The sequence below is a fragment of the Pseudomonas hefeiensis genome, from assembly GCF_030687835.1.
GTDB classification, from domain to species: Bacteria; Pseudomonadota; Gammaproteobacteria; order Pseudomonadales; family Pseudomonadaceae; genus Aquipseudomonas; species Aquipseudomonas hefeiensis.
Map to the genome: position 1 here is coordinate 1,951,908 of NZ_CP117449.1, position 461,373 is coordinate 2,413,280.

Below are 461,373 nucleotides of genomic sequence, written 5' to 3' on the forward strand. Positions count from 1 at the left end.
GGCAGACCCAAGGGCGCGGGCAATAGTCACGCGGCACTGGTCAACCGTTTGTGCTGGATGCAGCAGGCTTACGGCCTGGACGACAGCGATGCGGTGTTGCAAAAAACCCCGTTCAGCTTCGACGTGTCGGTGTGGGAATTCTTCTGGCCGCTGATGGCTGGTGCGTGTCTGGTGGTGGCCGCCCCGGGCGCGCACCGCGACCCGTTGCAACTGATCGATATCATCAACCATTACGGCATCAGCACGCTGCACTTCGTACCGTCGATGCTGCAGGCGTTTATCCATGAACCGGGCGTGGAAACCTGTGAAGGGCTAAGGCGCATCGTTTGCAGCGGCGAAGCCTTGCCGCTGGACGCGCAGAAACAGGTCTTTGCCAAACTGCCGAACGCCAGCCTCTACAACCTGTATGGGCCGACCGAAGCGGCCATCGACGTGACCCACTGGACATGCGTCGACGAAGGTGCCGATTGCGTGCCGATCGGTCGGCCGATCGCCAACCTGCGCACCCACGTGCTCGACGCCCAATTGGCGCCGGTGCCGTACGGCGTGCCTGGGGAGTTGTACCTGGGCGGGGCGGGGCTGGCGCGCAGTTATCACCAGCGCCCGGCGCTGACCGCCGAGCGTTTTGTGCCATGCCCCTTCCATGACGGCGCGCGTCTGTACCGCACCGGCGACCGGGTGCGCCAGCGTGCCGACGGGGTGATCGAATACCTTGGCCGCCTCGACCATCAGGTCAAGCTGCGCGGCCTGCGCATCGAGCTGGGCGAAATCGAAAGCCGCCTGATGCAGCACCCGCTGGTGCGCGAGGCGGTGGTGCTGGTGCAGGACGGCAAGCATCTGGTGGGTTATCTGGTACTGGAAAACACCCACCCGAACGAACAGTGGCAGCAGGACCTCAAAGCCTGGCTGCTGGGCAGTCTGCCGGAATACATGGTGCCGACCTACCTGATGCCATTGGCCAGATTACCGGTCACCGCCAACGGCAAACTGGACCGCAAGGCCCTGCCACAACCGGATGCCGCGCCGCAGCAAGCATTCGTCGCGCCGCAGGATGCGCTGCAGATCGCGCTGGCTGAAATCTGGCAGGACGTACTTGGGCTGGAGCGGGTCGGCCTCGAAGACAATTTCTTCGAGCTGGGCGGTGATTCGATCATCTCCATTCAAGTGGTGAGCCGTGCGCGACAGGTCGGTATCGGCATCAATCCGCGTGATCTGTTCCAGTACCAGACCGTGCGCAGCCTGGCCCTGGTCGCCAGCCTCGACCAGCACAGTGCGGTGGATCAGGGACCCATCACCGGCGATGCCTTCCTTGGACCGATCCAGCAGCAGTTTTTCTCGCGACCGATGAACGCCCGTGAGCACTGGAACCAGTCGCTGTTGCTGACCGCTCGCGAGCCCTTGAATGGGCAATGGCTCGACGCGGCGCTGACCTGCGTGATCAATCATCACGATGCCTTGCGCCTGCGCTTTGTGCCAGGCGCGGACGGCTGGCAGCAGAGCCACGGACCGTTGCAGCAAAGCGCTGATCTGTGGCTACGCGCTGCCCAATCCGCCGAGCAATTGAATGCGCTGTGCGACGAGGCGCAGCGCAGCCTCTCCCTGCAAGAGGGGCCGCTGTTGCGCGCCATGCTGGTGAATCTGGCCGACGGCAGTCAGCGCCTGGCGCTGGTCATCCATCACCTGGTGGTAGACGGTGTGTCGTGGCGGGTGTTGCTGGAAGATTTGCAGCAGGCTTACGAACAACTGGCGGCGGGTGGTGGCGTGACCTTGCCGGCCAAGACCAGTGCGTTCCAGAGCTGGACCGCGCGTCTGCACGCCGAAGCGTCGCGCTTTGACGATCAGTTGGCCTACTGGAAAGCCCAGCACCAGGGCGCGCTGGACCTGCCGTGCGAGCGTCCCCAGGGCAGCCTGGAAAATGCCCACGGCGCGAAGATCGAATGGCGTCTGGATGCCGACCTGACCCGACAATTGCTGCAACGGGCGCCTGCGGCGTATCGCACCCAGGTCAACGATCTGCTGCTGACCGCGCTGGCCCGCACCCTCAGTCGCTGGAGCGAGCAGCCAGGCACGCTGATCGAACTGGAAGGTCATGGCCGTGAAGCGCTGTTCGATGACATCGACCTGACCCGGACGATGGGGTGGTTCACCAGCCTGTTCGCGGTGAAGCTGACGGCCACCGACGATCTCGACGGTTCGATCAAGGCAATCAAGGAACAACTGCGCGGTGTCCCGGACAAAGGTTTGGGTTATGACGTGCTGCGTCATTTGGCGGCACCTTCGGTGCGCACCGAGCTGGCGGATCTGGCGCCACCGCGCATCACGTTCAACTATCTCGGCCAGTTCGACCGGCAGTTCGATGAGTCGGCGTTGTTCGTGCCGTCCCGCGAAGGCAGCGGCGTCGCCCAGGATCCGACGGCACCACTGGCCAACTGGCTGACCGTGGAAGGTCAGGTCTATGGCGGCGAACTGGCGATGAGCTGGGGGTTCAGCCGTGAGATGTTCGACAGCGCGACCGTGCAGCAACTGGTCGATCGATACGCCATTGAGCTCAAGGCGCTGATCGAGCATTGCGCCAACCAGGTCACGCCGCAAGCCACGCCGTCGGACTTCCCGATGGCGCCTGTCACTCAGGCGCAACTTGACGGGCTGCCGGTGCCGGCCGGCCAGCTCGACGACCTCTACCCGCTGTCGCCGATGCAGCAGGGGCTGTTGTTCCACACCCTCTACGAGCAGGCCGCCGGTGAGTACGTCAACCAGTTGCGGGTGGACGTGCAAGGCCTGGACATTGAGCGTTTCCGCGCGGCTTGGCAGGCCACCGTCGATGCGCAGGACATCTTGCGCAGCGGCTTCGTCTGGCAGGGGCAATTGCAGCAGCCGCTGCAGATCGTCCACAAGAAGGTGCAATTGCCGTTCACGGTGCTGGACTGGCGCGAGCGTAGCGACCCGTCGCAGGCCCTTGCCGCGCTGGCCGACACCGAGCGCGCACAAGGTTTCGATCTGAGCCAGGCGCCGCTGTTGCGCCTGGTGCTGGTGCAGACCGGCGCCGGGCAATGGCATTTGATTTACACCTATCACCACATCTTGATGGACGGCTGGAGCAATTCGCAGCTGCTCGGTGAGGTGATGCAACGCTACAGCGGCCGCACGTCGGCCAGCGCCGTCGGGCGTTATCGCGATTACATCGCCTGGCTGCAACGTCAGGACGGGCAATTGAGCGAGGCGTTCTGGAGCGCTCAACTGGCGACTTTGCAGGAGCCGACCCGCTTGGCGCGCGTGATCTCCGCCAGCGAAATCCACAGCGGTCATGGCGATCACTTCCAGACCCTGGACGTCCCGCGCACCCAGGCCCTGGAACAGTTTGCCCGCCAGCAGAAAGTCACCCTCAACACCCTGGTGCAAGCGGCGTGGCTGTTGTTGCTGCAACGCTATACCGGTCACGACTGCGTCGCCTTTGGCGCCACCGTGGCCGGGCGTCCGGCGGACTTGCCGGGCATCGAGCAACAGGTCGGCCTGTTCATCAACACCTTGCCGGTAATCGCCGCGCCGCGCCCGGATCAATCGGTCGGTGCCTGGCTGCAAGCGGTGCAGGCGCAGAACCTGAGCCTGCGCGATTTCGAGCACACGCCGCTGGCCGACATCCAGCGCTGGGCCGGGCAGGGCGGCGAAGCGCTGTTCGACAACATCCTGGTGTTTGAAAACTACCCCATCGCCCAGGCCCTGCAAGAAGGCGCCGGGCAGGGCGTGGTGTTCGGTGAGGTCACTCACCAGGAGCAAACCCATTACCCGTTGAGCGTTGCGGTGACCATTGGCCAGAGCCTGGCGCTGCACTACAGCTTTGACCGGGCGCATTTCAGCCCGGCGACCATCGCCGGCATCAGCGAGCATCTGTTGCAACTGCTGGAACGCTTCGCCGAATCGGCGGTGCGCAACCTGGGGGAAATCGCCTTGGCCGGCGCCGAGGAGCAGGCCCGGCAACAGGCTGCCAACCACCCGCAGCCGTACCCGACCGACATTGCCGTACACCAGCGCATCGCCCATCTGGCGGCGCTAAACCCGCACAGCACGGCGGTGATCTTTGACGGTCAGCGTTTCAGTTATGGCGACATCGAGCAGCGGGCGAACCAATTGGCCCACGCACTGATGGCCCATGGTGTGGGCCCGGAAACCCGGGTCGGCGTGGCTTTGCCGCGCAGCGAAGGGGTGATTGTCGCGCTGCTGGCGGTGCTCAAGGCTGGCGGTGCTTATGTGCCGCTGGACACCGGCTACCCCCGTGAGCGCCTGGCGTACCTGATCGAGGATTCAGGGCTGGCATTGTTGCTCACCGACTCCAGGGTGTCAGCGCAGTTGCCGTTGGAAGGCGCCGCCCAGGTGCTGGAACTTGACCGCCTGGATCTGAGCTCGCAACCGCTGAGCGCACCGTCCGTCCAGATCGACCCGCAGAACCTCGCCTACGTGATCTACACCTCCGGTTCCACCGGTCATCCCAAGGGTGTGAGTGTGGCCCATGGTCCGCTGGCGATGCACTGCCAGGCCATCGGCGAACGCTATGAAATGCACAGCAGCGATTGCGAATTCCATTTCATGTCCTTCGCCTTCGACGGCGCCCATGAACGCTGGCTCACCAGCCTGACCCACGGTGCCTCCTTGCTGATTCGCGATGACAGCCTGTGGACCCCGGAACAAACCTACAACGCCATGCGCGAGCACGCTGTGACGGTGGTGGCGTTCCCGCCGGTTTACCTGCAACAACTGGCCGAACACGCCGAGCGCGAAGGCAACCCGCCGAAGGTGCGGATCTATTGCTTTGGCGGCGATGCGGTGGCCAACGCCAGTTTCGAACGGGTCAAGCGCGCCCTGAATCCAGATTTCATCATCAACGGCTACGGCCCGACCGAAACCGTGGTCACGCCGCTGATCTGGAAAGCGGGTCGTGACGTGGTGTGCGGGGCAGCGTATGCGCCCATCGGCAGCCGCATCGGCGACCGTAGCGCCTACGTGCTGGACGCCGACCTGAACCTGCTGCCTCAAGGCATGGCCGGTGAGCTGTACCTGGGCGGCAGCGGTCTGGCCCGGGGTTACCTCAACCGTCCAGGTTTGACGGCCGAGCGGTTTATCGCCGACCCGTTCAGTGCTGACGGTGGCTTGCTGTACCGCACCGGCGACCTGGTGCGCCAGCGCGCCGACGGCACCTTCGATTACCTGGACCGCATCGACAACCAAGTGAAGATTCGTGGTTTCCGCATCGAACTGGGAGAAGTCGAAGCCAGCCTGCAAGCCCTCGATGGCGTGCGTGAAGCGGTGGTGGTCGCCCAGCAAGGCAGTGCCGGCAGCGGCAAACGTTTGGTGGCCTATGTGGTGGCCGATGAGTCAACGGCCCCGCGTGCCGATTTCACCGAGCACCTGCGCGACCAGCTCAAGGCCACCCTGCCGGCGCACATGGTCCCGGCCTATCTGCTGCTGCTCGAACGCCTGCCGCTGACCCCCAACGGCAAGCTCGACCGCAAGAACCTGCCCAAGCCTGACGTCAGTCAATTGCAGCAAAGTTACGTGGCACCGCGCAGTACCCTGGAGCAGCAACTGGTGTCCATCTGGCAGGACGTGCTCAAGCTCGGGCAAGTCGGCTTGCGGGATAACTTCTTCGAACTGGGGGGCGATTCCATCGTCTCGATCCAGGTGGTCAGCCGTGCCCGTCAGGCCGGTATTCATTTCACCCCCAAAGACTTGTTCCAGCACCAGACCATCGAAGCGTTGGCGGCGGTGGCGCGTCTGGGTGAAACCACGCACGTCATCGATCAAGGTCCGGTGAGCGGTGAGCTGACCCTGTTGCCGGTGCAACGGCTGTTCTTCGAGCAGGCAATCCCTGAGCGTCAGCACTGGAACCAGGCGGTGATGCTCAAGCCCATGCACGCTCTGGATGCCCGTGTGCTGGCGCAAGCCTTGAGCGCGCTGGTGGTGCATCACGATGGCTTGCGCTTGAGCTTCAGCGAACGCAGCGAGGGCTGGCAGGCTACTTACCGGTCTCCGGCCAGCCACTGCGCGGACCTGCTCTGGGCCGTGGACGCGCCTGACGCTCAGGCGCTGGAAAACATTGCCAATCGCGCGCAACGCAGCCTGGACCTGCAAGACGGGCCACTGCTGCGGGCGGTGCTGGCGACGTTGGCCGATGGCAGCCAGCGGCTGTTGCTGGTAATCCATCACCTGGTGGTGGACGGCGTGTCGTGGCGGATTCTGTTCGATGATCTGCAAAGCGCCTACCGGCAACTGGCCGACGGCGGGATGCTGCAGTTGCCAGCGAAAACCACCTCGGCACAGGAGTGGGCCGAACGTTTGCAAAGTTATGCCCGCAGCGCGCCGCTGCAGGAAGAACTGGCTTACTGGCAGACCCAGTTGGAGGGCGTCGATGGGCGGTTGCCGCTGGATAATCCCCAAGGCGGCCAGCAGAACCACCTCGCGCTGACGGTACGCACCCGGCTCGATGCTTCATTGACCCGCCAACTGCTGCAAGACGCGCCCAAGGCCTATCGCACCCAGGTCAATGATCTGCTGCTCACCGCGTTGGCCCGGGTCATGGTGCGCTGGACCGGCAGCGACAGCGCATTGATTCAGCTCGAAGGCCATGGCCGCGAAGCGTTGTTCGATGACGTGGACCTGACCCGCACCGTCGGCTGGTTCACCAGCCTGTACCCGGCCAGACTGACTCCGTCGACGGACCTGGGGAGTTCCCTGAAGCAGATCAAGGAGCAGTTGCGCTCGATCCCCAACAAAGGCCTGGGTTTTGGTGCCTTGGCCCATCTGGCGGATAACCCGACGCAGGCGATCCTTGCCCGGCTGCCAGTACCGCAGCTGACCTTCAATTACCTCGGGCAGTTCGATGCCAGCTTCAGCGAAACGCAAGGTGCCTTGTTCGTGCCAGCCAGCGAAGGCGCCGGCGATGAATTGAACGCCCAGGCACCGCTGTCCAACGTCCTGGCGCTTAACGGCCAAGTGTTTGGCGGCGAACTGAACCTGGGCTGGACCTTCAGCCGCGAGCAGTTCAACGAAGCCACGGTCCAGGCCCTGGCCGACGATTACGCCCGCGAGCTGCAAGGCTTGATCGAACATTGCTGCCATGGCGAGCATGGCGGCGTGACGCCGTCGGACTTCCCCCTGGCCCACCTGAACCAGCAGCAACTCGATGGATTACCGGTGGCGACGGCGCAGATCGCCGACCTCTATCCGTTGTCGCCGATGCAACAAGGGATGCTGTTCCATAGCGTCTACGGCGACGCCACGGGCGACTACATCAACCAATTGCGCCTGGACGTTGAAGGCCTGGAGCCGCAACGTTTCCGTCACGCCTGGCAGGCGGCGGTGGAGGCCCATGACATCCTGCGCACGCGGTTCGTCTGGCAGGGTGACCTGCCTGATCCGGTGCAGATCGTCAGCAAGCAGTTGGACTTGCCTTACCGCTTGCATGATTTGCGGGGCGATGCGCAGCGCGATGAAACCTTGCAGGCCCTGGCCGAAGCCGAACGCCGGCAGCTGGACCTGAGCGCGCCGGCCCTGTTGCGACTGCTGATCGTGCGGCTCGATGAGCAGCGCTATCAGTTGATTTACACCCACCATCACATCCTGATGGACGGCTGGAGTAACTCGCAACTGCTCGGCGAAGTGCTGCAGCGCTACAGCGGCCAACCCGTCGTCGCCTCTGGCAGCCGCTTCCGGGACTACATCGCCTGGCTGCAATGCCAGGATGCGGCGGCCAGCGAAGCGTTCTGGAAGCCCGTGCTGCAACGCCTGGAGGCCCCGACGCGGCTGGCCGATGCCGTTGCATCACCGACCCAGACCGGCGCCGGTTATGGCGATCACGTGCAAGTACTGGACGAGGCGTTGACCCGACGTCTGGAAGCCTTCGCCCGCGCCTCGAAAGTCACCGTCAACACGCTGGTACAGGCCGCGTGGCTGCTGCTGTTGCAGCGCTACACCGGCAAAGACACCGTGGCCTTTGGCGCGACGGTGGCCGGTCGTCCGGCGGACTTGCCCGGTATCGAGCAGCAGATCGGCCTGTTCATCAACACCCTGCCGGTGATCGCCAGCCCTCGGGCCGAGCAGTCCCTGGACAGTTGGCTGCAAGCGGTACAAGCACAGAACCTGGCGCTGCGCGAGTTCGAGCACACCGCGTTGCTGGACATCCAGCGCTGGGCCGGGCAGGGCGGTGAAGCGCTGTTCGACAGTTTGCTGGTGTTCGAGAACTACCCGATTTCCCAGGCGCTGGAACAGGGCGCACCGGACGGTTTGCGCTTTGGTCCGCCGCTCACCCAGGAACAAACCAGTTACCCATTGACGCTGTTGGTGGGATTGGATCGGCAACTGTCGGTGCACATGAGCTACCAGCAGGCGAGTTTCTCGGCGGCCGCGGTGGAACGGCTGGCGGCCCATCTGGCTCAGTTGCTGGGCCAGATGACTGCTCATGGAGAACGCTGCCTGGGTGAGTTGTCGATGCTGGAGTTTGATGAGCATCAGCGCCTGACCCATGACTGGAATCCGCTGGACGCGCCGTTCGAACAGAATCTGTGCATCCACCAAATGATTGACCGTCAGGCTCAAGCCACGCCGGATGCCCTGGCGGTGACCTTCGCCAACACTCGCCTGAGCTACAGCGAACTCGATGGCCGCGCCAATCGCCTGGCCCACCAGCTCATCGAGATGGGCGTTGGCCCGGAAGTACGGGTGGGCGTGGCGATGCCGCGCTCCGAGCAGTTGTTGATTGCCTTGCTGGCGGTGCTCAAGGCCGGCGGCGCCTACGTGCCGCTGGACCCGGATTACCCGGCCGAGCGTGTGGCCTACATGCTCGACGACAGCCGCGCGCGGGTGCTGCTGACCGAGCAAGCGGTGGCGGCGACGCTGACCGTGCCGACCGAAACCGCTGTGCTGATGCTGGATCAGCTCGACCTGGCGCACTATCCATTGAGCGCGCCGCCCACAGCCGTGACGCCCGACAACCTCGCCTACGTGATCTACACCTCCGGCTCCACCGGCCAACCCAAGGGCGTGGCGATTGCCCATCGCAACGTGCTGGCGCTGATCGACTGGTCCAGATCGGTCTACAGCCGCGACGACATCCAGGGCGTGCTCGCTTCGACTTCGGTGTGTTTCGACTTGTCGGTGTGGGAGCTGTTCGTGACCCTGGCCAACGGCGGTTCGCTGATCATCGCCCGCAATGCGTTGGAGTTGCCGCAACTGCCGGCCCGCGACCAAGTGCGCCTGATCAACAGCGTGCCCTCGGCCATCGCCGCGTTGCAGCGCAACGGCGAAATCCCGCCCAGCGTGCGCATCATCAACCTGGCCGGGGAACCGCTGAAGCAAAGCCTGGTGGATGCGCTGTATCAACAGCCCACCGGTGAGAGCGAGCCTGTGCAAGCCAAGCCTCTAGAATCAGAGTCTGCAAGAGCAGAACCTGTGGGAGCAAAACCAGTAGAAGCAGATGCAGTAGAAGCAGAGCCAGTAGAAGCAGGTGCAGTAGGAGCAGAGCCTGTGGGAGCAAAGCTTGCTCGCGATAGCATTCTATCGGCTGGCCCATGTGTAGCTGACCCACTGCCATCGCGAGCAAGCTTTGCTCCCACAGATTTGGCTCCCACAGAATTAGCACTCACAGGCTGTGCTTCCTCAGACTGTGCTTCCACAGGCGTACTCCCTCACGGGATCGAGCACGTCTACGACCTTTACGGCCCTTCGGAAGACACCACCTATTCCACCTGGACCCGCCGCACTGCCGGCGGCACGGCGAACATCGGCCGGCCGCTCAAGCACACCGCCAGCTACCTGCTGGACGCCGACCTGCACGCGGTGCCCCAGGGCGTTTCGGCCGAGCTGTACCTGAGCGGCGCGGGCATCACCCGTGGCTACCTCGGCCGCGCCGCGATGACGGCCGAGAAGTACGTACCCAATCCGTTTTCCACAACCGGCGAACGTCTGTACCGCACGGGTGACTTGAGCCGTTATCGCGCCGATGGCGTGCTCGAATATCAGGGCCGCATCGACCATCAGGTGAAGATCCGCGGCTTCCGCATCGAGCTGGGAGAAATCGAAGCACGGCTGCTGCAACAGCCCCAGGTGCGTGAAGTGGCGGTGCTGGCCCAAGACGCCCCGGGCGGCCAGCAACTGGTGGCCTACGTGGTCGCTCCGTCCCTGAACCTGGAGGTCACCGAGGAGCAACGCGCACTGCGCGATGAACTCAAGGCCAGGCTCAAGGAACACCTGCCCGATTACATGATTCCGGCCCACCTGCTGTTCCTCGATCAATTGCCGCTGACCCCCAACGGCAAGCTCGACCGCAAGGCCCTGCCGGCTGTGGACGCTGGTGGGTTGCAGGCCGGTTATGTCGCTCCGGTCAGTGAGCTTGAGCAACAGGTCGCGGCGATCTGGGCACAGGTGCTCACGGTGCAGCGCGTGGGCCTGAACGATCACTTTTTCGAGCTGGGCGGCCATTCGCTGCTGGCGGTCAATGCCGTCTCGCGCATGGCACTCGAACTGGGGTTGACCCTGACCCCACAGCTGATTTTCCAGCACCCCGTCCTCAGGGATTTTGTCGCGCAACTGGACGCCGGGGACGCGCCAATCAATGAACAGAAACTCAGCAAGCTGCAAGCCCTGCTTGATGAAATGGAGGAGGTTTGATGGACAAGAGTGTTGCTTTGACGATTGCCAAGCGCTTTATCACTCTGCCGCTGGACAAACGTAAGCTGTACCTGGAGAAGATGCTCGAAGAGGGCGTCTCGCCGGCCAATCTGCCGATTCCCCAGGTACGTCTCGGGTTCGACCACATCCCGCTTTCCTACGCCCAGGAACGTCAATGGTTCCTCTGGCAAATGGATCCCCACAGCTCGGCTTACCACATCCCCAGTGCCCTGCGCCTCAAAGGGCACCTGGACGTGCCGGCCCTGGAGCGCAGTTTCAACGCACTGCTCGAGCGCCACGAAAGCTTGCGCACCACCTTCAGCGAGAACGGCGAGCAAACCGTGCAGGTCATCCACCGGCACATGCCCCTGGGCATCGCCGTGCAGGCCTTGACCTCCGCTCCGTCGGCCAGCCAGGACGACGCCATCAAGGCGTTCGTCGAGGCTGAAACCGCACGCCCGTTCGATTTGCGCCAGGGGCCGTTGCTGCGGGTTTCGCTGTTGAAAATCGCCGAGGACGACCACGTGCTGGCGCTGATCCAGCACCACATCATTGCCGATGGCTGGTCGATGCAGGTGCTGGTGGATGAACTGGTGCGTCACTACGCGGCCGACACCGCCGGCCAGCCGTTGGCGTTGCCAGTGCTGAGCGTGCAATACGCCGACTATGCGATCTGGCAGCGTCACTGGCTCGAGGCCGGTGAGCGTGAGCGGCAGTTGGCCTATTGGGTGCAGACCCTGGGCGACGAACAACCGGTATTGGAGTTGCCCCTCGATCATCCGCGCCCGCCCGTGCAGAGTTTTCGCGGTGCGCGCCTGGACCTGAACCTGCCGCCGGAACTGGGCGCGGCGCTCAAGCAGTTGGCCCAGCGCGAAGGCGCCAGTCTGTTCATGGTCTTGCTGGCCTCGTTCCAGGCCTTGCTGCATCGCTACAGCGGCCAGCCGCAGATTCGCGTCGGCGTGCCGGTGGCTAACCGCAATCGGGTCGAGACCGAGGGCCTGATCGGCTTTTTCGTCAACACTCAGGTGCTCAACGCTCACGTGGATGGACAACTGCCGTTCGACCGTTTGCTCGCGCAGGTCAAGCAGTCGGCCATGGCCGCCCAGGCTCATCAGGACTTGCCGTTCGAGCAGTTGATCGAGGCCCTGCAACCTGAACGCAGCCTCAGCCACAGTCCGATCTTCCAGGTCATGTTCAACCACCAGACCGCCAGCGACACCCAGGAGCGGCAACTGCAGCTGCCACACTTGAGCGTCGAAGACCTGGTGTGGGAAGGGCGCACCGCCCAGTTCGATCTGACCCTGGGCACTTATGAAACCGGGCAGGGTGTGGCGGCGGAGCTGACTTACGCCACCGATCTGTTCGAACCCCACACCATCGAACGCCTGGCCCGCCACTGGCAGAACCTGTTGCAAGGCATCGTCGACGCGCCCCAGCAGCGCATCGGTGAGTTGCCGCTGCTTGACACCGTCCAACAGCGCCGCACGCAGCAAGACTGGCACCGCGTGGTCGACCATGGCAGCGACGGCCTGTGCGTGCACCAGCGCATCGCCGAACAGGCGCGCAAAACGCCTGATGCACTGGCGTTGACCATTGATGGACAGGCCTTGAGCTACGGGCAACTGGAGGCGCGCGCCAACCAGCTCGCCCATCACTTGATTGGCCTGGGCGTGACGCCGGACCAGCCGGTGGGCATCGCGGTGCAGCGCAGCGCCGAGATGATTGTCGGCCTGCTGGCGATCCTCAAGGCCGGCGGCGCTTATGTGCCGCTGGACCCGGCGTACCCCGAGGATCGCCTGGCCTACATGATCCAGGACAGCGGCATCGAGTTGCTGCTGACCCAGGCCCGCTTGCAGGCCCAACTGCCGATCCCGGCGAGCCTGCGCACCCTGTTGCTGGACCAGCCGGACGCCGCTTGGCAGGCCGCACCGGCCACGTGCCCGATGGTGCCATTGACCGCCGAGCACCTGGCCTACGTCATCTACACCTCCGGCTCCACCGGTAAACCCAAGGGCGTCATGGTCCGTCATGGCGCGCTGAGCAACTTCGTCATCAGCATGATCGCCCGGCCAGGCATCACGGCCAGCGATCGCATGCTGTCGCTGACGACGTTTTCCTTCGACATTTTTGGCCTGGAAATCTACGGGCCGCTGTCGGCCGGCGCCAGCGTTGTACTGACCGGCCAGAACGTGCACCAGGATCCGCAAGCGGTGCTGGCGCTGATCGAACAACACGATGTGACGGTGTTGCAAGCCACGCCTTCGAGCTGGCGTATGTTGCTGGATCATGAGCACTCGGCGTTGCTGGCCGGTCGCACGTTCCTCTGCGGCGGCGAGGCGTTGCCCCTGGAGTTGGCGCAACGACTGTTGGCGCTTTCGCCGAAGGTCTGGAATCTCTATGGCCCGACCGAAACCACGATCTGGTCGGCGGTGCATCCGCTGAGTCTGGAAAACAGCCGTCCGTTCCTGGGCAAGCCGCTGGACAACACTGCCCTGTATATCGTGGGCAGTGACCTGACGCTCAACCCTCCGGGCGCGCCGGGTGAGTTGCTGATCGGCGGCGACGGGCTGGCCCGCGGCTACTTTCAACGTCCGGCGTTGACCGCCGAACGGTTTGTGCCGGACCCGTTCTCCACTAGCGGTGAGCGGCTGTATCGCACCGGCGACCTGACCCGCTATCGGGCCGAAGGCGTGGTCGAGTACATCGGACGCATCGACCATCAGGTCAAGATTCGCGGCTTGCGCATCGAGCTGGGTGAAATCGAAGCCGCGCTGCTGGCCCAGGACAGTGTGCGGGAAACCGTGGTGGTGGCCCATGAAGCCCCGACCGGTGCGCAACTGGTGGGTTATGTGGTGCCCGCGACCGCTGAAGTAGCGGACGAGTCTTCGTTACGCGCTTCGCTCAAGTCCGCACTCAAGGCGCAATTGCCCGAGTACATGGTTCCGGCGCACCTGGTGTTGCTGGCGCAACTGCCGCTGACGCCCAATGGCAAGGTCGATCGCAAGGGGTTGCCGGCGCCTGATGTTGGCGATGTGGAACGGGTTTACGTGGCACCCCGCAGTCAGCGTGAGCAACAGGTGGCGGCGATCTGGCAGGAGGTGCTCAAGCTTGAGCGAGTAGGGCTGGAGGACAACTTCTTCGAATTGGGCGGGCACTCGCTGCTGGTCACCCAAGTGGTGTCTCGGGTCCGTCGGGCGTTGGCTATCGAAGTGCCGCTGCGCAGCCTGTTCGAACACAGCACGTTGCAGGACTTTGTCAATGCTCTCGACGTCGGCCAAGGCGAACAGGCGCCTGCGATGGTGCCGGTGTCGCGTGACGCACCGCTGCCGCTGTCGTTCGCCCAGGAACGGCAGTGGTTCCTGTGGAAAATGGACCCCGACAGTGCCGCCTACAATATTCCGACCGCGCTGCGGATGCGCGGTGTGCTGGACAAAATCGCCCTACGCCACAGTTTTGATGCGCTGCTGGAACGTCACGAAAGCCTGCGCACTGAGTTCGTGGAGGACGATGGCCGCACCTGCCAGGTGATTCGCCCGCAGGGGCAGGTCCACTTCGTCGAGCAATGCCTGGCAGTGGCTAACGAGGCCAGTATTCAGGCGTTCCTCGAGCAGCAGACGCAACGCCCGTTCGATCTGCTGAGCGAGGCGCTGTTGCGCGTGGCGCTGCTGGAGTTGGGCGAGCAGGAGCACATTCTGGTCCTGACTGTGCATCACATCGTTGCCGACGCCTGGTCGTTGCAGGTGATGGTCGATGACCTGATGAGCCTGTATTCGGCGTTCATTCAGGACCAGCCCGCGCAGTTACCGCCTCTGGCGGTGCAATACGCCGACTATGCCGTCTGGCAGCGGCAATGGATGGCCGCCGGCGAACGGGAGCGACAACTGGCGTACTGGACCGGGCAACTGGGGAGCGAGCAACCGCTGTTGGAGCTGCCCACGGACCATCCGCGCCCGGCGCAGCAAAGCCTGCGCGGCGCGCGTTTGCCGATTGTGCTGGATCCCTCGCTGAGCGACGCCCTCAAGGCCCTGGCCCGACGGGAAAACGTCACGCTGTTCGTGCTGTTGCTCGGTTCTTTCCAGGCGTTGCTACATCGCTACAGCGGTCAGGCCGACATCCGCGTCGGGGTGCCGATTGCCAACCGTCATCGCCTGGAAACCGAGCGGTTGATCGGTTTTTTCGTCAATACCCAGGTGCTGCGGGCCGAATTCCACCGTGATCTGACCGGCGCGGATTTGCTGCAACAGCTCAAACAGACAGCCATGGCGGCTCAGATGCATCAGGACCTGCCGTTCGAGCAATTGGTCGATGCCTTGCAACCGCAGCGCAACCTGAGCCACAGCCCGTTGTTTCAGGCCATGTTCAACCACCGCAACGAAACCGGCGCGGCACTGGCCAATGCCTTGCCGGGCCTGGCGGTCGAACCGCTTGGCTGGGAACAGCGCACCGCACAATTCGACCTGAGCCTGGATACCAGCGATAGCCCGCAAGGCCTGCACGCCGCCCTGACCTACGCCACGGATCTGTTCGAACCGGCCACCATCGAGCGCATGGGCCGGCATTGGCTCAACCTGTTGAAAGGCCTGGTGCAGGACCTGCATCGGCCCGTTGCGCAGTGGGCGCTACTGGACGCTGACGAACGGCGGCGGATGCTGCTCGACTGGAACGCGACGACGGCCCAATACCCCCTTGATCGCAGTGTGCACGGGTTGATCGAAGAACAGGTGTGGCGAACCCCGGACGTCCCGGCGCTGGTTTTCGGCGAGCAACGCCTGACGTATGCCCAGCTCAACGCTCGGGCTAATCGCTTGGCTCACCGGCTGATCGAGCAGGGTGTCGGTCCGGATGTGCTGGTGGGCATTGCCGTGGAACGTTCCGTGGAAATGGTCCTGGGGCTGTTGGCGATTCTCAAGGCCGGCGGCGCCTACGTGCCGCTGGACCCGGAATATCCACGGGAGCGCCTGGCCTACATGTTCGAAGACAGCGGCATCGATTTGCTGCTGACCCAGCGCCACTTGCTGGAGCAATTGCCGATCCCGCAGGGGCTGCGCAGCCTGGTGCTGGATCTGCCCGATGACGGGCTGCAAGCAGGCCGCGACACCAATCCGCACGTCGAGCTCGACGGTGAGAACCTGGCGTATGTGATCTACACCTCGGGGTCCACCGGCAAGCCCAAGGGCGCGAGTAATCGTCATTCGGCGTTGGTCAACCGACTGTGCTGGATGCAGCAGGCCTATGGGCTCGATGCCGCCGACAGCGTGCTGCAAAAAACCCCTTTCAGTTTCGACGTATCGGTGTGGGAGTTCTTCTGGCCGTTGCTGACCGGCTCGACGCTGGTGGTGGCCGCGCCGGGCGCTCATCGCGACCCGACGCAACTGATCGAACTGATCACCGCGCACGGCATCACTACGCTGCACTTTGTGCCGTCGATGTTGCAGGCTTTTCTGCAAGACCCACATGTGGCCGAATGCACCAGCCTGAAACGGATCGTGTGCAGCGGTGAAGCCTTGCCGGTGGATGCACAGCAGCAGGTGTTCGCCAAATTGCCGAACGCCGGCCTGTACAACCTCTACGGTCCGACCGAGGCGGCCATCGACGTCACCCATTGGACCTGTGTCGAGGAGGGGCGCGACAGCGTGCCGATCGGTCAGCCGATTGCCAATCTGGGCACCTACATCCTGGACGCTGAATTGTCGCCCGTGCCGGTCGGTGTGACGGGCGAGCTGTACCTGGCGGGCGAGGGCCTGGCCCGTGGTTACCATCGACGCGCGGCGCTGACGGCCGAGCGGTTCGTGACCGGCCCCTTCGGCAATGGTCAGCGGCTGTATCGTACCGGTGACCTGGCGCGCTACCGCGCCGATGGCGTGATCGAATACGCCGGGCGCATGGATCATCAGGTGAAAATCCGTGGCCTGCGCATCGAGTTGGGTGAAATCGAAGCGCGCCTGGCCGAGCACGCCGAGGTGCGCGAAACCGTCGTCATCGCCCAGGACGGCACCTTGCTGGTGGCCTACCTGGTGCCAGCCCGCGCTGAACTGCTGAGCGCCGAAGACGCGGTCCGCCAGGTGCTGCAAGGTCGCCTCAAGGAGCATTTGAGCCAGTCCTTGCCCGACTACATGGTGCCGCAGCACTGGGTGTGGCTGGAAAAAATGCCCGTCAGTCCCAACGGCAAACTGGAGCGCAAGGCGCTGCCCAAAGCCGATATCAGCGCCAGCCCCAAGGCTTACATCGCACCGGTCACCGCCCTCGAACAGACCCTGGCCGCGATCTGGCAAAGCGTGCTCGGGCGCGAGCAAGTGGGGGTGGGTGACAACTTCTTCGAGCTGGGGGGCGATTCGATCATCTCCATCCAGATGGTCAGCCGGGCCCGGCAGGCAGGCATCCATTTCAGTCCCAAGGATCTGTTCATACATCAGACCATCCAGGGCTTGGCCAGCGTGGCGACCCTGGGTGACAGCGGGCTGGCTATCGATCAGGGGCCGGTGACGGGAGAGACGCTGCTGCTGCCGTTCCAGCAATGGTTTTTCGACCAGCCCATGGCCGAGCCTCATCACTGGAACCAGTCGGTGTTGCTCAAAGGGGTGCGGCCGGTACACACCGGGCATCTGGAGCAGGCGTTGCAGGCATTGGTTGCCCATCACGATGCCTTGCGCCTGGCCTTCAAGCGTGAGGACGACGCCTGGACCGCCCGTCATCAAACACTCGCCGAACAGCAGGCGGTTTGGCACCGCTCACCGCTGTTGTGGACCGCTGAGGTGGCCGATGCCCCGGCGCTGGAACGCTTGGCCGAACAAGCTCAGCGCAGCCTGGACCTGGAAAGCGGCGCGTTGTTGCGCGGCGTCCTGGCGACCCTGGTCGATGGCAGCCAACGGCTGTTGCTGGTGATCCATCACCTGGTGGTGGACGGGGTGTCCTGGCGCATTCTGCTGGAAGACCTGCAACAGGCTTATGACCAATTGCAGGCTGGCCAGGCGCCGAAACTGCCGGCCAAGACCACGGCCACCCAGGCCTGGGCACAACGCTTGAAAACCCATGCGGGCAGTGCAGCGTTGCAAACCCAGATGGCGTACTGGCAAGGGCAACTTGAGGGCGCTCGCGACGATTTGCCCTGTGACCGGCCGCAGGGCGAACTGCGCAGGTGCCATGGCGCGCAGGTCCAGACGCGTCTGGATAAAAACCAGACCCGCCAACTCTTGCAGCAAGCGCCAGCGGCCTATCGCACCCAGGTCAACGATCTGCTGTTGACGGCCCTGGCCCGGGTGATCGCTCGGTGGACCGGGGAGGCCTCGACCTTGATTCAGCTGGAAGGCCATGGCCGCGAGGCTCTGTTCGATGACCTCGATTTGAGCCGCAGCGTCGGCTGGTTCACCAGTCTGTTTCCGGTCCGGTTGACACCGGCCGCGACCACCGAGGATTCGATCAAGGCCATCAAGGAGCAATTGCGCGCGATACCCGACAAGGGCCTCGGATTCGCCGTGCTGCGCTACCTGGGTGATGAGCCGACGCGGCGTGCCCTGCAGGCGTTGCCGGTGCCACGCATCACCTTCAACTATCTGGGCCAGTTCGACAGCGGATTTGCTGATGACGCCGCTGGGCTGTTTATTCCTGCCAGCGAATCGGCGGGCGCGCCACAGAGCCCGCTGGCGCCGCTGGACAACTGGCTGACGCTCAATGGCAGTGTCTACGCGGGTGAGTTGAGCATCGACTGGACATTCAGCACGCAAATGTTCGATGAGTCGACGATCCAGGCGCTGGCCCTGGATTACGCTCAGCAGTTGCAGGCGTTGATCGAGCACTGCTGCCAGACCCGGCATCAGGGCTTCACACCGTCGGACTTCCCGCTGGCCGGGTTGAGCCAGCCCCAACTGGACGCGTTGCCGCTGGCTGCGCGGCAGATCGAAGACATCTATCCGTTGTCGCCCATGCAGCAAGGCATGTTGTTCCATACGCTGTATGAGCAACAGGCCGGCAATTACATCAATCAACTGCGTGTTGATGTTGCAGGCTTGGACGTCGAGCGCTTCCGCCAGGCCTGGCAGGCGGCCATGGACGCCCATGAAGTGCTGCGCAGCAGTTTCGTCTGGGACGGTGATTTCAAGCGGGCGCTGCAGGTGGTGCATAAACAGTTGGAGGTTGCGTTTGTGCTCCATGACTGGCGCGCCCGTCCGGACCTGTCCCAAGACCTTGAAACTCTTGCCTTGGCGCAGCGCCAGCAGGGTTTCGAGCTGGATGCGGCGCCGCTGTTGCGCTTGCTGGTGGTGCGCGTGGCAGAGGAGCGCTATCACCTGATCTACACCAGCCACCACATCCTGATGGACGGCTGGAGTAACTCGCAACTGCTCGGCGAAGTGCTGCAACGCTACAGCGGCCAACCCGTCGTCGCCTCTGGCAGCCGCTACCGGGACTACATCGCCTGGCTGCAACGCCAGGATGGCGCCGCCAGCGAAGCGTTCTGGAAGCCGGTGCTGCAACGCCTGGAGGCCCCGACGCGGCTGGCCGATGCCGTTGCATCACCGACCCAGACCGGCGCCGGTTATGGCGATCATGTACAGGTTCTGGACGAGACGCTGACCCGACGTCTGGAAGCCTTCGCCCGCGCCTCCAAAGTCACCGTCAACACGCTGGTGCAGGCCGCGTGGCTGCTGCTGTTGCAGCGTTACACCGGCAAACACACCGTGGCCTTTGGCGCGACGGTGGCCGGTCGTCCGGCGGACTTGCCGGGTATCGAGCAGCAGATCGGCCTGTTCATCAACACCCTGCCGGTGATCGCCAGCCCTCGGGCCGAGCAGTCCCTGGACAGTTGGCTGCAAGCGGTACAAGCACAGAACCTGGCGCTGCGCGAGTTCGAGCACACCGCGTTGCTGGACATCCAGCGCTGGGCCGGGCAGGGCGGTGAAGCGCTGTTCGACAGTTTGCTGGTATTCGAGAACTACCCGATTTCCCAGGCCCTGGAGCAAGGCGCACCGGACGGTTTGCGCTTTGGTCCGCCGCTCACCCAGGAACAAACCAGTTACTCATTGACGCTGTTGGTGGGATTGGATCGGCAACTGTCGGTGCACATGAGCTACCAGCAGACGAGTTTCTCGGCGGTCACGGTGGAGCGGCTGGCGGCCCATCTGGCTCAGTTGCTGGGCCAGATGACTGCTCATGGAGAACGCTGCCTGGGTGAGTTGTCGATGCTGGAGTTTGATGAGCATCAGCGCCTGACCCACGACTGGAACCCGGTTGATGCACCGTTCGAGCAAACGCTGTGCATTCACCAGATGATTACCCGCCAGGCCGAGGCCGCGCCGGACGCCCTGGCGGTGACCTTCGGCAATACTCGACTGAGTTACAGCGAACTCGATGGCCGCGCCAATCGCCTGGCCCACCAGCTCATCGAAATGGGCGTCGGCCCGGAAGTACGGGTGGGCGTGGCGATGCCGCGCTCCGAGCAGTTGTTGATTGCCTTGCTGGCGGTGCTCAAGGCCGGCGGCGCTTACGTGCCGCTGGACCCGGATTACCCGGCCGAGCGTGTGGCCTACATGCTCGACGACAGCCGCGCCCGGGTGCTGCTGACCGAGCAAGCGGTGGCGGCAACGCTGAGCGTGCTGACCGAAACCGCTGTGCTGATGCTGGATCAGCTCGATCTGGCGCACTACCCGTTGAGCGCACCGCGCACAACCGTGACGCCCGACAACCTCGCCTACGTGATCTACACCTCCGGCTCCACCGGCCAACCCAAGGGCGTGGCGATTGCCCATCGCAACGTGCTGGCGCTGATCGACTGGTCCAGATCGGTTTACAGCCGCGACGACATCCAGGGCGTGCTGGCCTCGACGTCGGTGTGCTTCGACTTGTCGGTGTGGGAGCTGTTCGTGACCCTGGCCAACGGCGGTTCGCTGATCATCGCCCGCAACGCGTTGGAGTTGCCGCAACTGCCGGCCCGCGATCAGGTGCGGCTGATCAACAGCGTGCCGTCGGCCATTGCGGCGTTGCAACGCAGCGGTGAGATTCCGCCCAGCGTGCGCATCATCAACCTGGCCGGGGAACCGCTGAAGCAAAGCCTGGTGGATGCGCTGTATCTACAACCCCTCACCTGTGGGAGCGGGCTTGCTCGCGAAAGCGATGGGGCAGACAACCAGATGCCAACTGACAGGACGCCTTCGCGAGCAAGCCCGCTCCCACAAGTTGGCGGGATTGAGCACGTCTACGACCTTTACGGCCCTTCGGAAGACACCACCTATTCCACCTGGACCCGCCGCACTGCTGGCGGCACGGCGAACATTGGCCGGCCGCTCAAGCACACCGCCAGTTACCTGCTCGACGCCGACCTGCAAGCGGTGCCCCAGGGTGTGTCGGCCGAACTGTACCTGAGCGGCGCGGGCATCACCCGTGGCTACCTCGGGCGGGCGGCGATGACGGCCGAGAAGTACGTACCCAATCCGTTTTCCACAACCGGCGAGCGCTTGTATCGCACGGGTGACTTGAGCCGTTATCGCACCGATGGCGTACTCGAATATCAGGGCCGCATCGACCATCAGGTGAAGATCCGCGGCTTCCGCATCGAGTTGGGAGAAATCGAAGCACGGCTGCTGCAACAGCCCCAGGTGCGTGAAGTGGCGGTGCTGGCCCAAGACGCTCCGGGCGGTCAGCAACTGGTGGCCTACGTGGTTGCTGCGGCGTTGCAAGCGGACGAAAGCAGTACGCGCGCCCAGCTCAAGGCAGGCCTCAAGGAGCATCTGCCCGACTACATGATCCCGGCGCACCTGTTGTTCCTCGAACACCTGCCCCTGACGCCCAACGGCAAACTCGACCGCAAGGCCCTGCCAACCGTGGATACCGGGTTATCGCAAAGTGGTTACGAGGCACCCGAGGGTGAGCTGGAGCAACAGATTGCCGGTGTCTGGCAAGAGGTGCTGGAGCTGGAACAGGTCGGTCGCAACGACCACTTCTTCGAGCGCGGTGGTCACTCATTGCTGGCGACCCAGGCCGTTTCACGCTTGCGCAAGCTGACCGGCTATCCGCTGAGCCTGCGTGACCTGTTCGATCATCCGCAGCTCAAGGCGCTGGCGGCGCTGATGGCCGGCACCGTCGATGGGCCGGTCCGGGCGGGTGATTCCCGTGAGGTGCGGCTCCAGGCCCATGGGCCACGACGTTCGGCGCCGCTGTCGTTGGTGCAGCGACGTTTGTGGGTCGCCGAACAATTGTCCGGCAGCACTTCGGCGTATGGCATGCCCATGGCGCTGCGCCTGTGCGGCGAGTTGTCGGTGGAGCGTCTGATGAGCAGCTTTGCCGACGTGGTACGCCGCCATGACGTATTGCGCACTGCGTACCGCCAAAACCAAGAAGGGGATCCGGTGGCGCTGATTGCCGATGAGGTCCGACTGGACTTTCCGGTGATCGACCTGTCTGGCCTGTCACCCAGTGCCCGGCAGGAACAGGTGGCCCAGGCGACCCTGGAAAATGCCCGCACCCCGATCGATCTGGAGCAGGCACCGCTGTTGCGCGGACGGATCCTGCACCTGGGGCCGACCGAACATGTGTTGCTGTACGCCATGCATCACATCATCTCCGATGGCTGGTCGATGGGGCTGTTGATCAACGAACTGGTGCAGGTTTACGAGGCCTCCCTCAAGGGTGAAGCGATGCCGCTAGCGCCCCTGGAGATTCAGTACCATGACTTCGCCTTGTGGCAGCAGGCGCTGGAAGAACAGGGCGTACTGGCGCGTCAGGCCGACTACTGGAAACACCGGCTCAGTGGCTACGAGGGGCGCCTGAACCTGCCGCTGGCACGTCCTCGGGGCCAGACCGCTTCCTACGACGGTGATGCGCTGCAGTTCCAGCTGCCCACCGCGCTGACCGGGGCTTTGCGCCGGCTGTCCAGCGAAGCCGGGGTCACGCTGTACAGCACGCTGCTGGCGTCCTTCCAGGTGTTGCTGCATCGGCTCTGCGCTGCGCAAGATCTGGTGGTAGGGGCCGACGTGGCCGGTCGTGAGCAACCGGAGCTGGAGCGGCTGATCGGCTTCTTCGTCAACGTATTGCCCCTGCGTTCGCGCTTGGACGCCGATGCCACGTTCGCAAGCTTCCTGGCGCAAACCCAGGACAACCTGCTCAGCGCCCTGGAGCATCAGGACTTGCCGTTCGACCAGATTGTCGAAGCCTCGGGCGTGCCGCGACACAAGGGCATGAATCCCTTGCTGCAGGTGTTGTTCGTGATGAACAACGTGCCGGTGCGCACCCGCGCCATGAAGGGGGTGAGCGTGGAGTTACTGCCGGCGCTGGAGACCCATTCTAAATTCGACATGGCGTTGTTCGTTGACGAAGAAGAAGGGCAATTGCGCGGCACTTGGCAATTCGCCACAACCTTGTTCGGACATGAGCGTATTCAGCACCTGATTCAGGCCTGGACCGCCCTGTTGGAACAGATCGTCGCTGATCAGGACATTCAATTGGGAGCTATCAGCATGCCAGTCGACAACTTGGCGGCCGCCGCCAAGCCTGCCACCGTCCCGGGGCCCAAGGCCGATAAGCTGGGCAAGTTTCTCAAACGCTCCGTGACACCGCTCGCCAAGCCTCGCCCGGCGCGGGTGCGTGAATCACTGGTGGCTGCACCGCAACGATTCCCGTTGATGCTGGAGCCGGGTGAACCCCAGCTGGATGTCATCGAGTGGATTCATCAGAACCGGCCGCTGATCGAGCAAAAGCTGGCCGAACACGCGGGCATTCTGTTCCGCGGTTTTGAACTGGACGGCATCCAGGGCTTTGAAGCGTTCGCCGAAGCGATCCAGCCCGGCCTTTATGGTCAGTACGGCGATTTGCCGAAGAAGGAAGGGGGCAAGAACACCTACCGTTCCACGCCGTACCCGGAGCGCAAGATGATTCTGTTCCACAACGAAAGCTCCCATCAGGACCGCTGGCCGCGCAAGCAGATGTTCTATTGCGAGCAAGCCGCGCCTGTGGGCGGTGCGACCCCGGTGGTGGATTGCCGGTTGATGTACGAAAAGCTGCCGTCGGACCTTCGCGAGAAGTTCGAAGACAAAGGGCTGCTGTATGTGCGCACCTTCACCGACAAACTCGACGTGTCGTGGCAGCACTTTTTCAAGACCGAGGACCGCCGCGAAGTTGAGGCCCGGTGTCGGGCGGGCGGTATCCAGTGGCGCTGGCTCGACAACGACGAGTTGCAGACCCGCACACCGGGGCCGGCGATCATCACGCACCCGATCACCGGGGAGAAGTCGTTCTTCAATCAGGTGCAATTGCATCACATCTATTGGCTGGAGCCGGATGTGCGGGAGGACCTGCTGTCGATGTTCGGTCTGGAGCGCATGCCTCGGCATGTGTATTACGGCGATGGCACACCGATCGAAGACGAGGTGATGGCGCGGATCGGTGAGTTGTATGAAGCCTGCGCGGTGCGTTTCGATTGGCAGAAAGGCGATGTGATCCTGCTGGACAACATGCTGGTGGCTCATGCCCGCGATCCGTTCGAGGGCCCCCGCAAGATCGTGGTTGCCATGGGCGATATGTATGACCGCAGCGCGCTGGAGGGGCAGGCCGATGCCGGGCTCGCCATCCAGGGCATCCGCAACCTGGAGGAAACCGGAGCATGAACGAGGTATTGATGGACCAGCAAGACCCCGGCTTTGCCTTGACCCCCGAGCAACAAGCGCTGCTCGAGCAACTGTCGAGCACGGCGACCTGTGGCGAAGCATTGCGTTGGCTGAGCGTGGTCATCGACGGCGATCTCGATCCGCAGCGATTGCAGGTCGCGTTCGATGCGGTCCTGGCGCTGCAGCCAATGCTGCTGGCGCGGCTGGACAAAGTGGCCGGTTTCCACGGTTTGCGTCAGGCCGCCAGCGGCGCCGCTCGTTTCCCGCTGACGATACAGGCAGGCGAGCAACGGACCGAGGATGTCCAGGCACAGATCAAGGATTCGCTGGGCCGTGCTTTTGTGGTGGGTGAATCGCCAAACGTCCAGGCGGTACTTTATCGTCTGGCGCCGCTGCAATGGCAACTGGTACTGGGCATCGCCCGCTACAGTGCCGATGCGCAATCACTGAATCTGCTGCTTGAGCAAATCCAGCAAGCGTACGCCGCAGTTCAACCGCCGGAAGACGAAGCGCCGGGCGAGTTTGCGCAGTACCTGGAATGGCGCAGTGAGGTGGTGCTTGATGAAGATGCCGCCGCCGGACGAACCTACTGGCAGCGATACCTGCACGGCGCGCAGACGGACATCGCCACGCCGTGGTTGGCCGCGCGCAGCGCCGGCAGTGAGAGGGGGGCCGCCGATACCTGTGTGTCGCTGACACTGGAACCGGCCCAGCGCGACGCGTTGCAACGGTTGGCCGAGCAGCTCGGTCAGCCGCTTTCCACGGTGTTGCAAGGCGCGTGGTGGGTGTTGCTGGGACGTTTGAGCGGCCTTGAGCAGGCGCTGGTGGGCGTGCGTCATGACAGCCGTGGCGACTATGAATACTTCGCCAATGCTGTGGGGGTGTTCGAGAAAACCCTGCCGCTTAGCGTTTCGTTGCCTGACACGATGTCGTTCAGCGAGTGGCTGGACGAGCTGGCGGCGCGCCTGGAAGCCCATCGCACCTGGCAGGAATACTGGGCGCCGGAACTGTCGCCTGAGGCGGCGCGGCCGGCCTACGGCTTTACGCTGGGGCAGGCGAACCGGGCCGGCAACAGTGGCGGCGTTAACTGGGCTGCAGCAGAGTCCGTGCGGGTGCCGGCAGATCCATTCGAGTTGCTGTTGCAGGTCCAATTAAACGCTGCCCAGCAGCTTGCCGCGGTCAATCTGTACTACGCCAGCTCGCGCTACTCGCCGGCCTCGGCCAGCGCCGTGCTGGAACAGTACGGCGTGCTGTTGGCGTCGATCCTTGCCGCTCCACACACCGCATTGGCGCGGCTCGACCTGTTGAGTCGCACTGCAGAGCAGCGCTTGCTGGCAATCAACCCAGCGATGCAGGCATTGGCTGATCGCCGTTATCTGCCGCAGCGCATCGCCGATCTGGCGCTGCATACACCGAACGCCATCGCCCTGACCGACGCCCGTCAGCAATTGAGCTATGGCCAGTTGCAAGCCCGGGTCGACAGCATGGCGCAGGGCCTCAAGCAGCAAGGCGTGGGCGCCGGTTCGATTGTCGCGCTGGCGTTGCCGCGCTCGGTGGAACTGGTGATTGCAATGTTGGCGAGCTGGCGCATGGGGGCGGCGTATCTGCCCCTTGATGTGCAGTGGCCCCAGGCGCGTCAGGCGTTGATGCTGGAACAGGCCGGCGCGGCGTTGTTGTTGACCGATGCGGCGCATCTGCCGGCCTGGCAGGATCAGCCGTATAAGGCGCTGACGGTGGCTGAGCTGAGCCATCCGGCTACGCCACTGCCCGCGCTCGCCACTCAGGGTAACGATATCGCCTATGTGTTGTTTACCTCCGGTTCTACCGGTATGCCCAAAGGCGTGGTGATCGAGCATCGGCAACTGCTCAACTACACCGCCCAGGCCAGTCAGGCGCTGGGGCTTGCCCAGTGCAAAAACGTCGGTTTCAGTTCCAGCGTGGCGGCGGACCTGGGCAATACGGCGTTGTTTGGCGCGTTGTTCAACGGTGCGACCCTGCATGTGGCCAGCGATGAGCAGATGCAGGACGGCGCGTTGTTTGCCCAGTACTTGCAACAGCAACAGATCGACTGCCTGAAAATCGTGCCCTCGCACCTCGCGGCGCTGCTCGACAGTGACCGGGCGAGGCTGCCGGGTACCCTGGTGCTTGGCGGTGAGCCGATTGCGTCGACGTTGGTCGAGCGCATCGCCCGGTTGCGCAGCGATTGCCGGGTGTTCAACCACTACGGGCCGACCGAAGCCACGGTGGGGGTAATGATTCATCCGCTCTCACTGAACGGCGCGGCCGGCGACTGTACGGCGCTGACCCAGGTGCTGGGCAACAACCAGGTTTACGTGCTGGACGCCGATCTGCGTTTGGCGCCGGTGGGCGTGCTGGGTGAGGTGTATCTGGGCGGAGCGCAGTTGTGCCGGGGCTATCTGAATGCCGAGGCCGATGCGCAGGCGTTCATCCAGAGTCCCTTTGATCCGGCGCAGCGTTTATATCGTACCGGTGACCTGGCGCGTTATCGGCCGGACGGGGCGATCCAGCTATATGGACGGCGCGATCAGCAGGTCAAGGTGCGTGGGTTCCGTATTGAACTGGCGGAGATCGAGGCCGTGCTTGTGCGTATGCCACAGGTGGCCGAAGCATTGGTGTTGCCGGCAGCGTCGGTCGAGCAGGGGCTGTTGGCCTTTGTCGTGGCGCAGCAGGGACTGTCGACGGGCTTGCTCGACGCCGCGCGCGCTGAGCTCAGCGCCTGCTTGCCCAGCGTGATGGTGCCGCAGCACATGCAATTGATCGAACATTTTCCGCGACTGGCTAACGGCAAGATTGATCGCAAAGCACTGCAGCAGCTGGCGGGGAGGGGAGCGGATGACGCAGACGCCGCGCCACGCGATGCGCTGGAGCAATTGCTCGCCGCGCGCATGGCGCAGTTGCTTGGGCTGGAGCGACTGGGCATCGATCGCGATTTCTTCGCCGCCGGAGGTCATTCGTTGCTGGTGATCAAACTGGTGGCCGGTATTCGCAAATTGTTGCAGTGCGAAATTCATCCAGGGCTGGTCTTCGATCATCCGACCGTGGCGTCGTTGGCCCTGGCCTTGCGGACGGTAGAGAGCAGTCCGGGGCAGCTGGAAAAAATGGCCCAGCTGCGCCTGCGCATGGAGGCGATGAGTCCGGAGGAAAAGGCACTGCTGACCGAACAGGCTCGGCAACTGCAAGCCGCCAAGGCTGGCCAAGGCAGTTGACATCGCATGAAACAAAAGGCCGGCGCTCATCTGCGCCGGCTTTTTTTTTAACTTTCTACGCGAATGATAAATAAACTCATTCCGGTTTTTGGCAGGTGCTGCGTCTTACTAAGGTATGTGGGCAAATCGGGTCGGGCAGGATGCTCAGGCACCGGGTTTGTTCAGCAAAGATTTCGCCGTCGTCCAGCCGGATGACCGTGCCCGGGGAGGGGCCGGTCGGCCACGCACTGACACATTGCCCTGGGGCAATCGATCGTGCGGGTTCTCTCGTGCTGGCGAGCGGCGGGCCCTTCGGCCCCATGGACTTTTACTTCTACCAATAATAGAGAGCACGATGTCATCCATTCATGAGTTGAAACCTCTGTTCAAGGCACTCGTCATGTCCCGCGGCCTGCGTTCGCGTCGGGTGTTGACCGGTCTGGGGCTGGTCTGCCTGCTGCCACTCAGCGCTCAGGTGATGGCTGAAGACGTTAGCGTCGACATCCCTGCGCAATCGCTGCCCCAGGCACTGCAAGCGTTCGGTCAGCAGACCAACCAGCAAGTGATCTACAACGCCGGCGATATGGCCGGGCTGAAAAGCAACCGCGTCAGTGGCAAGATGAGCCCGCAGGCGGCCCTCGCCGAATTGCTCAAGGGCACGGGGGTGCGGTACAGCGTTGAGGGCAATACCCTGATGCTGCTGCGCGGTTCTGCCACTGGGTCCCTTGAACTGGGCGCGACCACCGTCAAAGCACAGGAGCTGGCGGCGACGACCGAAGGCAGCAAGTCATACACCAGTAACGCCGTGACCATCGGCAAGGGCACCCATACCCTCAAGGAAATTCCTCAGTCGGTCACCGTAATGACACGCAAGCAGATGGATGACCAGAACCTGGTCAACCTCAAGGACGCCGTCAACCAGACTACCGGCATCGTCGGCCTGCAGGGCGTTGGCCAAGGCATGATCCTGTCGTCGCGCGGTTTCCAGATCGACGACTGGCAGTACGACGGCGTGCCGATCCCGCGCAATACCTATTCGCTGGGCAACTGGGCGACCCAGGACCTGATCTTTTTCGACCGCCTGGAAATCATGCGCGGCGCCTCCGGCCTGCTGCAAGGCACGGGCAGCCCCGGTGGTGCCGTCAACCTGGTGCGCAAGCGTGGCCAGAACGCACCGACCGTGACCCTGACCGGCAAGGCCGGCTCCTGGGATCACTACGGTCTGCAACTGGACGCCGGCGGCCCGCTGAACCAGGCCGGCAACATCCGCGGTCGCATCGTCGTCGACGAAGACCAGAGCAATTCTTTCGTCGACCATGCGTGGAGCAAGACTCACTCGCTGTACGGCGCGCTGGACGTCGACCTGAGCGAAGACACCACCCTGGGTTTCGCGGTCAGTCAATCCAACGGCGAATCGCGGGGCAACATCCGCGGCCTGCCACGCTACGCCGATGGCAGGATGCCGGACGTGTCGCGCTCGACCTACACGGGGGCGCGCTGGAACCGCTCCGAAATCGACGTCACCACCCTCTACGCCGATCTGGAGCACCGCTTCAATGAGGACTGGGCGTTCAAGGTCGGCGCGGTGCACATGAGCGAAGACAACCAGGCGAAAAACCAGCGCGTCCAAAGGGGGGGTGGTCTCCTGCCTGATGGTAGCGGCGTGCAATATGCCGACTTCCTGACCGATTTCCAGTCCACGAAGGTCGGTCTCGACATGAACCTGACCGGCAAGTTCGAAGCCTTGTCGATGGCGCAGGAAGTCATGCTGGGCGGCAACTACTCCCAGCTGGAAACCGATGACCGCTACGCCCGTACATTCAACAACACCAGCGACTCCATCTTCGACATCGACAATGACCGTCCGGACATCAGCTACGACAGTTTGATCGCCGCGGGCGGCCTGGGCGTCCTCAGCAAATACGATATCCGCCAGAAGGGTGTGTACGGTACCTGGCGCGTCAAGCCAGTCGATGATCTGACACTGGTGCTGGGCTCTCGCGTCAGTTGGTATGACTACAGCTACAAGGCGAAAAACGAAACCTCAGCCGGTATTACCCCCTACTCGGGAACCACCGGAACTGAAACCGGCGTGGTCACGCCCTACGCCGGTATCATCTATGACCTGAGCCGCGAATGGGCTGTGTATGCCAGTTATACCGACGTGTTCCAGCCGCAGACCAATCGTGATGCCAACGGTTCGGTGCTCAAGCCGATAGTCGGCACCAACTACGAAGTCGGCCTCAAGGGCGAGTTGATGGATGGTCGGGTCAATACCTCCCTGGCAATCTTCCGCTACGACCATGAGAACCGTGCCATCAACGACGGTGGTTCGGGGTGTGGTGGCTCGGGTTGCTCGGTAGCCTCGGGCAAAGTGCGCAGCCAGGGTATCGATGCCGAAATCAGTGGTGAAGTGATAGACAACCTGCAGCTGTTCGCGGGTTACACCTACAACACCACCAAGTACCTGGAGGACCCGGACAATGAAGGGAGTATTTTCAGCACCTGGACGCCGAAACACATGCTGCGTGTGTGGGGCAACTACCAGTTCACCGGCGACTGGAGCCGTGTCAGCACCGGCTTGGGCTTCACCACCCAGAGCCATACGATGGTTTACGACTACGATCGTGAAATCCCGGGTTACACCGTATGGAACGCCCGTGTCGGCTACCAGTTGACGCCGGAAATCGCTTTGGCGGTGAACGCCAATAACCTGTTCGACAAGACGTACATTACGTCCGCCTACAATCAGATCAATGGCAACAACAACTTTGGTGATCCGCGTAATCTGATGTTCAGCGTGACGTACAAACCGCAGTTCTGATCCTCGCGAGAGTGAAATAGACCTGCCTTTTGCGTGATGTTGTTCGCTTAAGGAAACGGCGCTTTTTTCGGATGGGGAAAGCGCCGTTTTCTTTTGGGCTGGGTTGGGTTGGGTTGGGGGGCATATCCGTTGCTGCGGTAACGGCTGCTTAGGGTTCCGCCCTTACGGCGGGTCACTTTTGGCAAACGCCCCAAAAGTAACCAAAAGGTCTTGCCCCACCACTCGGCACCTCGCCTAGGCTCGGTGTGCCCGAACGCAGGCATTGCTCCGTGTGCCCGCCGCGAAGGGCCATCCATGGCCCAGCGCGGCTATCCCGGCATCCATGCCGGGATGCCCACTGCGCAACACCTGCGTTCGGCCAGCGTGGTTAACGGGGCCCCCAGATCAAAATCAAAAGCGAGGCGGCCTGACAGCCGGCCTGTTTCTTGCGGGTGTCCGCCCATCCGACCTGTTTGAGCAGGACCTGTGGGAGCAAAGCTTGCTCGCGAGGCGGCCTGACAGCCGGCCTGTCTCTTGCGGGTGTACCCCCATCAGATCTGTTTGAGCAGGACCTGTGGGAGCAAAGCTTGCTCGCGAGGCGGCCTGACAGCCGGCCTGTCTCTTGCGGGTGTACCCCCATCAGATCTGTTTGAGCAGGAGCTGTGGGAGCAAAGCTTGCTCGCGAGGCGGCCTGACAGCCGGCCTGTCTCTTTCGGGTGTACACCCATCCGACCTGTTTGAGCAGGACCTGTGGGAGCAAAGCTTGCTCGCGAGGCGGCCTGATAGCCGGCCTGTCTCTTGCGGGTGTACCCCCATCAGATCTGTTTGAGCAGGACCTGTGGGAGCAAAGCTTGCTCGCGAGGCGGCCTGACAGCCGGCCTGTCTCTTGCGGGTGTACCCCCATCAGATCTGTTTGAGCAGGACCTGTGGGAGCAAAGCTTGCTCGCGAGGCGGCCTGACAGCCGGCCTGTCTCTTGCGGGTGTACCCCCATCAGACCTGTTTGAGCAGGGCCTGTGGGAGCAAAGCTTGCTCGCGAGGCGGCCTGACAGCCGGCCTGTCTCTTTCGGGTGTACACCCATCCGACCTGTTTGAGCAGGACCTGTGGGAGCAAAGCTTGCTCGCGAGGCGGCCTTATAGCCGACCTGCTCTTGCGGGGGGACTCAATCCAATTGTGGGAGCGGGCTTGCTCGCGAAAGCGGCGGGTCAGTTTGCGAGGATGTTGGATGTGCCTGCGTCATCGCGAGCAGGCTCGCTCCCACAGTTTTTGTGTCGTTTGCAGATGCTGTGAATATTCGCAACCCCATGTGGGAGCGAGCCTGCTCGCGATAGCGGTGGTTCAGGCACACCGGGCCTAAGCGAGGTGCCGAGTGGTGGGGCAGAAGCGCTTTGGCTACTTTCGCCTGGGCCGGCTTGCGGATTTTCGAAAGTGACCCGCCGTAACGGCGGAACCCTAAGTGGCCGTTACCGCAGCAACGGATATACACACCTACCCCAAGCGCTATTCCCCTTCTATCGTACTGGCCCAAAAAACCTCGACCAACGAATCAAGCAACCCGTCATCAAAAATCATACTGCGGTGAGGCAACGGCGAATGCAGCGAGCATTGCAGCTCCCCGGTCAGGCTGTAGCCCTTGATCAAGGCTTCGCAGAATGCCAGTTCTTCCGGGGTTTTTTCCGCTTGTGTCCACCAGCAACTGGGGCGTACCCGTACCGGTTTGAAGGTGAACCCGTCGAAGGCTTCCAGCAAACGATCATGCACGGAAAACGCCTGGGCGTTCATGACTTCATCCTTGACGCTCTGCACGATCGCCAGCAAGTCGCCTCTCTGCGGCTCGATCTGGCTGGCGGCCCAGTCATGGAATGCCTTGACCGTGCTCTCGGGTTGCTCACGCCGATAAATCGCCGTGCGTTCCGTAAGGGTCGGAAACAGCAGGTCGAAGTATTCGATGGCTTCAATCAGGTCCTGGGAGGCCGGATCGGCTTTTTCCAGGTCTGGCAGATGCCGATGACGCGGCAACGCTGCCGGATACAAATGCTCGGGAACCGTGCTGTCCACCAGGCCGAGAAAACTCACGGTGTGGCCCTGGCTTTCCAGCAGGGCCGCGATGTCCAGTGCTATGGCGCCGCCCAATGACCAGCCCATCAAGGCATAAGGGCCTTGCGGCTGGGTCTTGACGATTTCCTGGCTGTAATCGGCGATCATCTCGCGCCAGGCTTCAGGCCCGGCATGCGGTTCACTGAAGCCGCGGTGCATGACGCCAAAGGTGCGTGCCCGATGTTGGAGTTTGCGCGCCAGCGGCTGGTAACAGAACACGATGCCGCCGCTGGGGTGCAGGCAAAATAACTGCGGTGCGCTGGCCGGTGCGTTGTTCAGTTCGACCAGGCATTGGGTCTGTTCCCGATGTTTTTGCGAAATGAACAGGGCCAGCTCGGCGACGCTCGGGTTGGCCAGCAACTCTTGCAGCCGCACGCTGATATTCAGGCGTGCCTTAAAGCTGGCAATCAGTTCGATCGCCAGGATCGAATGCCCGCCCAGTTCAAAGAAGCTGTCGTTGACACCCACGCGCGCAACCTTGAGGGACTGTTGCCAGAGCTGTGCCAGGGCTTCTTCCAGCTGAGTGCGAGGCGCCAGGTAATGGGAATGCCAAAGACCGGCGTCGGGTTCCGGCAAGGCCTTGCGGTCGAGCTTGCCATTGGCATTGAGGGGGAAATGATCGATGAACAGCAGGTGGCTGGGCACCATGTAGTCCGGCAACTGCGCTTTGAGTGCGCTCAACAAGCCTTCTCGTAACTCGGCCGTGGCCGGTTGCGCGGCAATCACGTAGGCGACCAGCTGCAGGCCGCCCGGGCCTTCATGGGTCAACACAATACCGTCTTGCACCGCCGGCAGCATTTGCAGGCGCGCCTGGATTTCCCCCAGCTCGATGCGGAACCCGCGAATCTTGACCTGATGATCCAGGCGTCCGATGTATTCGATGCTGCCGTCGGTGCGGTAGCGGGCCAGATCCCCGGTGCGATAGAGGCGGCCACCCGGCAGCGGGTCGAACGGGTCGGGGATGAAGCGGGTGGCGGTCAGGTCGGCGCGTCGGTGATAGCCGCGGGCCAGGCCGGCCCGGCCAACGTATAGCTCACCGATGCAACCCTTGGGCACCGGGTTCAGATGAGCGTCGAGCAGATACCAGGACAGGTCGACTATGGGTTCGCCGATGGGGCTTGCGGCCTCGCTGTGCAAGTCACTCATCGACAACGGCCGCCAGGTGACATGCACAGTCGTTTCCGTGATGCCATACATATTGATCAGTTGCGGCGTCTGGTCGCCGAAGCGTTCGAACCAGGGGCGAAGACTCTGTACATCGATCGCTTCGCCGCCGAAAATTACCTGTCGTAACCGGTGGACAAGAGGTTGCCCAGGCTCGCAGGCGACCTGTAACAGCGACTTGAACGCCGAAGGTGTCTGGTTGAGCACCGTGACGTTTTCCTGGCAAAGCAGGGCATGGAAATCCTCCGGCGAACGGCTCACGGCGTGGGGCACGATGACCAATCGGCCGCCGTGCAGCAGGGCGCCGAAGATCTCCCACACGGAAAAGTCGAAGGCATAGGAATGGAACAGGCACCAGACATCCTGATGATCGAAGCTGAACCAGTGGTCCGTGGCTTGGAACAATCGGCTGACGTTGTGGTGCGCCAGCAGTGCGCCTTTGGGTTGGCCGGTCGAGCCTGAGGTGTAAATCACGTAGGCCAGGTTATCCGGGTCCATCGGCACATTCGGATTGTGCTCGGGATAGGGGCTATTGGTCTCGACCGAATCCAGCAACAGACAGTTGATGTCAGCGGGCAGCGCCAGCGATTCCCGCAGATGAGCCTGGGTCAGGATCTGCGTGACGCCGCTGTCCGCGATCATGTAAGCCAGGCGGTCGGCCGGGTAGGCGGGGTCCAGCGGCACGTAGGCGCCACCGGCCTTGAGGATCGCCAGCAGGCCGATGATCATCTGTGGCGTACGCTCGCCGGCGATGCCGACCAGCACGTCGGGCCCGACGCCTTGCTCGATCAGCCGATGGGCCAGTTGGTTGGCCTTTCGGTTGAGTTCGGCATAGCTCATGTGCTGCCCTTCAAAGGTCAGGGCGATGGCGTCGCCTGTGCTGGCGGCGTGGGTTTCGATCAACCGGTGCAGACACTGTTCGCTGCGCAGTTGGGTCGGCTGACGGTTCCAGTCGCCCAGGCTTTTTCGGTGTTCATCGGCGCTCAACAATTGCAGTTCGCCGAGCGCGCATCCAGGCGTCTCGACCAGGCCCCGCAGCAGGTTCTGCCAGTGGCCGGCCATGCGCTCGATGGTCTCTGCGCGGTACAGATCACGGCTGTATTCGAACGTTGCCAGCACCTGTTGCTGGGAATAATCGACATCCAGCGACAGGTCGAACTTGGCCTGGTTGTCACCGGTACTGAGAAACTCCAGCGTCAGTTGACCCAGGCTTGGCGCCGACGGTGAGGACGAGCCGGTGCGCCAGTTGAACAAGACCTGGAACAGCGGGTTAGAGTCCTGCACGCCGGGGCGTTGCAGTTGATCAAGGATCAGTTCCAGCGGGTAGTCGGCATGTTCCAGCGCGGCGAGCGACTGCGCGCGCAGGTCCCGGAGGAAATCCAGCGCGCTGCGGGTCGAGTCGATCCGCGCCCGATACACCTGGCTGCTGACGAAAAATCCCACCAGATCCTGGCTCTCGTGGCTGTTGCGGTTGGCGTTCGGGACGCCGACGGTGAAGTCGTTTTGGTTGCTGTACCGAGCCAATAACAATTGCCAGGCCGCCAGCGCCACGACAAAAGGCGTAAGTCCCTCCCGCTGACAGAACGTATCCAAGGTCTGGACCATTTCCGGGTCAAGTGACACCTGCACGCGTCCGGCCATGTGGTGCTGATTGGCGGTGCGTGCAAACTCCTGAGGCAGTTCCAACGCCGGCAGCTCATGGCCCAGGTAGTCGCTCCAATAGGCGCCACTGCGGTGGCAGGCCGGGCTCTGCACATAGTCGCCACGTTGCCAGCTCGCGTAGTCGGCGTATTGCAGCGGCAACGACGGCAGCGTTGACGGATCGCCCAGCAAGGCCTGGGCATAGGCCATGGTCATGTCCTGCATGAGGATCGTGTTGGACCAGGCATCGGAAACGATGTGATGCATGTTGAGCAACAACACATGCTCGTCACTGCCCAGCCTGAGCAACATTGCCCGCATCAGCGGCGCCTGGGTCAGTTCGAACGGTTGTCGGGCGTGCTGTTCGATGCGCTGTGAAAGCGCCAACTCCCGTGTCGGCTGATCGAGCGTGGCGAGGTTCTCCCGGTGCACGATCAGGCTGGCGTTACGCTCGATCACCTGGGTGGCGGCGCCGTCGATTTCAGTGAACGCGGTGCGCAGGATGTCGTGTCGGTCGATGACGCGATTGAGTGCCTGCTCCAGAGCGTCGGCATCAAGGTCGCCCGTCAGGCGCAGGGCGCGCGGCAGGTTGTAGGCCGAACGGCTCGGGTCGCGCTGTTGCTCCAGCCACAAGCGCTGCTGGGCGAAGGACAAGGGCGCGCGGTCCGGCCTGCTGCGGCTGGAGCGGGCTTGCATGGCGTCAGCGTCCTCCTCCAGCAGCAGGGTCAGCAGGTCATCATCTAGCAATGGGTTCATGGTGTTCTCGCGGTTCAGGCAAAGGCTGCGGGGGCTTTTTCACTGATGACCTGACCGGCCTGCATCCGGACCAGTTGATCGGCGATGTCGAAATAGCGGTCGTCGTGGGAAATGACGATGATGGTTTTGCCCAGCGCCTTCAGCTCCGGCAGCAGTTCGGTATAGAAAACGCGGCGGAACACCGGATCCTGGTCGGCGGCCCATTCATCGAACACCAGCACTGGGCGCTCCTCAAGCCAGGCGTTGAGCAACGCCAGGCGTTTGCGCTGGCCGGTGGAAAGATCGGTGGTGCTGAAGGCGCCGTCCTGAATGCGAACCTTATGAGCGATTTCCAGGCGCTCCAGGTAGCGGTTGGCGTCGTCAGGCACCTGCTGGTCACCCTGAACCAGGTCATCGAACAGGTAATAGTCAGCAAAAATCGTGGTGAACAACTGGCGATAATCGTCCCGCTGCGTGGCCCCTACCGGCGCGCCGTCCAGGAGGATTTCGCCGCCCTGGGGGAAATAGAGGCCCAGCAGCAGTTTGATCAGCGTGGTCTTGCCGCCACCGTTTTCACCGACGATGAACACAATGTCGCCCTGGGCGATGGACAGGTTGACCGGTCCCAGGGCGAAGGGTTGGCTGCCTTCGACCGCCGGGAAGGCGTAGTGCACATCACGCAGTTCAAGCTGCTGGAGCGTTGGCCTGGAAAGGCTCTTGTCGTCCAGCAGCAGGTGCGGCTCCGGTGAGGAAAACTGCTCGTCCAGCTCGGCGATGCGCTTGAAGGCAATGTTTGCCCGGCTGATGACCGGCAAGGTCATCACCAGGTATTCCAGCGGGCCCTTCATGTACAGCAGCACCAGCACGAAACCGCTAAGCACGGCCTTGTCGGTGCCCAGCCACAGCGATTGCAGGGCCAGCACCAGGCCGATGACCACAAAAAACAGCATCGAGCCGAAGGTCTTGGCCATCACGAAGGTGTTGACCGCGCGAATATTGGTGTCGCAGATATTGTCGGCGGTGGCTTCGATGCGCTGGCTGAACATGCGCTGGCGGCGTGGGCGATGAATGCGCAGTTCCTTGGCGCCGGCGGCGATTGCACTGTAGTGTTTTTGCAGCGCGTCTTCGGCCTCGCGGGCGGCTTCGAACCCCCTGATTCCACGAGCCCGGGCCAGGTATTGCACGACCGTGCCGATCACCAGCGCCACCAGCAGCAGCAAGAACATCGGCAGTGACAGGTAGGCCAGATAAACCAGGCAACCGAGGGTCACGGTGAAGGCGATGGCCAGCGGTGCGAACGAAAACGCGAAATTGCTGACGGTGTTGACGTCGTGGGTCAGTACCGGGATGAGCCGGTGGCTGCGATAACGTTCGATCTGTTCGATGGGCGCCAGCAGCACCTTCTTGCCCAGGGATTTACGCAACCCGGCGATGATGTTCTGACCGACGTGGTTGCTACCGATGTCCGATAGAATCGAGGTCAGCAGCGCCACCGCGCAGAGCACCACGAACGTTACCAGCGTCTGGGCTGTGGGTTTGGCCGCGGCGTTCAGGGCGTCGTTGATGGTCGCCAGCAGGGCGGTGATGCTCAGGCCGCCAAGCATGCCCAAGAGGATGGAGCCTACGACAATCAGCCGGAAGGGTTTGAGCAGGGTGAACAGTTCGTTGATCACCCCGCGTGTTGGTTGGCTCATGGAGGTTTCCCTGCTTGTTGAAAAGGGCGAAGGCCATCACGGGTGGTCGCCGGGAGGGCTTTAGGGCGCAGGCGCGCTGGGTTGGGTTGTGCCCATCTTTAGAACGATTGGAGGGCAGAGGAATTTATCCTGTGGGAGCAAGGCTTGCCCGCGATGCAGACACCTCGATTTCACAGAAAACCGCGTTGCCTTCATCGCGAGCAAGCTTTGCTCCCACAGGGGGCGCCTACATATCCCGCGCCACCCGAAAGCCGATCCAGTCACCCCGATTGCCCGGCACCAGCGCGTTACGGTTGCCGGAGCGGGAGAACACCGGTGCCTCGCCCCAGTCGTTGCCGCGGATGCGCTTGAACTCGCATTTGCCAGTCAGCCAGGCGCTGCCGTCGCTTGGGGCACCGACGTAGTTTTCGTTGTAGCAATCGGCCGTCCATTCATAGATGTTGCCGTGCATGTCGTACACGCCGAAGGCGTTGGGCGCGAAGCTGCCGGCCGGGGCGGTGAAGTTGTAGCCGTCGGCCGCGCCGTAGGTGTTGGCGTGCTGGGCGATGCTGTATTCCTTGCCCTCGTCGAACGGGAAGGGGAACGGGCCGGTGCTGCCGCCGCGTGCGGCGTATTCGCGCAGGGACTCGCTGACCAAGCGGTATGGCTTGCCGGTTTTTTTCGACAACCAGGCCACGTAAGCGTTGGCCTCTTCGAAGTTCATGCACACCGCCGGGTGCCGATCGGTGTATTGCTTGCGTGGGTCGCTGCCCTGGTAGTCCGGGATGCCAGCCTTGCACGCGCGGCCGGGACGTTTATCCCCGTCGGGCATCGAGTAGCCGGTGTCGCGCAGGTAGGCGAACCATTCGCCTTTCAATACCTGGAAGCGGCTGATGGCCAAAGGCTTGTCGAAGGTCACTGGGTGAATCGGGCCTTCATCGGGTTCGCGACCCACCTCGTCTTCCGCGGTGCCCATCTGAAAGGTGCCGGTGGGCAGCACGACCATCTCAGGGCAGTCCTTGCAGTCGCGAAAGACCTGGCCCGGTTGCGACGCCTGGGCGCCTGACGGCAGCAGGGCGGCGAGGGCCAGTGCCGGGAATAGCGTCAACGAAAAACTGTTCATCCATCTCTCTCGATAAAGTCAGATTCAGAGTGTCTTGCCCAGCAAGCCCATGAAGCGATCGATCTCGGCTTCGGTGTTGAGCAGGCCCGGCGCGGTTCGAATGACCGGCCCGGCGTCGCGATGCACGGCGTCGGCGATCACCCGGTTTTGCATCAGGTAGGCGGCGATCTCATCGCTCTTGCGACCCTTGACCCGGAAGAAGGTGAAACCGGCCGACAAGTCCGGGCTCATGGGCGTGACCAGCTCGATTTGCGGCAGTGCCAGCAGCTGTTTTTTCAAATAGGTATTGAGCGCGTGAATGCGCGCCTGCACCTCGGCTTTGCCCAGTTGCAGGTGCAGCTTGAACGCTTCGTCCGCCGCCCAGCGATGCTCGAAGGCGTGGTAGCCGCCGGGCGTCAGGGTGGTGGAAAACGCCGTGGCTTCGGAGAAGGTCGGGATGATCGGCGTGACGTACTTGAGCTCTTCGCTACGGCTGCACACCAGGCCGGTGCCCCGGGGGCCGAACATCCATTTGTGGGTGCCGGCGATGAAGAAGTCGCAATTCATCGCTGGGAAGCTCAGGTCTTCAACACCGAAGCCGTGCACGCCGTCCACCACGTAGACGATGCGCTGCTCATCGTTGCGGCCCTGGTTGTGCTTGTCCACCAGCGCGCCGATCTTGTCGATTGGCAGCTTCACGCCGCTGCCCGAATGCACCCAAGTCATGCCGAGTACGCGGGTTTGCGGACGGATGTTGCGGTCGATGGCGCTCAGGATTTCCTCGTGGCTGGCGTTGTGGGCGTTCTCGAACAGTTTGATCTTGCGCACCCGGGTGCCGTCCCGTTGGCTGCGCAAATCCAGGATGGTATGGGTGGCGTAATGTTCGTGGGCGGTGCTGAGGATCTCCTGGTCGGCTGCCACATGGACGCCGCCGTAGATCATCGCCAGGCCCTCGGTGGTGCTGCCGGTGAGAGCGATCTGCGCAGGGTTCGCTTGCAAGTAGCGGCCGGCCCAGGCCCGCACATTTTCCTCGCGCTCCTCGGTGACGCCCAGGTCCCAGTCCATCAGCAGCCCCGGGTTTTTATCCAGGGCCGCGCGATGCCTGTCGATGGCCTCACGTACCGGGCGCGGGTGGGTGGTGACCAGGAAATTGGAGAAGTGCAGGTAGTCCGGGTCCTGGTTGAACAGCGAGCGCAACTGCGCCCATTTATCCCGGGGCAATGGCGGCAGCGGATCGGCAATGGCCGGGGCGGGAAGACTGGCGGTCAGCGGCAGGCCGGCGGCCAGGATCCCGGCCTGCTTGAGGAAGGTCCGGCGCTCATTCATGGCTGGGCGGCCCCCCGGGTCGAGGCCACGGCAGGCCGGGCGGCTTGCTGGACCTGATCCCAGACCCGCAGAAAGTTGCCGCCCCACAGTTTGGCGATGTCCGCTTCGGAGTAGCCGCGGGTCAGCAGTTCGGCGGTGACGTTGCGGATCTCACCCACGTCTTCCCAGCCCTTGACGCCGCCGCCTTCGTTGAAGTCCGAACTGATGCCGACATGGTCGATGCCGATCTTGCGCACGGTGTAATCGATGGCGTCGCCCAGGTCCTTGAGGCTGGCCTTGGGTTCCTCCTCCAGAATGCCGTAGAGCTGGCCGGCGTATTCACCGAATTTCTGTTCCGGCCACGCGGCGATGATCGGATCGCCCGGCATCAGCGCCATGGCCAGGTTGGGCAGCGGTGGCAGGTCGAAACGTTGGCGCAGGTCGTTGAGTCTGTCCTGGGTCTTTTGCGTCAGCGGGCGCAGGTATTGGGAGAAACCGACGATCTGCACCACGCCACCGCTGGCCTTGATCAGCTGCATTTCCTTGTCGCTGAGGTTGCGCGGGATATCCACCATCGCCCGAGGCGCGGAATGGGAGGCCACCAAGGGCGTGCGGCTCAGGTGCGCAACTTGCTCGAGGGCCTGGGTCGACATCTGCGAGACGTCGATGATCACGCCCAGGTCGTTCAGGCGCGCCACCGCTTGCTTGCCAAGATCCGACAGGCCGCCGAGGGCATCGGGTGAGTCGTTGAAGAACGGCAGTGGACGCGAGGAGTCGGCCCAGTCGTTGTTGCCGATGTAACTGAAGCCGAACATGCGCATGCCGCGCGCCGTCCACAGGTCCAGCAGGCTCAGGTCATGGCCCAGCGGATAGGCGTTGAGCATGCTGATGAAAATCGCGAACTTGCCTTCGCCATGCAGGCGCCGGAAATCATCCGGGGTGTAGGCGATGGCGACCTGGTTGGGAAAGTCGCGGACCATGCCGGTGATGATCTTGAAGCGCACTTCCTGCTGATTGCGCGCTTCCTCGACGAAGCCGGCGGTGGGTTTGTGCGGCGCGTTGGGGCCGTTCCACAGCTCCGGCCAGCCGAAGATCGTCAGGGCCGCGCCGGACAGGTGTCCGCGGTTGGCTTTGACCAGGTCGAACTGGCCGCTGCCATCCTTGTCTGCTTCGTTGCCGGCGGTGCCGAAATCCAGCGGTACGGAGATGTGGCTGTCGAAGGACAGCAGGCGCTCGTGCAGTTCCCTGGCCTCTTTCATCACTTTGACCGGATAGCCGGGGTTGTCTCGCCACCAGTGGTCCCAGGCCGCGAGGCCGCCACCGACCACCAGTGCAAGGGCCAGGGGCACGCCGATGAAGAGAGCTTTTTTCGAACGTGGTGTTGTCATTGCCGATCTCAGTCAGGTTCGCTGCGGGGGGCTTTGCTATCTGGGGAGAACGAGTGATCGGCGGGGAAATTTAGCTGAGCCTGATGGCCCCATCGCGAGCAAGCTTTGCTCCCACAGGTGACTGTGCTGAATTCCGGTGACTGTGTTGAATTGCACTGTGGGAGCAAAGCTTGCTCGCGAGGCGACCTTAGAGCCCACCAGCCTCTAACGAATGTACCCAGTTCCAATGTGGGAGCGGGCTTGCTCGCGAGGCGACCTTGCAGCCGACCAGTCTCTGCCGAATGTACCCGGAACCATTGTGGGAGCGAGCCTGCTCGCGATGAGGCCCTCGAGGCCGCCACAATGTTCCCTTTAAATTTGTCCCTCCACCCATCGTTCTAGCTTGGATACCGCCCGCCCCAGGGCCGAACACAGGTAAGGCAATGACGATTTCTCGACGATGGTTCTTGGCGGGCCTGGCGCTGACCGGTGCCGCCGTGCCTGCGGTGTATTACGGACATCGCGAACTGACCCGGCCGGACCCCACCGTCACCCCCGGCGAGGCCTCGTTCGATGTGGCGGACGTGGCGGGGCAGCGCCGGGCCGATACGTTGCGGGGTATCTGGACGATCCGTTTCTCAGGCAGCGACGCGGGCCTGGACGGTTTGCCCCAGGACGGTCTGCAAGTGTTCCTCGACATTGCCCACAAGGGCCGTGGCCTGGTGGGCTGCCTCGACACCGCTGAGCGGTTGCGCGCCGGTGATGAGCCGCGCTATCGAGTGTTGGGCGACTTGGCGGGGGATGACAAGAAACAATTGAGCTGGCGCCTGATCGGGACCCGGCAGGATGCGCCGGACTACGAATTCATCATGACCCTGGACGAAGTCTGGGCCGGCTTCGGCAATGCCGGCACCGCGACCCTCAGCGGTCGCGTGTTGCGCCTGGATCGCCCGCTGGCGTTGCCGGAACTCGACCATCAGTTCATCGCCCGCAAGCTGCCGTTCCCCGAAGCCCGCGAGCGCACGCCGCTGAGCCCGCCGTTGCTGGCCTGGCTGGTGTCGCCGGAGCATCGGCTGTTCCATCAGCTCTGGCACGCCTCGCGGGACAAATGGCACAGCCTGGACGAAGACAAGCGCAACGCCCTGCGCGGCATTGGCTGGCAGCCCGGCCCACGGGACCATGAACGTGACGCTCGCGGCAAGCGCAAGGATCGTAACGGTTCGGGCGTGGATTTCTTTTTCATGCACCGGCACATGCTCGGCACGGCCCGTTCGTTCCAGCCGCTGCCTTCGTGGCCGCGCTTCCCGTTGCCGCAGCCGGAGCTGGAGCGTGATCGCCTGGGCTTTGCCCGGTATTTCGATAACCACGATGGCACGGCCTTGCCGCCCACCTGGCTGGCCAGCGGCGACGAGCAGTACGCCCAATGGGTGAGTGACATCAAGACTGCCGAGACCTATCACAGCAACTTCCAGGTCTGGGAATCGCGCTACCGCGACCCGCGCTACCTGTCGAAACTGACCCTTGGCCAGTTTGGCTCGGAAGTGGAACTGGGCCTGCATGACTGGCTGCACATGCGCTGGGCTTCGGTGCCTCGCGATCCTTCCAACGGCCACCCGGTGCCCTTCGCCCGCGACCCGGCCGACTTTGCCCAGCGCTGGTACGAACCGGAAAACGACTTTCTCGGCGACCCGTTTTCCTCCCATGTGAACCCGGTGTTCTGGGCCTTCCACGGCTGGATCGACGACCGCCTCGAAGACTGGTTCCGCGCTCACGAACGTTTCCATCCGGGGGAGGTGAGCCGGCTGGAAGTCAACGGCGTGCCCTGGTTCGCCCCCGGCCGCTGGGTAGAAATCGCCGACCCCTGGCTGGGCCCGGTCACCCACGGCTGCAGCACCACACCGGGGCTACAGGTCGGGCGTTCGGTGGAGATGGACCCGGAAACCATGAAACTGGCCCTGCGCATTACTTTCGGCAGCGACGATAAAAAACTCTCCGAACTGTTTCGCCGCGTGCCGCAACGGCCGTGGTATGCGCGTAATCTCAAGAGTAAGCCGGTGTAAAGCTTCGCTTCCCAAAGAAAACCAAAGCGAACGCTGTTGTGGCGAGGGGATTTATCCCCGCTGGGCTGCGCAGCAGCCCCATTAGCCGGCACCTCGGTGAATCAGTTGTTTTGAGTGCGCTGGTTTGGGGCTGCTTCGCAGCCCAGCGGGGATAAATCCCCTCGCCACAAATATCACTTGGCTTTAGCGGGCATGCGCCTTTAACGCGGCACAGCGATGTCCAGCGCACGGTTCGCCAGCAGCTCACTCAGCTCGACCATCTGCTGGATTCCCAGGGCAAAACTCCGCCGCGCGCCTTCCAGATCAAAGGCCAGTTCGTTGGCCATGACATTCACCGAGGCGAGGGTTTCGCTGAGGTTGGCCAGCAGGCATTCCAGGTTTGCGCCTTCAGCGACGGTGAACAACTGGCCCGGTGGCGGATTGGGTTTTTCAGGTTTGGGATCGAGGTAAAAGGCGAGGGCGCGGTCGGCGGCTTCGTTGAGTTTTTTGGCATCGTCTTCGGGGGGATTGGGGGTGATCTTGAACATGGTGTAACTCCTAGTATTCATTTTCAGGAGCCGACACCATCGCTACCAAACGATGGGGTGGCGGCCGTACGCGGGTTGGTAGACCGGAGCACTAGGAACCCGGCGCGCCCGAAGACGCCCTGCGCACGGCCACCATGAAACAGACGCCGAGACAGCATCTGTAGGAGGTGGCGCTTGCGCCTAGTTAACTCGCGGGCTACCAAACCCGATCGCTGAAATCAGCGACCCGGAAACAGTAAAAGCCACGAGCCAAGCGCACAAGCCGGCGGATTCTGGCGCAGTTGTAGGCAACGGCGCAAGGCAGCGTAGCCTCGCTCGGGAGTCCTACATGGCCGGATAAACAGAACCCAAGCCGAACAGACTATGTGTGGCTAGAAGATTGATCTGTGGGAGCAAGGCTTGCCCGCGATGCAGGCACCTCGGTCCTCCTGAAACCGTGTCGCCTGTATCGCGGGCAAGCCTTGCTCCCACAGGGGATAAGTTTCCCTCCCCTTCATTTGTCACTTGGCTTGAAGGGAGGGGAACACCTAGCGCGGCGCGGCGATGTCCAGCGCACGGTTCGCCAGCAGCTCACTCAGCTCGACCATCTGCTGGATTCCCAGGACAAAACTCCGCCGCGCGCCTTCCAGATCAAAGGCCAGTTCGTTGGCCATGACATTCACCGAGGCGCGGGTTTCGCTGAGGTTGGCCAGCAGGCATTCCAGGTCTGCGCCTTCCGCGACGGTGAACAACTGGTCCGGTGGTGGATTGGGTTTTTCAGGTTTGGGATCGAGGTAAAAGGCGAGGGCGCGGTCGGCGGCTTCGTCGAGTTTTTTGGCATCGTCTTCGGGGGGATTGGGGGTGATCTTGAACATGGTGCAGCTCCTGATTATTCAAAGGGCGCTGCCAGACATCACTTGCAGATGATGGGGTGGCAGCTATGCGCGGGTCTGCAAGACCGGGAAACCAGGAACCCGGCAGACCCGAAGGTCTCCCGCACACAGCCGCCATTGAGCGACACGGATGTGTCGATTGGCTTGTGGCTATGCGCCTGGTATTTCGTCGGGCTTGCAGACCCGATCACTGATGGGCAGTGACGGGAAACAAGTTATCGACAGGGGTTAGGCGCACAAGCCGGCGGATTCTGGCGCAGTTGTAGGCAACGGCGCAAGGCAGCGTAGCCTCGCTCGGGAGTCCTACATGGCCCGATAAACAGAACCAAAGCCGGACATCATTTATGAAGATGGAATGATCTGTGGCGAGGGGATTTATCCCCGCTGGGCTGCGCAGCAGCCCCAAAAACCAGCGCACTCAAAACAACTGACACACCGAGTCGTTGGTTATGGGGCTGCTGCGCAGCCCAGCGGGGATAAATCCCCTCGCCACATCATGTCACTAGGCTTGAGGGTGGGTTCCAGGCCTACATCACCCGCCAACCCCCACCCAACGCCTTGTACAACGCCACGCTCGCCTGCACCCGCGCCAATCGCAATTGCACGTTCATGTCCTGGGCGGCGTACAGCGTGCGCTGGGTTTCCAGCACGGTGAGCAGGTCTTCGGCGCCGGCCTGGTAACGGCTCTGGGCGATGTCGAAGGCGCTCTGGGCCTGGTGCAGTTCTTCGCTTTGCCATTGCCGCTGCCGGTCGAGCCCATGGATGCCGTTCAGGGCTTTTTCGACGTCGGCGAAGCCGTTGATGATGGCGGCGCGGTAGAGCTCCAGCAGTTCTTCCTGGCGGGCGGTGGCTCGGTCGCGTTCGGCCTTGAGGCGTCCGTTGTTGAAGATCGGCGCGGCCAAACCTGCGGTGAGGTTGTAGACGTTGTTGCGCAGCAACTGCTCGGCAATGTCGGCGCCGGTCGCCACGCTCAGGCCCAGGGTCACGGAGGGCAGCATGGCCGCGCGGGCCACGCTGATGTCGGCCTGGGCGGCGGCGAGGCGGGCTTCGGCGGCGGCGATGTCGGGACGGCGACTGAGCAGGTCGCTGGGCACCCCGGCGTCGATGGCGGGCCAGTGCAAACGGTCGAAATTCTCATCGTCGAGTGTGACCGACTGCACCGGTTGCCCCAGCAGCGCCGCCAGGGTGATCAAGGCTTCCCGGGCCTGCTGCTGCACTTGAGGCAACCTGCGCTGTTGCGCCGCCACCAGGCTTTTTTGCTGGGACAGCTCCAGGGCCGTGGCACTGCCTGCGTCGTAGCGGGTTTGTACCAGGTCGAGCACGCTCTGGGCGTTGGCCAGGTTCAGCTCGGCGATGCGTTGCTGTTCGCGCAGGGACAGCGCCTGGGTGTAGCTGTTGGCGACAGCGCTGAGCAAGGTCAGCTCCACGGTCGCCCGGTCGAACTCGCTGGCCGACAGACTGCTCAGTGCGCTGTCCCGGGCCGCCCGTTTGCCGCCCCAGAAATCCAGCTCATAGCTGGCGCTGAGGTGGGCGTCGTAGTAGTCGATGGTGCGATTGTCCCGATTGACGTCCAGTTGGCTGTAACCCTTGCCCCGCAACAATTCCTGGCGAGTGCCGTTGAGCCCGGCCGTGATCTGTGGCAGCAGCGGAGCGCCGGCGATTACCGCGCCGGCCCGGGCCTGGCGTACCCGGGCGATGGCAGCGGCCAGGTCGTGGCTGTCCAGGCGGGCTTGTTCGATCAAGCGGTTCAATTGCGCACTGCCGAATTGCGTCCACCATTGCTGGTTGTCGGTGCGAGCAGTGGCGGTGTCGAAACTCTGCCAGGCCGGTGGCGGCTGGATGCCGCTGTCCGGCGCCGGCGCGGGGGTGCCGCAGGCGGCCAGCAACAGGCCGGCGGCCAGGAGGGTCAGGTGCGCTTTCATAGATTGACGTTCATTCACTGGTGAGGGCCGCGACCGGGTCGAGGCGAGCCGCCTTGCGGGCCGGCATGAAACCGAAGACAACGCCGGTGACCAGGGCGCAGCCGAAGGCGCCGAACACCGCCAGCCATTCAAAGGCCACTGCGATCTTGCCCAGCAGCAACGCGCCGCCCACCAGCAGGGCCAGGCCGATGCCGGCCAGCCCGCCGACCACCGAGAGCATCACCGCTTCGGTGAGGAACTGGCGCAGGATGTCCCGCTGGCGAGCGCCGGTGGCCATGCGAATGCCGATCTCGCGGGTTCGCTCGCGCACGGTCATGAGCATGATGTTCATCACGCCGATGCCGCCCACCAGCAGCGAAATCGCGGCAATGGCACCGAGCATCAGCGACAGTGTGCCCTGGGTGCGTGCCTCGGCCTGGATCATTGCGGCGTTGTTGGTCAGTTCGAAATCCTGCTTGCCGTCGTGCAGGCGCAACAGGGTGCGTGAGATGGCCTGTTCGGCCTCCTTGACCTTACCCGCGTCCCGGGCGGCGATCACCACATACTCGGGATGACGGCTGCCGAACAAGCGCACGCTGGCGGCAGAGTAGGGCACGGCGATGCGGTTGTCGGCGTCCGAATCCCCGGAGCTGGCACCTTTTTCCGCCAGCACACCGACCACCTGAAAGGGCACGTTCTCAATCAGGATGTAGCGGCCGATGGGATCGTCGACCTCCTTGAGCAGCTTGTGCCGGACCTTGTGACCGATCACCGCCACCGCCGCAGCGCTGCGCTCATCGGCCTCGGTGAAGTAGCTGCCCTGGGCCACCGGCCAATTGAAGATGGTCGGGAAGTTCGTGTCGTTGCCGCCCACGTAGCTGGTGTGGTCGAGGTTGCCGAAGCGCACGCTGGCGTCGGCGCCGTTGACCGGCATGATGCGCTGCACCTGGGGCAGGGCGGCGAGGGCCGCGAGGTCGTGTTCGCTGATAATGCCCTTGGCGGCGCGCGGGGTGGGCGCGGTACCGTTGAGGTAGATGATGTTGGAGCCGAAGGCGCCCATCTGGGCCATGACCTGGCGCTTGCTGCCTTCGCCCACCGCCAGCATCACCACCACCGAGGCCACGCCGATGACAATGCCCAGCAGCGTCAGAGCGGTGCGAAAGCGGTTGATCCACATCACCCGCCACGCCGCTTGCACGGCGTCGAGCAGTTCGCCTTTCCAGGCGCCGTTGTGTTCGCTGCCGGCGCTCAGACGCTGGCGCAGGTCCACCGCTTGCAGTGCCTTCGGATTGGCTTGCACGTCGTGCGGCAAAGCGCCGGCGCTGTCGCTGATGATCAGCCCGTCGCGAATCTCAATGATGCGTTTGGCCCGCGCCGCCACCTCGCGGTCGTGGGTGATCAGGATCACCACATGACCCTGGCTCGCCAGTTCGTCGAGCAGCGCCATGACCTCGATGCCGCTCTGGCTGTCGAGGGCACCGGTGGGTTCGTCGGCGAGGATGATGTGGCCGCCGTTCATCAAGGCCCGGGCAATCGACACCCGTTGCTGCTGGCCGCCGGAGAGTTGATGAGGGCGGTTGCCGGTGCGGCTGGCCAGACCCAGGCGTTCGAGCAGGGCGCTGGCCCGGGCGTGGCGCTCGGCGGCGGAGGTGCCGGCATAGATGGCCGGCATCTCGACGTTCTCCTGGGCGGTGCCGGAAGGAATCAGGTGATAGCCCTGGAACACGAAGCCGAAGGCTTCGCGCCGCAGCCAGGCCAGTTCATCGCTGCCCAGGCGAGCGACGTCTTCGCCGGCAAACCGGTATTCGCCGCTGGAGGGGCGGTCGAGGCAGCCGAGGATGTTCATCAGCGTCGATTTTCCGGAGCCGGACGCCCCGACAATCGCCAGGAATTCCCCGGCGTGAATGGACAAGTCGATGCCGCGCAGCACCTCCACCCGCGGGCTGTCGCCACCGCCGTAGGCCTTGCGAATGTCCCGCAGTTCGATCAGGGGCGTGTTCATTCAGCCTCCGCTGCCGGTAGCCGGACCGATCAGCACGCGGTCGCCTTCGCGCAGGCCGTCGATCACTTGGGTGCGCAAGCGATCACTGACGCCGGTACGCACGGTGCGCCGCTGGATCTCGCCATTGTCGGCCACCACCTGCACTTGCCCGGCGTTGGCCTGCAACGCGGCGGTGGGCACGGTCAGCACATCGCGTGCCTGGGCGGCCACAAAAAACACCTGGGCGGTCATTTCCGTCATCAGGGCGCGGTCGGCATTGTCCACATCCAGCAACACGGTGTAGAGCACCACCCGTTCGCTGCCGCTGCGCCCGCCGGTGAGGCTGCCGCCCTGGCTCGCTTCCAGTGGGCGCGGCGGCACCGGCAGCACCTGGCGTACGGTGCTGCTCCAGCGACGGCTGCCGCCGGCCAGGGTGGTGAAATAGGCGTTCATGCCTGCTTTGACGTGACCGATGTCCGCTTCCGAGACTTCGGCCCAGACCGTCATCGGTGACAGGCGGGCGATGCGCAGGATCAACGGAGTCTGCTGCTGGGCGTTGAGGGTCTGGCCTTCCCGGGCGCCAACGGCGACCACGGTGCCGCTCATGGGCGCAAAAATGCGCGTGTAACCCAACTCGGCCTCGTCACTGCGCAGGTTGGCCTGGGCCTGGCGGATCTGGGCCTGGAACATGTCGATGCGCGCCTGGGTCGCTCGCACCTCGGCCCGGGCGGTTTGTACGTCTTCCTCGCGGGTCGCGCCGCCGGTCTTGAGTTGCTGCTGGCGGCGGAACTTTTGCTGGGCCAGATCGTGCTGGGCTCGTTGTTCCTGGAGCTGGGCCTTGAGGTTTTCAATGGAGAAGCGTCCGGCGTCCAGCTTGGCCTTCTGCGTGGAAGGATCGATCTCAACCAGCAATTGGCCTTCGCGAACTTCGTCGCCGGCTTCTACATGAATCTTGCGGATCTGCCCGGACGCCTGGGCGCCGACGTCCACGTAACGCCGCGGTTGCAGGGTGCCCAGGGCGGTGACGCTGTTTTCGATATCGCCACGGGTGACGGGTGCGGTAATAAGCGATTCACGGCTCGGTGCCACCGCTTGCCAGGCGGCGAAGGCCACGGCTGGAAGCAGGGCGAAGGTTAAAAAGCCAGGCGCGTCGGGTAGGGCGGGGACGTTTCATGCAGGGTTCCGGCCGGTGGTGTCGGGCCCGTTCCATGAGGGGCAGGGACGGGAGGCTGTCTTGGTAAACGAGCGCTTCGGACGGGAATTTACTGTGTGAAACACTTGGTAGCAGGATGGCGGATGGGCAACGCAACAACCAAGACAGGTGATGTTGTGGCAAGGGGATTTATCTGTGGCGAGGGGATTTATCCCCGCTGGGCTGCGCAGCAGCCCCAAAACCTGCTACTCAAAACATCTGGCACACCGAGTTGTTGGCTATGAGGGGCTGCTGCGCAGCCCGGCGGGGATAAATCCCCTCGCCACAAAAGCAGTGTCTGGCGCCTACTTATCTGAACGAATCAGCCTTAATACAAACCAAAGCTTTAAATCTATATGAGAATTACTATAAATTACGCGATTGAATCTGCCACTATCGTGCCATTGCCGATTTCAGGCGGGCCGAATTGGCCCAGGGATAGCTGTCGCAGGCATTGCGCAGGGGAGTCATGTTGGAAAACTACTATCGCGAACTGGTGTGTTTCCTGAACGCCAGGCTTGGCAACCGCCAGGCGGCCGAGGATGTGGTGCATGACGCCTATGTGCGGGTGCTTGAGCGCGCCAGTGACACACCCATCGAGCAGCCCCGGGCGTTCCTGTACCGCACCGCGCTGAACCTGGTGATCGACGGGCATCGGCGCAATACCCTGCGCCAGGTCGAATCCCTGGAGGTGCTGGACAGCGAAGAGCGCTTCTTCACCCCATCGCCCCATACCAGCCTTGACCATGGTCAGCGCCTGGACATGCTCCAGCGCGCCCTGGCCGAGTTGCCGCCGCTGTGCCGCGAGAGTTTCCTGCTGCGCAAGCTTGAAGGCCTGTCCCACCCGCAAATCGCCGAACGCCTGGGCATTTCCCGGTCGCTGGTGGAAAAGCACATCGTCAACGCCATGAAGCATTGCCGCATTCGCGTGCGGCAGTGGGACGCGCATTAATTCGCCCACGCCGGTCGCATCACGGTAAATTTTTTTTCACTGTCCTCGTTCCTCTCAACAGACGACTTGCCGGCTTGCCAAAGATCGGTCGGGTCACCCAGGCTTTTCGCGCCCTGTTGAGGGCCTCTCCAGAGGACACTGGACATGACACAGGCAATTGCTTCGCCCAACGTTCACGACTTGATCGGTATCGGCTTCGGCCCCTCGAACCTGGCGTTGGCCATCGCGCTGCAGGAACGGGGCCCGGTTCAGGGCGAACTGGATGTGTTGTTCCTCGACAAGCAGGCCGACTACCGCTGGCATGGCAATACCCTGGTGACCCAGAGCGAGTTGCAGATTTCCTTCCTCAAGGACCTGGTGACCCTGCGCAATCCCACCAGCCCTTATTCGTTCGTCAACTACCTCAAGCATCACGGCCGCCTGGTGGACTTCATCAACCTCGGCACGTTCTACCCGTGCCGCATGGAGTACAACGACTACCTGCGCTGGGTGGCCGGGCAGTTCGCCGAGCAGAGCCGCTATGGCGAAGAAGTGCTGCGCATCGAGCCGGTAGTGCATAACCAGCAGGTCGAAGCCCTGCGGGTGATTTCCCGTGACAACCAGGGCGAAGAGTTCGTGCGCACCACCCGTTCGGTGGTGGTCAGTGCTGGCGGTACGCCGCGCATCCCCGAAGCGTTCACCGCCTTCAAGGATGACGCGCGGGTGTTCCACCATTCCCGGTACCTGGAGCGCATGGCGACCCAGCCGTGCGTGAGCGGCCAGCCAATGAACATCGCCATCATCGGCGGCGGGCAGAGCGCCGCGGAAGCTTTCATCGACCTCAACGACAGCTTCCCTTCGGTGCAGGTCGACATGATCCTGCGCGGCTCGGCCCTCAAACCAGCCGACGACAGTCCGTTCGTCAACGAGGTGTTTTCGCCGGAGTTCACCGACCTGGTGTTCCAGCAACCCCACAGCGAGCGCGAGCGCTTGGTGAACGAATACCACAACACCAACTATTCGGTGGTGGACATCGACCTGATCGAACGCATCTACGGGATTTTCTATCGTCAGAAAGTCTCGGGCGTGGCCCGCCATGCCTTCCGTACCCTCACCACGGTGGAGAAAACCACGGCCACCGATGCCGGCGTGGAGCTGGCGGTGCGCAACAACGCCACCGGTGAGCTGACCGTACGCCGTTATGACGCGGTGGTACTGGCCACCGGTTACGAACGGCAGATGCACCGCACATTGCTGGCGCCACTCGAGCAATACCTGGGGAATTTCGAGGTAGACCGCAACTACAAGTTGATCACCGACGAGCGCTGCAAAGCCGCAATTTACATGCAGGGCTTCTGCCAGGCCAGTCATGGCCTGAGCGATACCTTGCTGTCGATCCTGCCGGTGCGCGCCGATGAGATCGCCGGCTCGCTGTATGAGCACGGGAAAAATCTCGGGCAGGCTCGTCCGGTGCGAGATTTGCTGTTGGCGGCTGTATAGGCGAGAGCCGCGCTGCAAAAAACAGTGTGGGAGCGGGCTCCTGAACTGGCCGGCATCAGGTAACTCACAGGAAATTCTTCAGAAACTTCCTACACTCACCTCACGCGTCCTGTCTTTCAGGCAGGCGCGTTGACGGTTCGCTGTTCCCTCGCTTTGGCAGTCTGAACCCATCAACCGGTCCTCCCTGACTTGACGTGAAGTCGGTGGTGTTCCGGGCCGACTACGCCAAACGAAACAACCTGATCCAAATGACGCTGTTTTTACGCACAGGCCTGGTGGCGCTGTTGCTGGGCTTATCAAGTGTGGCGCCACCGGTTGGCGCGGCCCCCGAGTCGCTGCAGATACTCGGGCGTTCCAGTGTGAACGACTATTCGGTATCCCTGGGGGAGGCCGACTGGAACTGGCTACGTCGCAAGGGAACGTTGCTGTTGGGCGCCTCGGCGCCGGATTACGCGCCTTTCGGTATCACCGGCAATGGCAGCGACTATGAAGGCCTCACCGCCGACTATGCCCAGTTACTGGGGCAGTTGTTGCACGTCGAGGTGCAGGTGCAGCGATACGCGTCACGGGAGGCATCGCTCCAGGCGCTGCGCAGCGGTGAGATCGATATGCTCGGCACGGCCAACGGCTTCGAAGCCAGCGACCCGCAGTTGGCGATGTCCCAGGCCTATGCCGATGACCTGCCCACCCTGGTGGCCCGCGTCGCCGATAGCCAAGACTTGCCCACCGACCTGGCGGGCATGCGCGTGGCGATGCTGTATCACTATTTGCCCACCGAGACGGTCAAGGCGTTTTATCCGGATGCGGCTTTGCAGCTGTATCCCTCGACCTTGAGTGCTATCGGCGCTGTGGCGTTTGGGCAGGCCGACGTTTACCTGGGGGATTCGATCAGCTCCAATTACCTGATCAGCAAGAACTACCTGAACAACGTCCAACTGGCTGATTTCTCCCGCCTGGAAGTGCAGCCGTTCGCCTTTGCGGTCAGCCGTGGGAATTCGCGCCTGTTGCGCATTATCAACGCCGCGCTGCAAGCCATTCCTGCCAGTGAACGCATGAGTATCCTGCGGCGCTGGAGCGCGGGCGGCGCAAGCATGCCCGGTCAGCAGCCCCTGCATTTCAGCGTCAAGGAACAGCGTTGGCTGGATGCACATCCGCGGATCACGGTGGTCGTCAACCAGAACTTCCCGCCACTCACCTTTATCGATGAACAAGGGCATTTGCGCGGTATCAGTGCTGATGTGCTGGCCAGGATCAGCCTGCGCACCGGCCTGAAGTTCGATATCCAGCGGGGTCACTCGCTTCATGATGTGATCGAGCGTGTCACGACCGGTCGGGCCGACGTCCTGGCCGCCGCGCCACCCAGCCCCGAGCTTGAGGGGGTGTTGCGCTTTACCCGGCCGTACCTGAGCAATCCGTTCGTGCTGGTGGCGCCCTCCAGGGGCAAGGTGCCGTTGACGTTGGACCAGATGGAGGGCAAACGCTTGGCGCTGATCCGGGGCAACGTGCTGCGTGAGTACCTGCTGGAACAGTTTCCCCGGGTACACCTGGTGCCGGCTGAAAACGCCGCGGGCGCGATGTCCATGGTCGCCGCCGGTACGGTGGACGGCGCGATCAATTCGCTGATCAGCGCCCGCTATATGATTTCCCGCCAGTACCGCGGCAAACTGCAAATCACCAGTACCGTGGGGACTTTGCCGGCGCGCGTGGCCCTGGCGACTCACCGTGATGCGCCGGAGCTGCATTCGATCCTGGACAAGGCGCTGCTGAGCATTTCTCCCGAAGAAATGGACGAGTTGACCAATCGTTGGCGCAGTGAAGTGGTGATCGACGACAGTTACTGGCTGCGCAACCGCACCACCATCGTCCAGGGTTTCTCCATCGCCGCGCTGCTGTTGCTGCTGGCATTGGGGTGGGTCGTGTACCTGCGGCGTCTGCTGGAACAACTGCGCGTGGCCAAGCAAAGCGCCGATGATGCCAATCGGGCCAAGACCACTTTTTTGGCAACCATGAGCCATGAAATCCGGACACCCATGAACGCGGTGATCGGCATGTTGGAACTGGCCCTGAAGAAAGCCGACCAGGGTGTCATGGACCGGGTCGCCATCGAAGTCGCGTCGGGCGCCGCTCGCGGCATGCTCGACTTGATCGGTGACATCCTCGACATCGCCCGCATCGAGTCAGGCAGGCTGTCGCTGGCGCCGGAACGGGCCAACCTGCGGGAGCTGATCGAATCGGTGGCGCGGATCTTTGAAGGCCTTGCCTGGCAGAAACACTTGCACTTGCAGTTGGCACTCGACACCGCGATCAACCACGACGTCTTGATCGATCCGTTGCGTTTCAAGCAGATCGTATCGAACCTGCTGAGCAATGCCATCAAGTTCACCGACCAGGGGCTGGTGCGCTTGAGTGTGCGAGCCGAACCGGGTGGCGACGCGCAGTACCTGCCAATCCGCCTGCGCGTCGAAGACACCGGCTGTGGTATTTCGGCCGAGGATCAGCGCCGCTTGTTCAGCCCTTTTACCCAGGCCAGCAACAACACCCAGTCGGCCCGCAGCGGCTCCGGGTTGGGGCTGGTGATCAGCCGCACGCTCTGCGAAATGATGGGGGGCACCCTGACGTTGAGCAGTGTGCCGGGGGAGGGCACGCAGATTGAAATCCTGCTGAGCCTGCCGAAGCTCGATGCCTTGGCTCAAGCCCCGTCGGCTGAGAGCGAGGCGTGGGTACCCGTGCGTGCGCTGAACATTCTGGTGGTGGACGACTATCCGGCCAACCGCCTGTTGCTGGCCCAGCAATTGAGCTATCTGGGACATCGCGTCCGGGACGCCGAGGATGGTGTCCAAGGGTTGCGCGCCTGGCGTGCTGAACGATTCGATGTGGTCATCACCGACTGCAACATGCCGTTGATGAGCGGCTACGAACTGGCCCGGGCCATTCGCGATTCAGAGCGGGCCGAGGGCTTGTCGCCGGGGGTGATTCTGGGCTTCACGGCCAATGCCCAGCCCGAGGAAAAGGTCCGCTGTATCGAGGCTGGAATGGACGATTGCCTGTTCAAACCCATCAGTCTCAAGGAGCTGAACACATGCCTGGCTTCGGTCTCGCAGGATTGCGCCCCGGTGGCCGATGAAGCGGCGCCTTCCTCGGCCACCGATGACATCGACTTGAGCAGCCTTGAACAATTGAGCGCAGGTGACACTGGCTCAATCAAAAAACTGCTAAAGGAATTGGTCAACAGCAATGCCGAAGACTTGGCTCAGTTGATGCGTCTGCTCGCTCGACAAGACCTGCCCGGGTTGGCGGACCTGGCGCACCGGGTCAAAGGCGGCGCACTGATGATCAGGGCCCAGGGCCTGATTGCCGCCTGCGAAGCCCTGGAAAGTGCCTGCCGTGGGGGCGACCGGCCGTTACTCGCCGCCGCCGTGGATGAGGTACGCCAAGCCATGGACCAGCTGACGGAACGGCTGGAGGCCTATGTGGCAGGGGAGCCTGCTCCCGCTGAGCCGCGAAGGGGGCCACTCGGGCCTTCTCATGGATAAGCGAACCGCGTAGTCATCCCGAAGCCACATGCGAAGTACCTTTTTCCTCCCTTTTTTGGGATTCGTCCTACAGCGCCTCTCAAAAGCTTCCTCTAGCCTGACGGCCCTTAACGATTGGGATGCCTGTCATGCCGAACAAAGCATTACGTATCATGATTGCCGACACGCAACATTTTCATCGAGTGAGGCTTGAATACCTTTTCAATCAACAGGGTTATTTTCGGATTGCCCCCGTGAGTGGCCTGCAGGAACTGCTGACGCTGGTGGAGTACGGCAGCGAGCCGTTCGACCTGGTCGTGGTCAATGCCGGGCTGGCGAATGGAGCCCTGGACCTGCACGATTTCATCCTCGACAACCCGCAGCTTCGTCACGCGATGATTTACAACACGTCACAGATCGGCCTGTCCTCGACGGCTGTCGCGCGTCGGCCTGGTATGCACCTGAGCCCGGCCCAATTGCCTGACCTTGCGTCATTGGCGAGTCTGATGCAACGGATTGATCCCCAAGCCTGCGAGTTGACGCGACCCTGGCTTCGCCCCCTCAGGCAAGGCCACGCAGGGTGATGCTGTACCGTTGGTCGGCACTGTCAGACCTGACAGGTGGCCGGGTCTGTCGTTTGTGCAACAGTCCCGAGCAGTCATGGCATCGGCACCGTTTGCATTTACGTGGGGAGTTGCCTTGAAAGACGTATTGATCGTGGATGATCACCCTGTCATACGAGGGGCATTGCGGCTCATTTGCCAGAACGAGGGGTTTTCCCGAATCAGGGACGCGAGCGGTGCAGCCGACGCCAGGGCGTTGATCAAGGAAGGGGCGCCAGACCTGGTGATTCTGGACCTGGTGATGAACGGATTCGATGGCATGGACCTGTTGGTCTGGATCATGGCCCAGTTCCCTGGGTGCGGTGTGCTGGTGTTCACTTCCCAGGATGCGCAGCACTTCTGCAACCGCTGCATCTCGGCCGGAGCCAGGGGCTTTGTGACCAAAAAAAGCGACCTGAAAGAACTGATCAAGGCCATTCATGCCTTAAAGTCCGGTTACTCCTATTTCCCGCAAATGCCGGTCAGGCTGGATTTTCACCAACGCACGGAACAGCAGTCCCTGGAAAGTCTCTCGACTCGCGAGCTATCCATTCTGCGAATGCTGGCCATGGGGATGCGCGGCAAGGACATCGCCGAGGCCTTGTTCCTGAGTCCGAAAACCGTCAGCACCTACAAGACCCGTCTGCTGGAAAAACTCGGACTCAAGACGCTGGTGGGTTTGTCGGATTTCGCCAAGCGCAATCACCTTTGAATAACACCAGAACCTGTGGGGGACTGTGGTGACTTGCAGTTTTCCCAGGTCCTTCATTGTTCTCCAAATAGAACGCTAAGGCCGGTTTTTGCTGTCTAGTGCTTCAAGTGGGTCGGTTTTAAGCTATGTCCATCAAATCGCAGTACCTGATTTTGGAGACACAGCATGAAAAACATCATCGGCGTCTACACCAGCCCACGACCCCATTGGGTCGGTGACGGCTTCCCGGTTCGCACGCTGTTTTCCTACGACAATCTGGGCAAGCACATCAGCCCGTTCCTGCTGCTTGACCATGCGGCACCCACGGAGTTTTCACCCACCACCGAGCGTCGCGGTGTCGGCCAGCACCCTCATCGTGGTTTCGAAACCGTGACCATCGTCTACCAGGGTGAACTGGAACACCGGGATTCCACCGGCAGCGGCGGCAAGATCGGTCCTGGCGACGTGCAATGGATGACCGCCGCTTCGGGGATCATTCACGAAGAGTTCCACTCCGAAGCCTTCGCCCGGCAAGGCGGGTTCATGGAAATGGTCCAGCTGTGGGTCAACCTGCCCGCCAAGGACAAAATGGCCCCGGCCGGCTACCAGACGATCCTCAAGGGCGACATTCCGAACATCGAGCTGAAGGACAACGCCGGCAGCCTGCGCCTGATTGCCGGCCGCTTCGAGGGGCATCAAGGCCCGGCGAAAACCTTTACCCCCATCGATGTCTGGGACCTGCGCTTGAATGCCGGAAAAAACCTGACCCTTGACGTACACGATGGCCACAACACCGCACTGGTGGTGCTGCGCGGCACGGTCCAGGTCAACGGTCGCGAGCGGGTCGAGGCCGGGCAACTGGCCCTGCTTGACCGGGCCGGCGACCAACTGAGCCTGCAAGCCAATCAGGACGCGGTGGTGTTGCTGCTCAGCGGTGAGCCCATCGACGAACCCATCGTTGGCCATGGCCCGTTCGTGATGAACAGCGAGCAGGAGATTCACCAGGCCTTCAACGATTTCCACTCCGGTCGTTTTGGCGCGATGGACGACTGAGGCGAAACCACAGCCACCCCAAAGCAAATGTGGGAGCGGGCTTGCTCGCGAACGCGGTGTATCAGGCGCATAGACGTTGACTGACACGCTGCATTCGCGAGCAAGCCCGCTCCCACACTGGTTTGGGGTGATCTCTACAGCGTGTTCAATCTGTGCCAATCTTCGCCCCATGACCTTCCTGGAGCTGTCCCGATGCTGCCTCTGATCTCCGATCACCCACTGCTGAGTGCTTTGGTGTTGCTGGTGCTCGACATTCTGCTGTGGCGGCTGGTCAGTGCTGATCGGACCTATTGGAAGATCGGCGGGCGGCTGCTGATTTTTTCGTTGTTCAGCGCGCTGCTGTTCAACGAAGGCCTCAACCCCATGCAACCGGCCCAGTGGGTTGACGACGTACCACGCCACTTGGCGGCCACCGGTTTACAGATTGCCTGGTGGCTGTTCGCGGCGCGAACCCTGACGGTGATGATCGGCGCGGTGATGATGCAACGGGTGGGTCATACCGGGCGGCTCTTGCAGGATTTGATCGGCGCGGTGATCTTCCTGATCGCCGTCATCGCGGCCTTGGCGTATGTGCTGGATCTACCGGTCAAGGGTGTGCTGGCAACGTCCGGGGCGATGGCTATTATCGTCGGCCTGGCCTTGCAGAGTACCCTCAGTGACGTGTTCTCCGGGATCGTGCTCAACACCACCAAGCCTTATCAAGTCGATGACTGGATTTCCATCGACGGCACCGAAGGCCGGGTCACCGACATCGACTGGCGCGCCACGCGGTTGCAGACTGCCCAGGGCAGCATGGCGGTGATTCCCAACTCCTTGGCGGCCAAGGCCAAGATCATCAACTTCAGCCGGCCCAGCGACGTCCACGGGTTATCCATCAGTATCCCGGTCAGCCCGCATGCGCGGCCACAAACCGTGATCGATGCGCTGGAGCGGGCGATGATCGGCTGTCGTTCGCTGCTTGCCAGCCCGGCACCCTGCGTGACACTCAAGAGCACCGGCAGTACCGGGGCGGAATATGAAATCAGCGGGTTCGTCGCCTCCATGGGCCAGAAGCGCGAAGTGCGCAACCAACTGTTCGACCTGGCGTTCCGGCATTTGCAGGCCTCGGGCGTGAGCCTGTTGTCCACCAGCGAAAGCGCGTCCGCCAATGGCGTGTCGCGGCCCCGTGCGTTGCTGGAAAGCTCGAGTATTTTCTCCACCTTGCGCCAGGATGAGAAAGACACCTTCAGTCAGAACATGACCCTGCAGACCTTCCGCGCTGGCGACATGATCTTGCCGGCCGGGGAGGTCAGTGATCATTTGTTCATCATCGAATCCGGGGTGGTCAGCGTGACCCTGTTTCGTAACGGCCAGCCGTTCGAGGCCGGACGCATGGGCCCGGGGGAAGTGATCGGCGAAGCCGGGATCGTTTCCGATCAGCCCGCGTTGGCGAGCTTTTCCGCCAAGACTTTCTGCACCCTTTATCGCATTGAGAAGAGCTACCTCAAACCCTGCCTCGAGACTCGCCGCGACATCAACGACGCGATGAAAAACCTGCTGGACGTGCGCACGCACCTGGCCCAGAACCTGACTCGCGACGTTCCCAAACCGGTCGCCAAGAAGCGCTTCCTGCAATGGTTGCGCAGTCGGGCCTGAAGCCTATCTTGAAGTTCCCCAGTCCTCCTGTGGCGAGGGGATTTATCCCCGCTGGGCTGCGCAGCAGCCCTAAAATCACCCAGTCGGTGTGTCAGGTAGATTGAGTCTGCTGCTTTGGGGCTGCTGCGCAGCCCAGCGGGGATAAATCCCCTCGCCACAATAAGTCTGTGTTAATTGCCAAATGGTCGCATCGCTTCCCATTGGCCCCCCGAACTTCCCAACAATTGGCTATTTGTACCGCGCCACCGCGAGGCTAACGTAACGCCACACCCAATTGTGCTGGAGTTCATCATGCAACCGCGTATCGATTTCTATACCGCCTCCCCTGAAGCTTACAAAGCCATGCTGGCGTTCGAAACCGCTGCTTCGAAACTGGGCCTGGAAAAATCCCTGCTGGAACTGGTCAAGCTACGCTCCTCGCAAATCAACGGTTGCGCCTACTGCATCGACATGCACACCGCCGATGCCCGCAAGGACGGCGAGACGGAGCGTCGCCTGTATGCCGTGACCGCCTGGCGCGAAGCCCCGTTTTTCACCCCTCGCGAGCGCGCCGCGCTGGCCTGGACCGAAGCGCTGACACGCTTGAGCGACACCCATGCGCCAGACACCGACTACGAATTGCTGAACCAGCATTTCACGCCCAGGGAAATGGTCGACCTGACCGTGGCAATCAACGCCATCAATGGCTGGAACCGCTTGGCGGTGGGCTTTCGCAAGATGCCTGAGGCGTAATCAGCAGAAAAATACCTGTGGGAGCCTGTGGAGCCTGTGGGAGCCTGTGGGAGCAAAGCTTGCTCGCGATAGCGGTCCAACAGTCCATGCAGCATTGACTGACACACCGGCTCCCACCTAGATTTAATGCTCAGCTGTGAAGCTTCGGACGACAGGCTCCGTAATAGGTTTGCTTCGGCTTAATAGGAAGCATTACTATTCACGCCCCGTCCCCACAGCCCAGTGCAATGACCCCCAAGCCGCCCCGCAGACCTGGCTTTTTCGAGCATTACGAAGAGTTGATCGGCACCTGGACCCCGTCGCCTGAATCGCCAGCAGGCCGAGGACCTGGCCCACGATACTTTCGTGCGGGTGCTCGAGTCCGATTCGGCCGATGTCCAGCAACCGCGGGCCTATTTGCACCAGACGGCGCGCAACATTGCGGTGGATGGCTATCGGCGCGAAGATCGACGGGGCGCCATGGAGGAGGTGGCGCTGGACCATAGCCAGTCGCTTTCGGGCGACCCGGAGCACTTCATGCACGCGATCCAGCTGGCAGACTCCATCGAAAGGGCGCTTGCCGAGCTGCCGGCCAATTGCCGTACGGTGTTTGTCTGGCAGAAGATCGAAGGCTTGACCCAGGCGGAAATCGCCGCGCGCCTGGGCCTGTCAAAAAACATGGTGGAAAAGTATATGATCCGCACCCTGCGGCATCTGCGCGATCGTCTGGACGGGGCTGGCCAATGATCCGTCGTTATCTTCCACCTGAGCCACAGGACCTTCCATGATGGATAACCGTGAATGCCCGTGCGGGCAGAACCGGGTTCGCGACGAGGCGGCGCAGTGGTTCGTGCGTTTGCAAGCCCCCGCCATGAGTGTCGATGAGCGCCAGCGTTACGAGGCCTGGCTGGACGAACATCCTAATCACCGCGACGAAATTCTGCTTCTACAGGGGATCTGGAGCGCCACGGACCTGCTGCCCAAGGAGCGGTTGCAAGCGCTGTGTGAGCGCCCCGCCGAACGTCCCAAACGCCGGTCGCTGCTGCGCTTCGCCGTGGCCGCCGGGCTGCTGGCGATGGCGGTCGGGCTGGGGTTGTTCAGCGGCTTGGGTGCTTCCAGCGATTACAACGCTGAATTTGCCACGACCCTGGGCGAGCGCCGGCATATTGCGCTGCCGGACGGTTCGGTGATCGATCTCAACAGCCGCAGCCGCGTGCGTATTCAGTTCGCCCACCATCAACGGCGCGTGGAGCTGGCCGAAGGCGAGGCGTTGTTTCGCGTCGAGCATGACGCCGGCCGCCCGTTTACGGTGGAGGCGGGCAACGGCCGGGTGACGGTGACCGGAACACGCTTCGATGTGCGCCGCGATGCCGACTCAACTCGGGTGGCGGTGGAGCAGGGCAGTGTCAAGGTCCAGGGGCGCGACGCGTCACAGACCGAGTTCGTCAACCTCTCGGCCGGCCTTGGCACTCGTATCGACGCCCAGGGCAAGGTCGCCGCACCTTATGGCATCAACGCCGATGAACTCACCGCCTGGCGCCACGGCAAACTGGTGTTCAACAACGCTCCCTTGAGCGAAGTCGCCCAGGAGGTTTCCCGTTATCGTGCTAAACCGCTGCGCATCGGCAGCGCGGCGGTGGGCAACCTGCGCCTGACCAGTGTGTTTCGCGCCGATAACCCCGAGGCGCTGCTCAAGGCTTTGCCGAACATCCTGCCGGTGGCCGTGCGCACCCTGGATGACGGCAGCCAGGAAATAATTGCCCGGTAAATTCAGGTTTTTTTCGAGTTCTTCGTCTTCTTGTCCAACTGCAACTGGTTTGCATTAACAGACGCGTATTCTTGCGATTCAACAGGACAAGGTTCGACGTGAAAACCTCCTTCAAAAACAACAACCGCGCCCCCTCCCGCTGGCTGCCGCTGGCCCTGACCCTGGCCGTCAGCGCCGCACCGCCCCAGGCCTTCGCCGATCAGGCGGCCACGTCTATTCACATCCAGGCGCAGCCGCTGGGCCAGGCCTTGAGCCAGCTCGGCCAGCAGACCTCTTTGCAGATGTTCTTCAGCCCGGAGTTGGTGGCCGGCAAGCAAGCCCCGGCGGTGGACGGCAACCTGTCCCCGGAAGCGGCCCTGGGCCAATTGCTGCAAGGCAGCGGCTTGCAATATCAGATCGATGAAGGTTCGGTGACCGTGCTGCCGGCATCCTCGGCGTCCACCGGCGGCCCGCTGGAACTGGGGACCACCGACATCCAGGTGGTCGGTGACTGGCTCGGCGATGCCAATGCCGAAGTGGTGCAGAACCATGCGGGCGCGCGCACGGTAATCCGCCGCGAAGCGATGGTGGAGCAGGGTGCGATGAACGTCGGTGATGTGCTGCGGCGGATGCCAGGGGTGCAAGTGCAGGATGCCAATGGCACCGGCGGCAGCGACATCTCCCTGAACGTCGGTGTGCGCGGTCTCACTTCGCGCCTGTCGCCACGTTCCACGGTGCTGATTGACGGCGTGCCGGCGGCGTTCGCGCCTTACGGTCAGCCGCAACTGTCCATGGCGCCGATTTCTGCGGGCAACCTGGACAGCATCGACGTGGTGCGCGGCGCCGGGTCCGTGCGTTACGGGCCGCAGAACGTCGGCGGCGTGATCAACTTCGTGACCCGCGCCATCCCGGAAAAAGCCACCGGTGAAATCGGCACCACCCTGGAAACCTCCCAGCGCGGCGGCTGGAAGCACATCGACAGCGCTTTTCTCGGCGGCACGGCCGATAACGGCATGGGCGTTGCGCTCCTGTATTCGGGGGTCAACGGCAATGGCTATCGCCGCAGCAACAACGACAATGACATCGACGATGTCATCTTCAAGACCCATTGGGCGCCCACCGAGGTGGACGACTTCTCGCTGAACTTCCATTACTACGACGCCAAGGCTGACATGCCCGGCGGCCTGACCCAGGCGCAATACGACGCGGACCCGTATCAGTCCGACCGTGACTGGGACAACTTCGCCGGCCGGCGCAAGGACGTGTCGTTCAAGTGGATCCGCGAGATCAGCGAACGCACCCAGGCCGAAGTGCTGACCTATTATTCCGACAGCTACCGTGGCAGCACCATCGCCTCCCGGGACCAGCGCAACCTGGCGTCCTACCCGCGCACTTACTACACCTTCGGCATCGAACCGCGCGTGTCCCATGTGTTTGACCTGGGCTCGACCACCCAGGAAGCCAGCGTCGGTTATCGCTACCTCAAGGAAGGCATGCACGAAGAGGCCAGCCGCCTGGCGCTGCGCGATAACCAGCCGGTGGTGCGGCCGGGGTCCGATGGTCACGTCTATCAGGACCGCACTGGCGGCACCGAAGCCCATGCGGTCTATATCGATGACAAGATTGATGTCGGCCAGTGGACCATCACCCCGGGCATTCGCTTCGAACGCATCAGCACTCAATGGCACGACCGCCCGGTGCTCGACACCGCTGGCCGTCCGGTGCAGGAAAAACGCCGCAGCATCGACAGCAACGAACCACTGCCGGCCCTGAGCGTGATGTATCACCTGTCCGATGCCTGGAAGCTGTTCGCCAACTACGAAACGTCGTTCGGCAGCCTGCAATATTTCCAGCTCGGCCAGGGCGGCGACGGCAACAACACCGCCAACGGCCTGAGCCCGGAAAAAGCCAAGACCTACGAGATCGGTACGCGCTACAACGATGACGTGTGGGGCGGGGAAGTGACGCTGTTCTACATCGACTTCGACGACGAGTTGCAGTACATCAGCAACGATGTGGGCTGGACCAACATGGGCGCCACCCAGCATCAGGGCCTGGAAGCTTCGGTGCATTACGACATGGCCGCGCTGGACCCGCGCCTGGAAGGCCTGAGCGCCAATGCCGGTTTCACCTACACCCGTGCCACTTATGAAGGCGATATTCCGAGCTTCAAGGGCCGTGACCTGCCCTTCTACTCGCGTCAGGTGGCGAACCTGGGGTTGCGTTATGCGATCAATCGCTGGACTTACAACCTCGATGCCTTTGCCCAGTCCAAGCAACGTTCACCCGGTAACAGCGTGAACCCCGACGGCAGCTTCAGCGACGACTACATCACCGACGGCAGCGCCGATGGACGCTACGGTGACATGCCGGGTTACGTGCTCTGGAATGTGCGCGCTGGCTACGACTTCGGTTCGCAGCTATCGAACCTGAAGGTCGGCGCCGGGGTGAAGAACCTGTTCGACCATCAGTACTACACCCGCTCCAGCGACAACAACTCGGGCATCTACGTCGGCGCACCGCGCACGTTCTTCGTGCAGGCGAGTGTAGGGTTCTGATGAACAACCAGGGTTGAAGCGTACTCCTGTGGCGAGGGGATTTATCCCCGCTGGGCTGCGCAGCAGCCCTAAAATCACCAACTCGGTGTGTCAGGCAGATTGAGTCGCCGCTTTGGGTCTGCTGCGCAGCCCAGCGGGGATAAATCCCCTCGCCACAGATAAATCTCCTTTCCATAGAGAGAGTGGTGTAAGGACTCAAACCTTCAACACTTTCCCACTGACCGCCACCGCCACCAACGACAGCGCAATCAAGCCAAACGCAAAGCTCAGACTGCTGCCATGGGCGACGAATCCGATCAGCGCCGGGCCTGCGAGGATGCCGGCGTAGCCGATGGTGGTGATGGCCGGTACGGCGATCGCTTCAGGCATCAGCGTCTGCTTGCCCACCGCGGTGTACAACACCGGCACGATGTTCGAACACCCGGCCCCGACCAACGCATACCCCAACAGCGCCGCCTGCCACATTGGCGCCAGCGTTGCCAGCAGGAACCCGGCAGCGGCGGTCGCGCCGCCATAGATAATCACGCGTTTGGCGCCCAGGCGATGCACCACCGAATCCCCCGTCAACCGGCCGACGGTCATGGTCAGCGCGAACGCGGCATAACCGAGCCCGGCATAGGCGGTTTCCACGCCGCGCTCGGCGGTCAGGAATACCGCGCTCCAGTCCAGCACCGCGCCTTCGGCCAGGAACACGATGAAACACAGGATGCCGATAAACAGCACCACGCCGTGGGGAATGGCAAACGCCGGTCCCGAACTATCACTGCCATAGGGCAGCAGGTGCGGTGCCGCTTTGAACAGTGCCACCAGCAGCAATGCGTTAACCACCAGCGTCGCGCCCAGCGGCGAAAGGCCCAGGCCAAGCAGCGCGCTTACGCCGGCCGCGCCAATGATCCCGCCGAGGCTGAACATGCCGTGAAAGCCCGACATCATGGTCTTGCCACTGGCCCGCTCGACGATCACCGCTTGCAGGTTGACGGTCGAGTCCACGGTGCCGAGGCCGGCGCCAAACAAAAACAAAGCCGCCACGAGCCAGGGCAGGGACGTCATCGTCGCCAGCAGCGGCAACGCCAGGCAGATCAGAATCGTCCCGCCACTGAGCACCCGACGGCAGCCAAACCGCGCCGCCAGTGCGCCGGAAATCGGCATCGCCAGAATCGACCCGACCCCAAGGCATAACAACAGCAACCCGAGAGTGCCTTCGTCCAGGTTCGCCCGCACCTTGGCGTAGGGCACCAGCGGCGCCCAGGCCGCGATCCCGACACCGGCGATGAGATAGGCGATGCGTGTGGACATCTGTTCCAGGCGTCCGGGAATGAAAGTTGGCGGTGGCGTAATGGCAGTCATGAAACGTCCTTGGTCTTGCGATGCGATGGTGCGAGCGGGCCTATGCTTGCACATCCACTGACCGCACCGCGACCTCAAGGTGCCGACCGATGCGCACGCGTCGCGAGTACGTTTTGATGCCATAGCCTTGGCCGGCATAAAGTACGGTTCTTGCTGGCTGATTCCGGGTTTGATCCATGACGCAGTTTTATGATGCACGGGGCAATATTTATGGCGTGGTCTCACCGCAGCAGATTCGTGCCCGAGGCATTGACCTGCCGCCGTCAGCCGCCCAGGCTGCCCAGGCCCGCCAAACCTGGAGCCGCGCCGCGGTGCAGGCCTTCTGTAGCTGGGCACCTGGCCAGGCGCCGCCGGATGCCAAGGCTCATTGCAGCGATGGTCTGTTGATCGGCCCGTTCCAGAGTGAGCCACCTTTTGATCTGTTGATCGTCAACACCGACGGCACCCTGGCCGAGCGCAGTGGCAATGGCTTGACGATTTTCTCCCAGGCGCTCAAAGAGCAAGGCTTGATGCCGAGCGACGGTGAGTGTGTTCTGCAGGTTCATCACGACAAGCGTGAAGGCGTGTCACCGCTGCAAACGACGGTTCGCGTGGCTGAGTTAGAAGGTCTCGCGGGCTTCTGGCTGGACCTGGGGAAACCACGTTTCGGGCCCAGCGCTGTAGCTGCTCGAGATGTGCAAAGCGTGATCGTCAACCAGCGCGAAGTCAGCCGCGTAGCGGCGCTTCATGCTTTGAATCCGGCCTGGGGCAACAGTCAGTTCGTGAACATTGGCAACCCGCACTGCGTGACTTTGGTGGACAGCGCCGAGACGTTGCCAAGCAATCCACAGATGCGTGCCCCGGCATTGGCGCACAGCCTGACTCGTATTGCCTATGCACCGCCCTGTGGGTCGGGGGTTCCCTGTCCGGTGGGGGTGAATCTGCAATGGGCCTGGTTCGAGGCCGAAGGGCGAATCGTTGCCCGGGTGTTTGAGCGCGGCGAAGGTCCCACCGCTTCTTCGGGTACCAGTGCCAGTGCGGTGGCGTGCGCTGCGTGGCGGGTGGGTTGGCTGAAGGCGGGGGCGGTGAGTGTGGTGATGCCGGGTGGCACTGCGCCGATTTTGCTGGAAGAACAGGCGGGTGAGCTGGTGAGGGTCAGGTTATTTGGTATCGCGCGGCTTGTGCCGTAGAGTTTCTGGACGTTCTGTGGCGCGGCCAATGACGTCTTCGCGAGCAAGCCCGCTCCCACAGTGGATCTGTGTCGTACGCAGCGTTTGTGTCCACCGCAGATCCACTGTGGGAGCGGGCTTGCTCGCGAAGGCGGCAGCACATCCAACCTTGATGCAACTGACCCACCGCTATCGTCAGCAAGCTCGCTCCGAAATTCAGTCTAACTGCTGCGCAAACTCCACCACCGGCATCTGCCGCTTCATCAGCACTTCGCCATGGCGAATGGAGTAAAGCGGCAGGCCCTGGCTGCGGATCACCTCGTAGTCACTGTCGGCCGAGAGGATCAGCAGGTTCGCCGGGCGCCCGGTTTCCAGGCCGTAGCGCTCGCCCAGGGCCATGGCCCTGGCGCTGTTGTCGGTGACCAGGTCCAGGGCGCTTTGCAGGTTGCGATAACCCAGCATGTGGCAGATGTGCAGGCCGGCTTCCAGTACCCGCAGGATATTGCCGTTGCCCAGGGGGTACCATGGGTCGACGATGGAGTCCTGACCGAAGCACACGTTCATCCCCGCTTCGAGCAGTTCATTGACCCGGGTGACGCCGCGGCGTTTAGGGAAGTTATCGAAACGGCCCTGCAGGTGGATGCTTTCGGTGGGGCAGGAAACAAAGCTGATGCCCGAGTGCCCGAGCAGGCGAAACAGCTTGGCGCAGTAGGCGTTGTCGTAGGAACCCATGGCGGTGGTGTGGCTGGCGGTGACGCGCGCGCCCATGTCGCGGCTGCGGGCTTCTTCGGCCAGCACTTCGAGAAAACGCGAGTGCGGGTCGTCGGTCTCGTCGCAATGCACGTCTACCAGGCAACCGGTGCGCTCGGCCAGGTCCATCAGGAATTTCACCGAGCTTACGCCTTGATCACGGGTGTACTCGAAATGCGGAATGCCGCCCACCACGTCGGCGCCCATGCGGATCGCTTCTTCCATCAGCTCGCGGCCGTTGCGGTAGGACTCGATGCCTTCCTGGGGAAACGCAACGATCTGCAGGTCGATCAGGTGACGACTTTCCTCGCGCACTTCAAGCATCGCTTTGAGGGCCGTGAGATCAGGGTCGGTGACGTCGACATGGGTGCGCACATGCTGGATGCCGTGGGCGGCCAATGCCTGGATGGTTTTTTTTGCGCGGGCCTTGGTGTCTTCCTGGGTGATGGTGGCCTTGCGTTCGCCCCAGCACTCGATGCCCTCGAACAGCGTCCCGCTCATGTTCCAGCGTGGTTCGCCGGCGGTGAGGGTCGCATCCAGATGAATGTGCGGTTCGACGAAGGGCGGCACTACCAGATTACCGCCGGCGTCGAGGTCTTGCGCACCGAGGCTCGGGGCTTCGGTCTGGCGAGCAATGCTGGCGATCAGGCCGTTTTCCAGGTGCAGTTCATGCAAGCCTTCGCGGTTGCGCAGGCGGGCGTTGATGATGTGCATCAAGCGAGTCCTTCTCAAAGATCCTGTAGGGGGGTATCGGCGGCGCGAGTTCCCAATAGGCCGATCAATATCACATACGTTAGCGCGCCGTTGGCGATTCCTACCAGTGGCGCAACCCAAGGCGAATTGAACGCAGCGAGGGTGCCTGCGCCGTACGCAAACAGCCCTGGCCAGTTGAAGGCCGGTAGCTGGGCCTGGGCCAGACGCGGATAGCGGCCGCGCCAGCGGAAGAAGAAATCGGCCATGATCACCCCGCCAATGGGTGGGATCACCGTGCCCAGCAAAATCAGGTAAGGCACCAGCAGATCGTACATGCCCAGCAGGGCCAGTAGCGTGCCGATCGCCGCACCGCCCAGGGTCACGGTTTTGCGCCGACGGGTGCGCAGCAGGTTGCAGCCGGCCACGGCGAAGTTGTAGATGGTGTTGTCCTGGGTGCTCCAGATGTTGAGCAGCAGCATCGCCATCGCCGCCATGGCGAAGCCTTGCAACAGCAGCACTTCCACCACGTCTGGCTGCTGATAGACGATGGCTCCGTAGGCGCCGATCAATACCATCAGGCCGTTGCCGATGAAAAAGCCGATCAGGCTTGCCAGCACCGCGATCTTCGCCGAGCGGGAAAACCGCGTCCAGTTGGTCGCCTGGGTGGCGCCGCTGACGAACGTGCCGAACACCAGCGTGATGGCGGTAGACCAATCGAGACTGCCCGTTGGCACTATCGCCAGCAAGCCATCGAGGCCGCCGACCTTCACTGTCGCGACCCACATCGACAATATCAGCAGCAACATCATGGCCGGCACGGCGATGTACGACAGGATTTCCAGCCCGCGATAACCAATGTAGGCGGTGACGCAGAATCCCAGGCCGAACAGCACCATCAGCCCCAGCACGGTGCCTTCGTTCAAATCAAAATACTTGCCCAGTACCACTGCCGCCGTCGCCGTGCCCCAGGCGTACCAGCCGATCTGGGTGAAGCCCAGGATCAAGTCGCTGAGCTTGCTGCCCACCTCACCGAAACAGAAGCGACCCATCAGCACCGAATTGAGCCCGCTCTTGAAAGCGATATAACCCAGGCCGGCGGCGTACAGGCCCAGTAGCAGATTGCCAATCACGATGACCGTGAGCACTTCGGCAAAACCGAACGCCACCCCCAGCTTGCCCCCGGCAAACATCGTCGCGGTGAAAAAGGTGAAGCCCAGCAGCACCATGGCCGTGGAGGCCAGGCCCTTGCGGGCGTGCATCGGGACTTCGCTCAAGGGATAGCCGTTGCCCGGATCGTTTTGAGTCATGTGGAGGTCCTTGCGCAGGAGGGAGATGTCGCAAGCGTGCAGCGCCCGTGCCAAGCGAGTGATCGCGAGGTTATTTATAGCCAATGCGTGGGACTGGGTGAGTGAAAAGAACGAAAGCGGTGCGGTGGTGGTTCAAGTTGGAACACAGGTTCCACGGCCTATGCGGTTTCCTTGTGGGAGCGGGCTTGCTCGCGAAGGCGGTGTGTCAGCGATGGATATATTGGCTGGCGCACCGCTATCGCGAGCAGGCTCGCTCCCACAGGGTAATGCAGCGTTCTTCAGCTCGGGGAATGCAACGCTGGAAACCGCAACACTGCCGCGACGATGGCCTCCGGCGCGTCTTCCTGGACTAAATGCCCGGCATTGGGAACGGGATGAAACTGTGCGCCCGGTATCATCCGTTGCAACGCACGACCGCGTTCGATGGGGATCCACTGATCGTTTTCTCCCCAAAGGATCTGCGTCGGGCAGCGCACGGTTGAATACAGCGGCTCGACCTCGTGGGTATAGCGTTCGTCCATCTGCGCGATCTGCCGATAGAGCGCGGCCTGGCCGGTCTCGCCCAGCCAGGGCTGCACGTACGGCGCCAGTTCTTCATCCGGGATCTGCCTGTTGATCGCACCCCGGATATAGGTCGGCACGATGGCCCGCTGAATGTAATCGGGCAGGCCGCTGAACGCCGCTTCATACTGGCGCACATGCTGGACAAAGGGTGAACCCCAGGGCGACAGCGCCACCGGATCGATCAGGGTCAGGCTGCGGTAGTGCTTGCCGTTGAGCAGGTGCGCGCGCAAGGCGGTTGCGCCGCCAAAATCGTGGGCCACCACGTCCGGGCAATCCAGGTTCCAGTGCTCCAGTAACTGTGCGAGCAACTGGTTTTGCACGCCAAGGGAAACATCTGCGTCCGGTTGGGCGGATTGGCCGTAACCCAGCAGGTCAAAGTAATGCACTTTGTGATTGGCGAAGAACAGCGGGGCGATTCGGTGCCACACGTAGGAAGAGAAGGGCGTGCCGTGGACAAACACCAGCGGCGGGCCGTCGCCGTGGACGGCGTAGCGGATGCGGTGTCCGTTGAAGTCGTAAACCTGATCCAGCGGCCAGTGGGTCATGATCGAGCCTCTGTCTGAAAGGGGTCAGGAGATCATAGGCCAATGCAGGCGGGTCGCTAGTGGCCTGTGTGACTAGGTTCTGTGGGAGCAAGCTTTCCTCCCACAGATTTTATTCGCCGCGGTAGATGCAACCGCTGGTGCAGGTTTCATGGATGCGGATGGCACTGAGTTCCGGCAACAATGGCTTCAACTGATTCCAGATCCACTGGGCCAGGACTTCGCTGGTGGGGTTTTCCAGGCCGGGGATGTCGTTGAGGTAGTTGTGGTCCAGGCGCTCGTAGAGCGGCTTGAAGATCGCCTTGATCTCCGAGAAGTCCCGAATCCAGCCGGTGTGCGGGTCGATATCACCGCTCAGGTGAATCGCCACTTTGAACGAGTGGCCATGCAGGCGGCCGCACTTGTGACCGTCCGGCACGTGGGGCAGGCGGTGGGCGGATTCGAAGGTGAATTCTTTGAAAATTTCCACAGGTTCAGGCTCTTTAAGGTAGCGGTCGCGAGGCAGGCGGCGGAGTTTATCAGTTTGGTTCCGGCGTTGCGCGACCGTGCTGACTAAAGGGTCAGCAAACGCTCGCCCAGCCCACCGTTGGCCGCCAGTTCAAGGAACTCGTCACCGAGCCGGCGGCTTTCGTCCATCGCTGTGCGCCAGTATTTGCGGCGGCTCGTGTCATCGCCCATGAAACGCTTGAAGTCGTTACGGTCCGGCAGTTTGCCGAAGGGCAGGCGCGCCAGGTATTCACGGGACGGCGCCAGTAACAGCACGTCCTGCAGACGCTCGGTATTTCCCCGGCGCCATGGCAGGCCCTTGTCGAACCAGCCGGGAATGACCCGGTCGGTGAAGTGCGGGTACAGCACGATGTCTTCGCCGCTGTAGGGCAGGTCCAGGTGGTAATCCAGCAGGCCGCCGTCGCGGTAGGTGCCAACACCGGCGCCGGGCAGGTCGCGCACGCCCTCCATCACCATCGGGATCGAGCCGGATGCCAGCAGCGCCTGGCGCAGATTGCCGGCCGCCAGCGGGACGAAGCGTGACGGAAAGTCGTTCAACGGGTGCAACGGCGGCGCCCGGCGTGGGTCGTGGACGATCAGCCGTTCGAAATGCCGCGACAGGCGCGCTCGGCCTCGCAGGTTGTCGGCGATCACCGACGACAATCCCAGGCCGAGCCGCCCGCGATGATCCTGGGCCAGCAAACCGTGACTTTTGACCACCATGATGTTGAGCCGGTAATGCAGGTTGTCGAGGATCGACGTGTCGCGGCCCTGGAGCAGATCATCGAGCATGCGCTGCGAACTCTGGCTGACCCCGGCCATGGTCACGCCTTTGGCAAAGCTTTGCTCGTTGTACAGGGTGCCCAGGCGCCGGATCCCCTCGGCGGCATCTGGCAGGCAGGCGCTGGCGAAGCGCCAGGAGCCTACCGAAGCACCGATCAGCGAGCGCTCCCGCGGCGCGGCGGGCAGCCACTCGCCGAACAGCGCCAGGTCCAGCCCCTGAATGCCCAAGGCCTTGGGGCCACCGGCGGCGCCCGGCAGAATGCCGACATCGGCAGCGTTCAGGCCAGCCTGGCGAATGCGCGCCAGAGCACGAGGGCCGGCCTTGAGGGTCAGGGCGGGGAACTTGATGTGGATGGCGGTCATACCGGTCTCGAATGGTGCAACGGATAATTTAACGGCATCAGCCCTGTCGCAGCGAGTCTGCTCGCGATAGGGGTACGTCAGTCCCATCAATGTTAACTGACAGACCGCTATCGCGAGCGGGCTCGCCCCCACATTGATCTGTGTTCAATGATGGCAATTCAGTTTCAGTTAAGTTCGCCCCGATACAGTTCCCCGGTAAAGATTACAAAAAAAGGAGACAATCCATGAACCGCCTGACTGCCTTTTTCATCGCGACCCTGATGGCCATCAGTGGCTTGGCCAGCGCACGAGACCTCACGGCCGACGAAGCCAAAAAACTGCAGGACGCTGGTACCATTCTGTCCATTGAAAAACTCAACGCCACTGCCTTATCCAAACACCCTGGGGCCACCTTGACCGATACCGAGCTGGAACAAGAGTACGGCAAGTACATCTATCAGGTGGACCTGCGCGATGCCCAGGGCGTTGACTGGGAACTTGAATTGGACGCGGTCGACGGCACGGTGCTCAAGAATCATCAGGATCTGTAATGAAGCTTAATTTACGCCCCCGCAGTCGTTGGGCGCTGGCGCTGCTGGTGTTCTGTTCGCTGGCCGTTGCCCGCGACCTGGACCAGGATGAGGCCCTGCAATTGCGGCAGCAGGGCGTGATCTTGCCTCTGGAACACTTGCTGCAACAGGCACTGGATCGCCACCCCGGCGCCAAATTGCTGGAGGCCGAGCTGGAAGAAAAACACGGCGTCTATATTTATGAAGTCGAGTTGCTGGCGACCGACGGCGTCGTGCGCGAACTGGACCTGGAGGCCGCGACCGGCCGTTTACTCAAAGATGAGGAAGACTGATGCGCCTGCTTCTGGTGGAAGATCATGTTCCTCTGGCCGACGAAGTGATGGCCGGGCTGACGCGGCAGGGCTATGCCGTCGATTGGCTCGCCGATGGTCGCGACGCGGTTTATCAGGGCAGCAGCGAGCCTTATGACCTGATCATCCTCGATCTCGGTTTGCCGGGTGTGCCGGGGCTGGAAGTGTTGGCCCAATGGCGCGCGGGCGGCCTGAGCACGCCTGTGCTGATCCTGACCGCCCGTGGTTCCTGGGCCGAACGCATCGAAGGCCTCAAGGCTGGGGCCGACGATTACCTGACCAAACCCTTTCATCCCGAAGAACTGCACTTGCGGATCCAGGCGCTGCTGCGCCGCTCCCATGGCCAGGCCAACCAGCCGACGCTCCAGGCGGCCGGGCTGCATCTGGATGAAGGTCGCCAGTGTGTGAGCCGCGACGGCACTGAAATCCAACTGACCGCGGCCGAGTTTCGCCTGCTGCGCTACTTCATGCTCCATCCCGAGCAGATCCTTTCCAAGAGTCATCTCGCCGAACACCTGTATGACGGTGAAACCGAGCGCGATTCCAATGTGCTGGAAGTCCATGTCAACCACCTGCGGCGCAAGCTGGGCCGCAGTGTGATCGAAACCCGTCGCGGCCAGGGTTACCTGTTCGGCGGGCAGGCGCTGTGAGATCCATCCAGCGGCGCCTGAGCCTTGGCCTGATCGGTGTGATGGTGGTGGTCGGCCTGGTCCTGGCGCAGACCAGCCTGTGGCTGTTCGAGCTGGGTTTGCAGCGGTATCTGGAGGCGGGGCTGCGCAACGACAGCGAGAACCTGCTGGTCGCCCTGGTGCGTGGCCCGCAAGGTTTGCAACTGGATGAGCGACGCTTGTCGCCGGCCTATCTGCGACCGTTTTCCGGGCATTATTTCCGCATTGATTTTGCCGATACGCATTGGCGCTCTCGCTCCCTGTGGGACCAGGAGTTGCCCCGTCTCGACCATCCGGGGCTGCACAGCAACCTGCAACTGGGGCCTGACGGTCAAAAACTGCTGGTACTGCGCACCGACTATCGGCGTCTGGGCCAGGCGATTTCCATCAGCGTGGCCCAAGACTACACGCCTGTGCGGGACAGCTTCCTGCGCATGCAGCAGATCGGTCTCGGCCTTGGGTTGGCGGGGCTACTGCTGATTCTGTTGTTGCAACGCATCACGGTGCACCGCGCCTTGCGCCCGCTGGACAAAGCCCGGGAGCAGATCGCCCAGTTGCAGCGCGGGCAACGTTCGCAACTCGATGAACAGGTGCCGCGGGAACTGGAACCGCTGGTGGCGCAGATCAACCATTTGCTGGCCCATACCGAAGACAGCCTTAAACGTTCGCGCAACGCCCTGGGCAACCTGGGTCACGCCCTGAAAACCCCGCTGGCGGTGCTGCAAAGCCTGGCTTCAAATGAAAAACTCGACCCTTACCCCGAGCTGCGCAAGCTGTTGCTTGAACAACTGGAGCAGGTCCGTCAGCGCCTGAACCGCGAACTCAACCGCGCCCGACTGTCCGGCGACGCCTTGCCCGGCGCCCATCTTGACTGCGACGCGGAACTGCCGGCGCTGCTGGCCACGCTGAATATGATCCATGGTGAGCACTTGCACCTGGCTTATGTCGCGCCGCCCGGCCTGCACCTGCCCTGGGATCGTGAAGACCTGCTGGAGCTGCTGGGCAACCTGCTGGATAACGCCTGCAAATGGGCCGACGCGCAAGTGCGCCTGACCGTGACCGAGACAGCCGAGGGGTTCAGCCTGGCGGTGGAGGATGATGGCCCAGGCATTCCCGCAGACCGCCGCGATCAGGTCTTCAGCCGGGGCACGCGGCTTGATGAACAGACCGACGGCCACGGTCTGGGGCTGGGCATCGTGCGGGACATCGTTGACACCTGGGGCGGGACGCTGGCGCTGGGCGACAGCGAGTGGGGCGGGCTGAAGGTCATGATCATATTGCCCAAACGCTGATCTCTCATTCGCTTGTAGCCCTGTGGGAGCGAGCCTGCTCGCGATAGCGCCGGTTCAGTCACATCAATACCGGCTGACAGATCGCTATCGCGAGCAGGCTCGCTCCCACAATGGTTTTGGGGCTGGACTCAAGATATCGGTGTCCCCCCGCTCCCACAGGTGGATCGGCTGCGGATATAAAACCCGCCGCATGACCCTTGCAGCTTCTCGCCGCTTCCTGCAAAGTCGCGACCTTTTTGTCCGGTGGCTCTCCATCGCTGTGCTTTGAGGTAATGATGATAAATGCAGTAATTGCCGCGGTTGGCGTGATGCTGGTGCTCAGTCTGTCCCGCGTGCATGTGGTGATCGCGCTGATTATCGGCGCTCTGGTGGGCGGCCTGACTGGCGGCCTGGGCATCGACGCCACGCTCAAGGCGTTCAATGCCGGCCTCGGGGGCGGGGCAACGGTGGCGTTGTCCTACGCTTTGCTTGGCGCTTTCGCCGTCGCGATTGCCAAGTCCGGCATGGCTCACGCCCTGGCCGACAAAGCCTTGGCCATGGTGGATCGCCAGGATGTCGCCGGTGGCTCGGCGGTCAAATGGGTCCTGATCGGTTTGCTGGGAACGGTAGCGGTCGCCTCCCAGAATATTCTGCCGATCCATATCGCCTTCATCCCGCTGTTGGTGCCGCCGCTTCTTTATGTGCTGACCAAGCTGCAGCTGGACCGTCGGTTGATCGCCTGCGTCATGACCTTTGGCTTGATCACGCCCTACATGTTCCTGCCGGTGGGCTTTGGCAATATCTTCCTCAACGAGATCCTGCTGGCCAATGTCGCCCGCAGCGGCGTGGACGTCAGTGGCATCAACATCACCCACGCCATGGGCATTCCGGCGCTGGGCATGGTGTTTGGCTTGATCATGGCGTTTTTCACGTATCGCAAAAAACGCGTCTACGACCTGAAAACAATCGCCAGGGCCGAACAGGTAACCGTACGCTATAACCCGTTGAGCCTGTTGGTGGCGGGGCTGGCGATCGCGGCGGCGTTTGCCATTCAGCTCCTGCTGGATTCGATGATCATCGGTGCCCTGGTCGGGTTCCTGATTTTCTCGGTATCGGGGGTGGTGCGCTGGCGCGAAACCGACGACCTGTTCACCGAAGGCATGAAGATGATGGCGATGATCGGTTTCATCATGATCGCCGCCTCGGGTTTTGCCGAAGTGATGAAGGCTACAGGTGAAGTCCAGAGCCTGGTGGTGGAAACCTCGGCGACTTGGATCGGCCATAACAAGGGCATCGGCGCACTGATGTTGCTGGTGGGCTTGCTGGTGACCATGGGTATCGGCTCGTCGTTCTCCACGGTGCCGATCCTGGCGACGATTTTCGTGCCGTTGTGCCTGCAACTGGGCTTCAGCCCACTGGCGATCGTCTGCATCGTCGGCACCGCCGGCGCCCTGGGCGATGCCGGCTCGCCCGCTTCGGACTCGACCCTGGGCCCGACCTCCGGCCTGAATATCGATGGCCAGCACCATCACATCTGGGACACCGTGGTTCCGACCTTCATCCATTACAACCTGCCGCTGCTGGTGTTTGGCTGGGTCGCGGCGATGGTGTTGTAACCCGGGACCGAGTCGCCTTCATCGCGAGCAGGCTCGCTCCCACATTGGATCTTCTGTGAACACGAAACCCGTGAACTCTTCTGATCCCTGTGGGAGCGAGCCTGCTCGCGATAGGGCCCCCCAATTCAGCACCTCTTTAGCTGACCACTCGCGCAAGCCCCTTCACCTTGTCCTACAGTTTTCCCGCGCCGTGCCGTTAACACAGTTAACCACGCCATAAAACCGATAAGAGTGAACAGTATGCGCCTGAGCCTGAAGGCTAAAGTTCTGTCCTTGGCAATACTGCCGGTATTGCTGTCCGCCGTTATCATCAGCCTGACCACGGCCTTCATTTTGAAGGAACAGGCCGGCAAAGAGGTCCAGCAAACCCGCGAACGCTTGCTCCGCGACGCCAAGGCCACGCTGCAGAATTACGTAGCGGTGGGGCTTACCGCCATCAAGCCGTTGTACGATGCGTCAGCACCCGGGGATAACGCCGCGCGGGCCGAGGCGATCAAGCTGCTGTCGAACGTCACCTACGGCAAGGACGGCTACTTCTTCGGTTACGACTCCGAAACTGTCCGTCTATTCAAGGCCAACAGCCCCGATGGTGTGGGCAAAAACTTCAAGGACAACCGCGATCCCAACGGTGTCTATGTCAACCGTGACCTGGTGAAAGTCGCCAAGGACGGGACCCACTATCTGGAGTACAGCTCGCCACTGCCAAACAGCAAAGAACTGGTGCCAAAGCTCGGCTACACCGACTACCTGCCCAAGTGGGACATGGCGGTCGGCAGCTCGGTCAACCTGGACGGCATTGAAGCTCAGGTAGCACTGGTTGAGGGCAAGGTTCAAGAACGTCTGCAAGGCGTTCTGCTGAGCATTGTGGGTATCGCTGTCGTGGTATTGCTGGTGATTGCGGTGGTGGGCATGTTGCTCGCCAATGCCATCCTGCGGCCGCTGCACCTGATGAAAGACAACCTCGATGACATCGCGGCGGGCGAGGGCGACCTGACCCGACGCCTGGCGATCACCAGCCAGGACGAGCTTGGCCAACTGGCCGGCTCGTTCAACCGATTTGTCGACAAGATTCACGGTTTGGTCCGGCAGATCACTGAAATGACTTCGCAGCTGACTGGGCTGGTGGCGCAGGTTTCCGAGCAGGCGCAGCGCTCCGAGCAGGCCATGGAGCGTCAGCGTCACGAAACCGACCAGGTCGCCACGGCGATCAACGAGATGTCTTCGGCCGCCCAGGAAGTGGCTCGCAGTGCCCAGGGTGCCGCCGTCGCGGCCCAGCAGACCGACGAAGAAGGTCAGTCCGCCAAGCGTGTGGTGGCCGGCAGCATCCAGCAGATTCATGCACTGGTGAACGATATTCGCAGCAGCGGCGTGTCCCTGGACAGCTTGCAACAGGACGTGGCTTCGATTGTCAGCGTACTGGGGGTGATTCGCTCGATCGCCGAGCAGACCAACCTGTTGGCGCTGAACGCCGCCATCGAGGCCGCTCGTGCCGGGGAAGCAGGACGCGGGTTTGCCGTGGTGGCTGATGAAGTGCGGGCCTTGGCCAGCCGGACTCAGCAAAGTACCCAGGAAATCCAGGGCATGATTGATCGCCTGCAATCGGGCACTCACGCGGCGGTGGAAGCGATGCGCCGCTCCAGCGAAGCGGGCGATGGCACGTCAGTGCAGGCCAACGAGGCGGGGGCGTCGCTGGACACCATGGCGCAGTTGATCGGCACCATCAACTCGATGAACGCCCAGATCGCCAGCGCTGCTGAAGAACAGACCGCCGTGGCCGAAGAAATCAACCGCAGCGTGCACCAGATCGCCGTGGCGGTGGACAGTGTCGCCGACGAAACTCAACTCGGTGCCCAGACCTCCCGCAGCCTCGCCGATCTGGGCCAGCGCCTGGGCAACCTGGTGGGGCAGTTCCGCATCTGAGTCGTGCAGCAGGAGCTGGCGAAGGCTGCGATCTTTCGTGCTCGATCCGGATATTTCGCCTGGGTAACCGGGCCCTATCGGGAAAGGAGGATCGCAGCCTTCGGCAGTTCCTGCCGCGGGTTGAAAAATTGTTAGTTTACGCACCCTGCACTCACCACAAAATCTCTGTGGGAGCGGGCTTGCTCGCGAATGCGGAGTGTCAGGAGCGAATATATTGGCTGACACACCGCATTCGCGAGCAAGCCCGCTCCCACATCCGTTCGGTGGCGTCTGTCTGATTTTTTGACGTGTCTAAGGTTCCCGAACATCGCGCATCAACAACCCGAACCGCAGATCCACTGCATCGGGAATCGGCACGTACACCACATGTCCGTCTCCCGGTGCCACGTCGATGCCCTGGCCTTTGACGTCCTGCAACTGATGCAGGTCGAAGTGAAAGTTGCCCTTGGGGGTCATCAATTCCATGTGATCGCCCAGGCCAAAGCGGTTCTTGACCCGGACTTCGGCCAGGCGCTCGCGCCGCTGGCCGGTCAATTCGCCGACGAACTGCTGGCGCTCCGACACCGAACTGCCGTTCTGATAGTTCTGGTACTCATCATGAACATGCCGCCGTAGAAAACCTTCGGTGTAGCCGCGCTGGGCCAGGGATTCGAGATCGGTCATCAGGCTGCGATCAAACTCCCGGCCGGCCACGGCATCGTCAATCGCCCGGCGATAGACCTGGGTGGTGCGTGCGCAATAAAAGTGCGACTTGGTCCGGCCTTCGATCTTCAGGGAATGCACGCCCATGCGGGCAAGCCGCTCCACGTGTTGCACGGCCCGCAGATCCTTGGCGTTCATGATGTAGGTGCCGTGCTCGTCCTCGAAGGCCGGCATCGATTCCTCGGGACGGTTCGCTTCCTGGAGCAGGAACACCTGGTCGGTGGGCGCGCCGAGGCCCAGGGTCGGTTCGGCTGGCCAGGTTTGCACGATATCGCCCACCGCGTTTTCCTGCGCCGGTTGCGCCGAATATTTCCAGCGACAGGCGTTGGTGCAACTGCCCTGGTTAGCGTCCCGCCGGTTCAGGTAGCCCGACAGCAGGCAACGGCCCGAATAAGCCATGCACAGCGCCCCATGGACGAACACCTCCAGTTCCATGGCCGGTACCTGCTCACGGATTTCGGCGATTTCCTCCAGGGACAGCTCCCGGGACAGGATGATGCGGCTCAGGCCCTGTTGTTGCCAGAACTCGACGCTTGCCCAGTTCACAGTGTTGGCCTGCACCGACAAATGAATCGGCATCTGCGGGAAATGTCGGCGCACCAGCATGATCAAGCCGGGGTCGGACATGATCAGCGCGTCCGGCGCCATGGCGATCACAGGTTCCAGGTCTTTGAGGAAGGTGCGCAGCTTGGCATTGTGGGGGGCAATGTTCACCACCACGTAGAAGCGCTTGCCCAGGGCCTGGGCCTCGCCAATGCCCAGGGCCAGGTTAGCGTGATCGAACTCGTTGTTACGCACACGCAGGCTGTAGCGCGGTTGGCCGGCGTACACCGCATCGGCGCCGTAGGCGAAGGCATAGCGCATGTTTTTCAGGGTGCCGGCGGGGGCGAGCAGTTCGGGGGCAACGAAGGGCATGGTGGCGTCGGATCGCAAAAAGCGGCGAGAGTACGCCACGACGCTCCGGGCGCAATTGATCTGGATCAACACAGGGAGCGAAGGTGAAGGCACTCCGGCGAATCCTGGCTGACTAACGTTTATCGCGCCAAGGATATGGAAAAGAAATGAACCGAAAGAGCCTGCAAAACAAGTCCCAGATACTGCTGTTGATCCTGGTTACCCTTGCATTCATCTGGATCCTGTTGCCGTTTTACGGCGCGGTATTCTGGGCAGTGATCCTGGGGATCGTCTTTGCGCCGATGCAGCGCCGCCTGCAGTTGAAGTTCGGCTGGCAGCGCAACCTTACTGCGCTGCTCACCTTGAGTATTTGTGTGGTGATCGCGATTTTGCCGGTGATCGTCATCAGTACGTTGCTGGTCCAGGAAGGGGCGGCGCTGTACAAGAGCCTGGAAAGCGGAGAGTTGGACATTGCCGATTATCTGGCCCGCTTCCGGGATGCCTTGCCGCCTTACTTCCAGAACCTGCTCGACCGTTTCGGGCTGGGTAACCTGAACGGGCTGCGAGAGCGGATCGTCAAAGGTGCGATGCAAGGCAGCGAATTCTTCGCCACCCAGGCGTTCAGCTTCGGCCAGGGCACGTTTCAGTTCCTGGTGAGTTTCTTTGTCATGATTTATTTGCTGTTTTTTTTCCTGCGTGACGGCCCTGAGCTGGTGCGCAAGGTCCGTACCGCCGTGCCCCTGGCGGAGTACCAGAAACGTCGCCTGCAGTTGAAGTTCAACCGGGTGGTGCGAGCGACCGTGAAGGGTAACCTGCTGGTGGCCATCACCCAAGGGGCGTTGGGTGGGCTGATTTTCTGGATACTGGGGATTCCGACGGTATTGCTCTGGGCGGTACTGATGGCCTTTCTATCGCTGCTGCCGGCCGTGGGTGCGGGACTTGTCTGGGGGCCGGTGGCGCTGTATTTCCTGCTCTCGGGTGCGATTTGGCAGGGTGTGGTACTGACGCTGTTCGGGATATTCGTGATTGGCCTGGTGGACAATTTCCTGCGTCCGATCCTGGTGGGCAAGGATACGAAGATGCCTGACTACATGGTGCTGGTCTCGACGTTGGGCGGGCTGGCGGTATTCGGGCTGAACGGATTTGTGATCGGCCCGCTGATCGCCGCGCTGTTCATGTCGTGTTGGGCGTTGTTCGTCGAAAGCAAGCCGCGGGTGCGACTGCCTTAGGCCGTCAGCAGATAAGGGCCGATGCGTTGTGACAGGGCCTTGGCGGCGGGCAATGAAGTCAGCGGACCGCTGATGGTGACGCCGTCCTGCACCAGATACCAGCAGGCCAACAGCCCACGTTCCCTGAGCGGGGCGGGCACAGCACTGCCAATGACAGACATGATTTGAACCTTGGGCATGGGAAACCTCCATCAATCGATGGGGTTACCTTACGACTCAGTAGGGATGAGGAAAAATCAACTGCTTCAATAGTAGGAATCGATGCCGCTCAATCGACGACCAGATCGAGCATGTGCACCACTTCCTGCTCGTTGAGCAGGCCCTTGCGCACCAGGTTTTGCGTCAGCAGCGAAAGAAACTTGGCGCTGCGGTGACCTTCCAGGTGCTTGAGTTCAGTCAGCGTGTTGTACACCTTGCTGGAGGTACACAGATCGGTGTTGCGGTGGGGGTTTTGCGTGGGCATGCCTTCGTCCTTGTTGTTATGGAGATGTTGTTGGCGGACAACGCCAGTGTGCGAGGTCCTCATGACGCGCACGTGACGGTCGGGGCCTGGAAAATTCAAGCAGGATTCAGACCATGATGCCTGTTCGGGCCTGACTGATTGTTCCGGCAGCGACATCGGCAGGCCTTTTCAATCATCAGCACTTTTTTTTACCCACAAAAAAGCCCCTGAATCTTTCAATTCAGGGGCTTGATTTACTGCTGTCTGGCTCCACGACCTGGACTCGAATAGAAAAATAACTATCTGTTTTACAATGAAATTATGCTGATTTATAAAATTTATATCCCTACGATTATCCTAATTAAGCTCGTATTTTATGCGAATTCTTCGATACCCCATGAGCACGGCAGCAGCAAGCTGCCGAAGGCGGCGTACGCAGGCCATTCTGTGCTGGATCAGAAAAACACATCATAGTGGCTGCTTTTGGCCCAGAGTGTTATAGATCAGAACCGTATTTATCGCCAGACAGTCTTTAGCCCAGTTCTTAGCGTTGATACAAAGGTCTCCAATGAAGGATCTTTCTCAGCATTTTGCTTATGCCTGCCGATGAAAATCCACTCATCTTCTGCCCAAAAAATTCGAATTGTTTTGGGTGATTTTCGGTCGAATACAACTTGATAGATTCTCGTTTCTCGCTGCTGGACGACGACGCATTGCTCAAGGCAAACCAACAGTCGTTGCCCTGGCTCCAGGGTCGGAGCATTGAGCGGGAGGCGCTTCTCAATTTCTGTTTTTCGCATGATGACTGTCGTCCTTAAAATTCAGAAACCGTACGCGTTGAATCAAAAGCAAGGGAGATCCGCTGCTGCGAGGTACGCATCTGGAGCCTTTGCGCATGACGCCATATGTGCTCTTCAAGGTGGTAATCATCACGGTCAAGTAAGCCATTTCGGAGCCTGTGCAGACAATCACCTTCAAGGTCTGGAATTGATAGCTCGCTACTTATTGTGAGAGCCCTTTGGTTCCGCTTGTTCTCGATCTGGCCGGCAAATCCTGTTATCGCGGGAAACTGGCCGCATGGCCGTGCGCCCTCAAAGCCACGGCATTGGGCGGACCGACTCGGACCCAGGTGACTGAGGTGCTTCGACAGTCCTGCTCATGACTAGCCTCCAAGGGGTCATATGTGCATAATATTATCATGCAGTGATAATGGAAAGGCAATCCGCTCGCCCTTGCTTCAGGCAGAGGCGAGGTCTTTTGATCGATTGCCGGGAGGCAAAGACATGCATGAGAACAGCAATACGTGAGCGCTTGGAGACCCGTATGAAACGTGAGGACGTAAAAACCAAACACGCTGAAGGCATTCAGTTTGATACCCATTTGATTGCCAACCCGGCCAACACCCAGGAGTGGATCGCCTTCTTTAAAAAGGATGCAGGAAGAAGCTTCTTCCTGGTCAATGACAACGAAGAAATCGAACCCTTTCGGTACCTTGATGATTTGATTCATGAGCTGCGAGAAATCGGTATCAAGGTTGCTGAAATTCATTTTTGAATTCTTTTCCTTGGAGTGTCGGCATGTCCGTCAGAATTGAGCATCTGTCTAGTCAGAGTGAAAATCTATGGTCCGTGTGTATTGGAGCCAGGCGCATTCAATTCCGCAATGAGCAGGGTGCAAAAGATTACGCAGCAAAGCTAAAAGAGCGTATTGAAGCTCCGCACTCATACCCTCGTGCATTGCCGTCCGCCTACAAGCGCGGTTGCAGCAAGTAATAGTGCTTAATGACTTTCTATTAACGCTAAAGTTACGGTAACAAAATATTGTTTCTTCCGTAGAGTGCTGTGGAACTTAGTAAGTCGAATTAATTTTCATGCTGCGCTCCTGCAATTGCACAGCATTCGGCGAATGAGCACCCGTCCAACCAGTCTCTGGTGTTCATAATGAGGGTAAAAGTACCACTATGAAGCCTGCACTAATTGCTATGTCACGAACTGCGGGAAAGTTGGCTGCGGAGGTTCTGAGCATGATTGCGCCTCACGTCAGGCCCGGGGTTTCGACCAATGAGCTTGATAAGCTCTGCCATGACTATATTGTCAACGTGCAGAAGGCCACTCCAGCCAATATCGGTTATCACGGTTTCCCCAAAACCTTGTGCACCTCCATCAATCATGTCGTATGCCACGGAATCCCGTCAGATAAAGAACTCTCGGATGGCGATATCCTCAATATTGATGTCGCGGTGCTCAAGGATGGTTGGTTCGGTGATACAAGCCGAATGTATTTTGTCGGCGAGCCAAGCGCAGAGGCTCGTCGGCTGGTGGACACGACCTATGAGGCGATGTGTGCCGGCATTCATGCAGTAGGCCCCGGTGCCACGCTCGGTGATGTCGGTCACGCCATTCAAACCGTGGCGCACCGTGAAGGGTATAGCGTAGTGCGTGACTACTGTGGACATGGCATTGGCATGGTTTACCACGATGAGCCACAGGTCCGTCATTATGGCAACCCTGGTGAAGGTATGAGACTGAAACCGGGCATGATCTTCACAATCGAGCCAATGCTCAATGCTGGAAAGCACGGTGTAAGAACGCTGGGGGATGGCTGGACCGTGATCACCAAGGATCTTTCGCTCTCGGCCCAGTGGGAGCATATGGTCTTGGTCACCCGCGATGGCTTTGAGGTGTTGACTGCGTGGCCGGATCAGCCCGTGGAGTATAAGAAGATTTAATCCAATCCGGCAGACTGTCCTACTGGTAGGTCAGAGTGGAGCACACGTAGAAAATCGCCAGCTCGTACTGAGCTGGCGACTCGGACGGAGCGCGTGTTTGTTGATTCTCTATTTAGTCACGCAAGTAGGCAACCAAGGCGTCAGCGAAGGACTCAGTTGTACCAGTCCCTCCCATATCGGGTGTCACTTGATCGCAGGAGCTTTTCAGAACAACGCGGATAGCTGTACGAATGCGTGTCCCTTTGTCCACCATGCCTAGGTAATCAAGCATGTCTGCGGCAGCCAACAACAATGCACATGGGTTCGCGATGTTCTTGCCAGCGATGTCCGGTGCCGAGCCGTGGACCGCTTCGAAGATGGCCGCATCGGCGCCGATGTTGGACCCCGGCGCCAAGCCCAGTCCACCCACCAGGCCTGCGCACAAGTCTGAAAGGATGTCGCCAAACAGGTTGGTGGTGACGATGACATCAAATTGATGGGGATTCATCACCAGCTGCATACAGGCGTTATCGACGATCATCTCGTGGAATTCGATTTCCGGATAATTCGCAGCAACCTCACGCGCCACCTCAAGGAACAACCCGGAGCAAGACTTGATGATGTTGGCCTTGTGCACCGCGGTCACTTTCTTACGGCCTTTGCTACGAGCCAGCTCGAACGCATACCGCACGATGCGTTCGGAGGCAGTGCGTGTTACACGAATGCTCGCCAGAGCGACTTCGCCGTCCTCCGAAATACTTTGTCCTTCTGGTAGGTACGCTCCTTCGGTATTTTCGCGCACCGTGATGATGTCGATATCTTCGAAACGCGAACGGGTGCCTGGGAAACTGATCGCTGGTCGGACATTGGCGTAGAGATCGAAGTGGCGGCGAAGGTGGACGTTGATCGATGAGAAGCCGCGGCCAATCGGCGTTGTCAGAGGGCCTTTGAGTGCGACACCATGTTTGGCGATCGTCTCTATGGACGCGGGCGGCATCAGTTGCCCATGCTGCTGCAAAGCCTCCAAACCGGCCTCAACGAAGTCGTACTGAAGATTGCAGTCAAGGGCATCGAGTACGCGTAGCGTCGCTTGCATGATCTCAGGGCCGATGCCGTCACCCTTGATGATTGCGATAGTTTTGCTCATGGTCTCTTCCTTAACAGCGCTTTGTCGGCCGCTGTATTGATTGGGTCACTGAGACCTGGTGTCACGAGTCTGCTGATTGGCATTGACTGTCTGGCGGCTTTCACCGCGCCAGTGTGCTGTGTTTCATCCTCCGCGCCGTGACTGCGCAGGTCATCGCGGATCAATAGACGGGCGACCTGAGTGGGTGTCAGTTCTCGCGCCGCACAAAACTACTCAAGGATGCGGCTGTAACGGGCGAGCTACCGGATCAAGGATGCTGTCATTTGCTCCATCGAAGATGCGCACAACATTAACATGTAATGTTAATCGCATGTGCTGGCTAGGAGCGTTTTCATCCTGAGACGACAAGGTGTTTGAATGTCTGTGCGTTACATGTTGAGGTAGCTTTTGGGCAGGAATAGAAGAGGACGAGTTGTGGCTCGGATCATTCTTGACGTCGTACTGCCAAACCAAAATCGACGGACTCGCGAATGACCAAAAGCGCCCATGATCATCAGATCGATATCGTGTTCGGTCTGATAGGACTGTAAGGCGAGCTCTACTCTCCCGCCACAGATGGCTGTTCGCACGTCACACCCGACTGATTGCAGAATGGCTCCTGCCGCATCGAGTCGTTCCAGATTCTTCGACGTGTTGGCTGCGACCATGACCAGGTGCACGGGCAGCTTTGTGAGAACTGGACTCGCTGCCAGCATTTTCACCCCCATGTGCGTGTCCTCACTCCCGTCATAAGCAAGCATCAGGCTTCGTGGTGGGTTGAAGGAACAAGGGGTGACCAGGATCGGCTTGTGCAAAGCATGGATGATGGTTTCGAGCTGGTTGAGTCGGGGACAGAACGAGCTTTGTTTTCCCATGACTAGCCAGCGCATGTCAGTTTCCATCTCGAGTAACCGACCCAACAGTTCTCCGTCGCTTTGACGAAGTTCCGGCTGTATTACGCCATCCGCGATCGCTCTTTTTCGAGCGTTTTGCAGCATTATCAAGCCTTGCTTCAACGCCTGCTCATGGCGCTTTTCGTCCAGCGACATAGCTTCTAGCACGTGCGCAAGGCTGCCGGGTCGTATCTCTACGCCAGCGGGGCGTTCTACAACATTCAGGAGGGTTAACGGCAATACAAAGTTGAGACTGGCCCAAGCGGCGTAGTCGCAGACGGCCGGAGATGTATTTGAACTGTCGATACAGGCCAATATGTGGGTCATCACAACCCTCATCTCGATGATCTTGAAGAGCCGATCACCACGCGGGCTAAAAACGAAAAATACCCGCTCGGCGAGGGCGCCGCTTTTAGCGTGCCAGCGAGTGGGATCAGTCGCTGGACACCTGGCACGTCATAAATAGAAACGATCAACGTAGTGAAAATCCAGTATAGCAACGCCTGGAAAGCTGCTTGCAGGCAAGCTGTTCACCTTCGGATGACGCGGCGGACAAAAAGCCTGACGTCGTCAAAGGCAGGCACGATCGCCAGCGTCACCAGAACCATCGCGAGCGGTACCGTTGAGATATAACCAATGTGTTTGAACCCAAATGCACCCACCACGCCGCCAAAGAAGAAATTCAGCGCAAGCAGTATCAGTATTTTGAGTCGGGTCCGATTGGCGAGAACTTTTGGATGCTTCGATGTGTTGACGGCATTCCAATAAAAGAGTTTTCCAAACTCAATACCTATATCCGTGATGATGCCGGTGATGTGCGTCGTTCGGATTTCGGCTTTGGAAATTTTGGTGATCACCGCGTTTTGTAGCCCCATGATGAAACACAGCAGCATCACGGTGACGGACACGAATAGACCATCCACGGTGGATAGCTGGGCTCCCAGAAAGCCAAAGCAGATGAGCAAAAAAGCTTCGAACAAGAGCGGCACTGCAAACTCGCTGTGCATGCGTCTGCGGCGGGAATAATTGACCATGACCGCCGAGCACGCGGCCCCAACCAGAAAGGACAACAGAGCGCCGGTGCCACTGAGTACCAGGTCGTAGGCTCCCAGCACGCTATTATCTGCCATCGAGGAGACGATACCTGTCATGTGTGAGGTGTACTGATGCACCGCCAGGAAACCACCGGCATTGATTGCCCCTGCTACGAAGGCCAGGGCAAATCCAAGATGTCGGTTTGCGTCTGTGGTACGCCGTCGCCCAGTGAGGCTCCTAACATATTTGATCGGCATTCATTCACCCCTGTCCCAAGCGTATGAGGAGCAAGAAAGCCAACCGATTATGTACATCTGATATCACCAGGTCCTCGCGATTTAGGCTGGTCTGCTCGTTGAGTGTTAAAGCCGCTGACTGTCTTTTTTTCTGATCGGTGATCAGGATTGCCTGGGATGGCAACTCTGTGTGGTGATTACCTGCTGGGGGAGCAGACGGGGATCCCGAAAGCTTCACCCCGCGATCAGCCAAGAGCGGATGATCTTGCAAATGGCGGGCTGTCGATATTCAGGACGTGCTGCGGCTGGATGATCCCCGAGTGCGACAGCTGCCAACCTTGTAAAAGGTCGTGCAGCTGCGGCACATCAGCATGATTGACGTCAGCTTAGAGCGGGTAGTGCGTCGGGTAATGCAGCTTCGCAACGCCGGTGTCGATAGCGGCCTTGGCCACTGCGCCGGCTATTGCTCCGAGCAGGCGAGCATCGAGCGCTTTGGGAAGAATGTAATCGCGCCCAAACTCAAGCTTATCGACGTTGAACGCTTGCAGCACTTCCACAGGGGTTGGCTCTTTGGCCAATTGGCGCAGTGCTTCCACCGCCGCAATTTTCATCGCTTCGTTGATCCGGGTTGCCCGAACATCCAAGGTCCCGCGGAAGATGAACGGAAAGCCCAGAACGTTATTAACCTGGTTCGGGTAGTCAGAACGACCGGTCGCCATGATCAGGTCATCACGTGTGGCCATGGCCAGCTCGTAGCTGATTTCAGGATCCGGGTTCGAGCAGGCAAACACGATCGGATTGGGTGCCATCGCTGCCAGTGCTTCAGCCGGAAGGAGATTGGCTCCAGACAGACCGACAAACACGTCAGCACCGTTCATGGCTTCCATCAGTGTACGAGGGCCTCCGTCGTTAACGAACTGTGCTTTGTATTGATTGAGGTCTTCCCGTGCGGAGTGGATGACACCGGTGCGGTCGACCATGTACAGATTGCTTTTTTGGGCGCCCAGACTAAGCAGCAGGCGCATGCAGGCAGTGGCGGCGGCACCAGCGCCGAGGCAAACAATTCTCGCGCTCTCCAGGGTTTTGCCCTGAATCTCCAGCGCATTGAGCATGCCGGCAGCGGTGACGATGGCAGTACCGTGTTGGTCGTCATGGAAGACCGGGATGCTGCACTGTTCGATCAGAGCTTCTTCGATTTCAAAGCACTCAGGGGCTTTGATGTCTTCCAGGTTGATGCCACCAAAGGTGTCGGCAATGCGCACGACTGTATCGATAAAGGCCTGGGAACTCTCAGCATTGACTTCGATATCGATCGAGTCGATGCCGGCAAAACGTTTGAACAGCAACGCTTTGCCTTCCATGACCGGCTTACTGGCCAAGGGGCCTAGATTGCCGAGGCCCAGAATGGCAGTGCCGTTGGTGATCACGGCCACCAGATTCCCTTTTCCAGTAAAGCGATAGGCGTTCTCCGGATCCTTCGCGATTTCGCGAACGGGCTCGGCTACGCCTGGGCTGTACGCCAGTGCGAGTTGGGCTGCTGTGTCGGCGGGCTTGGTCAGCTCAATGCTGATTTTCCCTGGGGTTGGGAATTCGTGGTAATCCAGTGCAGCCTTCTTGAAGTCGGTAGTCATGCGATCCCCTAATTAGACGTTGATTATAATGCCATGTTAACACTATTATAATGCAAGGCAACGAGGTCCTGACCCACAGACCAGGGTCAAATTGCCGGCTTGAACGCTGCTGATGAAGGGGTTTGTCAGCCAGCGGACCAACTCTATTGGCCCTAAGACTTCAGGGCGGGCCTGTATTTCTTGGTCAATAGAGATCCTCCTATGCTTGAACCCGTCTTAGGCCACCTCGTGTGGCCATTTTTTTGCGCGTTCGAATACCCCAATGTGCCACGCCCTAAGCGCGGCACATTGGAATTCAGAGTTTTCTCATCGCTTCTTGGATTTGATCCGCGTACTTCGACAATTGCGTGAGTTCGTGACCCAGTTGCGTAGGGGCCTCTGCGTGGGTCATTACGTCCAGATCAGCGTTGATCAGTGGTCTGGGTTGGGAGCGTGGTGAATTCGCGGAAAGGTATGCGGTGCGTCGATTCTTTCTTTGAGTGTGGCCGCATAGTCCTTCGCCCCTTGCTCGGTACGAAATTGAATGCTGCGGCTACCGAAACAAACAGACCAAAGCTCGTCGCTTTGACCGGACAGATGCTCAATTTTTACTGACATGATCAAACTCCCTGAGCGTAACTATCAGAAATGAACTTCGGCGGACTTGATACCCAGCTCGCGAAGCTCATGGATCAGGTCATCGAGGCGTCCAAATGACTCAATCTCCTCGTTGTCATTGACCAGAAAATAGCTTCTCCCTGCATCCTTTTTGAAAAGAATGATCCACTCGTGCGTGTTGGCCGGATTGGCTATCACATGCGTGTCGAAGTGCATGCCTTCACCGTGTTTGGTTTTGACGTCTTCGCGTTTCATGCGGGGTCTCCGGGCATATGGTTTAGCTCTCTCTGCACCGAATCTACAGCGTTGCTGGTGTCGTACCGAGGCTAGGCCAATTGCTTTGCTATTATCACTACGTGTGAATATTATGCACATGCCACCAGAGCGAGGCTAGTCATGATTGCGTTACGAGAAGCTTGGAAAGCGGGCTTGTTAGGGCGCGAGCATTGGCTTCGAAATATCGTCTCAGGGGTCATCGTCGGCGTCGTGGCGCTGCCGTTGGCCATGGCATTTGCCATCGCCTCGGGCGTCAAGCCAGAGCAAGGGATCTACACGGCCATTGTTGGTGGTTTGTTGGTTTCGCTGTTCGGCGGAAGCCGGCTTCAGATTGCCGGCCCAACTGGGGCGTTCATCGTCATTTTGGCCAGCGTGACGGCCAAGTACGGTGTTGATGGCTTGCAGATCGCGACAATGATGGCCGGGGCAATTTTATTGCTGCTCGGCATCACCAAGCTTGGCGCACTTATCAAGTTCATCCCTGACCCCGTGATTGTGGGATTCACCGCCGGCATCGGGGTGATCATTTGGGTCGGGCAATGGAAAGACTTTTTGGGCTTGCCGAAAATCAGTGGCGACCATTTCCACGAGCGGCTGTGGCACCTCATTCAGGCCCTACCCAGCCTACATGTGCCCACGACACTGTTAGCGACCTTGAGCCTGGCGTTGGTGATACTCGCACCTAAAATACCAGGCGTAAGGCGCGTTCCCGGCCCCCTGATTGCTATGGTCGTTGTGACGGCGTTGCATTCTTATTTTCAATTCGACGGCGTGGCCACGATCGGGAATGCATTTGGAGGAATTCCCCAAGGACTGCCCAAAATTGGCCTTCCTGAAATAACGCTGCCGCAAATTATTGAATTGATTGGCCCTGCGTTTGCGATCGCGATGCTGGGGGCGATCGAGTCGCTGCTCTCTGCTGTTGTTGCCGACGGGATGGCCGGTACCAAACATGACTCCAATCAGGAGTTAATCGGACAAGGCATTGCTAACCTGGTCACTCCTCTGTTTGGTGGCTTTGCTGCGACAGGCGCGATCGCTCGAACAGCAACCAACATCCGCAATGGTGGCAACAGTCCAATCGCGGGTTTTGCACACGCCCTCACTTTGATTTTACTGATCCTCTTCTTGGCGCCTTTGGCTTCGGATATCCCGCTGTGTGCATTGGCTGCGATCTTATTCGTGGTCGCTTACAACATGAGCGAACTGAAGCACTTCAAACGCATGGTCAAACGAGCCCCCCAAGCCGACGTTGCCATCCTGTTAATTACCTTCAGCCTCACCGTTTTCAGTGATCTGGCGATTGCGGTGAACATTGGGGTCATTCTCGCCATGCTGCAATTTATGCGTCGGATGGCGTCTTCTGTGGAGATTCAGGTAATGGTTGAAAAAGAGCTGGAGGTAGAGTTGCGTATGAATGGGCATGTACACCTTCCCCCCGGTATTTTGGTTTACACCATTGAGGGGCCTCTCTTCTTTGGCGCAGCAGAAACCTTTGAGCGCGTTTTGGCTCAAACACACACCGATCCTGGGACTTTGATTATTCGACTAAAGCGAGTGCCGTTCATGGATATCACGGGCTTACAAACGCTGCTCGAAGTCATTGAGCAGCTGCGCAAGCGCAGCATCGTCGTGAAGTTGTGTGAAGCCAACGAGAAAGTCCTCGGCAAGCTCGACAGGGCAGGGATTCTTCAGGCGCTCGGCTCAGAGCATTATCATGCTGACTTCAATGGTGCACTGGTCAGTTATGTCCAGATTAACAAGACTCAGGGCTAGAGGTGGGGGCCGGGGGCAGGAGTGAATGAGGCACGATGAGCGGGCATTTGTCGTGCCCGCTCATACATGGATGAATCATTTGCCATTGGCCGCAATTTTGCTTTTGGTAGAGTAGGACACGCCATGCGTCTCCAGGTAGTCCCTAATAAGCTGACGAACGACCTGAGAAGGCGTCAGATCCTGAGACGCACAAAGCTCCTCAAGTGCTTTTTTCTTGACGGGATCAATGAGCACAGTTAATCGTGCAGTCTTATTTTCCATGGGATTGCCTGTACCCTAAATCGGTCGATGATAATCAAATTATAATAGCCGGGCATTCATTTGTCACCGGTTAGGTTCGCTACTGCTAGCTAGATTGGCCGTGGTCAAAAGGTGGCACCGAACAAACGCCTGCCAGCGATCACTGTGCGCCTTGACCGTGCCGTAATGCCCGACGCCAAACAGATCGCGCAACGCCTGTGGCCCGGCATAACTCAGTTGTCGTCCATAGCCAAAATTTCGCCCATCCCGTCTACCTACCAATGCCATGATCAAACTCCGCTCGAAGCCAAAACCTTCGAAACTTTCCCCACGTCATCCCGCCAAGAATGTTGAGTGTTATCAGGGATCAAGGCCCCTGCGACCTGTGAGGGTTGTCCGCTAACGCGGGACTGGCGGCCCCTTACGACCGGGAGCATGGGCGTCTCATGATCTGGCCTCCTGAGCACTTCCGCAGAAGTGGGCGGGTGGAGGCTGCGCTGGCTGACGAGACCGGCACCGCGAGATCCTGAGTCAGGAGAAGGCAGTGAGGCGATGACCGGGGCATGCCTGACTGTCAGTCAGGTGAAGTCCATTCCGTGGACTGCGGCACCATCATCTGCATCGCTGTTGCTGGTGACTTCGGTGTTTGTCACGCCGATTGTCACGAGGTGGAATGCCGCAAAGCCTTGTACGAACTGGGCTGTAGCAGCGGTAGGAGCGCCCGTCTCTTTCCGGGAGAAAGAGACGGGCGAAGGTTGGCGCAATGAGATGGCCAAGCGGATAGGTTGCTGCAGGGCAGCTATGAAAGGGGATGAGTTGCCGCAGTGGGCACGCTGGTAAAAGTAGGCATCCATCACATCGCTGTGACCGTGCGAGCCGCCGGACGCTAATCGCACTTTGGGAGAACCACCACGGTGTGGCGTAGCCTTGAAGGTTCTGGCTACCTGGGTTGCTGTCAACGACAGCGCTTTGCCCGACCTTTTCTACGCCAGTGGAGAATTCGGGTCAAGGCTCGAATTTTTGGGAGTTCTGCGGCTGTGGATGAAATTATCCACCGATGGAAATCAGTGTTTTTCCACAGACAATTGCGTGGGCTTTAGATTTTTAAGTGAGGTCCATCCAAACAGGGCGGCTTTGCAGCCCCGTTTGGATGGACCCGCGTGGACAAACGGATCACTGAGATATGAGGACCGAGCGCTTACTCGGTTGCGCCACGTTTTGCTTTTAGGCGAGTGACGTTCGCACCGGTCTGATTGGCGAATTCGCGTGGGCTGACATGCTTCTGCTGATTAGCCTCAAGGTAGCGACTCCACCAGTTCATGATCAGCCTGCGCTCCTCGATGAACTCGGCCTTGTGGATATAAGCGGCGCGGACGTTGTTGCGTTCCTTGTGGCTCATCTGCCGCTCGATGGCTGTGTCCGTCCACAAACCCGACTCGATCAGTGCGCTGCAGGCCATCGAACGAAAGCCATGGCCGCAGATCTCGGTTTTGGTGTCGTACCCCATCTTCCGAAGCGCGCTGTTCACCGTGTTTTCGGACATCGGTTTCCAAGACTTGGTATCGCCTGCGAACACTAAGTCAAATTTGCCGGTGAGGGCGTGGATCTGCTCGAGCAGGGCGACCGCTTGCGGCGATAAGGGTACAAGATGGATATCGCCGGCCATCTTCGTGCCCCTTGTGGAAAAGGGTACGCCTTCCAACGCTGGTCGCGTGTCGGGTATTTCCCAGACGCCACGCTTGAGGTCGAACTCGCTCCAGCGGGCGAAGCGCAGCTCGCTGGAGCGTACAAACACGTGCAGCGACAGCAAGACCGTCAGCCGGGTAAGTGCACGGCCTTTATAGGTGTCGATCCGTTCCTGCAATTCAGGCAAGCGCGATAAGGATAAAGCGGGGCGGTGGACAACTCGCAAGGCTTTGATCGAGCCTACGAGGTCGTAAGCAGGGTTTACGGCGATAAGCCGGAGGCGCTTTGCCTCGCGCATGATGCTCTGCAGGTAGTTTTGTACCCTTAAAGCAATGTCTATCGTTCCGCGCTTCTTGATCGCTTCCAGGGGCCGCATAAGGTCGTGGGTGTCCAGGTCGACAATGGCGCGGGCGCCGATCAGCGGGAAGAGGTGAGTTTTGAGGCGATTCATCACTGTCTTGGAATAGTCCGGTGCCCACTTGGCTGACATTTCCGTGTGCCAGCCGAGAGCAACGCTTTCAAAGGTGCGGCCTTTGAGCAGAGCGTCCGTCTTGGCTTGGTTCTTGGCTCCTATGGGATCAATGCCATCCGCCAGCATACGCTTGACCTCCAAGCGTTTGCGGCGCGCATCGGCGAGGCCAACGATGGGGTAGTTGCCGAATGAGGTCAGTCCTTCGCGGCCATCAGGTTTGACATATCTGAGACGCCAGCCTTTGCGACCATTGGGTTGGACTAGAAGGTAAAGGCCGTCGCCGTCGAAAAGCTTGTAGGCGCGGTCTGTGGGCTTGGCCGAACGGCAAGCGGAGTCGGAGAGTGGAGCAGTGGTGCGCGACATAAGGGTACTCCCTTTTATCGAACTGAGCTTTATCCCAAACTCTACCCTTAAAACGGCTGGTATCCACCGGAATCCGACGGAACGCCAAAACGAAAAAACCCGCCAGAAGGCGGGTTTTTCGGGGGATTCAGAGATTTTGGAAGCCTTCTCTGGAACCTTGTCTGGCTCCACGACCTGGACTCGAACCAGGGACCCAGTGATTAACAGTCACTTGCTCTACCAACTGAGCTATCGCGGAATGACGCGTATGTTACTGATTGGAAAAGAGAAGTCAAGCTTCTCTTGTCGGCCGGCGCGTTCCTCGGGTCCGTTGGCGATTAATCGCTGATTGGCGGTTACCGCAAAGGCGGGAGAGGGCTACCATGGGCCCCCGGAAGTGGCTGGACGCGCTGCCGGCCATTCGCCAGACAAAGGTTTGCGCCATGAATCATCTGTTACCGCTTCACACAGGCAACCACACCGAGGTGCGCCTATGAGCACCGCCCAGATCAGCTTACCCAAGGGCGTGGGCCCGCACGCCGAGAAACTTTACGACGCCATCACCCAGGCCAGTAACGCTGATGAGCTGAACCGTGCCGGCGGCAAGGCCGAGGGTTTTGTCCTGGGGCTGGAAAGCACCAAGGCCATCAAGAGCCAGATTGCCGAGTCGTTGTATGTCATCTATGACGACGCCGCGAGCCAGCGGGCGACGGAGCTGTAGCCTCGACAAAAGGGTTATGCCTGGCGCTTTTGTGGCGAGGGGTATGCCTGACCGGATAGGCATACTTAAAAAAACGGGAAACCCAATGGTTTCCCGTTTTTCATCCAGCGCCGAATGCTTCAGATCACCTGAACAATGGCCTTGGTTACCGCATCAATGTTGTTCTGGTTCAGTGCGGCCACGCAGATGCGGCCGGTGTCCAGGGCATAGATGCCGAACTCGTTACGCAGGCGCGTCACTTGTCCAACGGTCAGGCCGGAGTAGGAAAACATTCCGCGCTGGCGTGCGACGAAGCTGAAATCACGGTGCGGGGCGGCTTTAGCCAGCATGTCCACCATCTGGTTGCGCATGCCACGAATCCGCAGGCGCATTTCAGCCAGCTCTGCTTCCCACTGGGCCCGCAATTCCGGGCTGTTGAGCACGGCCGCGACAATGCTGGCGCCGTGGGTCGGCGGGTTGGAATAGTTGGTGCGGATCACACGCTTGACCTGGGACAGCACCCGGGCACTTTCTTCTTTCGATTCGCTGACGATCGACAGGGCGCCGACGCGCTCGCCGTACAGGGAGAACGACTTGGAAAACGAGCTGGAGGCAAAGAAAGTCAGGCCCGACTCGGCGAACAGGCGCACGGCGGCGGCGTCTTCGTCGATACCGTCGCCAAAGCCCTGGTAGGCCATGTCCAAAAATGGAACATGATTCTTGGCCTTGACCACGTCCAGCACGTTTTTCCAGTCTTGCGGGCTCAGGTCCACGCCGGTCGGGTTGTGGCAGCAGGCGTGCAGCACAACGATTGAGCGGTCGGGCAGGGCGTTGAGGTCTTCCAGCAGGCCGGCACGGTTCACGTCATGGGTAGCGGCGTCGTAGTAGCGGTAGTTCTGCACCGGGAAACCGGCGGTTTCGAACAGCGCGCGGTGGTTTTCCCAGCTTGGATCGCTGATGGCCACGACGGCGTCAGGCAGCAATTGCTTGAGGAAGTCGGCACCGATCTTCAATGCGCCGGTGCCGCCCACGGCCTGGGTGGTAATGATGCGGCCGGAGGCGATCAGTGGTGAGTCCTTGCCAAACAGCAGGGTCTGGACCGCCTGGTCGTAGGCGGCAATGCCGTCGATCGGCAGGTAACCGCGGGAAACGTGTTGGGCCACGCGAATCGTCTCGGCTTCGACAACGGCGCGCAGAAGTGGAATGCGCCCCTCCTCGTTGCAGTAAACACCCACGCCCAGGTTGACCTTATTGGTACGGGTGTCGGCGTTGAATGCTTCGTTGAGGCCCAGGATGGGGTCGCGTGGTGCCAATTCGACAGCGGAAAACAGGCTCATTATTGCGCGGCTCTGAATGGAGTGTGAGGGGACGTGTAGCGCTCCAGCCGAATGCACTAGAGCGGTGCACAAACGGGGAGCTAGTATAGAGGCCATCACCGGGCGCGGCGACAGGCGATTCGGTTTTTAAGGCAAGTATTTTCGTTTTTTTCGACCGTTAGTCCCCTGGCAGCGTCAAAGACTTCAAGGCGTGTAGGACGTTCGTCTTGAAAGCGAAGGCATTCACCTCCACATTGTGTGCATCCCAGTTTTTTCCTCGGGCGACATCAGTCGTTTCGGTCTTTCTCGTTCCTGTTGGCTGGCCGACAGGGGTGAACCCAGAGGTTATGTTATGTCTGAATTCCAGCTAGTCACCCGATTCCAGCCCGCCGGCGACCAGCCGCAAGCCATTCGCCTGATGGTCGAAGGCATCGAGGCCGGGCTGGCGCACCAGACGCTGCTCGGTGTGACAGGCTCGGGCAAGACTTTCAGCATCGCCAATGTGATTGCCCAGGTGCAGCGCCCGACCCTGGTGCTGGCACCGAACAAGACCCTGGCGGCGCAGCTGTATGGCGAGTTCAAGGCGTTTTTCCCCAACAACGCGGTGGAGTACTTCGTCTCCTATTACGACTACTACCAACCCGAGGCCTACGTACCGTCGTCGGACACCTTCATCGAGAAGGATGCTTCGATCAACGATCACATCGAACAGATGCGGCTCTCGGCCACTAAGGCATTGCTCGAGCGCAAGGACGCGATCATCGTCACTACGGTGTCGTGCATCTATGGCCTGGGCAGCCCGGAAACGTACCTGAAGATGGTCTTGCACGTTGATCGCGGCGACAAGCTCGACCAACGCGCCTTGCTGCGCCGCCTGGCGGACCTGCAATACACCCGCAACGACATGGATTTCGCCCGGGCGACGTTCCGGGTCCGTGGTGACGTGATCGACATCTACCCGGCGGAATCGGACCTGGAGGCGATCCGCATCGAGCTGTTCGATGACGAGGTAGAGAGTCTTTCGGCGTTCGATCCGCTGACCGGCGAGGTGATCCGCAAACTGCCGCGCTTCACCTTCTACCCCAAGAGCCACTATGTGACGCCACGGGAAACCCTGCTGGACGCTATCGAGGGGATCAAGGTTGAGTTGCAGGAGCGCCTGGAATACTTGCGGTCGAACAATAAACTGGTGGAAGCCCAGCGTCTGGAGCAGCGGACCCGTTTCGACCTGGAGATGATTCTGGAACTGGGTTATTGCAACGGCATCGAAAACTACTCGCGCTACCTGTCGGGTCGTCCGTCGGGCGCGCCACCGCCCACGTTGTATGACTATCTGCCGGCCGATGCCTTGCTGGTGATCGACGAATCCCACGTCAGCGTGCCCCAGGTCGGCGCCATGTACAAAGGCGACCGGTCCCGCAAGGAAACCCTGGTGGAATACGGTTTCCGCCTGCCCTCGGCCCTGGATAACCGGCCGATGCGCTTTGACGAATGGGAAAGTGTGAGCCCGCAGACGATTTTCGTCTCGGCCACCCCAGGCAACTACGAGGCCGAGCATGCCGGCCGGGTGGTCGAGCAGGTGGTGCGGCCCACCGGGCTGGTCGATCCGCAGGTTGAAGTGCGCCCGGCGCTGACTCAGGTCGATGATCTGCTCTCGGAAATCTCCAAACGTGTGGCAGTGGAGGAGCGGGTGTTGGTCACCACGCTGACCAAGCGCATGGCCGAAGACCTGACCGATTATCTGGCCGACCATGGCGTGCGGGTGCGCTACCTGCACTCGGACATCGACACGGTGGAGCGGGTCGAGATCATCCGCGACCTGCGCCTGGGTACGTTCGATGTGCTGGTGGGGATCAACCTGCTGCGCGAAGGCCTGGACATGCCGGAGGTGTCCCTGGTGGCGATCCTCGACGCCGATAAGGAAGGCTTCCTGCGCTCCGAGCGTTCGTTGATCCAGACCATCGGTCGGGCCGCGCGTAACCTCAACGGCCGGGCGATTCTCTATGCCGATCGCATCACCGGCTCCATGGAGCGGGCCATCGGCGAGACCGAGCGTCGTCGCGATAAACAGATTGCCTTCAACCTGGCCAACGGCATCACGCCCAAAGGGGTGTTCAAGGACGTCGCCGACATCATGGAAGGCGCCACCGTGCCCGGCTCGCGCAGCAAGAAGCGTAAGGGTATGGCCAAGGCCGCCGAAGAGAGCGCCCGTTACGAAGCCGAACTGCGCTCGCCGAGCGAAATCAGCAAACGTATCCGCCAGTTGGAAGAGAAAATGTACCAACTGGCCCGGGATCTGGAGTTCGAAGCAGCGGCGCAGTTGCGTGACGAGATTGGCAAGCTGCGCGAGCGGTTGCTGACTGTCTGAGGTTGTGTGGCGACTGTAATGGCCTCATCGCGAGCAGGCTCGCTCCCACAATGGACCGCGTCCAGTCCGGACAACTCGGTTCCCTGTGGGAGCGAGCCTGCTCGCGATTGAAGGTGCCTCGGTCTGACAGGTGCCACACAAATCCCCCTCTCACTGGAGCCCGCCTACCATCGCCTGTTACCATTCGCCCCCTGTTTCATCTTCGCTTTTATATTCTTTCCGAGACATGCCATGACCACCGTCCGCACCCGCATCGCGCCTTCGCCCACTGGCGATCCTCATGTCGGCACCGCTTACATCGCTTTGTTCAACTATTGCTTTGCCAAGCAGCACGGCGGTGAGTTCATCCTGCGGATCGAGGACACCGACCAGTTGCGTTCGACTCGCGAGTCCGAACAGCAGATCTTCGACGCCCTGCGCTGGCTGGGCATCGACTGGAGCGAAGGGCCGGACGTCGGCGGCCCGCACGGTCCTTACCGCCAGAGCGAGCGCGGTGACATCTACCAGCAGTACTGTCAGCAACTGGTAGACATGGGCCACGCCTTCCCGTGCTTCTGCACCGCCGAAGAGCTGGACCAGATGCGCGCCGAGCAGATGGCCCGCGGCGAGACCCCGCGCTACGACGGCCGCGCGCTGCTGCTGTCCAAGGAAGAAGTCGCCCGTCGCCTGGCCGCTGGCGAGCCCCATGTGATCCGCATGAAGGTGCCGACCGAAGGCGTCTGCGTGGTGCCGGACATGTTGCGTGGCGATGTCGAGATCCCCTGGGATCGCATGGACATGCAAGTGCTGATGAAGACCGACGGTCTGCCGACGTATTTTCTGGCGAACGTGGTCGACGATCACCTGATGGGCATCACCCACGTCCTGCGCGGTGAGGAGTGGCTGCCGTCGGCGCCGAAACTGATCCTGCTCTACGAATACTTTGGCTGGGAACAGCCGCAGCTGTGCTACATGCCGCTACTGCGTAACCCGGACAAGAGCAAGCTGTCCAAGCGCAAGAACCCGACGTCGGTGACCTTCTACGAGCGCATGGGCTTCATGCCCGAGGCGATGCTCAACTACCTGGGGCGCATGGGCTGGTCGATGCCGGACGAGCGCGAGAAGTTCTCGCTGCAGGAAATGGTCGAGCACTTTGACCTGTCGCGGGTGTCGCTGGGTGGTCCGATCTTCGATGTCGAGAAACTCTCGTGGCTCAACGGTCAGTGGTTGCGTGACCTGCCGGTGGAGGAGTTTGCCGCGCGTGTACAGAAGTGGGCATTGAACCCCGAGTACATGATGAAAATCGCTCCCCATGTGCAGGGCAGGGTGGAGACGTTCAGCCAGATCGCCCCGCTGGCCGGCTTCTTCTTTGCTGGCGGCGTGACCCCGGATGCGAAGCTGTTCGAGTCCAAGAAACTTTCGGATGATCAGGTGCGCCAGTTAATGCAATTGATCCTGTGGAAACTCGAAAGCCTGCGTCAGTGGGAAAAGGACAGCATTACCGCGACCATCCAGGCCGTGGTCGAATCACTGGAACTGAAACTGCGTGACGCCATGCCGCTGATGTTCGCCGCCATTACTGGTCAGGCCAGCTCGGTGTCGGTGCTCGACGCCATGGAGATCCTCGGCCCGGACCTGACCCGTTTCCGCCTGCGCCAGGCCATTGATCTGCTCGGTGGTGTGTCGAAGAAGGAAACCAAAGAGTGGGAAAAACTGCTGGGTGCGATCGCGTAAGCACTCGACGAGGCAGGACATACCCCGGTTTTCCGGGGTTTGTCGGTAAGTGATTGTTATCCCGGCAAAAAACTTTCAAATTTGTTGAAAATAAATTTGACAGCCCTCTGATACGCCCTTAAGATTCGCCCCGTCCTCAGCGATGAGGGGCTATAGCTCAGCTGGGAGAGCGCTTGCATGGCATGCAAGAGGTCGACGGTTCGATCCCGTCTAGCTCCACCAATTTACACTTCAAGGTCTGGCCACGCGGGTCTTGAAGGGATCAGCACTCAGCGTTGATCAGTTGTATAGAAGGGTTTGCGTCCCCTTCGTCTAGTGGCCTAGGACACCGCCCTTTCACGGCGGTAACAGGGGTTCGAGTCCCCTAGGGGACGCCAGTTTTACAGAAGCGATGTTGCAAGATATCGTTCCGCCGCGAGGCGAAAAATCCGGGGCTATAGCTCAGCTGGGAGAGCGCTTGCATGGCATGCAAGAGGTCGACGGTTCGATCCCGTCTAGCTCCACCAATTACAGGTTCAAGGTTTGGCCACACCGACCTTGAGTCGATCAGTTCTCAGCGCTGATCAAGTTCAGAAGGTTTGTGTCCCCTTCGTCTAGTGGCCTAGGACACCGCCCTTTCACGGCGGTAACAGGGGTTCGAGTCCCCTAGGGGACGCCACGATTACCCGCTCTGCGGGATTTTATAAGGGTCATTCAATTCTTGAATGGCCCTTTTGTTTGTCTGGCGTTCGGCCAATCTCCAATTCTATGAAAGATACTTCTGACCAGTGGTCAATATTTCCGCTTGCGGAAAATTATTACATGGATAATATTTCAGTCGTAATATTCGGAGGTGACGATGAGCGATAAAAAAGCGCAAACCCGTGAACGCATACTCAAGGCCGCCAGTGCTGCGCTGATCCAGCGTGGTCCGGCCGAGCCGAGTGTCGGCGAGGTGATGGGCGCGGCCGGGCTGACAGTGGGCGGTTTCTACGCCCATTTCGAAAGCAAGGATGCCTTGATGCTGGAGGCGTTCAAGCAGCTGCTCAGCCAGCGTCGTGGACTGATCGCCGACATGGATAGCGAATTGACCGGTGAAGAACGACGCGCCCTGGTGGCGGCGTTCTATCTGTCGCGCAAGCACCGCGACTCCACCGAGCAGGCCTGTCCGATTCCGGCGTCGGTCGGCGAACTGGGTCGGCTGCCGGATGAGTTTCGTGCAGTGCTCAATGAACACATAGAGCTGTTGGTTGCACAGTTGGCGGCCAGCCCGGAAGACGCCGACAAAGCCTTGGCCGACGTCGCCTTGATGGTTGGCGGCCTGGCCCTGGCGCGGGCGTTGGGCCCGGGCGAGTTGTCGGACCGTTTGCTGCGCGCCGCCAAATCGGCAGTGCGATGAGCTAAGGCGCAAGCCCTGGAGATGAGCGATGGACAGGTTGAGCTGGATTCGTGGCGTCAATGGCACGCTTGGCTGGGTGGCCCCGCGCCTGGTTGCGAAAAAAATGCGGGGACTGTTCATGCGTCCCCGAAACTTGCCGCCACGGGACTGGGAATTGCCGCTGCTGGCGACTTCCGAGCGTATCACCCTGCGTTTCGGTCTTTCGGCCTTGCGCTGGGGCAAAGGTCCGACCGTCTTGTTGATGCACGGTTGGGAAGGGCGGCCCACCCAGTTCGCGGCGCTGATCATGGCGCTGGTGGATGCCGGTTACACGGTGGTGGCGCTGGACGGTCCGGCCCATGGTCGGTCTCCTGGCCGCGAGGCGAATGTCTTGCTGTTCGCCAGGGCCATGCTCGAAGCAGCAGCGGAATTACCGCCGTTGCAAGCTGTGATCGGGCACTCCATGGGCGGCGCCAGTGCCATGCTGGCGGTTCAGTTGGGGTTGCAGACCGAGACTTTGGTCAGCATCGCTGCTCCTGCACGGATTCACGGAGTCCTGCGTGGGTTCGCCAGAATGATGGGGTTACCGCCCAATGCTCGTTCTGCCTTCATTCGCCTGGTGGAAAACGATGTGGGCATGCGAGCCTCGAAGATGGACGTCGCCCATTACCAACTGGACGTGCCGGGGTTGATCGTCCATGCCGACGACGACACCTTTGTCTCGGTGAAGGAATCGCAACTGATTCACGAAGCCTGGTTCGACAGTCGCTTGCTGCGCTTGCCACAGGGCGGGCACCAGCGGGTGCTGGCCGATCCGCGCGTCATTGATGGTGTGTTATCGCTGTTGGCCGGGCGCAGCCTGCAAGCGCGGCAATCGGCTTGATCTGTGGGAGCAAGGCTTGCCCGCGATGGCGGTCAAGCTCGGATCCGTTACACTGGCCCCAACCAAATTCGACCGGGAGAGGGGCATGGGCTGGGATCGGGCAACGCCGTTCATTATTGATCTTCAAGTAAATGCTGAAGACATCGATGGATTGGGCCACGCCAATAATGCGGTGTACGTCACCTGGCTCGAGCGCTGTGCCTGGCGCCATTCCCAGCGGCTGGGGCTGGATCTGGTGGAGTATCGGCGGCTGGACCGGGCCATGGCGGTTGTGCGTCATGAGATCGATTATCTGGCGGCCGCCTACGAAGGTGACGAACTGCAACTGGCCACCTGGATCGTCGACTGGGATCAGCGGCTGAAGATGAACCGGCATTTCCAGCTGATTCGCCCCAGCGATAACACCACTGTGCTGCGCGCCCAGACCACTTTTGTTTGCATCGAGCTGTCCACTGGCAAACCCAAGCGCATGCCGCCGGAATTTATCGAAGGCTATGGTCCAGCCCTGAAGGCATCCGGCGTCCTTATCGACTGACCCATTGTTATCGCGAGCAGGCTCGCTCTCATAGGGTCAAGCAACCTACCAAAAAAATGCCCGCATCTTTCGATACGGGCATTTTTTGCTTTTCAGAAACAACTTGCCGCTTGAAGCTTATGGCTTGCTGCCGCCGACTCACTGATCATCAAAATACCGCTCATGCCAATCCACCAGCGGTTGCGGCGAGTTGAGTTTCTGGCCGTAGATCACCGAGTACGACAACACGTTCTGCACATATTGACGAGTTTCGTCGAAGGGGATGCTTTCGACCCAGACATCGAAGCTCAGGTGGTCGGCGCCGCGCAACCACTGGCGCACCCGCCCGGGGCCGGCGTTGTAGGCGGCGGAGGCCAGGACCCGATTACCGTTGAACTGGCTGTGAACCTGGCTCAGGTAAGCCGCACCAAGCTGGATGTTCTTGTCCGGGTTCAGCACTTGCCTGGGGGAGGCCAGCGGGATGTTGAACTTGCGTGCGGTTTCCTTGGCGGTGGCAGGCATCAACTGCATCAGGCCGCTGGCGCCGACACCGGAGCGGGCATCTTCCATGAAGGCACTTTCCTGTCGAGTGATGGCGAACACCCAGCTTGAATGCAGGCCGCGAACCTTGGCTTCACGCACCAGGGTATCGCGGTAGGCCATTGGGAACCGGATATCCAGGTCGTCCCAATATTTGGCCTGGCTGATGGTGCGGATCGCCGGGAAGTACCATTTCAAGTCGTAGGCCAGTTTCGCCTGGGCGACCATTTCGTCCCGGTTGAAGTGGCGGGTGACGTGATACCACTCGCGACGACCGTCGACGATCTGTCCCCGGGCATGAAACTCCAGCGCCCGACGAATACCCGGCGTGTTGCGCACTTTATTGATCAACGCCTGGCTCATCACCAGGGGCTTGTTGTTAAGCGAGTAGGGTGATTGGGAGCGATCGGCGGCCAGGAAACCGTAGAAGTCCCGCTCACGGGCCAGATGCTTGTAAAGCGTCAACGCCTCGGGGTTCTGTGGCTGCGCCAGCTCCAGGCTGCGGGCCTGCCAGTAGCGCCAGCGGCTGGTGCTGGCCAGTGTCTCGGGCAGGCGGCGAGTCAGCTGATAGGCGTCGTCCCAGCGGGCCAGGCGCAACAACAGGCGCAAGCGCCATTCCGAGACAGTATCGTCGCGCAGTTCCGGGTCGTATTTTGTCATCACGCCCAGGGCGCGGCTGTCGAAACGCTTGGCCAGGGTCAGGCCTATTTCCCGGGCGATGGCTACTTTTTCATGCTTGGAAAAATGCATGGTGCTGGCGTAGCCGTCCAACAGCGCCATGGCTTTCTCTGGATCCTGACGGGCCAGTCGCCGCAAGCCGAGGCTGACGATATCGGCCATCGCCTCATCGGCCGGGCTGAAGCGCGATGGCTGGTTGAGTAATTCGGGCTTTTGCGCCACGTCCACCAACAGCTTGCCGCGGGGGGCGAGGGTGGTCAGGCCGCTGACCAAGCTTTTGGCCAGTGGATAATTGCGAGCCTGGGCGGCCAGTTTGGCGCGCTCCCAGCGCTTCTGTTCAGTCAGCTGACCCTGGGTCGCCCACAGGCCGAACAGCGCATCGCAAGCGGCCGGTTGGGATTTGCCGGTGAGCCAAAGCTTTTCGGTGTTGGCGTAGCCTTCGGCCTTGAGGCCATGGCTGAGCTGATACCGGGCGTTGAGACAGTCCAGCTCGGTGAAGTTGAGCTTGGGGTCGTAGTACTTGACGAAGGTCTTCCAATCGCCACGGTCGGCCAGCCAGCGCAACCAGCGCAGCTTCATCCAGTTGGCCTGGGGCAGGTCGCCGTGCTCGGCGAGGAATTTCTCGATTTCGGCATTGCTGGCGCTCTTGAGGCGAGCGGTCAGTTCGTCGTAGGCCAGGTAGGGCTCCAGCGGATAGTCACGCAGGGCCTGGCTGTAGCGAAAGTAGGGGCCGGAATCACCTTTGGCCAAGGCGCGCTTGGCTTCGTCGTAATACTGACGCTGTGTGGAAATATCCACCGCCTGGGCGGTTTGAACGGCAGTGGCACATACAAATAGGCAAGATAAAACACTGAAAAGGCGACTGCGCATGATACGTCCGGGCAAAAAAAACATGACAAGCCCAAGGGTTAACCCAGGGTAACTGTCTGTAGCTTAGCCTTTTGCCAGCAATGGGCGAAAGCTTTGCGGGGTCATCCGCACAAGTTCGCAACATTTGTTATGCAGAGTGCTTCGCAGATTGCTTCAGTGGCGAAATTGGCGGACTTCTGGGGCCTCATCTCAGGTAGAATGCGCGCCCGGTTTTTGGAGAAGCTCATGACCCTGCTCAAATTCAGCGATGTGTCCCTTGCTTTCGGCGCTATGCCGTTGTTGGACAAGGTGTCCTGGCAGATCGCCCGTGGTGAGCGGGTGTGCATCATCGGCCGCAACGGCACTGGCAAGTCCAGCATGATGAAGCTGGTCAAGGGCGATCAGAAGCCCGATGACGGCTCGGTCTGGCGTGCGCCAGGCCTGAAAATCGGCGAATTGCCCCAGGAATTGCCGGTGGCCGACGAGCGGACGGTATTCGACGTGGTCGCAGAAGGTCTGGATGGTGTCGGTGCGTTGTTGGCGGAATATCACCACCTGAGCCAGAACATCGTCACCGACGCCGACCTGGACAAGTTGATGCATGTCCAGCACGACCTCGAGGCCCGTGATGGCTGGCGTCTGCAGCAGTTGGTGGACAGCACCCTGAGTCGTCTGCAACTGCCGGCCGACAAGACCCTGGCCGAGCTGTCCGGTGGCTGGCGTCGCCGGGTCCTGTTGGCCCAGGCCCTGGTGTCCGAACCGGACCTGCTGCTGCTCGACGAACCTACCAACCACCTGGACATCGGTGCTATCGCCTGGCTTGAAGAAGCCTTGAAGGATTTCCAGGGCGCGGTGCTGTTCATCACCCACGACCGGTCTTTCCTGCAAAACCTGGCGACCCGGATCCTTGAACTGGACCGCGGCGGCCTGATCGACTGGAACGGCGACTACGCCAGTTTCCTGGTGCACAAGGAAGCGGCGCTGGCGGCGGAAGAAACCGCGAACGCGCTGTTCGACAAAAAACTGGCCCAGGAAGAAGTCTGGATTCGCCAGGGTATCAAGGCCCGTCGCACCCGTAACGAAGGCCGTGTACGGGCGCTCAAGGCACTGCGCATGGAGCGCAGTGAGCGTCGCGAACGCACGGGCAAGGCCAACATTCAGTTGGACACCGCTGACAAGTCCGGCAAGCAGGTGATGGTTCTTGAGAACGTGAGCTTTGCGCACCCTGGCGGCCCGTTCCTGATCAAGGACTTCTCCATGGTGCTGCAGCGTGGTGACCGCATTGGCCTGCTGGGCGCCAACGGCACTGGCAAGACCACCTTGCTCAAGCTGATGCTCGGCGGTCTGGTACCGACCAATGGCAAGGTGGAGGAGGGCACAAAGATCGACGTCGCCTACTTCGACCAGTTGCGCCATCAGTTGGATCTGGAGAAAACCGTCATCGACAACGTGGCCGAAGGCCGCGATTTCATCGACATCGATGGCCAGAGCCGCCATGTGTTGAGCTATCTGGGCGACTTCCTGTTCAGTCCCCAACGTGCCCGTACCCCGGTCAAGGCGCTGTCTGGTGGCGAGCGTGCCCGTCTGCTGCTGGCCAAGCTGTTCAGCAAGCCGGCGAACCTGCTGGTGCTCGACGAACCGACCAACGACCTGGACGTGGAAACCCTCGAGTTGCTGGAAGAGGTGCTACTGACCTTCAACGGCACCGTACTGATGGTCAGCCACGACCGGGCATTCCTCGACAACGTTGTCACCAGCACCCTGGTGTTCGAAGGCGAAGGCCTGGTTCGTGAATACGTCGGTGGCTATCAGGACTGGCTGCGCCAGGGCGGTTCGCCGCGGTTGTTGGGCGTGACCGAGAGCAAATCCGGCAAGGCCGACTTGAATTCGGCCGTGGTCAAGGCCGAGCCTGCTCCGGTTGTGGCGGCACCGGCGGCGGCACCGGCGAGGAAAAAGCTCAGCTACAAGCTGCAGCGCGAGCTGGAAGCATTGCCAGGCGATATCGACGCGAAGGAGAAGCAGATCGCGGCGGTGGAAGCCGAAATGGCTGACATTGGCTTCTATCAGCGTCCTGCGGCCGAAACCGCCAAGGTGATCGCACACCTGGAGCAGTTACAGGCTGAGCTGGACGCATTGGTCGAGCGCTGGGCTGAACTGGACGCTTGATCCCTTGAGATAGAAAATCCCGGCGCTCAGCAATGAGCGTCGGGATTTTTATTTGAAACGCTATTCCCCTGTAGGGGTGAGCCTGTGGGAGCAAAGCTTGCTCCCACAGGTTCATGGTTTTATGTGCGCTTGACCAGATGCACCGCGAGCACATCGCAAGGCGCGCCGTGTAGCACGTCATTGGCGGTAGAGCCAAGCAGCAGCGCCAGGCCGTGACGGCCATGGCTGCCCACGACGATCAGGTCGCAACCCTGTTCCTTGGCCAGGTGATGGATCTCCTGGCGTGGTTGGCCGTAGGTCAGGTGGCTGTATTCCTTTTTCAGGGCTGGGTATTTCACGATCAGCCGGTCAAGGCGTTCCTTGGCTTGATCGAATTGTTGTTGTTGCAACTGGGAAAGGTCCATCGGCACATCACCGCCGAAGGCCATGGCCATTGGTTCGACGATGTGAACCAGCGACAGTTTGGTGTCTCGACCTTCGCAAAGGGCCAGAGCACGCTTGACGACGGGATCACATTCTTCAGTGAGGTCGACGGCGACCAGGACGTGTTCGTAGTACATGGAAGGCACTCCAGAGAATTGCGATACGGTAAGTATGGCTGGTTTCAAGCACATCGACGGCGACGTGGGTCAATCGTCATGGCTCATCAGAATTCGGGGAGTACGAATATGACGGTCTGGATAGTGGTGTCAATCCTGTTGGTGGTATTAAGCCCCCTGGCATGGTTGCGCCCGTCCCGTGTTCAGAGCGGTCGCATGGCGTTGCGCATGGAGGCGCGGCGCCTTGGCCTGGCCATGCAACTGGCTCCGCAGGAGTGGCCTCACTGGCTCGGGCAGCAGGCGCCAAACCCTTGCGCCCAGTACCATCGGCCCCGACGGGGCAAGCAGCCGGCTATCTGGACCTACTGGCAAACCGCGCCGGGCGTATGGGTCAATCAGTGGCGCGAAGTCTGCCAGAATGAGTCGTTGCTCAATCATTTCGAAAAATTGCCAGCTAACGTCTACAAAATCGAAGCCGATGGGCAAATGATCGCCTTGTACTGGGGCGAGAAAGGCGAAGCGAGTGTTTTGCAGGAGATTTCCTCGGTGCTGAAAGCGCTGGCCTGAAACGCTGTAGGAACTGCCGAGCGAAGCGAGGCTGCGATCTTTACCCAGACCATTGAGTCTCAATTGAAAGATCAAAAGATCGTCCGAACGCGGCCCGAGCCCTCGGCAGCTCCTGCGGGCATAAAAAAGCCCGACAGTCTCATCGGGCGGGTTGGCCAGGCAGGCCGGTAATCGAAGCTGTTTACGGGGCGTTCGTTCGAAACGTCCTTCTCCAAAGATATAAAAGCGTTTCCGCCAGCTTAGCCGGTTGAGTCCGGCGTGCATGGAATTAGGGCGACTTTTCTAATTATTGATTCTATGAATGGCCATGCATGCAGCGCCGTGTTGCAGATCCGTGCGCTACGCAAATGACCGGGAAGTCGCGTTAAAGCCCCTGTTTAGGGCGATTGACAATTGTCGGAAATTCCGTGAAGGTGGCGTACCCAAATCAAACGGGCGTATGAATTGAGCGTTTGTATTTTCCGAACGTTCCTACAGAACCCCGACTATCGCGTTGACGGGTGTGCCTGGCGGATTGGCGTAGCATCGGCGGTAACGTCAATGCCGAACCAGCAGTCAGCGTTCAACGTGTACTGTTCAGCTTCCATATCGTGGAGATCAGTTGATGATTTACGAAGGTAAAGCCATCACGGTTAAGGCTCTTGAAAGTGGCATCGTCGAACTGAAGTTCGATCTCAAGGGTGAGTCCGTCAACAAGTTCAACCGTCTAACCCTGAATGAACTGCGTCAGGCCGTGGACACCATCAAGGCAGATGCTTCGATCAAGGGTGTGATCGTCAGCAGCGGCAAGGACGTATTCATCGTCGGTGCCGACATCACCGAGTTCGTCGACAACTTCAAGCTGCCCGATGCCGAACTGATCGCTGGCAACCTCGAAGCCAACCGTATTTTCAGCGACTTCGAAGACCTCAACGTACCGACCGTCGCGGCCATCAACGGCATCGCCTTGGGTGGCGGCCTGGAAATGTGCCTGGCAGCGGATTATCGCGTCATGTCCACTGTGGCCAAGATCGGCCTGCCGGAAGTCAAGCTGGGCATCTACCCGGGTTTTGGCGGTACCGTGCGCCTGCCGCGCCTCATCGGTGCCGACAACGCCATCGAGTGGATTGCCGCCGGCAAGGAAAACCGTGCTGAAGACGCGCTGAAAGTCGGCGCCGTGGATGCCGTGGTCGAGCCTGGCAAACTCCAGGAAGCGGCCCTTGAAACGCTCAAGCGCGCCATCAGTGGCGAGTTCGACTACAAGGCCAAGCGCCAGCCGAAGCTGGAAAAGCTCAAGCTCAACGCCATCGAACAAATGATGGCTTTCGAAACCGCCAAGGGTTTCGTCGCAGGTCAGGCAGGCCCGAACTACCCGGCGCCGGTCGAAGCGATCAAGACCATCCAGAAGGCCGCGAACTTCGGTCGCGACAAGGCCCTGGAAGTCGAAGCCACCGGTTTCGTCAAACTGGCCAAGACCTCGGCTGCACAGAGCCTGATCGGTCTGTTCCTCAATGACCAGGAACTGAAGAAAAAGGCCAAGGCCTACGACGAAATTGCTCGTGACGTGAAGCAGGCCGCCGTACTCGGCGCCGGTATCATGGGCGGCGGTATCGCCTACCAGTCGGCGTCCAAAGGCACGCCGATCCTGATGAAAGACATCAACGAACACGGTATCGAGCAGGGCCTGGCCGAAGCCGCCAAGCTGCTGGTCGGTCGTGTCGATAAAGGTCGCATGACCGCGGCGAAGATGGCCGAAGTGCTCAACGGCATTCGTCCAACCCTGTCCTACGGCGATTTTGGCCATGTCGACCTGGTGGTCGAGGCTGTAGTCGAGAACCCGAAGGTCAAGCAGGCGGTACTGGCTGAAGTCGAAGACAAGGTCAAAGAGGACACTATCCTCGCGTCGAACACCTCGACCATTTCCATCTCGCTGCTGGCCAAGGCCCTCAAGCGTCCGGAAAACTTCGTCGGCATGCACTTCTTCAATCCGGTGCACATGATGCCGCTGGTGGAAGTGATCCGTGGCGAGAAGTCCAGCGAACAAGCGATCGCCACCACCGTGGCCTACGCCAAGAAAATGGGCAAAAATCCGATCGTCGTCAACGACTGCCCGGGCTTTTTGGTCAACCGCGTACTGTTCCCGTATTTCGGCGGTTTCGCCAAGCTGGTCAGCGCCGGTGTGGACTTTGTACGCATCGACAAGATCATGGAAAAGTTCGGCTGGCCGATGGGCCCGGCGTACCTGATGGATGTGGTCGGCATCGACACCGGCCACCACGGTCGTGACGTCATGGCTGAAGGCTTTCCGGACCGCATGAAAGACGACCGCCGGTCGGCCGTCGACGTGCTCTACGAAGCCAAGCGCCTGGGCCAGAAGAATGGCAAGGGCTTCTACGCCTACGAGACCGACAAGCGCGGCAAGCAGAAGAAAGTAGCCGATTCCTCGGTGCTGGAAGTGCTCAAGCCGATCGTCTATGAGCAGCGCGAAGTCACCGACGAAGACATCATCAACTGGATGATGATCCCGCTGTGCCTCGAAACCGTGCGTTGCCTGGAAGACGGTATTGTCGAAACCGCCGCCGAAGCCGACATGGGTCTGGTCTACGGTATCGGTTTCCCTCCATTCCGTGGCGGTGCACTGCGCTACATCGACTCGATCGGTGTTGCCCAGTTCGTTGCCCTGGCTGACCAGTACGCTGATTTGGGCGCGCTGTACCACCCGACTGCGAAGCTGCGTGAAATGGCCAAGAACGGCCAGAGCTTCTTCGGTTAAGCGCCCAACGACTAGAGCGAGAGAACATTTATGAGCTTGAATCCTAGAGACGTCGTGATTGTCGACTTCGGTCGTACGCCGATGGGCCGCTCCAAGGGCGGCATGCACCGCAACACCCGCGCCGAAGACATGTCGGCGCACCTGATCAGCAAGCTGCTGGAACGTAACGTCAAGGTCGACCCGAACGAAGTCGAAGACGTGATCTGGGGCTGTGTGAACCAGACCCTGGAGCAGGGTTGGAACATCGCCCGCATGGCATCGCTGATGACCCAGATCCCTCACACCGCAGCCGGCCAGACCGTCAGCCGCCTGTGCGGTTCGTCCATGAGCGCGCTGCATACCGCTGCTCAGGCGATCATGACCGGCAATGGTGATGTGTTCGTCGTCGGTGGTGTCGAGCACATGGGCCACGTGAGCATGATGCATGGCGTCGATCCGAACCCGCACATGTCGCTGTACGCGGCAAAAGCCTCGGGCATGATGGGGCTGACCGCGGAGATGCTCGGCAAAATGCACGGCATCACCCGCGAACAGCAGGACGCCTTCGGCGTGCGCTCCCACCAGCTCGCGCACAAGGCGACCGTGGAAGGCAAGTTCAAGGACGAAATCATCCCGATGCAGGGCTACGACGAGAACGGTTTTCTGAAACTGTTCGACTACGACGAAACCATTCGTCCGGAAACCACCCTGGAAAGCCTGGCGGCCCTCAAGCCGGCCTTCAATCCAAAGGGCGGCACCGTGACAGCCGGTACTTCCTCGCAGATCACCGACGGTGCTTCGTGCATGATCGTGATGTCGGCCCAGCGTGCCCAGGACCTGGGCATCCAGCCGATGGCGGTGATTCGTTCGATGGCCGTGGCCGGTGTTGACCCGGCAATCATGGGCTATGGTCCAGTACCGGCGACGCAGAAAGCCTTGAAGCGTGCGGGTCTGAGCATTTCCGATATCGACTTCTTCGAGCTCAACGAAGCTTTCGCCGCACAGGCCCTGCCAGTGCTGAAAGATCTGAAAGTGCTCGACAAGATGAACGAGAAGGTTAACCTGCACGGCGGCGCGATCGCCCTGGGTCACCCGTTCGGTTGCTCCGGTGCGCGTATCTCCGGCACGCTGCTCAACGTTATGAAGCAGAACGGTGGCACCTTTGGGGTGTCCACTATGTGCATTGGCCTCGGTCAGGGCATCGCCACTGTCTTCGAACGCGTCTAAGCGTTACGTCGATGGAAGCCGGGGCCAAGTGCCCCGGTTTTTGTTTTTCCGGGTTTAGAAAAAAAAGATTTTGTTTTTATTTTGAAAAGATTTCAGTGAGGGCCAAAGCATGCCGATACAACCTGGGCTCTACCAACATTACAAAGGTCCGCAGTACCGCGTATTCAGTATCGCGCGGCATTCCGAGACCGAGGAAGAAGTGGTCTTCTATCAAGCCCTGTATGGCGATTACGGCTTTTGGGTGCGTCCCTTGAGCATGTTCCAGGAGTCCGTCGAGGTTGACGGTGAGCAGGTGCCACGCTTTGCTTTGGTGCAGGCCGAAGAGAGCCCTTTTTCCAAGCCTTGAGGCCGTTACCGGGGCAACCCTGCGCTTGACCTCACCTTGCAGCCACTATATATAGCGGTGCCGCGTCAGGCGCCAACCGCCTTTCACTTTTTAGAATTCAGGAATTTTCTGATCCATGGGCAAATCGCTGGTCATTGTGGAATCCCCGGCTAAGGCCAAGACCATCAACAAGTATCTGGGCAACCAATACGTGGTGAAGTCGAGTATCGGCCATATCCGAGACCTGCCCACCAGCGGTTCGGCTAGCGCCAGCAAGGAGCCAGCCGCCAAGCGTGGCAAGGCTGCCGCCGGTGAAGCGCCGGTGCTGTCGCCGAAGGAGAAGGCGCGCAAGCAACTGGTCTCACGCATGGGGGTGGATCCGGACCACGGCTGGAAAGCCAAGTACGAGATCCTCCCAGGCAAGGAGAAGGTCATCGAAGAGCTGCGCCGGCTCGCCAAGGATGCCGACACCATCTATCTGGCGACGGACTTGGACCGCGAAGGGGAAGCCATTGCCTGGCACCTGCGCGAAGCCATTGGTGGGGATGACAGCCGTTACAAGCGCGTGGTGTTCAACGAAATCACCAAGAAGGCCATCCAGGAGGCCTTTTCCCAACCAGGCGAGCTGGACATTGATCGGGTCAACGCCCAGCAGGCGCGACGCTTCCTCGATCGCGTAGTGGGCTACATGGTCTCGCCACTGCTGTGGGCCAAGATCGCTCGCGGTCTGTCGGCCGGTCGCGTGCAGTCCGTCGCCGTGAAGCTGGTGGTGGAGCGCGAGCGCGAAATCCGTGCGTTCATCCCTGAAGAATACTGGGAAGTTCACGCCGACCTCGGCACCGCCAAGGGCGCTACCGTGCGCTTCGACGTGGCCCGGGAGAAGGGTGAGGCCTTCAAGCCGCTCAACGAAGCCCAGGCCATGGCCGCGCTGGAGAAGCTCAAGGCTTCCAGCTACAGCATCGTCAAGCGCGAAGACAAGCCGACCAGCAGCAAGCCGTCGGCACCGTTCATCACCTCCACGTTGCAACAGGCCGCCAGCAATCGCCTGGGTTTCGGCGTGAAGAAAACCATGATGATGGCCCAGCGTTTGTACGAAGCGGGCTACATCACGTATATGCGTACCGACTCGACCAACCTTTCGGTCGATGCCGTGACAATGGCGCGCACATATATAGAAAGCGAGTTCGGCAAGAAATACCTGCCGGAGACGCCGAACGTCTACAGCAGCAAGGAAGGCGCACAAGAGGCTCACGAAGCGATTCGTCCATCCGATGCCAACACCGAGCCAAGCAAGCTGTCGGGCATGGAACGCGATGCCGAGCGCCTCTACGAGCTGATCTGGCGCCAGTTCCTGGCCTGCCAGATGTTGCCGGCGCAATACCTGTCGACCACCGTCAGCGTCGGTGCCGGCGACTTCGAGCTGCGCGCCAAGGGCCGCATCCTGAAGTTCGACGGCTACACCCGCGTCATGCCGCAAATCACCAAGCCGGGTGACGACGACGTCCTGCCAGACATGGCCCAGGGCGATGTGATGAAGCTGATCAAGCTTGATCCAACCCAGCACTTCACCAAACCGCCGGCCCGTTATTCGGAAGCCAGCCTGGTCAAGGAAATGGAAAAGCGCGGCATCGGTCGTCCTTCGACCTACGCGGCGATCATTTCCACCATTCAGGACCGCGGCTACGTGGCGCTGCACAACCGTCGGTTCTATTCGGAAAAAATGGGAGACATCGTCACCGAGCGTTTGTCCGAGAGCTTCTCCAACCTGATGGACTACGGCTTCACCGCCGGCATGGAAGAGAACCTCGACGATGTGGCCCAGGGTGAGCGGGACTGGAAAAACGTCCTCGACGAGTTTTATGGCGACTTCAAGAAAAAACTCGAAGTAGCCGAAAGTGCCGAGAACGGCATGCGGGCCAACCAGCCGGTCATGACCGACATCCCATGCTTGACGTGTGGTCGTCCGATGCAGATCCGCACCGCCTCGACAGGCGTGTTCCTGGGTTGCTCGGGCTACAGCCTGCCACCCAAGGAGCGCTGCAAGGCGACGGTCAACCTGGTGCCGGGCGATGAAATCGCTGCGGACGACGAGGGTGAATCGGAATCCCTGGTGCTGCGCGGCAAGCACCGCTGCCCAATCTGCAGCACGGCGATGGATGCCTACCTACTGGATGAAAAGCGCAAGCTGCACATCTGCGGCAACAATCCCGATTGCGCCGGTTACGAGATCGAACAGGGCACCTATCGCATCAAGGGCTATGAAGGCCCGAGCCTGGAATGCGACAAGTGTGGCAGTGAGATGCAACTCAAGACCGGCCGCTTCGGCAAGTTCTTTGGCTGCACCAATCCGACCTGCAAGAACACCCGCAAACTGCTCAAGAGCGGTGACGCGGCGCCGCCGAAGATGGACCCGGTGAAGATGCCTGAGCTCAAGTGCGAGAAGGTCAACGACACCTATATCCTGCGCGACGGCGCGTCCGGCCTGTTCCTGGCGGCCAGCCAGTTCCCGAAAAACCGCGAGACCCGTGCGCCGCTGGTAATGGAGATCGTGCCGCACAAGGACGAAATCGATCCGAAGTACCATTTCCTCTGCGCAGCACCGCAGAAGGATCCGGAAGGTCGTCCAGCGGTAATTCGCTACAGCCGCAAGACCAAGGAGCAGTACGTGCAGACCGAAGTCGACGGCAAGCCAACCGGCTGGAAGGCGTACTACGACGGCGGCAAATGGACCGTCGAGGACAAGCGCTGATCGCCAAGGCTTGTCTGAAGATAGGGGTTCCCTGTGGCGGGGGAGCTTGCCCCGCTGGACCGGTTCGACGTTTCGGGCGGGGCCGTCCCAATAACCTCAAGTAAACAAAAGGCCGCATGACAACCCAAGGGTTTTCATGCGGCCTTTTTGTTTTTGCCTTGCAGTGGCCTCGGTTGTTCCACGACACTGTCGCCCTTGCGTGAAGCTTTTATTTCGTTGGGGAGAATGCCGCCATGGCCCACGAACTCTATACCCGCACCAATCAGAAAATATATTTCGCCGGCCTGTCGCTCGAAGCGCTCGCCAGGGCAGAGGATGGGCGGGCGATGAATTCTCCCGCGCTGACCCAGGCCGGGCGCGAATCGGCGCTGTTTCATCTGTACGGCGCGTTGTTGGGGTTGTGCCATGAAATTGCCGGGTTCTACCGCCTGCCGCAAGCAAATGCGCCCCGGGCCGAACTGCTGTTGACCCGCGAAGTATTGGAAACCATCGCCATCCCGGAACTGGCCGAAATGGTCGAGCTGGCGCACAACCCGCAAACCTGGCTGGCAAAGCTGTTGGCGGCACACGCGGCGCTGTTCGAGCCGCCCCGGGCTCCTCGCAAGCCTAAGGGGGACGTGACTCAGCCTTTGATCATGGCGGTCAATCTGGACGAAGAAGAGCCCGAGCAGGCGTTGAGCCGGGAGGAGCTGGAAAGCTGGCGTCAGAACCTCAAGAGCCTGGCAATCCGCTTTCGTGAAGGGCTGAACGAGTGTTGAGTTTGCCCCGATCTGTAATATTCGCCCATAACGCTTGGTCAAGATCCCGAGCGAAGCCTGGCCGATGACTATATAATCCTCGCCTTTCGTGGAGAACAGACTTTTATGCCAACGTCCTTTCTAGAAATTGTCGAACTTCCTGATGGCCGCATCGAGCTGCGCAGGGCCGAGGACGAGGGTTCTCTGGTTACCTTGAACTTCTCCGAGGATGCCAAGGCCTTTCTGCAAGGCCAGCACGTCGAAGTCGCCAAGGCGATGTTGAGTGTGGGCGTGCAGATGGCAGGTCGTCTGGTTGAAGGAGAATTCAACAAGGAAGAGGGGCCGCGGGTTCTTCATTGATCCCGCCTGTCGGCTTTTTGGAAGATAGTGTCCTGGCCGGCTTCTCTGTCCTGGAGAAGCCCTGCGTTTGTCTTAGCCCAATCGAATATTCAGGCTTTGTGCGTCCCCGGTGCGCGCGGCGCTGATCAACTGTTGCCGTGCGGTCGTGGTCAATGGATTGAGCCAGCTGACCACCGTATGGCTGCGGCCCAGGCGCAACGCTTCGCAGGTCAGTTGCTGGGCGCTTTGAGTGCCCCGCGGTTGTAGCAGCAGGATGCGCTCACGGTTCAGGCCCGCATCTCGCAGCCAGGCCTGGGTGACGCTGGCCGGTGGTGCGATTAACGTCAGCCAGCGAGCGTCCTGGTCCTGGCTTAGCTCGCGCAGGATCGGCGCCAGCAGGTTCAGGCAGTTCCCGGCTGCACCACGTAACGACAGTTCGCTGAAGGCCTCGGGCTCGGTGCCCCAAGGTGACTCGATCACCTCTTTGAGGGCGGGAACCAGCGGTTGGGCCATAAACGCCTCGAACAGCGGAAGTTGAGTGTGTTGTGGTGCGTGTGGGAACTGCATAAAGCCTCCTTTAGCGGCGGATAACGCCGACACTCAAGCCTTCGATGACCAGATCCTGATCTTTAAGATTGACTTCGATAGGGGCGAATTCGGGGTTCTCGGCAATCAGCCAGACCTTGCTACCGTCGCGCTTGAAACGCTTGACGGTCACTTCATCGCCGATTCGCGCCACCACGATCTGGCCGTTGCGGGCTTCGCGGGTGGTGTGGACTGCCAGAAGGTCACCGTCGAAGATGCCGATGTCCTTCATGCTCATGCCGTGCACGCGAAGAAGGTAATCAGCTCGTGGATGGAAGAACGACGGGTTGATGTTGCAGGACTCCTCGACATGCTGCTCGGCGAGGATCGGAGCGCCTGCTGCTACCCGGCCGATGATCGGCAGGGTGGTTTCGTCGGCCTTGGCCTCAAAGCCGGGGATACGAATGCCGCGGGATGCGCCCGGGGTCATTTCGATAGCGCCCTTGCGAGCCAGTGCCTTGAGGTGTTCTTCAGCCGCGTTGGGCGACTTGAAACCCAGTTCCTGAGCGATTTCCGCGCGGGTCGGCGGGTAGCCGTTGTCTTCGAGGCAGCGTTTGATGAAGGCCAGAATCTCTGCTTGGCGTGGCGTCAGCTTTAGCATATTGATCGCTCTGTCTTTTTATACAGTGACTGGGATTATATACAGTGGGCGCAGCTTGGCAATCCTCCTTTTATCGCAGGCCGCTGGACGGTCGGTCGGGCCGCAAAAACGTCATGGGCTACAGCGGACCGTAGGTGTGGTTAAATATCTGACCGGGCGTTCGCAAAACGCCCCGGCAGGCTTGACAACCCCAAGGCTGAAACGTATGTTTCAAACAAGTGTTTGTCAGGCGGAGTAGCCATGGCCCAGTCGGAAACCGTTGAACGCATTCTCGATGCTGCCGAGCAATTGTTCGCGGAAAAAGGTTTCGCTGAAACTTCATTGCGTCTGATCACCAGCAAGGCCGGGGTGAACCTGGCGGCGGTGAATTATCACTTCGGTTCGAAGAAAGCGCTGATCCAGGCGGTGTTCTCGCGTTTCCTCGGGCCTTTCTGTGTCAGCCTGGATCGTGAGCTGGAGCGGCGTCAGGCCAAGCCAGACGTCAAGCCAACCCTGGAAGAGCTGCTGGAGATCCTCGTCGAGCAGGCCCTTGTCGTGCAGCCGCGTAGCGGTAACGACCTTTCCATTTTCATGCGCTTGCTGGGCCTGGCATTCAGCCAGAGCCAGGGCCACCTGCGGCGTTATCTGGAAGACATGTACGGCAAAGTGTTCCGTCGTTACATGCTCCTGGTCAACGAGGCCGCCCCGCGCATTCCGCCGATCGAGTTGTTCTGGCGCGTGCATTTCATGCTCGGCGCCGCCGCCTTCAGCATGTCCGGCATCAAGGCGCTGCGGGCTATCGCTGAAACCGATTTCGGTGTGAATACATCGATTGAGCAAGTGATGCGTCTGATGGTGCCATTCCTGGCCGCTGGCATGCGCGCCGAAAGTGGCGTCACCGATGAGGCCATGGCTGCCGCGCAGTTGCGTCCGCGCAGCAAATCGACCCCGGCGCTCGCCAAGGCCTGAGTACACGGGTGGGCGCGGCTGCCTACATCCGCTAAGCTAGCGGCCCATGCCGACTCTCGTTTCGAACCCGCTTTATACTTCATTGCATAACCGTGATCTGCCGGGCCTGGAGCCCGGCGGCGCGGTCGTGCGTGCGCCGCTGTGCGGGTTCATTGTTATCAAGGAAATACTATGACTGCTGGCCTGCAAGGCTCGTTGATGGTGGACGTCGCCGGTACCTGGTTGACGGCCGAAGATCGCCACCTGTTGCGCCAGCCCGAAGTGGGTGGCCTGATCATTTTTGCTCGCAACATCGAGCATCCCCGTCAGGTGCGCGAGCTGAGCGCCTCGATTCGCGCCATCCGTCCCGATCTGCTGTTGGCGGTCGATCAGGAAGGCGGGCGTGTTCAGCGCCTGCGCCAGGGGTTTGTCCGTTTGCCGGCAATGCGGGCGATTGCCGACAACCCGAATGCCGAATACCTGGCCGAGCAGTGCGGCTGGATCATGGCCACTGAAGTACTGGCGGTCGGCCTCGATTTGAGTTTCGCCCCGGTGCTGGACCTCGACTATCAACGCAGCGCGGTGGTCGGCAGTCGTGCCTTCGAAGGCGACCCCGAGCGTGCCGCGCTGTTGGCAGGTGCCTTCATCCGGGGCATGAACACCGCCGGTATGGCCGCCACCGGCAAACATTTCCCCGGCCACGGCTGGGCCGAAGCTGATTCTCATGTGGCCATTCCCAACGATGAGCGCAGCCTTGAACAGATCCGCGCCAATGATTTGGTTCCGTTCGCCAAACTGAGCAAGCAACTGGCGGCAGTTATGCCGGCCCATGTCATTTATCCGCAGGTCGATGCCAATCCAGCCGGTTTTTCCCGGCGCTGGTTGCAGGACATCCTGCGTGGCGAATTGCAGTTCGATGGCGTGATCTTCAGCGATGATCTGTCTATGGCGGGCGCTCACGTGGTCGGGGATGCCGCCAGTCGTATCGAGGCGGCGTTGTCGGCCGGTTGCGACATGGGGCTGGTATGCAACGACCGCGCTGCTGCGGAACTGGCCTTGAGCGCCGCCCAGCGGTTGAAGGTCAAGCCATCGGCGCGGATCGCACGCATGCGCGGCCAGGCATTCGCCTCCACCGAGTACCGCCAGGACCCACGCTGGCTGACGGCAATCGGCGCGCTGAAAACCGCCCAACTGATCGATTAAGGACGTTTGTCATGACCGTTTACGCAATTATCGGCGGCACTGGCCTGACCCAGCTCGAAGGTCTGACCATTCGCCAGTCCCTGGCAGTAGAAACGCCCTATGGTGCGCCATCGGCCGAGGTGCAGATCGGTGACTACGCCGGGCGCGAAGTGCTGTTTCTGGCCCGTCATGGCCATCCGCATCGCTTGCCTCCTCACCAGGTGAACTATCGCGCCAACCTCTGGGCGTTGAAGCAGGCCGGTGCCGAGGCGATCCTGGCGGTCAATGCCGTGGGCGGGATTCATGCCGCGATGGGGACCGGGCATTTCTGCGTTCCTCACCAATTGATCGATTACACCAGCGGCCGTCAGCACACCTATTTTGCCGATGACCTGGAGGCGGTTACTCACATTGATTTCAGCTACCCCTACAGCGAGGCGCTGCGCCAGCAACTGATCGCCGCCCTGGCCGCCGAAGGCTGTGGCTACAGCAGCCATGGCGTATACGCCTGCACCCAGGGCCCGCGCCTGGAAACCGTGGCCGAAATCGCCCGCCTGGAGCGCGACGGTTGCGACATCGTCGGCATGACCGGCATGCCGGAAGCGGCGCTGGCCCGTGAGCTGGAGCTCGATTACGCCTGCCTGGCCCTGGTGGTGAATCCGGCGGCGGGCAAGTCCACGGCTGTGATCACCATGGCCGAGATTGAGCAGGCGCTGCATGACGGGATGGGAAAGGTGAAGTCGACGTTGGCGCGGGTATTGGCGGCTGGCTAGCGGAACAGACAGTGAAAACGGTCGCAGAGGTGTCCTGCTGGCGGCCAGGGGGATTCGTACAAAACTCTGGGAAAGCTCCGATTTTCGGCTTCGTTATCCATCATTAAAGTCCTGAGCCCATGATTAAATCGATTGCACAACTTCTTGAGACTGAGTGGGCGGAGTCGTTCGATCAGCGTACGCTCGCTCGTGGATTCGACTACGCCGAGGGAGAACGCGTCCGGATACTGCAAGTAGGTGAGCGATCGGTTCACGCTGAATGCGAGGGTACTGGTGCTAATGTCTACCAGCAGGTGATCAAGCTCATTCGTTATCGGGGTTACGACGAGGTTCGTTACGAATGCTCGTGCCCGGTTGGCGGCGATTGCAAGCACTGTGTCGCCGTCATGTTCCATTTGGTGGGGGATGAACAAGCGCTGCAAGCCGGCTGCGGTGACGAACATCTGAGCCGCGATCTTCAAGCCTGGATTGAGCATATTCCTGCGCAAGGTGCCGATTTGACTGCCACCGGCAATAGCTCCGATGTCCGGCTCTTTTACAAACTCAAGAGCGCAGATACCGGGAGGTGGATGCTGGAGCTCTTCAAGGGCCGTCAGCTCAACGATGGTTCCCTGCGGGACCTGAAAGCGTTCTACCAGCTTGCCGACATGCTGATTCGTTTGCCGAACTACATGTCTGACATTGACCAGCAGATCGGTCGGTTGCTGATCAGCAGTCAACATTTTCATGGTCAGGTGAACAGCTATCCGCTGCAAGGACGCAATGGCGCCGATGTACTGGCGCTTGCATTGCAGTCTTCGCGCTTGTTCTTCGAACTGGACCCGCCGCAGCCGCTCAGCGCAGGGGCTCAGAAGCCGGCGCAGTTTTCCTGGGCGGAGCAGCCCAACGGCAACTACAGGCCTCAGTGGCAAAGTGCCGATCAACGGCCAGGTAAGATTCTGCCGCTTGAGCCGCTTCATTATCTGGATGTGTCCCGCAGGGAGCTTGGTCGGCTGACCTATGAAATGGACGACAAGCTGGCCTGCCATTTATGCCTCGCGCCAGAGATTCCCGCTCGCCAGGCAGTGCTTTTCAGCCATCGAATCAATGCTGTCGACCGACCCATCCCTGCGCCAAAAAAACTGAGCGAGCGCATCATCGACGATGTTGAGCCACGGGCGGTGCTGACGTTGGGAAGCGAACTCAACCTTAGGCACTGGAAATCGGTTCCAGAACATCGTGCGGCGTTGACCTTTATTTACGACGGTCATGTTGCGGACGATAAAGAAATCACGCAGGTATCGGTCCTGTCCGGGACCGAGACGTTGCGCATCCGGCGCAAGCCGGATGTCGAGCAAGCCTTTCGCAACGTTCTGCGTAAGCTAGGTTTCAAAAAGGCCAGTCGCAAGAGCCTTGCACTGGCGGGTAGCGCGGGTGAGATGTTACAGATGCCGGATGACGCCGCCTGGTTGGCGTTCATGGATAAAGGCCTGCCGAAGTTGCGGGCCGCCCATTGGCAAATTGATATCGAAGACGGCTTTCATTTCGATCTGCAACCGGTGGAGCAGCTGTACGCCGACATTGAGGAGTCTCCTGGTCGAGAGTGGTTCGATTTACAGTTGGGCATTGTCGTCAATGGCAAACGACACAGCCTGCTGCCGATTTTGCTTCATCTGCTTCGCTCGAACCCCGAAATGATGGACCCGGACAAGCTCGACCAGCGCCGTGATGAGCAGTTGATGTTGATCGATCTCAACGACGGAAAATTCATGGTGGGGGCCGGCGTGAAGGTCGCGTTGCCGTATGGGCGGGTCAAGCCGTTGATGGCGACCCTCGGCGAGCTGTACATGAAGGAACATCGGGGCGACTCGATACGTTTGAATGCCTTTGATGCGGCCAGGCTGAATACACTCGAAGGTCTTCCCCTGGTCTGGCAAGGTGGTGAGCGGTTGCGCGCTTTCGCAAAGCAATTGCATAAGTCAACTCATGTGCATGTCCCTGCGCCCGAGGGGCTCAAGGCTATGCTGCGACCGTATCAGCTCGAAGGGCTCAATTGGATGCAAACCCTGCGGGAGTTGGAGGTCGGCGGCATCCTGGGCGATGACATGGGCCTGGGTAAAACCTTGCAGACCCTGGCTCATCTGCTGTGCGAGAAGCAGGCCGGACGCCTGGATGTCCCGGCGCTCGCAGTCATGCCCACCAGCCTGATTCCCAACTGGCTCGACGAAGCGGCCCGCTTTGCGCCGCAACTCAACGTCGTGGCGCTTCACGGCGCCGCCCGGCAAAAAGACTTCGCCAGCCTGGCACAGTACGACCTGATATTGACGACTTATGCCTTGTTGCCACGGGATCTTGAGGTGTTAAAGCCCCAGGCCTGGAGTGTGCTGGTTCTCGATGAAGCGCAGAACATCAAGAACCCTACCAGCAAGGCCGCGCAGGCTGCCCGCGAACTCAACGCCCGACAGCGTCTGTGCCTGTCCGGTACGCCCCTGGAAAATCACTTGGGCGAACTCTGGTCGCTGTTTCATTTCCTGTTGCCCGGGTGGCTGGGGGACAGCAAAAGCTTTAACCGCAACTACCGGACCCCCATTGAAAAGCACGGCAACAGCGAGCGCATGCGGCATCTGACGGCCCGGATAAAACCTTTTTTGTTACGGCGCAAAAAAGAACAGGTCGCCACCGAGCTGCCACCCAAGACTGAAATCGTGCATTGGGTTGACCTCAGTGACGGGCAGCGGGATGTTTATGAAGCGGTGCGCGTCGCCATGGACAAGAAGGTGCGCGACGAAATTGCCCGTAGCGGCGTGGGGCGCAGCCAGATCATCATCCTGGACGCGTTGCTCAAGTTGCGCCAGGTCTGCTGCGACCTGCGGCTGCTCAATACCACGCAGACCACCAAAGCGCTGCGTTCGGGCAGCGGGAAGCTGGTCAGTTTGATGGAGATGCTTGAAGAGCTGCTTAGCGAGGGGCGCAAGATTCTGTTGTTTTCCCAATTCACCTCGATGTTGGCCTTGATTGAGGATGAGTTGCAAAAGCGCAGCCTTGACTATTCGTTGTTGACCGGCAGCACCACGGATCGCCGTACTCCGGTGAGGGATTTTCAAAGTGGCAAGGTGTCGCTGTTCCTGATCAGCCTCAAGGCCGGTGGTACGGGGCTCAATCTGACGGCCGCCGACACGGTGATTCACTTCGATCCATGGTGGAACCCGGCGGTGGAAAATCAGGCGACCGACCGGGCTTATCGAATCGGTCAGAACAAGCCTGTGTTCGTTTACAAGCTGATTGCCCGGGGCACGGTGGAAGAGAAGATGCAGGCTCTTCAGCAGGATAAGGCCGCGTTGGCTGGCAGTGTGCTGGATGGTGGAATGACGGGTGGATTGGCGCTTGAGCAGAGCGATATCGAAGCGCTGTTTGCGCCGTTGCCCAGGGCCTGATTTGCCCGGCACATCCAATACCTATGTCACCGGTTAGGCTATCGCGAGCAGGAGACTCGTGGTGCGCTCACCTCAGGACAATGTGGGAGCGAGCCTGCTCGCGATGACGGCGGCACAGCCAACCTCTCCGCCAACTGAACCACCGCTGTCGCGAGCAAGCCCGGCTCCCACAGGGATCGCTGTGAATCAGCGTTTTTCCAGCTTATCCGGCAACGGCGCGAACAGCGCCTCGATATCGTCGCTTTGCAGTTTCCAGTCTCCGGCCACGCGCCCGTCCAATACGCCGGCTGCGAGGTCGGATTTCTCCTTCTGCAGTAACTGAATTTTCTCTTCCACCGTGCCTCGGGCAATCATTTTGTAGACGAACACCGGCTTCTCCTGGCCGATGCGATAAGCCCGGTCGGTTGCCTGGTTTTCGGTGGCGGGGTTCCACCACGGGTCGTAGTGGATCACCGTGTCAGCCTCGGTCAGGTTCAGGCCCACGCCGCCGGCCTTCAGACTGATCAGAAAGATCTGACGCTTGCCGCTCTGGAATTCCTTGACCGGCGTACGTCGGTCCCGGGTCTGGCCGGTCAGGATGGCGTAATCGACGCCGCGTTTCTTCAGTTCGTCTTCGATCAGCGACAGCATCGACGTGAACTGGGAAAACAGCAGGACCCGACGACCCTCTTCAAACAGCTCTTCGAGCATTTCCATCAGGCTGTCGAGCTTGCCTGAAGTGCTGCCCCGGGCGGGCAGGGCAGCATCATTGAGCAGGCGCAGGTCACAACAGACCTGGCGAAGTTTGAGCAGTGCCTCGAGAATGATGATCTGGCTGCGAGCTACGCCTTTGCGAGTGATCTCGTCGCGTACCTTCTTGTCCATGGCCAGGCGCATGGTTTCGTAGACGTCCCGCTGGGCATCGCTGAGCTCGACCCAATGAATGATCTCGGTCTTGGGTGGCAGTTCTGTCGCCACTTGCTCCTTGGTCCGGCGCAGCAGAAAAGGTTTTATCCGACCGTTGAGGTGCTGCAGTCGCACATCGCTGCCGCGCTTTTCAATCGGCACGCGGTAGTCTCGGTTGAAGCTCTTGACGTCCCCGAGCCATCCCGGCAGCAGGAAGTGGAACAGTGACCACAATTCGCCCAGGTGGTTTTCCAGGGGCGTACCGGACAGGCACAGCCGCTGTCGGGCGTTGAGTTCGCGGGCGGCCTCGGCGGCTTTGCTGTTCGGATTCTTGATGTACTGGGCTTCATCGAGGATCAGCACGTGCAATGGCTGTGCCGCCAGGCGCTCGACATCCTTGGGCAGCAGCGCATAGGTGGTGAGGACCAGGTCGTAATCGCCCAGCCGGTCAAAATGCTTCTTGCGCCCGGCGCCGTACAGGGCCAACACCTTGAGTTGCGGGGTGAAGTGGGCGGCCTCGTCGAGCCAGTTGGGGATCAGGCTGGTGGGCATGACCACCATGCAGGGGCGGTCGAGGCGCCCGGCGTTTTTTTCGCTGAGGATATGCGCCAGGGTTTGCAGGGTTTTACCCAGGCCCATGTCGTCCGCGAGGATGCCGCCCACTTCGAGCTGCCTGAGCGATTGCATCCAGCTCAAGCCTTCAAGCTGATAAGGCCGCAGCGTGGCGTTCAAGCCTTCTGGCGCGGTGCTGGTGTAGTCCTTGATGTCCCGCAGGCGTTGGGCCAGGCCACGGATGTGCTCGCCGCCTTCCCAGCGCAGGGGCATGTCTTGCAGCGGGTTCAGGCGCAGGGCATCCGCGCTGTTCAGGCGCAGCTTGGTGGTGCCGGGCTCCTGCAGGTAAAACTCGCCCAGGGTCGCCAGTACCGGTTTCAGCCGGCCATAGGGCAGGGCCACTTGCTGCGGGCCGAACTCGGAGTTCGGACGGTTGGGCAAGTTGACCAGAATGAGTTCGTCATCGCGACGCCTGGCCAGGCGTTCCGGGTTGAACAGTTCGATGTGCGAGCGCATCAGGTTCAGCAGGATCGGCAGCAGGCTCAATCGCTCGCCGTTGACGATAATCCCCAGTTCCAGGTCGAACCAGTCCCGTTCCGGAGTTTCATCGACGGTGGCGTACCACTCGTCCACCGCCGTCAGGTCGAAACCGAAATCCTCGTCGATCTGCAACTCCCAGCCCTGACTACGCAGTTTCGGCAGATCGTTGAGGGTGAACGTCAGCCAGGCACTGTCGTTGACCATCTCGTACAGCTCACCGGCGCTTTCGGGCAGGGCCTTGCTTTGGCGGGTTGCGATTTTGAAGCCGAGGATTCGTAGCTGTTCGCGGTAGGACTGCTCCACCTCCGTCTGGCGTTTTATCCGCAGCGTCTGTGTGTCCTGGCGAATCAGTACGTCAGTGTTGCGCTGGCCGCTGATGTATTCGTCCAGGTAGCTGAAAGACAGAGCGGCGCGGTGCTGGATATAGCGCTGCATCTTGCCGTTGCGCGGCTCGAAGGCGCTGAACTCGATGCTTGCCAGCCACAGCCGCGGCACTGGCTGGACGTTGTCCACCAGCACTTGCGGCGGGGCCTTGGGGCTGCGGTTTTCCAGCACTGCCTGGAGTTTCTCCAGTAACTGCGCGTCTTTCTCGGCGGCCGGGTAGGCCAGGGTTTCCTGGACTTGCAGCAGCACCGCCGCGCAGTGCTTGCAGTTGATGCGCACCGGGCAGGTACAGGCGGCTTCGAGCAGAATCAGCGTGCCTTTGGCTGACTCTTTAAGGCGAATCGTCTGGCGGTAAACGTTGCCCCCAGAACCTTCACAACTGGCGGTGATGGTGCTGTCGCCGGCCTCGACGATCCTGACGCGGTTTTCCAGCGCGTAACGGCGCCCACGCTCCAGGCTCTGTTCCTTGAATCGATTGACCCAGGAAGGTGCCAGGGGTTTGCTCAGGGGCGAGGGCATAGGCGCGCCGATCAGTCCGGAATGACGTCAGGCGCCTGCCGTGGCGCGGGCGCAGTCAGCGAGGTGATTTTGATCAGCAGGCCGAGATGGCCGTTGTCGAGGAAATTCAATTGGCCATTTTTGGTATGGCTCTGCTGTTTGAGACGTTCGCTGGAAGTGACCAGGCCATTGGTGTCGATCTGGTTGATCCAGAAGTCGGCATCCACGTCGGTAAAACGCCCCAGTTTCAGTTCCAGGGTCCCTTCGATGGGAAACTGACCGAACTGTTCTGCGCCGTCACTGACGGCGATTCTGCTGCCCTGTTCGCCCAGGTTCTGCTGCCAGGCTTTGTGCATCAGCACCGTGTACTGGCCGCTGGCGTTGAGTTTTTCCACGATGTGACCCAATGCAGGCGTGCGCTGGCTGTTCGCGTCCAGGCGTTGCGCACCCGCGTCCCAGTCCTCCGGCGCGGCGCGGCTGACAATCGCCGGCTCGGCGTTCTGGCGCATCAGGATCATTTCAACCTGATACAGGTCATCGGCAAACGCCAGGGGAGCGACCAGGGTCATCAACAAGGTCAGTGAGCGGAACAGGCGCATGGGGCGTCCTTCAAGCAGGGGTCGGAGTGAGGCGCTCGAACAGCGCTTCTACGGTATTGAAACGCTCTTCCGGGCGTTCCATGGGCACCATGAATTTGAACATCGTGGCACCTTCGAACTTGTAGCGTTTGGGCTGGCCCTGGATCAGCTTGATCAGGACCAGTGGATCGACCGGCGTCTGGGCTTCGAATTCGATACGACCGCCATTGGGGCCGCCATCGACTTTCTTGATGCCCAGTTGCTCGGCCTTGAGCTTGAGCCAGGTGGTACGCACCAGGTTCTTGGTTGGCTCCGGCAGCAGGCCGAAGCGGTCGATCATCTCCACTTGCAGGTCCTTGAGGCCTTCTTCGTCGGTGGCCGAGGCGATGCGTTTGTAGAGAATCAGCCGTGCGTGGACATCCGGCAGGTAGTCTTCCGGGATCAGCGCCGGTACCCGCAGATTGATCTCCGGCCCGCCACCCAACGGTTGGTCGAGGTTCGGTTGCTCACCCTTGCGGATCGACTTGACCGCCCGTTCGAGCATTTCCATGTACAGGGTGAAACCCACGGCCTGGATCTGGCCACTCTGGCCGTCGCCCAGCAACTCGCCTGCACCACGGATTTCCAGATCGTTGGTGGCCAGCACGAAACCGGCGCCCAGGTCCTGGGTGTTGGCGATGGCTTCCAGGCGCTTTTCCGCGTCCGGAGTGATCTGCTGGCGCGGCGGCGTCAACAGGTAGGCGTAGGCCTGGTGGTGACTGCGCCCGACCCGACCGCGCAACTGGTGCAACTGGGCCAGGCCGAATTTGTCGGCGCGCTCGATGATGATGGTGTTCGCGCTCGGCACATCGATGCCGGTCTCAATGATGGTCGAGGCGATCAGCACGTTGAAGCGCTTGTGGTAGAAATCGCTCATCACCTGTTCGAGTTCACGTTCGCGCATCTGCCCGTGGCCGATGGCGATGCGGGCTTCCGGCACCAGTTCGGCCAGGTCGGCAGCGCATTTTTCGATGGTCTTGACGTCGTTGTGCAGGTAGTAGACCTGGCCGCCACGCAGCAGCTCGCGTAGCAGGGCCTCCTTGATCGTGCTTTTGTTCTGCTCCATGACGAAGGTGCGCACCGACAGGCGCCGGGCCGGCGGCGTGGCGATGATCGACAGGTCACGCATGCCCGACACCGCCATGTTCAGCGTGCGCGGGATCGGCGTGGCTGTCAGGGTCAGAATGTCGACCTCGCTGCGCAGGGCCTTGAGCTGTTCTTTCTGGCGCACGCCAAAGCGGTGCTCTTCGTCGATGATCACCAGCCCCAGGTTTTTGATCTTCACATCGTCCTGCAGCAGTTTGTGCGTACCAATGACGATGTCGATCTTGCCCTCGGCCAGATCGGCCACGGCCGCATTCACTTCCTTGGTGGATTTGAAGCGGCTCATCACCTCCACGGTGACCGGCCAGTCGGCGAAGCGGTCGCGGAAACTGTTGTAGTGCTGCTGGGCAAGCAGGGTGGTGGGCACCAGGATCGCCACCTGCCGGCCGCCGTGAACGGCAATGAATGCGGCGCGCATGGCCACTTCGGTCTTGCCGAAACCAACATCGCCGCACACCAGCCGGTCCATCGGTTTGGGCGCGAGCATGTCGGCGCGCACGGCTTCGATGGTGGTCTGCTGGTCGACGGTTTCTTCGAAGGGAAACCCGGCGCTGAAGGTTTCGTAGTCGGCTTTCGGGTCGGCGAAGGCATATCCCTCGCGGGCGGCGCGACGGGCGTAGATGTCCAGCAACTCGGCGGCCACGTCACGCACTTGTTCGGCGGCCTTGCGCTTGGCTTTCTGCCAGGTTTCCGAACCCAGCCGATGCAGCGGTGCCAGGGCGTCGTCGCTGCCGGTGTAGCGGGCGATCAGGTGCAGGTTCGCCACCGGCACATAGAGCTTGGCGCCCTCGGCGTATTGCAGGGTGAGGAACTCGGCAGCCTGGTTGTCGATTTCCAGGGTCGCCAGGCCCAGGTAGCGGCCCACGCCGTGGTCGATATGCACCACCGGCGCGCCTTCGCGCAGTTCGGTGAGGTTTTTGATGACGGCGTCGTTGGCGGCGTCGGCGCGTTTCTCGCGGCGGCGGCGCTGCATGACGCGCTGGCCGAACAACGGGCTTTCGGCCACCAGCGCCAAGGCCGGGTCTTCCAGGACAAGGCCGTCGTTCAGCGGCGCGATGGTAATCGCCAGGCGATCTTTGCCCGCGACGAAGTCCGGCCAACTGTCGACGGTTTTTGGTCTCAGCTTCAGGCGTTCGAGCAATTCCAGCAGCACTTCACGACGGCCGGCGGATTCAGCGGTGAACAGCACGCGCCCCGGGAACTCGTCGAGGAAGCCCGCCAGCGCCGCCAGTGGCTGTGTGGCCTTGGCTTCGATCGCCAGGTCCGGCAAGGCCTTGGCCGGGAAGCGTTCGCGGCCGACGCCGGTTTCCACGTCCTGCTGACTTGCCACCACGCGTGGCCAGCTCTTGAGTCGGGCAAAGCAGTCTTCCACCGGCAGGAACAGCTCGGCCGGTGGCAATAAAGGACGGGAAGGATCGACGCGGCGCTCTTCGTAGCGATTGCGCACATCGTTCCAGAAATTTTCCGCCGCCTGTTCGATGCCGGGCAGGGAAAACACCTGGGTGTCCTGGGGCAGGTAATCGAACAGGGTGGAGGTTTCTTCGAAAAATAGCGGCAGGTAGTACTCGATACCGGCGGGAGTGATCCCGCTGCTCAGGTCCTGAAAGATCGGGCAGCGACGGAAATCCACATCGAAACGTTCGCGAAAGCGCGCCTTGAAGCGGGTCACGGCGTCTTTTTGCAGCGGGAATTCCTTGGCCGGCAGCAGGCGCACCGACTGTACTTTGTCGATGGAGCGTTGGTTTTCCGGGTCGAAGGTGCGCAGGGTTTCGATTTCGTCATCGAACAGGTCGATGCGGTAAGGCAATTTACTGCCCATCGGGAACAGATCGATCAACGCACCGCGCACCGCGAACTCGCCATGCTCGTACACCGTGTCGACGCAACGATAGCCACTGGCTTCAAGACGGCTGCGCATTTGCTCGACGTCGAGCTTCTGGCCGATGTCCAGCACCAGGCTGCTGCCCAGCAAAAACTGGGTCGGCGCCAGGCGATGTAGGGCCGTGGTGATTGGCACTACCAAAACGCCATGACTGAGCTCCGGCAACCGGTAAAGGCTGGCGATTCGCTGGGAAATGATGTCCTGGTGGGGCGAAAACAGATCGTAGGGCAGGGTTTCCCAGTCCGGGAAATGCAGCACGGGCAAATCCGGGGCGAAGAAACTCAGTTCCTGTTCGAGCCGCTCGGCGCTTTGGCTGTCGGCGGTCAGCAGCAGGGTAAAGCGCTTTGCAGCGCTGGCAGCCTCGGCGATGGCCAGGCTCAGGGCGGCACCGGGCAGGTTGCCCCAGTGCTGTTTACCTGCCGCGGCAGGGAGAAGCGGGAGACGCAGAACGGGCACGGAAGGTTGAGCTCCAGCGTTGCGACAAAGTCGACAATTGTAGCGGGGGAAGGGGGCAGCTGTCAGTCGCAGACTACCCCGGCAGACAGGAAAACCACGGTGCGACAGGCGCGCATTGCTCCGCCGAGTACTCGGCGGCATAATGTAGCCCCTTTTTTCAGCCCCTACATGTGGAAGGTTCCCGTGACTCAGAAGCCCGACCAGTGTCTTGGTGAATGGATCGATCGTGAAGCACTCGCAGAAGCGATGATCCCTCTCATCGGTCAGCTCTACCGCAATAACAACGTGGTGAGCTCGATCTATGGCCGCAGCCTGATCAACCAGTCTGTCATCGCGATTCTCAAGGCTCACCGCTTTGCTCGCCACCGTTCTTCCGACGACAGCGAACTCTCCGTCCACGAAACATTCCCCCTGCTCAAGGCCATGAGCGAGCTCAAGCTCGGCGCGGCTTCGGTGGACCTGGGCAAGCTGGCGTTCAAATTCCGTAACGAAGGCAATGGCCGTAGCGCCGAGCAGTTCGTTCGTGAAGAGATGGCTGATGTGGTTGGCCAGCAAAACGTTTCGGCACGCAAAGGTACCGACGTCGTGCTCTACGGCTTCGGTCGTATCGGCCGTCTGCTGGCGCGCATCCTGATCGAGAAAACCGGTGGTGGCGACGGTTTGCGCCTGCGTGCCATCGTGGTGCGCAAAGGCGCGGAGAACGACCTGACCAAGCGCGCCAGCCTGCTGCGTCGCGATTCGGTCCATGGTTCGTTCAACGGCACCATTACCATCGACGAAGAAAACAACACCATCACTGCCAACGGCAACCTGATCCAGGTGATCTACGCGAAGAACCCGACCGAGGTGGATTACACCCAGTACGGCATCAAGGATGCGCTGCTGGTGGACAACACCGGTGTCTGGCGTGACGCCGATGGTCTGGGCCAGCACCTGGCATGCCCGGGTGTCGACCGCGTTGTTCTGACCGCGCCTGGCAAGGGCAAGCTCAAGAACATCGTTCACGGCATCAACCACAACGAAATCACCGCTGACGACAAGATCGTCTCCGCCGCTTCCTGCACCACCAACGCCATCGTGCCGGTGCTCAAGGCGGTGAACGACAAGTTCGGCATCATCAACGGTCACGTTGAAACCGTTCACTCGTACACCAACGACCAGAACCTGATCGACAACTTCCACAAAGGCGACCGCCGTGGCCGTAGCGCCGCGCTGAACATGGTGATCACCGAGACCGGTGCCGCCACCGCCGCAGCCAAGGCTTTGCCTGAGCTGGCCGGCAAGCTGACCGGCAACGCGATCCGTGTACCCACGCCGAACGTATCGATGGCTATCCTCAACCTGAACCTTGAGAAAGCGGCCACCCGTGAAGAGATGAACGAGTACCTGCGCTACATGGCGCTGCACTCCGACCTGCACAAGCAGATCGATTTCGTCAATTCCCAGGAAGTGGTGTCCACCGACTTCGTTGGCTCGCGCCATGCCGGTGTGGTCGACGCTGAAGCAACCATCGTTCAGGACAACCGCGTTGTGCTGTACGTTTGGTACGACAACGAGTTCGGTTATAGCTGCCAGGTCGTTCGCGTGATGGAAGACATGGCCGGTGTCAACCCGCCAGCGTTCCCGCGCTAAGCCTTAGCCGCCCATGAAAACGCCCCGACTTGTCGGGGCGTTTTTTTGTCTGGGTTTTCTGTCGCCTGGGCTGGCCTCATCGCGAGCAGGCTCGCTCCCACATTGGAGCGCGTAAATCCCTGTGGGAGCGAGCCTGCTCGCGATAGCAATCTGTCAGGCACCGCTCGCCGCCAAGGCCTGTGCAGTCCGCAGTTCATGCCGATTACCCTTGAACAGCACCAGGGTAGCAATCAACCCCAGCACCGCCGCCCCACTGAGCCATATCCCCGGCGCGGCCTTGTTGCCCAACACATGAATCAGATAAGTACAGGCCGCTGGGGTAAATCCGCCGAAGGTCGCTGTTGCCAGGCTATAAGCCAGAGAGAAGCCGGTGGTGCGCACTTCGAGCGGCATGATTTCCGTCAAGGCGACTACCATGGCGCCGTTGTACGATCCATACAGAAACGACAGCCACAACTCCACGATCAACAAATGACTGAAGCTGGGGTTCGCCACCAGCCAGGACAGCGCGGGATATGCCGTGAGGATCGCCAGAATAGTCGCACCCAGCAGCAAGGGCTTGCGTCCGATCTTGTCGGAAAAAGCTCCCATCACCGGCAGCCAGAAGAAGTTCGACAGACCGATGCATACTGTGACCAGCAACGCATCCAGGTCCGACAGGTTCAGTTCGGCTTTACCGAAGGTCGGTGTGTACGCCGTGATCAGGTAAAACGACACCGTGGTCATCACCACCAGCGCCATGCCGGCCAGGACGATGCCGAAGTTCTGACCGATGGAACGGATGATTTGCGACAAGGAAGGACGATGCTTTCTCGCTTGGAACTCAGGTGTTTCTTCCAGTGAACGACGGATCACGAATATCACCGGCACGATCATGCAACCCACCAGGAACGGCACGCGCCAGCCCCATTCGCCCATCTCCAGGGGGCTCAGCCAGTGATTGAGGCCAACACCCAGCAGACCGGCGAACACTACGGCGGCCTGTTGACTGGCCGATTGCCAACTGACAAAGAAACCCTTGCGCCCCGGCGTGGAAATTTCCGCCAGATACACCGACACGCCACCCAGCTCAACGCCAGCGGAGAAGCCTTGCAGCAGTCGCCCCAGCAGCACCAACAGCGGTGCCGCCACGCCGAGGGTGGCGTAACCCGGCACACAGGCGATAAGCACGGTGCCAGCGGCCATCATCGCCAAGGTGATGATCAAGCCTTTGCGGCGGCCGTGCCGGTCGATGTAGGCACCGAGAAAAATCGCCCCCAGCGGGCGCATCAAGAACCCGGCGCCAAATGTGGCCAGGGACAGCATCAGCGAGGCGAAAGCGCTGTCGGTGGGGAAGAACGTCTTGGCGATGGCCGTGGCGTAGAAGCCGTAGACCATGAAGTCGAACATCTCCAGGAAGTTGCCGCTGACAACCCGGAAAATCGCCTTGCCGTTGCTGGTGTTGGAAGACATGGGTAGCTACTCGTTCTGGTAAATCTTGTATGAAGGCGCTGCACCCCTGTGGGAGGCTTGCAGGAACCTTGGAACCTTGGAACCTTGGAACCCAGGAGCCCAGGAACCCAGGAACCCAGGAGCCCAGGAGCCCAGGAGCCCTGGAACCTGTGGGAGCAAAGCTTGCTCGCGATCCAGGCGATGCGGTTCAACTGCAAGACCGAGTCATCGTTCATCGCGAGCAAGCTTTGCTCCCACAGGGCTCCATTGGCTCTCACAGGGCTCCATTGGCTCCCGCGGGTTTTTTTGTGTGCACTGGCGTTCATAATGGCCGGCGTGGTTTCGAGGGGGGATGAAGATTTGTTAACTGGACGGTGGATGGGGCTTGTGGTCTTGCTCGGGGCCCTGGCTGGCTGCGGCAGCGGCGAGAGCCTGGAGCGCTTTGATGGACCGACCATGGGTAGCCGTTACTCCATCCAGTACGTCAGGCGTTCCGCCGCGCCCGGTCCGAAGGAGGTGCAGGCCGAGGTGGAAAGCATCCTTGGGCAAGTGGATCGACAGTTCTCTACCTATCGCAGCGATTCGGACATCGAACGTTTCAATGCGTTGCCGGCCAATAGCTGTCAGCTCATGCCCGGCCCGGTCCTGGAGCTGATCCGCGTGGGCGAGCAGTTGTCGGCTCAAAGCGATGGCTCGTTCGACCTGACCGTGGAGCCGCTGCTGAACCTGTGGGGCTTCGGTCCCCAGTCCCGAGAAGAGAAAGTACCGACCGCAGAAGCCCTGGCCGTGGTGCGCCAACGCGTCGGGTATGGTCATCTGTGCATCGACGGCGACCGCTTGTGCAAAGACGCTGCGGTGGAAGTCGATTTCAACAGCCTCGCTGCTGGTTATGCCGTCGACCGTATCGCTGCCAGGTTCAAGGCCTTGGGCATCGACAGTTATCTGGTCGAGGTCACTGGCGAACTCAAGGCCGCCGGACGCAAACCCGATGGTGCGGCCTGGCGTATCGCCCTCGAAGAACCTCGGGACGACCGGAGGGTGGCCGAGCGTGTCATCGAGGTCAACGGCTACGGGGTTTCCACCTCGGGTGACTACCGTAAATATTTCGAGCAGGGCGGCAAGCGTTATTCCCACACCTTTGACGGCCGCACCGGTACGCCGGTCCTACACAACCTGGCGTCAGTCACGGTGATTCATCCTTCGGCGTTGATGGCCGATGGACTATCGACGCTGTTGCTGATTCTCGGTCCCGAACGGGGTTGGGACTATGCCGAAAAACACGGTGTCGGGGTATTTTTCGTGCTGCGCGATGGCGATCGTTTTTTGACTCGTACCAATGATACGTTTGAACGCATAAGCAGCGCGAAAAGCCAATAACGACAGCGCAATGAAAGGCTACCTGTGGCGAAATAGCGCAGGCAAAACTAGCCTACGACGCGACCAAGGGGTAATGTGCGCGGCGTTGACGCTTCTATAGACTGTGGCCGGGCTTATGAACCGGCCCCAAATTGTTCCTTCATGTCGCTGGCCGGCATGATTTAGCCGTGGTGCCAAATGTGGTGCCGCGGCCTGTTCTGAGGAGTACGCATGGCTGTCTACAACTACGACGTGGTGGTATTGGGTTCCGGCCCGGCGGGAGAGGGCGCGGCAATGAACGCCGCCAAGGCAGGGCGCAAGGTCGCGATGGTCGACAGCCGTCGGCAGGTCGGCGGCAACTGCACCCACTTGGGCACCATCCCGTCCAAGGCCTTGCGTCACTCGGTCCGGCAGATCATGCAGTTCAACACCAACCCGATGTTCCGCGCCATCGGCGAGCCGCGCTGGTTCTCCTTCCCGGATGTGCTCAAGAGCGCCGAGAAGGTGATCTCCAAGCAAGTCGCCTCGCGCACCGGTTACTACGCCCGCAACCGTGTCGACGTGTTTTTCGGCACCGGCAGCTTTGCCGACGAGCAGACCGTTGAAGTGGTTTGCGGCAATGGCGTGGTCGAAAAGCTGGTGGCCAAGCACATCATCATCGCCACCGGCTCGCGCCCCTATCGTCCGGCCGATATCGATTTCAACCACGCGCGTATCTACGATAGCGACACCATCCTGAGCCTGGGCCATACCCCGCGTAAGCTGATTGTCTACGGCGCCGGGGTGATCGGTTGCGAATACGCCTCGATCTTCAGCGGCCTGGGTGTGCTGGTCGAACTGGTGGATAACCGCGGCCAGTTGCTGAGCTTCCTGGACTCGGAAATCTCCCAGGCCCTGAGCTATCACTTCAGTAACAACAACATCACCGTGCGTCACAACGAGGACTATGACCGCGTCGAAGGCGTGGACAACGGCGTGATCCTGCACCTCAAGTCCGGCAAGAAAATCAAGGCCGATGCCTTGCTCTGGTGCAATGGCCGCACTGGCAACACCGACACCCTGGGTCTGGAAAACATCGGCGTGAAGGTCAACAGCCGTGGGCAGATCGAAGTTGACGAGAACTACCGCACCTGCGTGACGAACATCTTCGGCGCAGGTGACGTTATCGGTTGGCCGAGCCTGGCCAGCGCCGCCCATGACCAGGGCCGCTCGGCGGCAGGCAGCATTGTCGACAACGGGAGCTGGCGCTTCGTCAACGATGTACCGACCGGCATCTATACCATTCCGGAGATCAGCTCGATCGGCAAGAACGAGCAGGAGCTGACCCAGGCCAAGGTGCCCTATGAAGTGGGCAAGGCCTTCTTCAAGAGCATGGCGCGGGCGCAGATCGCCGGAGAGCCGCAGGGCATGCTGAAGATCCTGTTCCACCGCGAGACGCTGGAAGTGCTGGGCGTGCACTGCTTCGGTTACCAGGCGTCGGAGATCGTTCACATCGGCCAGGCGATCATGAACCAGCCGGGTGAGCTGAACACGCTGAAGTATTTCGTCAACACGACGTTCAACTACCCGACCATGGCCGAAGCCTATCGGGTAGCGGCCTATGACGGGCTCAACCGGCTTTTTTGAGCGGCTCCGGCCGGTGGCCTGAGCCGGCCGGGGAGACCGATTTCAGCAATTCTCGAGGGTGGCAGTGGCCAAACCGGGAAAGTCTGTAATCAGGCTGTCAACGCCGAAGTCGGCGAGCCTGCGCATCAGCGCGGGCTCGTTGACCGTCCACACCGACACATGCAACCCCTGACGCTGCGCCTTGATCAGGCGTTCCGGCGTACACAGGGTCCAGTTGAGCGCCAGAATCTCACAGCCATAACTCTGGGCGACCTTCAGCGGGTCGAGCCAGGCGTATTCGGCCACCAGCCCGCGGGAGATGTCCGGGGTCAGGTCCAGGGCCGCCTTGAGTACTTCGCGGGAGCCTGAGGTGATGGTGATTTTTTCCAGCAACCCGAAACGCTCGGCCATTTCGCGAATCCCCAGCACGGTGGCAGCGGCGCGGGTGCGTGAGGCGCTCTTGACCTCCAGTTGCCAATGCTCGAAATCACATTTTTCGAACAGTTCCTCCAGGCGCGGGATCGGGCACGGCTTGATCCAGCCCGGGCCACCCTTGCGCGCGTCGTAGGTCACCAGCTCGGCGGCCGAATGCTCCACGACCTTGCCCCGGCGATCGGTGGTGCGCTTGAGGGTCGGGTCGTGGATCACCATCAACTCGCCGTCCATTGAAAGGTGCAGGTCCAGCTCGCATCGGCGCACGCCGTGCTTGAGGCATTCCTGGAAACCGGTCAGGGTGTTTTCTGGCGCTTCGCCCTTGGCGCCGCGGTGGCCATAAATGAGGGTCACGGTTCTTCCTTATTGATGCCTGATTCGTTCAGTTCTCGCGCCAGGCGCCGCTCCTGCGCCTGCTTCTGCAGGATGTAGCGGGCCAGCAACTGACGCTGGGCATCGGTGGGGCGTTCGAACTCGGTGCCCACGTCATAGCCGTCGTCCTTGGGGTCGCAATGAGTAACCCGGGCCCGGAGCAACAGCCCCAGCGCCTGGGGCATCAGCACCATCTTGATCGACAGGTGCGCGCCGACGGCAATGGGGCTGGGGGATTGGAAGTCAATGCCGCCTTCGGAAATGATCACCGGCTGCGGCTCGCCGATTTCTCCGAGTGCGGTCAGGGCGATGACCTGGCTGAGCAGATCGATGCGTTTGTGCATGACTTTCAGGTACGCGGCGATGCTGCGCTCGCGCTCGCTGATCTGGCGCAGCAGGTGCTGCGATTCGAATTCGCTCAGGTGCAGCTCGCTGAGCAGATTGAACAGTGGAGAAGCATCCTGCAACACTTCCTGGCCAGCAGCTTCAGGAATGGAGAGGGGCCGAATTTCCAGTGCGATCGTGTCCTCGATACGGTAGTATTCGCGGCGATCTTCTTCATCTAATGTCGACATGGCGAACCCATGGTAGCGGCGGTGGTCTGAGTGTAAAGCTGGTTTGTGACCCCCGCCACAAGGACGTTCCTTTTCCCTCCGAACAAGCCCCGACATGTTCAGACCTCTCTTCGTATTTATCGGCACGCGTTATACCCGTGCAAAACGTCGCAATCATTTCGTATCGTTCATTTCCCTGACTTCAATCATCGGGCTGGCCCTTGGCGTGGTCGTGATGATCGTCGTGCTGTCGGTGATGAACGGTTTCGACCATGAAATGCGCACCCGCGTGTTGGGCATGGTGCCCCACGCCACCCTCGAAACCGGCGAAGCCATCAGCGACTGGCCGAGCCTGGCCGCGAAGGTCAAGCAGAACCCGCAGGTGCTGGCTGTTGCGCCGTTCACCCAGATGCAAGGGCTGCTGACGCACAATGGCAAGGTTTCCAAGGTCTTGCTCAATGGCATTGACCCTGGGCTTGAGCGGCAGGTGTCGATCATCGACAACTTCATGAAGCAGGGCAAACTCGACGACCTGGCGCCAGGCAGCTTCGGCATCGTCATCGGCGACAAGGCGGCGGCCAAGCTCGGCGCCGCCATCGGCGACAAGCTGACGTTCGTTGCGCCGGAAGTCACCGTGACCCCGGGCGGAATGTTCCCGCGCATGAAGCGCTTTACCGTCGTCGGTATTTTCCATGTCGGCGCTGGAGAGCTGGACGGTTACCTGGGCGTCACCAATCTTCAGGACCTGGCTCGTCTGCATCGCTGGAAGCCGGATCAGGTCCAGGGCCTGCGGTTGAAGTTCGACGATCTGTTTCAGGCACCGCGGGTTGCCTGGACCATCGCCCAGCAACTTGGCGAAGACCGCTATTACGCCCGGGACTGGACGCGCACCCACGGCAACCTGTACCAGGCAATTCGCATGGAAAAAGCCATGATCGGCCTGCTTTTATTGCTGATCGTCGCCGTGGCCGCGTTCAACATCATCTCCACCCTGGTAATGGTGGTGAACGACAAGAAAGGCGATATCGCCATCCTGCGTACCTTGGGCGCCACGCCGGGGCAGATCATGCGGATCTTCATGGTCCAGGGTACGGTCATTGGCGTGATCGGTACGGTGGTCGGCGCCTTGGTCGGGATGTTTGCCGCGCTGAACGTCAGTGCCGCGATTGCCGCACTCGAAGGCTTGATCGGGCACAAGTTTCTCAACGCCGACGTGTATTTCATCGACTACCTGCCGTCGCAGTTGCAGACGGACGATGTATTGATGGTCTGCGGCGCCGCGTTGGTCCTGAGTTTCCTCGCCACCCTGTATCCAGCCTGGCGTGCCGCGCGCACCCAGCCTGCGGAGGCGTTACGTTATGAGTGAGTCGGGCATGAGTGAAAAAGCAATCTTGAGCTGCCGTAACCTGGGCAAATCCTACGAGGAGGGGCCGGAGTCGGTGGTGGTGTTGTCGGGCTTGCAGCTGGAGCTGCATCCGGGCGAGCGTGTGGCGATTGTCGGCACCTCCGGGTCGGGCAAAAGTACCTTGCTCAATCTGTTGGGTGGCCTCGATACACCGACCGCCGGCAGTGTCTGGCTGGCGGGCGAAGAACTCTCGGCGCTGAATGAGAAGGCCCGTGGCCTGCTGCGCAACCGTTCCCTGGGCTTCGTTTACCAGTTCCACCATTTGCTGCCTGAGTTCACCGCGCTGGAGAATGTCTGCATGCCGCTGTTGATCGGTCGCACCGCGATTCCCGAAGCCCGGCAGCGGGCCACGGCGTTGCTGGAGCGGGTCGGATTGGGTCATCGCCTGGAACATAAGCCGGCAGAGTTGTCCGGTGGCGAGCGCCAGCGCGTGGCGATTGCCCGGGCCCTGGTCAACAAGCCGGGGCTGGTCATGCTCGACGAGCCGACCGGTAACCTCGACTCCCACACCGCCCAAGGCATTCAGGACCTGATGCTGGAACTCAGTACGTCAATGCGTACCGCATTCCTGGTGGTGACCCACGACATGAACCTGGCCCGGCAGATGGACCGCGTCCTGCACTTGCAGGAAGGTTGCCTGACGCCCATTTGACCGACCGAAACCCGGCGCTTGCTGCAAGCGCCGGGTCTTTAATTTTCATACGGTGCCCCGCGAATGTTCAGACCGTTATCGATCTTCATCGGCACGCGCTATACCCGCGCCAAGCGCCGCAATCGCTTTGTTTCGTTCATTTCCATGACCTCGATGATCGGCCTCGCCCTGGGGGTGCTGGCGATGATCGTGGTGCTGTCGGTGATGAACGGCTTCCAGCGCGAAATGAGCTCGCGCATCCTGGGTATGGTGCCCCACGCCACCATCGTCGGCGTCAAGCCGATCGACGACTGGCAGCCGGTGGCCGCCGCGGCGCTGAAAAATCCTGAGGTGATCGCCGCCGTGCCGTTTACTGAAATGGAAGGCATGCTCAGCCATAAAGGCGCGATGCAGCCGATCCAGATCAGCGGCATCGACCCGGCCCAGGAAGGCAAAGTGTCGATTGTCGCCCAGCATATTGTCCAGGGGCGTCTCGATGCCTTGAAACCAGGCGAATTTGGCGTGGTGATCGGCGAAATCACCGCCCGGCGCTTCCGTTTGAACGTCGGTGACAAACTGACCCTGATCGTGCCGGAAATCAGCACCGCGCCGGGCGGCATCACTCCGCGGATGCAGCGCTTGAATGTGGTCGGCGTGTTCAAGGTTGGCGCCGAGCTGGATGGCTCCATGGCGCTGATCCACGTGGCCGACGCTGCGCAAATGCAGCATTGGCAGCCGAATCAGGTGCAAAGCGTGCGCCTGGCGGTCAAGGACCTCTACGCCGCGCCGCAAGTTTCCGGCGACATCGCCACAGGCCTCGGCGCGGGCTACAAGGCCGACGACTGGACCCACACTCAGGGGCAGCCTGTTCAGTGCCATGAAGATGGAAAAAACCATGATCGGCCTGCTGTTATTGATGATTGTCGCGGTGGCGGCGTTCAACATCATCGCGACCCTGATCATGGTGGTTAATGACAAGGGCGCGGATATCGCGATCCTGCGCACTATCGGCGCGACGCCGCGGCAGATCATGGCGATCTTCATGGTCCAGGGCACGGTGATTGGCGTGGTCGGTACACTGGTCGGCGGCGTGCTCGGGGTGATTGCGGCCTTGAACGTCAGTGACCTGGTAGGTTGGGTGGAAAGGGTAACGGGCCAGCATATTTTCAGTTCCGACGTGTATTTCGTCAGCAACCTGCCCTCGGAGCTTCAACGCGGTGATGTGCTGCTGATCTGCTCGGCCGGGTTCATCCTGAGCTTCCTCGCCACGGTTTACCCGGCCTGGCGTGCGGCGAAGGTCGAGCCGGCGCAGGCGTTGCGGTATTCCTGAATCAGTGCAAAACCTTGTGCCAAGTCGACACTCTCTGTGGCGAGGGGATTTATCCCCGCTGGGTCGCGAAGCGGCCCTAAACCCTGGCATCTGGGTGTAGCAGGCAGGTTGAGTTGACTGTATTGGGGCTGCTTCGCAGCCCAGCGGGGATAAATCCCCTCGCCACCAGGGATTGCGTCGGGCTTAATCCCCCTTCGGCAACTCAATCAAAAACCGCGTCCAGCCATCGGCCGATTCGCAGCGGATCTGCCCGCCATGGGCGCGGATGATCGAGCGGGTGATGGCCAGTCCCAGCCCAGCGTGTTCGCTGCTGCCTTCCTGGCGAGCCGGGTCGGCGCGATAGAAACGGTCGAACAGACGCGGCAGCAAGTCCGCTGAAATCCCGTTACCGCTGTTCTCCACGTTCACATGCACCTGTCGAACACCCTCGACAATATGTACCCGTACTTCGCCACCGTTAGGCGTGAAGCGCAAAGCATTGTCCAGCAAGTTGGACAGGGCCCGGCGCAACATGCTGCGGTCTCCCTCGATGCGAGCGTTGCCTTCGCGGCTTAAACGAACGTGGACGTCTTCGGCCAGCGGCGCGAAAAACTCCAGCAGCAGATCCACTTCCTGAGCCAGTTCCAGCGGTTCGCGGCTGGGTGCCAGCAAGCCGTGGTCAGCCTTGGCCAGATAGAGCATGTCGTTGACCAACTGCGCCATCCATTGCAGCTCTTCAAGATTGCTGTGCAACGCTTCGCGATAGTCCTCCAGCGAGCGTTCGCGGGTGAGGGTGACCTGGGTGTGGGTCAACAGATTCGACAACGGGGTGCGCAATTCATGGGCGATGTCGGCAGAGAACGCCGAGAGCCGTTGAAACGCATCGTCGAGGCGTCGGAGCATGTCATTGATGCTGTGGGCCAGTTCCGCCAGTTCGGCGGGCATGTGTTCTTCCGGCAGTCGGGCATTGAGAGAACGGGCCGAGACGCTGCCGGCGATGGCCCCCATGCGTCGTAACGGCCGCAAGCCGCGACGGGCGGCCCAGGCGCCGAGCAGGGCGGTAGCCAGGGCGGACAGGCCGACCGTCAACCAGATCAGGCGCTGCATGCGCTGCAGGAAGTGCTGGTGGTGGGTGATGTCCAGCAGCAGCGTCAGTTGCGGCGAATCCGGACGCTCGGGGTACAGCGGCGCATCCAACACCCGGTAATCAGTCTCGGCGTCACTGAGGGTGGACAGGCCAGGACGCTCCGCCAACTGCGCCGGAATCCGCAGCGAATTGTCGTACCAGCGCACCCCATCGCTACCTTTGATGCGCAAGGCCAGGTCGGCTTGGCGACTGAGTTCATCTGCCAGACGGCTTTTGGTCTGCTCGGCATCAAGCCCTTGCAGGGCGCGGCGCAGGCCGATCAGCTTGCCTTCAAGCAGTTGCTGATCCAGCTCGATGAAGTGCGCCTCGCTGCCCCGGCTGAACAGCACGCCGGCAAACAGTGACACCACGGCGGTACAGGCGGCGAACAGCAGTGCTAGTCGGCTGCTCAGCGACCAACGCCCCCTCACAGGTTGCGCTCTTCAAGGACATACCCCATTCCCCGCACGGTGTGGATCAGCTTGCTAGGGAAGTCATCGTCGATCTTGATTCGCAGGCGCCGTATTGCGACTTCGATGACGTTGGTGTCGCTGTCGAAGTTCATGTCCCAGACTTGGGAAGCAATCAGGGATTTGGGCAGGACCTCGCCCTGGCGACGCAGGAGCAGCTCCAGCAAAGCGAATTCCTTGGCGGTGAGGTCGATGCGCCGGCCGCTACGTTCGACGCGGCGGCGGATCAGGTCCAGGCGCAGGTCCGCCAGTCGCAGGCTGGTTTCCTGAGGCGTCGAGCTGCCTCGGCGCAACAGGCTGCGCACTCGCGCCAGCAATTCGGAAAAGGCAAAGGGTTTGACCAGGTAGTCGTCGGCGCCCAACTCCAGGCCATGTACACGATCCTCAACCGCATCCCGCGCGGTGAGAAACAGCACCGGCGTATCCAGGCCGGCCCCGCGCACGGCCTGCAGAATCTGCCAGCCATCGCGGCCGGGCAGCATCACATCGAGGATCAGCAAGGCATATTCACCGCTCAAGGCCAATTGCTGACCGGTAATGCCATCGGCCACCAGATCGGCGTTGAACCCGGCTTCGGTCAGGCCCTGGCGCAGGTATTGGCCGGTTTTGGTTTGGTCTTCGACGATCAACAGTTTCATGGGCAGCTCAAGGCGTTGTTGGAACGAGGGCGTTATACCGCGTCGGGCGTGGCCGTGGCTCTACCTGACAAAGTTGTAATCGAGCCGTCAGCCGATTGGCAGGCGTGCAGGTATAGAGTGCCCACAGGCTGAATCTGACAGGAGTATGGACATGTTAATGGCAAACCGCTTGATCCTGACCGCCTTTGCACTGGTGCTCAGCGCACCATCGTGGGCGTCACCGGGCCATTTTGATTTCGGCCAGCCTGCGTCGGCGGCCAAGGCCAGTCGCAGCATCGATGTGGTGATGGGGGATATGACCTTCGATCCCGGCGCACTTGATATCAAGGCAGGGGAGACCGTTCGGTTCGTCCTGATCAATAAAGGTCAGTTGCTGCATGAGTTCAACCTGGGCAATGCCGCGATGCACGCCCAACATCAGCAGGAAATGCTCAAGATGCAACAGAGCGGACAGTTGACCCCGACCGCGATGAAGCAGGGGATGGCTCATGGCTCCATGGCCCACGGGCAGGCCGGTATGCGCCATGAAGACCCCAACAGTGTGCTGGTGGAGCCGGGCAAAACCGCCGAGCTGACCTGGACCTTCAACAAGACCATGCGGCTGGAGTTCGCCTGTAATGTGCCTGGCCATTACCAGGCCGGGATGAAAGGCAAGCTGACAGTCAGTCAGTAAGCACTCAAAGGCTGGGGCAAAGGCTGATAGAATCTGCTGATTCTTCAGTCAGGTTTCCGTCATGCATCCCGCAGCCGAACATTCGCCGCTGGGCAAATCCAGCGAATACATTGCCACGTACACGCCGTCATTGCTGTTCCCGATCCCGCGCACCGCGAAATGGGCGGAACTGGGTCTGACGGCCGAGACCCTGCCGTACAAGGGCGTGGATTTCTGGAACTGTTTCGAGCTGTCATGGCTGCTGCCGTCCGGCAAACCGGTAGTGGCCATTGGCGAATTCGCAATTGCGGCGGACTCACCGAACATCATCGAATCCAAATCCTTCAAGCTGTACCTCAACTCGCTGAACCAGACACCATTCGCTGATACCGCGAGCCTGGAAGCGACCCTGCGCCAGGACTTGTCTGCGGCTGCGGGCAAACCCGTCGGCGTGCGGATCCGTAGCCTGAAGGACGTGGAAGGTGAAGGTGTCGTGGCATTGCCCGGCGTGTGCATCGATGACTTGGACATCACCGTCGACTCTTACGAGCATCCGCGCCCGGAGCTGCTGCGTTGCGATGATTCGCGCATCGTGGAGGCAAGCCTGCACAGCCATCTGCTCAAATCCAATTGCCCGGTGACCAGCCAGCCAGACTGGGGCAGCGTGGCGGTGCAATATCGCGGCGCGGCGCTGGACCCTGCCAGCCTGCTGGCCTACATCGTCAGCTTCCGCCAGCATTCGGATTTTCATGAGCAGTGCGTGGAACGGATTTTTCTCGACCTGCAGCGGCTACTCAAGCCGGAAAAGTTGACGGTGTATGCGCGTTATGTGCGCCGGGGTGGGCTGGACATCAACCCGTATCGCAGTACTGAAGAGGTACAACTGCCGAACCATCGCCTGGTCCGGCAATAAAGATCTAATGTGGGAGGGGGCTTGCTCGCGAATGCGGTATGTCAATCGACATCGGTGTTGGATGTACCATCGCCTTCGCGAGCAAGCCCGCTCCCACAGGGGATTGCGTTTCATATCGTGAAAACTGAAAAAGCCCCGCTAGCGATAGCAGGGCTTTTTGCATTTGAAGGGTTCAGATCCCCATGTTGCCCAAGGCTTGCACGATGTTGCGCAAGGTCCCGGCAATGGTAGGGTGATCCAGTTCGAAGCGCTCGACGGCCAGGTTCACGCCATCGACCAGGTCAGCATTCTGAAGCTTATTATCCAGTTCGATCTCGGCTTCGAGCTGCATCATCAGTTGATGCAGATTCTCGCGCTCCGGCTCGGAAAGCGGCGGGTTCTGTTCCAATTGCTCGCGCAGTTCATCAAGTTGTTTCTGCAGTTCGCGGGCAGGCATTGGCGTACTCCCTTTATTGATAGGCACAGCCATGGACCGCGACGGTGCGTCAAAAGTCCGTGGCTTGCCTTAAGAGTAATCCACCCTCGTGCACCTTGCATGATCTCGGTCAGGGCTTTTCGCCTTTGAGCCGACGCAGGCTGATATCCGCCAGGCAGGTGTCGAGTTCACCCAGATGATCGATCACCGAATGCACGCCCAGGCCGAACAGCTGCACGGTCGCCTTCGCGCGCTTGGTCTCCCGTTCCTGTTGGCTCAGGACCTGCCATTCGTTCGGTGCCAGACCACACAGCGAGCCGCAGGAGGCCAGCCCGATGGTCCACAAACCTGCATTGAGCCCCGACTGCAACAAACGAGGCTCACCGCTGACCAGCACGCAACCGTCCAATTGCTGGACGTTTAATGCCATCAAGGCCTGCCAGCAAGCATGCGGGGCCGGCCAAGGATAATTTGTTGCTGGAAGTTGCGGCGCTTTGATCCACGCCGGTAACGAAGCTGCCAGGCTATGACTGACGGCCGGTGGCAGCTCGTCGAGCCAGGCGCAGGGAGTCTCCTGAAGCTGCAAAAGACGCAGGCTTTCGAGGGCACCGGGGGTCGGCTGCGAATGCTCAGTAGGTATTGCACCTGACTGTCGCGCCCTTGCCCCGAAATCCACCAGGCAACCGCTCAAGCCAAACAGTACGGCGGTCAGGCTGGGTGCGGGCAGGGGCAGGGTTTCGGCGCGGGGCATGGGAGCGTCCTTGAAATATCTCGCAGCCTAACCTTCGTCAATGACAGTCCAATGACAGTGAAATGATGGCGTTAGATTGCGGAAAGATCCTACAGTCAGCTTCTCTTTCAGTGCTGTCTATCCAGGCGTTCCGCTTTATACTAGCGCCCTTACCGCCTGGGCTCGGCGCCCTTGCCTGAATAATCCAAGGAGTTTTCCCCTATGCGCTGGAGCCATTGTCTAGCTCAGTTGTGCTTCTCTGCCTGCGTCCTGCTGGTTCCGTTCGCCGCCCAGGCCGCTACGGAAGACGATCCTTGGGAAAGCATCAACCGCCCGATCTTTACCTTCAACGACACCGTTGATACCTACGCGCTCAAGCCGCTGGCCCAGGGTTATCAGTACGTGACGCCACAGTTTCTCGAAGACGGCATCCACAACATGTTCCGCAACATCGGTGATGTGGGCAACCTGGCCAACAATGTATTGCAGGCCAAGCCGGCTGCTGCCGGGGTCGACACGGCCCGGTTGATCTTCAACACCACCTTCGGCCTGTTGGGCTTCTTCGACGTGGGCACCCATATGGGCCTGCAACGCAGCGATGAAGATTTCGGCCAGACCCTGGGTTATTGGGGAGTCGGCAGTGGTCCGTACGTGATGCTGCCGTTGTTGGGTCCAAGCACCCTGCGCGACGCGCCGGCCAAGCTTGTCGATGACTACACGGCCCCTTATCGTTATATCGACAACGTCTCGGTGCGTAACTCGATCTTCGGCTTGAACATCGTCGACACCCGCGCCAGCCTGCTGTCTGCCGAAAAACTGGTGAGCGGCGACAAGTACGTGTTTATCCGCAACGCCTTCCTGCAGAACCGCGAATTCAAGGTCAAGGACGGCCAGGTCGAAGACGATTTCTGATTTCGACCTGCACGCAGGAAGGCGGCCCTTGAGGCCGCCTTCTTTGCTTTGGCACGCCGTTTTGGCAAGGATCGAACCTTCCATTGAGTTACGCTTCGCTCGGTTCTTATAACTCTCTGTACTTTGACAAACCAAGACGGCAAGCGGCTATCTGCATGAGCTTGAAACACCCCGCGGATGGGAGTACCGTCTGCGCCTTAGAAGGGCACCTCTGATGTAACTGTGTGTAGGACAAGGGCCTGCACCCGGTACGACAGAGAGGCTAGAAAGCGAATCCAGTAGTGAGCGCCAGGCCCGGTTGCCCAGCCCGCTACGCCAACCTAATTCTGGCGCCGTTTGCCCACATGCCAAAAACCAGTGCCACGCTGCTGATAATCGATGATGACGAAGTGGTGCGAGCCAGCCTCGCAGCCTACTTGGAAGACAGCGGTTTCAGCGTCCTGCAGGCCAGCAACGGTCAACAGGGTCTTCAGGTATTCGAGCAAGACAAGCCCGACCTGGTCATCTGCGACCTGCGCATGCCGCAGATGGGCGGACTCGAACTCATTCGCCAGGTCACCGAGCTTTCCTCGCAGACCCCGGTCATCGTGGTTTCGGGTGCGGGCGTGATGAATGACGCGGTCGAGGCGTTACGCTTGGGCGCGGCCGATTACCTGATCAAGCCCCTTGAAGACCTGGCCGTGCTCGAACACTCGGTGCGTCGGGCCTTGGACCGTTCACGCCTGCTGGTGGAGAACCAGCGTTACCGCGAAAAGCTGGAAACCGCCAACCGCGAGCTGGAAGCCAGCCTGAACCTGCTGCAGGAAGACCAGAACGCCGGCCGCCAGGTGCAGATGAACATGTTGCCGGTCAGCCCTTGGACCGTCGACGATTTCCGTTTTGCCCACCAGATCATCCCGTCGTTGTATCTGTCGGGAGATTTTGTGGACTATTTCCGGGTAGATGAACGTCGCGTGGCGTTCTATCTGGCGGACGTTTCCGGCCACGGCGCATCGTCAGCGTTCGTGACGGTGCTGTTGAAGTTCATGACCACACGCCTGTTGTTCGAGTCCAAGCGCAACGGCACATTGCCAGAGTTCAAACCCTCAGAAGTTCTTGGGCATATCAACCGGGGCCTGATCAGTTGTAAGCTGGGTAAACACGTCACAATGGTCGGCGGAGTCATCGACGAGGAGACGGGTTTGTTGACCTACAGTATCGGCGGTCATCTGCCGTTGCCTGTGTTGTATACGCCAGACAGTGTTCGTTACCTGGAAGGGCGTGGTTTGCCGGTGGGCCTGTTCAATGAGGCTACCTACGAAGACCACGTGCTGGAACTGCCGTCGACCTTCAGCCTGACGCTGATGTCTGATGGCATTCTGGACCTTTTGTCAGAACCTACACTCAAAGAGAAAGAAGCGGCCTTGCCTGAACGGGTAAGCGCAGCGGGCGGCAGCCTGGAAGGCTTGCGTCAAGTGTTTGGATTAGCCACGCTAGGGGAGATGCCGGATGATATCGCCCTGTTAGTGTTGAGCAGGAATCTTTGATGAGTACCGGTAGAATCCAGTTCGCCGAGCAGGACGGCACCTTTGTCCTGAAGTTTGTCGGTGAAGTGCGCCTGACCCTCTGTTCGGCGCTGGATGCGACTATTGAGCGGATCTTCACCGCGTTGAACTTCAACGCCATCGTGATCGACCTGACCGAAACCCGCAGCATCGACAGCACCACCCTGGGCCTGCTGGCCAAGCTGTCGATCCTGTCGCGGCAAAAGGTCGGCCTGCTGCCGACCGTCGTCACCACCCACAACGACATCACCCGTCTGCTGCAATCCATGGGCTTCGACCAGGTGTTCAATATCGTGGGCGATCCCGTGCCATGCCCTGAGTGCCTGGACGATCTGCCTGATCAGGATCAATCGGAAGAGGAAGTGCGGATCAAGGTGCTCGAAGCCCACAAGATTCTCATGGGGCTGAACGATTCCAATCGTGAAGCGTTTCATGACCTGGTGAGTGCGCTGGAACGGCCCTGATCCATCGGTTTGCGTAGACTGAGCGGGCCTCATCGCGCGCAGGCTCGCTCCCACAAGGTCTTGCATCGACCCCCATCTCCGAATCGCCCAAAAGCCCCCTGTGGGAGCGAGCCTGCTCGCGATTACGTCCGGCCAGCCGCCACCTTCCCAAGCATATAAAAAAGGGCGAACCCAGCAAGGTTCGCCCTTTTTCTTACTTCGAAATCACCTCAAAGCTTGGCTTGCAGCAACGCCTCCAGCTTCTCCTGGTCCCGAGCGAACTGACGAATGCCTTCAGCCAGTTTCTCGGTCGCCATGGCGTCCTCGTTGGACAACCAGCGGAACTGCGCTTCATTGAGACTCAAGCGCGCTTCGCCGGCTTGGCCAGGCGCCAGTTTACGTTCCAGCTTGCCCTCGTCGACGGCCAGTTTTTCCAGCAGATCCGGGCTGACCGTCAAGCGGTCGCAGCCGGCCAGTTGCTCGATCTGGTTGAGGTTGCGGAAGCTTGCGCCCATGACCACGGTTTTGTAGTCATTGGCTTTGTAATAGTTGTAGATGCGCGTCACCGACTGCACGCCCGGATCATCGGCACCGGTGTAGTCGTTGCCATTGGCCTTCTTGTACCAGTCGTAGATGCGGCCGACAAAGGGCGAAATCAGGAACACGCCGGCATCGGCACAGGCCGCAGCCTGGGCGAAGGAGAACAGCAGCGTGAGGTTGCACTGGATGCCTTCACGCTCCAACTGCTCGGCGGCGCGAATACCTTCCCAGGTGGACGCGATCTTGATCAGCACGCGATCACGGCCAATACCGGCCTTTTCGTACAGGTCGATCAGGCGATGCGCACGTTTCAACATGGCTTCGGTATCGAACGACAGGCGCGCATCCACTTCGGTGGAAATACGCCCCGGAATCACCTTCAGAATCTCTTGCCCAACCGCCACGGCGAAACGGTCGCTGGCCAGGCCTACATCGCCTTTGCAATCCGCCACACAGGCGTTCAGCAGCTCGGCGTAGCCTTGAATGGCCGAGGCCTTGAGCAGCAGGGAGGGGTTGGTGGTGGCATCCACGGGTTTAACCCGGGCGATGGCTTCGAAGTCGCCGGTATCGGCCACTACGGTAGTGAATTGTTTGAGTTGTTCCAGCTTGGAAGTCATGAGCGTGCTCTGTCCTATGGGTCTGTTGACATTACCCGAGGGCCGGCAGCCACTCAAGGGCGTGAAGAGGGATCGATGGCCCCAGCGGCAACAACCAGAAAACGGTTGTTTGAAAGGCCGGGCAGGTATCGGTAGATACGATGCCAAAACAGCACGCAGGTTCAAAGCAAGTGACGGTTAACGCCCTTCGAGCAACTGCCCCGCCTGATCCAGCAGCGCCAACGGATCCTTGGCCTTGTGAATATCCACCGACAACAACTGCCGAAACCGCCGCGCCCCCGGAAAACCGGTGCCGAGCCCCAGCACGTGTCGGGTGATGTGATGCATCGCCCCGCCTGCGGCCAAGTGATTGGCGATATATGGCCGCAACTGCGCCAGCGCCTCGGCCCGGGTGATGACTGGAGCGGTGCTGCCAAACAGTTGTTGATCCACCTCGGCCAACAGATACGGGTTGTGATAGGCCTCGCGCCCCAGCATCACGCCGTCGAACGTGCGCAAATGCTCATGACACGCCTCCAGCGTCTTGATCCCGCCGTTGAGCACGATCTCCAGCTCCGGAAAGTCCGCCTTCAGCCGCGCCGCCACGTCATAACGCAGTGGCGGGATGTCGCGATTTTCCTTCGGCGACAACCCCTCCAGAATCGCAATCCGCGCATGTACGGTAAAGCTCGTACATCCGGCCTCGCGCACCGTCCCGACAAACTCACACAACTGCTCGTAGCTGTCCCGCCCGTTGATCCCGATCCGATGCTTGACCGTCACCGGAATCGACACCGCATCACGCATCGCCTTCACACAATCGGCCACCAACTCAGGATGCCCCATCAGGCAGGCGCCGATCATGTTGTTCTGCACTCGATCGCTCGGGCAGCCGACGTTGAGGTTGACCTCATCGTAGCCGTGTTCCTGGGCCATGCGGGCGCAGGCGGCCAGATCGGCTGGGACACTGCCGCCCAATTGAAGCGCCAGGGGATGTTCGGCTTCGTGGTGGCGCAGGAAGCGTTCGTGATCGCCGTTGAGCAAGGCGCCGGTGGTGACCATTTCGGTGTAGAGCAGGGCGTGTTTGGAGAGGATGCGCAGGAAGAAGCGACAGTGGGCGTCGGTCCAATCCATCATGGGTGCAACACTAAAGCGCCGAGACAGCGTAGGCCTTGTATTTACTGGGCTAAAGCTCTGTTTATCTAGCATTTTCTTCAACGTGTTCTGGGCGTGATTTCGGGTGTTTTCAGGCGTTTTTGAGGGGTCGGTGGTACGATGTACCACTTCAAAACTGACGCGTACCACTTTTGACATGGCGACTATCAGGGCAAGAAAACTGGCGGATGGGTCTGTTAGCTACACGGCTCAGATCCGCATCAAGCGCGACGGAGTGCAAGTCTATCAAGAGAGCCAGACCTTCGCCCGAAAACAGGCGGCGCAGGCCTGGGCGCGAAAGCGTGAATCCGAACTGGATGAACCTGGTGCGATTGAGCGAGCGAGCCGCAAAGGCGTCACGCTCAAAGAGATGATTGACCAGTACCTGATCGAGGTTGAGAAAGCCCGGCCGCTGGGCAAGACCAAACGAGCAACCCTCACGGCCATTGGCGAAACGTACATGGGTAAGCTGGACGATACCCAGGTCAACACGCAATGCCTGGTCGATTACGCGCTATGGCGAATGAGCCCCGAGGGGGGAGGCGTACAGCCGCAGACCGCCGGCAACGACTTGGCCCACCTCGGTGCGGTGCTTTCCATTGGCAAAGACGCTTGGGGTTATCAGCTTGATCCTCTGGCGATGGGGGGCGCACGGCGCGTACTGCGCAAGCTCGGCTACAACTTGAAAAGCCGCGAGCGTGACCGGCGCCCTACGCTGGACGAGCTGGGCAAGCTCATGAAGCATTACCAGGACATGCAGGCTCGGCGTCGAAGCATCATCAACATGATGAAAGTGGTGGGCTTCGCGCTGTTCTCGACGCGCCGACTCGACGAAATCACCCGGATTCGCTGGGACGACCTCGACGAGCCCGGCCAGCGAGTGTTGGTACGCGATATGAAGAACCCAGGCCAGAAGATCGGCAACGACGTGTGGTGCTACGTGCCAGACGAGGCCTGGAAAATCCTCCAGACCATGCCCCGTGTCGGCGAAGATATTTTCCCCTATAGCCCTGAATCAATTTCCACGTCCTGGGCGAAGGCCTGCAAGATCTTGAATATCCAGAATCTGCACTTCCATGACCTCCGGCACGAAGGTGTAAGCCGTCTGTTCGAAATGGACTGGGATATTCCCCGGGTGTCGAGCGTTTCAGGACACAGGGATTGGAATTCGCTGAGGCGCTACACCCACCTACGTGGCAAGGGTGATCGCTATGTGAAGTGGGAATGGTACGAAGAGATATTGAGGGCGCCCGTCCAACTGGGCGCCGCATCAATGAAATGGCTCAAACGGCGTGTTTTAACCCGTTGAGCTGGTTGTTCTCCTTAACCGCGGCTGCGCGCTGTTGATCGAGATACGCGGCCAAGTCGGTGATATGGATCCCCTTGGCCGACTTCTGGCTACGTTCCAGGCGGGTGATCGGGATCTTGATCTGCCCGCTCATCACCTTGCGTTGAAACATGTCGGGCGTCAGGTGCGTGAAGTAGTCCCGGCAAACCTGCTCCAGCGAGATAATCGCCTGGCCGTCGTACTGGGCCATCAGGATAAAGGCTGTGTTCATGATGTCCCTCAAATTCGAAACGATTGGTGAATGAGCGTCGGCCGGGCGGCACGTCCTGCAGGTTGCGCCTCGTTCGCCTGGATCTCGCAAATGAACCTGTGCCTATTCCGATTCGTTGCGCTCAGCGCGTTGGTGAGCCGTGGCAACGCGCCGATACATTGCTCATAGGCATCCGGCCCATGCCAGCTTTGAGCAGGCAAAACCTGGCAGTCAGTACGAGTTGCGTCGCTGCATAAGTACAAAAGCAAGAGGACCGTCATACGTTCCCCTTCCGCCCAAGGCGGGGACGGACATGCGTTGGTTTTATCGCTGAAGCCATAGCAACGACCCGCATATCGCTCTCGCTCAGCTCCATCTCCTTACTGCCTGATGGGGTTGCGGGAAATAATCGGTTGGCCTGTACAAATGCGGAGAAGGCCTCGTCGAAGTGCGCGGCCAGCGCGTTTCGCAAGGCGTCGTAGTGAAGCTCGAACTCAATTGCCTCAGCCGGTGTAACTTCCACGCCGACCTTCTTTGGTCGGCCCCGGCTGGTATACAGGCCAGGTGTACATGTGTCGCACACCTTGGACATGATCTGCGCCGCGAGCTTACGGTCGTACACGTTCAAAATCGGAAACCAACGGATTTCTCGGCACTCGTCGTTTAAGTCGTCGATGGTTAAGCCGTGACGCGCTAACAAGTTATTCAGCATGCGTTGCGCATTATCCTTCTCGCCGCCTTCGCCGCGCTCTGCGAGGGCCATTAGCTTGCGTAGCTTGGCCTGGACCTTCGCATCGCCTCCACGGGGCATGTTTGCTTGCATGGTGCTTCTCCTGGTAAGCGGTGGGGGAGTTGCCGCTCCCCGCGTTCCGCTTTTTTTGATTGTCAGCGTGCGTAGCGACGCGTTTGGTTTTGTCTTATTGCTTCCCGCTCAGCCATGAAAGCTGCCCACTCCAGCGTTTTGCGCTTCTGGCGAATCCGACTACAGGCCTGGTGCTTGCGGGTGGAGCGCGCTTTGCCACAGATATCGCAGCGGCTGGGCAGGTCGAGGCGTTGACTTGCCATGGCTGGCCGTGTCCTCGCTGGGCTGACAGACATAATTACTGCCCTCCCATGAGCATGCGTGTCAGGGCGTTGGGCTGGCCGTCCGGTGTCAATTTGCTCAGCGGCTGGGTGGTGGTGCGTCCATTGGCGCTACGCAATGTGGCTACGCCGCCGTTGATCTCTTCAATCACAGCTTTGCGAGCACTGAAGCGATAGCTGCGACCGCCGCCACTGATTGCCACGTAGCTGACCGTGTCGCCGATACCCAGCGGGGTTGTGGTAGCCTCTGCGGTGCTACCTTGGGTTTGACTCACTTGCATGGTGCTTCTCCTTTGGTGGTAGGTGTCGGGGAGTTGCCGCTCCTCGACACCGTCTTTTCAGGCCGTTGTGGCCTGGTCTTGCTTGATGATCGCGATGACTTCGTCCCGGTCCTTCGCATAAGCGAAAGGCAATTCGCCGCCTGGGCGAGTGATGGGGTAGCGCGCTTCTGGCAACCGGCACTCGGCCACGGTGTAGCCGCTGTCGGTAATCCAGCAGTTTTGCTGCACTTGCCCGTCTCGGTTGCGTTTCGGTGCCCACTTCATGCCCAGACCCTACGCAGGTCCTGCCAGATCTCATCGCCGTCGGGGAAATAGGTGTGAACCTCTTGCTCGGGGCTGTTATCCAGCCGCAGGACTGCAATGCAGTCGTCGAACAGGCCTGCGTCGAGACGGCGCAGCTCGGTCAGGTCAAACGGATGTGCCGGGCCGTTGTACAACCCGAGCAGAAAACGCCCGATTACCCCGCTTTGACCTGTGTCGCGCTGCGCGACCGGCAGCAAGCGAACCAGCGCCTCGACGCCGGCTTTGCGGATGGCCGGACGTTCGGCCTGGTACTGGAACAACTCGTCAAAGGAATCTTTGAGCGTTTTGTTGTGCATGGTGCTTCTCCTTGAGTGGCAGGCGTTGCCGCGCCTGGTGTGTGTTGCTGTCGATTGGTCAGGCCTGAAAGTGCCAGCACTTCACGATTGGCTGCTTGGTGATGACCGCGTTGCTGTGCTTGGCCTGGTGAGCCCGCACCGCGCTATCCGTCGCCTTGTTGATGTCGATCAGCTTTCGAGAGCGGGAATCCTTCAGCCGCTCGCGCAGCTCGCTGACATCGGCAATTTTCTGGCGATGCTCTGCGGCGCACTTCACGAAGTCGTTGAGGTTGATGGCGATGATGTTGTCTTTCTTGCTGTGGTTGACCACGGGCCCATCGGCGTCGAGGCCTTCCAGGTACTCGTACACCTCCCAAAATTCGGCCACGACCGGATGATCGGAACTGATGGAGGCCTGGCGCTCTATCGCCATGCGAATAATCTGAGTGCGGGTGTTGCTGATCTGCGCATCGGTGAGCGAAACCACCATCCGCAGGCAGTCGAGCAATGCGAGCAGTTGGGCGTGGTTCTTGTTGATCCGCTCGACACGGATGTAGCCGCGCAGCTTGTTGCCGCAATGTACGCAGTCGCTTTGCTCGTCTTTGAAAGGAGTGTCGCAAGCGAAGCAGTGCGAGTGCAGGCAGCGCAGTTTCGCTTCGTAGCCGGGCAGGCGCTGTGCAAACAGATCCATGACGTCGGCTTCTTTACGCACGGCCTGCAACACGAAGTTGCTCAGCGTCGCGCCTTCCAAGGCGTTGAGTAAGTCCGCAGCTGCGCGGCTCTCTGGGGTCACGTTCGGCCGCACGAAGTGCAGTTTGACGATCCGGGTCATGATCGCTTCGGAGGCCACCACCGGCGCGTTCTGGCTGATGGCGATCGTTCCCCGAAAGGGGGGCTCATACGTCTCGTTGCCGGCGGTTTTAACCCCTTTGGTCGCTAGGGTGCCGCCGCCGTAATAATCCTTTAGCTCATCCCATTCGAAAGTTTTGGTGTGTGCCTTGTCTTCGCCGCTTCGGTCGGATTCCAGCAACACAATAGGCATGCCAGACACCTGACCCATCAAGCGGCTGCGGCCGGCCTTGGTGGATTTGGACGGGTCGAAGCCCTCATACCCATCACGGCCGAGTAGTTTCCATAACAATGTCAGCAAGGTCGTCTTGCCGGCACCGGCTTCACCGGTGGCCTCAAGGAAGGGGAACGACTGGTAACGATGACGGATTTGCTCAGCAAACAGTGAGCCGAACCAGAACGTCAGGGCGACGATGCCCTGGGTACCGAAGCATTGCCACAGTAGATCTAGCCAGCGCGGGTCGTAGTTTTTCGCATCCTTGGTAAGTTGAATCTTCACTCCCTTCTGCAAACTCTTGAGTTTCAGCTTGCCCATCTCGAAAAACTCTTCTTCGTTGATTGTGATCAGTTGCCCTTCGCGAACGGCCACATCGTTGAACACGTAGCAGCCGTATTCCCGGCTGTAGCCGACGTAGTCGATGGTCTGGACGGTTTTAATGCCAAACAGTTGGTCTTTCATGATCTTGTCCAGCTGCTGTCCACTGCCGGTGAATACCGCCCCGGCGCCCATGCCAAGAAGCCTTTTCTTGAACTCACTGGCAGCAGCGACCTGGCCGCCGGTGAAGGTGTTTTTCACGGAGCCACCGTCGTGTGGGAAATCGACGCGGAAGAAATACCAGGACTCGTCGGTTATCTCGTTGCGCTGGAAATACAGTGCCTTGGGGTAGCAATTCGCGATCTCGACCACGCAGCCAGACATGCGCAGTGCCTTTTCGCGAATGGCCTTTTCGTTGAGTAGTTGGTCTTCTTTTTTGTCGCTGTCATCGAGCGCCTGTTTGGCGCTGTTGAACTTGGAAATATCCAACTTCCACCAGTACAAGCGGGAGTCGAAACAGAAGTGAAACTCCTCCCGTTCCCGCCACTGGTACATGAGCAATGCTTTATCGGTGGCGCTCTCGGCGATCAGCAGAGCGCCCTGGTGCTTGGCTTCTTTGAGGTCTTTGTCGATCCGCTGGGCACGTGCCTCGTCACCGTCCAGAAACGCCCAGCGTTGATGCAGATCGTTCCAATCGACCTTTCGAGCATCTGGTTGTGGGATCTGCGCGGCCTCGCAGACGAAGCCCAGCTCGCGAGCCTGCCTGACCCACGATTTAGTGTACTTCTGCGCGCCAGGCTCGTTATCCAGGGCCCAGACCAACTTCGGCGGCTTCCCCTCACAGTCTGCTATCAAGGCCTTCAACGACTCCTCAGGAAAAGCGTTGGAGGACAACGCTGCAACAGCGGAAATGCCGTTATGAATGAGCGCGATGGCATCGAAAATGCCCTCGACAATCCACAGTTCATCAACCTGGAGTACATCGATACAAGGTGGACACCACCAGTAGCCCTTGTAGCTTTGCTTGGGTTGGAAGCGAGCCTTCTTCTTGCCGAAGCGTGAGGGCTGGTCGATCAAGCGCTCCCAGTACCCGCCATGCTCAAGGGGGAATCGCACCGTGGCCGAGCCAATATTCAGGTCGCGGTCAAAGTAACTTTCCTGGGTGTACCAGCCCTCAATCAGCTCCAGCCGAAAGCCGCGAGCAAAGGTGAGGTATGCCTTTGCGGTAGCTGTTGGCTCATCGTTGGTGGCTGGCGCTCGCTTGCTCCAGTCGTCAAAAAGGTCGGGGTAAAGCTCCTTGACTGGGGCCTGGTATCGGCACTTGTCCTCACGGCCGCAGCGAATAAACCAGGGTTCATCATGGCGAGAAAACAAGCGCTTCTGGTTGCACTGAGGGCAAGTGCCCTTGCGCATGTAATTCGTGCCAACCATGTGTTGCAGGCCGTAATCGGACTCAAGGCGCTGAAGCACATCAGCGCGCAGATTGTGTTCCATGGGCTTACGTACATAAGTTTTTGAGCCATGGGAAATGTCGAGTCGCTTATTCATCGGGTCTTACTTCACTTCGCCGAGACTGTATTTAAGGGCGCCAATCAGGCGTTTTTGCGCGGCCATCACCGGGAAGGCCGCGAGCAACGAGCCATGCCGCAAACCCTCGGGGATCCTGCGAAAACGGTCGTCGTACCAATGCTCGTTGAACTGCTGGGCGTACTGGCTCCGTAGCGCTTGGAGCAGCGCTTCGGCCTCTTCGCGGGGCAGTTTTGCGGTGATGGCGACGTCGATTTGCATGGTCCACCTCGGATTTCGGGCAAAGCTCACCCAAACCCACGGGAAGCGGGGCAGGGCGGGTTGTTTAAACGGGGTTTACTGAGGGTGTTGCTTCAGCGCGTCATCGCGCTGGGCGAGCAGGGTCTGCGGCAGCAGCCTTGCCGGAACCGGGTACCGAAGGTCGGCCCGGGTATCGATCAGGTGGACGACAGTGCTGCCCGGGCTGTTGCCCCAGTCCACGCCGATCCACTTGCGCTGGTTGATGACCTGTAATTCGGTCCAAGCGTTGTGCACAAGCTTCTGCGCCATGAACACCGGCACTTCCAACGCGGTGGTCATATGCCGAACGCAGTTTTCGTACAACAGATCAGAATCCACCAGGTGCTGCGCTTCGTGCCGTTGCAGGTAGGCGAACGCCACCCGTTGCATGCTGCTGCGGTAATCGTGGTCAAGCTCTTCATGGTTCATTGCGCACACTCCATTTCCATTTGGTCGAGCAGGTCGGGTTGATCGTTGGCGGATTTCATCGCAGCACGGCGCAGGGCAATGTCGGCGATGGGCAACTTGACGGAGGGGTTAGCCATACCGCTGGGGCTCATTTCATGAGTCATTTCGAACTCAGCCCGCACCGACCAGCCGCAGGCCTCGTTGGTGCATTGCAGGTAGGCCACCCGCAGGAAAATGTGTGTGCCTTCGCTGGTGCGGATACGCATGCGGCCGAGGCAGTGAGGGCATACCAGCTTGTAAGTGCTCAATGCTTGCGCTCCTTGCTGTGCAGTTGGATGGTGGCAAGCACTTCGGAGTGGCGCGCAGCCATGTAGCGATTGTGAGCGCCGAGAATCGCCGCAGCCTCGCCTGGTTCAACTACCCCGTCCTCCAGCGCTTTCGCGATGATCTGATCGACGTAACCACGCTTCGCAGCGGCATGTACCGACCGGCTGTACAGGTCAATGTTGTCCAGCGTCTCGGGTTTAGCGAGCGGCACGAACATGCCGCCATACATGGCTGCGATGTATTCAGGCAGGTGAGTCGTGCCGGCGTCCTGCTCGAGCAAATGAATCTGCTCATCGCTGAGAGGTCGGCTGCCGGCGTTTTCGTAAACATGGTTATCGAACTTCTTCAGCTCATAGCCGAGCCGGGCAGCGGCGCACTCGCGCCCGCCGGGGTAAGCGCAGATGACTGCGCTCATCACTTGGCGCTTGGTCGCTAGTAGTGGGCGTTTCATGTTCTGGTTTCTCCCTGGCGCCATCGGCCCTACAGTCATTTCACACAGCCTTGCATTCTGTATGCTCGTTTGAATCCGCCAGGATTCCGGGTAGGACTTCCTTGCCGATCACCTTGGAGAGGTCACGCAGAATGCGGAACGACAACCGCCCCCGAGGCAGCGTGTCGTGACCGGCCCAGCGCTGGACTACCTGAGTCACCGTGCGAGGCTCGTAGCCGTGACTGATCGCGAACTGGCGGAAATTACTGCCGTGCTCAATCAGTCGCGCCTGGATCTGGCGCTTTTCCATGGCTTGGCTCATGGTTGATGTGTTCCTAGTTGGTTAAGATGTACTCGTTACGTATAAGCCTATTTACTCTTTTTGCATAAATCAAGCGGTATTGACTCTAAATGAATAAAACGTCGCTCGACGCCGTGCTTGATCGTTTGATGACGGTTTTTTCGGTTGATAACGATAGCGAGCTGGCTAGAAAGCTCCATGTGAATCGCCAAACGCTTGGCAGCTGGCGAAGCCGTCAGTCAATTCCTTATTCGTTGTGCGTAAGCGTGAGTGACACCGTAGGAATCTCACTGGACTGGCTCCTGGCGGGTGAGGGCCCCATGCTTCGCAATGCGCCTGAGACGAACCCCACACCAGCTCTGATTGACCCCCGGGAGGAGGCCATGCTTGAGCTGTTCCGGTCGTTGGGAGAGGCGGGTAAACGGGAGATACAAAGCGCTGCTGAGGAAAAGAAACGCTTAATGGACATCGAGCAGCGCCTCAAGGATTTGACTGAAGCCCTTGCCGATACCAAACGGCCAGCATAATCTGTACCCATTAAGAACGGATCAGCCAGTGCAGGACGCCGATGATCCATTCGCTCCAGCCCGTGCCTGAGGCGAACGAGAAGTCATTGGTGTCGCGCAAGTCAGCAGAGGGATTTGAGACATGCAAAGCAGTAGTTCTTTCTACCGTTGTCGTGAGCTTTTTAAAACCGCAGGTAAGTCGCTGAGCCTATCAGGCACCGCGCGTTCTCACTTCTTAAACAGTCATGGCTTACAGTTACACATATCTAATCTTGATATGTGCTTAGGTTGTGTTGCCAATAAGTCTAAAATTTACTCTTGAGATATATGAGGCGTTAATGATAAATCCTCTGTCCTATATTGATGCGCTTCAAGTTCGAGATGTCTCATTTAAGAGTGTAAGGAATGCTTTAAAAAATCACGATCTACCTGTTTCGACTGGGTGGCAGCAGACTGTCGCAAAGATTGTTCCGGAACTTAAGAGAAAAGATACGAAGGGCGCTTGTGCCGCCTCGCTTGTTTTGATTCATAACGAGATGACACTTTACTGTGATAAGGTTGTCAAGATCTATGAGGTGGATACAAAAGTTATCAATCTCCTGATTAATGCGATGAGTAAGGGCTTTGTTGATAAGGGCAGCGTATACACGAAGGGTTTTCCCTTTCCTCTAACGATTGAAGAACTTTTAAAGGCTCCATTAGATATCATCTGTGCCGCTCAGTGGGATGAAAAAGATCGCTCCAATTTTATGATGTGTTCGAAGCAGTACATTACTGAGCGAGAAGAGCTTCCGGGCGATTCTCTAGATGATGACGCGACAAAAGACTTTGGGGTTTTTGACGAATTAATAGGTATTCGTCGCAGACCAATACAACTGTACGATGTGGTGAGCCTTCTGCCTGATGACGGGTTGATAGAGATCAGGCTAGATGGAGTCAAGAAATTCAATGCTGACGATATAAGTCGTCGTTTACGTAGAATTGAACAGCTGGTTTCTCAATTTGCTGCGAAAAATATTGGTGCGCCTGATGTTCTAGGTACCAAGTTGAATTTTTATCCCGCTATTAAGAAACTTTATGATACCAATGACGGAGTGGTTGGAGAGCTAGGGCATGTCACAGACGCGGCTGGTATTTACCGTGAAAAGATGAGGCACAAGAGCCGAGACGTGCGATTGGATCCTTATCACCATGGTGGCACGGTTGCTGTAGTTGATCTGAATGCATATTCGATATCAAAACATTGGCCTTCACCTGCGGGGAATGGAGAGCCCGAGATTTCCATTCCTGCACACTTTTCAATAGCGAGCGACAAAAATCCAGTGATTGATATTCTGCATGTGCTAAACTGCACATCTCAGGAAGATTACGATTTTGTATTAAATAAAGTTCTATAAGAGCTTATTATGAAGAAAGATGTAGTCATTAACCGTATAGCAGATGACGATCCTTCAGAACCTCTGAAGGGAGCTTGCTTGCGTCTTGTTGAATATGTCTACTCTCATGATGATATTGCTCATTTGACTTTTACAAGGCTTGCTAACATAGCTGGACTTGATGATTTGTTACTCGTGGTTCAGATGACGCAATATCTTACGGGGGCTTCAGTTCCTTTATTAGATATGAAATTTGAATTAATAATTGAAGATGAAGTTTTTTATTTGGATCCTGAGTACCTGGATGAGGCGCAACGAATAAATAAGCTTATGCATCCAGAGTATGGGGTTGAGGTCCCTGACTACGAGAACAAAATTTATCCATATTTTGTGCCGAGTCGTGCAGTGGTGGAGGGCAAACAGGAATGACTGAGCTTGCTCTCGATAACTTGACAATAGCTCAGCTAAGAGCTATGGGGCCAATAATTCCTGGGGTAGAATTGTTTTTTAATCGACTTCTAGCGAATACGTATGAAGATTTTGTTAAGGTGTTTTATAAGGATCTCGACGCTGTTCTCGGCGGTTTTCAGGAGAATCCTGAGTTACTAAAAAAAGATGGTGAGGACAGGCTAAATACAGAAATAAAACGAGCTCTACGTCTTCTTGGTTATATCGCTACTCATGACGAAAAGATTGGTGGTCATTCCGATCTGGTAGTTCGTGGTAAGAAAGATAATTTTTTATGGATAGGTGAGGCTAAGATTCACGCGGGTTATGATTATCTTTATAAAGGCTTTCAACAGTTAACGACTCGTTACTCCACCGGCGACGTTAATCAGGATTGTGGTGGTATGTTGATTTATATTAAGAATAATGATGCTGCGAGTGTTATGGCTGCTTGGAGAGCTCATCTGGCGAGCCAAGCTCTGGAAGGTTATATCGAAGCCGCCTGTAACGAACGTCCAAATTTCGTATTCTATAGTGTTCATAAGCACGACAGGTCTGGAACTCCTTTTAAGGTGAAACACATCGGTGTCATTCTTGGCTTTGACCCAAAAGATAAAAGGGCGGCCAAGCCAAAGGCCGATAAAGGTGCAAAGAAGAAAGCGACTTCTTCTTAGGATATGGGCGAGTCGGTAGGATTTTTCATTCGTTGGTACTCTCTCGTTACCGCCCGTTTTGCAGTTTTTTCGCTCGCATACAACCACCGCAACCGCTTCGGCTTGCTCTGATCCCCAGCAGTCACGGTCTTCTCCTTCCCGGTCTTCTTGTCGCGGTAGTACGCGATGATCCCTGTGTAATCCCCTTTGTTTTCTTCCGCTAACCCCTCAACCGTATCCTCAGGCAGCTTGCTCTCCAGTTCCAGGCTCGTGGTGTATCCATTGTCCGGGCTGAGGGTGTGCTGCACGTTGCCGCCGTACCAGATGATCTCGTCAATCTCCGGTTTCACGCCCTGGAGCGTGTAGGTCAGTTCGGGAATAAGGTCGGGCCGCCCCCGCGCCAGGGTATAGCTGAGCGTCGCGCTGCCGCGTTGCAGTCGATTGAATTCCGCCCGGGCAGCACGCAGGGCGGACTGGCGGTCGCTGAAGGTGTGGCGCAGGTCTTTCAGGTTTTCACCACCCCCGGCAATGGCCTCCTGTTTCTTCGCACTGTTCACGTCGTAGAAATAGGCGCGCACACCGTCGTAGCTGTCGCGGTCAGCTTGCAGGTAGCGGTGCTGGTCGCCATCGGCGCGGGTGAGGGTGATATGCGGCAGCTCGGCGCCGGTGGCCGTCTTGCCACCGCCCGCCGGCAGGCATAGCAGGCAGCCGGCCTTGACGGTGACCACCGCGTCGAACTCTTCCCCCACGCGGCTGATCAGGTTGGCGTCGGATTCGTTGGCCTGGTCCAGTTGAAGAATGGGCAATCCGTCCAGGGCGCCGGCGATGGTGGCGGTGAGGCCGTTGACCAGGGCGATATCGCCCAGAACATCGCCGAGGGTGGTGTTGCTCCAGCTGCGCTCGCGCTTGGTCTTCAGGCCTTTGCGAAGGTCTGCCGAGCGGGCGCGGATGCTCAGTACGTCCGGCGCTCCGCTGTGTTCGGTTTCATCGACGGTGTAGGTGCCTTTGTCCACCAGGCCTGTGTCGCTCCAACCCAGCCACAGTCGGATGGTCGCGCCTTTGGGCGGGATCGCCAGCAGCCCGTCGTGGTCGCTGAGGGTGATGCTGAGCTGGTCGGCCTCGATCCCGCGATTGTCGGTCAGCTCCAGGCTCATCAGTCGTGGGCTGATCAATTGGGCGATGTCGTTGCCATCGACCGTGATACGAAACGCCGGCACCGGGTAGGCCGCATCGCGGCGATAGCGTTCGACCAGGTCTTCTACGTAACCGGTAACCTTGGACAGGGCAGCATCAATCACAGCAGCGCCCTCAAAATGTTGACGCCTGCGCTGGTACCGGCGCCGAGCAGATCGATCCGGTCGTCATCGATGCGCTTGAGGTTGACCGTGAATTCAATACGCCGAGGCGTGCCGTCACGGAAGAACAGCGTTTTGGTTTCGCTCAGACCATCGATAATCCACAAGCCGTAGATGCGGCCGCTGCCTTCGACCATCGGCCAGGCCTTGCCGGTGTTCGCCATCAGCCGCAGCGCGTCGAGGCTAAGGGCGCTGCCGGCCAGCTCCGGGAGGATGACGCCGGGTAGGGTGATGGTGTCGTCGCCGCGCCCGACAAACTGCCGAGCCGGAGCGGCGCCGACGCGGCTGTTGCTCGCATGGCGCCATTCGGTTTGGCGTTGCAGCTCCTGGTAAGCGGCGGTGGACAGGCTGAACACGAACATGCCCAAGGCAAGCATCATAGGGATTACTCCAGATCTGACAGTTTGCTGCGCTGGCGGGCGGCCTTTTCGCTGGCGATGCGCGCCAGCTCGGCCCGTACGGCGCGGCTGATCGCCTGGGCGTCCATGCCTGGCGTGGTGTGGATGTTGATTTCGTAGGTGTCGTGGCTGTCATGAGCCGGCGCCGGGGCAGGGCTGATGGGCGCCCGATCATCGATCGACAACGAAGAGGCAGCGGCAGCCCCGACCGGGAATTGCGGCAACGGCATGGCGGCCAGCGGCATGGCGGTTGCGCCGAGGGCCAGTGTGCCGGCTGCCGTGAGTTGTTTGCTCAGGCTGGTCATGGCGCTCAGCGGCCCGTTCTGGCTGCCCTCAAGCCCCTGGGCCAGGCCGGCCATGGTGAAGCCGCCCAGCTCTGCGAACACACGGGAGGGGCTGTGGATGTCGAGCTTTTCCTTGAACCAACCAATCACCGCATCGCCTGCCCCGGTGATGGCCTCCTTGGCTACGGTCAGGCTGTTGGTGATGCCATTTGCCAGGCCTTGAATCATCTGCGTACCCAGTTCAGCGAACTGTGCAGGTAGGCCTAACAAAAGGCTGAGCATATTGCCGATGACGGCGCCGAAACGTTCGCCCATTGACTGAGCGGCGCCACCGACGTCTTCGACGGGCGCAAGGAGCTGGCCGAACCAGGTGATCAGGCTGCTGACGCCATCTGATATCAGACTGAACAGGGGGCGTGCGATGCTGCCCAGAAGCTCCATGGCCGCGCCGACACCTGGCAGCGTCATGACGACCTGACCCAGGTTCAGCAGCGATTGGCCGAGCCCGGCGAAACTATCCAGGACTGGTTGTAGTGCACCGACCAGGCCTTGCCAGAAACCGAGAAAGAAACCCTTGATGGGGTTCCAATACTTGTAGACCAGGACACCAGCGGCAACCAGGGCCGCGATGGCCGCCAGCAGCCAGCCGATGGGCGTCGCCATAATGGCGGTACCGACGGCACTGATCGCGCCGCCGAGCATCGGTAGCACGCTGGCGGCAGCTAGGCGGGCGCTGCTGACGAAAGCAGGTAACGCACTGAGCAAGCCACCCGCCGAGCGAGTGGCTACCAACGACCGCCAGACTTTCCCGAGCCTGCCGATGTTGGCACCGGCGCCTGCGGCTGCGGTGCGCGTGCCGATCAACTGGGCCTTAACAATGCCCAGGCGAATGCCAAACATACCCATGCCGTACCGCACCATGGCGAATGGGCCGAGGAGGCTCGCCATCGTCAATGCCAGGCCACCAAACACGAAGGCCAGACCGGCCACAGCCGCTACCACCTTGACCAGGCCGCCGGCCAATCTTGGGTTCTCCCGAGCCCAGGCGCCGATGCTGTTGGCAACCTCCCCGAGCGTGCTGATGATTTGTTTCAGTTCGGGCGCAACAGCGGCGCCAAACTCGGCCAGGGCGTTGGTGAAGCTGCCCTCTGCGGCCTCCATGACGTTGGTGAGAGTGGCGAGTTGTTCGTTGACCCGCTTGCGCAGGTCGGCTTGGTTTTGCAGCTTCTGTTGCACTTCCCGATAACCCGCGATCCCCTTGTTCATCATGGTGTTCAAGGTGGTCATGGTTTCGGAGTCGTCCCCGAACAGCAGCTTGATTGTGGACGTGCGGTCCTCATCGTTCAGTGACTTTAGTTTTTCGACCTGGGCGAACAGGTTGTCCAGGCCTGCGAAGTTGCCTTTGTCGTCGGTGAACTTGAAGCGGATGTTTTTGCCTTCCAGCTCCATGATCTTGTTGACGTCCTTGACCCCGTCCTTGTCCAGGCCGGCCTGGAAGATCTTCCGGTAGGCGTTACCGGCCGCGCCGCCTTCCATGCCAGCCTGGTCCATCATGATCAGCAGCGGTGCCAGCTCGGCGGCCGCGTCGATGCCCGATTTTTTGATGGTGTCCATGACCGGCGCGATCTTGCTGAAGCCCTGGAGCATGTTGGTCGGGTCTACACCCGAGTAGAACCCCCGCTGGATGATGTCCATCAGCGCCATCATGTCTTTTTCGGATGTTCGGGTGGCGTCCTGCATCTTCGCGGCAAATTCAGCCGCGGCGGTTACGGGCATCTGCAACTGAACGCCCAGGTACGCGGCCGCTTCGCCGGTGCCACCCAGGATGCTTTTTGCGCTGAGGCCTTGGCGCCGCAGCATGGTCATCATTTCCTGAAAGTCGGCCGTAGTACCAGGTAGGCGGTCGCCTAGCTTGGTCGCCAGATCGGTGATTTTCTGGAAGTCTTCAGACACCTTGCCGGTGTCGTCCATCATCGAAACCTTGAGTTGCGTGGCCGAGTCTTCGTTCGGCGCAAAGGCACCGATGGCCTTGGCCACTGGCCGACTCGCTGCATATCCCACACCCAGGCCGGCGGCGCCGTTCATCGCCATGTTGCCGGCGAGGTTCTGGGTTTTCTCCAGCTTGGCACGCTCGATGGCAAGGCGTTTTTGCTGAGCATTCAACGCGACCAGGCGTTTTCCCTGTTCGCTGATGCTGGCGTTGGTGGCGCTGATTTGCTCGCGCAGCTGGCGTTCGTGGCTGCTGAGGTTTTTGGTGCTGATACCGGCGCCTTGCAGTTTGCTGCGCAGGGCCTGGAGCTGTTCGCCCTGTTGTTGATGTTGTTCCTTGAGCTTCTGCGCTTCGCGTACGGCTGCCCGAAAATCCTTGGTCATTGCCTTGGTCGGCGCACCGGTGGCAGCGAACTGCTGGGATAGCGCCCGTACTTTGTCGCGGGCGGCGACGAGGGCTTGCTCGGTTTGCTCGGCGGCAGCGCGCTGGGTGCGCCAGGCGCTGACGTCCTTCTGTTGGGTGTTGAGTTCCTTGAGGCGGTCGCGGGCTTCCTTGAGGGCGCGGGCGGCCCCTATGCTGCCGTTGTTGATGGCCTTCAGGGGGCCGCTCGCCTTGTCGATGGCGTTGAGCAACACCTGAAGTTTTAAGTCATTCGCCATCGGTGGAACTCCGCACCCGGGCGCGTTCGCGCCACTCCATCAGTTCTTGCAGACCCAGCTGGTCCATGTCAGCTGGTGCCCAATGGAAAACCACGGCCAAGTCGGCCATGGCATCTTCTACGCAACGAGGGACGCATCCGTCTTCACCGACTTCTGCAACAAAAAACCGGAGATCTTGCTGCCACAGGCGAGCAGGTCGGCCGGGTCCATGCTGGCGGCTTCGGGCGCGGTGATACCCGGTGCGCTGATGCGCGGCAGGATCTTGATGAGGGTGGCCACGTCCATATTCAGCAGGTCCACCAGTTGCACACCGCGCAGCTCGCCGGATTGCGGTTTGCGCAGGGTGATGCTGTCGATGACGGTCTTGCCACGGGTGATCGGGGTGTCCAGGGTGACGGTGTTGTCGTCAACCGGCGGCAGGGCTTCGAGGGTGTCTTCAGGTTTCATATGGGGCTCCAGATTGCAGGGTTAACCGCCCTGGGTCAGGGCGAGAAGGCTCAGATGCCGAGGGCTTGGCGCTGCTTTTCCAGCATGTCCACGCCATCGACGATTTCGATGAAATTGAGCAGGTCGATTTCGATGATTTCTTCGTTATCGACGATCAGTTTGTAATAGGTGCAGGTGGTAGTAATGCTGTGCTCGGTGTCTTCGCCCGGCTGCGCATCACCCATTTCGATGGTCTCGTGCCGGCCGCGCATCACGACTTCCACGGCGCTGATCTCGGCGGTGTCGTCCTGCTGAAACGAGCCGGTGAAGCGCAACGCGACCCCCGAGGCGTTGACGGCGCCGAACTGTTTGAGGGCGATCAGATCCAGGCCACCGGTCTTCCATTCGAACTGGATGCCATCATCCGAGAAACCGAGATCGGCCTTGACCGGGCCGTTCATGCCGCCGCCGCGATAGCCTTCCATCTTGCGGCCGAGCGGGGGTAGGGTGGCGCTCTTGACCACACCGAGGTAGCTGTTGGCGTCGTTGAACAGGTTGAGGTTTTTGAGTTTGCGGGGCATGGCCATGGCGGGGTTCTCCGTTGCTCAGGCACAGGGTCAGCTCCCCTTGCGGGGAGGCCCGGTTTAGCTGTTGATCTTGCTGGCGAAGTCGATCAGGTAGCGGTCAGTGATGCGCTGCCGCAACGTGAGGTCTTCCAGCGGTGGCACCGGCGTGTAGTCGTAATCCAGGAACAGCTTGCCGGCCTTGAGCGTGTCCTTGTCGTTGGCGTCCTCCGGGTACCAGCACTGGCCGCCGATCAGGTAGCCCGCCGCGACCATCTCGCGGAACTTGGCATTGACCCCTTCGATGATGTCGCGCACCAGGGAGGCGTGCATGGGCTTGTCCACTGCCCACATGTGCGCCTCGGCCATCGTGTCTGCGAGGATCTGCGCGGTACGGGTGTAGTTTTCGAACGCAAACAGCGGGTCTTCGCTGGTGGTGCGGCTGCCCCAGAAGCGAAAGCCGCCCTCATTGATGAGCGTGGTGACTTCGTTGCTGTTGAGGTAGTTGGCGTCTGTCGCCGGGTTTTGCAGATCCCAGAACACGTCGGCGCTGATGCCGGTGACGCCGTTGACCGCGACGTTGGACAGCGTTTTGTGCCAGCCCACGTCCTGATCGATCTTGGCGCGCAGGCCCAATGCCCGGGCCACGGCCGAAGCGGTGACGGTCGCATTGGTGACGGTGCTCCAGTTCTGGAATTCAGGCCAGATCACCATGGCTTCGCGAGCGCCGAAGTTGTCGCGGTAGGCAACCACCTCTTCCTTGGTTTTGCAGCCCCAGGCACTGACATAGGCGAAGCCGCGCAACTGCTGCGCGATGGTGACCAGAGCGGTGGCGACCGGCAGGCTGTCGAGGCCTGGTACACCGAGAATGCGCGGCACCATGCCGACGCGAGCCTTGGCGGCGAGTAGGGCTTTCATACCGGTGTATTTGCCCTCGGCCGTGGTGGTGCCGATCAGGGCGCTGGTGGTTTCTGCCTCGGTCTCGCCTTCTTTCACCCGCACGACGATGGTGTAGGGCTTGGTTTGGTCGGCGATGGCTTGGAGGCTCTTCGCCAGAGTGCCCGTGGTGCCGGCCTTGCCGATGGCGGTTTGGACGTTGGTCAGCAGTACCGGTGTGTCGAACGGGAAAGCGGTGGCATCAGCATCGTCGGCCGTGCAGACCATGCCGATAACAGCGGTGGGGATGGTGCGAATGGGGCGGGTGCCGTCGTTGAGTTCGATGACCCGCACGCCGTGAAGATAATCGGCCATGGGTTTGCCTGCGCAGTGATTGGGATGACAGTGCACAGGCTGCCGCGCGCGCGCCGGTAGGGCGAGCGCGGGGGCTTGTAGGGAGGGGCATTACAGAGGGCGGTGGGGTTTTTACTGGAGCTGTTCAGCGATCGAGGCCGGAGCGACCGGCCTGAACTCAAGGTCCGGAAATACTTCCGCCTGCGGCCAGTCCCGTAGGGCTTGGCGATACGCTAGCAGTCCGGAGAATTGGTCCAGTGTCAGCGTTGGGGGTAGTTGCAAATCCTGCTCATCCCGATGTCGTGTAACCAGCCACTCAGTGTTTCGGATTTCTGAATCACGCCAATTTCGCTCGAAAGCGATCATCTGCTCAGGCGGTGTGACCCGGTCAACGGCCTTCGGCCAACCGTTGACGACGATTATTTCTTTACCTTGATCGATAGAATCTCTCAGGTCCTGGTACTCCTCCTGGGAAAGTTCCACACAGACCTTGTCGATAGCATCGCCATAAGGCTCCCCTGGATAAAATCCACCAGTTTCGGGACAGAAGAAAATAGCCATATCAATACCCCCAATATTCCCAAGTGCCAATCACAGTAGGCATAGCGACTGTGGCCTGGTTATTCACGCACATGGTGACAGTCGTTTTGGATGAGCCGTTAGGTCGAGGCTGGACGTTTGCCAAGCCTTGGTTATGAACCGTTCCTGAGCCCGAAAGTAGACCGTTGGGAAAAGCCTTGGGTAACGTAATCACCAGCCCGACATAGGCGCCGCTCGCCAGTGCCGAAACTGTAAATGTTCCCCACTGGCGAATTAATCCCCCCGGATAGTGCTGATAGCCACTAGCCCCTACTGAAGCTTTAAAGTCATCAGAGGTAACCCCTACAAACCAAGGTGTCCATTCCCCCGCGTTCTGCATGACGCGTATTGCAAAGATCGGCGTCTGACCGCTGGACAGCCCCCCAGTGATTCGTTGCACCAGGTAGTTGGTGCTCATGTAGCCTTCAACAACAAGGCTGTAACGGACTGAGGGAGACCAGCCGGGCGGGATGTTCAGCATCCCAGACATCGGAGTCAGGTAATTACCCGGAATCAGGTAATTATTCATGTCCACTTCAGTGCTCAAAATACCGCGACCAGCCCCGAACGCACCTACCGTCAACATCGCCCCAGCGGCGAGATCCAGCGAGCTGGCCTGTTTTGGCGTATTCAGCTCGTTCCACATTTGAGCCCAAGAGGTCCAAACACCGGCCGAGTTTCGAGTCCGCATGAAGGTAATGGGGGTGGTGTTGCTTACCAGGGAGTCCCACCACTGTGTGGCCATATTGGAGCTACCGCGCTCCATATGAAAAATCGTACCGTTAGGAATTACCGAGGAGGTTCCCGGGTTTAAGGGCTTAGTACCCGTGGTACCCACGGCAACCATGTAAACACCGGTAAGCGCAATTGTGTCGATGTTCCCCCCATAGTTGAAAGCAGCAGCACCTAAGCCGTACTGAGCCATGATGGCCCGCACCGCCGCCGACGTTGCGATCTGGGTGCTGTTGTCGGTCCCGGCTACCGTCGGTGCAGTAGGCGTTCCAATCAAGGCTGGAGAGTTGAGCGGCGCAAACCCTTGCGTCACGTTCTGGAATACCAGCGCCGTAGTGCCCAGGATGATTGAGCCGTCAGTTACCAGTTGCCAGCGCGAATCTGCCAGCGTGGAGCCTTGCTCGACTGACAAAATCATCGCTGACGTCACTTCGGCATTGCTGTCGGCATCCGGTGCCCGCAGCCATGCCGCGTTAGCAGCAACGTAGATACCATTGTCCTTGGCTGCCGTTTGGTTCTTCACCAACACCCGGTCACCTGCAAGCAACGTAATGCCGTCAACGACCTGCAAACCAGTCAGAGCAATGTTGCCCGTGGTGGCCACGCGCACCGACTGCTTGTTGTCGAGCTTGTACAGCTCCTCGCGAATTTTCGAATCCACGTAGGTGCGTGTCGCCAGGACAACGCTCGGGTCGATCTTCAGCTCGACGTTGGCGGTGTTGCTGACGATGAGGTTCATCCGCACCACCTGGGTACGGCCCGAGCCTTGACTCAGCAACGGCTTGAAGCTTGGCGCGCAGTTTGCCACGGCGACGAGGTCCCCATCGGCGTCATACAGGCCGACCTCTCGAATCCACCACCCCCCGACGTTTTCTGGGATGACTTGTTCGGCGACAATGATGTTGGGGTTGGCTGGGTCCACGCTGAGTTGGTTCAACGGGGCACGACGGCGCTCGTTGATCAGGTGCGTTTGCTGCTCGTTGGGGATCGGGTCGGTGTCGTTCGCATCACCGACGCCCATCTGCGCAAATGTCCAGGGGACCCCCAGGGCGTCCGCGTTGGCCTGCTTGGCTTTGCCAATGGCGGTGAGAATGGCAAAAAACTGGCTGTTTTGGTCTGTCATGGGTAGATGTCCATGGTGTCGATCTGGTGTTCACGGCCGCCCTGGTGGATGTAGCCCGTGACCTCGATGTCTCGCTGTGTAGGTGGGTAGATATCAATCTCGTCGCCTTCGGTGATGCAGGCCCCGATATGAATTGAGCCGGTGGTTTCCAGGCTGATGGCGAGCCCGGTGAGGTGGCGTGTCAGGGGCTTGGCGTCGTCGATCAACCAGGTGAGTTCCTGGTACATCTCTTCGGTGATTCCGGTGTCGAGCACGCCGACCTTGAGCTTGAAGGTGGCGCGAGGGCCGACCGGAACGGTCTGCCACCATTCGATGATTTCAATTAGGTAGCCGAGGGGTTCAACGACACGGCGTAGAGAGCCGATAGTGCCCTTGCGCGAATGGATGTAGTACGCGCTGCGGATGGCGGCGCGCTTGGCCGCTTCGGTCCACTTGCTGTCCCAGCGATCCACAGAGAAAGCCCAGGCCAGGTAGGGCAAAAGGGGCAGTGGGCAAAGGTCGGGGTTGTACAGCGTGCGCAATGGAATCGGCACACGCTGGATCTGGGCCAGCGCTTGCGCCGCTTGACGCTCCAATGGCGTCGAGTTGCTTGGAAGCAGGGGCGCGTCTGCCATCATTCGACCCCCAGCGCCAAATCGACGGCCGTGCAGTACGGGGCCTGGTACTTCGTGGCAACGATGTCCGTCCAGTTCTCCAGCACGACCTTGCGCACACCCTCAACGTGCAGCGAGGCGTGGATAATGGATTCCGAAACCTCCAAGCCCAAGCGGCGCCGTTGGTGCACGAAAGCTAGCAGCTGCGCATTGGCCGCCGCGAGAATCAACTCGCTCTCAGGGCCGGACGTCGAGAGAAACAGCTTGGCCTTGACCTGGTAGTTGATGACCTGGGCGCTTTGGACAGTAAGCCGATCCGCGACAGGGCGGCGGTCGTCGTCGCTGAGGTAGGCATTGACCTTTGCCAGCAGCGCGGGCGAGGCGGTGCCGTCGCCCAGGATTGATTGCACGGTCACCACCGCCTCGGCCGGGGCAGGGCTCTCGGCGGTGGCGTCGGCAACCTGGCCGTCAGCCGAGCGCGCATGGAAAATGTAGCTGTTACGTGGGCCGGCAGTGCTGAGGCCTTCCCACGCCATCTGCGCCCGCTCCCGCAGGCTGTCGTCGCTTTCCATCAACAACGGGACCGGCGGCACGGCCGAAGGCTTGGCGGCCTGAATGACCAGACGCTTGACGTTGAAGTTGCCGGCCAGGTTCTCCAAGTCGCTGCCTTTGGCGAGGGCCAGCATATTGGCGACGGACGCCTCATTGACGCGCTGGCGCCACACTGTCTCTCGGTAGGCGTTCTCCTGGAGCAGTTTGGTCAGGGGTTCAGATTCCAGCTCAAGCCGTGCAGCGATCTCGGCTTGTTCCTCGACCGGCCAGAGGCCGATGGCGTAGGCCTTGCGCTCGGCGAGGATCTGCTCGTAATCGATCTGCTCCACGACCTCGGGCGCGGGGAGCTGGCCCAGGTCAATCGCGACGAATGAATTCATGCGCTACCCCCCAAGTTCAGCGGCACGCTCAGGCTCAGCGGCTCGTTGCTATCGACAATGCTGCCCTCAATATCCAACGAGGATTGACCTTGCAGCGTGGCGCCCTGGAACTGCACGCGGCTCAGGCTGATACGCGGCTCCCAGCGCATCAGCGCCATGACGGTGGCCGCGTACACCTGCAATCGAGTGATGTCGTTGAACGGGTGGTCCACCAGCTCGGGCAACAAGCTGCCGTATTCGCGCCGCATGACCCGGGTGCCAATGCGCGTGCTGAGGATGTCGCTCATGGATTGGGCGATGCTTTCCATGGTGCTGATGGCGGCGCCGGTGTGTCGGTTCATTCCGGTTTCCCCGTCTTGCCGCTGCCAGGCGTGACGCCGCCGTGCGGGTGGTTCACCAGGCTGATGCCGGCCGCCACTACGTCTACCGAGACGGTGACCCTACCGGTGACGTTCTGGTCGCCCGTCTGGGTGTAATCGCCCTGGTGCGTGATGTTGCCGACGATGTTGATACCGCCGGTACTGACCAGGTTTGTGGTGCCGCCGTCTGTGAGCGTGGCGTTGAGGTGGTGGGCGACGCTGTCGTACTCGATCACCGTGCCGTCGCGGTAGGTGACGCGGTGTAGGCCTTCACGGTCGCCGTTGGCGGGGATCTGATCGCTGAAAAGGCCGGTCAGGGCGACACCGTTGCCGAGCTGGCCCGAGGGGCTGAACAGCAGAACTTGTTCGTTGACTGTCGGAGGGTTCCACTCCCGGTCGGCACCGGCCCGTAGCGCGATCCACGGCAGCCAGGCAGTGGTCAGGGTTCCGGTTTTGACCTGCACACGCGGGGGCTGCATCTGGACGGCAGCGATGGTGCCGAAGCGGATGAGGTTTTCGATCAGGCGGGCGAGGGTGGCTAAGTCGTTCATGGCGCCGATGATGGCGTCGTGCGCATGGGGGCGCAGCTCATTGAACTTGTATGTAGGTTTTTTACATTGAGTGATTTATTGTTCTGCCCGCACAAAACTCACCGGTGCGCGATGATTTTTTAATTCTATGGTGTCCTCTCGACCTACTGGACAGGACATGGATGAGTGATGATTGAAGGAAGTAGTGATGGAATTTCAACAGGTTGTAGATTTTTGGGTCGAACATTGGGGGAAAATTTCGGCGGTGGTCGCTGGGGTGGGTGCTGTGGCGGGAGCAGTAGCCAAAATTGTAAGCCTATACAAGGCGTTCAAGAGCCGTGTGAAGAAATACAGAGGCCCGTTAGATTCGAAGTTTTCTAATTTTCTGTTTGAAAATCGAAACTCTGTGCTGGATCTTGAACTTGTGCTTGATGAGGAGCAAAGCGGCCAATTAGTAGATTGGCTGCTTGATGAAAACCCGGCAGCGACTACCTTCTTTAGTATCGAGGCGGACGATGCAGGAACAGAGATTGGTTTCTTTCACAAGATCCAGAAATTCACTGGAACATGCGTTTTAGAAGTGATGTCCATACCGAGGGATTTTTCAAGGTTCATAGCATAGAAGGGCCTTGGCAAGGATGGATGGCGGTAACGCTGAAAGGGGTTGGGAAGGAGCATGTAAAAGACAAATGAAACTTAGCCTCTAGGCTAAATGGGATAGCAATTTTTCTCGAATGATGTCTATGTCCGATTCCGTAAAGCCTAGCAGCTCCCGGCGATCATAAGTTACATCTGGCGCACCCTGTTCCGCACGATCCTTTAGACCGAACTGATGCGTCCGGGCTATCCGGGCTATCCGCCCGGTGAAGCCAACACTGATGGCGTTTCCATCACCTTGCACTTTCAAAAAACTCGCTGTGCGCAGCTTCAAAAACATTTTCAATTTCCGTTTTACCCGGCCTTGTTTTCCCCGAAGGTTGCGCTGCTTTCGCGGCGCGTACTTGCTCCCGTCCGGGTTGCGCTGGACGATGATTCGCTGTTGCTGGCTGCGCCGCAGGGCCTGGCCGATGCTGCGGGCCAGTTTGTTGCGCGATGCGGGTTCCAATTGCCCCAGTAAGCCGGCCGCCCAATCCTCCAGCGTTTCCAATCGATTGGTCATTTCGGCACGACCCATTCACCGCCGGTGCCTTGAGCACTAGGTATCCACGCCGGGTCGAGGAACGCGGCCACCTGTCGAGGTTCGCCAGGATGGTGGATGGTGGTATTGCCATCGGCGTCTTTCGCCACCACGACGCGCTCGGTCAGCGGCAATGTCAGGCTCATGTCCACTTTGCTGTTGTCCAGGATGTCAGCCTCGAACTGGATGCCCTGGGCGGACTTGTTCAGGTTTTCCAGCAGCTCGGACTGGTTCACGCTCAGCCACCCCAGCAACGGCAACATGACGCTGTCGGGGTGACCAGCGTAATCGGTGAGGATGACCTGTAAATCAAAGCTGTATTCGAACGACAGCGAGGCAGCCGCGGTGCAGCGGATTTTACCGTTGTCGATGAAGATCAGCAGCCGGTCGGGGTTGTGCTTGAGTTCGGCCACTGTGCTCAGCAGATGGGCGCGCAGGCTTTCGGGTTTGTTCATGGGGCCGCCTGTTGATGCTTGAACACCATGTCTACCTGGCCGGCGCATTCAGCCCATGCGGCTTCGACGCGGTCCTGGTCGGTGAGCTGATCGCCGTTATTGAGTGGGCTTGTCGCCGGCAGGGTGCAGGGCACCACGGCCGGACAGCCACTGACGATAAGCGTCGGCGCCGGTGAAGGCGGGGCGCTCGCGCAGCCGGCGAGCAAGCTCAGGCAAAGGCTGGTCAGCCCAGTTGCGAAGGTCTTCGTTTTCACGTTTCAGCGCCTCGATGGTTTGCTCGCGCTTTGCCAGGCCCTGGCGCAGTTGATCCTGCTGGGTTCGCAGGGCAGCCTGGGCAATGCGCTCGTCGTTCAGGGTGTTTTGCAGGGTGCTGAGATTGGCGCGCAGCCTGTCAGCTTCATCGCGGGCGATTTTGATGTCCTTCCCCGCCAGTTCGGTGTTCTTCTCGGCCACGGTGATGCGTTGTTCCTGGCCCCAGATGAGCAGTGCCAAGGCGCCCAGCAGGGCGATGCCGTACAGCGCCTGGCGCAGGGTACTCATGCGCGGTACCAGCCCAGTTTGTTCATGTCGCCGATGTCCATCAGCTCCACCGGACTTCGCACGATGACGACCCGGCAACCGGGGGTCATGTAGGCCAGGGCTTCGCACAGCAATTCCATATCGGCTTGCTCGGTATTTTCGGGCACCACCAGCAAGTTGCCGTCCTGCACGTTCAACTGTTGCACGCGTTCAAGGTCGATCATTTTAGGAACTCTCCAAGGTAGAGCAGCCGGAATTCTTCGGGGCTGTACGAAGCGCGGGCCTCTTTGAGAATGTCGGACAAATCGACCGGCCAGGTATATCGACAGAGCTGTCGGTCGTTGGCTTCGATCAGCCCTAAAAGCAGATCGTTTTCTGCTGTTTGCTCGCCCAACGTTCGTAGGAATTTCGGTGTGGTTGCGTAGTAGGCGCCGGCATGGATTTTGGTTGAGTCGAGCCAGTCAAATTCGTCGTAAAACCAGATAACACCCTCATCGTCTTCTCTGCACGGCACCTCTTCGTCATTTCCCCAAATGAATGCGCCAGGCAGGCGGTGGCGAATATCTTCGACCGAACCCTGCAAGGTGACGAAACACACCCTTTTGCCTGCCGCAAGACAAGATTTCGCGTGTCGAACAAGCCGTTCGGTTTTCCCCGTTTGCCTTGGACTGATTTCAAGGTAAGCGATTCGAGGGGGAATCATGCCGCCACCGCCTGGCCGCATCCGCACTCAGCATGCCGCTCATAGGCGCGCTGGAGCTTGATGTCGTATAGGTTCCGTTGGTAATCCGGGCCGTTGTAGAGCTTGGCGAACTCGGCCCATTTACGGCCTTTCAAGGCCTTGTGCAGCACCGGGTCGGTCTGGATGAAACGCACGAAGGCGGCGAACTGTTGAGACTCGCCTGCACTCATGTCCTCGACCAGCGCTTGCACGCTGACATAGCCCAGGCGTTTCCAGTGAAAACCCATGATCTGGAACGCGCCCCAGGAGGCGGATTCCAGCGCGGCGGTGTCATCGATCAGGCGCGCATGGCTCAGGCGCTGATGCTCAGCAGTGCCGCCGGCATAGCCGCCGGACTTCGGATTGACGATGGCCGGATTGGCGGCGGCCAGTTGGTCGGCGTGGCGCTTGAGTTCGTCGGGGTTGTCACCTTCGTGGCGCGGCGTGGCGAGCTGGCGATACATGATGTGCCGCTCGAACAGAATCACCGGCTTGCCATTCGCCAGGAAGCCCTTGCCCTTGGATTCAACCTCGTTGACGGCATAGACGCTTGCCAGCGGTACGTCGAGGGTCTGCGCGGCCTGTACCAGGTCTTCGTTTTTCAACAGGGGCTGACAGTCACCGCCGGCCAGGCTGGCCAGGGTCTTTTCGCCGACAACGCCATCGGCGACCAAGCCGACTTTCAACTGATACGCCCGAACAGCCGCTTCAGTGGAATCGCCATAGTCGCCGTCTACCACCAGCCCGGCGCCGTGGTCGTTCAGGTTCTTTTGCAGGATGCGCACCGCTTGCGAGCGGTCGCCGTGGCGAAGCGTCGTCATAGCTGTTCTACCTTGCGAGTGAAAAATTTCTTGGCAGCGGCGCGAGTCCCCTCGACTCCAAGCAAGCCGATTACCCCACCGAAGAACGGTGCGGTTGAGGCGGGGATACCGAGCAGCGCCAAACCATGACTGGCGGCCAATGCCAGGGCGCCGCAAAGGGGGGCCTCGACTGCCATCCGCCGCAGGGTGCCGCCGCCATACATGATCCGTAGGGCGGCGATGGTCAGAGCCAGGATCCCCGCATAAAGGGCAGGCCAGTTTTGTTCGAGCCAGGCGGCGAGCCAGGCCCAGGTGTCGGGACGTTCAGGCATGCGCTTCATTCCGTAATCCAGGGTTGGTGGGTTCGTGGGCTCGTTGCAGGTTGATCAGTCCCATAGGTTCACCATCTGCCGCTGTGGCGCAGCCGTCTGGGCTTCGGGCATCTGCACGGCCAAGCCTTGGGGCAGGATCGGCCCGTAGTCGGCCAGGCCGGGGTTGGCTTCGAGTACCGCTTCGGTTACGCCAGCGGTGCGGCCGTAGTGTCGCCAGCACAACGCGTCAACGGTGTCGTTTTGAAAGGCTCGGACGGTGACGGGCATCAGATCAGCTCCACGGTGGTGCGGTTGATGCCGAGGAAGTCGCGCACGGCCCAGCGCAAGTCGCGGCGGTAGTCGTCGATGTTTGGCGTGAGGTCTTCGGCGTTCTGGTTGCCGCTGTTGGTGCTGTCGTAGGAGCGGTAGCGCTCACACACTTCGGCTCCGGTGGCGGCCTCGATGGCGCGGCGGTAGAGGTGCACCAGGACAGATACGTCGTTGATTTTTTCGCCGGGAACGTCCGCCAGTTCGGCATGGCCTGCGGCTTGCTGGATGGCGCGCCATCCGCTCAGCTCGCGGTTGACGCTAATAGCTGCGGCGACGGCGGCGGTTTCCAAACGTGGCGCGGTGACACTGGCATCGATCCGCAGGGTGGCTCGCAGCTCGTCGAGATCAATCGAGGGCCAGAAGGCGTCGGTGTTGATATGGCCGCTGGCGACGGGGCCGCCGGCTACGAATCCGCTCATGGAAAAGCACTCAAAAATAGGTCGCCGGTGGTCGGGGCTTCACGTTCAGGAGGAGCGGCCTGGCCGATCCGCCCCGAGCCGGCGGGGTGCGTGGGGACGCTCGGTTAGCCAGCGGAGCCGGCAAGTTTGTTGAGCAGGCGTTCGGCCCGCTCCAGATCTTTCTTGCCACCGCAGGCGTCGTGCAGGGCGATGGCTTTTTTCAGTAGATCCACACCGGCCTGAAGCTTGCCGGGTTGGCCCGGGGCCTCTTCGGTGATGCCTTCCAGCGTGGCGCGGCCCATGGCGAGAAACAGCTTGGCGCGGGCCTGGTCGGGCATGTCTTCGGCGTCGGTGAGTTCGGCGGTGCGGTGCAGGATTGCCAGGTCGAACGGTTCGCCAACCTTCTGAGCCTTGAAAGCTGCCGTCGCGACTTCCTCGGCGACCAGGCAGCCCAATGTGCGGGCGAAGCGGTCGGGCATGACCATCTTGTGTTCCAGCACGTAGGTCGCGATGTCGAGCCCACCGGTGAAGTCGCCGGCATCGAAGCGCCAGACCATGACGGTGGTCAGTACCTCGTCCTGCGCGCCCTGGCCGCCTTCCAGCACACCTTGCACATAGGATTCATAGCTCGGCAGCAACTGGCGCTTGAGTTCGGCCTTGCCCTGGTTGGACTGGACCTGTTTCAGGCGCAGGCGGTCTTGTAGGAGCTGATTGAGCTGATGCTCGTAGGCCGTCGCGCCGGCCATGGTCTGGGTGGGCTCGGTTGCTGCCGCCTCGATGGCGGCAGTGACGCGCTGGTAGTGGCGCTTGGCGAGGCTGTTAGCCATGGATCAGGCCTCCTCAAGCTCGATGTTTTCGATCAGGCAGCCGAGGCCGTAATCCTCAACGACATACGCGTCGTTGCTGGACTCGTAGTTTTCGATGCGGTTTTTTTCCGGTGCTTCTTTGACATAACGACGCCGACCACCGATCTGCCAGTAGATAGCCAAGTTCGTCAGGGTGGTGACCAACGCCGCGCCGTCAGGAACATAGGGCACTTCGACCGGTTGCTTCCCGCCCATGCGCTTCTGCGAAAGGATCATGTCGGTTGCCAGTTTTTCGGAGGCTGGCTGTTCCTTGTTGATCAGCGGGAAATATTTGTCGTGCACCAGATTGCTGCCCAGGATGACGACGATGCCCGGATCCTTGCGGTGCCATGGGTCGATGAGGTTGGCGACCGCATCGAATACCAACGCATCAAGGTTGTTGTAGTCAGCCGTGGTACCGCTGCCGATGATGATCTTGCCGGCAGTTTTCCCCTCTTTGAGAACACGCGCAGGCGCGTTGAGGCGGTACTGTTCCAGCCAGCCGATATTGACGTCTTGCAACAGAGCATTGACCTGGCGGTCGGTCGTAGCGGCTGCGCTGACACCATTGAAGCCGATCATGATGCGGTCGAGCGCCTGGCGCTTGAGGATCGCGTCGCGCAGGCGAGCCTGGAAGTCTGGAAATTTCGCCCAGGCGTCGAGCTGCGCGTAGCGGATCGCGGTGTCGAAGTCGGTTTTCTTGGCCTCGTAGCCTTTCTTGTCCAGGGAGGAGACGTCGCGAGGTTGGCGCACGCCGTTGCCGGTGGTGTCGGTACGACCGGCAATGGTGCTGCTGACACCCAAGCCGACTTTCTCGCCTTGGAGTTCATCGACGCCGATGATGCCGATCTTGCCCAGGAACTCGCTGGATTCCTGCATCCGGGTTTCCAGCGTCTGCTGAACCGTAGGGTCAACGGAAAAGGTCGCGGTGGTAGAAGACACACCGTTGAGTCGGGCGAGCTGGCTCAGGTAGGCGTTGAAGTGTTCGCGAGTATCGTTGCGCATGAATATCGTCCTTCGTTTGTTCGGGGCTGTGGGTGGCCGGCTGTTAGCAGTCGGTCATGACCTGTTTGTCGCCACCGGTAACCGGAGGGCGCGTCTTTTGGTTGTGGTCCTGGGTGGTGGAAAGCTTGTTTTTCAGCTCCGTGAGTTCCGTGCCGACCTGGTCGAGCTGGGTTTTCAGCCCCGCCGAGAATTTCTTTTCGGCGGCCAGTTGGTCGGGTAGATCCTTGACGTGTTCGGCGATGGCTTCGACGGCTTCGCCGATCTGGGCGAACTCGTTATCGTCCTTGACCTGCTTGCCGGTCAGCAGCGCTTGCACCTTGTTGAACAACTGGGCGCCGATGCTGGGCTTCTCTTCGATCTCCTCGAACTTCAACTCGGTTTCCACCGCCTCGGTAAACATCGAAGTTGCCGAGTAGTGGCGATCCTTGAAGGGGCTGGCGTCCGGTTTCTGGGCTGAGAACGCCAGGACGTCGGTGCCCAGGCTGGCGGGCGAGTCAGTGACCGCCAGGCCGACGATGTAGGCTTCGCCGGTGTCGGCAAAGCTGTCGTCGATTTCGATGGAGGTGTAAATCTTCTGTTTCGCCTTGTTCATGGCGATCAGCTCAGGGGTGGGCTCAACCTGGGCGAACAGGGCCAGTTTTTTCTGACCGTTGATGTCCACCTCTTCGGTTTTCACTGCCAGGACATCGCCATAGGCCTTGAACGGGCTATCGGGCAACAGGCTGCGGAAATGCTCCAGCCAAATACGGGCGCCGTAGGTGGACGGGTTGAAGTTCTTGGCGGCCTGTTCCAGCCAGCTGCGTTTGATGGTGCGCTTGTCCGAAGTAGCGCCCTCGACGGCGACGCGGAACCAGTTGCTGCGAAACTTCTTCATGCCGGGAATCCTCAGTGCGTTGGGCGCCTGCTGGGTTGAGCAGTGCGTTGCAATGAGGGGCATGGTCGTCACGGGCGCGAGCGGCGGCAACGAGGCGGGACTGTAGGCGGGGAGGGTACAAGGGGCGGCGCTATTGAGTCGTCGCCATGGGCGGCAGCATCTCGGCCATGACGACGACCTGCCTGCTGCCTATCGATCCACGACGCCAATCCAAGTTCCTGTACTGGATGGGTTGGCGCATCTGCGAGATTGCCGAGGCTACGGGCGAAAAGGAAAAAACGCTACACAGCTGGAAGGCCCGCGACGAGTGGGACCGGGCCGACAATGTCGAACGCATCGGCGGCGCCCTGGAGGCGCGCTTGGTGCAGTTGATCCTCAAGGACAACAAGACCGGCGGCGATTTCAAGGAGATCGATCTGCTGCATCGCCAGCTTGAGCGCCAGGCCCGCATTCAGCGTTTCCAGAGCGGCGGCACCGAAACCGACCTCAACCCGAACCTCGCCAAGCGCAACGAGGGACCGAAGAAAAAATCCCCGAAGAACGACATCAGCGAAGACCAGATCGAGCTGCTGCGCGAGGCGTTCATCGACGGCTGTTTCGACTACCAGAAAGACTGGTACCGGGCCGGCAACCAGCGCACCCGCGTCATCCTCAAGAGCCGGCAGATCGGCGCCACGTACTACTTTGCCCGCGAGGCGTTTATCGACGCCCTGGACACCGGTCGCAACCAGATTTTCCTGTCGGCTTCGAAGAACCAGGCCTACCTGTTCCGTGGCTACATCCAGGCCTTTGCCCGGGAAGTCATCGGCGTCGAGCTGACCGGTGACCCGATTGTGCTGCCCAACGGCGCCGAGCTGTTTTTCCTCGGGACCAACGCCCGCACCGCCCAGGGCTATCACGGCAACTTCTACTTCGACGAGTTCTTCTGGACGTTCAAGTTCGAGGAGTTGAACAAGGTCGCCTCGGGTATGGCGATGCACAAGAAGTGGCGCAAAACCTATTTCTCCACGCCGTCGAGCATGGCCCACGAGGCCTACACCTTCTGGACCGGCGAACGCTTCAACAAGGGCAAACCCGCCGCGCAGCACACCAAGGTGGACGTGTCCCACGGCGCACTCCAGCAGGGCCGGTTCTGCGAGGATCGGCTATGGCGCCAGATCGTTACGATCCTCGACGCTGAGCGGGGCGGGTGCGATCTGTTCGACATTGAAGAGTTGCGCCGGGAGTACAGCCCCGAGGCCTTTGCCAACCTACTGATGTGCGAGTTCGTCGATGACGGCGCTAGCATCTTCCCGCTGTCGGTGTTGCAGTCTTGCATGGTCGATAGCTGGGTGGAGTGGGCCGAGGACTACAAACCTTTCGCCATGCGCCCATTCGGCGACCGTCAGGTATGGGTCGGCTATGACCCGGCCGAGACGGGCGATTGTTCCGGCCTGGTGGTGGTCGCGCCGCCCCTGGTGCCCGGCGGCAAATTCCGCGTGCTCGAGCGCCACCAATTTCGCGGCATGGACTTCGCCGCCCAGGCCGCCGCCATCAAGGGCGTGTGCGACCGCTACTGGGTGACCTACATCGGTATCGACGTCACCGGCCTGGGCAGCGGCGTGGCCCAGCTGGTGCGCCAGTTCTTCCCGGCTGTTACTACCTTCAGCTACTCGCCCGAGGTGAAAACCCGCCTGGTGCTGAAGGCCTACGACGTGATCCACAAGGGCCGGCTGGAGTTCGACGCCGGCTGGACCGACATGGCCCAGTCGCTCATGGCGATTCGCAAAACCATCACCGCAGGCGGTCGCCAGTTTACTTACACCGCCGGCCGCAACGACAACACCGGCCATGCCGACCTGGCCTGGGCGCTCTTCCACGCATTGCAGAACGAACCGCTCGAAGGGCAGACCGCTGCCAATACCGGGCGAATGGAGATTTTCACATGACCGAACAACTCGCCAGCCAAGAGCTACTGCCGGCCACCCTCGACGCCGCCAGTGCGGGTACCCAGGTGTTCAGCTTCGGGGAGCCGACGCCGGTGCTGGGTGGTCGGGAGGTGTTCGATTACCTGGAGTGCTGGTTTAACGGGCGTTGGTATGAGCCTCCGTTGTCGCTTAACGGTCTGGCCCGGTCGGTGGGGGCGAGCGTGCATCTGCATTCGGGGTTGATGTTCAAGCGCAACCTGTTGAGCAAGACGTTTATCCCGCATCCGATGTTGTCCCGGGCGGCTTTTGAGCAGTTCGCCCTGGACTTTCTGTGTTTGGGCAATGGGTATCTGGAAAAGCGCCGTTCGGTGCTGGGCAGCACCAGGCAACTGGTGCCGTCGTTGGCGAAGTACATGCGGGTAGGCCCGGAGGGGCAGTTCTACCAAGTGCAGGGGTGGAAGAACGAGCACGCCTTTGAGGCTGGGAGCATTTTTCATCTGCGCGAGGCGGATCTGCACCAGGAGATTTATGGGTTGCCTGAGTGGATCAGTGCTTTGCAGTCGGCGTTATTGAATGAGTCGGCGACGCTGTTCCGGCGTAAGTATTACGAGAACGGTAGTCACGCGGGTTTCATCCTGTATATGACCGACGCGGCACAGACTGAGGCGGATATCGACGCTTTGCGTAAAGCGTTGAAGGAGTCGAAGGGGCCGGGGAATTTTCGGAATTTGTTTGTCTATTCGCCGACCGGGAAGAAGGACGGGATTCAGCTAATCCCTGTCAGCGAGGTAGCGGCCAAAGACGAATTCAACTCGATCAAGAATCAGACCCGTGATGACGTGCTGGCGAGTCTGCGCATTCCACCGCAGTTGATGGGCATTGTGCCGCAGAACGCGGGCGGGTTTGGATCGATCAGGGAGGCGGCGCAGATCTATGCGGCCAACGAGCTGGAGCCCATTCAGACACGGATGACGCAACTGAATCACTGGCTAGGGGAGGAGGTCCTGCGCTTCAAGCCCTATGAGATCAGGGGGGAGGCCTAAAGCCTCCGCGCAGCAAAAGGCTATCTTCGAAAAAGAGAGGTCTTGCTAGGCATGATCATAGGGTCATGCGAGTTGTAGTCGACCAATGCGATATGTGAGTCGTTGAATTTCTGAAAATGGACTACATAATTTGACGTTTTATAACCGCCGGCCGGGTTGCGACAGAGATTCCAGCGGGGATGGCCGATATGAACATGCCAAAGTCTGTGTCGCTTAGCAAAAGCGATCTTTGCCTGACGGTTTGGGTCTGAATGAGGAACGTTGTCGGTGGGGCCTTTTTTTCCTATGAACGTGCGCAGACCATGCGTCTCAAAGTGGAATACAAACTCCTCAATGAGGTCTTGCTCGTCTTGGGAGAGATTTACAAACAGACCGGTGAAATGTTCGCTGAATTCTACTTGGTTCGGCATTTATTGGCGTTCTCGCGCATCCATTCACGAAAGCTTTCGCGTGGCAAACCTTCAGGCATGACGAAGCGCTGCCCTTCCTCGATAGCCTTTCGCATGCGCGTGATGTCGAAATTGACCTCCTCTGACGAGGGGTCGTGCTGTGCTGGCTGGTATTCTCTTTTCATGGTCCTTGCACCCACTGGGTGATTGCGGTTCTACGCCTGAAACAGACAGCCATAATTTATGGTGACGATTTCACTGAAGGTATAGTCTTTGATCGCCCGCGCAACCTAAAAGTTAATGGTGTAGGCGAATATCCCGACGGAAGGTCAATTCGCCATCAGCTCTGAAGGCAGCTTACCGTCTCGGCCTTACGTTCCCACAGTCGCCCCTTCTGAAGCCATTCAAATACGTGATGTTTGCAATTTAGCCGCCCTCTGAGGCGGCTTTTTTTCGTTGATGAATCGTGCCCTGATGTGGTGCGTTATTCGGGGCCTGTGGCGTGCTTCACACCTGGCGCGCGCCGTCGTCCCCCCACCGCGCCTGCGGGCTAAATAGGTCTTTTTTTCTGCACTTCTGCGCCGTAACCCAAGTCAAGCCAGCCGGGGGCTGTCTGATCGTATCCAGGCTATGGAGTACCTGCGGAACCCTGCGAAGGGGGGCTTTTCGCAACTCTCACACGTACGCCCGGTGGCCAAATTCAATTGGTGCCTCGGGAAAAAGGTTAGGTTTTTTTTAATTGGGTTATTGATAGCTGGAAGCCCCGTCTTTGTTGGGCTTGCGACCTAACTTTGATGGGTTAGGTTGGGTTAGGTTAAAGGTTATGTTTTTTTAAGTGTCTGTTTTTAAAGGAGTTTAATAGCTAAAAATTTAACATCAACAAAGGTTAGGAAATTACCAAACCTAACCAAAAGCTAACCTTGGAAATCCGCCGCAAAGCCTTATCCGGCAAGGCTTTCAAAGTGGTGGGCGAAAAACTAACCCTCCTAACCCTTTTCCCATGGGTCAACATGAAAATGCCGAATAAGCCTAGGGCGGGGCATCTGCTGAAGCTGTATTCAGAGTTGCGCAATCCTCAAGCTCTCATTCACTCGCACGCACTCTCATCCACGGTGCGTCAGTCCGTGAGGTTGTGGGTGGTGTTGGGATTGGAGCGACAAGCACTACAGCGCGCCCATGAGCATGCTGTCTGGTGCCTGGAGAGGATTTTGGAGGAGAGTGAGTGGTGCGAAAGTGCTACAGGCTTGGCTGCTCAGAAAGGCTCGTATTTACGTGGCCGGCCCTCTGATTCGAGCCAGACCTTGTTTTATATGGCCTGCATTTTCACCAATCGTGCTAAGCGCGCCTCGAACATTCTCACTCGTCTCTGAAGCGTCTTGCTGCTCAACCCACAGTGTCAACTCCATTACTGCTGCTTCTAGGGCTAATTGATTTTGATAAAGCCGTTCCAGAACATCCGACAGGGAGTATTCGCTTGCCATGGCTGCCGACTCGATTCGAAAGAAATTAAGCATAGCAGTAACCCTGATCGGGATTGCTAGACGCAGCGAGAACGGGGTAGGACTTCAGTGCGCTGGATTGGTGTTGCTACAGAAGTGGTACGGGCTTTTACGGGGTGCGCTACAAGGCTGGTTTACGTAGGCTGTAGAATTAAACATTCCAATCCATCTTACGTTCTCACGAGTGACGACTTAGCCACCGGCCCTCCATGGGGTGTTTCGCCAGCGCCTGGCCGAGGTGGAGAGCGCCGCCAGCAAGGATGATTGCCAGATCGCCGTGGCCCGCGCCGAAGGCCTGGTGGGCGGTCTGGAGGCGCTGACCCAAGGCATCACCGCGCTGCAAATTGAGCAGATGTATCTCCTGATCGAGAATACCGCCATCGCATGTGTAACCGAGTTTGAGCTGAATGGCCCGCCGCTCTCTGTTTAAGGCAAGGTCGCTTAAAGCTGAACGTCAGTCGCTAGCTTGGCCATTAGTTCGCTGGCGATATTGTCGACAAGGATTTTTATTAAGAATCATTGAGGTGGAAACATCGGTTTTAGCTTCCCTTCCACAAATTGATGAGGCTTCCAGCCCCCAACAATTTTATCCACGACAAAAGCATCAAATACACTCAAGGCTTGAGCGCCCATCGTTGCTATGCCACCAGTAAACGCAATATCAGTTGCAACTCCTAAGCCTGTAAAAACTGCCCAGCGCAAGCTCTTCCCTGATAATTTCTGAGTCCATGTTTCTTTAACGATTTCTTGGTAGTACGCCTTGATTAATTCGGCGTCTACTGGTTGTTTGTGTAACCAGTGTCGAAACTTGTCGGCAGTGTCTAGCAAATCGACTATAGATGAGAATGGTACTTTGCCGGTGTTAACGGCCTCGCGTATTGCGTACGCATCTGTTAGCGTGAGGTCTGTAAAATTTCGGATTTCAGTTTGGCTGGAGTCATATATCTTTACTATATTTTCAAATGTGCTGGCCTGGACGATTCGCTCAAATGGATTTACGGCGATCTCGGAGTTAAGCGTTGCGGCGATGTAGTTACATTGGTAGGCACTTTGCAATAGCGTCAGCAGAAATCCTTCAGTAACAGTCCAGTCCTTGGGGGCGGTGCGTTGAAAATGTCCATTGAGATTTGGGAAGTCAATGTTTGTGTCAACGTAGAAGAACCCGTCTCGCTGCTTCTCGATGTTGAATCGGAAGTCGGCAGGGCACGTATATGCTGGAACTAATTCATTAATTACTAATCTCATTGTATCTGAAGTGGTTTTGCTTTCAGCAATTGTCTGATAAACCGACCACAAGTTGTACTGTTCGTAGCTCATTGGCTTGAGCAGATTGGTGAATTGTTTGGCGCCAATTTTAGCTTGGCTTGTCTTGGCTGTAGCTTCGAGGAAAGTCTGTGGGGCTCTGATTTCTAAAACATTCTTGGGTACGGAGATTCTTATAAATTTGTGTTTGTCCCGTTGGTTTGGGATGTGATTTGTAGATACTAGCGTATCGTCGTCAAAATAGTGAATCTCAAGTCGTTTATCTCGAAGTAGGCTTAAAACAATAAAGGGTGGGATGCGAGAGAAAAGGTAAGATAACGTCTGGCTGTTGGCAGCGATGATAACTTTTCCGTAAAAAAGAAGACCTTCAGCAATTGCCCCAATATCTAGGAGCTGTTTGCTGGGACCTACAGCGTTTCTGAATGTTATCGCCTCAAACATGCGTTTTCCTCAGTAAAGGGGCGGTTTTTGTTAGCCAACATCGTAGGCTCTGATTCTCGCTGGGAATCGCGTCCGTCTGATCGCGAATCTATAGCAATCGTTTCGCTTCCCTGTCTACTGATTCCTCACCTATTACATGACGCGCCTTGGTCACGCCCCATGCCATCGCTCTCGTCATCGATTCGTTAGGCCGGGAGTCGAACGCCTCTTCGTATACTGATTTGCCCGAAGGGGCGTAGACGCCGATGAACATCTGGGTAGCGCCTGTACGCGAGAGTCTCACCCGCACTTCTAGGTAAGAGCAGTCGCTCAGGGTTTTCTCATCGGTCCTGTGATGAAGCGTGGGGTCTGACCTGCTCCAGTAGATATCGCCGCGCACTTGCATACGGCCCTTTAGCAGCCCATCTGCTGGAGGGTTAATATTTGATAAGGGACGGGATGCTTAGCCTTCGGAGAGAGAGTGGTACAAAAATGGTACGCAGTCAGGGGAGACAAGCTAGAAGTCAAATAAAACGGGGGCTGTAAAGAAAATGCGCCCAATCCATCATGGGGGCGACGGAAAAACGGTGGGACAGTGAAATAGCTGGGATCATGTGCATCGCTTGATCCAATCGATCAAGATACGAGCAGGTGCCTTGTTTCGATAGATAAAACTGCAGCCTCTCTAGCCGCTTTGATTGCAGGAGTGGACTGCGCAGGTACCCCCACGACCTTATCACATACGTCACACACTGAAACCAAAACGCCCTTTACCTCACCAACACCATCGTCGAATGGTACGTTTCTGCGGGTAAGTGTCGTCTGGACCAAGCCTTCGCAGTGACAGCAAATCGCTCGACTCTTATCGCGCTCTTGATAAAGCTTCATAGTCATTAACTCATTGATGAGCGCCGGAACTATAGGCTTCCTGATAAACCTTCAGCAAGAAATTGTCACGTAGGAAACTTCCCTAAATTATGTGCGATGTCGATTATAGGGCTGCTGGGCTGCAGAGTCTTTGAACTCTCAAAACTGAATCGCCTGGTACGCTTCCCGGTAACCTAGGTCACTTCATCTGATGGGTTCTGCCTCGAAGAAAAAACTGAGTAGAGTGATGTGTTGTCTCACTCGCTCATGCTCATACTAATGATGGCTTCGGTTTGGATATCAACCAGACTTAACGCACCATCAGAAAATGCGCAACCAGTGTCGATATATACGACATTGCCCAAGCGCATAATGCTGGGTACTGTTGAATGTCCAACATAGAGTCGGTCTATTCCTTCGATGGGCGTGTGGTCGTTTTGCTCGATTTTTTCTCTAGCATACAGCGCTGTGTCCAAGGCTTGCCGCTGATGCTGCGCTCCCGATTTTCCAGTGATAGCATCTTTAGCTTCTTGCCAGCCATCGTTACCCCTTATGACAGGGGCTTCGGCATGGACTATTCCAATTGTTTGATCGCTTGCTAAATTGATTTCAATGATCAGTGGAAGTGCTTGCAAGATTTTTAAAAGCTCATGCTGAACGGCTGGTTGTAGCTCGTAGAGCCAGGCACCACCGTTTCGGATATGTCGGGGTATGTCCCCATAGCCGGAGATGCAGTCAATAAGCATCTGCTCATGATTGCCACGGACGGCATGGAACCACGGCTTCTCAAGCCATTTCAATATATCGATGGAGTCGGGGCCTCGGTCGATGAGGTCTCCCACGGAAAAAATACGATCCAGCTCAGTGTTGAAGTCTAGGTTGTTTAAGGCTGCTGTTAAAAGTTTGAAATGTCCGTGAATGTCGCCCACCACAAAGTCGCGACCTTTTTTGTTGGGTGGAAAAGATCTCGTCCTGTACATTTTGGTGCTTCAGCAGATGTTGATTGGCGGTGACTGTATCACTTGGCGAAATAAACAGTAAGCCGCTGGGCGGGGGAGCAACGTTGTATGGTCAAGCTTGAATCGCCTGCCCAATACACTTCTCAAAAACCTGCTCCATAGGCTCCATGACGCCGTTGTAAGCCGCGATATTGGCGTAGATCCACTCGTCCTTCTCAATCCCCCACCAACTGATTTCAAACCCGGCATTCATGATGAGGTGTTCAAACAGAATGCGCTGGGCACGGCCATTGCCTTCGCGGAACGGGTGTACGACGTTGATGTCGGAATAGGCCTCTGCCACGGCAACTATCAGTCCAGCCCGGTCCATGCCTTCGAACCAGTTTGCCGCCGCGATGGTCGTGAAGACCTTGCTGGCTTCCTTCTCCATGTATTCTGGTTGGCAAAAGCGGGTGGCTTGTTTGGACATGCCGACGGTGCGCAGTTCTCCGGCCCATTCGAACAGGTCCGAAAAGAGGACTCGATGAATGTTTTGAAGGTAGGCCAGGCTGTAGGGGGGAGGGCTGAATTCGACGTTGTCCGCTGCGATGGCCGAGAGTTGTTGTTCGGCTTCGCTTAGGGTCGGTTCGTCACGGATATCGAGTTTGTTGCGAAGGACTGTGGAGCCGGGATAGCAATAAGCGTCCTCGCCGACTCCATATTTGTCAGCCATCAGGTTCTGGTCTGGGTAAAGGCCTTCAAGACCTCTTCACGCGTTGGCATTTTGCGTTCGCCGTCCGCGAAGGTCACTTTGAAACCTTCCAGACGGAGGCTGGCCGCGTAGTTGGATCTACGCGTTCTCGCGGCATAGGCCTTTTTGGTTTCAAGGCTGACATTGCCCATGGGCTGGACCTCAAATCGCGTTGGTGGGCGGATTATAGCCCATCCCGCAGACGTGGCCTATGTTGCGGCTCGGGCGAAAGGAGTGAGCGCTCATTCGTTTCGAGATTTGTCCTTGCAGCTCATAGCTGCGCTGCTGAATCCATCGCCGGACACCCCCATCGGAAATTTCCCTCAAGACGCGTCGCTCCCCGCTGACTATCCACCCAATTACCCCGTGCGCTAAGTTCTCTCCGTCGCTGCAAATTCAGCGGCAGGGTGTGGAAGCCCTTACTCACTAAGCGCGTACCGCCGCAAAATTTAAAGCAGGCACTTTTCTTATGTCTGCTGTTAAATTACGGCGGCTGTACGCGGGGCGTCTTCGGACGCGCCGAGTTCCTTAGTGCTCGGACCTTCCACACCCGCGTACAGCTGCCACCCATCATGTGGAAGTGATGTCGGCAGATTTTTTCTCACTAAGGAATCAGCCAATGAAAAAGCTCACCCCCAACCCTCCGAAAACCACAGCCAATCCAAGGTGGTTTTCGTCTAGCGTCACCCAAGAATATCTCCTGCCAAATATCCGAATCTCGATCCCGAATTCGCTCTCTTTGCCAGCGGCACCCCAATCAGCCACTGACCTCCCATCCCCGCAGGAGTAACCCCTCATGTCCCGCTACATGCCCATCACCGGTATCGAAAACAATTTCCACGCGCTCCTGATCGACACGCAAGCGCCGCTGGACGTGCTGCACGACACCGCCGCCTACCGCATCGCCGCCGTCACCCAGTTACTGGAGAACCTCGCCATGCGCGCGGACATCAGCACAGACGCGGTGGTACTCCATGATTTCGCCCAGGTGCTAGCAATCCCCCTGCGCGATGGATGTGACTTGCTGGATGTGATCGGCCGGCGATTGCAGACGCAGGTGCTGGCGTCGCAATCGGAATCGGCGACGTAACAAGGTTCCCCTTTGACGTGATGCCGTTCATCCAAGGGGGTCAGTGACTCCGTGGCGAGGGAGCACGCTTCCTCGCCACAATGTGTCCTACAAATCTTAAGTGAGCAGCACCGCTATCCCACCGACGGATGCTTTATTGGTGTGAAATCCAAACAAGTCCTGTGCCGTTCGAGCTGTGTTTCGGCAGGCGTTATCCCCCTAGCATTCCTTCACTCAATCACCCAAGAAGGAATCCCACCATGCAACGTTTCGCCCGTCGTTTCCTCGCCGCTTGTGCATTCTCTGGCGTCGTCGCCAGCACCGGTGCATTGGCTGATGCCCATCCCACCATTCGAGCCATGTCGGGGGCCGAGCCGATCAAGCAGCTCCCCGCTGGTAAAACGGCGTTACTGGTAATCGATTTTCAGAACGAATACTTCACCGGCAAAATGCCCATCCCTGACGGCGCTGCTGCGCTGACCAACACCCGCGAACTGATTGAATTCGCCGATGATCAAAAAATGCCGGTTTTCCATATCCAGCACGTTGCGCCGGCCGGTTCGGCGGTGTTTGCCGAGGGTGGCGAAACCGTGAAATTCCACCCGGACATGCAGCCCAGGGCCCAGGATGTTGTCTTGCAAAAGACCACTGTCAGCGTCTTTGGCAGTACCGATCTGGACAAGCGTTTGAAGAGCGCTGGCATCGAGAACCTGATCATCTCCGGTCTCATGACCCACGCGTGCGTGGCGGGTGCGGCCCGTGATGCGGCGCCGCTTGGCTACACTGTGCTGGTCGCCTCCGATGCATCGGCCACCCGCGCGATCACCCGGGTCAGTGGCGAGACGATCGACAAGGACGCCTTGCACAAGGCCGCACTGGCCGAGGTCGAGGATACTTTCGGTAATGTGATGACCACCGCCCAAATCATCAAGCTGCCGGTGCGCTAAAAAATGAATCAGATGCTCGCCATGCGCGTGTTTCGCTGCATCGTGGAGGCGCAGGGTTTTTCAGCTGCGGCCGAGCGACTGGACACCACTCATTCGTCGGTGTCGCGAAACTTGCAGCAATTGGAGTCCGTGCTGGGCGTGCGTCTGATCAATCGCAATACCCGGCGCATGAGCCTAACGGCAGCAGGTGAACGCTACTACGCCGCTTGCGTGGATATTCTGGATCGCGTTGATGCCGCGTCCCAGGCCGTGACGCTGGAACAGGAACGACCCTCCGGACTGCTTCGCATCAGTGCCCCGCTGGTGATCGGTACGCTGGAGCTGGCCCGTTGGTTGCCGGCATTCCAGGAGCGTTATCCGGACATCCAGGTCGATCTGTCTTGCTCGGATCCACTTGTCGATCTGGTGGCCGATGGGTTCGATGTGGCGTTACGGATTTCTGGACCGCTGGCCGACAGCAGTCTTGTCGCTCGCTTGCTCAGCGTCTCACCGCTGGTTTTGGTGGCGGCTCCGGCCTATGTCTTCAAACGCGGTCTGCCGCGCGGCGTTGCTGAACTCAACGATCATCGGCTGCTGACTTATGCTTCGGCCACTCAGTGGGTACTGGTGGGTGAAGCAGGGGAGTCGAGCACGGTGGATTGCGCCAGCAGCTTTCATACGGACACCATCACCGCCTTGCACGCCTGCGCTCTGGCGGGCGGGGGAATTGCCGCGTTTACCCTGGCGACGGTGCAAGATGACCTGCTGACGGGAAGACTGGTGCGGATTCTGCCTGAGTACACGCTTGGGCAGCGGCACTACTATGCGCTTTACCCGCACGCCCGGAATTTGCCGGCCAAGGTTCGAGTGTTTGTGGATTACATGGCGCAGTATTGCGGCAGTAAGGTCTGATTGTCCCCTGACTGAACAAAGTGACCGTTGAGCGCCTCCGGTTGGTGGCACATTGATATATTGGTAGGCTAGGCACTCGTTACCTATCGAGTGGGTCAGTGTGTCTACCGAGCGAATTTTCCAGTTGGAGCAAGCCCTTATGGCGGTGATCGCCGCGGCGGGCAAGATGGGTGTGAGCAGTGATGAACTGTGCGCTCAGGCGGTGGGTGGGTTGATGTTTGAACACCACTGGAACTGGGCAAACGCGCAATACGCGCAAGGGGCGGCTGACGAGATCGACAACGCGTTGAGCCTTCTGGTGGGGAAACCGCCGCTGCAAACCGGGTCGTCGGCGATTGAGGCCGGCTCCACTACGCTGCTCAATCCGCAAGCCAATCCGCGGCCTGTCAGTTTTATTTGATACGAATGGGCGCCCATTTGCGTGGGTGCCCTTATCGCGAGCAAGCGTTGCTCCCACGGGGCAAGGGCTCACTGTGAGGTTGGATGTTAATGCTGCGCCCGATACTCAGGTGCGGCTTCCAGCGAGGTCTTTTGACCGTTTTCCTTGGACGTTTGCCCCGATGTATCGGGTAGCGACGCGACATGAACGGTACGAGCCGGGATCGCAAACCGCACGCCGATTCTGGCGAACTCTTCCATCATGCCCAGGTTGATCGCCTGTTGGACGTCCATGTAAACGTTGTAGCTGGGGTCCAGCACGATATACACCGTTTCGAATTCCAGAGCGCTCTCGCCGAAGCTGCGAAAGTGCGAGCGGTCGAAGCGGGTCTTTTCCTGGGCCCTGATGATGTTTTCGACAAGGACCGGCACTTGCCTTAGCTGTTCTGTCGAGCAGTCATGGGGCAGGGCGAATTCAAAGACGATGCGTCGCTCCTGGAGTCGTTTGTAGTTCTGGATGGTGGTGCTGATCATTCCGGCATTGGCCATCACGATTTGCTCGCCACCCAGGCTGCGGATGCGCGTGGTTTTCAAACCGACATGTTCCACCGTACCGGCCAGGGAACCCACGACAATGAAGTCGCCGACTTCGAACGGTTTGTCCACGGCGATGGACAGTGAGGCGAACAGATCACCGAGGATGTTCTGCACCGCCAGCGCCACGGCGATACCACCGACCCCGAGGCTGGCGATAAAGGCGGTGATGTTCACGCCCAGGTTGGAGAGCATCGCCAGGAGCACCACGGCCCAGAGAAACACCTTCGCACCCCACAGGCTCAGGGTGGCCAGGGCGCTTTTCTGGTGGATGTCGGTGTGGCTGTGGCGGGCGAAATAATGCAGCAACGCCAGGGCGATTGCCCGGTTGGCCCAGAGCCCTACTTGCAAGGCCGCGACCACGAACCAGAGGCTGCTGACCCGGTCAAGCCAACGCTCCGGCAGGTCCAGAACGCCGACGCCGATGAGAATGGAGGCCAGTAATAACAGCGTATTGCTGGTGCTGGACAATACTTCGACGGCGATGTGGCTGACGTAGGCGTCGGGTTTCTGTGCCTGGGCCTGCACTTTTCTCAACAGCAAACCGATGCCGGCCCTGACGATGGTGAAACTCACCACCATCACACCCAAGGCCAAGAGCCAGTTGGCGATAGAGATGCCCAGCAATTGGGTGTCGGTAAGGAATTGGAGAGAGCTTGAGTCCATTTGAACGGTCACCTGTGCCATTGCTGTTCAGGTTTGGGCCTTTGCCGACTTTGGCGTGAGAACCTGGGCAGGGCATGAACCTGTTAGTTCGCGCAAAGCACGGGCCGTTCAATTTTGTTCGCCGAGAGCAGTTGCGTGCGGGAGTGCTGGCGGCGTAGTTTCCTGTGCTGGGCCTTTGTCAGAGCAATGCCATGCACATGACCGAACTGAGCAATGAGGAGTTGGAGCCGTTGCGCCAGGCGCTCATCCTGGCGGGTCTGCCAGTGGACGACCTGAACCAGCCGGGTCGACGTTTTTTCAGCTTCAGGCAAGCAGACGCTCAGACGGCGTTTGGCGGGATCGAGGGGGAGGGCGCGGACCGATTGTTACGCTCTCTGGTGGTCCTTGAGGGGCAGCGGGGGCGCGGCATAGGCGCGGCGATGCTGGTCGCTCTTGAAGACTTTGCGAAAAACGAGGGCGTGGAACGCCTTCACCTGCTCACTGACAGCGCCGCCGCGTTCTTTGTCGCCCAGGGGTATCAGGCGCTTGACCGTTCGCTGGCGCCGATGTCGATCAGCGAAACAGCTCAATTCAAGTCCTTGTGCCCGGCTTCGGCGACCTACCTGAGCAAAGGCCTCATCTAACGCAGTAGATGCACGGCCAGGCCGGTCAGCCCGCATCCCAGTAGCACCTGGATGACCCCGTGCTTGTAGCGAAACAGCGCAATGGCGGCGGCGAGCGCGATGATTGCCGACGGCCAGTCCAGTGCGCCGGAAAAACCGCTGGGCCAAAGCACGTGGTAACCGAAGAAACAGGCCAGGTTGAGGATCACCCCGACCACAGCGGCAGTAATCGCCGTCAGTGGTGCGGTGAATTTCAGCTCGTTGTGCGTCGATTCCACCAATGGCCCACCCGCCAGGATGAACAGGAATGAGGGCAGGAACGTAAACCAGGTCACCAGCGTAGCGGCAACCGCGCCAGCGAGGAAGGCCTGTTCAGGGCCGAACACCTGCATCACGTAGCCGCCGACGAACCCGACGAAGGCGACGACCATGATCAACGGGCCGGGAGTGGTTTCGCCCAGGGCCAGACCATCGATCATCTGTGTCGGGGTCAGCCAGCCGAAATGTCCGACAGCCCCTTGATACACGTAGGGCAAAACCGCATAGGCGCCACCAAACGTCAGCAAGGCTGCCTTGGTAAAGAACCAGGCCATTTGCGTCAGGGTGCCTTCCCAGCCGAACACCATGGTCAACACACCCATCGGCAACGCCCACAGCAGGGCCCCGATGATCGCTAGCCGGGCCAGTCGCAGGGCGCTGAACCGGGCATGCTCCGGGGTCGGGGTGTCATCGTCGATCAATGCCGGGCCAAAGGACTTATGGGTGGTGCTGTGGCCGCCCAGGCTGAACTTTTCCGGTGCCCAGCGGCCACCGAAGTAGCCGATGACCGCCGCTCCCAGCACGATCAGCGGGAAGGGGAGGTTGAACGCGAATATCGCGGTGAACGACGCGGCGGCGATTGCCCACAGCCAACTGTTCTTGAGCGCGCGCGAACCTATCCGGTGGGCGGCATGCACGACGATGGCGGTCACGGCGGGCTTGATGCCATAAAAAATCCCGGCCACCACCGGCACTTCGCCAAAGGCGACATACAGCCAGGACAATGTAATGAGAATGAACAGCGAAGGCAGCACGAACAGCGCCCCGGCAATGATCCCGCCCCAACTGCGGTGCATCAGCCAGCCCAGGTACGTCGCCAGCTGCTGTGCCTCGGGGCCTGGCAGCAGCATGCAGTAATTGAGGGCATGCAGAAAGCGTCGTTCGGAAATCCAGCGCCGGCGCTCCACCAGCTCCTGGTGCATGATCGAGATTTGTCCCGCCGGCCCACCGAAACTGATGAAGCCCAGCTTGAGCCAGAACCAGAATGCCTCGCGCAAGCTGATGGCCGAGGGGCTGGACAACGGGTCGTCGACGGTCTGGATGGGCTTATTCATGGTCGGCGCGGTACTTGAATGGCAAGGGCGATCTACGTTATGGGGCGTTAGGCAATTTTGATAGCCCTGGCAAGGCGTTTCTTGGAAAAAAACCGGCTTCACGGGCTCGCACCCACGGGTTGAATTCTCCTGCCTGGATGGATGAATTTGTCAGGGTGAAGTGCAGGATTTTGGATCCATTGAGCCACCCATCGGTTACGCCACACCGGCAAATTGCCGCCGCCCCAAGCGGTAGGCTAAGCTCACGAATATTGGGGGCTTTGAGGGTTTCGCTCATGCTTTGCCCCCCTCAGGAATTCGCTTGCCTATCCCCAATTTTGATCCGTTCCATGTCCCGGGCGGTGCCCTCAAGCGCCTGCCGTTGCTCAAGGCAGCGGTGGCGTTTATCGCGGCGGTCTGCCTGTGTCTGTGTGGCTTGCTTTTTTTGCAGCTGGAACAATCCCGTCGTTACGACCTGGAGTCGGCCCGCATCGCCTCGGCCAACCTTACCCGGGCCATGGCCCAACAGGCGCAGGACACGTTCCAGCAGACAGACCTGGTCCTGACCAGCCTGACGGACTGGATAGAGAGCGACGGTTTCGGTCCGACGCTGCAACCACGTCTGCAGAAAACCTTTGCCCGGCGCGTGCAAGCACTGGAGCAATTGCATGGCCTGTTCCTGTTCGACAAGCACGGTCATTGGGTCATTACGTCCTTCGAACAACTGCACAGGGGCCCGGGGATAGCAGATCGGGACTACTTTACGTTCCATCAGCAGAACACCGCCCTGATCGCCCATATCGGGCCGGCTATCCGCAGTCGACAAAATGGCGACTGGATCATCCCGGTGTCGCGGCGCTTGAATGATCAGGACGGCAATTTCCAGGGCGTATTGTTGGCCGGGATCAAGATGTCGTACTTCGATCAATTTTTCGAAAGCTTCAGCCTCGCTGACCAAGACGAAATGGTCCTGGCCTTGTCCGACGGGACCTTGCTGGCCCGGCGGCCCTTCGACGAGGCGAAAATCGGTCGCTCACTGGCCGAGGAGCCCGTCTTTCAGCATGAGTCGTCCAGCGAAAGCGCCGGTACCGCGACCATCCGTTCCGCCGCCGATGGGGTCCTCAGGCTCTATGATCACCAGCATTTGCAAGCCTATCCGCTGGTGGTCACCGCCGCGATGTCCGAGCAGGCGATCCTCGCGGGTTGGCACGACAGAGCCTTCAAATCCAGTCTCATTGTGGCGGTGGTGGTCTTGGGTATCTGCCTGTTCGGCTGGGTATTCGTGCGCCAAGTACGCAACAGCGAACGGATCGAAGCGGACCTGCGCAAGGCCCAGGAAGCGTTGGAACTGATTGCCACCCATGACAGCCTGACGGGGCTTGCGAACCGACGGCTGTTCGAGCGGGCTCTGGACATCGAGTTCGGCCGAGGCGCTCGCCAGCGCAGCCCATTGAGCCTGATCATGCTCGATATCGATTTTTTCAAGCGCTACAACGACACCTACGGGCACGTTGCCGGCGACCATTGCCTGGCGGAAATGGCTAAGGTGCTCAAGAGTTGCTGTCATCGCAAGGCTGACCTGGCAGTGCGTTATGGCGGCGAGGAGTTCGCGGTGCTGCTGCCCGATACCAACTTGCAAGGGGCCTTGGCCCTGGCCGAGCAGATCCGCCGCAGCGTTATCGACAAACACATCACCCATGCCGGCTCTCCCACCGGCTACCTGACGGTGAGCCTGGGCTGCTACGCGTTTGTGCCCAGCAGCCTGGACAGCATTGAGGTGTTTATCCAGCGTGCCGACGCAGCGCTTTATCAGGCCAAGCACAGCGGACGCAACCGTGTGGCGGCCTTGTCGATGGAAGGTGGGCTTGATGCGCTGGAGCGTTCGGATCGTTGAGATCGTTTGAATCATCGGCGGCTTGCTACGGTCAATTGTTCAGGCTCTGCACCAGTGAAATGGAAACCATGTTGTAGGTCCTGTCTCATACTCTTGGGGGGCAACCTGGGCAAAGCCATGGGCTTGTCGGTCACCGCTAGTGTCCTGGATCTGGAGCTCTGACCCGATGAAAAACCTGCGCATAGCGACCTTCAATATCAATGGCATCCGGGCCCGACTGCCCAATCTGCTGGAATGGCTGGAGCGGGAGAAGCCTGACATTGCCTGTTTGCAGGAACTCAAGGCCGCGGACAAGGACTTCCCCGCTGCGCAGCTGGAATCGGTCGGGTATGGATCGCTCTGGCATGGCCAGGCGTCCTGGAACGGCGTGGCAATCCTGGCCCGTGATGCACAACCGCTGGAGAGCCGCCGCGGCTTGCCCGGCGGCGACGATGACAGCCACAGTCGTTACCTGGAGGCGGCGGTGCATGGCGTGCTGGTGGGGTGTCTTTATCTGCCTAACGGCAATCCGCAGCCAGGGCCCAAATTCGCTTACAAACTGGCTTGGTTCGAACGGCTGATCGACTATGCCCAGGGGCTGCAGGCCAGCGATCATCCGGTGGTGCTGGCGGGTGATTACAACGTGGTGCCCACCGACATGGACATCTACAACCCGCGTTCCTGGCTCAAGGATGCATTGCTGCAACCGGAAAGCCGCGAGTGCTACCAGCGGTTGCTCGAGCAGGGTTGGACCGATTCGTTGCGCCACCTGTACCCGGACGAGCGGGTATACACCTTCTGGGACTATTTCCGTCAGCACTGGCAAAAGAACTCCGGGCTGCGCATCGACCACCTGCTGCTCAACCCGGTGGCCAGTCCATACCTGAGCGAGGCAGGCGTGGATGCATGGGTCAGGAATCAACCGCACCCCAGCGACCATGCTCCCACCTGGATCCGGCTCTCTTCGCGAAAACGTCGGTGAGGGAACAAGGTCTCCAGGCCAGTTATTGTCTCGCAAAGACGAATGCCTTATATCTGCACCCCAGCAGCGTGCTTTTTGTTAGCCCTGCACCGGACAGGAAAGGACACCCTCATGAGCCAACCCCGACTGAGCGATTCGGGCCGTTATCTGCAACGCCTGGGTTTTGACAAACCGCCAGCCCCGACCCTCGACACCTTGCGCCAGCTTCAACGACGCCACACGGCCGAGTTCCCCTTTGAAACCCTTTCAACGCTGCTGGGCCAACCCGTGCCCATTGACCTGGAATCAGTGGAACGAAAAGTCTTCGAGCAAGGCCGCGGCGGCTACTGCTATGAGCTCAATCAACTATTCCTGGCGCTGCTGCTGGAACTGGGCTTCGAAGCCCGAGGCATCACGGGACGGGTGGTGATGAATGCCCCCGAAGGCGCCTGGCCTGCCCGCACCCATCGCCTCAGCCTGGTGACGTTGGATGGCGTGCGTTACACCACCGATGTCGGCTTCGGCGGCATGGTGCCCACCGCACCGTTGTTGCTGGACAGCCGTGACACCCAGGCCACTCCCCACGAGCCCTATCGCATCGAAACTCATGAAGACGGCTACCTGCTGCGCGCCTGCGTGGCCGATGAATGGCGACCGATGTACCTGTTCGATTTGCAGCGCCAGGAAGAGATCGACTACACCGTCGGCAATTGGTATGTCAGCAACCACCCTGAATCGCCGTTCATGGGCCGCTTGATGGTGGCCCGCACTGGCGATGGGTTGCGCAAGACCCTGAACGGCAACAGCTATGCCTTGCACCGCATAGGAGAGCAGAGCGAGCGCCGGACAATCACCGACGCCGACGAACTGATCGACCTGCTGGAAAACGAGTTTGGTCTTCGCGTACCGCCACGTGAGCTTTTACGGCCCGCAGTGGTTGGACTTCTTAGCGACGCAGAGGATTGCCGGTGATGGAGTGATTCACTGTTGATGATGGGCTGCGCAACAAGTTGTATACAACTCTATGGACATTTGTCCTGAGTTTTGAATACAGTGTGCGCATAACAAAAAACAGGGAACTCCCGAACCATGAAAACGCCCCATGTTTCACTCCCACGGCCCGAGGATGAAAACCTTGGCGTCGGCGCGAATATGGCTTATGGCCTGCAACATGTGTTGACCATGTACGGTGGCATCGTCGCGGTGCCGCTGATCATCGGCCAGGCCGCCGGGTTGTCATCGGCGGACATCGGCTTGTTGATTGCCGCGTCATTATTTGCGGGAGGGCTGGCGACGTTGTTGCAAACCCTTGGACTGCCGTTTTTCGGCTGTCAGTTGCCTCTGGTGCAGGGCGTTTCGTTTTCCGGGGTCGCGACCATGGTGGCGATCGTCGGCAGCGGCGGGGAAGGGGGATTCCAGGCCATCCTGGGCGCGGTGATCGCCGCCTCCTTGATCGGCTTGCTCATTACCCCGGTGTTCTCACGAATCACCCGGTTCTTTCCGCCGCTGGTCACCGGCATCGTCATCACCACCATTGGCCTGACCTTGATGCCGGTAGCGGCCCGCTGGGCAATGGGCGGCAATAGCCACGCCGCCGATTTCGGCAGCATGGCCAATATCGGTTTGGCCGCCGTGACTCTGGTCCTGGTGTTGCTGTTGAGCAAAATGGGCAGCGCGACGATCTCGCGGCTGTCGATTCTGCTGGCAATGGTCATTGGTACGGTTATCGCCGTATTCCTTGGCATGGCGGACTTCTCATCCGTCAGCCAAGGCCCGATGTTCGGCTTCCCCACACCCTTCCATTTCGGCATGCCGACCTTTCATGTCGCGGCCATTCTGTCGATGTGCATCGTGATCATGGTGACGCTGGTGGAAACGTCCGCCGACATCCTCGCGGTGGGCGAGATCATCGACACCAAAGTCGACTCCAGGCGTCTGGGCAACGGTTTGCGGGCCGACATGCTGTCGAGCATGATCGCGCCGATTTTCGGCTCCTTCACCCAAAGCGCCTTTGCCCAGAATGTCGGGCTGGTGGCGGTGACGGGGATCAAGAGCCGTTTCGTGGTGGCAACCGGCGGGGTATTTCTGGTGGTACTCGGCTTGCTGCCGTTCATGGGCCGAGTGATCGCCGCAGTGCCGACCTCGGTGCTGGGCGGTGCCGGTATCGTGCTGTTCGGCACCGTGGCTGCCAGCGGCATCCGCACGCTGTCAAAAGTTGACTACCGCAACAACGTCAACCTGATTATCGTCGCCACCTCCATAGGTTTCGGCATGATTCCCATCGCCGCACCGACTTTCTACGATCATTTCCCGAGCTGGTTCGCGACGATCTTCCATTCGGGTATCAGCTCTTCGGCGATCATGGCAATCGTGCTGAACCTGGCGTTCAATCACTTCACCCGGGGTAACTCGGATCAACAGTCCGTATTCGCCGCCGGTACCGAGCGGGTGTTGCGCTACCAGGACCTGGCGGCGCTGCGCGAAGGCGACTACTTCAGTGACGGCAAGCTGCACGACTGCGATGGCAATGAGATTCCGGTGGTGGCGGAGGCCGCCCATGCACCGGCAGAACATGGCCCGGTGCGGCTCAAAAGCAGTGAGCACGTCTGAGGACAGACACGCCGTGGCGAGGGAGCGGCTCCCTCGCCACGGGCTTATCGCTTGACTTTATTTCTCTTGGCTGGCTGGCCAGTGACCCTCGATCACAGGCTGTTTTTTGTGTCGCCTAAGCGGCTGATTACCAGCGCGGGCGCCCGTAATGACCGCGAGGCGGGCCGTAGTAATAGCCCCGTGGTGGCCCGTAATACACCGGTGCCGGGCGATAGTAGACAGGTCGCTCGATGTAGACCGGCTGCGGCTGGTAGTAGACCGGTGGCGGTTGTTGCACATAAACCGGTTGTGGCTGGACATAGACCGGTTGCTGCACATAGACCGGACGGTCACGGCTGAGGATCGCCGAACCGACGATGGCCGAGCCGACGATTGCGCCAAACACAGCGGGCCCCTCCCAACCACCTCGACCATGGGCGGATGCCTGGCCGGTGACCGCGAGTGCCCCCATGAGCAGGGCGATGATGGGGAGTTGACGGTTCATAACGATTCCTCGTTTCAGCCCCGGCGCCTGTGGTCTGCAACAGACCCGAATGAGGGTCGCGGGGATACTTGCTCTGACAGCGATTTTTCCAGAATTTGCCGTACCGTTGGGTAAATAATGTGTAAGGTCTGTAGTGGTTTCTTTACTGCAAGGAGTCAAGCATGCAGATCAACCCCAACAAAGATACTCAACTGTGCATGTCGCTATCGGCGCGCCCCGGGAATTTCGGCCTGCGCTTTCACAATCACTTGTATGAGCAACTGGGCCTGAACTTCTACTACAAGGCATTCAGCAGCCAGGACTTGCCCGGTGCTGTTGGCGGTATCCGCGCCTTGGGCATCCGCGGGTGCGGGGTGTCGATGCCGTTCAAGGAAGACTGCATCGCCCTGGTCGACGAACTGGACCCTTCCGCTGCGGCGATCCAGTCCATCAATACCATCGTCAACACTGATGGCCATTTAAAGGCCTACAACACCGACTACATCGCTGTCGCCCAATTGCTGCAAACCCATGCGGTGCCCAAGGATTCGACCTTTGCCTTGCGCGGTAGCGGCGGCATGGCCAAGGCCGTGGCCAGTGCCTTGCGCGACGGTGGTTACAAAAACGGTTTGATCGTTGCCCGCAACGAAACCGCCGGGCGAGCCCTGGCCGAATCCCTGGGTTACGAGTGGCAAGCTCAATTGGGGCAGCGACGGCCGCAGATGCTGATCAACGTCACGCCGATCGGCATGAGCGGCGGCCCGGAAGCCGACCAGTTGGCGTTCGAGCCCGACACCATCGCAGCGGCCGAGACGGTGTTCGATGTGGTGGCGATCCCGTCGCAAACGCCGCTGATCGTGCGTGCCCAGGCTGAGGGCAAACGGGTCATCACCGGGCTCGAAGTGATTGCGATCCAGGCTCTGGAACAGTTTGTCCTCTACACCGGCGTGCGGCCCAGCGCGGAGCAATTCAAGAAGGCCGTGGCGTTCGCTCGATCCTGATCACTCCAGCCGCGCCAGCCGTTCTTCCAGGGCGGCGATCCGCGCTTCGAGTTCTTCGATGCGTTCCAGCGACACGCCGCTGCCGGCAGCCCGTTCTACGGGATGCTGGCGGGCGGCGAGGATCGCTTCGATATCCGCCGGGTCGCCCATGGCGTGCATATAACGGTCCTCCCGCTGGCCGGGCTGGCGCGGCACCAACAGCGCCAAGCCACGGGCGATCAGCCGTTCAAGCTGATGCACCACCTGTTCAGTGTCTTCGAAGTCGTGCATCCGGCCGCTACGGGTCAGCAGTTCATTGACCGTCTGCGGACCGCGCAAGAACAGCAAGCCCATCAGAATCACCTGGGCCGGCACCAGCTCCAGGGCCTTGTCGACCCGATGCTCCCAGCGGTCGGCCCGGCTGCCCATCACCAGTTTGGTAAAGCCGCGACCTTCCAGCGCACGCAGGCTCTGGCCGACCTGGCCCAGGTTGAGGTTCATCACCGGCTCACGGCTGGTCTTCTGATTGCAGGCCAGTACCAGGGCGTTGAGCGTCAGCGGGTAGGTCTCAGGGTTGGTGGCCTGCTTTTCGACCAGCGCGCCGAGAATGCGGATTTCCGTGCTGTTGAGCCGTGGTTCTTCGGCCGGGCTTTGTTCTTCGATACTCATCGCGCGTTCCCTATGCTGTGGAAGCCGCCTAGCCTAATCCTTGCGCAATAAAAGACAAGGTGTGCAATAAGGCGTGGCTATAATCGCACCCGTTTGATTTGTCCTTTCCTGCCACCTGCATGAGATCGCCATGACTATTTCCCTGTACGCCGCTTCCATCCCGGTTTTCAAGCAGATGCTCAACGCCCTGAGTGACGTCCTGAACAAGGCTGAAGCCCACGCCACTGCGAAAAACATCGATCCGAACGCGTTCCTGCAAGCCCGCCTGTACCCGGACATGTTCCCGCTGGTACGCCAGGTGCAGATCGCGGTGGATTTTGCCAAAGGCGTGTCCGCGCGCCTGGCCGAGCTTGAAGTGCCGAAATATGACGATAGCGAAACCACCTTTGCCGAACTGCAAACCCTGATCGCCAAGGTATTGGCGTTCATCGACGGTATCAGCCCCGAGCAGATCGACGGCAAGGAAGGCATCGAAATTGTCACCCGTCCGGGCACGCCGAAGGAAAAACGCTTCACCGGCCAGAACTACCTGTTGACCTATGGTCTGCCGCAGTTCTTCTTCCACGTGACCACGACCTATGCGCTGCTGCGCCACAATGGCGTGGAAGTGGGCAAACGCGACTACATGGGCGCGTTCTAAACCCGCCAGCATGAAAAAGCCCGGGACGGTGTGGGCCGTCCCGGGCTTTTTTGTGGCGGTCTGTTGTACTCGGTGGCTGTGCCATCGCTATCGCGAGCAGGCTCGCTCCCACATTGGATTTGTATCTGCCACAAAACCCTGTGGGAGCGAGCCTGCTCGCGATGACGCTCATACCTCCAGCACAGTTGTCAGGCCATGCGTTCGTGCTTCTCTTCCTCACCCAAGCAAGCCGCTGCCGTGAACAGCACATCGGTGGAGGAATTGAGCGCAGTCTCCGCCGAATCCTGCAGGACACCGATAATGAAGCCCACCGCGACCACCTGCATGGCGATTTCGCTGGGAATGCCGAACAGGCTGCATGCCAGGGGAATCAGCAACAGCGAACCACCGGCCACTCCGGACGCGCCGCAGGCACAAATGGCCGCAACGACGCTCAGCAGCACGGCTGTCGGCACATCCACCACGATACCCAGAGTGTGCACCGCCGCCAGAGACAGCACGGTGATGGTAATGGCGGCGCCGGCCATGTTGATGGTCGCGCCCAGCGGGATCGATACCGAATAGGTGTCTTCGTGCAGGCCCAGGCGCTTGCTCAGTTCCAGGTTCACCGGAATATTCGCCGCCGAACTGCGGGTGAAGAACGCGGTGATGCCGCTCTCGCGCAGGCAGGTGAAGACCAGTGGGTACGGGTTGCGACGCAGTTTCCAGAACACAATGAGCGGGTTCATCACCAGCGCCACGAACAGCATGCAGCCAATCAACACGGTCAACAGGTGAAGGTAACCCAGCAACGCGCTGAAACCTGAGGTTGCCAGGGTTGAGGCCACCAGGCCGAAGATCCCTAGCGGGGCGAAGCAGATAACCACGCGCACGATCACGGTCACACCGTTGGACAGATCCCCGAGCACGGCGCGGGTGGTTTCGCCAGCGTGGCGAATGGCAATGCCCATCCCGATGGCCCAGGCCAGAATGCCGATGAAGTTGGCATTCATCAGGGCGCTGACCGGATTGTCCACCACACTGAGCAGCAAACTCTGTAGCACTTCACCGATGCCGCCGGGGGCGGTGACGGCCACCTCATGGGACACCAGAACAAGGTTGGACGGAAACAGGGTACTGGCAACCACCGCGACCACCGAGGCGGCGAAAGTGCCGAGCAGGTAAAGGAAGAGAATAGGCCGGATATGAGTTTCCTGACCGTGCTTGTGGTTGGCGATCGACGCCATGACCAGCACGAACACCAGGATCGGTGCCACGGCCTTGAGCGCTGACACGAAGACCTTACCGATGAATGCGGTGGACTTGGCAAGGTCCGGCGCCAGCCACGCCAGGATGATGCCGGCGATCAGACCGATGACGATTTGCGTCACCAGGCCGGTGCGTTTGAGGCGGTGTAGAAGGGACGGGGACAAAGCAGTCATAACGGCATCTCTGATTTTTTTTGTGCGCAACGGTCGACCCCTCAGGGCAACAAGCGGGCAGGCCACATGAGCGGGACCGAAAAGAAAGTACAGCGTTTGCAGGGCGCGGACTTTATCACAGACCGCTGAAAAATCTGACGGACCTGTGACGATCCGTCGCTTGGGCGCTCACTCGCGTTTGTCTGAGGGGCACATTCTGTTAGGCTTTGGGCCAATCCCCTTTCTACTCTGCCGGCGGCCCTTTTGGGCTAACGCTGGTGTCGTTGTTTCGCTGGAGCTCTGCATGTTGTCTGTTTTTCTGTTGTCAGCGGCTGGTTTTACAGTGCTGACCACTGAATTCATCATCGTTGGCCTGTTGCCATCCATCGCCCGCGACCTGCAAGTCACGATTGCCCAGGCCGGGCTGTTGGTGACGCTGTTTGCATTTACCGTGGCGGCGTTCGGGCCGTTCCTGACCGCCTGGTTCGCCCGTTTTGAGCGGCGCAAGCTGTTTATCAGTGTGTTGGTGATATTTGGCCTGGCCAACACGCTGGCGGCTCTGGCCCCCAATATCGGAGTAATGGCCATTGCCCGATTGATCCCCGCTCTGGGCTTGCCGGTGTTCTGGGCATTGGCCAGTGAAACAGCAGTGGACATTGTCGGGCCGCAGTTTGCCGGGCGGGCCATCGCCCGGATCGGGTTTGGTATCGTCTGTGCCACCGTATTCGGTATTCCGGTGGGCACCTTGATCTCTGATGCGTTCGGCTGGCGCAGTGCCTTTGCGATCTTGGCGGTGGTTGCGTTCGCCAAGGCTTTGCTGCTGTTTATCTACCTGCCAAAAACCAATCTGCACCAGCAGCAAGTCAGTTTGCGTTCGCAATTCCAGATATTGCGCAGCCCCTTGATGCAGGGCCATGTGCTGCTGTCGATTCTGGTGTTCAGCGGCATGTTCACCGCTTACACCTACCTGGCGGATATCCTCGAACGCCTGGCCGGGTTCGACGGCACGCTGGTGGGCTGGTGCCTGATGGGCTTCGGGGCCGTCGGTCTGGTGGGCAACTCCCTGGGTGGCCGCGCGGTGGACCGACATCCCTTGATCGCCTCGATGGTGTTTTGTCTGTTCATGATTGGCGGCATGGTGGCGCTGGTGCCGAGTATTCATTCGACCCTTGGGCTGGCGGCGGCGATGGGCATATGGGGCGTGACCCAGGCAGCTCTGTTCCTGGTCAGTCATGTACGGCTGATGAAGGCCGCGCCTGAGGCTCCAGCCTTTGCCGCATCGCTGAACATCGCCGGGGCCAATCTGGGCATTGGCCTGGGGGCAATGGTCGGGGGGCGCGTCATCGATACCCTGGGCCTGGGCAGCATTGGTTTTGCCGCGTCCGGGTTCATCCTCATATCGATCCTGCTGGCGTTATTGCTGATGACCTTCAAGCCCCGCGCCGCCTGCGCCGACTGCTAAGCGCTGAACAGCTCGCGACGCGCGCCTTCGGCGATAGCGACGATGCCCGGATGGCTGACCTTACGCTCCACGGAAATGGCGTAGAACGACTCGCTGACCGCATCGGTCTGGCCGATCACCTGTACGCCGTACTGACGCTGAACTTCTTCGGCAATCACGCTCGGGCCGATGAAAATTCCGCTGCCTGATTGCCCGAAGGCCTGCATCAGCGCGCTGTCGTCGAATTCGCCGACGATGCGCGGTTGGATCTGCTGCTCGGCGAACCAGCGTTGCAAGCGGCTGCGTACTACGGTTTCGGGGCCTGGAATCAGCAGAGGGGCGTCATGCAGGCCGCGGGGAAAATCCGCCCCGTAACGTTCGGCCAACGCAGCGGTGGCGAAGAAACTGATCCCGCATTCTCCCAATTTCTGGCTGTAGCCCTTGATGTCCAGGTGGGTCGGCATCGGACTGTCGGAAATCACCAGGTCCAGCCGCTGGATCGCCAGGTCTGCCAGCAGCCGTTCGAGTTTGTCTTCGCGGCAGGTGATGCGCAGCGGCTCACTCAGCTCCATGGTCGGCGCAAGTAGCCGATAGACGATGGATTTTGGCACCACATCTGCCACCCCGACCCGGAACAGCGTCTGCTGCTCATTGGGCTGGGCCCGCAACATCAGCTCCAGTTCGCCGCCCAACTGGAACATGTGTTCGGCATAGGGCAGCGTCTGGCGGCCGGCCTCGGTCAGCTCCAACTGGCGCCCGACGCGGCGAAACAACTTGATGTTATAGGTTTGCTCGAACAGTGAAATTTGCCCGCTGATGGTTTGGGGTGTCAGGTTCAGTTGCTCGCAGGCCCGTACAATGCTGCCGGTTTTGGCCACCACCCAGAAGTAATGCAGCTGTCGATAATTGAGCATGATTCAAGCCGATTCGTAAAAACCGAAGTATAACCGCTGAAAATACGAATTTTCCTGAAGTATTCTCCTCTCTAGAATGCCGGCCCATCGGTGAGTCACCTCTGGTGCTCTGTTTAACTTTGAGAGGCATTTATCCATGACGTACAAATCCTTGGGTTTCGCGGCCTTGTTGGCAGTGTCTTCAATCGCGCTCGTTGGCTGCGAACAGGCCGAAAAAAGCGCGCAGCAATTGATGGGACAAGCAGCTGAAACCGCCAAGCGGGCAATCGATGACACCCATAAGGCCGCCGAACAGGCTATCAGCGAAGCCAGTGGCGGTTTGATCAGCCCGAAGGAAAAGCCAGCGGAAGATGCAGAACCATCCGAAACCTCCACCAAAACCATCTAAGCCCGTCATATCGAGTCAGGACTGACCCATGGATTATCTTTTACAACTCGCTGCCAGCCCCACTGCATGGATCGCGCTGGCGACTCTGGTCGTCATGGAAATCGTGCTTGGCATCGATAACCTGATCTTCATTTCGATCCTGACCAATAAACTGCCCGAACAGCACCGCGCCAAGGCGCGGCGTATCGGCATTGGCATGGCGCTGATCCTGCGCCTGGGCTTGTTGAGTACCATTGCTTTCATCGTGCAGTTGACTGAGCCGGTTATCGAAATACTCGGCCAGTCGTTCTCCTGGAAGGACATGATCCTGATCGCCGGCGGTCTGTTCCTGCTGTGGAAAGCCACCACCGAGATCCACCACAGCATGGACCCGGCCCCGGATGATCCAAAATCCGCCACCTCCGGGGTGACCCTCGGATTTGCCGCTGCGATCGGTCAGATCCTCATGCTGGACCTGGTATTTTCCATCGACAGCATCATTACCGCCGTGGGCATGACCGAGCATCTGCCGATCATGATCATTGCTGTGGTGATCGCGGTATTGGTGATGTTGTTGGCGGCCGAACCGCTGGCCAAGTTCATCAATGACAACCCGACGGTGGTCATGCTGGCGCTGGGCTTCCTGATCATGATCGGTATGACGCTGATCGCCGAAGGCTTTGGTGCTCATGTGCCCAAGGGCTATATCTACGCAGCCATGGCGTTCTCGGCAGCGATTGAGGTGTTGAACATGATGTCGCGTCGCCGTCAGCAAAGGGCGATGGCCGATAAAGCCTGATTGCAGGCAGTCAAAAGCCGTCCGGGGTTCATCCCCGGGCGGCTTTTTTGATTTTTGAAGGGGGAACGGTCAGTGTGCGGCGGCGTGGCGCCTGGCCGGTTTTGGCGCTTTTTCCGCTCGCGCTGGCGGCGCGTGATGATGGCGGCGAGCAATGCGCAGAACGCCCCACAGCATGGCTGTGGCGACGCTTAACCAGCCGAATATCAGCATCAGGATCGTTGTGGTCAGGCTCATCTGTGCCTCCTTCTGCCCCAGTTCAGGGCGACGCACTCGTTACAATGGACAGTCTAGTCGCTAAAGTGTTGCAGGGAATCGATCGGCAGTGACGACAGACGGACCGGTTCGTTCTATCGCCGCCATGGGACTGTTGTTTAAGGCTATACCCACGTCTCTCTGCACCTTATGATCGATGGCCCTTGCCTGGCCCGATGTCGGGTGCCTTAACAAGAGAGTCCTCATGTTTCCGGTAATTTCCTCTTTTCGATCACTGGTCCTGGTGACGGCGTGTCTAACGGCCCTGGCGGGTTGCGCAGGCAGTGTGTCGCCGCAGATTCAGCGCCTGCCCGAGCGGGTGGAACTCAACAGCGTGCCGTTCTTCCGTGGCGAAATGTACCAGGGCGCTCCCCAATCGCTGGCCAGCCTGCTGACGCTGCAAGGCACGGTGATTACGCCGGGATTGCTGGAGAAGCCTCTGCATCTGCCGGAAGGCGAAGCCCATTTGCAGCAGAACCTGCAAACCCTGGCGCGAGAGTATGGACTGGTGGTGTACCCCCTCGACAGTGAACTGCCAGCACTGTTGGAGCAAATCGCGGCGGGTTACCCCGTGCTGGTGCGCTATACGGAGGGCTCGGCTTTTTGGTCTGGGCCGAGGTACAGCATTCTCGTCGGTTACAACCGCCAAAAGCAGACGGTCTTGCTGCGATCGGGGATGAACCGGCGGCTGCTGATGAGCTTCAGTGGGTTTGAGTCGGCTCTCAAAGATGCTGGAGGCTGGGCGGTACTGGTCCAGCGACCTACGCAGCTCCCGGCCAAGGTAAACTCCCAGCGCTGGTTGAAAGCTGCGGGTGAACTGGCCGGGGCAGGGCAGGAACAGGCAGCGGCCCGGGCCACTCAAGCCCTGAGCAGCGCCCACTGATCTCATGCCCCGTTCGTCACTTGTCGGGCACCACCGGCCATGCCAGAGGCTCCTAACCTCAGGGGCCGGAATATCCGGCCCATGATTGCGAGGAGAAAAGCATGGCACAGTCGAAAACACCCACGGGGCCACATTCTTCTGAACATTCTTCCGGCGATGATTTGGGATTTGATCCTGACTCGCCGGATCTCGGCGATCCTCAAGTTGATCCGATAGGCCCCGCCAAGGCGCCTTTGGACGAAGAGGACGAGCAGGAGGAGCCCGGTTCCAAAGCGTATGACCCGCTGGGTGATCTAAAGCCTTGAATAAAACAAAGCCCCGCTGAAGCGGGGCTTTTTGTCAGGCTAATTTACTTGGACGCCTCGACTACACCGGTTTGGCGGCTCTTGAGGTTCTTGGCCGCCTTGTATTGAAGGGCCACGGCAGGAACGCTGGCGCTTTTGCCGGTTTCCACCCAGCTACGGATCCGGCTGGCGTCGGCGAAGTGGGTGTATTTCCCAAACGCATCCAGCACTACCAGGGCCATCGGTCGATTGCTCATTTTCGTTACCAGCACCAGACAGTGGCCGGCCTGATTGGTAAAGCCGGTCTTGGTCAGCTGGATGTCCCAGCCAGCCTTGTGGACCAGGTGGTCGGTGTTGCGAAAGCCCAGGCTATAAACCGGTTTGCGGAACGTTACGGTCTTTTCCTTGGTGGTACTAAGTTCGCTGAGCAATGGATATTTGCGGGCCGCGATCAGCAGTTTGGTCAGGTCGCGGGCGGTGGAAACGTTATGGATCGACAGGCCTGTGGGCTCGACATAGTGGGTGCTGGTCATGCCCAGCGCCTTTGCCTTGGCGTTCATGGCGGCGATGAACGCTGCGTAACCGCCCGGATAGTGATGGGCGAGGCTGGCGGCGGCGCGGTTTTCCGACGACATCAGGGCGATCAGCAACACGTCCCGGCGTGACAGTTCGCTGTTGAGTTTGACCCGGGAAAATACGCCCTTCATCTCCGGTGTATTGGCGATGGTCATGGAGATGTATTCATTCAGATCCTGTCTGGCATCCAGCACGATCAGGCCGGTCATCAATTTGGTCACCGAAGCGATGGGCACCACCACGTCGGGATTGCTGGAATAAACGACTTTATTTGTCTGCAAGTCCAGCAGCATGGCGCTGCCCGAGGCGACTTGCAGTTTTGAGGTGTCTCGCGGGGTGGCGATGGTTTCCTGCGCGTCGACATTTTGCGTGATAAAGGTACCTGTGAAAGCGATGAACAGGCTGAGGATAGAAAGACGGATTTTCACGCGAGTAGACTCGATAGAGTTGAAGGTGCCATGCAGCAATGGCTTGTTAACAAGCGCTGCATTTTATGAGTATGGGCGAGGACAGCGCTATATGCCTGCGTCGTCGGGGCTTGCGCTTAAATAAAGTTTAATGAAGGGCCCAAAAACTCCTGTGGGAGCGAGCCCGCTCGCGATAGCGGTGTCAGCCAACATTGATGAGGGCTGATACAACGCTATCGCGAGCAGGCTCGCTCCCACAGGGTTTAGAGTTGGGCTGAAAAGGCTTATCAGCTATGCAGCGTCTCCGCCGCATACAAGGTGTTTTCCAGCAGGCAGGCGCGGGTCATCGGGCCTACACCGCCAGGGACTGGGGTGATCCAGCCTGCGCGGGGCAGGGCGGTTTCGTAGATCACGTCGCCAACCAGCTTGCCATCGTCCTGGCGGTTGATACCCACGTCGATGACGATGGCGCCTTCCTTGATCCACTCACCTTTCACCAGGCCAGGCTTGCCGGCGGCAACCACCACCAGGTCGGCGCGGCCGACGTGTCCAGCCAGGTCCTTGGTAAAGCGATGGGTCACGGTGACGGTGCAACCGGCCAGCAGCAGCTCCATGGCCATCGGACGGCCAACGATGTTGGACGCGCCGACAACCACGGCATCGAGACCGTAAAGGTCCACGCCGGTGCTTTCCAGCAACGTCATGATGCCTTTGGGGGTGCAGGGCCGTAGCAGCGGGATACGCTGGGCCAGGCGACCAACATTATAAGGATGGAAGCCGTCGACATCTTTGTCCGGGCGGATACGCTCCAGCAGTTTGGAGGCGTCGAGGTGTTCAGGCAGGGGCAGTTGGAGCAGAACGCCGTCGATGTTCGGGTCGTCGTTCAGGCGATCAATCAGATCAGCCAACGCTTGTTGAGTGGTTTCGGAAGGCAGGTCGTAGGCCTGGGAAAGGAAGCCGACCTCTTCACAGTCTTTACGCTTGTGCGAGACATAAACCTGAGAGGCAGGATCGCTGCCGACCAGGATCACCGCAAGGCCGGGCGTACGCAGACCTTGCTGGCGGCGCTCGGTGACTCGTTGGGCGATCTGCTGGCGCAGGCTGGCGGCGATCGATTTGCCGTCGATAAGTTGTGCAGTCATTGCGCGTGGTTAACCATCGAGAGGGGAAAAAAAGAGAACGCATTCTCGCATGCCGAGGCGTGAGGGCAAAGGCGCTTGGTCTGCAAATTCCCCTAACCCCTTTAATTAAATGAATTTTTTTTAAAAAAGAGTTGACGACCTATCAGGCCGTCTATAACATTCGTCGCACTTGTCGGGCACAGCCTAGCACTGGTTAAGAAGGTGGAGCAGAGTGAGTTGTTTTAACTCGGTAACACTGAAAGCACTTAGTTTGTAATCGTCCAAGAATACAGATTAAAAAGGCGCCCGTAGCTCAGCTGGATAGAGCATCCGCCTTCTAAGCGGATGGTCGCAGGTTCGAGTCCTGCCGGGTGCGCCAATTAGGCAGCTTTGGCACAAGTAAGGCAACAAGGCAATATGGTGGGCGTAGCTCAGTTGGTAGAGCACGGGATTGTGACTCCCGTTGTCGTGGGTTCGATCCCCATCGTCCACCCCATATTCTAGAGAGGCGCCAGATTTAACAATCTGGCGCCTTTGCTTTAAAAGCTTGATACGCGGATGTGGTGGAATTGGTAGACACACTGGATTTAGGTTCCAGCGCCGCAAGGTGTGAGAGTTCGAGTCTCTCCGTCCGCACCATACAAGTCGCTATTTAAATAGCAGAGAACGGCGCAGTACCTGAAGAGGGCTGCGCCGTTTTTGTTTTCGCGGTTTTTGTGTTGTATGCCGGCCCTGACTCGGGGTAGGCGGGGTGCCTGGATCGTCGCGATTGTGTTTCGTGATGATGCGTGGCATGTCCGTCGGTCTCCTCGGGAGACCGGATGTCGGGCGGGTGGGTTTGCCGCTTCTATATATAGAAGCGTTAGAAGCGTCGGCCCAGAGCCTCGCAATGATCAACTGTATTTGCAAACCGGGCGAGACATGACCGTATGTCCGCCCCTAAATCCGGCGCCTGTTTCCAGCCCTCTTTCAGTAGGGTGACTTCTTGAGTTTGACCTACTAGAATGCATGCCCTTGATTCTGGGGTCGGAAACGCCCGGCCAACGTCTGTGCAACGAGGAATATCCATGCAAGTTTCTGTTGAAAATACTTCTGCTCTTGAGCGCCGCATGAGCATCACCGTGCCGGCTGAGCGCATCGAGACTCAGGTCAACAAGCGTCTGCAGCAGACTGCCCAAAAGGCCAAAATCCCAGGTTTCCGCCCAGGCAAAGTGCCAATGAGCGTGATTCGCCAGCGTTACGAAGCTGATGCGCGTCAGGAAGCCGTGGGCGACGTGATCCAGTCTTCGTTCTACGAAGCGGTTGTCGAGCAGAAACTGAACCCGGCCGGCGCTCCGTCCGTTGAGCCTAAGGTGCTGGAAAAGGGCAAGGACCTGGAGTTCGTTGCCACGTTCGAAGTATTCCCTGAGTTCACGGTTGCCGGTTTTGAGTCCATCGCCGTCGAGCGTCTGAGCGCTGATGTTTCGGATGCCGACCTGGACAAGATGCTGGACATCCTGCGCAAGCAGAACACCCGTTTCGAAGTGGCCGATCGTGCCGCCCAGAATGAAGATCAACTGAACATCGATTTCGTCGGCAAGGTCGACGGTGAGGTGTTCGCCGGTGGTTCTGCCAAGGCTACGCAGTTGGTGCTGGGCTCCGGTCGCATGATCCCTGGCTTCGAAGAGGGCCTGGTTGGCGCCAAGGCCGGTGAAGAGCGCGTTCTGAACCTGACCTTCCCTGAGGATTACCAGAACCTGGACCTGGCTGGCAAAGCCGCCGAGTTCACCGTGACCGTCAACAGCGTTTCCGAGCCAAAACTGCCAGAGCTGAACGAAGAGTTCTTCACCCAGTTCGGCATCAAGGAAACCGGTCTGGAAGGTTTCCGCGCCGAAGTTCGCAAGAACATGGAGCGTGAACTGCGTCAGGCCATCAAGTCCAAAGTCAAGAACCAGGTCATGGACGGTCTGCTGGCCTCCAACCCGATCGAAGTGCCAAAGGCTTTGCTGGACAACGAAGTGAACCGTCTGCGTGTACAGGCTGTTCAACAGTTCGGCGGCAACATCAAGCCGGACCAGCTGCCAGCCGAGCTGTTTGAAGAACAAGCCAAGCGCCGCGTTGTGCTGGGCCTGATCGTCGCTGAAGTGGTCAAGCAGTTCGAACTCAAGCCTGACGAAGCCCGCGTTCGCGAGCTGATTCAGGAAATGGCTTCGGCCTACCAGGAGCCTGAGCAAGTCGTGTCCTGGTACTACAAGAACGACCAACAGCTGAACGAAGTCCGTTCGGTTGTGCTGGAAGAACAAGTTGTGGATACTGTTCTGCAGAAAGCTAGCGTGACCGATAAAGCGGTCTCTTACGAAGAAGCGGTCAAGCCGGTGGAAGCTCCACAAGCCGATTGATTGTTCTGCGGTAAGAAATACACACCCATAAGCCAGCCTTCGCGCTGGCTTATGCGTATTCAAGACATAACTATTTGGGAGTGACTGCGAGACATGTCCCGCAATTCTTTTTATCAGCAGAACTCTGACATCCAGGCCGCAGGCGGCCTGGTCCCGATGGTTATCGAGCAATCTGCCCGTGGCGAGCGTGCCTATGACATCTATTCGCGTCTGCTCAAGGAGCGCGTCATTTTCCTGATCGGCCCCGTTGAAGACTACATGGCCAACCTGGTTGCGGCGCAACTGCTGTTCCTTGAAGCGGAAAACCCGGACAAGGATATCCATCTGTACATCAACTCACCTGGCGGCTCGGTGACAGCAGGCATGTCGATCTACGACACCATGCAGTTCATCAAGCCCGACGTTTCCACCATCTGCATCGGCCAGGCCTGCAGCATGGGCGCATTCCTGCTCGCCGGTGGCGCGGCGGGCAAGCGTCATTGCCTGCCTAATTCGCGCATGATGATTCACCAGCCGTTGGGTGGTTTTCAGGGGCAGGCGTCGGACATCGACATCCATGCCAAGGAAATCCTGCACATTCGTTCGCGCCTGAACTCGCTGCTGGCCCATCACACCGGTCAAAGCCTCGAAACCATTGAGCGCGACACCGAGCGTGACAACTTCATGAGCGCTGAGCGTGCGGCCGAATATGGCCTGATCGACTCCGTGATCAACAAGCGTCAAATGCCTGCCTAAGCCGCTCAAAATGCAGGTGGTTGGGATGACCGGCCGCCTGCGGGCTTGAAAAAGCCCGCAATTGCCTTCATCTTGTGTTGCAAGCCTATCGGATTTGGATCGATCGAATGACTGACACCCGCAACGGCGAGGACAACGGCAAACTGCTTTATTGCTCCTTCTGTGGCAAAAGCCAGCATGAAGTACGCAAATTGATTGCCGGCCCCTCGGTCTTCATTTGCGACGAGTGCGTCGACCTGTGCAATGACATCATCCGCGAGGAGGTGCAGGAAGCCCAGGCCGAAAGCAGCGCGCATAAGTTGCCTTCGCCTAAAGAAATCAGCGGCATCCTTGATCAATATGTCATTGGTCAGGAGCGCGCGAAAAAGGTATTGGCCGTAGCGGTGTACAACCACTACAAGCGCCTGAACCAACGTGACAAAAAGAATGACGAGGTCGAACTCGGCAAGAGCAACATCCTGCTGATCGGCCCGACAGGCTCGGGTAAAACCCTGCTTGCCGAAACCCTGGCCCGTTTGCTGAACGTTCCATTCACCATCGCCGACGCAACCACCCTCACCGAGGCAGGTTATGTGGGTGAGGATGTCGAGAACATCATTCAGAAACTGTTGCAGAAGTGCGATTACGATGTGGAAAAGGCCCAGATGGGTATTGTCTACATCGACGAAATCGACAAGATTTCCCGCAAGTCCGACAACCCGTCCATCACCCGGGATGTTTCCGGCGAGGGCGTGCAGCAGGCCTTGCTCAAGTTGATCGAAGGCACGGTCGCTTCGGTTCCGCCTCAGGGTGGTCGCAAGCATCCGCAGCAGGAGTTCCTGCAGGTCGACACGCGTAACATCCTGTTCATCTGCGGCGGCGCGTTCTCCGGCCTGGAAAAGGTTATTCAAAACCGTTCCACCCGTGGTGGTATTGGTTTCAATGCCGAAGTGCGTAGCAAGGAAGAGGGTAAGAAGGTCGGTGAATCCCTGCGTGAAGTCGAACCTGATGATCTGGTCAAGTTCGGGCTGATCCCGGAATTCGTGGGTCGCTTGCCGGTTCTGGCGACGCTGGACGAGTTGGATGAAGCAGCATTGATGCAGATTCTGACCGAGCCGAAGAATGCCCTGACCAAGCAATATGCCAAGCTGTTCGAAATGGAAGGTGTAGACCTGGAGTTCCGTTCCGACGCGCTGAAATCGGTTGCCAAGCGAGCCCTGGAGCGTAAAACCGGTGCCCGTGGGTTGCGCTCGATTCTGGAAGGCGTATTGCTCGACACGATGTACGAGATCCCCTCGCAGTCCGAGGTGAGTAAAGTCGTGATCGACGAAAGCGTTATAGAAGGTAAGTCCAAGCCTTTGTATATCTACGAAAACAAAGAGCCGGCTGCCAAGGCCGCGCCGGACGCTTAAGCGTCCCGGTGTCGGAATAAAGAAGGGGCCTTCGGGCCCCTTTGCTTTTTGCGCGTTTTAGACGTGTCTTTGCGCTTGTTTTTTTTCAAGGCTGCCCCCATCTTGGTTTCAAGCTTACTTCCATCTGTTTCCGGCCTTGTGGCCGCCGTAGAGGCGAAATCATGAAGACAACCATCGAATTGCCTCTCCTGCCATTGCGTGATGTCGTGGTGTATCCGCACATGGTTATCCCGCTGTTCGTGGGGCGCGAGAAGTCTATCGAAGCCCTCGAGGCTGCGATGACGGGTGACAAGCAGATTCTTCTGTTGGCGCAGAGAAATCCTGCTGACGATGATCCCGGCGAAGACGCACTTTATCGCGTGGGTACAATTGCAACGGTTCTGCAGCTACTCAAGCTGCCCGACGGCACCGTCAAGGTGCTGGTCGAAGGCGAGCAGCGGGGCACGGTCGAGCGTTTCAGCGAAGTAGACGGCCATTGCCGGGCCGAAGTGTCACTGATCGACGAAGTGGACGCGCCTGAGCGTGAGTCTGAGGTGTTTGTCCGCAGTCTTTTGTCGCAGTTCGAACAATATGTGCAGTTGGGCAAGAAGGTGCCTGCTGAGGTCCTGTCGTCGCTTAACAGCATCGACGAACCTGGGCGGCTGGTCGATACGATGGCGGCCCACATGGCCCTCAAGATCGAGCAGAAGCAGGAAATTCTCGAAATCATCGATCTGTCTGCCCGCGTCGAACACGTGCTGGCATTGCTTGATGGCGAAATCGATCTGCTGCAGGTCGAGAAGCGCATTCGTGGTCGCGTCAAGAAACAGATGGAGCGCAGCCAGCGCGAGTACTACCTGAATGAGCAGATGAAGGCCATTCAGAAGGAGCTTGGCGACGGTGACGAAGGGCACAATGAAATCGAAGACCTGAAAAAGCGCATCGATGCTGCCGGTCTGCCCAAGGATGCGCTTGCCAAGGCCCAGGCCGAGCTGAACAAGCTCAAGCAAATGTCGCCGATGTCTGCCGAAGCCACCGTGGTGCGCTCCTATATCGACTGGCTGGTCCAGGTGCCGTGGAAAGCCCAGAGCAAGGTCCGTCTGGACCTGGCTCGTGCCGAAGACATTCTCGACGCCGACCATTACGGTCTGGAAGAGGTCAAGGAACGCATTCTCGAATACCTCGCCGTGCAAAAGCGCGTGAAGAAAATCCGCGGCCCGGTACTGTGCCTGGTGGGGCCTCCTGGGGTCGGTAAAACATCGCTGGCCGAGTCGATTGCTCATGCAACCAATCGAAAATTCGTGCGCATGGCCCTCGGTGGCGTACGCGATGAAGCGGAAATTCGTGGTCATCGCCGCACTTACATCGGGTCGATGCCAGGAAGATTGATTCAAAAGATGACCAAGGTCGGCGTGCGCAATCCGCTGTTTCTTTTGGATGAAATCGACAAGATGGGCAGCGATATGCGCGGTGATCCCGCCTCTGCGCTGCTCGAAGTGCTTGATCCTGAACAGAATCACAATTTCAACGATCACTATCTGGAGGTCGACTACGACCTGTCGGACGTGATGTTCCTCTGCACCTCCAACTCCATGAACATTCCGCCAGCATTGCTGGATCGGATGGAGGTGATTCGTCTGCCGGGCTACACCGAAGACGAGAAGATCAACATCGCCGTCAAATACCTTTCGCCCAAGCAGATCCAGGCCAACGGCCTGAAAAAAGGCGAGCTGGAATTTGACGAGGAAGCGATTCGCGACATCATCCGCTACTACACCCGCGAGGCGGGTGTGCGTGGTCTGGAGCGGCAAATTGCCAAGGTCTGCCGCAAGGCGGTCAAAGAGCATGCGCTGGAAAAACGCTTTGCGGTCAAGGTGACAGCGGATCTGCTGGAGCACTTCCTGGGTGTGCGCAAATTCCGCTACGGCCTTGCCGAGCAGCAGGATCAGATTGGTCAGGTGACCGGGCTTGCGTGGACTCAGGTCGGTGGTGAGTTGCTGACTATTGAAGCGGCCGTGGTACCGGGCAAGGGGCAACTGATCAAGACCGGTTCGCTGGGCGATGTGATGGTCGAGTCGATCACCGCGGCGCTGACGGTAGTGCGCAGCCGCGCCAGGAGCCTGGGCATTCCCCTGGACTTCCATGAGAAGCGCGACACCCATATCCATATGCCAGAAGGGGCAACGCCCAAGGACGGCCCTAGCGCCGGCGTGGGCATGTGTACGGCCCTGGTCTCCGCGCTGACCGGCATTCCGGTGCGTGCCGATGTCGCCATGACCGGTGAAATCACTCTGCGTGGCCAGGTATTGGCCATTGGCGGCCTGAAGGAAAAACTGCTGGCGGCTCACCGTGGCGGGATCAAGATCGTGATCATTCCTGAAGAGAATGTCCGCGATCTGAAGGAGATTCCTGACAACATAAAGCAGGATCTTCAGATCAAACCGGTTAAATGGATTGACGAGGTCCTGCAAATTGCGCTGCAATACGCGCCGGAGCCCTTGCCGGATGTGGCTCCAGAGATAGTCGCGAAGGACGATAAGCGAGAGTCTGACTCTAAGGAAAGAATTAGCACGCATTAATACGTATTTGCCTGGGGGGCTTCCTTGACAGTTTTTTAGAGCCCTTGTTATAAAGCGGCTCTTAAGTGTCTGTAGGCCATTCAGCACTCGTTTTTGCTTTCACCAAAAAAAACTTAGAATCATCTCAAAATAGATATAAGGGGACTTAGAGTGAACAAGTCGGAACTGATTGATGCTATCGCTGCATCCGCTGATATCCCGAAAGCTGCTGCTGGCCGTGCGCTGGACGCTGTGATCGAATCCGTCACTGGCGCTCTCAAGGCCGGCGACTCCGTTGTTCTGGTTGGTTTCGGCACCTTCTCCGTGACTGATCGTCCAGCACGTACAGGCCGCAACCCACAGACCGGCCAAACGCTGGAAATCCCTGCTGCCAAGAAGCCTGGTTTCAAAGCTGGCAAGGCCTTGAAAGAAGCCGTTAACGACTAAGGTTTTACCGAGTTTATCCGGGTCGGGGTCATGCCTGGCTTGGCAGCGGAGCGGTAATACGGCCGGTGTGTAGCCGGTCTGTCACGCCAGGACTCGCGGGTTTGGGTCCGTCCGCTCCGCCAGTTACGAGAAGGCGCATCCTCGGATGCGCCTTTCTTCTATCCGGATTCTACCCACGCTCCACGGTTGCCTAAATTTGAAGTTCAACCGTTTCTGGGGGACGCATGCTGCAGAATATCAGGGACAATTCACAAGGCTGGATTGCCAAAGCCATCATCGGGGTCATCGTCGTATTGATGGCGTTGACCGGTTTCGATGCCATTTTTCAAGCCACCACCAACAGCAATGACGCAGCCAAGGTCAACGGCGAAGAGATCAGCCAGAACGAGCTGAGCCAGGCGGTCGACATGCAACGCCGTCAGCTCATGCAACAGCTGGGCAAGGATTTCGACGCTTCGATGCTGGACGAGAAAATGCTGCGCGACTCAGCGCTCAAGGGCCTGATTGATCGCAAGCTGTTGTTGCAAGGCGCGCAAGATTCGAAATTCGCTTTCTCTGAAGCCGCGTTGGACCAGGTGATCCTGCAAACGCCTGAGTTTCAGGTCGATGGCAAATTCAGTGCCGAGCGTTTTGATCAGGTGATCCGCCAACTGGGTTACAGCCGCATGCAATTTCGCCAGATGCTGGCTCAGGAAATGCTGATCGGCCAGTTGCGCGCAGGTCTGGCTGGCAGTGGATTCGTCACCGATACCCAGGTGTTGGCCTTTGCCCGTCTGGAAAAACAGACCCGTGATTTCGCCACCTTGAATATCAAGGCCGACTCGTCGGCGGTGAAGCTGACCGACGATGAGGTCAAGGCTTACTACGACAAACATGCCAAGGAGTTCATGACGCCCGATCAGGTGGTCATCGACTATCTCGAGCTGAAAAAGTCTTCCTTCTTCGATCAGGTCAGCGTCAAGGACGAAGATCTGCAGGCGGCCTATCAGAAAGAAATCGCGAACCTGTCCGAACAGCGTCGCGCTGCGCACATCCTGATTGAAGTGAACGACAAGGTTACCGAAGCCCAGGCCAAGGCCAAGATCGAAGAGATTCAGGCTCGTCTGGCCAAGGGCGAATCGTTTGAGGCTTTGGCCAAAGAGTTCTCCCAGGACCCTGGCTCTGCGAATAATGGCGGCGACCTCGGTTATGCCGGTCCGGGCGTCTACGATCCGGAGTTCGAGAAAGCGCTGTATGCCTTGAGCAAGGATCAGGTTTCGGCACCGGTGCGCACCGATTTCGGTTATCACCTGATCAAGCTGCTGGGTGTCGAAGCACCTGAAGTGCCTACCTTTGCCAGCCTCAAGGACAAGCTTGTCCGCGAGCTGAAAACCCAGCAGGTTGAGCAGCGTTTCGTGGAGGCAACCAAGGAACTGGAGGATGCCTCCTATGAAGCCTCCGACTTGGCGCAGCCAGCCCAGGACCTGAAACTGACCGTTCACACGTCGGCGCCGTTCGGCCGTGAGGGTGGGGAAGGGATCGCGGCCAACCGCGCGGTGATCACCGCCGCGTTCAGCCCGGAGGTACTGGATGAAGGGGCTAACAGCACCGCCATCGAGCTGGACCCGGAAACCGTCGTGGTGCTACGAGCCAAGGAACACCGCAAGCCTGAGCAACTGCCGCTGGAAAGCGTGGAGGGTGCCATTCGCACTCAACTGGCCAAGGAGCATGCCAGCGCTGCGGCCAAGACCCGGGCCGATGAGCTGATCGCCGGTCTGCGCGACGGTAAGACTGCCTTGGACAAACCTGTCGAAGGTCAGAGCTGGAAAGTCATCGAAGCGGCGACCCGCAGCCAGGAAGGTATCGACCCGGCGGTACTGCAGGCGTTGTTCCGGATGCCGAAGCCCGAGTCGAAAGACAAGCCGACGTTCAGCAGTGTGACGTTGCCCGACGGTAGCTTGGTCGTCGTGCGTTTGAATGGTGTAAACGAAGCGGCGGCGCCGACTGACGAGGAGAAAGCTCAGTATCGACGCTATCTCGCCTCTCGTGTCGGCCAGCAGGACTTCGCTGCTTACCGCAAGCAATTGGAAAGTGAGGCGGACATCGAGCGCTTCTAAGTGCCCTGATGGCTTGCCCCAAAACGACCCGGCCGAAAGGCCGGGTTTTTTGTGTCTGTGTGTTGCATCGGACGCTATCTTCGTCGGGCCATCGAGTTCGCGTCTTTTTCCGGCCTGTAACCCCCAGTAGACTTGTAACCCCTTTGAGACAAGATTAGCCACGCTGCCTCCCAGCGTTCTGTTGCACAATACGCCCCGGATCGTTTTCCTCAGGATGTTCAATGTTCAGATCATTTCATATGCGCACCGTCGGGCTTGCACTGGTGCTGGCTACAGCAGTCGGTTGCTCGTCGAAGAAAACCGCTATCTACGAGCATGAAAACTTCGATGATTCCGGTACGTTCTCGCGCTCCTATTCAGTGAATGATGCGGCGACCTGCGAAGCTGGACGCCGGGCGTTACTCAGCCAGGGCTACATCATTACCAGCAGCGATCCGAAGCTGGTCAGCGGTCACAAGAGTTTTCAGCAGACCGGCGAAACCCATATGGAGATCAGTTTCAATCTGGTCTGTGCTGAAGACGGCGGTCCCGGACACCGTGCGACCATGTTTGCCAATGCCTTGCAGGACCGTTATGCACTGAAGAAAACCAACAATTCCGCGAGCCTGGGCGTGGGGGTGCTGGGGTCGGTTTCGATGCCGATCGGTTCGTCCGATGATTCGATGGTCAAAGTTGCCAGCGAAACCGTCTCGTCGGCCAAATTCTATGAACGTTTCTTTGCCCTCGTGGAGCTGTTCCTGCCTCCCGAGGCGAAGAAACCCGTGGAAGAAACCGAAAAACCCAAAGCGGAGCTGGGCGTTCCGGAAACCCGGGTCGAGCCGGCGACGTTGTCACCGGTTTCTACTCCAGAACCTGCCCCGATGCCCGTACCTGCTCCTGCTCCTGCTCCTGCTCCTGAGCCGGAACCTGCGCCCGAACCGGCACCAGCGCCTGTCGCGCCGGTAGAGGAGGCCACGCCCGCGCCTGTCGAGACTTCTCCTGCAAGTTCGGAGCCGGTCGCGCCGCCGGCCGAGCCCGCACCCATCGCACCCAGCGAACCTGAATCATCCGAGCCAGAATCGTCGACGCAAGCCATTACACCGCCACCCTCCAGCACCTTGCCGGCTCCCTCCGAGCCAATCCAGCCGCTTCCCGCCTCTTGATACTCAGTGGCAAGGGTGGAAATCCCTTGCCACACCTGCAAACAGTAATTTCCCAACGCTGTGCTACGTTTAATTCATGAAGCTTTTGCTTCATGTTTTGTTCATAAAGCGGCTTTATGCTGATTCCAGCGCCATCAGGCATCGGTTTCAACGTTACGTAGGGGAAGGACTCAAGATGGATGAATATCAGGAAGAGCTGCTGGAATATCAGGCGTATGAGCTCGATCCCTTGGAACCCGCCGAAGATGCGACGGAGTTGTAGATCAAGCTATAAGTTGTAAGCTTGAAGCTTAAGTGCTTCTACGACTGCGCCGAAACTCTCCAGGAGTCTGGTTGTTCCAGCGCTTGAAGGCGCGTTGAAATGCCTCGGCTGAGGCGAATCCCAGCAGGTAAGCGATTTCGCCGAATGCCAGTTCAGTGTCGCGAATGTAGGTCATGGCCAGGTCGCGGCGGGTGTCGTTGAGGATTGCGCGAAATTGCGTGCCTTCTTCGGCCAGTTTGCGACGCAGTGTCCAGGTTGGCAGCTTCAGACGCGCCGCCACTTCTTCCAGGTCGGGTTCCCGGCCGCCGTTGAGCAACGGCCCCAGCAGTTGGATGATGCGCTCGCGCAGGCTGCGGGTGCGGGTCAACTGCTCCAGTTCCCGTTCACACAGCTGAATCAGGTGTCGCCAGGTGCCAGGGCAATGCTGGGGGTTGCGTTGGGCGAGACTGTCCAGCCCCAGGCGCAGCTGATTGTGTTCGGCGCCGAACTGGATCGGACAGTCACCGACCGCGCGATAGGCTTCCAGGTATGCCGGTTCTTCGAACTCGATTTCTATACGTTCAGCCCTCAGCGCGACGCCACAAACGCAGGACAGCTGCGCAAGCCAGCCGGCGATGATCGAATCCACGACAAAGCGGTTGTAGGCGTTATAGGGGCTGATGGAATAGAACCGCAGCCACGCGCCTCGGGCGTCCTCATGAAAACTCGACTGACCGCGATAGTTGGAGCCGTACAGCGGCTCAAAGCGGATCATGCACCGCGCGGCTTCGCGCACCGTCGGCGCTTGGGCTGCAGTCACGCCCGCCAGCCCGGCCTGGCTCAAGCGACTAAGTTGGCCCATGCGCAAACCCAAGGCAGGGTCCTGGGTCTGTTGGATGGCTGCATGGCCCAGGCGCATGTAACGCGGGATCGACAGGCGAGCCCCGGGTTCGGCCAGCCGTGCTGCATCCAGACCGTATTGTTCGAGCAACGGCTGGGGATCTTGCCCATGGCTGGCCACCGCGTCGGCCAGGCTATGGACGAAGCTGACTGATAAGTCTCCCAACCGCATCGGTTGCGGTTTCATGGTGTTACAGCCACAGGTTCAGCAGGCGGGCACCACGGGCTTCGCCGTCGGAGAAATGCTCACCTTTATGGCTGATGAAACTGCGCCCGGCGCTGCCGCTGTCCCAGAACTGCCCTCGCAGGAAGACACTGATGCCGCCCCTGGCCTGGCTGCTGGGCGGCTGGCTGGTCAATGTCAGGCGATGCCAGGCCTGGCCTTCACTCACTTCCCCAGGCTTGAGGCTGACTTCGCTCGGCGTGGGCAGCCCTTTATAGCCACTCCAGGGTTTGTCCCAAGCATCGCGACCGTTGACGAACGCAGGCACCGCCACCAGTTGCGCACCTTGTTCATTAAGCTGCCGATAGTGGAGCGGGTACCAACTGTCGCTGCCGATCAGCACGCCCAGGCGACCGGCAGGGGTGTCGACGACGCTGATTGTGTCCGGCTGGTCTGGCCCAAGCACGCCCTGTTGCTCGAACACAGGATGCTGTTGGCGCTGTGGCTGGCCCAGCGGCCGACCGTCGCTGCCGAACACCAGGCTACTGTTGTACAGCGCGCCGCGGCCCACCTTCAGTTCGCCATCGCTGACGCTTGGCTCGGGCAGCACGATGGAGCCGGCCACCAGGGTCACGCCGAACTCCTTGGCGAGTCCACCGAACAGTGCCTGGTAGTCACGGGCCATGGTGTCGGCTTTCATGCGCAGGTAAGCATCGTCCAGTCGGTTGTCACCTTGTGCGCTGACCAGCGCCCGGACGAACGCCAGCGGGTTGCTGACCGCCAGCCAATTCATGGCTTCCTTCAACGTGGCGGCCTGATACAACTCGTCTTTTTCACCGCTGACCATCAGCCAGGTGCCAATGTGCTCGGGCAACACCACCACGGTTTTGTCATTGAGCAAACCCTGGTCACGAGCGGCCTGAAGATAGGCCGCGAGTTTGCGATGCAGGCGTTCGGGGTTCTGGTAGTCGGTGGGGAACAGTTCGGGCTGGATGCCCAGCAAGTTGCCTCGATCGGCGGGGGTGCCCTGGTCAACCGCCAGATTGATGCGAAGGTCTGACAGGTAATGACCCGCCGGACGATCCACCGTCCACAGTGCGTAGGTGATCAGGGCGGCAATCAAGGCCAGTGACAACAGTAGGTACAGAAGTTTGCGCATGGGGAACAGTCAGCGGCCGTGTGCGGATTCACTGACTAGGGTAGGGCCCACGACGGGGTGTTGCCAAGGGGCGTTGCGCATTTGGATCATTAAGTTGTCAGTTACGGCCATTGAGCACGCACCTCTCGGCTCTTAGGCTGTCTGGTATGACTGATGGAAGCCGCAGAGCCTCCACATTTTTCCGTGATCGCCCGTTGTGGAGTTATCGATGACCGCCCCTCATTACCCGCACCTGCTGGCCCCGCTGAACCTGGGTTTTACCACGTTGCGCAACCGCACCCTGATGGGGTCGATGCACACTGGTCTTGAAGAAAAACCCGGTGGTTTCGAGCGCATGGCGGCGTATTTTGCCGAGCGTGCGCGTGGCGGCGTGGGGCTGATGGTCACCGGCGGAATCGGGCCGAACGACGAGGGCGGCGTGTACTCTGGCGCGGCCAAGCTGACTACCGAGGAAGAAGCCCTCAAGCACCAGATTGTTACCCGTGCCGTACACGAGGCCGGCGGCAAGATTTGCATGCAGATTCTCCACGCCGGGCGCTACGCCTACAGCCCCAAGCAGGTGGCACCGAGCGCGATCCAGGCGCCGATCAACCCGTTCAAGCCCAAGGAGCTGGACGAGGAGGGTATCGAGAAACAAATCAGTGATTTCGTTACTTGCTCGGTCCTGGCGCAAAAAGCCGAGTACGACGGTGTCGAGATCATGGGCTCGGAAGGTTATTTCATTAACCAGTTCCTGGCGGCCCATACCAACCACCGCACCGATCGCTGGGGCGGCAGCTACGAGAATCGTATGCGCCTGCCGGTGGAAATCGTGCGTCGGGTGCGTGAGGCGGTCGGGCCCAACTTCATCATCATCTTTCGCCTGTCGATGCTCGACCTGGTGGAAGGCGGCAGCAGCTGGGACGAAATCGTTCAATTGGCCAAAGCCATCGAGCAGGCCGGGGCGACGATCATAAACACCGGTATCGGCTGGCACGAGGCGCGGATTCCAACCATCGCCACCAAGGTTCCGCGAGCGGCGTTCAGCAAGGTCACCGCCAAACTGCGCGGTTCGGTGAGTATTCCGCTGATCACCACCAACCGCATCAACACCCCTGAAGTGGCCGAGCAGATCCTGGCCGAAGGCGACGCTGACATGGTGTCCATGGCGCGGCCGTTCCTGGCCGATCCGGAGTTCGTCAACAAGGCTGCCGCCGGGCGCGCGGATGAAATCAACACCTGCATCGGCTGCAACCAGGCCTGCCTTGACCATACCTTCGGCGGCAAGCTCACCAGTTGCCTGGTGAACCCACGGGCGTGCCATGAAACCGAACTCAATTACTTGCCGGTCACCCAGGTGAAAAAAATCGCTGTGGTCGGTGCCGGCCCGGCCGGTTTGTCCGCAGCCACCGTGGCGGCCGAACGGGGGCATCAGGTGACGCTGTTCGATTCGGCCAGCGAAATTGGCGGCCAGTTCAACATCGCCAAGCGGGTGCCAGGCAAGGAAGAGTTCTTCGAAACCCTGCGCTATTTCAAGCGCAAACTGCAGACCAGCAACGTCGAGCTGTGCCTCAACACACGGGTGGATGTGGCGCAATTGGTTGCCGGTGGTTTCGACGAGATCATCCTGGCCACCGGTATTGCCCCGCGAGTACCGGCGATCCCTGGTGTGGAGCATGCCAAGGTGCTGAGCTACCTGGACGTGATCCTGGAGCGCAAGCCGGTGGGCCGCAGTGTCGCGGTGATCGGCGCCGGTGGTATCGGCTTCGATGTGTCGGAGTTTCTGGTTCATCAGGGCATAGCCACTAGCCAGGACCGTGCAGCGTTCTGGAAGGAGTGGGGCATCGATACCCGGCTCCAGGCTCGCGGCGGGGTCGCCGGGATCAAGGCCGAGCCCCATGCCCCGGCGCGCCAGGTGTTCCTGCTGCAGCGCAAGAAGTCCAAGGTTGGCGACGGCCTGGGCAAGACCACCGGTTGGATTCACCGCACGGGGCTGAAGAACAAGCAGGTGCAAATGCTCAACAGCGTCGAGTACCTGAAAATCGACGACGAAGGCTTGCACATTCGTATCGGTGAGGCCGGCGAGCCGCAACTGCTGGCAGTGGACAACATTGTGATTTGCGCCGGCCAGGATCCGTTGCGCGAGTTGCAGCAAGGCTTGGAAGCGGCGGGGCAAACTGTTCATCTCATTGGCGGTGCCGACGTCGCGGCGGAGCTGGATGCCAAGCGGGCGATCAACCAGGGGTCGCGATTGGCGGCGCAGTTGTAAGACACCGAATCTGCGGGCGCCTGAGCCCCTGTGTGCGAGCCTGCTCGCGATAGCGATGAGCCAGTTGCATGAGAGTTTACTGACCCACCGTCATCGCGAGCAGGCTCGCTCCCACAGGAGGTTGCAATGAGCACAGACACGCAGGTCATCACGACCGAGCTGTTAAGCTTGCAGCTTGTCCCGATTCGGCCTGCTGCAATGTTGCTTTCCTGCCTCGACTGGCACCCACAACCCCGCCTGGAACCCCTTCATCTGGACTGGCTCGCCCGTGCCGGAGTTGAAGTGGCGGTGTTGCGTCTGGACCAGATCGATCCACTGATCAGCGGCAACAAGTGGTTCAAGCTGGTTCACCATGTGCGCGCTGCTCATGAGGCCGGTGCCCAGGGGATCATGAGTCTGGGCGGTGCCTATTCCAACCATCTGCATGCGCTGGCCGCTGCGGGCAAGCGCTTCGGGTTCCCAACGGTCGGGCTGCTGCGCGGCCATCCCCAGGAAACGCCGACGGTCCTCGACTTGAAAGCGTTCGACATGGATCTGCACTGGCTGGGTTATGGCGGGTACCGAGGGCGGCACGCCGCGGATTTCTGGCTGCCCTGGCAGGCGCAATATCCGCATTTGCACCCGGTGCCCGAGGGTGGTTCAGGATTACCCGGTGCCCAAGGCTGCATGGCTTGGGTGACCAGTGCCCGTGAACAACTGGCGGCGTTGGGGTGGGCGGATTATCACGGTTGGTGGCTGGCCTGCGGCACCGGAACCTCATTGGCGGGGCTGGTGCTGGCCGAAGCGGGGCAGCGTGCGGTCTACGGTGTATTGGCCGTGCCTCAGGACCACGGCGTGGCACAGCAGGTCGAGAGCATTGTGGGGCCAGCGGGCCTTGGCAATGCGCGTTATGAGTTGTTCGACGGCAGCCGTGGCGGCTTCGCCCGGGTCGACGCCGAGCTCGTCGCCTTCATCCAGGCCACTGGCGCCATCGAACTGGAGCCGCTGTACACCGGCAAGGCGTTGATGTTGCTCAAGGCTCGGGTCGAGGCCGGACAGTTTGCCTGCGGCACCCGCTTGATTTTCGTACACACCGGCGGCTTGCAAGGCCGCCGAGGGTTTGAATGACCGGCGTCAGCCTCGTTTGGGCATCATCCGCAACAGGGTGTTATCACGCACGATGTAGTGGTGGTATAGCCCCGCCAGAGCATGCAGGCCAATCAGCCAGTAGCCGATAGTGCCCCCCAACTCATGCCAGCCCTCCAGTTGTTTGGCAAAGTCTTTGTCCTGATCGATCAGCAGCGGCAAGTCGAAACCATAGAACATCACCTGATGTCCTTTGGCACTGGTGATCAGCCATCCCAGCAGTGGCATGGTGATCATGAACAGGTACAACGCCCAGTGCATCAGGTGTGCAAGGAAGATCTGCCAGGCAGGCGAGGCGGGAAAAATGGCCGGAGCCTTCCCCCTGCTGCGGGCGAACAGGCGTAACCAGACCAGCACAAACACCGTCAGGCCGAGCATGAAGTGCGCTTCCTTGATCAGGGTTCGGCCGTCACTGTCCTTGGGGAATATCCCTCGCAGTTCGATGCAGGCATAAACCACGGCCAGCAGAATCAACATCAGCCAGTGCAAGGCGACCGTGACGGTGCTGTAGCGGTTTTCCGAGCTTTTCCAGGGCATGCAGGTATCTCCAGTCATCAGGTAAAGCACCGTCTTGAGCGGCGTTGTGCTTTTTACTGTAAGCCCGTTTCGCTAGGTTTGCTTGAGCCAGATCACGTTTGCCAGCATGAAATCCCGGTCAATACATTCACATGACGGCGGGCTGTTACGCAGCCGCGCGGGAACAAGCAGAGATGTCAGGGCGTCAGGTCTGGCGGGTTCAGGAGCCAATCCAATAGAGGTCTCGCATCATTGTGGTCCTGCACCGGTTTCGGCGGCGTAGGAGATTGTCCACCGCCGGTATCGACTCCCCCCAGGCATAGCACCGGCCTGTCGGGGTCGCCGTCGAGAAAACTCACCAGCACTTCGCTGCCGGCCATCAAGGCTGGGCCGTCGTGCAGCGTCAGTCGCGACACCGGCAGCGTGATGCCTTCGCTATCCGGCGTCCACAGGCTGACGGTGACATGACCGCGCTCATCGCGGCCGGCCGGCTGACCGGCAGGGCCGAGCACATGGGCCAGGTGGTAACCGGGGATGCATGGTTTGGGGTGCTTGAGGGCCGGCCTGAAGACGGTGGACCATGGAATGGCAGAGAACCGGTTACGGTAGTCCCGAGTTGCCGGTGTGCGCGGCTGGTTCGTTTCAAGGATGGAAAACTGCCGCCCGCGGTGCTGGATTTCGGTGATCAGCCATTGGTCGTTGAAGTTGGAGACCGGATGTTCACAGATCTGCACGATATGGCCACTGCGCAGGACCGGGTGGGTGCTGTGCCCTTGGATCTCCCGCTGTCGACAGCGCAGCCGCTCAAGTTTCCGGCGGCCGGCTTGATAACGATGAGCCAGCGCCGGATTGCCCCGTATCGTCTCGTGGTTTTCACCTTCGAAGGCGTGGTTCGCCGCGCTGTCGCCGACTTGGGTTATCTCGCGATCACTGCACCCGAGCGGCAGGCCAGGCGCCAGTGAGTGGTGACGCTGGTACAACTGCTTGATGGCCGGCTGCTGGCCGGCATCGGGGCGCAGGGTGAGTTCGACCGGACGCGCGCAGAAGCTTTTTGGGTCTTCGGCGAACACCAGGACATGATCATGGGGGGTGTGTTCGAAGTGGTAATGAATGCCTTCTTCCTCGCACAACCGGTGCAGCAACTCCAGGTCGCTCTCATCGTACTGGATACAGAACGGGCGGCAGGGGTACTGCCCATGTGGCAGATCGAAGCGGTAACGGTGGGCGGCTAGCGCGTGGTCTTCCAACAGGCGATGCAGTATCTGCACTACGTTGAGTCGATAGAAAACCCGCCGCCGCGGTCCCTGTTCCAGACGCTGCAGGTAAGGAACCAGCGTCAAACGATAGCCGATGCGATGCGATGCATGAGCAGTCAGGCCGACGCTTTGCACAATTGCATGCACGCCGGATTCGCCATCCAGTCGCAGGAAGGCTGGCTGGCCCAACAGAGTGTCGGGATTGATCGGCGGCGCCAGGCCAATCAATTCAAGGTCGAAGCGGTACGGCTGGTTAAGGGCTTCGCGACCGTTGAACCTCAGTACTTGCAGTCGCAAGTTGCTTTGCGTGAGTGTCAGGCTGAAGGGACTTTCCGTGTCGTTGCGCATCGCCGTTCTTACTTGCTGGGGGAGAAGGTCATGAGAGTACGGAACCACGGGATGAAAGGGGGCGGCGAATCGTTGTTTCGGAAATTCCCTACAACACGCTGGGGAAATGTTGATTCATCAGGGACAATTTTTTGGTCGATCAGCCGGTTTAGGCCGTATAAACTTGCGCCACAGCGCCGGCCAGCAGATGTCTCGGCGTGACAGACAAGAGAGTGAGTAATGGGCGCACAGTGGAAGGTTAAACACAAAGAAGCGGCTGCCAATGCCAAGGGCAAGATCTTCGGCAAACTGGTGAAAGAAATCACCATTGCCGCGCGCAACGGCGCTGACACCGCCACCAATGCACACCTGCGGCTGGTGGTTGAGCAGGCGAAGAAGGCCTCGATGCCCCGCGAAACCCTGGAGCGCGCGATCAAGAAAGGTTCCGGCCAACTCGGCGAAACCGTGCAATACCACCGTGTGACCTACGAGGGGTTCGCACCGCATCAGGTGCCGCTGATCGTCGAATGCGTGACCGACAACATCAACCGCACCGTCGCCGAGATTCGCGTTGCGTTCCGCAAAGGCCAATTGGGTGCCTCGGGTTCGGTTGCGTGGGATTTCAACCATGTCGGCATGATCGAGGCTTCCCCGGACAGCCCGGACGCCGATCCGGAAATGGCGGCTATCGAGGCCGGTGCCCAGGATTTCGAACCGGGCGAAGACGGCGCGACGCTGTTTCTCACAGATCCCTCCGACCTTGATGCGGTGCAGAAGGCGCTGCCGGAGCAAGGTTTCACCGTATTGTCTGCCAAGCTCGGTTACCAGCCGAAAAACCCGGTCAGTGGTCTGACGGACGAGCAGATGGCCGAAGTCGAAGCGTTTCTTGAGGGCCTGGACAACCACGATGACGTGCAGGACATGTTTGTCGGGTTGGCCGGCTAAGCACTACAGCCTACTGTGGCGAGGGAGCAAGCTTCCTCGCCACAGTCGCGCAGTAAGCCTTCAATCTCATCAAACCCCGGCCGCGCCAGTACGTCTGGCTGACAGCAGCGCGCCTGTAAATCCTGCAGCGGTGCCATATCCTCGGCACCGAGTTCCCGATCGATGCGCGCCAGCAGTTCCCCCAGCAGAATCCCGAACGCCCGCACTTCGATGCGTTGTAACGCACGGGTTTGCACGGTGTCGGCAGTGGCGTGGAAAGACGCCGCGCCAAAGTCGCCCAACAGGCAATCGCCCTGGTCATTGCAAAGAATATTGTGCCCGTACAAATCGCCGTGGGTGATGCCCTGGCGGTGCAGGTGCGCCGCCACCGAGGCGATGCCCAGGGCGATACGCAAGGCCACGGGGGCACTCAAGCGCAGCTTGGCGTCATACATGTCACGGGTGCAGGACTCCAGGCTCGGTAGCCCCGCCAGGTTGCGGTAGCTGGGCTCGATCAATGCCATCACCAATCCGGCCTGTTGTTCGGGGTGCCCGGTGATCTGGCCCAGCACGTCAATCAGGTTCGGGTGCCGACCTGCGGTGATGCAGGCATGCATTTCATGCAACGGCGAGCCGTCGCTGGTCATCTGGCCTTTGTACAGCTTGAGCGCGACGTTTCGCGCGACCTGGCCCGGTGGTTGCCACAGTGCCTGATGAATCACCCCTGAAGCGCCTTCGCCTAACTGTTGTTGCACGTTCAGTTGCGACCAGTCGATGGGCGTCGTCCCGGCCAGGACGTCGGCATTGGCCTGGGTTTCCAACGGGTTGCCGGCATAGGCCAGCCAGCTCAGGCTTGGCAACTCCAGCAACCATTGCGGCAGCTCGGTTGGCTGATTGGCGGCGATGCGCAGCAGTTCGAGGCGATGGCACTGGCCCAGGCTCGTGGGCAACTGCTGCAATCGGTTGCCAGCCAGCATGAGCTTTTGCAAGTGCGGGCGTTGGCCGAGTTCTTGCGGTAACTGACTGATACGGTTGTCCGTCAGGATCAACCAGCGTAACAGCGGTGGCAGGGCAGCGCCGGGCACGCGTTCGATGCGGTTGGCCTTGAAGCCGACCATGGTCAATTCCGCGCAACGGCCCAGGCATTCGGGCAGTTCAACGAAGTGGTTGTCCGAGCAGAACAACACTCGCAGGCGGCTCAGCCGATGCAGATCATCGGGCAGCGCAGCCAACCGGTTGCCGCTGAGATTGAGGACTTCGAGCGAGTCGGCCAGGTCGAAGATTTCCGGGGGGAACTGCGTCAGGCCGCAGGACAGATCCAGCCGTTTGATGCCGGACAGATGGCCGGCGCGCAGTTGGGCGAGGGTGTGCATGAGAGGTTCGCTGCTGATCAAGGGGCGGGCATAAAGCCCGAAGCCCCACAGTTAACCAATAATCAGCCCAACACAAAACCCTGTGGCGAAGGTTTTATCTGTGGGAGCAAGGCTTGTCCGCGATTCAGGCACCTCGCTTTCTCGCAGGCCGCGTTGCCTTCATCGCGGGCAAGCCTTGCTCCCACAAATGTGTCTAGCGCTCGACGCTGCGGTTCCAGCGCGCGTTCCAGGCTGGGCGTTGCTCGTTGACCTGGTCCCAATCCACCGCAATCGCCGTTTCCAGGTACTGCTTCATCGCCTCTACCTGGCCGCGGGTTTTGTCGGTGGTCGGCGTAGTGGGGTTGGACGGGATCTGGTCGCCTTCTTCAAGGGCGATCGCCTGGGCCTCGGGCGTCAGCAGGAAGGCGGCGAGCTTTTGCGCCAGTTCAGGCTGGGTGTTCTGGGCGATGGCGCATTCAGCGACGTTGAGCACCACCGCGCCCTCCTTGGGTTGCGCATACTCGACCGGCATGCCCTTGAGTTTGAGTGCGGTCACTTGGGTCGGCGTCAACGGGAACAGCGCGGCTTCGTCGGTCTGCAGCATTTCGGAGATCTTTGCTGAGCTGGGGATATATTCCAGCACGTTACGTCCGACGGTGTTTGGCCAGGCCTTGAAGCCCGGTTCGACGTCGGCTTCGCTGCCGCCCTGGATCCGGTTGAACATCAAAAAGCCGTGCAGGCCGAAGGTCGAGGAGGCCAGCGATTGGAACACCAGTTTGTCCTTGAAGCGCGGATCGGCCATGTCCATCCAGGAGGTGGGCGCATTCCAGCCATTTTCCTTGAACAACCGAGTGTTGTAGGCAAGGCCCGTGACACCGAGGCTGACGGCCACGGCTTGATCCTTGATCCGGCCCTTGGTCGGAATCTGGGCCAGGGACGGGCTGTTCTCGAGCTTGTCGCACAGCCCCATGGCAATGGCGCGGTACATGATGCCGTCGTCGAGGAACATCACGTGCATTTGCGGGTTGCCTTTACTGGCCTGGACTTTCGCCAGGATGTCGGCGGAGGTGCCGGGCACGATCACCACTTTGACGTTGTTGGCTTTTTCGAAGGCCGGCAAGACCTTGTCGGCGTAAAGCCGCTCCATGGTCCCGCCGTTCATGCCCAGGTAAAGCGTCGGCTCGGCCAGCGCCTGGGTGACCGGGAGCAGGGCGCCCAGGCAGGAGAAACCCAACGAGCAAAAACCGAACAGTGCAGTGCGTTTGACGTTATTCATTGGCGCGACCTTCCTCTATCAAGCAACGGAGATGGAGTGAAACCGGGTGATTGAAAACGCATCCAGCGACGTTTTTGACGCGCCGCAGCAGATGATCTCGGTGAGCGCCTGGCCCACCGCGGGACCGATCTGAAAACCCGCGCCGGCAAAGCCGAACGCATGCAACAGGCCGGGTTGGGTGCTGCTGTGGCCGATCACCGGTTGGCGATCGGGCAGGTAACCTTCGGTGCCGCTCCAGGTACGAATGGCCTGGGCACCCTCCAAAAAAGGGTAGAGCTCGACGGCTTGACGCAGGATTTCGATCACTGCGTTCTGGCCGGGGCGGGCGCGGGCATCGTCCAGGGCAAAACCTTGACCGCCCCCCAGCACGCAGTTACCGCGGGCGACCTGGCGCGCGTAGATACCACCGCCCTCCACGCCGGTGCTGGCATCCATCACCAAAGGTAACGGCTCGGTGACCAGCATCGCCGGATGCCCGGCATGCATCGGCACCGCTTCGCCAAATTGCGCGGCAAAATGGCTCGCCCAGGCCCCCGCGCAGTTCAGCAGCCAGGGAGCCTGAAGCACCAGTCCCGTTACGGTATGCACAGTAAAGCGCTGGCCGTCATGTTCCACATGGCTGACTGCGCATTGTTCGTGGATCTGTGCGCCGTGCCTGCGGGCCGCCTGGGCAAATGCCGGGGACACCAGTCGTGGGTTGGCGTGGCCGTCGTCCGGACAGAGGGATGCTCCCACCGCAACTGCGCCGACCCAGGGGAAACGGGCGCGCAACTGGTCACGGTCCAGCAGTTGCAGATCAAGGCCGAAGCCCTGGCTGTTGGCGGCGTAGGCGTGCAGGGCCCGCAGGTCGTCGGGGCTACGGGCCAGTTTCAGGTGACCACTGCGCTGGTACTCTCCATCGATGCCGATCAACTGCGGCAACTGGCTCCAGATTTCATGGGCCCGTTGCGACAGCGGCAGTTGTGACAACGGTCGACCCTGGCGCCGCACCCCGCCGTAGTTGACACCGCTGGAGTGCGAACCGCAGAAGTCTCGCTCCAGCAATGCCACCCGGCGTCCGGCTTTGCTCAGGAACAGCGCGGCCGAGGCGCCGACGATACCGCCGCCAATGATCACGACATCCACTTCGATCATGGCTCGACCTCCAGGCCAAACGGTACGGGTTTGACCGGCGCCTGTGCCCGCATCCGGCCGATTTCGCCGATGGGGCGCCCGCTTTCGCGGGCAATGATTTCCGCCGCTGCCGCGCCACACATTCTCCCTTGGCAACGCCCCATGCCGACCCGGCAATGGGCCTTGACCCGGTTGATTTCCCAATGACCTTCACCCACTACCCGGCGGATCTCGCCTGCGCTGACTTCTTCGCAGCGGCAGATCATCAGGTCGTCAGCGGCGTGGACGGCCCAGTCCGAGGGGAAGACAAAGGCGTGCTCCAGGCTCTGTCGGAAACGGCCGATGCGTTCCAGCGATTGTTCCAGTTGGGTGCAACGCTGCGGGTCGATCAGGTAGCCGAGGTCTTCGAGCAAGGCCAGGGCTACACGTTCGCCGGCTATTTCAGCGGCGTCGGCGCCCATGATTCCAGCGCCGTCGCCCGCCAGGTAGATCCCCGGCACGCTGCTGCGACCGGCATGGTCGCGCTGTGGCAGCCAGGCGCGGTTAAGGGGGTTCCAGGAAAATTCGCAGCCCAGCAGGTCAGCCAGTTGAGTTTCGCTGCGCAAGCCGTGGGCGAAGGCTACCGCGTCGCAATCGAGTGATTGCAAGCCTTTGCTGTTGCGCCATTTCAGTGACTGGACGCGCCGTTCTCCGTCGATCCGCGTCAGGCTCGCCCCCTGGTGTACGGCGATGCCGTGGCTGGTCAGCCAGGCGCGATAGTAGAGCCCCTTGGCCAGTGTGGCCGGTTGGGCCAGCAGGCCGGGCAGGGCGCGAGCCTGGGCGCTCAAGGGCGAGCTGTCGAGTACCGCGACCACCTTCGCGCCGGCCTTGGCGTACTGATAAGCCACCAGATAAAGCAACGGGCCGCTGCCAGCGAACACCACCCGTTCGCCGATGGCACAACCCTGGAACTTCAGGGCAATCTGCGCCGCGCCCAGGCTGTACACACCCGGCAGTGTCCATCCAGGCACTGGCAGGATTCGGTCGGTGGCGCCCGTTGCGACGATCACGCTGGCGTACTCCAGGCGTGCGGCGCGGCCCTCATGCAAGGTATCCAGCAGACCGGCCTCGGCGTTCCACACCAGCGTGTCTGGCCGATAATCGAGCTGTTCGCGCAACTCGTTGAAGGTTTGGTGCAGGGCACTGGCTTTGTGCGCCTCAAAGCCATACAACTTGGCCGGCGAGCGTTTGAAATTGGCCGGTTGTTGCCGATAGATCTGTCCGCCACCGCGTGCGGCTTCGTCCAGCAGGATCGGGTATACGCCGTGGGCGACCAGGGTCTGGGCGGCGCGGATACCCGCCGGGCCGGCTCCGATGATGGTGACCGGCTTCATAGCCACCCCGTTGGCGATGCTGTGGGATTTATGGTGTTATCGTCGCAGCCATCGCGAGCAGGCTCGCTCCCACATGGGGGCGACGGTGGTGCTTGATTCTGAGAGCGCCGCAAGTCTCCTGTGGGAGCGAGCCTGCTCGCGATGGGATCATCCCAGACGGCATTGTTCATGGCTGGCGCCCCGGTTCGCGGCTGATTTGCTGGCCGGCTTCAAGTAGCGTCGAGCAGGCGCGCACGCGGCGGCCATCGCCCAGGCGGACCCAGCAATCCTGGCAGGCGCCCATCAGGCAGAAACCGGCCCGGGGCTCGGCGCTGAAGTCGCTGCCGCGCAAGTGTTCGCTGCAGGTCAGCACAGCGGTGAGCACGGTGTCGCCCAGCAGACCGATGGCTGGTTCGCCGTCGAGGGTAAAGTCCAGGGCCGGGCGGTCGCCTTCGGCCAGTCGTTTCAGCAGAGCCATGGCGCCCTCATTGTTTGCCCACCAAAACCCGATCCAGGCCATAGACCCGGTCGAGCACAGTCATGGTCAGCGCCGTGAGCGCGATGACCAGCGCCGACACCGCCGCCATCATCGGGTCGATGGATTCGGTGGCGTAGACATACATGCGCACCGGCAGGGTTTGTGTGGCGGGTGAAGTGACGAAAATCGACAAGGTGACCTCATCGAAACTGTTGATGAACGCCAGCAACCAGCCTCCGGCCACCCCGGGCAGAATCATTGGCAAGGTGATTTGCCGAAACAGCGTGAAGCGCCCGGCCCCGAGCGATTGCGCGGCCTGTTCGGCGCTGCGGTCCAAGCCAATGGCCGAGGCCAGCACCAGACGCAGCACATACGGTGTAATCACCAGCACATGGGCGAAAATCAGCCAGGTGAAGCTGCCGTTCACACCCATCAGCGCAAACAGCCGCAACAGCGCCACACCCAGTACCAGGTGCGGAATGATGATCGGCGACAGGAACAGACCATTGAAAAAATCCCGGCCAGGGAATTGGAGCCGAGTGATCGCCAGGGCTGCCGGCACCGCGATCAAGGTCGCCAGCGACGCCGCGCTGAACGCCAGAATCAGGCTGTTGTAGAACGCATCGATAAAATCGGCGCGCTCGAACACCGCACGGAACCAGCGCAGAGAAAACTCCGTGGTCGGCAGGCTCAGGGTGTTTTCCGGGGTGAAGGCAACAAGACAGACCACCACCAGCGGCGCCATCATGAACACCACCACCAGGGCATGAAACAACAGGGCGAAAGGACCGTTCCTGGACATGACGAGTTACCCCAATGACTTCTTGTAGCGGCCTTCGATCATGCGGTTCCACGACAGCATGATCAGCAGGTTGAGCAGCAGCAGTGCGACGGCAATGGCCGCGCCCATTGGCCAGTTCAGCTCTGACAGGTACTGGTCATAGATCAGCGTGGCGACCATTTTCAGGCGGCGTCCGCCGAGCAGACCGGGAATGGCGAAGGAACTGGCGGCGAGGCCGAATACGATGAGGGTGCCGGACAATACGCCAGGCATGATCTGCGGCAGCACGACCTTGCGCATCACCGTCAACTGGCTCGCGCCTAAGGACAACGCGGCCTGTTCGGCGGCTGGATCAAGCTTTTGCAGCGAGGTCCAGACCGGGATGATCATGAATGGCAGCATCACATGCACCAGGGCGATGACCACGGCAAACGGCGTATAGAGCAGCTTCATCGGTGAGCCGCCGAAGGCTTGCAAAGTCTGGTTGACCAACCCGTCGGCGCCCAGCAGCAGGCTCCAGCCGAAGGCCCGCACCACCACCGAAATCAGCAGCGGCGTGAGAATCAGAATGAGGAAAATCGAGCGCCACGGCGCGCCCATGCGGCTGAGGATATAAGCCTCGGGCACGCCGATCAGTACGCACAAAATTGTGGTGAGTGCGCTGATCCAGAGTGTGCGCAAAAAGATCTCGTAATAGTACGGGTCGCTCAGCAGGCTGACGTAGTGGTCGAGGGTGTAGGCGTTTTCGTCGATGCCCGTGCCGTAGTCGAAGACGTTGAACGACAGCACCAGCGTCAGCCCCAAGGGAATGACCAGCAGACCCAGGTACCAGGCCAGGGCGGGGGCGGACATCAGATAGCCTTGTTTTCCCCGGCGCATTGCATCGATCAGCTTCATGCCGGCACCTCGTCCACGCTCAGCACGCGCAGCAGCGCCGGATCCCAGTCAAGACCCACCGCCGTGCCTTCGGTCATCGGCGCGCAGCCATCGTTGCGGCGCACCACGCTGAGTTCGCCCAGGCTGGTCGAGACGCCGTACAGCCATTGGCTGCCGAGGAAGAAGCGGCTGACGATGACGCCTTGCAAGCGACCCGAGCCGGCTTGGCACAGATCGATTTTCTCTGGACGCAGGCTCAGGACCAATCGGCCGTGGCCCTGGCTGCAAGCTTGAACGTTGCCCTGGCTGTCGCGTTCGCCGGGTAGCAGGTTGGCTTTGCCGACGAAGCCGGAAATGAATTCGGTGCGCGGGTGTTCGTAGAGGGTGTACGGCGCGTCGATCTGAGTGATACGCCCGGCCTGCATCACCACGACCCGGTCACTGATCGACAGTGCTTCGGACTGGTCGTGGGTCACCATCAATGTGGTGATCCCGACTTCCCGCTGAATGCGGCGGATTTCGTACTGCATCTCCTCGCGCAGATTGGCGTCGAGGTTGGACAGCGGTTCGTCGAGCAGCAGCACCGGCGGTTCGATCACCAGCGCCCGGGCCAGTGCCACGCGCTGACGCTGGCCGCCCGAGAGTTCCCGTGGGTAGCGCTCGGCGTGCAGGTCCAGACGCACCAGCTTCAGGACCCGATCCACCCGTTGCTGCAGCTCGGCGCCGGGCACTTTGCGCATGCGCAGGCCGAAGGCGACGTTGTCCTTGACGGTCATGTGGGGGAACAGCGCGTAGCTTTGGAACACGACACCCAGGCCCCGGCTGGCGGGCTTGGCATGGGTGATATCGCGACCGTCCAGCAGGATGCGCCCACTGCTGACTTCAACGAAGCCGGCGATCATTTGCAAGGTGGTGGTTTTGCCGCAGCCGGAGGGACCCAGCAGTGAGACGAATTCGCTTTTTTCCACCGAGAGATGGGTGTCCACCACGGCATCGATGTCGCCGTAACGTTTGCCAAGTCCTTCAAGTTGCACAAAAGCCATGATTGCGCTCCACCTGAGATTGTTATGCGTCGCCACAAGGCGCGCTTTTTTGTATGGGCAGATACGAAAGGATGCTGCGGGGTGCGTTGGCGCTCGATGTTAAGTCGGCTGCCGCTGTTGTTCGAATCGCCCCTGTATGGACGCAGAGTAGGACGAAGAATAGGATGGGCTCAATGGACTATTTCACTGAGACGACGACTATTTTCAGTTTACTTCGGTGAGTAAATTTAACTAACGAGAAAATCCATGCAGGATTCCACTGATCGGAATAGCGAGAAAAACGAAGTCGGGGTTGGCGCGGTCTCCAGACTGTTTGCCGTGTTGCGCAGCCTGGGTGACACCGTCGAGGGCGGGGAACGGGTCACGCAACTGGCTCAGCGTATCGGCCTGTCTCAACCCACCACACATCGCATGTTGCGCAGTCTGATGGACGAGGGCATGGTCGAGCAGGACGCGCGCAGCAAACGCTATCGCCTGAGCCTGGACTTCTTTGCCTTGGCCGCGCGTGCCGGGAACACCGGCAACCTGCGTGAGCTGACGCGGCCAGCCATGCTGCGGTTGTCGGCGTCCCTGGGGGATTCGTTGTTTCTGCTGGCGCGCAGCGGCTTCGATGCGATCTGTCTGGACCGCAGCGAAGGTCCTTTCCCGATCCGCACATTCACCGGAGACATTGGCGGTCGCGTGGCGTTGGGCGTGGGACAGGGCAGCCTGGCGATCCTGGCGTTCCTGCCGGAAGAAGAGCGCGACACGGTGATCCAGTACAACCTGCCACGGCTCAAGGATTTTCATTTGTACGATGAAGTCTTCCTGCGCACGGAAGTGGAGAGCGTGCGCGCATTGGGCTACGCCGGACGCAATACTGGCGTGTTGCAAGGCATGGCCGGGGTGGCCGTGCCGATCCTGGATCGGGAAGGCCGCGCCGTGGCGGCGTTGAGTGTGGCGACCGTGAGTGATCGACTGGGGCCGGACCGCCTGCCGACGGTGGTGGAAATGCTCAAGCGCGAGGCGGCCCAGATCGGGCCGCGGATCAATCCGTTCGACCCGCTGTTGCGCAGGCCCTCGCAGGTGTTTGGGCAGGGTTAAATTTCACGGACATCCCCGACCCCTGTGGGAGCGGGCTTGCTCGCGAAAGCGGTGTGTCAAAAACGACATTGATGTTGAATGTGCCAGCGCCTTCGCGAGCAAGCCCGCTTGTGTCTTGCATCGTGATTAGACTGAAGGTGAGAGCGGTGGGTGGCAAGCTGAACGCCCGAAAGTGCTTAAAGCACGTGTGGGAGCCCATGCTGCCACTCACCTCTCCACTCTGGTCATTGAGCCCGAACAGTTGAACGAGCCCACCTCGAACAGTTACAAGCGTGGGCCAAGCCAGAGCGCTCTCACCTTGAGTGTAAGAGGGTTTGGCCATGTTTTCCTATCCAGCAGGTATTGATGTTTCAAAAGACAGTCTTCAGGTTCAGGTTGATCTCTTAGATGTTGGGGTGAGTTGCCCTAACGCTGAAGATGATTTTCCTGGATTAATTGGTTGGCTGCTGCTCCATCAGGTCACCCGTGTGTTGTTGGAAGCCACTGGCGGTTACGAGCGAAACGTCATGAAAGCGCTTCAGGCTGCAGGTTTTGAGGTCATTCGGATCAACCCCTGCGAGCCAGAGCTTTGCCAAAGCAATGGGACAACAAGCTAAAACCGACCCGATAGATGCGCGCCTCCTGGCGCAATTTGCAGCGGTTATCAAATCTGCTAACAGCCGGATCACAAGTGTCGAACAGGACGACTTGCGCGCACTGGTCCAGCAACGGGAAAACTTTGTTCAGCAGAGAGATGACGACAAGCGCAGGCTTAAGACAGCGTCGTCTGAGGCAGTCAAACCCGCGTTGCAGAGTCATATCGCTATCTGTGTGAAGCCGTTAAGTCGATAGAAAATTGATCCGTCAAAGCGCTGAAAGCCTGGACCGTGAAAAAGTTACTCATCTGCGTTCGGTCAAGGGGATCGGTCTGGTTACGGCGGCCAGTGTAATGGCCTATCTTCCTGAGCTTGGCGAGGTTGGCCGGCATCAGATCGCTGCATTGGCAGGCATCGCCCCCTATACGACGATAGCGGCACGCACAAAGGCAAACGCTACATCAGCGGAGGTAGGTTCGCCGCTAGGCGCTCTGTACATGGCCTGCTGGTCAGTGATCAGGTATCAGCCTGACTTTAATGCGCGGTATAAGGCGCTTCGCGAGAAAGGTAAATGCGCCAAGGTTGCGCTCATCGCATGCATGCGTGTCTTGCTGGTACGTCTAAACGCAATGATCCGGGATGGTTCTGAGTGGAAGGGCCGCGTCGCCTAAAGTGCGATCACGGAGACCCCCTCAGATTTTGCATGGCCTGGAGCTGTGGGAGGCTTGCTGTCCCTGGAACGATGGCTAAATAAATCATCCAAGACAGTTGCTCCCACAGGGGATCTGCGGTGATCAGAAGTTCTGTGTCTGCTTGAGCATCTGCGCCGCGGGCATATCGCTGGGCACCACCATCGCATAGTTGTACCCGGCCCCCGACCAATACTCGGCTTGCAGCTCGCCGTCGCGACGGCTGCCACGGGGCAGCAGGAAATTTTTCGGGCCTGGTGGTCGCACGTAGAAGCTGATCTTCTGGCCGCTCGGATCCTGATAAACCACCATCGCCGCCGCCCCTTGCTCGGTGCTCAGCAACCGTCCGCTGACCGGCTTGAAACCTGCCCCCGACAGGTCTGGCAGGCGGTTGGCCCGGGTGAAATAACGGTCGAGCCAGCCTTGCATGTTGCTCTCGTCGCCGCCTTGGAAATCGGCCGGCAGGATGCCTTGCTGGGCAAACAGTCGATACGCCTGCAAGGCGTCGGTCATGGGCAGCATAGTGCTGGCAAGCGTCATCTCCCGGGCCTTCCAGCCGCTCAAACCGCCGACACTGATGGCCAGCAGCAACACTGCCGCGCTGGCCAGATGGCGATGGGACCGATGTTTCAGACGTTGGCGGATCACTGTCGGGTCGAGGTCCGGATTAGGCGGGTGCTGCAGGCTTGCGCTCAAGTTTGCGCGCAAGTGTTGTGCGTCCTGTTGCCAGGCTCGGACCCGGGCGGCGACTTCCGGGTGATTAGCCAGGTAGTTTTCCATCAGACGCTGGTCGGCTTCGCTCAGTTGACGATCGACGAAGGCGTGCAGGTCGTTGTCGCTGGGGGGCATGCTGATCATTTGAGTATCCGCAGGGCAGGGCGGGTGATTTCGCCGTCGCTGAGTTGGCGCAGGGCTTGGCGGGCGCGGGATATGCGTGACATTACGGTGCCGGTCGGCACGTGGAGGATGTCGGCCACTTGCTGGTAGCTCAAGCCTTCCACCGAGACCCACAGCAACAGCGCGCGTTGTTCGGTCGTCAGTTGATCGAAAGCCTCGAGGGACGATTGGGCGATCACGCTGCGCTCGGCTGAAGGGTGAGCATCGTCGCGACCGGTGAAAAATTCCAGCATGCGTGCATAGCGCCGGGAACGACGATGGCTATCTAGAAACTGTCGATAAAGAATTGAGAACAGCCAGGCCCGAAGGTCACCGTCGGCACGCTTGTCGTTCCATTTTGACAATGCCCGCTCCAGGCACGCTTGCACCAGGTCGTCAGCGTTGCTGGGGTTGCGTGTCAACGACACGGCAAAACGCCGTAGTCGGGGGATGAGCATGCGCAACTGTTCGTCGAGTTCGTTCATGGCTGTGCTTCTTTGGCGGTCACTGCGCCGGGAGTGGAAAGACGACTCGCGAACGAGATTATTCCAGCCTGGAAAAAATAAATACGAGGCGTGGGAATAAAACCTTCAGGCTTTCGTCTGACGGGTCCTTTGTACAAATGGCCTTGGGCCTTGGAGCTTCGTCATGGTTGACCCTTCCTCTGAACCGAGCCGGCCGCCGTTGGGTGCCGCCAGCCTGGCGCTGCGCTTGACGGGCATCGCTGTGATTGTCGCCGCGTTGGCCGGGACCTTTGCCTACGTCAATGGAACCCTCGACCCACAACGCCTGACGCCGAATGCGCTGGTCAACGTGCTGGAAAAGAACAACGGCGTGCACCCCGGCTTTCGTCGCAATCACTCCAAAGGGGTTTGCGTTGCGGGTTATTTCCAAAGCAGCGGTGAGGCTCGCCCCTATTCCAGTGCGCAGGTTTTCATGGAGGCGCGCACGCCGGTAGTCGGGCGGTTTGCCTTGCCCAGCGGCAACCCCTACGCGCCGGATAACAGCGTGCCGATCCGCAGTCTGGCGCTGCGCTTCACCCAGGCCAACGGCCAGCAGTGGCGCACCGGGATGAACAGCATGCCGGTGTTTCCGGTGGGCACACCCGAAGCGTTCTATCAGTTGCAACAGGCCCAATCGCCGGATCCGGCCACGGGCAAACCCAACCCTGCGGCCGTACCCGCCTTTTTTGCCGCGCACCCGGAAGCCAAACCGTTCCTGCAATGGATCAAGACTGCCAAGCCATCGGCCAGCTATGCCACCGAAACCTACAACGGCATCAATGCGTTCTATCTGGTCAATCCTGCGGGACAACGCCAGGCGGTGCGGTGGGGCATGGTGCCGGTGGCCTCGGATGGCACGGACGTGACGCCACCCCAGGGCGCTGACTTTCTGGAACAGGATCTGGTGAAACGCCTGGCTGCGGGGCCGTTGCGCTGGCAGCTGAATATCACTTTGGCCAATCCGGGCGATCCGGTGAACGACGCCAGCAAAGCCTGGCCTGAAGATCGAACGGTGCTCAACGCCGGTACGCTGGTGCTGGAGCGCGCCCAGGCGCAGGACGACGGCGAATGCCGCGATATCAACTATGACCCGCTGATTCTGCCCAGTGGCATCGAAGGTTCAGAAGACCCGCTTTTGGCGGCGCGCTCTGCCGCGTATGCCAGTTCGTACTTGCGGCGCACCAGCGAAGTCAGTCAATTGCCCGCCAACCAGGAGTCCCGCCCATGAGCGCCCCTCGACACTTCGCACCGCTGGCTCGACTGCTGCACTGGTTGATGGCATTGATGGTCATTGCCATGCTCTTTATCGGCGCGGGCATGGTGGCCTCGGTGTCCGAGCGCCATGAATGGCTGCTTCAATTGCACAAACCCTTGGGCATCGCGATTCTGCTGCTGGTGATCGTGCGCCTGCTGGTGCGCTTTACGACACACCAGCCGCCGTTGCCAGCCGATCTGCCGGGCTGGCAGGCGTTGGCAGCCAAGGCGTCCCATGCTCTGTTGTATGCCTTGATGTTGATTCTGCCGTTGTTGGGTTGGGGCATGATTTCAGCGGCGGGAGACCCGGTGATGCTCAGCAGCTCCCTGCAATTGCCTTCCATCGTACCGGCGGATGCCCAGACCTTCGCACTGTTGCGCAAGGCCCATGGCTACCTGGCTTATCTATTGTTCCTGACCGTGCTGGTGCATCTGGCGGCGGCGCTGTTTCATGGTTGGGTGCGTCGGGACGAGGTGTTGGACAGCATGCTGCGTGGCAAGGGTTGATGATTGTGGGAGCAAGCTTTGCTCCCACATTGCTGCCCCCCCAGGGTGTCCACCTTGGACAGGGGTTGATCAGGTCGTTGGATTAACGCAATTCGTCAACCATGGTCTCAATGGTGCTCAACACATCCTTGCCCAGTTGCATCGATCGCTTGCCGGACCAGCCGGTGCGAGGGTCCGGGTGGTCGTCGTGGTCCTTGAACGGCATCTCCAGGGTCAGGGACAGGCAGTCGTATTTCTGGCCGACCGCGTTACAGGCCAGGGTCATGTTGGCCTGGCCTGGTTCGTCGCGGGTGTAGCCGTAAGTGGTCTGAAAGTCTTTGGTCTGGTGCTTGAGATCGCTGCGAAAGCGCTCTTCGAGTTCGGCAATGCGTGGCGTGTAGCCTGGGTTGCCTTCGCAACCGGCGGTGAATACGTGAGGGATTTCCTCGTCACCATGAACGTCCAGGAAAAAATCTACGCCGTACTTTTCCATTTGCTGCTGCACGAAAAATACCTCAGGACTGATTTCCGGACTGGCGTTCTGCCACGCGCGGTTGAGATCCTGCCCCATGGCGTTGGTACGCAGATGGCCATGGAAAGCACCGTCCGGGTTCATGTTAGGCACCAGATACAGATCGGCCTTGGCAAGCAGTCGATTCAGTTGCGTGTCGTCCAGGTGCTGCAGGCGTTCGATCACGCCTTCCATGAACCACTCGGCCATGTGCTCACCGGGATGTTGCTGGGCGATGATCCAGACCTTGCGTCGACCTTCGGCACCGCTGCCCTTGCGCAGTAGTTGAATGTCGCGGCCTTCCACGCTTTTGCCGACGGCCAGCAGTTCGGTCCCGGCCTTGTGCAGTGCCTGCTCGATCAACCAGTCGTGGCGGCCACGGCTGTAGGGTTCGAAATAGGCAAACCAGGCGTGAGACTGTTCGGCTTCCAGGTGAAAGCGCAGGGCGTCGCCTTCGAACTGTGTGGGAATACGGAACCAGTTGACGTGATCATAAGAGGCGACTGTCTGGTAACCCGTCCATGCCTTGTTATAGGACGATTGACTGACATTGAGCAGGCGAAAAGAATATTCCTGGCCGACGTGCAAGCCACTGGCCTTGAAGTGAAACCACTGGAAGTGGGCGCTACGGGTGTCGGGTCTGATCTTCAGCAGCGATTGCAAAGGATTGCTGATGTCGACGATCTCGATGTTGCCGCTGTCGAAATTGGCGCTGATATCAAAGGAAGATTTAGCCACGGTCACGATTCCTGTGATGGATTTTATGACCGTTTACTTTACACGCAAGGAGGAGGGTGTCGGGACGATTTGCGTGACAGAAAAGAGGGGGCGTCCTCCCTGGACGCTAGAGGAGCTTAGTGAGTCCGCGATTGATTCTCAAGTGCTGCCTGTCGATAGTTTTCGACGGTAGGGTGTGGAGCGCTTGTAAAGGAATGTTCATTTGCTATCATCGCCGCCACGAATGAGCGACCCCCAAAGACTTCATTAGCCTGAAGCCATAAGCCGAAAAATCGGCAAAAAAAGACCCGGCAAAAAGCCGGGTCAAAAACCGTGATTAGCCTGATGAGGAGATATTCCAGAAGTCCGACCTAAGGTCTTCTGGACTATCGACTGATCTCGTGACCAGCTGATGCAATAATAATCATTATCATTTGCAAGTCAAATGTTTTTATCCCGCCTATTGGAAAATATTTTCCTGGTCCCGCATTCGCGGCACCATTCCCACGTGATACGCCTAGCGAGTAGGGTAGCCATCCAGTGACCGGTCAAGCATCACCTTGACCAGATCAATCATATGCACCACTGAAAACGCCAGGTCGCGGTTGGACCCTTGTAGTCGGCCGGCGGATTCCTGGGCGGTGGCGGCCGCACAGCGCAGCAGGTCGCAAGCATGGACCAGGGCCTCTTCCGCACTGATGTTGCGGTTTACGTCGAAGAAGCGATGTTCTGTAGACGCTTCTGAAATACCCGGTTTCAAGTAATAGTCCAGGGCGCGTTGGGCTGCCGGGCAGTCCTGTAGCGAGGTGAAGGTACTGTCGAAAGGGTGGGTGGTCTCATCGTTGTTGGGTCTGTCCATGGGGTCTAGATTCTCCGTGTAGGGGCTGAAATCCTGAATCCAGAATAGTACCTATCGTAATTGTGACGATAATTTAAATACTACATTTTGTGTTTTGATGGTCGGAGCCAGCCAAGTATCGTGCCGCACATGGATAAATGGATAGAGTTGGTCAAGGCCAAGATGAAGGAGCTGCACATCACGCAAGTGGTGCTTGCAGAACGTTTGGGAATGTCCCAGGGCGGCGTCGGCCATTGGCTGACCAAGCGCCGGCAACCCAGTGTCGACGACATGAACCGGGTCCTGCGGGAGCTGGGGCTGGAGTTTCTTGAAGTGGCGATGGTGATCCGCGAGCCGGACACCTCCACCGAGGAAGGCATGGCCCTGGCGCAGAAGTACAATCCGTACTTCCGCTACCCGGTAAGCGATTGGAGCGAGGTAGGCGAGATCCGTGAAGGCGATCTGGCGTCCTACAGTCAGGCGCGCTATGAGCTGACGGACTATCACGCTCAGGGGGACGCATTCTGGCTGGTGGTGATGGGGGATGCGATGACCTCACCCAGCGGGTTGAGCATTCCCGAGGGGATGTCGATCCTGGTTGACCCGGCCATTGAAGCGGTGCCTGGCAAACTGGTGGTTGCCCAATTACCTGACAGCAGTGACGCCACCTTTCGCAAGTTGATTGAAGAGAGCGGGCAGCGATACCTGGTCCCGCTCAATCCCACCTACCCGAAAACCCTGTACACCGCGCAATGCCGCGTCATCGGTGTGGTCGTGCAGGCCACCATCAGGTTCTGACTGGATCGGCCCGGGGGAGCGGGCCGATACTTATTCTTCGAACTCCACCAACGCGCAGCCCTCGCTGACCATTTCGCCTTCCTGGCAATACAGAGCCTTGATCACGCCGGCTTGGGGCGCGCGAATGCTGTGCTCCATTTTCATCGCCTCCAGAACCACCAGTTGCGCCCCGGCTTCCACCGTTTGGCCGGCGCTCACCAGCACCCGAACGATACTGCCGTTCATGGGGGCGGTCAGGCCGCCTTGATGGCTGTGGCTGGCCTCGGCGGCGGCCAGCGGGTCGTACATGTCGACGCGGTGCAGGTCACCTTCCCATTGCAGATAAAGGCTGTCTCCCTGTCGAATGGCGCGATGCCTGCGCCGCTGGCCATTGTGCTCAATCACCAGTTGTTCACCCAGGAGTTCCGTACGACCGGCCGCGACGTCCAGGGTCAACGCTCGATCCTGACCCTCACAGCCAAGGTGCACAGTGATCTGTCTTGGCAGCCCCAGACGCAGTCCGGCGGTATGGGCCCAGGGTGAGTTGGCATCGTCGGGTCGTACGTGCGGTGTCAGACTCAAAGCGAAGCCATGGGCCGCCGCGAGCCAGAAGTCGTCATCCAATTCGCCAGTCTCTGGCAATAGTTGCGCCTGGTAACGTGGGATAAATCCGGTATCCAGCTCCGCCGCCGCGAAGGCGGGGTGGGCCACGATACGTCGTAGAAAACCGATGTTGGTTTTCAGCCCGCCGATGGCAAACTCGTCGAGCATGCTCAAAAGCCGCAACCGCGCCTGTTCACGGTCTTCGCCCCAGGCAATCAGCTTGCCGAGCATCGGGTCGTAGAACGGTGAAATCTCGTCACCTTCCTCCACGCCGCTGTCGACTCGACGACCCGGTGCCGCACTCGACTCGCGATACAACGCCAGGCGCCCGGTAGCCGGCAGGAAGTCGTTGGCCGGGTCTTCGGCATACAGGCGCACCTCGATAGCGTGGCCGAGCAGTGGCACTTGCTCCTGCGTCATGGGCAGCCGCTCGCCACGTGCCACGCGAATCTGCCATGCCACCAGATCGAGACCGGTAATGGCTTCAGTGACCGGGTGTTCGACCTGCAGGCGCGTGTTCATCTCCATGAAGAAGAACTCACCGCGTGCATCCAGCAAAAACTCCACGGTACCGGCACCGACATAACCGATGGCTTGAGCCGAGCGCACGGCGGCTTCGCCCATGGCACGACGCAGTTGCGGGGTCAGGCCGGGGGCGGGGGCTTCTTCCACCACTTTCTGATGCCGACGCTGGATCGAGCAATCACGCTCATTGAGGTACAGGCAGTTGCCGTGTTGATCGGCAAAAATCTGAATTTCCACGTGCCGTGGCTTGAGCAGGTACTTTTCCACCAGCATCCGCGAGTCGCCGAACGACGATTGCGCTTCACGCTGGGCCGAAGCCAGGGCTTCGGCCAGTTGGCTGACGTCCTCGACCACTTTCATGCCTTTGCCGCCACCACCGGCAGTGGCCTTGAGCAGTACCGGATAGCCGATGCGTTCGCAGGCGTCGCGGAAGGTATCCAGGTCCTGGGCTTGACCGTGATAACCGGGCACCAGAGGCACGCCGGCGGTTTCCATCAGGGCTTTGGCGGCGGACTTGCTGCCCATGGCATCGATGGCCGAGGCGGGCGGGCCGAGGAAGATCAAACCGGCGTTTTCGATGGCCCGGGCGAACTCGGCATTTTCCGAAAGAAACCCATAACCGGGATGGATAGCCTGGGCGCCGCTGGTCTTGGCAGAGTCGATCAGTTTGTCGATTTGCAAATAGCTGTCAGCGGCCTTGCTACCGCCCAGATCAACGCGGATATCGGCTTCACGGCTGTGACGGGCATCGCGGTCGGTGGCGCTGTGCACGGCAACCGTGGTCAGCCCCATGGCCTTGGCGGTGCGCATCACGCGACAAGCAATTTCACCACGGTTGGCCACCAGCAACGTGGTGAGGATGGGGGCGCTCATCAACGCGGCTCCTTGTTGTTCGACTCGGCTTGCCAGTTGGGCGAGCGCTTTTGCAGGAACGCTCGTAGACCTTCCTGGCCTTGCGGACTGACGCGGATGCGGGCGATGGCATTTTCGGTGTAGCGCCGCAAGGCCGGTGTGAGGGCGCCGTTGCCGACTTCGCGCAACAGTTCCTTGCTGGCACGCATGGCCGCCGGACTGTTGAGCAACAGGTTGTCGACCCATTGTTCGACCTGCTGGTCCAGTGTTTCGGCCGGGTAACTCTCCGACAGCAAACCGATTTCTTTCGCCCGTTGCCCGTCGAAGCGTTCAGCGGTCAGGGCGTAACGCCGCGCGGCCCGTTCTCCGATGGCTTGCACCACGAACGGGCTGATCACCGCCGGCGCCAGGCCAATGCGTACTTCCGACAGACAGAACTGCGCCTGATCGGCGCCAATGGCCATGTCGCAGGCGCTGATCAGCCCCAGCGCGCCGCCAAACGCCGCGCCTTGCACCACCGCCACGGTAGGAATTTTCAACTTGGCGAGGTTGTACATCAGCTCCGCCAGTTCCCGGGCGTCGTCGAGGTTGGTGTGGTAATCGAGTTCGGCTGACTGCTGCATCCAGGCCAAGTCTGCACCGGCGCTGAAGTGTTTACCGCGACCACGGATCAGCAAGAAGCGCAGGTTCGGATCACTGCTGACATGGTCCAGGGCAAGGATCAGTTCGCGGATCATTTCGGCGTTGAACGCGTTGTTTTTCTGCTCACGGCTGAGCCACAAGGTCGCAAAACCGCGGGGGTCGCTGAGCAGTTCGAGGGTATTGAAGTTATCCATGTGCATTCCCCGTTTACATCCGGAACACGCCGAAGCGGCTCGGTTCGATGGGCGCGTTCAACGACGCGGACAAGGCCAGGCCCAGTACATCGCGGGTCTGGGCCGGGTCGATGACGCCGTCGTCCCACAGCCTCGCGCTGGAATAGTAGGGGTGACCCTGCTCTTCGTACTGATCGAGAATCGGTTGTTTGATTTCAGCTTCCTGAGCGGCGCTGAACGGATGGCCGCTACGTTCGGCCTGTTCACGCTTGACCTGCACCAGTACGCCGGCGGCCTGTTCGGCACCCATCACGCCAATCCGCGCATTCGGCCACATCCACAGGAACCGTGGGTCGTAGGCGCGGCCGCACATGCCATAGTTGCCGGCACCAAAGCTACCGCCGATGATCACGGTGAATTTCGGCACCTTGGCGCAGGCCACCGCCGTCACCAGCTTCGCGCCGTGCTTGGCGATGCCGCCGGCTTCGTATTTCTGCCCGACCATGAAACCCGTAATGTTCTGCAGGAACAGCAGCGGGATGCCGCGCTGACAGGCCAGCTCGATAAAGTGCGCACCTTTCTGCGCCGCTTCTGCAAACAGAATGCCGTTGTTGGCGAGAATCGCAATCGGGTAGCCGTGCAAATGGGCAAAACCGCATACCAGCGTCGTTCCGAACAGCGCCTTGAACTCGTCGAACAGCGAACCGTCCACCAGCCGCGCAATCACTTCACGTACGTCAAACGGCTGCTTGGCGTCCGCCGAAACCACACCGTACAGCTCGTCGCTTAAATACAGCGGGGCAATGGGCGCACGTTGCTGCACTTCGCCGAGCTTGCGCCAGTTGAGGTTGGCGACGCTGCGGCGGGCAATGGCCAGGGCGTGTTCATCGTTGTCGGCGTAGTGGTCGGCGACGCCAGAAATCTTGCAATGCACATCGGCACCGCCCAGGTCTTCAGCACTGACCACCTCTCCAGTGGCAGCTTTCACCAGCGGAGGGCCGGCGAGGAAGATCGTGGCTTGCTGGCGGACCATGATCGCTTCGTCGGCCATCGCCGGCACGTAGGCGCCACCGGCGGTGCAGGAACCCATGACCACGGCAATTTGTGGAATGCCCATGGCGCTCATGTTCGCCTGATTGAAGAAGATCCGCCCGAAGTGCTCACGGTCGGGAAACACTTCGTCCTGGCGCGGCAGGTTGGCGCCGCCCGAATCCACCAGATAAATACACGGCAGTCGATTCTGCTGGGCGATGGTTTGGGCGCGCAGGTGTTTCTTCACCGTCAGCGGATAGTAGGAACCGCCTTTAACCGTCGCGTCGTTGGCGACAATCATGCACTCGACGCCTTCCACTCGGCCGATCCCGGCAATCACGCCAGCGGCCGGAACGTCTTCGCCATACACCCCATAAGCCGCCAGTTGGCTGATCTCAAGAAACGGCGAACCTGGATCGAGCAAGCGATTGATGCGCTCACGGGGCAGCAGTTTGCCCCGCGAGGTGTGGCGCTCCTGCGCCTTGGGACCGCCACCTTGTTGGACCTGAGCGAGCAGGGTGTGCAAAGCGTCGACCTGTTTGAGCATCGCCTCGCGGTTGGCGATAAATTCTGCTGAGCGCGGATTGAGCTGGGTATGCAGCGTGGCCATGGTCAGCTCCGTTTAGCGGGTTTCGTTGAACAGTTCACGACCGATCAACATCCGACGAATCTCACTGGTACCAGCACCGATTTCGTACAGCTTGGCGTCACGCAGCAGGCGGCCGGCCGGGAATTCATTGATGTAGCCGTTACCACCCAGAATCTGGATCGCGTCGAGGGCCATCTGCGTGGCGCGTTCGGCGCTGTAGAGAATCACCCCGGCGGCGTCCTTGCGCGTGGTTTCGCCGCGCTCGCAGGCTTGGGCCACTGCATAGAGGTAGGCGCGGCTGGCGTTGAGTTGGGTGTACATGTCCGCGACTTTGCCCTGGATCAACTGGAATTCGCCGATGCTCTGGCCGAACTGCTTGCGGTCGTGGATGTACGGCACGATCAGGTCCATGCAGGCCTGCATGATCCCGGTGGGGCCGCCCGACAGCACGACGCGCTCGTAATCAAGGCCGCTCATCAACACTTTCACACCGCCGTTGAGCACGCCGAGGATGTTTTCTTCCGGGACTTCGACGTCATCGAAAAACAACTCGCAGGTGTTGGAGCCGCGCATGCCGAGCTTGTCGAATTTGTTGCTGCGGCTGAAGCCTTTCCAGTCGCGCTCGACGATGAAGGCGGTGATGCCGTGGGGGCCTTTTTCCAGATCGGTCTTGGCGTAGATCACGTAAGTGTTGGCGTCGGGGCCATTGGTGATCCAGGTCTTGCTGCCGTTGAGCACGTAGTGGTCGCCGCGCTTGTCGGCCCGCAGCTTCATCGACACTACGTCGGAGCCGGCGTTGGGTTCGCTCATGGCCAGGGCACCGATGTGCTCGCCGCTGATCAGCTTGGGCAGGTACTTGGTTTTCTGTTCGTGATTGCCATTGCGGTTGATCTGGTTGACGCAGAGGTTGGAATGGGCGCCGTAGGAGAGGGCGACCGAGGCCGAGCCGCGGCTGATTTCTTCCATTGTCACCACGTGGGCCAGATAGCCAAGACCGGCACCGCCATATTCTTCCGGTACGGTAATGCCCAGCAGGCCCATGTCGCCGAATTTGCGCCACATGTCGGCGGGGAACAGGTTGTCGATGTCTATTTGTGCCGCCCGTGGCGCCAGCTCAGCTTTGACGAAGGACTGAACCTGATCACGAAGCATGTCGATGGTTTCGCCGAGGGCAAAGTTCAGGGATGGGTAGCTCATGGGGCACCTTTTGGCTTTTTTGTCGGGTGTGGAGAGGGGCAGTATTGGCTCTCACCTTTACGTTAACGTAAGCCTGTGGCGAATGCCTGTCAATCACCCTTTACGTTAACGTTAACTTGAGCCACAGTAAGTGCGTTTGAGTCAGCAGGTTCACCGATACACCCACTAATAAAGACAAGAGGGGGCATCATGGATCAACCCGGTTCGCAATCGCAGCTCAGCTACACCCGCGGCTCCCAGGCCAAGGCCCTACTGGCGCACACCATCGGCCAGGCCTTCGACCAGACTGTGGCCCGGTATCCCGATGGCGAGGCGTTGGTGGTTCGCCATCAATCGCTGCGTTATACCTGGCGGCAACTGGCCGAAGCCGTCGACTTGCATGCCCGAGCCCTGTTGGCGTTGGGCTTGAAAGCCGGCGACCGTCTTGGTGTGTGGGCCCCCAACTGTGCTCAGTGGTGCATCAGCCAGTTCGCCAGCGCGAAGATCGGTGTCATTCTGGTCAACATCAACCCGGCGTATCGCAGTTCCGAACTCGAATACGTGCTCAAGCAGTCAGGGTGCCAATGGCTGGTCTGCGCCGCAGCGTTCAAAACCTCGGATTATCACGCTATGTTGCAAGCGCTCGCGCCTGAGCTGGCGGAGCAATCGATCGGTCAGTTGCGCAGCGAGCGTCTGCCGGATCTACGAGGTGTGATCAGTCTGGATGCTCAACCACCCTCAGGCTTTTTGCCCTGGCCGCAACTGGCAGCCCTTGGCGCTGCGGTTTTGCCTGAGCAACTGGTCGAGCGCCAGACCAGCCTACACCATGATCAACCCGTGAATATCCAGTACACCTCCGGCACCACCGGCTTCCCCAAGGGCGCGACCCTCAGCCATCACAACATCCTCAACAACGGTTACATGGTCGGTGAAAGCCTGGGTCTGACGGCCAGCGACCGGCTGGTGATCCCCGTGCCGCTCTACCATTGCTTTGGCATGGTCATGGGCAACCTGGGCTGCATGACCCACGGCAGCACCATGATCTACCCCAACGATGCCTTCGATCCGTTGCTGACCCTGCGGACCGTGGCCGAAGAAAAAGCCACGGCGCTGTATGGCGTGCCCACCATGTTCATCGCCATGCTCGACCAGCCGCAACGGGGCGATTTTGCTTTGTCCAGCCTGCGCACCGGGATCATGGCCGGGGCCACTTGCCCCATTGAGGTGATGCGCCGGGTCATCAGCGAGATGCACATGGCCGAAGTGCAGATTGCCTACGGCATGACGGAAACCAGCCCGGTGTCGTTGCAGACCGGTCCTTCAGACGAACTGGAACTGCGCGTGACCACCGTTGGCCGCACCCAGCCGCAGCTGGAAAGCAAGATTGTCGACGCGGCCGGCAATATCGTTCCCCGTGGCACCATCGGCGAGTTGTGTACCCGTGGCTACAGCGTGATGCTCGGTTACTGGAACAACCCCAACGGCACTGCCGACGCCATCGATCGGGACGGTTGGATGCACACCGGCGACCTGGCGACCATGGACGAGCAGGGTTATGTCTGCATCGTCGGGCGCAACAAGGACATGATCATCCGTGGCGGTGAGAACATTTATCCGCGTGAGCTGGAAGAGTTTTTCTTCACGCACCCCGCTGTCGCTGATGTGCAAGTGATCGGCATCCCGTGCTCGCGTTACGGTGAAGAAATCGTCGCCTGGATCAAGTTCCACCCCGACCACAGTGCCACCGAGCAAGCGTTGATCGCCTGGTGCAAAGAGCGCATTGCCCACTTCAAGACACCGCGTCATTTCAAGTTCGTCGAGGAGTTCCCGATGACCGTGACCGGCAAGATCCAGAAGTTCCGCATGCGCGAAATCAGCATTGAAGAACTGCGTAATAAAGAAAGCTGAACACAAGCCCTTGTGGGAGCGAGCCTGCTCGCGATGCGGTGTGTCGGTCACGGCTTCAGCCGCCGCTGCCGCACCGCGTCGGTTCGATCAACCCGAAAATGACTGAAAAACCCAAATGCCAGACAGCACAAAGGGGAGCCGAAGCTCCCCTTTAATTTTGTCGTCACGTGCTCTTTTTTTATTATTGAGGGGCGGCCTATTGTTGTTTTTAGTAGCCGTGACCCTTTACCGCTGTTTTGGTGATCCCCATCCGGGATCAAGAGCAAACGTATTTTTTTGAGCGCTGATCTGCTTTTTCGCTTCGCGATCCAACCGATTCGGGGGCTACCTGAAGGTAGTTTTATTGTTCTCTGCCCGGTTGCGGGTTGCTCCTGAAAGCACCCTGAAAAGCCATCTTCTCCAAAAAAATCTGTTAGCTGCGCCTCTGCCGTGTTGTTTTTGTTATGTCAGAGTCGTTTCGTCTTGTTTTTATTGGGTGTGTCGCATTTTTTATTTTTGTTATGCCAATGATATAGCAGGGGTCGTGCCAACTTTTAAAAATACTTATAAATCAATTGGTTATCTTTTTTGTGTGAGATAGCCGACAGTCCAAACCCGACAAATTGTTTCCGTGTTACTCGTTTCGTAGCTGTTACACCCTGGAGCGGTAACACCTCAATGTGCGGCGCGCGCCTTGGCTACCCGCGAACCGGTAGGGCGACCCAGCACGTCACAGATCTGCCGGCCGGCAGCAACCAGTGCGTCCAGGTCGACGCCGGTTTCAATACCCAGGCCATTGAGCAGGTACAACACGTCTTCGGTGGCGACGTTACCGCTGGCGCCCTTGGCATACGGACAACCGCCCAGGCCTGCGATAGAACTGTCAAACACGGCGATGCCTTCCAGCAGACTGGCGTAGACGTTGGCCATCGCTTGGCCGTAGGTGTCGTGGAAGTGCCCGGCGAGTTTTTCCCTGGGCACTTCAGCCGAAACCACCTCGAACATTTTGCGTGTGGCGCCAGCGGTACCGGTGCCGATAGTGTCCCCCAAGGACACCTCGTAGCAGCCCATTGCGTACAGTTCGCGGGCGACCCACGCCACTTGTTCGGGCTTGACCGCACCTTCGTACGGGCAGCCCAGCACGCAGGAGACGTAACCGCGCACGCTGACACCGTTCTGCCGGGCGGCCTCCATGATCGGCACGAAGCGCTCAAGGCTTTCCTTGATGGAGCAGTTGATGTTGCGCTGGGAGAATGCTTCGGACGCGGCGGCGAACACGGCGACCTCTTTTACGCCGGCCGCCAGCGCGTCTTCAAAACCCCGCAGATTCGGCGCCAGGGCGGCATAGGTGACGCCGGGCTTGCGCTGAATCTGCGCGAACACCTCGGCGGAGCCGGCCATTTGTGGCACCCACTTGGGTGAGACAAAACTGCCGACTTCGATGTAACCCAGGCCGGCGGCGCTCAGGGCATCCACCAGGCGCACCTTGTCGGCGACACTGATGGGTTGTGCTTCATTCTGCAGGCCGTCGCGAGGGCCGACTTCAATCAGGCGTACAAAGGAGGGAAGGGACATGGGGATTGACCTGTAGTTGAGTGCGCCGATCCAGTGTGGGAGCGGGCTTGCTCGCGAAGGCGGTGTATCAGTCGACATTGATACTGACTGTCCGGGCCCCTTCGCGAGCAAGCCCGCTCCCACAATGAAATTGTGTCGTTACTGCAAGATTTCCTGGCCTTTGATCGTCTGCTCCAGGGCCTGGATGCAGCGTTCTTCGGCGGTGTCGAGTTCCAGCTTCATCTGTTCGATGTCCAGCAGTTGCTGTTCAAGTTGCTCCCGACGCTCGGTGATCTTCGCCAGCATGCTGTGCAACTGTTTCTGATTGCCGCTGGTGGGGTCGTAGAGTTCGATCAGTTCACGGCACTCGGCCAAGGAAAAACCGATGCGCTTGCCCCGCAGGATCAGCTTCAGGGCTGACTTTGTCCCGAGGCGAATAAATGCGTTCCTGGCCACGTCGCTCCGGGCTCAGCAGGCCTTGCTCTTCATAGAAACGGATGGCCCGGGTGGTGATATCCAGTTCGCGGGCGAGGTCGGAGATGCTGTAAGTCTGGCTGCTCATGGAAGCGCTCGAAACGAAAGGGGCTGGCGCTAAGCTAATGGCAGCTTGACGTTCGCGTCAAGCAATGAGGTCTCAATGCAGACACACCACCTGTGGGAGCGAGCCTGCTCGCGATAGCGATATATCTGTCAGCAACAATGCTGACTGACCCCAGCGCTATCGCGAGCAGGCTCGCTCCCACAAGGGATTTCCTAAACCTTGTCGAGCTTCTTCTCATGAGCCGTCACCTGCTGGCACAGCTCAATCATCTGTTCGCGCATCCAGCGGTTGGCCGGGTCCTGGTCGGTGCTTTCATGCCAGTAGAGATGGGTTTCCACGGGAGGTACATCGTTGACCGGCAATACGAAGGCATGCAAATCGTGACGACGGGCAAAGCGCTCGGGCACGGTCATGACCATGTCGGTCTGTTGCAACACCTGGGACGCCATCAAGTAATGCTGGGAGCGCAGGGCGATCTTGCGTTGGATGCCCATCTTGCCTAGCGCCAGGTCGACATAACCCAGGCCGTTGCGGCGGCTGGAAATATGCACATGAGTCTGGGCCAGGTAATCATCGAGGCTGATTTTTTCCTTGCCCGCCAGTGGGTGCCCCTTGCGCATGGCGCATACATAACGGTCTTCCATCAGCTTGACGTGGCGCACTTGCGGGTCGGTATTGAGTGGTGCGTCGACGGCGAAGTCGAGGCGTCCGGCGGCCAGTTCCTTGGTGGTTTCGCGGCGCTTGGACAGGAAACTTTCGATCGCCACGGTCGGCGCCAGGCGTCGCAGGCGCTGGAACAGCAGCGGCAGGATCACGCCTTCGGTGAGGTCGGTCATGCTGATGCGGTAGGTCTTTACCGCCTGCAGCGGATTGAAAATCCGGCTTTCCTGCACCGACACCCGCAGCAGCGATAAGGCATTGCGCACCGGGCCAATGATGTTCTGGGCCATGGGCGTGGGCACCATGCCCTGGGCGGTGCGCACGAACAGCGGGTCATTGAAGGTTTCGCGCAAACGCGCCAGCGCATTGGACACCGCCGGCTGAGTGATGCCGACAATCTGCCCGGCGCGGGTCAGGTTGGCTTCGGTGTAGATCGCATCAAAGACGATGAAAAGGTTGAGGTCGACCTTGCTCAGATTCATGGCGCTGCACTCTTGTTCTTAGGCTTGTTGTGAGGTGCCGGGTGGCGATGCAAATCAGTGAACCATATATCGGTGATGAATGTTAATACACGCTGAGAATAGGTTAGGTAAATTTTCGTAGCTGAACTAGCATCGATTTCATGACCTAAAAACAACCTCTGCCAAGAAGGTGCTTCTCATGGATTTTGCGTATTCCCCCAAGGTTCAGGAACTGCGTGAGCGTGTTACCGCGTTCATGGACGCCTACGTATACCCGGCTGAAGCAGTGTTCGAACGGCAAGTGGCCGAAGGCGACCGCTGGCAGCCCACCGCCATCATGGAAGAGCTCAAGGCCAAGGCCAAAGCCGAGGGGCTGTGGAATCTGTTCCTGCCCGAGTCCGAGTTGGGCGCTGGCCTGACCAACCTCGAATACGCGCCGTTGGCAGAGATCATGGGCCGTTCCTTGCTGGGGCCGGAGCCGTTCAATTGCTCGGCGCCGGACACGGGCAACATGGAAGTGCTGGTGCGCTACGCCAATGAAGAACAAAAACAACGCTGGCTGGAACCGCTGCTGCGCGGCGAGATCCGCTCGGCCTTCGCCATGACCGAGCCGGATGTTGCTTCTTCGGACGCCACCAACATGGCCGCCCGCGCCGAGCGCGATGGCGACGAGTGGGTGATCAACGGCAAGAAGTGGTGGACCTCAGGGGCCTGTGATCCGCGCTGCAAGATTCTGATCTTCATGGGCTTGAGCAATCCCGACGCGCCGCGTCATGCCCAGCACTCGATGATTTTGGTGCCGGTGGACACGCCTGGGGTAAAAATCGTCCGTCCGCTGCCGGTGTTCGGCTACGACGACGCCCCCCACGGTCACGCCGAGGTGCTGTTCGACAATGTGCGGGTGCCGTACGAAAACGTCTTGCTGGGCGAAGGGCGCGGCTTTGAAATTGCCCAGGGTCGCCTCGGCCCGGGCCGGATCCACCACTGCATGCGTTCCATCGGCATGGCCGAGCGTGCATTGGAGTTGATGTGCAAACGTGCCGTCAGCCGCACCGCCTTCGGCCAGCCGTTGGCGCGCCTGGGCGGTAACGTCGACAAGATCGCCGATTCACGGATGGAAATCGACATGGCGCGCCTGCTGACCTTGAAAGCGGCGTACATGATGGACACCGTCGGTAATAAGGTCGCCAAGAGTGAGATCGCCCAGATCAAGGTCGTTGCGCCGAACGTGGCGCTGAAGGTCATCGACCGGGCAATCCAGATTCACGGCGGCGCGGGGGTTTCCAACGATTTCCCGCTGGCCTACATGTACGCCATGCAACGCACCCTGCGCCTGGCCGACGGCCCGGATGAAGTGCACCGCGCCGCCATCGGCAAGTTCGAAATCGGCAAGTACGTGCCCAAGGAGATGTTGCGCAGCGGGCGCTGAGAGGTCATCCACCAGGAGCCTTTGTAGGAGCAAAGCTTGCTCGCGATAGCGGTGTGTCAGCTTGCATCAATGTAGAAGGCGCCGCCGTCATCGCGAACAAGCTTTGCTCCCACAGGTTCATCCTGTGGGGCGAGCTCGCTTACTCCTTGACGCTCATGTACTCCTCGGCCCAACGGATGTAGTCCTCGGGCTGGGTGTAAGTGTGGGTCAGCTCGGTGGCGCTCAGATCCGACGCTTGGGTGAAGATCTGCCGCTGTTCGCGAAGGCTGTCATAGGTGGCCTTGATCGCGGCGAAGTAGGCACCGTGACCATCAATGGTGACGCGCACGCCGAGCTCTGCCAGGCGTTTGTCGTCACGCAGCAACGGATTGCCATAGGTGACGAGCATCAACGGCACGCTCAGGTTTTCGCTGATCTGCGCCAGGTGGTCGAAGTCCTGTACACCCACCATGCAAATCCCGTCGGCACCGGCACGTTCATATTGCTGGGTCCGACTGATGATTTCCTGGACCGGCAAGATCCCGGCGTTGGTGCGGGCAATGATCGCCATTTCCGGGTCGACCCGGGCTTCCAGCGCTGCGCGAATCTTGCCGACGCCTTCGGCCACGCCGATCAGGTCGGTGGATTTACGGCCAAACTGGGCCGGCAGCAGCGTGTCTTCGATGGTCAGGGCCGCCACGCCGGCGCGCTCGAGTTCGATGATGGTGCGCATCACGTTCAGGGCGTTGCCATAGCCGTGATCGGCGTCGGCAATCACCGGCAGTTGGGCTACGCGGCCAATGCGGGTGGCCTGCTCGGCGAATTCGCTGAGTGTAATGAGGGCAAAGTCCGGTGCCCCCAATACTTGCAACGACGCGACCGAGCCTCCCAGTATCCCTACTTCAAAGCCCAGGTCGGCGGCGATGCGCGCTGACATCGGGTCAAACACCGAGGCGGTGTGGTAGCAGGTATCGCTAGCCAGCAGTTGGCGAAAGTTGCGACGCAAGTCTTGATGGGAAAGCCTGGGCATATGAGTTCCACCATTGGAATGGAAAGGCTTGAGCAAAAGTGTCAACGCCGAAAGAACCAAAGGCTATCACGCGCAAGGCTCAAAGATGATGACGAATGTGCATGGGCGATGTTTGCGTCGTATTGAAGAGAAACTCGACACGTTGTAGGCGATAATTGACCTGACCAAGGTGCCGGCAAATGGTCGGTGGTTAGCGCGTGTCAGTGGGTGAGTATTTGTGCTCGAACGAGGCCTACGCCGCCACCGCCTGCCGGCCCTGTTTAAACAACGCGACGGCGCGCACTGTGTCACCCGGTTGCACCTGCAGGCGTTTGGCGGTGAGACGGTCCACCAGCAGGCTGTGGCCGTGCTGGTGTGCCCGGGCACTGGTGACGCGACAGCTTTCCAGCCGTCGGTTGTGGATCAGCCAGAGCGGTGCCTGTTCGTCCGGCGTGCCAATGGCCAGGGTCAGTGACTGGCTGTCGCGTACGGTCCGGATTTTCGCAACGGGCGCTTCGATCACCGGGCCGCCATCGAAAATGTCGATGTAGCCTTTATGGGTAAAGCCCTCGGCGCCGAGGATTTTCATGGCCGGCTCGGTATTGGGGTGGGCCCTGCCGATGGCCGCCCGGGCCTGTTCGGTGAGCAGGCAGGTGTACAGGGGTTGGCGCGGCATCAGTTCCGCGATGAAGGATTTATTGCCCAGGCCGGACAACTGATCGGCGTAGCTGAAATCTTGCTGGAAGAAGTGCCGGCCCAGACTGTCCCAGAACGGTGAGCAGCCGTGCTCGTCGGCGTGCCCTCGCAACTCGGCGATCAGCTTTTCGCCGAACAGCTGGGAAAACTCGGCCACGAACAGCAAGCGCGCCAGGGACAGCAGGCGGCCGTTATGGCCGCGGCGTTGTTCTGGGTGCAGGAACAACGAGCAAATCTCCGATTGCCCGGTCATTTCGTTGTTGAGGAACAGCGTGGGTATCTGCCGCTGGATACCCAGTTCAGGCGCCGAGCTGACGGTGACCCCGACCCGATAGTTGTACCAGGGTTCACGCAGCCCGACCGCGCCGGTCAGGGCGCTGATACCGACCACTTGTCGGTCATCGTCCTCGAGCACGAACAGGTAATCGGCATCGGCGCGTTCGACTTGTCCGGCAAAGGTGCGCTGGGCCCAACGCACTCGATGGGCCAGGCGTTCTTCGTTGGCGGGCAGGCTGGTGAACCCTGGGCCCGCGCAGTGGGCCAGGTCCAGCAAGGCAGGCAGATCCGTCAGAGCGACCGGGCGAACAATCATGATGCAGCTCCTGCATCGTGCCAGTCGGGGCGCTGATGCCAGGCAAGGAATCGAGTCATGCTCATAGCGCAACCACCCGGGCCCGCTCGCCGTCGGTGATCCCCAGCGCTGCCAGCATTTGCGGTGCCAGGGACACGGTGTCCTCGGCACCGACGTCAAGCTCGGCCACGATGGCCCGGTAATTCCCCAGGCCGTCGTTGCTCAGCAAAAAACGGCCCCCGACGTCAATGCTTGAGCATTGCCGGGCCGTGGCTATACGGCTTTGGGTGATGGAGCGGATGTTCGCCAGACGGGCATGCAGTGTCGGCCCGCCGTCGAAAATATCCACGTAGCTGTTGGTTTCGAAACCCTCGCGCGCCAGGATGTCGAAGGCTTCCTGGCCGTCGGGATGCACCCGGCCGATACAGGCTTGAGCCGCCTGGGACAGCATGGGCACATAGATTGGGTATTGCGGCATCAGTTCGGCGAGAAAGGTGCGGCTCTGCAGACCGCACAAGCGTTCGGCTTCGGCGTAGGGCAGGTCGAAAAAATGCTGGCCGACGGCGTCCCAGAACGGCGACTGACCGTCATCGCTGCTGAAACCGACGATTTCAGTGATCACTGATTCGGCAAAACGGTGCGGATGAGCGGCGATGAACATCAGTCGGGCCCGGGACAGCAGCTCCGATTCCGGCGTGCATACCCGTCCGGCGTCGATGTGAAAACCGCGCAGCAGCGTCTGGCCATTGAGGTCCTGGCACAGCGACAGCGCGGGTACGCCATGCTGGATGTTCAGTTCCCGGGACTCGCTGGTAAACGGTCGGTGGCGCAGGCTGTAGAACGGCTCGTTGCAGCCGGTGCTGGCGAGAATCTCGGAGCAACCGGTTAGTTGCCCGGATGCCAGGTCCTCCAGGACGAAGAAGTAATTCTCTGCACCCGGACTTTGCACATCGGTCTCGAACGAGGCACACGAATCGAGGATTTTCTCCCTCAGGCGCCCGGTGTCGTCGGGAAGCGATGTGACGCCCACCAGGCTGTCACGGGCCAGTTGCTGCAATTGCGGCAGGTCGCTTAATTGAACTGGACGTAAGACCAGCATGGATTGCACTCCTTCTCCAAAGAGCCCGGTGACTTACACCGGGCTTGACGATCACTGTCGATGTCCACGCATTGTGACGGCGGCTGGTCGAACCCTTCGACTGCCGATCCTCAATGTCCTGCGGGGTCAGGCAGGGCGGTATCGCTGCCGAACTTATTGAGCACCGCCAGATAGACCAGGCCCGCGGCAATCCATATCAGACCGAGCTTCTGCGCATCCACGCCCATGTTGTACATGATGGCCGCGACGATACCGAAGCCGATCAAAGGGCAGATCAGGTGGCGAATCACCTGGCCGGACCGCTGGCGCCGCCAGTGATGGTTGATCACGGTGATATGCAACAACATGAAGCCGCTCAAGGCGCCGAAATTGACCAGGGAAGTCAGGGTGTCCACGGCATCGATGAACAGGTAGCAGATCAACAGCGACAGCACCGCAACCAGATAGATACTCAAGTACGGGGTGTTATGTTTCGGATGGACCTTGGCCAGCACCTTGGGCAACTTGCCGTCCCGGGCCATGCCGAACAACAGGCGCGACACCGCTGCTTGCGAGGTGATCGCCACGGCCACGCCCCAGGCCAGCGCCGTGGCAACAGCGGTCAAAGTGGCCAGCCAACTGCCGGCAGCCAATTCGGCAATTTCATAAAACGCGGTATCGGCGGATTTGAAGCCCATGCCGGCCGCCAGGTCGGTGGCAATCCAGGTCTGCACGACGAAAATCACCCCCATCACCAGCAGCGTGATCAACGCCGCCTTGCCCACGCTGCGCCCCGGATCGTTCTTGATTTCTTCGGCCAGGGTGGAAATGGCATCGAAGCCCAGGAACGACAATACAGCGATGGATACGGCCTGCATCAACAGCGCGAAATCAAAACGCTCCGGGCTGTACAGCGGCGCCAGGGTCAGTTGGCCGTTACCGGCGCCACCCTGCAAGGCATTCCAGGCGTAGAACAGAAAAATGGCCAGCACCATCAGTTGCGCCAGCAGGAAGATGATGTTCATCCGTGCGGTGAAGGTGATGCCCCGCAGGTTGACGAAGGTCGCGCTCACCAGGAATGCGAGAATGAAACCGACCTTGGGAATGTCCGGGTACAAATGATTCAATGCCATGGCGGCGTAGACATAGAGCAGGGGCGGGATCAGCAGATAGTCCAGCAGCATCAGCCAACCGGCGATGAAGCCCACGTGTGGGTTAAGACCCCGTTGCGCGTAGGAATAGACGGAGCCAGCCACCGGAAAAGCCCTGGCCATGCTGCCGTAGCTCAGGGCCGTGAACAGCATCGCCACCATGCCGATGATGTACGCCAACGGCACCATTCCTGGCGCCTCGGCGTTTACGTAGCCATACACGCCGAACGGTGCGATGGGGATCATGAAGATCATCCCGTACACCACCAGGTCCGTCAGCGACAGGCTGCGCTTCAACTCCTGTTTGTAGCCAAATTCCTCGATACTCATGAGCCGTTCTCCTTCTCAGCTGTGTGTGGATTTGCTCTTGTTGTGTGTCGTTCAAAAGCGTGCCGCCGCTTACCCCTATAACAATGGCGCCAGGTAAGCACTCCAGGCCTGCACCGCTGTCGGGCTGCGTAGCAGGTCGTTGCGCACTTCGATCAACACCGAGTCCAGGCCGCGTGCATCGCCATGTACCGGAACCGTCATATCGGTCGAAGGGTTGATTTTGTACGGCTGGTTGCCGGCTACCCGCAGCGAGTGCCGGCTCAGGCCGTCGACGATGCGCTGGGCATAGTCCTTGGCTTCGCCGAACAGCACGCCCGCTTCCAGGGCGCGCGGCTGGCCGTAGAAAACCGGCGTAAAACTGTGGATGCCCACCACCCGCACCGTCCGGTTGTCGGCCAGGCGCTGGTCGATCAACGCTCGCAGTCGATCATGGAAAGGATGGAACAGGCACTGCTGGCGATATTCACGCGTGGCCTCATCCAGGGACTGGTTGCCTGGTATCTGGTAGATCTCGCTCTGGGACGGAATGCTGTCGGGTACGTGAAGCGGGCGGTTCAGGTCGATCAGCAGCCGTGAATAGTTAGCCGCCAACAAGGTCGCTCCAAGGGTTTCGGACAGTTGCTCGGCCAGCGCCAGAGCGCCTAGATCCCAGGCAATGTGCTCCTGGGCCGCCGTCTCATCCAGGCCCAGATCGTTCAACGCAGCGGGGATGAAGCGGTCGGCGTGTTCGCAGACCAATATCACCGGGTGTTCGGCGTCTTCCCGGATCAAGCGATAGGCCGGCCCGGTGTAAAGGCCCGATTCAGCACATTCAATAGATTCGCGCATAATGCTCACACAGCTCGGCAGGTGACAGCGCCTGGGTCAAGGCCAGCTCCTGGGCCTTCAAGGCGAAATAGGTTTCGACCAGCGGGCCGGGCAGGGCTTCGAACAGCGCCCCGCTGTGGCGCAGGCAATCCAGCGCCTGGGCCAGGGTCGTCGGCAGGGCGATAATGCCACGGGCACGACGTTGCTCTTCGTTCAATTCATCGGGTATTTCATCGGTGACCGCCGTGAGCGCCAGCCGTTGCTCGATGCCCAGTCGCCCGGCAATCAACAGGGCCGCCATCGCCAGGTGCGGCGAAGCGGTGGCATCCATGGCGCGAAATTCCAGGTTGTACTGGGTCGCCACCGGTTTGCCGCTTACGCTCACCGTCGGGCAGATGCGCAGCGCCGCTTCGCGGTTACGTTGTCCCAGGCAGGCGTAGGACGCGCTCCAGTGATGCGGTTGCAGGCGTTCGTAGGACACTGGCGTCGGCGCGGTGATCGCGCACAGGGCGGGCAGGTAGTGCAGCACCCCGGCGGCCCAGTGCTGGCCCAGGCCCGACAGGCCGTTGACGCCGCCAGCATCATGCAGCACGGGGTTGCCGTCCAGGTCCTGCAGGCTCATGTGCAAATGCACGCCGTTGCACACGGCATGTTCCGACGTTTTGGGGGCGAAACTCACATCCAGGCCCATTTGCCGGGCGATCTCCCGGGTGATTTCCCGCACGTTCACCGCACGGTCGGCGGCGGCCACGCCCAGGGTCGGGCGGCAGGTGATTTCATACTGATGCTTGCCGTATTCCGGCAGGAACATTTCCGGTTCGACGCCGCCTGCCCGCAATGCGCTGAGCAACCATCCGGCGAACCCGGCTTGCTGGCGCTGGGCCTGGAGGCTGAAGGCCAGGCGATCCGGTTGGGGGTGGGGGGTATCGAGGTTGAATTCATGTTCGAACGCGGCGAACACCTGCAAGCCCAGCTCGGCGCGATAACGTTGCACTTCGTCGTGCAGCAATGTGCGAGGGCAAGCGGCCCAGGGCCGACCATCGGTTTCCCGCACATCGCAATGAATGAAATCCAGGGCGGGCGCCTGGGCATCCGGGCCATTGTCGACAGTTACCCGGCTGGACAGGTCCGGGATCAGTCGCAGGTCACCATAAGCGCCCCAAGGGTTGGCCGATGCGATGATGTCCTGGGGCGTCAGCGCACTGTTGGCCGGCACCCAGCCACAACCGGCGTCGACGTAGTGGGGCAGTTCATCACTGGGGAACGAGCGGCCGCGGGTCACGCCGATCAGGTCGGTGCAGACCAGCGTGGACACGGGCAGCGGGGCCAGGGGCGTTGCGGCATCGAGACGGCTCATGGCTGCATCTCCTGCAAACGACCGAGTACGGTGTCGGTATCGGTGATCCAGCAATAACCTTTGATCGCGTTCAGGCAGGCCAGATGACGTTGTTCGCTGTAAGTGGCGCAGGCATCTTCCACCAGCGTGACCAGATAGCCGCGGTCGGCGGCGTCACGCACGGCCATGTCGACGCACTGGTCGGTGACGATGCCGGCGATGACCAGATGACGGGTCTGCAGGTTGCGCAGCACGTAGTCGATGTTGGTGGAGTTGAAGACCCCCGAAGACGTTTTGGGCAGCACGATCTCGTTTTCCCGCGGTGCCAGTTCGGCGATGATCTGTGCTTGCGGGCTGTCTTTGGGCAGGTGCATGTCCGACAGTTTGTGGTCCAGCGAGCGATCGCGACCATCGGCGGTCAGGCTCTGGATGTGGGTGTGCAACACGTTTTGCCGCGCCGCACGCACCGCATCGAGCAGGCGCTGCTGATTGGGGATTACCTGTTGGCGGGCACGGCGGATGAAATACTCGGCCTCGGGCGTGGCCAGGTGGGCATCAAATTGCGGTTCGAGCCAGGCGCGCTGCATGTCCACCAGCAGCAAGGCGGTATGGTCGCAGGTGAACGGCAAATCCCGGGGGGAGTGGTGAGGGAGCGAGAACATCCTTATTTTTCCTCCAACAGGTGCGTGTTGAACGCCGTGCGCAAGGTGTCGATGCCTTCCAGACGTTCGGCCAGATCAGGGCATTGCAGAGTCAGGCAGGCGATAAGCGCTTCGACCTGGGCCAGCGCCGGCACCAGGCTGTCGAAGGCCGAGATCGATTCCACGGGCGCACTGATGATCAGGTCGGCCAGTTCCCGTAACGGTGAGGTGTAGACGTCGCTGAACAGTACGACCCGCGCGTGGCGCTCCTTGGCCGCGCTGGCCACGCGTTGGGCCTGGGCCTGGTAGCGACGATAATCAAAGATCAGCACCACGTCCTGGCGCTGCACGTCGAACAACCGGTCAGGTAACTGGGCGTTGTCTTCCAGAGCAAAACAGCCGGCACGCAGCAGGCGCAAGTGGTTGAGCAGGTATTGGGCAAGGAAGCTGCTGAAACGCCCGCCAAAACAGTGCACCTGATGTCGGCTGTCGAGCAGCCATTGCACAAGAATGCGCACGTCTTCGGGTTGAGTCAGGGCCTGGGTGTCGGTGAGGATACGCTGGCTGGTCGCCAGGTACTGGCTCCAGGTGTCGCCTTGCTGCAATTTGGCCCGCGGTTGCAACAGGGTGCGAGGGGAGCGCAGGCGATGGTCCATGTCACTGAGCAGCGCATCCTGGAATTCGGCATAACCGCCAAATCCGAGTTTTTTCACCAGCCGCACGATAGTCGGGTCGCTTACGCCGGCATGATCGGCCAGGCGCGACATCGGCCCGAGGCCGTTGCGCGGATAGTGATCAAGCAGGGCCCGTACGACCTTGCGTTCCGACGGCGTCAAAACCAGGCCGGGATCGGTAATCAGGTCTCTAAGAGGCGGCATCCGTGCTCCTTGCCTGGATGGGTGTTGGATTTCTTTCATAACTCCTGAAAATAGTATTTATGTAGCGGGTACTACATGTCCAGCGGTTTTTACGTTCTGTTTAAAATGCTCGAAAGTAGTGCGAAAGCCTTGTAGGACGGGGACTTGATAGCGTAGATCCGTTACGTCAGTTGATGCCTATGTCGGTGTAAGACATAACGCTTTTTTGTCTCAGTTATTTGATTTCATATAAGGTGCTGTACAAGAAAAAGCCTGAATGTCGCCTCCATGAAACCCGTTCGATCACCTGAGTACCCTGCGTGCAAGCCACTCGCCTGACCCTGATGTGCCATGCCCGCACCGTCGCCCAGAAACAGGCGCGTTTCGGCCTGGATGAACCGCTGGATGCAGACTGGCTGGCCAGGCGCCCGGAGCCCGGTCACGGCTACCGAAATGTTCGGCAACTGCTCTGTGGACCGGAGTTGCGCACCCGGCAGACGGCCGCAATGTTCGGCGATGAGCCCCTGGTGGTCGCTGACCTGGCCGACTGCGATCTGGGTCGCTGGCGTGGATTGTCCGTCGACCAGTTGCTCAAGGCTGAACCGGACCCCCTGCAAACCTGGCTCGATGATCCCGATGCCGCTCCCCATGGCGGCGAATCCGTCACTCGCCTGTGTCATCGTGTCGGGGCCTGGCTGGCCAGCCTGGAAGGCCGGCCGGGGCATCTGCTGGCCGTCACCCATCCGTTTGTGATTCGCGCGGCCCTGGTGACCGTATTGGGCTGTCCGGCAGCTGCCTTCAACCGTATCGACATCGAACCGCTGTCCACTGTCGAGTTGCGTTTCAACGGGGTGTGGCGGTTGCGTACCCAGGGGCCCGGCCAGGAGTCACTCGAATGAAAAAGCTATCAGTCATCGGCATCGGTGCCGGCGATCCGGATTACCTGACGATGCAGGCGGTGAAAGCCTTGAATCGGGTGGATGTGTTCTTTCTCATGGACAAGGGGCCTGCCAAGCAGACGTTATTGGATCTGCGGCGGGAAATCTGCCAACGCTACATCGTTGATCGTACCTACCGTTTCGTCGAAGCCCACAGCCCCGAGCGAGAACGCGGCGACGTGGACTACGCCGCCAGCGTTGAAGATCTGAACCGTGCGAAGCAGGCCACCTTCGAGCGGTTGATCAATGAAGAGTTGTCTGACGGGCAGTGCGGTGGTTTTCTGGTCTGGGGCGATCCATCGTTGTACGACAGCACAGTGCGTATCTTGCAGTCGATTCTCGACGCGGGTCGCTGCGCCTTCGAATTCGAGGTGATTGCGGGCATCACCAGTGTCCAGGCCCTCGCGGCGCAACATAAGGTGCCATTGAACAGCATTGGCGGTTCGCTGGAGATCACCACGGGCCGCCGGCTGGCAGCGGGGCTGGTGGGCGATGCCGAAAGCGTGGTGGTGATGCTCGATGCTGAAGATGCGTATCGCCAGGTATCCGATCCGGACACGCATATCTACTGGGGCGCCTATGTGGGCACACCGGATCAGATCCTCATCGCTGGTCGGTTGGAGGAGGTGGCCGAAGGTATCGAACGTACCCGCAAGGCCGCACGGCAGGCTAACGGGTGGATCATGGATACTTATCTGTTGCGCAAACCTTGATAACTCAAACCTTGATACGTCAGACCCCAATGTTCGACAGTCCATACGTCAACTGACCGCCTTCGCTCCACGTCCAAACCGTTCCCGGTACACCGACGGTGCCAGCCCCACCACGCTGCGAAATGCCACGCGAAAGCTCTCCACCGAGCGGTAGCCGCACAACTGGGCGATGTTGTCGGTGTTATTTTCGGTGCTTTCCAGCAGTTCGCGAGCCCGGGCCAGGCGCTCATGTTGCAGCCAGGCCTTGGGCGACAGGCCGCAAGCCTGGGTGAAATGCCGCAGGAAGGTTCGTTCGCTCATGGCCGCCTGGCTGGCCAGTGCGCGCACACCGAGCGGTTCGTGCAGGCGTTCGCGGGCCCAGTGCATGACACCGGACAAATCGCTGCGTGGCGTGCGGCTGACAGGCGAGGGAATGAACTGCGCCTGACCACCCGTGCGTTGTGGTGACATCACCAGTCGCCGCGCCACGGCGTTAGCAACCTGAGTACCGAAATCCCTCGCCACCAAATGCAGGCAGGCGTCAATGCCCGCCGCGCTGCCGGCCGAGGTAATGACTTGTCCCGAATCCACGTACAGCACATCCGGGTCTACCAGGATGGCGGGAAAGCTTTTGGCCAGTTCGTCGGTGTAGCGCCAGTGAGTGGTAGCGCCCAGCCCATCGAGCAATCCAGCGGCGGCCAGCACGAACGCCCCGGAGCAGATCGAGAGCAGGCGCGCGCCTCGGGCATGGGCGCAGCGCAGTGCCTCAAGCAGCGCCTGCGGTGGTGGTTCGTCGCGACTGTGCCAGCCGGGCACCACGATGGTTCGCGCCATTTGCAGTATTTCCATGCCGCCATCGGCCAGGATCTGGAAGCCGCCCATGGCACGCATCGGGCCGTCATCGACGGCGACGATCCGGTGTTTGTACCAGGGGAAATCGAACTCAGGTCGGGCGAGGCCGAATATCTCGATGGCGATGCCGAATTCGAAGGTGCACAGGCCGTCGTAGGCGAGGATGGCGACCAGACCGGGATTGGGCTGCATATGGCGGAAAATTCCCACAGAGTGTCGTGTGCGCCACTGTAGCGGTAAGCACCGGGCGGATAAAGTCAGCTTTCGCCATCATCCAACTTTGGAGTACCCAACGATGACCAGCCTGGTTCGCGAAGTTCCTGCTGCCCCGTCCGACATCGCCCTGCAGCATTTCAGCCGGCGTCTGACGTTTGAAACTGATTGCTCCGACGTTCACGCCAGCCAACAGACTGGAGAAGTCGATTTCGTGCTGGTGGATGTGCGCGGGCCACTGGCTTTCGAGCGCGGGCATGTGCCCGGGGCGATCAACCTGCCAACCCGGTCGCTCACCGCCCAGTCGCTGGCGGCTTATCCCAAGACCGCGCTGTTTGTGGTCTATTGCGCAGGCCCGCATTGCAACGGCGCGAACAAGGCGGCAGTGCGGCTGGCGACCCTGGGTTATCCGGTCAAGGAAATGATCGGCGGCGTCATGGGCTGGCTCGACGAAGGCTTTCGTCTGACTGGCGCAGTGGAGTGCGCGGCGGACAAGGCTATCGGCTGTGACTGCTGACCCTTTGAGCGGGTGGGGTGTAATCCCTGTGGCCTGGTTGTTTCTATAAATATTTGTCGCCTCAACACAATTCGCCTCCTGAGTGCCCCTCTAGACTGCCGGCCACTTCGGTTTTTACTGACCGAACGCTGCCTAAGAATTTGCCAATAATCTGCTAATAAAAACCCTGCGCACTCAGGAGCAAAAATGAAGAAGCTAGTAATGTTCGGTGCCCTGGCACTGTCCGTGTTGTCCTTGTCGGCCGTGGCCGAAGACGCCAAGCCGATCCGCCTCGGAATCGAAGCCGGTTACCCGCCTTTCTCGATGAAAACCCCCGACGGCAAGCTGACGGGCTTCGATGTTGATATTGGCGACGCGTTGTGTGAGCAGATGAAGGTCAAGTGCACCTGGGTCGAGCAGGAGTTTGACGGCCTGATCCCGGCGCTGAAAGTGAAGAAAATCGACGCGATCCTGTCGTCCATGACCATCACCGATGACCGTAAGAAAAATGTCGACTTCACCATCAAGTACTATCACACCCCGGCGCGTTTTGTGATGAAGGCAGGCAGCGACGTCAAGGACCCGCTGACCGAACTCAAGGGCAAGAAAGTCGGTGTGCTGCGCGCCAGTACCCACGACCGTTTCGCCACCGAGGTGCTGGTGCCCGCAGGCATCAATCTGGTGCGCTACGGTTCCCAGCAGGAAGCCAACCTGGACATGGTCGCCGGTCGTCTCGACGCCATGCTCGCCGACTCGGTCAACCTCGACGACGGCTTCCTGAAAACTGACGCCGGCAAAGGTTTTGCCTTCGTGGGCCCGACCTATGAAGATGCGAAGTACTTTGGTGGTGGCGCCGGCATTGCGGTGCGCAAGGGTGACAAGGCCCTGGCCGAGAAATTCAACGACGCCATCACGCAAATCCGCGCTAACGGCACGTACAAGAAAGTGCAGGACAAATACTTCGCTTTTGATGTCTACGGGCATTAATCGTTGAAACCAAGGTGGCCCGCCGTTGACCCGGTCGGCCACCTTTTTCATGGGCGAGTGTTTTTACCGGCCACTCGTCGAAATACCGTCATTGGGAGTTCCTCATGCAACGCATCGACCATACCCTGCCCTGGAGCCACCTGGGCACCGAGCGCCGGCTCAGTGTGTTTCGTTACGGCCACGGTCCACGCAAGGCCTATATCCAGGCCAGCCTGCACGCCGATGAATTGCCCGGCATGCGCACGGCATGGGAGCTGAAACAACGACTCAACGAGCTTGAGACCCAAGGCTTGCTCAACGGCGTGATTGAACTGGTGCCCGTGGCCAACCCCATCGGCCTGGACCAGCATGTGCAGAGCGCGCACCTGGGGCGTTTCGAACTGGGCAGCGGCAAGAACTTCAATCGGTCTTTCGTGGAGCTCAGCACGCCGGTGGCACAACGCATCGGTGACCGCCTGGGCGACGACCCGGCCGCCAATATCACGCTGATCCGCCAGACCATGGCTCAGGTGCTGGATGATTTGCCGGCGCCGCCCTCACAACTCGAAGCCCTGCATCGCCTGCTGCTGCGCCATGCTTGCGACGCCGATGTCACCCTGGACCTGCATTGCGACTTCGAGGCGGCGATTCACTTGTACGCCTTGCCGCAACACTGGCCGCAGTGGCGCTCCCTGGCCGCACGGCTGAAGGCAGGAGTGGCGTTGCTGTGCGAAGACTCTGGCGGCAGTTCGTTCGACGAGTCCTGTTCCTCGCCCTGGTTGCGCCTGGCCAAGGCCTTCCCCGAAGCCGCGATCCCGCTGGCCAATCTGGCGACCACGCTGGAGCTGGGCAGCATGGGCGACACCCGAGTGGATCAGGCCCAGGCCAATTGCGAAGCCATTCTCGGGTTCCTGGCCGAGCAGGGTTTCATTGGTGGTGACTGGCCGCCCGTGCCCGCGCAATGTTGTGAAGGTTTTCCGTTCGAAGGCACTGAGTACCTGTTCGCGCCGCACCATGGGGTGGTGAGCTTCCTGCGCGAGGCCGGTGAGTGGGTCCAGCAGGGCGATCCGTTGTTCGAAGTGGTCGATCCATTGAACGATCGGGTCACCACGGTACGGGCCGGTACCAGCGGCGTGTTGTTTGCCCTGGACCGCGGGCGCTATACCCAGCCTGGAATCTGGCAGGCGAAAGTTGCCGGGCGAGAGCCGATTCGCGCGGGGAAATTGATCAACGACTGATAACTGCTGTCTACCTCAGCGCACGCTCGTTGCCGTGCGGCTGTCGAATGATGGAGGAAGACTGATGTTCAAAGCGCTCGCCCTGTTGCTATTGGTAGTGTCTTGCGGTTTGCAGGCTCAGCCTGCGCTGCACACCGATTTGCCCCTCGATTATCTGGCCCATGCCGATGAGCAGGCCAGAAACCGGCCGCTGGTGATCTTCCTGCATGGCTCCGGCGGCAGCGAACAAGACCTGTTCGACCTCAAGGATGAGTTGCCCAGTGACTACAATTACCTATCGGTACGAGCGCCCAAGACCGTGGAACGGGGCCAGTATCAATGGTTTGCCAAGAAGGGCGAGGGCGCCTACGACGGTGATACGGCGGACCTGAGGGCCAGCGGCCAGATGCTGTTGGATTTCATCGAGAAGGCCCGGATCAAGTACCCGACCGATGCGAGCAACGTATACCTGGTCGGTTTCAGCCAGGGCGCGATGATGAGCTATGAGGTTGCCCTGCGCCATCCCGAGGCCGTCGGCGGCATTGCCGCGCTGGGCGGGCGGGTGCTGTCAGTGCTGCGGGCCGAACTGACCCCCGACGAATCACGCCGGACCCTGGCTGTGTTCATCGGTCATGGCACGGCGGACACAGTGATCCCTTACCATGACGGCACCGAGGCAGACAGCTTCCTCAAGACCCTGGCCCTGGAGCCCGAGTTTCATGCCTATCCGGGCGTTGGCCACAGCGTCAGTGCCATGCAGGTGCGGGATCTGCGGGCCTGGCTGGAGCGGCTTAATCCCTGATTCAGTTCCAGGGATGTTGAATGTGCCGGCGCCATCGCGAGCAGGCTCATTCGCACATTTTTCCGGGTGGCTCGCAGACGCTGTATCTGTCACCGGTTCTGTGGGAGCAAAGCTTGCTCGCGATGAATTGCGGGTTGGATATAAAGATTCATGTCGCCACAGAACCTCTGTGGGAGCGAGCCAGCTCGGGATGAAAACAACTCGGTCTATCGGTCACTGCCCAGTGACGATCTGCTTCACCAGCGCCTCATGCCCGGCCGTGTCGCTGGCCCGGGAAATGATCTGTACCACTGCCATACGCGTGCCGGAAGCGCCCAGCAACGTGGTATCGAGGGTCGGCCCACCGCCTTGGGTCGCCTTGGTATCGAGCTGGCGCAGACCCAGGCCGGTGCCTTTTTGGGTCAGGCTTTTCTCGCTCAGGATCCTGGCGTCCGGCAGGGCCTTGGTTTTCTGAACGGCGAAGTCGGCCATGGTGGTATCGAGGAACGTACTGTCGTCGTCCTTCACATTCGAGCCATCGATGATGGTGTTTTCAGCCGTGATCACCACGGTTTTGCTGGTGGCATTGCTGTACATCGTCCCCTTCGCCCCAGCCGTGCCCTGGGCGGCGTCGCCAGCCGGAAGCGGTGTCGCGGTGAACCCCTTGGGCAGGGTGAAGTTGAACTTGCCACCCAACATGGAAACCTTTTGTTCCGGGGCACCGCCGCCGGTTTTGGGCTGGGCGGCATAAGCAGGCATCACCAGCAGACTGGTAATGGCCGTCAGCACCAGGGCGGCGGCTTGTTTACTTAACAATGACATTGAAACTCTCCACAGAGGGGCGTGCTTGAGAGCGATCATCCCATGGGCATCCAACCGGCTCCAGCGCCGGTCACGAGTGCGCCACATCATTTGCGCGCGGGGCAGAGGCGCGCACCAGCAAGCGGCGGGTCACCAGCAGCATGACCACCGACACCGCGACACTCACGACAAAGGCCGGCATGCCGAGAACCGGCAAGGTGAGGGCCAGGGTCAGGCAGAACGCGCTGAAGCAATACATGCCGGTGGCCGTGGCCCGCAGCAACGCGGCGGTGAAGGCCGCGCCCCGGGTTTGCTGGGAGAACACCGCCATGACACTGCCCAGCACCGGGAACACCGCCAATAACCCGCTCCAGCGTTCCCCCACGGTGCTGGCCAGCAGGGTCACCGCCAGGGTCAACAGCGCGCCGGCGACCATGCGCAGCAACAGTTTGTCGGATTTGGGCGCCGGGCCAGTCATCACCGGTCGTACCGTCGGGAACAGATAAGGCGCGGCCAGCAACGCAACAATGGCGATCACGCTCGACAGCGGCAGCGAGGCCGGTAACCAGGACAGAACCATTGCCACCAGCGCCCAGACGCCCAACGCGATACCCAGCGCCCAAGGCCAGTCACGATGCTGGGCGACCCGGGCGTACACCACACAAAATGCAATCATTGCGAACATGGCCGACAGCGCCGCGGTCGCCGACTGAGCGGCAAACGCTTCGCCCTGTTCCAGGGCCAGGAACAACAGAATCGGTCCCACCACCACCGGCAACCCCGACAGCCAACCGGCCACGCTCGGTCCCCAGCGCCGGCCCGCCAGGGAAATCAGCAGCAGGAAAGCGGGAATCACCAATAATTTGAGCAGCAGCACGGGATTATCCTTGTCAGGCGTCGGGCCGACACGTTAGCACCGACCCCTCAGTTTCAGCGATCCCAGTAAGGCACTTCGCCAAAGCACTGCAGAAAAAAGTCGATCACGGTACGCACTTTTACCGACAGACGTCGGCTGCCCGGCCAGAGGATGGCGATCTGCTGGGGTTCAAGGCTGTTGGAGGCTTCGTAGTCGCGCAATACCGGCACCAGGCTGCCGTTGCGCACGGCTTCGCCGATCAGCCACGACGGAAACATCACCAGCCCCAGTCCTTGTTCGGCCGCCTGGGTCAGGGTGTCGGCGTGGTTGCCGGTGATCGGGCCTTTAACGCTGTAGGGCGTCCAGGCCTGACCTGGACGGCGGAAAAACCAGCGCTGCTGGCCGGCCACGCCCTTGTAGGCCAGGCACTGATGGTTCGCCAGATCCTGGGGTTTGAGCGGCGTGCCGCGGCGTGCCAGGTAAGCGGGGCTGGCGGCGATCTGAAAGCGGTGGGGGGCGAGGATTCGCGCCTGCATGCCTGAATCGTGCAGCGGACCGATGCGAAACAGCAGGTCCGCGCCTTCCTGCAATGGGTCGACATAGCTGTCGGTTTGCTGGATGTCCAGTTGCAGCTTCGGGTAGCGCTCACACAATGACCCCAGCCACGGCGTCAGATGGCGCTGGCCGAACACAACCGGGGCATTGATCCGCACCAGTCCGGCCGGCTCACTGTGTTGTTCCTGCAGCGCCTGTTCGGCTTCTTCCAGTTGCACCAGTAACAGGCGTGCATGATGACCCAGCAGGCGGCCAGCCTCGGTGGGCGAAACGGCGCGGGTGTGTCGATACAGCAACTGCTGGTTGAGGGCCTGTTCCATCAACTGGATCTGCCGGGAAATCGACGACGGCGCCAGGCCTTCGCGGCGGGCCACCTCCGAGAAGCTGCCGTGGTCGAGCACGGCGACAAACAATCGCAGGGCCTTGAAGCCGAGTTCGTTGAGACCGTGCATGACCTGCTCCGCTGTGCGAGTTACGCAAAAGTGTTGTCTTGATGATCCCATTTATTGCACAGCTGCGCCAGCCGATAATCCCGCTCATTGTTCTTCATCACAGGTTCTGATCATGCAAGCGTCTTCACTCAACGCAACCGCGCCGGCGGCTGCCTCCAAACCACGCGCGCTTTTGCGCTGGCTGTTGCTGCCCCTGGTGATTCTGGCCGGCATGGGGCTATCGGTAGAGGCCGGCCTGCTGGGGCCACTGGGGGTTCAAGTGGGGCACCTCTGGGCAACCCTGAGCATTTTCGGCGTCGGGTCGGCGATTCTGTTTCTGCTGTTGCTGCTCAGTGGCCCGCAACAAGGCCCCGCTTTGAATGAATTGCCGCGTTGGCAGTTGATCGGCGGTTTTCTGGGACCGATCTACGTGGTGGTGCTGACGCTTGCCACGCCCCACATCGGCATTGCCATGACCATGGTCGCGATCCTTTCCGGGCAAGTGGGCAAAAGCGTGCTGATCGACCATTTCGGTTGGTTCGGTGCAACCCGCAAGCGGGTCAACGGCGAGCGCTGGCTCGCCTTGGCGCTGATCGTTGTAGCCCTTGTCCTGATCGCCCGAGGTTGAATATGAATGTGTTTTTGCTATTGCTGCTGGTCGTTGTTGCCGGTGCGGTGTTGAGTGTGCAGGCGGCCATCAACGGTCGCCTGGGCCAGACGGTCGGAGTGCTGCGCAGCAGTCTGCTGACATTCGTGGTGGGCACGGTGGTCACCGGGTTGCTGATCGTATTTTTTGAACCCGCTCACGCCGTCAGCCTGCTGGACGTGCCGAAATGGCAACTTGGCGGTGCATTGTTTGGTGTGGTGTACATGATGGTCATGGTCGGCGCGGTGCCAAGGGTCGGCACCGCCGTGGCGACCGTGGCGGTGATCCTCGGGCAGTTGGCCATGGGCATGCTGATCGACAACTTCGGCTGGTTGGGCAATCCCGCTATTGATTTGTCCGGGAGCCGGGTGCTGGCAATGGCCTGCCTGGCACTGGCGCTGGTGTTCATGTATCGCAGCAGTGCGCGGCAGGCCTGAGAACGTCAGTCGGGCTCGACGTCCAGTTGCAGACTGTCATCGTCCAAACGCTCGATGCGCCGGACAATGCCGCTCATGCGCCGGCCCTCGGCACGGAACACCACGATCTGGGCTTTTTCCAGATCGTCCGGCAGCGGTGGTTGTATGTGCAGCGCGAACCACGGCGGTTCACCGTCGTCGAGGCGTTGGACATCGTACTGGCAGTCAATACTTTTGGTCTGGTGACCAAACAGCGTGTCGAGGCCGTAATCAATGTGGGTGCTGTCGTCGGCAGCCGGGGCGAGGGACATCGGCGGTCTCCTGAGATGAGTGCTCGGTGGGTCTTCTAGTGATTCCTCTGGTGGGGGAAAATTCAATGGGTTCGCGCCGGCACTGAACCGGCGGCGTTGCTGCTAGAATCGCCCACCTTGACTTACGAGAGGTATGCCCATGAGCGAGCCGATTCGCCTGACCCAGTACAGCCACGGCGCCGGTTGCGGCTGCAAGATTTCGCCACAAGTGCTGGAAGTGATCCTGGCCGGCAGCGGTGCGCAGAACCTTGACCCCAAGTTGTGGGTCGGCAATGCCTCCCGCGACGACGCTGCGGTATACGCCATCGATGAGGAGCGCGGGGTGGTCTCCACCACCGATTTTTTCATGCCGATTGTTGACGATCCTTTTGATTTCGGTCGCATCGCCGCCACCAATGCCATCAGCGACATCTACGCCATGGGCGGTGATCCGTTGATGGCGATTGCGATTCTCGGCTGGCCGGTCAATGTACTGGCCCCGGAAATTGCTCGCGAGGTGATTCGCGGCGGTCGTTCCGTATGTGACGAGGCGGGTATTCCCCTGGCGGGCGGCCATTCGATCGACGCACCCGAGCCGATTTTCGGCCTGGCGGTCACAGGCCTGGTGCAAAAGCGCCATATGAAGCGCAACGACACCGCCACCGCTGGCTGCCGCCTGTACCTGACCAAGCCCTTGGGCATTGGCATCCTCACCACCGCAGAAAAGAAAGGCAAGCTGCGCGCCGCCGATGTTGGCCTGGCCCGCGACTGGATGTGCACGCTCAACAAACCGGGCAGCCGTTTCGGCAAGCTCGACGGCGTGGCGGCGATGACCGACGTCACCGGTTTCGGCCTGCTCGGGCATTTGGTGGAAATGGCCGATGGCAGCCAGTTGACGGCGCGTATTCGCTACGACGCGGTGCCGCGTCTGCCGGGCGTCGAGTATTACCTTGACCAAGGCTGCGTGCCGGGCGGTACGTTGCGCAACTACGACAGCTACGCCAGCAAGGTTGGGCGCGTGCAGGAACTGCACAAGCGAGTGCTGTGCGACCCGCAGACCAGCGGTGGACTGCTGATCGCCGTCACGCCCGAGGGCAACGAAGCGTTTCTGGCGGTCGCCGCTGAACTGGGGTTTGCACTGGAGCCGATCGGTGAACTGGTCGAGCGACAGACCTACGCGGTCGAGGTGTCTTGATGACCAATGACATCACCGATTACCGCGACATTTTTCTCAACGACCGACCGATGATGGACACCCGTGCGCCCGTTGAATTTCTCAAGGGCGCATTCCCCGGCGTGGTCAATCTGCCGTTGATGACCGACATCGAACGACAACGGGTCGGCACGTGCTACAAGCAGCAGGGCCAGCAGGCGGCCATTGTCCTGGGGCATCAATTGGTGTCCGGCGACACCAAGGCGCAACGCATCCAGGCCTGGGCCGAGTTCGCAACAGCCCATCCTGATGGTGTGTTGTATTGCTTCAGGGGAGGCTTGCGCTCACAGATCGTCCAGCAGTGGCTCAAGGACGAGGCGGGCATCGACTATCCCAGGGTCGGCGGCGGCTACAAGGCCATGCGTACATTTTTGCTGGACACCGTCGAGCAGGCGGTTGCCCAATGCGACTTGGTGTTGCTGGGCGGCATGACCGGCACCGGCAAGACAGAAGTGCTGACTCAACTGGGCAACAGCCTGGATCTGGAAGGTTACGCCAACCATCGCGGTTCGAGCTTCGGCAAGCGCGCCACCGGGCAGCCTTCCAATATCGATTTCGAGAACCTGTTGGCCGTGGATGTGCTGAAAAAACGTGCCGCAGGTATTGAACAGTTCGTGCTGGAAGATGAAAGCCGCATGGTCGGCAGCTGCGCCTTGCCACTGCCTTTGTACCAGCGCATGCAACAGGTTCCGATGGTCTGGCTTGAAGACAGCGTGGAACGGCGGGTCGAGCGGATCCTGAGTGATTACGTCATCAACCTGAGCGGCGAATTTGTCGCGGTCCATGGCGATGAAGGGTTCTCGCTGTTTTGCGAACGGTTGCTGGAGAGCCTCAATAACATCCACAAACGCCTGGGTGGCGACCGCCATCGACGTTTGCTCCAAATCATGGAAGCCGCCCTGGCCGAGCAGGCGAGCAGCGGCGCCGTCGACTTGCATCGCGGCTGGATCGAAGGCCTGCTGCGTGAATACTACGACCCGATGTATGTGTTCCAGCGCGAGAAGAAGGGCGGGCGGATCGAGTTCGCGGGTGAGCAGGGGGCGGTGCTGGAGTATCTGCGTGAGCGAGCGGCCCGCAAAGGGTGATCGAGCAACTATGACTGGTCACCGCCAACCCCTGTGGGAGCGAGCCTGCTCGCGATAGCGGTGGATCAGTGGCGGTGATTGAGGAAGTATCGTCGAAAATAATGCCCGCAGCCTACGTCGGGCAAGTTTCCTGCCCGTTGTCCAGGCCTTGCTTATAGTTCTGACTGGTGAGGCTGGCCTTGCCGTTGTGCCAGGTCAGGGTCAGCACGTACAGCGAATCGAAATCCCCCGATTCCCAGTCATCGGTAATCGTCTGCTTCTTGCCCATCGCGTCGCTGGCGACCTCGTTGATCAGCTCCGGCAGGTAGCCGTGCGACCAAGCGGTGTAGATGGTCGAATTGTGGTACTTGTCGTCCAGCAGTTCGTCAGCCAGGTCACTGGTGTCATTGGCGGAATACTCGATGTTCACCGGCAGCCCGAGCTTGATAGCACTGGGACTGATGGTCATCAGCGGGCGAATATAACTGTAGGAATTGTCCTGCTCACCCTCTTCGACGTTGCGGGTCGGGTTGGCCGCGAACACATAGTCGGCCTTGCCGAATTTCTCCGGTAGCAGGGTGGCCAGGTCGATGGCGCGATTAAGCCCCTGGCAGTTGAGCTGGCCCAGGCCGCCGGCGGGTTTTTCGGCGTGGCGCAGGAACACCAGGGTCTGGGTGCCATCGGCCGGTTCGGCGCGGCTGATGCTGGGTTCCAGCAACAGCACCAGGCCACCCATTGCAAGGAGCGTCGGCAATACCAGCCACGAGCGGTGTTTGAAGCGTTTGGCAAAATTCAGTGGGTTCATCATCGAATATTGTTCTTCGGTTCTCTCAAGTCAGGCTGACAAACCCGGGCACCACGAAGTTTTTGGCTTCCGATGTTTTCCTTGTCGTGACGCCGCTTCGATTTCTCGGGGCATTGCTCAGAGTCTTCTGGCGCCCTTTGGTTCGATACCGACCGATTCCGTGCACTGTAAGGCCTCCTGCCAGGAGGTAGGGCGAATGTTAGCGACAGGATGTTGCGAATTTAAGAATGGGGCGTGTGAGTTTCGTGACGCGTTCATTTGGGTTTCGTATTTAAAGAATCTCCCTACACCTGCTGTCTCCTCCTCTGACTTATTTGATGCTCAAGGATCGCCAGCAGGTGTTGACGCTCACGCCCGATTACCATCAGTTGCTGGATCTGGCTGTGGGTGTCATCGCACCTTGGGACCCGGCCGTGGATGGCGACGAGGCCCAATTCGAGGTGCGTGGTTTCATTGCCGGCGACGGCATGCCCGAGGACCCTGCCACCGGCAGCCTGAACGCCGGGCTGGCCCAGTGGATGCTGGCCAAGGGGCTGGCACCGTCGCGCTATGTGGTCAGCCAGGGCTTGACCATGGGCCGGGCGGGGCGGATTCATGTTGAGCAGGTGGGCGAGGACGTCTGGATTGGTGGTGCGGTGGTGACCTGCGTCAATGGCTCACTGACCTTGTAAGCCGATTATTGCCCGGCCGGTAAAACTCTGTTTTCCGGTCGGCGTTTGTGCCCAGGCCGGTCAGGGCATAAGCTTTATCCCCTGCGATTGAGCACCCATTTTCCCAGGAGTCCCATGTCCAGCCAGTTCCCCGAAGCACGTCCACGTCGCCTGCGTCGCAATGCGAGTCTGCGCAGTCTGTTCCAGGAAACCGAATTCACCCTGAACGACCTGGTGCTGCCGATTTTCGTCGAAGAAGAAATCGATGACTTTGTGCCGATCAAGAGGATGCCGGGCGTGGCGCGCATTCCTGAATCGAAACTGGCCGGTGAGATCGAGCGGTATGCCCGTGCCGGCATCAAGTCAGTGATGACCTTCGGCGTGTCCCATCACCTGGACAGCGATGGCAGCGACACCTGGAACGAGCGCGGCCTGGTATCGCGCATGGCCGGGATCTGCAAGGACGCGGTGCCGGAAATGATCGTGATGTCCGACACCTGTTTTTGTGAGTACACCGATCACGGCCATTGCGGGGTGCTTCATGGGCATGAAGTGGACAATGACCGGACCTTGCTCAACCTGGGTAAACAGGCCGTGGCGGCAGCGCGTGCCGGGGCCGATGTGATCGCTCCGTCCGCCGCCATGGACGGACAGGTCCAGGCCATTCGCAAAGCCCTGGACGAAGCCGGTTTCAGCCAGACGGCAATCATGGCCTATTCAACCAAGTTCGCCTCAGCGCTCTACGGTCCGTTCCGCGAGGCGGGCGGCAGTGCCTTGAAGGGCGACCGCAAAAGCTACCAGATGAACCCGATGAACCGCCGCGAAGCACTGCGCGAATCCTTGCTCGATGAGCAGGAAGGGGCCGATGCACTGATGGTCAAACCTGCCGGCGCGTACCTGGATATCATCCGCGACATTCGCCAGGCTTCGAACCTGCCCTTGTCGGCCTATCAGGTCAGCGGCGAGTACGCGATGATCAAATTCGCCGCCCAGGCCGGCGCCATCGACGAAGCCCGCGTAGTGCGAGAAAGCCTTGGCGCGATAAAACGAGCCGGGGCGGACCTGATCTTCACCTATTTTGCGATGGATCTGGCGTTAAGCGGGATCTGATCGACGCTGGATTCCTGTGGGAGAGAGCCTACTCGCGGCAGCGGCGGGCCAGCTTGCATCGATGCCGAATGTGCCGCCGTCATCGCGGGCAAGCCTTGCTCCCACAGACCTCACCCATCACAAATCTACTGTGGGAGCCTTGCTGCCATATTGATGGTGTTAGGCCACCCATCTCTCACATCAGGTTTCTGCGGCTGTCGAACCTGCTTCCCTCACAAGACCTTTCTTGGCTCTGATGAACCGAACATAGCCTGTGCCGGCTTTTGATCGTATGGTTGCTGCGCAATAACAGACTTGATGGAGCAACATGCAACTCAATCGATTGATGATCAGCCTCGCCGCGTTGTTGACCCTGGCCGGTTGCGGCAGCCGTCAGACCCAGGAACCCGAACGCCAGCCCGCCGAGGTCAAGGCGCAGATTGTGCGGTTGTTGCCGGCGAAGACCGCGGATCGCGAAGGCTGGGCGACGGATATCTACGTGGCTTTTGCCGCTCAGCAGATCCCACCCACGACGCAGAATATCTGTTCTGTCCTGGCGGTGACCGAACAGGAGTCGACGTTCCAGGCCGATCCGGCGGTGCCGGGGTTGGGCAAGATCGCCCGGCAGGAAATCGACCGTCGCGCGGCAAAGATGCACATCCCAGGTTTGTTAATCAGCGGCGCGCTCCAGGTGCGTTCGCCCAATGGCAAAAGCTACAGTGATCGGCTCAATGCCGCGCGCAGCGAGAAGGAGTTGAGCGCGATTTTCGATGATTTCATTGGCATGGTGCCTTTGGGCAAGACGCTGTTCGGCAGCTTCAACCCCGTACACACCGGCGGGCCGATGCAGGTCAGCATCGCGTTTGCCCAAGCCAATGCCCGGGATTATCCCTACGTGGTGGATGGTTCGATTCGTCGGGAGGTGTTCAGTCGTCGCGGCGGGATGTATTTCGGTATCGCACATCTGCTGGGGTATCCGGTGAGCTACACCGAACCGCTGTATCGCTTCGCCGATTTCAATGCCGGGTGGTACGCCAGCCGCAACGCAGCATTCCAGCATGCGGTGAGTCGTGTGTCAGGCATTCCCCTGGCCCTCGATGGCGATTTGATTTTGCATGACTCCATCATGCCAGGCAGCACTGAGCTGGCAGTGCGCACATTGGGCAGGTCGCTGGGTATGCGCAACCCGACCATTCGCGATCAACTGGAGCAGGGCGACAGCCTGGCGTTCGAGGACAGCAAACTCTACAAGCGGGTGTTCGAATTGGCTGAGAAGGCCGAGGGCAAACCGTTGCCGCGGGCAGTATTGCCGGGAATCGTGCTCAAGAGCCCGAAAATCACGCGCAAGCTCACCACGGCGTGGTTCGCCAAGCGGGTAGATGAGCGTTATCGACGCTGCATGACGCGGGCTGCGGGACGCTAGGGCAAACGGCGGGCAACGAAAAAGCCCGGCGGATAAGGCCGGGCTTTCATTGTGATGCATCAGGTTCCAGAGGTGTTTGAAGCAGTGTGGCGAGGGGGCTTCTTCGCCACACATTGAGTTGGGTTTCGTCACGCATTTGGATTGAACAACTCATACACGGTTCTGAGTCAGACGATCAGAACCACCTTCAGCGACGCGATTCTGTTGCAGACGATCGGAACCGCCTTCGGCAACGCGGTTCTGTTGCAGACGATCGGAACCGCCTTCGGCAACGCGGTTCTGTTGCAGGCGATCGGAACCACCTTCAGCGACGCGATTCTGTTGCAGACGATCGGAACCACCTTCAGCGACGCGATTCTGTTGCAGACGATCGGAGCCACCTTCGGCAACGCGGTTCTGAAGCAGGCGATCGGAGCCGCCTTCGGCAACACGTTTTTCGATCAGTCGATCAGAGCCACCTTCGGCAACGACCGCGTGGGAGGAGGCGGCGAATGCGTTGGCTGCCAGTACCGAGAAAGCGAGGCTGAGGATGAGTTGGCGTTTCATGATGGTGTGCTCCGGGGATGCAGTGGGTTGGTGTGGAGCCATTGTTGCGCGGGGTGACTATCAAGAGAACTTCATTGGCCTGATGGTGAATATCGACGGCGGTGATAGCTCGTTGGCCTGCTATCAGCCAATATCGATGTTGATTGATTCATCGGCATTGCGAGCAGGCTCGTGTCCATGGAGAGTGCGGGTCGTCTGCCGGGTGGAACACTGGTGGGCTTGCGGGTTCTACCGGCTACCCCAAGCGCAGGAGGCAAGTTCATGTATCAGTTATTCGGCTACAGGCAATCGGGCTCTTCGGCTGTGGAGATCGCCCTGTGCCTGTGTGGCGTGCCTTATCGCCATGTCGATGCTTATTCGACCGAAAACAATGAGGCGGCGAAAGAGCTCAAGGCACTGAACCCTCAAAAACAGGTCCCGACCCTGCAATTGCCGGACGGTTCGGTACTGACCGAAGCCGCGGCAATTCTGATTCACCTCGGGCTGGCTTTTCCTGAATCGAAGTTGCTGCCGGACGCTCCGGCCCAACGTGCGCAAGCCATACGGGGCTTGGTCTATATCGTCGCCAATTGCTACACGCCCATCGGCATCATCGATTTCCCAGAGCGCTGGCTGGTCGACGCGGACGAAGCGACTCGGCAGCAATTGGTATCGGGCACCAAGCAGCGGCTATATCGCAACTGGGCGCTGTTTGCCGACCAGTTTGCGCCTCAACCTTTTCTCAGCGGTGCCGAGCCGGGAGCACTGGATATCATGGCTGCAGTGGTCACGAAGTGGGAAGACACCCGGGAGGCCATGCTAAATACCCGGCCGCAGTTCTACGAGCTATTGGAGCGCATCGACCATCATCCACGTATTGCGCCGGTGCTGTCGCTGCACTGGCCCTTGTAGGAGCTGTCGAGCGTAGCGAGGCTGCGATTTTTCTGAGTAGCAAACGAAAGGTCAGAGCCGAAAGATCGTCCGAAAGCGCCCGAGCCTTCGGCAGCTTCTACGGGTCAAGGGCATGCCATGTTGGTGGCGGCTTGCTCAACGAGGCCGACAAACTGCCGGACATTTTGCTGATGAGCCGTCACCAGTTCGTCGATGCTGCTCCCCGCCGGCGTTTGCAGGCTGTTGCGGCAGGTCAGGGTACGGGCTTCGTTGCTCAGAGTGCGCAGGCGCCATTGCACGTCCATACGGGCATATTGGCCGGGAATAGAATCGAAGCGCTGCACATCCACCCGCAGTAATAACTTCGCTGCCCCGGGGTTGCTCAGTTGCTCATCCAGGCTGCTGTGCAGTTCATCGGCCAGGCTGGCGCCCCACCATTGCGTTTCAAGAATCGCCAGCCCGCTGTTGCCTTGGCGAATGACCATTTGTGCCCGGTCCACCTGAGGCGGAACGCTCACCTGCTCGAGCTGTATGTCCACGTTCGTGCGTGGCTGGCCGGCAGGTTGAGCGGGGCTCAGGGTGTGGTACTGAATCGGATCGCCGCGGCAGGCAGCAAGCAGCAGTGCCAAGGCAACCAGGGGGAGTTTCAGCATCAGCGGCATGGGGCGTGCTCCTGTGGTCATTCTTTCACCGGCAATGTGAGGTTCTGCGCCGGTGCATCCTTGGGGCGGCCGCGAAGCAGTGATTCGGGATGGCGGCTCAGGTAGTCGGACAGCTCGCGCAACGAACGCGACATGCGCCCAAGATCGTCCAGGGTCTGGGTCAGTTGTTCGCGTTGCGGCGAATCTTCGGCCAGGGTCGAGTTGGCCGATTGCAGGGTCTTGCTCACGTCCTGCAAAGTGTTTTGCACGCTTGGCAGAGTCTTGCTGTTGAACTGGGCCAGGCCTTTGCGCAATTCCACCAGGTTGCCGTTCAAGTTGCTGGCAACGCTTTCCAGGGGCAGCTTGTTGATTCGCTCGACCATCGCCTGCAGTTGTTCCTGCAGCTGCTGGAGACTGCCCGGGATAGTCGGTATCCGGACGGGGCGGGCGTTGGCGTCGAAAGCGACCTTTTCGGCCTTGGGGTAGAAGTCCAGCGAGATGTACAACTGCCCGGTCAGCAGGTTGCCGCTGCGGGCCTGGGCACGCAGGCCGCGTTCGACGAAACTGCCGATCAGGCGAGCGCCGGCGGCTTCGTCATCCGGGTTGTGATTGAGCGCCTTGAGCAGTTTTTCATGGGCTTTGCCCAGGCGCTGAGGGTAGAACACCACGCCGACATTGACCGGGAAGCTGCGCAGCTTCTCATCGAAATCCAGATTGATGGCCACGACCCTGCCCACTTCGACGCCCAGGAATTCGACCGGTGCTCCGACCCGCAAGCCGCGCAATGCCTGATCGAAACGCAAAGCCAGGTATTGCGCCTTGCCATCAGGCGGCGCCAGGGCGCTCTGCTGGTCGGCAAACAGCTCGAATGTCTTGTCTTCGGTGGCAGGGCTGTCGTTGGGGCTGTATTCCGGTGCCCGGAACGCGATGCCGCCCACCAGCAGCGCCGAGAGTGATTCGGTCTTGACCGCAAAACCGTTGGCGCCGACGTTCACGTCCACGCCGCTGACGTTCCAGAACCGGGTGTTTTCGGTGACGTAGACATCGTTGGGCGCATTGACGAATACGTCGATGTTGACCCCTTTGCCATCGGTATCCAGCGCATAGGACACCACCTGGCCCACCGGAATCTTGCGCAGGTACACCGGCGAGCCGATGTCCAGTGAACCAAGGTCCTGGGAATGCAGGGTGAAGCGTTTGCCCGGCTCACCGTAGGTGATCGGTGGCGGAGCTTCCAGGCCGGTAAAGGATTTTGCGCGAACTTTCGATTGACCGGCGTCGGCCCCGATGAAATCCCCTGACAGCAGGGTGTCAATCCCGGAAATACCACCGGCCCCGATGCGCGGCCGTACGACCCAGAACACCGAGTCCTCGTGCGTGAAGGTATCCGCCGTCTTGGCCAGCTTGACCGTGGCGGTGACGTTCTTCTGGTCATCGCTCAATTGCACGTCGGTGACCTGGCCGATGACCACGTTGCGATATTTCACCGGTGTCTTGTTGGCGGTCAGGCCCTGGCCGGTCTTGAAGGTGATGGTGATGGTCGGACCTTCCTGCAGCCAGTTGTTGACCACCAGGGACAGTCCTACCAGTACCGCGATGATCGGCACGATCCATACCAGCGACACCGTCCAGCGGCGGCTGGTGACGTGGGCGCGACCTGGGGTCGGTTGCTGCCCGTCAGTGGCTTGCGACTTCATCCATGGCCTCCTCGGATGGTGGGGTGTCCCAGATCAGGCGCGGGTCGAAGCTCATGGCCGACAGCATGGTGAACAGCACCACGAGGCCGAAGAACAGGATGCCCGGTCGCGGTTCGATATCGCTCAGTGCCTGGAACTTTACCAACGCCGCCACCAGCGCCACTACCAGCACGTCGAGCATCGACCAGTAGCCGATGACTTCTACCAGCCGATACAGTTTCGCCCGCTGAACCTGGGCCCAGGTGCTGCGCCGCTGCACGGTGACCAGCAGCAAGGTCAGCACCACGAACTTGACGCCTGGCACCGCGATGCTGGCGATGAAAATGATCAGGGCGATGTCCCAGGCGCCGCCCTGCCAGAATTCGATGACGCCACTGATGATGGTGCTGTCGGCACCATCCCCGAGCATCTGGGTATTCATCACCGGCAGCAGGTTAGCCGGAATGTAGAACACCAACGCCGCCAGCATGTAGGCCCAGGTACGGGTGAGGGTCTCGGGTTTGCGTCGGTGCAACGGGGCGTCGCAGCGGGGGCAGGTCTCGGGTTCGTCGCTCATGTCACAGGCCAGGCCGCAGCTGTGGCACAGGCACAGGTTCAGGTCACGCGCCAAGGGCGGGAGGGGCAACGGCTCGCGGTTCATGAGTCGCCCCACAAATCGCGCACATCGCGCCCGGCGATGCGGATCATCAGCAGGCTCAGGGCGGCCAGGGCGAACAGGCCGATGCCCGGCAGCACGTCCAGCAACCCGGCGAGCTTGATCACCGCCACCAGCGCACCCAACAGGCACACCTCCAGCATGCTCCACGGCCGCAGGGTTTCCAGGCCGCGCATGCACAGGCTGAACCCGGGCGCCCGTTGGTTGGTGTAGGCATAGGCCAGCACCCAGATCAGCAATACCAACTGAAAGACCGGTGCAATAATGATCGCCACCGCGGCCACCAGGGCGATGAAGGTGATGGGGCCCTGGCTCAGGGCTACGATGGAATCCCACAGCGTAGCGCTGTTGCTCAGGCCCTGGAGGCGGATGCTCATCACCGGATAGATGTTGGCGAAGGCCCACAACACCGCTGCCGTCACGCTCAAGGCCAGGCGTTGTTCAATGGTCAGGCCGTTGTAGCGCTGGATTACGGCGCCACACCGCACGCACGAGGCTTTCTGATGCGCAGCGAGCACTATCGGTTCGTACACCGCATCACAATGTTCGCAAATGATCAGTCGGTCGGTATCGGCCATCAGGATGCTCGGCAGGAACAACTCCTTCAATATAGAAGGCGGTTGAGATTGAGCAACCCGCCCGAACGGGTCATTCGCCGCGAATGTATTGCTCCAATTGTCGGATCAGGTCCGCCTGCTCGGCAATCGCTTCCTTGACCAGGTCGCCGATGGACAGCAGGCCGACGAGCTTGCCGTCCTCGACCACCGGCAAGTGCCGCAGATGCTTTTCGGTCATGATGCTCAGGCAGGTTTCGACATTCTGGTGGGGGTCTATCGTGATCACGGGCGACACCATGATGTCGCCCACTTTCGTGCCCACTGAAGAGCGGCCACGCAAGACCATTTTGCGCGCATAGTCACGCTCACTGATGATCCCCAGCACTTCGCCGTTCTTCACCACCAGCAAGGCGCCGACGTTTTTTTCGGCCATGCGCATCAGCGCCTGCAGCACCATGTCGTCCGGTGAGACGGTGTGCACTTGCTGGTTTTTTTCGTCTTTGATCCGGAGCAACTGCGCGACGGTTTTCATGGGGAAGCCTCGGGTGTTGTTTTTTGCGGGTGGTTTAAGAATCGTAGACCCAACGGCGCAGAGCAAGCGGTAAAGCGGCAGTCAGTCGTCCAAAAGCGTCATTGTCGGTGAATTCACCACAAAAGTGATGCCATACACTGTTGTGGCGAGGGGATGTGGGAGCAAGGCTTGCCCGCGATGCGGGCGCCTCGTTTCCCTGGAGACCGCGTCGTCTTCATCGCGGGCAAGCCTTGCTCCCACAGATAAATCCCCTCGGCACAGGTAGAATCGCGTCTCACGCAAAATTCGAGGTTGCAGCGGTGGATTTACAGCAGGGCTTTGTCCTGACCCGGCATTGGCGCGATACTCCGGCCGGCACCGAAGTCGAATTTTGGCTGGCGACCGACGCCGGCCCCCAGCGCGTGCGCCTGCCAGTGCAGCCGTCGGTGGCATTCGTGCCACAGATTCAGCGCGGTCAGGTCGAAGCCTTGCTGCAAGGGGAGAAGGACGTTGAGTTGCGGCCCCTGGACCTGCTGGATTTCGAGCATCGACCGGTGCTGGGTCTGTATTGCCGGCAACACGCGCAGTTGATGCGCCTGGATACCACCTTGCGCCGTGCCGGTGTGGATGTGTTCGAAGCTGACATCCGTCCACCTGAACGCTACCTGATGGAGCGGTTTATCACCGCGCCGGTCTGGTTCGGTGGCACAAAAGTCTCTGACGGCCTGCTGCTGGACGCCCAGATGAAACCGGCCCCCGAATATCGTCCGCCATTGCGCCTGGTATCGCTGGACATCGAAACCACCGCCCAGGGCGATTTGTATTCCATTGCCCTTGAAGGCTGTGGCGAGCGTCAGGTGTATATGCTCGGCCCGCCCAATGGCGACGATACAGGTGTGGATTTCCAGCTTGAGTACTGTGAATCTCGCACCTTGCTGCTGAAGAAACTCAACGATTGGTTCGCCCGTTTCGATCCCGACGCGATCATTGGCTGGAACCTGGTGCAGTTCGATTTGCGCGTGTTGCATGAGCACGCCCGGCGCCTGGCCGTGCCGCTACGCCTGGGGCGAGGCGGGGAGGAGATGCAGTGGCGCGAGCATGGTGCGCGCAACAATCACTTTTTCGCCTCGGCGGCGGGCCGGCTGATCATCGACGGCATTGAGTCGCTGCGTTCGGCGACCTGGAGTTTCCCTTCGTTCAGCCTGGAAAATGTCGCCCAGACGCTGTTGGGAGAGGGCAAATCCATCGACAACCCGTATCAGCGCATGGACGAGATCAACCGCATGTTTGCCGAGGACAAACCGGCCCTGGCCCGCTACAACCTCAAGGACTGTGAGCTGGTGACACGGATCTTCGCCAAGACCGAACTGCTCAAGTTCCTGCTGGAGCGGGCCAGTGTCACCGGTCTGCCGGCGGACCGCAGCGGCGGTTCGGTGGCGGCCTTCACGCACTTGTACATGCCGCTGATGCACCGCCAGGGTTTCGTCGCGCCAAACCTGGGCCAACGTCCGCCCGAGGCCAGCCCGGGCGGTTTTGTCATGGATTCCCAGCCGGGGCTCTACGAGTCGGTGCTGGTGCTGGATTACAAGAGCCTGTATCCGTCGATCATCCGCACCTTCCTGATCGACCCGGTGGGCTTGATCGAAGGCCTGCGCCACCCGGACGAAAGCCAGTCGGTACCCGGCTTTCGCGGGGCACAGTTCTCTCGCACGCGGCATTGCCTGCCGGCCATCGTGGCGCGGGTGGCCGAAGGCCGGGAAACCGCCAAGCGTGAACACAATGCACCGTTGTCCCAGGCACTGAAAATCATCATGAACGCCTTCTATGGCGTGCTCGGTTCCAGTGGTTGTCGCTTCTTTGATCCACGGCTGGCGTCGTCCATCACGCTGCGGGGTCACCAGATCATGCAGCGCACCCGACAGTTGCTCGAAGCCCGGGGGCATGTGGTGATTTACGGTGATACCGACTCCACGTTCGTCTGGCTACGCCGGGCCCACGGCCAGGAAGAGGCGGCGACCATTGGCCAGGAACTGGTGAGTTACGTCAATCAGTGGTGGCGCGAACACGTGCGGGACGAATTCGGCCTGGAGAGCGCGCTGGAGCTGCAGTTCGAAACCCATTTCAAACGCTTTCTGATGCCCACCATTCGCGGCGCGGAAGAGGGCAGCAAGAAGCGCTATGCCGGGTTGGTCACCCGCGCCGACGGCAGCGACGAGATCGTCTACAAGGGCCTGGAAACCGTGCGCACCGACTGGTCGCCCCTGGCCCGGCAGTTCCAGCAGGAGCTGTACGGGCGGATTTTCCACCGCAAGCCTTATCAGGATTATGTGCGCGATTATGTTCACCAGACCCTGGCCGGAGCGTTCGATGACCGCCTGGTCTACCGCAAGCGCCTGCGCCGGCCTCTGGACGACTACGAACGTAACGTACCGCCCCACGTGCGGGCCGCGCGGCTGGCCGACGAGTTCAACCTGCGCCAGGGCCGCGCGCGGCAATATCAGAACGGCGGGTGGATCAGCTACGTGATTACCGTCGCCGGCCCCGAGCCGCTGGAAATCCGCAGCGCGCCGATCGATTACGATCATTACGTGACCAAACAGCTACAACCGGTGGCGGACGCGATCCTGCCGTTTGTCGATGACGATTTCTCGACCCTGGTGGGGGGGCAGATGGGCTTGTTTTAACGGCTGCGGCGTTGTTGCTGCAGGCCGGCTGCTCTTGTGGCGAGGGGATTTATCCCCGCTGGGCTGCGCAGCAGCCCTAAAGCAGTTAACTCAATCTTCCTGGCACACCGAGTTGCCTGGTTTGGGGGCCGCTGCGCAGCCCAGCGGGGATAAATCCCCTCGCCACAGGACCTGGTTCACTGCGCGACAGCGCAGCGTCGAAGACGCTGCGGCCACTCCCTCGCCACAAAAAGCTCTTTGCTCGTGAGAACTAGACCATCGCCAACCGCTGCTTGCCCTCTGGCTGCGGGAACATCAAGTCCAGCGCCGCCAGATCCTGGGGTGCGAGCTTCAGGTTGGCCGCTTCGGCGTTCAGGCGCACATGTTCAGTCTGAACGGCTTTGGGAATGGCAATGACATTGTCCTGGCGCAACAGCCAGGCCAGTGCGATCTGCGCGGGGGTTGCGCCGTGGCGTTCGGCGATCTGCCCCAAGGTGTGGTCCTTGAGCAGTTGCCCGCCCTGGCCGATCGGGCAGTAAGCCATGACTGGCATGCGTTGCTGTTGGCACCAGGGCAGCAGGTCGAATTCGATGCCGCGCTCCTGCAGGTTGTACAGCACCTGGTTGGTGGCGCAGGCCGGTGAAGCCAGTTCTTCGAGGTCCGCGACATCAAAGTTCGACACACCCCAGCGGCCGATCTTGCCTTCTTCGCGCAGCCGTTCGAACGCTTCGACGGTTTCTTCCAGTGGGTATTGCCCGCGCCAATGCAGCAGATAAAGGTCGATGTAGTGGGTGTCCAGGCGCCGCAAACTGCGTTCGCAGGCAAGCGCAATGCCTTTGCGGCTGGCATTGTGGGGGTAGACTTTGCTCACCAGGAAAACCTGGTCCCGCAGGCCGGTGATCGCTTCGCCAACGACTTCTTCCGCGCCGCCTTCGGCATACATCTCCGCCGTGTCGATCAGCGTCATGCCCAATTCGATGCCCAAGCGCAGGGCCGCTACTTCTTTCTTGTGACAGGACGGATCCTCGCCCATGCGCCAGGTGCCCTGGCCGATCACCGGTACGGCTTCGCCGGCCAATTCCAGAGTCCTCATGCCTACCTCCTGTTTACTCGAACGTTAGACGTGTGGCAGCAGGATAGACCAGGTGTTCAAACGTTGATCGTTCCCAACCGCGTGGGAACGATCTTTTCGTGGAGGGGTTTATTGCGCGGAGAACTTCAACACCATGGTCTGGGTGTAGGTCTGACCTGGGTCAAGCCGGGTCGACGGGAAGTTCGGCTGGTTTGGAGAGTCGGGGTAGTGTTGGGTTTCCAGGGTGAACGCGCCCCAGTGTGGATACACCTTGCCGTGCTTGCCCTTGACCGTGCCGTCGAGAAAGTTGCTGGTATAGAACTGCACGCCAGGCTCGGTGGTGTAGAGCTGCAAGCGCCGTCCGGACTGTGGGTCGTAGACCTCAGCGGCCAGTTTGCTCACGTCGCCCTTGGCGTCAAGCGCCCAGTTGAAATCGAAACCGCCCTGTTTGGGTTCGGCGAATTTGAGCTGCGGGTGATCAGCCTTGATATGGGTGCCGATGGCGGTGGGCTTGGTGAAGTCCATCGGTGTGCCGGCCACCGGAGCCAACTCACCGGTAGGGATGAGTTTGCCGGTAACCGGGGTGTAATGGGCGGCGTGCAGGGTCGCGACCTGTTTCAGTATGTCGCCGTTACCGGCACCGGCGAGGTTGAAATAGCTGTGGTTGGTCAGGTTCAGCACCGTGGGTTTGTCGGTGGTGGCCTGGTACTCGATGCGCAATTCATTCTTTTCGTTGAGGCTGTAGGTGACATCTGTCTTCAGTGCGCCAGGGAAACCCATCTCGCCATCCGCCGACAGGTAGGTCAGGGTCACGCCCACCGAGTCCTTGCCGTCATGGGGTTCGGCTTTCCACACGCGCTTGTCGAACCCTAGCGGTCCGCCATGCAGGGAGTTGCTCTTGTCGTTCTGCGGTACCTGGTAACGCTTGCCGTCCAGCTCGAACGCACCGCCAGCCAGGCGATTGCCGAAGCGGCCAATGGTTGCGCCGAAATACACGTTGCCGTTCTTCTGGTAACCCTGCACATCGTCGAAACCCAGCACCACATCGGCGGTCATGCCGTTCTTGTCCGGCACGATCAATGACTGGAGGATCCCGCCGTACGTGATGACAGTGGCCTCCATGCCGTGGCTGTTGCGCAGTACGAATTTTTCCACGGCGGTACCGTCGTTGGTCTTGCCGAACGCTGCGCGTTCGTTGCTCAGGCCAGCGGCCTGGGAAGCAGAGGTGGCGATCATCAGAGACACTCCGAGAGCCGTGAGCAGATGTCTGGATTCAAGCATGGTGTGACCTTCCTTCCTGTCTTGTTGTTGTTTGGAACGCGGGTCGAGTCCGGTGTTTAGTCGGATCGCGATGAAGGTTTATTCGATTAGTAGTCTTTCTATTTGAAAGGATAGAAGGGATATATAGCCATTAATCGCGATTAATCAATTAAAAAGTCATACTAATTGAGTGGGCGGATTTTTCTCGCCTGTGTGGTTTTCCCTCGTCCATCGCACTTTTACGTTTTTTGCCGCTCTATCCATGGCCAGGAAGCGGCGACCCCCACCGCCTCCCCAAGCCCAGACCGAGACTCGATGGCCGGTGTTTTTCATTCCGTGATGGTGTCGCGACGTCGCTGTTCAGCGCTGTTGGCCGGCGTGTTGATGTTGCTTGGCGGCGGGTGCAGTCAGCAGCAGGGGCAGGACATGGTCACTCAGTTCAGCAACACCAGGCCCCAGGAGCTGCTGCAGACCAGCGTTGACCGCATGGCCACGCTGGCGATGCACGACAACCTGCAAAGCCTCTATCTGTTGATGAACAAGCTTTATCTGCGCAATCCCGAAGAGTTGCGCAAGTCCGGATTTCTCGACGCCCGTGCCGCTGAAAAGCAGGTACGCCTGGCCATCGAGCAGCAACAACCATTACCGACCTTGGGCGGCAAGAAAGACCTGGCCGCCCTGAGCTATGCCATGAGCCCGGAGTTCCTGGGTGACCGGGTGGGGGCGTTCATCTACGCCATTGGCAGCATGCTGGTCACGGCCCATGGCAATCGTCTCGAGTTCTACATGACCGACGCCATCGATCCGCGGTTTGTCAGCAACGCGGCGCGCAATATCGAAAAAGCCACCTGGATACTCAGCCAACGACAGGACAAGGACGGTAAGCCGCTGCTGTTTTCCAACGAGATTTCGGAGGAGGGCAGTAATCTCAGCTTCGCCGTGGAGTTCGGGAAAATCGTTGCGCGCCTGGACCTGCTCACCCAAATGCTGGACGAGCGCTACCGGCGGATCGGTCTGAACTACGCCCAGAGTTTGCTCTTTCTTAACTTCCTGCCCGTTCAGTAACGTGAGGGTAAAAAGGAATAAAGATAGATCACATCGATATAGGTGGTTATAAGAAAAATCGCTATGCTCGCGACCAGATTTTATTTCATGCGGTCGCGCTTAATGGATTTCGGTAATGTCGGTTTAGTCATAGCGGGCTTGGTCGTCGGTTTCATCGTCGGGATGACCGGCGTGGGTGGCGGTTCGCTGATGACCCCCATTCTGTTGTGGTTTGGTATCAACCCTGCAACCGCAGTGGGTACGGATCTGCTGTACGCGGCGATAACCAAGTCCGGGGGGGTACTGGTTCACGCCAAAAACCGCAACATCGATTGGGCCATCACCGGCTGGTTGACCTTGGGCAGCGTGCCGGCGGTTGGGTTGACGCTGTGGTTTCTCAGCAGCCTGCACAGTTCGCCCGACGCCATGAACGCGGTCATCAAGCAAGCCCTGGGTTTTGTGCTGTTCGCTACCGCCCTGGCGATCCTGTTCAAGAAGCGCCTTCTGCAATTTGCCCATGATCGTGCGGGCGGCCACTACAATCCCACCGGATCGCGGCTCAATGTGCTCACTGTCGTCACTGGCCTGGTCCTGGGCGTCATGGTTGCGCTGACCTCCATTGGCGCTGGCGCACTGGGCACCGTCGCACTGTTCATTCTCTATCCATTCCTGGTCACCAAGCGCCTGGTGGGCACTGAAATCGCCCACGCGGTGCCACTGACCCTGGTCGCCGGCCTGGGCCACGCCAGCATGGGCAACATGGACTGGCACATCCTGGGTTACCTGCTGATCGGTTCGTTGCCGGGCATCTACCTGGGCAGTCACTTGTCGGGGCGCATTTCCGATGAGGTGCTGCGCCCATGCCTGGCAGTGATGCTGGCGATGATCGGGTTCAAGTTGGCGTTCTAACCTGCGCACCAATCAATGTGTGCGAGCCTGCTCGCGATGAGGCCGGTACAGCAAACACCTGCTTGACTGACTGTGCGCCGTCGCGAGCAGGCTCGCTCCCACAGGAGTTGTGCCCGACTCCTGTAACGAAATTGTTCATCTCCTACGCCACGGTTGCGCAATGACCCCTCTGGCCTAAGCTTCAAGGCAGGCAGACGCGGTATTGGGCGACTGTCGCGGAACAATCGCCACCATGCGCAATCAGTACAGCGTAGATATCAAAAGGAGAGGCGCATGCTCATTCGGTCGTTGACCTTCGCTACCTTGCTGGCCATTGCCGGTCCCTTGTTCGCCGCAGATGGCGACTCACCCTTGGCGGTGGACAAGGGCAAATCCCGCCCCTTGATTGTCATCGCGCCCAGCACTGTTGACCCTGCCTGGGTCAGCCTGAAAAAAGCCCTGGAGGAGCCGGCCGGCAAACAGGGCTTTTCCGAGCGCAACCTGGTGCTTTACACCGTGCTCAACACGATGGGGCAGCGCGACGGCAAAGACCTGGACCCGCAAAGCACCATGGCGCTGATCCGTTCACTCAAGTTGGGGGCCGGTGCCCAGACCAAGATCATCCTGGTGGGCAAGGATGGAGAAAAGAAGCTTGAGCACTCAGGAGCGATCGAGCTGAAGGACATCTTCGACACCGTCGATAAACTGCCTTCGGCAGAACAGGAAGCGGCGGCGCCAACCCCGACTCCCGCGCCTGAAGCCGCACCGGCCAAGGATGTGAAGGGCGCCAAGGCGAGCAAACCGATGGCTGAGCCGAAGCCGCTGGAGGATTGACCGGGCAGGCGATGAGATCCCTTTGTGGCGAGGGAGCAAGCTCCCTCGCCACAAAGATTTGCGTAGCCTATTGTTTCTCCAGCGCCGTCAGGATCTTGTGCGCCGCCTTCACCCGCTCCTCAATCGGGTAGTTTTTGTTTGCCAGTATCACGATCCCCATAGCCTTTCCTGGTACGAATGCCGCATAGGCACCAAAGCCACCGGTCGAGCCGGTCTTGTTGATCCAGCTATTGTCCGGTGCGGGCAAGGGTGGGTTGAGCGGTTCCACTTTTTGTGGCATCAGCGCCATTTGCGGTGCATTACCGGCCAATAACGCGTCAAGCGTGACTGGGTAAGGGTAGAACTCCCAACCCAATCCCTGGGTCATGCCACTGGCTTTGTAGAACCCGGTGTGCGTCGTGGCGATGGCCTGCCGCAGATCGGCGTCCAGCTTTTCGGGCCGCAGGTTAGCCTCAATGAAGCGAAGCAAGTCCGATGAACTGGTTTTCACGCCATAGGCTTCGGAGTCGAGCGCTCCCGGTCCGACCCGCACAGGTTTGCCGTCCTTCGCGTAGCCTTGGGCGTATCGGTTCAATTGGTCCTTGGGCACCCGCACATAACTGTGCTTGAGGCCCAATCCCGGCATGAGTGTCTGTTCCATCACATCATCAAACGGTCGACCCAGGCTGCGGGCTGCCAGGTAGCCGAACAGGCCGATGCTCGGGTTTGAATAGAGCCGCTGGGTACCGACCGGGTAGAGTGGTTTCCAGGTCTTGTAGTAACTGAACATCCGGTCCGGATGGTCCGCTTCGCCAGGAAACTGCAAAGGCAGGCCACCCGGCGTGTAGGTGGCGAGGTTGAGCAGGCTGATGCCTTGCAGGGCGCTGCCGCTCAGCTCGGGGGCGAAGCGACCGGCCGGGTCCGACAGGGACAATTTGCCCTGGGCCTGGGCGTAGGCACCGAGGGTGGCGGTGAAGGTTTTGCTGACCGAGCCGATTTCGAACAGCGTCTGGTCGGTCACTGCCTGCTTCGTGTCCTTGGAGGCGACCCCGTAATTGAAGTAATGACGTTCACCCTTGTGAGTGATTGCCACGGCCATGCCGGCGATGTCCTGTTGTTTCATCAAGGGCTGGATCACGGCATTGACAGTGTCTTCAACGCGTTCCTGGGCAAAGCCCGTTGTCGTTCCGCAGGCGATGAAAAAAGCGCCCGTGAGTATCGATTTGGCAATGTGCATGTCTGACCGTTCTCCATGAGTCCTGATGATGCCAGCTGCTCTGCCAGCAGCTTTGGGGCACTCAATCTAGGGAGTTTTCGGTTGTCCGGCAATCGTGGGCCTTGCGGTCCGAACGGGGTTGCGAGTCATCTGACCGGGTTGCAAGAGACTTCCTACGAAAATCTTTAGCGTCCGGGCATTCAACGGACTCATGGCAAACCACACAAACCACTGGTCGCCGGGTAAACTTGCGCTCTTTCTAAAGGAGTCCACATGAGCTACTACCAGCCCGGCATTCTCGCCACCCCTGTTCCGCCTCAGGCCCGTCACTTGTTTTTTGCCCTGGAATCGGTCGAGGCGCTGCCGGCTGCGATCGATAAGCTTTTGTTGCAACTCGATGGGCGAGTAGTGATCGGCCTTGGCGAGTCGCTGGTCCAGGCGCTGGGTGCGCAGGTCGAAGGCCTGCGGGCATTTCCGGCCCTGGCCGGCGTGGGCGTGGACAACCCTTCGACTCAACACGCGCTGTGGTGCTGGCTACACGGCGAAGACCGTGGCGAGCTGCTGCACCGCAGCCGCGCCATCGAGGCCGCTCTGGCCCCGGCGTTGCGCCTGGTGCAGATGAACGAAACCTTCCGCCACATGACCGGCCATGACCTGACCGGTTATGAAGACGGCACTGAGAATCCTCACGATGAAGCGGCCATCGCCGCCGCCCTGGCCCAAGGTGTCGATGGGGTGCGCGGCGGCAGTTTCGCGGCGATCCAGCAATGGCAGCACGATCTGGACGGTTTTGCCGCCATGCAGCCCCATGAGCGCGACAACATCATGGGCCGGCGCCTGAGCGACAACGAGGAAATCGACGATGCCCCGGAGTCGGCCCACGTCAAACGCACCGCCCAGGAAAGCTTCGCCCCAGAAGCCTTCGTCGTACGCCGCTCCATGCCGTGGATTGAAGGGGATCGTGCTGGCCTGATGTTCCTGGCGTTCGGTTTCTCCCTCGACGCCTTCGAGGCTCAACTGCGGCGCATGAGCGGGTTGGAGGACGGCATCACCGACGGTCTGTATCGCATGAGCCGACCGATTACGGGAGGCTACTACTGGTGCCCGCCGTTGCTGGACGGGCGTCTGGATCTACGGGCTTTGGCCCGCTGAACCCAGCGCAAGCGCAACGGCTTGTGCAAAAGTACAGCGTGAACGCTATTCTTGGGCCGGACGTCTATCCGTGGAATGGGGAGAGCGAACGTGGATAAAGTCATCGTCATCACCGGTGGCGGCCGCGGGATTGGGGCGGCCACGGCGCTGTTGGCTGCCGACCTGGGCTATCGGATCTGCATCAATTACCAGTCTGATGAAGGCGCCGCGCAGGATGTGCTTGGACAGGTCCGGGCCAAGGGTGCACAGGCGATTGCCGTGCGGGCGGATGTGAGCATCGAAGATGAAGTGGTCGCGCTGTTCGACCGTGTGGACGCTGAGTTGGGCCGTGTCACCGCTTTGGTGAACAACGCCGGAACGGTCGCCCACAAGTCCCGGCTCGACGAAATGTCCGAGTTTCGCATTCTCAAGATCATGAAGACCAACGTCCTGGGGCCGATTCTCTGCGCCAAGCACGCGGTGCTGCGCATGTCGCCCAGGCATGGCGGGCAAGGTGGCAGTATTGTGAACGTCTCCTCGGTGGCCGCCCGCCTGGGCGCGCCGGGCGAGTATGTCGACTACGCGGCCTCCAAGGGCGCGCTGGACACCTTCACCATTGGCCTGTCCAAGGAAGTGGCCGGGGAAGGTATCCGCGTCAATGCCGTTCGCCCAGGTTATATCTACACCGATTTCCATGCCCTCAGCGGCGACCCGGACCGGGTCAGTAAGCTGGAGTCGGCAATTCCCATGGCCCGTGGCGGCCGTCCCGATGAAGTGGCTGAAGCGATTATCTGGTTGCTGTCGGACAAGGCTTCGTATGCGACCGGGACGTTTGTGGATTTGGGGGGCGGGCGCTGAGCGCTGAAACATAAGTTGTCTGTTCTGCCGCCATCGCGAGCAGGCTCGCTCCCACATTGGGTTTGCGGCGAGACGAATATCTCAGCTACTCAGCAGATCTCATGTGGGAGCGAGCCTGCTCGCGATGGGGCAATAACAGACAACCCAATATCAAAACGACCGAATAATCCGCCCCAACGTCTCCATAGCCTTCTCCGACACTTCGGTCCACGGGCTGCCATAGTTCAAGCGGATACAATTGCCGAAACGCCGGGTCGGTGAAAAAATCGGCCCCGGAGCGATGCTGATGCCCTGGGCCAAGGCCATCTGGAACAGTTTCAGCGAGTCCATCTGCTCGGGCAGTTCCAGCCACAGAAAATACCCCCCCGCCGGCTGGCTGACGCGGGTCTGGGCGGGGAAGTAACGGGCGATGGCGGCGAGCATGGCGCTTTGCTGTTCTTCCAGAGCGTAGCGCAGTTTGCGCAGATGACGATCATAGCCACCGTGTTGCAGGTAATCGGCGATGGCCGCCTGGGCCGGCATCGAGGCGCACAGCGATGTCATGAGTTTGAGCCGTTCGATCTTCTGTGCGTAACGCCCGGCGGCGACCCAGCCGATGCGATAACCCGGCGCCAGGCTCTTGGCGAACGAACCGCAATGCATCACCAGCCCTTCGGTGTCGAACGCCTTGGCCGGCTTGGGTGCCTGCTGGCCGTAATAGAGTTCTGCGTAAACGTCGTCCTCGATCAGCGGCACCTGATGACGGCGTAGCAACTCCACCAACGCCTGTTTTCTTTCCTCGGGCATGGTCGCGCCCATGGGATTCTGGAAACTGGTCATGCACCAGCACGCTTTGATCGGGTGGCGCTCCAGCGTCTGCTCCAATACGTCCAGATCAATCCCGTCGCGCGGGTGTACGGGGATTTCCACCGCCTTGAGCTTGAGCCGCTCCAGCACTTGCAGGCTGGCGTAGAACGCTGGCGCCTCGATTGCCACCAGGTCGCCGGGCTCGGTCACGGCTTGCAGGCACAGGTTCAAGGCTTCCAGGGCGCCGTTGGTGACCAGCAGTTCTTCCATGGGCAGCATCAGCCCGCCGACCATGTAGCGCAGGGCGATCTGCCGGCGCAGTTGCGGATTGCCCGGCGACATGTCCGTGACCACCACTCGAGGGTCCATATCCCGCGTTGCGCTGGAGAGCGAGCGGGACAGTCGTTGCAGGGGGAACAGGGTCGGGCTGGGGAACGCCGAACCGAACGGTACAGTGGCCGGATCCTTGATCGAGTCCAGCACCGAAAACACCAGCTCGCTGACGTCGACTTCGGTGCTGTCGTGCACCTGGGTGCTGATCACCGGCTCGGCAAACGGATTGGGTGCATGGGCGTTGACGAAGTAGCCGGAGCGCGGCCGGGCCCGGATCAGGCCACGTCGCTCCAGCAGGTAATAGGCCTGGAACACTGTGGACGGGCTGACGCCGTATGCCTGGCTGGCATAACGCACCGACGGCACACGCTGTCCTGGCCCCAGCACGCCGGAGCGGATCAGTTCAGCGATGTCATCGGCGAATTTCTCGTAGCGTTTCATAGCGGGCTCAGTCTTGAGTGACACAGGGTTTTGGGCTTTTAAACGGTGGGAGCGGGCTTGTGGGAGCAAAGCTTGCTCGCGAAGAACGATGACGCGACCTTACTATTGATATCCGTGTCGCCTGCGTCGCGAGCAAGCTTTGCTCCCACAAGCTTGCTCCCACAAAAGTTTGGCATCTTAAGCCTCAACGATTTACCGGCGCCACAAAGCGGCTGGTGGCCTCACTGAAGGTCTCAGGCTCGTCACTGTCGGCCACCTTGAAGATCATCTCCCGGGAACCGCTGCGGGGCCGTTCGCTGAGCATCGCCACCGACACCGGTACGTCGAGGATTTCCCCCGGCGCCAGGCTCAATTGCGTTCTGCCCTGCAGGACAAAGCCCTCGGCGTCCGTCAGGGACAACTGATAATCCTGGCGCTGCTGGGTCTTGTTGATGATTTTCAGGCTGTAGATGTTTTCGATCTGGCCCAGGCTATTCTCGCGGAACAGCCCGCGGTCCTTGGTCACGTCCAGTGAGACCATGGGGCGTTCTACCAGCGCCACGGCCAATGCCCCGATCATCACCAGCAGCACGGCGGTATAACCGATCAACCGGGGCCGCAACAGGTGAGTCCTGCCGCCTTGCAACTGATGTTCAGAGGTGTACTTGATCAGGCCACGGGCGTAACCCATCTTGTCCATGATCGAGTCGCAGGCATCGATGCAGGCGGCGCACCCGATGCACTCCATTTGCAGGCCGTCGCGAATGTCGATGCCGGTGGGGCAGACCTGCACGCACATCTGGCAATCGATGCAATCGCCCAAGCCCAGATTGGCCGGGTTCACTTCGCGCTTGCGCGGGCCACGGATTTCGCCACGGGTCGTGTCATAGGAAATGGTCAGGGTGTCTTTGTCGAACATCACGCTCTGAAACCGTGCATAGGGGCACATGTGCATGCACACCGCTTCACGTAGCCAGCCAGCGTTGAGGTAGGTGGCGCCGGTAAAGAACAGCACCCAGAACAGACTGACACCGGCTATTTGCAGGGTCAGAAGCTCTTCGGCCAGTGGACGGATCGGCGTGAAATAACCGACGAAGGTCAAGCCGGTGAGCAGGCTGATAGCCAGCCACAACGTATGTTTGGCTGAGCGACGCAGCAGCTTGTTCAAGGTCCAGGGCGCCGCCTGCAGCTTGATCCGCTGGTGCCTTTCGCCCTCGGTGATTTTCTCGCACCACATGAAGATCCAGGTCCAGGAGCTTTGCGGGCAGGTGTAGCCGCACCACACCCGACCGGCAAATACGGTGATCGCGAACAGGCCGAAGGCGGCGATGATCAGCAGTGCCGACAGCAGGATGAAATCCTGGGGCCAGAAAGTCGCACCAAATATGTGGAATTTGCTTTCGGCGAGGTCCCAGAGCACCGCCTGGCGGTCGCCCCAGTTCAGCCATACGGTGCCGAAAAACAGCAGGAACAGAAGCCCTGCACCGCTGATGCGCAAGGTGCGGAACAAACCGGTAAAGCTGCGGGTGTGGATCAGGTTATCGGTGGTCCGGGCCTTTATCTTCGTCGGCGCGGGCTCGAAGTGCTGTATCAACTGGACGGGGATTCTTTCGCTCATGGTCGGTCGCTCCTCAGCCTGTAACTGGCCGGCGCACTATGACCATCGAACTGTTTTCATAACAGACTCAGGTATCTCGATAAAAACCGGATCAGATGCCCTGAAGCCTTGGCCCTGCGACACTTTGATGCATCCAGGATCAGACCAATATCCCTATGGCGAGGAGCCCTGTGGGAGCAAAGCTTGCTCGCGATGCAGGCTCCTCGGTGCCACAGACCACCAAGTTGTGTTCAACGCGGAAAACACAGAGGACTATGTTCTTTAACCAAAGGGACTCAGATCACCGAATCGCTATCAGTCGCCTTGAGGTTCTTACGCCCATCGACCGCCCCGGCCACGGTCAGGGCATCGGCTTGCGCCTCGGTGATGTAGACCCGACCACCGTTGAGATCCACCGCTGACATGGCTTTTTCCGAGTCCGTGATAATGGTCAGCTCGCTGGCGGCCCGCTGTTCGTTGATCTCTTCGGTGTCGAAAGAGCAGATTTGGTTGCTATCGATACTTACACTCATGGTTACGTTTCCTTCTGGATGTCCTGAACGTTAGGCGCCGGCCCGCAGCCAGGGTTCGTTGCGTCTGATCAGCGGTCGGGCGCACCTCTGGCCTGGCTTGCGGTCCATCGTTTATCGACTGGAAAGAGGACCGTTCATGGACGCCTGGTGGCATGAAGTCTGGATAACCCTGCAATCGGAATTCGCTGATATCACCGATGCGCAGCAGATGACGCGGGTAACCGTGCGCCTGCTGATGGCCGCGGTGTTGGGCGGCATCCTGGGTTTTGAACGTGAACACAAGGGCAAGGCCGCCGGGGTTCGGACCCATATGCTGGTGGCCCTGGGTGCGGCGCTGTTTGTCCTGGTGCCGCAGATGTCCGGCTCTGAAGCCGACGCCATGAGCCGAGTGGTGCAAGGCGTCATCGCTGGTATCGGTTTTCTCGGCGCGGGCACCATCCTCAAAGGCAACGACAGTGACGAAAGCCACGTAAAAGGCCTGACCACCGCCGCCGGTCTGTGGATGACTGCCGCCATCGGCGTCGCCGCCGGACTGGGGCGGGAGTCGACCGCAGTGCTCAGTACGGTGTTGGCGCTGGCGATCTTCAGTGTGATGCCGCTGATTGTCCGGGCGCTGGAGAAGGAGGATAAGCCGTGACTGCGATCTCCAGCCAGGACACATAATCCAGTGTGGGAGCGGGCTTGCTCGCGAAAGCGGTGTGTCAGCCAAGGTTTCGTCGACTGACACGCCGCTTTCGCGAGCAAGCCCGCTCCCACAGTTTTTTTGTTATCCACTAGGCTGTTAATCAAACCCGCTCCGGCGGCGCCTCGCTCGGCGGGTCGCCCAGAGGGGGCTGCGGATCAAGCGGCGGGTCTTGCTCCGGAATCGGCTCGGGGTCAGGACCGGGCGGCGGCAGGTTGGGGTCGTCAATGTTGGGATCCGGGGTTTCGGCCGGGATGGGGATGTTCATCTGGACGGGTCTCCGTGACGCACATGGCTTGAGTCGTGCTTAACCTTGTTGACCACCTTGCGCCTGGTTTGATCCCGCTGGCATCGGGGCAAATCACTCTGAACTTTTAACCGGTGGTTCGGTTCGGAGTTTAAGTGAGTTTTTTCAGGGATCCTTTTTTTCAAGGACTACTGGGCCTTTACCGCCACAACGTCCATGGGGCGTAAAAGGAGCGATGTTCGATGACTGCTGAACACCCGACTGACCTGACCTACAACCCGCATTTGCCTCTGTCCCAGGCCCTGTTACTGCCGCGTATTGCAATTGAAAACACCATGCCAGTCATCGATGGCGGGCAATTCGCGGCCAAGGCCGTGGCTGGGCAGGGCGTGATCGTGACCAGTAAAGTGTTCGCCGATGGCCATGACAAAATGGCTGTGCGCATCCGTTGGCGCGCGCTGGAAAATGACGCCTGGAACAGCGAGGTCATGATCGAGTTGGGCAATAACGGCTGGCAAGGCCAGTTCAATGTGCCGGAGCAGGGCCGTTATGTGTTCCGGATCGAAGCCTGGATCGATCAGTTCGCCAGTTTCCGCTATGAGCTGGAGAAGAAATTCGGTGCCGGGGTTCCCATCAGCCTCGAATTGCAGGAAGGGCGCAATCAGGTGCAGATGGCCGCCGAGCGCAGCGAAGGTGAGCTGAGTGAGCAACTGGCCGCCTTGCACCATGAGCTCTCCGGCCTGTTGCCGACTGAGCAGGTGGCGTTGTTCCTGGCGCCGCGCAGCGCCGCTCTCATGTCCCGGGCCGATCATCGGCCATACGTCAGTCTCAGCCCCGAATATCCACTGGACGTGGAGCGCAAGCTGGCCGAGTTCGCCAGTTGGTACGAACTGTTTCCCCGTTCGATCACCGATGATCCCAAGCGCCATGGCACCTTCAATGACGTGCATTCGCGTCTGGCGATGATCCAGGACATGGGCTTCGATGTGCTGTACTTCCCGCCGATTCACCCCATCGGTCGCAGCTTTCGCAAGGGCCCGAACAACTCCCTCACCGCCGGCCCCGACGACCCGGGCAGCCCCTACGCCATCGGTAGCGAGGAGGGCGGTCACGAAGCGATTCACCCGCAGTTGGGCTCTCGCGAGGATTTCCGGCGCCTGGTGTCGGCGGCGGCCGATCACGGCCTGGAAATTGCCCTCGACTTTGCCATCCAGTGTTCCCAGGATCACCCGTGGCTTAAGCAGCATCCGGGCTGGTTTAGCTGGCGGCCGGACGGCACGATCAAATATGCGGAAAACCCGCCGAAGAAGTACCAGGACATCGTCAACGTCGACTTCTACGCCGCCGATGCGATTCCCAGCCTGTGGCTAGAGCTACGGGACGTGGTGGTGGGTTGGGTCAATGAAGGCGTGAAGATCTTTCGCGTCGATAACCCCCACACCAAGCCGTTGCCATTCTGGCAATGGTTGATTGCCGATGTGCGGGCCCAGCACCCTGAAGTGATGTTCCTCGCCGAAGCCTTCACCACGCCGGCCATGATGGCACGCTTGGGCAAGGTCGGTTATTCCCAGAGCTACACCTATTTCACCTGGCGTAATACCAAGGCTGAACTGGCGACGTATTTCACCGAACTCAACGAATCGCCGTTACGCGAATGCTACCGGCCGAATTTTTTCGTCAACACGCCGGACATCAACCCGGCGTTTCTCCATGAGTCGGGGCGCGCCGGGTTTCTGATCCGCGCGGCCCTGGCGACCATGGGCTCGGGTCTGTGGGGCATGTATTCGGGGTTTGAGTTGTGCGAATCGGTCCCGGTGCCGGGCAAGGAGGAATACCTCGACTCGGAAAAGTATGAAATCCGCCCCCGGGACTTCACCGCGCCCGGCAACATCATTGCCGAAATCGCCCAGCTCAACCGCATCCGTCGGCAGAACCCGGCGTTGCATACACACTTGGGCCTGACGATCTACAACGCCTGGAACGACAACATCCTGTATTTCGGCAAGCGCACCCCCGACGGCAGCAATTTCATCCTGGTGGCGGTGAGTCTCGATCCGCACACCCCGCAGGAAGCCAATTTCGAGTTGCCGCTGTGGGAGATGGGTCTCCCGGACGACGCCCAGACCCAGGGCGAGGATTTGATGAGCGGGCATCGCTGGACGTGGTATGGCAAGTACCAGTTCATGCGGATCGACCCGGTGTACCAACCGTTCGGGATATGGCGGATCAGTGTGGCGTGACGCGCAAGGATGGCTTTTGTGGAGAGGGAGCTTGCTGTGGCGAGGGGATTTATCCCCGCTGGGTTGCGAAGCGACCCCAATAGATTAAGCCCGATATGTCTGGTTGCCCGCGTTAAAGCCTTTTTGGGGCTGCTTCGCAGCCCAGCGGGGATAAATCCCCTCGCCACAAATAGACATCGCCCCATAAAAAGACCTCACAAGCCTGTTTCAGCGGCTTTACAGAATTTCTCAGGAGTTGCAAATGGCGAAGAAACCCCGGTCTGCCACCTTTATCAAAGACCCGCTCTGGTACAAGGACGCGGTGATTTATCAGGTCCACGTCAAATCCTATTTCGATTCCAATAACGACGGGATCGGTGATTTTCCCGGGTTGATCGCGAAGCTCGACTACATCGCCGATTTGGGCGTCAACACCATCTGGCTGCTGCCGTTCTACCCTTCACCCCGGCGCGACGACGGTTACGACATCGCCGAATACCGGGGCGTCAGCCCCGACTACGGGACCATGGCCGATGCACGGCGTTTCATCGCCGAAGCCCACAAGCGTAATCTGCGGGTGATCACCGAATTGGTCATCAACCACACCTCCGACCAGCATCCGTGGTTCCAGCGCGCGCGCAAAGCCAAGCCGGGTTCGAAGGCGCGGGATTTTTACGTCTGGTCCGACGACGATCACAAGTACGATGGCACGCGGATCATTTTTCTGGACACCGAGAAATCCAACTGGACCTGGGATCCGGTGGCCGGCCAATACTTCTGGCACCGCTTCTATTCTCACCAGCCGGACCTCAACTTCGACAATCCCCAGGTGATCAAAGCCGTACTGTCGGTGATGCGCTACTGGCTGGACATGGGCATCGACGGTCTGCGTCTGGATGCGATCCCGTACCTGATCGAGCGCGACGGTACCAACAACGAGAACCTGCCTGAGACCCACGACGTCCTCAAGCAGATCCGTGCCGAAATCGACGCCAATTACCCCGACCGTATGCTGTTGGCCGAGGCCAACCAGTGGCCGGAAGACACCCAGCTGTACTTCGGCGATGTCGACGCCCAGGGTTTGAACGGTGACGAATGCCACATGGCGTTCCACTTCCCGCTGATGCCGCGCATGTACATGGCGCTGGCTCAGGAAGACCGCTTTCCCATCACCGACATTCTCCGGCAGACCCCGGAAATTCCGGCCAATTGCCAATGGGCGATTTTCCTGCGCAACCACGATGAGTTGACCCTGGAGATGGTCACCGACAAGGAGCGCGACTACCTGTGGAATTACTACGCGGCCGACCGTCGGGCGCGTATTAACCTGGGGATCCGCCGACGTCTGGCGCCGCTGATGGAGCGCGACCGTCGCCGTGTCGAGTTGCTCAACAGCCTGCTGCTGTCGATGCCCGGCACGCCGACCTTGTACTACGGCGATGAAATCGGCATGGGCGACAACATCTACCTGGGCGACCGCGATGGCGTGCGCACGCCGATGCAATGGTCCATCGACCGCAACGGTGGTTTCTCCCGCGCCGACCCGGCCAGCCTGGTGCTGCCGCCGATCATGGACCCGCAATACGGCTACCAGTCGGTCAACGTCGAGACCCAGGCCGGCGACCCTCATTCATTGCTCAACTGGACCCGGCGAATGCTCGCGGTGCGCAAGCAGTCCAAGGCCTTTGGCCGTGGCACGCTGAAGATGCTCTCGCCCAGCAACCGACGGATCCTGGCTTATACCCGTGAATACACCGGCCCCGATGGCAAGCACGAAATCATCCTGTGCGTGGCCAACGTATCCCGTAGCGCCCAGGCCGCGGAACTGGACCTGTCGGCCTATGCAGGCATGGTCCCGGTGGAAATGCTGGGGGGCAATGCCTTCCCGCCCATCGGCCAACTGAATTTCCTGCTGACCCTGCCGCCATACGGCTTCTACTGGTTCGCTCTGGCGACGGAAAACCAGATGCCGAGCTGGCACGTGGAGCCGGCCCAGAGCCTGCCGGACTTCACCACCCTGGTGTTGAAAAAACGCCTGGAAGAACTGCTTGAAGCACCGTCGCGCACCACCCTGGAGCAAACCATCCTGCCGAGCTGGCTGCAGAACCGTCGCTGGTTCGCCGGCAAAGACAGCGCGATCGAGAAGGTCAACATTGTCTATGGCGTGCGCTTCGGCGATCCGCAGCATCCGGTGCTGCTGAGCGAAATCGACGTTACCAGCGGTGGTCAGACACTGCGTTACCAACTGCCGTTCGGTCTGCTGGCCGAGGACCAGGTGGGCGCGGCGTTGCCGCAGCAATTGGCGCTGTCTCGGGTTCGCCGGGTTCGCCAGGTCGGTTTGATCACCGACGCGTTCAGCCTGGAAAGTTTCGTGCGGGCCGTTCTGCAAAGCATGCAGACCGCAACGGTGCTGCCATGCACCGAGGGCGAGTTGCGCTTCGAGCCGACTGAAGGGCTGACCGCCCTGAATCTGGGAGACGAGCCGGAGGTGCGTTATCTGTCGGCTGAGCAGTCCAACAGTTCAGTGGTGGTGGGCGGCAGTCTTGTACTCAAGCTGATCCGTAAAGTGGCTTCGGGCGTACACCCGGAGCTGGAAATGAGCGCCTATCTGACAGCCGCAGGTTTCAGCAACATTTCGCCGCTGCTGGGTTCGGTGATCCGCCGCGACAGCGAAGGCGAAGAGGCGCTGCTGATGATCGCCCAGGGTTATCTGAGCAATCAGGGCGATGCTTGGGAATGGACGCAGAACAACCTCGAACGCGCTCTGCGTGATGAGCTGGCCGATGCGGTGTCCGAGCAGGAGCAGCACTACAACGCCTTGGGCGAACTCAAGGACTTCGCCGGCATGCTCGGCCAGCGCCTGGGGGAAATGCACGAGGTACTGGCCCAGACCACCGACGACCCGGACTTCGCGCCCCAGGCCACCAATGCCAAAGAAGCCCAGGCCATCGGCAAGGACGTGGCCGCGCAGGTTGAGAACGCCTTGCGTCTGCTCAAGCAGAACCAGGGCCAATTGAATCAAGCGGACCAAGGCCTGGTTGCACGCTTGCTGGAACACAAGAAAACCGTCCTGGCGCACATCCAGGCACTGGCCGGGAAGGCTGTTGGTGGCTTGCGCATCCGCGTCCATGGCGACCTGCACCTGGGGCAGGTGCTGGTGATCAAGGGCGATGCCTACCTGATCGACTTCGAGGGCGAGCCGGCACGGCCACTGCATGAACGCCGGGGCAAGCACAGCCCGTACAAGGACGTCAGTGGTGTGCTGCGCTCCTTCGATTACGCGGCGGCCATGGCGATTCACCTGAACAACGTCGACAGCACCGCCGACGCCGATGTGGCGCGGCAAAGGGTGGCTGATCGTTATTTGAAAGAGGCCCGTCAGGCATTTGTTGAGGCATATCGGCTGGCGGCAGCTAGTCTTGCCCATGAGTGGAAGGATGCTGAAGGCGAAGACGCCGCACTGGCGTTGTTCGGCCTGGAGAAGGCGGCCTATGAAGTGGCCTATGAAGCCGAGAATCGCCCCGCCTGGCTGCCCGTGCCATTGCACGGTCTGTACGGGTTATTGAGCGGGCTGAAACCCTTTTCCGACTTAGCCGGACCGATTTAGTGGAGAGAATCATGAGTGTCTCGAACAAAGAACCACAGGGGCAGGCCAAAGAGTCGTTGCTGCCGTCCCCCCATGACATCGACGCGCTGGTGCGCGCAGAGCATCAGGACCCGTTTTCCATCCTTGGCCCTCACGGCGATGGTGCCGGCGGGCAGTTCATCCGGGCGTACCTGCCCGGCGCCTTGAGCGTGCAAGTACTCGCCCGCGATGGCGGCGAAGTACTGGGCGATTTGCAGCTCAGCGAAACCCCGGGTCTGTTCGTTGGCCATTTCGACCGCGCCCAGGCGTACCTGCTGCGCACCCGCTGGGCCGGCGGTGAGCAGGTGGCCGAAGACCCCTACAGCTTCGGGCCATTGCTGGGGGAGATGGACCTTTACCTGTTTGCCGAGGGCAATCATCGCGACCTCAGTTCCTGCCTGGGGGCGCAATTGACCACTGTCGATGGCGTCGCTGGCGTGCGCTTTGCCGTATGGGCGCCGAATGCGCGGCGGGTCTCGGTGGTGGGCGATTTCAACGTCTGGGACGGGCGACGGCATCCAATGCGCATCCGTTATCCGTCCGGGGTATGGGAGTTGTTCATCCCGCGGATTGGCGCGGGCGAAGGTTACAAATACGAAATTCTCGGTGCCCACGGCATTCTGCCGCTCAAGGCTGATCCGGTGGCCCTGGCCACCCAGATGCCGCCGGACACAGCCTCGAAAGTGGCCGCGCCGTTGAAGATCGAGTGGCAGGACGAGGAGTGGATGCAGCATCGTGCTGAGCGGCATCTGCCCAGTGCGCCGTTATCGATCTATGAGCTGCACGCCGGCTCCTGGCAGTGCGAAATCGACGAGGCGGGGGAGGTTGCCCGGCAATACACCTGGCATGAGATGGCCGAGCGGCTGATTCCCTACGTCAAGGACCTGGGTTTCACCCACATCGAGCTGATGCCGATCATGGAGCATCCGTTCGGGGGGTCCTGGGGTTACCAGCCGCTATCGCAATTTGCCCCGACGGCGCGTTTCGGCTCGCCGGACGATTTCGCGGCGTTCGTCAACGCCTGTCACCAGGCCGACATCGGCGTGATTCTCGATTGGGTGCCTGCGCATTTTCCCACCGATACCCACGGTCTGGCGCAGTTCGACGGCACCGCGCTGTATGAATATGGCAACCCGCTCGAAGGCTTCCACCAGGATTGGGACACCCTGATCTACAACCTGGGGCGCACCGAAGTCCATGGTTTCATGCTCGCTTCGGCCCTGCATTGGCTAAAGCATTTCCACGTCGACGGCCTACGTGTGGATGCCGTTGCGTCGATGTTGTATCGCGATTATTCACGCAAGGCCGGCGAGTGGGTGCCCAATCGCCACGGTGGACGGGAGAACCTGGAAGCCATCGACTTCCTGCGACACCTCAATGACGTGGTGGCGCTGGAAACCCCCGGTGCGTTGGTGATCGCCGAAGAGTCCACCGCCTGGCCCGGCGTCAGCCAGAGCACGCAACAGGGTGGCCTGGGTTTCGCCTACAAGTGGAACATGGGCTGGATGCACGATTCGCTGCATTACATCCAACAGGACCCGGTGTACCGCGCCCATCATCACAACGAACTGAGTTTCGGCCTGATGTACGCGTGGTCCGAGCGTTTTGTTCTGCCGATTTCCCATGACGAAGTGGTGCACGGCAAACGCTCGCTGATTGACAAGATGCCAGGCGATCGCTGGCAGAAATTCGCCAACTTGCGGGCTTATCTGAGTTTCATGTGGGGCCACCCTGGCAAGAAGCTTCTGTTCATGGGCTGCGAGTTTGGCCAATGGCGTGAGTGGAACCACGACCAGCAGTTGGACTGGTATCTGTTGCAATACCCGGAGCACCGTGGGGTGCAGAAGCTGGTGACCGACCTGAACCGTCTCTATCGCGAAGAGCCGGCGCTGCACGATCAGGACGACGCGCCTCAGGGTTTCCAGTGGCTGATTGGTGACGATGCGGTGAACAGCGTCTACGCCTGGTTGCGCTGGAGCAAGGAAGGCCGACCGGTGCTGGTGGTTGCCAACTTCACCCCGGTGCCGCGTGCCGCTTATCGGGTAGGCGTGCCGTTTGCCGGACGCTGGGTGGAGCTGCTCAACAGCGATGCCGACACCTATGCCGGTTCCAACTACGGCAACGGCGGCGGTGCCTTCACCGAAGAAGTGGCCAGCCATGGCCAGGCGCTGTCACTGGAGCTCAATTTGCCGCCATTGGCAGTGTTGATTCTGCGGCCGGAGGGTTAACAGCAGGTCCTGTCACGCAGTAACCCTGTGGGAGCGGGCTTGCTCGCGAAGGCGGCCTGACAGTCACCGTTGATGTGGACTGTCAGACCGCCTTCGCGAGCAAGCCCGCTCCCACAATAATGGACTCACCTACAGAGAATCGGTGATTGTTTAGCGCACCAGGCACGGCTGCTTGTTGTTGAACGTCCAGCCCGGAATCAGATACTGCATTGCAACCGCATCATCCCGCGCGCCAAGTCCCATCCCTTTGTACAGTTCATGAGCCTTGGCCAATTGGTCGGTGTCCAGCTCGATTCCCAGTCCCGGTTTTTTCGGCACCTGTACGCAGCCACCCTGGATCTGCAACGGAGCCTTGGTCAACCGCTGACCATCCTGCCAGATCCAGTGCGTGTCGATCGCCGTGATGTCACCCGGTGCGGCAGCGGCCACGTGGGTGAACATTGCCAGGGAAATGTCGAAGTGGTTGTTGGAATGCGAGCCCCAGGTCAGGCCCCATTCGTTGCACATCTGCGCCACTCGAACGGAACCCTGCATGGTCCAGAAGTGGGGGTCGGCCAGGGGAATGTCCACTGACTGCAGGGTGATGGCATGGCCCATCTCGCGCCAATCGGTGGCGATCATGTTGGTGGCGGTTTTAAGACCGGTGGCGCGACGAAACTCGGCCATCACCTCACGGCCCGAATAACCATTCTCTGCACCGCAAGGGTCTTCGGCATAGGCCAGGACTTTGTGCTGGTCGCGGCACAGGCGGATGGCCTCCTTGAGTGACCAGGCGCCATTCGGGTCCAGGGTGATACGTGCCTGAGGGAAGCGTTCGGCCAGGGCGGTGACGGCTTCGATTTCTTCGTCGCCCTTGAGCACGCCGCCCTTGAGCTTGAAGTCCTGGAAGCCATAACGCGAATGAGCGGCTTCGGCCAGGCGCACCACGGCGTCGGCGTCCAGGGCTTTTTCGTGGCGTACGCGGAACCAGTCGTTGTCGGCGTCCGGCTCGCTGCGGTAGGGCAGGTCAGTCTGCTGGCGATCACCCACATAAAACAGATAACCGAGCATTTTCACTTCATCACGCTGCTGGCCTTCGCCGAGCAGGGCGGCTACCGGTACATCCAGGTGCTGGCCCAGCAGGTCCAGCAACGCCGCTTCCAGGCCGGTGACTGCGTGGATGGTGATGCGCAGGTCGAACGTCTGTAAGCCACGACCACCGGCATCCCGGTCGGCGAAGGCCTGGCGTACGGTGTTGAGAATTTTTTGATAAGTGCCGATGGGGCTGCCGACCACCAGCGAGCGGGCGTCTTCGAGGGTCTGGCGAATGCGCTCGCCGCCAGGCACTTCACCCACGCCGGTGTGGCCGGCGTTGTCTTTGAGAATGACGATGTTGCGGGTAAAGAACGGGCCATGGGCGCCACTGAGATTCAGCAGCATGCCGTCATGACCGGCCACCGGCACGACCTGCATGCTGGTGATGATGGGAGCTTTGGTGGCTTCTTGGGTCTGCATGTTTTTCCCACTCGTTGTTTTTATGCGGGGCATCGCAGAAGGGCGATGTTGATAGACATCATACAACTTGATTTTTTTATCTTACAAGAGAGCCTGGTCGGTTTTTTGGGTGAGTTGGGTTAAGAAAACTCACAATCTCCTTTATTTGCTGGGGGCTTGTAGCAAGGAAAAGAAATATCGGGACGCTCGGTTTAGCACTGGCGGAACTGCTCTCTGACTGAGATGATTGCACTTGTCATACAAGCTTAGGGCCATGGAGTGTTTTCCTCATGACCCGCCTGCTCCGTTTGGAGGACCCACGGCCCATGCAGCCAGACATCGAGGCAACGCCGCGCAAACGCACCCACAACCTGGCCCATGACCTGGTGGCGAAGCTGAGCCAGAGCATTTTGTTGGGGGCAGTTGAAGCCGGGGGAAAAACTGCCGTCGGAAGGTGCCATTGTGCAGGCCCATGGTGTCAGCCGCACGGTGGTGCGTGAGGCGATATCCAAGCTGCAGGCTTCCGGGTTGGTGGAGACTCGCCACGGCATCGGCACCTTTGTGCTGGAACAGACCGGCGAGCCGGGCCTGCGGCTCAATGTCGACACCGCCGCAGGTGTGCGGGGGATCCTGGAACTGCGCCTGGGCCTGGAAACCCAGGCGGCGGCCTTGGCGGCCATGCGCCGCAGCGAACGCCAGCTACAGCAGATGCGCCAGGCCCTGGATGATTACCAGCGGTTGCTCAGCAATAACGACAGTTGTGTCGACGCCGACCGGCGCTTTCATTTGCTCATCGCGGAAGCCACGGACAACACCTGTTTTGTCGAAATCATGCAGCATCTGGGCAGTGCGATGATTCCCCGAACCCGGGTGAACGTGGTCGAACGCGGTCAAGCGGATCTGGGGAAACTGGCGCAGTTGGCTAATCTGGAGCACGAGGCGATTTTCAATGCCATCAAACGCCAGGACCCGGATGCCGCTCGTGCCGCCATGTGGCTGCACCTGACCAACAGCCGCGACCGGTTTGGCGCGGGGGCCTGAAGGCTCATCGTCGCCTGACCTACCGCCATCGCGAGCAGGCTCGCTCCCACAATGGATCGATGGTGTTCTTTGATTTTGTGCTCAAAACCCAATCCCCCTGTGGGAGCGGGCTTGCTCGCGAAGGCGGTGGGTCAGTTGGCAGTGATGTTGAATGTACCGGCCCCTTCGCGAGCAAGCCCGCTTGTATGGTAAGACTTGAAGGGAGGAGGAGGGACAAAGTCCGCTTCTGACTGTTAGCCGCAGTACAGACCGTGGGAGATTTCACCCCTCCTCCTTTCACCCAAGCGCCGATAAAGAATGCATCTGGCCTAGACCGACGATAGGAACAAGCCTGCGCCTCTGGGTGAACCCTTCAAGTGTTCAAACCTTAGCCCGGAGGATTTTCAATGGCAATGCCTGTCCCCATCACTCAGCCGATCGTAGGTGTTGATGTCGCCAAAGACGAGTTGGTGATTTTTCACGCCGAATCAGATCGACTCGAGACGATCCCCAACACTAAAGCGGCGATCAAGAAATGGCTCAAAGCCTTGTCTGCGCCAGTGAATGTCGCCATCGAAGCCACCAATATCTATCACTTGGAGTTCGCCGATCTGGCGCATGGGGCCGATTGCAGGATTTACATGGTCGGTGGTTATGAACTGAGTCATTACCGCAAGGGGGTGAACGTTCGCGCTAAAACCGATGCTTTGGATGCTCAGCTACTGGCCCGTTATTTAAAAAACGAAGGGCAAAATCTGACCCCTTGGACTCCACCATCACCTTTGTACCGTCGGCTTATAAGCCTTTTCCGGCGTCGGGCGGCCGTGGTTCAAGCTCGTGTCAGTCTTAAGCAAAGCTGGGCGAACGAGCCGCTGCTCAAGACCTCGTTCAATAACCAGATCAAGTCCATGCAGAGACTGGAAGCCCTGGTTGAAAAAACAATCCAGACAGAATTGAAGGAAGCCGGGCTGCTGGATCAGCTCAAACGCTGCATGAAAGTCGAAGGCATTGGCCTATTGAGCGGTGCCCGTTTGCTCGCATCCTTCCAGCGCGGAGACTTCAGAAATGCCGATGCCTTCATTGCCTTCCTAGGTTTGGACCTTCGCATATCGGATTCAGGGAAGAAAAAGGGCCGCCGCTGCCTGACCAAGCGAGGTGATCCGGAGGCGCGTAGGCTGATGCACAACGCCGCGATGTCAGCGCGTCGCACAACGGCATGGAAGGGGTTTTATGAAGCCTTGAGAGCCCGAGGGCTCAGCACGACTCAGGCATTGGTGGCACTGGCCCGCAAGCTTGCCCGAGTGGTATTTGCTCTGTTGAAGAACCAGAGCGAATACCAGCCAAAAAGTGTTTAGAGGGCTATTCAGGCACCATAGAATCTCCCACAGTAGATCTGTGGTGGACGCCGCATCTGTGAACACCCAAGAACCACAGTGGATCTGTGGTGAACACCAATCTTGCAACCGCCCGACATCCCTGTGGGAGCGAGCCTGCTCGCGATGGGGGCGGCAAGTCGTGCTCAAAGCCAGCAGGCAAAAAAAACCGGCGCAACCCAGGTTGCGCCGGTCGTGTTGCCAGTGAATGTGCGGATGTTCGTGGGTCCGCGCATTCACTGTCGGGCTCTTTACCGCTTACGCTCGTTCCAGCGCCAGGGCCACGCCCTGTCCGCCGCCGATGCACAGCGTCGCGAGGCCTTTCTTGGCGTCGCGCTTGATCATTTCGTGGAGCAGTGACACCAGCACACGGCAACCCGAAGCACCAATCGGGTGGCCCAGGGCGATGGCGCCGCCATTGACGTTGACCTTCTCCATGTCCCATTTCAGCTCTCTGGCCACGGCCAGTGACTGGGCGGCGAAGGCTTCGTTGGCTTCGATCAGATCCAGTTGATCCAAAGACCACCTGGCCTTGTCCAGGCAGCGACGGGTGGCCGACACCGGGCCGATGCCCATGATTGCCGGGTCTACCCCCGCATTGGCATAGGCGCTGATTTTCGCCAGTACCGGCAAGCCCAGTGCCTTGGCTTTTTCCGCGCTCATCAGCAGCACGGCGGCGGCGCCATCGTTCAGCGACGAGGCATTGCCGGCGGTCACGCTGCCGTCCTTCTTGAACGCCGGCTTGAGCTTGCCCAGGGATTCGGCGGTGGTGCCGGCCCGGGGTTGTTCGTCGGTGGCAAAGGCCACGGGATCGCCTTTGCGCTGGGGAATCAGGATCGGCGTAATCTCATCGGCAAACCGGCCACTTTCAATCGCCGCCACGGCCTTCTGCTGGGAAGCGGCGGCAAAGGCGTCCTGCTCTTGGCGGCTGATGTCGTACTTGTCCACCAGGTTCTCGGCGGTGATGCCCATGTGGTAATCATTGAACGCATCCCACAAACCATCGGTGATCATGCTGTCGATCATCTGCGCGTGGCCCATGCGCAGGCCAGTGCGGGCAGCCGGCAGCACGTACGGGGCCAGGCTCATGTTTTCCATGCCGCCGGCGATGATCACCTCGGCATCGCCACAGCGGATCGCCTGGGCGCCCAGGTGCAGGGCCTTGAGCCCCGAGCCGCAGACCTTGTTCAGGGTCAGTGCCGGCACCGCATGGGGCAGGCCAGCGAGGATCGACGCCTGGCGGGCCGGGTTCTGTCCGCTGCCAGCGGTCAACACCTGGCCAAGGATCACCTCATCGACCTGCTCACCCGAAAGCCCCGTCTGTTCCAGCAACCGACGAATCACCGCGGCACCGAGTTGCGGTGCGGGAATGGAGGCCAACGACCCCTGGAAACTGCCAATGGCAGTACGGGTAGCGGCGACAATCACGACTTCTTGCATCGAATCTCTCCTCACTGGGCAGCGAACTGCATTTCAGGCACATGGTCCGGCACGATCAGTTTGCCGGCAGTCTTGGCGACGATTTCCTCGACGCTGACGCCTGGGGCACGTTCTTTGAGAATGAAGGCGCCGTCCTGGATTTCCAGGTAGGCCAGGTCAGTCAGCACGCGCTTGATACAGCCGGCACCGGTCAGCGGCAGGCTGCACCGGGGCAGCAGTTTCGACTCACCGTCCTTGGACGCATGCGTCATGGTGACGATGATGTTCTCGGCACCGGCCACCAGGTCCATCGCGCCGCCCATGCCCTTGACCAGCTTGCCAGGGATCATCCACGAGGCAATATTACCTTCCACGTCTACCTCGAAGGCGCCCAGCACGGTCAGGTCGATGTGCCCGCCACGGATCATGGCAAAGGATTCGGCCGAAGAGAAGATCGAGGCGCCAATGCGCGCGGTAACGGTCTGCTTGCCGGCGTTGATCATGTCGGCATCAACCTCGGCTTCGGTGGGGAACGCGCCCATGCCGAGCAGGCCGTTTTCCGACTGCAGCATGACTTCCATGCCTTCGGGGATGTAGTTGGCGACCAGGGTCGGAATGCCGATGCCCAGGTTCACGTAATAGCCGTCCTGCATTTCGCGGGCGACGCGTTGAGCCATTTGTTCGCGGGAAAGTGCCATGTTGTTATTCCTTCATTCGGGCTGGGGGCGGGGTCACTTGCGCACAGTGCGCTGTTCGATACGCTTTTCGAACGTGCCGCAAATGATCCGGTCGACGTAGATGCCTGGGGTATGGATCTGTGTCGGGTCCAGCTCGCCGGGTTCGACGATTTCTTCGACTTCCACCACAGTGATCTTGCCGGCCGTGGCCGCCAACGGGTTGAAGTTCTGGGCGGTGTGGCGATAGACCACGTTGCCGAAATGGTCGGCTTTCCAGCCTTTGACGATGGCGAAGTCGCCTGTAATGGATTCTTCCATCAGGTACTGGCGGCCATGGAATTCACGCACTTCCTTGCCTTCTGCCACTGGCGTGCCGACCCCTGTGGCGGTGAAGAACGCCGGGATGCCCGCGCCGCCGGCGCGCATTTTTTCCGCGAGGGTGCCTTGGGGGGTAAGCACGACTTCGATTTCGCCGCTTAGCAGTTGCTTCTCGAAAAGAGCGTTTTCGCCGACGTAAGACGCGACGACCTTGCGGATCTGCCGATCTTCCAGCAATACACCCAGGCCGAAGCCGTCGACACCGCAGTTATTGGAAACCACGGTGAGGTCACGGATGCCCTTGCGCTTGATCTCGGCGATCAGATTCTCCGGGATGCCGCAGAGGCCGAAGCCACCGGCAATCACCGTCATGCCGTCTTGCAAGCCTTCCAGCGCTTCTTCGTAGCTACTCACACGTTTGTCGAAACCTGCCATAGACACCTCTTTTATTCTTGATGGGGTCGCAATGAAATGCAGTGTTGCGCCAAGTCATATATTTGTTAAGTTGATTTTTAGGTTGGATTGATTGATAAAACTCACTAATGGCCGATATCCGTTTACGGCTTGAAACTGACCGCTTGCCGCCGGGAGTGCAGCGACCCATGACTCTCAAGCAAATCCGCGCTTTCCTCGCCGTGGCCCAAAGCCTGAGCTTCGCCGTGGCCTGCGAGCGGCTGCATCTGTCCCAGTCGGCCCTGAGTCTGACTATCAAGGCCTTGGAAGAAGGCTTGGGCGGGCGTCTGTTCAGTCGCAATACCCGTAACGTGGCGCTGACGCCCGAAGGCGAATCGCTGCTGCCCCTGGCCCGGCGCCTGGTTGCCGATTGGGACAATGCCGAGGACGAAATGCGCCAGCGCTTCACCTTGCAGCGCGGCCGTGTCACGTTGGCGGCGATGCCGTCATTTGCCGGCAACCTGCTGCCGCCCATTCTCAAGACCTTCCGCGCCCGTTATCCGAATGTCAACGTCACGGTCAACGATGTGATCAACGAACAGGTGCTGGAAATGGTTCGTGATCGGCACGTCGAACTGGGGGTCGCGTTCGAGCCGATGCAGAGTTCGTCCCTGGCCTTTACCCCGTTGTACTTGGACCGTTTCGTCGCGGTGGTGCCGCTGGATTCGCCACTGGCCCAGCGCAGCGAGATACAGTGGCAGACGTTGCTGGAACAGCCGTTTATCACGCTGCAACGACCTTCCACCGTGCGGGTGATGCTGGAAGAGCATTTGCAAAGCCGAGGCATGAAACTGCCGGTGGAGTTCGAGAGCCATCAGTTGGCGACGGTCGGCCGCATGGTCGCCAGCGGGTTGGGGGTGAGCGCGGTCCCGGCGTTGTGCGTCGGGCAGATGCATGAGCTGGGCGCCCGCTGCATCACCCTCAGCGATCCAGTGATAGAGCGGGCCATCGGTGTGCTGACCAAGCCGGGGCATGAACTGTCGGCGGCGGCGCAGGCGTTGTTCGATACGCTCAGAGATCAGGATATCGGTGCGCAGTTGACCACGAAGTAACCACAATCCCCTGTGGGAGCGGGCTTGCTCGCGAAGGCGGTGGATCAGTCGATATCTGTGTAGCTGACACACTGCTTTCGCGAGCAAGCCCGCTCCCACAGGGGTATTGCATGGTGTCAGATCAATAGTGGCAACAGTTGCTCACACGGCTCTTCAAGCTTCAGATCCAGCAACTCATCGGCCCGTGTCTTGCCTCGGTTGATCGCCAGCAATGGCTTGCCCTGTTCCTTGATCGCCCGGCACAGGCGAAACGCCGACCAGGCCATCAGCGACGAGCCCACCACCAGCAGGCCGTCCGCCTGTTCGACGGCGTGCATGGCGCGAAGGGCGGTGGCCGCGGCGACGTTTTCGCCAAAAAACACCACGTCGGGTTTTAAGCGCTCGCCGTTGCAATGGGGGCAGCGGGGCACCTGGAAGCGCGCCTCGAACGCGGCGTCCAGCAGGGTATCGCCGTCCGGCGCCTGAACCGCGTCAACACCGGCCAGGTACGGATTCTGCGCTTGCATCAACAGCTGGATCTGCTGGCGCTCACTGCGCTGCTCGCAATCCAGGCACAACACCCGATGGAGGCTGCCGTGAAGTTCGATCACGTCTTGGCTGCCAGCCTGGTCATGCAGGGTGTCGACATTCTGGGTGATCAGGCCGCTGATGCGTTGGTGCGTCTGCAACATCGCCAACGCCTCGTGGGCCACGTTCGGCCGGGCCTGACGAACCCGCGGCCAGCCCAGCATCGCCCGTGCCCAGTAGCGCCGTCGCGCCTCGGGTTTGGCGAGAAATTCCTGGTACATCATGGGTTGTCGACCCCGTCGCACACCCTCGCTGTCCCGGTAGTCGGGAATGCCCGACGGGGTGCTGATGCCGGCGCCAGTGAGCACCAGGAAACGGCGCCCGACCATATGCTCCAGCAATTGATCGATCGGTTGACGGTGAAAATCGTCGGGCATAGATGTCGCTCCGCTGGCCTGGAGTCGTTGAGGTTAGCACCATGGTTCGGCGAGAGGGTCGCGGATGCCTTTCGTCGCCCTGCGTTGTTGTTTCGTCAAACTTTCCCCGGTTGCGTGACATCCACCTTTATGTACGGCACTCAACACTGTCGTGCTGCAATGCAGTGTCGACCCTAAGCGCTGAGCGTGACAAACGCGGCCGCTGACGTGCTTGGGTCGCATTTAACGCACCGAGAAGAGGAGGCGTATGAAACAGACCACCGGTGAAGTACGGGCCATCAATCGACAGAGGGCAATGGTCGGTGTGTACGTCGAGCAAGAAGACAACCACACAGTCCTTGAGCTCGGTTCAGCCAATGACATCGATATTGGCGACGTCATGGAGTGGGACTGTGGCAAGGCCTTGGGCACCCAGTCTTATCGCAACCTGACCAAAGGCTGGACCGCCGAGGTCTATGTGGCGAACCATGGCGTTGCGGCGGCGAACCTTGAGGTTCAATTGCTGGTGTGATCCTGACAACTTTAAAACCCGGAACCAGGAGAGCGAATATGAGCGAGTTAAAGTGCGCTTGCCCCGATTGCCAATGCGATGTGAACCCGCAACAGGTGTTCAATCACGATGGCGAGGCCTGTTGCAGTCAAGCCTGCGCCGAGCAACATCCAAACGGTGAACCTTGTCCGGCACCGGATTGCCATTGCGAACGCAGCGGCAAGAATGGCGGGCCAGACGTGAATGGCAATTAACTGGATGACGCGCTGGAGGAAACATTTCCGGCCCGAGATCCCATTTCACCCATATATCAATTCGGATAGCGGCCCGCTAACGATTGGCATCGCTAAAGTTGAGTATTGAACTTTTTATCGGGCGGCATTGTTTGATGGACCGTTGCAACTCGACACCGCAGTCAGAGCGTTGGATTGCATGAGCCGTTCGTCGCCGTTTGCCAGATATGTTTAAAACCTTGTCGACGCCAGGTTTTCCGAATACTACGAGCCAGCGGGTTCGCAAACATCAGCTAACGAGGTGAATGAAATGGCTAACACAGGAAATAAGAATCCTGGCAATTTCGCTAACGATCGTGAAAAGGCATCGCAAGCGGGGAAGAAAGGCGGCCACGCGTCTGGTGGTAACTTCGCGAATAATCCGCAACGAGCATCCGAGGCCGGGCGCAAGGGCGGCCAAGCCTCGGGTGGGAACTTCGCCAATGACCCCGAACGTGCAGCCGCAGCGGGCCGAAAAGGCGGCCAAGCCTCGGGCGGCAATTTTGCCAAAGATCCTGAGCGGGCCTCCGAGGCCGGTCGAAAAGGCGGTCAGGCATCCGGCGGCAATGTTACCAACGAACGTTAGCCAGTTTCCGAAGCGGCTGGAAAAGGCACTGAAAACAGCCAGGATGATGGGCGCAACTCTTAATATCCAATGACCTCGAGGGCCCTATGTTAATAGCATGGGGCCTGGTGGATTTATATATATCGGGGCTCGTGGCGATTAATATTCGCCAGGCGTAAGCGGCCTATAACCTGTTCAGTTTCCGGGCATTTCTGCAAGTGCGCCTTAGTCATTACCGCTCGTCTCGTTTATTAAATAAAAGATAAATTTTAATTGTTTAACTTCTTCAGATTTTCTGTGGGCCTGCCCCGACAGTGTCCCCTTGGCTTGTGTCCTGAACGAGGAGTTTCATCATGTTCTTACATAACAAACGACTGCAGTACACCGTGCGTGTCGCCGAGCCTAACCCAGGGCTGGCTAATCTGTTGCTTGAGCAGTTCGGCGGTGCCCAGGGCGAGTTGGCGGCGGCGTCGCGCTACTTCACCCAGGCCCTGTCCGAGGATGATCCCGGCCGCAAGGATCTATTGATGGACATTGCCACCGAAGAACTCAGCCATCTGGAGGTGATCGGCTCGATCATCGTGATGCTCAATAAAGGGGCCAAGGGCAGAATGGCCGAGGGTGTGGAAAAGGAAGGCCAGTTGTACCGGGACATCAACGGCGCCGGTAACGACTCTCACATCACCAGCCTGCTTTATGGAGCCGGTTCCCCGCTGACCAATTCGGCCGGGGTACCTTGGACAGCTGCTTACGTCGACACCATAGGCGAGCCGACAGCGGATATGCGCTCGAACATCGCCGCCGAAGCACGGGCGAAAATCATCTATGAGCGCCTGATGAACCTCACCGATGATCCTGGGGTAAAGGAAGCGCTGGGCTTTTTGATGACCCGTGAGATCGCTCACCAAATGTCCTTCGAAAAAGCCCTGCACTCGATCCAGCCGAATTTCCCTCAAGGTAAATTGCCCGGCATGCCAGAGTTCACCAACGTGTACTTCAACATGTCCCAAGGCGAGCCTTCGGTGCGTGGCCCATGGAACCAGGGCGAGGCGTGGGAATTCGTCGAGAATCCAACGCCGGCGGTGGATGGCGGTGATGGTTTGGCGAGTGTGCAACTGAGTAAAAAAGACGAAGCACTGCTGAGGGACATGAAGGCGCGCACCCTGTCCAACCCGGAAAGCGACCCCATGACAGGTGCCGACTTGGGTTCAGGGATGCAAGGTGACAAACTGTAGGAAACCGGCGAGGGGGCCTGGCTCCTTCGCCTGAAAATTGCGCTTGATCGTCCCTGTCGTTGCGGGGACGATCAGGCATGACCTGGCACAAACCAGTAAGGATGTTCGATGGACCAGCCCACCTCCCGGATCCGATCGCCCTGGCGTACCTGGCTGGATCCTGTGCAAAACAACCTGCTGCTGGGGGTGAGCTTCTGGCTGGGGCTGGTGGTGGTCGCCGCGTTACTGCTCTACAGCGGTTACAACGCATTGGTAGGGGCCGACCGTCATAATCTGGGGTATGCGGTACTGGGCGGCACCGCCGGTTTTGCCGCCACCGCCCTGGGCGCGTTGATGGCGGTGGTGCTGCGGGATATCTCCTCGCGCACCCAGGACATCATGCTCGGTTTCGCCGCCGGCATGATGCTCGCCGCCAGTTCGTTTTCGCTGATCCTGCCGGGTATCGAAGCGGCACAAAATATCGTTGGCAATCAGTTGCTCGCCGCGTTTGTCGTGGTGCTCGGCCTGGGCCTGGGCGTGGCCCTGATGATCGGCCTTGACCGGTTCGTGCCCCACGAACACGAAGTGAGTGGCCGGCGCGGTCCGCAATCGGAACGCATCAACCGTGTCTGGTTGTTCGTACTCGCCATCACCTTGCACAACTTGCCCGAAGGCATGGCCATCGGCGTGAGTTTTGCCAATGGTGATCTGAGGGTCGGCATGCCCCTGACCACCGCCATTGCGATTCAGGACATCCCCGAAGGACTTGCCATCGCCATGGCGCTGCGGGTCACCGGGATCAGCGCGCTGCGTGCTGCGTTGATCGCGGTGGGCTCGGGACTGATGGAGCCGCTGGGCGCGGTGATCGGGCTGGGCATGTCCTCGGGCGTGGCTGTGGCGTATCCCATCAGCCTGGGGTTGGCGGCGGGGGCCATGATCTTTGTGGTGTCTCACGAAGTGATTCCGGAAACCCACCGCAACGGCCACGAAACGCCCGCCACGCTGGGGTTGATGATGGGGTTTGCGGTGATGATGTTTCTCGACACGGCACTGGGTTAGCAGGCTGTCGAGCACTGGACCCACGAAGGTTTTAGCGAGATCGGAATCGGGCCTGGCGAACGCGTCAGCGCCCGATTTTTTGTGCCCGCAAACAAACCAGCGGCCTGTGATACCGCGCGGCGTCCCGCAGTGAAACTCGTTTGAACTACGCCTCAACCTGCTCCGTCATCTGTACTGAGAGGCACGTAGTCGGGCACCCCCTCGGGGCTTCCCGGTATCGAGTATTCGTCACGGAGGCGATGGACAGACATGACTATCCCGGACAACAACCCCGAGCGAGAAAACGGCACCTCGGGCCCGACCCGGCCCGAGGATCACCTGAACCACATCAAGGAGGACGTAAGCGAGGCCATCGGCAGCGCTCGTGAGCAGGCCGATGCGCAGTTCGGCCAATACCGCGATACGGCGGCGGATCAGATCGATGCACTGGCGCGCGGGGCCAAATCGGCCGTGTCGGAGATTGAGGCCAGCGACACCCTGGGCCTGTCCCACTATTTGGCAGACATGGCCGATTCAATGAGCGGCCTGTCCAGCAAATTACGCCACATGAGCGCCGAGCAATTGCTGCATGACGGTTCTCGACTGGCTCGGGAAAACCCGGGACTGTTCCTGGCCGGCAGCGTAGCGGTGGGTTTCGGTCTGTCGCGGTTTCTGAAGGCCGGCAGCTCGCCTGTCCCGGCCGAAGCAGTCGATCCCGCCGCCGGCCACTCAAGCCCGCCAAGCGGAGGATTTGCCGCCCGTGGACCCTTTGATCCGAACCCTGATCCCATCGGCCCTGGCAGTAACACCGCCAGTGGCCTGGCCACCGGCATTACTCCCGCTTCGCCCAGTACCCAGGACCATCCCAGTGATGCCGCTACCGGCTCGTTGCCCGGTTCGGCCAATACCCGAGGAGAATTGTAATGAACCGACCAGACCCAGATATTCAGCGTCCCGTCGGGACGTCGATGCCCGATAACGATGCTTCGGTGGTGGGGTTGTTGAAGCAATTGACCCATGAAGTCCCCTCGCTCTTTACCAAGGAGCTGGCGCTGGCCAAGGCCGAATTCCAAGCGAGCCTGAACACTTTGAAAGCGGGTATCGCCGGGGTGGCTGGTGGGGCGATCGTGCTTCTGGCCGGTTTTATCATCCTGTTGATGGCGGTGGTCTATGGCTTGAGCACGATCATGCAGCCCTGGCTCGCGGCGTTGATCGTCGGCGGGGTGGTCATGATCATCGGTTTTATCATGGTGCAGTCGGGCAAGAAGCAATTCGAACCCTCCCACTTCAAGCCTGACCGAACGCTCGATGCGCTGAACAAAGACCAGCAAGCCCTGCGGAGGAAAGTCTCATGAAGGATCAATTCACAACCGAATCCCAAAAGAGCCCGGAAACCATCGAGCGCGAGATCGACGAGCAACGGGCCCACATCAGCCATATCGTCGATGCCCTGGGCAGCAAGTTCACGCCGGGACAGATGCTCGACCAGGCGCTGACTCTGGTCAAAGGCAACGGGTCGCAGTTTTTCGGCAACCTGGGCACCACTGTGCGCAATAACCCGGTGCCCACCGTGCTGACCACGGTGGGGTTGTGCTGGCTGATGCTCGGACAGAACCATCCTCCACGTGTTGGCTATCGCGTCGGCCCGGACCAGGATGCCAGCGGCTGGAGCGAAGGGCTTGCCGGTGGCCTGGACAGCGCCAAGGAGCATCTGCACAGCACCACGGATTCGTTGCGCGACGGGTTTCATCATCTCAAGGACAAGGCTTCGCATCTGGCCGACGGTTTGGGTGCCAGCGCCAGTCATGCCCGAAGCAAAGCTCATGAGACGGGTGAGCGCATGGCCCATGGCTCGCAGGACCTGGGTGATCAATTCAGCCGTCTGCTCAAGGAACAACCGTTGATGATGGCGGCGGCGGGAATTGCTCTGGGTGCCATGCTCGGCGCCGCGCTGCCCAGTACCGCCACTGAACAGCGGGTGATGGGCAAGACCAGCGCCGATCTGGCCGACAAGGCCAGGCAAGCGGCCCGCGAGGGCTATGCAACGGTGCGCGATAGCGTGAGCAAAACGACCGAGCATCGTGACGAAGCCTCACCGCGTGCTCAGGCGCGTTCCGCTACGGACCTGTCTGACGGGCTGGGCACTTCATAAAGTGAACCAGGATACCTGGCGCAGGGTTGCCAACGCCTGTGCCGGGTTGCTGTCGAGTCTGACCGTGGCCAAAGTCCCATGACCGGCCGGCGCGGTGCACACGTCGTCCCTGGACGGGGCGGCGGCTGATTGGCAGTTCGAGCAATTCCCGCGGTTTTGAACTGCCATCGCGAGCAAACCCGCTCCCACAGTGGTTTTGTGTATTCCCTCTAAGCCCCTGTTTCTCGCGACCTATACTCAACCCGTGGATGACTTGACCCTGGGATGGCGCAATCGTGCTGCGTACACTGATGCTGGCCGTTTTGTTGGTTCTGGCGGGGTGCGCCACGTCGCCGCGCGAGCAGCAGGTCGCCACCGTGGCGGTTTCCCAGGACACCTGGCGGCAGGTTGACCGGCAGATCGTCGCCGCGTCGAAAAGCGCTATTGAACAGGCCGGGCTCTACGCCCGCGGCTCGATGGAGCATTGGCGGCGGCTGGTATACGAACGGACCGAGATTCAATTCATCCCCTGGTTCAGCAGCTACTGGACCCAGGAATGGCTGGCGGTGAAGGTCAGTTGGTATGCCGCCAGTGCCGAAGGCGAAGAGGACGCCGCAGCCAGGCGCTTGGCGATATATCTGCAAGAGCAATACCGCGAGCAGGTGCTGGCACCCGTCGCGGTGGAGATCGACCCGGAGGCGATCAGGGCCAACGCGACGGGTTATTACGTGCGGCTGCTCAATCAACAGGTTCAAGCGATAGCACAACGGCATCGAATCCCGCCGGAGCTGATGAGCCGGCGTTTGCACGGCATTCCTGCCATCAGCTTGGGTCCGCCAGCGGCGCGTAACGCCTCGCTGTATGAGATGGCGCATACCGAGCCGCTCAATACACTGCCGGCCTACGCCGCGCTGATCGATCACGTCAACAAGGCCGCCATCACAGGTTCAGGGCCATCGGATGCGGTGATCGCCACGGTGGCAGAACGCACCAGTGAAAAGATCGAAGCGCAATTCGCCACGCGAGGTGCGGCCGGGGCGGCGGCAGCCGTGGCCGGGAAAGCGGCGGGGGCGTTGATTTCAGTTGGCGTGGCGGGGATTCGCGCGATCATTCATGAGGGCGAGCGTCCGGAAATGGAAACGCAGATCCGCAAGAGCCTGAGCGCCGCGTTCGACGAAGCCTGGTTCCAGTCGCTCAAACATCCCCTCAGCGGAGTGATGGCACCGGTGTACTACCTGGCGGAGGAAATCGAAGGCAGCCTGGTGGCGGCGGACCTGGCCAATCGGGCGGTGGAGTTGCCAGTCATCAAGCCGTGACGGGCGGCTCATTCTGCCCCGAGGGTGACGCGGCAACCCTTGCGATGGCGGATCTGTTCGTCCGAGGGGCGTTCCTTGATGAATTCGAAGCGCGGCTCACCTTCGCTGTAAATCACCAGCCAGCCCCATTCCAGTTCATTTTCATCCTGCCCGGGCTTGGGGGGCGAGGCCCACCAGGGTTCTTTCTGCATGATCTGACGCATCGATGTCTCCTGCCGATTGATCCCTTCAACTATAGACCGCTCGATTTGATGACAAGCGCCCGTGAAATCTCATGAATTGTGTGGGGGCAAGGCTTGCCCGCGAAGCAGGCAATTCGGTTCGAGATAGACCGCGTTACCTTCATCGCGAGCAAGCTTTGCTCCCACAGATCCTCTGGCAACAGACATGCTGGGCTATTGAGTGTGCTCTGATCGCCCCCATCAGCGTCTAGCGTCTGTATCCCCGCACTCGAACGGGGAATGACCGGACCCATGCGCACATGCAAGCATTGTTGAACGAGATCCTCGATGCGGTTCGCCCCCTGATAGGTCAGGGCAAGGTGGCCGACTACATTCCAGCCCTGGGCACCGTTGCGGCCAATCAGTTGGGCATCGCCGTCTACGGCAACGACGGCGAGATGTATTGCTCAGGCGACGCTGAAACGCCGTTTTCGGTGCAGAGTATTTCCAAGGTTTTCAGCCTGGCGCAGGCCATTGGCCATTCCGGCGAGGCAATCTGGGAGCGATTGGGCCATGAGCCGTCCGGCCAGCCCTTCAATTCTTTGGTGCAACTGGAGTTCGAACGCGGTCGGCCGCGCAACCCGTTCATCAACGCCGGTGCCTTGGTGATCTGCGACATCAACCAGTCGCGTTTCGCCGCACCAGCTCTTTCGATGCGCGATTTCGTACGACGCCTGTCGGGCAATCCGCAGGTCATGGTGGACGGCAAGGTCGCTGAGTCGGAATACCAGCACCGCGCCCGCAATGCGGCGATGGCCTACCTGATGCAGTCCTTCGGTAATTTTCATAACGATGTGGAAGCGGTGCTGCGCAGCTATTTCAGTCACTGCGCATTGCGTATGAGCTGCATCGACCTGGCCCGGGCATTTTGCTTTCTGGCCAACGACGGGTTCTGCAAACACAGCGGCGAACAGATCTTGAGTGCCCGCCAGACCCAGCAGGTCAATTCCATCATGGCCACCAGTGGGCTGTACGATGAGGCCGGCAATTTTGCCTATCGCGTTGGCCTGCCGGGCAAGAGCGGGGTGGGCGGCGGGATTGTTGCCGTGGTGCCGGGGCGTTTCACGGTGTGCGTCTGGTCGCCGGAACTCAACGTTGCCGGCAATTCCCTGGCGGGCATGGCGGCGCTGGAATTGCTCAGCCAACGGATCGGCTGGTCAGTGTTTTAACGCCCAAACAAAGGGCCCGTTCCAATCAGGAACGGGCCCTTGGTTTTAAGCGCGATCAGCAGAGGCGGTCGATGACCCGAACCTCGGAGGTATTGTGCATCGACTGCCACGCCTGGGTCAGCGTTTGCAACACGGGCCCCATGAAGTCTTTGTCGGCTGCGGCCTTCTTGCCTACGTAGCCCTGGCCGCGACGATACATCTTCAGCCGGGCACACAGGTCTTGCCGGTTCTTCTCGAATTCGTCTTCCTGGGTGAACGGCGACAGGCAGTCCATATGGACCTGGCCATTCTTGCTGATCCACAGGATGTGGCTGTCCAGGGTGTCTTTGTGCGCTGCGAACATGCGAGCCAGTTCATCAATAGATGGTTGATTATTCAGATTCATGTGTAAGCCCCTTGACCATTTGGTTGATCTGTCTGGTGGTTCGCAAAACTTCGCTTCTTTCGGTAAGTGCCTGCCCAGTGCTGTATGGCTAGCACCGAAACCAGGCCGTCAGCGCTCGTCCGTCGTACTTCGACGGGGTCGTGCATCGGTTGTGTAGTGTTATCGAAGGGCTGCTACGCAAATGCGTTACAACGAAGAGAAACAGCGAAAAACCTTCAGGCATTGTCAACTTTGAGGGTCGACCACGCGCGTCATGAGGATTGATCGCCGACGTTTCTCGTCCTTGTCACCGGACGGTCATGCCAGGTCAGCACCTTCAATCTGCCTTGTGGGCAGTCCCTTATCCAAAAAACAGCTCGGCGGTCAGACGAGCTTGCTCAAGCATTTACCTGTACTCCCGATCGGGGAGACGTCCGCATCATGCAAGGCCAAATCGGAGGCGTCAACGGTTTTGTAGTGAATATTTTTAAGCACTACATATTGTCGGACAAAATGGTTTGGGTATGAAAAATTGGCGAAAGGGTGCGTAGGGCGGTCGTTGTGGCGAGGGGATCTGTGGGAGCAAGGCTTGCCCGCGATTGAGGTGACGCGGTCTACCTGAAACCGAGTCGCTTGCATCGCGGGCAAGCCTTGCTCCCACAGGGGCATGCTCGACAGGACAGTGTTGCTCCCACAGTGGGCATGTTCGACAGGACTGTGTGAGCCCGTGCTCAGGTGGCCTTGGGCGTTTTGCGAGGTGCGCCCTTGGCCTTGCGCTTGGCCGGCTTGCGTTTGTTTTTCCATGGGGTGGCCCCACGGCCGGCAGGGCTGGCCGGGCCGTTGATGGTCAGGTTCATGCCCTGGCAGCGAGCGATGTGTTTGCTCATCCAGGCGGCCTGGCGGGTCACGAATTCTTCCAGGCTCATTTCACCGCTTTGCACCATGTCCAGCGCCTGCTCCCAGATGGCGGTGGTGCCTGGATCGGCGATGGCACGGGGCACCGCATCAATCAGGCTGAAGGCCGCCGGTGTGGCGGACAAGGCCTTGCCGTTTTTCACCAGATAACCGCGCTCGAGCAGGCCCTGGATGATCGAGGCCCGGGTCGCTTCGGTGCCGATGCCGGTGGTGTCCTTGAGCTTTTGCTTGAGCAGCGGGTCCTCCACCAGCCGGGCAACGTTCTTCATCGCCTTGATCAGGTCGCCCTCGGTGAACGGCTTGGGGGGCTGCGTCCACAGGTCCTTGGGTTTCACCTCGTCGACGGTGCAGTCGCGACCTTCGACCAAGGCCGGCAAGGTTTGTGGTGCCGGTGCTTCACGGCCTCGTGCCGGGGCCAGCGCTTCGGGCAGGGCGCGTTTCCAGCCGGGTTCGACGATCTGCTTGCCCACGGCCCGCAGTGCCTGGGCGGCGCAGTCGAAGTCGGCCTGGGTCCGGTCGTATTCGTGGTTGGGCAGGAACTGCGCCAGGTATCGCGCCCGTATCAGCGTATAGACGGCCCGCTGCTTGCCGGCGAGCTTGTCGAGGTTCTTCGCCGCCGCGGTGGGGATGATGCCGTGGTGGGCGCTGACCTTGGCGTCGTTCCAGGCCCGGGATTTGCGCTGCGGCTGCAAGTGCTCGCGCAGTGGCGCAAGACCCGGGTCGGCTTGGGCGAGGGCGGCGAGGATGGCCGCAGCTTCGCTGTGCTGGCTCAAAGGCAGGAAACCGCAATCGCTGCGCGGATAGGTGATGAGCTTGTAGGTCTCGTACAGCGACTGGGCAATGTCCAGGGTTTCCTGGGCACCGAGGCCGAGTTTCTTCGAGCAGACTTCCTGCAGGGTACCCAGGTCAAACGGCAACGGCGCCGCTTCGCGCAGGCGCTCGGTACGCACTTTCATCACCCGGGCGGTAGCAGCGTTGCTCATGGCCAGGGCAGCGTCGCGGGCCAGGGCCTGGTTCAGGCAACGCTCCTGGTCGTCGCAGGCATCCGGGTCGGCGCGCCACTGGGCAGTGAAGACGGTGCCGTCGTGGCGCAGTTGCACGTCGATGGCCCAGTAGGCGACCGGCACGAAATCCGCGATGCTGCGGTCACGATCCACCACCAGTCGCAGGGTGGGTGTCTGCACGCGGCCTACCGGCAGCACGCCCTGATAACCGGACTGGCGCCCGAGCAGAGTGAACAGGCGGCTCATGTTCATGCCGATCAGCCAGTCGGCCCGGGAGCGGCCGAGAGCCGAATGGTAGAGGTTGAAGGTTTCGGCGCCCGGCTTGAGTGCGGCCAGGGCCTTGCGGATCGACGCTTCGTCCAGGGCTGACAGCCACAGCCGCTGGATCGGCCCGCGATAGCGGCAATGCTCCACCAGTTCACGGGCGATCATTTCGCCTTCACGGTCGGCGTCGGTGGCGATGACCAGCGACTTGGCTTCCCCCAACAGGCGCTTGACCGCCTTGTACTGGCCCGCGGTTTTCGGTTTGACGGTCATTTTCCACTGCGTCGGCACGATAGGCAGGTCTGCCAGTACCCAGCGCTTGTAGCGGGCATCGTAGGCGTCCGGCGGGGCGGTTTCCAGCAGATGGCCGATGCACCAGGTGACTGTGACGTTCGCGCCCAGCCAGCAACCGTCACCGCGCCGCGTGGCACCGAGCACGGCAGCGATGTCCTTGGCCTGGGACGGTTTTTCACACAGGTACAGCTGCATAGCGCCCTTTTCCTAAGCAGATTTCATGGGGCTGTAGCATGGTCATGGATGGGCATCGGAGCAAGTTTTATCTGTATGGATATACAGATAAAACGTTGCGGTGCGTTGCTCCAGGGCGGTTATCGCAACGTTTGGCGGTGTATTTGCACGCAGAATGAATTTCTCGCAAGGGCATCGCTCATAACTTGCAGAGCGGTTGAAACCGCAAAGAACGTTTATGGGGTCAAGGAGAGTCACTTTCATGAATTCGATGCCAAAGGGCAACGGACAGGCGACCGCGCGTTTGATTCTTGTCGTAGAAGATGATCAGACGATTCTGGAGTTTCTGTGCGAAATCCTGCAGGACGAGGGCTTTGCCGTGGAGCCCCGGGAAAGCGCCGACGCGGCGTTGGAGTTCCTTGAGCTGAGCGCTGACGATGTGGACTTGTTACTCACCGATATCACCATGCCGGGCAAGCTGGACGGCGCGGACCTGGCCAATTTGACCGGTGAGCGGTGGCCGCAGATACCCTTGTTGATCATGTCCGGTTTTGAAACCCCGGAGAGCGCCGGGATCAAGCACCACGCCTCGTTCATCGCCAAGCCCTGGGCGCTGGGGCAGATGTTGGATCTGGTGGAGAGCACGGTGAAAAATCATTCTGTGCATTGATGGGCGTATCCCGGGCCTTATGGCGAGGGAGCAAGCTCCCTCGCCATAAGGAAGTAGCTCTTCAGTTTTTATCCAGGTCCACATTCCGGGTTTCCCGCAGGCAAATCATGCCCACCACCAGGCTCACCCCGGTGATCACCACCGGATACCACAGCCCGTAGAAAATGTCCCCGGTGTAAACCACCAGGGCAAACGACACGGTGGGCAGGAAACCGCCGAACCAGCCGTTGCCGATGTGGTAGGGCAGGGACATGGAGGTGTAGCGGATGCGGGTCGGAAACAGTTCGACCATCAGTGCCGCCAGTGGCCCGTAGCACATGGCTGAAATGATGATCAGCGCCACGATCAGCGCCACGATCATCGGCCGGTTGATCTGCTGGGCATCGGCCTGTTGCGGGTAGCCCGCCAGGGTCACTGCGCCGCGCAGGGCGGCTTCGTCGTAGCCTTCAAGCTTCACATCTCCGACGCTGACCTGCACATCACTGCCGGCCGGCGCCGCGACACTGCTGTAGGGCAGGCCTTGCTTGACCAGGAAGGTCTTGACCTTGTCGCATGGGCTATCGAAGCGCGCCTTGCCCACCGGGTCGAACTGGAAGGTGCATGTGGCCGGATCGGCGATCACAGTGATCGGCGCCTGACGGCTCGCCAGGTCGATGGCCGGGTTGGCGTAGTGGGCCAGTGTCTTGAAGATCGGAAAGTACAATGCCGTTGCCAGCAACAGGCCAATCATCAGCACCGGTTTGCGCCCGACTTTGTCCGACAGCCAGCCAAAAAAGATGAAGAACGGGGCGCCGATGACCACGCTGACGATCAGCAGGCTGTTGGCCAGGGCCGGATCCATCTTCAGGAACTGGGTGAGGAAAAACAGCACGTAGAACTGCGCGGCGTAGAAGGTCACCGCTTGCCCGGCGTTGATGCTGAACAGGGCGATCAGCACCACCTTGAGGTTTTCCCACTTACCAAAGGATTCGCGGATCGGCGCCTTGCAGCACTTGCCTTCTTCTTTCATTTTCAAGAAGGACGGCGATTCGTGCAGGCTCAGGCGAATCCAGGTGGAGATGCCCAGCAACACGATCGACAGCAGAAACGGAATGCGCCAGCCCCAGACTTCGAACTGATCGCCCGTGAAATAACGACAGCCCAGTACCACCAGCAGCGAGAGCAGCAGCCCGAGGGTGGCAGTGGACTGAATCCAGCTGGTGTGGAAGCCGCGCTTGCCCATCGGCGCGTGTTCGGCGACGTAGGTGGCGGCGCCGCCGTACTCACCACCCAGGGCCAGGCCCTGAAGCATGCGCAGCACCACCAGGATGATGGGCGCGGCAATGCCGATGCTGGCGTAGTTGGGCAACAGGCCGACGCAGAACGTCGCCAGGCCCATGAGCACGATGGTGGCCAGGAAGGTGTATTTGCGTCCGATCATGTCTCCCAGCCGTCCGAACACCAGTGCGCCGAAAGGCCGCACGATAAAGCCGGCGGCGAATGCCATCAGGGCGAAGATGAATGCCGTGGTGTCGTTGACCCCGGCAAAGAACTGCTTGCTGATCACCGCCGCCAGGGCGCCATAGAGGAAAAAGTCGTACCACTCGAACACCGTCCCCAAGGACGAGGCGAAGATGACTTTCTGGGTTTCCTGGCTGGTGCCGGCGCTGCGCGTGGCTTCCAGGGACTGAACATGTTCAGACATTTGGGTATCCCTCACAGTGATTGTTTTTGTTGTTCCACTGTCGACGCCGGTACAGCGTCTCCTGTTTTGATACGTTCCCTTTGCTTACATACATTCCCCTTGTGGGAGATTCTATGTTGCAGGGCAACCCTGCAACATAGGTGTCGGCTGGTACTCGCTCTGATTTTTCATCAAAGCAAATGCCACCCGGCATAACTTTCGGGCCAGCACCACCAATGCCTGGGTTTTTGAGAAACCTCTCGCCAGGTATGACTCGTAGAACGGCTTCCATCTAGGCGAGCGGCGTGCTGTCATTGCAGCGATATGAGCCAATCGGCGTATCTCTGAATCGCCCTTCTTGGTGAGGTGCCGTTGACCCTTCTTTTTTCCGGAGTCATCGACCCTCAAGTCCATCCCCAAAAACGCGATAAATGCATCGCTGTCCGCAAAATCACCTCGCATGAAACTCGTCGCCAATCCAGTAGCGACCAGTTCACCAACGCCCTCGATGGCTTTGCAGCGGCCGATATTCGCCTCAATTCCCGCTTCTTTGCTGACTTTTCGTAGCAACTTCTGAATGGCCTGAATCGCCTGTTCGAACGCCTTTTGCTGAGTGGCCAGCGTTTTTTTTAACAGAGGCTCATCGTGCCAGCTCAACATCAGGCCGGTATGGTTCTTGACCAGCGTCGCACGCCTATGAAGCAGGCTTTTTAACGTCGTGTAGGCTTTCGGTGGCGGGCTCCAGAGCCGCAACTCGTGCTGTTCATTGGTTAAATACCGCGCCAGCAGACGAGCATCACAAGGATCGTTCTTAGCCCGCTGGCCGATGCCGCGACGATAATTGCTCACCCGATAAGCATCCACGACATAGACCTGATGCCCCATCGCATGAGCCAGCTCGACGGTGTCCAGGTGGTAGATGTTGGTTGCTTCGACGGCTAGAGCACTTTGGGCGGGCAACGTTTTAAGCCAGCGTTTGAGGGATGTTCGGTCATTCTTGATGGTGTCAGTGGTTTGCAGGTCATAGCGATAAACAACAACTTCGGCCTTGGCTATATCAATACCAACAACCGTCTGCGAGGTAAGGATTGTCATAGCGAATCCTCGGAGCTAGGGTTTAGGTGCTTGTCGGGGTCTACCTTTGCGCTGGCTTGCCTCTATTGTCGGTTTTACCGATGAATTCCTTATTGGCGCTTTGGGTAGAAGGGGCGGGACGAGAAGTCTCCCACGGTCCGTACTGGCTAGAGTCGGAATCGAGCTTTTAGTCCCGCCCACCCCTTCAAGTCTAAACATACAAGCGGGCTTGCTCGCGAAGGCGGTAGGCCAGTCGACATCATCGTTAGCTGACACACCGTCTTCGCGAGCAAGCCCGCTCCCACAGGGGGACTTGCTTGTTCTTCAGGCCGTGACAGGGTCTTTTTGGGGCGAGGTGCTGCGGATGTCCGCTTCAAGCATCATCTGTGCGGCCTTCTCGGCAATCATCAGCGTCGGCGAGCAGGTGTTGCCCGAGGTGATGCGCGGCATGATCGAGGCGTCGGCGACGCGCAGGCCGTTGACGCCGTGGACCCACAGTTGTGCATCCACCACCGCGTCACGGTCCTGGCCCATGCGGCAGGTGCCCACCGGGTGGAAAATCGTCGTGCCTATACGGGCGGCGGCCTGGTGCAGTTCTTCCTCGGTTTGCAGGCTTGGTCCCGGCAGGTATTCCACCGGCTTGAAGGCGCTCAACGCCGGGGCGGCAACGATGCGTCGGGTCAGGCGGATGGCGTCGGCGGCGACCCGCAAGTCTTCGGGATGGCTCAGGTAATTGGGCTGGATCAGCGGCGCCTCGTGCGGGTCGGCCGAGCGAATGTCTACCCGACCACGGCTTTGCGGACGCAAGTCACAGACCGACGCAGTGAACGCCGGGAAGCTGTGCAGTGGTTCGCCAAAGCGTTCCAGCGACAACGGCTGCACGTGGTACTCGAGGTTGGCCGAGGCCTGTTCCGGCCCCGAGCGGGCGAACGCACCGAGTTGGCTGGGGGCCATGGACAGCGGGCCGCTGCGATCATAGAGGTAGCGCAGCCCCATGCCCATCTTGCCCCACCAAGTGCCGGCGATCTGGTTCAGGGTACGGGCGTTTTCCAACTGGTAGATCAGCCGCAGTTGCAAGTGATCCTGCAAGTTACCGCCCACGCCGGGCAGCTCATGAACCACGCCTATGCCCAGACGTTGCAACAGGTTGCGCGGACCGATCCCCGAGCGCTGCAAAATACCCGGCGAGCCTACAGCGCCAGCGCACAGCACGATTTCCTTGCGCGCCTTGAAAGTCATGCTTTTGCTTTGCCAGCGGGCGCTGACGGCGTGGGCCCGGTTGTCACGCAACAGCACGCGGTCGACTTCAACGTCGGTCATTACCGTGAGGTTGGGGCGCTGGCGAACCGGTTTGAGGAAGGCCTTGGCCGCGTTCCAGCGCACCCCGGCTTTCTGGTTGACCTGGAAGTAGCCGCAGCCTTCGTTGTCGCCGCCGTTGAAGTCGTCGACGCTGGGGATGCCGCTCTGTTCGGCAGCGGTGCGAAACGCATCGAGAATTGGCCATGACAGGCGCTGGCGTTCGACCCGCCATTCCCCGGCGGCGCCATGGAACTCGGAGTCTCCGGCAAAGTGGTTTTCGCTTTGTCTGAACAACGGCAGCACGTCTTTCCAGGCCCAGCCAGGATTGCCCTCGGCGGCCCAGCTGTCGTAATCCGCGGCCTGGCCGCGCATGTAGATCATGCCGTTGATGGAGGAGCACCCGCCCAGCACCTTGCCCCGTGGGTAACTCAGTGCGCGTCCTTGCAGACCCGGTTGCGCCTCGGTCTTGAAGCACCAGTCGGTGCGCGGGTTGCCGATGCAGAACAGGTAGCCGACCGGGATGTGAATCCACGGATAGTTGTCGCGCCCGCCCGCCTCAAGCAACAACACCCGGTGTTGCGCGTTGGCGCAAAGCCGGTTGGCCAGCAGGCATCCGGCAGGGCCGGCGCCCACGATCACGTAATCGTATTCATCGACGACAGGTTGCATTCGCGACCTCATTTTTGTTCTTGTGGGATGCATCCTAGTTGTTAGGTTTCGTCAAAAGAATGTTAGTTTTTGCGCAACCGCTGTGCGTTTTTAAACAGTCCTGCTTTCAGGCGTGTTCAAGGATGGCCCATGTTTGACTGGAATGACCTGCGCTACTTTCTGGAACTGCAACGCAGCGGTCGTTTGCTCACGGCTGCACGACGCCTGAACACCACCCATGCCACGGTGGCCCGGCACATCGAAGCCATCGAGAAAAGCCTGGGCACCGCGCTGTTTGTCCAGCATGCCCAAGGCTATGAACTGACCCCTGCTGGCGAATCGTTGCTCAAACACGCCGAAGCCATGGAAAACGTGGCGCTGCTGGCTCAGGAGGACATCACCCAGTCCAGCGCGCCCTTGGGCAAGATCCGCGTGGGGGTGACGGAAGGGTTGGGCATCATGTTTTTAGCCAGCCGCATGGAGGGTCTGTTCCAGCGTTATCCGGGGCTGGAAGTGGAGTTGGTGGCGGTGCCGCGTTTTGTCAGCATCCTCAACCGCGAAGCGGAAATCAGCATTCACCTCGAACGCCCGGTGGCCGACCTGCTGGTGACCCGAAAACTGACCGACTACAGCCTGGCGCTCTACGCCAGCCAAGCCTATCTGGACCGTTCGCCACCGTTGCGCAGTCGCGAGGACCTGGCCCGCCATGCCTGGATCGGCTACGTCGATGACCTGCTGTTCAGCCAGGAGCTGATGTTTCTCAACAGCTTTTGTCGTAACCCTCAGGTGGTGTTCCACAGCACCAGCGTCATCGCCCAGCAACAGGCTGCCCGCTCGGGATTGGGGATCGCCGTACTGCCTTGCTACATGGCCAGCAGCGACCCGGCCCTGGTCCCATTGCTGCCGGATGAAACCATCCGCCGCAGTTACTGGATCAGCACTCGCCGCGAACTGCACAAGTCCGTGCGCCTGCGGGTGCTCTGGGATTACGTGGTGCAGTTGTGCGAGCGCGAGCAGGGGTTGCTGCTGCCCTGATCACGCAGTAACCCGTGGGGTTGTTGACTGACTGGCGGTGCTTGTCAGAAAAAACCGAAAAGAGTACAAATGTACTCCATGACAACTCTCACCCCCCGCCGTACCGCCATCCTGACCTTCATCCGCGAACGCATCGCCGAGCAGGGTCAGCCCCCCAGCCTCGCTGAAATCAGCGAGGCGTTCGGTTTCGCCTCCCGCAGCGTGGCGCGCAAACATGTGCTGGCGTTGACCGAAGCCGGTTTCATTGAAGTCAATCCGCACCAGGCCCGGGGTATTCGCTTGCTGAACCAGCCGCCGCGTCCCGAGTGGCTGGACGTGCCGGTGCTGGGGCGGGTGGCCGCCGGTCTGCCGATCGGTGCTGATGCCGAGGTTCACAGCCGCCTGATGCTCGACCCGGCGATGTTCACCAAGGCGCCGGATTACCTGCTACGGGTCCAGGGTGACTCGATGATCGAGGATGGCATTCTCGACGGCGACCTGGTGGGTGTGCAGCGTACGCCCCAGGCCTCCAACGGCCAGATCGTCGTGGCGCGCCTGGACGGTGAAGTCACCATCAAGCGTTTCGAGCGAATCGGCGAGCGGATACGTTTGCTGCCGCGCAACCCGGCCTACCAGCCGATCAGTGTCGAAGCCGACCAGGACCTGGCCATCGAAGGCGTGTTCTGTGGCTTGCTGAGGCAAGGCTGATGGGCGCTGTCGTTGCACTGGACACGCTGTTCAACGGTGGCCAGGTCTGGAAGGGCCGGCCCGCGCCCCCGGCCGCCAGCCCACAACCCACCGGTCATGCGGCACTGGACGCGGCGTTGCCCAGTGGCGGCTGGCCGGAAGCGGCGCTGACGGAACTGCTGGTCGCCGCACCAGGCGTGGGCGAGTTGCAACTGGTCTGGCCGACCCTGGCGCGGTTGACGGCGGCGGGGGAGCGGATCGTGCTGGTGGCGCCGCCCTTCGTGCCCTATCCCCAGGCCTGGCAGAACGCCGGGGTGGACCTGCGCCAGTTATCAGTGATCCGGGCCGATGAGCGCGATGCCTTGTGGGCTGCCGAACAATGCCTGCGTTCGGGCAGTTGCGGCGCGGTGCTGTGCTGGCCCCGCCAGGCTGACGACCGCGCTCTGCGCCGCTTGCAAGTGGCGGCGGAAACCGGCCAGACCCTGGCGTTCGCCTGGCGCTCGATCCAGGAAGCCATCAACCCGTCGCCGGCGGCCCTGCGCATTGCCATCGATGGCCGGCCAGGGCAATTACGGGTGCTCAAGTGCCGGGGCGGGCTGGCCCGGTCGACGCCCATTGCCTTCGCCACGCTCAGCACACAGACAGAGCATTGAGGTTGCGATGCGCTGGGTCTGCATACTCTTCCCGCAACTGGCGCTGGACGCCGCGCTGCGTCAGCGTCCCGATCCCGACGAGCCCTTGGCGCTGTTGACCGGTCCGGCCCAGCGCCGGGTGCTGCAAGCGGTCAATGACCCGGCACGGGCCCTGGGTTTGCGTCCCGGCCAGACCATGACGGCCGCCCAGGCCCTGAGTAAAGGGTTTGCCACGGCCGAATACGACGCGGCGCAGATCGAACACTGGCAACAGTTCCTGGCGGCCTGGGCCTACCGTTTCAGCTCTCAGGTCAGCGTGCATTACCCGCGCACGCTGGTGTTCGAGATCGAGTCGAGCCTGGGCCTGTTCGGTCCCTGGCCGGCGTTTGAGAAACGCCTGCGGGCCGAGCTGACGCAACTGGGATTCCGGCATCGCATTGTCGCCGCCCCCAACCCGGTGGCGGCGCGGGTGTTGGCCAATGCCTACGACGCCTTGGTGGTGCCCGACATCGAAACCCTGCAAGCCTGCCTGGGACAGATGCCGGTAGAGCGTATCGGACTTGCGCCCGAGGTCGCCACGGCGCTGTCGCGCATGGGGCTGCGCCAGTTGAGCCAGGTCCAGGCCTTGCCCCGGCACACCCTGGCGCGGCGGTTTGAAGCCCAGGTGCTCAAGCACCTTGATGCGCTGACGGGCAGCCGCACCCTGGCACTGTCGTTTTACCTGCCGCCGGACCGGTTCGATGTGCGCATCGAGCTCAACTATGACGTGCAATCCCACCAGGCGTTGTTGTTTCCGTTACGCCGGCTGACCGGTGATCTTTCGGCTTTCCTGTGCGGTCGTGACAGCGGCGTACAACGCTTTGACCTGCACTTGGAGCACGCCGGGTTGCCGGACACGCTGATCAAGGTCGGCCTGCTCAGCGCTGAACGGGATCCTTCGATGCTTTTCGAGCTGGCCCGTGGTCGGCTGGAGCAGGTGCAGGTCGAGGCGCCGGTACGTGGCTTTCGCTTGTGTGCCGAAGACCTGCCCAGTTTCGTGCCCCAGCGCCTGGAGCTGTTCGACGAGCGGCCTCAGCAGTCCTTGCCCTGGGAGCAATTGCGCGAGCGGCTGCGGGCCCGGTTGGGGGACGACGCGGTGCAGGGCCTGGGGTTTCGCGATGACCATCGGCCTGAATGTGCCTGGCAGATGACCTCTCAACGCCAGCCCCAGACATGTCCGGTACGCGAGGGCGTCCGGCGTCCCGGCTGGCTGCTGGACGAACCCCAAGCCTTGCAGGAGAGCCAGACGCGAATCCTCATGGGCCCGGAGCGCATCGAGTCCGGCTGGTGGGACGGCGCCGACGTGCGCCGTGATTACTATCTGATCGAAACCCGCGCGGGCCAACGGGGCTGGGCCTATCGACCGGTGGGCGAGGGCGGTCCGTTGTGGCTGCAGGGCTGGTTTGCATGAACATCGAATATGCCGAACTGCATTGCCTGTCGAACTTCAGTTTCCAGCGCGGTGCCTCCAGCGCCCTGGAGCTGTGCCGTCGTGCGCAACAACAAGGTTACAAGGCCCTGGCAATCACCGATGAGTGCACCCTGGCCGGGATTGTCCGGGCCTGGCAGGCTGCCAGGGAGCTGGACTTGCACTTGATCGTCGGCAGTGAGATCCAGATCGAGAACGGTCCGAAACTGGTGCTGCTGGTGGAGAATCTGCAAGGCTATCAGGCCTTGTGCCGGTTGATCACCCGCGCCCGCCGCCGCAGCGAGAAAGGTTGCTATCGCATCGTGCGCGAAGACTTCGACGAGCCCTTGCCGGGGTTGCTGGCGTTGTGGGTGCCCGGTGACAGCGATCCCGAGGGGCAGGGGCGCTGGCTGCGGCAGATATTTGCCGAGCGCTTGTGGTTGTCGGTCCAGTTACATTGCGGGCAGGACGACCGGCGTCGACTGGCGGACTTGCTGGCGCTGGCGCAACGGTTGGACCTTGTGGCCGTCGCCACGGGGGACGTGCACATGCATGGGCGCGGCCGCCGCGCCCTGCAGGACACCATGACCGCCATCCGGCACCACGTCACGGTGGCCGAGGCCGGCCAGCGCCTGCACCCCAACGGCGAGCGCCACTTGCGCAGTCTCCAGGCCCTGGCCGACATCTACCCGCGCGCCTTGCTCGACGAAACGTTGAACATCGCCCGGCGCTGTACGTTCGACCTTGGTCAGTTGCGTTATCAATACCCACGCGAACTGGTGCCTGAGGGCCATACACCCGCGTCCTGGCTGCGGGAGTTGACCGAGCGCGGTATGCGCCAGCGATGGGAGAAAGGTGTGCAGGACAAGGTCCGCCAGCAGATCGACAAGGAGCTGGCCCTGATCGCCGAGCTGCGCTACGACAGTTATTTTCTCACGGTGCAAGACATCGTCAGCTTCGCCCGCGACCGGCATATTCTCTGCCAGGGCCGTGGTTCGGCGGCCAACTCAGCGGTGTGCTACGCCTTGGGTATCACCGAAATCGACCCGAGCCAGACCAGTATGCTGTTCGAGCGATTCCTGTCCCGGGAGCGCAACGAGCCGCCGGACATCGACGTCGATTTTGAACACGAGCGTCGTGAAGAAGTGCTGCAGTACGTGTTCCAGCGCTACGGTCGCCATCGTGCGGCATTGACGGCGGTGGTCAGCAGCTACCACGGTGCCGGCGCGGTGCGGGACGTCGCCAAAGCCTTGGGCTTGCCGCCGGATCAGGTCAACGCGCTGGCTGACTGTTGTGGGCGCTGGAGTGACGAAGCGCCGCCAGTGGATCGTCTGCGCGAAGGTGGTTTCGACCCGGACAGCCCAGTGTTGCGTCGGATCTTGAGCCTGACCCGACAACTGATCGGTTTTCCCCGACATTTGTCCCAGCACCCTGGCGGCTTCGTGATTTCCGAACAGCCCCTGGACACCCTGGTGCCGGTGGAAAACGCCGCCATGGCCGAGCGCACCATCATCCAGTGGGACAAAGACGACCTGGACGCGGTCGGGTTGCTCAAGGTGGATATCCTGGCCTTGGGCATGCTCAGTGCGATTCGTCGCTGTTTTGATCTGATCGCGCATTACCGCGGCCAGCAGTACACCTTGGCGACGTTGCCCAAGGATGACGCGGCCACCTACGAAATGATCACCCGCGCCGACACCATTGGTGTGTTCCAGATCGAGTCGCGCGCGCAAATGGCGATGTTGCCTCGGCTCAAACCCGAGTCTTTTTATGACCTGGTTATTGAAGTGGCCATCGTACGACCGGGGCCGATCCAGGGCGGGATGGTGCACCCGTATCTGCGGCGTAAAAACAAGGAAGAGGCGGTGACATACCCCTCCAAAGCGTTGGAAGAAGTGCTCAAGCGCACCTTGGGCGTGCCTCTGTTTCAGGAGCAGGTCATGCAGATCGCCATCGTTGCGGCTGATTACAGCCCGGGCGAAGCTGACCAGTTGCGTCGTTCCATGGCTGCCTGGAAACGCCACGGCGGTCTGGAACCGCATCGGGAGCGCCTGGCGGCAGGAATGGCGAAAAACGGTTACACAGCAGAATTCGCCGCGCAGATATTTGAACAGATCAAGGGGTTCGGCAATTACGGTTTTCCTGAATCCCACGCCGCCAGCTTCGCCTTGCTGACCTACGCCAGCAGTTGGCTCAAATGCCATGAGCCGGCGGCGTTCGCCTGTGCCCTGATCAACAGCTGGCCCATGGGGTTCTACAGCCCGGACCAGATTCTGCAGGATGCCCGCCGGCATCAGTTGCAGATCCGCCCGGTGGACGTACGCGCCAGTGACTGGGATTGCAGCCTCGAACCCATGGCAGGCCGACAACCGGCGCTTCGCCTGGGCCTGCGCATGATCAAGGGCTTTCGCCAAGAGGATGCCCATCGTATCGAAGCGGCCCGCCGGCATCGGGCCTTCAGTGACGTGGCCGACCTTGGCGAGCGCGCGCAACTCGATGCCCGGGCCCAGGCGCAACTGGCCGACGCCGGTGCCTTGCGTGGCCTGGCCGGTGATCGGCATCGCGCTCGCTGGGAAGTGGCCGGGGTACAGAAACAGCTGGGCTTGTTCGCCGGTTTGCCCAGTCAGGAAGAACCGCCCGTGGATCTGCCAAAACCCACGGTGGGGGAGAACCTGTTCGCCGATTACGCCAGCGTCGGTACGACGCTGGGGCCCCATCCACTGGCCTTGTTGCGCCCCGAACTGCGCGCCCGACGCTGTCGCAGCTCACGGGAACTGCAGGATGTGGAGCATGGCCGCAACGTCAGCGTCGCCGGCCTGGTCACCGGCCGCCAACGGCCAGGCACGGCCAGCGGCGTGACTTTCGTCACCCTGGAAGATGAGTTTGGCAACCTCAATGTGGTGGTCTGGCGCGACCTGGCCGAGCGCCAACGCAAAGCCTTGGTGGGTTCGCAATTGCTCAGGGTCGACGGACGTTGGGAAAGTGTCGGTGAAGTTCGTCACCTGATCGCCGGTCGTTTGAGCGACCTGACCGAGTTGCTGGCGGGTATCCAGGTGCACAGCCGCGATTTCCGCTGAACCCAGCTGCCATACAGCAAGCAGTCCGGACAAAACTGCATCGTGACCTCAGCATGAAACCAAACGCCAGCGCAGCGCTCGAAGCTCTGAGCACAAGGGACTTGTGGTATGCCGATTCCCTGCTGGCATTTTCGAGGTTCAGAATCGACTCATGCAGTTCTTATCCCAGAATCATGGATGCCCCGGTTGGGGCGGTGAAATGGCCGGGCGTATCCGGGCGTTCGATTGGAGTCAGACCGAACTGGGCGCCATCGAGCACTGGTCTGCCAGTCTGCGCAGCGCAGTCCAGATGCTGCTGGCGTCGCCTTTGCCAATGGTCATGTTGTGGGGCCGTCAGGGCTTCATGATCTACAACGATGCCTATGCCGAGTTCGCTGGAGGGCGCCATCCGTACCTGCTGGGCTGCGCGGTAGAGTTGGGCTGGCCGGAAGTGGCCGAATTCAATCGTCACGTACTGGATGTCTGCCTGGCCGGCGGCACCTTGTCCTATCGCAGCAAAGAGCTGGTATTGCTACGCAATGGCAAGCCTGAAGATGTATGGATGGACCTTTATTACAGCCCGGTGCCTGACGATGATCAGTCTCCGGGCGGCGTGTTGGCGATCGTCGTGGAAACTACCGAGCTTGTGCTGACCGAGCGCGCCCGTCAGGAGGCGGAACGCAGCTACCGCGCCGTCAACGAGCGCATTCAGTTGGCCCTCTCGGTCGGGCCGCTGCTGGGGTCGTTTGTCTGGGACATCCAAAACGATACACTTTCCGGCGATGAGCGTTTTTCCCGCACCTTCAATTACCCGCCAGACACGCCACTGGATGCATTACCTGTCGAGATTGCCCGCCAGAACATCCACCCCGATGACCTTGAGGAGGTGAACCGGCGGGTCGAGCTGACCTTGCACACCGGGACACCCTACAACGCTGAGTATCGGGTGCGCCGCCTGGACGGTGATTACCTGTGGGTGCTGGCCAGCGGGCGATGTGAATTCGATACGTTGGGCCGCCCCCTGCGTTTTCCCGGTGTGCTGATTGATATCAACGAACGCAAGGCGGCTGAAGCATCACTGCTCAAGTTCACCCGTGATCTGGAGCAGCGTGTCGCCGAGGAAGTGCATGCGCGGTTGACGGCCGAAGAACAGTTGCGCCAATCGCAGAAACTCGAAGCCATTGGCGGACTCACTGGCGGTGTGGCCCATGACTTCAACAACTTGCTGCAGGTGATCGCCGGCAACCTGCACCTGCTGGGCTCGCCACGAACCGGACAACGTCAATGTGCAGCGACGGGTCAGTGCCTCCATCGAAGCGGTGGAGCGGGGCGCCAAACTGTCCTCGCAATTGCTGGCGTTTGCCCGACGCCAGCCGTTGTCACCGGCGGTCTACAACCCACGGCGGATCTTCGACGGCCTGGGCGAGTTGCTGCAACGGGCCTTGGGCGAAACCATCCAGATCGAAGTGGCCTTGCCTGCCGAACCCTGGTGCGTTCATGTCGATCGCAATCAACTTGAAAACGCTTTGCTGAACCTGGCGATCAATGCCCGCGATGCCATGGACGGTGAAGGCACCATTGGCCTGATTGGCGAAAACATCGTGCTCGACGAATCCTCTTGCGTCGGCAAAGGCATTCCAGCCGGCGACTATGTGCGTTTGTCGGTGATCGATCGCGGCGCAGGCATGCCTCCCGATGTCCTGAAATCATGTGTTCGAGCCGTTTTTCACCACCAAGACCGACGGCCAGGGTACCGGGCTTGGATTGAGCATGGTGTTCGGGTTCGTCAAACAAAGTGGCGGGCATATCGAGATTGCCAGTGACGTGGGTAAGGGCACCCAGGCGCAAATGTATTTCCCCCGCAGTCTGCAGCCTGAAACAGGGGAAGAGACGCCACAGGGCCCGCTGCAGCCTGGCGGGCAAGAGACGATTTTGGTGGTGGAGGATAACGAAGAGGTGCGCCGCGCGTCGGTAGAGCTGCTGGAACAATCGGGCTATCGGACACTCACGGCGGCCAACGCTGATGCGGCCATGGAGCTTTTGCTCGAAGGCGTCTCGGTGGACCTGATTTTTACCGATGTGGTCATGCCCGGTCTGATCAAGAGCTCGGACCTGGCTGCCTGGGCCAAGGTGCAGGCCCCGCCGGTGCCCGTGCTGTTCACTTCGGGCCACACCCGGGACATCATTTCCCGCAACCACCAATTGAGCCCAGATACCCATCTGCTGAGCAAACCCTACGGTCCGGAGGCCTTGATCACTATGGTGAGGACTGTATTGGGGAGTTGATCGCAACGCGGTAAACAAATGGAACCGAAGCCGCCGTGTCACCTTCAAATGACCATGACCGGTCATCAATCCGGCCTGTCATGAACGAGGTGTCTATGAACCAAGATCCTGAAAACACCCAGCCAGCCAGCCCCGCCGGGGCAGGCAAGGCCCAGAGCGCCGACAGCGAGGTCGATCAAAAGAATCACCACCAGGACAACGACAACACCTTCAGCCCTGGTTTCAAGCCTGACCCGGACCGCCCGGAATCCGGTGAGAGCACTGACGCCGATATCGACACGGACGGCGGCTAGCAGAGCTCATGACAAGCCCGACTCGATGGTCGGGCTTGTCCATGCTTCAAGCTTTATTTGCTCGGATGAGCGGCCTGGAGTTTCTTGGCCATCTCCAGATGTTTTTCCAAGTCTGGAAGCATTTTCTGAGCGAACGCCTTCAGCTCGGTGTTGCCGGTCTTCTTGTCGTCAGTGACGGTTTCGGCTTCTTTCTTGAACAGGGCAATGGTTTCTTCGTGGGCCATCACCTGGTTGTTGGCGTAAGCCGCATCAAACGACTCCTCGCGCATGTCGAGAATCTTGGCCTTGGCCTGCTTCACCAGCGTGGTTTCGTCCGGCACTTCGATATCGTGTTTTTTCGCCAGCGAGATTAACTCCTCATTGGCTTTGGTGTGGTCGGAAATCATCATGTTGGCGAACGCCTTGACGTCGGCCGAGCTGCTCTTTTCCAGGGCCAGTTTGCTGGTTTCGATTTCCGCGATACCACCGGCCGCCGCGTTGTCGACGAAGTCGTTGGAAGTCGCGGCCCAAGCCATGCCCATGCTGGTACTCAAGGCAACTGCCAGGCCGAGTTGACGCAGGGTAAATCCGTCCATAGGTAGGTCTCCACACAGGTTATACAAGGGACTTGTGTCGTCCTGTTCAATGGAGAGCGACGGGCGGACAAAGGTTTGATCGCAAAGCGTGCCGGTACGACGAACGGTCACCGCTGGTCGGATTGACGGTCGACAGAACCCCGTCGGCGAGGCCATTCTGATGGTCGACGAGCGCCGTAGACGGCGTTAGCCATCGTTCTACCAAAGGAGGTGTTCCATGCCGGTGAACCACGATTTGTGCCAGGATCTCAACTGCACAAAAGACGACATCCAGCAAAGACGCAGCGAGAATCCAAGGCTCGACTCGTTACTTCTCAAATACTCCCAAATTGATGCCGAAGTGGTCGACGCCGAGAAGCCGTCGTCTGCCGCACTGTCCGATGTTGCCCTGAAGACGCTCAAGGAGAAACGTTTGCAGGTCAAGGACGAGATCGCGCAGTACTTGCAGGGATAGCCATACGGCCGGGCTGGTGGTGAGGGCCCTTTGTGTCGCGAAGGGCCCTCTGGCTAGAGGCTTTTTGTGTACCGCAAATCCGTCAGGTCAGCGGATCCCAGCGCTGGGACCAGTCGCTGCCGGTCGTGACGATCTGGCGCAGCACTTCGAAGGCTTGCTGCAACGCCGCCGAATCCCGATCCCGGGAGTACACGAGGTAGGTCGGGTAGTTGAATTCCGGCGCCTTGGGCACCCGCTCCAGGATGCCGCTGTCCAGGTAGCTCTGCACGACCCGGGTACGGAAGTAGCCGCTGCCGCCGTTTTCCAGGATGTACTGCAGGGCCAGGGGGCCGAGGTTGAAGGTCACGGCCGCCTTGGCCTTGTCCGGCAACGCGGTGTCGTGCTGACGACGGAAGTCTGCACTCCAGTCGATGTACACGTAGGGCTCGGGACGGCTGGCCAGGCGTACCAGGATCAGTTTCTCCTCCAGTAACTGTTCCACTTGCAGCCTCGGCCAGTATTCGGGCTGATACACCACGGCGGCATCCAGCAGGCCCAGTTCCAGTTGTTGCAGCAGTTTCTCGCCATCGCGGATGTCCATGCGCAGGGCATGGCCGGGGATTTTATGGCGCAGCTCCTCGGCCCAGGCGAGCATCAAGGGATTGCACAGGCTGACCTCGCCACCGAGGTGTAAAACGTTGCGGAAACCCTCGGGCAAGGGCAGGTCCCGTCGGGCCGCTTCCCAGGTCTGCACCAGTTGATTGGCATACACCACGAAGGCTTCACCGTCGGCGGTCAGCCGCGCGCCGGCACGGTTGCGCACAAACAACACGCAGCCGAGTTGGCTTTCAAGCTTCTGGACCCGCGCTGTGATGGCTGTCTGGGTGACATGCAGCTTGTCGGCAGCCGCGGCGAGACTGCCGTGGCGGACGATTTCCAGAAAGGTACGGGCGAGGTCGATGTCCATGGTCAGGCCGATGCGGGGAAAGCGGGGATTGTACGATACCTGCGAACCACCGCAGGGCCCTTTGCTGGATGTGCCGGCGCTATCGCGGGCAGGCTCGCGCCGACAATTTTCCCGGGTGATGAAGATTGAGCTTCGCCCCAGATCCCTTGTGGGAGCGAGCCTGCTCGCGATAGCGATGGGTCAGCCAGTGAAGATGTTCAAGTAAAAACACAAATCCCGCCACAGGGGCGGGATTCGTTTGCAGCCAGGGCACCCGGGAAAAGGGCGGGCAGACTCAGCCTGGGAACAGCTCGGACAGTTTCATCGCCAGCATCATGTCGCCTTCGGCGCGCAGCTTGCCGCCCATGAATGCCTGCATGCCGTCGGTGCTGCCGTCGACGATGCCTTCGAGGGTTTCGCCATCCATCACCAGGGTCACCTGGGCGTCCGGGTTTTCACCTTCCTGCAGTTCGCAAGTGCCATCCTTGACGATCAGCGAGAAATTCTGGGTATCGTCGATGCGGAAACCGAATACCAGGTCCAGGCCGGCAGCGGCGGCTGGGTTGAACTTGGCTTTCATGGCTTGTACGGCGTCGGCTACGGAGGTCATGGTTTCGATCCTTATTTGGGTTATACAGCAAGGGTCTACAGTAATCCGGACTCAGCGAAAGGTGATGAGATCCGGGGCCTTCAGCAGTTGCAGGTGGGCCTGACTGTTGAAGGAAGCCAGGGCTACCTCGCGGCCCCTGAATTTCAGGTGGTTGAGCGAGGTGTTGACGATTTGCCAGTTCAGTTCGAAGGCCTGCCGCGCAGGCATCTGGGTGATCAGGTGGAGCAGGGCGGTGATGGTCCCACCGGAGGTGAACACGGCGATTTTCTGGGAATTGTCGGCTTGCTCCAGAATGCGCTGCAGGCCGGCCTGGACGCGTTCGACGAAGCCTAGCCAGCTTTCCAGTTCGGGCGGGTCGTATTGGCCGCCGAGCCAGCGTTCGATGATCAACGCGAAGATGCGCTGGAATTCGGCGCGGTTCTGTGCGGCGTTGCGCAGGATGTACAGGGCTTCGGGTTCCTGGGGGAGCATGTCCGGCAACAGGGCGCGGATCACCGCGTCGGCGTCGAACTCATTGAATGCCGAATCGATTTCCAGCTTGGGAACCGGTAGCCCGGCGGCGGACATCCGGTCCAGCGCACCGGTGGCGGTATCCTGCTGGCGGCGCAGGTCGCCCGAAAGACAGCGATCGAACACGACACCCAGTTCGGCGAGGTGGCTGCCCAGCACTTGCGCCTGGCGTACACCGTTTGGCGAAAGGACATCGTAGTCGTCCGCACCGAAGGAGGCTTGGCCATGTCGAATCAGATAGATACTGCCCACGTCCGCGTCATCCCGGTACGTTGAAGGTTTGGCGAGGTTATGAGGATGACGGTGAGCTGTCAATGAAAAAACATACGCTTGTTTGAAATGCCCGTTACAGCCTTGTGCAGCCGCGCTTGCGTTAAGGTAACCATAGGTTTCATGGCTGGTCGCGGCGCAGGCGCATGGGTATGCTGAACGTGTTGAGTGCCCGCGCTTGAGCGGCGTTTTGAATTTATTAGGAGCCATCGTGGAGTTTTTCATCGAATACGCCAGTTTCCTGGCCAAGACTGTGACGCTGGTGATTGCCATCCTGGTGGTGCTGGCCAGTTTTGCTGCCCTGCGCAGCAAGGGACGGCGCAAGTCTGCCGGCCAGTTGCAGGTGAGCAAACTCAACGACTTCTACAAGGGGCTGCGTGAGCGTCTGGAGCAGACGCTGCTGGATAAAGACCAGCTCAAGGCCCTGCGCAAGACGGAAGGCAAGGCTGAAAAGGCCGCCAAGAAACACAAGGACAAGCCGGCAGCCAAGTCTCGGGTATTCGTGCTGGATTTTGACGGTGATATCAAAGCCTCGGCCACCGAAAGCCTTCGTCATGAAATCACCGCATTGCTGACCCTTGCGACCCCGAAGGATGAAGTGGTGTTGCGCCTGGAAAGCGGCGGCGGCATGGTCCACAGCTACGGCCTGGCCTCGTCGCAACTGGCCCGGATCCGTCAGGCCGGTGTGCCGCTGACGGTGTGCATCGACAAGGTCGCGGCCAGCGGCGGCTACATGATGGCGTGCATCGGCGAGAAGATCATCAGCGCCCCGTTTGCCGTTCTTGGCTCCATCGGCGTCGTGGCCCAGTTGCCTAACGTCAACCGTCTACTGAAGAAACACGACATCGATTTTGAAGTGCTGACGGCCGGTGAATACAAGCGCACGCTGACGGTGTTTGGCGAAAACACCGAGAAGGGCCGGGAAAAATTTCAGGAAGACCTGGACATCACCCATGAGTTGTTCAAGAACTTCGTGTCCAACTACCGTCCGCAACTGGCCATTGATGACGTGGCGACCGGTGAAGTCTGGCTGGGCGTCGCAGCACTGGACAAGCGCCTGGTGGACGAGCTGAAGACCAGCGATGAATACCTGGCTGAACGAGCCAAGAGCGCCGAGCTGTACCACCTGCACTACGCCGAACGCAAAAGTTTGCAGGAGCGTATCGGCATGGCGGCCAGCGGTTCGGTGGATCGGGTGCTGCTGAGCTGGTGGAGCCGCCTGACCCAGCAGCGGTTCTGGTAACTCGCGGACAGAGGTCTTCCATTAGCCCCTGTAGGAGCGGGCTTGCTCGCGAAAGCGGCGGCACATCCAACATCATCTGTTCAGGTGCACCGTCTTCGCGAGCAAGCCCGCTCCCACAATCGTTCCGGGGTGGGCTGAAGATTGAGGTTCACCATCAATTTTCTCCTACAAAAAAGCCCTGAACCGGAACATCCGGATCAGGGCTTTTTCATATTTCAGGTTTCAGCGACGACGAAACAACGGCAGCGGTTCGTCAGTAGCTGCCTGGTAGGTCACCGAGAAGTCCTTAAGGCTTTCGAGGGCTTCAAAGGGGTCCTTGTCGGCGCGCAAGGCAAAGGCGTCGAAACCGCAACGGCGCATATAGAACAATTGGTCACGCAACACATCGCCAATCGCCCGCAATTCGCCCTTGAAGCCATAGCGGTCACGCAGCAGGCGAGCGTTGGAGTAGCTGCGCCCGTCGGTGAAGGCCGGGAAGTTCAGGGCGATGACCTGGAGCTGATTGGCGTCATCACCGATTTCCTCCGCCTCTTCGTCAGCGTCCAGCCACACACCCAGGCCGCCATCGCGGGCCTTGAGGGCGTGAGCATGATCGCGCCACAGGGCCAGAGGCACGATCAGGTCGTCGCAGTTGGAAATACCATCGAGGGTCGCGTCCTTGGGCAACAGGTGCCAGGTTTCGTCGGTAACCTCGTCGTTCTTAATTATTCGCTGCATAGACGCGTTCCTTGAAGAGGTCGATGCCGATACGTTGATAAGTGTCGATGAAACGCTCGTCTTCGGTACGTTGTTCGATGTACACGTCGATCAGCTTCTCGATCACGTCAGGCATGTCGTCCTGGGCAAACGACGGGCCGAGGATCTTGCCCAGGCTGGCATCGCGGCTGCCGCTGCCACCCAGGGAAACCTGGTAGAACTCCTCGCCTTTCTTGTCCACGCCGAGGATGCCGATGTGGCCGACGTGGTGGTGGCCACAGGCGTTCATGCAACCGGAAATGTTCAGGTCCAGCTCGCCGATGTCGAACAGGTAGTCCAGGTCGTCGAAACGACGCTGGATCGACTCGGCGATAGGGATCGACTTGGCGTTGGCCAGGGAGCAGAAGTCGCCGCCCGGGCAGCAGATCATGTCGGTCAGCAGGCCGATGTTCGGCGTGGCGAATCCTTGCTCGCGCAACTCGCCCCACAGGGTGAACAATTGGCTCTGTTCAACGTCCGCCAGGATGATGTTCTGTTCGTGGGAGGTGCGCAGTTGACCGAAGCTGTAGTGCTCAGCCAGGTCGGCCACGGCGTCCAGCTGCTTGTCGGTGATGTCGCCCGGCGCGACGCCGGTCGGCTTCAGTGACAGGGTTACCGCGACGTAGCCCGGCTTCTTGTGGGCCAGTGTGTTGCGGGTGCGCCAGCGGGCGAAGCCCGGATGTTCTTTGTCGAGTGCGGCCAGCTCGGCGTCCTGGTTGCTCAAGGCCTTGTAGTCCGGGTCGACGAAGTGCTTGGCTACGCGATGGACTTCGGCTTCGGTCAGGGTGGTCTGGCCGCCGCGCAGGTGCGCCATTTCGGCCTCGACCTTCTCGGCGAACACTTCTGGCGTAAGGGCCTTGACCAGGATCTTGATCCGCGCCTTGTACTTGTTGTCACGACGGCCGTAGCGGTTGTACACCCGCAGGATGGCGTCGAGGTAGCTCAGCAGGTCTTGCCATGGCAAGAACTCGTTGATGAACGCGCCGACCACTGGGGTACGGCCCAGGCCGCCACCCACCAGCACACGGAAGCCCAGCTCGCCCGCGGCGTTGTAGACCGTCTCCAGGCCGATGTCGTGAACTTCAATGGCCGCACGGTCCGAGGTCGAGCCGTTGATGGCGATCTTGAACTTGCGCGGCAGGTAGGCGAATTCCGGGTGGAAGGTGGTCCACTGGCGAACGATCTCGCACCAGGGGCGCGGGTCGATCAACTCATCGGCCGCGACACCGGCGAACTGGTCGGTGGTGACGTTGCGCAGGCAGTTGCCGCTGGTCTGGATCGCGTGCATTTGCACGGTGGCCAATTCAGCCAGGATCTGGGGCACATCTTCCAGGGCCGGCCAGTTGTACTGGACGTTCTGGCGGGTACTGATGTGGGCGTAGCCTTTGTCGTAGTCGCGGGCAATCTTGGCCAGCATGCGCACCTGACGCGAGGTCAGTTGGCCATAAGGCACCGCTACGCGCAGCATCGGGGCGAAGCGCTGGATATACAGGCCATTCTGCAAACGCAGAGGGCGGAATTCTTCTTCGCTCAGCTCGCCTGCCAGATAGCGTCGGGTCTGATCACGGAACTGCTTGACGCGGTCCTCGATGATCCGCTGATCGTACTCGTCATATACGTACATATAAGTCTCGTTCTCAGGCTTGGGCCGATCAGAAACAGCTGTGTGTTGGCTCGCTGAAATCGGATTCTGCCTCGGCAATTCTGCGCGCACGGCCGCGCACTCCTATAGGAGCCGGTGCAAGATACCTGTTTTGGGTTATGCGCAAAAGTGATGTTTGAGTATATGTAAAGAACCAAATCGACTAATGGGATTGATTATTGCCTAACCCACATTTGTCGTGCGGGCAATCATCGTCTTAACTGTGGTCGAGTCCCTATGCAATCACCTACAAAACCGACAAGAGGCGATGCAATGAGCAATCCGACCAAAGCAAGGAAAAGCGACAGTTCTGTTGATGCCTGGGCCATTTTGTTTCTGATTATCCTGGTGGTGGGCACCGCGGTGTTCTGGGTCAGTCACCAATAGAGCGGTGGTGAAAAAAACTGTGGGAGCGAGCCTGCTCGCGATAGCGGTGGTTCAGTCAGCCATGAGGTGACTGACAAACCGCTATCGCGAGCAGGCTCGCTCCCACAGGGTTATGTGTTTTTAGTCAGATATTTCTACAACCCCGCCAGGTGCACCACCAGCTTGACGATGCCAAACAGCGTCAGGGCGAAGATCACCGTGAAGACGATGCCCAATACCACGAAGTGGCTCGGCTTGCCGTGGGTGAAGTCACGGGCGCGATTCTTGCCGCTTTGCACGCCGAAAGCGGCAGCCAGCACGCTGTGCATCATCTGCCACAGGGTAGGCGGCTTGTTGTCGATCGGATCGTCCATAAATCCCTCGTCTGCCATGGGTTTGGAACAAGCATAGACAAAAGATCGCAGCCTGCGGCAACGCCTACAGGAATACACCAAACCCTGTAGGCGCTGGCGAAGCCCGCGATGTTTTAAAAGCTCTTAGTTGTCGTAACCCAAATTCGGTGCCAGCCAGCGCTCAGTCACACTCAAGTCCTGGCCTTTGCGCGCGGTATAGCTCTGGACCTGATCCTTGTCGATCTTGCCCACGGCGAAGTATTGCGCCTGGGGATGGGCGAAATACCAGCCGCTGACGGCTGCCGCCGGGAACATGGCGTAATGTTCGGTGAGGAATACGCCGCTGCGTCCAGCCTTCAGTTCGCTGGCCGCGGGGTCAAGCAGGCGGAACAAGGTGGCCTTCTCGGTGTGATCCGGGCAGGCCGGGTAGCCGGGGGCTGGGCGGATGCCGGTGTATTGCTCCTTGATCAGGGCGTCGTTGTCCAGGCGCTCGTCCTTGGCGTAGCCCCAATGTTCCTTGCGCACCTGCTGGTGCAACCATTCGGCGCAGGCCTCGGCCAAGCGGTCGGCCAGGGCTTTGACCATGATCGAGTTGTAGTCGTCGCCGGCTTCCTGGTAGGCCTTGGCGACTTCTTCGGCGCCGATGCCGGCGGTGGTGATGAAGCCGCCCACGTAGTCGGTCACGCCACTGTCCTTGGGGGCGACGAAGTCGGCCAGGGAGAAGTTCGGCTTGCCGTCAGTCTTGATGATCTGCTGGCGCAGGTGATGCAGGCGGGCCAGTGGCTTGCCATCCTCGCCATAGACTTCCAGATCGTCGTCATGCACCTGGTTGGCCGGCCAGAAGCCGAACACGGCGCGGGCGCTGATGAGTTTCTCGTCGATGAGCTTGCGCAGCATCGCCCGGGCATCGGCGTACAGTGCGGTAGCCGCTTCCCCGACCACTTCGTCGGTCAGGATGCGCGGGTACTTGCCGGCCAGGTCCCACGAGATGAAGAACGGTGTCCAGTCGATGTATTCGGCCAGCACGTTGAGGTCGATATCGTCCAGCACCCGCGCGCCGATAAAGGTCGGCTTGACCGGCTGGTAGCTGCTCCAGTCGAACTGCGGCTTCTTCGCCACCGCGGCCGGGTAGCTCAAGCGTTCGGTACGGGCGCTGCGGTTGGCGGTGCGCTCGCGAACGTCGATGTACTCCAGACGGGTTTTCTCGACGAATGCCGGCTTGAGTTCCTTGGACAGCAACTGGGTGGCCACGCCCACGGCGCGCGAGGCGTCGGTGACGTAGATCACTGCGTCGTTGCTGTACTTGGGTTCGATCTTCACCGCCGTGTGGGCCTTGGAGGTCGTGGCGCCACCGATCATCAGGGGCAGGTGGAAGTCCTGGCGCTGCATCTCGCGGGCCACATGCACCATCTCGTCCAGGGACGGAGTGATCAGGCCGGACAGCCCGATGATGTCGCACTTCTGCTCCTTGGCCACCTGCAGGATCTTCTCCGCCGGCACCATCACGCCCAGGTCGACCACGTCATAGCCGTTGCAACCGAGCACCACGCCGACGATATTCTTGCCGATGTCGTGGACGTCGCCCTTGACCGTGGCCATGAGGATCTTGCCCTTGGCTTCCGGCTTGTCGCCTTTTTCCGCCTCGATGAACGGAATCAGGTGAGCCACGGCCTGCTTCATCACCCGGGCGGATTTCACTACCTGGGGCAGGAACATTTTGCCCGCGCCGAACAGGTCGCCGACGATGTTCATGCCGGCCATCAGCGGGCCTTCGATGACTTCGATCGGGCGGGCGAAAGACTGGCGAGACTCTTCAGTGTCTTCGACGATGTGCGTGGTAATGCCCTTGACCAGCGCGTGTTCCAGGCGCTTGTTCACTTCCCAGCCACGCCACTCTTCGGTCTCCGCTTCCTTGACGCTGCCGTCGCCCTTGTACTTGTCGGCGATGGCGAGCAGGGCGTCGGTGCCTTCAGGCGTGCGGTTGAGGATCACGTCTTCCACGGCGTCGCGCAGTTCCAGCGGGATCTGGTCGTAGATCTCCAGTTGGCCGGCGTTGACGATGCCCATGGTCAGGCCCGAGCGGATTGCATACAGCAGGAACACCGAGTGAATCGCCTCGCGCACCGGGTTGTTGCCCCGGAACGAGAAGGACACGTTGGACACGCCACCGGAGGTCAGCGCATAAGGCAGTTCGTCGCGGATGTAGGCGCAGGCGTTGATGAAGTCCACGGCATAGTTGTTGTGTTCTTCGATACCGGTGGCGACGGCGAAGATGTTCGGGTCGAAGATGATGTCTTCCGGCGGGAAGCCGACTTCATTGACCAGGATGTCGTAGGAGCGCTTGCAGATTTCCTTCTTGCGCGCTTCGGTGTCGGCCTGGCCGGCCTCGTCGAAGGCCATCACCACCACGGCGGCACCGTAGCGCTTGCACAGCTTGGCATGATGGATGAACTGCTCGACGCCTTCCTTCATGCTGATGGAGTTGACGATGCCCTTGCCCTGGATGCACTTGAGGCCTGCTTCGATCACTTCCCATTTCGAGGAGTCGATCATGATCGGCACGCGGGAGATGTCCGGTTCACCGGCAATCAGATTGAGGAAGGTCACCATGGCCTTCTTCGAATCGAGCATGCCCTCGTCCATGTTGATGTCGATCACCTGGGCGCCGGCCTCGACCTGCTGCAGGGCCACTTCCAGGGCTTCGGTGTAGTTGTCGTCGCGGATCAGCCGGGCGAATTTGGCCGAACCGGTGATGTTGGTCCGCTCGCCGACGTTGACGAACAAGGAGCTGCGATCAATGGTGAACGGTTCCAGGCCCGACAGGCGGCAAGCCCGGGGAATCTGTGGAATCTGTCGCGGCGCGTAGCCGGCTACGGCTTTGGCGATGGCTTCGATATGCGCAGGCGTGGTGCCGCAGCAGCCGCCGACGATGTTCAGGAAGCCGCTCTGGGCAAACTCTTCGATGACCTTGGCAGTGTCCACCGGCAGTTCGTCGTATTCACCGAATTCATTGGGCAGCCCGGCGTTCGGGTGCGCCGATACGTGGGTGCTGGCCTTGTTCGACAGCTCTTCGAGGTACGGGCGCAACTCGCTGGCGCCCAACGCGCAGTTCAGGCCCACGGAAATCGGCTTGGCGTGGGCGACGGAGTTCCAGAAGGCTTCGGTGGTCTGGCCGGACAGGGTGCGGCCGGACGCGTCGGTGATGGTGCCGGAGATCATGATCGGCAGTTCGACGCCTAATTCCTCATACACCCCTTGCACGGCGAAAATAGCTGCCTTGGCGTTCAGGGTGTCGAAAATGGTTTCGATCAGGATCAGGTCGGCGCCGCCTTCGATCAGGCCCTTGGTGGCCTCGGTGTAGTTCTCCACCAGTTCGTCGAAGGTTACGTTGCGATAGCCGGGGTTGTTGACGTCTGGCGACAGCGAGCAGGTGCGGCTGGTCGGACCCAGCACGCCGGCAACGAAGCGCGGCTTGTCCGGTGTTTCCAGGGTCTTGGCGTCGGCCACTTTTCGGGCCAGGCGCGCGCCTTCCAGGTTCAGCTCGTAGGCCAGGCTTTGCATGCCGTAGTCGGCCTGGGACACCTGGGTGGCATTGAAAGTATTGGTTTCCAGGATGTCCGCGCCGGCATCCAGGTAGGCTTTTTCGATGGCGCCGATCACATCCGGGCGACTCAGTACCAACAAATCATTGTTGCCCTTGACGTCGCTTGGCCAGTCGGCGAAACGCTTACCGCGGTAGTCCTGTTCCTCAAGCTTGTAGCTCTGGATCATCGTGCCCATGCCGCCGTCGAGGATCAGAATGCGTTCCTTGAGGGCTTGCTGGAGAAGATAAAGGCGAGCACTGCGATCAGACATAGGACTACCTGGAAAAAGACCATTACGAAGGCGGGGATGATAGCAAACCTGTACAGGATTTGATCATGGGCGGTTTTGCATGAATTTTGCTCATGTTTGCAAGGCGATGCCGGCCCGGTAGAATCGCCGGACTATCTCTTCGGGACCGAGACATGCCGTACCGCGTCTTATTCGGCAGTCTGTTGCTGCTGTTGTCTTTGAACTCAGCGGCAAAGGATCCCGCGCCGGCGATTTCCTACACCCGCGACATCCAGCCGATCTTCACGGAAAAATGCGTGGCCTGCCACGCGTGCTATGACGCTGCGTGCCAGCTGAACCTGGGCAGTGGCGAAGGCGCGTCCCGGGGCGCGAGCAAGCTGCCGGTCTATGACGGTGAGCGGCGCCTGGCTGCCGAGCCTACCCGCTTGTTCTATGACGCTTCCGGCCAGCGGGCCTGGCAGCGCAAAGGCTTCTATTCCGTGCTGGATGCTCAAGGCAGTCAGGCCGCGCTGATGGCGCAGATGCTCGAACTGGGGCACAACACAGCGTTGCAACCCAACGCCAAGCTGCCGCAAGACATCGTGCTGGGGCTTAACCGTGACAACAGTTGCCCGATGCCGGGGCAATTCGACGAGTACGCTGCCGCGCATCCCAGGGAAGGCATGCCCCTGGCTGTCACTGGCCTGACCGATCAGCAATATCAGACCTTGCAGCGCTGGCTCGCCGCCGGGGCTCCCATCGATCAGCAAGCGCTGGCGCCGAGCGCCGCCGAAGCCTTGCAGGTGGTGCAGTGGGAAAACCTGCTCAATGCCCCCGGCGCCCGGGAAAGCCTGGTGGGCCGTTGGTTATTCGAGCACTGGTTCCTGGCGCACATTTACTTCAAGGATGGCGAGCCGGGGCATTTCTTCCAGTGGGTACGTTCGCGCACGCCTACTGGCCAGCCAATCGACCTGATCAACACCCGCCGCCCGAACGATGATCCCGGCACCCGCATGTATTACCGGCTCTGGCCAGTGCAAGGGGTGATCGTGCATAAGACCCACATCACCTACGGGTTGAGCGCGGCGAAAATGGCGCGGATCAAGAGCCTGTTCTACAGCGGCAGGTGGCAGGTCACTGCGTTGCCGGGGTACGGGCCGGAGCGTCGGGCCAACCCGTTCACCACCTTCGAAGCGATCCCGGCCCAGGCTCGCTATCAGTTCATGCTCGATAACGCCGAGTATTTCGTGCGCACCTTTATCCGTGGCCCGGTTTGCCGGGGCCAGATCGCCACGGACGTGATTCGTGACAACTTCTGGGCGCTGTTCCAGGCACCCGAACATGACCTGTACATCACCGATCCGAATTACCGCGGCCAGGCCACGCCGTTGCTGGCGATGCCTGGGCAGAATGACGACGTGGGCAGCGTCCTGGGTCTGTGGCTGGACTATCGGGACAAGCGCAACGAGTACGAAGCCTTGCGTCGCGACAACTATGCCGACCTGCCTGCGCCCAGTTGGTCGACGCTGTGGGCCGGCAACGACAATGCCTTGCTGAGCATTTTCCGGCATTTCGACAGTGCTTCGGTCACCAAGGGCCTGATTGGCGAGGTGCCGCAGACGATGTGGCTGTTCGACTTTCCATTGCTGGAACGCACTTATTATCAGTTGGCGGTGAACTTCGACGTGTTCGGCAACGTGTCCCACCAGGCCCAGACCCGACTGTATTTCGACCTGATTCGCAACGGTGCGGAGCAGAACTTCCTGCGCCTGATGCCAGCCGACTCCCGTGAGGACTACCTCAACGATTGGTATCAGTCGGGTGGAAAATTCAAAATGTGGCTCGATTATGAGGCCATCGACGGCGACAAACCGACCGCTCTCAAGCTTGACGAAAGCGACCCCAAGCGCGATTTCGTCCGGCAATTACTGGTCCGTTACGGCGACTTGAACGCGCGGCCCGATCCGATCAACCGCTGTGATGGCGCCTATTGCTCGCGCCCGAACATCGACCCGGCCTTACAGAACGCCGAACAGGCCCTCAGTCGCCTGGCTTCCAGACCGGCGGCGGGCCTGAGCGTCATCAACCAGTTACCGGAAGCGACCATGCTGCGCATCGAAACCGCCGGCGGCCACCGTGAGGTCTACAGCCTGCTGCGCAACCGCGCCCACAGTAACGTGGCATTTTTGCTCGGCGAGGCGCTGCGATACCAACCGGGGCTGGACACCTTGACGGTCTATCCGGGCGTGCTGAGCAGCTACCCGAACTTCATCTTCAACATTCCCGTCGAGCAAGTGCCGGCCTTTGTCGACGCCATGGAACGCGCCCGGGACGGGCAGGCGTTCGAGCGGATTGTCGAGCGCTGGGGTGTCCGGCGCAGCCACCCGCAGTTCTGGCAGTACTTCCATGACCTGAGCCGCTATATGCAGGAGGTGGAGCCACTGGAAAGTGGCGTATTGGACATGAATCGCTATCAGAACCTCTGATCAGGATATCCGGGAGCTTTTCCGACAAAAATACTAGGACTTTGTCCGGCGCGATGATTGGCGTAAACTGCCGGCAAGCCTGCGAGGAATTTCCATGACCGCCATTACCATTACCGATGCCGCCCACGATTACCTGGCTGACCTGCTGTCCAAGCAGAACACTCCGGGTATCGGGATCCGCGTCTTCATCACCCAGCCCGGCACCCAGTACGCCGAAACCTGCATTGCCTACTGCAAGCCGGGGGAAGAGAAATCCGAAGACACCGCGTTGGGGCTCAAGAGCTTCACCGCTTACATCGACTCGTTCAGCGAAGCGTTTCTGGACGATGCGGTGGTTGATTACGCCACCGACCGCATGGGCGGCCAGTTGACCATCAAGGCGCCGAACGCCAAGGTGCCGATGGTCAATGCCGACAGCCCGGTCAACGAGCGCATCAATTATTACCTGCAAACCGAAATCAACCCGGGGCTGGCCAGCCACGGCGGCCAGGTTTCGCTGATCGATGTAGTGGAAGACGGCATCGCCGTGCTCCAGTTCGGCGGCGGCTGCCAGGGCTGCGGCCAGGCTGACGTGACCTTGAAGGAAGGCATCGAGCGCACCTTGCTCGAGCGTATCCCGGAGCTCAAGGGCGTGCGCGACGTGACCGACCACACGCAGAAAGAAAACGCCTACTACTGATAGGTGTTCGCTGCGAATACAAAAACGGCGCCCGTGAGCGCCGTTTTTTATGGGCGCGGATCCGACATCCTCGCAAGCTGACCCACCGCTATCGCGAGCAGGCTCGCTTGTATGTTTAGACTTGAAGGGGTGGGCGGGACTAAAAGCTCGATTCCGACTCTAGCCAGTACGGACCGTGGGAGACTTCTCGTCCCGCCCCTTCTACCCAAAGCGCCAATAAGGAATTCATCGGTAAAACCGACAATAGAGGCAAGCCAGCGCAAAGGTAGACCCCGACAAGCACCTAAACCCTAGCTCCGAGGATTCGCTATGACAATCCTTACCTCGCAGACGGTTGTTGGTATTGATATAGCCAAGGCCGAAGTTGTTGTTTATCGCTATGACCTGCAAACCACTGACACCATCAAGAATGACCGAACATCCCTCAAACGCTGGCTTAAAACGTTGCCCGCCCAAAGTGCTCTAGCCGTCGAAGCAACCAACATCTACCACCTGGACACCGTCGAGCTGGCTCATGCGATGGGGCATCAGGTCTATGTCGTGGATGCTTATCGGGTGAGCAATTATCGTCGCGGCATCGGCCAGCGGGCTAAGAACGATCCTTGTGATGCTCGTCTGCTGGCGCGGTATTTAACCAATGAACAGCACGAGTTGCGGCTCTGGAGCCCGCCACCGAAAGCCTACACGACGTTAAAAAGCCTGCTTCATAGGCGTGCGACGCTGGTCAAGAACCATACCGGCCTGATGTTGAGCTGGCACGATGAGCCTCTGTTAAAAAAAACGCTGGCCACTCAGCAAAAGGCGTTCGAACAGGCGATTCAGGCCATTCAGAAGTTGCTACGAAAAGTCAGCAAAGAAGCGGGAATTGAGGCGAATATCGGCCGCTGCAAAGCCATCGAGGGCGTTGGTGAACTGGTCGCTACTGGATTGGCGACGAGTTTCATGCGAGGTGATTTTGCGGACAGCGATGCATTTATCGCGTTTTTGGGGATGGACTTGAGGGTCGATGACTCCGGAAAAAAGAAGGGTCAACGGCACCTCACCAAGAAGGGCGATTCAGAGATACGCCGATTGGCTCATATCGCTGCAATGACAGCACGCCGCTCGCCTAGATGGAAGCCGTTCTACGAGTCATACCTGGCGAGAGGTTTCTCAAAAACCCAGGCATTGGTGGTGCTGGCCCGAAAGTTATGCCGGGTGGCATTTGCTTTGATGAAAAATCAGAGCGAGTACCAGCCGACACCTATGTTGCAGGGTTGCCCTGCAACATAGAATCTCCCACATTGGGTCCGCAGTGATGTTCGATTTTTTAATCGCCGCAAATCCCTGTGGGAGCGGGCTTGCTCGCGAAGGCTGCGCCACATTCAACATCATCAGCTATCTGACCCACTGCTATCGCGAGCAAGCTCGCTCTCAAAGTTGTGTTTTCAGGGTCTGTAGAGATGCGCATGCCCGGCGCGGTACAGTGACGACTCACTGAACACATCATTACCCAGCACGCGTCCCACCAGGATCAGTGCCGTGCGCCGAAAGCCCTTGGCCTGGACCTTTTCGGCGATATCAGCCAGCGTACCCACCACCCAATCCTGATCCGGCCATGTCGCCCGGTGAATCACCGCAATCGGGCAATCCGCGCCGTAGTGGGGCAGCAGTTCGCTGACGATTTTTTCCAGATGATTGACGCCCAAGTGAATCGCCATGCTCGCCCCGTGCTGCGCCAGGCTGCCGAGTTCTTCGCCGGCGGGCATCGCGGTTTTGTCCGCGTAGCGGGTGAGGATCAGGCTTTGGGAGACGTCTGGCAAGGTCAGTTCGGCGCCCAGCAGGGCGGCGCAGGCTGAGGTCGCGGTCACGCCGGGGATGATCTCGAACGGGATGTCCAGTTCCCGCAGGCAACGAATCTGCTCGCCGATGGCACCGTACAGGCTCGGGTCGCCGGAGTGTACCCGAGCCACGTCCTGGCCCTTGAAATGAGCGGCCTTGATCAACTCGATAATCTGCTCCAGGTGCAGCTCGGCGCTGTTGACCACCTGTTCGGCGCTGTGGCCTTCCAGCACGGCCATGGGCACCAGGGAGCCGGCGTAGATGATCACCGCGCAGCTGCGGATCAGTCGCTGGCCTTTGACAGTGATCAGTTCCGGGTCGCCAGGGCCGGCGCCAATGAAATAAACGGTCATGACCGATTCCTAAAAGGTGAGTGAGCGACGCTGAATGAAGATCGCTCATGATCGAGGGCGCGAATTATCGGGATTTAGGCCGTGACCGCCAATGCCAGCGTGACGCCGGGGCCTTTCTGGCGGGGAATCAGCAATGTTGCGGGCGTCGTGCCCAACCGGTCGGCCAGGGCCAGGGCGGCGCTTTCGGCGATGCCATAGCAACCGGTGCGCTCAAAAGCGATCTCGGAGCGGTGGCTGAGCCGCGCCTGGTAGCTGGACAATTGCCCGGCATTGAAACAGGTCAGCGGCAACTTCAGTTGCTCGGCCAGCTCCAGCAGACCCGGCTCGTCTTGCTTGAGGTCGATACTGGCCAAGGCTCCAACCCCAGAGAGCTCAATGCCGTGCGCCAGCAGCGTCTGATCAAGCATCGCCCGCAATGTGCTGGCCGGGCAGCCGCGCTGACAGCCCAGGCCGACCACCAGGATCGGCCCGGTGCTCATGCGTCGTGGTGAGCCTGGTTGCCGCGACGGAACAACCACGCGCTGACCAGACCCAGCGCTAGCCAGAACGCGACGTTGGTCACTTGCGAGGCGAGCTTGAACTGGCTTTCAAGTGCTTCGGGCGCCAGCATCGAGTGGACCTCAGGCTGCGGCGCGCCGATGACATGGGGCACCAGCAAGGTCGCCACGCCTAGCAGTTTGAGCAACCAATGCCTGCCGAAGACAATCAGGGCGATGCCCACCGCGGTGGACGCCGCCGTGCCGATCCACCACATCTGCCGCTGGGCCAGATCGGCCGCTGCCGTGCCAGGCAGCTCCGGTGGCAGGCCAAGGGTGGGCGCCAGGACGAAAGTGGCATAACCGGCCAGACCCCAGAGCAATCCCTGGGACGTGCGAGTCGGCGCACGCAAGGTGTACAAACCCGCCAACATCAGGGCGAAACCCACCGCGACCACCAGATTGCCGCCGGTGGTGGAGAGCAGTCGTTGCCAACCGTCTTGCGGCTCCCACGCTTCGGTGTCATGGGAATGAGCAGCCCCAGCGGTGTGTTCATGGAGCTCGGTAGCCGGGGCGCTTTCGTAGGTTTCGGCCTGCAGAATCAGCGGCGATACCCAGAAACTCTGGAGGAGGGTCAGCAGCAGGGCGGCCAGCAATCCGCTGAAACCGGCGGTTTGCGCGATACGCTTGATCATGTCGTCAGGTCTCAATGGCACGGGAATGCGGCGCTGTGGCGGGTGTCGTGGGCCGCGTTGTGCACCGCTTCGATATGGGAGAAACCGGCGAAATAGACCAGGCCCGCGCCGAGAATCGAGGCGAAAATCGCTGCGCTCAGGCGCTGGCTCAGGGTTGTGGAGCTGCTGGCGGTACGGGCGGTGCTGCTGATGGTCGACATGGCGCTTCCCTATGGTCTTGTCATCGGGTGAATCGAGCGCAATGAAACCCCGGGCGCAGGCCCGCCAAGGTTCGAACAGCGCCCGCCCACCGCGGGTTTGTTGATGCATGAGTCATGGGCCGGTCTCCGGGCTCGCGAGGGGCAGGGCTTGTACCTGGCCGGCAAGCGTCACCTTCCCATGCGCCCTTGTTGTAGCAGGGCATGCACAGTGGATCTGACGCTTCTCTCGCTTACCGTTGCGGGGGCAGCACCGGACTGACGTGGCCTGGCAAGCAAGCACACGATTCACCGGTTTCCCGTTTCACCCTGTGAAGGGCACCCGTAACTAGGCGCACAGGAGAGCATGGGCGGGGGCTGGGCGTCAATTGGCATGGGTTTACAGGCTGAAACCGAGTCGCATCTTTCGCGAGCAAGCCCGCTCCCACACTGGATCGTCACCAGGCCCAAAATTTGAAATCAATATAGATCCAGTGTGGGAGCGGGCTTGCTCGCGAAGGCGGTAGCATGTGCACCGCAGAGCTCTCTGGAGATTGACCCGCCCCCACACCCTGCGTAGCCTTGCGCCTTCGAGGTTCTTCGGCATTGGCCGAAGCTAAGAAGGGAACGCGGTCCAAGCCGCGGCTGCCCCCGCAACTGTGAACGGTGATGTTTCTGCAAGGCCACTGTGCATGCTCTTTTACCAAGGGTGCACGGGAAGGCGCAGCAACTGCCAGTCGACTGACTGGCCCACCGTCAGCCAGGAGACCTGCCTCGAAACAGATTCTCACTACAACCGGGCGGGGTGATCCGGTGGCGAAATCTTCCGCGTGCGCTCAAGCGTGCGGATTGTCGTCCCGTTTGCCCGCCACCTTGCCAAAGGGCATCCGATGAAAACACTGGCCAAACTCCCTGTCACCATCGTCACCGGTTTCCTCGGCTCGGGTAAAACCACCTTGCTGCGGCACATGCTCGACAACGCCCAGGGACGGCGCATCGCGGTGATCGTCAACGAGTTCGGTGAGCTGGGCATCGACGGCGAAATCCTCAAGCAGTGCTCGATCGGCTGCACCGAAGAAGAAGCCAGCGGTCGCGTCTATGAGCTGGCCAACGGTTGCCTGTGCTGCACCGTACAGGAAGAGTTTTTCCCGGTGATGCGCGAGTTGGTGGCGCGGCGCGGTGACCTCGATCACATCCTTATCGAAACCTCCGGCCTGGCGCTGCCCAAACCCCTGGTCCAGGCTTTCCAGTGGCCGGAAATCCGTAGCGCTTGCACCGTCGATGCGGTGATCACTGTGGTCGACAGCCCGGCCGTGGCCGCCGGCACGTTCGCCGCGTTCCCCGACCAGGTCGATGCCCAGCGCAAACTTGACCCCAACCTGGACCACGAATCACCGCTGCACGAGCTGTTCGCCGACCAACTGGCGAGCGCCGACCTGGTGATCCTCAACAAAGCCGACCTGATCAGTCCTGAAGACCTGGCCAAGGTGCGCCTGGAAGTGGCCGAAGAGCTGCCGCCGGCGGTCAAGGTCATCGAAGCCAGCAGCGGCCGCCTGCCTTTGGACGTGTTGATCGGCCTGGGCGCCGGCTCCGAGGAACACATCGACAGCCGTCACAGCCATCACGACCATCACCATGACGGCGACGATGACGACCATGATCATGACGCGTTCGACTCCATTTCCATCGAACTGCCCCAGGCCGACGAAAGCCTGCTGCTGGACGCACTGACCCAATTGGTGGTGCAGCACGGCGTGCTGCGGGTCAAGGGGTTCGCGGCGATTCCTGGCAAGCCAATGCGTTTGCTGATCCAGGGCGTGGGCACGCGCTTCGACAAACATTTCGACCGTCAGTGGGGCGCCGATGAAGCGCGGGTCACCCGTCTGGTGTTGATCGGCCAGGCGCTGGATGCCGGGTTGCTCGAAGCGCAGTTGCGCGCAGCCCTCAGCGTCTAAGCCATGCACCTGCTCAGGACCCAGCCCGGCGGTTTCGTGTCGGACGACAACATTGCCGATCTCGGACAAACCCCCGCCGAGCTGGTGATCCTGTGCAGCGGTGACTCCAGCCTGGCGCTGCTGGCCGAAGCGGCGCGGCAGTTGCCAGACGACTATCCGCAGTTTCGCCTCGCCAACCCGATGCAGGTGCAAAACCACGCCTCGGTGGATCTGTATTTCGACGACGTGTTGCGTCACGCCAAGGTCATCCTGCTTTCCCTGCATGGTGGCATCGGTTATTGGCGCTACGGCATTGAACGCCTTATGGAACTGGCCGGGCGCGGGGTGAAGCTGATCCTGGTGCCGGGGGACGATCGGCCGGACCCGGAACTCAGCGATTTGAGCAACGTACCCCATGAGGATCGGGACCGGCTCTGGCAGTTCCTGCGCCAAGGCGGGTTGGGCAATGCCCTGGATCTGTTCCATAACCTGGCCAGCCAATGGTTCGGTCGCGACTATCCTTGGGGCGAACCCCAACCCCTGCCGCGCACGGCGATCTACCATCCGGAAAGAACCAACGCCACCCTGGGCGATTGGCATAGCGACTGGCAGGTCGGGCAGCCGGTGGCGGCGGTGCTGTTTTATCGCTCCCACCTGCAAGCGGCGAACACGGCATTCATCGACGTGTTTTGCCAGCGCCTGCAAGCGGCGGGGCTCAATCCCTTGCCAATTGCCGTGGCGAGCCTCAAGGAGCCCGGTTGCCTGGCCTTGGTTGAAGACTGGCTGGATGAGGTGGCGGCAGGGGTGATCCTCAACACCACCGGCTTCGCCCAATCGAGCCCCGAAGCGCCACATTTGCGACCGTTTCGCCGCAACGTCCCGGTGATCCAGGCGATCTGCGCCCAGGACAACGAGCCGGGCTGGCGCGCCAGTGAGCAGGGCCTGGGCCCGCGGGATCTGGCGATGCACATTGCCCTGCCGGAACTGGACGGGCGGATCATCAGTCGCCCCATCAGTTTCAAGGACCTGGCCTGGCGCAGCGAGCGCAGCCAGAGCGATGTGGTCTGCTACCGCGCCGTGCCCGAACGCATGGATTTTGTCGCTGAGCTGGCGTGGCGCTGGACGAACCTGGCGTGCCTGCCCAATTCGCAAAAGCGCGTGGCGCTGATCCTCGCCAACTACCCGACCCGGGATGGGCGCATCGGTAACGGCGTCGGCCTGGACACCCCCGCGGCGGCGGTGAATATCCTGCGGGCCTTGCAGGCCGAGGGCTATCCGCTGCCGACCGAACTGCCTGCGAGCGGCACCGCTTTGATCCAGCAGCTACTCGGCGGTGTGAGCAACGACCTGGACAGTCTCGACCTGCGGCCCTGTCATCAGAGCCTGGCACTGGAGGCTTACCGGGCCATGTTCGACGCATTGCCCGAGGCCAATCGCCAGGCGGTGCTGGAGCGTTGGGGCTCACCCGAACAGGATCCGATGTTCCGCGATGGCCGACTGATGATCGCGGGTGTGCGCCTGGGCCTGACGTTCGTCGGCATCCAGCCGGCCCGAGGCTATCAGGTCGATCCGAGCGCCGTGTACCACGACCCGGACCTGGTGCCGCCCCACGGCTACCTGGCGTTTTATTTCTGGCTGCGTAACACCTACGGCGTCCACGCGCTGATTCATGTCGGCAAGCACGGCAACCTCGAATGGCTGCCGGGCAAGGGCGTCGGGCTGTCGGAAAGCTGCTGGCCGGATGCGCTGCTGGGACCGTTGCCGAACATTTATCCGTTCATCGTCAATGACCCGGGCGAGGGCGCCCAGGCCAAGCGACGCACCCAGGCCGTGATCATCGATCACTTGATGCCGCCGCTGACCCGGGCCGAAACCTATGGGCCGCTGCGTAACCTCGAGCTGTTGGCTGACGAATACTACGAAGCGCAACTGCTCGACCCACGCCGCGCCCGGGAACTGCAGCGAGACATTCTGAATCTGGTGCGCGAAACCCACATCGACCGCGAGTTGCAACTGGACGGCGATGCTGACGTGGCAATCTGGCTGCCACGCCTGGACACCTACTTGTGCGATCTGAAGGAGTCGCAGATCCGCGACGGCCTGCACATTTTTGGCGAGTCGCCCACGCAACGTTTGCGCATCGACACCTTGCTGGCGTTGCTGCGCATTCCCCGGGGTGATGGCAAGGGCGCGCAGTCGAGTTTGCTGCGGGCGCTGGCCAAGGCCTTCGCGCTGGGTTTCGATCCGCTCGATTGTGCGCTGGCCGAACCCTGGACCGGCGCTTGTCCCGAAGCCTTGCGTCGGATCAGCAACGAACCTTGGCGTACCGCTGGCGATACTCGTGAACGTCTGGAATTGTTCGCCGGGCAATTGATCGAGCAGGCCCTGGAAGGCGTGGTCGCGCAACTTGAGGCGCCGGGTTGGGAGACGGTGAACAGCATTATCGAAAACCTGCGCGGCGTCGTGGCTCCGCGTCTGGACGCCTGCGGCCCGGCGGAAATGCGTGGCTTGCTCGATGCCTTGGGCGGACGTTTCGTGCCGGCCGGTCCTAGTGGTGCGCCGAGTCGCGGACGTCTGGATGTGTTGCCCACCGGGCGCAATTTCTTTTCGGTGGAGGTGCGCAACCTGCCGACTACCACGGCGTGGCGCATCGGTTTTCAGTCGGCGTCCCTGATCCTTGAGCGGCACTTGCAGGATCACGGCGATCACCTGCGTCAATTGGGGCTTTCGGTGTGGGGCACCGCCACCATGCGCACCGGCGGCGACGACATGGCCCAGGCCATGGCGTTGATGGGCGTGCGTCCGGTGTGGGCTACGGGCAGCCAGCGAGTCGATGATTTCGAGATCCTGCCGTTGAGCCTGCTGGACCGGCCTCGGGTCGATGTCACGCTGCGGGTCTCCGGGTTCTTCCGGGACGCCTTTGCCAATCTGATCCGCCTGTTCGATGCGGCGGTGCAGGCCGTCGCCGCCCTCGACGAACCGGATGACATGAACCCCTTGGCGGCGAAGGTGCGCAGCGAGCGCCAGGCCCTGTTGGAATCGGGCCTTGAACCGGAGGTCGCGGCCCGTCAGGCCGGATGGAGGATCTTCGGTGCCAAGCCCGGCGCCTACGGCGCAGGTGTGCAGGGCGCCATCGACGGCCGCCTGTGGCAGAGCCGCGAAGACCTGGCGCAGGTCTACCTGAATTGGGGCGGCTACGCTTACGGCGCCGGCGATGAAGGCACCGCCGCCCGGGAGCAGTTCTCCCGGCGCCTGAGTCAGGTGCAGGCGGTGTTGCAGAACCAGGACAACCGCGAACACGACCTGCTCGATTCCAACGATTACTACCAGTTCCAGGGCGGCATGTTGGCGGCGGTGGAGACCCTTGGCGGCGCAACGGCGGCCAGTTACCACGGCGATCACAGCCAGCCGGACTTGCCAAAGATCCGCACGTTGAAAGAAGAGCTCAACCGCGTCATTCGGTCCCGGGCGGCCAATCCGAAGTGGATCGACGGGATCAAACGTCACGGCTATAAAGGTGCATTTGAACTGGCGGCGACGGTGGACAACCTGTTCGCCTTCGACGCCACCACGCAGTTGATCGACGATCACCAGTACGCCTTGCTGGCCGATGCTTATCTACTGGACCCCGATACCCGAAATTTCGTCCGCCAGCACAACCCCGATGCCTTGCGCGACATGACCGAGCGCATGCTCGAAGCGCAGCAGCGGGGAATGTGGCAGGCACCTGGGGAGTATCGTGAGGCGTTGGAGAACTTGTTGCTGGATATAGAAGAGGACAACTGACTTGCCCATTCAACGGGCTAGACACAATCCCTGTGATGGGTTGACCTGTGGCAAAGGGATTTATCTGTGGCGAGGGGATTTATCCCCGTTGGGCTGCGAAGCAGCCCCCGAGGTGGACAAGGGGTCGCTTCGCAACCCAGCGGGGATAAATCCCCTCGCCACAAGTACTCTGTTCACACTGACGTTACCGACCACCTTTGAGAGTTCAACATGACCGACACCCCTCATTTCCCGCTCTGCGCCGTGGTCGGGGCCGATGACCTGAAACTGGCCCTGTGCCTGGCTGCGATCGATCCGAAAATCGGCGGTGTGCTCATCGAAGGCCCACGAGGCATGGCGAAGTCCACGCTGGCCCGGGGCCTGGCGGACCTGTTGGCCAGCGGCCAGTTCGTTACCTTGCCTTTGGGCGCCACTGAAGAGCGGCTGGTGGGCACCCTGGATCTGGACGCGGCCCTGGGGGAAGGGCGCGCGCAGTTCTCTCCCGGCGTTCTGGCCAAGGCCGACGCCGGGGTGTTGTATGTCGATGAAGTGAACCTGCTGCCCGATCACCTGGTGGACCTGCTGCTGGACGTGGCCGCCAGCGGCACCAACCTGATCGAGCGCGACGGTATCTCACACCGGCATCCGGCGCGTTTTGTATTGATCGGCACCATGAACCCGGAAGAGGGTGAATTGCGTCCGCAGTTGCTCGACCGTTTCGGCCTGAACGTGGCCCTGGACGGCCACACCGCACCGGTTGAGCGCGGGCAGATTATTCGTCGACGGCTGGATTTCGACAGCGATCCGGCGGCGTTCTGTGCGCAGTGGGAACCGGCCCAGCAGCAGTTGCGCGAACGCTGCCAGCAGGCCCGCGATCGGTTGATGCAGATTCCTCTGGATGACCAGGCGTTGGCGCAGATCACCGAGCGTTGTTTTGCCGCCGGGGTCGATGGTTTGCGCGCCGACCTGGTCTGGTTGCGGGCCGCCCGGGCGCATGCTGCGTGGCGGGGGGCGGATGCCATTGCCGCAGAAGACATTGATGCGGTCGCCGAGTTTGCGTTGCGTCATCGCAGGCACGAGCCTTCGGCCCCTGCGCCGTCCCAAACGCCGCCATCCACCGCCGATCAAACCGCCAGGCCCGACGAAGGCCAGGGCCAGTGGGGTGACCTGCCGGCGCGGGCATTGCCCACGGGTACTCGGCGTGATGTGCCGAGCTGGCCAAAAAAGCCCTAGGCATTCGCCCCCGTTCGCCCGCGGGGGTGAATGCCAGGCCCCGTGCGGGGCGGTTGGACCAGGGTCGCCAGGGCCGCGGCAAAGCGGCGACCAGCGGTGCGGTGAACTGGCCGGGCACCTTGCTCATTGGCCGTCCACGCCTGCGCGAAGACCTGCGTTTTCACCAACGCCATCGTTCGCCCCATGAGCTGTGGCTGGTCATCGTCGACGCCTCGGCCTCGACTCGTCGTCATCAAGCCTTGAGCGATGGCAAAGGCCTGCTGGCACAACTGTTCGATGACGCCTACCGCCAACGCGCCCGGCTGGCACTGCTGACAGCCAGCGGCAGCGCACCGGCCTGGCAGGTGCAAGGGCTCAAGGCCTCGGCCGGGCTACGGGACTGGCTCGACGGGCTCGGCGCCGGCGGCGGCACACCGTTGCTGGCGGCGCTGAACGAGGCCGGACGCTGGTTGACGGCCCGGCGCAAGCGCTACCCGGCTGAGCAACAGCGGGTGTTGCTGATGACCGATGGGCGAGTCAAAGAGCCGCTGTCACTGCCGGCCCTTGATTGCCCATGCTTGTTGATCGACATCGAACGCGGGCCGATTCGCCTGGGCCGGGCCCGGCAATTGGCGGGGCAGTTGGGGGCGCAGTATCGGCATATTGATGAGGTGGTTTGAGTGCGAGGTGTCTGGTCGGACGCCTTCGCGAGCAAGCCCGCTCCCACACTAGGTTCTGCGATGTTCACGCATTATCTGTTCACAGAGATCAAATGTGGGAGCGGGCTTGCTCGCGAAGGCATCTCCTCGGTCCCGGATCTGCCCCCTCAACCCGGATCGCTGTTCTATGCTCAGCCAGCCCCCCACAGGAGTGAACCATGCGCGTACTCGTCACCAACGCCCAGGACGATTTTCGGGTCAAGGCCTACGCCGGCACCAACGGTGTGTTGCTCGCCATGGACCTGGCCGAACCCCGGCGCAAGGGTTTGCTCGGCTTTGCCATCGAGAAGCAGCACGGCGCCAAGCCCTGGCTGTTCCTGTTCAATAGCCTGACCTTCCCCGACAAGGTTCACACGTTCCCGCAGTTTCGCGCCACGCCGAGCGATAAAGCACCGTTGCAGAAATTCCGTTGGGCCGACTACGCCATCAACCCCGGCGTGGCAATTCACTACCGCGTGCACCTGGCCTATGGCAGCCCTGATACGCCGCAACTGGGGGAATCACTTGAGGTGTCAGTGACCAGTGACGATGGCCAGCCTAGCAACCAGGGGGTCATCTTCAACCGCGCCGTGGCCGCCAGCCAGGCCTTCCAGCGCAAATTTCCCGAGCTGGACGCGCTGATTGATGCCAACAAAAACCTGTCCATCGATGCTTGGCCCGACGCGCCGCGCCGCTGGCTGGAAAACGGTCTGCTGGGGCGCTTGACCGGTTTCATCGACCGGGCCCTGAATGCCAGTTGGGCCCTGGACGTCGCCATCTATGAATATGAACTGCCGGTGATCGTCGATGCTGTGAACGCCGCTTTCGCACGGGGTGCGCGGGTACGGGTGCTGTACCACGCCGAGCCGGGAGACGACGGTACATTGCGCAACGAAGCCAGCCTCGCAACACTGCCAGCGGCCAACAAGCGCGGGCGCGTCACGCACAATATTTTCCACGACAAGTTCATCGTGCTGAGCAAGGTCGACGACGCCGGTTCATTACACCCCGAGTCCGTGCTGTGCGGCAGCACCAATTTCACCGTCAATGGCGTCTACCGCCAGGCCAACGTTATTCATGTGCTGGACGATACACGGGTCAGCGACAGCTATCGCCAGGTGTTCGAGCAGATCTGGGCCGCACCAGGGGACGTCGGGGCGACGCGTCAGTGGATTAACCGGAACAACCCCATGGCCCCCGAGGAACCCTTGTTCACCGGGTTCTCGCCGCGTACGGGAGAGGGCGACCTGGATCGCTTCGTCGATATCATCAATGCCGCCCAAAAAGACCTGCTGTTCGTCACCGCCTTCGCTTTGCCGGACCGGATCCTCGATGCCCTGCTCGGCCAACCCAACGACGACGTGCTGCGTTACGGGCTGCAGAACACCAGCAGCCGCATCACCGGTTTTCATGCCGACCGCACCGCCGAATTCGCCGCCACTGCGCTGCTCAATACCGGCCTGGAGGGCTGGCTCAGGGAAAACATGAAAGGCCAGAAAGGCAATCTGCTGGTGCACACCAAAGCCGTCGTCACCGACTTCACCAGCGACACGCCGACCATCATTAGCGGCAGCCACAACCTCAGCGCTGCAGCCAGCAGCGGCAACGACGAGAACTACCTCATCATCCAGGGCGACACCGATCTGGCCGACCGCTACGGGCTTGAGCTGCTGCGCTTCTATGAGCATTACCGCTTTCGCTATTTCGTGAAAAAACTGGCGCTCAAGCAGGTCAAGCCGCTGGCGGCGGATGACAGCTGGACGGATGATTATTACCGCCAGGGGGATTTGCGGATGTTGTCCAGGGTGAGGTTTTGCGGACGCTGAACGGTGGTAAGAGGTGTTTTAGAGTGCTATTTTTAGCGCCATTAAGAGTGCTCAAGGACTCATCTCATGACACATATTGTGCTTTCTCAAGTTGTAGCCAGCATTTCCGAACTCAAGAAAAATCCGATGGGCACTGTGGCTGCCGGTGGAGGATTATCCGTAGCAATCCTCAACCGCAATGAGCCGGCATTTTATTGCGTCCCCGCTCGAGAATATGAAGCCATGATGGATCGGCTTGAAGATCTGGAACTGATTGCTCTATGCCGCGAGCGTGAAAATGATCCAACGATAAAGGTTTCTCTTGATGACCTATGAGTTGGAATTTTCTGATAAAGCCTGGAAGGAATGGCAAAAACTGGGTGCAACACTCAAAGAGCAATTCAAGAAAAAGCTCGAGGAGCGACTGGTGAATCCGCATGTCCAGGCAGACCGTCTGCATGGGCTGGGCAACGCCTATAAAATCAAGTTACGTAGCGCCGGCTATCGATTGGTTTACCGAGTGGTAGATGATTTGCTAGTTGTTACAGTGATCGCGGTTGGTAAGCGCGAGCGCAGCCAGGTTTATGACGAGGCGGCCAAGCGGTAGGCGCCCGGCTTGCCTCGCCGCAACCTTTGGAGTCCCCGTGCCCGAGAGACCAGGCACAAGGTTCGCAGTTGTTCGTGCAACCAGTGCAAGTCACGGCGAGGCGAACGCCGCGGCCGTCTGGGTTTGGTTCGGCCGATGTGTTCGGCAAAGTTCTGGGTTAGCGAAGCCTGATCACCGACGCCCTTGAGCTTGCGGCGTAACTTCCCATCCTTATAAAACAGCACCGTGGGTGTCCCGGTAACGTCCGGGTGTCGGGGCGATTCGCTGGTACTCAATGTGTAGATCACCGCCCGATCCTTGAATGTCTCGGCAACGCTGCAAAACAGCGGCTCGGCCCAGCTACAGGCGTAGCAGTGGGGATGGCCGAAATAGAAGACTACCGGGCGCCAGGTCTTGAGAGCTGTGCGGTAGTCCTTCGATGAGGCGATGTGGGTGATGAACGAACTCATGGCGGGCTTCCCTTCATCGACAGAGTCAGTGTTTGCAACCATAAGCAACACGGCCGGGCATCGCTACTGTCAGAGTTGACAGTTGAACGGCTCCCTTTTGGTGCGCAAAAGTATCGCTTGCTCCCTGTATGGGGCCTTGCTACCCGAATGCTGTAGCCAACAGTAGCAGTGCCTGCACAGATGCCTGCGTCCCTATTGATACGTCTGCACTTGCCATCCTTCTGATTTCATTGGTTTTCCATTTTCCTTATCCATATACCGCATGGCTGTGGCACACTTTCTGCTGTCTATTCCGTTGTTACATACTAGATTCCGGTATAGCGGAATAAACTGACTCAGGAGTGCTTGCCATGCATCGCCGACCTTCCTTGTTCAAAGCGTGTGTTTTTATCTTCGCGGCCACGACGGCTGCCATGGGTGTCGCTCAGGCGGCGGACAGCAAGCTCGATAGCGTGCTGCAGCGCGGGAAATTGATCGTGGGCACGGGCAGCACCAATGCGCCGTGGCACTTCCAGGGAGCGGATGGCAAGTTGCAGGGGTTTGATATCGACATCGCGCGGATGGTCGCCAAGGGCCTGTTCAATGACCCGGAGAAAGTCGAGTTTGTGGTGCAGTCGTCCGATGCTCGGATTCCGAACCTTTTGACCGACAAGGTCGACATGAGCTGCCAATTCATCACCGTTACCGCCAGCCGCGCCCAGCAGGTTGCGTTCACCTTGCCGTACTACCGCGAGGGTGTGGGCCTGCTGCTGCCGGCCAACAGCAAGTACAAGGAAATCGAAGACCTCAAGGCCGCCGGCGATGACGTCACCGTAGCTGTGCTGCAGAACGTCTACGCCGAAGAGTTGGTGCACCAGGCGCTGCCCAAGGCCAAGGTCGACCAGTACGACAGCGTCGACCTGATGTACCAGGCGGTGAACTCCGGGCGCGCCGATGCGGCCGCCACCGACCAATCCTCGGTTAAATACCTGATGGTGCAGAACGCCGGCCGCTATCGCAGCCCGGCCTACGCCTGGAGTCCGCAAACCTATGCCTGCGCGGTCAAGCGCGGCGACCAGGACTGGCTGAACTTCGTCAACACCACCTTGCATGAAGCCATGACCGGCGTGGAATTCCCCACCTACGCGGCGTCGTTCAAGCAGTGGTTCGGCGTCGAGCTGCCGTCGCCGGCCATCGGTTTCCCCGTCGAATTCAAATGACCCCGTGAGCCCGGGGCGCCCCTTGATGGCGCCCCGTTGAAGGTACTGTCGACCATGAATTATCAGTTGAACTTTGCCGCCGTGTGGCGCGATTTCGACACCTTGCTGGCGGGGCTCGGCCTGGGCCTTTCCCTGGCGCTGGTGTCGATCGCCATCGGTTGCGTGATCGGCCTGCTGATGGCGTTCGCGCTGCTGAGCAAGCACCGCGCGTTGCGGCTGCTGGCCTCGGTGTATGTCACGGTGATCCGCAATACGCCGATCCTGGTGCTGATCCTGCTGATCTATTTCGCCTTGCCGAGCCTGGGTATTCGCCTGGATAAAATTCCCTCGTTCGTCATCACGCTTTCGCTGTACGCCGGGGCCTATCTGACCGAAGTGTTCCGTGGCGGGCTGTTGAGCATTCACAAGGGCCAGCGTGAGGCGGGGCTGGCCATCGGTTTGGGCGAGTGGCAAGTGAAGGCCTACGTCACCGTGCCGGTGATGCTGCGCAACGTGTTGCCGGCGTTGTCGAACAACTTCATTTCGCTGTTCAAGGACACCTCACTGGCGGCGGCGATTGCCGTGCCGGAGCTGACCTATTACGCCCGCAAGATCAACGTAGAGAGCTACCGGGTGATCGAAACCTGGCTGGTGACCACGGCCCTGTATGTCGCGGCCTGTTACCTCATTGCCATGCTGCTGCGCTATTTCGAGCAGCGTCTGGCGATCCGCCGTTAGGAGTGTTCCATGTACGAATCCCCCAGTTGGTTACATGAGTTGTGGGTTGCCCGGGAGACGCTGTGGGCCGGGTTCCTGACCAGCGTGCAGTGCTCGTTGCTGGCGATTTTGTTAGGCACGTTGATCGGCCTGTTCGCCGGACTGGTACTGACTTACGGTCGTTTCTGGATGCGCGCGCCGTTTCGTTTCTACGTCGACGTGATTCGCGGCACCCCGGTGTTTGTGTTGGTGCTGGCCTGTTTCTATATGGCCCCGGCCCTGGGCTGGCAGATCGGCGCATTCGAGGCCGGTGCCCTGGGCCTGACGCTGTTTTGCGGTTCCCATGTGGCCGAGATTGTGCGCGGCGCCTTGCAGGCCTTGCCCCGTGGACAGATGGAAGCGAGCCAGGCCATCGGCCTGACGTTCTTCCAGGCGCTGGGTTATGTGCTGTTGCCCCAGGCGCTGCGGCAGATCCTGCCGACCTGGGTCAATTCCTCCACCGAAATCGTCAAGGCTTCGACCCTGTTGTCGGTGATCGGCGTCGCCGAACTGCTGCTCAGCACTCAGCAGATCATCGCCCGGACCTTCATGACCCTGGAGTTTTACCTGTTCGCCGGGTTTCTCTTTTTCATCATCAACTACGCCATCGAATTGCTCGGGCGGCACATTGAAAAGCGGGTGGCCTTGCCATGACTGATGTTTCGACCTCTACCAATACCCAACCGCTGCTGGACATTCGCGGTCTGCGCAAACAATACGGCCCGGTGGAAGTGCTCAAGGGCGTGGACCTGAGCATGCAGCGCGGCAATGTCGTCACCCTGATCGGCTCCAGCGGCTCGGGCAAAACCACGCTGCTGCGTTGCGTGAACATGCTTGAAGAGTTCCAGGGCGGACAGATTGTGCTCGACGGCGAGGCCATCGGTTACGACGAGGTGGGCGGCAAGCGCGTGCGCCACCCGGAAAAAGTCATCGCCCGGCACCGAGCCATGACCGGCATGGCCTTCCAGCAATTCAACCTGTTCCCTCATTTGACTGCGTTGCAGAACGTCACCCTGGGCCTGCTCAAGGTGAAAAAGCTGGCCAAGGACGAAGCCGTGGCCCTGGCCGAGAAATGGCTGGAGCGGGTCGGCTTGCTGGAACGGCGTGATCACTATCCCGGTCAGTTATCCGGCGGCCAGCAACAGCGTGTGGCGATCGCCCGGGCGATTGCCATGAACCCCAGCCTGATGCTGTTCGACGAAGTGACCTCGGCCCTGGACCCGGAACTGGTGGGCGAAGTGCTGAATGTGATCAAGGGGCTGGCCGAAGACGGCATGACCATGCTGCTGGTGACCCACGAAATGCGTTTTGCCTTCGAGGTGTCCGACAAAATCGTGTTCATGAACCAGGGCCGCATCGAAGAGCAGGGCCCGCCGAAGGAACTGTTCGAACGGCCACAGTCGCCACGGCTGGCTGAATTTCTCAAGAACACCCGTTTTTAATTCTATTGAACCTTTGATTGATACAAGCAAGGAGAAACACCTATGAGCATTACGCGCTACGGCACCGGCAGCACCGCAGGCGGCGGCCAGCCACGGCCCTTCGCCCGGGCCGTGGAGGCCGACGGCTGGCTGCATGTGTCCGGTCAGGTGCCGGCGGTGAACGGCGAGATTATTGTCGGCGGGATCGTCGAGCAGACCCACCAGACCATGAAGAACCTGATCGCGATTCTTGAAGAAGCCGGATATGGCCTTGAAGATGTGGTGCGCTGCGGCGTATGGCTGGAAGATCCGCGGGATTTCTGGAGTTTCAACAAAGTATTTGGTGAATACTTCAGCCCCGAACATGCCCCGGCCAGGGCTTGTGTGCAAGCGAACATGATGGTTGATTGCAAGGTTGAGATTGACTGCGTCGCCTACAAGAAAAAGGCCTGAATCACTGAGGCCTCATCGCGGGCAAGCCTTGCTCCCACAAGGGAATGCATTCTCCTGTGGGAGCAAGGCTTGCCCGCGATAGCAATCTATCAGACGGTGCAGCACTCTGGTTAAACTCCCGGCCAATTGAATGGGAACCGAAGACATGACCGAAGACACCATCAAGCGCCGGGCCCGAGGGTTGGACCGGGCGTTCGATATCCTCGATTTCCTCAAGGAAATCGGCCAGCCGTTGCGCCCCAATGACATCGCCAGCGGCATCGGCAGCCCCAAGTCCACGGTCTACGAGCTGGTGGCGTCGCTGCTGGAGCGACGCATCCTGGAGCCGGTGGGCAAGGACGGCCACGTCTACCTGGGCCGTCAGCTGTACTTTCTCGGGCAGGCGCACTTGCGGCATTTCGACCTGAGTCGCGAGGCCGATCACGCCTTGCAGGAAATCGTCAGCCAAACCCGTGAAACCGCTCAGATGTGCCTGCTCAACGGGCGCAAATACACGGTGGCGCTGATGAAGGAGGGGGAGCGGCATTTTCGTATTTCCTCGGACATCGGCGAGAACGCGCCGATTCCCTGGACCGCATCCGGACGCCTGCTGCTGGCGCATCTGAGTGACCAGCAGATCGTCGACCTGATCGACCCCGACGACTTCATCCTGCCGGACGGCGAGCGCCTGCCGCTGGAGCGGTTTCTCGCGCAGATTCGCCAGGCCGGCCTCGATGGATTTTTCTCCTTCGACAGTGTGGCCGACACCTTCACCCACTGCTTCGCTGCGCCGGTCAAAGACGCCAATGGCGTGGCCATTGCAACCCTGTGCATCGTCGCCCCACGGGCCGACGCCAAGAACAACTACGCCGACTATCGCCGGGTGCTGATCGAAAGCGCCAACAACCTGGCCCGTCGCATCAATGAATAGACAGCCGCGGCTGTGTGAGGAGTGTGAACATGTCTTCTGCCATTCATAACGCTGCCGTGGAGAAGGGGGCCGCCCAAGCGGGCGATCACCTGCTGCGGGACATCAGTCTGCCGGCGCTGGTTTTGCATCGCCAAGCGTTGGAGCACAACATTGGCTGGATGCAAAAGTTCGTCACGGACAGTGGCGCCGAACTGGCGCCCCACGGCAAGACCAGCATGACCCCGGCGCTGTTTCGTCGCCAGCTCGAGGCCGGCGCCTGGGGGCTGACCCTGGCCACCGCGGTGCAGACTCGTGCCGCTTACGCCCATGGCGTGCGCCGGGTGCTGATGGCCAACCAGATGGTGGGCACGCCAAACATGGCGCTGATCGCGGATTTGCTGACAGATCCTGCGTTTGAATTCCATTGCATGGTCGACCATCCCGACAACGTTGCCGAGCTGGGTGCGTTCTTTGCCTCGCGCGGTGCGAAGCTGAACGTGATGATCGAGTACGGTGTGGTGGGTGGCCGCTGTGGCTGCCGGACCGAGGCCGAGGTGCTGGCCCTGGCCGAGGCGATCCGGGCGCAGCCGGCGCTGGCGCTGACCGGTATCGAAGGCTACGAAGGCGTGATCCATGGTGACCATGCCATCAGTGGCATTCGCGCGTTTGCCGCGTCTCTGGTGGGGCTGGCGGTGCAGTTGCAGGACAACGGTGCGTTTGCCATCGACAAGCCGATCATCACCGCCTCGGGTTCAGCCTGGTACGACCTGATCGCCGAGTCTTTCGAGGCCCGGAACGCCCACGGACGTTTCCTCAGCGTGCTGCGCCCCGGCAGTTACGTAGCCCATGATCATGGCATCTACAAAGAGGCCCAGTGCTGCGTGCTGGAACGGCGTAGCGACCTGCACGAAGGCCTGCGCCCGGCCCTGGAAGTCTGGGCCCACGTGCAATCGCTGCCTGAACCCGGCTTCGCGGTGATCGCCCTGGGTAAACGCGACGTGGCCTACGACGCCGGGCTGCCGGTGCCGCTCAAGCGTTACCAGCCCGGTTCCGACTCCATATCGGGGCAGGACCTGGCCGGCTGCAAGGTGACGGCGGTGATGGACCAGCATGCGTTCATGACGGTGGCGACCGGGGTGGAATTGCGGGTAGGCGACATCATCTCGTTCGGTACGTCGCATCCGTGCCTGACTTTCGACAAGTGGCGGGTGGCGTGCCTGGTGGATGAGCAGTTGCGGGTGGTCGAGAGCATGGAGACGTGTTTCTAGCCTTGAAACCGAGTCGCGGCCTTCGCGAGCAAGCCCGCTCCCACAGTGGGGGCGGTTGCGAACACAGGATTTGTGTTCACCAATATCCCCTGTGGGAGCGAGCCTGCTCGCGATAGCGGCCTGTATGACACCACCGAACCATCAGGAACCCCCATGAGCTATCCGAACCCAAAACCTCGCATCGCCCTGATTGGCGAGTGCATGATCGAACTGCAGCAACGCGCCGATGGCAGCCTGCAACAAAGCTTCGGCGGCGACACCCTGAACACCGCTGTGTACCTGTCCCGCGCCCTCGGCGACAAGGGCGCGGTGGATTACGTTACCGCCTTGGGCGACGACAGTTTCAGCGATGCCATGTGCCAGAGCTGGACCGCTGAAAATATCGGCCTGGGTATGGTCCAGCGCCTGCCCGGTCGCTTGCCGGGTTTGTATTGCATCCAGACCGACGCGGCGGGTGAGCGGCGGTTTTTGTACTGGCGCAACGAAGCGGCGGTGCGTGATTGCTTCACCACCCCGGCCGCCGCACCGATCCTGGCGGCGCTGCCGGATTACGACGTGCTGTATTTCAGCGGCATCACCCTGGCCGTGCTCGGCGAGCAAGGTCGCGGCAAACTCATCGAAACCCTGATCCAGGCCCGCCGGCGCGGGGCTGAGGTGGTGTTCGACAATAACTACCGGCCAAGGCTTTGGGCCTCAGTCGATGCAGCCCGTGCCGCCTATCGCAGTGTCTTGCCTTACGTAGAGGTGGCGCTGCTGACAGTGGACGACGAGCAGGCGCTGTTTGGTTATGCCAACAGTGACGAAGTGTTCGCCGCGTACGCGCAGTTAGGCACGTCGGAAGTGGTGCTCAAGCGCGGTGCCGAGCCCTGTCTGATCTGTTGTGATGGTGAGTCTTTCGAGATTCCGGCCCGGCGGGTGGAGCGGGTGGTGGACACGACGGCGGCGGGGGATTCATTCAGTGCCGCGTACCTGGCAAGCCGCCTGCTCGGAGGCAGCCCGGTGGAGGCTGCCGAGGCTGGACACCTTCTGGCAAGCCGGGTCATCCAGGTGCCGGGGGCGTTGATCCCCAGGGACTGACGGGGGGATCGATGTGCCTGTGGGAGCAAAGCTTGCTCGCGATCCAGGCAACGCAGTTCTTCAGACCTTCCGCGTTATCGTTCATCGCGAGCAAGCTTTGCTCCCACAGACAGGCTTCGATGACAACGTGACCGATCAATCCCGGTAAAACACCTGCACCAGGTGATAACCGAACTTGCTCTTGATCGGCCCATGCACCACCCGCAGGGGCTTTTTGAAGATCACCGCATCGATCGCACCGACCATCTGCCCGGGCCGCACTTCACCCAGATCACCGCCGCGTTTGCCCGAGGGGCAAGTGGAGTATTTCTTGGCCAGTACATCGAAGGCTTCGCCCTTGGCGATGCGTTGCTTGAGCTGTTCGGCTTCTTCGGCGGTTTTCACCAGGATATGGCGGGCTTGGGCTTTCATTGCAGCAGTGACCTGAACGGTGCGACGGGCCGGCGATTATGCCTCAAGTCAGGCGCCATGGTTGATCATCGTCCGAATCTTGTTCGCCAGCAGATCAAGGGTGAAGGGCTTGGCTACCATGTCCATGCCCTGCTCGAGAAAGCCCTGGCGCTCGGCGGCTTTTTGCGCATATCCGGTCATGAACAGCACCTTTAGATCGGGCCGATGCTGGCGGGCGATCTCCGCCAGTTGCCGGCCATTCATGCCTGGCAGGCCGACATCGGTTACCAGCAAGTCGATGCGCTGGCTGGACTCCAGTAGCGTAAGGGCGGCCTTGGCGTCCTGGGCTTGAAGGGTGGTGTAGCCCAGGGCGTCGAGCAGATCGAGCACCAGCATGCGCACGGCCGGCTCGTCTTCGACCAGCAACACGGTTTCTCCGGCGATCGCGGCCGGCGCATTCTGCGCTACCGGCGCCGCAGTTTGCTGGACAGAGGCGACGTACAGCCGCGGCAGGTACAACTGCACCCGCGTACCCTGGTCCGGCACACTGTCCAGACTCAGCAGCCCACCCGACTGCTGGGCAAACCCGTAGATCATCGACAAGCCCAGGCCGGTGCCCTGGCCAATGGGTTTTGTGGTGAAGAACGGATCAAAGGCCTTGGCCAGCACGGAAGGGCTCATGCCGCTGCCGTTGTCGCTGACGGCAATCATCACGTAGTCCCCGGGCGTGACCGGTTCCAGGGCGTTGAGGTCATTGCCGTCGAGATAGATGTTGGCGGTTTCGATGGTCAACTCGCCGCCCTCAGGCATGGCGTCCCGAGCATTGATCACCAGATTGAGCAGGGCGTTTTCCAACTGGCTGGCATCGGTGCTGACCGGCCACAGTTCATCGGCCAATTGCAAGCGCAGCACGATGTGATCGCCGGTGGTTCGGCTCAGCAGGTCTTCAAGGGAATGCACCAGGTCATTGGGGTCCAGCGGTTTGCGGTCCAGCGACTGGCGTCGGGAAAACGCCAGCAGGCGGTGTGTCAGGGCCGCCGCACGGTTGGCCGAGGACACGGCCGCTTCGGTGAAACGACCGATCTCGGCAGTGCGTCCGCTGGCGATGTAGCGCTGCATCAGGTCCAGGCTACCGAGGATGCCGGTGAGCATGTTGTTGAAGTCATGGGCGATGCCGCCGGTGAGCTGGCCCACGGCCTCCATCTTCTGAGCGTGGCGCAGTGCCTCCTCGGCACGCTCGCGTTCGACCATCTCGTTTTGCAGGCGGTGGTTGGCTTCGGCCAGCTGCTGGGTGCGTGCGATGACACGTTCTTCGAGCGTTTCGTTGAGGTTGCGCAGGGCTTCCTCGGTTTTCTTGCGCTCGGTTTCGTCGATCACAAAGATGTAGAAACCGTTCACTGTGCCGTCGGCTCCATGGCGCGGCAGGTAGTTGATCAAGGCATGGCGGGAGCGGCCGTCGCGATGATCCGACTGGGCGGTGAAGCTGCACGGCTTGCCCGCCAGGGCTTCAGCGATCTGCTCGGCGCGGGCGGTGTAGGCTGAATCGCCGAGCACTTCGCGGATGGTCTTGCCGTAGAGCTCCTGGGGTGTCAGGCCATACCAGTCCAGATAGGCGCTGTTGTTGAGGCGAAAACGTTCTTCCCGGTCCACGTAGCTGATGAGGATCGGCATGGCATTGATGATCAGCTGCAGCTCAGTCTGGCTCTGACGCAGGGCCTGCTCGGTGCGCTTGCGTTCGGTCAGGTCCAGGGCCGCGCCGAGAAAGCGTTTGGGCCGGCCGTGGCGGTCCTTGTAGCAACGGCCCCGCACGAATACCCAGCGCAGTTCGCCGTCGGACTGCAGCAGACGGTACTCCTCGGCGTATTCGGTGCCGTGGGTGATGCAATGCTTGATGCTGCGGGTGACCATGGCCCGGTCTTCCGGATGCACGCCTTCAAGGTAGGCGCTGATGGGCAACTGACGCGAAAGGCTCGGATCGACGCCATGCAGCGCAGCGAAGTGCTCGTCGGCAATAAAACGGTCCTCGCTGATGTCCCAGTCCCAGGTGCCTAGCGTATCGGCAGCGGCCAGGGCCAGTTGCAGGCGCTCTTCACTTTCCTGCTGGGCCTTGAGGCTGGCCTCTGAGCGTCGCTCGAATTCCAGGGCCAGGCGTCGCCGTTCACCAGTCTCGATGGCCGTGACCAGAATACCGGCCACCGCGCCGTCTTCATCGCGCACGGGGCTGTAGGTCAGGTCCAGCCAGACATCGCAAAGGCGTCCGGCGAAGGGCACCCGCCAATGCTGATCGCGACAGGTGTGTGTGCGGCCTTGCAACACGTTGTGATAAATCGGCCCGCTCACGTCTTTGAGTTCGGGCCATGCTGAATGGGTCGGCTGGCCGAACGCTTGGGGGTGTTTGTCGCCAGTCAGTCGGGTAAAGGCGTCGTTGTAGAAATGGATCAGCTGTGGCCCCCACAGCAGGGACATCGGCATCGGCGAGTGGAGCACGATGTCCAGGGCGGTACGCAGGCTCTGGGGCCAGGTTTGGGCAGTGCCCAGGGGGCTGTTGGTCCAGTCACGTCGGGTGAACAGGCTCTGTATGTCACTGCCGGCGGGTGTTGCGTTCATCACGCAAGCCCTGCAAATCGTGTTGCGGCCACGGTGTCTACTATCCTCTGAAGAAGGTAAGCGCGGGTTGGTCTGAAAGGTTTGCTCATCGGGTCAGCTTGTTTCATTGAAGTCTCGCGGAAGTCAATCAGGCCATGGAAATCGATCCCTTGTTACGCATCCTGGCGAGCCAGGATGGCTCCGACCTCTACCTGTCCACCGGCGCGCCGCCATGCGCGCGTTTCGAGGGGCTGCTCAAACCCTTGAGCAACCAGCCGTTCAAGGTTGGCGAGATCGCCGGGCTCGCCGAGTCTTTGATGGACGCCGAACAGCGGCTTGAGTTCGATCGGGAACTGGAAATGAACCTGGCCATCTCCCTGGCCGGGGTCGGGCGGTTCCGCGTCAATATCTTCAAGCAACGCAATGACGTGTCCATGGTGATCCGCAACGTCAAGCTCGACATCCCGCGGTTCGAGGACCTGAAACTGCCGAATGTGTTGCTGGACATCATCATGCAGAAACAGGGGCTGATGCTGTTCGTCGGCGCGACAGGGTCGGGCAAGTCGACCTCCCTGGCGGCGCTGATCGATTACCGTAATCGCAACAGCAGCGGCCATATCATCACCATCGAAGATCCGGTGGAGTATATCCATCGACACAAGAAATCGATCATCAATCAACGCGAAGTCGGTGTCGACACCCGCAGCTTTCATGCCGCTTTGAAGAACACCTTGCGCCAGGCGCCGGACGTGGTGCTGATCGGCGAAATTCGTGATCGCGAAACCATGGAACATGCCCTGGCCTTCGCCGACACCGGGCATCTGGTGATCTCCACCCTGCATGCTCACAATGCCAATCAGGCGTTGGACCGGGTGATCAATTTCTTCCCGGAAGAGCGCCGGCCGCAACTGCTCAATGATCTGGGCAACAACCTCAAGGCGTTCGTGTCGCAACGCCTTGTGCGCACTCGCACCGGCCAGCGCCGGGCCGCGGTGGAGGTCATGCTGGGCTCGCCCACGGTGGCCGACCTGATTCGCCGCAATGAGTTTGGCGAGCTCAAGGGCATCATGGAAAAGTCAGAAGAACTCGGGATGCAAACCTTCGACCACGCCCTGTACAGCCTGGTGGTGGAGGGGGCTATCGATGAGGAGGAAGCCCTGAAAAACGCCGACTCGGCGAACAACCTGCGGTTGCGGCTGAAGTTGCATGCCGAATCGGGGGCGGCGGTGCCCCCGGCCGATCCGGCGGCGGGTGAGTGGGGGTTGATGGATTGAGTCTTTCGGTGAGAACAACACTTGTAGGAGCAAGGCCTGAAGGACAAAGACCTGTAGGAACAAAGCTTGTGAGAGCAAAGCCTGTAGGAGCAAGGCCTGTGAGAGCAAAGTCTGTAGGAGCAAGACCTGTGGGAGCAAAGCTTGCTCGCGATGAACGGTAATGCGGTCGGTCTGAAAAACCGCGTCGCCTGTATCGCGAGCAAGCTTTGCTCCCACAAGTGTTTTTGCTCCCCACAGGTTTGAGGTTCGCTCAAGTCAGTTGCTAAGCTCCGCCCGATCACGAAACTGCTCCAGTGCCTCGGGATTGGCCAGGGCATCGGTGTTTTTCACCGCCTCGCCATGCACCACATTGCGCACCGCCAATTCCACCACCTTGCCGCTGATGGTCCGCGGGATGTCGCTGACTGCCAGGATCTTCGCCGGCACATGACGCGGCGTGGTATTGGCGCGGATCACCTGACGGATCTGTTGCTCCAGGGCCTCATCCAGGGTCACGCCGTCGCGCAGGCGCACAAACAGCACCACTCGTACATCACCCTGCCATTGCTGGCCGATGGCAACGCTGTCCAGCACCTGCTCGACCTTTTCCACCTGCCGATAGATTTCCGCCGTGCCGATGCGCACACCACCGGGATTGAGCACCGCATCTGAGCGCCCGTGGATCAGGAAACCGCCGTGCGGCAGCTCCTCGGCATAGTCACCCTGGGCCCACACACCGGGGAACTGGCTGAAGTAGGAGGCCCTTAGCTTTTGCTGCTGCGGATCATTCCACAGGCCAATGGGCATGGCCGGGAAGTGCCGGGTGCAGACCAGTTCACCTTTCTCACCCATGACCGCTTGGCCTGCCTCGTTCCAGACCTGCACCGCCATGCCCAGGCTCTTGCCCTGCATCTCGCCACGGCGAACGGCGGACAACGGATTGCCATTGACGAAGCACGACACAATGTCGGTGCCACCGGACATCGAGGCCAGGCACACCTGGGGCTTGAAGTCGCGATACACGTAGTCGTAGCTATGGGGCGCCAGGGCCGAGCCGGTGGACAGGATGGTTTTCAGGCTGCCCAGGTCATGGGTCTGTCGCGGTTTCAAACCCTGGCTTTCCAAAGCCGCCAGGTATTTGGGGCTGGTGCCGAATACGCTGATGCGCTGCTGGTCGATCAGGTCCAGCAGGCGCTCGGGGCCAGGGTGAAAGGGTGAGCCGTCGTAGAGCACCACCGCACTGCCCACGGCGAGGGCCGACACCAGCCAGTTCCACATCATCCAGCCACATGTGGTGTAGTAGAACAGGCGATCTTCGGGGCCGAGATCAACATGCAGGCCATGTTCCTTGAGGTGTTGCAGCAATACGCCGCCGGTGCTGTGGACGATGCACTTCGGCACGCCAGTGGTGCCACTGGAATAAAGGATGTACAGCGGATGATCGAACGGCACGCCAACGAACGCCGGTTCGCCGCCACAGCGGTAGAAGTCGCTCCACAACGCGACGCTGGCCGTTGTCTTGAAGTCTTTGGCGCAGGCGTTAGGGCATGCGTAGGGCAGGATGATCAGTTGCTGCAGCGAAGGCAGGCGCTCGAGGATTTCGTTGACCTTGGCTCGCTGGTCGATGACCTTACCGGCGTAGCGGTAACCGGCGCAGGTGATTAGCACCTTGGGCTCGATCTGGCCAAACCGGTCGATGACCCCCTGGGTGCCGAAGTCAGGCGAGGAGCACGACCAGATCGCCCCCAGGCTGGTGGTGGCGAGCATGCCGACCAGGGTCTGCCAGGTGTTGGGCATGCACGCGGCTACCCGGTCGCCCTTGCTTACACCCGCCGCTTGCAGGCTTTTTTGCAGGCCGGCGACGTGGGCGGCAAGTTCGGCCCAGGTCAGTTGTTCCTGCCCGCCACTTTCGTCGAGGGCAACCACGGCCACGGCGTCATCGCGCCGGCGCAGCAGGTGTTCGGCAAAATTCAGTGTCGCCCCGGGAAACCACCGGGCGCTGGGCATTTGCTCATTTTCCACCAGCACAGCGCTGGGCGCCTGGTGAAAACCGATCTCGAAGAAGTCGACGATGGCCTGCCAGAAGGCTTCACGCTGGTCGATGCTCCAGGCGTGCAGCGCGGGATAATCGCTCAGTTGCAGTTGATGCCGTTCGTTGATGAACCGGCGAAAGGCGTCCATGCGTGACTGGGCGATACGATCGGGGGTGGGTTGCCAGAGGATGTCGGACATGGGGTGCCTCTTATTTTTTATGTACACACAAACTATAGAGCGACCCAATCTTGTGGCGAGGGGATTTATCCCCGACTTGTGGGAGCAAGGCTTGCCCGCGATGAACGAAAACGCGGTTTAGCTGTTAAACCGCGGTGCGGCCATCGCGGGCAAGCCTTGCTCCCACAGATAAATCCCCTCGCCACAAGGGAGCGCAAGAGATTTACTGAGCCAGCCACCCACCATCAATATTCCACGCCGCGCCGCGTACCTGGCTGCCGGCTTCGCTGCACAGAAACAGCACCAGTTCCCCCAGTTGCGGCGGGGTGACGAATTCCAGGGAAGGCTGCTTCTCGGCCAGCAGATCATGCTGCGCCTGTTGCGGATCGACGCCCGTGGCGATGCGGTCATCGATCTGTTTCTGCACCAGCGGTGTCAGCACCCAGCCAGGGCAGATGGCGTTGCACGTCACGTTGCTGGTGGCTGTTTCCAGGCCGACCACTTTGGTCAGGCCGATCACCCCGTGCTTGGCCGCGACGTAGGCAGCCTTGCCCACCGAGCCGACCTGGCCATGCACCGAGGCAATGTTGATGATCCGCCCCCAGCCCTTGGCGCGCATGCCTGGCAGGCTCAAGCGCGTGGCATGGAACACCGAGGACAGGTTGATGGCGATGATCGAGTCCCAGCGTTCCACCGGAAAATCCTCCACGGCGGCCACGTGCTGGATACCGGCGTTGTTCACCAGGATGTCCACGCCGCCGAACTCCCGCTCGGCGTAGGCGAGCATGTCGGCGATCTGCGCCGGGTCACTGACATCCGCCGGATGATGGCCGACCCTGCCACCGAACTGTTTCACTTCGGTCATGACCGTCGAAGCGTCGCCAAAACCGTTGAGGATCAGGTTGGCACCGGCCTTGGCCAGGCTCAGGGCAATGCCCAGGCCGATGCCGCTGGTGGAACCGGTCACCAGGGCGGTCTTGCCGGATAAAGTTGTCGTCATACGAACCTCACACAATGCCAGTGGCGTAGAACACACCGATCACCACGAAAACCGCGAGGGTCTTGATCAGCGTAATACAGAAAATGTCTTTGTAGGCTTCACGGTGGGTCAGGCCGGTCACCGCCAGCAGGGTGATCACCGCGCCGTTGTGGGGCAAGGTGTCCATGCCGCCGCTGGCCATGGACGCGACCCGGTGCAGTACTTCCAAGGGAATATTGGCGGCGTTGGCGGCGCTGATGAACGTTTCGGACATCGCCGCCAGGGCGATGCTCATGCCGCCCGAGGCTGAACCGGTGATGCCCGCCAGCAGCGTCACGGTCACGGCCTCATTGACCAATGGATTGGGAATGTTCTTGAGCCAGTCGGCCAACACCAGAAAACCCGGCAAGGACGCGATGACCGCACCGAAACCGTATTCCGAAGCGGTGTTCATTGCCGCCAGCAGCGCACCGCCCACCGCGCTCTTGCTGCCTTCGGCCAGCTTGCTGCGAATGGTGCTGAAGGCGAACAGTAGCACCAGGACAATACCCACCAGTAACGCGGCCTGCACGGCCCAGATCGCGGTCAGCTTGGCGATGTCGCTGGTCACCGGTGTGGTCATGCCTGGCAGCAACAGGCTGTGGGTCTTGCCGTACCACTGGGGAATCCACTGGGTGAACAGCAGGTTCATGATCCCGACCGCCAACAGCGGCGAAATGGCGAGCCAGGGATTGGGTAGCTTGATGTCTTCGGCGGTCTCCGGCTCGTTGCGCAGTTCGGTGCCGTAGCCTTCGCCTACACGCTGGGCCTTGTTGCGCTGGCGTTGCAGGAACAGCATGCCGAAGCTGAACACGAAGATCGTGCCGATCACACCCAGCCATGGCGCGGCCCAGGCGGTGGTGTTGAAGAAGGTGCTCGGGATGATGTTCTGGATCTGCGGCGTGCCGGGCAGGGCGTCCATGGTGAACGAGAACGCGCCAAGGGCAATGGTGGCCGGAATCAGCCGTTTGGGAATATTGCTCTGGCGGAACATCTCGGCGGCGAACGGATACACCGCGAACACCACGACGAACAGCGACACGCCGCCATAGGTCAGCAAGGCGCAGACCAGTACGATCACCAACATGGCCTGGCGCGTACCCAGCAGGCGAATCGCCGCTGCGACGATGGAACGGGAGAAACCCGACAGCTCGATCAGTTTGCCGAACACCGCGCCGAGCAGGAACACCGGAAAATACAGTTTGATGAAACCGACCATCTTCTCCATGAACACCCCGGTGAAGGCAGGTGCGACGGCGGAAGGGTCAGTGAGCAAGACGGCGCCGAGGGCGGCGATGGGGGCAAAAAGGATAACGCTGTAGCCACGGTAGGCGGCCACCATCAGCAGCGTGAGAGCTGCCAAGGCAATGATCACACTCATGGTGTGTCTCCTGGATTGTTATTTTTGTGGTGAAACGGTGCGGAGGGCTTTAGCGAGTTTTGTGCCAGGTATGTAATTTATTGAAATATAAGGGAATTATTGATTTTTAAGGGAGTGGTTCGAGGGTTTTGTCTCTGTTTTGAGATTTTCAGGGGCTGTGCTGGCCTCATCGCGAGCAGGCTCGCTCCCACAGGTTGGCTGTGTCGTTCATGAGAACGCTTTCCAGTGTGGGAGCGAGCCTGCTCGCGATGAGCGCAAAGCGCTCAAAAAGAGGTCGTCCAGCTAAGGAGACTAAAGTCTCTTTATTGAGACTCTGCGATCCCCAGCGCCACCATCTTTTTATACAAGGTCGATCTCCCCAGTCCCAACCGCTCGGCCGCTTCGACCACCTTGCCGTCGCATTGTGCGAGGGTGGTTTCGATCAAATGGCGGTCGAATCGTGCCCGGGCCTGGCTGAAGGTTTCTTGCCGCAGCGGTTCCTGATGTGGATTTAACGCACGGGTGACCGGCGTGAAAGTCCCAATGGCCGCTCGAATATCGGCGGCAGTGAGCAGCAGGTCGTCGCTGAGCAGCGCGGTTCGTTCCAGCACATTGCGTAGCTCCCGGATGTTGCCCGGCCAGGCGTGTTGCCCCAGCAGGTCGAGTGCGTCGCGGTTCAGTTCGTGCTGGCTGCGCAGTTCTTCGAGGATCGCCTCGCTCAGGGCCGGCAAGTCATCCAGCCGTTCGCGCAGCGGCGGGACCTGGATCGGCAACACATTGAGGCGGTAATACAGGTCGGCGCGAAACTCTCCGCGTTTGATCGCCGCTTCCAGATCCATGGACGTGGCAGCGATGATCCGCACGTCGCTTTGCATCACCTCGTTGGAGCCCACCGGTTCGTATTCTTTTTCCTGCAAGACCCGCAGCAGTTTGCTTTGCAGCGGCAGCGGCATGTCGCCAATTTCATCCAGGAACAGTGTGCCGCCCTGGGCGATCTGCAGTTTGCCGGCGCGGCCTTTGCGGTCGGCGCCGGTGAAGGCGCCCGGAGCGGTGCCAAAGAACTCGGCTTCCAGCAGGGATTCCGGAATCGCGGCGCTGTTGATGCTGACGAACGCCTTGTGCGCCCTTGGCGAAGCACCGTGGATTGCCTGGGCCAGCAGTTCCTTGCCGGTCCCGGTTTCGCCGAGCAGCAGCACCGGCGAATCGGCGCTGGCGCTGCGCCGGGCACGACGCTTGACCTCAAGGCTGGCGCGGCTGGTGCCGATGAAGTGGGCGAAGTTGTACCGCGTCTGCCGTGCCCGCAGCAGTGAGCGGGTGGAAGCCAGTTCTTCCTGCATGCTCAGGTAGCGCTTGAGCATCGGCGACAGGCTGCGCAATTCATCGAACAGGGCAAAACCGATGGCGCCGATCACCGCGCCCGCGCTGTCGTGGATCGGCAGGCGCATCACCACCATCGGCTCCTTGGGCGTGTCTTGCATGTCCAGCAGAATCGGCCGGCCCGTGCGCACTACTTCGCGCAGCAGGCTCCCCGGGATCACGCTCTCGCACGCCCGGCCGATGGCTTCTTGCGCCGAGTTCAGGCCGAAGCGCCGGGCGTAGCGTTCGTTCATCCAGACGATATTCGCGTCACGGTCAACAATCACCGTGCCTTCGCTGGACTGTTCGATGATCTCGAACAACGAACGGATCGCCAGCGTGCGCACGCGCTTGTAATCCTTGAGGCTTTCGGTGGGGTTCATCGGGCATTTCCAGAAGGTGGGATTTGCCGGCATCCTCCGATCAAAGGGGTTGCCAAAGAGCGGCATTATGCCGGGAGGGGCTGGTCGAGCAATACTCCGCCCGCATTCTTTGTCGTGCCGTGCCTCGTTGGAAAACCCTAGGTCTCGGCAAGTCTGCGCAGTAGTGAGCAGTTGGATAAAGTTGTACAGTTATCAGTATCTTGTACATTTTTCGAGAGCGCTCATGAATAAAATCAACCCTCGCAAGCTGAAACTCTCCAAATGGACTGCCTGTGCGCCGTCTGATCGGGAAAAGCATTTTCTCGTCACCAAGCTGCTCTGTGATGAGGAGGGGACACCCATTCGGGTTGAGCTTGAGGCTGTGTACAGCGCTCGTGTGACGCTGCTCGACTGGCACGAGTTGCGTGACAGCAGGCATTGGAAAATGGGCTGGTGCTGAATGGCTTGGGCTGTGCCATAGAGATCTGTATGACTCCCGATAGTTATACATAGTAAAAAGTATGTACAAGTTTTCCTGCGGTAGTGGCTTAATGCAGCTATCTAGCGATGGCATCTCTGCCTTCGTGTGACAACAGCCACGCATTCACCGCCTCCGGGAGCGCCACCCATGTTCATTCGTACTCGCAAGCATCAGGACGCCTTGCACGAAATCCAGGCCAGGCAGGCTATTCTCGAAGCCGAACGGACGGCCTTGCAGCATTGCATGGCAATCATCGAGTTCACTCCTACGGGCGAGGTGCTCGACGTCAGCCCGGCTTTTTTGAAAATGATGGGTTATTCACTCAGCGAAACCCTTGGTCAGCATCATTCGATGTTTTGTGAGCCTGCCTATTCACGCAGTGCCGAATGCTCAGCGTTATGGCAACAACTGGGGCAAGGCTACTCTGCCGACAGCCAGTTTCTGCATTTGCGCCGTGATGGAAGCTGGCTGTGGGTGCAAGCAAGCTACGCCCCTGTGCTGGATCAAGATGCAAAGGTGCAGCGCATCATCTTGATCGTTCGCGATATCAACGAGCGGGTGTTGCGCGCCCAGGCCGAAACCAGCTTCATGCAAGCGATTGACCGCTCCATGGCGGTTATCGAATTTGATCTGAGCGGTCAGGTCGTGAATGCCAACGCGAATTTCATGGGCGTCATGGGGTACCGCCTGCAAGAGATTCGGGGCCAGCATCATCGGATTTTCTGCAAGCCAAGCGAGGTTCAGAGCGAGGCCTATCGTGGCTTCTGGGCCGGGCTCAATCGCGGAGAATACAAGACCGGCCTTTTCGAACGCGTCGACAATCGAGGCGCGACTGTCTGGCTGCAGGCTACCTACAATCCGCTTTACGATGCGCGGGGGCGTTTGTATGGGGTGGTCAAGTTCGCCACTGACAGCACTCGCGAAGTCGAGCAGCGCCAAAGTGAATCAAAAGCGGCGGGACTGGCTTTCGAGACATCCCGGCAGACCGATGAGCAAACCCGGCTCGGCACGTGTGTGGTTCAGCAAACCGTTACGGTGGTGCAAAGCATCGCCGATGAGCTTCAACAGGTGTCAGCCGGGATAGGTGCCCTGAGCGTGCAGTCAGAAGAAATCGGCAGCATCGTTGATGCCATCCGGGGCATCGCCGAACAGACCAATCTGCTTGCCCTCAATGCAGCCATCGAAGCGGCTCGCGCCGGGGAGCAGGGACGCGGCTTCGCGGTGGTGGCCGATGAGGTGCGCAATCTGGCGCGACGTACAAGCCAGTCAACCGTGGCCATTACTCAGGTCGTCGCCAAGAACCGTGAATTGGCCAGGCAAGCGGTGAGCAGCATGCAATCGAGCACGCTCAAGGCAGAGCAGGGCGTGAAACTGGCTAACCAGGCCGGCACTGTCATTCTGGATATTCATCGAGGCGCGCAGCAGGTTGTGGAGGTGATGGGTGAATTCGCTCAAGCGCTGGATCAACGACGTGGTGCCTGAGCGAACCCGGGATTACTGCGGCTGCGCCGCCGCCAACAACTCCTTGGTATACGGATGCTGGGGCGCGTCGAACACTTCATGGCTGGCGCCGTGTTCCACCACTTTACCGTCCTTGATCACGATCATGTCGTGGGCCAGGGCGCGGACCACCGCCAGGTCATGGCTGATGAACAGGTAGGTCAGGCCATGCTTTTCCTGGAGCTGGCGGAGCAGGGCGACCACTTGCTTTTGCACGGTGCGGTCCAGGGCTGAGGTCGGTTCGTCCAGCAGAATCAGGGCCGGCTTGAGCACCAGCGCCCGAGCGATGGCGATGCGTTGGCGCTGGCCGCCGGAGAATTCGTGGGGGTAGCGGTGGCGGCTCTGCGGGTCGAGGCCGACTTCCTGCAGTGCCTGGATCACCTGCGCTTCGCACTGCTCGGAACTGGACGAGCTGTGGACCTCAAGGCCCTCGCTGATGATCTGCTGCACCGACATGCGGGGGCTGAGGCTGCCGAACGGGTCCTGGAACACCACCTGCATCTGCTTGCGCCACGGTCGCAGGTCTTTCTGTGACAGATGATCGAGGGCTTGTCCCTGGAAGCGGATGCTGCCTTCGGACTCGATCAGTCGCAGGATCGCCTGGCCGAGAGTGGATTTGCCGGAACCGGATTCGCCGACGATGCCCAGGGTCTTGCCGCGTTGGATCGTCAGGCTGATGCCGTCCACAGCGTGCAAGTATTCCTTGCGCCGGAACAGACCGCCGCCCAGGGCAAAGCTGACGCGCAAATCCTGCACTTGCAAGACGTCTTCGCGTTCATCACGGGGCGGGGCTTCGCCTTCCGGCTCGGCGTGCAGCAACTCGCAGCTGTAGGGATGCTTCGGCGCGCTGAAGAGTGTTTCGCACGGCGCCTGTTCGACGATTTCCCCAGCCTTCATTACGCACACCCGTTGCGCGATGCTGCGCACCAGGTTCAGGTCGTGGCTGATCAACAGCAGTGACATGCCGAGTCGTTGCTGCAGGGACTTGAGCAGCAGCAGAATCTTGCGCTGCACCGTCACGTCGAGCGCGGTGGTCGGTTCGTCGGCAATCAACAGTTCCGGTTCGCAGGCCAGGGCCATGGCAATCATCACCCGCTGTCGTTGGCCGCCGGAGAGTTGGTGCGGGTAAGCCTTGAGCCGTTCGGTGGGTTTCTGGATGCCCACCAGGGCCAGCAACTCCAGAATGCGCTGGCGCGCCGCCTTGCCACCCAGGCCCTTGTGCAGCATCAGGGTTTCACCAATCTGCTTTTCGACGCTGTGCAGCGGGTTCAGCGACGTCATCGGCTCCTGGAAAATCATTGCGATCCGGTCCCCTCGCAGTTCGCGCAGGACCTTGGCCTCGGCGCCCACCAGTTCCTGGCCGCGATAGCGGATGCTGCCGGTGGTATGGCTGCCGGTTTGCGGCAGCAATTGCGGGATCGAATGGGCCGTTACCGACTTGCCGGAGCCGGACTCACCCACCAGGGCCAGGCATTCGCCGGGGCGGATGTCCAGGCACAGGTTGCGCACCACGGTTTGGTCGTTGAAGGCCACGCTCAAGTCGCGGATTTCGATCAGGTTGTCGCTCATCTCAGGGTTCCGCTTCATGGCCGTGGATCAGGATCGGGGGTCGAACGCATCGCGCAACGCCTCGCCAATGAACACCAGCAGAGAAAGAATCAGCGCCAGGGTGAAGAACGCCGTCAGGCCCAGCCACGGCGCTTGCAGGTTCTGTTTGCCCTGGCCGATCAGCTCCCCCAGCGACGCGCTGCCCGCCGGCATGCCGAAGCCGAGGAAGTCCAGAGCGGTGAGGGTGGAAATGGCCCCGGTGAGGATGAACGGCAGATAACTCAGGGTGGCGTTCATCGCGTTGGGCAGGATATGTCGCACGATCACTTTGCGGTCGGACAGGCCCAGGGCTCTGGCGGCCTTGACGTATTCAAGGTTGCGCCCGCGCAGGAACTCGGCGCGCACCACATCCACCAGGGCCAGCCAGGAAAACAGCGCCATGATTCCCAGCAGCCACCAGAAATTGGGCTCGACGAAGCCGGACAGAATAATCAGCAGATAGAGTACCGGCAGCCCGGACCAGACCTCCAGCAGACGTTGCCCCAGCAGGTCCACCCAGCCGCCGTAATAACCCTGCAACGCACCGGCGGTGATGCCGATCAGGGCGCTGATGGCGGTCAGGGCCAGGGCGAACAGAATCGACACCCGTGCCCCGAATATCACCCGGGCCAGCACGTCCCGGGCCTGGTCATCGGTGCCCAGCCAGTTCACTGAGGAGGGTGGGCTTGGGGTCGGCTGGTTCAGATCGTAGTTGGGTGTGTCGTCGCTGAACGGGATCGGCGGGAACAGCAGCCAGCCGCCGTCCTTGTGGATCAGATCCTGCACGTAGCTGCTGCGGTAATCGGCCTGGAACGGCAACTGCCCGCCAAACTCCTGTTCGGTGTAGCGCTTGAACACCGGGAAATACAGCGAGCCTTGGTAACTCACCAGCAGCGGCTTGTCGTTGGCGATCAATTCGCCGCCCAGGGTCAGCATGAACAGGCCGATGAACAGCCACAGCGACCACCAACCTCGGCGGTTCTTCTTGAAGCGTTCAAAACGCCGACGGCCCAAGGGTGACAACTTGAACATCAGGCGTTCCTCGCGGCGAAGTCGATACGCGGGTCCACCAGGGTGTAGCACAGGTCGCCGATGAGTTTGATCAGCAAACCGAACAGCGTGAAGATGAACAGCGAGCCGAACACCACCGGGTAGTCCCGGGACACCGCGGCCTCATAGCTCATGCGTCCCAGGCCATCGAGGGAGAAGATCACCTCGATCAGCAAGGAGCCGGCGAAAAACACGCTGATGAACGCCTGGGGAATCCCCGACACCACCAGCAGCATTGCATTGCGGAACACGTGGCCATACAGCACGCGCCGTTCGCTCATGCCCTTGGCCCGCGCGGTGACCACGTACTGGCGGGTGATTTCATTGAGGAACGAGTTCTTGGTCAGGATCGTCAAGGTGGCGAAACCGCCGATCACCAGCGAGGTGACCGGCAGTACCAGGTGCCAGAAGTAATCGGTGATCTTGCCCAGTGTCGACAGCGACTCGAAGTTGTCCGACACCAGCCCGCGCACCGGAAACCAGTTCAGCGACGTGCCGCCGGCAAACACCACGATCAGGAACATGGCGAACAGGAACGCCGGCATGGCATAGCCGATGATTATTGCCGTGCTGCTCCACACGTCGAAGGCCGAACCATGGCGCACGGCCTTGCGGATGCCCAGGGGAATCGACACCAGGTAGGTGATCAGCGTGGCCCAGAGCCCGAGGGAAATGGTCACCGGCATCTTTTCCAGGATCAGGTCGGTCACCGTGGCGCCGCGAAAGAAGCTCTTGCCGAAGTCCAGCCGCGCGTAGCTGCTGAGCATCAACCACAAACGCTCGTGGGCCGGTTTGTCGAAGCCGTATTGTTTTTCGATGTCCTTGATCAGCTGTGGATCGAGGCCGCGACTGGCTCGCGAACTGCCGGTCATGGCATTGCCCGAGCTGCCGACGCTGGCGCCGCCGATGCCTTGCAAATGGGCGATGGCCTGTTCCACCGGCCCGCCCGGAGCGGCCTGCACGATGACGAAATTCACCAGCAGGATGATCACCAGCGTCGGAATGATCAGCAGCAAGCGCCGCGCGATATAGGCCCACATCAATGCCGCCCTCCAGGGGAGCCGCGCTTGATGCGTTCGGCGGCCATCTGCTCGTTGGTCAGCGGTGTGGTGCTCATTTCCCACCAACTCTCGATGGCTTCGTCATTACTGGCCTGCACTTTTGGTCTGCCAAAGCGGTTCCACCAGACGGTCGAGCTGCCCGGCGGGTAATAGTTGGGGATCCAGTAATAATTCCATTGCAGCACCCGGTCGAGAGCGTGGGCATGGCGGAGCATGTCGCGCTGGGTGGTGGCTTTGACCAGACCGTCGATCAGGGTGTCAACGGCGGGGTTCTGCAGGGCCATGTAGTTGTTGGCGCCCGGATCGTTGGCCGCCGCCGAGCCAAAATAGTTGTAAAGCTCCATGCCCGGCGAGGTGCTGACGGGATAGCCGGTGATGATCATGTCGTAGTCGCGACTCATCAGGCGATTGACGTACTGGGAGGCATCGATGCGCCGGATGTTCATGTCGATGCCGATCTGTGCCAGCGTGCGCTTGTAGGGCAGCAACAGCCGGTCGAGACCGTTCTGGCTGATCAGGAACGTGAAGCTCAGCGGTTCCCCCTCGGCATTGACCAGGCGGTCGCCATCGGGTTTCCAGCCGGCCTGTTGCAGCAGCGCCAGGGCTTGCAGTTGTTTGTCACGGATCACGCCGCTGCCGTCGGTTTTCGGCGCGTGAAATACCTGGGTGAAGACTTCCTCGGGCACTTTTGCGCGCAACGGCTCGAGAATCGCCAGTTCGTCGGCATCAGGCAGTTGCCGGGCGGCCAGGTCGGTGTTGGAGAAAAAGCTCTGCTGGCGCACATAGAGGTTGCGCATCATCTGGCGGTTGCTCCACTCGAAATCCCAGAGCATGGCCAGGGCCTGGCGGACACGACGATCCTGGAACTGCGGTTTTTGCAGGTTGAACACGAAACCCTGGGCCGTTTGGGGCGCCTCGGTGGCCAGATGGGCCTTTTGCAGACGGCCATCATGCAGGGCCGGACTGTCATAGCCGATGGAATAACCGGTGGCGGAGAACTCGCGGTTGTAGTCGTAGGCGCCGCCACGCAAGACCTGGCGCGCTACATCGGTGTCACCGAAATACTCGATGCTGAAATGATCGAAATTGTAGAGCCCGCGACTGACTGGCAGATCCTTGCCCCACCAGTTGGCGTTGCGCTCGAAGGTGATGCTGCGTCCCGAGTCGATCCGGCCCACCCGATAGGGGCCACTGCCCAGCGGGGCTTCGTAGCCGCCTCCACTGGCAAAGTCGCGGGTTTTCCACCAGTGCTCGGGAAAAACCGGCAGTGTGGCGATGTCCAGCGGCAGGGTGCGGCTTTCGTTGTTCTTGAAATCGAAGCGGACGGTGCGCTCGGATTCCACTTCGACGCCTTTGACGGCTGCGAACTGGGTGCGATATCGCAGACTACCCTGGGTCATCAACAGCTCGAAGGTGTAGCGCACGTCCTCGGCGGTGATGGGCTTGCCATCGGCAAACCGGGCCTTGGGATTGAGGTAGAAGCGCAAGGACAGGCCATCGTCGGCGCGTTCCATCTTCTGCGCCACCAGGCCATAGACGGTGTAGGGCTCGTCCAGCGAGCGCTGGGCCAACGGCGAATAAAGCATTCCGTCGATCTGGCTGACGCCGATGCCTTTGTCGATGTAGGGCAGTACGTGGTCGAAATGGCCGATCTCGATGGCCGAGCGGCGCATGGTGCCGCCTTTGGGGGCTCGGGGATTGACGTAGGCGAAGTGGCTGAAGCCTTGGGGATACTTGGCCGGTTCGCCATACACCGTCAGGGCATGTTGCGGTGCGGCATTCACACCTGCGGCGCCTGTCAGCAGGACCACGGCAGTGAACAGCAGTGAGGGGAACGCCAGTCGCATTGTCAGCCTTAAAGCCGGGTGATGGATGACCAGGATTTGTACGCGAGCGACGCCTTGATCGCTAGCCCCTTGGACCTAACACAAACACAACGGCCCACCGAAGGGCGGGCCGTTATGTCGATAAACCTGGATCAGTCCTGGCGACTGGTCACTTCCAACAGGTGATAGCCGAACTGGGTCTTGACCGGACCCTGCACCACATTGATCGGGGCGCTGAATACCACGGTGTCGAATTCCTTGACCATCTGACCTGGACCGAACGAGCCCAGGTCGCCGCCTTGACGGCTGGACGGGCAGGAGGAGTTGGTCTTGGCGACTTCAGCGAAATCGGCGCCGGCTTCGATCTGGGCTTTGAGTTCGTTGCACTTCTCTTCGCTGGAAACCAGGATGTGGCGGGCAGTGGCTTTTGGCCATGGGTAAATTCCTTTCAATAGCTTTAAAGGTGTTGAGCCTACCGGAATCACTGACCGGGTGTTGTCAAAAATGCGTCAAAACCTTGAGTCTGTCGATCAAAGGCCGGCTTTGCGCAGGCGTTCGGCGTGGCGCACGTAAAGCTCTACCGGGTCTGTGCCCGTGCGGCTGCGCCCCGTTGTCTGGTTGATGATGTCCATGTGGTCCAGCGGATAGTCAGAGCGAATGACCTTACCCAAGTGCGAACTGAAGCGTCCCACCAGCCCATCGTTCTGCCCGGCTTCGGTGATGAAGTATTCGGAAAAGGCTTGGCAGAAGGCCGGCAGCGGATCCATCGCATTGAATGCTCCGTTCTGTGTGTCCTGCAACGTGCCGCTCCATGAGTAGTAGCGTACGCCGTTGACCCTATGCGCTCCGTTGCCTCCCCAGTTCTTGGGCAGCCCTTGGGGGTATTTGTCATTGAACGCGCCCACGCCTTCGGTGGTCAGCGCCGCCAACGCTGCGATGGCCGCGTGTGGCAGTTGCGCCTGGCCGCTCAGCAACGAGATGAAGTCTGCAAAAAGCGTGGCCACTTTATGCGCCACATGCTCTGGCAAGCGCCCCGGGGTAAGGGCCTTGTACAGGAAATCAATCAGTTCGGAGCCGTGATTGGGGCCGCTGACCGAGGTCACCGAGGCCACCCTGTCTGGGGCAATGGCGCCGGCGTATCGGGCGGCCAGCGCGCCCTGGCTGTGGCCGATCAGGTTGACCCTTTCGGCGCCGGTTCCGCTCAGGATCCGTTCGATCTGAGCCAGCAATTGCTCGCCACGGGCCTCATTGGAATGTGTTGCCGACAAATAAGGGATGAACACCCGGGCACCAGCGGCGCGTAATGCCTGTTTGATCCCGTGGAAAAGTTCGAAGCCGCCGACCCGGTCAAACCCGAACAACCCATGGACCAGCAGGATGGGAAATTGAGTGGTTGCATTCCGTTGCATGTTCGTACCTTTTTCGAAGAGGTTCCTGTTGAGTTCGCGACCTCACTCTAATGCAGGCTTGTGTTGGGCGGTGTAGGAAGAAACCGCGGTGATCTGCTGAAAACGGAATAGAAGAAGTGGGAAGGGTCGGGCAGGAAGCGGGACGGAACTGAACGTATCGGGATACTTCCGATAGCCCCTGGGGTTTGCAGCTACAGGTTTAAGGGTACGAGACCACTCTTGTGGTCGTCTTATCTGACTGTAGGTTCGGGACGGTCGAGGTTTAATGGCTTCATCGGGTGCCGTTATGTGAAAGCGGTGCCTTCATCCAAGGACTGGAGCCTATGTATGACCACTTACCCATCTGCCCCGCGAGCCCGGCTCGCACCCCTGACGAAATTGCCGGCACCGTCTCTGGCGGCGGCCAGGGGAGGGGTGATCAACCCCGCCTGGCGCAAGACCGTCATCACCGTTAAGCCTTATCCGATGATGACGTGCGGAGATGAAGTGCGGCTGTTCTGGCACGGACTCAATTCAGACACCGAACCCTACCGGCATGAAGTACGACGGTTCATCACTGAGCGACACGTGGGACGAGACGTCGTTTTTGTCGTGCGCGAGCCGCATATCGCCGAACTGGATGGCGGCTCGCTGGAGATCTCCTACCAAGTGACGGGCAAACGGTTACCGGCCACGCTGGTGTCTCAGCCCCTGCAACTGGACATCGGCGATGTAGCCTTGCAGCTACCGCCAGCCGTTGCCAACGATGCGGTTGGTGGCAGCCTTGATCCGGCGCGGGTGCCCGAAGGAACGTGCGTGACCATCAAGCCCTATTCCAGAATGGCTGTCGGCGATCGGCTGATCCTGATAGCCAGCAAGGACTCCAAAGCCCTTTGGCGCGATGTGCTGGATATCGAAGCTCATGCCGTCGGCCGCGAAGTATCGCTCTGGATTGATCATTCGCTGATTGCCCCTCACGTGGGTCATGGCCTGAGCCTGACTTACATCGTCAGGCGCGGACATTCAGTGCGCCGCGCCGAGCCCTTGTCGTTGCACATAGGTCCTTTGCTACGTCCTGCGCTGACGGCGCCCCGGCTTCTGGGGTTGAGTGAGGGGTGGCTGGATATCGACGATCTTCAGGAAGGGGTGACGGTCGTCATCGACGGTGCTGGACTTGAGGCCGGCGAATTGGTCTGGCTGCAGTGCAACGGGAACTCCTCTCATGTCTGCGAGCGCGAAATCACCGAGGCGACGGCAGGTCAATCGCTGACCTTTGTGGTGCCTGCGGCGTTTTGGCAGGAGCAGCGCGGTAGATCGGTGCGCCTGTTTTATCAGGTCGAGCGCCTGGACGATGTCAGTCAGCATTCGGAATGGGTCACCGTCCAGGTTCGTTCCGCGACGAAAAGCTGAGCGCCCTCGCCGGGGAGGGCGCTTTCAGGATTCAGACCGGCAGCAGCTGGCGATGAGCCTGACGCAGCAGTTGCTCGGTGGACGCCCAGCCAAGGCAACCATCGGTCACCGATACGCCGTAACGCAGCGACGGGCCCAACGATTGGCAACCTTCGAACAGGTGGCTTTCCAGCATCATGCCGATGAGGGACCGGTTCCCTTGCAGGCGCTGCTCCAGGACGTCGTTGAACACCTGCGGCTGACGCAACGGGTCTTTGCCGCTGTTGGCGTGACTGCAATCCACCATGATCCGCGCCGGTATTTTCAGGCGGGTCAGGTCATTGTGTATCTGCGTGACGTTCTGGCGGTCATAGTTCGGCCCGCGATGGCCGCCGCGTAACACCAGATGAGTGTCGGGGTTGCCCTGGGTCTGGATGATCGCCGGATGCCCTTGGCTGTCGATGCCGAAATGCCGATGAGGATGGGCGGCCGAGCGCATGGCATCACAGGCTATGCCAACGCCGCCGTCCGTGCCGTTCTTGAAACCGACCGGCATGCCCAGGCCGCTGGCCATTTCCCGGTGGATCTGCGATTCGGTGGTGCGCGCGCCGATGGCGACCCAACTGAGCAGGTCATCGAAGTAGTTGGCGGCCATGGGTTGCAGCAGTTCGGTGGCCACAGGCAGGCCAAGCTGGAGCATTTCGCGCATCAGTTCCCGGGACAACGTCAGGCCGGCGGCCATGTCATCGCTGCCATCCAGGCCAGGATCGTAAGCCAGGCCTTTCCAGCCTACGGTCGTGCGGGGTTTTTCCACGTAGGCGCGCATCACCAGCAGCATGCTGTCGCTCACTTCCTGGGCCGCGCGAGCCAGGTTGGCAGCGTATTCGAGGGCCGATTTCGGGTCGTGGATGGAGCAAGGGCCGACAATGACCAGCAGGCGGGAGTCCTCACCGTCGAGGATGGCGCGGATTGCCTGGCGATGGGCATTGACCTGTTGGCTCAGCGCCGTGCTGAGGGGCAATTGTTGCTTGAGCTGCAATGAGCTGGGCAGACGCAGGGTCAGGGCTTCATTGGCAGGGTTGAGCGTAGACAGCGGCAAAGCAGAGACGGACGAATTCATGATCTGGTTTCCTGGGCGGGCAGCGGGTTCATTCCCGCGCGCCGGCCCTATTGGGGTGTTCGACAATTGGCCGTAATGGCCCGCAACTGAGGCTTGCCACCGGTAGGTGACCGATCGGAGGCGGCTGGCTGTCCCGAGCGGTGGCTGGTAAATCGCCAGGCGGAAAAACTGTCGTAACGGTAATAAGTGGCGTAGTTCATGGCTCAATCCTCAAGTTTGTCTGGTGTCGCAAAAATGTCTGGGGCTGAAAAAACAAAACCCCCGGTCGGGAGGCCGACCGGGGGTTAGAAAACTCTGGAAGGCGACCCGTTTAAATTGGGCGCCGGTTGGGTATCAGGCGCGCCAGTGGCTAAACCAATACCCAAAATAAAAGCTGACCGGAGTCTGAACACTGTTCGCCCAGGCAGCCGCAACCGAGCGCTGGGCGCTGGCGGTTTGAAGCGATGCGAGGGTGTTGAACATGGTCTGTCTCCGATGAATGAACCTGAGCTTACTAGAGCAGGGTGGGCCGGTTCAATCAGAAAATTCTATCGTGGGTATGTGATTGTTCATCCTGGCTTGAGTCCGGCGGGCTTTGTGAGAAACTTTGGGTTTGCACTTTCTTCCTGGGAAGATCCATGACCGCTCCAACTTTCGCCGCCGCCCAGTCGATTTCCATCCTCGGGGACGTTCGCGCCAATCTCATCCACCATCAGCGCTTCATGCACGCCGCCGCTGAACAGCATGTGCAATTGCTGGTGTTTCCTGAGTTGTCGCTCACTGGTTACGAACGGGGCTTGGCTGCGGAACTGGCCATCCTGCCGGAGGATGGAATATTGCAACCACTGCGTGACCTGGCGCGCGAGCTTGGCCTGACCGCAGTGGTTGGCATGCCGCTTCGCCTGTCGGCAAAAGCACCGGTATCGATCGGTGCGCTGGTATTCCGCGCCGATGGATCCCTCGGGGTGTACACCAAACAGCATTTGCATCCTGGCGAAGAAGTCGCCTTCGTTCCTGGTCATGGCGGTTCGATGCTGGCGATGGGGTCGGATCACATCGCACTGGCGGTATGCGCCGACTTTTCCCACGCTCGCCATGCTGCCACTGCAGCCGAGCAGGGCGCTACGTTATATGCAGCTGGCGTGTTGATTACGGAAGGCGGCTACCTGCCCGATACGACGTTATTACGAGGTTATGCCAAGCAACATGCCATGACGGTTCTGATGGCCAATCATGGCGGCGCCACCGGTGGTTGGGAGTCGGCCGGTCGCAGCGCGGTCTGGGCCCCGGACGGTTCTCTGATTGCGGCAGCGCCAGGCAGGGGCGATCTGTTGGTGATCGCTCGGCGCGCCGCCGATGGTTGGGCCGGACAAGTCGTGCCGGTGACAACGCTTTGAAGAGGTACACATGAATTTCCAGTGGCGTGCGGCAACGGCCGAGGACATCGCCTTTGCCCGGCAACTGACGTGCGTCAACATGCTTCCCTATTACTTGCACCATGATTTGTTATGGCAGGACGAAGCATTCGATCTGGCCTGGATCATTCGCCAGAACTGGATCATCTGCCGCGAAGGGCAAGCGTTGGGTTTTGTCAGCCTCAGTCGTGATGCCCGGGCGTTGTATATCCGGGAACTACAGATTGCCGAGGCGTTTCGGGGGCAGGGCGCCGGCACTTGGGCGATCGGTCAGGTTTGGGGCATGGTGATGCAGGAGCGCCGCCCGGCGCTGCGCTTGACGGTTTTCAAGAATAATCCGGCCAGAGTGCTCTACGAGCGCCTGGGGCTGCGGGTGGTCGGCGAGGATGAATGTTTCCTGCGGATGGAGCGGGAAGCCAGGCCTTGAGGCCTCGGATTGTGGGCCTGTGGAAGACGCGCTGTAACTTTTATATGTCCCTTTGCGCTAGGTCTGCCGGATGGTTTTTGCTAAGGTGTTGGGCAACCCAAATAAGACCAAATCGTGAGGTGTCTGCTTGATTAGGGTGTTAGTGGTCGACGACCATGATCTCGTCCGTACGGGCATTACACGAATGCTGGCTGATATCGACGGTCTGCAGGTGGTTGGTCAGGCTGAATCCGGGGAAGAGTCCCTTATCAAGGCGCGTGAACTGAAACCCGACGTGGTACTGATGGACGTCAAGATGCCAGGCATCGGCGGTCTTGAAGCCACGCGTAAACTGCTGCGCAGCCACCCGGACATCAAGGTGGTCGCAGTGACGGTCTGTGAAGAAGATCCGTTCCCGACCCGGTTGTTGCAGGCAGGCGCTGCGGGCTACCTCACCAAGGGCGCCGGCTTGAACGAGATGGTCCAGGCCATTCGCCTGGTGTTTGCTGGTCAGCGTTACATCAGCCCGCAAATTGCCCAGCAGTTGGCAATCAAGTCGTTCCAGCCGACCAATGAATCGCCCTTCGACGCGCTGTCGGAGCGGGAAATCCAGATTGCCCTGATGATTGTCGGTTGCCAAAAGGTGCAGATCATCTCCGATAAGCTGTGCTTGTCGCCTAAAACCGTCAACACCTACCGTTACCGAATCTTCGAGAAGCTGTCGATCAGCAGCGATGTCGAGTTGACGCTGCTGGCGGTGCGCCACGGCATGGTCGATGCCAGCGCCTGATAATGACTGAACTGTTTGATCCCAGTGCTTTCCTGTCCACATGCAGCGGTCGCCCCGGCGTCTATCGCATGTTCGACAGCGATGCGCGCCTGCTTTACGTCGGCAAGGCCAAGAACCTCAAGAAGCGTCTGGCCAGCTACTTTCGTAAAACCGGCCTTGCGCCGAAGACCGCCGCCCTGGTGGGGCGCATCGCGCAAGTCGAAACCACCATCACCGCCAATGAAACCGAGGCCTTGCTGCTCGAGCAGACCCTGATCAAGGAATGGCGGCCGCCGTACAATATTCTGCTGCGTGACGATAAGTCCTACCCGTACGTGTTTCTGTCCGACGGGGCATTTCCGCGCCTGAGCATTCACCGCGGGGCCAAGAAGGCCAAAGGCCGGTATTTTGGTCCTTACCCCAGCGCCGGGGCGATCCGTGAAAGCCTGAGTCTGCTGCAAAAGACCTTCTTCGTTCGCCAATGTGAAGACAGCTATTACAAGAACCGTACCCGACCCTGCCTGCAATACCAGATCAAACGCTGCAAGGCACCCTGCGTCGGGTTCGTCGAACCCCAGGTCTACGCCGAAGACGTGCGCCACTCGGTGATGTTTCTTGAAGGGCGCAGCAATGCGTTGACCAACGAATTGTCGGCGGCGATGGAGGACGCGGCGGTCAATCTTGAGTTCGAACGGGCCGCCGAGCTGCGCGACCAGATCGGGCTGCTGCGCCGCGTGCAGGATCAGCAGAGCATGGAAGGTGGCAGCGGCGACGTTGACGTGATCGCCGCGTTCATCAATCCGGGTGGCGCCTGCGTGCACCTGATCAGCGTGCGCGGCGGCCGGGTGCTGGGCAGCAAGAACTTCTTTCCCCAGGTGGGTATCGAGGAAGACGTGGCCGAAGTCATGGCGGCGTTTTTGGGGCAGTACTACATCAGCAGCCCGGAACGCGACCTGCCTGCCGAGTTGATCGTCAATGTGGTCCACGAAGACTTCCCGACCCTGATCGAGGCCATTGACAAGCTTCGTGGTCGTGAACTGACCATCAGCCATCGCGTGCGTGGCACCCGGGCGCGCTGGCAGCAACTGGCCGTGACCAACGCCGAGCAGGCTCTGGGCGCGCGTTTGGCCAACCGCCAGCATGTGGCGGCACGGTTCGATGCCCTGGCTGACGTTCTTAACCTGGACGAGCCGCCGCAGCGGCTGGAGTGCTACGACATCAGTCACTCCAGTGGCGAAGCGACCGTGGCGTCTTGCGTCGTGTTTGGTCCGGAAGGCCCGATCAAGTCCGATTACCGGCGCTACAACATCGAAGGCGTTACCCCGGGCGATGATTATGCGGCGATGCATCAGGCGTTGATGCGCCGGTTCGGCAAGCTCAAGGACGGGGAGGGCAAGTTGCCGGACATCCTGCTGGTGGACGGCGGCAAAGGCCAGTTGTCCATGGCCCGCGACGTATTGAATGAGCTGATGGTCCCCGATCTGATCCTGCTGGGCGTGGCCAAGGGTGCAACCCGCAAGGCCGGTTTCGAGACCTTGTACCTGAACGATGCGGCCCATGAGTTCACCCTGAAAGGGGATTCGCCGGCGCTGCACCTGATCCAGCAGATCCGTGACGAAGCTCACCGTTTTGCCATCACCGGACACCGCGCCCGCCGGGGCAAGACCCGCCGCACATCGACGCTGGAAGGCGTGGCAGGGGTCGGCCCAACGCGACGTCGCGATCTATTGAAACATTTTGGTGGATTGCAGGAGCTGTCTCGTGCCAGCATCGAAGAGATAGCCAAAGCTCCCGGTATCAGTAAAAAGCTCGCTGAGTCGATTTATGCAAGCCTGCATAGCGAGTAGAATGCCCGTCAACCTCGCAGCCAGTTGTGCCGATGAATATCCCAAATCTGATTACCGTACTCCGCGTCCTGCTCATCCCGATCTTCATTTTGCTGTTCTATTTGCCGTACCACTGGAGTTATGTGGCCTCCGCCTCGGTCTTTGCCTTCGCCGCCGCCACCGACTGGCTGGACGGCTACCTGGCCCGACGCCTGGAGCAGAGCACGCCTTTCGGCGCCTTCCTGGACCCTGTGGCCGACAAGCTGATGGTCGCGGTCGCCCTGGTACTGCTGGTGCAGGAACACGCCAACCTCTGGCTGACCCTGCCGGCGGCGGTGATCATCGGCCGCGAAATCGTCGTATCGGCACTGCGCGAATGGATGGCCGAACTTGGCGCCCGTGCCCAGGTGGCGGTATCGAGCCTGGGCAAATGGAAAACCGCCGCGCAAATGCTGGCGCTGGTGATCCTGCTGGGCAACCCGGCCAACTTCAATTTCTGGGTGCTGTTGGGCTACGCACTGCTGCTGATCTCCGCAGGCCTGACATTGTGGTCGATGGTTCAGTACCTGCGCGCCGCCTGGCCGCATCTGCGCACTGACGTAGACCCGAAATAAAAGTTTTTTGAATCAAAGGGTTGACGGCGTAATCTGAATCTATAGAATGCGCCACACCAAGACGCGGGAATAGCTCAGTTGGTAGAGCACGACCTTGCCAAGGTCGGGGTCGCGAGTTCGAGTCTCGTTTCCCGCTCCAAGATTCAGAAAAAGCCACTCAGATGAGTGGCTTTTTTTTGCCTGAGAAATGCCGGCACTTATGTGGACAGGCTGCTTTCGGTAAGCGTCCGGCCAAGTCATCTGCCGAACCTCCACGGCGTTCTCGCATTCAAGCTAATCAAGTGACACTCTGGCCACAAGGACGGCTGGGGTATGGCTTACTGGTTCCGCTCAGATAACAGTTTTCTGGGCGGCAAAAGGCCTCAGGACCTGCTGGCATCGGCGCCTGATCGGGTGATTGCTGGCGCACTGGATGAGATCCAGCGCCTCAGATCCGATAAGCGCTTCCATTCATTTTCCTTGGCATCGTCAACTACGATTCCAAAAGGCATAGTCGTTTCGTAGGCTGCGCGAGCCTTGGATTATCAAACCTTTAGCGTGATTTGGTGATATCGTAATGCTATGTTGCTGCCGGGGTGGGCCTGACGGCATGACATGCTCTTTTAGTGATCAGTTAGCCTGCGCAAACTGATGTCACTTCGCTGGAGAACACCCTTGTTACGGCATCGAGTTACCAAGACTAAGGCAGGACTGATCGCTATAGCTGCCTTATTGATTACCTTGGTTCCCATGTGGGTCGCTCTGAATGCGTGGCTTAATCACGAGCAGGTACTAGTAGAGCAAGCGGCGGGCAATGACGCCATGAACCTAACCATCGCGTTTGAGGCGCACATCCAGAGTGTAGTCCGTTACGCTGACGCTTTAGTTCAAGACATACGTGAGGATGTTGTTGAAGATCCGAATGATTTTGAAGAGGTAGTAAGAGAAGAACTCCAAGTCTATGGAAACATGATTGCTCAAGTCGCTGTAATAAATGCGGCGGGCAGGCTAGTTTATTCATCCTTGGGGCCGGTAACCGGTAACGTGGATCTTAGCGGCCGTGAACATTTTCAAGTGCATTTGGAAAATCCTTCCCAAGATAAGCTATTTATCAGTAAGCCCGTGCTCGGCCGTGTGTCGGGTATTTGGTCGATACAGTTCACTCGGCCAATAGTTGACGAGGGGAAGTTTGTCGGTGTTTTTGTGATTTCTATACCAATTAACTTTTTTACAGACTTCTATCGGAAGATTAACGTCGGTCCCAGCGGTCTCATCGCCCTGGTAGGAAAGGATCGCATTCCGCGGGCTGTGGCTTCCAAGTCCGGTCTCAATACAACTTTGGACGGAATAGTTCTTTCTCAAGATGAACCCTATTTCGATAACACCAATCCTGCGGAAGGGCTATATCGGGGGGCAAGTGCCTTTGATCGAGTTGATAGTCTGGTCGCATACCGGCGTCTAGAACACACCGGGCTCATCGTTCTAGTCCAACTTTCACCTACCGACTATTTGTCCTCCTTCAATGAACGACGTCAATTTCTGCTGTTTTCTGCCACAGTCACGTCTGCCTTACTGTTCGCGTTTGCTATATTTTTGTATTTTGTCACCCGGCAGCATCTGGGCAATACTGCTGCACTTAAGCAGTCTTACAGCGCGTTACGACAACTTGTCAGTGTCGATCTGTTGACAGGAGCGCGAAGTAGGGGGGACTTCTTGGAGGCGCTGGAGACGGAGTTCAGCCGGGCGGAGCGCCATGGTACGGAACTTAGCTTGATATGGCTCGATCTTGACCATTTCAAGCGAGTGAATGATACGTATGGTCATCCAGTCGGTGACACGGTATTAAGCCAGGTGACTACCCTTTGCAACGGGGTGCTGCGGGCACATGACGTGTTCGGGAGGCTCGGTGGGGAGGAGTTCGGCGTTATCTTGCCCCATACGAACGGGATGGATGCCCTGGACGTCGCCGAGAAGTTACGCAAGATTGTTGAAAAAGCCGTTATCCCAACGGATCGAGGCCCTCTTCAGGTATCAATAAGTTGCGGAGTCTCCTCCATGTTACCTGTAGGGGACAGTCCCAGTCAGTTGATCGTCCGGGCAGACGATGCATTATATAAAGCGAAGCATGCAGGCCGGAACAGAGTATGTGCTGCCTACGCTGGTGAAACCATGCGATCATCAAACAAACCGGTAGACAGCAAGACTTGATTGCTCGTCCGCCTCAGTTCTCCTTGCTTTACCGAAGGGGGAGCAGCCTATGAGGCTCAAGGTTGAATGCCACCCACCTCTAACCGCCCGATAAAGCGAAGTTCTATTTAGCGTAGCTTAGCTTTCATACGGAATACGATGCTGCCAGTGAATGTTCTCGCATCCGTCGATGCCCCCAAATAGTGACCAGCAGGACAGCCACTCCGGCTGCGAGTGCGACATTGAACCCATAGCGAGCGCCCTCCATATCCACCAGTTGGCCCGACGCAGCAGCACCCATCGCCACGCCAACGTTCAAGCCTGCCAATAGCCAAGTCATGCCTTCGGTTAATTGACGTTCCGGCACAATTCGTTCAACCAATGACATCGCCACAATCATGGTGGGCGCAAAGAATAACCCTGCGACTAATACCGCGCCTGAGAGGCTGGCAATATTGCTAGCCATCAGCAACGGCAGTGTCGTTGCAGCAGTTGCAAGACCGCCCAGTAGTAGGAGTTTATGCAGTGGTGTTTTCAATTTAAGTGCGCCGAACAATAGGCCAGCGGCGCATGAGCCAATGGCGTAGCAGGACAGAACGATGCTGGCCGCTGCCGGACTACCCATTTGTTCTGCGAACGCGACACTTACGATATCGACCGTTCCAACGATGACGCCCATTGCAACCATCAGTAACGTTAGCAATCGAACGTCCGCCAATCGGAAAATGGACGCTGTTCGCGTGTTCATTTCTTCGGTCAATTCAACCAGCGGTTCGGTGGATACCTGTGCTGCCAAAGCAAGTGCTCCCAACGCCAAGAGTACAACCGCTGCCAAAGGTCCCGCCTGAGGGAAGACCGCCACGCTCAAGCCAACTGAAATCGGCGGGCCTGCGATAAACGTTACTTCGTCTAATACGGTTTCCAGTGAGTAGGCTGTTTGCAGGTGGGGTTTGCCCCGGTAGATCGCGGTCCACCGTGCGCGGACCATGGCCGACATGCTTGGCATGAAGCCCGCTAACACAGCGGCTATAAATAATGTCCAATCGGGTGTATGCCAATAGGTACAGCCAAGCAGTAGCAGAATACCCAAGACACTGATACCGGCGGACAACGGTAATACTTTACGCTGGCCGTATCGATCCACCATGCGTGAAACCTGCGGCGACATTAACGCATACGTCAGAACAAAGGTGGCTGAAACCGCACCCGCCAGCGCATAACTACCGCGCAACTGCGAAAGCATGGTGATGATGCCGATGCCGGTCATGGGCAATGGAAGCCGCGCAAGTAGGCCAGCGAGGGAAAACTCCTTGGTGCCTGGGGCTTGGAATAGTATCCCGTACGGATTAGCCATGTTCGATCTCCTTCTCGAGTGAGTTCAGCTTGCCGAGCCATTGCGGAACTGAAAATATACATTCACTGCGTATGAATTAAAATCCTATAATCATACGCGGAGAATGTAAATAGATGATTGGCATTGGAGACATCATGGTCCGACGTACACGCGCTGATATGGAAGAAACTCGTGCCACATTGCTGAAGGCTGCACGCAAGGCGTTCAGTGAACAGGGTTATGCCGAAACCTCCATGGACGATCTGACCGCTATGGCAGGTCTGACAAGAGGTGCGCTGTATCACCATTTCGGCGACAAAAAGGGATTGCTCACGGCTGTGGTGGCTCAGATTGATGCTGAGATGGATACACGGCTTCAAACTCTTTCCGACGCCGCCGAAAACGCCTGGGAAGGGTTCAGGGATCGCTGTCGCATGTACCTGGAAATGGCGCAAGAGCCTGAGATCCAGCGAATCGTGCTGCGAGATGCGAGAGCGGTTCTGGGAAGTTCTCCACCTGAAGCGCATCGGCACTGCACGGCCTCTCTGCAAAAGATGCTTAAACAGCTGATGCTGCAAGGAACGGTGGTACACACCGATCCCGAAGCCTTGGCGATGCTGATCCATGGTGGCTTGTGCGAAGCCGCATTCTGGATAGCGGAAGCTGAACCCGGCTCAAAAAGACTTGTGCAAGCATTGGCGGCACTTGAAGTTTTGCTCAGGGGCGTCCGTAGCTGAAATCAGGAACATAGGGGGTCAAGTCCAGTGTAGGTAATACTTGTTTGCGGGGTAGGGCCAGCAATGTAATCAGCATCATATTGGAATGCATTGACCATAGCCCGTGCCGCTCTCGAACCTATCGCATACCCGGTCAGTGGTAAGGCGCAGTGTTAATACGTGCGCGCAGACCTTGTGCTCGATCGAGACTATAGCCATATCGAAGCGAGTGGACGCCGCGCCAGTGCGATTGAGGGAGATGCTTTTTCCTTCTTTCCGATTTTTGTGGTAAACACTCTCGCCTCAAGAAGCGCGTCCCCCTGGTGTGTCACTTCGCGAAACTTCTGGCCGGACGGCTGGATCAATGAAGAAAAGAGGTCCGGGCATGGAGCCACAGTCGACACATTCGCTCATCGCCATGAACGATGTCTGCCAGTCTTACCCTATGGCGGGGCACAACCTGCCCGTTCTGCGCGATGTGACGCTCAATATTCGACGTGGGCAAACGTGCGCGATTCTCGGTACATCCGGTTCCGGCAAAAGCACGCTGCTGAACATTCTAGGACTCCTTGACCGTCCGGAGTCCGGCCAATTCTGGTTCGCTGGCCGCAACATGATCGACGCGACGGCTGACGAGCGCGCTCAGCTACGCAACCGTGAAATCGGTTTCGTGTTCCAGAGTTTCAATCTGCTTCCTCGCCTGACTGCGCTCGACAACGTTGCCCTGCCTCTTTTCTACCGGGGCTTTACGCGCAGCGAAGCGCGTGAATGCGCGAGGATCCAGATAGCGCGTATCGGATTGGGTGATCGAGCTCATCATCGGCCCTCTGACCTATCCGGTGGACAGCGCCAGCGTGTGGCGATTGCGCGAGCGTTAGTGGGCAGTCCTTCCTTGATTCTTGCCGACGAGCCAACGGGTAACCTGGATCGCTCAACGGCCCATGACGTGATAGATCTGCTGCTCGGTCTCAACGATGAGAGAGCGGTGACATTAATCATGGTGACCCACGATGCGCAGTTGGCCGAACGCCTTGAGCGCTGTTTGCAGGTGCAGGATGGGATTTTGAAAGAAACTGCGAACAGGCGAGCGATGACGGATGCTTGAAGGTTCGCTTCATCGTCAAGGTCCGGGCCTTCTGCAAACACTGATTGAGTCCTTGGACAGTCTGCGCCTCTTGGGGCGGCGATCGTGGTTGGCGATGCTGGGCATCGCAGTTGGCTGCGCGGCGATTGTTGCGCTGCTGAACATCGGTCAGAACGCCGCGAATGAAGCGATGACAGCTTTCAAGGGGATGGGCGCTGAGACCATTGTGGCGTCGTTTCCATTCTCGCCGCTCAACAGTCGAGCGCTGCCGCCCACGCTTGACACTCGCTTGCTGCTGAAAAAACTTCCTGCCATCGCCCAAGTGGCCCCAACGACATTTCATTCTGGTCAAGTTCGTTACGCAGGGCGAACAGTCGACGCGGTGGTTTTGGGGACGACCGGTGGATTGGCCGAAACCCTGGATCTCAAACTCGCTCAAGGACGCTTTATTTCCGATTTCGATCAACAGGCCACCTACATCGTCGCAGGAGCCAAAGTTGCTCATAAGTTGGGAATCGGTGTGCCGGGCAGGCCGCTGATCGCGGGCATGCAGCTTCAGATCGAAGGGTATCTGTTTGAAGTGATCGGTATTGCACGACCTCAGGCTCCGAACCCCTTGATCCCGATTCAGGTAGATGAAGCGTTGTTTATACCGATAGAGAGCATGAGGCGGCTCCAGCCGTCTCCACAACTCAGCAGTGTGATTGCCAAGGTGCGCAATGGTGCAGTGATCACGGAAAGTGCACAGGACTTACGTACTTATCTGGAAGAAGTGCTCAAGGGTCATGACGTTGAGGTTCTGGTGCCACAACAGCTGATCGACAGCCTTACCCATCAATCCAACACATTCTCCTATCTGCTGGCCGGTCTTGGGGGGATTTCCCTTCTGGTCGGAGGGGCCGGCGTGATGAATGTGATGCTCATGAATGTCTCTGAGCGTCGTCGCGAGATTGGCGTGCGAATGGCCCTCGGTGCCCGGGCGCGCGACATTCGGATGTTGTTTCTTCTGGAGGCGGCTTGTTTGTCAGTGACGGGCTCACTGGTCGGGGCGGCCGTCGGACTGCTTTCAGCTTTTTTGTTCGTATGGTTTTCAGGGTGGCGATTTACCTTGGCCATTGAATCTCTGCCACTGGGGGTGGGAAGCTCCTTGTTGATCGGCCTGTTCTTCGGCCTCTATCCCGCCGTTACCGCGTCTCGCCTGCAACCGGTTCAGGCCTTGCGAGATGATTGAGCACAAGAGATTTTCGATCTTGCTGGGGCTGCTGTGGACGCTATCTGCGTCGACGGTGTTCGCCGCGCTCACGCCGTCTCAGGCATCGATGCCAGGTATCCCTGTGTCGTTGCGAGCTGAAACAATCAATCTGACGTTGGCCGATGCTGTCTATCTGGGGTTGCGAAGCAACCGCTCCATCCGTAGCGCCTACCTTGAGCGTGTTGCGCAGAAGTTCGATTTGCGCGTCGCTGAGGACTTGTTCACACCCAAGTTGGTATTGAGGGGTGACTATCGGGGTGAGCGCAGTGAAAGCGATGGTTCACGCTATCGGCAGTTGTCGCCAACAACGACTCTGTTGGGGGAGTTCGGTACACGGCTAAGCCTTTCTTGGGCCAATCAGTTGACCGATAGCAATAATGACGGGCGTACCCGCAGCGATGGTGCGACGTTTACGCTCATACAGCCCTTGCTTCGGGGGGCTGGAGTGGAGGTCACGACAGCGCCGATGCGTTCAGCAAGGCTTTCCGAGTTGACGAACCGTCTTGCCTTGAAAGCGACGGTGGCGCAAACCGTCACGCAAATCATCACGTCTTACCGTGATGTACTTCGCGCTCAAGAGCAGTTGCGTATCGCGACAGAGGCATTAAGCCGTTCACAGCAGTTATTGGACGTCAATAGAGCCATGATTACTGCCGGCCGAATGGCTGAGTTTGAGATTGTGCAAACCGAGGCCGATTACGCCACTCAGGAGCTGGGTGTTCAAGAGGCACAAAATCAATTGGATGCCTATCGCCTGGAGTTGCTTCAGCTTTTGGCATTAGGTCTGGAATCGCGTATTCAGGCGGTAGAAACGCTGGATGCAACGCCTGTTCAGCTCAGTCGAGTGCAAGCGCTTGATACCGCATTGGAGCAGCAGCCTGCTTACCTTGGGCAGTTGATCGCGCATGAACAGGCCGGCATCAACCTGGCGGTTGCCCGCAATAACCAGCTATGGGATGTCTCATTGGTCGGCGGAGCAAGCCAGGTCAGTGATCGTTACCCTGATAGAGAGGGGCGACGTTCGGATCGTCGCTGGGAGGGCTATGCGGGGGTACAGGTCGAAATTCCGATTGGCGATCTCAACCGTCGACAGGAGGTGGTTCGTGCTCAGGTGAATCTGGAGAACCAGGGGATTGAGGCAGTCGAGGCTCGACAGACTCTGGAGCGAGATGTCACGAACGCGGTACGCACGGTCGGCACGCGCTGGCGCCAGTATGAAATTTCATTGCGTGCGCGGGATCTATCGCGCCGAAAACTTGATATTGAACGACAGAAATTACAGGTCGGTCGCTCCAGCAATTTTCAAGTCATCAGTTATGAGACTGATTTTCGTAACGCACAAAATACGAGCCTTGATGCGCTCATCGCCTACTTGAATGCGAGAACCTTGCTGGATCAGGCATTGGGCACCACATTGTCGAGCTGGGATATTGCCCTTAATGATTAAAGAAGTCGGATTGGCTTGTCGGCATAATATGCGATTGCTCCTGGTGGTGGCTTGTATGGCGGTTGTGGTCGTTGCGGTGTTGGTTGCAATGCCTCTACTTCCTCGGGAGCAGGTCGCGGCGGCCAGTTGGCTCAAGGTGGACTATCAGCCTTTGGAAAATCGACTGGGGCTTGTCGGACGTATCGAGGCTGCGATGCAACAAACCATGTCGTCGCCTTTCGAGGGAATTGTCGCGGACGTTGCGGTAAAGGAAGGTCAACGTGTCGAGCGTGGACAACGCTTGCTGAGCCTGGACACGACGCAACTGGATATCCAGTTGCGTTCCGCCTTGGCCGAGCAGCTGATCGCCAGGCGCAATGTATTGGAAGTCGAGAGCTGGTCTCAGGGGCAGGATGTCGCTCGGGCAAAACGAACGCTTTCCAGCGTCCAGTCCACCTTGGCTGATAACGAACGCCGATTGGCAGAAACCAGAGTTCTTCTGGACCAGGGGATTGTGCCGCGGATGGAGCTGGAGGCAGTCGAGCAGCAGGTCAGGTCGCAACGGTTAGATCTGTCGGCTGCCCAGTCGGAACTCGGCGAAGTCTTGAAAAAAGGTGGCGAAGAACACCTTCAGATAGTCCGGATGCAATGGGCCAATGCCCAGTCACGTTATCAATCACTGCTTGAGCAGCAGGCACAGCGAGAAGTGCTCGCACCGTTCGCAGGCGTGGTGATCCGTTCTCGTACGCCTCAGGGAAGTGGCGCTAATCTGCCGTTTGTACAAAAAGGCCAGCGTGTCGGCCAAGGCGTTCCCTTGTTCGAGTTGATCAATATCGAGCAGGTGCAGGTTGTTGCACGGGTCGAGGAAAGCGATGTTCACCAACTCCGTGCGGGGCTGCCGGTGGAAATTACTGGTGATGGTTTCGGTGGCATGGTGCTGCATGGTCAGATTGAGAGCGTCGGTGTACAGGGGATCGATGCGCAGGCCACGTCTGGTGGCGCATTTTATGAGGTGATCGCCTCTATTCAGGGTATCGCGAGCGAGCAACTGCAGCGATTGCGACTTGGTATGAGTGCGAGGCTGCAAATTGTCACCTATCACCGTGATCGTGGTCTGGTGGTGCCGCTTGAGGCACTGTCTAGCGACAGCTATGGGCAGTCGGTTGTGACCTACCGCCCTAGTTTGTCTGAGAGTGCAAGTCAGGTGGTCGTAACGACAGGGCGGGCCATGCCTGGTGGCATTGAGGTAGAAAATCTGGCGCCGGGATATGTTGAGTTGAGATCCTCGTTGTTTTAACGAAATTGCTGGGGTTAGTGTTTGCAAACATAAAGTTTATGATACAGTCCTGCTGTTGATAGGGATGTCGTAGTGTATGTCACTAGGATTTGTCGTGTTTGCGGGATGCAAGAGCACGTCATACGCCTTGAGCATTATTTCTCTCATCATCTAGATGGCTGAGCTGATCTTCTTCGGTGGAAAGGGCGCGTCTGGACTTTCATATTTCTATAATATGCGAGTTTTTGATTTTCATCGAGTTGTTGTGGTGTGGAGAGGTTTCGCTGCGCCATGAAAGTGTATGTATGGAACTTAAATCAAAAGGAAAAAGTGCATGAAAATGTCGAAATCTGTTTTGTCGGTACTGGCTATTGGTATGTTGGCGGCAGGTTCAGCGCTGGCAGGTCCTCCAGTAGCTGTTACTTTCAAAAATCTTGGGACAGCCGATGCTACGTACAAAATTATTACCAGCAATGAAGCAACGACTAATGTGAATTCGGTTCCGAAGCCAATGACTACTGTCCTGGCGGGTGGCTCTAATACTTATACCATTCAGAGCAATCTTTCGCCTATTGCCAACTATGCGAACCTGCGCTATACCATTGGTGGGAAGACCTGTACTTTCCTGGCAACCTACGTTGGGATGCCCGGCCAATTAGGTTCGACTATTCCAAAATGGAACAATACTGCGACACCTAGCGGCGGTGCCGTGTGTACGGCTAAAGTAACCTCAACCAATATCTCCACTTACGCTTGGGCTGTTGAGTTCACCATGAAGTAAGGCCCAAGCAGGGCCTAGCGGTGCGCTGTTTGCGCAGAACCTACCTGTGCCGCTAGGCCTGCACCGGTCCTGCTTGTCCATTCATCGTGGAGCATTACAGTTTTTTTGAGGGCTGCCGATAATAGTTCACTAGCCAGGTATTCAGGAATGGCTGATAACAGGGAGAGCATAACCTTGGTCGTTTCAATAAACTCAAATGCAGTGTCCGGCTCGCAGGTTCCCACTGTGACAGCGAGCCAAGATAAATCGTTGACGAAAAGTCCGGTTACAACTGAAAACTCTGCTGTCGGCAATCAGAAAGATACCAGTAGCCTGTCTTCACTCTCTCGGCAGTTGAGTGAGAGTGCCGTGCGCGCGGCGGCAAGGGATTCGAGTTTGAGCAGGAAAGAGCTTGGCGAAAAAGCGAGTGAGCTTTTGAGCAAGATTTCCGGCGATGGTTATTTTGCCAACAAAAAAGCCAATGATGCAGAAGTGCCTGACACTCAGGATCCTGTGTTATTGGCTCGTGCGGAAAATGCAACGCAATTCGTCAATGGCAACGGTAAAAATCCATTTGCGAGTATGTCGAGCGATCAGCTCTCATTGATTATCTACGATGACAGTGGAAGTTTTACGACTAATGAGCGCCGCGCGGCGTTGAGTGAGTCATCCGATCGAGAATACGCCTGGCAGCAGAAGGTTGTTGCCAATGCGATGGCGGAATATAACGGAACCGGGAAGCTGACGAAATTCTTTACTGCAGCACTTGAACATTACAAGGATTTGCCAGCGATTGAGCAGGCACAATATCCTAATAGTTACGAGGCGAAGCTGCAGGGTTGGATAGCACTCGATTTCAACTACAAGACCCATACCGTTGAGGGTAAGGGAAGTCCTCAGGAGGTGATGGACAAGGTCTTGAATCTCGACAAGCAACTGTTTGATGACGCTGGGGCAGATACGGCTTGAGTGCGGCACTCACCCAAGATTGAGCCTGTCCAAACAAAAAGCCCCGCATTGGCGTAATGCTGGTCACTTAAGCGGAGCAGCCTTATGATCCGCCGGAAACCGGGTCTTTGAAATCTTCACCGTCCCTGGCCCCTAAGGCCTTGGACGGTGACCCAGAAATATCCCTCCAATCCTCGCTCTTAACTCTGCCTAGCGTCTGCCCGTTGCTGATGTCGGGTTCGCCGCTGCCGTGACGATTCACTGACGGCGATGTATCTTGATACCCTCAGAAAACAAGTCCAGAATTAAGTCTTTTCCTGCGCGGGCAAGAAAAGAAACCCCTTAAATTTCAACGAGTCGGACACCAGATACGAGTCTCGTTTCCCGCTCCAAGATTCAGAAAAAAGCCACTCAGATGAGTGGCTTTTTTTGTGCCTGAGAAATGCCTCAGCGTTACTTGATGACTCGGGGCTGCGATACGGCGGTGGCATCTGTATTAAATATGAGCTTGAATTTTAGACAGGGTAGAGTTCCCCGCGCGCGGTCGAGCTACTACCGATACTTAGACCACCCTGGCTTCCCATCGAGCTCTTCCAGCAGGTCATTGTCGTCATTTCTCTCCCGATAGCCGCTCGACACCGGGCGAGGATCGAGCTCTTCGAAATTCAAGATCGATTGAGTCTGCCTGGTCGGCGCGTGGTAGGTGGCTTGTTCGTAGCAGGAGAACCGCCGAGCATCATCGCTGGTGCTCCAATCCGTCCCCTCAATGTCTGCCTCATGAAGGCCGCTTATTCCGTCCCTGTGCGTTTTGGCTGCAGCAGAGTTTTGAGGAAGGGGAATTCCTTTGGTGATCCACACCCTGGCATCGCGCAAGGCCTTCGAACCAATCGAATACTTGACCACACCATCCTCCGCGACCACGAATGCCACGTGACCATTTGCGGCCTGAGCGAACCTGGAAGCGATACATGAACGGGACGCCTGGAAGTGATCTTCGGTAAGATGCTCCAAGGTGAAGTCCCTTTCTTCCGCCATGGGTTGGATCATTGACCACGGAACCAGGCACTCGGCGGCAAAGATGTCGCACGAAATCTCTTCCTGATGACGACCTGTGAAGCGCTCAAGCTCATCACTAGGCACTTTCTCTCCGTGCTTGGAAGACAGTTCAAGGACGTGGTGAGCAATCTCATGGAGGATGGTGAAGCGCTGTCGATTCAGGGAGGTATGGAAGTGGCACGCTCAGAGGTTCTCCCTCGGTGAGCTGGAACCAAAGCAGGTTATGCGCAGCCCAATTCTTGTTCGGCCCTGCTAATGCAAAGTGGCCGGTTCGGTTTCGACACTTGTCGGGTAGCGAGGCGCAGCACGCGGGCGGTCGAATGCGAGCGCCCGCGTGCCCAGGTACCGCTTATGCCGACGCCGGCCTGGGCTCTGCGATTACATCAGGGGCGTCTGGTGCCTTAGTGTCGATGCGGTGGAATAGGAGCTTGCCTTTGTTTTGATCAAACACATCAACGGTAGCTAACGGAATAGCTGTGATTAGAACACTGGTAGCTGAATGATCATCGTCAATGGCTTTTACCTGCAGAGCGATAAGGTGATTAGCTCGAGGTCAAACCTACCGATTGAGCACCAAAACGAGACGACCATCGCCAGAGCCACCTACCATCCAATTCAAAATTCGCGCGCGTCAGGTGCGACATAACCAGGAGCAAGGATCGCGTTCTTGACACCGTACAGTGCCAAGGGATCGGACAACCACAACCTATATTCTGGCCCCCTTAGACTGTGATCTGGTGAACAGTCCACGCTCCACTTACGTAGGGTGTAGCCCGCCGTAGCCGCCCGAAGTTTCAGCGACAGCATCCCATCAACCATTGCGTAATCCATGAGCGTGACTTCCGGTCGCGGTTGATCAGGGTGAGGGATAAGTGTCAGCTCAACTATCCTTGTCCACTGAATGTCTTGATCGCTCGTCTCGTGAACAGCAACGGCATCATCGAGAAGAGGGCTTGCCTTGCGGATCCGGGTAATGACGAAATCTCGGAACTCGCCCGACTTCCTGTCAAACCCACGGACGTGCCAGCGAAGTCCATTGTCGACCAGAGAAAAAGGCACGATGACGCGCTGGCTGGATCCGTTCAGCGACTCGTAATCAATCTGCAGGGGGCATTTCTGGTGAATCGCCTGGGTGACGTGGCCCAGGATATCGAGCTTCGGCCACGTCAGCTGATCTGGAAAATCGACCGTAATCCCAGGCGTGGTGTCTCTGGGTTCCCCGTCACCGAGCCCCTTGGTGATCCAGATCAGCGCGTGTTCCGCGGTGGGGTCAAACAGACTCTTGAAGGATTCACTGGCTTTGTAGAGGCGCGAACTCGCGTCATACACCAGGTTGTGTTTACTGAGCGTTTTGTACAGCGCGATGTCACGACTGGCCGCTGCTTCCTGAATGTCAAAGCGCTCGATCAAGTGCTGACGCTTGAGTTCGCCCAGCATGCGCAATCTGAGATCTATGAAGGCGAGGCGGTCTCGTTGTGGCTGACTGAGGTTCTCAAGCATGGTCGAACTTTTTGTGGTGAAGGGGATTGCCATACTACACCATCATCAATAGACTTCATGCAAGGTTATCAAATTGATGACCATTTAAGAGTGGCGTTGGCCTCACTACTGAGCAGATGAAAGCCCTATGCCAAACGAACAGTTGCCCGATGCATCCGATTCGCTGGGCGAGCCCAAGAGCGAGTTGATCGACTTATCGCCTCAGTTGCGAAATCAGCGGTTGCTGGAACCAATGAACCAGCTCCATGCGACTCGTAACTTCCATCAAGACGAGGCTGGAGAGCCGCTATTTGATCGCCTGGACACCCACTACCTGTGCATGGCCACCCTCAATTTCATGATGGAGGGATCCGCAGTTGGCGCGGGGTACAGCATGGCGGATGTGCACACCTATGTGAGTTCACTGATCAGTCGGATCCGGCCAGAAAAAACCGGCTCAGCGTGTGCAAAGGCAGCCGATGTCGTGATTGGCTGCCTGAGTAATAAAGCCGAGAACTACAAAGAATTCGAATTCACCTACTTTTACGCCCCCACTCTGCAAACCCTCGTATACCGCTTTCGCCTGGTGAATCTTGAGCCGGATCTTGATGACGTTTATCGGTATCGCCCCTCACCAGAGGGTTATCTGCTTCTGATCGGCATGCTGAATGTGGACGTTGAAGATCAGCAGATCCTAATGGAAAAGATGCTGCAGATCCTGATCGAGAGAGGGCGCTTTGAGCAGGCCGCGGAGTTCGCCAGGCGCGCCATGGTGCTTTCCATTGAGCATCGGCAACACATTCAGGGACATATTACTCAGGCGATTCGCGCACCGGGAACGGTGAGATGGAGTACGGATATCAAACCTCGATTAGACGACTCCCGTCAGCACGTTAAAGCTCGCCAGGAGGAAGAGGGGCGGCTGCTCATGGCGATTCGCAACAAGATTGGTGAAGTAGAAAACATCAAGAGCAAGCAAGAGCTTTCAAGCCTGCATGACTTGTTGTCGAAGGCTGGCAACGTAAGAGCTCGGCTGCAGCTGGAGGTTAGCAGTGCTGAAGGGCGTTTCATCGACGCTCAGACAGCCGCGTTTCGTGCCCGCAAATCTACCGGCATTCCTGATCTTGAGACGCATCTTCTCCCGCAAGCAATGATCCGCCCAGGCGCTCAATTGGCCCTGGCGGCCGAGGATCTCATTGTCAGTTTGTTCCCTGCAGTATTCCCCAAAGCACCTGATTTATCGAACCTGCTTAGCATTCTGCTGGAGCGACGTCAGTTAACCAAGGACGCAGATGACGACGAGGATGACGATGAGATCGAGCCGTTCCAGGTCTGGCCGGATCCCTTTCCAGATCAATTGGTTGTCAAAATTTCTCAATGGCTATCCGCAAAATTTGAAGAAAACCGCTCTTGGCGGATTGATGAACTGATAGATGCGGGAGTCAACGAAGGCTTCAGTGCGATTGAGCAGCAGTGCATTGCGTTCTGCCTTTACCGCAGCTTCCCCGACAGCGAATCAGAATTTGAAAACCACCATGCGGTGCTCGATGGTGAATACGAAACCTGGGTGGTCCGAGGCGACAACCTCAGATTCGACGTCAAGACAAAGGTTTAGGAGGTTCATTTGGATAACCAGAACAGCGCCGCTGCACGTCTGATTTATCGGGCACTTAATTTAAGTGCGACCCCGGCCAATGACGTGGAGTATCGCGAGCTATTGGCTCGGTACCGCGCCAGCCCAGAATTGCAGCAGGTCCTCGCGGAAATTGCCGAAGGGATGGAACTGGTAGTGCTTGATGTCAGCGAGCGAGGCTTGATCATCGCCCCGACACGTAAGGAAAGCCGCTTCTCAATACGTCTTGTCGATCTTCGCAAAAATCTGTCTGAAGACCAGCGCGTGGCGCTGGCACTGAGCTTCCTGGCCATCTGCGCGGTGTTTTATCCAACGACCGCTCTGATTGAAGATGACAGCCGGTTTCCGATGCCGGCGACGCTGGCCATGTTCAGAGACACCTTGACTGCTTTGTCCGGGCGCATGAACGCACTCGAAGACTCCGATGATTACTCCCGAGAGGAGCTGCGACCCGGCTGGAGCTACATTCACAGCCTGCCAGTTTCGATCCCCCAAGCCGATCGCGCGTCACCAAATTCGATTGAAGGATTGGTGCGCATGGCACTCAACTACCTGATTGATTACGGATTGGTGAATAACGTGGGGGCTCAAGATGAGAGCGAAGCGGTTGAATATACCGCCACCCATCGACTGCGTATTCAGTTGCGTGAACGGACGTTACCGCGACTATTTGACTATGTGCGTTCCGGCGCAACGGCCTGAGGATTTTGTATGCAAAAAATCACTCGAATGCATGTTTGCCGCTACGGCACTGCCACTGCCTGGTACGACCAGACCTTGCTCGATTTTACTGCGCCGGATACGCACGAGGCGGTCAATGCTATCGTCAATCTGGAGAATACCGGTGGCAAGACCTCACTGCTGTCGTACGTGTTCAGCATTTTCGAGCCACGCCGGGATCTGTTCATTCAGCACATGCAGAACCCCAACCACCAGTTCAATGAATATTTCGCTAAAGACGGAAAACCATCTTTCATCATCATCGAGTGGTCGATGCCATCACGACTGCCTGGGGGCAAGGACTACAAACTGGTCATTGCCCAAGCCGTTGCAACACGAGATGTCATTGAGCGCGGTAATGATCTTGATCGGGTGTTTTTTGCGTTCGAGTCCCAGCACGACATAACCTTTGAAGATATCCCGGCGCCCGGCATTAACCCGCTTGGCATGCCTGGAGTGAGCACGATGGCAGAGCTCAATCAGTGGTTAACCCAGATGTACAGGAAGTGCCCTGAAGATTTTTACCACACTCGCAATCAGCACGATTGGACCACGCACCTTGCCACCACGCGGCTGCTGGATCTCGATCTTCTGGTCATGCAACGACAATTCAATGGGCAAGAAGGTGGCCTGGAAAGCGGCTTTTTAACCTTCAAGGATGAAGAGGATCTGATTCGTAAGCTCATGGCACTGACGATGGACCCCGAACGCGCTCAAACGGTGCGCAACACCGTGGTGAATGTGGCGGACAAATACCAGAATAAGCCTCGCCTTGAGGCGCGGCTTATACAGTTGGCCAAAATCCTGTCGTCCATGAAGCCCCTGGGTGAATCCTCTAAAGCTTTTGAGCTTGCACTGGAAGCGCGAACCGGGTTGTTACGCCGTGCGTCGGGACTGGCCGCCGCCATGGAGCTGGTTCGTTTAAGTGAAGAAAAGCAGGTCACTGATTTTGGTGACCTGATCGATACCCTCAACTCACGCATTGTGGAAAACCAGGCGCTACTGGTACATCAGCGCGCGTCCACGCTTTCAATGCGTGCTTTGCAGCATACGCGCCGTGTGGATCGCACTGCGGCGGCGTTTGAAGAGGCCACGGCTGGTAAGGACGCGGCTCAATTGCGTCTGAGACATCTCAATGGTGCCACTTCGTACAAGAAGATCACCAACGCTCATGAGCAGGTTCTCATTGAGGAGCGGTCGCTGGCAGAAGAAGTTGAGGGCTTGCGCCCTATCAAAGAAACACTCGAAAGACAGGGAGCGCTGCTTCGTGGCGCTATCGATATTTTACTGAAACAGAACGACGACAAACGCTTGGCGGAGAAAAATGTTGAGCTGGCGGCTGCTGAAGCAGCAACGCAAGCCAAGGCCCACATTAAAACGTTGAGCTTATCCATCAGGGCGCTCCAGCAAGAGGAGGCAAAAGTCGGGGCCGACATCGATAATGCCGAGATACAACGCAACAGCTTGCTGGACGACGGGGTACTTGGTGCGTTCGATCATGACGCCGCTGCTGCGATCGAAAGAATTACGGCGGCCATTGCCCAGGCGCAAAATCGCCTCGACAGCTTGCGCGCGGAACGAACGGGCCACCTACAACACGTTGACCTTCTTCGTGAGCAAGCGGCGCAGCATGGATTGCGGGCTCAAGCGGAAGCGCACATCCGAGAAAATCTGAACAGAGAAGTCGGTGATGCCAGAACCCTTCAAGAAGACCTTCAACAAAATCGGTTGCTGTGTTCGGTGGTCGAAGCTGAGCTATGTGACCCTGATTCCCTGACGCTGCTGGGCACCGTTTACGAATTTATCCAATCCATGGACCGTGAAGTGCTGGAGCGGGACATTCGCCTGGCTAACCTCGAGCGCGCCAAACAGTCCATCGAAGAATCCGAACTTGCGGGCCAAAGCGATGACGTCGATCAAGTTGTCCGGTTACTCCGGACTGCCGGCATTCATTCTGCGCGAGCAACCAACTCCTACATTGCCAATGTTGTCCCCAATGCTGAAGAGGCCCGTCGACTGGTCGACTCCGACTCCGCCCGGTTTCTCGGTGTTTGCGTGGGCTCCGAAGAGTGGGAGAAATCGTGCAAGATTGTTGCGGGTGCTAACTTATCCCTGAGTGCCCCGGTAACTGTCGCCCTTGCCACCGTTGATGCGGCCGTCGCGGCATTAGATCGGGTCGTGATATCGGCGGAAGACGATTCTGCCTATAACCTGGAAGCCGCGGCTGCCGCGCTGGTCGGTTTTGAACAACGAATCGCTGAAATCTCAGGCACGCGCGACGCACACATTCAGCGCCGCAACGAAGCACGTGATGCAGCCAACAAACTCAAGGACTATCAAGAGCGCTTCGGCGCCGTGCGAATCGCGGAGCTTGAGCGAAGCATTCAGACTCACTACGAGGAAGAACAGGCGTTCACGACCCTGCAGGCAGGGTGCCTGGAAGAAGCCGCTGAGGTGCTAGAGCGTGCGAAGGGACTTGATAAAGAGATAGACCCAATTCCAAGTGAAATCGCCAATCAGGCCAGCAGGGTCCAGCGTCTGGAGCGTTATTCGCACGAATATGAACAGCCGCTTGCGCAATGGAAGCAACAGTTGGCAACAGTGCAAGCGTCTCTGAAAAAGGCGGAAAAAGAAAGTGAAGCTCTTGAGCAACTGATTGATTCAGAAACAGAGGCCATCAACCACTCGAAGCAATTGCAGTTTGATCTTGCGGGGAGCGCCCAGCAGTTGCTGAGTCGCAAAGACCTCACCGAGATTTTCGATCCCAGCTTCGATTATCGAACAGCTCTTGAATCTGGTTTCGATCTGCAGGCATTGATCAAGAACTACGATTCCGACAAAGTCGTATTTGATGCTGAAGAAACTGAGCGATTGGGCGTTCGTCGGGTAACCCTCGAGCAATTGCGCAAAGCGGAAGCCACGTCTCGAGAGGAGTACAGGCTTGAATTTTCCGATCTGCGAGAAGAAGCCGTGATCAACCTGCTAAGCCTCGATCTGGCACATGAACGCACGGCCCAGATAACGCAAGTCGGTTTGTACGAACAGGCATTCGTATCATCATCGAATGCACATGCGGTGGCTAGCAGCGAAAGAGAGGCCTTCTTCGCCAAAGTTGATCACCCTCAACCCTCTGATGATGTCTTATCACTCAGCGATGATGAACTTGCGCAACAGATCGTGATGGTCCAGGATAATACGGATCAGCTTGAGAAAGCTCTGGTTTCCGATCAGAAAGAAGCCGAGAAAGCATTGCAGGGGCGTGCTCAAAGCAAGAAGAACGTCGATGTGCTGAACAAACATAAGAAAATGCTCACTTCTGCGGTTCCTCATGAGGCTGCCGCTCCTGAGTTTATTGAGCTTGAAGGTGACGGCGAAGCGCAAGTGATGGCGGTACTCGACCGCTATAAGCAGCAAAGTGTCGGTCTGGAAGAAGCTCGAAAATTGGCTCAGTCGCACTTCGATGGGTTTACAGATGTGGTGAAGTCAAAGGCCGTGCAGGACGTTGATCCGGGCCTTGCCCACGAACTGTCGAGCAACTCATTTGAAACCACCTGCAGCGATTTTGAGCGACTGATGATGCTGATCGTTGAGCGTACGGATGCCTCTAAGTCTGAGCTGGACGGCATGCTGCCCGACTTTGAGAATTGCGTGGGCGAAGTGCATCAGTTGGTAGAAGAGGGCATGAGTGTCCTGAAGAAAGCTTGCCAGGTCATGGTGCCAAAAGGCGCCCCCTATGTTGGTGGCAAAGTCATCATGAAGATGCGTCACCTGATTACAGGTGTTTCGACGGAAGCAGGGAAGGCTTCTATCCGGCATTACTTGAACACGTTGATCGAGGCTAAGGTCATTCCTGAACATGGTGCGGACCTGGTCGCGGCCGGCATGATCAACCTTTCCCCACAACGCGCGTTCGGCTTGCAATTATTGCAAATGGAGCAGAATGCCGATCACCAGTATCAGGATGCCGGGCGGCTGAAAAAGTCCGGCGGCCAAGGGGTGGTCATCGCCATGTTCATGTACCTGATGATGAGCCAACTGCGGCGTACCCATCAGGCCGTCACTAAGCGCGGTGGCGGGTGTCCCCTTATTCTTGATAACCCGTTTGCCAAGGTACAGACCCGGGCGTTGATTGATGTCCAGATCATGCTGGCCGAGGCCATTGGTGTGCAGTTGATTTTCTTCACAGCCATGAAGGATGTGAACATCCTTGCCGGCTTTCAGCGAGTGATCCGCCTGCGCAAGGAGGGCGTGAAAAGTGGGCGATCTCACATTCAGATGGCAACTGCAACCTTCAATACTGCGGTGCAAAGAGCAGGTGCAAATTGATGAGCATTGCTTTTTTTGAAGCGTTGCGCGGCAGCCGTAAAAAGCGCATAGAGCTGCTGAAGTTAAGGAGCCTCTGGATAGAACACCATCCAGAGCTCCAACAGCATCCCAATCGGGATAGGTTACTCATGGAGGCCCTTAGGGCTGGCGATGAGCAAGGTATTTTGAGACTTCCTTCTCCCCGCAGTTTCGAGCGTATTGGCAATCCGGCCATGCCCATGTTTATCACCGTGATTGTTGAAACGATCTCGGTGTTGAAACCAGACTGGACAGCCGTTTCCTGGATGCCGGAACTGGGGTTCTGGATGCAATTGACGGAAAGCGAAAAGGTCACTGCCAAGGTCATCAACGAATGGCTCATCCGACGCAAGGGGCGCTTTATGACGGTGCCGTTGCGCGAGCGATCGCTTGAGATGTTCCGGGATGAGAAATACCTCGATGGCAGGGTGCGATCCAATGCACTTTTTGGCGGCAGGCTTGCTCTGTCAGCGATTGGTGCCAGAAAGGTGGACCTTCCCTTGCCTTACCGACAGCAGCCTGGCAAACCAGGGCGGCCGGTGCTGGTCGTGGAAAACCATCACACGTTCTTCAGCCTTGGCGAATGGAACGACACCGCACATCGCTACGCGGCCGTCGTATATGGCGCGGGTAGCGCCATTACGTCGACGGGCACAGCGCTGGATGAAGTCATCAGGGAGGTTGACGGTGATGGAGCGGAATACTTCGGAGATCTGGACCCCGAGGGTGTTTCAATACCGCTGCGATACAACTCTAAGCATAAGACCCAGCTGTACCCGGCGATCTGGCTCTACCGAAAGCTGCTGACTATTGGTCGCCACAGGCCACTGCCCATCCTTTACGCAGGTGACAACCAAGCGGTTACTTCGTGGATACCTGAACTCGCTCAGGAAGTCCACGATGTGTGGAAGGAAGGCGACTGTCTGCCACAAGAGGGCATAGGGCTTGAGCAACTCTTATCCCAGCCTTATGAACTAGGCTTAAACAAAGCCTCTATCGATAATTTATCTGCAGCCGCTCAGTCGTAGGCTAGCGACAAAATGATCGTTGTGCCGGCTGCGGACAATAGGCTTTGGATATCGAAGGCTTCGCGCAGCCATCATTGATCTTGCCTGGTAATGTCGAAGCATTGACGTATCCGGGGCGCTCCATGCACCCCGACTTCGAAGGCGTCAGTATCGATGACTCGTTCTGGTTACCCCTGTCGCTGAATTGCTACGCGGTGACCATTAGGACGCTTGCTTGGCCAAGCGTTGCATGTTGAGCGAGCTCGTCGTCAGACCGGCCCGGTTGAAGCGGTAGCGCATGTACGCCGAGATATCGTCCTCGTGCGACGACACGATCAACTGGCTATGTTTGAGCTCACAGCGGAGCAGGTCGGTCAGAGATGCGATGTTCACCTCGTCTAGAGATTGGGATGGATCGTCGATGAGGATAAGCGGGACTTCTGCGTAGACCTTGTTGAGCGATAGGAAGAAGGCCAGGCTCAGCGCCGACACCTGGCCCGTGCTCATGGACATGACAGCGTCATGCTCAGATTTTTCTGCCGTCAGGAACCTGAGCTGCTTGCCATCTCGGCTCTCGATGAACAACCCAAGGCCGCGTTGGTAGTTCTGGATCAGTCGCCCACTGTAGATGTGGAAGATGAGCTCGATCTCCGAGATGGTCTGATCTGCATACTTCTGCTCCGCTTTCTCCAAGGTAGCGCGGAGCTGGATGACCTTGCCCTTTGCTCTGGTTGCGGCCTCCGTCTCGCGTTGCATTTTCTGCAGTTCTTCAAGGCATTTTTGAAGTCGGCTGCTCTGCGCTTCGTTGGCTTTGATCGTGATGTAGAGCTCTTTTTTTGCCAGATCCTGAGCGTCGAAAATGTAAAAATCCTGCAAGTCCTTGAAGACTGCTTCGATGGTTTGCTGCCAATCGTCAGGGAGCACCACTGTCTCGTCCGTTTTTTTGGCGTGCATCGATTTTCGCAGTTCTTCCAGGCGAGTCTCTGTCACCACTTCGTCGTTGTTGAATGTGAAGGTGATCAGAATGCCTTCGCCCCTGAGCCGTTCCAGGAGCTGCTGGATTGCAGGGAGGCGGGTTTTAACTTTGACCAGTGCCTGATGCAGTGCCTCGTTGTACCCAGGTTTCAGGATCGCTTCGCGCCCCTGAATGAATGTATCAATGGTGCCCAACTCAGTGGTCATCGCAGTGGTCAACGCGACGAGTGCCTTCCCATCCTTTCCTAAGGTGTCAGAGATTTTTTGGGCTCTGACCTCAATCGCTTCGAGCATCGCAACGTGAGTTTTCCAGTCATTCCCGCACAACGGGCAAAACTTGTCGTCCGGATAAAGCTTGGCGTGCTCATCAAGCAACTGCTGCTTCAGTCGGGCCAGTTCGGCAGCGGCGCTGTCATTGGCTGTGTTCTTGATGTTCAGGTCATTACGCGTTTTGATTTGTTCTTCAAACCATTCAAGTCGACCAGCAGCCCAACTTGGCAGTGTTCGTGCCTGCTCAGCAGTGATGGCGGAAGCACCTTTCTTGACGATTTTGGCTGCTTTATCGAGCCCGTCGAGCTCCTTTTTGATCTGTTCCAGGTCATCTAGTTTGTTCAAGTCGGTGCCCAGCAGTGCCAAGCTGCTCAGCGACTCCGCGTGCGACTCGATGTCCGCATTGATGGCATCATTCTGAGCTCTGACCCGAATGGCTGCTTTCTGAGGGAGCAGGCCATTTAGCTTGCGAATGGCGTTCGAGAACTGGGTGTGAATCTCCGAGTCGTAGGTAGGGAAGGGATCTTCCTTATCCCAACCCGGCCCAACCTCAACAGTGGACAGCTTTTTGTAATCAATATTTCCCAGATCGGCTTGCACCATCGCGCGCAGGGCTGTGCACTCATTGTTAAGCGCTTCTTCATCAGCTTTGCGTTTTTCGTCCCCTAGGAATTTTGTGAACCTTGTCGAGAGTGAGCGGCAATTTTCAATCTCAGCTGCAACATCGTTGATGTTGAACAGGTTGCCAAGCTGGTCTTTACGCTCGTCTACCCGCGTGTGAAGCAGTTTGTTCTGCCCTTGCTCAAGGTAGTTGAGGAAGGTGAAATTTTCCCGGAAGTTTCTGCCGAAAACTTCGTCTAGAAACTCGTTCTCACGGAGGTTGGCCGGCGTGAATGTCAGTACCGATGCAAAACTGACCCACCCTACCGGTTGAAAACTGACCCACTTGGGCAAAATGCAGCTTTTGCGAGCTGCCCATGCTGTCCAAGGAGCAACACGTGGAAATCAGTGTTCTTGTTCGTCAGGGTTTGTCTATTCGAGCTATCGCTCGGCAGATGGGCTGCTCACGCAATACCATTCGACGCCACCTCAAATTACAAGCCCAGCGCCAACCCGTCGTCTACGGCCCGCGCGCGGAGCGCGTGGGCAAGCTTGCGCCTTTCGAGGCCTTCCTGCGTCAGCGCGTAGATACCGCTCGGCCACACTGGATCCCTGCGATTGTTCTGCTCAGAGAGATCCGAGAACAGGGCTATACGGGCGGTTACTCCATCCTCACCAGCTTTCTGCTGACCTTGAAATCCAAGGCCAACGAGCCCGTTGTGCGCTTTGAAACAGAGCCTGGCGAACAGATGCAGGCGGATTTCACGATCATTCGACGTGGCCGCGATCCGCTGTTGGCATTTGTCGCAACGCTGGGTTGGAGTCGCGCCACTTACGTTGTTTTCTCGCGACGGGAAGACTCCGCAGCCTGGTGCGCTGGCATTGAAAAAGCCCTGCATTTCTTCGGCGGCACGCCACGCAAAGTGTTGTTCGACAACGCCAAGACCATCATCCAAGAGCGCGATGTCTATGGCCCCGGCGAGCACCGTTGGAACCCGGCTCTGTTGAGCTTGGCAGAACGCTATGGCTTTACGCCAAAGGTCTGCCGGCCCTATCGAGCGCAAACCAAGGGCAAGGTTGAGCGCTTCAACCACTACCTGAAAAACAGTTTCGTCGTGCCGCTGGCAGCGACACTTAATCAGGTCGGTTTGGTGCTGGATGTCGAAGTCGCGAACAGCAAAATCGGCCCTTGGCTGATCGATATCGCCAATGCCCGAACTCACGCTACGACCGGTGAAATCCCTCAGTATCGCCTGGATAAAGAGGTGCACTATTTGCTGCCGCTGCCAGCGCTTCAAGACGTTCCGAGCGCTCTGATACAAGCCATTCAGCCCATACCGGTGGAGAGCCTGCAACATCCACTGTCGGTCTACCAAGCCCTGCTTGAGGTGCGAGCATGAGTCTTCAACACCTGCGCATTGAAGCGCTCTGCCAACAGTTCAAACTCGATACCTTCGCCACGGACTGGCCCGCTCTGGCGCAGCGAGCAGCCGAAAAAGAAACGAGTTACGCCGACTTCCTGGAACAACTTCTGTTGGGTGAAGATCGCGCCAGAAACGAACGGCGACGACAGACACTGCTGCACTTGTCCGGGCTGCCGGCTGTAAAAACCGTTGAGCAATACGACTTCAAATTCGCCAGCGGAGCGCCGCAAAGTCAGATCCTTGAACTGGCCGGACTGGCCTTTATCGAGCGTAAGGAAAACGTGGTGCTGCTGGGGCCGTCCGGCGTTGGCAAAACGCACTTGGCCAGCGCGCTAGCTCACCGGGCGATCATGGCGGGCATCTCGACAAAGTTCATCACCGCCGCCGATCTGACATTGCAACTGGTCGCCGCACATCACCAGGGGCGCTTGGCTCAGTATTTCAGTCGAGTGGTGCAGCGCTCGAAATTGCTGGTGATCGATGAAATAGGCTACCTGCCTTTTGGCCGTGACGAAGCAAATCTGTTCTTCAACGTCATCGCCAAACGCTACGAACATGGCAGCATCGTGCTGACCAGCAATTTGCCGTTTAGCCAGTGGGCAACGACCTTTGCGGATGACTCGACACTGACCGCCGCGCTATTGGATCGGCTTCTGCATCATGCGCATATCGTTCAGGTCAGCGGGCAAAGTTACCGGTTGAAGGACAAGTTGAAATCTGGCCAGGTGGTACCGCGAGAGACGGCTTCGCCGAAGCTATAAACAGACTTTAAATACCGCCGGGGTGGGTCAGTTTTACTTCGGTAGGGTGGGTCAGTTTTCAACCGGTGTTGACAGCTATTGCGCTATGACGGGGCTGAGAGCTGGCGTTTGGCCTCAGCAAATTTTGCCCGTAAGGTGCGCTCCGTGATGCCTGGGCGGCCGTTGTGATGGGCGATCAAGGCGCTGATAACGGACGCTAGGGTGTTGAAGGATGAATAGCGCACACCACTGGGTGATTGTCCCAGCAGTAACGTGAGCAGGCCGCCAACGATATTCAGGTAAGTTGTTTCAGCTCTAGGAGGGAGGTTCGGGCTACAGTCCACTGGCCTTGGCTGGCGATGTTGGGCGCGGTTGCTCAGTTGAGTTTCGAGCGTTTTGATTTGCAGCAGCAATGCCTGAACAGTATCCAGATTGATGACTGGGTGTAGCTGACGCTCGAGCTCGTCAAATAAAAAGCCCGGTTTCTGATCGGGATAAGTTTTCGCCATCCACTGCTTCAAATCCACATGCCTGATGGTGAGCCCAGGAGCATCGAGCAGTGCCGGATCTTTGGTCGTGATTCCGGCATTTCCGTAAGGTAAGTCGCCGTTTCGCATCGCGTCATACAGACGTTCGAGGTTCAATCCCACCACAGGCCAGAGGGGCAGGGTATCTGCGCACACGTCGGCCATCTGTGCAGTTGCTACAAGTATGTTGATTTCTTGCTCCAGCAGGTTACTCCAGCGGATCGCTGCTTCGAGGGGGCTGTAGTGCACCTTGATGCCTTGTTGATGAGGATATCGATTCATACGTCGCTCCGTGGCTCGCTATGTCCCTTCATAGAAGCGTCAACATGATTAGAGAGAAAGACGAAATGCGTCTCGGGTGATACCGGTTTGTTGATGGCAGCAGCCATGACTTGTGGAGTCTCGGTCCTAGGGCTCGCCTCTGGGAAGCCAAGCACTGTCCGCAGAGGCGTTTTAGGGGGCTCTTGGATCGCTAAAGCGAATGCCGTGATGTACCTGAGGTCTGACACATGTCCAAATCCATCAGGCCGTTTCGTTTTCGTCGCCAGAGCAAATAACCAAGTCTGTATTTTTCGCTCTGGCAATGAATCGGCTCAACTGTTCACCAGGGGCTCTTGAGGGCACTAGTAAGTAGTTGGTTAGCAGCGGTGTGTTGCCCGCCAGAGGGCGACTCACAACCTCGGCGCTTTGACATAGTGTCATCTGCGCTTCACAGGTCAGCCCAAGCCCGTACCCTGCGGCAACAAGCGTCAGCATCACTTCGTGGCTGGAAACGTGTTCGATAACGGTTGCCTGTATCGGAGTTTGTCGTAAGAGTCTGTCAATTTGCTGATGGAGTCCGCTATGCGTTTGTGGATCGAACAACACCAGTGGATACCTCAGCGCTTCTGCCAGTGGAATTTGTTGAAAGGCTAAAAGGGGATGACGCGCAGGCACGGCCACGGTCAAAGGTGTTTGCCATACGGCCTGTGCCGCCAAGCCTTGTCCGACATTTTCAGAGCGAGCAAAACCCGCGTCGAAGAGGTCCTCGCGTAAGCCTCTTAGTTGCTCAGACAGCGAGACCTCAAATAGCCGTATTTCCACCTCTGGTTCTTCCTCTCGGCAACGCGCTAAAACAGCGCTCAAACGTTGAGGCAGTACTCCATCAGACAGTGCAATCCGCAAGGACCCTCGGTAACCGGCAGCCGCGGCCTGCACGCTGTGCTTTGCTTGTTCTACGGCTTGGAAAATTCGTTGGACCGATTCAACCAGGACCTGGCCGGGGACGGTTAACCGAGTGCCTCGCGAGTTTCTATCAAACAATTGTGCGCCTATATCTGATTCGAGTTCTTTGATGGTCCTGGACAAGGGAGATTGCTCTATGTGCAGTCGTTCAGCAGCGCGCGCAAAGTGCAACTCCTCCGCAACCGCCATGAAGCTGCGCAAATGACGAAGTTCCAAGTGCTTTCCTTAGCTTTAATAGATGGTATTGGGGTTTATGGTTGTCTGTTTGGATGTCTTTCGATTATTGCTCGTGACCGGTTCTGAGTGGATTCAAATCCCCGAGTGAAAAGTCTTCGCTAGGGGTGAATAGCTGATTCGAGTATCTCCAGCATATTTGGAGGTGTGGATCTTTAAATGCTCATTGGCTCCGTGTGAATCGACCGCTTACTCAGGAAGAGGGGTGTGATTTGTGTTGTAGTATTAGTTACCTTGCCTTGTAGTTGTAATCTATCCCGTAGAGCGGAAAGTGGGAGTCGATCCATGTGCCTGCAATGTTTGGACATTATCTGGTCAGGCGCAATTGCTCTCGTTGTTCGAAAGTGATGCGAGTTGCTGCTACTTTTACGTTGTCCTGTGTCTTCGCGAATAAGTAGTGATTGAAATGCGTGAGTATTTTTCTGCCAATTTGAAACAGCTTTGCCGCTACTACCGTTCTATTGCCGAGGTCTGTCGGAAGCTGAGTATTAATCGTGGCCAATTCAACAAATACTTGAGTGGGCAGAGCTTTCCGGCTGCATTCAATCTGAAACGCATTTGTGATTTCTTCGGAGTGGAGGAGTATGAGATCGTCCTGCCGACGGACCAGTTCATCAATCTCATCGGGGGACGAGCAAGGCAAACGGCGTCGTCGATACAGATGGCCGCTCCCCAGCGAGCTCTAGAACATCTTAAACAATGCTCCTCACCGCAAATTCGACTGTTGACGGGGTACTACCACGAGTATTGTTACGCAATGTCGAATCCTGGGCACATTTCGTGTTCGCTTGTGCATATTCATGAGCGGGATGGCTACTTTGTCTATGAGCGAAATGAACGTTCTCAATCCAATATTCCGGGCGTAGAGGATTTTGAATGCTATCGATACCAAGGGGTTGCGTATTATTTGCAGGACAGGCTATTTCTGGTCGATTACGAGACACACACCTCTAACGAGATCAGCCAAACTATACTGATCCCCAGTTACAAGAGTCGGATCACACGTCTCAATGGATTGAAAATGGGGGTGTCCACGTGCGATCACCGTGCGCCTGTTTGTACTAGAGTGGTGTGGGACTTTTTGGGGGCGGATATCGGCCATTACAGTGCCTACCGTCGAGTGCGGCTTTATCCAGTGGATACTGAGGAAGTTGATGATGATCTTAAGGGGAGGCTCAGGCAGACAAAGATGGTTAATGGGTTATTTGAGCTTATTTGAATGCGGGGAGGTCATAAATTGCTGTAAGCTTTTCGGGGCATAGGATTGCGGGGCGGCTGGGGAGGAAGTTTTGGATGGCTTTAAGTGCGCTAGTTACTGTCTCGGAGCAACACGCGGTAGCTCTAAAGCCATCCCGAGGCGGCGGGAGTGAAGTTAAGCTAGTCTTCTCTCTCGAGGATATCGCTGCCAGGGTAATAAAGGCCTAAGCGACCCCCCCCTATCAAACACTTCTGCTTCCAGCACCGGTCTGAGCATTGCGATCCCGATTTTCTGGACTGTTCCACAATGATAATCGTGATTGTATGCATTGTAGTCATCTGTTTGGGTAAAAATCCGAGGTCCTGATTCACTTGTGGAGTCGACGATCATCTAGTCAGTAACAGAATCATGGTTTGATTCGCTTCCTGCGGCCATCGCTGATGTTGCCGAGGTTGTACTGCGTATTTAATGATAAGATAAATTTGAGGGTTAGCATAATGAGTACAATACTCCGCCCCTTGACGACAAATACGTGGGGTTTGCTGTCGCGGGTTTACACCTGCCACGAGGGTGCTTTAGAGCTATATGTCCTGGACGGGTTTCCGACCTTCCTCCGCGAGAGGGTCATATCGTCGCAGTGCAAATTCTCACTGAGTGTGTGGGATTGGATTTCTGAGGGGGCGCAACGAGTTGGCTGACAAATATTGCGGTTACCGCGTCATATAATGCGTGTTGGTGCTCAGACTTAGTCGCGATGTAAATTATTGTACCCAGTATAAATAACTGGGCAGGAAAGCAGTTTGTCAAAGCTTAAACTAGCTTGGCCCCTGCCACACGGAAACTATTGAGTACGCCTAGCACATGGCAGATAAAGTCTACGCCGCCTTCGGCGGCTCTACTGATGTGTGCTTTGTAAACAGTTTTCCACTCCCGTCGTTTCGTCCGTGGTCTTTATAAGTTGGTGCATATGTTATAAATTTTTCGGCAGAACGATGAGCTGGCTTAAGGAAAAAACCGCTCTCCGGTAAGGGAGCGGTTTCATTTATCTCCGTGCTAATTTAGAGCAAATTCAGCGCTGGCACTTCTTCTTTCCGCGGCTCGTTCTTCGCGGTCTGCTCGTTCCAGCCCCCCCCCAACGCCTTGTACAGGTTGACCTCGCTGGTCAGTTGCGCCAGGCGGTCAGTGATCAGCGATTGTTGGGCGCTGAACAACTCGCGTTGGGCGTCAAGGAAGGTCAGGTTGCTGTCTACTCCGATACGGTAGCGACGCTCGGCCAGACGGTAGTAGTCCTGGTTGGAGGCGACGTAAGCAGCCTGGGCCCGCAATTGTTCGTTGTAAGTCCGGCGCGCGGCCAGGCCGTCGGAGACTTCCTGGAAGGCCGTTTGAATCGCTTTCTCGTAATTCGCGACATCGATATCTTTCTCGATTTTGGCGTAATCCAGGCTCGCCCGCAGGCTACCGGCGTTGAAAATCGGGATGTTGATCTCCGGAGCGAAGGTCCAGGTACCCGATCCGCCCTTGAACAAACCGGACAAGTCCGGGCTCAGGGTGCCAGCATTCGCCGTCAGGCTGATACTCGGGAAGAACGCGGCCCGCGCGGCGCCGATATTGGCGTTGGCGGCCAGCAGGTTGCGCTCGGCCTGGAGGATGTCCGGGCGACGTTGCAACAGGTCTGACGGCAATCCGGCCGGCACTTCGCTGAGCAGGTCATCGCTCAGCGGTTGGGTGCTCAGGTTGGATGGCAGGCCGGTGCCCAGCAGCAGGGTCAGGCTGTTTTCATCCTCGGCCACCTGACGGGTGTAGCGGGCCAATTGCACACGGGCGTTTTCCACCGCCGTGCGCGCCTGGCTCAAATCCAGGGCCGAGGCCACGCCGACTTCGGCGCTGCGCGAGGTCAGCTTCAGGCTCTGCTCGTAGGTGCCCAGGGTTTCCTGGGTCAGCGTGAGCAGTTCCTTATCGGCCTGCCAGGTCAGGTAGGCGTTGGCGACGTTGGCCACCAGGCTGATCTGGGTGCTGCGGCGGGCTTCTTCGGTAGCGAAGTAGCTTTGTAGCGCTTGTTCGCTGAGGCTGCGGACGCGACCGAATAGGTCCAGCTCATAGGCACTGATGCCAAGCGTTGCCGAGTAGGAGCTGCTGATCGCGGCTTCACCGGTTTGCGACGCCCGTGCCGGCACCCGCTGACGGCTGCCGGAGCCGGTGGCCGAGACCGCCGGGAACAGGTCCGCGCGCTGGATGCGGTATTGCGCGGCATAGGCATCGATGTTCAGCGCCGCGACGCGCAGGTCGCGGTTGTTTTCCAGGGCAACCTGGATCAGCTGTTGCAGGGCCGGGTCATGGAAAAACTCTTTCCAGCCCTGTTCGGCGGCGGCCTGGCTGACCGCCTTGGCCGGCTCGTAGGCCGGACCTTGCGGGTACTGCGCCGGGACCGGTGCTTCGGGCCGCTGATAATCGGGGATCAGCGAGCAACCGCTGAGCACGACGGCAGTGATGGTCAGAGAGAGTAGCGACTTGCTCATTGGCCAGCCTCTTTAGGAGTTTGAGTAGGGTCGGTTTTTTTACGCTCGCCCATGGCGGACACGGTTGCAAAGAACAACGGCACCCAGAAGATCGCCAGCACAGTGGCCGTGATCATACCGCCAATTACGCCTGTACCGATGGCGTGCTGGCTGCCGGAACCGGCGCCCGAGGAGACCGCAAGTGGCATTACGCCGAGAATGAATGCCATGGAGGTCATGATGATCGGCCGCAGACGCATGCGGGACGCCTCGATGGCCGCCTCGATAATGCCTTTGCCTTGTTCATGAAGTTCTTTGGCAAACTCCACGATTAGGATGGCATTTTTCGCCGCTAGGCCTACCGTCACCAACAGGCCCACCTGGAAGTACACGTCATTAGGCAACCCGCGCATGCTAGTCGCGATCAACGCCCCCACCACACCCAGTGGCACTACCAGCACCACTGCGATCGGAATCGACCAGCTTTCATACAGCGCCGCCAGGCAGAGGAATACCATCAACAGTGACAAGGCATACAACGCTGGTGCCTGGGAGCCGGATAGACGTTCCTCGTAGGAAAGGCCCGTCCAGGCGTAGCCGATCCCGGCCGGAAGTTGCTTAGCAATCCGTTCGACTTCCGCCATCGCTTCACCGGAGCTGTAACCCGGCGCCGGCGTACCGAGGATTTCCATTGCCGCAACCCCGTTATAGCGCGAGAGTTTCGGCGAGCCATAGATCCATTTACCTGAAGCGATGGACGACAACGGTACCATTTTTCCGGAGTCGCTGCGCACGTACCATTTGTACAAGTCTTCAGGCGACATACGGCTAGCGGCCTCGCCTTGCACGTACACCTTCTTCACTCGACCCCGGTCAATGAAGTCGTTGACGTAGCTACCACCCAAAGCAATCGCGAGGGTTTGGTTGATATTTGACAGCGTGATCCCCTGAGCGCTGGCCTTTTCATCGTCGACGGTGAGTTCGTACTGCGGCTCATCGTTTAAGCCGTTAGGGCGTACACTGGCCAGGATTTTGCTTTGGGCTGCCATTCCTAGAAATTGGTTGCGTGCAGCCACTAAATTATCGTGGCCAACACCGCCTTGATCTTGTAAAAACACATCGAAACCAGAGGCATTACCAAGTTCCATTACGGATGGTGGCACAACGGCGAAGACCATAGCGTCCTGGAATGTTTGCATAAAGTAGCCCTGGGCACGCTTGGCTATTTCGAACACCGAGGTGGAGGCGTCACGCTCATCCCACGGCTTCAACATCACGAATGCCAGACCTGAACTTTGTCCACGACCGGCAAAGTTAAAGCCGTTTACAGTGAACACCGATTTTACGCCCTTGCCTTCGCCTGGCTCGCCTTCCTTGTCATTGAGCAGGTAGATACGCATATCGTCGAGAACTTTCTGTGTGCGCTCGGCCGAGGAGCCGACCGGCGTCTGCACTTGAGTAAAAATCACACCCTGGTCTTCATCGGGCAGGAATGCAGTAGGAATGCGCATGAACAGCCAGATCATGCCGACGAAGATAAGCAGGTAGGTCAGGAGCGCCGGGGATTTGTGCTTGATCATATTGCCCACACCGCGTTCGTAGCTCAGGACGCTACGGTCGAAGGTACGGTTGAACCAGCCAAAGAAGCCGCGCTTGGGTTGGCCGTGCTTTTCCAAGTCGATAGGCTTGAGCATGGTGGCGCACAGGGCTGGGGTGAAGATCAGGGCAACTAGGACCGACAACGCCATGGCCGAAACGATGGTGATGGAGAACTGTTTGTAGATCACACCGGTGGAACCACCGAAGAACGCCATTGGTAGCAGTACCGCCGACAGTACCAAGGCAATACCCACCAGGGCGCCCTGGATCTGGCTCATCGACTTGACCGTCGCCTCCTTCGGCGACAAGTGCTCCTCGGCCATCACCCGCTCAACGTTTTCCACCACGACGATGGCATCGTCCACCAGCAGGCCGATGGCTAGAATCATGCCGAACATCGTCAGCGTGTTGATGGTGAAACCGAACGCCGCCAGGATGCCGAAGGTGCCGAGCAGTACCACTGGTACGGTCATAGTGGGGATGATGGTGGCGCGGAAGTTCTGCAGGAACAGGTACATCACCAGGAACACCAGCACAATCGCTTCGACCAGGGTGTGAACCACGCCGGAGATCGACTCGCTCACCACAGGGGTGGTGTCATATGGGATCACTGCTTTCATGCCGGGCGGAAAGAACGGCTCAAGGGAAGCAATCGTTTCCCGAATAGCCTTCGCAGTATCCAGAGCATTGGCGCCGGAGGCCAATTTGATTGCAATACCCGAGGCAGGATTGCCATTGAACTGCGCACTGGTGCTGTAGTTCTGACCACCCAACTCGACGCGCGCGACATCACGCAGACGAACCTGCGAGCCGTCGGTATTGACTTTCATCAGGATATTGCCGAATTGCTCAGCGGTTTGCAGGCGGGTCTTGCCGATGATGGTCGCATTCAACTGAGTGCCGGGCAGCGCAGGCAGGCCGCCCAATTGGCCGGTGGCCACCTGCACGTTTTGTGCTTCGATGGCCGTACTGACATCCACAGGGGTCAGTTGAAAATTGTGCAGCTTGGCGGGGTCGAGCCAGATACGCATCGCGTACTGGGAACCGAACACCTGGAAGTCACCGACACCCGCCGTCCGGGAGATCGGGTCCTGCATGTTGGACACGATATAATTGGACAGATCGTCCTTGTTCATGCTGCCGTCTTCTGACACCAAACCAATTATCATCAGGAAATTCTTCACCGATTTGGTCACACGGATACCTTGCTGTTGCACTTCTTGCGGCAGCAGTGGGGTTGCCAGGTTCAGCTTGTTTTGCACTTGGACTTGGGCAATATCCGGGTCGGCACCCTGATTAAACGTCGCAGTGATGGTCATGCTGCCGTCGGAATTACTGTCCGAGGTGATATAGCGCAAATTGTCAATGCCGTTGAGTTGTTGTTCGATCACCTGCACCACGGTGTCCTGCACGGTCTGTGCGGATGCACCTGGGTAGGTCACCTGGATATCGATGGCGGTCGGCGCAATGGCCGGGTACTGGTTGATGGGTAACTTCAGAATCGACAATGTTCCGACCAACATAATCACCAGGGCGATTACCCAGGCGAAAATAGGGCGATCAATGAAAAATTTTGACATGAGTTATTCCCCTTTTCCGGCAGCAGCAGAGGCAGCAGTACTATCGGGCTTGGCGTTGTTAGCCTCCTTGATCTTGACCTCGACGCCCGGCCTGACGTACTGCAGGCCTTCGGTGATCACACGGTCACCGGCGTTCAAACCCTTTTCCACCAGCCAGTAGGCGCCGGTGGTACGGTTGGCTACCAGTTCACGCTGCTCGACCTTGTTGTCGGCATTCACGATTAGCGCCGTAGGGGTGCCCTTGAGGTCGCGGGTCACACCTTGCTGCGGGGCCAGAATAGCCTTGCTGTTCACACCGGCTTGCAGTTGAGCATGTACGAACATGCCTGGTAGCAGGGTATGGTCAGGGTTGGGGAAGACGGCGCGCAGCGTCACGGAGCCGGTCGTCTGGTCGACTGACACTTCGGAGAACTCCAGCTTGCCGTCCTGGCCGTAATCGCTGCCATCTTCCAAGGTCAGCTTGACCTTGGCGGCATTGGCGCCGGCCTTTTCCAGTTGGCCGCTTTCCAGGTCGCGGCGCAGTTTCAACATATCAGCCGAGGACTGGGTGACGTCGACGTAGATCGGGTCCAGTTGCTGAATGACGGCCATGGCATCGGTCTGGCCGTTACTGACCAGCGCCCCTTCAGTCACCGAAGAACGGCCGATACGCCCGGAGATCGGCGCGAACACTTTGGTGTAACGCACATCGATCTGGGCGGTTTGAACGTTTGCTTCCGCAGTCATGCGGTTGGCGACAGCCGTGTCGTATTCCTGGCGACTGACGGCTTGCTCATCGACTAACTGTTTGTAGCGGTCAGTGATGGACTTGGTCTGGGTCAGGCTGGCCAGTGCGCTTTTTAGGGTGGCTTCATACACTGACGGATCGATCTGGTAGAGCTGTTGCCCTTCCTTCACATTGGCGCCTTCCTTGAACAGGCGCTTGAGAATGATGCCGTTAACCTGAGGGCGAACTTCCGCGATGCGGTAGGCGGTGGTACGGCCTGGCAGCTCGGATGTCAGGGTATAGGCTTGCGGTTGAATAGTGACTACGCCGACCTGAGGGGGGGGAGGGGGCATAGCCGCTTCTTCTTTTTGGCATCCGCTAAGCAGCGATGCCAGGGCGACGGCGGTGGCCAAAGCGGTAACAGCTGGCTTGATTTGCATGACGATCCTCGGGTCAGGCGCGCAGTGCACCCTATGAAGAGTGGAAGGAAAAAGCAGGAGAGAACTAGATAAGTAGCTTGCTACGTAATATACTTACGTTTGTGGTTGTTTGTAAACTCTTGACAGAATCCGTAGAATGTTGACAAAGCTCCTCTGGGTCTTCCTGTCTGCTGGGCGCCTTCGAGGCGTCCAATAGTTTCGATGGCCGTTATCGCTTGTTAAGCCGCGTACCGATCATCCCAAGCGTTTTGATAGAGGTTTATTGAATGGTTCGTCGCACCAAAGAAGAAGCTCTGGAAACCCGCAGCCGGATTCTCGAAGCTGCCGAACGAGCCTTTTACGAGCGGGGCGTCTCGCGCACAACATTGTCGGATATCGCCGCGCTGGCTGGAGTGACGCGCGGTGCCATTTACTGGCATTTCAGCAATAAGGCCGATCTCATGCAGGCGATGCTCGACACCACGCATGAGTCCCTGGAAGAATTGGCTAATGCTAGTGAGAGCGAGGATGAGCTTGACCCGTTGGGTTGCCTGCGTAAGCTACTGATTCATCTATTCCAGCAAGTCGTCCTAGATCCGAAGACTCAGCGTATTAATGAAATTCTATTTCATAAGTGCGAACTCACTGATGAAATGTGTGACCTGCGCGGTCAGCGGCAGACTGCCAGCCTAGAATGCAACTCGCGCATCGGATTAACCCTGCGTAACGCAGTCCACCGTAAGCAACTTCCCGAAGATCTTAACATTGTGCGTGCAGCGATATGCTTGCATGCTTATGTCGACGGGATACTCGGGCAATGGCTGTTGATACCTGACAGTTTTCAGTTGCATCAGGATGCTGAGCGCTGGGTGGATATCAGCTTGGACATGCTGCGCTTGAGTCCTAGTCTGCGAAACTGAGGCAAAAATTTTCAATTGACAATGGTGAAGACAGAGGCGGCTATTGTCTCGGTACATTTATGATGGTATATGGGTAGCTATATATGTGGACTTGGCTGCGGATTTATAGTTCGTCTAACTAAAGCGCTTTTAATGAGCTTCGAGCTATAGCCTGTGATTTTGGTAGGCGTCATAACTTCGAGCGAGCACTACGGTGCTTCCTCTGTAGGTTTTTTAGGGTGTAATTAAGTGTGCTCCTTTCCTTATGTCCGCGGGCAGCCGAACAGGTCAAAAAGGCATTTTGGTGCGCAAGTATTGATGCGCGATAATGGGTTGATAGCTTTTAGTTATGGTGCAGAAGGAGGCTGCTTGGTGAGATTTTATAAGCGTCGCTGGCAGCTTTGAGTTGTGATAGTGTTCGTGGCTAGGGCTCGGAGTGCATGGGGAAGCGTTTTAATAATCAATTAAGCATCACATCGGTGCGCAGTTGTTAGGACAAGCGAAGTGGTTAAGAATGTTAGAATTATTAGCTCAAAGAGTCGCCTTTTCCCCAGTGGCCTCCTTCGTTCATGTCCCGTGCTCAGGTTTTGCATTTGATTGCTGATCGTCCCATGCTCCGCGTGGGAACGCATCTCGCGACACTCTGCAGACGAGCTTCTGATTTCCTGCTCCAACATACACTCGCCAATCACTAAAGCTTCGACGCCTTTGGATGTTCCCGCGCATCGATAGGGCGGCCTCAACAAGTTTGAATACTCCGTTCCTGCCTACTGGGTTGCGCATGGCTATGCGGTAATAGAGCCCGACCCGAGGGTGTTTTCGTGTCCAGGGGCGACATCCATTCGTGGGGAGGGCTAGGGCTCGACGAGTACTACGTGATCAAGTGGGACAGGCAGCAGTCCTGATGCAGCGGCAAGGTCGGACTGACCGGTACGTTGATGATTGCGATCACGCAATGGTTCGTAGTAGCGCTGCGTCCACCGCACCTTGCCGCAATCGCGTTCGGCGAAGGTGGCGCCGACCTGGACGCCATAGGTGCCCGTGTATTCGTCGCGTCCTTGATCAATGTGATCTACATTTGTGGTACGTTCCTCGGATGGCAAGGCACCTGGTCGCGTGACAGATGGCTGCGCGTCTACGACGCGCACGATTGGAACGAAGATTTCAACCCTGCCAATACCGATGATCTCCTGGGCTGCTTCGATCATGTGTTGAAAGTTTAGGACAACGGCTGGCGCGCCACGCCACCCGTGCGGATCACCGTGCTCGGTTCCTCTGTCACCCGATATCGTGAACCGGCCAGAGGCGCTGTTCCCGCTCCAGCGCCTTCGTACTTGTTGAGGGCCGGGACCTTGGCGATAAATTCCTGCTCTCGCGGTGAAGGCACCACTTCCAGTTCCGCATCCATGGCCGGAATCCGAACCGTCCAGCGCGTGGGATAACGGGCGCCGCTCTTCTCGCTATGCCATACGTCGCGGGCACCCAGGCCGGGTTCGGCCGCGGCGACGGTTTGCGTCCCGTCGGCATGGAGAATGGTCGCCCACGCCCGTTCCTTACCGCCGAGCTTGGCGGCAGCGGACCAGAGGCTGACGGCATCGCCATTGTCCAGGTTGATGTCCATCCAGTTCCATTTGAACGCGGCATCGACGCCGGAGCCGCCGTCCTGGTTCTGCCATTGGCGATCGAACCAAGTGGTCCCTTCGACCTGGTACGTCTTGCCTTCGATCGTGATCGTACCGCGCGATGCGATGCGAGGCGGGGAACGGAATATTGATGGACCACCATGCCCACCAGCGGCTATACGCCGGTGCCGCCGTTCAGGATGACCGGACTCGTTGCGTGGTCCTGGATTTCCATCGCGCCCTTGCCTTCGGCGAGTGTGGCGCTGATGCGCAGGTCGTCCAGGGTGTCCCACATGCGCCCGTTCGGCATTTGGATGTCGAATCCGGTGTCGGCGATGACCACCTGGTCGAGTGGAACTACTACGTCCTCGGCACGATACCAGCCGGTTGTCTCGTTGGTGACCGAAACGCAGGCCTGGATGGCGGAGCCTCCGCCCGGCTGGGGGAAGATCATGATGTGATAAAGAAAATTGAGGACTTTCCCATCGGCCTCGAAATGACCAATGGCGAACCAGGAATCGGAGTCGAAGTCCTTGTGCAAGGCGAGATCGACCACGGGATCGACGAAGGCGCCGACGCCCTTGGGAATGGAGAGAGCGGAAGCGCCGGTTTCACTGACAGTGTGCATGTTCAACTCAGTCTTTTTTCAGCGTGGGGAGTGCGATGCCATTGAGCTGCCCCAGCTCGGCCTTGATGCCGGATGGCGCAGCGGCCTGCAAGGCAGGCAGCATGACCGCGTCGATAAGGTCGACAATCAAGTGTTGGTCTTGCGACGATTCATGGAACCGCGCGGCCTGGACGGCGAGCGCGCCAGGCAGTCTGGCGATTACCTCCGGTATGGCTTTGTCTGCTAATTCCTCACGTTGCACCGCGCGTCGTAGAATGGCGAGCCATTGGCATGTTCCAATGCGGTGGATGATATCGGCAAGCAATTCGATAGGCTCGGTATCAATCCGAGCCTGAAAGGTCAGACTCGCCAAGATGCACGTGCGGCGGGGCGACAGCTCGTTGAAAATCGACTGCGACCACCGTATCAGATCGGCCCGCAGGCTGCCTTGGTCCGTATCGGTGTTCGCAACCGTCGCCAGATCGTGCTCAAGCGCGGCGAGCAATAGCTCCTTCTTGTTGGGAAAACGACGGTAAATAGCGGGAGGCGTCGTCTTGCCGCGGCGAGCGATGTCTGCGATCGAGACCGCTTCGAACCCGACAGCAGACAGTGCATCCACCGCCGCCCCCTCATTTTGAATTCGATTAGGCTTAAGCAGTCGTTTGGATGTCATTGATCGCCTATGCTTTGAATTGGTTCATCTATTAAGGGCAAGGTACGAGTGCAATTTGGGCTGGGAGTCGCTGAGCACCTGCGTCTAATGCTCAATGCCAGGGGCGACACTGGCCCGGTTCGATGACAGTTACAAGCAGACCCCTGCCATGGGCAGAATCAAGCCGTACGTCCTCCCAGTGTTTGCGCAACCCAGTCGGCGATGTAATGCCCAGCGTTGATGCTATTGTCGAAGCTAGAGTGCTGCACGCCACCTTCGCGTTCGGTGAAGATTTTCAACTCGCATTTGGGGCTGTTGACCAATTGCTCGAAAGTCCTGTGAGCCCACTTTTGCGGAATCTGCGAGTCCTTTTCGCCATGGGTCACGAGGAACGGGACTTTGATACGCTCGAGGATGCCGTCCAGATGAACCTGTTCGGCCAGGCGCATGAAATCATCGATGTCCTTGGCACCCCAGACCCAGCAAACATGTGACCAGTAATGCGGGACCGGGAAGCTGCCTTCTTTTTCCAGGCGATGCTTTTGCACATCCCGCCAATCATGATTGGCGCCCCAGACCACGCCGCAGGCAAAGCGCGGCTCGAAGGCGACCGCGCGGGGGCAGTAGTAGCCGCCCAGGGATACCCCTTCCAGGCCGATGCGCTCAGGGTCCACGTCGCTTCGGGTCTCCAGCCAGTCCACCACTACGCTGGCCCAGTGCTCACTGTCAAAGCGTGCGGTCAGTCCATGCAGACGCAGGGCTTCACCGCTGCCAGGCTGGTCGATGATCAGCGAGGACACGCCGCGCCTGGCCAGCCACATCGGTAGACCCACCCGGTATTTCATCTCCTTGGTGGAGTCCAGTCCGTTGACCTGGACCAGCAGCGGTGCCGGGCCCTCGATACCTTCGGCGCGTACATACAAACCACTGATGACCTTACCGGCATAAGGTATTTCTACGCGCTGGCAGTTTTCCCGAGACAGCTCGACGCCGCGAGCAAATATCTGCAGGAAGCGTTGGTAAAGTGCCGCGCGCCCGAGAGCACCGTGGGCCTGCAAGCGCTCGCAGGTCAGGTAGTAAGTGGCGGCGCGGTTATATTTTTCCCCTGCTGACAACATCCTGCCCGCCACCTCGTCCTCTTCGGCCAGGGCGCAGAGCTTGTCCGCCATCTTGACCCAGGTTTCACGAAACGCCTGGGTGCCGCTGGCATCCGGCTGCCTGGCGGCGTCTTGCAACGGGGCACACATTTCTTCGATTTCACCCATTCTGGCGCCCATCTCGATGGCCAGGTCGACCGACAGGTTCCAGACGTAGTTGGTGGGGAAATAACGAAACATGGTTCTCTTCCTTTGATTTTTATAGGCAGAAGGGTCGATGCCCGGAACCTTAAGCAGCGCCCGGGCATTTAACCAATCGTTAGTGGGGATGAGAGGTATTGCGCCGAGCGATAGACCGGGTAGGGAAGGTCATGTTTCTCAGGAAACCTGGCAGCGTCCGTCGCGATTACCCGGCAGGTCAACCAAGCTGCCGAATGCCTGCACCTGGGCCAGTTGAGGGACTGCCCGGAATATTGATTGCACGAATCAGGTATCGCATTTGCCAATACGTCGCATCCTGACATGCGATTAGTCAGCGCCCTTGCTCCGCGGCAACCTTTGCACTCAGTCGGTCCTTGACCGCCTGAACCATCCACCGGACTCGCGAGCCCAGACATCTGAGTAAGTCTCAGCGGGCTCCTATAACAATTTCAATGGAGCGGTACGGCATGAACATCATTGGCCTTGACGCGCTGATTTTTGGCGTCGATGACATCCCGGCGTGTCGCGCCTTTTTGTGTGACTACGGCCTCACCCCTGTCGGAGTCGATGACGACGGCGGGCGTTTTGAAGCGTTGGACGGTACGGCAATCATTATTCGCCACGCTGATGACCCGGCGCTGCCCCCGGCCATTGGTCCGGCGCCATCGATACGTGAAACCGTCTATGGCGTGACCAGTGCGGCTGACCTCGATGCAATTGGTCTAGAGCTGTCACGGGACCGGACAGTGACCTGGGATGCCAAAGGGGCTGTGCACAGCGTTGATGACTCGGGCTTCGCCATCGCTTTTCAGGTCACTGTGCGGCGCGACTTCAGTGCAGCGGCCGACCTTACCAACTCACCGGGTAGCGAGTCGCAGCGTCCGGTCAACCAGGTGGGCATCTCTCCCGACATGCCGGCCGTACCACGTACTTTGTCCCACGTTGTGTACTTCGTACCTGACGCGGTCAAGGCCGAGGCGTTCTATGCCGAACGTTTGGGTTTCAGAACCACGGATCGTTTTGTCGGAGTCGGCCCGTTCATGCGACCGGCCGGTTCGGATGACCATCATTGCCTGTTCATGATTCAAACCCCGCCGCACATGCAGGGCTGCGAACACTTCACCTTTCACTTGGGCAGTGGGACCGAAGTCTTGCTGGCGGGCAGGCGATTCGAGCAAAACGGCTGGACCAGTTTCTGGGGGCCAGGCCGTCATCTGTTTGGTTCGAACTGGTTCTGGTATTTCAACAGCCCGCTGGGTTGTCACATCGAGTACGACGCAGACATGGACCGACACGACGATGCCTGGTCCTCGCGACAGGCACCGTTGTCGGCGGACAACTCCCAGTTGTTCCTGTTTACCTCCCGTGAGAAGTGGGCACCTACCGGTAGTCCTCCAGAAAAGCGTGGTGAACCTGGGTGATGGGTGCGGTTTTCCTATGCCGCATTGATGGGCTGATTGAGGGTCAGGCATTGGGTTTTGACCCCTTGGAGCAGGGACGTGACAGCGTATTCGCGTTGCGCCACCAAGGTCGAGTCCGGGTGTACCTCAACAGTTGTCCCCACCTTCAGGTGCCCTTGCAGTACCGAAAGGACCGGTACCTGAGTGCCAATGGGGAGCGAATTATCTGTTATGCCCACGGTGCGCAATTTTTGCCGGATACCGGCGAGTGTGTTCATGGACCTTGCCTGGGACAAGCCTTGCAGTCGCTTGAGTTCAGTCAGGAAGCAGGGTGGCTGGTGTTGCCAATCGAGCAGTTGATGCAGTGACCCAGGTATCGCGTTTGGCGATGGATCGCATCCTTGTATGCGATTAGTCAAATTGGAGTTTTGGCGAGAAGCTATTTCAACCCGATACATCCAGCGGTTGTATGCAGGCTCTCTAGTTTCACCGCTTTATCGTTGGTGATTCAACACGCTGTCAGCCTTGCTAAGTAGCAGCGTGATGAAACTAAAAAAATAAAAACAACAGAGAGGTTTCTACATGGTACGTATTGATACCGCCGTTTTTCGCGGCGAATGTCCCCCCTTTGCCCTGAGTTTGGCGGCGCTGATGCTTGGCATGGTCGGTTCCACTGCCCATGGGTTTGAACTTGACTCCGGTAATCCCGATCTTCGCATGCGTTGGGACAATACGCTGAAGTACAGCGCCGGTTGGCGGGTGGAGAGCCAGTCCGACAAACTTACTCAAGGGCAGACCTCCCTGAATTTGGATGACGGTGATCGTAATTTCGACAAGGGCCTGATTTCCAATCGCCTTGATCTGCTATCTGAGTTCGACATTTCTTATAAGAACGTCGGCGCTCGGGTGAGTGGTGCTGCCTGGTATGACGATGTCTATAACAAGAAAACTGACAATAACGCTTCGGATCGCATTAATAGTTTCTCAGGCGATCACTTTCCCAGCGATACCCGCAAGTTACATGGCCGTAAAGTTGAGTTACTGGATGCGTTCATCTACGGCAAAGGTGAAGTAGGGGGTAACGCGATTTCCGGTCGAGTGGGTCAGTACGCCATGCAATGGGGTGAAAGCCTGTTCTTTGGGATGAACGGTATTGCCGGCGGTATGGCGCCTATCGACGTGGTCAAAAGTTTGTCTGTGCCAAATACCCAATTCAAAGAGTTAATCCGTCCGGTCAAACAAATATCTACGCAATTGGAGCTGACGCCTGAAGTATCGGTAGGCGCCTACTATCAGTTTGAGTGGGAGGCTAACCGACTCCCGGCCTCCGGTAGTTATTTCTCGACCAATGATTTTTTTGCCGATGGCAGCGAGAGGCTGTTTGTGGGGGCGCCTGTGATTCCCGGAGGTGAGCCGTTGGCCTTCTATCACGGCAAGGACAAAGACGCGAAAGACTCAGGGCAGGGCGGTTTGCAATTGCGCATTCGCGGCGAGACTGTGGACTGGGGTCTATATGCGATCCGTTTCCATGACAAATCACCGCAGCTCAACGTGCGTCCGGACTTTGCCAACCTCAATCCCCAGACGGGCCAGGCGGGCCAATTCTATTGGCTCTATCCCGAGGGGATTGAAGCCGTTGGCGGCAGTTTTTCCCTTACCCAAGGCAACTACAATTTCGCCGGCGAGGTATCGACTCGCTGGCATCAGCCCCTGGCATCGTCCAATCAGCGCACGCTGCTGGCGGGTGAAGCCTTGGACAATGACAACGATCCTCTCTACGCCACCGGCCATACGTTGCATGCCAACCTGTCCTGGCTGGCGAGTCTGGAGCCTTCGTTCGTCGCCCAGGAAGCCAGCTTCATGGGTGAGTTTGCCTGGAACCGCACGCTCAGCATCACCCGTAGCCCAGAGGCCCTGGAGCCCAATGCCGACCGCGACGCCTGGAGCATGCGTACGGTCTATGAACCGACCTATCGCCAAGCGTTCCCGGGGCTGGATATCAGTATTCCGGTAGGGGCCAGCTACACCCATGGCAATTCGTCAGCGCTGGGCAGCGGCTTTGGGGTCAACCACGGTGGCGATCTCAACATCGGGATCAAAGGTAACTACCTCAACAGCTGGAATGTCGGCCTGACCTACACACATTTCTACGGGCCGGAGAATACCTTTCTCGACGCAAACAGCCACACCACCTATGGCCAGGCGATGAAGGACCGTGACTTCGTTTCTTTCTCCGTCAGCCGTACTTTTTGAGTCAGGGGCAACATATGAATTCTTATAAGCGCGTTGCTACTTTGTTTACCTTCCTGGTTTCTTCATTGCTGATCGCCCAAGGTGCCCTTGGGGCCGTATCGGCTGAGGAGGCGGCCAGGCTAAAGACCTCGCTGACGCCTCTGGGCGCTGAGCGCGCCGGTAACGCCAGTGGGACGATTCCTGCCTGGGACGGTGGCTATACCAAGGTCGACCCAAACTACAAGGATGGCGGTGCGGTAAACGAAGTGATCCGTTCGCCAACGAAAAGCCGCTGTATACCATCACGGCGCAAAATATGGGGCAGTACAGCGATCAACTGTCCGAAGGCGTCAAAGCGATGCTCAAGAAGTATCCGGACACCTATCACCTGGACGTCTACCCGACCCACCGCACCGCTGCCGCGCCGCAGATTGTGTACGACACGACCTTCAAGAATGCGACCCAAAGCAAGCTGGTCGACAGCGAGGGTGGACCTAAGCCCCAGAATGCGGAAGGTGGTATTCCATTCCCGATTCCGCAGAGCGGCGCCGAAGCCATCTGGAACCATCTGACTCGCTGGCGAGCGGCGTCCTGGCACGCCAGTTTCTTTCAATACCTAATCACCTCTGACGGTAAACCGGTGCTGACCAACGATTCGCGGGCCGCCTATCAAATGCCCTGGTATCTGCCCAAGGGCGCCAACGACAGCGGCGTCTTCTGGACTACGCGGATGATCAACGATGGGCCACCATTGCGCGCCGGTGAAGGGATCGTCGGGCGTGAGAATGTCAGTGCCGACAAAACCGTTGTGTGGACTTACCTGCCAGGACAGCGTCGAGTTCGCCGCCTACCCAATGGTTGCTGCGATACACCGACACCGGCCAGCGCCGGGGTCATGAGCTTCGATGAACTTTATGTGTTCAGCGGACGAATTGATCGTTTCGACTGGAAGCTGGTGGGTAAGAAGGAGCTGTACATCCCGTACAACTCAAACAAGGTCTTTACCGCCAATGCACCCACCGATCTGCTCGGTCAGCATCACCTCAATCCTGATTCAATCCGTTGGGAGCTGCACCGTGTTTGGGTAGTGGAAGCCTCTCTTGTCGACGGTAAACGCCATGTGCTGCCCAAGAGCACCTATTACCTCGATGAAGACACCTGGAGTGCCGTACTGGCCGAGCGTTATGACGCCCAGAACCAACTGGTGAAAATGCTTTGGACGACGCCCGTCGTACTGCCTGACCTGCCAGGGGTCGTGACCGTTAACAACGGTTTCTATGACCTGCTGTCCGGGGCTTGGTTTGCTGGCGACATCTTTGCCGGCAAGAGCGAGCAGTACCGGATTATGCCGACTTATAAGGACTCTGCTTTTACCGGCGATGCGCTGGCCAGTGAAGGTGTTCGCTGATGACAGGCGTTACGCCCGTGCACGCGGGCGTATCCAATCGAGGAGAGGACTGATGATCCATTGCTTTAACAGCAAGGCTTTGCTTACGAGCGGGCTGCTTTGTGGGTTGCTGGCTTTGGCACTGGTGCCGGACATAAGCGCGGCTGAGCTACCCGATGTGCTGGCGCAACCCAGCGTCATCACACCCCAGGCTGGTCATGCCGTGCTGTTGGACATCACCCGGGCTGGCAAGCGGATGGTCGCGGTGGGGGAGCGCGGCGTCGTGCTGTTGTCCGATGACAACGGCATCAACTGGCGCCAGGTGCAGGTACCCGTCAGTACGACGCTGACGGCGGTGCAATTCGTCGATCTCCAAAACGGCTGGGCGGTGGGGCATTCAGGTGTGGTACTGCACACCCTGGATGCCGGACAGAGCTGGACCTTGCAGCTTGATGGCCGGCGCGCGGCCTTGCTGGAAATGGAGGCGGCGCAAAAAGCCGTTGAGATGCCTGGCGCCACCGACCAGATGCAACGGCGACTCCTGGCGGCCAGGCAGTTGGTCGCCGATGGGGCGGATAAACCCTTTCTCGCCTTGAGCTTCAGTGATGCTCGCCATGGCATCGTCGTCGGTGCCTATGGACTGGCGATGCGCACCGAAGACGGTGGCAAAAGTTGGCATTCCTGGATGGGGCATATTCCCAATCCCCAGAGCTTGCACCTGTATGCGTTGGCGGGTTCAGGGCAGGCGTTTTATATCGCCGGCGAACAGGGATTGTTGCTGCGCTCGCTGGACT

389 protein-coding genes, 9 tRNA genes, 12 pseudogenes and 2 riboswitches (2 of these 412 running past the window's edge) are annotated in these 461,373 nt (G+C 59.7%); of the genes and pseudogenes, 207 read left to right on the forward strand and 203 right to left on the reverse strand.

What is annotated here, in order from left to right:
- The 4 genes from PSH57_RS08690 to PSH57_RS08705 all read left to right on the forward strand — a co-directional run.
- On the forward strand, window positions 1–10,656 hold the 3' portion of the coding sequence (locus tag PSH57_RS08690; RefSeq protein WP_305416484.1) for a non-ribosomal peptide synthase/polyketide synthase. The gene continues 1,998 nt to the left of window position 1, outside the view; only the last 10,656 of its 12,654 coding nucleotides appear in the window; the start codon falls outside the window, past its left edge; the stop codon is at window positions 10,654–10,656.
- Window positions 10,656–24,245 carry a non-ribosomal peptide synthase/polyketide synthase gene (locus tag PSH57_RS08695; RefSeq protein WP_305444862.1) on the forward strand — a complete coding sequence of 4,530 codons (13,590 nt, stop codon included), beginning with the start codon at window positions 10,656–10,658 and terminating at the stop codon, window positions 24,243–24,245. The genes PSH57_RS08690 and PSH57_RS08695 overlap by 1 nt, the downstream gene beginning before the upstream one ends.
- Complete coding sequence (locus tag PSH57_RS08700) at window positions 24,242–27,472, forward strand: non-ribosomal peptide synthetase (protein WP_305389001.1); 3,231 nt, start codon at window positions 24,242–24,244, stop codon at window positions 27,470–27,472. Before PSH57_RS08695 ends, PSH57_RS08700 begins: the two co-directional genes overlap by 4 nt.
- 334 nt (window positions 27,473–27,806) lie before the next feature.
- Window positions 27,807–30,275, forward strand: a complete 2,469-nt coding sequence (locus PSH57_RS08705; protein WP_305389002.1) for a TonB-dependent siderophore receptor — start codon at window positions 27,807–27,809, stop codon at window positions 30,273–30,275.
- Between the two features lie 1,478 nt (window positions 30,276–31,753).
- On the opposite strand, the gene PSH57_RS08710 is transcribed toward PSH57_RS08705, so the two are convergent.
- The 5 genes from PSH57_RS08710 to pvdM form a co-directional block, all read right to left on the reverse strand.
- A complete protein-coding gene (locus PSH57_RS08710; protein WP_305389003.1) occupies window positions 31,754–35,911 on the reverse strand; it encodes an amino acid adenylation domain-containing protein in 4,158 nt (1,385 codons plus the stop codon).
- Window positions 35,912–35,925: 14 nt separating this feature from the next.
- Window positions 35,926–37,584, reverse strand: coding sequence for a cyclic peptide export ABC transporter (locus tag PSH57_RS08715; protein ID WP_305389005.1), 1,659 nt, complete (start codon window positions 37,582–37,584; stop codon window positions 35,926–35,928).
- Between the two features lie 226 nt (window positions 37,585–37,810).
- The gene (pvdO, locus tag PSH57_RS08720; RefSeq protein ID WP_305389006.1) at window positions 37,811–38,686 is read right to left on the reverse strand and encodes a dihydropyoverdine dehydrogenase; all 876 of its coding nucleotides are present in this window, start codon (window positions 38,684–38,686) and stop codon (window positions 37,811–37,813) included.
- Window positions 38,687–38,710: 24 nt separating this feature from the next.
- Window positions 38,711–39,991, reverse strand: a complete 1,281-nt coding sequence (pvdN, locus tag PSH57_RS08725; protein WP_305389008.1) for a pyoverdine-tailoring periplasmic protein PvdN — start codon at window positions 39,989–39,991, stop codon at window positions 38,711–38,713.
- Window positions 39,988–41,358 (reverse strand): pyoverdine-tailoring dipeptidase-like protein PvdM, encoded by a 1,371-nt coding sequence (gene pvdM, locus PSH57_RS08730; protein WP_305389009.1) that lies wholly within the window; start codon window positions 41,356–41,358, stop codon window positions 39,988–39,990. The genes pvdN and pvdM overlap by 4 nt, the downstream gene beginning before the upstream one ends.
- A gap of 422 nt (window positions 41,359–41,780) precedes the next feature.
- Between pvdM and pvdP the strand changes: the two genes are divergently transcribed.
- Window positions 41,781–43,397: a pyoverdine maturation tyrosinase PvdP gene (gene pvdP / locus PSH57_RS08735; protein WP_305389010.1), complete on the forward strand. Its 1,617-nt coding sequence runs from the start codon at window positions 41,781–41,783 to the stop codon at window positions 43,395–43,397.
- 200 nt (window positions 43,398–43,597) lie between these two features.
- On the opposite strand, the gene PSH57_RS08740 is transcribed toward pvdP, so the two are convergent.
- From PSH57_RS08740 to PSH57_RS08760, 5 genes and pseudogenes are all read right to left on the reverse strand, one after another.
- Window positions 43,598–43,924 (reverse strand): DUF6124 family protein, encoded by a 327-nt coding sequence (locus tag PSH57_RS08740; protein ID WP_305389011.1) that lies wholly within the window; start codon window positions 43,922–43,924, stop codon window positions 43,598–43,600.
- 527 nt (window positions 43,925–44,451) lie between these two features.
- On the reverse strand, window positions 44,452–44,778 hold the full coding sequence (locus PSH57_RS08745; RefSeq protein WP_305389012.1) for a DUF6124 family protein: 327 nt from the start codon (window positions 44,776–44,778) through the stop codon (window positions 44,452–44,454).
- Between the two features lie 545 nt (window positions 44,779–45,323).
- Window positions 45,324–46,718 (reverse strand): efflux transporter outer membrane subunit, encoded by a 1,395-nt coding sequence (locus PSH57_RS08750; protein WP_305389013.1) that lies wholly within the window; start codon window positions 46,716–46,718, stop codon window positions 45,324–45,326.
- A gap of 10 nt (window positions 46,719–46,728) precedes the next feature.
- A complete protein-coding gene (locus tag PSH57_RS08755) occupies window positions 46,729–48,699 on the reverse strand; it encodes a MacB family efflux pump subunit (RefSeq protein WP_305389015.1) in 1,971 nt (656 codons plus the stop codon).
- A pseudogene (locus PSH57_RS08760) lies at window positions 48,700–49,852 on the reverse strand (efflux RND transporter periplasmic adaptor subunit).
- A gap of 487 nt (window positions 49,853–50,339) precedes the next feature.
- Here PSH57_RS08760 and PSH57_RS08765 point away from each other — a divergent pair.
- From PSH57_RS08765 to PSH57_RS08815, 11 genes and pseudogenes are all read left to right on the forward strand, one after another.
- The gene (locus PSH57_RS08765) at window positions 50,340–50,822 is read left to right on the forward strand and encodes a sigma-70 family RNA polymerase sigma factor (RefSeq protein WP_305389017.1); all 483 of its coding nucleotides are present in this window, start codon (window positions 50,340–50,342) and stop codon (window positions 50,820–50,822) included.
- Window positions 50,823–50,966: 144 nt separating this feature from the next.
- Entirely contained in the window at window positions 50,967–52,301 is a 1,335-nt protein-coding gene (locus PSH57_RS08770; RefSeq protein ID WP_305389019.1) for a lysine N(6)-hydroxylase/L-ornithine N(5)-oxygenase family protein, read from the forward strand.
- 248 nt (window positions 52,302–52,549) lie between these two features.
- The gene (locus PSH57_RS08775; RefSeq protein ID WP_305390331.1) at window positions 52,550–55,834 is read left to right on the forward strand and encodes a transporter substrate-binding domain-containing protein; all 3,285 of its coding nucleotides are present in this window, start codon (window positions 52,550–52,552) and stop codon (window positions 55,832–55,834) included.
- A 128-nt stretch (window positions 55,835–55,962) separates the two neighbouring features.
- A complete protein-coding gene (locus PSH57_RS08780; RefSeq protein ID WP_305389020.1) occupies window positions 55,963–56,397 on the forward strand; it encodes a response regulator in 435 nt (144 codons plus the stop codon).
- A gap of 115 nt (window positions 56,398–56,512) precedes the next feature.
- Window positions 56,513–57,127 (forward strand): response regulator transcription factor, encoded by a 615-nt coding sequence (locus tag PSH57_RS08785; RefSeq protein WP_305389021.1) that lies wholly within the window; start codon window positions 56,513–56,515, stop codon window positions 57,125–57,127.
- A gap of 165 nt (window positions 57,128–57,292) precedes the next feature.
- A complete protein-coding gene (locus PSH57_RS08790) occupies window positions 57,293–58,159 on the forward strand; it encodes a pirin family protein (protein WP_305389023.1) in 867 nt (288 codons plus the stop codon).
- A gap of 192 nt (window positions 58,160–58,351) precedes the next feature.
- Window positions 58,352–59,794, forward strand: a complete 1,443-nt coding sequence (locus PSH57_RS08795; RefSeq protein ID WP_305389024.1) for a mechanosensitive ion channel family protein — start codon at window positions 58,352–58,354, stop codon at window positions 59,792–59,794.
- Window positions 59,795–60,085: 291 nt separating this feature from the next.
- Window positions 60,086–60,526 (forward strand): carboxymuconolactone decarboxylase family protein, encoded by a 441-nt coding sequence (locus PSH57_RS08800; protein WP_305389025.1) that lies wholly within the window; start codon window positions 60,086–60,088, stop codon window positions 60,524–60,526.
- Between the two features lie 227 nt (window positions 60,527–60,753).
- A pseudogene (locus PSH57_RS08805) lies at window positions 60,754–61,252 on the forward strand (sigma-70 family RNA polymerase sigma factor).
- A gap of 37 nt (window positions 61,253–61,289) precedes the next feature.
- Window positions 61,290–62,273, forward strand: a complete 984-nt coding sequence (locus PSH57_RS08810; RefSeq protein WP_305389028.1) for a FecR family protein — start codon at window positions 61,290–61,292, stop codon at window positions 62,271–62,273.
- A 98-nt stretch (window positions 62,274–62,371) separates the two neighbouring features.
- On the forward strand, window positions 62,372–64,810 hold the full coding sequence (locus tag PSH57_RS08815; protein ID WP_305389030.1) for a TonB-dependent siderophore receptor: 2,439 nt from the start codon (window positions 62,372–62,374) through the stop codon (window positions 64,808–64,810).
- A gap of 195 nt (window positions 64,811–65,005) precedes the next feature.
- Here PSH57_RS08815 and PSH57_RS08820 read toward each other — a convergent pair whose 3' ends face one another.
- On the reverse strand, window positions 65,006–66,157 hold the full coding sequence (locus tag PSH57_RS08820; protein WP_305389031.1) for an MFS transporter: 1,152 nt from the start codon (window positions 66,155–66,157) through the stop codon (window positions 65,006–65,008).
- Between the two features lie 176 nt (window positions 66,158–66,333).
- Between PSH57_RS08820 and PSH57_RS08825 the strand changes: the two genes are divergently transcribed.
- Complete coding sequence (locus tag PSH57_RS08825) at window positions 66,334–67,326, forward strand: diaminopimelate epimerase (protein ID WP_305389032.1); 993 nt, start codon at window positions 66,334–66,336, stop codon at window positions 67,324–67,326.
- Window positions 67,327–67,521: 195 nt separating this feature from the next.
- On the opposite strand, the gene codA is transcribed toward PSH57_RS08825, so the two are convergent.
- From codA to PSH57_RS08850, 5 genes are all read right to left on the reverse strand, one after another.
- Entirely contained in the window at window positions 67,522–68,769 is a 1,248-nt protein-coding gene (codA, locus tag PSH57_RS08830; RefSeq protein WP_305389033.1) for a cytosine deaminase, read from the reverse strand.
- Window positions 68,770–68,783: 14 nt separating this feature from the next.
- Complete coding sequence (gene codB, locus PSH57_RS08835; RefSeq protein WP_305444863.1) at window positions 68,784–70,055, reverse strand: cytosine permease; 1,272 nt, start codon at window positions 70,053–70,055, stop codon at window positions 68,784–68,786.
- 278 nt (window positions 70,056–70,333) lie between these two features.
- Window positions 70,334–71,164 carry an alpha/beta fold hydrolase gene (locus tag PSH57_RS08840; RefSeq protein WP_305389035.1) on the reverse strand — a complete coding sequence of 277 codons (831 nt, stop codon included), beginning with the start codon at window positions 71,162–71,164 and terminating at the stop codon, window positions 70,334–70,336.
- Window positions 71,165–71,273: 109 nt separating this feature from the next.
- On the reverse strand, window positions 71,274–71,630 hold the full coding sequence (gene queD, locus PSH57_RS08845) for a 6-carboxytetrahydropterin synthase QueD (RefSeq protein ID WP_305389036.1): 357 nt from the start codon (window positions 71,628–71,630) through the stop codon (window positions 71,274–71,276).
- A gap of 83 nt (window positions 71,631–71,713) precedes the next feature.
- Window positions 71,714–72,793 carry a patatin-like phospholipase family protein gene (locus PSH57_RS08850; RefSeq protein WP_305389038.1) on the reverse strand — a complete coding sequence of 360 codons (1,080 nt, stop codon included), beginning with the start codon at window positions 72,791–72,793 and terminating at the stop codon, window positions 71,714–71,716.
- 224 nt (window positions 72,794–73,017) lie between these two features.
- On the opposite strand from PSH57_RS08850, the gene PSH57_RS08855 reads away from it, so the two are divergent.
- From PSH57_RS08855 to PSH57_RS08880, 6 genes are all read left to right on the forward strand, one after another.
- Window positions 73,018–73,323, forward strand: a complete 306-nt coding sequence (locus tag PSH57_RS08855; RefSeq protein ID WP_305389039.1) for a PepSY domain-containing protein — start codon at window positions 73,018–73,020, stop codon at window positions 73,321–73,323.
- Window positions 73,323–73,634 (forward strand): PepSY domain-containing protein, encoded by a 312-nt coding sequence (locus PSH57_RS08860; protein WP_092400368.1) that lies wholly within the window; start codon window positions 73,323–73,325, stop codon window positions 73,632–73,634. The genes PSH57_RS08855 and PSH57_RS08860 overlap by 1 nt, the downstream gene beginning before the upstream one ends.
- Complete coding sequence (locus PSH57_RS08865) at window positions 73,634–74,302, forward strand: response regulator transcription factor (protein ID WP_305389041.1); 669 nt, start codon at window positions 73,634–73,636, stop codon at window positions 74,300–74,302. The genes PSH57_RS08860 and PSH57_RS08865 overlap by 1 nt, the downstream gene beginning before the upstream one ends.
- A complete protein-coding gene (locus tag PSH57_RS08870) occupies window positions 74,299–75,612 on the forward strand; it encodes an ATP-binding protein (RefSeq protein ID WP_305389042.1) in 1,314 nt (437 codons plus the stop codon). The genes PSH57_RS08865 and PSH57_RS08870 overlap by 4 nt, the downstream gene beginning before the upstream one ends.
- Window positions 75,613–75,890: 278 nt before the next feature.
- Window positions 75,891–77,207, forward strand: coding sequence for a Na+/H+ antiporter family protein (locus PSH57_RS08875; protein WP_305444914.1), 1,317 nt, complete (start codon window positions 75,891–75,893; stop codon window positions 77,205–77,207).
- Window positions 77,208–77,447: 240 nt separating this feature from the next.
- On the forward strand, window positions 77,448–79,127 hold the full coding sequence (locus PSH57_RS08880) for a methyl-accepting chemotaxis protein (RefSeq protein WP_305389043.1): 1,680 nt from the start codon (window positions 77,448–77,450) through the stop codon (window positions 79,125–79,127).
- A 291-nt stretch (window positions 79,128–79,418) separates the two neighbouring features.
- Here the strand turns inward: PSH57_RS08880 and trhP are convergent, their stop codons facing one another.
- Window positions 79,419–80,744, reverse strand: coding sequence for a prephenate-dependent tRNA uridine(34) hydroxylase TrhP (trhP, locus tag PSH57_RS08885; RefSeq protein WP_305389044.1), 1,326 nt, complete (start codon window positions 80,742–80,744; stop codon window positions 79,419–79,421).
- A 146-nt stretch (window positions 80,745–80,890) separates the two neighbouring features.
- On the opposite strand from trhP, the gene PSH57_RS08890 reads away from it, so the two are divergent.
- Window positions 80,891–81,952: an AI-2E family transporter gene (locus tag PSH57_RS08890; RefSeq protein ID WP_305389045.1), complete on the forward strand. Its 1,062-nt coding sequence runs from the start codon at window positions 80,891–80,893 to the stop codon at window positions 81,950–81,952.
- On the opposite strand, the gene PSH57_RS08895 is transcribed toward PSH57_RS08890, so the two are convergent.
- Window positions 81,949–82,131 carry a hypothetical protein gene (locus tag PSH57_RS08895; RefSeq protein ID WP_305389046.1) on the reverse strand — a complete coding sequence of 61 codons (183 nt, stop codon included), beginning with the start codon at window positions 82,129–82,131 and terminating at the stop codon, window positions 81,949–81,951. The genes PSH57_RS08890 and PSH57_RS08895 overlap by 4 nt on opposite strands.
- 89 nt (window positions 82,132–82,220) lie before the next feature.
- A complete protein-coding gene (locus PSH57_RS08900) occupies window positions 82,221–82,415 on the reverse strand; it encodes a hypothetical protein (RefSeq protein ID WP_305389048.1) in 195 nt (64 codons plus the stop codon).
- A gap of 1,302 nt (window positions 82,416–83,717) precedes the next feature.
- On the opposite strand from PSH57_RS08900, the gene PSH57_RS08905 reads away from it, so the two are divergent.
- Window positions 83,718–83,948 (forward strand): hypothetical protein, encoded by a 231-nt coding sequence (locus PSH57_RS08905; RefSeq protein WP_150641276.1) that lies wholly within the window; start codon window positions 83,718–83,720, stop codon window positions 83,946–83,948.
- Between the two features lie 406 nt (window positions 83,949–84,354).
- Window positions 84,355–85,122, forward strand: a complete 768-nt coding sequence (map, locus tag PSH57_RS08910; RefSeq protein WP_150784064.1) for a type I methionyl aminopeptidase — start codon at window positions 84,355–84,357, stop codon at window positions 85,120–85,122.
- 112 nt (window positions 85,123–85,234) lie between these two features.
- Here map and PSH57_RS08915 read toward each other — a convergent pair whose 3' ends face one another.
- From PSH57_RS08915 to PSH57_RS08940, 6 genes are all read right to left on the reverse strand, one after another.
- Window positions 85,235–86,248, reverse strand: a complete 1,014-nt coding sequence (locus PSH57_RS08915; RefSeq protein ID WP_305389051.1) for an isocitrate dehydrogenase — start codon at window positions 86,246–86,248, stop codon at window positions 85,235–85,237.
- Window positions 86,249–86,616: 368 nt separating this feature from the next.
- A complete protein-coding gene (locus PSH57_RS08920) occupies window positions 86,617–87,447 on the reverse strand; it encodes a universal stress protein (protein ID WP_305389052.1) in 831 nt (276 codons plus the stop codon).
- A 203-nt stretch (window positions 87,448–87,650) separates the two neighbouring features.
- On the reverse strand, window positions 87,651–88,412 hold the full coding sequence (locus PSH57_RS08925) for a YoaK family protein (RefSeq protein WP_340368593.1): 762 nt from the start codon (window positions 88,410–88,412) through the stop codon (window positions 87,651–87,653).
- Between the two features lie 365 nt (window positions 88,413–88,777).
- On the reverse strand, window positions 88,778–90,022 hold the full coding sequence (locus PSH57_RS08930; protein ID WP_150802556.1) for a malic enzyme-like NAD(P)-binding protein: 1,245 nt from the start codon (window positions 90,020–90,022) through the stop codon (window positions 88,778–88,780).
- Window positions 90,023–90,433: 411 nt separating this feature from the next.
- Window positions 90,434–90,619: a hypothetical protein gene (locus tag PSH57_RS08935; protein WP_305389056.1), complete on the reverse strand. Its 186-nt coding sequence runs from the start codon at window positions 90,617–90,619 to the stop codon at window positions 90,434–90,436.
- Between the two features lie 24 nt (window positions 90,620–90,643).
- On the reverse strand, window positions 90,644–90,874 hold the full coding sequence (locus tag PSH57_RS08940) for a hypothetical protein (protein ID WP_150802557.1): 231 nt from the start codon (window positions 90,872–90,874) through the stop codon (window positions 90,644–90,646).
- 141 nt (window positions 90,875–91,015) lie between these two features.
- Between PSH57_RS08940 and PSH57_RS08945 the strand changes: the two genes are divergently transcribed.
- Entirely contained in the window at window positions 91,016–92,671 is a 1,656-nt protein-coding gene (locus PSH57_RS08945; RefSeq protein WP_305416489.1) for a SulP family inorganic anion transporter, read from the forward strand.
- Between the two features lie 75 nt (window positions 92,672–92,746).
- Here the strand turns inward: PSH57_RS08945 and PSH57_RS08950 are convergent, their stop codons facing one another.
- From PSH57_RS08950 to PSH57_RS08965, 4 genes and pseudogenes are all read right to left on the reverse strand, one after another.
- Window positions 92,747–92,932, reverse strand: coding sequence for a ribbon-helix-helix protein, CopG family (locus tag PSH57_RS08950; protein WP_216742500.1), 186 nt, complete (start codon window positions 92,930–92,932; stop codon window positions 92,747–92,749).
- A gap of 117 nt (window positions 92,933–93,049) precedes the next feature.
- Window positions 93,050–93,199, reverse strand: a pseudogene (locus tag PSH57_RS08955) (integrase domain-containing protein); the annotation flags it as partial.
- A gap of 910 nt (window positions 93,200–94,109) precedes the next feature.
- Window positions 94,110–95,432: a tyrosine-type recombinase/integrase gene (locus PSH57_RS08960; RefSeq protein ID WP_305389061.1), complete on the reverse strand. Its 1,323-nt coding sequence runs from the start codon at window positions 95,430–95,432 to the stop codon at window positions 94,110–94,112.
- A gap of 162 nt (window positions 95,433–95,594) precedes the next feature.
- Window positions 95,595–95,670: transfer RNA gene (locus PSH57_RS08965), tRNA-Asn, on the reverse strand.
- Window positions 95,671–95,904: 234 nt separating this feature from the next.
- Between PSH57_RS08965 and PSH57_RS08970 the strand changes: the two genes are divergently transcribed.
- Complete coding sequence (locus PSH57_RS08970; protein ID WP_305389062.1) at window positions 95,905–96,132, forward strand: hypothetical protein; 228 nt, start codon at window positions 95,905–95,907, stop codon at window positions 96,130–96,132.
- Between the two features lie 119 nt (window positions 96,133–96,251).
- On the opposite strand, the gene PSH57_RS08975 is transcribed toward PSH57_RS08970, so the two are convergent.
- The gene (locus PSH57_RS08975) at window positions 96,252–97,448 is read right to left on the reverse strand and encodes an amino acid aminotransferase (RefSeq protein WP_305389063.1); all 1,197 of its coding nucleotides are present in this window, start codon (window positions 97,446–97,448) and stop codon (window positions 96,252–96,254) included.
- A gap of 331 nt (window positions 97,449–97,779) precedes the next feature.
- Here PSH57_RS08975 and uvrB point away from each other — a divergent pair, with 331 nt between their 5' ends.
- The 9 genes from uvrB to PSH57_RS09020 all read left to right on the forward strand — a co-directional run bounded on the left by uvrB (window position 97,780) and on the right by PSH57_RS09020 (window position 104,283).
- The gene (gene uvrB / locus PSH57_RS08980) at window positions 97,780–99,795 is read left to right on the forward strand and encodes an excinuclease ABC subunit UvrB (protein WP_305389065.1); all 2,016 of its coding nucleotides are present in this window, start codon (window positions 97,780–97,782) and stop codon (window positions 99,793–99,795) included.
- A 231-nt stretch (window positions 99,796–100,026) separates the two neighbouring features.
- A complete protein-coding gene (gene gltX, locus PSH57_RS08985) occupies window positions 100,027–101,508 on the forward strand; it encodes a glutamate--tRNA ligase (protein WP_305444864.1) in 1,482 nt (493 codons plus the stop codon).
- A 146-nt stretch (window positions 101,509–101,654) separates the two neighbouring features.
- Window positions 101,655–101,730 (forward strand) — tRNA-Ala (locus PSH57_RS08990).
- Between the two features lie 79 nt (window positions 101,731–101,809).
- Window positions 101,810–101,885 (forward strand) — tRNA-Glu (locus PSH57_RS08995).
- Between the two features lie 53 nt (window positions 101,886–101,938).
- A tRNA-Ala gene (locus PSH57_RS09000) sits at window positions 101,939–102,014 on the forward strand.
- Between the two features lie 76 nt (window positions 102,015–102,090).
- Window positions 102,091–102,166 (forward strand) — tRNA-Glu (locus tag PSH57_RS09005).
- 180 nt (window positions 102,167–102,346) lie between these two features.
- On the forward strand, window positions 102,347–102,886 hold the full coding sequence (locus tag PSH57_RS09010; RefSeq protein WP_305389066.1) for a TetR/AcrR family transcriptional regulator: 540 nt from the start codon (window positions 102,347–102,349) through the stop codon (window positions 102,884–102,886).
- A 28-nt stretch (window positions 102,887–102,914) separates the two neighbouring features.
- Window positions 102,915–103,748: an alpha/beta fold hydrolase gene (locus PSH57_RS09015; RefSeq protein ID WP_305389067.1), complete on the forward strand. Its 834-nt coding sequence runs from the start codon at window positions 102,915–102,917 to the stop codon at window positions 103,746–103,748.
- 85 nt (window positions 103,749–103,833) lie between these two features.
- Window positions 103,834–104,283, forward strand: coding sequence for an acyl-CoA thioesterase (locus tag PSH57_RS09020; RefSeq protein WP_305390335.1), 450 nt, complete (start codon window positions 103,834–103,836; stop codon window positions 104,281–104,283).
- Window positions 104,284–104,421: 138 nt separating this feature from the next.
- Here the strand turns inward: PSH57_RS09020 and PSH57_RS09025 are convergent, their stop codons facing one another.
- Window positions 104,422–106,350: a transglycosylase SLT domain-containing protein gene (locus tag PSH57_RS09025; protein WP_305389069.1), complete on the reverse strand. Its 1,929-nt coding sequence runs from the start codon at window positions 106,348–106,350 to the stop codon at window positions 104,422–104,424.
- A gap of 225 nt (window positions 106,351–106,575) precedes the next feature.
- On the opposite strand from PSH57_RS09025, the gene PSH57_RS09030 reads away from it, so the two are divergent.
- The gene (locus PSH57_RS09030; protein WP_305389070.1) at window positions 106,576–108,495 is read left to right on the forward strand and encodes an ATP-binding cassette domain-containing protein; all 1,920 of its coding nucleotides are present in this window, start codon (window positions 106,576–106,578) and stop codon (window positions 108,493–108,495) included.
- A 119-nt stretch (window positions 108,496–108,614) separates the two neighbouring features.
- Here the strand turns inward: PSH57_RS09030 and PSH57_RS09035 are convergent, their stop codons facing one another.
- Complete coding sequence (locus PSH57_RS09035; RefSeq protein WP_047227202.1) at window positions 108,615–109,055, reverse strand: universal stress protein; 441 nt, start codon at window positions 109,053–109,055, stop codon at window positions 108,615–108,617.
- Window positions 109,056–109,163: 108 nt separating this feature from the next.
- On the opposite strand from PSH57_RS09035, the gene PSH57_RS09040 reads away from it, so the two are divergent.
- The 7 genes from PSH57_RS09040 to PSH57_RS09070 all read left to right on the forward strand — a co-directional run bounded on the left by PSH57_RS09040 (window position 109,164) and on the right by PSH57_RS09070 (window position 117,730).
- Window positions 109,164–109,601, forward strand: a complete 438-nt coding sequence (locus PSH57_RS09040; RefSeq protein WP_305389072.1) for a hypothetical protein — start codon at window positions 109,164–109,166, stop codon at window positions 109,599–109,601.
- Between the two features lie 604 nt (window positions 109,602–110,205).
- Complete coding sequence (fadB, locus tag PSH57_RS09045; RefSeq protein ID WP_305389074.1) at window positions 110,206–112,353, forward strand: fatty acid oxidation complex subunit alpha FadB; 2,148 nt, start codon at window positions 110,206–110,208, stop codon at window positions 112,351–112,353.
- 30 nt (window positions 112,354–112,383) lie between these two features.
- Entirely contained in the window at window positions 112,384–113,559 is a 1,176-nt protein-coding gene (gene fadA, locus PSH57_RS09050; protein ID WP_025212747.1) for an acetyl-CoA C-acyltransferase FadA, read from the forward strand.
- A 109-nt stretch (window positions 113,560–113,668) separates the two neighbouring features.
- On the forward strand, window positions 113,669–113,905 hold the full coding sequence (locus tag PSH57_RS09055; RefSeq protein ID WP_305389076.1) for a DUF1653 domain-containing protein: 237 nt from the start codon (window positions 113,669–113,671) through the stop codon (window positions 113,903–113,905).
- A 115-nt stretch (window positions 113,906–114,020) separates the two neighbouring features.
- Complete coding sequence (gene topA / locus PSH57_RS09060) at window positions 114,021–116,633, forward strand: type I DNA topoisomerase (RefSeq protein ID WP_305389077.1); 2,613 nt, start codon at window positions 114,021–114,023, stop codon at window positions 116,631–116,633.
- Between the two features lie 233 nt (window positions 116,634–116,866).
- Window positions 116,867–117,391 (forward strand): DUF6586 family protein, encoded by a 525-nt coding sequence (locus PSH57_RS09065; RefSeq protein ID WP_305389078.1) that lies wholly within the window; start codon window positions 116,867–116,869, stop codon window positions 117,389–117,391.
- A 105-nt stretch (window positions 117,392–117,496) separates the two neighbouring features.
- The gene (locus PSH57_RS09070; RefSeq protein ID WP_047227208.1) at window positions 117,497–117,730 is read left to right on the forward strand and encodes a hypothetical protein; all 234 of its coding nucleotides are present in this window, start codon (window positions 117,497–117,499) and stop codon (window positions 117,728–117,730) included.
- A 72-nt stretch (window positions 117,731–117,802) separates the two neighbouring features.
- Here the strand turns inward: PSH57_RS09070 and sulA are convergent, their stop codons facing one another.
- Both sulA and lexA (PSH57_RS09080) read right to left on the reverse strand, forming a co-directional pair.
- Window positions 117,803–118,276: an SOS-induced cell division inhibitor SulA gene (gene sulA, locus PSH57_RS09075; RefSeq protein WP_305389081.1), complete on the reverse strand. Its 474-nt coding sequence runs from the start codon at window positions 118,274–118,276 to the stop codon at window positions 117,803–117,805.
- A gap of 10 nt (window positions 118,277–118,286) precedes the next feature.
- Entirely contained in the window at window positions 118,287–118,895 is a 609-nt protein-coding gene (gene lexA / locus PSH57_RS09080) for a transcriptional repressor LexA (protein ID WP_047227210.1), read from the reverse strand.
- A 240-nt stretch (window positions 118,896–119,135) separates the two neighbouring features.
- On the opposite strand from lexA (PSH57_RS09080), the gene PSH57_RS09085 reads away from it, so the two are divergent.
- From PSH57_RS09085 to PSH57_RS09100, 4 genes are all read left to right on the forward strand, one after another.
- The gene (locus PSH57_RS09085) at window positions 119,136–119,843 is read left to right on the forward strand and encodes a TetR/AcrR family transcriptional regulator (protein WP_047227211.1); all 708 of its coding nucleotides are present in this window, start codon (window positions 119,136–119,138) and stop codon (window positions 119,841–119,843) included.
- Between the two features lie 171 nt (window positions 119,844–120,014).
- The gene (gene nagZ / locus PSH57_RS09090) at window positions 120,015–121,025 is read left to right on the forward strand and encodes a beta-N-acetylhexosaminidase (RefSeq protein ID WP_305389082.1); all 1,011 of its coding nucleotides are present in this window, start codon (window positions 120,015–120,017) and stop codon (window positions 121,023–121,025) included.
- An 11-nt stretch (window positions 121,026–121,036) separates the two neighbouring features.
- Window positions 121,037–121,777: an S-methyl-5'-thioinosine phosphorylase gene (locus PSH57_RS09095; protein WP_305389084.1), complete on the forward strand. Its 741-nt coding sequence runs from the start codon at window positions 121,037–121,039 to the stop codon at window positions 121,775–121,777.
- 119 nt (window positions 121,778–121,896) lie between these two features.
- A complete protein-coding gene (locus PSH57_RS09100) occupies window positions 121,897–125,190 on the forward strand; it encodes a DEAD/DEAH box helicase (RefSeq protein WP_305389085.1) in 3,294 nt (1,097 codons plus the stop codon).
- Window positions 125,191–125,376: 186 nt separating this feature from the next.
- On the opposite strand, the gene PSH57_RS09105 is transcribed toward PSH57_RS09100, so the two are convergent.
- From PSH57_RS09105 to mfd, 3 genes are read right to left on the reverse strand one after another with little or no spacing between them, the layout of a single operon-like run.
- Entirely contained in the window at window positions 125,377–128,070 is a 2,694-nt protein-coding gene (locus PSH57_RS09105; RefSeq protein WP_305389087.1) for a DEAD/DEAH box helicase, read from the reverse strand.
- 11 nt (window positions 128,071–128,081) lie between these two features.
- Window positions 128,082–128,648 (reverse strand): CsiV family protein, encoded by a 567-nt coding sequence (locus tag PSH57_RS09110; RefSeq protein WP_288916215.1) that lies wholly within the window; start codon window positions 128,646–128,648, stop codon window positions 128,082–128,084.
- A gap of 10 nt (window positions 128,649–128,658) precedes the next feature.
- Window positions 128,659–132,108 carry a transcription-repair coupling factor gene (gene mfd / locus PSH57_RS09115; RefSeq protein ID WP_305416496.1) on the reverse strand — a complete coding sequence of 1,150 codons (3,450 nt, stop codon included), beginning with the start codon at window positions 132,106–132,108 and terminating at the stop codon, window positions 128,659–128,661.
- Window positions 132,109–132,276: 168 nt separating this feature from the next.
- Here mfd and PSH57_RS09120 point away from each other — a divergent pair, with 168 nt between their 5' ends.
- A complete protein-coding gene (locus tag PSH57_RS09120; RefSeq protein WP_047227217.1) occupies window positions 132,277–133,740 on the forward strand; it encodes a glyceraldehyde-3-phosphate dehydrogenase in 1,464 nt (487 codons plus the stop codon).
- 153 nt (window positions 133,741–133,893) lie between these two features.
- Here PSH57_RS09120 and tcuC read toward each other — a convergent pair whose 3' ends face one another.
- Window positions 133,894–135,192 (reverse strand): MFS transporter, encoded by a 1,299-nt coding sequence (gene tcuC, locus PSH57_RS09125; RefSeq protein WP_305389089.1) that lies wholly within the window; start codon window positions 135,190–135,192, stop codon window positions 133,894–133,896.
- A gap of 357 nt (window positions 135,193–135,549) precedes the next feature.
- On the opposite strand from tcuC, the gene PSH57_RS09130 reads away from it, so the two are divergent.
- Window positions 135,550–136,548, forward strand: a complete 999-nt coding sequence (locus PSH57_RS09130; protein WP_305389090.1) for an FAD:protein FMN transferase — start codon at window positions 135,550–135,552, stop codon at window positions 136,546–136,548.
- A gap of 210 nt (window positions 136,549–136,758) precedes the next feature.
- Entirely contained in the window at window positions 136,759–138,153 is a 1,395-nt protein-coding gene (sthA, locus tag PSH57_RS09135; protein WP_305389091.1) for a Si-specific NAD(P)(+) transhydrogenase, read from the forward strand.
- A 42-nt stretch (window positions 138,154–138,195) separates the two neighbouring features.
- On the opposite strand, the gene PSH57_RS09140 is transcribed toward sthA, so the two are convergent.
- On the reverse strand, window positions 138,196–138,918 hold the full coding sequence (locus tag PSH57_RS09140) for a glycerophosphodiester phosphodiesterase (RefSeq protein ID WP_305389092.1): 723 nt from the start codon (window positions 138,916–138,918) through the stop codon (window positions 138,196–138,198).
- Entirely contained in the window at window positions 138,915–139,511 is a 597-nt protein-coding gene (locus PSH57_RS09145) for a PilZ domain-containing protein (protein WP_305389093.1), read from the reverse strand. Before PSH57_RS09145 ends, PSH57_RS09140 begins: the two co-directional genes overlap by 4 nt.
- Window positions 139,512–139,605: 94 nt before the next feature.
- Here PSH57_RS09145 and PSH57_RS09150 point away from each other — a divergent pair, with 94 nt between their 5' ends.
- The 3 genes and pseudogenes from PSH57_RS09150 (at window position 139,606) to PSH57_RS09160 (ending at window position 142,856) form a co-directional block, all read left to right on the forward strand.
- Window positions 139,606–140,856 (forward strand): lipoprotein-releasing ABC transporter permease subunit, encoded by a 1,251-nt coding sequence (locus PSH57_RS09150; protein ID WP_047227222.1) that lies wholly within the window; start codon window positions 139,606–139,608, stop codon window positions 140,854–140,856.
- A 7-nt stretch (window positions 140,857–140,863) separates the two neighbouring features.
- The gene (gene lolD, locus PSH57_RS09155; protein WP_162843734.1) at window positions 140,864–141,547 is read left to right on the forward strand and encodes a lipoprotein-releasing ABC transporter ATP-binding protein LolD; all 684 of its coding nucleotides are present in this window, start codon (window positions 140,864–140,866) and stop codon (window positions 141,545–141,547) included.
- Between the two features lie 63 nt (window positions 141,548–141,610).
- Window positions 141,611–142,856: pseudogene (locus PSH57_RS09160) on the forward strand (lipoprotein-releasing ABC transporter permease subunit).
- A gap of 183 nt (window positions 142,857–143,039) precedes the next feature.
- Here PSH57_RS09160 and PSH57_RS09165 read toward each other — a convergent pair.
- Window positions 143,040–144,392: a heavy metal sensor histidine kinase gene (locus tag PSH57_RS09165; protein WP_305444865.1), complete on the reverse strand. Its 1,353-nt coding sequence runs from the start codon at window positions 144,390–144,392 to the stop codon at window positions 143,040–143,042.
- Window positions 144,389–145,069: a heavy metal response regulator transcription factor gene (locus tag PSH57_RS09170; protein WP_305389097.1), complete on the reverse strand. Its 681-nt coding sequence runs from the start codon at window positions 145,067–145,069 to the stop codon at window positions 144,389–144,391. Before PSH57_RS09170 ends, PSH57_RS09165 begins: the two co-directional genes overlap by 4 nt.
- Before the next feature lie 151 nt (window positions 145,070–145,220).
- On the opposite strand from PSH57_RS09170, the gene copI reads away from it, so the two are divergent.
- On the forward strand, window positions 145,221–145,742 hold the full coding sequence (copI, locus tag PSH57_RS09175; RefSeq protein WP_305389099.1) for a copper-resistant cuproprotein CopI: 522 nt from the start codon (window positions 145,221–145,223) through the stop codon (window positions 145,740–145,742).
- A gap of 61 nt (window positions 145,743–145,803) precedes the next feature.
- Window positions 145,804–146,634: an NADPH-dependent 7-cyano-7-deazaguanine reductase QueF gene (queF, locus tag PSH57_RS09180; RefSeq protein ID WP_256230413.1), complete on the forward strand. Its 831-nt coding sequence runs from the start codon at window positions 145,804–145,806 to the stop codon at window positions 146,632–146,634.
- A 172-nt stretch (window positions 146,635–146,806) separates the two neighbouring features.
- Here the strand turns inward: queF and PSH57_RS09185 are convergent, their stop codons facing one another.
- Together PSH57_RS09185 and PSH57_RS09190 are read right to left on the reverse strand one after the other, a co-directional pair.
- Window positions 146,807–147,070 carry a DUF4404 family protein gene (locus PSH57_RS09185; protein WP_305389101.1) on the reverse strand — a complete coding sequence of 88 codons (264 nt, stop codon included), beginning with the start codon at window positions 147,068–147,070 and terminating at the stop codon, window positions 146,807–146,809.
- A gap of 109 nt (window positions 147,071–147,179) precedes the next feature.
- Window positions 147,180–147,800 carry an HAD superfamily inactivated hydrolase PcrP gene (locus PSH57_RS09190; protein ID WP_305389102.1) on the reverse strand — a complete coding sequence of 207 codons (621 nt, stop codon included), beginning with the start codon at window positions 147,798–147,800 and terminating at the stop codon, window positions 147,180–147,182.
- Between the two features lie 201 nt (window positions 147,801–148,001).
- Between PSH57_RS09190 and PSH57_RS09195 the strand changes: the two genes are divergently transcribed.
- From PSH57_RS09195 to rssC, 3 genes are all read left to right on the forward strand, one after another.
- A complete protein-coding gene (locus PSH57_RS09195) occupies window positions 148,002–148,691 on the forward strand; it encodes an MlaA family lipoprotein (RefSeq protein ID WP_305389103.1) in 690 nt (229 codons plus the stop codon).
- 344 nt (window positions 148,692–149,035) lie between these two features.
- Entirely contained in the window at window positions 149,036–150,217 is a 1,182-nt protein-coding gene (gene rssB / locus PSH57_RS09200; protein ID WP_092403215.1) for a two-component system response regulator RssB, read from the forward strand.
- Entirely contained in the window at window positions 150,217–150,699 is a 483-nt protein-coding gene (gene rssC / locus PSH57_RS09205) for an anti-sigma factor antagonist RssC (protein WP_047227232.1), read from the forward strand. The genes rssB and rssC overlap by 1 nt, the downstream gene beginning before the upstream one ends.
- Window positions 150,700–150,908: 209 nt before the next feature.
- Here the strand turns inward: rssC and tal are convergent, their stop codons facing one another.
- Both tal and dusA read right to left on the reverse strand, forming a co-directional pair.
- Window positions 150,909–151,835 carry a transaldolase gene (gene tal / locus PSH57_RS09210; protein WP_305389104.1) on the reverse strand — a complete coding sequence of 309 codons (927 nt, stop codon included), beginning with the start codon at window positions 151,833–151,835 and terminating at the stop codon, window positions 150,909–150,911.
- Between the two features lie 177 nt (window positions 151,836–152,012).
- Window positions 152,013–153,023, reverse strand: a complete 1,011-nt coding sequence (gene dusA, locus PSH57_RS09215; protein ID WP_305389106.1) for a tRNA dihydrouridine(20/20a) synthase DusA — start codon at window positions 153,021–153,023, stop codon at window positions 152,013–152,015.
- Between the two features lie 103 nt (window positions 153,024–153,126).
- Here dusA and PSH57_RS09220 point away from each other — a divergent pair, with 103 nt between their 5' ends.
- Entirely contained in the window at window positions 153,127–154,278 is a 1,152-nt protein-coding gene (locus PSH57_RS09220) for a site-specific integrase (RefSeq protein ID WP_305416679.1), read from the forward strand.
- Here PSH57_RS09220 and PSH57_RS09225 read toward each other — a convergent pair.
- The 11 genes from PSH57_RS09225 to PSH57_RS09280 form a co-directional block, all read right to left on the reverse strand.
- Window positions 154,253–154,528: a pyocin activator PrtN family protein gene (locus PSH57_RS09225; RefSeq protein WP_122567964.1), complete on the reverse strand. Its 276-nt coding sequence runs from the start codon at window positions 154,526–154,528 to the stop codon at window positions 154,253–154,255. The genes PSH57_RS09220 and PSH57_RS09225 overlap by 26 nt on opposite strands.
- A gap of 256 nt (window positions 154,529–154,784) precedes the next feature.
- The gene (locus tag PSH57_RS09230) at window positions 154,785–155,330 is read right to left on the reverse strand and encodes a DUF2786 domain-containing protein (protein ID WP_305389108.1); all 546 of its coding nucleotides are present in this window, start codon (window positions 155,328–155,330) and stop codon (window positions 154,785–154,787) included.
- 277 nt (window positions 155,331–155,607) lie between these two features.
- The gene (locus PSH57_RS09240; protein WP_305389109.1) at window positions 155,608–155,871 is read right to left on the reverse strand and encodes a hypothetical protein; all 264 of its coding nucleotides are present in this window, start codon (window positions 155,869–155,871) and stop codon (window positions 155,608–155,610) included.
- A 57-nt stretch (window positions 155,872–155,928) separates the two neighbouring features.
- Window positions 155,929–156,135 carry a hypothetical protein gene (locus PSH57_RS09245; RefSeq protein WP_003199711.1) on the reverse strand — a complete coding sequence of 69 codons (207 nt, stop codon included), beginning with the start codon at window positions 156,133–156,135 and terminating at the stop codon, window positions 155,929–155,931.
- On the reverse strand, window positions 156,132–156,470 hold the full coding sequence (locus PSH57_RS09250; protein ID WP_305389110.1) for a DUF7673 family protein: 339 nt from the start codon (window positions 156,468–156,470) through the stop codon (window positions 156,132–156,134). The genes PSH57_RS09245 and PSH57_RS09250 overlap by 4 nt, the downstream gene beginning before the upstream one ends.
- 58 nt (window positions 156,471–156,528) lie before the next feature.
- Window positions 156,529–159,381, reverse strand: a complete 2,853-nt coding sequence (locus tag PSH57_RS09255) for a toprim domain-containing protein (RefSeq protein ID WP_305389112.1) — start codon at window positions 159,379–159,381, stop codon at window positions 156,529–156,531.
- A 6-nt stretch (window positions 159,382–159,387) separates the two neighbouring features.
- Window positions 159,388–159,621, reverse strand: coding sequence for a hypothetical protein (locus PSH57_RS09260; protein ID WP_305389114.1), 234 nt, complete (start codon window positions 159,619–159,621; stop codon window positions 159,388–159,390).
- A gap of 75 nt (window positions 159,622–159,696) precedes the next feature.
- Window positions 159,697–160,068, reverse strand: coding sequence for a hypothetical protein (locus PSH57_RS09265; RefSeq protein WP_003199719.1), 372 nt, complete (start codon window positions 160,066–160,068; stop codon window positions 159,697–159,699).
- Window positions 160,065–160,355 carry an Ogr/Delta-like zinc finger protein gene (locus tag PSH57_RS09270; RefSeq protein ID WP_003183346.1) on the reverse strand — a complete coding sequence of 97 codons (291 nt, stop codon included), beginning with the start codon at window positions 160,353–160,355 and terminating at the stop codon, window positions 160,065–160,067. Before PSH57_RS09270 ends, PSH57_RS09265 begins: the two co-directional genes overlap by 4 nt.
- Window positions 160,352–160,825: a YmfL family putative regulatory protein gene (locus PSH57_RS09275; RefSeq protein WP_305389115.1), complete on the reverse strand. Its 474-nt coding sequence runs from the start codon at window positions 160,823–160,825 to the stop codon at window positions 160,352–160,354. The genes PSH57_RS09270 and PSH57_RS09275 overlap by 4 nt, the downstream gene beginning before the upstream one ends.
- Before the next feature lie 40 nt (window positions 160,826–160,865).
- Window positions 160,866–161,114, reverse strand: coding sequence for a helix-turn-helix domain-containing protein (locus tag PSH57_RS09280; RefSeq protein ID WP_305390336.1), 249 nt, complete (start codon window positions 161,112–161,114; stop codon window positions 160,866–160,868).
- A 101-nt stretch (window positions 161,115–161,215) separates the two neighbouring features.
- Between PSH57_RS09280 and PSH57_RS09285 the strand changes: the two genes are divergently transcribed.
- The 4 genes from PSH57_RS09285 to PSH57_RS09300 all read left to right on the forward strand — a co-directional run bounded on the left by PSH57_RS09285 (window position 161,216) and on the right by PSH57_RS09300 (window position 164,108).
- Window positions 161,216–161,632, forward strand: a complete 417-nt coding sequence (locus PSH57_RS09285) for a helix-turn-helix domain-containing protein (protein WP_305389116.1) — start codon at window positions 161,216–161,218, stop codon at window positions 161,630–161,632.
- Between the two features lie 317 nt (window positions 161,633–161,949).
- A complete protein-coding gene (locus PSH57_RS09290; protein WP_305389118.1) occupies window positions 161,950–163,008 on the forward strand; it encodes a hypothetical protein in 1,059 nt (352 codons plus the stop codon).
- Window positions 163,009–163,017: 9 nt separating this feature from the next.
- Window positions 163,018–163,416 (forward strand): hypothetical protein, encoded by a 399-nt coding sequence (locus PSH57_RS09295; RefSeq protein WP_305389119.1) that lies wholly within the window; start codon window positions 163,018–163,020, stop codon window positions 163,414–163,416.
- Entirely contained in the window at window positions 163,413–164,108 is a 696-nt protein-coding gene (locus tag PSH57_RS09300; protein ID WP_305389121.1) for a hypothetical protein, read from the forward strand. Before PSH57_RS09295 ends, PSH57_RS09300 begins: the two co-directional genes overlap by 4 nt.
- Here the strand turns inward: PSH57_RS09300 and PSH57_RS09305 are convergent.
- The 13 genes from PSH57_RS09305 to PSH57_RS09365 all read right to left on the reverse strand — a co-directional run bounded on the left by PSH57_RS09305 (window position 164,105) and on the right by PSH57_RS09365 (window position 175,861).
- Window positions 164,105–165,385: a phage late control D family protein gene (locus tag PSH57_RS09305; RefSeq protein ID WP_305389122.1), complete on the reverse strand. Its 1,281-nt coding sequence runs from the start codon at window positions 165,383–165,385 to the stop codon at window positions 164,105–164,107. The genes PSH57_RS09300 and PSH57_RS09305 overlap by 4 nt on opposite strands.
- A complete protein-coding gene (locus PSH57_RS09310) occupies window positions 165,382–165,822 on the reverse strand; it encodes a phage tail protein (protein ID WP_027912651.1) in 441 nt (146 codons plus the stop codon). The genes PSH57_RS09305 and PSH57_RS09310 overlap by 4 nt, the downstream gene beginning before the upstream one ends.
- Before the next feature lie 5 nt (window positions 165,823–165,827).
- Complete coding sequence (locus PSH57_RS09315; protein WP_305389124.1) at window positions 165,828–168,773, reverse strand: phage tail tape measure protein; 2,946 nt, start codon at window positions 168,771–168,773, stop codon at window positions 165,828–165,830.
- On the reverse strand, window positions 168,763–168,882 hold the full coding sequence (locus PSH57_RS09320; protein ID WP_003183333.1) for a GpE family phage tail protein: 120 nt from the start codon (window positions 168,880–168,882) through the stop codon (window positions 168,763–168,765). The genes PSH57_RS09315 and PSH57_RS09320 overlap by 11 nt, the downstream gene beginning before the upstream one ends.
- Window positions 168,883–168,890: 8 nt before the next feature.
- Window positions 168,891–169,220, reverse strand: a complete 330-nt coding sequence (locus tag PSH57_RS09325; protein ID WP_025569490.1) for a phage tail assembly protein — start codon at window positions 169,218–169,220, stop codon at window positions 168,891–168,893.
- Between the two features lie 50 nt (window positions 169,221–169,270).
- On the reverse strand, window positions 169,271–169,786 hold the full coding sequence (locus PSH57_RS09330; protein ID WP_039011021.1) for a phage major tail tube protein: 516 nt from the start codon (window positions 169,784–169,786) through the stop codon (window positions 169,271–169,273).
- A 57-nt stretch (window positions 169,787–169,843) separates the two neighbouring features.
- On the reverse strand, window positions 169,844–171,013 hold the full coding sequence (locus PSH57_RS09335; RefSeq protein WP_305389128.1) for a phage tail sheath protein: 1,170 nt from the start codon (window positions 171,011–171,013) through the stop codon (window positions 169,844–169,846).
- Between the two features lie 111 nt (window positions 171,014–171,124).
- Complete coding sequence (locus tag PSH57_RS09340; RefSeq protein WP_305389129.1) at window positions 171,125–171,553, reverse strand: phage tail assembly chaperone; 429 nt, start codon at window positions 171,551–171,553, stop codon at window positions 171,125–171,127.
- 1 nt (window position 171,554) lies between these two features.
- Window positions 171,555–173,426: a phage tail-collar fiber domain-containing protein gene (locus PSH57_RS09345; RefSeq protein ID WP_305389131.1), complete on the reverse strand. Its 1,872-nt coding sequence runs from the start codon at window positions 173,424–173,426 to the stop codon at window positions 171,555–171,557.
- Window positions 173,423–174,040: a phage tail protein I gene (locus PSH57_RS09350; RefSeq protein WP_305389132.1), complete on the reverse strand. Its 618-nt coding sequence runs from the start codon at window positions 174,038–174,040 to the stop codon at window positions 173,423–173,425. Before PSH57_RS09350 ends, PSH57_RS09345 begins: the two co-directional genes overlap by 4 nt.
- The gene (locus PSH57_RS09355) at window positions 174,040–174,951 is read right to left on the reverse strand and encodes a baseplate J/gp47 family protein (protein WP_305389134.1); all 912 of its coding nucleotides are present in this window, start codon (window positions 174,949–174,951) and stop codon (window positions 174,040–174,042) included. Before PSH57_RS09355 ends, PSH57_RS09350 begins: the two co-directional genes overlap by 1 nt.
- The gene (locus tag PSH57_RS09360) at window positions 174,948–175,292 is read right to left on the reverse strand and encodes a GPW/gp25 family protein (RefSeq protein ID WP_305389136.1); all 345 of its coding nucleotides are present in this window, start codon (window positions 175,290–175,292) and stop codon (window positions 174,948–174,950) included. The genes PSH57_RS09355 and PSH57_RS09360 overlap by 4 nt, the downstream gene beginning before the upstream one ends.
- A complete protein-coding gene (locus PSH57_RS09365) occupies window positions 175,289–175,861 on the reverse strand; it encodes a phage baseplate assembly protein V (RefSeq protein ID WP_305389137.1) in 573 nt (190 codons plus the stop codon). Before PSH57_RS09365 ends, PSH57_RS09360 begins: the two co-directional genes overlap by 4 nt.
- Window positions 175,862–176,048: 187 nt before the next feature.
- Here PSH57_RS09365 and PSH57_RS09370 point away from each other — a divergent pair, with 187 nt between their 5' ends.
- Window positions 176,049–176,462: a hypothetical protein gene (locus PSH57_RS09370; protein ID WP_305389139.1), complete on the forward strand. Its 414-nt coding sequence runs from the start codon at window positions 176,049–176,051 to the stop codon at window positions 176,460–176,462.
- A gap of 81 nt (window positions 176,463–176,543) precedes the next feature.
- On the opposite strand, the gene PSH57_RS09375 is transcribed toward PSH57_RS09370, so the two are convergent.
- The 13 genes and pseudogenes from PSH57_RS09375 to PSH57_RS09435 all read right to left on the reverse strand — a co-directional run bounded on the left by PSH57_RS09375 (window position 176,544) and on the right by PSH57_RS09435 (window position 183,275).
- Window positions 176,544–176,999 carry a phage virion morphogenesis protein gene (locus PSH57_RS09375; protein WP_305390337.1) on the reverse strand — a complete coding sequence of 152 codons (456 nt, stop codon included), beginning with the start codon at window positions 176,997–176,999 and terminating at the stop codon, window positions 176,544–176,546.
- Window positions 176,996–177,472, reverse strand: a complete 477-nt coding sequence (locus PSH57_RS09380; protein ID WP_305389140.1) for a phage tail protein — start codon at window positions 177,470–177,472, stop codon at window positions 176,996–176,998. The genes PSH57_RS09375 and PSH57_RS09380 overlap by 4 nt, the downstream gene beginning before the upstream one ends.
- Window positions 177,469–177,657 (reverse strand): annotated as a pseudogene (lysC, locus tag PSH57_RS09385) (Rz1-like lysis system protein LysC); the annotation flags it as partial. The gene PSH57_RS09380 and the pseudogene lysC, both read right to left, overlap by 4 nt.
- Window positions 177,569–178,012, reverse strand: a complete 444-nt coding sequence (lysB, locus tag PSH57_RS09390) for an Rz-like lysis system protein LysB (protein ID WP_305389141.1) — start codon at window positions 178,010–178,012, stop codon at window positions 177,569–177,571. The gene lysB and the pseudogene lysC, both read right to left, overlap by 89 nt.
- Entirely contained in the window at window positions 178,009–178,215 is a 207-nt protein-coding gene (locus PSH57_RS09395; protein WP_305389142.1) for a hypothetical protein, read from the reverse strand. Before PSH57_RS09395 ends, lysB begins: the two co-directional genes overlap by 4 nt.
- On the reverse strand, window positions 178,212–178,694 hold the full coding sequence (locus PSH57_RS09400; protein WP_039011045.1) for a hypothetical protein: 483 nt from the start codon (window positions 178,692–178,694) through the stop codon (window positions 178,212–178,214). The genes PSH57_RS09395 and PSH57_RS09400 overlap by 4 nt, the downstream gene beginning before the upstream one ends.
- Window positions 178,691–179,533, reverse strand: coding sequence for an N-acetylmuramidase family protein (locus tag PSH57_RS09405; protein ID WP_305389144.1), 843 nt, complete (start codon window positions 179,531–179,533; stop codon window positions 178,691–178,693). The genes PSH57_RS09400 and PSH57_RS09405 overlap by 4 nt, the downstream gene beginning before the upstream one ends.
- Entirely contained in the window at window positions 179,530–179,853 is a 324-nt protein-coding gene (locus PSH57_RS09410) for a phage holin, lambda family (protein WP_003183304.1), read from the reverse strand. The genes PSH57_RS09405 and PSH57_RS09410 overlap by 4 nt, the downstream gene beginning before the upstream one ends.
- Window positions 179,854–179,898: 45 nt before the next feature.
- Entirely contained in the window at window positions 179,899–180,111 is a 213-nt protein-coding gene (locus tag PSH57_RS09415; protein ID WP_003199765.1) for a tail protein X, read from the reverse strand.
- On the reverse strand, window positions 180,111–180,572 hold the full coding sequence (locus PSH57_RS09420) for a head completion/stabilization protein (RefSeq protein WP_305389146.1): 462 nt from the start codon (window positions 180,570–180,572) through the stop codon (window positions 180,111–180,113). Before PSH57_RS09420 ends, PSH57_RS09415 begins: the two co-directional genes overlap by 1 nt.
- A 104-nt stretch (window positions 180,573–180,676) precedes the next feature.
- Window positions 180,677–181,378 carry a phage terminase small subunit gene (locus tag PSH57_RS09425; protein WP_305389147.1) on the reverse strand — a complete coding sequence of 234 codons (702 nt, stop codon included), beginning with the start codon at window positions 181,376–181,378 and terminating at the stop codon, window positions 180,677–180,679.
- A 3-nt stretch (window positions 181,379–181,381) separates the two neighbouring features.
- Complete coding sequence (locus PSH57_RS09430) at window positions 181,382–182,401, reverse strand: phage major capsid protein, P2 family (protein ID WP_305389148.1); 1,020 nt, start codon at window positions 182,399–182,401, stop codon at window positions 181,382–181,384.
- Window positions 182,402–182,444: 43 nt separating this feature from the next.
- Complete coding sequence (locus tag PSH57_RS09435; protein WP_305389149.1) at window positions 182,445–183,275, reverse strand: GPO family capsid scaffolding protein; 831 nt, start codon at window positions 183,273–183,275, stop codon at window positions 182,445–182,447.
- 167 nt (window positions 183,276–183,442) lie between these two features.
- Between PSH57_RS09435 and PSH57_RS09440 the strand changes: the two genes are divergently transcribed.
- The gene (locus tag PSH57_RS09440) at window positions 183,443–185,203 is read left to right on the forward strand and encodes a terminase ATPase subunit family protein (protein WP_305390338.1); all 1,761 of its coding nucleotides are present in this window, start codon (window positions 183,443–183,445) and stop codon (window positions 185,201–185,203) included.
- Complete coding sequence (locus tag PSH57_RS09445) at window positions 185,200–186,225, forward strand: phage portal protein (RefSeq protein WP_305389150.1); 1,026 nt, start codon at window positions 185,200–185,202, stop codon at window positions 186,223–186,225. The genes PSH57_RS09440 and PSH57_RS09445 overlap by 4 nt, the downstream gene beginning before the upstream one ends.
- Window positions 186,226–186,245: 20 nt before the next feature.
- Here the strand turns inward: PSH57_RS09445 and PSH57_RS09450 are convergent, their stop codons facing one another.
- On the reverse strand, window positions 186,246–186,635 hold the full coding sequence (locus PSH57_RS09450; protein ID WP_256452471.1) for a hypothetical protein: 390 nt from the start codon (window positions 186,633–186,635) through the stop codon (window positions 186,246–186,248).
- Window positions 186,620–186,799 carry a hypothetical protein gene (locus PSH57_RS09455; RefSeq protein WP_256452472.1) on the reverse strand — a complete coding sequence of 60 codons (180 nt, stop codon included), beginning with the start codon at window positions 186,797–186,799 and terminating at the stop codon, window positions 186,620–186,622. The genes PSH57_RS09450 and PSH57_RS09455 overlap by 16 nt, the downstream gene beginning before the upstream one ends.
- A 735-nt stretch (window positions 186,800–187,534) precedes the next feature.
- Between PSH57_RS09455 and PSH57_RS09460 the strand changes: the two genes are divergently transcribed.
- Complete coding sequence (locus PSH57_RS09460; protein WP_305390505.1) at window positions 187,535–187,984, forward strand: hypothetical protein; 450 nt, start codon at window positions 187,535–187,537, stop codon at window positions 187,982–187,984.
- On the opposite strand, the gene PSH57_RS09465 is transcribed toward PSH57_RS09460, so the two are convergent.
- Window positions 187,883–188,095 (reverse strand): hypothetical protein, encoded by a 213-nt coding sequence (locus PSH57_RS09465; RefSeq protein ID WP_305389152.1) that lies wholly within the window; start codon window positions 188,093–188,095, stop codon window positions 187,883–187,885. The two genes, PSH57_RS09460 and PSH57_RS09465, sit on opposite strands and share 102 nt — an antisense overlap.
- 232 nt (window positions 188,096–188,327) lie before the next feature.
- Here PSH57_RS09465 and PSH57_RS09470 point away from each other — a divergent pair, with 232 nt between their 5' ends.
- On the forward strand, window positions 188,328–188,543 hold the full coding sequence (locus tag PSH57_RS09470) for a hypothetical protein (protein WP_305389153.1): 216 nt from the start codon (window positions 188,328–188,330) through the stop codon (window positions 188,541–188,543).
- An 86-nt stretch (window positions 188,544–188,629) separates the two neighbouring features.
- Here the strand turns inward: PSH57_RS09470 and PSH57_RS09475 are convergent, their stop codons facing one another.
- From PSH57_RS09475 to PSH57_RS09495, 5 genes are all read right to left on the reverse strand, one after another.
- On the reverse strand, window positions 188,630–189,817 hold the full coding sequence (locus PSH57_RS09475) for a hypothetical protein (RefSeq protein WP_305389155.1): 1,188 nt from the start codon (window positions 189,815–189,817) through the stop codon (window positions 188,630–188,632).
- A gap of 88 nt (window positions 189,818–189,905) precedes the next feature.
- Complete coding sequence (locus tag PSH57_RS09480) at window positions 189,906–190,202, reverse strand: hypothetical protein (protein WP_305389156.1); 297 nt, start codon at window positions 190,200–190,202, stop codon at window positions 189,906–189,908.
- Window positions 190,203–190,920: 718 nt separating this feature from the next.
- Window positions 190,921–191,592, reverse strand: a complete 672-nt coding sequence (locus tag PSH57_RS09485) for a metallophosphoesterase (RefSeq protein WP_305389158.1) — start codon at window positions 191,590–191,592, stop codon at window positions 190,921–190,923.
- Window positions 191,593–191,734: 142 nt separating this feature from the next.
- Window positions 191,735–192,334, reverse strand: coding sequence for a putative adenosine monophosphate-protein transferase Fic (locus PSH57_RS09490; RefSeq protein ID WP_305444868.1), 600 nt, complete (start codon window positions 192,332–192,334; stop codon window positions 191,735–191,737).
- Window positions 192,334–192,504, reverse strand: coding sequence for a YhfG family protein (locus PSH57_RS09495; protein ID WP_109751605.1), 171 nt, complete (start codon window positions 192,502–192,504; stop codon window positions 192,334–192,336). The genes PSH57_RS09490 and PSH57_RS09495 overlap by 1 nt, the downstream gene beginning before the upstream one ends.
- 644 nt (window positions 192,505–193,148) lie before the next feature.
- Between PSH57_RS09495 and PSH57_RS09500 the strand changes: the two genes are divergently transcribed.
- The 4 genes from PSH57_RS09500 to PSH57_RS09515 all read left to right on the forward strand — a co-directional run bounded on the left by PSH57_RS09500 (window position 193,149) and on the right by PSH57_RS09515 (window position 195,659).
- Complete coding sequence (locus PSH57_RS09500) at window positions 193,149–193,442, forward strand: hypothetical protein (protein ID WP_305389159.1); 294 nt, start codon at window positions 193,149–193,151, stop codon at window positions 193,440–193,442.
- Window positions 193,443–193,681: 239 nt separating this feature from the next.
- Window positions 193,682–194,368 carry a cysteine hydrolase family protein gene (locus PSH57_RS09505; RefSeq protein WP_305389161.1) on the forward strand — a complete coding sequence of 229 codons (687 nt, stop codon included), beginning with the start codon at window positions 193,682–193,684 and terminating at the stop codon, window positions 194,366–194,368.
- 3 nt (window positions 194,369–194,371) lie between these two features.
- Entirely contained in the window at window positions 194,372–195,259 is an 888-nt protein-coding gene (locus PSH57_RS09510) for a LysR family transcriptional regulator (RefSeq protein ID WP_305389162.1), read from the forward strand.
- Window positions 195,260–195,398: 139 nt separating this feature from the next.
- Window positions 195,399–195,659 carry a hypothetical protein gene (locus PSH57_RS09515; protein WP_305389163.1) on the forward strand — a complete coding sequence of 87 codons (261 nt, stop codon included), beginning with the start codon at window positions 195,399–195,401 and terminating at the stop codon, window positions 195,657–195,659.
- 86 nt (window positions 195,660–195,745) lie between these two features.
- Here PSH57_RS09515 and PSH57_RS09520 read toward each other — a convergent pair whose 3' ends face one another.
- Window positions 195,746–196,897, reverse strand: coding sequence for a mechanosensitive ion channel family protein (locus PSH57_RS09520; RefSeq protein ID WP_305389164.1), 1,152 nt, complete (start codon window positions 196,895–196,897; stop codon window positions 195,746–195,748).
- 191 nt (window positions 196,898–197,088) lie between these two features.
- Between PSH57_RS09520 and arsN2 the strand changes: the two genes are divergently transcribed.
- Complete coding sequence (arsN2, locus tag PSH57_RS09525) at window positions 197,089–197,520, forward strand: arsenic resistance N-acetyltransferase ArsN2 (protein ID WP_305389165.1); 432 nt, start codon at window positions 197,089–197,091, stop codon at window positions 197,518–197,520.
- Here the strand turns inward: arsN2 and chrA are convergent.
- Complete coding sequence (gene chrA, locus PSH57_RS09530; RefSeq protein ID WP_305389166.1) at window positions 197,517–198,872, reverse strand: chromate efflux transporter; 1,356 nt, start codon at window positions 198,870–198,872, stop codon at window positions 197,517–197,519. The two genes, arsN2 and chrA, sit on opposite strands and share 4 nt — an antisense overlap.
- A gap of 301 nt (window positions 198,873–199,173) precedes the next feature.
- Here chrA and PSH57_RS09535 point away from each other — a divergent pair, with 301 nt between their 5' ends.
- From PSH57_RS09535 to PSH57_RS09550, 4 genes are all read left to right on the forward strand, one after another.
- Window positions 199,174–200,745, forward strand: a complete 1,572-nt coding sequence (locus PSH57_RS09535; RefSeq protein WP_305389167.1) for a sensor domain-containing diguanylate cyclase — start codon at window positions 199,174–199,176, stop codon at window positions 200,743–200,745.
- Between the two features lie 166 nt (window positions 200,746–200,911).
- Window positions 200,912–201,706: an exodeoxyribonuclease III gene (gene xth, locus PSH57_RS09540; RefSeq protein WP_305389169.1), complete on the forward strand. Its 795-nt coding sequence runs from the start codon at window positions 200,912–200,914 to the stop codon at window positions 201,704–201,706.
- A gap of 111 nt (window positions 201,707–201,817) precedes the next feature.
- Complete coding sequence (locus PSH57_RS09545; RefSeq protein ID WP_305389170.1) at window positions 201,818–202,657, forward strand: arylamine N-acetyltransferase family protein; 840 nt, start codon at window positions 201,818–201,820, stop codon at window positions 202,655–202,657.
- Between the two features lie 117 nt (window positions 202,658–202,774).
- Window positions 202,775–204,295, forward strand: coding sequence for a nucleobase:cation symporter-2 family protein (locus PSH57_RS09550; RefSeq protein ID WP_305389171.1), 1,521 nt, complete (start codon window positions 202,775–202,777; stop codon window positions 204,293–204,295).
- Between the two features lie 127 nt (window positions 204,296–204,422).
- On the opposite strand, the gene PSH57_RS09555 is transcribed toward PSH57_RS09550, so the two are convergent.
- The gene (locus PSH57_RS09555) at window positions 204,423–204,779 is read right to left on the reverse strand and encodes a hypothetical protein (RefSeq protein ID WP_305389172.1); all 357 of its coding nucleotides are present in this window, start codon (window positions 204,777–204,779) and stop codon (window positions 204,423–204,425) included.
- A gap of 161 nt (window positions 204,780–204,940) precedes the next feature.
- Here PSH57_RS09555 and PSH57_RS09560 point away from each other — a divergent pair, with 161 nt between their 5' ends.
- Window positions 204,941–205,759, forward strand: a complete 819-nt coding sequence (locus tag PSH57_RS09560) for a shikimate 5-dehydrogenase (protein WP_305389173.1) — start codon at window positions 204,941–204,943, stop codon at window positions 205,757–205,759.
- Here the strand turns inward: PSH57_RS09560 and PSH57_RS09565 are convergent, their stop codons facing one another.
- The gene (locus tag PSH57_RS09565; protein WP_305389175.1) at window positions 205,760–206,407 is read right to left on the reverse strand and encodes a YceH family protein; all 648 of its coding nucleotides are present in this window, start codon (window positions 206,405–206,407) and stop codon (window positions 205,760–205,762) included.
- A 130-nt stretch (window positions 206,408–206,537) separates the two neighbouring features.
- Between PSH57_RS09565 and PSH57_RS09570 the strand changes: the two genes are divergently transcribed.
- Window positions 206,538–207,047, forward strand: coding sequence for a DUF1993 domain-containing protein (locus PSH57_RS09570; protein ID WP_305389176.1), 510 nt, complete (start codon window positions 206,538–206,540; stop codon window positions 207,045–207,047).
- 188 nt (window positions 207,048–207,235) lie between these two features.
- Here PSH57_RS09570 and sstT read toward each other — a convergent pair whose 3' ends face one another.
- The gene (gene sstT / locus PSH57_RS09575) at window positions 207,236–208,468 is read right to left on the reverse strand and encodes a serine/threonine transporter SstT (protein ID WP_305389177.1); all 1,233 of its coding nucleotides are present in this window, start codon (window positions 208,466–208,468) and stop codon (window positions 207,236–207,238) included.
- A gap of 283 nt (window positions 208,469–208,751) precedes the next feature.
- Here sstT and PSH57_RS09580 point away from each other — a divergent pair, with 283 nt between their 5' ends.
- Window positions 208,752–209,909 (forward strand): MFS transporter, encoded by a 1,158-nt coding sequence (locus PSH57_RS09580; protein ID WP_305389179.1) that lies wholly within the window; start codon window positions 208,752–208,754, stop codon window positions 209,907–209,909.
- On the opposite strand, the gene nhaR is transcribed toward PSH57_RS09580, so the two are convergent.
- On the reverse strand, window positions 209,906–210,802 hold the full coding sequence (gene nhaR, locus PSH57_RS09585; protein ID WP_305389181.1) for a transcriptional activator NhaR: 897 nt from the start codon (window positions 210,800–210,802) through the stop codon (window positions 209,906–209,908). The two genes, PSH57_RS09580 and nhaR, sit on opposite strands and share 4 nt — an antisense overlap.
- A gap of 136 nt (window positions 210,803–210,938) precedes the next feature.
- Between nhaR and PSH57_RS09590 the strand changes: the two genes are divergently transcribed.
- Both PSH57_RS09590 and PSH57_RS09595 read left to right on the forward strand, forming a co-directional pair.
- Window positions 210,939–211,190 carry a hypothetical protein gene (locus tag PSH57_RS09590; RefSeq protein WP_305389183.1) on the forward strand — a complete coding sequence of 84 codons (252 nt, stop codon included), beginning with the start codon at window positions 210,939–210,941 and terminating at the stop codon, window positions 211,188–211,190.
- Between the two features lie 28 nt (window positions 211,191–211,218).
- Entirely contained in the window at window positions 211,219–211,968 is a 750-nt protein-coding gene (locus PSH57_RS09595; RefSeq protein WP_305389184.1) for a TerC family protein, read from the forward strand.
- A 69-nt stretch (window positions 211,969–212,037) separates the two neighbouring features.
- Here PSH57_RS09595 and PSH57_RS09600 read toward each other — a convergent pair whose 3' ends face one another.
- Window positions 212,038–212,202, reverse strand: coding sequence for a hypothetical protein (locus tag PSH57_RS09600; protein ID WP_305389186.1), 165 nt, complete (start codon window positions 212,200–212,202; stop codon window positions 212,038–212,040).
- 223 nt (window positions 212,203–212,425) lie between these two features.
- Here PSH57_RS09600 and PSH57_RS09605 point away from each other — a divergent pair, with 223 nt between their 5' ends.
- Entirely contained in the window at window positions 212,426–213,103 is a 678-nt protein-coding gene (locus PSH57_RS09605) for a peptidase C39 family protein (RefSeq protein ID WP_305389188.1), read from the forward strand.
- A 101-nt stretch (window positions 213,104–213,204) separates the two neighbouring features.
- Window positions 213,205–213,408, forward strand: coding sequence for a DUF6021 family protein (locus PSH57_RS09610; RefSeq protein ID WP_214914633.1), 204 nt, complete (start codon window positions 213,205–213,207; stop codon window positions 213,406–213,408).
- Window positions 213,409–213,452: 44 nt separating this feature from the next.
- On the opposite strand, the gene pbpG is transcribed toward PSH57_RS09610, so the two are convergent.
- On the reverse strand, window positions 213,453–214,391 hold the full coding sequence (gene pbpG, locus PSH57_RS09615) for a D-alanyl-D-alanine endopeptidase (RefSeq protein ID WP_305389190.1): 939 nt from the start codon (window positions 214,389–214,391) through the stop codon (window positions 213,453–213,455).
- A gap of 266 nt (window positions 214,392–214,657) precedes the next feature.
- Window positions 214,658–215,512 (reverse strand): bifunctional methylenetetrahydrofolate dehydrogenase/methenyltetrahydrofolate cyclohydrolase FolD, encoded by an 855-nt coding sequence (gene folD, locus PSH57_RS09620; protein WP_047228500.1) that lies wholly within the window; start codon window positions 215,510–215,512, stop codon window positions 214,658–214,660.
- Between the two features lie 281 nt (window positions 215,513–215,793).
- Here folD and PSH57_RS09625 point away from each other — a divergent pair.
- The 11 genes from PSH57_RS09625 to PSH57_RS09675 all read left to right on the forward strand — a co-directional run bounded on the left by PSH57_RS09625 (window position 215,794) and on the right by PSH57_RS09675 (window position 226,479).
- A tRNA-Arg gene (locus tag PSH57_RS09625) sits at window positions 215,794–215,870 on the forward strand.
- A gap of 41 nt (window positions 215,871–215,911) precedes the next feature.
- A tRNA-His gene (locus PSH57_RS09630) sits at window positions 215,912–215,987 on the forward strand.
- 58 nt (window positions 215,988–216,045) lie between these two features.
- Window positions 216,046–216,130, forward strand: a tRNA-Leu gene (locus PSH57_RS09635).
- A 428-nt stretch (window positions 216,131–216,558) separates the two neighbouring features.
- Window positions 216,559–217,869, forward strand: coding sequence for a trigger factor (gene tig / locus PSH57_RS09640; protein WP_305389191.1), 1,311 nt, complete (start codon window positions 216,559–216,561; stop codon window positions 217,867–217,869).
- Between the two features lie 93 nt (window positions 217,870–217,962).
- Window positions 217,963–218,604, forward strand: coding sequence for an ATP-dependent Clp endopeptidase proteolytic subunit ClpP (gene clpP, locus PSH57_RS09645; protein WP_256232966.1), 642 nt, complete (start codon window positions 217,963–217,965; stop codon window positions 218,602–218,604).
- Window positions 218,605–218,711: 107 nt separating this feature from the next.
- A complete protein-coding gene (gene clpX / locus PSH57_RS09650; protein ID WP_047228498.1) occupies window positions 218,712–219,995 on the forward strand; it encodes an ATP-dependent Clp protease ATP-binding subunit ClpX in 1,284 nt (427 codons plus the stop codon).
- Window positions 219,996–220,156: 161 nt separating this feature from the next.
- On the forward strand, window positions 220,157–222,553 hold the full coding sequence (gene lon / locus PSH57_RS09655) for an endopeptidase La (protein WP_305389193.1): 2,397 nt from the start codon (window positions 220,157–220,159) through the stop codon (window positions 222,551–222,553).
- Between the two features lie 150 nt (window positions 222,554–222,703).
- The gene (locus PSH57_RS09660) at window positions 222,704–222,979 is read left to right on the forward strand and encodes an HU family DNA-binding protein (RefSeq protein WP_047228496.1); all 276 of its coding nucleotides are present in this window, start codon (window positions 222,704–222,706) and stop codon (window positions 222,977–222,979) included.
- Between the two features lie 224 nt (window positions 222,980–223,203).
- Window positions 223,204–225,075 (forward strand): SurA N-terminal domain-containing protein, encoded by a 1,872-nt coding sequence (locus tag PSH57_RS09665; RefSeq protein WP_305389194.1) that lies wholly within the window; start codon window positions 223,204–223,206, stop codon window positions 225,073–225,075.
- A gap of 221 nt (window positions 225,076–225,296) precedes the next feature.
- Window positions 225,297–226,217, forward strand: coding sequence for a DUF2242 domain-containing protein (locus tag PSH57_RS09670; protein WP_305389196.1), 921 nt, complete (start codon window positions 225,297–225,299; stop codon window positions 226,215–226,217).
- A gap of 76 nt (window positions 226,218–226,293) precedes the next feature.
- Window positions 226,294–226,479, forward strand: a complete 186-nt coding sequence (locus PSH57_RS09675; protein WP_305390507.1) for a hypothetical protein — start codon at window positions 226,294–226,296, stop codon at window positions 226,477–226,479.
- 28 nt (window positions 226,480–226,507) lie between these two features.
- Here PSH57_RS09675 and PSH57_RS09680 read toward each other — a convergent pair whose 3' ends face one another.
- Both PSH57_RS09680 and PSH57_RS09685 read right to left on the reverse strand, forming a co-directional pair.
- Window positions 226,508–227,545, reverse strand: coding sequence for an AraC family transcriptional regulator (locus PSH57_RS09680; protein ID WP_305389197.1), 1,038 nt, complete (start codon window positions 227,543–227,545; stop codon window positions 226,508–226,510).
- A gap of 4 nt (window positions 227,546–227,549) precedes the next feature.
- The gene (locus PSH57_RS09685; RefSeq protein WP_305389198.1) at window positions 227,550–228,680 is read right to left on the reverse strand and encodes a carbon-nitrogen hydrolase family protein; all 1,131 of its coding nucleotides are present in this window, start codon (window positions 228,678–228,680) and stop codon (window positions 227,550–227,552) included.
- A 208-nt stretch (window positions 228,681–228,888) separates the two neighbouring features.
- Here PSH57_RS09685 and PSH57_RS09690 point away from each other — a divergent pair, with 208 nt between their 5' ends.
- The gene (locus tag PSH57_RS09690; RefSeq protein ID WP_305389199.1) at window positions 228,889–230,928 is read left to right on the forward strand and encodes an oxidoreductase; all 2,040 of its coding nucleotides are present in this window, start codon (window positions 228,889–228,891) and stop codon (window positions 230,926–230,928) included.
- A gap of 198 nt (window positions 230,929–231,126) precedes the next feature.
- Window positions 231,127–232,035 (forward strand): 1-aminocyclopropane-1-carboxylate deaminase/D-cysteine desulfhydrase, encoded by a 909-nt coding sequence (locus PSH57_RS09695; RefSeq protein WP_305390339.1) that lies wholly within the window; start codon window positions 231,127–231,129, stop codon window positions 232,033–232,035.
- A gap of 6 nt (window positions 232,036–232,041) precedes the next feature.
- On the opposite strand, the gene PSH57_RS09700 is transcribed toward PSH57_RS09695, so the two are convergent.
- Both PSH57_RS09700 and PSH57_RS09705 read right to left on the reverse strand, forming a co-directional pair.
- Window positions 232,042–232,590, reverse strand: a complete 549-nt coding sequence (locus tag PSH57_RS09700; protein ID WP_305389200.1) for a cytochrome b — start codon at window positions 232,588–232,590, stop codon at window positions 232,042–232,044.
- Between the two features lie 176 nt (window positions 232,591–232,766).
- Complete coding sequence (locus PSH57_RS09705) at window positions 232,767–234,173, reverse strand: type VI secretion system Vgr family protein (RefSeq protein WP_305389201.1); 1,407 nt, start codon at window positions 234,171–234,173, stop codon at window positions 232,767–232,769.
- Window positions 234,174–234,392: 219 nt separating this feature from the next.
- Between PSH57_RS09705 and PSH57_RS09710 the strand changes: the two genes are divergently transcribed.
- Complete coding sequence (locus PSH57_RS09710) at window positions 234,393–235,097, forward strand: YebC/PmpR family DNA-binding transcriptional regulator (RefSeq protein WP_092400591.1); 705 nt, start codon at window positions 234,393–234,395, stop codon at window positions 235,095–235,097.
- Here PSH57_RS09710 and PSH57_RS09715 read toward each other — a convergent pair.
- From PSH57_RS09715 to PSH57_RS09750, 8 genes are all read right to left on the reverse strand, one after another.
- Window positions 235,094–236,449 (reverse strand): leucine-rich repeat-containing protein kinase family protein, encoded by a 1,356-nt coding sequence (locus tag PSH57_RS09715; RefSeq protein ID WP_305389203.1) that lies wholly within the window; start codon window positions 236,447–236,449, stop codon window positions 235,094–235,096. The genes PSH57_RS09710 and PSH57_RS09715 overlap by 4 nt on opposite strands.
- 193 nt (window positions 236,450–236,642) lie before the next feature.
- Window positions 236,643–237,704 carry an ABC transporter substrate-binding protein gene (locus PSH57_RS09720; RefSeq protein ID WP_305389204.1) on the reverse strand — a complete coding sequence of 354 codons (1,062 nt, stop codon included), beginning with the start codon at window positions 237,702–237,704 and terminating at the stop codon, window positions 236,643–236,645.
- 18 nt (window positions 237,705–237,722) lie between these two features.
- Window positions 237,723–238,838, reverse strand: a complete 1,116-nt coding sequence (locus PSH57_RS09725) for an NAD(P)/FAD-dependent oxidoreductase (RefSeq protein WP_305389205.1) — start codon at window positions 238,836–238,838, stop codon at window positions 237,723–237,725.
- Window positions 238,835–240,190, reverse strand: a complete 1,356-nt coding sequence (locus PSH57_RS09730) for an FAD/NAD(P)-dependent oxidoreductase (RefSeq protein ID WP_305389206.1) — start codon at window positions 240,188–240,190, stop codon at window positions 238,835–238,837. Before PSH57_RS09730 ends, PSH57_RS09725 begins: the two co-directional genes overlap by 4 nt.
- 166 nt (window positions 240,191–240,356) lie before the next feature.
- Window positions 240,357–240,647 (reverse strand): (2Fe-2S)-binding protein, encoded by a 291-nt coding sequence (locus tag PSH57_RS09735; protein WP_305389207.1) that lies wholly within the window; start codon window positions 240,645–240,647, stop codon window positions 240,357–240,359.
- A 7-nt stretch (window positions 240,648–240,654) separates the two neighbouring features.
- Complete coding sequence (locus PSH57_RS09740; protein ID WP_305389208.1) at window positions 240,655–241,449, reverse strand: ABC transporter permease; 795 nt, start codon at window positions 241,447–241,449, stop codon at window positions 240,655–240,657.
- A 6-nt stretch (window positions 241,450–241,455) separates the two neighbouring features.
- Window positions 241,456–242,325 (reverse strand): ABC transporter permease, encoded by an 870-nt coding sequence (locus tag PSH57_RS09745; protein ID WP_305389210.1) that lies wholly within the window; start codon window positions 242,323–242,325, stop codon window positions 241,456–241,458.
- A complete protein-coding gene (locus tag PSH57_RS09750; RefSeq protein ID WP_305389211.1) occupies window positions 242,322–243,347 on the reverse strand; it encodes an ABC transporter ATP-binding protein in 1,026 nt (341 codons plus the stop codon). The genes PSH57_RS09745 and PSH57_RS09750 overlap by 4 nt, the downstream gene beginning before the upstream one ends.
- Before the next feature lie 246 nt (window positions 243,348–243,593).
- Between PSH57_RS09750 and PSH57_RS09755 the strand changes: the two genes are divergently transcribed.
- The 4 genes from PSH57_RS09755 (at window position 243,594) to PSH57_RS09765 (ending at window position 245,676) form a co-directional block, all read left to right on the forward strand.
- Window positions 243,594–244,430 carry an IclR family transcriptional regulator gene (locus PSH57_RS09755; RefSeq protein WP_305389212.1) on the forward strand — a complete coding sequence of 279 codons (837 nt, stop codon included), beginning with the start codon at window positions 243,594–243,596 and terminating at the stop codon, window positions 244,428–244,430.
- 320 nt (window positions 244,431–244,750) lie between these two features.
- Window positions 244,751–245,026: an IS110 family transposase gene (locus PSH57_RS29445; RefSeq protein ID WP_479692300.1), complete on the forward strand. Its 276-nt coding sequence runs from the start codon at window positions 244,751–244,753 to the stop codon at window positions 245,024–245,026.
- Entirely contained in the window at window positions 245,010–245,261 is a 252-nt protein-coding gene (locus PSH57_RS29450) for an IS110 family transposase (RefSeq protein ID WP_479692301.1), read from the forward strand. Before PSH57_RS29445 ends, PSH57_RS29450 begins: the two co-directional genes overlap by 17 nt.
- A 4-nt stretch (window positions 245,262–245,265) precedes the next feature.
- Window positions 245,266–245,676 carry a transposase gene (locus PSH57_RS09765; protein ID WP_305444871.1) on the forward strand — a complete coding sequence of 137 codons (411 nt, stop codon included), beginning with the start codon at window positions 245,266–245,268 and terminating at the stop codon, window positions 245,674–245,676.
- Between the two features lie 123 nt (window positions 245,677–245,799).
- Here the strand turns inward: PSH57_RS09765 and PSH57_RS09770 are convergent, their stop codons facing one another.
- Window positions 245,800–246,552: an anti-sigma factor family protein gene (locus tag PSH57_RS09770; RefSeq protein WP_305390341.1), complete on the reverse strand. Its 753-nt coding sequence runs from the start codon at window positions 246,550–246,552 to the stop codon at window positions 245,800–245,802.
- Window positions 246,549–247,055, reverse strand: a complete 507-nt coding sequence (locus tag PSH57_RS09775) for a sigma-70 family RNA polymerase sigma factor (protein ID WP_305416502.1) — start codon at window positions 247,053–247,055, stop codon at window positions 246,549–246,551. Before PSH57_RS09775 ends, PSH57_RS09770 begins: the two co-directional genes overlap by 4 nt.
- Window positions 247,056–247,218: 163 nt before the next feature.
- Here PSH57_RS09775 and PSH57_RS09780 point away from each other — a divergent pair, with 163 nt between their 5' ends.
- Window positions 247,219–248,301, forward strand: coding sequence for a catalase family peroxidase (locus PSH57_RS09780; protein WP_305389215.1), 1,083 nt, complete (start codon window positions 247,219–247,221; stop codon window positions 248,299–248,301).
- A complete protein-coding gene (locus tag PSH57_RS09785; protein WP_305389217.1) occupies window positions 248,298–248,834 on the forward strand; it encodes a cytochrome b in 537 nt (178 codons plus the stop codon). Before PSH57_RS09780 ends, PSH57_RS09785 begins: the two co-directional genes overlap by 4 nt.
- Window positions 248,835–248,916: 82 nt before the next feature.
- On the opposite strand, the gene PSH57_RS09790 is transcribed toward PSH57_RS09785, so the two are convergent.
- Window positions 248,917–250,068 (reverse strand): M14 family metallopeptidase, encoded by a 1,152-nt coding sequence (locus tag PSH57_RS09790; RefSeq protein WP_305389218.1) that lies wholly within the window; start codon window positions 250,066–250,068, stop codon window positions 248,917–248,919.
- Between the two features lie 490 nt (window positions 250,069–250,558).
- Complete coding sequence (locus tag PSH57_RS09795; RefSeq protein ID WP_305389219.1) at window positions 250,559–250,900, reverse strand: DUF6124 family protein; 342 nt, start codon at window positions 250,898–250,900, stop codon at window positions 250,559–250,561.
- A gap of 129 nt (window positions 250,901–251,029) precedes the next feature.
- On the opposite strand from PSH57_RS09795, the gene PSH57_RS09800 reads away from it, so the two are divergent.
- Window positions 251,030–251,677 (forward strand): LexA family protein, encoded by a 648-nt coding sequence (locus PSH57_RS09800; RefSeq protein ID WP_305389220.1) that lies wholly within the window; start codon window positions 251,030–251,032, stop codon window positions 251,675–251,677.
- 30 nt (window positions 251,678–251,707) lie between these two features.
- Here the strand turns inward: PSH57_RS09800 and PSH57_RS09805 are convergent, their stop codons facing one another.
- From PSH57_RS09805 to PSH57_RS09820, 4 genes are read right to left on the reverse strand one after another with little or no spacing between them, the layout of a single operon-like run.
- The gene (locus PSH57_RS09805; RefSeq protein WP_305389221.1) at window positions 251,708–253,657 is read right to left on the reverse strand and encodes an acetyl/propionyl/methylcrotonyl-CoA carboxylase subunit alpha; all 1,950 of its coding nucleotides are present in this window, start codon (window positions 253,655–253,657) and stop codon (window positions 251,708–251,710) included.
- Window positions 253,657–254,472: a gamma-carboxygeranoyl-CoA hydratase gene (locus PSH57_RS09810; protein ID WP_305389222.1), complete on the reverse strand. Its 816-nt coding sequence runs from the start codon at window positions 254,470–254,472 to the stop codon at window positions 253,657–253,659. The genes PSH57_RS09805 and PSH57_RS09810 overlap by 1 nt, the downstream gene beginning before the upstream one ends.
- Window positions 254,473–254,485: 13 nt before the next feature.
- Window positions 254,486–256,093 (reverse strand): carboxyl transferase domain-containing protein, encoded by a 1,608-nt coding sequence (locus PSH57_RS09815; RefSeq protein ID WP_305389224.1) that lies wholly within the window; start codon window positions 256,091–256,093, stop codon window positions 254,486–254,488.
- 12 nt (window positions 256,094–256,105) lie between these two features.
- Window positions 256,106–257,269 (reverse strand): isovaleryl-CoA dehydrogenase, encoded by a 1,164-nt coding sequence (locus PSH57_RS09820; RefSeq protein WP_305389225.1) that lies wholly within the window; start codon window positions 257,267–257,269, stop codon window positions 256,106–256,108.
- A 189-nt stretch (window positions 257,270–257,458) separates the two neighbouring features.
- Between PSH57_RS09820 and PSH57_RS09825 the strand changes: the two genes are divergently transcribed.
- A complete protein-coding gene (locus PSH57_RS09825) occupies window positions 257,459–259,156 on the forward strand; it encodes an AMP-binding protein (RefSeq protein ID WP_305416504.1) in 1,698 nt (565 codons plus the stop codon).
- Between the two features lie 654 nt (window positions 259,157–259,810).
- Here the strand turns inward: PSH57_RS09825 and PSH57_RS09830 are convergent.
- The 3 genes and pseudogenes from PSH57_RS09830 to PSH57_RS09840 all read right to left on the reverse strand — a co-directional run bounded on the left by PSH57_RS09830 (window position 259,811) and on the right by PSH57_RS09840 (window position 262,372).
- Window positions 259,811–260,710 (reverse strand): hydroxymethylglutaryl-CoA lyase, encoded by a 900-nt coding sequence (locus PSH57_RS09830; RefSeq protein ID WP_305389226.1) that lies wholly within the window; start codon window positions 260,708–260,710, stop codon window positions 259,811–259,813.
- 138 nt (window positions 260,711–260,848) lie between these two features.
- Window positions 260,849–261,251 (reverse strand): annotated as a pseudogene (locus PSH57_RS09835) (MerR family transcriptional regulator).
- 191 nt (window positions 261,252–261,442) lie between these two features.
- Window positions 261,443–262,372, reverse strand: a complete 930-nt coding sequence (locus PSH57_RS09840) for a LysR family transcriptional regulator (RefSeq protein WP_047228464.1) — start codon at window positions 262,370–262,372, stop codon at window positions 261,443–261,445.
- 178 nt (window positions 262,373–262,550) lie between these two features.
- On the opposite strand from PSH57_RS09840, the gene PSH57_RS09845 reads away from it, so the two are divergent.
- Window positions 262,551–263,780, forward strand: a complete 1,230-nt coding sequence (locus PSH57_RS09845) for an acyl-CoA dehydrogenase (protein WP_047228463.1) — start codon at window positions 262,551–262,553, stop codon at window positions 263,778–263,780.
- A gap of 139 nt (window positions 263,781–263,919) precedes the next feature.
- Here the strand turns inward: PSH57_RS09845 and PSH57_RS09850 are convergent, their stop codons facing one another.
- The 8 genes from PSH57_RS09850 to PSH57_RS09885 form a co-directional block, all read right to left on the reverse strand.
- A complete protein-coding gene (locus PSH57_RS09850) occupies window positions 263,920–264,789 on the reverse strand; it encodes an isocitrate lyase/PEP mutase family protein (RefSeq protein ID WP_256233001.1) in 870 nt (289 codons plus the stop codon).
- Window positions 264,790–265,021: 232 nt separating this feature from the next.
- The gene (gene astA / locus PSH57_RS09855; protein WP_305389228.1) at window positions 265,022–266,056 is read right to left on the reverse strand and encodes an arginine N-succinyltransferase; all 1,035 of its coding nucleotides are present in this window, start codon (window positions 266,054–266,056) and stop codon (window positions 265,022–265,024) included.
- Between the two features lie 61 nt (window positions 266,057–266,117).
- Window positions 266,118–267,134: an arginine N-succinyltransferase gene (locus tag PSH57_RS09860; protein ID WP_305389230.1), complete on the reverse strand. Its 1,017-nt coding sequence runs from the start codon at window positions 267,132–267,134 to the stop codon at window positions 266,118–266,120.
- Window positions 267,135–267,244: 110 nt separating this feature from the next.
- On the reverse strand, window positions 267,245–268,594 hold the full coding sequence (locus PSH57_RS09865; RefSeq protein WP_305389232.1) for an APC family permease: 1,350 nt from the start codon (window positions 268,592–268,594) through the stop codon (window positions 267,245–267,247).
- Between the two features lie 75 nt (window positions 268,595–268,669).
- Window positions 268,670–269,422, reverse strand: a complete 753-nt coding sequence (locus PSH57_RS09870) for an N-formylglutamate amidohydrolase (protein ID WP_305389233.1) — start codon at window positions 269,420–269,422, stop codon at window positions 268,670–268,672.
- Window positions 269,406–270,758 carry a glutamine synthetase family protein gene (locus PSH57_RS09875; protein ID WP_305389234.1) on the reverse strand — a complete coding sequence of 451 codons (1,353 nt, stop codon included), beginning with the start codon at window positions 270,756–270,758 and terminating at the stop codon, window positions 269,406–269,408. The genes PSH57_RS09870 and PSH57_RS09875 overlap by 17 nt, the downstream gene beginning before the upstream one ends.
- The gene (locus tag PSH57_RS09880) at window positions 270,755–271,399 is read right to left on the reverse strand and encodes a cysteine hydrolase family protein (RefSeq protein WP_305389235.1); all 645 of its coding nucleotides are present in this window, start codon (window positions 271,397–271,399) and stop codon (window positions 270,755–270,757) included. The genes PSH57_RS09875 and PSH57_RS09880 overlap by 4 nt, the downstream gene beginning before the upstream one ends.
- 2 nt (window positions 271,400–271,401) lie before the next feature.
- Window positions 271,402–272,256: a MurR/RpiR family transcriptional regulator gene (locus PSH57_RS09885; protein ID WP_047228455.1), complete on the reverse strand. Its 855-nt coding sequence runs from the start codon at window positions 272,254–272,256 to the stop codon at window positions 271,402–271,404.
- A gap of 299 nt (window positions 272,257–272,555) precedes the next feature.
- On the opposite strand from PSH57_RS09885, the gene PSH57_RS09890 reads away from it, so the two are divergent.
- Both PSH57_RS09890 and cobF read left to right on the forward strand, forming a co-directional pair.
- Window positions 272,556–273,134 (forward strand): histidine phosphatase family protein, encoded by a 579-nt coding sequence (locus PSH57_RS09890; protein WP_305389236.1) that lies wholly within the window; start codon window positions 272,556–272,558, stop codon window positions 273,132–273,134.
- Complete coding sequence (gene cobF / locus PSH57_RS09895) at window positions 273,131–273,886, forward strand: precorrin-6A synthase (deacetylating) (protein WP_305389237.1); 756 nt, start codon at window positions 273,131–273,133, stop codon at window positions 273,884–273,886. Before PSH57_RS09890 ends, cobF begins: the two co-directional genes overlap by 4 nt.
- Before the next feature lie 48 nt (window positions 273,887–273,934).
- Here cobF and ftrA read toward each other — a convergent pair whose 3' ends face one another.
- Window positions 273,935–274,909, reverse strand: a complete 975-nt coding sequence (ftrA, locus tag PSH57_RS09900) for a transcriptional regulator FtrA (RefSeq protein WP_305389238.1) — start codon at window positions 274,907–274,909, stop codon at window positions 273,935–273,937.
- A 103-nt stretch (window positions 274,910–275,012) separates the two neighbouring features.
- On the opposite strand from ftrA, the gene PSH57_RS09905 reads away from it, so the two are divergent.
- From PSH57_RS09905 to PSH57_RS09920, 4 genes are all read left to right on the forward strand, one after another.
- On the forward strand, window positions 275,013–275,447 hold the full coding sequence (locus PSH57_RS09905; RefSeq protein WP_305389239.1) for a rhodanese-like domain-containing protein: 435 nt from the start codon (window positions 275,013–275,015) through the stop codon (window positions 275,445–275,447).
- Window positions 275,448–275,633: 186 nt separating this feature from the next.
- The gene (locus PSH57_RS09910) at window positions 275,634–276,413 is read left to right on the forward strand and encodes an ABC transporter substrate-binding protein (RefSeq protein WP_305389241.1); all 780 of its coding nucleotides are present in this window, start codon (window positions 275,634–275,636) and stop codon (window positions 276,411–276,413) included.
- Between the two features lie 104 nt (window positions 276,414–276,517).
- Window positions 276,518–277,630, forward strand: a complete 1,113-nt coding sequence (locus PSH57_RS09915; protein ID WP_305389242.1) for a M14 family metallopeptidase — start codon at window positions 276,518–276,520, stop codon at window positions 277,628–277,630.
- Between the two features lie 64 nt (window positions 277,631–277,694).
- On the forward strand, window positions 277,695–278,411 hold the full coding sequence (locus PSH57_RS09920) for an alpha/beta hydrolase (RefSeq protein WP_305389244.1): 717 nt from the start codon (window positions 277,695–277,697) through the stop codon (window positions 278,409–278,411).
- Between the two features lie 213 nt (window positions 278,412–278,624).
- Here PSH57_RS09920 and PSH57_RS09925 read toward each other — a convergent pair whose 3' ends face one another.
- The 3 genes from PSH57_RS09925 to PSH57_RS09935 form a co-directional block, all read right to left on the reverse strand.
- A complete protein-coding gene (locus tag PSH57_RS09925; RefSeq protein WP_305389245.1) occupies window positions 278,625–279,212 on the reverse strand; it encodes a DcrB/PsbP domain-containing protein in 588 nt (195 codons plus the stop codon).
- Between the two features lie 70 nt (window positions 279,213–279,282).
- On the reverse strand, window positions 279,283–280,068 hold the full coding sequence (locus PSH57_RS09930; protein WP_305389246.1) for a hypothetical protein: 786 nt from the start codon (window positions 280,066–280,068) through the stop codon (window positions 279,283–279,285).
- A 53-nt stretch (window positions 280,069–280,121) separates the two neighbouring features.
- A complete protein-coding gene (locus tag PSH57_RS09935) occupies window positions 280,122–281,054 on the reverse strand; it encodes a LysR family transcriptional regulator (protein ID WP_305389247.1) in 933 nt (310 codons plus the stop codon).
- Window positions 281,055–281,166: 112 nt separating this feature from the next.
- Here PSH57_RS09935 and PSH57_RS09940 point away from each other — a divergent pair, with 112 nt between their 5' ends.
- Together PSH57_RS09940 and PSH57_RS09945 are read left to right on the forward strand one after the other, a co-directional pair.
- Window positions 281,167–281,661 (forward strand): DMT family transporter, encoded by a 495-nt coding sequence (locus tag PSH57_RS09940; protein WP_305389249.1) that lies wholly within the window; start codon window positions 281,167–281,169, stop codon window positions 281,659–281,661.
- Between the two features lie 2 nt (window positions 281,662–281,663).
- Window positions 281,664–282,116 (forward strand): DMT family transporter, encoded by a 453-nt coding sequence (locus PSH57_RS09945; protein ID WP_305389250.1) that lies wholly within the window; start codon window positions 281,664–281,666, stop codon window positions 282,114–282,116.
- Between the two features lie 5 nt (window positions 282,117–282,121).
- Here the strand turns inward: PSH57_RS09945 and PSH57_RS09950 are convergent, their stop codons facing one another.
- Window positions 282,122–282,406: a hypothetical protein gene (locus PSH57_RS09950; RefSeq protein WP_305389251.1), complete on the reverse strand. Its 285-nt coding sequence runs from the start codon at window positions 282,404–282,406 to the stop codon at window positions 282,122–282,124.
- A 139-nt stretch (window positions 282,407–282,545) separates the two neighbouring features.
- Between PSH57_RS09950 and selD the strand changes: the two genes are divergently transcribed.
- On the forward strand, window positions 282,546–283,580 hold the full coding sequence (gene selD, locus PSH57_RS09955; RefSeq protein WP_047228441.1) for a selenide, water dikinase SelD: 1,035 nt from the start codon (window positions 282,546–282,548) through the stop codon (window positions 283,578–283,580).
- Window positions 283,580–284,683 carry a tRNA 2-selenouridine(34) synthase MnmH gene (gene mnmH, locus PSH57_RS09960; protein WP_305389252.1) on the forward strand — a complete coding sequence of 368 codons (1,104 nt, stop codon included), beginning with the start codon at window positions 283,580–283,582 and terminating at the stop codon, window positions 284,681–284,683. Before selD ends, mnmH begins: the two co-directional genes overlap by 1 nt.
- Before the next feature lie 112 nt (window positions 284,684–284,795).
- Here mnmH and PSH57_RS09965 read toward each other — a convergent pair whose 3' ends face one another.
- Entirely contained in the window at window positions 284,796–285,467 is a 672-nt protein-coding gene (locus tag PSH57_RS09965; protein ID WP_422766092.1) for a histidine phosphatase family protein, read from the reverse strand.
- Window positions 285,468–285,781: 314 nt separating this feature from the next.
- Between PSH57_RS09965 and PSH57_RS09970 the strand changes: the two are divergent.
- From PSH57_RS09970 to PSH57_RS09980, 3 genes and pseudogenes are all read left to right on the forward strand, one after another.
- Window positions 285,782–286,138: pseudogene (locus PSH57_RS09970) on the forward strand (PhzF family phenazine biosynthesis protein); the annotation flags it as partial.
- A gap of 114 nt (window positions 286,139–286,252) precedes the next feature.
- Window positions 286,253–287,227 carry a porphobilinogen synthase gene (gene hemB / locus PSH57_RS09975; protein ID WP_305444873.1) on the forward strand — a complete coding sequence of 325 codons (975 nt, stop codon included), beginning with the start codon at window positions 286,253–286,255 and terminating at the stop codon, window positions 287,225–287,227.
- Between the two features lie 307 nt (window positions 287,228–287,534).
- Window positions 287,535–288,629, forward strand: coding sequence for a DUF1615 domain-containing protein (locus PSH57_RS09980; protein WP_305389256.1), 1,095 nt, complete (start codon window positions 287,535–287,537; stop codon window positions 288,627–288,629).
- A 150-nt stretch (window positions 288,630–288,779) separates the two neighbouring features.
- Here PSH57_RS09980 and PSH57_RS09985 read toward each other — a convergent pair whose 3' ends face one another.
- Entirely contained in the window at window positions 288,780–289,175 is a 396-nt protein-coding gene (locus PSH57_RS09985; protein WP_305389258.1) for a hypothetical protein, read from the reverse strand.
- A 261-nt stretch (window positions 289,176–289,436) separates the two neighbouring features.
- Between PSH57_RS09985 and PSH57_RS09990 the strand changes: the two genes are divergently transcribed.
- On the forward strand, window positions 289,437–290,066 hold the full coding sequence (locus PSH57_RS09990; RefSeq protein WP_305389259.1) for a glutathione S-transferase family protein: 630 nt from the start codon (window positions 289,437–289,439) through the stop codon (window positions 290,064–290,066).
- Window positions 290,067–290,170: 104 nt separating this feature from the next.
- Here PSH57_RS09990 and PSH57_RS09995 read toward each other — a convergent pair whose 3' ends face one another.
- From PSH57_RS09995 to PSH57_RS10015, 5 genes are all read right to left on the reverse strand, one after another.
- Complete coding sequence (locus tag PSH57_RS09995) at window positions 290,171–290,707, reverse strand: PqiC family protein (RefSeq protein ID WP_305389260.1); 537 nt, start codon at window positions 290,705–290,707, stop codon at window positions 290,171–290,173.
- Window positions 290,708–290,724: 17 nt separating this feature from the next.
- A complete protein-coding gene (locus PSH57_RS10000) occupies window positions 290,725–292,383 on the reverse strand; it encodes a PqiB family protein (RefSeq protein ID WP_305389262.1) in 1,659 nt (552 codons plus the stop codon).
- Window positions 292,364–293,023, reverse strand: a complete 660-nt coding sequence (locus tag PSH57_RS10005) for a paraquat-inducible protein A (protein WP_305389263.1) — start codon at window positions 293,021–293,023, stop codon at window positions 292,364–292,366. Before PSH57_RS10005 ends, PSH57_RS10000 begins: the two co-directional genes overlap by 20 nt.
- Complete coding sequence (locus PSH57_RS10010; RefSeq protein WP_305389264.1) at window positions 293,020–293,616, reverse strand: paraquat-inducible protein A; 597 nt, start codon at window positions 293,614–293,616, stop codon at window positions 293,020–293,022. The genes PSH57_RS10005 and PSH57_RS10010 overlap by 4 nt, the downstream gene beginning before the upstream one ends.
- 70 nt (window positions 293,617–293,686) lie before the next feature.
- Window positions 293,687–294,127, reverse strand: coding sequence for a CBS domain-containing protein (locus tag PSH57_RS10015; protein WP_305389265.1), 441 nt, complete (start codon window positions 294,125–294,127; stop codon window positions 293,687–293,689).
- Between the two features lie 299 nt (window positions 294,128–294,426).
- On the opposite strand from PSH57_RS10015, the gene PSH57_RS10020 reads away from it, so the two are divergent.
- Entirely contained in the window at window positions 294,427–296,790 is a 2,364-nt protein-coding gene (locus PSH57_RS10020; RefSeq protein ID WP_305389266.1) for a DNA polymerase II, read from the forward strand.
- 250 nt (window positions 296,791–297,040) lie between these two features.
- Here the strand turns inward: PSH57_RS10020 and PSH57_RS10025 are convergent, their stop codons facing one another.
- Window positions 297,041–297,862 carry an aldo/keto reductase gene (locus PSH57_RS10025; protein ID WP_256230807.1) on the reverse strand — a complete coding sequence of 274 codons (822 nt, stop codon included), beginning with the start codon at window positions 297,860–297,862 and terminating at the stop codon, window positions 297,041–297,043.
- A 108-nt stretch (window positions 297,863–297,970) separates the two neighbouring features.
- Complete coding sequence (locus tag PSH57_RS10030) at window positions 297,971–299,122, reverse strand: aldose epimerase family protein (RefSeq protein WP_305389268.1); 1,152 nt, start codon at window positions 299,120–299,122, stop codon at window positions 297,971–297,973.
- A 294-nt stretch (window positions 299,123–299,416) separates the two neighbouring features.
- On the opposite strand from PSH57_RS10030, the gene PSH57_RS10035 reads away from it, so the two are divergent.
- The 3 genes from PSH57_RS10035 to PSH57_RS10045 all read left to right on the forward strand — a co-directional run bounded on the left by PSH57_RS10035 (window position 299,417) and on the right by PSH57_RS10045 (window position 301,867).
- Window positions 299,417–300,166 carry a hypothetical protein gene (locus PSH57_RS10035; RefSeq protein ID WP_305389269.1) on the forward strand — a complete coding sequence of 250 codons (750 nt, stop codon included), beginning with the start codon at window positions 299,417–299,419 and terminating at the stop codon, window positions 300,164–300,166.
- 102 nt (window positions 300,167–300,268) lie between these two features.
- A complete protein-coding gene (locus PSH57_RS10040) occupies window positions 300,269–301,054 on the forward strand; it encodes a sulfite exporter TauE/SafE family protein (RefSeq protein ID WP_305389270.1) in 786 nt (261 codons plus the stop codon).
- Window positions 301,055–301,327: 273 nt separating this feature from the next.
- Entirely contained in the window at window positions 301,328–301,867 is a 540-nt protein-coding gene (locus PSH57_RS10045; RefSeq protein WP_305389271.1) for a DUF4174 domain-containing protein, read from the forward strand.
- A gap of 67 nt (window positions 301,868–301,934) precedes the next feature.
- Here PSH57_RS10045 and ampC read toward each other — a convergent pair whose 3' ends face one another.
- Window positions 301,935–303,083: a class C beta-lactamase gene (gene ampC / locus PSH57_RS10050; RefSeq protein ID WP_305389273.1), complete on the reverse strand. Its 1,149-nt coding sequence runs from the start codon at window positions 303,081–303,083 to the stop codon at window positions 301,935–301,937.
- Between the two features lie 252 nt (window positions 303,084–303,335).
- Between ampC and PSH57_RS10055 the strand changes: the two genes are divergently transcribed.
- Window positions 303,336–304,214 carry a Dyp-type peroxidase gene (locus tag PSH57_RS10055; RefSeq protein WP_305389274.1) on the forward strand — a complete coding sequence of 293 codons (879 nt, stop codon included), beginning with the start codon at window positions 303,336–303,338 and terminating at the stop codon, window positions 304,212–304,214.
- Between the two features lie 90 nt (window positions 304,215–304,304).
- Window positions 304,305–305,051 carry an SDR family oxidoreductase gene (locus tag PSH57_RS10060; RefSeq protein WP_076384007.1) on the forward strand — a complete coding sequence of 249 codons (747 nt, stop codon included), beginning with the start codon at window positions 304,305–304,307 and terminating at the stop codon, window positions 305,049–305,051.
- Window positions 305,052–305,201: 150 nt separating this feature from the next.
- On the opposite strand, the gene mapR is transcribed toward PSH57_RS10060, so the two are convergent.
- The 3 genes from mapR to PSH57_RS10075 form a co-directional block, all read right to left on the reverse strand.
- Complete coding sequence (gene mapR / locus PSH57_RS10065; RefSeq protein ID WP_305389275.1) at window positions 305,202–306,611, reverse strand: GntR family transcriptional regulator MpaR; 1,410 nt, start codon at window positions 306,609–306,611, stop codon at window positions 305,202–305,204.
- 184 nt (window positions 306,612–306,795) lie between these two features.
- The gene (gene ccoG / locus PSH57_RS10070; RefSeq protein WP_305389277.1) at window positions 306,796–308,208 is read right to left on the reverse strand and encodes a cytochrome c oxidase accessory protein CcoG; all 1,413 of its coding nucleotides are present in this window, start codon (window positions 308,206–308,208) and stop codon (window positions 306,796–306,798) included.
- A 275-nt stretch (window positions 308,209–308,483) separates the two neighbouring features.
- Complete coding sequence (locus tag PSH57_RS10075) at window positions 308,484–308,720, reverse strand: DUF3203 family protein (RefSeq protein ID WP_256230797.1); 237 nt, start codon at window positions 308,718–308,720, stop codon at window positions 308,484–308,486.
- 136 nt (window positions 308,721–308,856) lie between these two features.
- Between PSH57_RS10075 and PSH57_RS10080 the strand changes: the two genes are divergently transcribed.
- Window positions 308,857–309,357: an MgtC/SapB family protein gene (locus tag PSH57_RS10080; protein ID WP_256230796.1), complete on the forward strand. Its 501-nt coding sequence runs from the start codon at window positions 308,857–308,859 to the stop codon at window positions 309,355–309,357.
- A gap of 148 nt (window positions 309,358–309,505) precedes the next feature.
- Here the strand turns inward: PSH57_RS10080 and PSH57_RS10085 are convergent, their stop codons facing one another.
- The gene (locus PSH57_RS10085; protein WP_214916769.1) at window positions 309,506–309,670 is read right to left on the reverse strand and encodes a hypothetical protein; all 165 of its coding nucleotides are present in this window, start codon (window positions 309,668–309,670) and stop codon (window positions 309,506–309,508) included.
- 221 nt (window positions 309,671–309,891) lie between these two features.
- On the opposite strand from PSH57_RS10085, the gene PSH57_RS10090 reads away from it, so the two are divergent.
- The 3 genes from PSH57_RS10090 (at window position 309,892) to glgB (ending at window position 317,721) form a co-directional block, all read left to right on the forward strand.
- Window positions 309,892–311,889 carry an alpha-1,4-glucan--maltose-1-phosphate maltosyltransferase gene (locus PSH57_RS10090; RefSeq protein WP_305389281.1) on the forward strand — a complete coding sequence of 666 codons (1,998 nt, stop codon included), beginning with the start codon at window positions 309,892–309,894 and terminating at the stop codon, window positions 311,887–311,889.
- Between the two features lie 241 nt (window positions 311,890–312,130).
- Window positions 312,131–315,475 (forward strand): maltose alpha-D-glucosyltransferase, encoded by a 3,345-nt coding sequence (gene treS, locus PSH57_RS10095; RefSeq protein ID WP_305389282.1) that lies wholly within the window; start codon window positions 312,131–312,133, stop codon window positions 315,473–315,475.
- Window positions 315,476–315,486: 11 nt separating this feature from the next.
- Window positions 315,487–317,721 carry a 1,4-alpha-glucan branching protein GlgB gene (gene glgB, locus PSH57_RS10100; RefSeq protein ID WP_305389283.1) on the forward strand — a complete coding sequence of 745 codons (2,235 nt, stop codon included), beginning with the start codon at window positions 315,487–315,489 and terminating at the stop codon, window positions 317,719–317,721.
- Between the two features lie 150 nt (window positions 317,722–317,871).
- On the opposite strand, the gene gudD is transcribed toward glgB, so the two are convergent.
- Window positions 317,872–319,215, reverse strand: a complete 1,344-nt coding sequence (gene gudD / locus PSH57_RS10105; protein ID WP_047227776.1) for a glucarate dehydratase — start codon at window positions 319,213–319,215, stop codon at window positions 317,872–317,874.
- Between the two features lie 305 nt (window positions 319,216–319,520).
- Here gudD and PSH57_RS10110 point away from each other — a divergent pair.
- Together PSH57_RS10110 and PSH57_RS10115 are read left to right on the forward strand one after the other, a co-directional pair.
- Window positions 319,521–320,235 (forward strand): annotated as a pseudogene (locus PSH57_RS10110) (FadR/GntR family transcriptional regulator).
- A gap of 386 nt (window positions 320,236–320,621) precedes the next feature.
- Entirely contained in the window at window positions 320,622–321,569 is a 948-nt protein-coding gene (locus tag PSH57_RS10115; protein WP_305386537.1) for an IS110 family RNA-guided transposase, read from the forward strand.
- A 276-nt stretch (window positions 321,570–321,845) separates the two neighbouring features.
- Here the strand turns inward: PSH57_RS10115 and PSH57_RS10120 are convergent, their stop codons facing one another.
- The 3 genes from PSH57_RS10120 to PSH57_RS10130 are packed head-to-tail and all read right to left on the reverse strand — an operon-like array spanning window position 321,846 to window position 324,436.
- Window positions 321,846–323,027: an acetyl-CoA C-acetyltransferase gene (locus PSH57_RS10120; protein WP_305389284.1), complete on the reverse strand. Its 1,182-nt coding sequence runs from the start codon at window positions 323,025–323,027 to the stop codon at window positions 321,846–321,848.
- Between the two features lie 11 nt (window positions 323,028–323,038).
- Window positions 323,039–323,704 carry a CoA transferase subunit B gene (locus PSH57_RS10125; protein ID WP_003180355.1) on the reverse strand — a complete coding sequence of 222 codons (666 nt, stop codon included), beginning with the start codon at window positions 323,702–323,704 and terminating at the stop codon, window positions 323,039–323,041.
- A 33-nt stretch (window positions 323,705–323,737) separates the two neighbouring features.
- The gene (locus tag PSH57_RS10130) at window positions 323,738–324,436 is read right to left on the reverse strand and encodes a CoA transferase subunit A (protein ID WP_047227779.1); all 699 of its coding nucleotides are present in this window, start codon (window positions 324,434–324,436) and stop codon (window positions 323,738–323,740) included.
- A gap of 167 nt (window positions 324,437–324,603) precedes the next feature.
- On the opposite strand from PSH57_RS10130, the gene PSH57_RS10135 reads away from it, so the two are divergent.
- Complete coding sequence (locus PSH57_RS10135; RefSeq protein WP_305389287.1) at window positions 324,604–325,506, forward strand: LysR family transcriptional regulator; 903 nt, start codon at window positions 324,604–324,606, stop codon at window positions 325,504–325,506.
- A gap of 116 nt (window positions 325,507–325,622) precedes the next feature.
- On the opposite strand, the gene PSH57_RS10140 is transcribed toward PSH57_RS10135, so the two are convergent.
- The gene (locus tag PSH57_RS10140) at window positions 325,623–326,450 is read right to left on the reverse strand and encodes an NAD-dependent protein deacetylase (RefSeq protein WP_305416516.1); all 828 of its coding nucleotides are present in this window, start codon (window positions 326,448–326,450) and stop codon (window positions 325,623–325,625) included.
- 247 nt (window positions 326,451–326,697) lie between these two features.
- On the opposite strand from PSH57_RS10140, the gene PSH57_RS10145 reads away from it, so the two are divergent.
- The 9 genes from PSH57_RS10145 (at window position 326,698) to PSH57_RS10185 (ending at window position 333,476) form a co-directional block, all read left to right on the forward strand.
- Complete coding sequence (locus tag PSH57_RS10145; protein ID WP_305416517.1) at window positions 326,698–326,961, forward strand: hypothetical protein; 264 nt, start codon at window positions 326,698–326,700, stop codon at window positions 326,959–326,961.
- Window positions 326,962–326,999: 38 nt separating this feature from the next.
- Complete coding sequence (locus PSH57_RS10150) at window positions 327,000–327,194, forward strand: metallothionein (RefSeq protein ID WP_305389289.1); 195 nt, start codon at window positions 327,000–327,002, stop codon at window positions 327,192–327,194.
- Between the two features lie 289 nt (window positions 327,195–327,483).
- Window positions 327,484–327,798, forward strand: coding sequence for a con-10 family general stress protein (locus PSH57_RS10155; protein ID WP_305389290.1), 315 nt, complete (start codon window positions 327,484–327,486; stop codon window positions 327,796–327,798).
- A gap of 332 nt (window positions 327,799–328,130) precedes the next feature.
- Window positions 328,131–329,012 carry a manganese catalase family protein gene (locus tag PSH57_RS10160; RefSeq protein WP_305389291.1) on the forward strand — a complete coding sequence of 294 codons (882 nt, stop codon included), beginning with the start codon at window positions 328,131–328,133 and terminating at the stop codon, window positions 329,010–329,012.
- A 108-nt stretch (window positions 329,013–329,120) separates the two neighbouring features.
- A complete protein-coding gene (locus PSH57_RS10165; protein WP_305389292.1) occupies window positions 329,121–330,050 on the forward strand; it encodes a ZIP family metal transporter in 930 nt (309 codons plus the stop codon).
- A gap of 249 nt (window positions 330,051–330,299) precedes the next feature.
- Window positions 330,300–330,953 carry a hypothetical protein gene (locus tag PSH57_RS10170; protein ID WP_305389294.1) on the forward strand — a complete coding sequence of 218 codons (654 nt, stop codon included), beginning with the start codon at window positions 330,300–330,302 and terminating at the stop codon, window positions 330,951–330,953.
- Window positions 330,953–331,384 (forward strand): phage holin family protein, encoded by a 432-nt coding sequence (locus PSH57_RS10175; RefSeq protein ID WP_305389295.1) that lies wholly within the window; start codon window positions 330,953–330,955, stop codon window positions 331,382–331,384. The genes PSH57_RS10170 and PSH57_RS10175 overlap by 1 nt, the downstream gene beginning before the upstream one ends.
- Window positions 331,381–332,181, forward strand: coding sequence for a DUF3618 domain-containing protein (locus PSH57_RS10180; RefSeq protein WP_305416520.1), 801 nt, complete (start codon window positions 331,381–331,383; stop codon window positions 332,179–332,181). The genes PSH57_RS10175 and PSH57_RS10180 overlap by 4 nt, the downstream gene beginning before the upstream one ends.
- A 275-nt stretch (window positions 332,182–332,456) precedes the next feature.
- The gene (locus PSH57_RS10185; protein WP_305389299.1) at window positions 332,457–333,476 is read left to right on the forward strand and encodes a hypothetical protein; all 1,020 of its coding nucleotides are present in this window, start codon (window positions 332,457–332,459) and stop codon (window positions 333,474–333,476) included.
- An 8-nt stretch (window positions 333,477–333,484) separates the two neighbouring features.
- Here the strand turns inward: PSH57_RS10185 and PSH57_RS10190 are convergent, their stop codons facing one another.
- On the reverse strand, window positions 333,485–333,679 hold the full coding sequence (locus PSH57_RS10190; protein ID WP_256230778.1) for a hypothetical protein: 195 nt from the start codon (window positions 333,677–333,679) through the stop codon (window positions 333,485–333,487).
- Window positions 333,680–333,957: 278 nt separating this feature from the next.
- On the opposite strand from PSH57_RS10190, the gene glsB reads away from it, so the two are divergent.
- The gene (glsB, locus tag PSH57_RS10195; RefSeq protein WP_305389300.1) at window positions 333,958–334,866 is read left to right on the forward strand and encodes a glutaminase B; all 909 of its coding nucleotides are present in this window, start codon (window positions 333,958–333,960) and stop codon (window positions 334,864–334,866) included.
- A 55-nt stretch (window positions 334,867–334,921) separates the two neighbouring features.
- On the opposite strand, the gene PSH57_RS10200 is transcribed toward glsB, so the two are convergent.
- Together PSH57_RS10200 and PSH57_RS10205 are read right to left on the reverse strand one after the other, a co-directional pair.
- Complete coding sequence (locus PSH57_RS10200; protein ID WP_305444875.1) at window positions 334,922–335,251, reverse strand: hypothetical protein; 330 nt, start codon at window positions 335,249–335,251, stop codon at window positions 334,922–334,924.
- A 710-nt stretch (window positions 335,252–335,961) separates the two neighbouring features.
- The gene (locus PSH57_RS10205; RefSeq protein WP_305416522.1) at window positions 335,962–337,902 is read right to left on the reverse strand and encodes a DNA topoisomerase III; all 1,941 of its coding nucleotides are present in this window, start codon (window positions 337,900–337,902) and stop codon (window positions 335,962–335,964) included.
- 241 nt (window positions 337,903–338,143) lie between these two features.
- Here PSH57_RS10205 and PSH57_RS10210 point away from each other — a divergent pair, with 241 nt between their 5' ends.
- A complete protein-coding gene (locus PSH57_RS10210; protein WP_305389302.1) occupies window positions 338,144–338,551 on the forward strand; it encodes a response regulator in 408 nt (135 codons plus the stop codon).
- A 61-nt stretch (window positions 338,552–338,612) separates the two neighbouring features.
- Here the strand turns inward: PSH57_RS10210 and PSH57_RS10215 are convergent, their stop codons facing one another.
- The 3 genes from PSH57_RS10215 to PSH57_RS10225 all read right to left on the reverse strand — a co-directional run bounded on the left by PSH57_RS10215 (window position 338,613) and on the right by PSH57_RS10225 (window position 343,256).
- Window positions 338,613–340,235, reverse strand: a complete 1,623-nt coding sequence (locus PSH57_RS10215) for an MFS transporter (protein WP_305416524.1) — start codon at window positions 340,233–340,235, stop codon at window positions 338,613–338,615.
- Window positions 340,236–340,346: 111 nt separating this feature from the next.
- On the reverse strand, window positions 340,347–341,309 hold the full coding sequence (locus PSH57_RS10220; protein ID WP_305386055.1) for an IS110 family transposase: 963 nt from the start codon (window positions 341,307–341,309) through the stop codon (window positions 340,347–340,349).
- Between the two features lie 303 nt (window positions 341,310–341,612).
- Window positions 341,613–343,256, reverse strand: a complete 1,644-nt coding sequence (locus PSH57_RS10225; RefSeq protein ID WP_305389306.1) for a GMC family oxidoreductase — start codon at window positions 343,254–343,256, stop codon at window positions 341,613–341,615.
- Window positions 343,257–343,385: 129 nt separating this feature from the next.
- On the opposite strand from PSH57_RS10225, the gene PSH57_RS10230 reads away from it, so the two are divergent.
- The 7 genes and pseudogenes from PSH57_RS10230 (at window position 343,386) to PSH57_RS10260 (ending at window position 352,650) form a co-directional block, all read left to right on the forward strand.
- On the forward strand, window positions 343,386–344,270 hold the full coding sequence (locus tag PSH57_RS10230) for a LysR family transcriptional regulator (RefSeq protein ID WP_305389307.1): 885 nt from the start codon (window positions 343,386–343,388) through the stop codon (window positions 344,268–344,270).
- 69 nt (window positions 344,271–344,339) lie between these two features.
- The gene (gene lexA, locus PSH57_RS10235; protein ID WP_305389308.1) at window positions 344,340–344,957 is read left to right on the forward strand and encodes a transcriptional repressor LexA; all 618 of its coding nucleotides are present in this window, start codon (window positions 344,340–344,342) and stop codon (window positions 344,955–344,957) included.
- Window positions 344,957–345,589 carry a translesion DNA synthesis-associated protein ImuA gene (gene imuA / locus PSH57_RS10240; RefSeq protein ID WP_305389309.1) on the forward strand — a complete coding sequence of 211 codons (633 nt, stop codon included), beginning with the start codon at window positions 344,957–344,959 and terminating at the stop codon, window positions 345,587–345,589. Before lexA (PSH57_RS10235) ends, imuA begins: the two co-directional genes overlap by 1 nt.
- Before the next feature lie 7 nt (window positions 345,590–345,596).
- The gene (locus PSH57_RS10245; RefSeq protein WP_305389311.1) at window positions 345,597–347,018 is read left to right on the forward strand and encodes a Y-family DNA polymerase; all 1,422 of its coding nucleotides are present in this window, start codon (window positions 345,597–345,599) and stop codon (window positions 347,016–347,018) included.
- Window positions 347,015–350,092, forward strand: coding sequence for an error-prone DNA polymerase (locus PSH57_RS10250; protein ID WP_305389313.1), 3,078 nt, complete (start codon window positions 347,015–347,017; stop codon window positions 350,090–350,092). The genes PSH57_RS10245 and PSH57_RS10250 overlap by 4 nt, the downstream gene beginning before the upstream one ends.
- Window positions 350,093–350,243: 151 nt before the next feature.
- A pseudogene (locus PSH57_RS10255) lies at window positions 350,244–352,357 on the forward strand (hybrid sensor histidine kinase/response regulator).
- A gap of 95 nt (window positions 352,358–352,452) precedes the next feature.
- Entirely contained in the window at window positions 352,453–352,650 is a 198-nt protein-coding gene (locus PSH57_RS10260) for a hypothetical protein (protein WP_305389316.1), read from the forward strand.
- Between the two features lie 53 nt (window positions 352,651–352,703).
- Here PSH57_RS10260 and PSH57_RS10265 read toward each other — a convergent pair whose 3' ends face one another.
- Window positions 352,704–353,225 carry a DUF4142 domain-containing protein gene (locus tag PSH57_RS10265; protein ID WP_305389317.1) on the reverse strand — a complete coding sequence of 174 codons (522 nt, stop codon included), beginning with the start codon at window positions 353,223–353,225 and terminating at the stop codon, window positions 352,704–352,706.
- A gap of 217 nt (window positions 353,226–353,442) precedes the next feature.
- Between PSH57_RS10265 and PSH57_RS10270 the strand changes: the two genes are divergently transcribed.
- On the forward strand, window positions 353,443–353,679 hold the full coding sequence (locus tag PSH57_RS10270; protein ID WP_305389318.1) for an HP1242/YdcH family protein: 237 nt from the start codon (window positions 353,443–353,445) through the stop codon (window positions 353,677–353,679).
- 82 nt (window positions 353,680–353,761) lie between these two features.
- Here PSH57_RS10270 and PSH57_RS10275 read toward each other — a convergent pair whose 3' ends face one another.
- The 3 genes from PSH57_RS10275 to PSH57_RS10285 form a co-directional block, all read right to left on the reverse strand.
- Window positions 353,762–354,625 (reverse strand): LysR family transcriptional regulator, encoded by an 864-nt coding sequence (locus PSH57_RS10275; protein WP_305389320.1) that lies wholly within the window; start codon window positions 354,623–354,625, stop codon window positions 353,762–353,764.
- A gap of 274 nt (window positions 354,626–354,899) precedes the next feature.
- On the reverse strand, window positions 354,900–355,214 hold the full coding sequence (locus PSH57_RS10280) for an SCP2 sterol-binding domain-containing protein (RefSeq protein ID WP_305389321.1): 315 nt from the start codon (window positions 355,212–355,214) through the stop codon (window positions 354,900–354,902).
- Between the two features lie 51 nt (window positions 355,215–355,265).
- Window positions 355,266–355,976: a histidine phosphatase family protein gene (locus PSH57_RS10285; protein ID WP_305389323.1), complete on the reverse strand. Its 711-nt coding sequence runs from the start codon at window positions 355,974–355,976 to the stop codon at window positions 355,266–355,268.
- A 229-nt stretch (window positions 355,977–356,205) separates the two neighbouring features.
- Between PSH57_RS10285 and sohB the strand changes: the two genes are divergently transcribed.
- Window positions 356,206–357,237 carry a protease SohB gene (gene sohB / locus PSH57_RS10290; RefSeq protein ID WP_305390343.1) on the forward strand — a complete coding sequence of 344 codons (1,032 nt, stop codon included), beginning with the start codon at window positions 356,206–356,208 and terminating at the stop codon, window positions 357,235–357,237.
- A gap of 222 nt (window positions 357,238–357,459) precedes the next feature.
- Here the strand turns inward: sohB and PSH57_RS10295 are convergent, their stop codons facing one another.
- The 4 genes from PSH57_RS10295 to metH all read right to left on the reverse strand — a co-directional run bounded on the left by PSH57_RS10295 (window position 357,460) and on the right by metH (window position 364,188).
- Window positions 357,460–357,954, reverse strand: a complete 495-nt coding sequence (locus PSH57_RS10295; protein ID WP_305389324.1) for a DUF934 domain-containing protein — start codon at window positions 357,952–357,954, stop codon at window positions 357,460–357,462.
- Window positions 357,938–359,596: a nitrite/sulfite reductase gene (locus PSH57_RS10300; protein ID WP_305416526.1), complete on the reverse strand. Its 1,659-nt coding sequence runs from the start codon at window positions 359,594–359,596 to the stop codon at window positions 357,938–357,940. The genes PSH57_RS10295 and PSH57_RS10300 overlap by 17 nt, the downstream gene beginning before the upstream one ends.
- Window positions 359,597–360,135: 539 nt before the next feature.
- Window positions 360,136–360,354, reverse strand: a complete 219-nt coding sequence (locus PSH57_RS10305) for a DUF2970 domain-containing protein (protein ID WP_092396051.1) — start codon at window positions 360,352–360,354, stop codon at window positions 360,136–360,138.
- A 123-nt stretch (window positions 360,355–360,477) separates the two neighbouring features.
- Window positions 360,478–364,188, reverse strand: coding sequence for a methionine synthase (metH, locus tag PSH57_RS10310; protein ID WP_305389329.1), 3,711 nt, complete (start codon window positions 364,186–364,188; stop codon window positions 360,478–360,480).
- Between the two features lie 152 nt (window positions 364,189–364,340).
- Here metH and PSH57_RS10315 point away from each other — a divergent pair, with 152 nt between their 5' ends.
- From PSH57_RS10315 to PSH57_RS10325, 3 genes are all read left to right on the forward strand, one after another.
- The gene (locus PSH57_RS10315; RefSeq protein ID WP_305389330.1) at window positions 364,341–366,632 is read left to right on the forward strand and encodes a fatty acid cis/trans isomerase; all 2,292 of its coding nucleotides are present in this window, start codon (window positions 364,341–364,343) and stop codon (window positions 366,630–366,632) included.
- 94 nt (window positions 366,633–366,726) lie between these two features.
- A complete protein-coding gene (gene nfuA / locus PSH57_RS10320) occupies window positions 366,727–367,311 on the forward strand; it encodes a Fe-S biogenesis protein NfuA (RefSeq protein WP_305389331.1) in 585 nt (194 codons plus the stop codon).
- Window positions 367,312–367,620: 309 nt separating this feature from the next.
- Window positions 367,621–368,583, forward strand: a complete 963-nt coding sequence (locus tag PSH57_RS10325) for an IS110 family transposase (protein WP_305386055.1) — start codon at window positions 367,621–367,623, stop codon at window positions 368,581–368,583.
- 155 nt (window positions 368,584–368,738) lie between these two features.
- Here PSH57_RS10325 and cobM read toward each other — a convergent pair whose 3' ends face one another.
- From cobM to PSH57_RS10345, 4 genes are all read right to left on the reverse strand, one after another.
- Entirely contained in the window at window positions 368,739–369,485 is a 747-nt protein-coding gene (gene cobM, locus PSH57_RS10330) for a precorrin-4 C(11)-methyltransferase (RefSeq protein ID WP_305389333.1), read from the reverse strand.
- A gap of 74 nt (window positions 369,486–369,559) precedes the next feature.
- Complete coding sequence (locus tag PSH57_RS10335) at window positions 369,560–369,964, reverse strand: cobalamin biosynthesis protein (RefSeq protein WP_305389335.1); 405 nt, start codon at window positions 369,962–369,964, stop codon at window positions 369,560–369,562.
- A complete protein-coding gene (locus PSH57_RS10340; RefSeq protein ID WP_305389337.1) occupies window positions 369,961–370,656 on the reverse strand; it encodes a CbtA family protein in 696 nt (231 codons plus the stop codon). Before PSH57_RS10340 ends, PSH57_RS10335 begins: the two co-directional genes overlap by 4 nt.
- Before the next feature lie 11 nt (window positions 370,657–370,667).
- Window positions 370,668–370,856, reverse strand: a complete 189-nt coding sequence (locus PSH57_RS10345; RefSeq protein ID WP_047227828.1) for a CbtB domain-containing protein — start codon at window positions 370,854–370,856, stop codon at window positions 370,668–370,670.
- A 100-nt stretch (window positions 370,857–370,956) separates the two neighbouring features.
- A riboswitch (cobalamin riboswitch) is annotated at window positions 370,957–371,194 on the reverse strand.
- 214 nt (window positions 371,195–371,408) lie between these two features.
- Window positions 371,409–371,623, forward strand: a riboswitch (cobalamin riboswitch).
- 99 nt (window positions 371,624–371,722) lie between these two features.
- Between PSH57_RS10345 and cobW the strand changes: the two genes are divergently transcribed.
- The 7 genes from cobW to PSH57_RS10380 all read left to right on the forward strand — a co-directional run bounded on the left by cobW (window position 371,723) and on the right by PSH57_RS10380 (window position 380,853).
- On the forward strand, window positions 371,723–372,787 hold the full coding sequence (gene cobW, locus PSH57_RS10350; protein ID WP_305389338.1) for a cobalamin biosynthesis protein CobW: 1,065 nt from the start codon (window positions 371,723–371,725) through the stop codon (window positions 372,785–372,787).
- 3 nt (window positions 372,788–372,790) lie between these two features.
- Window positions 372,791–376,552, forward strand: a complete 3,762-nt coding sequence (gene cobN / locus PSH57_RS10355) for a cobaltochelatase subunit CobN (RefSeq protein WP_305389339.1) — start codon at window positions 372,791–372,793, stop codon at window positions 376,550–376,552.
- A 210-nt stretch (window positions 376,553–376,762) separates the two neighbouring features.
- Entirely contained in the window at window positions 376,763–377,764 is a 1,002-nt protein-coding gene (locus PSH57_RS10360; RefSeq protein WP_305389340.1) for a magnesium chelatase ATPase subunit I, read from the forward strand.
- Window positions 377,765–377,817: 53 nt separating this feature from the next.
- Window positions 377,818–378,423, forward strand: a complete 606-nt coding sequence (locus PSH57_RS10365; RefSeq protein ID WP_305389342.1) for a vWA domain-containing protein — start codon at window positions 377,818–377,820, stop codon at window positions 378,421–378,423.
- A 197-nt stretch (window positions 378,424–378,620) separates the two neighbouring features.
- Window positions 378,621–380,267, forward strand: coding sequence for a phospholipase D-like domain-containing protein (locus PSH57_RS10370; protein WP_305389344.1), 1,647 nt, complete (start codon window positions 378,621–378,623; stop codon window positions 380,265–380,267).
- Between the two features lie 66 nt (window positions 380,268–380,333).
- Complete coding sequence (locus tag PSH57_RS10375) at window positions 380,334–380,582, forward strand: type II toxin-antitoxin system Phd/YefM family antitoxin (protein WP_305389345.1); 249 nt, start codon at window positions 380,334–380,336, stop codon at window positions 380,580–380,582.
- Window positions 380,572–380,853, forward strand: a complete 282-nt coding sequence (locus PSH57_RS10380; RefSeq protein WP_305389347.1) for a type II toxin-antitoxin system RelE family toxin — start codon at window positions 380,572–380,574, stop codon at window positions 380,851–380,853. The genes PSH57_RS10375 and PSH57_RS10380 overlap by 11 nt, the downstream gene beginning before the upstream one ends.
- On the opposite strand, the gene PSH57_RS10385 is transcribed toward PSH57_RS10380, so the two are convergent.
- Window positions 380,829–381,302, reverse strand: coding sequence for a thioredoxin family protein (locus PSH57_RS10385; protein WP_305389348.1), 474 nt, complete (start codon window positions 381,300–381,302; stop codon window positions 380,829–380,831). The two genes, PSH57_RS10380 and PSH57_RS10385, sit on opposite strands and share 25 nt — an antisense overlap.
- A gap of 350 nt (window positions 381,303–381,652) precedes the next feature.
- On the opposite strand from PSH57_RS10385, the gene PSH57_RS10390 reads away from it, so the two are divergent.
- The 8 genes from PSH57_RS10390 to PSH57_RS10425 all read left to right on the forward strand — a co-directional run bounded on the left by PSH57_RS10390 (window position 381,653) and on the right by PSH57_RS10425 (window position 388,344).
- Window positions 381,653–382,501: a transporter substrate-binding domain-containing protein gene (locus PSH57_RS10390; RefSeq protein WP_305389349.1), complete on the forward strand. Its 849-nt coding sequence runs from the start codon at window positions 381,653–381,655 to the stop codon at window positions 382,499–382,501.
- A gap of 54 nt (window positions 382,502–382,555) precedes the next feature.
- Complete coding sequence (locus PSH57_RS10395) at window positions 382,556–383,218, forward strand: amino acid ABC transporter permease (protein WP_256230743.1); 663 nt, start codon at window positions 382,556–382,558, stop codon at window positions 383,216–383,218.
- Between the two features lie 9 nt (window positions 383,219–383,227).
- Complete coding sequence (locus tag PSH57_RS10400; RefSeq protein ID WP_256230741.1) at window positions 383,228–383,890, forward strand: amino acid ABC transporter permease; 663 nt, start codon at window positions 383,228–383,230, stop codon at window positions 383,888–383,890.
- On the forward strand, window positions 383,887–384,678 hold the full coding sequence (locus tag PSH57_RS10405; protein ID WP_305416530.1) for an amino acid ABC transporter ATP-binding protein: 792 nt from the start codon (window positions 383,887–383,889) through the stop codon (window positions 384,676–384,678). Before PSH57_RS10400 ends, PSH57_RS10405 begins: the two co-directional genes overlap by 4 nt.
- 42 nt (window positions 384,679–384,720) lie before the next feature.
- Entirely contained in the window at window positions 384,721–385,110 is a 390-nt protein-coding gene (locus PSH57_RS10410; protein WP_305389350.1) for a RidA family protein, read from the forward strand.
- 145 nt (window positions 385,111–385,255) lie between these two features.
- Window positions 385,256–386,020 carry an IclR family transcriptional regulator gene (locus tag PSH57_RS10415; protein WP_305389351.1) on the forward strand — a complete coding sequence of 255 codons (765 nt, stop codon included), beginning with the start codon at window positions 385,256–385,258 and terminating at the stop codon, window positions 386,018–386,020.
- A 29-nt stretch (window positions 386,021–386,049) separates the two neighbouring features.
- Window positions 386,050–387,267: an amino acid deaminase gene (locus PSH57_RS10420; protein WP_305389352.1), complete on the forward strand. Its 1,218-nt coding sequence runs from the start codon at window positions 386,050–386,052 to the stop codon at window positions 387,265–387,267.
- A 153-nt stretch (window positions 387,268–387,420) separates the two neighbouring features.
- The gene (locus PSH57_RS10425) at window positions 387,421–388,344 is read left to right on the forward strand and encodes a sugar kinase (RefSeq protein WP_305389353.1); all 924 of its coding nucleotides are present in this window, start codon (window positions 387,421–387,423) and stop codon (window positions 388,342–388,344) included.
- Between the two features lie 135 nt (window positions 388,345–388,479).
- Here PSH57_RS10425 and PSH57_RS10430 read toward each other — a convergent pair whose 3' ends face one another.
- Together PSH57_RS10430 and PSH57_RS10435 are read right to left on the reverse strand one after the other, a co-directional pair.
- Complete coding sequence (locus PSH57_RS10430) at window positions 388,480–388,755, reverse strand: peptidylprolyl isomerase (protein ID WP_019690952.1); 276 nt, start codon at window positions 388,753–388,755, stop codon at window positions 388,480–388,482.
- Between the two features lie 48 nt (window positions 388,756–388,803).
- A complete protein-coding gene (locus tag PSH57_RS10435; RefSeq protein WP_305389355.1) occupies window positions 388,804–391,341 on the reverse strand; it encodes a PAS domain-containing protein in 2,538 nt (845 codons plus the stop codon).
- 134 nt (window positions 391,342–391,475) lie between these two features.
- On the opposite strand from PSH57_RS10435, the gene PSH57_RS10440 reads away from it, so the two are divergent.
- Window positions 391,476–392,594 carry a PilT/PilU family type 4a pilus ATPase gene (locus tag PSH57_RS10440; protein WP_305389357.1) on the forward strand — a complete coding sequence of 373 codons (1,119 nt, stop codon included), beginning with the start codon at window positions 391,476–391,478 and terminating at the stop codon, window positions 392,592–392,594.
- 255 nt (window positions 392,595–392,849) lie between these two features.
- Here the strand turns inward: PSH57_RS10440 and PSH57_RS10445 are convergent, their stop codons facing one another.
- The 4 genes from PSH57_RS10445 to PSH57_RS10460 form a co-directional block, all read right to left on the reverse strand.
- A complete protein-coding gene (locus tag PSH57_RS10445) occupies window positions 392,850–394,805 on the reverse strand; it encodes an acetoacetate--CoA ligase (protein WP_305389359.1) in 1,956 nt (651 codons plus the stop codon).
- A 202-nt stretch (window positions 394,806–395,007) separates the two neighbouring features.
- Window positions 395,008–395,784: a 3-hydroxybutyrate dehydrogenase gene (gene hbdH, locus PSH57_RS10450; protein ID WP_305389360.1), complete on the reverse strand. Its 777-nt coding sequence runs from the start codon at window positions 395,782–395,784 to the stop codon at window positions 395,008–395,010.
- A 7-nt stretch (window positions 395,785–395,791) separates the two neighbouring features.
- On the reverse strand, window positions 395,792–397,183 hold the full coding sequence (locus tag PSH57_RS10455; RefSeq protein ID WP_305389361.1) for a GntP family permease: 1,392 nt from the start codon (window positions 397,181–397,183) through the stop codon (window positions 395,792–395,794).
- Between the two features lie 302 nt (window positions 397,184–397,485).
- Window positions 397,486–398,901: a sigma-54 interaction domain-containing protein gene (locus PSH57_RS10460; protein WP_305389362.1), complete on the reverse strand. Its 1,416-nt coding sequence runs from the start codon at window positions 398,899–398,901 to the stop codon at window positions 397,486–397,488.
- Between the two features lie 223 nt (window positions 398,902–399,124).
- Between PSH57_RS10460 and PSH57_RS10465 the strand changes: the two genes are divergently transcribed.
- Together PSH57_RS10465 and PSH57_RS10470 are read left to right on the forward strand one after the other, a co-directional pair.
- Entirely contained in the window at window positions 399,125–399,340 is a 216-nt protein-coding gene (locus PSH57_RS10465) for a TIGR02450 family Trp-rich protein (RefSeq protein ID WP_305389363.1), read from the forward strand.
- Window positions 399,341–399,508: 168 nt separating this feature from the next.
- Window positions 399,509–400,843 carry a methyl-accepting chemotaxis protein gene (locus tag PSH57_RS10470; protein WP_305389364.1) on the forward strand — a complete coding sequence of 445 codons (1,335 nt, stop codon included), beginning with the start codon at window positions 399,509–399,511 and terminating at the stop codon, window positions 400,841–400,843.
- A 12-nt stretch (window positions 400,844–400,855) separates the two neighbouring features.
- Here the strand turns inward: PSH57_RS10470 and PSH57_RS10475 are convergent, their stop codons facing one another.
- From PSH57_RS10475 to PSH57_RS10500, 6 genes are all read right to left on the reverse strand, one after another.
- Window positions 400,856–402,430, reverse strand: coding sequence for an ABC transporter ATP-binding protein (locus PSH57_RS10475; protein ID WP_305389365.1), 1,575 nt, complete (start codon window positions 402,428–402,430; stop codon window positions 400,856–400,858).
- 27 nt (window positions 402,431–402,457) lie between these two features.
- Window positions 402,458–403,480, reverse strand: coding sequence for an ABC transporter permease (locus PSH57_RS10480; RefSeq protein ID WP_256230727.1), 1,023 nt, complete (start codon window positions 403,478–403,480; stop codon window positions 402,458–402,460).
- Window positions 403,480–404,538, reverse strand: a complete 1,059-nt coding sequence (locus PSH57_RS10485) for a microcin C ABC transporter permease YejB (RefSeq protein WP_305389366.1) — start codon at window positions 404,536–404,538, stop codon at window positions 403,480–403,482. The genes PSH57_RS10480 and PSH57_RS10485 overlap by 1 nt, the downstream gene beginning before the upstream one ends.
- The gene (locus PSH57_RS10490) at window positions 404,538–406,406 is read right to left on the reverse strand and encodes an extracellular solute-binding protein (protein WP_305389367.1); all 1,869 of its coding nucleotides are present in this window, start codon (window positions 406,404–406,406) and stop codon (window positions 404,538–404,540) included. The genes PSH57_RS10485 and PSH57_RS10490 overlap by 1 nt, the downstream gene beginning before the upstream one ends.
- Before the next feature lie 131 nt (window positions 406,407–406,537).
- Entirely contained in the window at window positions 406,538–406,828 is a 291-nt protein-coding gene (locus PSH57_RS10495; RefSeq protein WP_305444916.1) for a peptidylprolyl isomerase, read from the reverse strand.
- Between the two features lie 87 nt (window positions 406,829–406,915).
- Complete coding sequence (locus PSH57_RS10500) at window positions 406,916–407,794, reverse strand: esterase/lipase family protein (RefSeq protein WP_305389368.1); 879 nt, start codon at window positions 407,792–407,794, stop codon at window positions 406,916–406,918.
- A gap of 327 nt (window positions 407,795–408,121) precedes the next feature.
- On the opposite strand from PSH57_RS10500, the gene PSH57_RS10505 reads away from it, so the two are divergent.
- Window positions 408,122–409,183, forward strand: coding sequence for a hypothetical protein (locus tag PSH57_RS10505; protein WP_305416536.1), 1,062 nt, complete (start codon window positions 408,122–408,124; stop codon window positions 409,181–409,183).
- A 31-nt stretch (window positions 409,184–409,214) separates the two neighbouring features.
- Here PSH57_RS10505 and PSH57_RS10510 read toward each other — a convergent pair whose 3' ends face one another.
- Both PSH57_RS10510 and PSH57_RS10515 read right to left on the reverse strand, forming a co-directional pair.
- Window positions 409,215–410,282, reverse strand: a complete 1,068-nt coding sequence (locus tag PSH57_RS10510) for a 3-deoxy-7-phosphoheptulonate synthase (protein WP_305389372.1) — start codon at window positions 410,280–410,282, stop codon at window positions 409,215–409,217.
- Between the two features lie 333 nt (window positions 410,283–410,615).
- Entirely contained in the window at window positions 410,616–410,744 is a 129-nt protein-coding gene (locus PSH57_RS10515) for a hypothetical protein (protein ID WP_256244308.1), read from the reverse strand.
- 155 nt (window positions 410,745–410,899) lie between these two features.
- Between PSH57_RS10515 and PSH57_RS10520 the strand changes: the two genes are divergently transcribed.
- The 8 genes from PSH57_RS10520 (at window position 410,900) to PSH57_RS10555 (ending at window position 417,478) form a co-directional block, all read left to right on the forward strand.
- Window positions 410,900–411,658, forward strand: coding sequence for a carbon-nitrogen hydrolase family protein (locus tag PSH57_RS10520; protein WP_305416538.1), 759 nt, complete (start codon window positions 410,900–410,902; stop codon window positions 411,656–411,658).
- Window positions 411,659–411,668: 10 nt separating this feature from the next.
- Window positions 411,669–412,103: a GNAT family N-acetyltransferase gene (locus PSH57_RS10525; protein ID WP_305389375.1), complete on the forward strand. Its 435-nt coding sequence runs from the start codon at window positions 411,669–411,671 to the stop codon at window positions 412,101–412,103.
- A 127-nt stretch (window positions 412,104–412,230) separates the two neighbouring features.
- A complete protein-coding gene (gacA, locus tag PSH57_RS10530) occupies window positions 412,231–412,872 on the forward strand; it encodes a response regulator transcription factor GacA (protein WP_024781217.1) in 642 nt (213 codons plus the stop codon).
- A 2-nt stretch (window positions 412,873–412,874) separates the two neighbouring features.
- Complete coding sequence (gene uvrC, locus PSH57_RS10535; RefSeq protein WP_305389377.1) at window positions 412,875–414,698, forward strand: excinuclease ABC subunit UvrC; 1,824 nt, start codon at window positions 412,875–412,877, stop codon at window positions 414,696–414,698.
- 32 nt (window positions 414,699–414,730) lie between these two features.
- A complete protein-coding gene (pgsA, locus tag PSH57_RS10540; protein WP_305389378.1) occupies window positions 414,731–415,291 on the forward strand; it encodes a CDP-diacylglycerol--glycerol-3-phosphate 3-phosphatidyltransferase in 561 nt (186 codons plus the stop codon).
- Between the two features lie 63 nt (window positions 415,292–415,354).
- Window positions 415,355–415,430: transfer RNA gene (locus PSH57_RS10545), tRNA-Gly, on the forward strand.
- Window positions 415,431–415,603: 173 nt separating this feature from the next.
- Window positions 415,604–415,795 (forward strand): hypothetical protein, encoded by a 192-nt coding sequence (locus tag PSH57_RS10550; protein ID WP_305389380.1) that lies wholly within the window; start codon window positions 415,604–415,606, stop codon window positions 415,793–415,795.
- Between the two features lie 225 nt (window positions 415,796–416,020).
- Complete coding sequence (locus PSH57_RS10555; RefSeq protein ID WP_305444918.1) at window positions 416,021–417,478, forward strand: sensor domain-containing diguanylate cyclase; 1,458 nt, start codon at window positions 416,021–416,023, stop codon at window positions 417,476–417,478.
- Window positions 417,479–417,602: 124 nt separating this feature from the next.
- On the opposite strand, the gene PSH57_RS10560 is transcribed toward PSH57_RS10555, so the two are convergent.
- Window positions 417,603–418,811, reverse strand: coding sequence for an MFS transporter (locus tag PSH57_RS10560; protein WP_305389383.1), 1,209 nt, complete (start codon window positions 418,809–418,811; stop codon window positions 417,603–417,605).
- Window positions 418,812–418,945: 134 nt separating this feature from the next.
- On the opposite strand from PSH57_RS10560, the gene PSH57_RS10565 reads away from it, so the two are divergent.
- The 7 genes from PSH57_RS10565 (at window position 418,946) to PSH57_RS10595 (ending at window position 426,273) form a co-directional block, all read left to right on the forward strand.
- Window positions 418,946–419,527: a TetR/AcrR family transcriptional regulator gene (locus PSH57_RS10565; protein ID WP_305389384.1), complete on the forward strand. Its 582-nt coding sequence runs from the start codon at window positions 418,946–418,948 to the stop codon at window positions 419,525–419,527.
- A 364-nt stretch (window positions 419,528–419,891) separates the two neighbouring features.
- The gene (locus tag PSH57_RS10570; protein ID WP_305390344.1) at window positions 419,892–420,611 is read left to right on the forward strand and encodes an ABC transporter ATP-binding protein; all 720 of its coding nucleotides are present in this window, start codon (window positions 419,892–419,894) and stop codon (window positions 420,609–420,611) included.
- Window positions 420,604–421,821: an ABC transporter permease gene (locus PSH57_RS10575; RefSeq protein WP_305389386.1), complete on the forward strand. Its 1,218-nt coding sequence runs from the start codon at window positions 420,604–420,606 to the stop codon at window positions 421,819–421,821. Before PSH57_RS10570 ends, PSH57_RS10575 begins: the two co-directional genes overlap by 8 nt.
- The gene (locus tag PSH57_RS10580; protein ID WP_305389387.1) at window positions 421,814–423,289 is read left to right on the forward strand and encodes a TolC family protein; all 1,476 of its coding nucleotides are present in this window, start codon (window positions 421,814–421,816) and stop codon (window positions 423,287–423,289) included. Before PSH57_RS10575 ends, PSH57_RS10580 begins: the two co-directional genes overlap by 8 nt.
- The gene (locus PSH57_RS10585; RefSeq protein WP_305389388.1) at window positions 423,282–424,565 is read left to right on the forward strand and encodes an efflux RND transporter periplasmic adaptor subunit; all 1,284 of its coding nucleotides are present in this window, start codon (window positions 423,282–423,284) and stop codon (window positions 424,563–424,565) included. The genes PSH57_RS10580 and PSH57_RS10585 overlap by 8 nt, the downstream gene beginning before the upstream one ends.
- A 313-nt stretch (window positions 424,566–424,878) precedes the next feature.
- Window positions 424,879–425,325 (forward strand): hypothetical protein, encoded by a 447-nt coding sequence (locus PSH57_RS10590; RefSeq protein WP_305389389.1) that lies wholly within the window; start codon window positions 424,879–424,881, stop codon window positions 425,323–425,325.
- Between the two features lie 147 nt (window positions 425,326–425,472).
- Window positions 425,473–426,273, forward strand: coding sequence for a hypothetical protein (locus PSH57_RS10595; protein WP_305389390.1), 801 nt, complete (start codon window positions 425,473–425,475; stop codon window positions 426,271–426,273).
- Between the two features lie 63 nt (window positions 426,274–426,336).
- Here PSH57_RS10595 and PSH57_RS10600 read toward each other — a convergent pair.
- From PSH57_RS10600 to PSH57_RS10610, 3 genes and pseudogenes are all read right to left on the reverse strand, one after another.
- Window positions 426,337–426,510, reverse strand: a pseudogene (locus tag PSH57_RS10600) (IS4 family transposase); the annotation flags it as partial.
- A gap of 294 nt (window positions 426,511–426,804) precedes the next feature.
- Window positions 426,805–427,470: an ImmA/IrrE family metallo-endopeptidase gene (locus tag PSH57_RS10605; RefSeq protein ID WP_340368601.1), complete on the reverse strand. Its 666-nt coding sequence runs from the start codon at window positions 427,468–427,470 to the stop codon at window positions 426,805–426,807.
- Window positions 427,471–427,923: 453 nt separating this feature from the next.
- Window positions 427,924–428,841, reverse strand: a complete 918-nt coding sequence (locus PSH57_RS10610) for a BrxR family transcriptional regulator (protein ID WP_473774567.1) — start codon at window positions 428,839–428,841, stop codon at window positions 427,924–427,926.
- 94 nt (window positions 428,842–428,935) lie between these two features.
- On the opposite strand from PSH57_RS10610, the gene PSH57_RS10615 reads away from it, so the two are divergent.
- The 4 genes from PSH57_RS10615 to PSH57_RS10630 are packed head-to-tail and all read left to right on the forward strand — an operon-like array spanning window position 428,936 to window position 436,512.
- Window positions 428,936–430,402: a hypothetical protein gene (locus PSH57_RS10615; RefSeq protein ID WP_305389391.1), complete on the forward strand. Its 1,467-nt coding sequence runs from the start codon at window positions 428,936–428,938 to the stop codon at window positions 430,400–430,402.
- Window positions 430,403–430,411: 9 nt separating this feature from the next.
- The gene (locus tag PSH57_RS10620; protein ID WP_305389392.1) at window positions 430,412–431,122 is read left to right on the forward strand and encodes a DUF6063 family protein; all 711 of its coding nucleotides are present in this window, start codon (window positions 430,412–430,414) and stop codon (window positions 431,120–431,122) included.
- A 9-nt stretch (window positions 431,123–431,131) separates the two neighbouring features.
- On the forward strand, window positions 431,132–435,466 hold the full coding sequence (locus tag PSH57_RS10625) for a coiled-coil domain-containing protein (protein ID WP_305416544.1): 4,335 nt from the start codon (window positions 431,132–431,134) through the stop codon (window positions 435,464–435,466).
- Window positions 435,466–436,512, forward strand: coding sequence for a Wadjet anti-phage system protein JetD domain-containing protein (locus tag PSH57_RS10630; RefSeq protein WP_305389398.1), 1,047 nt, complete (start codon window positions 435,466–435,468; stop codon window positions 436,510–436,512). Before PSH57_RS10625 ends, PSH57_RS10630 begins: the two co-directional genes overlap by 1 nt.
- 201 nt (window positions 436,513–436,713) lie before the next feature.
- Here PSH57_RS10630 and PSH57_RS10635 read toward each other — a convergent pair whose 3' ends face one another.
- Window positions 436,714–438,690 (reverse strand): recombinase RecF, encoded by a 1,977-nt coding sequence (locus tag PSH57_RS10635; RefSeq protein WP_305389400.1) that lies wholly within the window; start codon window positions 438,688–438,690, stop codon window positions 436,714–436,716.
- Window positions 438,691–438,713: 23 nt separating this feature from the next.
- On the opposite strand from PSH57_RS10635, the gene istA reads away from it, so the two are divergent.
- Together istA and istB are read left to right on the forward strand one after the other, a co-directional pair.
- Window positions 438,714–439,736: an IS21 family transposase gene (gene istA / locus PSH57_RS10640; RefSeq protein WP_305385343.1), complete on the forward strand. Its 1,023-nt coding sequence runs from the start codon at window positions 438,714–438,716 to the stop codon at window positions 439,734–439,736.
- On the forward strand, window positions 439,733–440,521 hold the full coding sequence (gene istB / locus PSH57_RS10645) for an IS21-like element helper ATPase IstB (RefSeq protein WP_123359355.1): 789 nt from the start codon (window positions 439,733–439,735) through the stop codon (window positions 440,519–440,521). The genes istA and istB overlap by 4 nt, the downstream gene beginning before the upstream one ends.
- Before the next feature lie 83 nt (window positions 440,522–440,604).
- Here istB and PSH57_RS10650 read toward each other — a convergent pair whose 3' ends face one another.
- A complete protein-coding gene (locus PSH57_RS10650; RefSeq protein WP_305389401.1) occupies window positions 440,605–441,309 on the reverse strand; it encodes a hypothetical protein in 705 nt (234 codons plus the stop codon).
- A 240-nt stretch (window positions 441,310–441,549) separates the two neighbouring features.
- Window positions 441,550–442,467, reverse strand: coding sequence for a LysR family transcriptional regulator (locus PSH57_RS10655; RefSeq protein ID WP_305389403.1), 918 nt, complete (start codon window positions 442,465–442,467; stop codon window positions 441,550–441,552).
- A gap of 424 nt (window positions 442,468–442,891) precedes the next feature.
- Here PSH57_RS10655 and PSH57_RS10660 point away from each other — a divergent pair, with 424 nt between their 5' ends.
- Window positions 442,892–443,704 (forward strand): helix-turn-helix domain-containing protein, encoded by an 813-nt coding sequence (locus tag PSH57_RS10660; RefSeq protein ID WP_305390346.1) that lies wholly within the window; start codon window positions 442,892–442,894, stop codon window positions 443,702–443,704.
- 1,037 nt (window positions 443,705–444,741) lie between these two features.
- Here the strand turns inward: PSH57_RS10660 and adeC are convergent.
- From adeC to PSH57_RS10675, 3 genes are read right to left on the reverse strand one after another with little or no spacing between them, the layout of a single operon-like run.
- Window positions 444,742–446,199 carry an AdeC/AdeK/OprM family multidrug efflux complex outer membrane factor gene (gene adeC, locus PSH57_RS10665; protein ID WP_305389405.1) on the reverse strand — a complete coding sequence of 486 codons (1,458 nt, stop codon included), beginning with the start codon at window positions 446,197–446,199 and terminating at the stop codon, window positions 444,742–444,744.
- A complete protein-coding gene (locus PSH57_RS10670) occupies window positions 446,196–449,357 on the reverse strand; it encodes an efflux RND transporter permease subunit (protein WP_305444877.1) in 3,162 nt (1,053 codons plus the stop codon). Before PSH57_RS10670 ends, adeC begins: the two co-directional genes overlap by 4 nt.
- A gap of 3 nt (window positions 449,358–449,360) precedes the next feature.
- Window positions 449,361–450,503 carry an efflux RND transporter periplasmic adaptor subunit gene (locus tag PSH57_RS10675; RefSeq protein ID WP_305389406.1) on the reverse strand — a complete coding sequence of 381 codons (1,143 nt, stop codon included), beginning with the start codon at window positions 450,501–450,503 and terminating at the stop codon, window positions 449,361–449,363.
- Window positions 450,504–450,769: 266 nt separating this feature from the next.
- On the opposite strand from PSH57_RS10675, the gene PSH57_RS10680 reads away from it, so the two are divergent.
- Window positions 450,770–451,402, forward strand: a complete 633-nt coding sequence (locus PSH57_RS10680) for a TetR family transcriptional regulator (RefSeq protein WP_305389407.1) — start codon at window positions 450,770–450,772, stop codon at window positions 451,400–451,402.
- Between the two features lie 917 nt (window positions 451,403–452,319).
- Entirely contained in the window at window positions 452,320–452,604 is a 285-nt protein-coding gene (locus tag PSH57_RS10685) for a hypothetical protein (RefSeq protein WP_305389409.1), read from the forward strand.
- On the opposite strand, the gene PSH57_RS10690 is transcribed toward PSH57_RS10685, so the two are convergent.
- The 5 genes and pseudogenes from PSH57_RS10690 to PSH57_RS10705 all read right to left on the reverse strand — a co-directional run bounded on the left by PSH57_RS10690 (window position 452,601) and on the right by PSH57_RS10705 (window position 455,599).
- Entirely contained in the window at window positions 452,601–453,002 is a 402-nt protein-coding gene (locus tag PSH57_RS10690) for a lipocalin family protein (RefSeq protein WP_305389411.1), read from the reverse strand. The two genes, PSH57_RS10685 and PSH57_RS10690, sit on opposite strands and share 4 nt — an antisense overlap.
- 96 nt (window positions 453,003–453,098) lie before the next feature.
- Window positions 453,099–453,182: pseudogene (locus PSH57_RS29255) on the reverse strand (hypothetical protein); the annotation flags it as partial.
- Window positions 453,179–453,631, reverse strand: coding sequence for a hypothetical protein (locus PSH57_RS10695; RefSeq protein ID WP_305389413.1), 453 nt, complete (start codon window positions 453,629–453,631; stop codon window positions 453,179–453,181). The pseudogene PSH57_RS29255 and the gene PSH57_RS10695, both read right to left, overlap by 4 nt.
- A 7-nt stretch (window positions 453,632–453,638) precedes the next feature.
- Window positions 453,639–454,283, reverse strand: a complete 645-nt coding sequence (locus tag PSH57_RS10700) for a TetR/AcrR family transcriptional regulator (protein WP_305416548.1) — start codon at window positions 454,281–454,283, stop codon at window positions 453,639–453,641.
- A gap of 158 nt (window positions 454,284–454,441) precedes the next feature.
- On the reverse strand, window positions 454,442–455,599 hold the full coding sequence (locus tag PSH57_RS10705) for an alpha/beta hydrolase family protein (RefSeq protein WP_305389416.1): 1,158 nt from the start codon (window positions 455,597–455,599) through the stop codon (window positions 454,442–454,444).
- Window positions 455,600–456,027: 428 nt separating this feature from the next.
- Between PSH57_RS10705 and PSH57_RS10710 the strand changes: the two genes are divergently transcribed.
- From PSH57_RS10710 to PSH57_RS10730, 5 genes and pseudogenes are all read left to right on the forward strand, one after another.
- A complete protein-coding gene (locus PSH57_RS10710) occupies window positions 456,028–456,981 on the forward strand; it encodes a VOC family protein (RefSeq protein WP_305389417.1) in 954 nt (317 codons plus the stop codon).
- Window positions 456,981–457,328: a Rieske (2Fe-2S) protein gene (locus PSH57_RS10715; protein WP_305389418.1), complete on the forward strand. Its 348-nt coding sequence runs from the start codon at window positions 456,981–456,983 to the stop codon at window positions 457,326–457,328. Before PSH57_RS10710 ends, PSH57_RS10715 begins: the two co-directional genes overlap by 1 nt.
- 214 nt (window positions 457,329–457,542) lie before the next feature.
- On the forward strand, window positions 457,543–459,213 hold the full coding sequence (locus PSH57_RS10720) for a DUF1302 domain-containing protein (RefSeq protein ID WP_340368594.1): 1,671 nt from the start codon (window positions 457,543–457,545) through the stop codon (window positions 459,211–459,213).
- A 14-nt stretch (window positions 459,214–459,227) separates the two neighbouring features.
- Window positions 459,228–460,600, forward strand: a pseudogene (locus PSH57_RS10725) (DUF1329 domain-containing protein).
- 52 nt (window positions 460,601–460,652) lie between these two features.
- Window positions 460,653–461,373 carry the 5' portion of a WD40/YVTN/BNR-like repeat-containing protein gene (locus PSH57_RS10730; RefSeq protein ID WP_305389421.1) on the forward strand. The gene runs 413 nt beyond the window's last position, so 721 of the gene's 1,134 nt are visible here — the first part of the coding sequence; the start codon lies at window positions 460,653–460,655; the stop codon falls past the right edge of the window.

Bases quoted from the DNA above. Each gene is read 5' to 3' on its own strand.
- PSH57_RS09705 (WP_305389201.1), bottom strand. From the start codon at position 234,173: ATGCGCAACGACACGGAAAGTCCCTTCAGCCTGACACTCACGCAAAGC.
- PSH57_RS09570 (WP_305389176.1), top strand. From the start codon at position 206,538: ATGACTATTTCCCTGTACGCCGCTTCCATCCCGGTTTTCAAGCAGATG.
- PSH57_RS09565 (WP_305389175.1), bottom strand. From the start codon at position 206,407: ATGAGTATCGAAGAACAAAGCCCGGCCGAAGAACCACGGCTCAACAGC.
- PSH57_RS09515 (WP_305389163.1), top strand. From the start codon at position 195,399: ATGGCGGTGATCGCCGCGGCGGGCAAGATGGGTGTGAGCAGTGATGAA.
- tal (WP_305389104.1), bottom strand. From the start codon at position 151,835: ATGACTTCCAAGCTGGAACAACTCAAACAATTCACTACCGTAGTGGCC.
- PSH57_RS10690 (WP_305389411.1), bottom strand. From the start codon at position 453,002: ATGGACATCAACCTGGACAATGGCGATGCCGTCAGCCTCTGGTCCGCT.
- PSH57_RS09550 (WP_305389171.1), top strand. From the start codon at position 202,775: ATGAAAACGCCCCATGTTTCACTCCCACGGCCCGAGGATGAAAACCTT.
- chrA (WP_305389166.1), bottom strand. From the start codon at position 198,872: ATGAATAAGCCCATCCAGACCGTCGACGACCCGTTGTCCAGCCCCTCG.
- uvrC (WP_305389377.1), top strand. From the start codon at position 412,875: ATGACTGAACTGTTTGATCCCAGTGCTTTCCTGTCCACATGCAGCGGT.
- PSH57_RS10280 (WP_305389321.1), bottom strand. From the start codon at position 355,214: ATGACCTCCGTAGCCGACGCCGTACAAGCCATGAAAGCCAAGTTCAAC.
- PSH57_RS09020 (WP_305390335.1), top strand. From the start codon at position 103,834: ATGGGCTGGGATCGGGCAACGCCGTTCATTATTGATCTTCAAGTAAAT.
- cobF (WP_305389237.1), top strand. From the start codon at position 273,131: ATGAAAAAGCTATCAGTCATCGGCATCGGTGCCGGCGATCCGGATTAC.
- queF (WP_256230413.1), top strand. From the start codon at position 145,804: ATGCATCCCGCAGCCGAACATTCGCCGCTGGGCAAATCCAGCGAATAC.
- PSH57_RS10345 (WP_047227828.1), bottom strand. From the start codon at position 370,856: ATGTCGACCATCAGCAGCACCGCCCGTACCGCCAGCAGCTCCACAACC.
- PSH57_RS10295 (WP_305389324.1), bottom strand. From the start codon at position 357,954: ATGCAGCGAATAATTAAGAACGACGAGGTTACCGACGAAACCTGGCAC.
- PSH57_RS09275 (WP_305389115.1), bottom strand. From the start codon at position 160,825: ATGAAACGCCCACTACTAGCGACCAAGCGCCAAGTGATGAGCGCAGTC.
- PSH57_RS10610 (WP_473774567.1), bottom strand. From the start codon at position 428,841: ATGGCAATCCCCTTCACCACAAAAAGTTCGACCATGCTTGAGAACCTC.
- PSH57_RS10260 (WP_305389316.1), top strand. From the start codon at position 352,453: ATGAACCAAGATCCTGAAAACACCCAGCCAGCCAGCCCCGCCGGGGCA.
- PSH57_RS09465 (WP_305389152.1), bottom strand. From the start codon at position 188,095: ATGGCAAGCGAATACTCCCTGTCGGATGTTCTGGAACGGCTTTATCAA.
- PSH57_RS09065 (WP_305389078.1), top strand. From the start codon at position 116,867: ATGGCCCACGAACTCTATACCCGCACCAATCAGAAAATATATTTCGCC.
- PSH57_RS10420 (WP_305389352.1), top strand. From the start codon at position 386,050: ATGTCTTCTGCCATTCATAACGCTGCCGTGGAGAAGGGGGCCGCCCAA.
- PSH57_RS10150 (WP_305389289.1), top strand. From the start codon at position 327,000: ATGAGCGAGTTAAAGTGCGCTTGCCCCGATTGCCAATGCGATGTGAAC.
- PSH57_RS10245 (WP_305389311.1), top strand. From the start codon at position 345,597: ATGCGCTGGGTCTGCATACTCTTCCCGCAACTGGCGCTGGACGCCGCG.
- PSH57_RS09665 (WP_305389194.1), top strand. From the start codon at position 223,204: ATGCTGCAGAATATCAGGGACAATTCACAAGGCTGGATTGCCAAAGCC.
- PSH57_RS09555 (WP_305389172.1), bottom strand. From the start codon at position 204,779: ATGAACCGTCAACTCCCCATCATCGCCCTGCTCATGGGGGCACTCGCG.
- PSH57_RS08765 (WP_305389017.1), top strand. From the start codon at position 50,340: ATGTTGGAAAACTACTATCGCGAACTGGTGTGTTTCCTGAACGCCAGG.
- PSH57_RS09415 (WP_003199765.1), bottom strand. From the start codon at position 180,111: ATGCCCGTCACCGTCCGAGCCTTTCAAAACGACACCGTTGACGCGTTG.
- mapR (WP_305389275.1), bottom strand. From the start codon at position 306,611: ATGAAACGCTACGAGAAATTCGCCGATGACATCGCTGAACTGATCCGC.
- PSH57_RS10515 (WP_256244308.1), bottom strand. From the start codon at position 410,744: ATGTTCAACACCCTCGCATCGCTTCAAACCGCCAGCGCCCAGCGCTCG.
- PSH57_RS09780 (WP_305389215.1), top strand. From the start codon at position 247,219: ATGGTTGACCCTTCCTCTGAACCGAGCCGGCCGCCGTTGGGTGCCGCC.
- PSH57_RS09545 (WP_305389170.1), top strand. From the start codon at position 201,818: ATGAGCCAACCCCGACTGAGCGATTCGGGCCGTTATCTGCAACGCCTG.
- PSH57_RS09455 (WP_256452472.1), bottom strand. From the start codon at position 186,799: ATGAAAAGAGAATACCAGCCAGCACAGCACGACCCCTCGTCAGAGGAG.
- PSH57_RS09950 (WP_305389251.1), bottom strand. From the start codon at position 282,406: ATGTCCCTCGCCCCGGCTGCCGACGACAGCACCCACATTGATTACGGC.
- PSH57_RS09610 (WP_214914633.1), top strand. From the start codon at position 213,205: ATGGCACAGTCGAAAACACCCACGGGGCCACATTCTTCTGAACATTCT.
- trhP (WP_305389044.1), bottom strand. From the start codon at position 80,744: ATGCCCTTCGTTGCCCCCGAACTGCTCGCCCCCGCCGGCACCCTGAAA.
- rssB (WP_092403215.1), top strand. From the start codon at position 149,036: ATGCCAAAAACCAGTGCCACGCTGCTGATAATCGATGATGACGAAGTG.
- PSH57_RS09850 (WP_256233001.1), bottom strand. From the start codon at position 264,789: ATGCCCAGGCTTTCCCATCAAGACTTGCGTCGCAACTTTCGCCAACTG.
- PSH57_RS09360 (WP_305389136.1), bottom strand. From the start codon at position 175,292: ATGAACCGACACACCGGCGCCGCCATCAGCACCATGGAAAGCATCGCC.
- PSH57_RS08860 (WP_092400368.1), top strand. From the start codon at position 73,323: ATGAAGCTTAATTTACGCCCCCGCAGTCGTTGGGCGCTGGCGCTGCTG.
- PSH57_RS09805 (WP_305389221.1), bottom strand. From the start codon at position 253,657: ATGAGCGCCCCCATCCTCACCACGTTGCTGGTGGCCAACCGTGGTGAA.
- PSH57_RS29445 (WP_479692300.1), top strand. From the start codon at position 244,751: ATGTTTTCCTATCCAGCAGGTATTGATGTTTCAAAAGACAGTCTTCAG.
- PSH57_RS10205 (WP_305416522.1), bottom strand. From the start codon at position 337,902: ATGCAGCTGTACCTGTGTGAAAAACCGTCCCAGGCCAAGGACATCGCT.
- PSH57_RS10505 (WP_305416536.1), top strand. From the start codon at position 408,122: ATGACCACTTACCCATCTGCCCCGCGAGCCCGGCTCGCACCCCTGACG.
- PSH57_RS08700 (WP_305389001.1), top strand. From the start codon at position 24,242: ATGAACGAGGTATTGATGGACCAGCAAGACCCCGGCTTTGCCTTGACC.
- lon (WP_305389193.1), top strand. From the start codon at position 220,157: ATGAAGACAACCATCGAATTGCCTCTCCTGCCATTGCGTGATGTCGTG.
- PSH57_RS10225 (WP_305389306.1), bottom strand. From the start codon at position 343,256: ATGCAACCTGTCGTCGATGAATACGATTACGTGATCGTGGGCGCCGGC.
- PSH57_RS09260 (WP_305389114.1), bottom strand. From the start codon at position 159,621: ATGCAAATCGACGTCGCCATCACCGCAAAACTGCCCCGCGAAGAGGCC.
- PSH57_RS09070 (WP_047227208.1), top strand. From the start codon at position 117,497: ATGCCAACGTCCTTTCTAGAAATTGTCGAACTTCCTGATGGCCGCATC.
- PSH57_RS10490 (WP_305389367.1), bottom strand. From the start codon at position 406,406: ATGCGACTGGCGTTCCCCTCACTGCTGTTCACTGCCGTGGTCCTGCTG.
- istA (WP_305385343.1), top strand. From the start codon at position 438,714: ATGCTGTCCAAGGAGCAACACGTGGAAATCAGTGTTCTTGTTCGTCAG.
- PSH57_RS09775 (WP_305416502.1), bottom strand. From the start codon at position 247,055: ATGAACGAACTCGACGAACAGTTGCGCATGCTCATCCCCCGACTACGG.
- PSH57_RS10425 (WP_305389353.1), top strand. From the start codon at position 387,421: ATGAGCTATCCGAACCCAAAACCTCGCATCGCCCTGATTGGCGAGTGC.
- PSH57_RS10375 (WP_305389345.1), top strand. From the start codon at position 380,334: ATGACACATATTGTGCTTTCTCAAGTTGTAGCCAGCATTTCCGAACTC.
- PSH57_RS09255 (WP_305389112.1), bottom strand. From the start codon at position 159,381: ATGAATAAGCGACTCGACATTTCCCATGGCTCAAAAACTTATGTACGT.
- PSH57_RS09170 (WP_305389097.1), bottom strand. From the start codon at position 145,069: ATGAAACTGTTGATCGTCGAAGACCAAACCAAAACCGGCCAATACCTG.
- PSH57_RS10400 (WP_256230741.1), top strand. From the start codon at position 383,228: ATGTACGAATCCCCCAGTTGGTTACATGAGTTGTGGGTTGCCCGGGAG.
- PSH57_RS10090 (WP_305389281.1), top strand. From the start codon at position 309,892: ATGACTGCTGAACACCCGACTGACCTGACCTACAACCCGCATTTGCCT.
- PSH57_RS09035 (WP_047227202.1), bottom strand. From the start codon at position 109,055: ATGTACTACGAACACGTCCTGGTCGCCGTCGACCTCACTGAAGAATGT.
- PSH57_RS08905 (WP_150641276.1), top strand. From the start codon at position 83,718: ATGAAACGTGAGGACGTAAAAACCAAACACGCTGAAGGCATTCAGTTT.
- PSH57_RS29450 (WP_479692301.1), top strand. From the start codon at position 245,010: ATGGGACAACAAGCTAAAACCGACCCGATAGATGCGCGCCTCCTGGCG.
- PSH57_RS10025 (WP_256230807.1), bottom strand. From the start codon at position 297,862: ATGAGGACTCTGGAATTGGCCGGCGAAGCCGTACCGGTGATCGGCCAG.
- PSH57_RS10410 (WP_305389350.1), top strand. From the start codon at position 384,721: ATGAGCATTACGCGCTACGGCACCGGCAGCACCGCAGGCGGCGGCCAG.
- PSH57_RS08895 (WP_305389046.1), bottom strand. From the start codon at position 82,131: ATGCCCAAGGTTCAAATCATGTCTGTCATTGGCAGTGCTGTGCCCGCC.
- PSH57_RS08880 (WP_305389043.1), top strand. From the start codon at position 77,448: ATGCGCCTGAGCCTGAAGGCTAAAGTTCTGTCCTTGGCAATACTGCCG.
- copI (WP_305389099.1), top strand. From the start codon at position 145,221: ATGTTAATGGCAAACCGCTTGATCCTGACCGCCTTTGCACTGGTGCTC.
- lexA (WP_305389308.1), top strand. From the start codon at position 344,340: ATGTACTCCATGACAACTCTCACCCCCCGCCGTACCGCCATCCTGACC.
- nhaR (WP_305389181.1), bottom strand. From the start codon at position 210,802: ATGCTCAATTATCGACAGCTGCATTACTTCTGGGTGGTGGCCAAAACC.
- PSH57_RS09840 (WP_047228464.1), bottom strand. From the start codon at position 262,372: ATGAATCTGAGCAAGGTCGACCTCAACCTTTTCATCGTCTTTGATGCG.
- PSH57_RS10700 (WP_305416548.1), bottom strand. From the start codon at position 454,283: ATGACATCCAAACGACTGCTTAAGCCTAATCGAATTCAAAATGAGGGG.
- PSH57_RS09985 (WP_305389258.1), bottom strand. From the start codon at position 289,175: ATGAAACGCCAACTCATCCTCAGCCTCGCTTTCTCGGTACTGGCAGCC.
- PSH57_RS08695 (WP_305444862.1), top strand. From the start codon at position 10,656: ATGGACAAGAGTGTTGCTTTGACGATTGCCAAGCGCTTTATCACTCTG.
- PSH57_RS09095 (WP_305389084.1), top strand. From the start codon at position 121,037: ATGACCGTTTACGCAATTATCGGCGGCACTGGCCTGACCCAGCTCGAA.
- PSH57_RS10230 (WP_305389307.1), top strand. From the start codon at position 343,386: ATGTTTGACTGGAATGACCTGCGCTACTTTCTGGAACTGCAACGCAGC.
- PSH57_RS09940 (WP_305389249.1), top strand. From the start codon at position 281,167: ATGCAAGCGTCTTCACTCAACGCAACCGCGCCGGCGGCTGCCTCCAAA.
- PSH57_RS08800 (WP_305389025.1), top strand. From the start codon at position 60,086: ATGCAACCGCGTATCGATTTCTATACCGCCTCCCCTGAAGCTTACAAA.
- PSH57_RS09435 (WP_305389149.1), bottom strand. From the start codon at position 183,275: ATGAAGAAGTTTCGCAGCAACTGGTTCCGCGTCGCCGTCGAGGGCGCT.
- PSH57_RS09145 (WP_305389093.1), bottom strand. From the start codon at position 139,511: ATGTCGACATTAGATGAAGAAGATCGCCGCGAATACTACCGTATCGAG.
- PSH57_RS08975 (WP_305389063.1), bottom strand. From the start codon at position 97,448: ATGAGCCTGTTTTCCGCTGTCGAATTGGCACCACGCGACCCCATCCTG.
- PSH57_RS09350 (WP_305389132.1), bottom strand. From the start codon at position 174,040: ATGGCAGACGCGCCCCTGCTTCCAAGCAACTCGACGCCATTGGAGCGT.
- PSH57_RS08795 (WP_305389024.1), top strand. From the start codon at position 58,352: ATGCTGCCTCTGATCTCCGATCACCCACTGCTGAGTGCTTTGGTGTTG.
- PSH57_RS09595 (WP_305389184.1), top strand. From the start codon at position 211,219: ATGGATTATCTTTTACAACTCGCTGCCAGCCCCACTGCATGGATCGCG.
- cobN (WP_305389339.1), top strand. From the start codon at position 372,791: ATGCACCTGCTCAGGACCCAGCCCGGCGGTTTCGTGTCGGACGACAAC.
- PSH57_RS09590 (WP_305389183.1), top strand. From the start codon at position 210,939: ATGACGTACAAATCCTTGGGTTTCGCGGCCTTGTTGGCAGTGTCTTCA.
- treS (WP_305389282.1), top strand. From the start codon at position 312,131: ATGGCGAAGAAACCCCGGTCTGCCACCTTTATCAAAGACCCGCTCTGG.
- PSH57_RS10715 (WP_305389418.1), top strand. From the start codon at position 456,981: ATGGGTGCGGTTTTCCTATGCCGCATTGATGGGCTGATTGAGGGTCAG.
- pvdP (WP_305389010.1), top strand. From the start codon at position 41,781: ATGACGATTTCTCGACGATGGTTCTTGGCGGGCCTGGCGCTGACCGGT.
- PSH57_RS09945 (WP_305389250.1), top strand. From the start codon at position 281,664: ATGAATGTGTTTTTGCTATTGCTGCTGGTCGTTGTTGCCGGTGCGGTG.
- PSH57_RS08900 (WP_305389048.1), bottom strand. From the start codon at position 82,415: ATGCCCACGCAAAACCCCCACCGCAACACCGATCTGTGTACCTCCAGC.
- metH (WP_305389329.1), bottom strand. From the start codon at position 364,188: ATGTCTGATCGCAGTGCTCGCCTTTATCTTCTCCAGCAAGCCCTCAAG.
- PSH57_RS08945 (WP_305416489.1), top strand. From the start codon at position 91,016: ATGATTGCGTTACGAGAAGCTTGGAAAGCGGGCTTGTTAGGGCGCGAG.
- PSH57_RS10335 (WP_305389335.1), bottom strand. From the start codon at position 369,964: ATGAGCACCGGGCCGATCCTGGTGGTCGGCCTGGGCTGTCAGCGCGGC.
- PSH57_RS08710 (WP_305389003.1), bottom strand. From the start codon at position 35,911: ATGAACCCATTGCTAGATGATGACCTGCTGACCCTGCTGCTGGAGGAG.
- PSH57_RS10595 (WP_305389390.1), top strand. From the start codon at position 425,473: ATGGCTGATAACAGGGAGAGCATAACCTTGGTCGTTTCAATAAACTCA.
- PSH57_RS10210 (WP_305389302.1), top strand. From the start codon at position 338,144: ATGAATTCGATGCCAAAGGGCAACGGACAGGCGACCGCGCGTTTGATT.
- PSH57_RS09290 (WP_305389118.1), top strand. From the start codon at position 161,950: ATGATAAATCCTCTGTCCTATATTGATGCGCTTCAAGTTCGAGATGTC.
- PSH57_RS09230 (WP_305389108.1), bottom strand. From the start codon at position 155,330: ATGCAAGCAAACATGCCCCGTGGAGGCGATGCGAAGGTCCAGGCCAAG.
- lolD (WP_162843734.1), top strand. From the start codon at position 140,864: ATGAGTGAAAAAGCAATCTTGAGCTGCCGTAACCTGGGCAAATCCTAC.
- PSH57_RS09990 (WP_305389259.1), top strand. From the start codon at position 289,437: ATGTATCAGTTATTCGGCTACAGGCAATCGGGCTCTTCGGCTGTGGAG.
- PSH57_RS10030 (WP_305389268.1), bottom strand. From the start codon at position 299,122: ATGCTTGAATCCAGACATCTGCTCACGGCTCTCGGAGTGTCTCTGATG.
- PSH57_RS08915 (WP_305389051.1), bottom strand. From the start codon at position 86,248: ATGAGCAAAACTATCGCAATCATCAAGGGTGACGGCATCGGCCCTGAG.
- PSH57_RS10165 (WP_305389292.1), top strand. From the start codon at position 329,121: ATGGACCAGCCCACCTCCCGGATCCGATCGCCCTGGCGTACCTGGCTG.
- PSH57_RS09265 (WP_003199719.1), bottom strand. From the start codon at position 160,068: ATGAACCATGAAGAGCTTGACCACGATTACCGCAGCAGCATGCAACGG.
- clpP (WP_256232966.1), top strand. From the start codon at position 217,963: ATGTCCCGCAATTCTTTTTATCAGCAGAACTCTGACATCCAGGCCGCA.
- PSH57_RS10705 (WP_305389416.1), bottom strand. From the start codon at position 455,599: ATGTTTCGTTATTTCCCCACCAACTACGTCTGGAACCTGTCGGTCGAC.
- PSH57_RS10550 (WP_305389380.1), top strand. From the start codon at position 415,604: ATGGCTTACTGGTTCCGCTCAGATAACAGTTTTCTGGGCGGCAAAAGG.
- PSH57_RS10520 (WP_305416538.1), top strand. From the start codon at position 410,900: ATGACCGCTCCAACTTTCGCCGCCGCCCAGTCGATTTCCATCCTCGGG.
- PSH57_RS09740 (WP_305389208.1), bottom strand. From the start codon at position 241,449: ATGTCCAGGAACGGTCCTTTCGCCCTGTTGTTTCATGCCCTGGTGGTG.
- PSH57_RS10075 (WP_256230797.1), bottom strand. From the start codon at position 308,720: ATGAGTGTAAGTATCGATAGCAACCAAATCTGCTCTTTCGACACCGAA.
- PSH57_RS09915 (WP_305389242.1), top strand. From the start codon at position 276,518: ATGCAACGCATCGACCATACCCTGCCCTGGAGCCACCTGGGCACCGAG.
- PSH57_RS08810 (WP_305389028.1), top strand. From the start codon at position 61,290: ATGATGGATAACCGTGAATGCCCGTGCGGGCAGAACCGGGTTCGCGAC.
- PSH57_RS09425 (WP_305389147.1), bottom strand. From the start codon at position 181,378: ATGGCTAACAGCCTCGCCAAGCGCCACTACCAGCGCGTCACTGCCGCC.
- imuA (WP_305389309.1), top strand. From the start codon at position 344,957: ATGGGCGCTGTCGTTGCACTGGACACGCTGTTCAACGGTGGCCAGGTC.
- PSH57_RS09480 (WP_305389156.1), bottom strand. From the start codon at position 190,202: ATGCAAGTGCGCGGCGATATCTACTGGAGCAGGTCAGACCCCACGCTT.
- PSH57_RS10180 (WP_305416520.1), top strand. From the start codon at position 331,381: ATGAAGGATCAATTCACAACCGAATCCCAAAAGAGCCCGGAAACCATC.
- PSH57_RS09225 (WP_122567964.1), bottom strand. From the start codon at position 154,528: ATGAACACAGCCTTTATCCTGATGGCCCAGTACGACGGCCAGGCGATT.
- topA (WP_305389077.1), top strand. From the start codon at position 114,021: ATGGGCAAATCGCTGGTCATTGTGGAATCCCCGGCTAAGGCCAAGACC.
- PSH57_RS10500 (WP_305389368.1), bottom strand. From the start codon at position 407,794: ATGCAACGGAATGCAACCACTCAATTTCCCATCCTGCTGGTCCATGGG.
- PSH57_RS09130 (WP_305389090.1), top strand. From the start codon at position 135,550: ATGGGGCTTGTGGTCTTGCTCGGGGCCCTGGCTGGCTGCGGCAGCGGC.
- PSH57_RS09755 (WP_305389212.1), top strand. From the start codon at position 243,594: ATGCAGGATTCCACTGATCGGAATAGCGAGAAAAACGAAGTCGGGGTT.
- PSH57_RS09040 (WP_305389072.1), top strand. From the start codon at position 109,164: ATGACGGTCTGGATAGTGGTGTCAATCCTGTTGGTGGTATTAAGCCCC.
- glsB (WP_305389300.1), top strand. From the start codon at position 333,958: ATGCAAGCATTGTTGAACGAGATCCTCGATGCGGTTCGCCCCCTGATA.
- arsN2 (WP_305389165.1), top strand. From the start codon at position 197,089: ATGCACATGACCGAACTGAGCAATGAGGAGTTGGAGCCGTTGCGCCAG.
- PSH57_RS08960 (WP_305389061.1), bottom strand. From the start codon at position 95,432: ATGTCGCGCACCACTGCTCCACTCTCCGACTCCGCTTGCCGTTCGGCC.
- PSH57_RS09245 (WP_003199711.1), bottom strand. From the start codon at position 156,135: ATGAAGTGGGCACCGAAACGCAACCGAGACGGGCAAGTGCAGCAAAAC.
- PSH57_RS10590 (WP_305389389.1), top strand. From the start codon at position 424,879: ATGAAAATGTCGAAATCTGTTTTGTCGGTACTGGCTATTGGTATGTTG.
- PSH57_RS10405 (WP_305416530.1), top strand. From the start codon at position 383,887: ATGACTGATGTTTCGACCTCTACCAATACCCAACCGCTGCTGGACATT.
- PSH57_RS09370 (WP_305389139.1), top strand. From the start codon at position 176,049: ATGGAATTTCAACAGGTTGTAGATTTTTGGGTCGAACATTGGGGGAAA.
- PSH57_RS10160 (WP_305389291.1), top strand. From the start codon at position 328,131: ATGTTCTTACATAACAAACGACTGCAGTACACCGTGCGTGTCGCCGAG.
- PSH57_RS10220 (WP_305386055.1), bottom strand. From the start codon at position 341,309: ATGACAATCCTTACCTCGCAGACGGTTGTTGGTATTGATATAGCCAAG.
- PSH57_RS09440 (WP_305390338.1), top strand. From the start codon at position 183,443: ATGACGACGACCTGCCTGCTGCCTATCGATCCACGACGCCAATCCAAG.
- PSH57_RS09345 (WP_305389131.1), bottom strand. From the start codon at position 173,426: ATGACAGACCAAAACAGCCAGTTTTTTGCCATTCTCACCGCCATTGGC.
- PSH57_RS08745 (WP_305389012.1), bottom strand. From the start codon at position 44,778: ATGTTCAAGATCACCCCCAATCCCCCCGAAGACGATGCCAAAAAACTC.
- PSH57_RS10465 (WP_305389363.1), top strand. From the start codon at position 399,125: ATGAATAAAATCAACCCTCGCAAGCTGAAACTCTCCAAATGGACTGCC.
- lexA (WP_047227210.1), bottom strand. From the start codon at position 118,895: ATGCTAAAGCTGACGCCACGCCAAGCAGAGATTCTGGCCTTCATCAAA.
- PSH57_RS10085 (WP_214916769.1), bottom strand. From the start codon at position 309,670: ATGAACATCCCCATCCCGGCCGAAACCCCGGATCCCAACATTGACGAC.
- cobW (WP_305389338.1), top strand. From the start codon at position 371,723: ATGAAAACACTGGCCAAACTCCCTGTCACCATCGTCACCGGTTTCCTC.
- PSH57_RS09100 (WP_305389085.1), top strand. From the start codon at position 121,897: ATGATTAAATCGATTGCACAACTTCTTGAGACTGAGTGGGCGGAGTCG.
- PSH57_RS10570 (WP_305390344.1), top strand. From the start codon at position 419,892: ATGGAGCCACAGTCGACACATTCGCTCATCGCCATGAACGATGTCTGC.
- PSH57_RS10190 (WP_256230778.1), bottom strand. From the start codon at position 333,679: ATGCGTCAGATCATGCAGAAAGAACCCTGGTGGGCCTCGCCCCCCAAG.
- PSH57_RS09820 (WP_305389225.1), bottom strand. From the start codon at position 257,269: ATGAGCTACCCATCCCTGAACTTTGCCCTCGGCGAAACCATCGACATG.
- PSH57_RS08850 (WP_305389038.1), bottom strand. From the start codon at position 72,793: ATGACCGCCATCCACATCAAGTTCCCCGCCCTGACCCTCAAGGCCGGC.
- PSH57_RS09785 (WP_305389217.1), top strand. From the start codon at position 248,298: ATGAGCGCCCCTCGACACTTCGCACCGCTGGCTCGACTGCTGCACTGG.
- PSH57_RS10560 (WP_305389383.1), bottom strand. From the start codon at position 418,811: ATGGCTAATCCGTACGGGATACTATTCCAAGCCCCAGGCACCAAGGAG.
- PSH57_RS09300 (WP_305389121.1), top strand. From the start codon at position 163,413: ATGACTGAGCTTGCTCTCGATAACTTGACAATAGCTCAGCTAAGAGCT.
- PSH57_RS09340 (WP_305389129.1), bottom strand. From the start codon at position 171,553: ATGGCTATTTTCTTCTGTCCCGAAACTGGTGGATTTTATCCAGGGGAG.
- PSH57_RS10615 (WP_305389391.1), top strand. From the start codon at position 428,936: ATGCCAAACGAACAGTTGCCCGATGCATCCGATTCGCTGGGCGAGCCC.
- PSH57_RS10445 (WP_305389359.1), bottom strand. From the start codon at position 394,805: ATGTCCGACATCCTCTGGCAACCCACCCCCGATCGTATCGCCCAGTCA.
- fadA (WP_025212747.1), top strand. From the start codon at position 112,384: ATGAGCTTGAATCCTAGAGACGTCGTGATTGTCGACTTCGGTCGTACG.
- PSH57_RS10300 (WP_305416526.1), bottom strand. From the start codon at position 359,596: ATGTACGTATATGACGAGTACGATCAGCGGATCATCGAGGACCGCGTC.
- PSH57_RS09860 (WP_305389230.1), bottom strand. From the start codon at position 267,134: ATGCTGGTCTTACGTCCAGTTCAATTAAGCGACCTGCCGCAATTGCAG.
- PSH57_RS10475 (WP_305389365.1), bottom strand. From the start codon at position 402,430: ATGAGCGACAACCTGATCGAAATCCGCGACTTGAGCGTGGCCTTCAAC.
- PSH57_RS09800 (WP_305389220.1), top strand. From the start codon at position 251,030: ATGGATAAATGGATAGAGTTGGTCAAGGCCAAGATGAAGGAGCTGCAC.
- PSH57_RS08775 (WP_305390331.1), top strand. From the start codon at position 52,550: ATGACGCTGTTTTTACGCACAGGCCTGGTGGCGCTGTTGCTGGGCTTA.
- PSH57_RS09335 (WP_305389128.1), bottom strand. From the start codon at position 171,013: ATGGCCGATTATCTTCACGGCGTGCGGGTCATCGAACTCAACGACGGC.
- PSH57_RS09880 (WP_305389235.1), bottom strand. From the start codon at position 271,399: ATGTTCTCGCTCCCTCACCACTCCCCCCGGGATTTGCCGTTCACCTGC.
- PSH57_RS10435 (WP_305389355.1), bottom strand. From the start codon at position 391,341: ATGAACGCAACACCCGCCGGCAGTGACATACAGAGCCTGTTCACCCGA.
- PSH57_RS10370 (WP_305389344.1), top strand. From the start codon at position 378,621: ATGCGCGTACTCGTCACCAACGCCCAGGACGATTTTCGGGTCAAGGCC.
- PSH57_RS08840 (WP_305389035.1), bottom strand. From the start codon at position 71,164: ATGACCCACTGGCCGCTGGATCAGGTTTACGACTTCAACGGACACCGC.
- PSH57_RS10455 (WP_305389361.1), bottom strand. From the start codon at position 397,183: ATGAGTGTGATCATTGCCTTGGCAGCTCTCACGCTGCTGATGGTGGCC.
- PSH57_RS10485 (WP_305389366.1), bottom strand. From the start codon at position 404,538: ATGTGGGCCTATATCGCGCGGCGCTTGCTGCTGATCATTCCGACGCTG.
- PSH57_RS10395 (WP_256230743.1), top strand. From the start codon at position 382,556: ATGAATTATCAGTTGAACTTTGCCGCCGTGTGGCGCGATTTCGACACC.
- PSH57_RS10510 (WP_305389372.1), bottom strand. From the start codon at position 410,282: ATGAATTCGTCCGTCTCTGCTTTGCCGCTGTCTACGCTCAACCCTGCC.
- PSH57_RS09825 (WP_305416504.1), top strand. From the start codon at position 257,459: ATGGATCAACCCGGTTCGCAATCGCAGCTCAGCTACACCCGCGGCTCC.
- PSH57_RS09735 (WP_305389207.1), bottom strand. From the start codon at position 240,647: ATGGCTCTGCTGAAACGACTGGCCGAAGGCGACCGCCCGGCCCTGGAC.
- uvrB (WP_305389065.1), top strand. From the start codon at position 97,780: ATGTCTGAATTCCAGCTAGTCACCCGATTCCAGCCCGCCGGCGACCAG.
- PSH57_RS10275 (WP_305389320.1), bottom strand. From the start codon at position 354,625: ATGGACATCGACCTCGCCCGTACCTTTCTGGAAATCGTCCGCCACGGC.
- PSH57_RS08790 (WP_305389023.1), top strand. From the start codon at position 57,293: ATGAAAAACATCATCGGCGTCTACACCAGCCCACGACCCCATTGGGTC.
- PSH57_RS10175 (WP_305389295.1), top strand. From the start codon at position 330,953: ATGAACCGACCAGACCCAGATATTCAGCGTCCCGTCGGGACGTCGATG.
- PSH57_RS09120 (WP_047227217.1), top strand. From the start codon at position 132,277: ATGTGGAAGGTTCCCGTGACTCAGAAGCCCGACCAGTGTCTTGGTGAA.
- PSH57_RS10650 (WP_305389401.1), bottom strand. From the start codon at position 441,309: ATGAATCGATATCCTCATCAACAAGGCATCAAGGTGCACTACAGCCCC.
- PSH57_RS10170 (WP_305389294.1), top strand. From the start codon at position 330,300: ATGACTATCCCGGACAACAACCCCGAGCGAGAAAACGGCACCTCGGGC.
- PSH57_RS09560 (WP_305389173.1), top strand. From the start codon at position 204,941: ATGCAGATCAACCCCAACAAAGATACTCAACTGTGCATGTCGCTATCG.
- tcuC (WP_305389089.1), bottom strand. From the start codon at position 135,192: ATGTCTTCCAACACCAGCAACGGCAAGGCGATTTTCCGGGTTGTCAGC.
- pgsA (WP_305389378.1), top strand. From the start codon at position 414,731: ATGAATATCCCAAATCTGATTACCGTACTCCGCGTCCTGCTCATCCCG.
- PSH57_RS08970 (WP_305389062.1), top strand. From the start codon at position 95,905: ATGAGCACCGCCCAGATCAGCTTACCCAAGGGCGTGGGCCCGCACGCC.
- PSH57_RS09105 (WP_305389087.1), bottom strand. From the start codon at position 128,070: ATGCCCTCGCCCCTGAGCAAACCCCTGGCACCTTCCTGGGTCAATCGA.
- glgB (WP_305389283.1), top strand. From the start codon at position 315,487: ATGAGTGTCTCGAACAAAGAACCACAGGGGCAGGCCAAAGAGTCGTTG.
- PSH57_RS10250 (WP_305389313.1), top strand. From the start codon at position 347,015: ATGAACATCGAATATGCCGAACTGCATTGCCTGTCGAACTTCAGTTTC.
- PSH57_RS09025 (WP_305389069.1), bottom strand. From the start codon at position 106,350: ATGCGCAGTCGCCTTTTCAGTGTTTTATCTTGCCTATTTGTATGTGCC.
- PSH57_RS09500 (WP_305389159.1), top strand. From the start codon at position 193,149: ATGTCCCGCTACATGCCCATCACCGGTATCGAAAACAATTTCCACGCG.
- PSH57_RS09395 (WP_305389142.1), bottom strand. From the start codon at position 178,215: ATGATCGACCTTGAACGCGTGCAACAGTTGAACGTGCAGGACGGCAAC.
- PSH57_RS10125 (WP_003180355.1), bottom strand. From the start codon at position 323,704: ATGGCACTTTCCCGCGAACAAATGGCTCAACGCGTCGCCCGCGAAATG.
- PSH57_RS09965 (WP_422766092.1), bottom strand. From the start codon at position 285,467: ATGAACCCACTGAATTTTGCCAAACGCTTCAAACACCGCTCGTGGCTG.
- PSH57_RS08825 (WP_305389032.1), top strand. From the start codon at position 66,334: ATGACGCAGTTTTATGATGCACGGGGCAATATTTATGGCGTGGTCTCA.
- xth (WP_305389169.1), top strand. From the start codon at position 200,912: ATGAAAAACCTGCGCATAGCGACCTTCAATATCAATGGCATCCGGGCC.
- PSH57_RS09670 (WP_305389196.1), top strand. From the start codon at position 225,297: ATGTTCAGATCATTTCATATGCGCACCGTCGGGCTTGCACTGGTGCTG.
- PSH57_RS09885 (WP_047228455.1), bottom strand. From the start codon at position 272,256: ATGCCGCCTCTTAGAGACCTGATTACCGATCCCGGCCTGGTTTTGACG.
- PSH57_RS09935 (WP_305389247.1), bottom strand. From the start codon at position 281,054: ATGCACGGTCTCAACGAACTCGGCTTCAAGGCCCTGCGATTGTTTGTC.
- map (WP_150784064.1), top strand. From the start codon at position 84,355: ATGAAGCCTGCACTAATTGCTATGTCACGAACTGCGGGAAAGTTGGCT.
- PSH57_RS10385 (WP_305389348.1), bottom strand. From the start codon at position 381,302: ATGAGTTCGTTCATCACCCACATCGCCTCATCGAAGGACTACCGCACA.
- ampC (WP_305389273.1), bottom strand. From the start codon at position 303,083: ATGCACATTGCCAAATCGATACTCACGGGCGCTTTTTTCATCGCCTGC.
- PSH57_RS09905 (WP_305389239.1), top strand. From the start codon at position 275,013: ATGACCAGCCTGGTTCGCGAAGTTCCTGCTGCCCCGTCCGACATCGCC.
- PSH57_RS10580 (WP_305389387.1), top strand. From the start codon at position 421,814: ATGATTGAGCACAAGAGATTTTCGATCTTGCTGGGGCTGCTGTGGACG.
- PSH57_RS08890 (WP_305389045.1), top strand. From the start codon at position 80,891: ATGAACCGAAAGAGCCTGCAAAACAAGTCCCAGATACTGCTGTTGATC.
- PSH57_RS09730 (WP_305389206.1), bottom strand. From the start codon at position 240,190: ATGAAGCCGGTCACCATCATCGGAGCCGGCCCGGCGGGTATCCGCGCC.
- PSH57_RS10710 (WP_305389417.1), top strand. From the start codon at position 456,028: ATGAACATCATTGGCCTTGACGCGCTGATTTTTGGCGTCGATGACATC.
- PSH57_RS09185 (WP_305389101.1), bottom strand. From the start codon at position 147,070: ATGCCTGCCCGCGAACTGCAGAAACAACTTGATGAACTGCGCGAGCAA.
- PSH57_RS10460 (WP_305389362.1), bottom strand. From the start codon at position 398,901: ATGAACCCCACCGAAAGCCTCAAGGATTACAAGCGCGTGCGCACGCTG.
- PSH57_RS09605 (WP_305389188.1), top strand. From the start codon at position 212,426: ATGTTTCCGGTAATTTCCTCTTTTCGATCACTGGTCCTGGTGACGGCG.
- PSH57_RS09420 (WP_305389146.1), bottom strand. From the start codon at position 180,572: ATGAGCGGATTCGTAGCCGGCGGCCCCGTCGCCAGCGGCCATATCAAC.
- selD (WP_047228441.1), top strand. From the start codon at position 282,546: ATGAGCGAGCCGATTCGCCTGACCCAGTACAGCCACGGCGCCGGTTGC.
- PSH57_RS09715 (WP_305389203.1), bottom strand. From the start codon at position 236,449: ATGCACACCCTCGCCCAACTGCGCGCCGGCCATCTGTCCGGCATCAAA.
- PSH57_RS09380 (WP_305389140.1), bottom strand. From the start codon at position 177,472: ATGAACAAACCCGAAAGCCTGCGCGCCCATCTGCTGAGCACAGTGGCC.
- PSH57_RS10630 (WP_305389398.1), top strand. From the start codon at position 435,466: ATGAGCATTGCTTTTTTTGAAGCGTTGCGCGGCAGCCGTAAAAAGCGC.
- PSH57_RS10720 (WP_340368594.1), top strand. From the start codon at position 457,543: ATGGTACGTATTGATACCGCCGTTTTTCGCGGCGAATGTCCCCCCTTT.
- PSH57_RS08940 (WP_150802557.1), bottom strand. From the start codon at position 90,874: ATGAAACGCGAAGACGTCAAAACCAAACACGGTGAAGGCATGCACTTC.
- lysB (WP_305389141.1), bottom strand. From the start codon at position 178,012: ATGAGTACCCTGCGCCAGGCGCTGTACGGCATCGCCCTGCTGGGCGCC.
- PSH57_RS09320 (WP_003183333.1), bottom strand. From the start codon at position 168,882: ATGGCCGACTTGGCCGTGGTTTTCCATTGGGCACCAGCTGACATGGAC.
- PSH57_RS10315 (WP_305389330.1), top strand. From the start codon at position 364,341: ATGCCGTACCGCGTCTTATTCGGCAGTCTGTTGCTGCTGTTGTCTTTG.
- PSH57_RS08920 (WP_305389052.1), bottom strand. From the start codon at position 87,447: ATGACCCACATATTGGCCTGTATCGACAGTTCAAATACATCTCCGGCC.
- pvdM (WP_305389009.1), bottom strand. From the start codon at position 41,358: ATGACAACACCACGTTCGAAAAAAGCTCTCTTCATCGGCGTGCCCCTG.
- PSH57_RS10440 (WP_305389357.1), top strand. From the start codon at position 391,476: ATGGAAATCGATCCCTTGTTACGCATCCTGGCGAGCCAGGATGGCTCC.
- PSH57_RS09220 (WP_305416679.1), top strand. From the start codon at position 153,127: ATGGCGACTATCAGGGCAAGAAAACTGGCGGATGGGTCTGTTAGCTAC.
- PSH57_RS09150 (WP_047227222.1), top strand. From the start codon at position 139,606: ATGTTCAGACCTCTCTTCGTATTTATCGGCACGCGTTATACCCGTGCA.
- PSH57_RS10480 (WP_256230727.1), bottom strand. From the start codon at position 403,480: ATGTTCAAGTTGTCACCCTTGGGCCGTCGGCGTTTTGAACGCTTCAAG.
- PSH57_RS10055 (WP_305389274.1), top strand. From the start codon at position 303,336: ATGAGCTACTACCAGCCCGGCATTCTCGCCACCCCTGTTCCGCCTCAG.
- PSH57_RS10565 (WP_305389384.1), top strand. From the start codon at position 418,946: ATGGTCCGACGTACACGCGCTGATATGGAAGAAACTCGTGCCACATTG.
- rssC (WP_047227232.1), top strand. From the start codon at position 150,217: ATGAGTACCGGTAGAATCCAGTTCGCCGAGCAGGACGGCACCTTTGTC.
- tig (WP_305389191.1), top strand. From the start codon at position 216,559: ATGCAAGTTTCTGTTGAAAATACTTCTGCTCTTGAGCGCCGCATGAGC.
- PSH57_RS08865 (WP_305389041.1), top strand. From the start codon at position 73,634: ATGCGCCTGCTTCTGGTGGAAGATCATGTTCCTCTGGCCGACGAAGTG.
- PSH57_RS10430 (WP_019690952.1), bottom strand. From the start codon at position 388,755: ATGAAAGCCCAAGCCCGCCATATCCTGGTGAAAACCGCCGAAGAAGCC.
- PSH57_RS10200 (WP_305444875.1), bottom strand. From the start codon at position 335,251: ATGAATCTGAATAATCAACCATCTATTGATGAACTGGCTCGCATGTTC.
- PSH57_RS09085 (WP_047227211.1), top strand. From the start codon at position 119,136: ATGGCCCAGTCGGAAACCGTTGAACGCATTCTCGATGCTGCCGAGCAA.
- PSH57_RS09510 (WP_305389162.1), top strand. From the start codon at position 194,372: ATGAATCAGATGCTCGCCATGCGCGTGTTTCGCTGCATCGTGGAGGCG.
- PSH57_RS10340 (WP_305389337.1), bottom strand. From the start codon at position 370,656: ATGATCAAGCGTATCGCGCAAACCGCCGGTTTCAGCGGATTGCTGGCC.
- hbdH (WP_305389360.1), bottom strand. From the start codon at position 395,784: ATGACGACAACTTTATCCGGCAAGACCGCCCTGGTGACCGGTTCCACC.
- PSH57_RS09355 (WP_305389134.1), bottom strand. From the start codon at position 174,951: ATGAATTCATTCGTCGCGATTGACCTGGGCCAGCTCCCCGCGCCCGAG.
- PSH57_RS10670 (WP_305444877.1), bottom strand. From the start codon at position 449,357: ATGTCAAAATTTTTCATTGATCGCCCTATTTTCGCCTGGGTAATCGCC.
- PSH57_RS09815 (WP_305389224.1), bottom strand. From the start codon at position 256,093: ATGGCCACGCTGCATACCCAGCTCAATCCGCGCTCAGCAGAATTTATC.
- PSH57_RS08750 (WP_305389013.1), bottom strand. From the start codon at position 46,718: ATGAAAGCGCACCTGACCCTCCTGGCCGCCGGCCTGTTGCTGGCCGCC.
- PSH57_RS08715 (WP_305389005.1), bottom strand. From the start codon at position 37,584: ATGAGCCAACCAACACGCGGGGTGATCAACGAACTGTTCACCCTGCTC.
- PSH57_RS10680 (WP_305389407.1), top strand. From the start codon at position 450,770: ATGGTTCGTCGCACCAAAGAAGAAGCTCTGGAAACCCGCAGCCGGATT.
- PSH57_RS10415 (WP_305389351.1), top strand. From the start codon at position 385,256: ATGACCGAAGACACCATCAAGCGCCGGGCCCGAGGGTTGGACCGGGCG.
- PSH57_RS08705 (WP_305389002.1), top strand. From the start codon at position 27,807: ATGTCATCCATTCATGAGTTGAAACCTCTGTTCAAGGCACTCGTCATG.
- pvdO (WP_305389006.1), bottom strand. From the start codon at position 38,686: ATGAACAGTTTTTCGTTGACGCTATTCCCGGCACTGGCCCTCGCCGCC.
- astA (WP_305389228.1), bottom strand. From the start codon at position 266,056: ATGATTGTTCGCCCGGTCGCTCTGACGGATCTGCCTGCCTTGCTGGAC.
- PSH57_RS10130 (WP_047227779.1), bottom strand. From the start codon at position 324,436: ATGGCAGGTTTCGACAAACGTGTGAGTAGCTACGAAGAAGCGCTGGAA.
- PSH57_RS08770 (WP_305389019.1), top strand. From the start codon at position 50,967: ATGACACAGGCAATTGCTTCGCCCAACGTTCACGACTTGATCGGTATC.
- PSH57_RS08780 (WP_305389020.1), top strand. From the start codon at position 55,963: ATGCCGAACAAAGCATTACGTATCATGATTGCCGACACGCAACATTTT.
- PSH57_RS09770 (WP_305390341.1), bottom strand. From the start codon at position 246,552: ATGATCAGCATGCCCCCCAGCGACAACGACCTGCACGCCTTCGTCGAT.
- istB (WP_123359355.1), top strand. From the start codon at position 439,733: ATGAGTCTTCAACACCTGCGCATTGAAGCGCTCTGCCAACAGTTCAAA.
- folD (WP_047228500.1), bottom strand. From the start codon at position 215,512: ATGACTGCACAACTTATCGACGGCAAATCGATCGCCGCCAGCCTGCGC.
- PSH57_RS09475 (WP_305389155.1), bottom strand. From the start codon at position 189,817: ATGTTTGAGGCGATAACATTCAGAAACGCTGTAGGTCCCAGCAAACAG.
- PSH57_RS09795 (WP_305389219.1), bottom strand. From the start codon at position 250,900: ATGGACAGACCCAACAACGATGAGACCACCCACCCTTTCGACAGTACC.
- PSH57_RS10080 (WP_256230796.1), top strand. From the start codon at position 308,857: ATGGACGCCTGGTGGCATGAAGTCTGGATAACCCTGCAATCGGAATTC.
- sulA (WP_305389081.1), bottom strand. From the start codon at position 118,276: ATGCAGTTCCCACACGCACCACAACACACTCAACTTCCGCTGTTCGAG.
- PSH57_RS09675 (WP_305390507.1), top strand. From the start codon at position 226,294: ATGAAGCTTTTGCTTCATGTTTTGTTCATAAAGCGGCTTTATGCTGAT.
- PSH57_RS10145 (WP_305416517.1), top strand. From the start codon at position 326,698: ATGAAACAGACCACCGGTGAAGTACGGGCCATCAATCGACAGAGGGCA.
- PSH57_RS10155 (WP_305389290.1), top strand. From the start codon at position 327,484: ATGGCTAACACAGGAAATAAGAATCCTGGCAATTTCGCTAACGATCGT.
- PSH57_RS10585 (WP_305389388.1), top strand. From the start codon at position 423,282: ATGATTAAAGAAGTCGGATTGGCTTGTCGGCATAATATGCGATTGCTC.
- PSH57_RS10000 (WP_305389262.1), bottom strand. From the start codon at position 292,383: ATGAAGTCGCAAGCCACTGACGGGCAGCAACCGACCCCAGGTCGCGCC.
- PSH57_RS09750 (WP_305389211.1), bottom strand. From the start codon at position 243,347: ATGGCTTTTGTGCAACTTGAAGGACTTGGCAAACGTTACGGCGACATC.
- PSH57_RS09030 (WP_305389070.1), top strand. From the start codon at position 106,576: ATGACCCTGCTCAAATTCAGCGATGTGTCCCTTGCTTTCGGCGCTATG.
- adeC (WP_305389405.1), bottom strand. From the start codon at position 446,199: ATGAGCAAGTCGCTACTCTCTCTGACCATCACTGCCGTCGTGCTCAGC.
- clpX (WP_047228498.1), top strand. From the start codon at position 218,712: ATGACTGACACCCGCAACGGCGAGGACAACGGCAAACTGCTTTATTGC.
- PSH57_RS09285 (WP_305389116.1), top strand. From the start codon at position 161,216: ATGAATAAAACGTCGCTCGACGCCGTGCTTGATCGTTTGATGACGGTT.
- PSH57_RS10265 (WP_305389317.1), bottom strand. From the start codon at position 353,225: ATGGACGGATTTACCCTGCGTCAACTCGGCCTGGCAGTTGCCTTGAGT.
- PSH57_RS09745 (WP_305389210.1), bottom strand. From the start codon at position 242,325: ATGAAGCTGATCGATGCAATGCGCCGGGGAAAACAAGGCTATCTGATG.
- PSH57_RS09830 (WP_305389226.1), bottom strand. From the start codon at position 260,710: ATGTCCCTTCCCTCCTTTGTACGCCTGATTGAAGTCGGCCCTCGCGAC.
- PSH57_RS10135 (WP_305389287.1), top strand. From the start codon at position 324,604: ATGACTCTCAAGCAAATCCGCGCTTTCCTCGCCGTGGCCCAAAGCCTG.
- cobM (WP_305389333.1), bottom strand. From the start codon at position 369,485: ATGACCGTTTATTTCATTGGCGCCGGCCCTGGCGACCCGGAACTGATC.
- PSH57_RS09445 (WP_305389150.1), top strand. From the start codon at position 185,200: ATGACCGAACAACTCGCCAGCCAAGAGCTACTGCCGGCCACCCTCGAC.
- PSH57_RS09875 (WP_305389234.1), bottom strand. From the start codon at position 270,758: ATGAGCCGTCTCGATGCCGCAACGCCCCTGGCCCCGCTGCCCGTGTCC.
- fadB (WP_305389074.1), top strand. From the start codon at position 110,206: ATGATTTACGAAGGTAAAGCCATCACGGTTAAGGCTCTTGAAAGTGGC.
- PSH57_RS09055 (WP_305389076.1), top strand. From the start codon at position 113,669: ATGCCGATACAACCTGGGCTCTACCAACATTACAAAGGTCCGCAGTAC.
- PSH57_RS10015 (WP_305389265.1), bottom strand. From the start codon at position 294,127: ATGAAAACCGTCGCGCAGTTGCTCCGGATCAAAGACGAAAAAAACCAG.
- PSH57_RS09240 (WP_305389109.1), bottom strand. From the start codon at position 155,871: ATGCAAGTGAGTCAAACCCAAGGTAGCACCGCAGAGGCTACCACAACC.
- PSH57_RS10045 (WP_305389271.1), top strand. From the start codon at position 301,328: ATGCTCATTCGGTCGTTGACCTTCGCTACCTTGCTGGCCATTGCCGGT.
- PSH57_RS10305 (WP_092396051.1), bottom strand. From the start codon at position 360,354: ATGGACGATCCGATCGACAACAAGCCGCCTACCCTGTGGCAGATGATG.
- PSH57_RS09015 (WP_305389067.1), top strand. From the start codon at position 102,915: ATGGACAGGTTGAGCTGGATTCGTGGCGTCAATGGCACGCTTGGCTGG.
- PSH57_RS09925 (WP_305389245.1), bottom strand. From the start codon at position 279,212: ATGTCATTGTTAAGTAAACAAGCCGCCGCCCTGGTGCTGACGGCCATT.
- PSH57_RS09430 (WP_305389148.1), bottom strand. From the start codon at position 182,401: ATGCGCAACGATACTCGCGAACACTTCAACGCCTACCTGAGCCAGCTC.
- PSH57_RS10005 (WP_305389263.1), bottom strand. From the start codon at position 293,023: ATGAACCGCGAGCCGTTGCCCCTCCCGCCCTTGGCGCGTGACCTGAAC.
- ccoG (WP_305389277.1), bottom strand. From the start codon at position 308,208: ATGAGCGAAAGAATCCCCGTCCAGTTGATACAGCACTTCGAGCCCGCG.
- codB (WP_305444863.1), bottom strand. From the start codon at position 70,055: ATGACTCAAAACGATCCGGGCAACGGCTATCCCTTGAGCGAAGTCCCG.
- PSH57_RS08930 (WP_150802556.1), bottom strand. From the start codon at position 90,022: ATGACTACCGACTTCAAGAAGGCTGCACTGGATTACCACGAATTCCCA.
- PSH57_RS09505 (WP_305389161.1), top strand. From the start codon at position 193,682: ATGCAACGTTTCGCCCGTCGTTTCCTCGCCGCTTGTGCATTCTCTGGC.
- PSH57_RS09995 (WP_305389260.1), bottom strand. From the start codon at position 290,707: ATGCCGCTGATGCTGAAACTCCCCCTGGTTGCCTTGGCACTGCTGCTT.
- PSH57_RS10360 (WP_305389340.1), top strand. From the start codon at position 376,763: ATGACCGACACCCCTCATTTCCCGCTCTGCGCCGTGGTCGGGGCCGAT.
- PSH57_RS10660 (WP_305390346.1), top strand. From the start codon at position 442,892: ATGCGTGAGTATTTTTCTGCCAATTTGAAACAGCTTTGCCGCTACTAC.
- PSH57_RS09910 (WP_305389241.1), top strand. From the start codon at position 275,634: ATGAAGAAGCTAGTAATGTTCGGTGCCCTGGCACTGTCCGTGTTGTCC.
- sstT (WP_305389177.1), bottom strand. From the start codon at position 208,468: ATGACTGCTTTGTCCCCGTCCCTTCTACACCGCCTCAAACGCACCGGC.
- PSH57_RS09010 (WP_305389066.1), top strand. From the start codon at position 102,347: ATGAGCGATAAAAAAGCGCAAACCCGTGAACGCATACTCAAGGCCGCC.
- PSH57_RS09250 (WP_305389110.1), bottom strand. From the start codon at position 156,470: ATGCACAACAAAACGCTCAAAGATTCCTTTGACGAGTTGTTCCAGTAC.
- mnmH (WP_305389252.1), top strand. From the start codon at position 283,580: ATGACCAATGACATCACCGATTACCGCGACATTTTTCTCAACGACCGA.
- PSH57_RS09810 (WP_305389222.1), bottom strand. From the start codon at position 254,472: ATGGATAACTTCAATACCCTCGAACTGCTCAGCGACCCCCGCGGTTTT.
- PSH57_RS09190 (WP_305389102.1), bottom strand. From the start codon at position 147,800: ATGCCCCGCGCCGAAACCCTGCCCCTGCCCGCACCCAGCCTGACCGCC.
- PSH57_RS09315 (WP_305389124.1), bottom strand. From the start codon at position 168,773: ATGGCGAATGACTTAAAACTTCAGGTGTTGCTCAACGCCATCGACAAG.
- PSH57_RS09295 (WP_305389119.1), top strand. From the start codon at position 163,018: ATGAAGAAAGATGTAGTCATTAACCGTATAGCAGATGACGATCCTTCA.
- PSH57_RS08950 (WP_216742500.1), bottom strand. From the start codon at position 92,932: ATGGAAAATAAGACTGCACGATTAACTGTGCTCATTGATCCCGTCAAG.
- PSH57_RS09310 (WP_027912651.1), bottom strand. From the start codon at position 165,822: ATGATGCTTGCCTTGGGCATGTTCGTGTTCAGCCTGTCCACCGCCGCT.
- PSH57_RS09410 (WP_003183304.1), bottom strand. From the start codon at position 179,853: ATGAAGCGCATGCCTGAACGTCCCGACACCTGGGCCTGGCTCGCCGCC.
- PSH57_RS09700 (WP_305389200.1), bottom strand. From the start codon at position 232,590: ATGCCCTGGAAAAGCTCGGAAAACCGCTACAGCACCGTCACGGTCGCC.
- PSH57_RS09695 (WP_305390339.1), top strand. From the start codon at position 231,127: ATGTTGCTTTCCTGCCTCGACTGGCACCCACAACCCCGCCTGGAACCC.
- PSH57_RS09725 (WP_305389205.1), bottom strand. From the start codon at position 238,838: ATGATCGAAGTGGATGTCGTGATCATTGGCGGCGGTATCGTCGGCGCC.
- PSH57_RS10035 (WP_305389269.1), top strand. From the start codon at position 299,417: ATGGCCGGTGTTTTTCATTCCGTGATGGTGTCGCGACGTCGCTGTTCA.
- PSH57_RS09325 (WP_025569490.1), bottom strand. From the start codon at position 169,220: ATGAAACCTGAAGACACCCTCGAAGCCCTGCCGCCGGTTGACGACAAC.
- hemB (WP_305444873.1), top strand. From the start codon at position 286,253: ATGTCCAGCCAGTTCCCCGAAGCACGTCCACGTCGCCTGCGTCGCAAT.
- PSH57_RS09870 (WP_305389233.1), bottom strand. From the start codon at position 269,422: ATGCGCGAATCTATTGAATGTGCTGAATCGGGCCTTTACACCGGGCCG.
- PSH57_RS10390 (WP_305389349.1), top strand. From the start codon at position 381,653: ATGCATCGCCGACCTTCCTTGTTCAAAGCGTGTGTTTTTATCTTCGCG.
- PSH57_RS10685 (WP_305389409.1), top strand. From the start codon at position 452,320: ATGATTGCGATCACGCAATGGTTCGTAGTAGCGCTGCGTCCACCGCAC.
- PSH57_RS09490 (WP_305444868.1), bottom strand. From the start codon at position 192,334: ATGGCTGACAAATATGGAGTCGGCGAGGACGCTTATTGCTATCCCGGC.
- PSH57_RS08755 (WP_305389015.1), bottom strand. From the start codon at position 48,699: ATGAACACGCCCCTGATCGAACTGCGGGACATTCGCAAGGCCTACGGC.
- PSH57_RS09865 (WP_305389232.1), bottom strand. From the start codon at position 268,594: ATGAGTATCGAGGAATTTGGCTACAAACAGGAGTTGAAGCGCAGCCTG.
- PSH57_RS10270 (WP_305389318.1), top strand. From the start codon at position 353,443: ATGCCGGTGAACCACGATTTGTGCCAGGATCTCAACTGCACAAAAGAC.
- PSH57_RS09580 (WP_305389179.1), top strand. From the start codon at position 208,752: ATGTTGTCTGTTTTTCTGTTGTCAGCGGCTGGTTTTACAGTGCTGACC.
- PSH57_RS10675 (WP_305389406.1), bottom strand. From the start codon at position 450,503: ATGCAAATCAAGCCAGCTGTTACCGCTTTGGCCACCGCCGTCGCCCTG.
- PSH57_RS09195 (WP_305389103.1), top strand. From the start codon at position 148,002: ATGCGCTGGAGCCATTGTCTAGCTCAGTTGTGCTTCTCTGCCTGCGTC.
- PSH57_RS09400 (WP_039011045.1), bottom strand. From the start codon at position 178,694: ATGATTCCCCCTCGAATCGCTTACCTTGAAATCAGTCCAAGGCAAACG.
- PSH57_RS10010 (WP_305389264.1), bottom strand. From the start codon at position 293,616: ATGGCCGATACCGACCGACTGATCATTTGCGAACATTGTGATGCGGTG.
- PSH57_RS09720 (WP_305389204.1), bottom strand. From the start codon at position 237,704: ATGAATAACGTCAAACGCACTGCACTGTTCGGTTTTTGCTCGTTGGGT.
- PSH57_RS10140 (WP_305416516.1), bottom strand. From the start codon at position 326,450: ATGCCCGACGATTTTCACCGTCAACCGATCGATCAATTGCTGGAGCAT.
- PSH57_RS09375 (WP_305390337.1), bottom strand. From the start codon at position 176,999: ATGACCAATCGATTGGAAACGCTGGAGGATTGGGCGGCCGGCTTACTG.
- PSH57_RS09365 (WP_305389137.1), bottom strand. From the start codon at position 175,861: ATGAACGACTTAGCCACCCTCGCCCGCCTGATCGAAAACCTCATCCGC.
- PSH57_RS08740 (WP_305389011.1), bottom strand. From the start codon at position 43,924: ATGTTCAAGATCACCCCCAATCCCCCCGAAGACGATGCCAAAAAACTC.
- PSH57_RS08855 (WP_305389039.1), top strand. From the start codon at position 73,018: ATGAACCGCCTGACTGCCTTTTTCATCGCGACCCTGATGGCCATCAGT.
- PSH57_RS10325 (WP_305386055.1), top strand. From the start codon at position 367,621: ATGACAATCCTTACCTCGCAGACGGTTGTTGGTATTGATATAGCCAAG.
- PSH57_RS10215 (WP_305416524.1), bottom strand. From the start codon at position 340,235: ATGTCTGAACATGTTCAGTCCCTGGAAGCCACGCGCAGCGCCGGCACC.
- gudD (WP_047227776.1), bottom strand. From the start codon at position 319,215: ATGCAGACCCAAGAAGCCACCAAAGCTCCCATCATCACCAGCATGCAG.
- PSH57_RS08925 (WP_340368593.1), bottom strand. From the start codon at position 88,412: ATGCCGATCAAATATGTTAGGAGCCTCACTGGGCGACGGCGTACCACA.
- PSH57_RS10525 (WP_305389375.1), top strand. From the start codon at position 411,669: ATGAATTTCCAGTGGCGTGCGGCAACGGCCGAGGACATCGCCTTTGCC.
- PSH57_RS10470 (WP_305389364.1), top strand. From the start codon at position 399,509: ATGTTCATTCGTACTCGCAAGCATCAGGACGCCTTGCACGAAATCCAG.
- PSH57_RS09405 (WP_305389144.1), bottom strand. From the start codon at position 179,533: ATGACGACGCTTCGCCACGGCGACCGCTCGCAAGCGGTGCGCATCCTG.
- PSH57_RS09110 (WP_288916215.1), bottom strand. From the start codon at position 128,648: ATGCGCCTGTTCCGCTCACTGACCTTGTTGATGACCCTGGTCGCTCCC.
- PSH57_RS09845 (WP_047228463.1), top strand. From the start codon at position 262,551: ATGGATTTTGCGTATTCCCCCAAGGTTCAGGAACTGCGTGAGCGTGTT.
- nagZ (WP_305389082.1), top strand. From the start codon at position 120,015: ATGACTGCTGGCCTGCAAGGCTCGTTGATGGTGGACGTCGCCGGTACC.
- PSH57_RS09920 (WP_305389244.1), top strand. From the start codon at position 277,695: ATGTTCAAAGCGCTCGCCCTGTTGCTATTGGTAGTGTCTTGCGGTTTG.
- PSH57_RS09330 (WP_039011021.1), bottom strand. From the start codon at position 169,786: ATGGCCATGCCCCGCAAACTCAAAAACCTCAACCTGTTCAACGACGCC.
- PSH57_RS08820 (WP_305389031.1), bottom strand. From the start codon at position 66,157: ATGACTGCCATTACGCCACCGCCAACTTTCATTCCCGGACGCCTGGAA.
- PSH57_RS09600 (WP_305389186.1), bottom strand. From the start codon at position 212,202: ATGAGCCTGACCACAACGATCCTGATGCTGATATTCGGCTGGTTAAGC.
- PSH57_RS10380 (WP_305389347.1), top strand. From the start codon at position 380,572: ATGACCTATGAGTTGGAATTTTCTGATAAAGCCTGGAAGGAATGGCAA.
- PSH57_RS09980 (WP_305389256.1), top strand. From the start codon at position 287,535: ATGCAACTCAATCGATTGATGATCAGCCTCGCCGCGTTGTTGACCCTG.
- sthA (WP_305389091.1), top strand. From the start codon at position 136,759: ATGGCTGTCTACAACTACGACGTGGTGGTATTGGGTTCCGGCCCGGCG.
- gltX (WP_305444864.1), top strand. From the start codon at position 100,027: ATGACCACCGTCCGCACCCGCATCGCGCCTTCGCCCACTGGCGATCCT.
- PSH57_RS09450 (WP_256452471.1), bottom strand. From the start codon at position 186,635: ATGCCGAACCAAGTAGAATTCAGCGAACATTTCACCGGTCTGTTTGTA.
- PSH57_RS09685 (WP_305389198.1), bottom strand. From the start codon at position 228,680: ATGCGCAAACTTCTGTACCTACTGTTGTCACTGGCCTTGATTGCCGCC.
- PSH57_RS09680 (WP_305389197.1), bottom strand. From the start codon at position 227,545: ATGAAACCGCAACCGATGCGGTTGGGAGACTTATCAGTCAGCTTCGTC.
- pvdN (WP_305389008.1), bottom strand. From the start codon at position 39,991: ATGAATGAGCGCCGGACCTTCCTCAAGCAGGCCGGGATCCTGGCCGCC.
- PSH57_RS10625 (WP_305416544.1), top strand. From the start codon at position 431,132: ATGCAAAAAATCACTCGAATGCATGTTTGCCGCTACGGCACTGCCACT.
- PSH57_RS10555 (WP_305444918.1), top strand. From the start codon at position 416,021: ATGTGGGTCGCTCTGAATGCGTGGCTTAATCACGAGCAGGTACTAGTA.
- PSH57_RS10695 (WP_305389413.1), bottom strand. From the start codon at position 453,631: ATGCACACTGTCAGTGAAACCGGCGCTTCCGCTCTCTCCATTCCCAAG.
- PSH57_RS10120 (WP_305389284.1), bottom strand. From the start codon at position 323,027: ATGCAAGAAGTCGTGATTGTCGCCGCTACCCGTACTGCCATTGGCAGT.
- PSH57_RS09520 (WP_305389164.1), bottom strand. From the start codon at position 196,897: ATGGACTCAAGCTCTCTCCAATTCCTTACCGACACCCAATTGCTGGGC.
- dusA (WP_305389106.1), bottom strand. From the start codon at position 153,023: ATGCTAGATAAACAGAGCTTTAGCCCAGTAAATACAAGGCCTACGCTG.
- codA (WP_305389033.1), bottom strand. From the start codon at position 68,769: ATGCACATCATCAACGCCCGCCTGCGCAACCGCGAAGGCTTGCATGAA.
- PSH57_RS10575 (WP_305389386.1), top strand. From the start codon at position 420,604: ATGCTTGAAGGTTCGCTTCATCGTCAAGGTCCGGGCCTTCTGCAAACA.
- nfuA (WP_305389331.1), top strand. From the start codon at position 366,727: ATGACCGCCATTACCATTACCGATGCCGCCCACGATTACCTGGCTGAC.
- PSH57_RS09280 (WP_305390336.1), bottom strand. From the start codon at position 161,114: ATGGAAAAGCGCCAGATCCAGGCGCGACTGATTGAGCACGGCAGTAAT.
- PSH57_RS09710 (WP_092400591.1), top strand. From the start codon at position 234,393: ATGGGCGCACAGTGGAAGGTTAAACACAAAGAAGCGGCTGCCAATGCC.
- PSH57_RS09495 (WP_109751605.1), bottom strand. From the start codon at position 192,504: ATGGGCAATGTCAGCCTTGAAACCAAAAAGGCCTATGCCGCGAGAACG.
- PSH57_RS08935 (WP_305389056.1), bottom strand. From the start codon at position 90,619: ATGTCAGTAAAAATTGAGCATCTGTCCGGTCAAAGCGACGAGCTTTGG.
- ftrA (WP_305389238.1), bottom strand. From the start codon at position 274,909: ATGCAGCCCAATCCCGGTCTGGTCGCCATCCTCGCCTACGACGGCCTG.
- PSH57_RS09690 (WP_305389199.1), top strand. From the start codon at position 228,889: ATGACCGCCCCTCATTACCCGCACCTGCTGGCCCCGCTGAACCTGGGT.
- PSH57_RS10115 (WP_305386537.1), top strand. From the start codon at position 320,622: ATGGCAATGCCTGTCCCCATCACTCAGCCGATCGTAGGTGTTGATGTC.
- PSH57_RS10040 (WP_305389270.1), top strand. From the start codon at position 300,269: ATGGATTTCGGTAATGTCGGTTTAGTCATAGCGGGCTTGGTCGTCGGT.